General features: G+C 46.7%; 484 protein-coding genes, 10 tRNA genes, 1 rRNA gene and 8 pseudogenes (1 of these 503 only partly in view). 205 read left to right on the top strand and 298 right to left on the bottom strand.

The annotated features are described in order from the left end of the window. Positions 1–415 precede the first annotated feature (415 nt). The 5 genes from NWE92_03750 to NWE92_03730 all read right to left on the bottom strand — a co-directional run bounded on the left by NWE92_03750 (position 416) and on the right by NWE92_03730 (position 5,332). A 16S ribosomal RNA gene (locus tag NWE92_03750) occupies positions 416–1,904 on the bottom strand. Positions 1,905–2,572: 668 nt separating this feature from the next. Further along, a complete protein-coding gene (locus NWE92_03745; protein MCW4028741.1) occupies positions 2,573–3,046 on the bottom strand; it encodes a hypothetical protein in 474 nt (157 codons plus the stop codon). A gap of 154 nt (positions 3,047–3,200) precedes the next feature. After that, positions 3,201–3,347, bottom strand: coding sequence for a hypothetical protein (locus NWE92_03740; protein ID MCW4028740.1), 147 nt, complete (start codon positions 3,345–3,347; stop codon positions 3,201–3,203). A gap of 143 nt (positions 3,348–3,490) precedes the next feature. Further along, complete coding sequence (locus NWE92_03735) at positions 3,491–4,471, bottom strand: ferritin-like domain-containing protein (GenBank protein MCW4028739.1); 981 nt, start codon at positions 4,469–4,471, stop codon at positions 3,491–3,493. A gap of 84 nt (positions 4,472–4,555) precedes the next feature. Beyond that, positions 4,556–5,332, bottom strand: a complete 777-nt coding sequence (locus NWE92_03730; protein MCW4028738.1) for a DUF996 domain-containing protein — start codon at positions 5,330–5,332, stop codon at positions 4,556–4,558. A 129-nt stretch (positions 5,333–5,461) separates the two neighbouring features. On the opposite strand from NWE92_03730, the gene NWE92_03725 reads away from it, so the two are divergent. Further along, on the top strand, positions 5,462–5,713 hold the full coding sequence (locus NWE92_03725; protein ID MCW4028737.1) for a hypothetical protein: 252 nt from the start codon (positions 5,462–5,464) through the stop codon (positions 5,711–5,713). Positions 5,714–5,738: 25 nt separating this feature from the next. Here NWE92_03725 and NWE92_03720 read toward each other — a convergent pair whose 3' ends face one another. The 6 genes from NWE92_03720 to NWE92_03695 all read right to left on the bottom strand — a co-directional run bounded on the left by NWE92_03720 (position 5,739) and on the right by NWE92_03695 (position 12,332). Then, positions 5,739–6,518 carry a YhfC family intramembrane metalloprotease gene (locus NWE92_03720; protein MCW4028736.1) on the bottom strand — a complete coding sequence of 260 codons (780 nt, stop codon included), beginning with the start codon at positions 6,516–6,518 and terminating at the stop codon, positions 5,739–5,741. A 516-nt stretch (positions 6,519–7,034) separates the two neighbouring features. Next, positions 7,035–8,504 carry a hypothetical protein gene (locus NWE92_03715; GenBank protein ID MCW4028735.1) on the bottom strand — a complete coding sequence of 490 codons (1,470 nt, stop codon included), beginning with the start codon at positions 8,502–8,504 and terminating at the stop codon, positions 7,035–7,037. A 6-nt stretch (positions 8,505–8,510) separates the two neighbouring features. Then, positions 8,511–9,932: a hypothetical protein gene (locus NWE92_03710; protein MCW4028734.1), complete on the bottom strand. Its 1,422-nt coding sequence runs from the start codon at positions 9,930–9,932 to the stop codon at positions 8,511–8,513. 217 nt (positions 9,933–10,149) lie between these two features. After that, complete coding sequence (locus tag NWE92_03705) at positions 10,150–10,578, bottom strand: pyridoxamine 5'-phosphate oxidase family protein (protein MCW4028733.1); 429 nt, start codon at positions 10,576–10,578, stop codon at positions 10,150–10,152. 108 nt (positions 10,579–10,686) lie between these two features. Next, positions 10,687–11,529, bottom strand: a complete 843-nt coding sequence (locus tag NWE92_03700) for a hypothetical protein (GenBank protein ID MCW4028732.1) — start codon at positions 11,527–11,529, stop codon at positions 10,687–10,689. A 92-nt stretch (positions 11,530–11,621) separates the two neighbouring features. Continuing rightward, positions 11,622–12,332 (bottom strand): ABC transporter ATP-binding protein, encoded by a 711-nt coding sequence (locus NWE92_03695; protein MCW4028731.1) that lies wholly within the window; start codon positions 12,330–12,332, stop codon positions 11,622–11,624. A 92-nt stretch (positions 12,333–12,424) separates the two neighbouring features. Between NWE92_03695 and NWE92_03690 the strand changes: the two genes are divergently transcribed. Continuing rightward, on the top strand, positions 12,425–12,817 hold the full coding sequence (locus NWE92_03690; GenBank protein MCW4028730.1) for a hypothetical protein: 393 nt from the start codon (positions 12,425–12,427) through the stop codon (positions 12,815–12,817). Here the strand turns inward: NWE92_03690 and NWE92_03685 are convergent. Next, positions 12,814–15,528 carry an FtsX-like permease family protein gene (locus NWE92_03685; protein MCW4028729.1) on the bottom strand — a complete coding sequence of 905 codons (2,715 nt, stop codon included), beginning with the start codon at positions 15,526–15,528 and terminating at the stop codon, positions 12,814–12,816. The genes NWE92_03690 and NWE92_03685 overlap by 4 nt on opposite strands. Before the next feature lie 279 nt (positions 15,529–15,807). On the opposite strand from NWE92_03685, the gene NWE92_03680 reads away from it, so the two are divergent. From NWE92_03680 to NWE92_03670, 3 genes are read left to right on the top strand one after another with little or no spacing between them, the layout of a single operon-like run. Then, on the top strand, positions 15,808–16,707 hold the full coding sequence (locus NWE92_03680) for a hypothetical protein (protein ID MCW4028728.1): 900 nt from the start codon (positions 15,808–15,810) through the stop codon (positions 16,705–16,707). Positions 16,708–16,711: 4 nt separating this feature from the next. Further along, complete coding sequence (locus NWE92_03675) at positions 16,712–17,398, top strand: hypothetical protein (GenBank protein ID MCW4028727.1); 687 nt, start codon at positions 16,712–16,714, stop codon at positions 17,396–17,398. Continuing rightward, on the top strand, positions 17,395–18,507 hold the full coding sequence (locus NWE92_03670; GenBank protein MCW4028726.1) for a hypothetical protein: 1,113 nt from the start codon (positions 17,395–17,397) through the stop codon (positions 18,505–18,507). Before NWE92_03675 ends, NWE92_03670 begins: the two co-directional genes overlap by 4 nt. A 59-nt stretch (positions 18,508–18,566) precedes the next feature. Here the strand turns inward: NWE92_03670 and NWE92_03665 are convergent, their stop codons facing one another. Beyond that, positions 18,567–19,505: a hypothetical protein gene (locus NWE92_03665; protein MCW4028725.1), complete on the bottom strand. Its 939-nt coding sequence runs from the start codon at positions 19,503–19,505 to the stop codon at positions 18,567–18,569. A 35-nt stretch (positions 19,506–19,540) separates the two neighbouring features. Next, positions 19,541–20,572, bottom strand: coding sequence for a hypothetical protein (locus NWE92_03660; GenBank protein ID MCW4028724.1), 1,032 nt, complete (start codon positions 20,570–20,572; stop codon positions 19,541–19,543). 259 nt (positions 20,573–20,831) lie between these two features. Between NWE92_03660 and NWE92_03655 the strand changes: the two genes are divergently transcribed. Together NWE92_03655 and NWE92_03650 are read left to right on the top strand one after the other, a co-directional pair. Beyond that, positions 20,832–20,918, top strand: a tRNA-Ser gene (locus tag NWE92_03655). Between the two features lie 258 nt (positions 20,919–21,176). Beyond that, entirely contained in the window at positions 21,177–21,560 is a 384-nt protein-coding gene (locus NWE92_03650) for a DUF6114 domain-containing protein (protein ID MCW4028723.1), read from the top strand. A 21-nt stretch (positions 21,561–21,581) separates the two neighbouring features. Here NWE92_03650 and NWE92_03645 read toward each other — a convergent pair whose 3' ends face one another. After that, positions 21,582–22,070: a flavodoxin domain-containing protein gene (locus NWE92_03645; GenBank protein ID MCW4028722.1), complete on the bottom strand. Its 489-nt coding sequence runs from the start codon at positions 22,068–22,070 to the stop codon at positions 21,582–21,584. A gap of 370 nt (positions 22,071–22,440) precedes the next feature. Between NWE92_03645 and NWE92_03640 the strand changes: the two genes are divergently transcribed. Beyond that, positions 22,441–25,521, top strand: coding sequence for a PAS domain S-box protein (locus NWE92_03640; GenBank protein MCW4028721.1), 3,081 nt, complete (start codon positions 22,441–22,443; stop codon positions 25,519–25,521). A 436-nt stretch (positions 25,522–25,957) separates the two neighbouring features. Here NWE92_03640 and NWE92_03635 read toward each other — a convergent pair whose 3' ends face one another. From NWE92_03635 to NWE92_03595, 9 genes are all read right to left on the bottom strand, one after another. Continuing rightward, entirely contained in the window at positions 25,958–26,716 is a 759-nt protein-coding gene (locus NWE92_03635; GenBank protein MCW4028720.1) for a phosphatase PAP2 family protein, read from the bottom strand. A gap of 105 nt (positions 26,717–26,821) precedes the next feature. Next, positions 26,822–27,166, bottom strand: coding sequence for a hypothetical protein (locus NWE92_03630; GenBank protein MCW4028719.1), 345 nt, complete (start codon positions 27,164–27,166; stop codon positions 26,822–26,824). A gap of 109 nt (positions 27,167–27,275) precedes the next feature. After that, positions 27,276–28,631, bottom strand: coding sequence for a hypothetical protein (locus NWE92_03625; GenBank protein ID MCW4028718.1), 1,356 nt, complete (start codon positions 28,629–28,631; stop codon positions 27,276–27,278). Between the two features lie 117 nt (positions 28,632–28,748). Continuing rightward, positions 28,749–30,035: an ammonium transporter gene (locus NWE92_03620; GenBank protein MCW4028717.1), complete on the bottom strand. Its 1,287-nt coding sequence runs from the start codon at positions 30,033–30,035 to the stop codon at positions 28,749–28,751. 253 nt (positions 30,036–30,288) lie between these two features. Next, positions 30,289–31,578, bottom strand: a complete 1,290-nt coding sequence (locus tag NWE92_03615) for an ammonium transporter (protein MCW4028716.1) — start codon at positions 31,576–31,578, stop codon at positions 30,289–30,291. 309 nt (positions 31,579–31,887) lie between these two features. Then, positions 31,888–32,187, bottom strand: a complete 300-nt coding sequence (locus NWE92_03610; GenBank protein MCW4028715.1) for a hypothetical protein — start codon at positions 32,185–32,187, stop codon at positions 31,888–31,890. An 83-nt stretch (positions 32,188–32,270) separates the two neighbouring features. Then, on the bottom strand, positions 32,271–33,533 hold the full coding sequence (locus tag NWE92_03605) for an SLC13 family permease (protein ID MCW4028714.1): 1,263 nt from the start codon (positions 33,531–33,533) through the stop codon (positions 32,271–32,273). A gap of 194 nt (positions 33,534–33,727) precedes the next feature. Then, positions 33,728–35,257 (bottom strand): ammonium transporter, encoded by a 1,530-nt coding sequence (locus NWE92_03600; GenBank protein ID MCW4028713.1) that lies wholly within the window; start codon positions 35,255–35,257, stop codon positions 33,728–33,730. Positions 35,258–35,458: 201 nt separating this feature from the next. Next, a complete protein-coding gene (locus NWE92_03595) occupies positions 35,459–35,929 on the bottom strand; it encodes an Lrp/AsnC family transcriptional regulator (GenBank protein ID MCW4028712.1) in 471 nt (156 codons plus the stop codon). A 271-nt stretch (positions 35,930–36,200) separates the two neighbouring features. Here NWE92_03595 and NWE92_03590 point away from each other — a divergent pair, with 271 nt between their 5' ends. Continuing rightward, complete coding sequence (locus NWE92_03590; GenBank protein ID MCW4028711.1) at positions 36,201–37,109, top strand: hypothetical protein; 909 nt, start codon at positions 36,201–36,203, stop codon at positions 37,107–37,109. Between the two features lie 64 nt (positions 37,110–37,173). Then, on the top strand, positions 37,174–37,794 hold the full coding sequence (locus NWE92_03585; GenBank protein MCW4028710.1) for a MarC family protein: 621 nt from the start codon (positions 37,174–37,176) through the stop codon (positions 37,792–37,794). A 23-nt stretch (positions 37,795–37,817) separates the two neighbouring features. Here NWE92_03585 and NWE92_03580 read toward each other — a convergent pair whose 3' ends face one another. Together NWE92_03580 and NWE92_03575 are read right to left on the bottom strand one after the other, a co-directional pair. Continuing rightward, the gene (locus tag NWE92_03580; GenBank protein MCW4028709.1) at positions 37,818–38,192 is read right to left on the bottom strand and encodes a hypothetical protein; all 375 of its coding nucleotides are present in this window, start codon (positions 38,190–38,192) and stop codon (positions 37,818–37,820) included. Positions 38,193–38,408: 216 nt separating this feature from the next. Continuing rightward, the gene (locus NWE92_03575) at positions 38,409–39,068 is read right to left on the bottom strand and encodes a GDSL-type esterase/lipase family protein (protein ID MCW4028708.1); all 660 of its coding nucleotides are present in this window, start codon (positions 39,066–39,068) and stop codon (positions 38,409–38,411) included. A gap of 276 nt (positions 39,069–39,344) precedes the next feature. On the opposite strand from NWE92_03575, the gene NWE92_03570 reads away from it, so the two are divergent. The 4 genes from NWE92_03570 (at position 39,345) to NWE92_03555 (ending at position 42,960) form a co-directional block, all read left to right on the top strand. After that, entirely contained in the window at positions 39,345–40,949 is a 1,605-nt protein-coding gene (locus NWE92_03570; protein ID MCW4028707.1) for a 4Fe-4S binding protein, read from the top strand. A gap of 13 nt (positions 40,950–40,962) precedes the next feature. Further along, entirely contained in the window at positions 40,963–41,895 is a 933-nt protein-coding gene (locus tag NWE92_03565; protein ID MCW4028706.1) for a hypothetical protein, read from the top strand. A 45-nt stretch (positions 41,896–41,940) separates the two neighbouring features. Beyond that, complete coding sequence (locus tag NWE92_03560; protein MCW4028705.1) at positions 41,941–42,531, top strand: flavodoxin family protein; 591 nt, start codon at positions 41,941–41,943, stop codon at positions 42,529–42,531. A gap of 84 nt (positions 42,532–42,615) precedes the next feature. Next, entirely contained in the window at positions 42,616–42,960 is a 345-nt protein-coding gene (locus tag NWE92_03555) for a hypothetical protein (GenBank protein ID MCW4028704.1), read from the top strand. A 21-nt stretch (positions 42,961–42,981) separates the two neighbouring features. On the opposite strand, the gene hcp is transcribed toward NWE92_03555, so the two are convergent. The 5 genes from hcp to NWE92_03530 form a co-directional block, all read right to left on the bottom strand. Beyond that, entirely contained in the window at positions 42,982–44,583 is a 1,602-nt protein-coding gene (gene hcp / locus NWE92_03550; GenBank protein MCW4028703.1) for a hydroxylamine reductase, read from the bottom strand. 108 nt (positions 44,584–44,691) lie between these two features. Next, positions 44,692–46,551, bottom strand: a complete 1,860-nt coding sequence (locus NWE92_03545; GenBank protein MCW4028702.1) for an ATP-binding protein — start codon at positions 46,549–46,551, stop codon at positions 44,692–44,694. Positions 46,552–46,646: 95 nt separating this feature from the next. Further along, complete coding sequence (locus tag NWE92_03540; GenBank protein ID MCW4028701.1) at positions 46,647–47,273, bottom strand: helix-turn-helix domain-containing protein; 627 nt, start codon at positions 47,271–47,273, stop codon at positions 46,647–46,649. A gap of 300 nt (positions 47,274–47,573) precedes the next feature. Continuing rightward, positions 47,574–48,740, bottom strand: a complete 1,167-nt coding sequence (locus NWE92_03535; protein ID MCW4028700.1) for an ABC transporter permease — start codon at positions 48,738–48,740, stop codon at positions 47,574–47,576. Then, on the bottom strand, positions 48,741–49,487 hold the full coding sequence (locus NWE92_03530) for an ABC transporter ATP-binding protein (GenBank protein MCW4028699.1): 747 nt from the start codon (positions 49,485–49,487) through the stop codon (positions 48,741–48,743). Positions 49,488–49,689: 202 nt separating this feature from the next. Between NWE92_03530 and NWE92_03525 the strand changes: the two genes are divergently transcribed. After that, positions 49,690–50,427 carry a hypothetical protein gene (locus NWE92_03525; protein ID MCW4028698.1) on the top strand — a complete coding sequence of 246 codons (738 nt, stop codon included), beginning with the start codon at positions 49,690–49,692 and terminating at the stop codon, positions 50,425–50,427. Between the two features lie 69 nt (positions 50,428–50,496). On the opposite strand, the gene NWE92_03520 is transcribed toward NWE92_03525, so the two are convergent. Further along, positions 50,497–51,315 carry a hypothetical protein gene (locus NWE92_03520; GenBank protein MCW4028697.1) on the bottom strand — a complete coding sequence of 273 codons (819 nt, stop codon included), beginning with the start codon at positions 51,313–51,315 and terminating at the stop codon, positions 50,497–50,499. Positions 51,316–51,471: 156 nt separating this feature from the next. On the opposite strand from NWE92_03520, the gene NWE92_03515 reads away from it, so the two are divergent. Both NWE92_03515 and NWE92_03510 read left to right on the top strand, forming a co-directional pair. Beyond that, a complete protein-coding gene (locus NWE92_03515) occupies positions 51,472–54,051 on the top strand; it encodes a PQQ-binding-like beta-propeller repeat protein (GenBank protein MCW4028696.1) in 2,580 nt (859 codons plus the stop codon). A 218-nt stretch (positions 54,052–54,269) separates the two neighbouring features. Continuing rightward, positions 54,270–54,345: transfer RNA gene (locus NWE92_03510), tRNA-His, on the top strand. Between the two features lie 42 nt (positions 54,346–54,387). Here the strand turns inward: NWE92_03510 and NWE92_03505 are convergent. Both NWE92_03505 and NWE92_03500 read right to left on the bottom strand, forming a co-directional pair. Next, positions 54,388–54,729, bottom strand: a complete 342-nt coding sequence (locus tag NWE92_03505; protein MCW4028695.1) for a hypothetical protein — start codon at positions 54,727–54,729, stop codon at positions 54,388–54,390. Between the two features lie 91 nt (positions 54,730–54,820). After that, positions 54,821–55,687, bottom strand: coding sequence for a cation diffusion facilitator family transporter (locus NWE92_03500; GenBank protein ID MCW4028694.1), 867 nt, complete (start codon positions 55,685–55,687; stop codon positions 54,821–54,823). 170 nt (positions 55,688–55,857) lie between these two features. Between NWE92_03500 and NWE92_03495 the strand changes: the two genes are divergently transcribed. After that, positions 55,858–55,945: transfer RNA gene (locus NWE92_03495), tRNA-Leu, on the top strand. 38 nt (positions 55,946–55,983) lie between these two features. Here NWE92_03495 and NWE92_03490 read toward each other — a convergent pair. Next, entirely contained in the window at positions 55,984–56,919 is a 936-nt protein-coding gene (locus NWE92_03490; GenBank protein ID MCW4028693.1) for a site-specific integrase, read from the bottom strand. Between the two features lie 312 nt (positions 56,920–57,231). Between NWE92_03490 and NWE92_03485 the strand changes: the two genes are divergently transcribed. Continuing rightward, the gene (locus NWE92_03485; protein ID MCW4028692.1) at positions 57,232–57,948 is read left to right on the top strand and encodes a hypothetical protein; all 717 of its coding nucleotides are present in this window, start codon (positions 57,232–57,234) and stop codon (positions 57,946–57,948) included. 346 nt (positions 57,949–58,294) lie between these two features. On the opposite strand, the gene NWE92_03480 is transcribed toward NWE92_03485, so the two are convergent. Next, the gene (locus NWE92_03480; GenBank protein ID MCW4028691.1) at positions 58,295–59,590 is read right to left on the bottom strand and encodes a hypothetical protein; all 1,296 of its coding nucleotides are present in this window, start codon (positions 59,588–59,590) and stop codon (positions 58,295–58,297) included. Between the two features lie 2 nt (positions 59,591–59,592). Beyond that, positions 59,593–60,078, bottom strand: a complete 486-nt coding sequence (locus NWE92_03475; protein ID MCW4028690.1) for a hypothetical protein — start codon at positions 60,076–60,078, stop codon at positions 59,593–59,595. A gap of 107 nt (positions 60,079–60,185) precedes the next feature. On the opposite strand from NWE92_03475, the gene NWE92_03470 reads away from it, so the two are divergent. Next, a complete protein-coding gene (locus NWE92_03470; protein MCW4028689.1) occupies positions 60,186–60,686 on the top strand; it encodes a hypothetical protein in 501 nt (166 codons plus the stop codon). A 102-nt stretch (positions 60,687–60,788) separates the two neighbouring features. Here the strand turns inward: NWE92_03470 and NWE92_03465 are convergent, their stop codons facing one another. From NWE92_03465 to NWE92_03450, 4 genes are all read right to left on the bottom strand, one after another. Further along, a complete protein-coding gene (locus tag NWE92_03465) occupies positions 60,789–61,943 on the bottom strand; it encodes a hypothetical protein (GenBank protein MCW4028688.1) in 1,155 nt (384 codons plus the stop codon). Between the two features lie 299 nt (positions 61,944–62,242). Beyond that, positions 62,243–63,883 (bottom strand): AAA family ATPase, encoded by a 1,641-nt coding sequence (locus NWE92_03460; GenBank protein ID MCW4028687.1) that lies wholly within the window; start codon positions 63,881–63,883, stop codon positions 62,243–62,245. Between the two features lie 179 nt (positions 63,884–64,062). Further along, on the bottom strand, positions 64,063–64,443 hold the full coding sequence (locus NWE92_03455; GenBank protein MCW4028686.1) for a hypothetical protein: 381 nt from the start codon (positions 64,441–64,443) through the stop codon (positions 64,063–64,065). A 127-nt stretch (positions 64,444–64,570) separates the two neighbouring features. Then, complete coding sequence (locus NWE92_03450; protein ID MCW4028685.1) at positions 64,571–64,951, bottom strand: SET domain-containing protein-lysine N-methyltransferase; 381 nt, start codon at positions 64,949–64,951, stop codon at positions 64,571–64,573. 178 nt (positions 64,952–65,129) lie between these two features. On the opposite strand from NWE92_03450, the gene NWE92_03445 reads away from it, so the two are divergent. Next, positions 65,130–65,852, top strand: a complete 723-nt coding sequence (locus tag NWE92_03445; GenBank protein MCW4028684.1) for an ion channel — start codon at positions 65,130–65,132, stop codon at positions 65,850–65,852. A gap of 13 nt (positions 65,853–65,865) precedes the next feature. Here the strand turns inward: NWE92_03445 and NWE92_03440 are convergent, their stop codons facing one another. Beyond that, positions 65,866–66,186, bottom strand: coding sequence for a hypothetical protein (locus NWE92_03440; GenBank protein MCW4028683.1), 321 nt, complete (start codon positions 66,184–66,186; stop codon positions 65,866–65,868). A 278-nt stretch (positions 66,187–66,464) separates the two neighbouring features. On the opposite strand from NWE92_03440, the gene NWE92_03435 reads away from it, so the two are divergent. Beyond that, positions 66,465–67,580, top strand: coding sequence for an LPXTG cell wall anchor domain-containing protein (locus NWE92_03435; GenBank protein MCW4028682.1), 1,116 nt, complete (start codon positions 66,465–66,467; stop codon positions 67,578–67,580). Between the two features lie 4 nt (positions 67,581–67,584). Here the strand turns inward: NWE92_03435 and NWE92_03430 are convergent, their stop codons facing one another. Both NWE92_03430 and NWE92_03425 read right to left on the bottom strand, forming a co-directional pair. Then, positions 67,585–68,013, bottom strand: a complete 429-nt coding sequence (locus tag NWE92_03430) for a VOC family protein (protein MCW4028681.1) — start codon at positions 68,011–68,013, stop codon at positions 67,585–67,587. Between the two features lie 82 nt (positions 68,014–68,095). Next, complete coding sequence (locus NWE92_03425) at positions 68,096–69,352, bottom strand: MBL fold metallo-hydrolase (GenBank protein MCW4028680.1); 1,257 nt, start codon at positions 69,350–69,352, stop codon at positions 68,096–68,098. Between the two features lie 531 nt (positions 69,353–69,883). Between NWE92_03425 and NWE92_03420 the strand changes: the two genes are divergently transcribed. After that, complete coding sequence (locus NWE92_03420) at positions 69,884–70,549, top strand: molybdopterin-dependent oxidoreductase (GenBank protein MCW4028679.1); 666 nt, start codon at positions 69,884–69,886, stop codon at positions 70,547–70,549. Positions 70,550–70,555: 6 nt separating this feature from the next. Here NWE92_03420 and NWE92_03415 read toward each other — a convergent pair whose 3' ends face one another. From NWE92_03415 to NWE92_03395, 5 genes are all read right to left on the bottom strand, one after another. Next, the gene (locus tag NWE92_03415; GenBank protein MCW4028678.1) at positions 70,556–70,963 is read right to left on the bottom strand and encodes a hypothetical protein; all 408 of its coding nucleotides are present in this window, start codon (positions 70,961–70,963) and stop codon (positions 70,556–70,558) included. 33 nt (positions 70,964–70,996) lie between these two features. After that, a complete protein-coding gene (locus NWE92_03410; GenBank protein ID MCW4028677.1) occupies positions 70,997–71,956 on the bottom strand; it encodes a magnesium transporter CorA family protein in 960 nt (319 codons plus the stop codon). Between the two features lie 52 nt (positions 71,957–72,008). Then, positions 72,009–72,368 carry a hypothetical protein gene (locus NWE92_03405; protein ID MCW4028676.1) on the bottom strand — a complete coding sequence of 120 codons (360 nt, stop codon included), beginning with the start codon at positions 72,366–72,368 and terminating at the stop codon, positions 72,009–72,011. Positions 72,369–72,436: 68 nt separating this feature from the next. Beyond that, complete coding sequence (locus NWE92_03400) at positions 72,437–73,009, bottom strand: DUF6512 family protein (protein MCW4028675.1); 573 nt, start codon at positions 73,007–73,009, stop codon at positions 72,437–72,439. A 79-nt stretch (positions 73,010–73,088) separates the two neighbouring features. After that, the gene (locus NWE92_03395; GenBank protein ID MCW4028674.1) at positions 73,089–73,394 is read right to left on the bottom strand and encodes a DUF3892 domain-containing protein; all 306 of its coding nucleotides are present in this window, start codon (positions 73,392–73,394) and stop codon (positions 73,089–73,091) included. A gap of 206 nt (positions 73,395–73,600) precedes the next feature. Here NWE92_03395 and NWE92_03390 point away from each other — a divergent pair, with 206 nt between their 5' ends. Next, positions 73,601–74,245: a hypothetical protein gene (locus tag NWE92_03390; protein ID MCW4028673.1), complete on the top strand. Its 645-nt coding sequence runs from the start codon at positions 73,601–73,603 to the stop codon at positions 74,243–74,245. Between the two features lie 84 nt (positions 74,246–74,329). Here NWE92_03390 and NWE92_03385 read toward each other — a convergent pair whose 3' ends face one another. From NWE92_03385 to NWE92_03295, 19 genes and pseudogenes are all read right to left on the bottom strand, one after another. Continuing rightward, the gene (locus NWE92_03385; GenBank protein MCW4028672.1) at positions 74,330–74,818 is read right to left on the bottom strand and encodes a 50S ribosomal protein L30; all 489 of its coding nucleotides are present in this window, start codon (positions 74,816–74,818) and stop codon (positions 74,330–74,332) included. 1 nt (position 74,819) lies between these two features. Next, positions 74,820–75,485, bottom strand: a complete 666-nt coding sequence (locus NWE92_03380) for a 30S ribosomal protein S5 (protein MCW4028671.1) — start codon at positions 75,483–75,485, stop codon at positions 74,820–74,822. 275 nt (positions 75,486–75,760) lie between these two features. Then, a pseudogene (locus tag NWE92_03375) lies at positions 75,761–76,348 on the bottom strand (50S ribosomal protein L18). Next, entirely contained in the window at positions 76,349–76,804 is a 456-nt protein-coding gene (locus tag NWE92_03370) for a 50S ribosomal protein L19e (GenBank protein MCW4028670.1), read from the bottom strand. It abuts the pseudogene before it with no gap. Between the two features lie 215 nt (positions 76,805–77,019). After that, positions 77,020–77,412: pseudogene (locus NWE92_03365) on the bottom strand (50S ribosomal protein L32e). Then, a complete protein-coding gene (locus NWE92_03360; protein MCW4028669.1) occupies positions 77,412–77,957 on the bottom strand; it encodes a 50S ribosomal protein L6 in 546 nt (181 codons plus the stop codon). The pseudogene NWE92_03365 and the gene NWE92_03360 overlap by 1 nt, the downstream one beginning before the upstream one ends. A gap of 13 nt (positions 77,958–77,970) precedes the next feature. Next, positions 77,971–78,354, bottom strand: coding sequence for a 30S ribosomal protein S8 (locus tag NWE92_03355; protein ID MCW4028668.1), 384 nt, complete (start codon positions 78,352–78,354; stop codon positions 77,971–77,973). Between the two features lie 17 nt (positions 78,355–78,371). Beyond that, a complete protein-coding gene (locus NWE92_03350; protein ID MCW4028667.1) occupies positions 78,372–78,536 on the bottom strand; it encodes a 30S ribosomal protein S14 in 165 nt (54 codons plus the stop codon). Positions 78,537–78,550: 14 nt separating this feature from the next. Further along, positions 78,551–79,093, bottom strand: coding sequence for a 50S ribosomal protein L5 (locus tag NWE92_03345; GenBank protein MCW4028666.1), 543 nt, complete (start codon positions 79,091–79,093; stop codon positions 78,551–78,553). Further along, positions 79,086–79,850, bottom strand: a complete 765-nt coding sequence (locus NWE92_03340) for a 30S ribosomal protein S4e (protein ID MCW4028665.1) — start codon at positions 79,848–79,850, stop codon at positions 79,086–79,088. The genes NWE92_03345 and NWE92_03340 overlap by 8 nt, the downstream gene beginning before the upstream one ends. Positions 79,851–80,077: 227 nt before the next feature. Continuing rightward, positions 80,078–80,440 (bottom strand): annotated as a pseudogene (gene rplX / locus NWE92_03335) (50S ribosomal protein L24). A gap of 9 nt (positions 80,441–80,449) precedes the next feature. Next, on the bottom strand, positions 80,450–80,848 hold the full coding sequence (locus tag NWE92_03330; GenBank protein ID MCW4028664.1) for a 50S ribosomal protein L14: 399 nt from the start codon (positions 80,846–80,848) through the stop codon (positions 80,450–80,452). A gap of 46 nt (positions 80,849–80,894) precedes the next feature. Continuing rightward, complete coding sequence (locus NWE92_03325) at positions 80,895–81,215, bottom strand: 30S ribosomal protein S17 (GenBank protein ID MCW4028663.1); 321 nt, start codon at positions 81,213–81,215, stop codon at positions 80,895–80,897. A gap of 1 nt (position 81,216) precedes the next feature. Then, a complete protein-coding gene (locus tag NWE92_03320) occupies positions 81,217–81,498 on the bottom strand; it encodes a ribonuclease P protein subunit (protein MCW4028662.1) in 282 nt (93 codons plus the stop codon). Beyond that, positions 81,495–81,785: a 50S ribosomal protein L29 gene (gene rpmC, locus NWE92_03315; protein MCW4028661.1), complete on the bottom strand. Its 291-nt coding sequence runs from the start codon at positions 81,783–81,785 to the stop codon at positions 81,495–81,497. The genes NWE92_03320 and rpmC overlap by 4 nt, the downstream gene beginning before the upstream one ends. Position 81,786: 1 nt before the next feature. Continuing rightward, positions 81,787–82,569 carry a 30S ribosomal protein S3 gene (locus tag NWE92_03310; GenBank protein ID MCW4028660.1) on the bottom strand — a complete coding sequence of 261 codons (783 nt, stop codon included), beginning with the start codon at positions 82,567–82,569 and terminating at the stop codon, positions 81,787–81,789. After that, positions 82,570–83,052: a 50S ribosomal protein L22 gene (locus tag NWE92_03305; protein ID MCW4028659.1), complete on the bottom strand. Its 483-nt coding sequence runs from the start codon at positions 83,050–83,052 to the stop codon at positions 82,570–82,572. 309 nt (positions 83,053–83,361) lie between these two features. Further along, a complete protein-coding gene (locus NWE92_03300) occupies positions 83,362–84,054 on the bottom strand; it encodes a hypothetical protein (protein ID MCW4028658.1) in 693 nt (230 codons plus the stop codon). A gap of 228 nt (positions 84,055–84,282) precedes the next feature. Continuing rightward, on the bottom strand, positions 84,283–84,573 hold the full coding sequence (locus tag NWE92_03295) for a MoaD/ThiS family protein (GenBank protein MCW4028657.1): 291 nt from the start codon (positions 84,571–84,573) through the stop codon (positions 84,283–84,285). Between the two features lie 81 nt (positions 84,574–84,654). Between NWE92_03295 and NWE92_03290 the strand changes: the two genes are divergently transcribed. Both NWE92_03290 and NWE92_03285 read left to right on the top strand, forming a co-directional pair. Beyond that, positions 84,655–85,140, top strand: coding sequence for a GNAT family N-acetyltransferase (locus tag NWE92_03290; GenBank protein ID MCW4028656.1), 486 nt, complete (start codon positions 84,655–84,657; stop codon positions 85,138–85,140). A gap of 46 nt (positions 85,141–85,186) precedes the next feature. After that, a complete protein-coding gene (locus NWE92_03285; GenBank protein MCW4028655.1) occupies positions 85,187–85,960 on the top strand; it encodes a sugar phosphate isomerase/epimerase in 774 nt (257 codons plus the stop codon). A gap of 32 nt (positions 85,961–85,992) precedes the next feature. Here NWE92_03285 and amrB read toward each other — a convergent pair whose 3' ends face one another. Genes amrB through NWE92_03270 form a run of 3 tightly spaced genes read right to left on the bottom strand, consistent with a single transcriptional unit; the run spans position 85,993 to position 88,910 of the window. After that, entirely contained in the window at positions 85,993–86,847 is an 855-nt protein-coding gene (gene amrB, locus NWE92_03280; protein ID MCW4028654.1) for an AmmeMemoRadiSam system protein B, read from the bottom strand. 4 nt (positions 86,848–86,851) lie between these two features. After that, positions 86,852–87,640, bottom strand: coding sequence for a 30S ribosomal protein S2 (rpsB, locus tag NWE92_03275; GenBank protein MCW4028653.1), 789 nt, complete (start codon positions 87,638–87,640; stop codon positions 86,852–86,854). Between the two features lie 16 nt (positions 87,641–87,656). Next, the gene (locus tag NWE92_03270) at positions 87,657–88,910 is read right to left on the bottom strand and encodes a phosphopyruvate hydratase (protein MCW4028652.1); all 1,254 of its coding nucleotides are present in this window, start codon (positions 88,908–88,910) and stop codon (positions 87,657–87,659) included. A gap of 286 nt (positions 88,911–89,196) precedes the next feature. Between NWE92_03270 and NWE92_03265 the strand changes: the two genes are divergently transcribed. Next, positions 89,197–89,637 carry a hypothetical protein gene (locus NWE92_03265; GenBank protein MCW4028651.1) on the top strand — a complete coding sequence of 147 codons (441 nt, stop codon included), beginning with the start codon at positions 89,197–89,199 and terminating at the stop codon, positions 89,635–89,637. A gap of 10 nt (positions 89,638–89,647) precedes the next feature. On the opposite strand, the gene NWE92_03260 is transcribed toward NWE92_03265, so the two are convergent. The 7 genes from NWE92_03260 to NWE92_03230 form a co-directional block, all read right to left on the bottom strand. Further along, on the bottom strand, positions 89,648–91,135 hold the full coding sequence (locus tag NWE92_03260) for an ion transporter (protein ID MCW4028650.1): 1,488 nt from the start codon (positions 91,133–91,135) through the stop codon (positions 89,648–89,650). A 119-nt stretch (positions 91,136–91,254) separates the two neighbouring features. Beyond that, positions 91,255–92,382, bottom strand: coding sequence for a DNA topoisomerase IV subunit A (locus tag NWE92_03255; protein ID MCW4028649.1), 1,128 nt, complete (start codon positions 92,380–92,382; stop codon positions 91,255–91,257). Continuing rightward, positions 92,363–93,889 (bottom strand): DNA topoisomerase VI subunit B, encoded by a 1,527-nt coding sequence (locus NWE92_03250; GenBank protein ID MCW4028648.1) that lies wholly within the window; start codon positions 93,887–93,889, stop codon positions 92,363–92,365. The genes NWE92_03255 and NWE92_03250 overlap by 20 nt, the downstream gene beginning before the upstream one ends. 254 nt (positions 93,890–94,143) lie before the next feature. Further along, the gene (locus NWE92_03245; protein MCW4028647.1) at positions 94,144–94,362 is read right to left on the bottom strand and encodes a hypothetical protein; all 219 of its coding nucleotides are present in this window, start codon (positions 94,360–94,362) and stop codon (positions 94,144–94,146) included. Between the two features lie 112 nt (positions 94,363–94,474). Beyond that, positions 94,475–94,927 carry a response regulator gene (locus NWE92_03240; GenBank protein ID MCW4028646.1) on the bottom strand — a complete coding sequence of 151 codons (453 nt, stop codon included), beginning with the start codon at positions 94,925–94,927 and terminating at the stop codon, positions 94,475–94,477. After that, positions 94,920–97,637 (bottom strand): PAS domain S-box protein, encoded by a 2,718-nt coding sequence (locus NWE92_03235; GenBank protein ID MCW4028645.1) that lies wholly within the window; start codon positions 97,635–97,637, stop codon positions 94,920–94,922. Before NWE92_03235 ends, NWE92_03240 begins: the two co-directional genes overlap by 8 nt. Next, positions 97,606–98,010 (bottom strand): hypothetical protein, encoded by a 405-nt coding sequence (locus NWE92_03230; protein ID MCW4028644.1) that lies wholly within the window; start codon positions 98,008–98,010, stop codon positions 97,606–97,608. Before NWE92_03230 ends, NWE92_03235 begins: the two co-directional genes overlap by 32 nt. 319 nt (positions 98,011–98,329) lie before the next feature. Here NWE92_03230 and smc point away from each other — a divergent pair, with 319 nt between their 5' ends. The 5 genes from smc to NWE92_03205 all read left to right on the top strand — a co-directional run bounded on the left by smc (position 98,330) and on the right by NWE92_03205 (position 105,011). After that, positions 98,330–101,884: a chromosome segregation protein SMC gene (gene smc, locus NWE92_03225; protein MCW4028643.1), complete on the top strand. Its 3,555-nt coding sequence runs from the start codon at positions 98,330–98,332 to the stop codon at positions 101,882–101,884. Next, the gene (locus NWE92_03220) at positions 101,884–102,591 is read left to right on the top strand and encodes a hypothetical protein (protein MCW4028642.1); all 708 of its coding nucleotides are present in this window, start codon (positions 101,884–101,886) and stop codon (positions 102,589–102,591) included. Before smc ends, NWE92_03220 begins: the two co-directional genes overlap by 1 nt. Continuing rightward, entirely contained in the window at positions 102,578–103,312 is a 735-nt protein-coding gene (gene scpB / locus NWE92_03215; GenBank protein MCW4028641.1) for an SMC-Scp complex subunit ScpB, read from the top strand. The genes NWE92_03220 and scpB overlap by 14 nt, the downstream gene beginning before the upstream one ends. Before the next feature lie 75 nt (positions 103,313–103,387). Next, positions 103,388–104,362 (top strand): LLM class F420-dependent oxidoreductase, encoded by a 975-nt coding sequence (locus NWE92_03210; protein ID MCW4028640.1) that lies wholly within the window; start codon positions 103,388–103,390, stop codon positions 104,360–104,362. Positions 104,363–104,618: 256 nt separating this feature from the next. Continuing rightward, positions 104,619–105,011 (top strand): 30S ribosomal protein S8e, encoded by a 393-nt coding sequence (locus tag NWE92_03205; GenBank protein ID MCW4028639.1) that lies wholly within the window; start codon positions 104,619–104,621, stop codon positions 105,009–105,011. 108 nt (positions 105,012–105,119) lie between these two features. Here NWE92_03205 and NWE92_03200 read toward each other — a convergent pair whose 3' ends face one another. The 17 genes from NWE92_03200 to NWE92_03120 form a co-directional block, all read right to left on the bottom strand. After that, positions 105,120–105,437 (bottom strand): signal recognition particle protein Srp19, encoded by a 318-nt coding sequence (locus NWE92_03200; GenBank protein ID MCW4028638.1) that lies wholly within the window; start codon positions 105,435–105,437, stop codon positions 105,120–105,122. 11 nt (positions 105,438–105,448) lie between these two features. Then, positions 105,449–107,200, bottom strand: coding sequence for a glutamate--tRNA ligase (locus tag NWE92_03195; GenBank protein MCW4028637.1), 1,752 nt, complete (start codon positions 107,198–107,200; stop codon positions 105,449–105,451). 21 nt (positions 107,201–107,221) lie between these two features. Beyond that, the gene (locus NWE92_03190; GenBank protein MCW4028636.1) at positions 107,222–108,292 is read right to left on the bottom strand and encodes a polyprenyl synthetase family protein; all 1,071 of its coding nucleotides are present in this window, start codon (positions 108,290–108,292) and stop codon (positions 107,222–107,224) included. A gap of 2 nt (positions 108,293–108,294) precedes the next feature. Further along, positions 108,295–109,395 carry a type 2 isopentenyl-diphosphate Delta-isomerase gene (gene fni / locus NWE92_03185; GenBank protein MCW4028635.1) on the bottom strand — a complete coding sequence of 367 codons (1,101 nt, stop codon included), beginning with the start codon at positions 109,393–109,395 and terminating at the stop codon, positions 108,295–108,297. Between the two features lie 7 nt (positions 109,396–109,402). Beyond that, complete coding sequence (locus NWE92_03180; protein ID MCW4028634.1) at positions 109,403–110,203, bottom strand: isopentenyl phosphate kinase; 801 nt, start codon at positions 110,201–110,203, stop codon at positions 109,403–109,405. Positions 110,204–110,514: 311 nt separating this feature from the next. Further along, positions 110,515–110,901 carry a DUF126 domain-containing protein gene (locus tag NWE92_03175; GenBank protein MCW4028633.1) on the bottom strand — a complete coding sequence of 129 codons (387 nt, stop codon included), beginning with the start codon at positions 110,899–110,901 and terminating at the stop codon, positions 110,515–110,517. Continuing rightward, positions 110,889–112,088 carry an aconitase X catalytic domain-containing protein gene (locus NWE92_03170; protein MCW4028632.1) on the bottom strand — a complete coding sequence of 400 codons (1,200 nt, stop codon included), beginning with the start codon at positions 112,086–112,088 and terminating at the stop codon, positions 110,889–110,891. Before NWE92_03170 ends, NWE92_03175 begins: the two co-directional genes overlap by 13 nt. A gap of 10 nt (positions 112,089–112,098) precedes the next feature. After that, positions 112,099–113,406: a UbiD family decarboxylase gene (locus NWE92_03165; protein MCW4028631.1), complete on the bottom strand. Its 1,308-nt coding sequence runs from the start codon at positions 113,404–113,406 to the stop codon at positions 112,099–112,101. Positions 113,407–113,514: 108 nt separating this feature from the next. Continuing rightward, a complete protein-coding gene (locus NWE92_03160) occupies positions 113,515–114,525 on the bottom strand; it encodes a hypothetical protein (protein MCW4028630.1) in 1,011 nt (336 codons plus the stop codon). A gap of 224 nt (positions 114,526–114,749) precedes the next feature. Beyond that, positions 114,750–115,691 carry a mevalonate kinase gene (mvk, locus tag NWE92_03155; GenBank protein MCW4028629.1) on the bottom strand — a complete coding sequence of 314 codons (942 nt, stop codon included), beginning with the start codon at positions 115,689–115,691 and terminating at the stop codon, positions 114,750–114,752. A 53-nt stretch (positions 115,692–115,744) separates the two neighbouring features. Beyond that, positions 115,745–116,422, bottom strand: a complete 678-nt coding sequence (locus NWE92_03150) for a hypothetical protein (protein MCW4028628.1) — start codon at positions 116,420–116,422, stop codon at positions 115,745–115,747. 327 nt (positions 116,423–116,749) lie between these two features. Continuing rightward, entirely contained in the window at positions 116,750–117,154 is a 405-nt protein-coding gene (locus tag NWE92_03145; protein MCW4028627.1) for a DUF5658 family protein, read from the bottom strand. A 130-nt stretch (positions 117,155–117,284) separates the two neighbouring features. Continuing rightward, the gene (locus tag NWE92_03140) at positions 117,285–117,656 is read right to left on the bottom strand and encodes a roadblock/LC7 domain-containing protein (protein MCW4028626.1); all 372 of its coding nucleotides are present in this window, start codon (positions 117,654–117,656) and stop codon (positions 117,285–117,287) included. 5 nt (positions 117,657–117,661) lie between these two features. Next, a complete protein-coding gene (locus NWE92_03135) occupies positions 117,662–118,447 on the bottom strand; it encodes a hypothetical protein (GenBank protein MCW4028625.1) in 786 nt (261 codons plus the stop codon). A 9-nt stretch (positions 118,448–118,456) separates the two neighbouring features. Further along, positions 118,457–118,885 (bottom strand): hypothetical protein, encoded by a 429-nt coding sequence (locus NWE92_03130; protein ID MCW4028624.1) that lies wholly within the window; start codon positions 118,883–118,885, stop codon positions 118,457–118,459. A 93-nt stretch (positions 118,886–118,978) separates the two neighbouring features. After that, positions 118,979–119,452 (bottom strand): hypothetical protein, encoded by a 474-nt coding sequence (locus NWE92_03125; protein ID MCW4028623.1) that lies wholly within the window; start codon positions 119,450–119,452, stop codon positions 118,979–118,981. Between the two features lie 142 nt (positions 119,453–119,594). Further along, a complete protein-coding gene (locus NWE92_03120) occupies positions 119,595–119,918 on the bottom strand; it encodes a hypothetical protein (protein MCW4028622.1) in 324 nt (107 codons plus the stop codon). A 329-nt stretch (positions 119,919–120,247) separates the two neighbouring features. On the opposite strand from NWE92_03120, the gene NWE92_03115 reads away from it, so the two are divergent. Together NWE92_03115 and cgi121 are read left to right on the top strand one after the other, a co-directional pair. Next, on the top strand, positions 120,248–120,838 hold the full coding sequence (locus NWE92_03115) for a phosphoribosyltransferase (GenBank protein MCW4028621.1): 591 nt from the start codon (positions 120,248–120,250) through the stop codon (positions 120,836–120,838). A gap of 9 nt (positions 120,839–120,847) precedes the next feature. Continuing rightward, entirely contained in the window at positions 120,848–121,411 is a 564-nt protein-coding gene (gene cgi121 / locus NWE92_03110) for a KEOPS complex subunit Cgi121 (protein MCW4028620.1), read from the top strand. Here the strand turns inward: cgi121 and NWE92_03105 are convergent. Both NWE92_03105 and NWE92_03100 read right to left on the bottom strand, forming a co-directional pair. Further along, on the bottom strand, positions 121,408–121,935 hold the full coding sequence (locus NWE92_03105; GenBank protein ID MCW4028619.1) for a THUMP domain-containing protein: 528 nt from the start codon (positions 121,933–121,935) through the stop codon (positions 121,408–121,410). The genes cgi121 and NWE92_03105 overlap by 4 nt on opposite strands. A 128-nt stretch (positions 121,936–122,063) precedes the next feature. Next, a complete protein-coding gene (locus NWE92_03100; GenBank protein ID MCW4028618.1) occupies positions 122,064–123,212 on the bottom strand; it encodes a hypothetical protein in 1,149 nt (382 codons plus the stop codon). A 567-nt stretch (positions 123,213–123,779) separates the two neighbouring features. Between NWE92_03100 and NWE92_03095 the strand changes: the two genes are divergently transcribed. Further along, entirely contained in the window at positions 123,780–123,989 is a 210-nt protein-coding gene (locus NWE92_03095; protein MCW4028617.1) for a hypothetical protein, read from the top strand. 72 nt (positions 123,990–124,061) lie between these two features. Then, positions 124,062–124,880: a hypothetical protein gene (locus tag NWE92_03090; GenBank protein ID MCW4028616.1), complete on the top strand. Its 819-nt coding sequence runs from the start codon at positions 124,062–124,064 to the stop codon at positions 124,878–124,880. A gap of 34 nt (positions 124,881–124,914) precedes the next feature. Here NWE92_03090 and NWE92_03085 read toward each other — a convergent pair whose 3' ends face one another. From NWE92_03085 to NWE92_03075, 3 genes are all read right to left on the bottom strand, one after another. Continuing rightward, positions 124,915–126,744 (bottom strand): ribosome biogenesis/translation initiation ATPase RLI, encoded by a 1,830-nt coding sequence (locus NWE92_03085; protein MCW4028615.1) that lies wholly within the window; start codon positions 126,742–126,744, stop codon positions 124,915–124,917. Between the two features lie 80 nt (positions 126,745–126,824). Further along, positions 126,825–127,244 carry a hypothetical protein gene (locus NWE92_03080; GenBank protein MCW4028614.1) on the bottom strand — a complete coding sequence of 140 codons (420 nt, stop codon included), beginning with the start codon at positions 127,242–127,244 and terminating at the stop codon, positions 126,825–126,827. An 18-nt stretch (positions 127,245–127,262) separates the two neighbouring features. Next, positions 127,263–127,469 carry a hypothetical protein gene (locus NWE92_03075; protein ID MCW4028613.1) on the bottom strand — a complete coding sequence of 69 codons (207 nt, stop codon included), beginning with the start codon at positions 127,467–127,469 and terminating at the stop codon, positions 127,263–127,265. Between the two features lie 445 nt (positions 127,470–127,914). Here NWE92_03075 and NWE92_03070 point away from each other — a divergent pair, with 445 nt between their 5' ends. Both NWE92_03070 and NWE92_03065 read left to right on the top strand, forming a co-directional pair. After that, positions 127,915–128,475, top strand: a complete 561-nt coding sequence (locus NWE92_03070) for a hypothetical protein (protein ID MCW4028612.1) — start codon at positions 127,915–127,917, stop codon at positions 128,473–128,475. A gap of 154 nt (positions 128,476–128,629) precedes the next feature. Next, complete coding sequence (locus NWE92_03065; protein ID MCW4028611.1) at positions 128,630–128,830, top strand: hypothetical protein; 201 nt, start codon at positions 128,630–128,632, stop codon at positions 128,828–128,830. Positions 128,831–128,838: 8 nt separating this feature from the next. Here NWE92_03065 and NWE92_03060 read toward each other — a convergent pair whose 3' ends face one another. Beyond that, entirely contained in the window at positions 128,839–129,156 is a 318-nt protein-coding gene (locus tag NWE92_03060) for a DUF4342 domain-containing protein (GenBank protein ID MCW4028610.1), read from the bottom strand. A gap of 149 nt (positions 129,157–129,305) precedes the next feature. Here NWE92_03060 and infB point away from each other — a divergent pair, with 149 nt between their 5' ends. Further along, positions 129,306–131,093: a translation initiation factor IF-2 gene (infB, locus tag NWE92_03055; GenBank protein MCW4028609.1), complete on the top strand. Its 1,788-nt coding sequence runs from the start codon at positions 129,306–129,308 to the stop codon at positions 131,091–131,093. A 97-nt stretch (positions 131,094–131,190) separates the two neighbouring features. Continuing rightward, positions 131,191–131,748, top strand: a complete 558-nt coding sequence (locus tag NWE92_03050) for a tRNA (pseudouridine(54)-N(1))-methyltransferase TrmY (GenBank protein ID MCW4028608.1) — start codon at positions 131,191–131,193, stop codon at positions 131,746–131,748. On the opposite strand, the gene thiL is transcribed toward NWE92_03050, so the two are convergent. Both thiL and NWE92_03040 read right to left on the bottom strand, forming a co-directional pair. Continuing rightward, the gene (gene thiL / locus NWE92_03045; GenBank protein ID MCW4028607.1) at positions 131,745–132,773 is read right to left on the bottom strand and encodes a thiamine-phosphate kinase; all 1,029 of its coding nucleotides are present in this window, start codon (positions 132,771–132,773) and stop codon (positions 131,745–131,747) included. The two genes, NWE92_03050 and thiL, sit on opposite strands and share 4 nt — an antisense overlap. A gap of 128 nt (positions 132,774–132,901) precedes the next feature. Next, on the bottom strand, positions 132,902–133,129 hold the full coding sequence (locus NWE92_03040; GenBank protein ID MCW4028606.1) for a hypothetical protein: 228 nt from the start codon (positions 133,127–133,129) through the stop codon (positions 132,902–132,904). 157 nt (positions 133,130–133,286) lie between these two features. Here NWE92_03040 and NWE92_03035 point away from each other — a divergent pair. From NWE92_03035 to NWE92_03015, 5 genes are all read left to right on the top strand, one after another. Continuing rightward, positions 133,287–133,363 (top strand) — tRNA-Thr (locus NWE92_03035). Between the two features lie 98 nt (positions 133,364–133,461). Continuing rightward, entirely contained in the window at positions 133,462–133,794 is a 333-nt protein-coding gene (locus tag NWE92_03030) for a hypothetical protein (GenBank protein ID MCW4028605.1), read from the top strand. Positions 133,795–133,892: 98 nt separating this feature from the next. Beyond that, a tRNA-Pro gene (locus NWE92_03025) sits at positions 133,893–133,970 on the top strand. Positions 133,971–134,141: 171 nt separating this feature from the next. Beyond that, positions 134,142–135,458: a hypothetical protein gene (locus tag NWE92_03020; GenBank protein MCW4028604.1), complete on the top strand. Its 1,317-nt coding sequence runs from the start codon at positions 134,142–134,144 to the stop codon at positions 135,456–135,458. A gap of 113 nt (positions 135,459–135,571) precedes the next feature. Further along, complete coding sequence (locus tag NWE92_03015; GenBank protein ID MCW4028603.1) at positions 135,572–136,216, top strand: hypothetical protein; 645 nt, start codon at positions 135,572–135,574, stop codon at positions 136,214–136,216. A gap of 15 nt (positions 136,217–136,231) precedes the next feature. On the opposite strand, the gene NWE92_03010 is transcribed toward NWE92_03015, so the two are convergent. Both NWE92_03010 and NWE92_03005 read right to left on the bottom strand, forming a co-directional pair. After that, positions 136,232–136,426 (bottom strand): YwbE family protein, encoded by a 195-nt coding sequence (locus tag NWE92_03010; GenBank protein MCW4028602.1) that lies wholly within the window; start codon positions 136,424–136,426, stop codon positions 136,232–136,234. Positions 136,427–136,488: 62 nt separating this feature from the next. Next, the gene (locus tag NWE92_03005; GenBank protein ID MCW4028601.1) at positions 136,489–136,728 is read right to left on the bottom strand and encodes a hypothetical protein; all 240 of its coding nucleotides are present in this window, start codon (positions 136,726–136,728) and stop codon (positions 136,489–136,491) included. Positions 136,729–136,890: 162 nt separating this feature from the next. Here NWE92_03005 and NWE92_03000 point away from each other — a divergent pair, with 162 nt between their 5' ends. Next, entirely contained in the window at positions 136,891–137,388 is a 498-nt protein-coding gene (locus tag NWE92_03000; protein ID MCW4028600.1) for a pyridoxamine 5'-phosphate oxidase family protein, read from the top strand. Between the two features lie 94 nt (positions 137,389–137,482). Then, the gene (locus NWE92_02995) at positions 137,483–137,821 is read left to right on the top strand and encodes a zinc ribbon domain-containing protein (GenBank protein MCW4028599.1); all 339 of its coding nucleotides are present in this window, start codon (positions 137,483–137,485) and stop codon (positions 137,819–137,821) included. On the opposite strand, the gene NWE92_02990 is transcribed toward NWE92_02995, so the two are convergent. Both NWE92_02990 and NWE92_02985 read right to left on the bottom strand, forming a co-directional pair. Further along, entirely contained in the window at positions 137,818–138,441 is a 624-nt protein-coding gene (locus NWE92_02990) for a hypothetical protein (GenBank protein ID MCW4028598.1), read from the bottom strand. The two genes, NWE92_02995 and NWE92_02990, sit on opposite strands and share 4 nt — an antisense overlap. A gap of 71 nt (positions 138,442–138,512) precedes the next feature. Then, positions 138,513–139,943 (bottom strand): B12-binding domain-containing radical SAM protein, encoded by a 1,431-nt coding sequence (locus NWE92_02985; protein ID MCW4028597.1) that lies wholly within the window; start codon positions 139,941–139,943, stop codon positions 138,513–138,515. Between the two features lie 345 nt (positions 139,944–140,288). Here NWE92_02985 and NWE92_02980 point away from each other — a divergent pair, with 345 nt between their 5' ends. Then, positions 140,289–141,653 (top strand): B12-binding domain-containing radical SAM protein, encoded by a 1,365-nt coding sequence (locus NWE92_02980; protein MCW4028596.1) that lies wholly within the window; start codon positions 140,289–140,291, stop codon positions 141,651–141,653. 198 nt (positions 141,654–141,851) lie between these two features. Here the strand turns inward: NWE92_02980 and NWE92_02975 are convergent, their stop codons facing one another. The 3 genes from NWE92_02975 to NWE92_02965 all read right to left on the bottom strand — a co-directional run bounded on the left by NWE92_02975 (position 141,852) and on the right by NWE92_02965 (position 143,933). Continuing rightward, positions 141,852–142,610, bottom strand: a complete 759-nt coding sequence (locus tag NWE92_02975) for an ABC transporter permease (GenBank protein ID MCW4028595.1) — start codon at positions 142,608–142,610, stop codon at positions 141,852–141,854. Next, a complete protein-coding gene (locus tag NWE92_02970; protein ID MCW4028594.1) occupies positions 142,607–143,593 on the bottom strand; it encodes an ATP-binding cassette domain-containing protein in 987 nt (328 codons plus the stop codon). The genes NWE92_02975 and NWE92_02970 overlap by 4 nt, the downstream gene beginning before the upstream one ends. A gap of 118 nt (positions 143,594–143,711) precedes the next feature. Next, the gene (locus NWE92_02965) at positions 143,712–143,933 is read right to left on the bottom strand and encodes a NifU family protein (protein ID MCW4028593.1); all 222 of its coding nucleotides are present in this window, start codon (positions 143,931–143,933) and stop codon (positions 143,712–143,714) included. Between the two features lie 160 nt (positions 143,934–144,093). On the opposite strand from NWE92_02965, the gene NWE92_02960 reads away from it, so the two are divergent. From NWE92_02960 to NWE92_02950, 3 genes are all read left to right on the top strand, one after another. Continuing rightward, the gene (locus NWE92_02960; protein MCW4028592.1) at positions 144,094–144,456 is read left to right on the top strand and encodes a DUF1801 domain-containing protein; all 363 of its coding nucleotides are present in this window, start codon (positions 144,094–144,096) and stop codon (positions 144,454–144,456) included. A 159-nt stretch (positions 144,457–144,615) separates the two neighbouring features. Beyond that, positions 144,616–145,668, top strand: coding sequence for an acyltransferase (locus tag NWE92_02955; GenBank protein MCW4028591.1), 1,053 nt, complete (start codon positions 144,616–144,618; stop codon positions 145,666–145,668). A gap of 146 nt (positions 145,669–145,814) precedes the next feature. Then, positions 145,815–146,729: an alpha/beta hydrolase gene (locus tag NWE92_02950; protein MCW4028590.1), complete on the top strand. Its 915-nt coding sequence runs from the start codon at positions 145,815–145,817 to the stop codon at positions 146,727–146,729. Between the two features lie 124 nt (positions 146,730–146,853). Here NWE92_02950 and NWE92_02945 read toward each other — a convergent pair whose 3' ends face one another. Further along, entirely contained in the window at positions 146,854–148,377 is a 1,524-nt protein-coding gene (locus NWE92_02945; GenBank protein MCW4028589.1) for an NAD(P)/FAD-dependent oxidoreductase, read from the bottom strand. A 98-nt stretch (positions 148,378–148,475) separates the two neighbouring features. On the opposite strand from NWE92_02945, the gene NWE92_02940 reads away from it, so the two are divergent. Then, complete coding sequence (locus NWE92_02940) at positions 148,476–149,255, top strand: DUF1724 domain-containing protein (protein MCW4028588.1); 780 nt, start codon at positions 148,476–148,478, stop codon at positions 149,253–149,255. On the opposite strand, the gene NWE92_02935 is transcribed toward NWE92_02940, so the two are convergent. Then, positions 149,245–150,459, bottom strand: a complete 1,215-nt coding sequence (locus tag NWE92_02935; GenBank protein MCW4028587.1) for a hypothetical protein — start codon at positions 150,457–150,459, stop codon at positions 149,245–149,247. The genes NWE92_02940 and NWE92_02935 overlap by 11 nt on opposite strands. Before the next feature lie 172 nt (positions 150,460–150,631). Next, a tRNA-Glu gene (locus tag NWE92_02930) sits at positions 150,632–150,709 on the bottom strand. 135 nt (positions 150,710–150,844) lie between these two features. On the opposite strand from NWE92_02930, the gene NWE92_02925 reads away from it, so the two are divergent. Continuing rightward, a complete protein-coding gene (locus NWE92_02925; GenBank protein MCW4028586.1) occupies positions 150,845–151,279 on the top strand; it encodes a hypothetical protein in 435 nt (144 codons plus the stop codon). 67 nt (positions 151,280–151,346) lie between these two features. On the opposite strand, the gene thsB (NWE92_02920) is transcribed toward NWE92_02925, so the two are convergent. Next, positions 151,347–152,990 (bottom strand): thermosome subunit beta, encoded by a 1,644-nt coding sequence (gene thsB / locus NWE92_02920; GenBank protein ID MCW4028585.1) that lies wholly within the window; start codon positions 152,988–152,990, stop codon positions 151,347–151,349. A 263-nt stretch (positions 152,991–153,253) separates the two neighbouring features. Continuing rightward, positions 153,254–154,612, bottom strand: a complete 1,359-nt coding sequence (locus tag NWE92_02915) for a hypothetical protein (GenBank protein MCW4028584.1) — start codon at positions 154,610–154,612, stop codon at positions 153,254–153,256. Between the two features lie 179 nt (positions 154,613–154,791). Between NWE92_02915 and NWE92_02910 the strand changes: the two genes are divergently transcribed. The 3 genes from NWE92_02910 to NWE92_02900 all read left to right on the top strand — a co-directional run bounded on the left by NWE92_02910 (position 154,792) and on the right by NWE92_02900 (position 158,214). Continuing rightward, positions 154,792–155,688 (top strand): hypothetical protein, encoded by an 897-nt coding sequence (locus NWE92_02910; GenBank protein MCW4028583.1) that lies wholly within the window; start codon positions 154,792–154,794, stop codon positions 155,686–155,688. Positions 155,689–155,828: 140 nt separating this feature from the next. Further along, positions 155,829–155,944 (top strand) — tRNA-Ser (locus NWE92_02905). A gap of 302 nt (positions 155,945–156,246) precedes the next feature. After that, complete coding sequence (locus NWE92_02900) at positions 156,247–158,214, top strand: hypothetical protein (protein MCW4028582.1); 1,968 nt, start codon at positions 156,247–156,249, stop codon at positions 158,212–158,214. Positions 158,215–158,275: 61 nt separating this feature from the next. Here the strand turns inward: NWE92_02900 and NWE92_02895 are convergent, their stop codons facing one another. Then, positions 158,276–158,980 (bottom strand): hypothetical protein, encoded by a 705-nt coding sequence (locus NWE92_02895; GenBank protein ID MCW4028581.1) that lies wholly within the window; start codon positions 158,978–158,980, stop codon positions 158,276–158,278. Between the two features lie 142 nt (positions 158,981–159,122). Between NWE92_02895 and NWE92_02890 the strand changes: the two genes are divergently transcribed. Further along, on the top strand, positions 159,123–159,971 hold the full coding sequence (locus tag NWE92_02890; GenBank protein ID MCW4028580.1) for an HAD family hydrolase: 849 nt from the start codon (positions 159,123–159,125) through the stop codon (positions 159,969–159,971). A 10-nt stretch (positions 159,972–159,981) separates the two neighbouring features. Here the strand turns inward: NWE92_02890 and NWE92_02885 are convergent, their stop codons facing one another. From NWE92_02885 to NWE92_02840, 10 genes are all read right to left on the bottom strand, one after another. Continuing rightward, positions 159,982–161,247: an isopropylmalate synthase gene (locus tag NWE92_02885; protein MCW4028579.1), complete on the bottom strand. Its 1,266-nt coding sequence runs from the start codon at positions 161,245–161,247 to the stop codon at positions 159,982–159,984. Between the two features lie 12 nt (positions 161,248–161,259). Next, positions 161,260–162,594 carry a hypothetical protein gene (locus NWE92_02880; GenBank protein MCW4028578.1) on the bottom strand — a complete coding sequence of 445 codons (1,335 nt, stop codon included), beginning with the start codon at positions 162,592–162,594 and terminating at the stop codon, positions 161,260–161,262. Positions 162,595–162,596: 2 nt separating this feature from the next. Beyond that, positions 162,597–163,973 carry a nitrogenase component I subunit alpha gene (locus NWE92_02875; protein ID MCW4028577.1) on the bottom strand — a complete coding sequence of 459 codons (1,377 nt, stop codon included), beginning with the start codon at positions 163,971–163,973 and terminating at the stop codon, positions 162,597–162,599. Continuing rightward, positions 163,974–164,876, bottom strand: coding sequence for a radical SAM protein (locus NWE92_02870; protein ID MCW4028576.1), 903 nt, complete (start codon positions 164,874–164,876; stop codon positions 163,974–163,976). A gap of 11 nt (positions 164,877–164,887) precedes the next feature. Next, on the bottom strand, positions 164,888–165,706 hold the full coding sequence (gene nifH, locus NWE92_02865; GenBank protein ID MCW4028575.1) for a nitrogenase iron protein: 819 nt from the start codon (positions 165,704–165,706) through the stop codon (positions 164,888–164,890). Between the two features lie 263 nt (positions 165,707–165,969). Beyond that, positions 165,970–166,776 (bottom strand): hypothetical protein, encoded by an 807-nt coding sequence (locus NWE92_02860; GenBank protein MCW4028574.1) that lies wholly within the window; start codon positions 166,774–166,776, stop codon positions 165,970–165,972. A gap of 4 nt (positions 166,777–166,780) precedes the next feature. Continuing rightward, a complete protein-coding gene (locus tag NWE92_02855; protein ID MCW4028573.1) occupies positions 166,781–168,292 on the bottom strand; it encodes a glutamate synthase-related protein in 1,512 nt (503 codons plus the stop codon). Between the two features lies 1 nt (position 168,293). Next, positions 168,294–169,406: a glutamine amidotransferase family protein gene (locus tag NWE92_02850; GenBank protein ID MCW4028572.1), complete on the bottom strand. Its 1,113-nt coding sequence runs from the start codon at positions 169,404–169,406 to the stop codon at positions 168,294–168,296. 2 nt (positions 169,407–169,408) lie between these two features. Further along, positions 169,409–170,692, bottom strand: a complete 1,284-nt coding sequence (locus NWE92_02845; GenBank protein ID MCW4028571.1) for an FAD-dependent oxidoreductase — start codon at positions 170,690–170,692, stop codon at positions 169,409–169,411. Next, the gene (locus tag NWE92_02840) at positions 170,693–171,136 is read right to left on the bottom strand and encodes a 4Fe-4S dicluster domain-containing protein (protein ID MCW4028570.1); all 444 of its coding nucleotides are present in this window, start codon (positions 171,134–171,136) and stop codon (positions 170,693–170,695) included. Between the two features lie 281 nt (positions 171,137–171,417). Between NWE92_02840 and NWE92_02835 the strand changes: the two genes are divergently transcribed. Both NWE92_02835 and NWE92_02830 read left to right on the top strand, forming a co-directional pair. Beyond that, entirely contained in the window at positions 171,418–172,521 is a 1,104-nt protein-coding gene (locus NWE92_02835) for a phosphate uptake regulator PhoU (GenBank protein MCW4028569.1), read from the top strand. Positions 172,522–172,604: 83 nt separating this feature from the next. Then, on the top strand, positions 172,605–173,648 hold the full coding sequence (locus tag NWE92_02830) for a mechanosensitive ion channel family protein (protein ID MCW4028568.1): 1,044 nt from the start codon (positions 172,605–172,607) through the stop codon (positions 173,646–173,648). Between the two features lie 6 nt (positions 173,649–173,654). Here the strand turns inward: NWE92_02830 and NWE92_02825 are convergent, their stop codons facing one another. After that, the gene (locus NWE92_02825; GenBank protein ID MCW4028567.1) at positions 173,655–173,894 is read right to left on the bottom strand and encodes a hypothetical protein; all 240 of its coding nucleotides are present in this window, start codon (positions 173,892–173,894) and stop codon (positions 173,655–173,657) included. Between the two features lie 227 nt (positions 173,895–174,121). Here NWE92_02825 and NWE92_02820 point away from each other — a divergent pair, with 227 nt between their 5' ends. Next, positions 174,122–174,904: a mechanosensitive ion channel family protein gene (locus NWE92_02820; GenBank protein MCW4028566.1), complete on the top strand. Its 783-nt coding sequence runs from the start codon at positions 174,122–174,124 to the stop codon at positions 174,902–174,904. A gap of 1 nt (position 174,905) precedes the next feature. Here the strand turns inward: NWE92_02820 and NWE92_02815 are convergent, their stop codons facing one another. The 3 genes from NWE92_02815 to NWE92_02805 all read right to left on the bottom strand — a co-directional run bounded on the left by NWE92_02815 (position 174,906) and on the right by NWE92_02805 (position 178,277). After that, entirely contained in the window at positions 174,906–175,415 is a 510-nt protein-coding gene (locus tag NWE92_02815) for a hypothetical protein (protein MCW4028565.1), read from the bottom strand. Positions 175,416–175,553: 138 nt separating this feature from the next. Then, positions 175,554–177,542, bottom strand: a complete 1,989-nt coding sequence (gene feoB / locus NWE92_02810) for a ferrous iron transport protein B (protein ID MCW4028564.1) — start codon at positions 177,540–177,542, stop codon at positions 175,554–175,556. 12 nt (positions 177,543–177,554) lie between these two features. Then, on the bottom strand, positions 177,555–178,277 hold the full coding sequence (locus tag NWE92_02805) for a metal-dependent transcriptional regulator (GenBank protein ID MCW4028563.1): 723 nt from the start codon (positions 178,275–178,277) through the stop codon (positions 177,555–177,557). 76 nt (positions 178,278–178,353) lie between these two features. Here NWE92_02805 and NWE92_02800 point away from each other — a divergent pair, with 76 nt between their 5' ends. The 10 genes from NWE92_02800 to NWE92_02755 all read left to right on the top strand — a co-directional run bounded on the left by NWE92_02800 (position 178,354) and on the right by NWE92_02755 (position 188,455). After that, complete coding sequence (locus tag NWE92_02800; protein MCW4028562.1) at positions 178,354–178,575, top strand: hypothetical protein; 222 nt, start codon at positions 178,354–178,356, stop codon at positions 178,573–178,575. A 148-nt stretch (positions 178,576–178,723) separates the two neighbouring features. Next, a complete protein-coding gene (locus tag NWE92_02795) occupies positions 178,724–180,061 on the top strand; it encodes a serine hydroxymethyltransferase (GenBank protein MCW4028561.1) in 1,338 nt (445 codons plus the stop codon). An 84-nt stretch (positions 180,062–180,145) separates the two neighbouring features. After that, positions 180,146–181,381 carry a hypothetical protein gene (locus tag NWE92_02790; protein MCW4028560.1) on the top strand — a complete coding sequence of 412 codons (1,236 nt, stop codon included), beginning with the start codon at positions 180,146–180,148 and terminating at the stop codon, positions 181,379–181,381. A 188-nt stretch (positions 181,382–181,569) separates the two neighbouring features. Next, positions 181,570–181,854 carry a hypothetical protein gene (locus tag NWE92_02785; protein ID MCW4028559.1) on the top strand — a complete coding sequence of 95 codons (285 nt, stop codon included), beginning with the start codon at positions 181,570–181,572 and terminating at the stop codon, positions 181,852–181,854. A gap of 75 nt (positions 181,855–181,929) precedes the next feature. After that, entirely contained in the window at positions 181,930–183,114 is a 1,185-nt protein-coding gene (locus tag NWE92_02780) for an ACT domain-containing protein (GenBank protein ID MCW4028558.1), read from the top strand. A gap of 135 nt (positions 183,115–183,249) precedes the next feature. Then, positions 183,250–183,930 carry a diphthine--ammonia ligase gene (locus tag NWE92_02775; GenBank protein ID MCW4028557.1) on the top strand — a complete coding sequence of 227 codons (681 nt, stop codon included), beginning with the start codon at positions 183,250–183,252 and terminating at the stop codon, positions 183,928–183,930. Further along, entirely contained in the window at positions 183,927–184,472 is a 546-nt protein-coding gene (locus NWE92_02770; protein ID MCW4028556.1) for a gamma-glutamyl-gamma-aminobutyrate hydrolase family protein, read from the top strand. The genes NWE92_02775 and NWE92_02770 overlap by 4 nt, the downstream gene beginning before the upstream one ends. Positions 184,473–184,578: 106 nt before the next feature. Then, a complete protein-coding gene (locus tag NWE92_02765) occupies positions 184,579–186,993 on the top strand; it encodes an AAA family ATPase (protein MCW4028555.1) in 2,415 nt (804 codons plus the stop codon). A 345-nt stretch (positions 186,994–187,338) separates the two neighbouring features. Further along, positions 187,339–187,698 (top strand): endonuclease domain-containing protein, encoded by a 360-nt coding sequence (locus tag NWE92_02760; GenBank protein MCW4028554.1) that lies wholly within the window; start codon positions 187,339–187,341, stop codon positions 187,696–187,698. A 97-nt stretch (positions 187,699–187,795) separates the two neighbouring features. Continuing rightward, positions 187,796–188,455 (top strand): hypothetical protein, encoded by a 660-nt coding sequence (locus NWE92_02755; protein MCW4028553.1) that lies wholly within the window; start codon positions 187,796–187,798, stop codon positions 188,453–188,455. Between the two features lie 32 nt (positions 188,456–188,487). On the opposite strand, the gene NWE92_02750 is transcribed toward NWE92_02755, so the two are convergent. Both NWE92_02750 and NWE92_02745 read right to left on the bottom strand, forming a co-directional pair. Then, positions 188,488–189,702, bottom strand: a complete 1,215-nt coding sequence (locus tag NWE92_02750) for a right-handed parallel beta-helix repeat-containing protein (protein MCW4028552.1) — start codon at positions 189,700–189,702, stop codon at positions 188,488–188,490. A gap of 190 nt (positions 189,703–189,892) precedes the next feature. Then, positions 189,893–190,972, bottom strand: a complete 1,080-nt coding sequence (locus NWE92_02745; GenBank protein ID MCW4028551.1) for a PKD domain-containing protein — start codon at positions 190,970–190,972, stop codon at positions 189,893–189,895. A 175-nt stretch (positions 190,973–191,147) separates the two neighbouring features. Between NWE92_02745 and NWE92_02740 the strand changes: the two genes are divergently transcribed. Continuing rightward, positions 191,148–191,282, top strand: coding sequence for a hypothetical protein (locus NWE92_02740; GenBank protein ID MCW4028550.1), 135 nt, complete (start codon positions 191,148–191,150; stop codon positions 191,280–191,282). Between the two features lie 123 nt (positions 191,283–191,405). On the opposite strand, the gene NWE92_02735 is transcribed toward NWE92_02740, so the two are convergent. The 17 genes and pseudogenes from NWE92_02735 to NWE92_02655 all read right to left on the bottom strand — a co-directional run bounded on the left by NWE92_02735 (position 191,406) and on the right by NWE92_02655 (position 202,155). Then, positions 191,406–192,422 (bottom strand): hypothetical protein, encoded by a 1,017-nt coding sequence (locus NWE92_02735; GenBank protein ID MCW4028549.1) that lies wholly within the window; start codon positions 192,420–192,422, stop codon positions 191,406–191,408. A gap of 79 nt (positions 192,423–192,501) precedes the next feature. Then, positions 192,502–192,732 carry a DNA-directed RNA polymerase subunit N gene (locus tag NWE92_02730; protein ID MCW4028548.1) on the bottom strand — a complete coding sequence of 77 codons (231 nt, stop codon included), beginning with the start codon at positions 192,730–192,732 and terminating at the stop codon, positions 192,502–192,504. Between the two features lie 14 nt (positions 192,733–192,746). Beyond that, positions 192,747–193,157 (bottom strand): 30S ribosomal protein S9, encoded by a 411-nt coding sequence (locus tag NWE92_02725; GenBank protein MCW4028547.1) that lies wholly within the window; start codon positions 193,155–193,157, stop codon positions 192,747–192,749. Positions 193,158–193,159: 2 nt separating this feature from the next. Continuing rightward, positions 193,160–193,627, bottom strand: coding sequence for a 50S ribosomal protein L13 (gene rplM, locus NWE92_02720; GenBank protein MCW4028546.1), 468 nt, complete (start codon positions 193,625–193,627; stop codon positions 193,160–193,162). A gap of 8 nt (positions 193,628–193,635) precedes the next feature. Further along, on the bottom strand, positions 193,636–193,998 hold the full coding sequence (locus NWE92_02715) for a 50S ribosomal protein L18e (protein MCW4028545.1): 363 nt from the start codon (positions 193,996–193,998) through the stop codon (positions 193,636–193,638). After that, positions 193,995–194,810, bottom strand: coding sequence for a DNA-directed RNA polymerase subunit D (locus NWE92_02710; GenBank protein ID MCW4028544.1), 816 nt, complete (start codon positions 194,808–194,810; stop codon positions 193,995–193,997). The genes NWE92_02715 and NWE92_02710 overlap by 4 nt, the downstream gene beginning before the upstream one ends. Positions 194,811–194,913: 103 nt before the next feature. Beyond that, entirely contained in the window at positions 194,914–195,324 is a 411-nt protein-coding gene (locus tag NWE92_02705; protein MCW4028543.1) for a 30S ribosomal protein S11, read from the bottom strand. Beyond that, entirely contained in the window at positions 195,318–195,908 is a 591-nt protein-coding gene (locus tag NWE92_02700; protein MCW4028542.1) for a 30S ribosomal protein S4, read from the bottom strand. The genes NWE92_02705 and NWE92_02700 overlap by 7 nt, the downstream gene beginning before the upstream one ends. 2 nt (positions 195,909–195,910) lie before the next feature. Further along, positions 195,911–196,396: a 30S ribosomal protein S13 gene (locus tag NWE92_02695; GenBank protein ID MCW4028541.1), complete on the bottom strand. Its 486-nt coding sequence runs from the start codon at positions 196,394–196,396 to the stop codon at positions 195,911–195,913. Between the two features lie 181 nt (positions 196,397–196,577). Next, positions 196,578–197,573: a hypothetical protein gene (locus tag NWE92_02690; GenBank protein ID MCW4028540.1), complete on the bottom strand. Its 996-nt coding sequence runs from the start codon at positions 197,571–197,573 to the stop codon at positions 196,578–196,580. 209 nt (positions 197,574–197,782) lie between these two features. Further along, positions 197,783–198,043, bottom strand: coding sequence for a KEOPS complex subunit Pcc1 (locus NWE92_02685; GenBank protein MCW4028539.1), 261 nt, complete (start codon positions 198,041–198,043; stop codon positions 197,783–197,785). Between the two features lie 183 nt (positions 198,044–198,226). Beyond that, positions 198,227–198,466 (bottom strand): annotated as a pseudogene (locus NWE92_02680) (50S ribosomal protein L37ae). A gap of 5 nt (positions 198,467–198,471) precedes the next feature. Next, the gene (rrp42, locus tag NWE92_02675) at positions 198,472–199,263 is read right to left on the bottom strand and encodes an exosome complex protein Rrp42 (protein MCW4028538.1); all 792 of its coding nucleotides are present in this window, start codon (positions 199,261–199,263) and stop codon (positions 198,472–198,474) included. Beyond that, complete coding sequence (rrp41, locus tag NWE92_02670) at positions 199,263–199,997, bottom strand: exosome complex exonuclease Rrp41 (protein ID MCW4028537.1); 735 nt, start codon at positions 199,995–199,997, stop codon at positions 199,263–199,265. The genes rrp42 and rrp41 overlap by 1 nt, the downstream gene beginning before the upstream one ends. Then, positions 199,994–200,704 carry an exosome complex RNA-binding protein Rrp4 gene (gene rrp4, locus NWE92_02665; protein MCW4028536.1) on the bottom strand — a complete coding sequence of 237 codons (711 nt, stop codon included), beginning with the start codon at positions 200,702–200,704 and terminating at the stop codon, positions 199,994–199,996. The genes rrp41 and rrp4 overlap by 4 nt, the downstream gene beginning before the upstream one ends. A 25-nt stretch (positions 200,705–200,729) precedes the next feature. Continuing rightward, entirely contained in the window at positions 200,730–201,419 is a 690-nt protein-coding gene (locus NWE92_02660; GenBank protein ID MCW4028535.1) for a ribosome assembly factor SBDS, read from the bottom strand. Between the two features lie 7 nt (positions 201,420–201,426). Next, positions 201,427–202,155 carry an archaeal proteasome endopeptidase complex subunit alpha gene (locus NWE92_02655; protein MCW4028534.1) on the bottom strand — a complete coding sequence of 243 codons (729 nt, stop codon included), beginning with the start codon at positions 202,153–202,155 and terminating at the stop codon, positions 201,427–201,429. Between the two features lie 466 nt (positions 202,156–202,621). Between NWE92_02655 and NWE92_02650 the strand changes: the two genes are divergently transcribed. Beyond that, on the top strand, positions 202,622–203,191 hold the full coding sequence (locus NWE92_02650) for a DUF488 domain-containing protein (GenBank protein ID MCW4028533.1): 570 nt from the start codon (positions 202,622–202,624) through the stop codon (positions 203,189–203,191). Between the two features lie 56 nt (positions 203,192–203,247). Here NWE92_02650 and NWE92_02645 read toward each other — a convergent pair whose 3' ends face one another. Continuing rightward, the gene (locus NWE92_02645; protein MCW4028532.1) at positions 203,248–203,466 is read right to left on the bottom strand and encodes a hypothetical protein; all 219 of its coding nucleotides are present in this window, start codon (positions 203,464–203,466) and stop codon (positions 203,248–203,250) included. A gap of 45 nt (positions 203,467–203,511) precedes the next feature. Then, a complete protein-coding gene (locus NWE92_02640; protein MCW4028531.1) occupies positions 203,512–204,873 on the bottom strand; it encodes an RsmB/NOP family class I SAM-dependent RNA methyltransferase in 1,362 nt (453 codons plus the stop codon). A gap of 172 nt (positions 204,874–205,045) precedes the next feature. On the opposite strand from NWE92_02640, the gene NWE92_02635 reads away from it, so the two are divergent. From NWE92_02635 to NWE92_02625, 3 genes are all read left to right on the top strand, one after another. Beyond that, entirely contained in the window at positions 205,046–205,207 is a 162-nt protein-coding gene (locus NWE92_02635; protein MCW4028530.1) for an Em GEA1 (EM1), read from the top strand. Positions 205,208–205,326: 119 nt separating this feature from the next. Then, entirely contained in the window at positions 205,327–205,509 is a 183-nt protein-coding gene (locus NWE92_02630) for a C2H2-type zinc finger protein (protein MCW4028529.1), read from the top strand. Between the two features lie 120 nt (positions 205,510–205,629). After that, the gene (locus NWE92_02625) at positions 205,630–208,383 is read left to right on the top strand and encodes a DNA-directed DNA polymerase I (protein MCW4028528.1); all 2,754 of its coding nucleotides are present in this window, start codon (positions 205,630–205,632) and stop codon (positions 208,381–208,383) included. A gap of 16 nt (positions 208,384–208,399) precedes the next feature. Here NWE92_02625 and NWE92_02620 read toward each other — a convergent pair whose 3' ends face one another. Both NWE92_02620 and NWE92_02615 read right to left on the bottom strand, forming a co-directional pair. Then, complete coding sequence (locus NWE92_02620) at positions 208,400–209,296, bottom strand: hypothetical protein (GenBank protein ID MCW4028527.1); 897 nt, start codon at positions 209,294–209,296, stop codon at positions 208,400–208,402. Positions 209,297–209,309: 13 nt separating this feature from the next. Next, complete coding sequence (locus tag NWE92_02615; protein ID MCW4028526.1) at positions 209,310–211,622, bottom strand: hypothetical protein; 2,313 nt, start codon at positions 211,620–211,622, stop codon at positions 209,310–209,312. A gap of 643 nt (positions 211,623–212,265) precedes the next feature. Here NWE92_02615 and topA point away from each other — a divergent pair. The 3 genes from topA to NWE92_02600 are packed head-to-tail and all read left to right on the top strand — an operon-like array spanning position 212,266 to position 215,007. Beyond that, positions 212,266–214,335 (top strand): DNA topoisomerase I, encoded by a 2,070-nt coding sequence (gene topA, locus NWE92_02610; GenBank protein ID MCW4028525.1) that lies wholly within the window; start codon positions 212,266–212,268, stop codon positions 214,333–214,335. After that, positions 214,332–214,586, top strand: coding sequence for a hypothetical protein (locus NWE92_02605; GenBank protein ID MCW4028524.1), 255 nt, complete (start codon positions 214,332–214,334; stop codon positions 214,584–214,586). Before topA ends, NWE92_02605 begins: the two co-directional genes overlap by 4 nt. After that, entirely contained in the window at positions 214,546–215,007 is a 462-nt protein-coding gene (locus NWE92_02600; GenBank protein ID MCW4028523.1) for an OST3/OST6 family protein, read from the top strand. The genes NWE92_02605 and NWE92_02600 overlap by 41 nt, the downstream gene beginning before the upstream one ends. A gap of 76 nt (positions 215,008–215,083) precedes the next feature. On the opposite strand, the gene NWE92_02595 is transcribed toward NWE92_02600, so the two are convergent. Together NWE92_02595 and NWE92_02590 are read right to left on the bottom strand one after the other, a co-directional pair. Then, positions 215,084–215,620 (bottom strand): CDP-2,3-bis-(O-geranylgeranyl)-sn-glycerol synthase, encoded by a 537-nt coding sequence (locus NWE92_02595; protein MCW4028522.1) that lies wholly within the window; start codon positions 215,618–215,620, stop codon positions 215,084–215,086. A 17-nt stretch (positions 215,621–215,637) separates the two neighbouring features. Further along, the gene (locus NWE92_02590) at positions 215,638–216,339 is read right to left on the bottom strand and encodes an AAA family ATPase (protein ID MCW4028521.1); all 702 of its coding nucleotides are present in this window, start codon (positions 216,337–216,339) and stop codon (positions 215,638–215,640) included. Between the two features lie 75 nt (positions 216,340–216,414). Between NWE92_02590 and NWE92_02585 the strand changes: the two genes are divergently transcribed. Then, a complete protein-coding gene (locus NWE92_02585; GenBank protein ID MCW4028520.1) occupies positions 216,415–217,065 on the top strand; it encodes a hypothetical protein in 651 nt (216 codons plus the stop codon). Beyond that, positions 217,049–218,128: a Clp1/GlmU family protein gene (locus tag NWE92_02580; protein MCW4028519.1), complete on the top strand. Its 1,080-nt coding sequence runs from the start codon at positions 217,049–217,051 to the stop codon at positions 218,126–218,128. The genes NWE92_02585 and NWE92_02580 overlap by 17 nt, the downstream gene beginning before the upstream one ends. Here the strand turns inward: NWE92_02580 and NWE92_02575 are convergent. Next, entirely contained in the window at positions 218,125–220,065 is a 1,941-nt protein-coding gene (locus NWE92_02575) for an ATP-dependent DNA helicase (GenBank protein ID MCW4028518.1), read from the bottom strand. The genes NWE92_02580 and NWE92_02575 overlap by 4 nt on opposite strands. After that, positions 220,062–220,730, bottom strand: coding sequence for an endonuclease III (locus NWE92_02570; GenBank protein MCW4028517.1), 669 nt, complete (start codon positions 220,728–220,730; stop codon positions 220,062–220,064). The genes NWE92_02575 and NWE92_02570 overlap by 4 nt, the downstream gene beginning before the upstream one ends. A gap of 260 nt (positions 220,731–220,990) precedes the next feature. Between NWE92_02570 and NWE92_02565 the strand changes: the two genes are divergently transcribed. From NWE92_02565 to NWE92_02555, 3 genes are all read left to right on the top strand, one after another. After that, positions 220,991–222,244 carry a hypothetical protein gene (locus tag NWE92_02565; GenBank protein MCW4028516.1) on the top strand — a complete coding sequence of 418 codons (1,254 nt, stop codon included), beginning with the start codon at positions 220,991–220,993 and terminating at the stop codon, positions 222,242–222,244. A gap of 134 nt (positions 222,245–222,378) precedes the next feature. After that, entirely contained in the window at positions 222,379–223,620 is a 1,242-nt protein-coding gene (locus NWE92_02560) for a molybdopterin molybdotransferase MoeA (protein ID MCW4028515.1), read from the top strand. Beyond that, entirely contained in the window at positions 223,620–224,870 is a 1,251-nt protein-coding gene (locus tag NWE92_02555) for a molybdopterin molybdotransferase MoeA (protein ID MCW4028514.1), read from the top strand. The genes NWE92_02560 and NWE92_02555 overlap by 1 nt, the downstream gene beginning before the upstream one ends. Here NWE92_02555 and NWE92_02550 read toward each other — a convergent pair. The 4 genes from NWE92_02550 to kae1 form a co-directional block, all read right to left on the bottom strand. Further along, complete coding sequence (locus NWE92_02550; protein MCW4028513.1) at positions 224,860–225,213, bottom strand: hypothetical protein; 354 nt, start codon at positions 225,211–225,213, stop codon at positions 224,860–224,862. The genes NWE92_02555 and NWE92_02550 overlap by 11 nt on opposite strands. A gap of 212 nt (positions 225,214–225,425) precedes the next feature. Continuing rightward, positions 225,426–226,040: an XTP/dITP diphosphatase gene (locus NWE92_02545; GenBank protein MCW4028512.1), complete on the bottom strand. Its 615-nt coding sequence runs from the start codon at positions 226,038–226,040 to the stop codon at positions 225,426–225,428. Then, positions 226,021–226,689, bottom strand: coding sequence for a Kae1-associated kinase Bud32 (locus NWE92_02540; GenBank protein ID MCW4028511.1), 669 nt, complete (start codon positions 226,687–226,689; stop codon positions 226,021–226,023). The genes NWE92_02545 and NWE92_02540 overlap by 20 nt, the downstream gene beginning before the upstream one ends. Next, positions 226,677–227,702 (bottom strand): KEOPS complex N(6)-L-threonylcarbamoyladenine synthase Kae1, encoded by a 1,026-nt coding sequence (gene kae1, locus NWE92_02535; protein ID MCW4028510.1) that lies wholly within the window; start codon positions 227,700–227,702, stop codon positions 226,677–226,679. The genes NWE92_02540 and kae1 overlap by 13 nt, the downstream gene beginning before the upstream one ends. A gap of 84 nt (positions 227,703–227,786) precedes the next feature. Between kae1 and NWE92_02530 the strand changes: the two genes are divergently transcribed. Genes NWE92_02530 through NWE92_02515 form a run of 4 tightly spaced genes read left to right on the top strand, consistent with a single transcriptional unit; the run spans position 227,787 to position 230,139 of the window. Beyond that, positions 227,787–228,233, top strand: coding sequence for a transcriptional regulator (locus NWE92_02530; protein ID MCW4028509.1), 447 nt, complete (start codon positions 227,787–227,789; stop codon positions 228,231–228,233). Then, positions 228,211–228,843 carry an RlmE family RNA methyltransferase gene (locus NWE92_02525; protein MCW4028508.1) on the top strand — a complete coding sequence of 211 codons (633 nt, stop codon included), beginning with the start codon at positions 228,211–228,213 and terminating at the stop codon, positions 228,841–228,843. Before NWE92_02530 ends, NWE92_02525 begins: the two co-directional genes overlap by 23 nt. Before the next feature lie 41 nt (positions 228,844–228,884). Beyond that, positions 228,885–229,574, top strand: coding sequence for a DUF4152 family protein (locus NWE92_02520; protein ID MCW4028507.1), 690 nt, complete (start codon positions 228,885–228,887; stop codon positions 229,572–229,574). Positions 229,575–229,584: 10 nt separating this feature from the next. Next, positions 229,585–230,139: a stage II sporulation protein M gene (locus NWE92_02515; GenBank protein MCW4028506.1), complete on the top strand. Its 555-nt coding sequence runs from the start codon at positions 229,585–229,587 to the stop codon at positions 230,137–230,139. On the opposite strand, the gene NWE92_02510 is transcribed toward NWE92_02515, so the two are convergent. Both NWE92_02510 and nadC read right to left on the bottom strand, forming a co-directional pair. Then, complete coding sequence (locus NWE92_02510; GenBank protein MCW4028505.1) at positions 230,134–230,700, bottom strand: hypothetical protein; 567 nt, start codon at positions 230,698–230,700, stop codon at positions 230,134–230,136. The two genes, NWE92_02515 and NWE92_02510, sit on opposite strands and share 6 nt — an antisense overlap. An 82-nt stretch (positions 230,701–230,782) precedes the next feature. Then, positions 230,783–231,628, bottom strand: coding sequence for a carboxylating nicotinate-nucleotide diphosphorylase (nadC, locus tag NWE92_02505; protein ID MCW4028504.1), 846 nt, complete (start codon positions 231,626–231,628; stop codon positions 230,783–230,785). Positions 231,629–231,728: 100 nt separating this feature from the next. On the opposite strand from nadC, the gene NWE92_02500 reads away from it, so the two are divergent. Beyond that, positions 231,729–232,868 (top strand): hypothetical protein, encoded by a 1,140-nt coding sequence (locus NWE92_02500; GenBank protein ID MCW4028503.1) that lies wholly within the window; start codon positions 231,729–231,731, stop codon positions 232,866–232,868. Here NWE92_02500 and NWE92_02495 read toward each other — a convergent pair. Together NWE92_02495 and psmB are read right to left on the bottom strand one after the other, a co-directional pair. Next, entirely contained in the window at positions 232,865–233,494 is a 630-nt protein-coding gene (locus tag NWE92_02495; GenBank protein MCW4028502.1) for a TIGR00296 family protein, read from the bottom strand. The two genes, NWE92_02500 and NWE92_02495, sit on opposite strands and share 4 nt — an antisense overlap. Positions 233,495–233,557: 63 nt before the next feature. Further along, entirely contained in the window at positions 233,558–234,265 is a 708-nt protein-coding gene (gene psmB, locus NWE92_02490; protein ID MCW4028501.1) for an archaeal proteasome endopeptidase complex subunit beta, read from the bottom strand. 84 nt (positions 234,266–234,349) lie between these two features. Here psmB and NWE92_02485 point away from each other — a divergent pair, with 84 nt between their 5' ends. From NWE92_02485 to NWE92_02475, 3 genes are read left to right on the top strand one after another with little or no spacing between them, the layout of a single operon-like run. Further along, positions 234,350–234,520, top strand: coding sequence for a hypothetical protein (locus tag NWE92_02485; protein MCW4028500.1), 171 nt, complete (start codon positions 234,350–234,352; stop codon positions 234,518–234,520). A 44-nt stretch (positions 234,521–234,564) separates the two neighbouring features. After that, on the top strand, positions 234,565–235,167 hold the full coding sequence (locus NWE92_02480) for an MGMT family protein (GenBank protein ID MCW4028499.1): 603 nt from the start codon (positions 234,565–234,567) through the stop codon (positions 235,165–235,167). A 54-nt stretch (positions 235,168–235,221) separates the two neighbouring features. Further along, positions 235,222–235,746 carry a nicotinamide-nucleotide adenylyltransferase gene (locus NWE92_02475; GenBank protein MCW4028498.1) on the top strand — a complete coding sequence of 175 codons (525 nt, stop codon included), beginning with the start codon at positions 235,222–235,224 and terminating at the stop codon, positions 235,744–235,746. On the opposite strand, the gene NWE92_02470 is transcribed toward NWE92_02475, so the two are convergent. The 4 genes from NWE92_02470 to NWE92_02455 form a co-directional block, all read right to left on the bottom strand. After that, on the bottom strand, positions 235,743–236,303 hold the full coding sequence (locus NWE92_02470; GenBank protein MCW4028497.1) for a PrsW family intramembrane metalloprotease: 561 nt from the start codon (positions 236,301–236,303) through the stop codon (positions 235,743–235,745). The two genes, NWE92_02475 and NWE92_02470, sit on opposite strands and share 4 nt — an antisense overlap. A gap of 68 nt (positions 236,304–236,371) precedes the next feature. After that, positions 236,372–237,742: a tRNA pseudouridine(13) synthase TruD gene (truD, locus tag NWE92_02465; GenBank protein ID MCW4028496.1), complete on the bottom strand. Its 1,371-nt coding sequence runs from the start codon at positions 237,740–237,742 to the stop codon at positions 236,372–236,374. Between the two features lie 9 nt (positions 237,743–237,751). Continuing rightward, positions 237,752–238,114 carry a peptidyl-tRNA hydrolase Pth2 gene (pth2, locus tag NWE92_02460; protein MCW4028495.1) on the bottom strand — a complete coding sequence of 121 codons (363 nt, stop codon included), beginning with the start codon at positions 238,112–238,114 and terminating at the stop codon, positions 237,752–237,754. Positions 238,115–238,147: 33 nt separating this feature from the next. Then, positions 238,148–239,383, bottom strand: coding sequence for an NAD(P)/FAD-dependent oxidoreductase (locus tag NWE92_02455; GenBank protein MCW4028494.1), 1,236 nt, complete (start codon positions 239,381–239,383; stop codon positions 238,148–238,150). A gap of 153 nt (positions 239,384–239,536) precedes the next feature. Here NWE92_02455 and NWE92_02450 point away from each other — a divergent pair, with 153 nt between their 5' ends. From NWE92_02450 to NWE92_02430, 5 genes are all read left to right on the top strand, one after another. Further along, positions 239,537–240,049, top strand: coding sequence for a hypothetical protein (locus NWE92_02450; GenBank protein MCW4028493.1), 513 nt, complete (start codon positions 239,537–239,539; stop codon positions 240,047–240,049). A 374-nt stretch (positions 240,050–240,423) separates the two neighbouring features. After that, positions 240,424–241,206 (top strand): hypothetical protein, encoded by a 783-nt coding sequence (locus NWE92_02445; GenBank protein MCW4028492.1) that lies wholly within the window; start codon positions 240,424–240,426, stop codon positions 241,204–241,206. Positions 241,207–241,340: 134 nt separating this feature from the next. After that, positions 241,341–241,781 (top strand): 30S ribosomal protein S15, encoded by a 441-nt coding sequence (locus NWE92_02440; GenBank protein ID MCW4028491.1) that lies wholly within the window; start codon positions 241,341–241,343, stop codon positions 241,779–241,781. A gap of 186 nt (positions 241,782–241,967) precedes the next feature. Then, positions 241,968–243,446, top strand: coding sequence for a DHH family phosphoesterase (locus NWE92_02435; protein ID MCW4028490.1), 1,479 nt, complete (start codon positions 241,968–241,970; stop codon positions 243,444–243,446). Beyond that, on the top strand, positions 243,415–243,672 hold the full coding sequence (locus tag NWE92_02430) for a KEOPS complex subunit Pcc1 (GenBank protein MCW4028489.1): 258 nt from the start codon (positions 243,415–243,417) through the stop codon (positions 243,670–243,672). Before NWE92_02435 ends, NWE92_02430 begins: the two co-directional genes overlap by 32 nt. Positions 243,673–244,426: 754 nt before the next feature. Here NWE92_02430 and NWE92_02425 read toward each other — a convergent pair. Beyond that, the gene (locus tag NWE92_02425) at positions 244,427–247,207 is read right to left on the bottom strand and encodes a PQQ-binding-like beta-propeller repeat protein (protein MCW4028488.1); all 2,781 of its coding nucleotides are present in this window, start codon (positions 247,205–247,207) and stop codon (positions 244,427–244,429) included. A 134-nt stretch (positions 247,208–247,341) separates the two neighbouring features. On the opposite strand from NWE92_02425, the gene NWE92_02420 reads away from it, so the two are divergent. Next, complete coding sequence (locus NWE92_02420) at positions 247,342–248,166, top strand: hypothetical protein (GenBank protein MCW4028487.1); 825 nt, start codon at positions 247,342–247,344, stop codon at positions 248,164–248,166. A gap of 31 nt (positions 248,167–248,197) precedes the next feature. On the opposite strand, the gene NWE92_02415 is transcribed toward NWE92_02420, so the two are convergent. The 4 genes from NWE92_02415 to NWE92_02400 all read right to left on the bottom strand — a co-directional run bounded on the left by NWE92_02415 (position 248,198) and on the right by NWE92_02400 (position 251,248). Next, a complete protein-coding gene (locus tag NWE92_02415; GenBank protein MCW4028486.1) occupies positions 248,198–248,428 on the bottom strand; it encodes a hypothetical protein in 231 nt (76 codons plus the stop codon). Positions 248,429–248,442: 14 nt separating this feature from the next. Next, entirely contained in the window at positions 248,443–250,614 is a 2,172-nt protein-coding gene (locus NWE92_02410; protein ID MCW4028485.1) for a CDC48 family AAA ATPase, read from the bottom strand. Positions 250,615–250,774: 160 nt separating this feature from the next. Next, a complete protein-coding gene (locus NWE92_02405; GenBank protein MCW4028484.1) occupies positions 250,775–251,056 on the bottom strand; it encodes an elongation factor 1-beta in 282 nt (93 codons plus the stop codon). Between the two features lie 12 nt (positions 251,057–251,068). Next, entirely contained in the window at positions 251,069–251,248 is a 180-nt protein-coding gene (locus NWE92_02400; protein ID MCW4028483.1) for a zinc finger domain-containing protein, read from the bottom strand. A gap of 212 nt (positions 251,249–251,460) precedes the next feature. Here NWE92_02400 and NWE92_02395 point away from each other — a divergent pair, with 212 nt between their 5' ends. Then, on the top strand, positions 251,461–251,796 hold the full coding sequence (locus NWE92_02395; GenBank protein MCW4028482.1) for a hypothetical protein: 336 nt from the start codon (positions 251,461–251,463) through the stop codon (positions 251,794–251,796). A gap of 19 nt (positions 251,797–251,815) precedes the next feature. Here NWE92_02395 and NWE92_02390 read toward each other — a convergent pair whose 3' ends face one another. Both NWE92_02390 and NWE92_02385 read right to left on the bottom strand, forming a co-directional pair. Further along, positions 251,816–252,592 (bottom strand): glycosyltransferase family 2 protein, encoded by a 777-nt coding sequence (locus NWE92_02390; protein MCW4028481.1) that lies wholly within the window; start codon positions 252,590–252,592, stop codon positions 251,816–251,818. 427 nt (positions 252,593–253,019) lie between these two features. After that, on the bottom strand, positions 253,020–253,622 hold the full coding sequence (locus NWE92_02385) for a hypothetical protein (protein MCW4028480.1): 603 nt from the start codon (positions 253,620–253,622) through the stop codon (positions 253,020–253,022). 314 nt (positions 253,623–253,936) lie between these two features. Here NWE92_02385 and NWE92_02380 point away from each other — a divergent pair, with 314 nt between their 5' ends. After that, positions 253,937–255,523, top strand: coding sequence for a right-handed parallel beta-helix repeat-containing protein (locus NWE92_02380; protein MCW4028479.1), 1,587 nt, complete (start codon positions 253,937–253,939; stop codon positions 255,521–255,523). 96 nt (positions 255,524–255,619) lie between these two features. Here the strand turns inward: NWE92_02380 and NWE92_02375 are convergent, their stop codons facing one another. Continuing rightward, complete coding sequence (locus NWE92_02375) at positions 255,620–257,017, bottom strand: B12-binding domain-containing radical SAM protein (GenBank protein ID MCW4028478.1); 1,398 nt, start codon at positions 257,015–257,017, stop codon at positions 255,620–255,622. A 142-nt stretch (positions 257,018–257,159) separates the two neighbouring features. Here NWE92_02375 and NWE92_02370 point away from each other — a divergent pair, with 142 nt between their 5' ends. The 4 genes from NWE92_02370 (at position 257,160) to NWE92_02355 (ending at position 262,750) form a co-directional block, all read left to right on the top strand. Continuing rightward, positions 257,160–258,332: a glycosyltransferase gene (locus NWE92_02370; GenBank protein ID MCW4028477.1), complete on the top strand. Its 1,173-nt coding sequence runs from the start codon at positions 257,160–257,162 to the stop codon at positions 258,330–258,332. Further along, positions 258,332–259,540: a glycosyltransferase family 4 protein gene (locus tag NWE92_02365; GenBank protein MCW4028476.1), complete on the top strand. Its 1,209-nt coding sequence runs from the start codon at positions 258,332–258,334 to the stop codon at positions 259,538–259,540. Before NWE92_02370 ends, NWE92_02365 begins: the two co-directional genes overlap by 1 nt. Before the next feature lie 69 nt (positions 259,541–259,609). Further along, entirely contained in the window at positions 259,610–261,529 is a 1,920-nt protein-coding gene (locus tag NWE92_02360; protein ID MCW4028475.1) for a carboxypeptidase regulatory-like domain-containing protein, read from the top strand. Positions 261,530–261,619: 90 nt separating this feature from the next. Beyond that, positions 261,620–262,750, top strand: coding sequence for a glycosyltransferase (locus NWE92_02355; GenBank protein MCW4028474.1), 1,131 nt, complete (start codon positions 261,620–261,622; stop codon positions 262,748–262,750). Positions 262,751–262,818: 68 nt separating this feature from the next. Here NWE92_02355 and NWE92_02350 read toward each other — a convergent pair whose 3' ends face one another. Then, positions 262,819–263,850 (bottom strand): glycosyltransferase, encoded by a 1,032-nt coding sequence (locus NWE92_02350; GenBank protein MCW4028473.1) that lies wholly within the window; start codon positions 263,848–263,850, stop codon positions 262,819–262,821. A gap of 282 nt (positions 263,851–264,132) precedes the next feature. On the opposite strand from NWE92_02350, the gene NWE92_02345 reads away from it, so the two are divergent. Continuing rightward, positions 264,133–265,641, top strand: coding sequence for a GNAT family N-acetyltransferase (locus tag NWE92_02345; protein ID MCW4028472.1), 1,509 nt, complete (start codon positions 264,133–264,135; stop codon positions 265,639–265,641). Here NWE92_02345 and NWE92_02340 read toward each other — a convergent pair. From NWE92_02340 to NWE92_02325, 4 genes are read right to left on the bottom strand one after another with little or no spacing between them, the layout of a single operon-like run. After that, the gene (locus tag NWE92_02340) at positions 265,638–265,907 is read right to left on the bottom strand and encodes a hypothetical protein (GenBank protein ID MCW4028471.1); all 270 of its coding nucleotides are present in this window, start codon (positions 265,905–265,907) and stop codon (positions 265,638–265,640) included. The genes NWE92_02345 and NWE92_02340 overlap by 4 nt on opposite strands. Further along, complete coding sequence (locus NWE92_02335) at positions 265,907–267,139, bottom strand: cysteine desulfurase (GenBank protein MCW4028470.1); 1,233 nt, start codon at positions 267,137–267,139, stop codon at positions 265,907–265,909. The genes NWE92_02340 and NWE92_02335 overlap by 1 nt, the downstream gene beginning before the upstream one ends. Before the next feature lies 1 nt (position 267,140). Continuing rightward, complete coding sequence (locus tag NWE92_02330) at positions 267,141–267,650, bottom strand: iron-sulfur cluster assembly scaffold protein (protein MCW4028469.1); 510 nt, start codon at positions 267,648–267,650, stop codon at positions 267,141–267,143. A gap of 1 nt (position 267,651) precedes the next feature. Then, entirely contained in the window at positions 267,652–268,875 is a 1,224-nt protein-coding gene (locus NWE92_02325) for a cysteine desulfurase (protein ID MCW4028468.1), read from the bottom strand. Positions 268,876–269,120: 245 nt separating this feature from the next. Here NWE92_02325 and NWE92_02320 point away from each other — a divergent pair, with 245 nt between their 5' ends. Next, positions 269,121–271,397, top strand: a complete 2,277-nt coding sequence (locus tag NWE92_02320; GenBank protein ID MCW4028467.1) for a DEAD/DEAH box helicase — start codon at positions 269,121–269,123, stop codon at positions 271,395–271,397. Here the strand turns inward: NWE92_02320 and purB are convergent. Beyond that, positions 271,394–272,728, bottom strand: a complete 1,335-nt coding sequence (gene purB, locus NWE92_02315; protein MCW4028466.1) for an adenylosuccinate lyase — start codon at positions 272,726–272,728, stop codon at positions 271,394–271,396. The genes NWE92_02320 and purB overlap by 4 nt on opposite strands. Before the next feature lie 97 nt (positions 272,729–272,825). Further along, positions 272,826–273,329 (bottom strand): hypothetical protein, encoded by a 504-nt coding sequence (locus NWE92_02310; protein MCW4028465.1) that lies wholly within the window; start codon positions 273,327–273,329, stop codon positions 272,826–272,828. 133 nt (positions 273,330–273,462) lie between these two features. Between NWE92_02310 and NWE92_02305 the strand changes: the two genes are divergently transcribed. Continuing rightward, complete coding sequence (locus NWE92_02305) at positions 273,463–274,911, top strand: asparagine synthetase B (protein ID MCW4028464.1); 1,449 nt, start codon at positions 273,463–273,465, stop codon at positions 274,909–274,911. Between the two features lie 2 nt (positions 274,912–274,913). On the opposite strand, the gene NWE92_02300 is transcribed toward NWE92_02305, so the two are convergent. The 4 genes from NWE92_02300 to albA (NWE92_02285) all read right to left on the bottom strand — a co-directional run bounded on the left by NWE92_02300 (position 274,914) and on the right by albA (NWE92_02285) (position 278,289). Next, on the bottom strand, positions 274,914–275,333 hold the full coding sequence (locus NWE92_02300; GenBank protein MCW4028463.1) for a hypothetical protein: 420 nt from the start codon (positions 275,331–275,333) through the stop codon (positions 274,914–274,916). A 763-nt stretch (positions 275,334–276,096) separates the two neighbouring features. Further along, positions 276,097–277,416 carry an aspartate--tRNA(Asn) ligase gene (gene aspS / locus NWE92_02295; protein MCW4028462.1) on the bottom strand — a complete coding sequence of 440 codons (1,320 nt, stop codon included), beginning with the start codon at positions 277,414–277,416 and terminating at the stop codon, positions 276,097–276,099. 14 nt (positions 277,417–277,430) lie between these two features. Next, positions 277,431–277,940: a hypothetical protein gene (locus NWE92_02290; GenBank protein ID MCW4028461.1), complete on the bottom strand. Its 510-nt coding sequence runs from the start codon at positions 277,938–277,940 to the stop codon at positions 277,431–277,433. 49 nt (positions 277,941–277,989) lie between these two features. Then, positions 277,990–278,289 (bottom strand): DNA-binding protein Alba, encoded by a 300-nt coding sequence (gene albA / locus NWE92_02285; protein MCW4028460.1) that lies wholly within the window; start codon positions 278,287–278,289, stop codon positions 277,990–277,992. A gap of 305 nt (positions 278,290–278,594) precedes the next feature. Here albA (NWE92_02285) and NWE92_02280 point away from each other — a divergent pair, with 305 nt between their 5' ends. Next, positions 278,595–279,053 (top strand): Lrp/AsnC family transcriptional regulator, encoded by a 459-nt coding sequence (locus tag NWE92_02280; GenBank protein MCW4028459.1) that lies wholly within the window; start codon positions 278,595–278,597, stop codon positions 279,051–279,053. Between the two features lie 96 nt (positions 279,054–279,149). Beyond that, positions 279,150–279,311, top strand: coding sequence for a 50S ribosomal protein L40e (locus NWE92_02275; protein ID MCW4028458.1), 162 nt, complete (start codon positions 279,150–279,152; stop codon positions 279,309–279,311). 432 nt (positions 279,312–279,743) lie between these two features. Here the strand turns inward: NWE92_02275 and NWE92_02270 are convergent, their stop codons facing one another. The 7 genes from NWE92_02270 to albA (NWE92_02240) form a co-directional block, all read right to left on the bottom strand. Beyond that, entirely contained in the window at positions 279,744–280,412 is a 669-nt protein-coding gene (locus tag NWE92_02270; protein ID MCW4028457.1) for a DUF47 domain-containing protein, read from the bottom strand. A gap of 372 nt (positions 280,413–280,784) precedes the next feature. Then, positions 280,785–281,729 (bottom strand): 2-phospho-L-lactate transferase, encoded by a 945-nt coding sequence (gene cofD, locus NWE92_02265; protein ID MCW4028456.1) that lies wholly within the window; start codon positions 281,727–281,729, stop codon positions 280,785–280,787. Then, on the bottom strand, positions 281,726–282,184 hold the full coding sequence (locus NWE92_02260) for a molybdenum cofactor biosynthesis protein MoaE (GenBank protein MCW4028455.1): 459 nt from the start codon (positions 282,182–282,184) through the stop codon (positions 281,726–281,728). Before NWE92_02260 ends, cofD begins: the two co-directional genes overlap by 4 nt. An 89-nt stretch (positions 282,185–282,273) precedes the next feature. Then, the gene (locus tag NWE92_02255; GenBank protein ID MCW4028454.1) at positions 282,274–282,969 is read right to left on the bottom strand and encodes a 30S ribosomal protein S3ae; all 696 of its coding nucleotides are present in this window, start codon (positions 282,967–282,969) and stop codon (positions 282,274–282,276) included. A gap of 49 nt (positions 282,970–283,018) precedes the next feature. Beyond that, positions 283,019–284,308 carry a serine--tRNA ligase gene (gene serS, locus NWE92_02250; protein MCW4028453.1) on the bottom strand — a complete coding sequence of 430 codons (1,290 nt, stop codon included), beginning with the start codon at positions 284,306–284,308 and terminating at the stop codon, positions 283,019–283,021. 72 nt (positions 284,309–284,380) lie between these two features. Continuing rightward, on the bottom strand, positions 284,381–285,661 hold the full coding sequence (locus NWE92_02245) for a cation:proton antiporter (protein ID MCW4028452.1): 1,281 nt from the start codon (positions 285,659–285,661) through the stop codon (positions 284,381–284,383). Between the two features lie 221 nt (positions 285,662–285,882). Continuing rightward, entirely contained in the window at positions 285,883–286,173 is a 291-nt protein-coding gene (gene albA / locus NWE92_02240; protein ID MCW4028451.1) for a DNA-binding protein Alba, read from the bottom strand. A 211-nt stretch (positions 286,174–286,384) separates the two neighbouring features. Between albA (NWE92_02240) and pgsA the strand changes: the two genes are divergently transcribed. Beyond that, the gene (gene pgsA, locus NWE92_02235; protein MCW4028450.1) at positions 286,385–286,999 is read left to right on the top strand and encodes an archaetidylinositol phosphate synthase; all 615 of its coding nucleotides are present in this window, start codon (positions 286,385–286,387) and stop codon (positions 286,997–286,999) included. Here the strand turns inward: pgsA and NWE92_02230 are convergent. Continuing rightward, positions 286,996–287,289 carry a 30S ribosomal protein S26e gene (locus NWE92_02230; protein ID MCW4028449.1) on the bottom strand — a complete coding sequence of 98 codons (294 nt, stop codon included), beginning with the start codon at positions 287,287–287,289 and terminating at the stop codon, positions 286,996–286,998. The two genes, pgsA and NWE92_02230, sit on opposite strands and share 4 nt — an antisense overlap. A gap of 48 nt (positions 287,290–287,337) precedes the next feature. Further along, positions 287,338–288,225, bottom strand: coding sequence for a DUF4438 domain-containing protein (locus NWE92_02225; GenBank protein ID MCW4028448.1), 888 nt, complete (start codon positions 288,223–288,225; stop codon positions 287,338–287,340). Between the two features lie 159 nt (positions 288,226–288,384). On the opposite strand from NWE92_02225, the gene NWE92_02220 reads away from it, so the two are divergent. Then, positions 288,385–288,963 carry a CBS domain-containing protein gene (locus NWE92_02220; protein MCW4028447.1) on the top strand — a complete coding sequence of 193 codons (579 nt, stop codon included), beginning with the start codon at positions 288,385–288,387 and terminating at the stop codon, positions 288,961–288,963. Positions 288,964–289,008: 45 nt separating this feature from the next. On the opposite strand, the gene NWE92_02215 is transcribed toward NWE92_02220, so the two are convergent. The 6 genes from NWE92_02215 to NWE92_02190 form a co-directional block, all read right to left on the bottom strand. Further along, positions 289,009–289,914, bottom strand: a complete 906-nt coding sequence (locus NWE92_02215) for a hypothetical protein (GenBank protein MCW4028446.1) — start codon at positions 289,912–289,914, stop codon at positions 289,009–289,011. Between the two features lie 83 nt (positions 289,915–289,997). Next, on the bottom strand, positions 289,998–292,595 hold the full coding sequence (locus tag NWE92_02210; protein ID MCW4028445.1) for a PQQ-binding-like beta-propeller repeat protein: 2,598 nt from the start codon (positions 292,593–292,595) through the stop codon (positions 289,998–290,000). A gap of 188 nt (positions 292,596–292,783) precedes the next feature. Continuing rightward, a complete protein-coding gene (locus NWE92_02205; GenBank protein ID MCW4028444.1) occupies positions 292,784–293,545 on the bottom strand; it encodes a PQQ-binding-like beta-propeller repeat protein in 762 nt (253 codons plus the stop codon). Continuing rightward, positions 293,454–294,086 carry a PQQ-like beta-propeller repeat protein gene (locus tag NWE92_02200; GenBank protein ID MCW4028443.1) on the bottom strand — a complete coding sequence of 211 codons (633 nt, stop codon included), beginning with the start codon at positions 294,084–294,086 and terminating at the stop codon, positions 293,454–293,456. The genes NWE92_02205 and NWE92_02200 overlap by 92 nt, the downstream gene beginning before the upstream one ends. Next, positions 294,035–294,661 carry a PQQ-binding-like beta-propeller repeat protein gene (locus NWE92_02195; protein MCW4028442.1) on the bottom strand — a complete coding sequence of 209 codons (627 nt, stop codon included), beginning with the start codon at positions 294,659–294,661 and terminating at the stop codon, positions 294,035–294,037. Before NWE92_02195 ends, NWE92_02200 begins: the two co-directional genes overlap by 52 nt. A 96-nt stretch (positions 294,662–294,757) precedes the next feature. After that, positions 294,758–297,607, bottom strand: coding sequence for a hypothetical protein (locus NWE92_02190; protein ID MCW4028441.1), 2,850 nt, complete (start codon positions 297,605–297,607; stop codon positions 294,758–294,760). Positions 297,608–297,786: 179 nt separating this feature from the next. Between NWE92_02190 and NWE92_02185 the strand changes: the two genes are divergently transcribed. The 4 genes from NWE92_02185 (at position 297,787) to NWE92_02170 (ending at position 301,858) form a co-directional block, all read left to right on the top strand. Further along, entirely contained in the window at positions 297,787–299,610 is a 1,824-nt protein-coding gene (locus NWE92_02185; GenBank protein MCW4028440.1) for a PAS domain S-box protein, read from the top strand. A 99-nt stretch (positions 299,611–299,709) separates the two neighbouring features. After that, on the top strand, positions 299,710–299,991 hold the full coding sequence (locus tag NWE92_02180; GenBank protein ID MCW4028439.1) for a hypothetical protein: 282 nt from the start codon (positions 299,710–299,712) through the stop codon (positions 299,989–299,991). Positions 299,992–300,047: 56 nt separating this feature from the next. Then, positions 300,048–301,394, top strand: a complete 1,347-nt coding sequence (locus tag NWE92_02175; protein ID MCW4028438.1) for a dihydroorotase family protein — start codon at positions 300,048–300,050, stop codon at positions 301,392–301,394. 8 nt (positions 301,395–301,402) lie between these two features. Then, on the top strand, positions 301,403–301,858 hold the full coding sequence (locus tag NWE92_02170; GenBank protein ID MCW4028437.1) for a Mut7-C RNAse domain-containing protein: 456 nt from the start codon (positions 301,403–301,405) through the stop codon (positions 301,856–301,858). 363 nt (positions 301,859–302,221) lie between these two features. Here NWE92_02170 and NWE92_02165 read toward each other — a convergent pair whose 3' ends face one another. The 5 genes from NWE92_02165 to NWE92_02145 all read right to left on the bottom strand — a co-directional run bounded on the left by NWE92_02165 (position 302,222) and on the right by NWE92_02145 (position 306,678). After that, entirely contained in the window at positions 302,222–302,461 is a 240-nt protein-coding gene (locus NWE92_02165) for a DNA-directed RNA polymerase subunit K (protein MCW4028436.1), read from the bottom strand. Positions 302,462–302,465: 4 nt separating this feature from the next. Beyond that, positions 302,466–304,148: a thermosome subunit beta gene (thsB, locus tag NWE92_02160; GenBank protein ID MCW4028435.1), complete on the bottom strand. Its 1,683-nt coding sequence runs from the start codon at positions 304,146–304,148 to the stop codon at positions 302,466–302,468. A gap of 208 nt (positions 304,149–304,356) precedes the next feature. Next, positions 304,357–305,205 carry a hypothetical protein gene (locus NWE92_02155; GenBank protein ID MCW4028434.1) on the bottom strand — a complete coding sequence of 283 codons (849 nt, stop codon included), beginning with the start codon at positions 305,203–305,205 and terminating at the stop codon, positions 304,357–304,359. A gap of 125 nt (positions 305,206–305,330) precedes the next feature. Next, positions 305,331–305,750, bottom strand: coding sequence for a zinc ribbon domain-containing protein (locus tag NWE92_02150; protein MCW4028433.1), 420 nt, complete (start codon positions 305,748–305,750; stop codon positions 305,331–305,333). Between the two features lie 187 nt (positions 305,751–305,937). Then, the gene (locus NWE92_02145; GenBank protein ID MCW4028432.1) at positions 305,938–306,678 is read right to left on the bottom strand and encodes a PadR family transcriptional regulator; all 741 of its coding nucleotides are present in this window, start codon (positions 306,676–306,678) and stop codon (positions 305,938–305,940) included. A gap of 77 nt (positions 306,679–306,755) precedes the next feature. On the opposite strand from NWE92_02145, the gene NWE92_02140 reads away from it, so the two are divergent. Further along, complete coding sequence (locus NWE92_02140) at positions 306,756–307,673, top strand: arsenical pump-driving ATPase GET3 (protein MCW4028431.1); 918 nt, start codon at positions 306,756–306,758, stop codon at positions 307,671–307,673. Further along, positions 307,663–307,992, top strand: a complete 330-nt coding sequence (locus NWE92_02135) for a thioredoxin family protein (GenBank protein MCW4028430.1) — start codon at positions 307,663–307,665, stop codon at positions 307,990–307,992. The genes NWE92_02140 and NWE92_02135 overlap by 11 nt, the downstream gene beginning before the upstream one ends. A 54-nt stretch (positions 307,993–308,046) precedes the next feature. Here NWE92_02135 and NWE92_02130 read toward each other — a convergent pair whose 3' ends face one another. After that, positions 308,047–308,550 (bottom strand): amino acid-binding protein, encoded by a 504-nt coding sequence (locus NWE92_02130; GenBank protein MCW4028429.1) that lies wholly within the window; start codon positions 308,548–308,550, stop codon positions 308,047–308,049. Between the two features lie 135 nt (positions 308,551–308,685). Here NWE92_02130 and NWE92_02125 point away from each other — a divergent pair, with 135 nt between their 5' ends. The 6 genes from NWE92_02125 to NWE92_02100 all read left to right on the top strand — a co-directional run bounded on the left by NWE92_02125 (position 308,686) and on the right by NWE92_02100 (position 314,503). Further along, positions 308,686–310,095, top strand: coding sequence for a TrpB-like pyridoxal phosphate-dependent enzyme (locus tag NWE92_02125; GenBank protein MCW4028428.1), 1,410 nt, complete (start codon positions 308,686–308,688; stop codon positions 310,093–310,095). 254 nt (positions 310,096–310,349) lie between these two features. Beyond that, positions 310,350–310,985 (top strand): DUF996 domain-containing protein, encoded by a 636-nt coding sequence (locus NWE92_02120; GenBank protein ID MCW4028427.1) that lies wholly within the window; start codon positions 310,350–310,352, stop codon positions 310,983–310,985. 18 nt (positions 310,986–311,003) lie between these two features. Further along, the gene (locus tag NWE92_02115; protein ID MCW4028426.1) at positions 311,004–311,561 is read left to right on the top strand and encodes a hypothetical protein; all 558 of its coding nucleotides are present in this window, start codon (positions 311,004–311,006) and stop codon (positions 311,559–311,561) included. A 143-nt stretch (positions 311,562–311,704) separates the two neighbouring features. Next, entirely contained in the window at positions 311,705–312,832 is a 1,128-nt protein-coding gene (locus NWE92_02110) for an ATP-NAD kinase family protein (GenBank protein ID MCW4028425.1), read from the top strand. Between the two features lie 65 nt (positions 312,833–312,897). After that, positions 312,898–314,004 (top strand): DegT/DnrJ/EryC1/StrS family aminotransferase, encoded by a 1,107-nt coding sequence (locus NWE92_02105; GenBank protein MCW4028424.1) that lies wholly within the window; start codon positions 312,898–312,900, stop codon positions 314,002–314,004. A gap of 112 nt (positions 314,005–314,116) precedes the next feature. Beyond that, positions 314,117–314,503, top strand: coding sequence for a cyclophilin-like fold protein (locus tag NWE92_02100; GenBank protein MCW4028423.1), 387 nt, complete (start codon positions 314,117–314,119; stop codon positions 314,501–314,503). Here the strand turns inward: NWE92_02100 and NWE92_02095 are convergent. The 3 genes from NWE92_02095 to NWE92_02085 are packed head-to-tail and all read right to left on the bottom strand — an operon-like array spanning position 314,500 to position 316,873. Continuing rightward, on the bottom strand, positions 314,500–314,979 hold the full coding sequence (locus NWE92_02095; protein ID MCW4028422.1) for a hypothetical protein: 480 nt from the start codon (positions 314,977–314,979) through the stop codon (positions 314,500–314,502). The two genes, NWE92_02100 and NWE92_02095, sit on opposite strands and share 4 nt — an antisense overlap. Before the next feature lie 42 nt (positions 314,980–315,021). Continuing rightward, complete coding sequence (locus NWE92_02090; GenBank protein ID MCW4028421.1) at positions 315,022–315,348, bottom strand: hypothetical protein; 327 nt, start codon at positions 315,346–315,348, stop codon at positions 315,022–315,024. Between the two features lie 34 nt (positions 315,349–315,382). Then, the gene (locus NWE92_02085) at positions 315,383–316,873 is read right to left on the bottom strand and encodes a radical SAM protein (protein MCW4028420.1); all 1,491 of its coding nucleotides are present in this window, start codon (positions 316,871–316,873) and stop codon (positions 315,383–315,385) included. A gap of 106 nt (positions 316,874–316,979) precedes the next feature. Between NWE92_02085 and NWE92_02080 the strand changes: the two genes are divergently transcribed. Next, on the top strand, positions 316,980–317,732 hold the full coding sequence (locus NWE92_02080; GenBank protein MCW4028419.1) for a TrmB family transcriptional regulator: 753 nt from the start codon (positions 316,980–316,982) through the stop codon (positions 317,730–317,732). Positions 317,733–317,787: 55 nt separating this feature from the next. Here NWE92_02080 and NWE92_02075 read toward each other — a convergent pair whose 3' ends face one another. Beyond that, the gene (locus NWE92_02075; GenBank protein ID MCW4028418.1) at positions 317,788–318,009 is read right to left on the bottom strand and encodes an NFYB/HAP3 family transcription factor subunit; all 222 of its coding nucleotides are present in this window, start codon (positions 318,007–318,009) and stop codon (positions 317,788–317,790) included. Positions 318,010–318,162: 153 nt separating this feature from the next. Here NWE92_02075 and NWE92_02070 point away from each other — a divergent pair, with 153 nt between their 5' ends. From NWE92_02070 to NWE92_02045, 6 genes are all read left to right on the top strand, one after another. Then, entirely contained in the window at positions 318,163–318,936 is a 774-nt protein-coding gene (locus NWE92_02070; GenBank protein ID MCW4028417.1) for a TatD family hydrolase, read from the top strand. 156 nt (positions 318,937–319,092) lie between these two features. Beyond that, positions 319,093–319,326: a 30S ribosomal protein S17e gene (locus NWE92_02065; protein MCW4028416.1), complete on the top strand. Its 234-nt coding sequence runs from the start codon at positions 319,093–319,095 to the stop codon at positions 319,324–319,326. 5 nt (positions 319,327–319,331) lie between these two features. Continuing rightward, complete coding sequence (locus NWE92_02060) at positions 319,332–319,721, top strand: hypothetical protein (GenBank protein MCW4028415.1); 390 nt, start codon at positions 319,332–319,334, stop codon at positions 319,719–319,721. Positions 319,722–319,804: 83 nt separating this feature from the next. Next, positions 319,805–321,175, top strand: coding sequence for a glycerate kinase (locus NWE92_02055; protein MCW4028414.1), 1,371 nt, complete (start codon positions 319,805–319,807; stop codon positions 321,173–321,175). A 17-nt stretch (positions 321,176–321,192) separates the two neighbouring features. Further along, a complete protein-coding gene (locus tag NWE92_02050) occupies positions 321,193–321,477 on the top strand; it encodes a MoaD/ThiS family protein (GenBank protein ID MCW4028413.1) in 285 nt (94 codons plus the stop codon). Between the two features lies 1 nt (position 321,478). Further along, complete coding sequence (locus tag NWE92_02045) at positions 321,479–322,252, top strand: S-adenosyl-l-methionine hydroxide adenosyltransferase family protein (protein MCW4028412.1); 774 nt, start codon at positions 321,479–321,481, stop codon at positions 322,250–322,252. Here the strand turns inward: NWE92_02045 and NWE92_02040 are convergent. From NWE92_02040 to NWE92_02025, 4 genes and pseudogenes are all read right to left on the bottom strand, one after another. Further along, a complete protein-coding gene (locus NWE92_02040; GenBank protein ID MCW4028411.1) occupies positions 322,241–323,218 on the bottom strand; it encodes a DUF354 domain-containing protein in 978 nt (325 codons plus the stop codon). The two genes, NWE92_02045 and NWE92_02040, sit on opposite strands and share 12 nt — an antisense overlap. A 101-nt stretch (positions 323,219–323,319) precedes the next feature. Then, positions 323,320–323,409: pseudogene (locus NWE92_02035) on the bottom strand (N-acetyltransferase). Between the two features lie 78 nt (positions 323,410–323,487). Then, a pseudogene (locus NWE92_02030) lies at positions 323,488–323,691 on the bottom strand (hypothetical protein). Positions 323,692–324,163: 472 nt separating this feature from the next. Next, the gene (locus tag NWE92_02025; GenBank protein ID MCW4028410.1) at positions 324,164–324,322 is read right to left on the bottom strand and encodes a ribbon-helix-helix domain-containing protein; all 159 of its coding nucleotides are present in this window, start codon (positions 324,320–324,322) and stop codon (positions 324,164–324,166) included. 154 nt (positions 324,323–324,476) lie between these two features. On the opposite strand from NWE92_02025, the gene NWE92_02020 reads away from it, so the two are divergent. The 4 genes from NWE92_02020 (at position 324,477) to fen (ending at position 327,487) form a co-directional block, all read left to right on the top strand. After that, entirely contained in the window at positions 324,477–324,629 is a 153-nt protein-coding gene (locus NWE92_02020; protein MCW4028409.1) for a hypothetical protein, read from the top strand. A 238-nt stretch (positions 324,630–324,867) separates the two neighbouring features. After that, positions 324,868–325,440 carry a C39 family peptidase gene (locus NWE92_02015; GenBank protein MCW4028408.1) on the top strand — a complete coding sequence of 191 codons (573 nt, stop codon included), beginning with the start codon at positions 324,868–324,870 and terminating at the stop codon, positions 325,438–325,440. Then, entirely contained in the window at positions 325,433–326,380 is a 948-nt protein-coding gene (locus NWE92_02010) for a hypothetical protein (GenBank protein ID MCW4028407.1), read from the top strand. The genes NWE92_02015 and NWE92_02010 overlap by 8 nt, the downstream gene beginning before the upstream one ends. A 78-nt stretch (positions 326,381–326,458) precedes the next feature. Then, entirely contained in the window at positions 326,459–327,487 is a 1,029-nt protein-coding gene (gene fen, locus NWE92_02005) for a flap endonuclease-1 (protein MCW4028406.1), read from the top strand. Positions 327,488–327,490: 3 nt separating this feature from the next. Here the strand turns inward: fen and NWE92_02000 are convergent, their stop codons facing one another. Together NWE92_02000 and glmS are read right to left on the bottom strand one after the other, a co-directional pair. Next, positions 327,491–327,634 (bottom strand): hypothetical protein, encoded by a 144-nt coding sequence (locus tag NWE92_02000; GenBank protein MCW4028405.1) that lies wholly within the window; start codon positions 327,632–327,634, stop codon positions 327,491–327,493. A 52-nt stretch (positions 327,635–327,686) separates the two neighbouring features. Then, the gene (gene glmS, locus NWE92_01995; GenBank protein MCW4028404.1) at positions 327,687–329,516 is read right to left on the bottom strand and encodes a glutamine--fructose-6-phosphate transaminase (isomerizing); all 1,830 of its coding nucleotides are present in this window, start codon (positions 329,514–329,516) and stop codon (positions 327,687–327,689) included. A gap of 212 nt (positions 329,517–329,728) precedes the next feature. On the opposite strand from glmS, the gene NWE92_01990 reads away from it, so the two are divergent. Then, positions 329,729–330,691 carry a helix-turn-helix domain-containing protein gene (locus NWE92_01990; GenBank protein MCW4028403.1) on the top strand — a complete coding sequence of 321 codons (963 nt, stop codon included), beginning with the start codon at positions 329,729–329,731 and terminating at the stop codon, positions 330,689–330,691. Beyond that, complete coding sequence (locus NWE92_01985; protein ID MCW4028402.1) at positions 330,692–331,126, top strand: DUF371 domain-containing protein; 435 nt, start codon at positions 330,692–330,694, stop codon at positions 331,124–331,126. Positions 331,127–331,133: 7 nt separating this feature from the next. Here NWE92_01985 and NWE92_01980 read toward each other — a convergent pair whose 3' ends face one another. From NWE92_01980 to NWE92_01965, 4 genes are all read right to left on the bottom strand, one after another. After that, entirely contained in the window at positions 331,134–331,307 is a 174-nt protein-coding gene (locus NWE92_01980; protein MCW4028401.1) for a hypothetical protein, read from the bottom strand. Between the two features lie 18 nt (positions 331,308–331,325). Then, positions 331,326–331,565 carry a hypothetical protein gene (locus NWE92_01975; GenBank protein MCW4028400.1) on the bottom strand — a complete coding sequence of 80 codons (240 nt, stop codon included), beginning with the start codon at positions 331,563–331,565 and terminating at the stop codon, positions 331,326–331,328. A gap of 194 nt (positions 331,566–331,759) precedes the next feature. Then, the gene (locus NWE92_01970; GenBank protein ID MCW4028399.1) at positions 331,760–332,011 is read right to left on the bottom strand and encodes a hypothetical protein; all 252 of its coding nucleotides are present in this window, start codon (positions 332,009–332,011) and stop codon (positions 331,760–331,762) included. 1 nt (position 332,012) lies between these two features. Then, complete coding sequence (locus tag NWE92_01965) at positions 332,013–332,693, bottom strand: phosphatase PAP2 family protein (protein ID MCW4028398.1); 681 nt, start codon at positions 332,691–332,693, stop codon at positions 332,013–332,015. 196 nt (positions 332,694–332,889) lie between these two features. Here NWE92_01965 and NWE92_01960 point away from each other — a divergent pair, with 196 nt between their 5' ends. After that, positions 332,890–333,363 (top strand): hypothetical protein, encoded by a 474-nt coding sequence (locus tag NWE92_01960; GenBank protein MCW4028397.1) that lies wholly within the window; start codon positions 332,890–332,892, stop codon positions 333,361–333,363. Between the two features lie 39 nt (positions 333,364–333,402). On the opposite strand, the gene NWE92_01955 is transcribed toward NWE92_01960, so the two are convergent. The 5 genes from NWE92_01955 to NWE92_01935 form a co-directional block, all read right to left on the bottom strand. Next, positions 333,403–334,452: a flippase-like domain-containing protein gene (locus NWE92_01955; GenBank protein MCW4028396.1), complete on the bottom strand. Its 1,050-nt coding sequence runs from the start codon at positions 334,450–334,452 to the stop codon at positions 333,403–333,405. Further along, complete coding sequence (locus tag NWE92_01950; protein MCW4028395.1) at positions 334,436–335,026, bottom strand: VTT domain-containing protein; 591 nt, start codon at positions 335,024–335,026, stop codon at positions 334,436–334,438. Before NWE92_01950 ends, NWE92_01955 begins: the two co-directional genes overlap by 17 nt. An 85-nt stretch (positions 335,027–335,111) precedes the next feature. Then, positions 335,112–336,182, bottom strand: a complete 1,071-nt coding sequence (locus NWE92_01945) for a class I SAM-dependent methyltransferase family protein (protein MCW4028394.1) — start codon at positions 336,180–336,182, stop codon at positions 335,112–335,114. Between the two features lie 2 nt (positions 336,183–336,184). Beyond that, complete coding sequence (rtcA, locus tag NWE92_01940) at positions 336,185–337,225, bottom strand: RNA 3'-terminal phosphate cyclase (GenBank protein MCW4028393.1); 1,041 nt, start codon at positions 337,223–337,225, stop codon at positions 336,185–336,187. Positions 337,226–337,264: 39 nt separating this feature from the next. After that, positions 337,265–338,029 carry a hypothetical protein gene (locus NWE92_01935; protein MCW4028392.1) on the bottom strand — a complete coding sequence of 255 codons (765 nt, stop codon included), beginning with the start codon at positions 338,027–338,029 and terminating at the stop codon, positions 337,265–337,267. 128 nt (positions 338,030–338,157) lie between these two features. Between NWE92_01935 and NWE92_01930 the strand changes: the two genes are divergently transcribed. Next, positions 338,158–338,601, top strand: a complete 444-nt coding sequence (locus tag NWE92_01930; protein MCW4028391.1) for a hypothetical protein — start codon at positions 338,158–338,160, stop codon at positions 338,599–338,601. On the opposite strand, the gene NWE92_01925 is transcribed toward NWE92_01930, so the two are convergent. From NWE92_01925 to NWE92_01915, 3 genes are read right to left on the bottom strand one after another with little or no spacing between them, the layout of a single operon-like run. Beyond that, complete coding sequence (locus NWE92_01925; GenBank protein MCW4028390.1) at positions 338,598–339,143, bottom strand: flavodoxin family protein; 546 nt, start codon at positions 339,141–339,143, stop codon at positions 338,598–338,600. The genes NWE92_01930 and NWE92_01925 overlap by 4 nt on opposite strands. Positions 339,144–339,189: 46 nt before the next feature. Further along, entirely contained in the window at positions 339,190–339,468 is a 279-nt protein-coding gene (locus NWE92_01920) for an acylphosphatase (GenBank protein ID MCW4028389.1), read from the bottom strand. A 28-nt stretch (positions 339,469–339,496) separates the two neighbouring features. Beyond that, positions 339,497–339,958 carry a DNA-3-methyladenine glycosylase I gene (locus NWE92_01915; GenBank protein ID MCW4028388.1) on the bottom strand — a complete coding sequence of 154 codons (462 nt, stop codon included), beginning with the start codon at positions 339,956–339,958 and terminating at the stop codon, positions 339,497–339,499. 145 nt (positions 339,959–340,103) lie between these two features. Here NWE92_01915 and NWE92_01910 point away from each other — a divergent pair, with 145 nt between their 5' ends. Further along, entirely contained in the window at positions 340,104–340,460 is a 357-nt protein-coding gene (locus NWE92_01910) for a hypothetical protein (GenBank protein MCW4028387.1), read from the top strand. Here NWE92_01910 and NWE92_01905 read toward each other — a convergent pair. Next, the gene (locus NWE92_01905; GenBank protein ID MCW4028386.1) at positions 340,447–340,779 is read right to left on the bottom strand and encodes an arcadin 1; all 333 of its coding nucleotides are present in this window, start codon (positions 340,777–340,779) and stop codon (positions 340,447–340,449) included. The genes NWE92_01910 and NWE92_01905 overlap by 14 nt on opposite strands. Before the next feature lie 51 nt (positions 340,780–340,830). Next, a complete protein-coding gene (locus tag NWE92_01900) occupies positions 340,831–342,105 on the bottom strand; it encodes a winged helix-turn-helix domain-containing protein (GenBank protein ID MCW4028385.1) in 1,275 nt (424 codons plus the stop codon). 101 nt (positions 342,106–342,206) lie between these two features. Here NWE92_01900 and NWE92_01895 point away from each other — a divergent pair, with 101 nt between their 5' ends. The 7 genes from NWE92_01895 (at position 342,207) to NWE92_01865 (ending at position 350,698) form a co-directional block, all read left to right on the top strand. After that, positions 342,207–343,010: a hypothetical protein gene (locus tag NWE92_01895; GenBank protein MCW4028384.1), complete on the top strand. Its 804-nt coding sequence runs from the start codon at positions 342,207–342,209 to the stop codon at positions 343,008–343,010. 12 nt (positions 343,011–343,022) lie between these two features. Next, positions 343,023–344,570 carry an alpha-amylase gene (locus NWE92_01890; GenBank protein ID MCW4028383.1) on the top strand — a complete coding sequence of 516 codons (1,548 nt, stop codon included), beginning with the start codon at positions 343,023–343,025 and terminating at the stop codon, positions 344,568–344,570. A gap of 64 nt (positions 344,571–344,634) precedes the next feature. Beyond that, on the top strand, positions 344,635–344,886 hold the full coding sequence (locus NWE92_01885) for a hypothetical protein (protein ID MCW4028382.1): 252 nt from the start codon (positions 344,635–344,637) through the stop codon (positions 344,884–344,886). A gap of 7 nt (positions 344,887–344,893) precedes the next feature. Further along, positions 344,894–345,523: a glycosyltransferase gene (locus tag NWE92_01880; GenBank protein MCW4028381.1), complete on the top strand. Its 630-nt coding sequence runs from the start codon at positions 344,894–344,896 to the stop codon at positions 345,521–345,523. Continuing rightward, positions 345,513–346,718, top strand: a complete 1,206-nt coding sequence (locus NWE92_01875; protein ID MCW4028380.1) for a glycosyltransferase family 4 protein — start codon at positions 345,513–345,515, stop codon at positions 346,716–346,718. Before NWE92_01880 ends, NWE92_01875 begins: the two co-directional genes overlap by 11 nt. A 211-nt stretch (positions 346,719–346,929) precedes the next feature. Next, positions 346,930–349,176, top strand: coding sequence for a hypothetical protein (locus NWE92_01870; GenBank protein ID MCW4028379.1), 2,247 nt, complete (start codon positions 346,930–346,932; stop codon positions 349,174–349,176). A gap of 34 nt (positions 349,177–349,210) precedes the next feature. Next, positions 349,211–350,698, top strand: a complete 1,488-nt coding sequence (locus tag NWE92_01865) for a hypothetical protein (protein MCW4028378.1) — start codon at positions 349,211–349,213, stop codon at positions 350,696–350,698. Between the two features lie 20 nt (positions 350,699–350,718). On the opposite strand, the gene NWE92_01860 is transcribed toward NWE92_01865, so the two are convergent. Genes NWE92_01860 through NWE92_01850 form a run of 3 tightly spaced genes read right to left on the bottom strand, consistent with a single transcriptional unit; the run spans position 350,719 to position 354,803 of the window. Further along, a complete protein-coding gene (locus NWE92_01860; GenBank protein MCW4028377.1) occupies positions 350,719–352,083 on the bottom strand; it encodes a TldD/PmbA family protein in 1,365 nt (454 codons plus the stop codon). Further along, on the bottom strand, positions 352,070–353,455 hold the full coding sequence (locus tag NWE92_01855) for a TldD/PmbA family protein (protein ID MCW4028376.1): 1,386 nt from the start codon (positions 353,453–353,455) through the stop codon (positions 352,070–352,072). The genes NWE92_01860 and NWE92_01855 overlap by 14 nt, the downstream gene beginning before the upstream one ends. A 55-nt stretch (positions 353,456–353,510) precedes the next feature. Continuing rightward, positions 353,511–354,803: an endonuclease Q family protein gene (locus tag NWE92_01850; protein MCW4028375.1), complete on the bottom strand. Its 1,293-nt coding sequence runs from the start codon at positions 354,801–354,803 to the stop codon at positions 353,511–353,513. A gap of 184 nt (positions 354,804–354,987) precedes the next feature. Here NWE92_01850 and hypA point away from each other — a divergent pair, with 184 nt between their 5' ends. The 5 genes from hypA (at position 354,988) to NWE92_01825 (ending at position 359,385) form a co-directional block, all read left to right on the top strand. Then, positions 354,988–355,386, top strand: coding sequence for a hydrogenase nickel incorporation protein HypA (gene hypA / locus NWE92_01845; protein ID MCW4028374.1), 399 nt, complete (start codon positions 354,988–354,990; stop codon positions 355,384–355,386). Next, positions 355,386–356,138 (top strand): Mrp/NBP35 family ATP-binding protein, encoded by a 753-nt coding sequence (locus tag NWE92_01840; GenBank protein ID MCW4028373.1) that lies wholly within the window; start codon positions 355,386–355,388, stop codon positions 356,136–356,138. Before hypA ends, NWE92_01840 begins: the two co-directional genes overlap by 1 nt. Beyond that, positions 356,128–356,862, top strand: a complete 735-nt coding sequence (locus tag NWE92_01835; protein MCW4028372.1) for an HAD family hydrolase — start codon at positions 356,128–356,130, stop codon at positions 356,860–356,862. The genes NWE92_01840 and NWE92_01835 overlap by 11 nt, the downstream gene beginning before the upstream one ends. A 206-nt stretch (positions 356,863–357,068) precedes the next feature. Beyond that, entirely contained in the window at positions 357,069–358,091 is a 1,023-nt protein-coding gene (gene gap / locus NWE92_01830; protein ID MCW4028371.1) for a type I glyceraldehyde-3-phosphate dehydrogenase, read from the top strand. A 61-nt stretch (positions 358,092–358,152) separates the two neighbouring features. Beyond that, positions 358,153–359,385, top strand: coding sequence for a phosphoglycerate kinase (locus NWE92_01825; protein MCW4028370.1), 1,233 nt, complete (start codon positions 358,153–358,155; stop codon positions 359,383–359,385). An 86-nt stretch (positions 359,386–359,471) separates the two neighbouring features. Here NWE92_01825 and NWE92_01820 read toward each other — a convergent pair whose 3' ends face one another. Both NWE92_01820 and NWE92_01815 read right to left on the bottom strand, forming a co-directional pair. After that, on the bottom strand, positions 359,472–359,942 hold the full coding sequence (locus tag NWE92_01820; GenBank protein MCW4028369.1) for an Ig-like domain-containing protein: 471 nt from the start codon (positions 359,940–359,942) through the stop codon (positions 359,472–359,474). Between the two features lie 85 nt (positions 359,943–360,027). Next, positions 360,028–362,472, bottom strand: a complete 2,445-nt coding sequence (locus tag NWE92_01815) for a PQQ-binding-like beta-propeller repeat protein (GenBank protein MCW4028368.1) — start codon at positions 362,470–362,472, stop codon at positions 360,028–360,030. 189 nt (positions 362,473–362,661) lie between these two features. Here NWE92_01815 and NWE92_01810 point away from each other — a divergent pair, with 189 nt between their 5' ends. Next, positions 362,662–363,144 carry an Lrp/AsnC family transcriptional regulator gene (locus tag NWE92_01810; GenBank protein ID MCW4028367.1) on the top strand — a complete coding sequence of 161 codons (483 nt, stop codon included), beginning with the start codon at positions 362,662–362,664 and terminating at the stop codon, positions 363,142–363,144. Then, on the top strand, positions 363,144–363,626 hold the full coding sequence (locus tag NWE92_01805; protein ID MCW4028366.1) for an Lrp/AsnC family transcriptional regulator: 483 nt from the start codon (positions 363,144–363,146) through the stop codon (positions 363,624–363,626). Before NWE92_01810 ends, NWE92_01805 begins: the two co-directional genes overlap by 1 nt. A 13-nt stretch (positions 363,627–363,639) precedes the next feature. Here the strand turns inward: NWE92_01805 and NWE92_01800 are convergent, their stop codons facing one another. The 3 genes from NWE92_01800 to NWE92_01790 all read right to left on the bottom strand — a co-directional run bounded on the left by NWE92_01800 (position 363,640) and on the right by NWE92_01790 (position 366,003). After that, complete coding sequence (locus NWE92_01800; GenBank protein ID MCW4028365.1) at positions 363,640–364,056, bottom strand: DUF2095 domain-containing protein; 417 nt, start codon at positions 364,054–364,056, stop codon at positions 363,640–363,642. 77 nt (positions 364,057–364,133) lie between these two features. After that, positions 364,134–364,748, bottom strand: a complete 615-nt coding sequence (locus tag NWE92_01795) for a nucleotidyltransferase domain-containing protein (protein MCW4028364.1) — start codon at positions 364,746–364,748, stop codon at positions 364,134–364,136. A gap of 4 nt (positions 364,749–364,752) precedes the next feature. Next, a complete protein-coding gene (locus tag NWE92_01790; GenBank protein MCW4028363.1) occupies positions 364,753–366,003 on the bottom strand; it encodes a glycosyltransferase family 4 protein in 1,251 nt (416 codons plus the stop codon). Positions 366,004–366,167: 164 nt separating this feature from the next. Here NWE92_01790 and NWE92_01785 point away from each other — a divergent pair, with 164 nt between their 5' ends. Continuing rightward, positions 366,168–366,746 carry a DUF5752 family protein gene (locus NWE92_01785; GenBank protein MCW4028362.1) on the top strand — a complete coding sequence of 193 codons (579 nt, stop codon included), beginning with the start codon at positions 366,168–366,170 and terminating at the stop codon, positions 366,744–366,746. 54 nt (positions 366,747–366,800) lie between these two features. On the opposite strand, the gene NWE92_01780 is transcribed toward NWE92_01785, so the two are convergent. Together NWE92_01780 and NWE92_01775 are read right to left on the bottom strand one after the other, a co-directional pair. Then, on the bottom strand, positions 366,801–367,784 hold the full coding sequence (locus NWE92_01780; protein ID MCW4028361.1) for a fructose-bisphosphatase class II family protein: 984 nt from the start codon (positions 367,782–367,784) through the stop codon (positions 366,801–366,803). A 7-nt stretch (positions 367,785–367,791) separates the two neighbouring features. Then, complete coding sequence (locus tag NWE92_01775; protein ID MCW4028360.1) at positions 367,792–368,706, bottom strand: DUF2090 domain-containing protein; 915 nt, start codon at positions 368,704–368,706, stop codon at positions 367,792–367,794. Positions 368,707–368,891: 185 nt separating this feature from the next. Between NWE92_01775 and NWE92_01770 the strand changes: the two genes are divergently transcribed. After that, entirely contained in the window at positions 368,892–369,392 is a 501-nt protein-coding gene (locus NWE92_01770; GenBank protein MCW4028359.1) for a hypothetical protein, read from the top strand. Between the two features lie 258 nt (positions 369,393–369,650). Here NWE92_01770 and NWE92_01765 read toward each other — a convergent pair whose 3' ends face one another. Beyond that, complete coding sequence (locus NWE92_01765; GenBank protein ID MCW4028358.1) at positions 369,651–372,458, bottom strand: hypothetical protein; 2,808 nt, start codon at positions 372,456–372,458, stop codon at positions 369,651–369,653. A 152-nt stretch (positions 372,459–372,610) separates the two neighbouring features. On the opposite strand from NWE92_01765, the gene NWE92_01760 reads away from it, so the two are divergent. Together NWE92_01760 and NWE92_01755 are read left to right on the top strand one after the other, a co-directional pair. Next, complete coding sequence (locus NWE92_01760; GenBank protein MCW4028357.1) at positions 372,611–373,513, top strand: helix-turn-helix domain-containing protein; 903 nt, start codon at positions 372,611–372,613, stop codon at positions 373,511–373,513. 386 nt (positions 373,514–373,899) lie between these two features. Further along, positions 373,900–373,978, top strand: a tRNA-Arg gene (locus NWE92_01755). A gap of 130 nt (positions 373,979–374,108) precedes the next feature. Here the strand turns inward: NWE92_01755 and NWE92_01750 are convergent. The 4 genes from NWE92_01750 to NWE92_01735 form a co-directional block, all read right to left on the bottom strand. Continuing rightward, positions 374,109–375,392, bottom strand: coding sequence for a site-specific integrase (locus NWE92_01750; protein ID MCW4028356.1), 1,284 nt, complete (start codon positions 375,390–375,392; stop codon positions 374,109–374,111). Between the two features lie 14 nt (positions 375,393–375,406). Continuing rightward, complete coding sequence (locus NWE92_01745; protein ID MCW4028355.1) at positions 375,407–376,666, bottom strand: site-specific integrase; 1,260 nt, start codon at positions 376,664–376,666, stop codon at positions 375,407–375,409. Then, positions 376,663–377,196, bottom strand: coding sequence for a hypothetical protein (locus NWE92_01740; GenBank protein MCW4028354.1), 534 nt, complete (start codon positions 377,194–377,196; stop codon positions 376,663–376,665). The genes NWE92_01745 and NWE92_01740 overlap by 4 nt, the downstream gene beginning before the upstream one ends. A gap of 395 nt (positions 377,197–377,591) precedes the next feature. After that, the gene (locus tag NWE92_01735; protein ID MCW4028353.1) at positions 377,592–378,545 is read right to left on the bottom strand and encodes a hypothetical protein; all 954 of its coding nucleotides are present in this window, start codon (positions 378,543–378,545) and stop codon (positions 377,592–377,594) included. A 145-nt stretch (positions 378,546–378,690) separates the two neighbouring features. Between NWE92_01735 and NWE92_01730 the strand changes: the two genes are divergently transcribed. The 4 genes from NWE92_01730 to NWE92_01715 all read left to right on the top strand — a co-directional run bounded on the left by NWE92_01730 (position 378,691) and on the right by NWE92_01715 (position 381,347). After that, positions 378,691–378,930, top strand: coding sequence for a hypothetical protein (locus tag NWE92_01730; protein MCW4028352.1), 240 nt, complete (start codon positions 378,691–378,693; stop codon positions 378,928–378,930). Between the two features lie 311 nt (positions 378,931–379,241). Next, entirely contained in the window at positions 379,242–379,541 is a 300-nt protein-coding gene (locus NWE92_01725; protein MCW4028351.1) for a hypothetical protein, read from the top strand. 153 nt (positions 379,542–379,694) lie between these two features. After that, complete coding sequence (locus NWE92_01720) at positions 379,695–380,282, top strand: hypothetical protein (protein MCW4028350.1); 588 nt, start codon at positions 379,695–379,697, stop codon at positions 380,280–380,282. 3 nt (positions 380,283–380,285) lie between these two features. Next, on the top strand, positions 380,286–381,347 hold the full coding sequence (locus NWE92_01715; protein MCW4028349.1) for a hypothetical protein: 1,062 nt from the start codon (positions 380,286–380,288) through the stop codon (positions 381,345–381,347). Here the strand turns inward: NWE92_01715 and NWE92_01710 are convergent. Beyond that, positions 381,337–381,495 carry a hypothetical protein gene (locus NWE92_01710; GenBank protein ID MCW4028348.1) on the bottom strand — a complete coding sequence of 53 codons (159 nt, stop codon included), beginning with the start codon at positions 381,493–381,495 and terminating at the stop codon, positions 381,337–381,339. The two genes, NWE92_01715 and NWE92_01710, sit on opposite strands and share 11 nt — an antisense overlap. 98 nt (positions 381,496–381,593) lie before the next feature. Between NWE92_01710 and NWE92_01705 the strand changes: the two genes are divergently transcribed. After that, the gene (locus NWE92_01705) at positions 381,594–382,967 is read left to right on the top strand and encodes a hypothetical protein (protein ID MCW4028347.1); all 1,374 of its coding nucleotides are present in this window, start codon (positions 381,594–381,596) and stop codon (positions 382,965–382,967) included. A gap of 266 nt (positions 382,968–383,233) precedes the next feature. Here NWE92_01705 and NWE92_01700 read toward each other — a convergent pair whose 3' ends face one another. The 4 genes from NWE92_01700 to NWE92_01685 all read right to left on the bottom strand — a co-directional run bounded on the left by NWE92_01700 (position 383,234) and on the right by NWE92_01685 (position 386,132). Next, positions 383,234–383,737, bottom strand: a complete 504-nt coding sequence (locus NWE92_01700) for a hypothetical protein (protein MCW4028346.1) — start codon at positions 383,735–383,737, stop codon at positions 383,234–383,236. Beyond that, on the bottom strand, positions 383,727–384,104 hold the full coding sequence (locus tag NWE92_01695) for a hypothetical protein (protein ID MCW4028345.1): 378 nt from the start codon (positions 384,102–384,104) through the stop codon (positions 383,727–383,729). Before NWE92_01695 ends, NWE92_01700 begins: the two co-directional genes overlap by 11 nt. 22 nt (positions 384,105–384,126) lie before the next feature. Beyond that, entirely contained in the window at positions 384,127–385,059 is a 933-nt protein-coding gene (locus NWE92_01690) for an AAA family ATPase (protein ID MCW4028344.1), read from the bottom strand. Positions 385,060–385,205: 146 nt separating this feature from the next. Then, positions 385,206–386,132 (bottom strand): DUF4268 domain-containing protein, encoded by a 927-nt coding sequence (locus NWE92_01685; protein ID MCW4028343.1) that lies wholly within the window; start codon positions 386,130–386,132, stop codon positions 385,206–385,208. Positions 386,133–386,361: 229 nt separating this feature from the next. Here NWE92_01685 and NWE92_01680 point away from each other — a divergent pair, with 229 nt between their 5' ends. From NWE92_01680 to NWE92_01655, 6 genes are all read left to right on the top strand, one after another. Next, positions 386,362–389,052, top strand: coding sequence for a DEAD/DEAH box helicase family protein (locus NWE92_01680; protein MCW4028342.1), 2,691 nt, complete (start codon positions 386,362–386,364; stop codon positions 389,050–389,052). Continuing rightward, positions 389,049–390,443 carry a type I restriction-modification system subunit M gene (locus NWE92_01675; protein ID MCW4028341.1) on the top strand — a complete coding sequence of 465 codons (1,395 nt, stop codon included), beginning with the start codon at positions 389,049–389,051 and terminating at the stop codon, positions 390,441–390,443. Before NWE92_01680 ends, NWE92_01675 begins: the two co-directional genes overlap by 4 nt. Positions 390,444–390,455: 12 nt before the next feature. Continuing rightward, positions 390,456–392,111 carry a restriction endonuclease subunit S gene (locus tag NWE92_01670; GenBank protein ID MCW4028340.1) on the top strand — a complete coding sequence of 552 codons (1,656 nt, stop codon included), beginning with the start codon at positions 390,456–390,458 and terminating at the stop codon, positions 392,109–392,111. Beyond that, on the top strand, positions 392,108–393,649 hold the full coding sequence (locus NWE92_01665; protein MCW4028339.1) for an AAA family ATPase: 1,542 nt from the start codon (positions 392,108–392,110) through the stop codon (positions 393,647–393,649). The genes NWE92_01670 and NWE92_01665 overlap by 4 nt, the downstream gene beginning before the upstream one ends. Next, on the top strand, positions 393,646–394,476 hold the full coding sequence (locus NWE92_01660) for a hypothetical protein (protein MCW4028338.1): 831 nt from the start codon (positions 393,646–393,648) through the stop codon (positions 394,474–394,476). Before NWE92_01665 ends, NWE92_01660 begins: the two co-directional genes overlap by 4 nt. Before the next feature lie 125 nt (positions 394,477–394,601). Then, complete coding sequence (locus NWE92_01655; protein MCW4028337.1) at positions 394,602–395,138, top strand: hypothetical protein; 537 nt, start codon at positions 394,602–394,604, stop codon at positions 395,136–395,138. A 146-nt stretch (positions 395,139–395,284) separates the two neighbouring features. Here NWE92_01655 and NWE92_01650 read toward each other — a convergent pair whose 3' ends face one another. Beyond that, positions 395,285–396,769, bottom strand: coding sequence for a B12-binding domain-containing radical SAM protein (locus NWE92_01650; protein MCW4028336.1), 1,485 nt, complete (start codon positions 396,767–396,769; stop codon positions 395,285–395,287). 267 nt (positions 396,770–397,036) lie between these two features. On the opposite strand from NWE92_01650, the gene NWE92_01645 reads away from it, so the two are divergent. From NWE92_01645 to NWE92_01605, 9 genes and pseudogenes are all read left to right on the top strand, one after another. Continuing rightward, complete coding sequence (locus tag NWE92_01645; protein ID MCW4028335.1) at positions 397,037–397,321, top strand: general stress protein B; 285 nt, start codon at positions 397,037–397,039, stop codon at positions 397,319–397,321. Positions 397,322–397,405: 84 nt separating this feature from the next. Continuing rightward, entirely contained in the window at positions 397,406–397,594 is a 189-nt protein-coding gene (locus tag NWE92_01640; protein ID MCW4028334.1) for an Em GEA1 (EM1), read from the top strand. A 212-nt stretch (positions 397,595–397,806) separates the two neighbouring features. After that, positions 397,807–398,058, top strand: coding sequence for a hypothetical protein (locus NWE92_01635; GenBank protein MCW4028333.1), 252 nt, complete (start codon positions 397,807–397,809; stop codon positions 398,056–398,058). Between the two features lie 77 nt (positions 398,059–398,135). Then, positions 398,136–398,318, top strand: coding sequence for an Em GEA1 (EM1) (locus NWE92_01630; GenBank protein MCW4028332.1), 183 nt, complete (start codon positions 398,136–398,138; stop codon positions 398,316–398,318). 46 nt (positions 398,319–398,364) lie between these two features. Next, a complete protein-coding gene (locus NWE92_01625; protein ID MCW4028331.1) occupies positions 398,365–398,535 on the top strand; it encodes an Em GEA1 (EM1) in 171 nt (56 codons plus the stop codon). Positions 398,536–398,736: 201 nt separating this feature from the next. Then, complete coding sequence (locus tag NWE92_01620) at positions 398,737–398,886, top strand: DUF2795 domain-containing protein (GenBank protein ID MCW4028330.1); 150 nt, start codon at positions 398,737–398,739, stop codon at positions 398,884–398,886. A gap of 104 nt (positions 398,887–398,990) precedes the next feature. Further along, a pseudogene (locus tag NWE92_01615) lies at positions 398,991–399,149 on the top strand (hypothetical protein). Positions 399,150–399,281: 132 nt separating this feature from the next. Then, a complete protein-coding gene (locus NWE92_01610) occupies positions 399,282–399,725 on the top strand; it encodes a flavodoxin domain-containing protein (GenBank protein MCW4028329.1) in 444 nt (147 codons plus the stop codon). Positions 399,726–399,750: 25 nt separating this feature from the next. After that, the gene (locus NWE92_01605) at positions 399,751–400,239 is read left to right on the top strand and encodes a ferritin-like domain-containing protein (protein MCW4028328.1); all 489 of its coding nucleotides are present in this window, start codon (positions 399,751–399,753) and stop codon (positions 400,237–400,239) included. A 12-nt stretch (positions 400,240–400,251) separates the two neighbouring features. Here the strand turns inward: NWE92_01605 and NWE92_01600 are convergent, their stop codons facing one another. Beyond that, entirely contained in the window at positions 400,252–401,292 is a 1,041-nt protein-coding gene (locus NWE92_01600; GenBank protein MCW4028327.1) for a hypothetical protein, read from the bottom strand. A 72-nt stretch (positions 401,293–401,364) separates the two neighbouring features. Between NWE92_01600 and NWE92_01595 the strand changes: the two genes are divergently transcribed. Beyond that, positions 401,365–401,748, top strand: coding sequence for a hypothetical protein (locus NWE92_01595; protein MCW4028326.1), 384 nt, complete (start codon positions 401,365–401,367; stop codon positions 401,746–401,748). Between the two features lie 73 nt (positions 401,749–401,821). Here the strand turns inward: NWE92_01595 and NWE92_01590 are convergent, their stop codons facing one another. The 3 genes from NWE92_01590 to nth form a co-directional block, all read right to left on the bottom strand. Further along, positions 401,822–402,685, bottom strand: coding sequence for a hypothetical protein (locus tag NWE92_01590; GenBank protein MCW4028325.1), 864 nt, complete (start codon positions 402,683–402,685; stop codon positions 401,822–401,824). A 128-nt stretch (positions 402,686–402,813) separates the two neighbouring features. Next, positions 402,814–403,290, bottom strand: a complete 477-nt coding sequence (locus NWE92_01585) for a peroxiredoxin (protein ID MCW4028324.1) — start codon at positions 403,288–403,290, stop codon at positions 402,814–402,816. A 49-nt stretch (positions 403,291–403,339) separates the two neighbouring features. Next, complete coding sequence (gene nth, locus NWE92_01580; protein ID MCW4028323.1) at positions 403,340–403,999, bottom strand: endonuclease III; 660 nt, start codon at positions 403,997–403,999, stop codon at positions 403,340–403,342. Positions 404,000–404,212: 213 nt separating this feature from the next. Between nth and NWE92_01575 the strand changes: the two genes are divergently transcribed. The 3 genes from NWE92_01575 to NWE92_01565 all read left to right on the top strand — a co-directional run bounded on the left by NWE92_01575 (position 404,213) and on the right by NWE92_01565 (position 405,569). Then, positions 404,213–404,767: a ribbon-helix-helix protein, CopG family gene (locus tag NWE92_01575; GenBank protein MCW4028322.1), complete on the top strand. Its 555-nt coding sequence runs from the start codon at positions 404,213–404,215 to the stop codon at positions 404,765–404,767. 399 nt (positions 404,768–405,166) lie between these two features. Next, entirely contained in the window at positions 405,167–405,322 is a 156-nt protein-coding gene (locus NWE92_01570) for a hypothetical protein (GenBank protein MCW4028321.1), read from the top strand. 97 nt (positions 405,323–405,419) lie between these two features. After that, on the top strand, positions 405,420–405,569 hold the full coding sequence (locus tag NWE92_01565; GenBank protein ID MCW4028320.1) for a hypothetical protein: 150 nt from the start codon (positions 405,420–405,422) through the stop codon (positions 405,567–405,569). A gap of 1 nt (position 405,570) precedes the next feature. Here the strand turns inward: NWE92_01565 and NWE92_01560 are convergent, their stop codons facing one another. Continuing rightward, positions 405,571–406,134, bottom strand: a complete 564-nt coding sequence (locus tag NWE92_01560; protein ID MCW4028319.1) for a ferredoxin:glutaredoxin reductase — start codon at positions 406,132–406,134, stop codon at positions 405,571–405,573. Next, complete coding sequence (locus NWE92_01555) at positions 406,131–406,415, bottom strand: glutaredoxin family protein (GenBank protein MCW4028318.1); 285 nt, start codon at positions 406,413–406,415, stop codon at positions 406,131–406,133. Before NWE92_01555 ends, NWE92_01560 begins: the two co-directional genes overlap by 4 nt. A gap of 194 nt (positions 406,416–406,609) precedes the next feature. On the opposite strand from NWE92_01555, the gene NWE92_01550 reads away from it, so the two are divergent. Then, complete coding sequence (locus NWE92_01550) at positions 406,610–408,217, top strand: hypothetical protein (protein MCW4028317.1); 1,608 nt, start codon at positions 406,610–406,612, stop codon at positions 408,215–408,217. Positions 408,218–408,315: 98 nt separating this feature from the next. Here NWE92_01550 and NWE92_01545 read toward each other — a convergent pair whose 3' ends face one another. Both NWE92_01545 and NWE92_01540 read right to left on the bottom strand, forming a co-directional pair. Continuing rightward, on the bottom strand, positions 408,316–409,713 hold the full coding sequence (locus NWE92_01545) for a dihydrolipoyl dehydrogenase (protein ID MCW4028316.1): 1,398 nt from the start codon (positions 409,711–409,713) through the stop codon (positions 408,316–408,318). Positions 409,714–409,805: 92 nt separating this feature from the next. After that, positions 409,806–410,582: a DNA primase gene (locus NWE92_01540; GenBank protein MCW4028315.1), complete on the bottom strand. Its 777-nt coding sequence runs from the start codon at positions 410,580–410,582 to the stop codon at positions 409,806–409,808. A gap of 102 nt (positions 410,583–410,684) precedes the next feature. On the opposite strand from NWE92_01540, the gene NWE92_01535 reads away from it, so the two are divergent. Together NWE92_01535 and NWE92_01530 are read left to right on the top strand one after the other, a co-directional pair. Further along, positions 410,685–410,999 carry a 4Fe-4S binding protein gene (locus NWE92_01535; protein ID MCW4028314.1) on the top strand — a complete coding sequence of 105 codons (315 nt, stop codon included), beginning with the start codon at positions 410,685–410,687 and terminating at the stop codon, positions 410,997–410,999. A gap of 68 nt (positions 411,000–411,067) precedes the next feature. Continuing rightward, positions 411,068–411,724, top strand: coding sequence for a hypothetical protein (locus tag NWE92_01530; protein MCW4028313.1), 657 nt, complete (start codon positions 411,068–411,070; stop codon positions 411,722–411,724). Positions 411,725–411,738: 14 nt separating this feature from the next. Here NWE92_01530 and NWE92_01525 read toward each other — a convergent pair whose 3' ends face one another. After that, the gene (locus NWE92_01525) at positions 411,739–412,353 is read right to left on the bottom strand and encodes a superoxide dismutase (GenBank protein ID MCW4028312.1); all 615 of its coding nucleotides are present in this window, start codon (positions 412,351–412,353) and stop codon (positions 411,739–411,741) included. A 530-nt stretch (positions 412,354–412,883) separates the two neighbouring features. Between NWE92_01525 and NWE92_01520 the strand changes: the two genes are divergently transcribed. After that, positions 412,884–413,387: a rubrerythrin family protein gene (locus NWE92_01520; GenBank protein ID MCW4028311.1), complete on the top strand. Its 504-nt coding sequence runs from the start codon at positions 412,884–412,886 to the stop codon at positions 413,385–413,387. A gap of 77 nt (positions 413,388–413,464) precedes the next feature. Here the strand turns inward: NWE92_01520 and NWE92_01515 are convergent, their stop codons facing one another. Next, the gene (locus NWE92_01515; GenBank protein ID MCW4028310.1) at positions 413,465–414,655 is read right to left on the bottom strand and encodes a flavodoxin domain-containing protein; all 1,191 of its coding nucleotides are present in this window, start codon (positions 414,653–414,655) and stop codon (positions 413,465–413,467) included. A 146-nt stretch (positions 414,656–414,801) separates the two neighbouring features. Here NWE92_01515 and NWE92_01510 point away from each other — a divergent pair, with 146 nt between their 5' ends. Beyond that, positions 414,802–415,452 (top strand): thioredoxin family protein, encoded by a 651-nt coding sequence (locus NWE92_01510; protein ID MCW4028309.1) that lies wholly within the window; start codon positions 414,802–414,804, stop codon positions 415,450–415,452. A gap of 29 nt (positions 415,453–415,481) precedes the next feature. On the opposite strand, the gene NWE92_01505 is transcribed toward NWE92_01510, so the two are convergent. The 5 genes from NWE92_01505 to NWE92_01485 form a co-directional block, all read right to left on the bottom strand. Next, a complete protein-coding gene (locus tag NWE92_01505) occupies positions 415,482–415,718 on the bottom strand; it encodes a YHS domain-containing protein (protein MCW4028308.1) in 237 nt (78 codons plus the stop codon). A gap of 37 nt (positions 415,719–415,755) precedes the next feature. Next, a complete protein-coding gene (locus NWE92_01500) occupies positions 415,756–418,191 on the bottom strand; it encodes a heavy metal translocating P-type ATPase (protein MCW4028307.1) in 2,436 nt (811 codons plus the stop codon). A 247-nt stretch (positions 418,192–418,438) separates the two neighbouring features. Continuing rightward, a complete protein-coding gene (locus NWE92_01495; protein MCW4028306.1) occupies positions 418,439–418,714 on the bottom strand; it encodes a peptidylprolyl isomerase in 276 nt (91 codons plus the stop codon). A 475-nt stretch (positions 418,715–419,189) separates the two neighbouring features. Beyond that, positions 419,190–419,369, bottom strand: coding sequence for a 4Fe-4S binding protein (locus NWE92_01490; protein ID MCW4028305.1), 180 nt, complete (start codon positions 419,367–419,369; stop codon positions 419,190–419,192). A gap of 57 nt (positions 419,370–419,426) precedes the next feature. Further along, positions 419,427–421,268 (bottom strand): hypothetical protein, encoded by a 1,842-nt coding sequence (locus NWE92_01485; GenBank protein ID MCW4028304.1) that lies wholly within the window; start codon positions 421,266–421,268, stop codon positions 419,427–419,429. 225 nt (positions 421,269–421,493) lie between these two features. Here NWE92_01485 and NWE92_01480 point away from each other — a divergent pair, with 225 nt between their 5' ends. Both NWE92_01480 and NWE92_01475 read left to right on the top strand, forming a co-directional pair. Continuing rightward, on the top strand, positions 421,494–421,850 hold the full coding sequence (locus tag NWE92_01480) for a hypothetical protein (GenBank protein MCW4028303.1): 357 nt from the start codon (positions 421,494–421,496) through the stop codon (positions 421,848–421,850). A 14-nt stretch (positions 421,851–421,864) separates the two neighbouring features. Then, complete coding sequence (locus NWE92_01475) at positions 421,865–422,251, top strand: CTP-dependent riboflavin kinase (protein MCW4028302.1); 387 nt, start codon at positions 421,865–421,867, stop codon at positions 422,249–422,251. Here NWE92_01475 and NWE92_01470 read toward each other — a convergent pair. The 15 genes and pseudogenes from NWE92_01470 to NWE92_01400 all read right to left on the bottom strand — a co-directional run bounded on the left by NWE92_01470 (position 422,248) and on the right by NWE92_01400 (position 435,707). Then, positions 422,248–423,750: a CoA-binding protein gene (locus NWE92_01470; GenBank protein ID MCW4028301.1), complete on the bottom strand. Its 1,503-nt coding sequence runs from the start codon at positions 423,748–423,750 to the stop codon at positions 422,248–422,250. The two genes, NWE92_01475 and NWE92_01470, sit on opposite strands and share 4 nt — an antisense overlap. A gap of 103 nt (positions 423,751–423,853) precedes the next feature. Continuing rightward, a complete protein-coding gene (locus tag NWE92_01465; protein MCW4028300.1) occupies positions 423,854–424,702 on the bottom strand; it encodes a coenzyme F420-0:L-glutamate ligase in 849 nt (282 codons plus the stop codon). Between the two features lie 10 nt (positions 424,703–424,712). After that, positions 424,713–426,113, bottom strand: a complete 1,401-nt coding sequence (locus NWE92_01460; protein MCW4028299.1) for a hypothetical protein — start codon at positions 426,111–426,113, stop codon at positions 424,713–424,715. A 71-nt stretch (positions 426,114–426,184) separates the two neighbouring features. Continuing rightward, complete coding sequence (gene amrS, locus NWE92_01455) at positions 426,185–427,240, bottom strand: AmmeMemoRadiSam system radical SAM enzyme (protein MCW4028298.1); 1,056 nt, start codon at positions 427,238–427,240, stop codon at positions 426,185–426,187. 113 nt (positions 427,241–427,353) lie between these two features. After that, a pseudogene (gene hisI, locus NWE92_01450) lies at positions 427,354–427,689 on the bottom strand (phosphoribosyl-AMP cyclohydrolase). Further along, positions 427,686–428,489: an imidazole glycerol phosphate synthase subunit HisF gene (hisF, locus tag NWE92_01445; protein MCW4028297.1), complete on the bottom strand. Its 804-nt coding sequence runs from the start codon at positions 428,487–428,489 to the stop codon at positions 427,686–427,688. The pseudogene hisI and the gene hisF overlap by 4 nt, the downstream one beginning before the upstream one ends. A 4-nt stretch (positions 428,490–428,493) precedes the next feature. Continuing rightward, positions 428,494–429,228: a 1-(5-phosphoribosyl)-5-[(5-phosphoribosylamino)methylideneamino]imidazole-4-carboxamide isomerase gene (gene hisA, locus NWE92_01440; GenBank protein ID MCW4028296.1), complete on the bottom strand. Its 735-nt coding sequence runs from the start codon at positions 429,226–429,228 to the stop codon at positions 428,494–428,496. 1 nt (position 429,229) lies between these two features. Next, on the bottom strand, positions 429,230–429,835 hold the full coding sequence (gene hisH / locus NWE92_01435) for an imidazole glycerol phosphate synthase subunit HisH (protein MCW4028295.1): 606 nt from the start codon (positions 429,833–429,835) through the stop codon (positions 429,230–429,232). Then, complete coding sequence (gene hisB / locus NWE92_01430; GenBank protein MCW4028294.1) at positions 429,836–430,411, bottom strand: imidazoleglycerol-phosphate dehydratase HisB; 576 nt, start codon at positions 430,409–430,411, stop codon at positions 429,836–429,838. Between the two features lies 1 nt (position 430,412). After that, on the bottom strand, positions 430,413–431,531 hold the full coding sequence (gene hisC, locus NWE92_01425; GenBank protein MCW4028293.1) for a histidinol-phosphate transaminase: 1,119 nt from the start codon (positions 431,529–431,531) through the stop codon (positions 430,413–430,415). Further along, positions 431,528–432,832: a histidinol dehydrogenase gene (gene hisD, locus NWE92_01420; GenBank protein MCW4028292.1), complete on the bottom strand. Its 1,305-nt coding sequence runs from the start codon at positions 432,830–432,832 to the stop codon at positions 431,528–431,530. Before hisD ends, hisC begins: the two co-directional genes overlap by 4 nt. After that, complete coding sequence (hisG, locus tag NWE92_01415; GenBank protein MCW4028291.1) at positions 432,805–433,803, bottom strand: ATP phosphoribosyltransferase; 999 nt, start codon at positions 433,801–433,803, stop codon at positions 432,805–432,807. The genes hisD and hisG overlap by 28 nt, the downstream gene beginning before the upstream one ends. Positions 433,804–434,040: 237 nt before the next feature. After that, positions 434,041–434,628, bottom strand: a complete 588-nt coding sequence (locus NWE92_01410; GenBank protein ID MCW4028290.1) for a hypothetical protein — start codon at positions 434,626–434,628, stop codon at positions 434,041–434,043. A 161-nt stretch (positions 434,629–434,789) separates the two neighbouring features. Beyond that, positions 434,790–435,023 carry a hypothetical protein gene (locus NWE92_01405; GenBank protein ID MCW4028289.1) on the bottom strand — a complete coding sequence of 78 codons (234 nt, stop codon included), beginning with the start codon at positions 435,021–435,023 and terminating at the stop codon, positions 434,790–434,792. A 15-nt stretch (positions 435,024–435,038) separates the two neighbouring features. After that, positions 435,039–435,707 carry a PAC2 family protein gene (locus NWE92_01400; GenBank protein ID MCW4028288.1) on the bottom strand — a complete coding sequence of 223 codons (669 nt, stop codon included), beginning with the start codon at positions 435,705–435,707 and terminating at the stop codon, positions 435,039–435,041. Positions 435,708–435,837: 130 nt separating this feature from the next. Here NWE92_01400 and NWE92_01395 point away from each other — a divergent pair. Further along, positions 435,838–435,913 (top strand) — tRNA-Met (locus NWE92_01395). On the opposite strand, the gene NWE92_01390 is transcribed toward NWE92_01395, so the two are convergent. Further along, positions 435,901–437,610, bottom strand: a complete 1,710-nt coding sequence (locus NWE92_01390; protein MCW4028287.1) for a right-handed parallel beta-helix repeat-containing protein — start codon at positions 437,608–437,610, stop codon at positions 435,901–435,903. The two genes, NWE92_01395 and NWE92_01390, sit on opposite strands and share 13 nt — an antisense overlap. Then, complete coding sequence (locus NWE92_01385) at positions 437,556–439,052, bottom strand: hypothetical protein (GenBank protein ID MCW4028286.1); 1,497 nt, start codon at positions 439,050–439,052, stop codon at positions 437,556–437,558. Before NWE92_01385 ends, NWE92_01390 begins: the two co-directional genes overlap by 55 nt. 397 nt (positions 439,053–439,449) lie before the next feature. Here NWE92_01385 and NWE92_01380 point away from each other — a divergent pair, with 397 nt between their 5' ends. The 5 genes from NWE92_01380 (at position 439,450) to NWE92_01360 (ending at position 444,005) form a co-directional block, all read left to right on the top strand. Next, a complete protein-coding gene (locus NWE92_01380) occupies positions 439,450–440,535 on the top strand; it encodes an inositol-3-phosphate synthase (GenBank protein ID MCW4028285.1) in 1,086 nt (361 codons plus the stop codon). A gap of 119 nt (positions 440,536–440,654) precedes the next feature. Further along, on the top strand, positions 440,655–441,431 hold the full coding sequence (locus NWE92_01375) for an alpha/beta hydrolase (GenBank protein MCW4028284.1): 777 nt from the start codon (positions 440,655–440,657) through the stop codon (positions 441,429–441,431). Between the two features lie 102 nt (positions 441,432–441,533). After that, positions 441,534–441,953 carry a glycine cleavage system protein GcvH gene (gene gcvH, locus NWE92_01370; GenBank protein MCW4028283.1) on the top strand — a complete coding sequence of 140 codons (420 nt, stop codon included), beginning with the start codon at positions 441,534–441,536 and terminating at the stop codon, positions 441,951–441,953. 15 nt (positions 441,954–441,968) lie between these two features. Continuing rightward, positions 441,969–443,315 (top strand): FAD-dependent oxidoreductase, encoded by a 1,347-nt coding sequence (locus NWE92_01365; protein MCW4028282.1) that lies wholly within the window; start codon positions 441,969–441,971, stop codon positions 443,313–443,315. 132 nt (positions 443,316–443,447) lie between these two features. Beyond that, positions 443,448–444,005, top strand: coding sequence for a flavodoxin domain-containing protein (locus NWE92_01360; GenBank protein ID MCW4028281.1), 558 nt, complete (start codon positions 443,448–443,450; stop codon positions 444,003–444,005). A 72-nt stretch (positions 444,006–444,077) separates the two neighbouring features. Here NWE92_01360 and NWE92_01355 read toward each other — a convergent pair whose 3' ends face one another. Next, positions 444,078–444,833, bottom strand: a complete 756-nt coding sequence (locus NWE92_01355; GenBank protein ID MCW4028280.1) for a hypothetical protein — start codon at positions 444,831–444,833, stop codon at positions 444,078–444,080. A gap of 115 nt (positions 444,834–444,948) precedes the next feature. Here NWE92_01355 and NWE92_01350 point away from each other — a divergent pair, with 115 nt between their 5' ends. Continuing rightward, a complete protein-coding gene (locus NWE92_01350) occupies positions 444,949–446,145 on the top strand; it encodes an MFS transporter (GenBank protein ID MCW4028279.1) in 1,197 nt (398 codons plus the stop codon). Here the strand turns inward: NWE92_01350 and NWE92_01345 are convergent. After that, positions 446,142–447,488 (bottom strand): glycosyltransferase family 39 protein, encoded by a 1,347-nt coding sequence (locus NWE92_01345; protein ID MCW4028278.1) that lies wholly within the window; start codon positions 447,486–447,488, stop codon positions 446,142–446,144. The two genes, NWE92_01350 and NWE92_01345, sit on opposite strands and share 4 nt — an antisense overlap. Positions 447,489–447,610: 122 nt before the next feature. On the opposite strand from NWE92_01345, the gene NWE92_01340 reads away from it, so the two are divergent. Then, positions 447,611–447,943 (top strand): hypothetical protein, encoded by a 333-nt coding sequence (locus tag NWE92_01340; GenBank protein ID MCW4028277.1) that lies wholly within the window; start codon positions 447,611–447,613, stop codon positions 447,941–447,943. Positions 447,944–448,247: 304 nt separating this feature from the next. Further along, positions 448,248–448,325, top strand: a tRNA-Val gene (locus NWE92_01335). A gap of 54 nt (positions 448,326–448,379) precedes the next feature. Here NWE92_01335 and NWE92_01330 read toward each other — a convergent pair. Together NWE92_01330 and NWE92_01325 are read right to left on the bottom strand one after the other, a co-directional pair. Continuing rightward, the gene (locus NWE92_01330; protein MCW4028276.1) at positions 448,380–448,778 is read right to left on the bottom strand and encodes a hypothetical protein; all 399 of its coding nucleotides are present in this window, start codon (positions 448,776–448,778) and stop codon (positions 448,380–448,382) included. 448 nt (positions 448,779–449,226) lie between these two features. Next, on the bottom strand, positions 449,227–449,526 hold the full coding sequence (locus NWE92_01325) for a hypothetical protein (protein MCW4028275.1): 300 nt from the start codon (positions 449,524–449,526) through the stop codon (positions 449,227–449,229). A 294-nt stretch (positions 449,527–449,820) separates the two neighbouring features. Between NWE92_01325 and NWE92_01320 the strand changes: the two genes are divergently transcribed. Both NWE92_01320 and NWE92_01315 read left to right on the top strand, forming a co-directional pair. After that, a complete protein-coding gene (locus NWE92_01320; GenBank protein MCW4028274.1) occupies positions 449,821–450,243 on the top strand; it encodes a hypothetical protein in 423 nt (140 codons plus the stop codon). 128 nt (positions 450,244–450,371) lie between these two features. Then, positions 450,372–450,557: a hypothetical protein gene (locus tag NWE92_01315; GenBank protein ID MCW4028273.1), complete on the top strand. Its 186-nt coding sequence runs from the start codon at positions 450,372–450,374 to the stop codon at positions 450,555–450,557. A gap of 47 nt (positions 450,558–450,604) precedes the next feature. Here the strand turns inward: NWE92_01315 and NWE92_01310 are convergent, their stop codons facing one another. The 7 genes from NWE92_01310 to NWE92_01280 form a co-directional block, all read right to left on the bottom strand. Continuing rightward, positions 450,605–450,763, bottom strand: a complete 159-nt coding sequence (locus NWE92_01310; protein MCW4028272.1) for a hypothetical protein — start codon at positions 450,761–450,763, stop codon at positions 450,605–450,607. Between the two features lie 65 nt (positions 450,764–450,828). After that, positions 450,829–451,581 (bottom strand): DUF2110 family protein, encoded by a 753-nt coding sequence (locus NWE92_01305; GenBank protein MCW4028271.1) that lies wholly within the window; start codon positions 451,579–451,581, stop codon positions 450,829–450,831. Continuing rightward, a complete protein-coding gene (locus NWE92_01300) occupies positions 451,578–452,108 on the bottom strand; it encodes an HDIG domain-containing protein (GenBank protein ID MCW4028270.1) in 531 nt (176 codons plus the stop codon). The genes NWE92_01305 and NWE92_01300 overlap by 4 nt, the downstream gene beginning before the upstream one ends. Beyond that, positions 452,101–452,613 carry a transcription factor gene (locus NWE92_01295; GenBank protein MCW4028269.1) on the bottom strand — a complete coding sequence of 171 codons (513 nt, stop codon included), beginning with the start codon at positions 452,611–452,613 and terminating at the stop codon, positions 452,101–452,103. Before NWE92_01295 ends, NWE92_01300 begins: the two co-directional genes overlap by 8 nt. Positions 452,614–452,690: 77 nt before the next feature. Then, complete coding sequence (locus NWE92_01290; GenBank protein MCW4028268.1) at positions 452,691–453,269, bottom strand: tRNA (cytidine(56)-2'-O)-methyltransferase; 579 nt, start codon at positions 453,267–453,269, stop codon at positions 452,691–452,693. Continuing rightward, positions 453,235–454,497, bottom strand: coding sequence for a GTPase HflX (gene hflX, locus NWE92_01285; protein MCW4028267.1), 1,263 nt, complete (start codon positions 454,495–454,497; stop codon positions 453,235–453,237). The genes NWE92_01290 and hflX overlap by 35 nt, the downstream gene beginning before the upstream one ends. Next, the gene (locus NWE92_01280) at positions 454,491–455,036 is read right to left on the bottom strand and encodes a multiprotein bridging factor aMBF1 (protein MCW4028266.1); all 546 of its coding nucleotides are present in this window, start codon (positions 455,034–455,036) and stop codon (positions 454,491–454,493) included. Before NWE92_01280 ends, hflX begins: the two co-directional genes overlap by 7 nt. 86 nt (positions 455,037–455,122) lie before the next feature. On the opposite strand from NWE92_01280, the gene NWE92_01275 reads away from it, so the two are divergent. The 5 genes from NWE92_01275 to NWE92_01255 all read left to right on the top strand — a co-directional run bounded on the left by NWE92_01275 (position 455,123) and on the right by NWE92_01255 (position 458,592). Continuing rightward, positions 455,123–455,590 (top strand): pseudouridine synthase, encoded by a 468-nt coding sequence (locus tag NWE92_01275; GenBank protein MCW4028265.1) that lies wholly within the window; start codon positions 455,123–455,125, stop codon positions 455,588–455,590. 61 nt (positions 455,591–455,651) lie between these two features. Next, the gene (locus NWE92_01270; GenBank protein MCW4028264.1) at positions 455,652–456,002 is read left to right on the top strand and encodes a nascent polypeptide-associated complex protein; all 351 of its coding nucleotides are present in this window, start codon (positions 455,652–455,654) and stop codon (positions 456,000–456,002) included. A gap of 110 nt (positions 456,003–456,112) precedes the next feature. Then, the gene (locus tag NWE92_01265; protein ID MCW4028263.1) at positions 456,113–456,847 is read left to right on the top strand and encodes a class I SAM-dependent methyltransferase; all 735 of its coding nucleotides are present in this window, start codon (positions 456,113–456,115) and stop codon (positions 456,845–456,847) included. A 193-nt stretch (positions 456,848–457,040) separates the two neighbouring features. Continuing rightward, positions 457,041–458,084, top strand: coding sequence for a M42 family metallopeptidase (locus tag NWE92_01260; GenBank protein ID MCW4028262.1), 1,044 nt, complete (start codon positions 457,041–457,043; stop codon positions 458,082–458,084). A 58-nt stretch (positions 458,085–458,142) separates the two neighbouring features. Beyond that, positions 458,143–458,592 carry an archease gene (locus tag NWE92_01255; protein ID MCW4028261.1) on the top strand — a complete coding sequence of 150 codons (450 nt, stop codon included), beginning with the start codon at positions 458,143–458,145 and terminating at the stop codon, positions 458,590–458,592. 1 nt (position 458,593) lies between these two features. Here the strand turns inward: NWE92_01255 and NWE92_01250 are convergent, their stop codons facing one another. Further along, a complete protein-coding gene (locus tag NWE92_01250) occupies positions 458,594–459,247 on the bottom strand; it encodes an adenylate kinase (protein ID MCW4028260.1) in 654 nt (217 codons plus the stop codon). Between the two features lie 372 nt (positions 459,248–459,619). Here NWE92_01250 and NWE92_01245 point away from each other — a divergent pair, with 372 nt between their 5' ends. Beyond that, positions 459,620–460,549, top strand: coding sequence for an MBL fold metallo-hydrolase (locus tag NWE92_01245; GenBank protein ID MCW4028259.1), 930 nt, complete (start codon positions 459,620–459,622; stop codon positions 460,547–460,549). Positions 460,550–460,904: 355 nt separating this feature from the next. Beyond that, positions 460,905–461,373, top strand: partial view of a hypothetical protein gene (locus NWE92_01240; GenBank protein ID MCW4028258.1) — the start only. The gene runs 491 nt beyond the window's last position; the window shows 469 of its 960 coding nt (coding positions 1–469); its start codon is at positions 460,905–460,907; its stop codon lies beyond the right edge, outside the window.

The raw sequence follows: 461,373 nt of genomic DNA, 5'->3' as shown, positions 1-461,373 counted from the left end.
GAAAAAAACAATCCATACATAACCCCACACTCACACGACGACTTCTTCAACATGCCTCCATGTTGGACGTGTGGTAGAATATTGTTATGCAACAACCAATCAGACCTCAAAACACAAACCAAACCCAAAAAACAACCCAAACCAACAACTAACTTGTGGCAACCGTAAAACAACCACATCCACACAAAGACAAAAACAACAAGTGATCTACTGACAAAGAATGTAAGGGATACCCCTCACAGAGAGAGACACCAATAGAAAACTATCTATAAACTTTAAAATTAAGAAATGTTTTGAAACCCGTTGGGTGCTACTTGATTGCTGTGTTAATTGGGCTTTGACGTACAGAGCTTGGTATTCATGCTCTCCTTGCTCCTCCAGCAAGCTTCGTTTGCTTGAAACTTGTTTTTTTCTTAGGAGGTGATCCGGCCGCAGGTTCCCCTACGGCCACCTTGTTACGACTTTTCCCTCCTTGTGAAACTTAGATTCGATGCCGCCAAGAAGACGGCACCTCACCCAAGAGTCACTCGGATGGAACGACGGGCGGTGTGTGCAAGGAGCAGGGACGTATTCACCGCGCGCTAATGACACGCGATTACTAGGGATTCCATGTTCACGAAGGCGGGTTTCAGCCTTCGATTCCAACTACGGCAGGCTTTCGAGATTGCCTCCCCCTTTCGAGGTCGGAACCCATTGTACCTGCCATTGCAGCTCGCGTGTGGCCCGGGAGATTCGGGGCATACTGACCTGCCGTGGCCCGCTCCTTCCTCCACTTTATCAGTGGCGGTCTCCTCAGTGTGCCCAGCACAAGGCTAGTAGCAACAGAGGACGCGGGTCTCGATCGTTGCCTGACTTAACAGGACACCTCACGGCACGAACTGGCGACGGCCATGCACCTCCTCTCAGCTCGTCTGGCAAGACCTTTAATCTGGCCTTCACACTGCTGTCGCTCCCGGTGAGATTTCCGGCGTTGACTCCAATTAAACCGCAAGCTTCACCCCTTGTGGTGCTCCCCCGCCAATTCCTTTAAGTTTCAATCTTGCGATCGTACTCCCCAGGCGGCAGGCTTAACAGCTTCCCTGCGGCACTAGAACGGCACGTGGCCGTCCAAACACCTAGCCTGCATCGTTTACAGCTGGGACTACCCGGGTATCTAATCCGGTTCGCTCCCCCAGCTTTCATCCCTCACCGTCGGGCGCGTTCTAGCAGACAGCCTTCGCCACTGGTGGTCTTCCCGGGATTATAGGATTTCACCCCTACCCCGGAAATACCGTCTGCCTCTCTCGTCCCCTAGCCAAGCAGTATCCCCCGCGATCCAACGATTAATTCGGTGGATTTAACAAGGGACTAACTTAGCCAGCTACGGATGCTTTAGGCCCAATAAACATCCACACCACTCGGAGAGCTGGTATTACCGCGGCGGCTGACACCAGACTTGCCCTCTCCTTATTCCCCCAGCTTTCTAGACTGGGTAAAAGCCTTCCTCAGCGGATGGCACTCGGGATAGCCCTGTCACACTTGCGTGTATTGCAAAGGTTTCGCGACTGCTGCGCCCCGTAGGGCCTGGGTCCTTGTCTCAGTACCCATCTCCGGGCTCCCGCTCCCACGGCCCGCACCGGTAAAAGGCTTGGTGAGCCATTACCTCACCAACAACCTGATCGGTCGCGGCCTCATCCTTAGGCGACTCCACGAGCATAACGTGAAGCTATTTGAGTAAAGACACATTCCAGTGTTCTTCGCCTATCGAGAGTTAGCCCCAGTTTCCCGGGGTTGTTCTCGTCCTAAGGGCAGATTAGCCACGTGTTACTGAGCTGTATGCCGCGCGTCGTTTTGGCTGACGCGCTCGACTAGCATGTCTTAGTCCTATCCCGATAGCAGTGGGGTCCGGCAGGATCAACCGGAGTTATGCACTCCAATTGTTCTGTCGGATCATGTGTTTTTTGTGTGGTACGAAATTGACACTAAAGTTTCTCGCATTCTATTCTTACTGGATTTGGAGGGAGAAACATTCCACTCTATACGTCAAAGCCCAATTCAGACCTAACTGAGCAATTAGTCAGGTCTACATATATGTCCCCGCGATTGGAGGCCAACTCCATCATCCCTGTAAGGCAATCGCCGTTTCAGTACGGGTTGAGCCGCCGCCATGTGATAATCGCGGAGGTAGCAATTGTAGCTGAATTCTAACAGAAGATCACTCAGTCAATATAAACATTCCGTTTGCGGTCACATAAACCTTGTTACAGCCGCTAAACCCATCGGCAACAGGTTTCTGAGGCATTAAATAGGGAACCTCCACCCTTTTTTAATGTAACTTACCCTTTTTTTAGCTTTTTTGTTTCAGAAACCCAAAAACCAGCCAATCCCCAAACCGCCGACTCAGCACTCAAAAACCGGAGTGACAGCGATTTTTAGGGAATTTTTGGTTTTTTCCAATGCATCCCCGCATATAATCTAAAAATGCGCGCGCGGGCACCACTGGACACGTTTTTGCGGGGGGAGAAAAGCTCAGCAGGAAAAAAAGCCTCTTTATACTTTAGATATGGGAGGGCAGGTAGGTCAACGTCACCTATCAGGTTTTTCCTGCCGCTGTTTTTGCTTTTGCCATGTTGAAGTACTCTTTCACGGGGGTTGTTTGGAAATAAAACGTACACGCCAGACTGTAAACCACACATACAAAGTTCATTCCTACAAAAACAGGGAGGTTGGGTTCTCCGCTATTATAGGGGTTGTCTGCAAAAAGTGCCCAGCTGAAAAATCCAACCATAGAAAGCCACAGCACAATAAGGAAATACCAATTTCCTTTGGTTGGTTGGCGATTAGCCGCTAATAGAATAAAGCCAAAAAAAGTTAAAAACGCAAACAAGAAGGAAAAAACGATTAGCCACAAAGCATCAGCAGGAATAGAGGAAGGATGCAGTTCAGTCCCTCCGACCATGCCTAACGCAAAGAAAACTGTCCCTAAAAACCCAAACCCCATAGAGGCAGACAAAAGTAGAATCGTGACTATTCTGATGCCGACTGGCTTAAGGCTTGAATTGTCCATGATATTTTTCGGTTGATTGTTTGCTTAAATGATTTACAGTTAACATTTCTTGACTAAAGCTTAGTCAAGGTTTCTTGACCAAAAAAATAGAGACAAACCTACCTTATGAGATAAACAAAAAGTTGGATATACAGAAAGATTGAGGAATTTGGTTTTACCAGTTGCTGCTGCTTTCTTTATGGGCGCGGTTGCAGTGTTTGTCGTATTCTTCTCGGGTGTTGAAGGTTTCGTTGTCTTCAGTGCACATGAATTTGCCTTCCGAGGTTATGGTGGGCTCCATAGACTTTGGGTTACGAGACAAAACATTTCACCTCCCAACATCACCGAGAAAGGAACACGGGTTAGTTGATAAAAATATGTGACTGTACCCAGTCAACACTGCAGCTTTTTAAAATAAAGAAACAGGTTCCCCCAAAATAAGGGGGGAGAGGGTTGGGTTTGGGTTTAGCGTACGAAGTCGTCGAATGTCCAGAAGTGCTCTTCTTCTTGAACAATTATGTCTTCGAACATACGCCGAGTGGTAGTGTCGCCTTTCTTGAGGGCTTCAGCAATGATTTTACGGTATAGATCAATAGTGTCGCTTTCGAGTTTGTGGTCAAGCGCCAAGAATTCTTGAGCGTTATTACCCACCACAGGCATAACTTCGGGAACAGTTACAGCTTCGCCGGCAAGAAGATAGATGCGTTCGCTGATTTTTTCGAGGTGGTCCATTTCTTGCATGAATACGGTTTTGAGGAGTTTGCTGACAACTTCGGTTTTGTTAGTTTCAGTTACAGCTTCTAAAGCGGTGGCTTTTTGGCGCAGAGGGCAATATGCCGTTTTTTCGTGTTGGTTGGTGTATTGGATAATGCCCGTGATTTCTGCGGCTACGGCTTTGTTGAGTAAGGCGAAGTATTCGTCGGTGTAGATTTTTTGCCATTCAGGAGTGGCAATGGTGCTTGGTTCTTCTTTTTCATCTTGGAAGGCTACGTATTCTTCAAATTTGAAAAGGTGAGTTTCTTCTTCGCGGTAGATCTTCTCGAACATTTGGCGGGTTTCCCAGTCGCCCATTTCACCGGCGGTTTTGATGATTTGGCGGTAGAGGGTTAGGGCTTCTTCTTCTGCTAAAACCCCGTTTTTGGCGAATTCAGCTATGCTTTTGCCGATGTTGATTTTGCCGCTCTTGGTGGTTGCTTGTCCACCGAGATAGTAAATGCGTTCCATGATGGCAGCGGCATGTTTCATTTCTGCAATGGCAAATTCACGCAGAATTTTACCGACGGCATCATAGGTGGTTTTGTCTAAAAGGATGTTTTCAGGAAGGGTTCGGCGTTTTAGTTTCTCCATTTTCCCATGTTGCAAAATGTATTGGAGGGAAACCTGGATTTCTCGCTCGACCGCTTTGTTTAAAAGCTCTATATAGTCTGGGGTTACTTTGACTGCCATAAAGATTCACAACTCTATTCAATTGGGAGAAGCTCTAACTTATATAATTTTTTATGAAAAACAGCAAGCGACCAAAGGGTGGCTTTAGAGGTGGTTACCGCAGTTTTTGCAATAAACCGCTTCAGGAGTGTTTATGGCTCCGCACTGGGGGCAAACAGTTGTATGCACTATGGGCGGCGGAGCTTGATAAGTGGTTGTGGCAGTGGGCGGTGGGAGAGGTTTTAGACGGTAGAAGCCCATGAAGGCAAATATCATGGCAATCCAAACAATGAATACGCCGACGACCAATATTGTTAGCAGAATGCCGATTAGGAATAGGGTGCCCGCGGTTTTGAAGCTGTCAACCTCGGATTTCTCGCCTAACTTGTTGAGTGCCCGCATGATTAGAACGGCGCTCACAATTATGACTACTACGGCAACTACTAGGATTACGATTAAGTAGGTTAAGAATCCGCCTAAAATCTCGGTGGGCGGGGATGTCGTGGAGATCGTAGAAGCGTAGGGTACGAGTAATAGGAATTCGGTGACTATCACAATCCCCACGGTGATTGCCATCAAGATTACGGCATAGATAATGTTTGTGAAGATGCCCCGTTCATTGTAATAACGGGAGAGTAGGTACATGGCGATGACGAATAGGATAAGTGCCACTATTTGGAGTATACCTAAGAGACCTGTTAGGATGCCTAAACCTGCTGAGGCGGCGAAGATGTCCGATGGAAGGGAAGATCCGCCAAGGCCTATGGCGGAAGAAAGTATTGAGGAAACAAATCCTACGATGCTGATTATGGAGATTACGGGTAGGATTATTAAGAGTAAGGTGGAGATTAAGCCCAGTTTTCTGCCTGTTTCTAGTGACATGCCAGTTAGCCCCTGCAGGACACTATTACTGGCGATTTAAGGATAAGCTTTTCGCAAAAACATGCTATTGATTCTATATAGGATACGGTTAAATGTTCATATTTCAAAAGTGCATTCAGGTGAACAGTAGTGGAATCAGCTATGTATGTAGCAGCAACCGAATCAAACAACGACGCAAGCTCGTATCGCGTGAAATTTGACAAACCCAACTTCCTCGAATTGGTCCGCATTGCCCGCCCAAAAGTTATCTATCATCGCAAAAACATGCATTTCTTTGCTTTTGACGGGTTTGTTATGTATTGTGATCAATGTGAAAACGGCGACTTTTCGCAAATCATATTGGAAGCCATTGAGTTTTCGAATGCTCAGTGGTCAAAATAGCCCAATTTTTTTCATCATTGCAGTTTTAGCTGTTTGGCAGCGTGGGCGCCTGTGCCGTAGGCGACTTGTCTTTGACGAGTTTTACGGCGAGCCAGGCTGCCAGCACTGAATCGATGGCTATGGCAAATATTAGTCCTTCAAAGAGCAGCATATTGTTCTGTGCGAAGGGCACAAAGAAGTCCACCAATCCCATGGGCAGGGCGAGGAGGAATAGGCGTTTGTCGCGGTAGATTATGGCCATGAAGCAGAGGTAGCCAAAGGCGATGTGGATGAGCATTGAGGAGAGGCGTTCTAGGATGCCGAGGGCGACTAAGCCGAGTACTTCGGTTGTGGGGGCAAAAAGTGTGGGTGCGGCGGTGTTTAGTTGGTTGTAGAGGGTTTGGGCGAGTTCTCCGCCTGACGCGAGGATATAGTAGTAGGTGACCATGTTTAGAAGCGATAGTGCGCCGAGGAAGACGGCGTTTTCCCAGAAAGCCAACCCCGAACCATAAGCTTCTGCGTCGCGGACATCGAGTTTGTGGTGGGAAATGGCGTACCAGGCGATTAGGTATGCTAAGCCGACCTCGAAAGCGACGGTTTGCAAGCCAAGATAGGCACCCTGCACGTAAGGATTGGTACCGATGAGTCCCGCAGTGGGGATCTGCACGGCATATTTCAACCCAATAGCGCCAAAGTAGGCGATTAAGCTGTAGAGCCAGACCCCCAAATGAAAACGCCGTTTGAAATACCAGTACATCATCACAGCAAGAGAGATGACGATGACGAGGATGGGTTGGAGCAGGAAGAGGGGGTCAATGTTTTGCATAGGTACCGTTTGGTTGGGTGGGCTTAAAAAATTTGGGGTCACCCCGCCGCTCAGAAGGCATATTCGCCTCAAAAATGGGGGGGATAAACACAGATTTTCAACATACTAAAGGCGCCATTTTCCGCCAATAGCACCCTACCCCCTCTTAGGGTTCTGCAATGAGTTTCTAATAGCATCCAAATATGAGGCGGTGCCCCCTCCCCCTCTATAGTTTCTGCATAGAACCACTAATAGGATCCAAATAGGCTACAAATAGGTTCGCTGAAAGCATCGGAAAGCAGTGAACAGCGCAATGCAAGCGGGCACTAGCATGGCCCATAAAGCGTTTTTCGCCCGTCAAAAACCCAAACCCCCACCAACCCTATAAGCAATTCCACCAAACAAAAAACCAATTAAAAAACAACCCAAACAACCACCCAAACCCACCCCCCAACCAAAAAAACAAACCCCACAAAACAAAAAAACACAACAAATCATATTCAAAAAAGGAAAAAATAGAAAAAATGTGAGAAAACGTCACATATAATATCGATAGCTTGTTGGAGGCGAAATATTCGCGATTGCCATCTCAGCCAAAATGTCCCCAACTTTTTCTGAGACCCCTATTGTGACAGGCAATCTTGTATAGAATGTGCAAGAGTTCCAATCAAGCTTGCTGAGCCCCAGAATATCTGAACTTATCATTTCGATGGATGAATCAATCCTTTGGCACTTAAGATGAAGCGGTTTTGGTGCAGAAGGACCGGGATAGGTTCCAATAGTGGGAACGTAACCAGAAGTAAATAACATTGCGTCGTTTGGTTGCTTGCTATTAGTAATCAAAGTACCACGTACGACAGGAAAATCGTATTTGTGATGATACGCTCTAAAGCCGATATCTTCACTTACATGCACTAAATCGATCTGATCGATATTTTTACTGCCATCTATGCAGCCTTTGATTTCATCTTCTGAGAAATGAGTCGATTTATGCACGACTAACCTCTTTGGATTTTTCTGACGTTGATCAAAAAAGATTCTTATGGACCCCGCAACTAACTCTTCCATCTGATACGAAGTCAACCAAACATGGCGACCTCTGACTTTTTCATCCCATTCAAAAGGTCTCCCAGTAATTACTTGACTCTCACCAGTCCTCATATAAACCTGTGCGATACTTGCTCTCATCGCCATTTTGTCCTTGATTATTTCTCGATAAAAAGAGATCCCAATGTAGCAAGTGTCATCATTTATATCTGCTAATTTCCAAGGAGTGCCTGTTGCCTTATAGTAAGTGCCGACTGAGAAGTTCCAAGCGATTAAGGCCGCACTTTGTCTCTCATCAGAGAATACCATTGTTTTGGGATTTAACATTTGAGTGACAAAATCGCGTCTAGGAAGTGCTGCCTGAGCTTTTAAATGATGATGAAAATCGAACATGGGGGCGTTAGCACTTTCTGGATCACCAAAATCCCTTTTTTGATATACAATGCGGTCAACTTTAACGTCAGGGTCCTTACAAAGAGCAAGTAATTCATCATCAAGAGGGAGCAAGATGATATCTGGCTTGGGATGAGCTTCAGCCAAAACGTCGAATTTCTCACAATATTTTGCGACCGCTTCCTTAATGCGTTCTCTTCTATCTAAGCGAGAGAGATATCGGATAAATTCTCGATTGATGTCTAAGACATCGTTTTCGTCAATAACAATCTCAAATCGCAGAGGTCCATTCAATCCTAGCCCAGGAAAGTCTATTCCTTTGTATTGCTTAGACGTACTCTCTTGTGCAGAGATACGGCCATTTAACCTTTCAAGAAAACTTTTGGCAGCATTTATGCTTCTAAGGGTGCCAATAATTCCAGCATGGATTGTCACCTTTTCTTTCTCAGGTTTCTTAGTTTTGGCACCCCCATAAGGGCCATAATTTAATAACCCTACTTGGGGATCTGTACAAGTCTCTTTTTCGCTGAAAAATAGTTTTGGTTCACTTAAAAGGGCCACGTTCATTGTTCATTATTCTCCTTTATAGTCCCATAAACTCATTTGATTTCTATCGATAACATCAGGAGCCCAGTTAACAGAGACACTTTCGAAGTTACCAAATTGAAACTTATTGAACCACTCTTCAGGGGGCTTGATAAAATCTGACTCAAACAAAAGGTGCCTCCAAAACCTCATTAATCCGAGTCTTGTTTTGCTTCTATCAAAATTGGGATTCCTAAACTTACGGTCTATTTTTGCCCTTATATCACCTGTTGTACGGTTCTCACCATCAAGTGTATAATATCTTCGGGGTATAAGCTCTACAAAGGAAGTATTCCAATATGTAGGCGTTCTCAACTCTACGCCTCTATGAAAGAAAAAGTTGATGTCGCCGCTCTTGTGGTACTTGGTGTCTTCTTTAAAAACTATTTTTTTAACGACCCAGCGTGGTTTGCCTCTATGGTCGATTAGATCCAACCGTTCATTCGTTTTATCAAACATAGGATAGAAAAGAACGTCAGCATCGGGGTCTCTATACAGTCCCCTGTTCCAAAAAATTCGCCTTAGATGGATATTAACCAATTCAGAAGAGAAAGAAGGATTGTTATGCTGAAAATCGCTTGTTTTTAAAGTGCTGACCTCACCTATTACAAGTGAAGTAAGAGGGTTGCCATTTGTGAATTCAGCAAAACTCATAATTTGTTTTTCTTTGGTGAATATAAAAGGAGGAATCACCGTATCTTTAAAGCGCTCGTAAATTTGTTTCTTTTCCACCAAGTTTGTCTTGGCTATGTAGTAAACCTCTGGCACGGAGATAGGTAGAATGTTCATAACAAGTTTGCTCTTCTTAGAGACAGGCGATGTTCTTCTTTGGGCGAGGCTTAAAAGATCTTCGGACATTTTAGGAAAGGACAAATTAGAAATGCACTGCATTGCCTGAGCAGCCTGTTGGAGGTCGACTACATTTCCGACAATGACTTCGCTTCGAGCAAAGAAAAGTTGAATTCTCTTAAAGTCTACTTCATCTAATGGCTTTTCCTCTTTCTCTAAACAGGATTCATTGTACCAAAAACACCACTTCTTTACTTTGTCAAAATCGTTAGTTTCCGAAAAAACTGAGTCCCATTCACTTGGTTTTTTTACCCCTTGAGCAAACAGTTTAAACCTAGTATCAGGTCCAATTGCATCTGACAATCGGACGTACTTAATTAGTTCTTGGGCTAACTTGACTGACTTTAAAGAGATAAGCTCGGCTTTTGATTCTACAATAAATTTTCTGTTAGGGTCTGCAGATGGATTAACGAAAATCATATCGGGAAAAGAGCCTTGGATTGAAGAATCAATTGTTTGTGAAAAGCCGGAAGCTTCTAGATACTCGCGGACACTTTTCTTATAGGCTTCTGATTTACCCTGTAAGGACTCTCTTCTTCCAAATAGGAAGTGTATGGTCAAACTAGTCCACCCTCGCAGTCTTAGAGGGCACTTGGTTGTATTATAATCTAGTTGAAACTGATATGCTAGTTTTCGAATGATTAGTTTCCGATTTTCTATTTCTTGTTTTGCATAATTTACTTATAGTATTCCTTGCATGCTACCAAATAAAAAAGAAGCAATAAATTATAGATTAAAAAAGCGGCATTGTGTGGAGTTGCCAGATAAGGGGGTTGTTTTAGAATTTTGTGCCTATTTGCCATTTGTTGTAGTTGGTGGGTGTGATTTTGACGATGGGTAGGTCGCCTTCTTTCCAGCTGCCGTTTTCGCTGCGGTATTCGGGGTATTTCTCTTTTAGGAGGTCGTGGGCGTAGCGGTATTCTTCGCCGTTCCACATGATTTCGGCTTCGCCTTGGATGCGGATGCCACGCATAATTGACCAGTTCGCGTTGTCAAAATCGTCAAACACAATCGATACCTGAGGGTTAGATTCGATGTGCTCCAGCTTTGGCGTATCAGGGTCTGATGCGAAATAGACGTATACGCCGTCAAACACTGGCCAGACCGGTCGGACTACGGGTTCACAGTCCTCCGTAGCTGTTGCGAGACGTCCCACGGGTAATTGCTGCACAAACTTCGTTTCTGCTTTGGAAAGCTTCTTCACCATTCAATCCCAACTAATAATTGCCTATTTAAATTGGCTTTAAACGTTTCTATTTAAGGTTTTTAACCCTTTAACTAAAAAACCTTTCTTGCCGCAGAAGCGTTTCTGAGGTTACCGCTGACATTTAGAACAAAAATACGCCACGCCGCCGCCTATGCTGAGCTTGGAAACTTCGGTGCCGCAGGCAATGCAGGGCAAAGCCTTCAGGTTAGGACCCATAGCCGCCACATAGCCGCCGCGTTGCCCATAGAAATCCACAAACTCCTCTTTGCCGCCAAGCCGAATCCGCTCAGCCACCACATGCCGAACCGCATCAAAAAGCGTCTGCTTCTCCGCATCAGACAGCTCAGAGGCCCTACGTTTAGGATGCAGCCCCGCACGGAAAACCACATCTTGAAACATGCAATTACCCAACCCAACAATAACTGCGTCTTTGCCGACTAGGGCAGCTTTTAGGTTCACGTTCTTTTTAGCTAAATCCCCGCGGAAACGCTCCAAAGTGAACTCTTTAGAGTTAAGGGGGGAAGGCACATCGGAGAAGTCGCGGCGGTACACGTAGCTGCTGTTGAGGTCGGCGTCGGGGAGGGCTTGGATGATGCCCATGCCGGTTAAGGTGACGGTGAAGCTGGTTTGGTCATTGAAGGTGACTTTTAGGTGAAACTTTTTGGGCGCCACACTGCCTGCTGGGTGGTAGAGGATTTTGCCGCCATATTCAGGTGCCAACAACAAGTTCACGCCGTTGTCGAGTTTTACGCGCAGCACGTTGCCCCGAGAAGCTACGGATTGGATTTTGCCGCCCGCCAGCTTATCGAAGTCGGAGAGGTAGGTGTTTATGAAGCCTAACTTCTGGAATTTCTCACAACCCAACAAACTACAGGTTTGGATTTGTTTGCCTACGAGTTCTTTGCTCATTTGCAAACCAAATATGTGCGCTTCAGGCAACTCTACACTCAAAGGTACCCCTCTGTGGCTCCATGTTCCTATAGCGTGTGTTTGCGCCGTGGGCTTTTATGATTATCGGCTCTTGAGCGCATCACTCCACAAGTTTAGGTTACCAGTGGGGGATTAGCGGTTAAGTCATTGCAACGTTCACTAGTTATGCAGCCATCACGCATCTCAAACACGCGATCCGCCAAACTCGCAACAGTAGGGTCATGGGTGACAACGATGACGGTTGCGCCCTCCCTGTTGGAGAGGTCCCGCAGCGCCTTGATGACGTCTTTGCCAGTTTTAGAATCCAAATCACCCGTAGGCTCATCCGCCAAAACAATGTGGGGACGATTAGCCAAAGCCCGCACAATAGCAACCCGCTGCTGCTCGCCGCCGCTAAGCTCGTCAGGACGATGATTACTACGCTCACCTAACCCCACCATTTTAAGAAGCTCTTGCGCGCGAACCTCCCGCTCTTTGGCGGGCACGCCAGCGATAAGCATAGGCAACTCTACGTTTTCAAAGGCAGAGAGTACGGGGATGAGGTTGTAGAATTGGAAGATGAAGCCGATGGTGCCGCGGCGCAGTTTAGTTAATTCTTTCTCTTTTAGCTTGGTTAAGTCGATGTCATCCACGTAGATTTTGCCTTTGGTCGGTTTATCGAGGACTCCGATGAGGTTTAACAGCGTGGTTTTTCCTGAGCCTGAGGGTCCCATAAACGCGACAAACTCGCCTTTTTTTAGTTCCATGTTTATGCCTTTTAGGGCATGAACCTTATTTTCCCCTAGCTTGTAGGTTTTTTCGACTTCCACAACCTTAACTGACATGTTAGTTTTCCTCTAAAAATCGGGTCAGCGATGAATACTAACCAAAATAACTTTAGGTAGTTTGTACTAAAAAACTTATGGGCAACAGACAAATGCAGCAATTGAAAATCAGTACCCTCGAAGCGGGGCTTATTGTAGTGTTTGGAGTTTTCCACTTTACCCTACCCTTGCTGTTGCCGCCCAACTTTATCTCCGACACCACTATCTTTGGCGGATTGCGAATCGCCGACTTCGTCTTGCCAGGCACCTTGCTGGTGGGCATTACAAGCCTGCTTTATTTCTTCACCAAAAACCGCTACCCCGCCGCGATACTGGTGTTTCTCTATTGCGGAGGCATCACATTCCATATTCTCTACCTAACAGGCCTCTTTCCCGCGGTGCTTGTAGTTCCCTCGCCATGGCTTTTAGTCGGAGGCATATTCATCGACGCGTTGACTATTTTTGCCTGCTTTGACTATTACCGCCGCATCCACCAGCACCTTTAGGTGCGGATGGCGTCCACGATGTTTTGTTTAGCTGCCTTATCCGCGGGGTAAACAGCACTAATAACCGCAGTCAACAGAGCTAAAACCAAAGTGATTGCCATCGCTTCATAAGGAATCATAAACGCCATCGGGAAACCTTCCAGCCGCATGTAACTTACAGTGACACGATGGAACATCAACCCCACAACGATGCCCATTGCAAACCCAACCACACCCAGAAAGGTTGCTTCCCCAATTATTGAGGTAACAACCTGCGGTTTGCTCATACCTTGCGAACGGAAAATGCCGATTTCGCGGCGCCGCTCCGCCACATTCATTATCATGATGGCTGCAACACCAATCCCCGCGTTTAAAACCGCGAACAAAACGATGGAGTAGAGGATGTAGAAGATTTCGTCGATGCTACTTTGCACACGTTCCACGGCGTCATCGTAGGTGGTTATGCTTAGTTTGTATTCTTTGCCATAGGCGTCTTGGAGGCTAATTCGGGTTTGCTCTATGTTACTGCCAGGGTCGATTTTAACAAAAAAAAGGTTAGCCGACGCATTATAGTTGTCATTATCGGGGAAAGCTTCGTCAACGTTACCATAAGACATGTAGGAGGCTTCAGAGAGAACAAAATTCCCAAAAGACATAACATCCAGCCAAGCGCCCTGCGCTACACCGACCACCGTGAAGTTACGCCACGCCAAAACAGGAACAGTATAATGATAGACGTAGCTGTATTGCGGGGTTTCGTATTCGATTGTGCGGTTTTCGTATTCTACAACACGGATTTTTACGGTGTCGCCGACCGTGACGTTGAGAGATTTAGCCAGCGGCGAAGTCAAAATGATGGTATTATTTTGTGACAGGCGTTCAAAGACATCATTTGGAGTGTCCTCGCTAAACGTCATCGACATAACCTTAGGATAAGACAACGGGTCAATAGCGAGCACAGTAGATGACGAGTTAAACAGGGCATCAGGGTCATCATTTTGCAGGATGGTATGGTCAGGTATTACGAGCACGGGGGTTGTGGCGTTTATGGCTTCAATTTTGGTTATGTTCGTGGTGAAGTCTCTAGAAATCATGTCATCAGACATCACCGTTAAATCGGAGCTAGAAAAGGAACGGATAACGTTTTGGACTCCCGCGACTGTGCCAATTTGGGCGCCACCCATGACGATAACCAAACTCAGCGATATCCCGATGAGGGCAAAACAGATGGTGCTTCGCAGTAGGTTGCGTTCGACGTTGCGGGAGATGATTTTTCGGGTTTTGCCAAACGCAAACAGTCCCCGCTCAATCACGGGTCCGCCGCTGCGTAGAAGCCCTGCCGCCAGCAAGGTGACGCCTAACATGGCGATTGGCGCTAATGCTGAGACTACGTATAAGCCGATGCCGTACTCAGAAAACATGTCATACCACATGAAGATGAAAGCGCCAAAAATGGTAAGGGGCAACCCTATGAGGACCAGTTTGAGGGCAGTGCGTTGGTTACCGGGTTTACGCATTGAGGGACGCAGAGCGTTAATGATGGTGGTTTTGCAGGCAGATAGCGCGGGGAAAAGGCCACCTAGCATGACGGTTAACAATCCAGCAGCAGCGCCTAAAATCAGGTTCTGTGTGGTTGACGGTGGGAAGGCTAAGTGGAAGGTTATGCCCGGCGAGAAGGGCTGAAAAATCCTTGCCGTAAAGTAGCGAAAGATGTCAGTGACAAAGAGCCCCGCAACTAACCCTATAGAGACGCCGACTATGCCAAGGATTAGGCTTTCTGAGAAGAAAATCCAAAACACTTGCCCAGTTGAGGCACCTTGACTTCGGAGAATACCGATTTCGTGTGTGCGTTCGCCGATGTTCATGTACATTGTGTTGAGTACGATGACTATGGCGACGCATAGTGCCATCACCGACATTATCTGCAGACCGCTCTGGAGGCCCGAAGTGGCTTTGCCTACAACGTTTAGCAGACTTTCCTTAACGGGGTTCACAATATAGTCAGTGCCCAGGTTGCTGCTGAGTTCGTTGACAACTTGGGTGGTCTGCTCGGGGTCAACGAGTTTGATGCTGATGGCGTTGATTTTGTCAGTGGCGTTTAGCATGGTTTGGGCTCGTGTTAAATCCACAAAGATGCGGTAGCCGCTGTAGCCTTGTCCAAAAAGACCGCCGTATTGTTCCTCAAATTCACTAACATGATAGAGACCCACCACCTTTAAGGTGTAAGTGTGATTTTTCGTGTCAGGGTAAGTGCCAGTTTGAACCGTGACAGATACTCTTTTGCCAATTGAACAGTTCAAACGGTCATCGAAAACGGCATCGGAACTGTTGACAGCTAAAAAAGTTTGCCCCGTGATGTTCATGGCGGAGGCGTCATTGTAATCGAAGTCGGAGGTTGTGTTAACGCCGATGAGCACCGCGTTTTGCAAGTCACCTCTCATCGAGACATTGGCTAACGCGTTTAGACGACCATAATAGTCCGCAACGCCATCGGTAGCGTTTACGGTGTTGAGGGTGGTTTCGTTAAATGGGAGGTTTAGGGCGGAGCGGACTCCGATATCGACGTTTCCGACGGCTTGGTTAACGGTGCGCCCGAATTGGTCGTAGACGCTGTCAAAGGCGATGTTTACACCTACAATCAGAGTGACACCTAAAATTACCGCGAGCACTGTTAAGCCGTTTCGGAGCTTACGCTTTGGAATATTACGTATCGCTATAGATGTAAAAGACAAAAAATAAGCCTCTTCCCGCCTAAAACATCAGCACTTCAGCGGTAAAAGACAGTGAGGACTTGCACTATATAAAAGTTAATTTACCAGAGTTTGCATATTACTCTTGTTTGCAAGCAAGTTTTAAATGGGCAACATTTTTTGCAGTTGCTTGCATGAATTGAAGGAGCGATTTTTTAGGAAATGTTAACCAACCTAAAAATTAAAACATACGATTTTTTGGGCCAACAGGAATTTGTCAGGCAAAAATACCTCAAAAAACAGTGGAACGCAATAGCGCTCGTGGGCGAAGATGGGGAAGTAATCGAGACGGCTAACCGATGTCCAACATGGTTCGGATCGCTTGTCACAGGTGCAAAATCGTACTTTTTCCGAGGAGGAGGCATAGGAGGCGTAAAAGATTTGGCTTATCCAATGGCTAACCCAATGTTTGGCGATCTCTATGTAAGCCACCTAAAAATAGGGAAAGCAGATTCAACTTTGATACCAAGCTTTGTACCGCTTGCCATAACCGAAGTCAAAAAGCTTGCCAAAACCGTCGTGGTCTCCTACAAAGGCATAGGAGGCGCACCAGACCTTATCCGCCTATTCTCCACCGGAGCACTACGATGCACAGAGCACCCAGGAAACCCACATGGCAGAGCATTCGACACAGAATACCAACTCTACAGTAAAGTTGTGATTGGCGTAGACGACACCGACTCATCCACCAAAGGAGCCACATTCAACACAGCACTACAGATGGCTTCAGTACTTGACAGGGCAACCAAAGACTACCGCTTCATGCGCTTAACCCTCTCACTCAACTGGCCAGCAAACCCCGCAAAAACCACTAACAACGCCTCGTCAGGCCTAGTTTTCGCTGTAACCCCCGGCAAAGAGGATGAACTAGTCAAAGATTTTGAGCGGCTGGTCCGCAAGTATACAATCTCCAAAGAAACAGGCATGGTAGTTAGCAAAAAAGTGATGGCACCAGAAGTACTCAAAGAATACTCACGCAAAGTCAAAAGAGAGCAAGTAACCGTTTCGGAAGCGTACAGGGCAGCGGAACAGGCAGGCGTAAAAATGATACCCATAACCGGCGAACGCGGCTTAATCGGAGCATTATCCGTGGTGGGCTTAGTGGACGACTTAGAAGAGGCAATCACACCCTTTAAAAGTGAAAAAGTAACAGCAGGGTAGCAACATGAAGCGGCGAATAAAAGGAAAATCATTGGCCGCAGCCATAATTTATCTTTCATATCAAATAGCCTTTGCCATCGCAGTTTCCCCGCTGGGTTTCGGCATCCTAACAGCAGAACAGATGGGCTTCACGCTTAGCACCCTATGGGCGGGCTTGTTTGTAGCCGCGATAATCCTGACGTTGACGACGCTGCTTGCCAGAACCAGCCTTGCCTATGGCTTATACGTTAAGGGGTTAAGTTACATCAAAACCCGCGAGGACTTCGAGAAGTTCTGGTCGATAACCCTTCGAGGATGCGACGACGGCTTCATCGCCGAGACTCATTGGAGCGGCGCCGTACTTCCCTTGTTCATTTTAGCCTTCACACTCTTAGGCATCCCATTTCTGGTCAGCGCTGGCCTCGCAATCCTCGCACGTTGGGCAACACATGTTGGGGCACACGCACTTTTCCCTAAAGAAAAAAGCGGCGAACGCATGTTCGGCGGCATGAATTTCATTGCAAAAGGCTTAGCCTATGAAGATACAGTTGCATCCATCGGTTTTCTTATCTCAGGCAACATCATCACACCGATACTGCTGCATCAGTTAGGCGCATACATCTCCACGTTTGCAGGCAACAAAGAACGAATCGCCAACCAGCTAGGGTTAGGCTTAAAACCCAACAAAATCGAGGCAGAAGTCCATCCATGAAAGCCCCCATAGCGCTGCTGATAACCACGCTGATTTTAGGCAGCCTACTCTGCACAACCCCAACCACAACTGCACAAACAAACATCGCCACTTACCAGTTGACCTTCCACAATTACAGCGTGCTTCTGCGGGCAGACAACAATTCCTTCTGCGTCTACGACGGCGCCGACGGAGCTGCAGCAGACGCCTCCACCGCGGGGCAAGTAACCCTAGACGCAATGATTACGGGGCAAAGAGACGGTTGGGCTTATTATTCGGCGTCAGTGGTTTGGGTTATCCGTTTACCCATGGACCTCCACGTCGTGGGCACCGTGAACATGCGCACGTATCTTAGCAGCACCTTCAAACTCAGCGGGTTATTCAGCGGTTCAGGCTATGGCATGGGGTTAGTGGACATAGACGAAAACGACCAAGAAGTCCAACAGTTCATAACGGAAGCGCCCTACACCATTGGAGCCAACGCCCTCAGCTCAACCCCCACCCAGTATAGTCTGAGCACTAACATTGATTATACCTTCAAAAAGGGACACGCCATAGGATTCGCGGTGGGATTTGGCGCCACCACTCAAGGCTACAGCGGAACAGTCTATTTTGGGTCGCCAGATAAAGCTTCAGGCGCAACCCTACCCGTCGAGGACAAAGCCTTAACCAGCAGCCTCATTGTGAACACAGATACAGGCGCACAAACAATTGGGTTTGTCAGCGACTCAGCAACAAGCGGAGCCACGTATGATGCTTCAGCGCGGCGTCTGCAGTTCACGGCACAAGCCATCAGCTACACCAGCGGCTACTGCAAAGTCGCCGTCCCCAAAACCCTCCTCCAAGCACCCTTCACGGTCACGCAGGGCACTCAACAAATCACGCCCACCATAACCGAAAACGCCGACTCCACAGAAATCTCCTTCACTCACATCCGCAACACAGACCCCATCCAGATTCTTGGAGCCCTACCCCAGACCGCCGCAACCGCCACACCTACAGCAACCTCGGGGCCACAAGCAACCACCACCCCCCAAGTTCCCGAAATCAGTACAGCAGCAGTGGCAGTTTTTGTGGTAGCACTAAGTCTGGCGATTTTCTGGAAGAAAAAAGTACCCCGTCAAGGTTAAGGACATATCCAGTCAAGGGTATTACTACACTGTTCAAGACGTAAGAATAGAGATTTTGTCTATCGTGCCCTTGTACGCTTAAAGTAAGCCAAAGAGCCTAAAGCAACAGCCAATATAATGGCTACAGAAACCACTCCAATTAAAATCGCCTGATTAGGGTCAAGTTCTGTTTGCAGATTAACTTGAGTTGACTCTGTTGGCGCAACCGTGGGAGAAATATCAGGTGAAATCGTTGCGATGGAGCCATCAACGGAATTTGCGTCTATATTAACCATGAAGTACGTTGAGGCTAAACCACCATAATGTCCCGGAGTATTGGCATAGACTCTTAGCTCGTGGTAACCGTTTTGTAAGCCCGACAAATTCACAGTCGTATTTCCCGCAATACTAATGTTAAGGCTCGTGCGCAGGTAATCAATGGCGTAACATAACTGCTCATATTCCCCACTAACTATGAAAGTAAGTGGAATCTCAGCAGCAGTATACGTTTGATTTTGTGGAGAAATCAGGGTCACTTCGGGGATTTTGTAAGCGGTTAAAACCTCAAAGGCAACAGAAGCGGACAATACACCGCCATCAGCATCAAAGGAATAGACATCAACTATATGTTTCCCATCTGAGAGACCGCTCAGTGTTCCTGCTTCAACCGTTATGGCGACGTAGTTGGCTTCCTGATGCAGCCCCCCAAATGAGTCCTCAACGGTGTATTCACGTCCAGACTTTGGGATATCCGAGAGGGTTACGTTTGCCTGACCATCCAAACTGTAAGTAACATGAGTAACCTCAGGAACCGCCCCTGAAGTGTCGTCTACTAAGAGATTTAGTGATATTGTAAGTGGCAGGGTTGTGTTTTGATAGATGAAGTTAGTGTAGGGTTGCGGGGAGGTTATGCTGATGTATGATTTTTTTGGGGGAAAAGGATTAGCGTTTGCCGCAGCTATCACTATCGAAATTGACAGCAACAGAATGATTAAAGAAGCAACTACTAGCTTTTTCATCTCAAATACAGTAAAACGCGGATTCTTATGAAGTTTTACATTTCTTGACTTAGCAATTTTCGTTTCCACGCATTTAGGCGCCTTCTTCTGAAGTAAACAAGTGAAACAGATATCGCAGTAACTATCACTAAGCCCAGAATTACAAGTGAACTTGACGGAAACAAAGAAAAAGGACCATTGTCAACCACAAAATTGAAGGTTGCTAGGGTGTAATTAAATCGAGTAGTCATCACATTTGCCTCATTTATGTCGCCCCATGCGTATACTGTAAGTGTATGTTCACCATTTGATAGTTTAGAAATGTCAATTGTGTCGTTGGTTTCTGTTATTGCCCGATCTGCAACCTTAAAGTAAATTTTCTGCTGTCCGCCATTGGTGTCAACTATCGTTTTGTTGTCTATGCTAAAACTAAAGAAAGGTTTTATCCAGCTTGTCCAATTTCCCTTAGCCCATTCTACGTTATAGTGTAGCTGCATCGAGCCTGTGTGTGCTAGGTTGCTATTGGGGCTAAGGAAATCCATTTTGTAGTTTATATCTTGAGAGGTATAAGGCGGAGCATCTGCTGACAGAATTGTGAAATAAATCAAACCTGAGTCTCCAATGCTGTCGATTTGTATGCAGCCAGGAATTTGGAAGTCATAACTTAATCGAACCAAGAGAGTATGTTGTCCCTGCGTTAAATTGGCAAGTTCAAACGAATAATTCACCGTTCTTTGAGGAAGAGAATAATTGATTGGAAATTCTAAAAATGTTGGACGCTCTGCTACTTTTTTATCCAGTTCAATGAGCGCATAGGTTCTCGCTTCTTTGCTGATATATTCTTGTTTGGGGTAGCCAAGAGAATAAATTTCATCTACAGGAACATCAACTCTAAAGTTAACAAGCAGATTATTACTTGAGATACTTTGATTACTCACGGGGCTTGTTACTGTCACCTTCATACCGACAAATTTGGGTTCTACCGGAGGATTAGCGTCTGCCACCTCAATATTTTGTAAGCTACCCACAAGAGTGGAGAGCACTAGTAATGTTAACAATAATAATCGTGTTGTTTTCAATTCAACCAATAACATTGTGAAATTATAATCTGCTTATGTGCTTTTTCGTCAAAGTTTCTTGACTAAGTATTATAGCAAAAGCAAGTTCATCTATCACCAACAGACAAAAAAGATGCAATGCAACAAGCAGTCAAGGACAGCGCGTTAAATGCTCAGAAAACTTTAATTAAATTACCTTACACTCAAATGGCTGAGACTGACCACTTAGGGGTTCAAATGAACATCCCAATAAGTCTAAATCAGGCGTTGAACAGTTAAATCAAGGCGTGCGGGATTCCCCAAGCCTGGTATGGGGCAGGCCTGCTAAGTCTGTGGTCGAAAGGCCGCGTGGGTTCAATTCCCACATCCCGCGCCATTTCAAAATTAGCTTCAAAATCAGCTTATTTTCAGCTCTTCTACTGAATTAATTTCTGTAGACTTTGGCGTAAATCTGCCTATAGGTTTAAACCCGCGTTACAGTTAACATGGACCTCACAAATCACCATTAACATACAAAAGATTTAACCCAATTTAACGTGTGACAGATTCGAAATTGGAGAAAGAATGAGCTATAAGTTCATAGAATAATTGACAAAAGTTAAATGCATTTCGGGCTATCCTAAAATACGAACAAATGAGGGGCGTAAAAAATCTGGACCAAACCGTAAAATCATCTAAAGCTTTTACTTTGTCTTTAACAGCAGGCATTTTAATATTAATCAATGCTGCGGGATTGGCAATTGTAGCCAGATGGTTTCTTGATATCATGCCTGTTCTGCCAGGATCAACAGGCAATGATCCAATGCTTTTTTACACTCTCTCCGCTATTGGTTTGATACTGGGTCTTCTAGTACTATTTGCCACCTTAATGCTTCGCAATAAGCCTGCAAACAAGAAAGTATGGGGTATAATGATAATTGTGTTTTCGGTACCCAGCGTAATCATGGGTGGGGGATTCATAGTGGGCTTCATATTGGGTATAGCAGGCGGGGTCAAAGCAATTAAATGGAAAAACTAAGTCAAAACACCTTTCATCGCATTATGGTGTGGTTTCTTTCAATTTTGCGGCGAGTTGCTTTGCGTAGTCTTTTGCGCGGTCGATTTCTCCTTCAAGAAGTGTTCCATTCAACTTGGACTCCACAAGAGACTTTAGAACGGGCAGAAGTTGGTTCATTTTCTTCTCTCTTAGGTTTTCGACAATCTTTTCAGCTGCGCTCCAATTCTTATTTTCGGCACGAGATTTCTCAACGTTCTCAGGGTTTTCGGTGTCAAAGGCTGCGAAAGGCTTGGTCATCCATTCTTCAGTCTTAACTTTGCCCAAAAAAGATTTGACGGCGAAGCTCATCGTGCCAAATCTGGTTGGGGAACCGAGGACCAGAAAATCGTAGTCTTTTGCGTTCAACTTCTTTGCATCTTTTACGTAGAAGAGATCAATTTCTATTCCAGACTCCTTAAAAGTTTCTGCAATTGTCTCTGCGATTTTCTTAGTGTTTCCGGAGGAGGTGTCATAAATAACAATGCCCTTCATTTTCAACCACGCTCTCGTTTTTGTTTGTCTTAGAATATTAGACTTTGGCTTAGAGTTGGCTATTGAGTGATAAGACTCAAAACCCATTTGGGGGTAGGTCCGGTCCGACTCACTCCCATTGATGATGAAAGACTTATACCCCTTTTTTCGAGATATCTTGTGTGGAATTTAAACGTGGGTGCAAATCTAACATCCCGCGTCACTACATTTTCTATTTTAATACTTGGCGAGTCTGTGGGCTGGTTTCAATACGTATCTGAACAGCGCAGCTTCGCATGAGTCCAAAATAGATTTTATTGCTCAGTATTCGCGGTTCATAACTATTATTTATGAACTCAAGCAACCTTTTGTTGGGATTTGACTATTGCAGATGCTAAATCAGGTCAATCAGATCACAGTTAATTCTACCGATTTGACTTTTTTAGATAAAACACAGGAAATTCACGTTTTACATGTTGACGATGACGCTTGTATGTTGGAGATAACAAAACAGATTCTGTTAACTGAGGGCAACTTCAAGATTGATACTGCCCTAAATGTTGATGATGCCTTAAAGAAGCTGGAAACGGGCGATTATGATGTGGTAATTTCTGATTTTGAGATGCCACAAAAAAACGGGCTTGAATTCCTAACGCAACTGCGTAGGAGCAATAATGAGATTCCCTTTATACTGTTCACAGGGAAAGGCAGAGAAGAAGTTGCCATTAAGGCACTAAACCTTGGCGCCAACGGATACTATAACAAGCAAGGTTCACCAGAAACCGTTTACGGCGAACTATCACACGGCATCCGAATGATAGTGGAAAACAAGAGAATAAAAAAAGCAAAAATGGAAAACGATACGCGTTTTAAAAAACTTTCAGCTCAAACATCCGGAATGTTGTACCAATTCAAGATGAAAACGGATAGAACATTTTGTGTGCCCTTTGTTAATGAAGCTATACAAAAAATGTTTGGTTGTTCACCTCAAGATGTTCGAGATGATTTCTCGCCTATAGCGAAAGTAATAGTTCCTGAAGATTTTGACAAAGTGATTAATTCAATAAAATATTCAGCTGAGCATTTGACACCTTGGGTATGTGAGTACAGAGTGCAAATTCCAGGCCAAGAGGTCCACTGGATGTGGGGTCAATCGATACCTGAGAAATTGGCTAATGGCGAAATTATTTGGTACGGATACAACGTCGACGTAACCGAACGTAAGAAACTAGAAGAAAAGCTGCTGGAAAGCGAAGACAAGTTCCGTAAAATAAGCAACTCCGCAATGGATGCAATCATATTGGTGAACAGTGAAGGCAAAATCGTTTACTATAATCCTGCGGCAGAAAAAACTTTTGGTTACTTAACAGAAGAAGCACTAAACAAGCCCCTAGAAACGTTATTGATCCCGCCCCAGCATCGAGGTTTCTATATAGGTTTTCTTAAGCAACTATCAAACAGTGAGAAAATTGTTGAAAACTCTGGAAGAATTATTGAATTATCATCACTCAGAAAAGGTAGCCCAGAATTTCCTATGGAACTCTCGATTTCAGCTTTGAAATTGAAAGGCAAACCTTGCCTCTTGGGCATCGCACGTGATATCTCTGAGCGCAAGAAAACTGAAGAACTGCTTAGAGTTTCAGAAGAGAAATACAGAAGTCTCTTTGAGAATGCTGGCGATGTCATATACACCGCTGATTTGACGGGACGAATCACTTCCGTAAATAAAGCTATAGAAAATTATGGATTCAAAAGAGAAAAAATTATCGGAAACGACGCATTGGAGCTAATTCCTAAAAAGTATTGGCCTCGGATAGCTGCTGACCTGCAACAATTAACGCAAGGCAACTCGACTCAAGGTGAAATTGAAGTAATCACGCCTATTGGAAAAAAAGATGCAGAATACAGAGGCAATCCAATATGGGAAAATGGGAAAATTGTCGGCTCTCAAGTTATCATAAGAGACATCAGCGAACGCAAGAAAATGGATGATACTCTTAAACAGAACCAAGTTATCCTTGAAGCGATTACAGAAAATCTGGGCGCCGGCTTTGCAATTATAAGCAAAGAGCACCGTGTGTTGTACGCGAACAAATTCGTAAAAAATAACTGCGGCGGCGAGATAGAGGGAAAACAGTGCTATGCTGCGCTTCATAATTTAGACCGAATTTGCGCCGATTGCGGTGCTAAAAAAATCTTCGAATACGGAGTCGATAAAGATTCTCATGAATGTTTCCAAGAAGCGGGTAAGGGCAACAGGGGATATTTTGTTGAAATCATTACCACACCCCTAAAAGACAAGGCTAAAAACGTGACAGCGGCATTGGAATTTATTGTAGACATAGCTGAGAAGAAACAGATGCAGCAAAAATTACAGGCAAGCGAAACTAAGTTCCGTGCAATCAATGAATCAGCTATTGACGCAATATTCATGTTTGATGAAGAGGACCGAATAGCATATTGGAATCCCGCCGCTGAGAAAATTTTCGGGTACAAAGAAAAAGAAATAATTGGAGCAAAAGTGAGCGAAACAATTATTCCCACTCGCTTTACATCGAAAGGCAAGTTCAGTTCAAAACTTGGTCCAGATGAAAACAAGAAAAAAACAGGCAAGCTTTTAGAGGTTCCAGCTCGTAGAAAAGACGGAACAGAATTTCCAATGGAGATTTCTATGGCTGCACTTCAACTGGAAGGCAAAAGGTGCATTGTAGCTATAGCTAGAGACATTACTGACCGCATTAGAGCTGAAGAAAAATTGAGCAGCGTTATGGACCAGTTGGTGTTGGTTAATGAAAAACTAGGTGTAGTTGGCAGCTTGACTAGACATGATGTCCGAAACAAGCTTAGCGCAATTAAAGGTTATTCATATTTGATAAAGAACAAGAACCCAGACCAAACTGACATCGCGAAATCTCTCGATAAAATGATGCAGATTGCAGATGAGATCGAAGGAATCATTAATTTTGCCAAGACGTATGAGCAGTTAGGCGTGGAAAGATTAACTTCTGTTAACGTAAGCAAGGTGTTGGATGAAGCTAAAACTCTTTTTTCAGGCAAACTTCCGCTAATAGTTAATGAATGTAACGGGTTAACGGTATTAGCAGACTCGTTTTTGCGGCAAATGTTTTACAATTTTATTGACAACACAAGAAAATATGGCAAGACAGCTACGACAATAAGGGTCTACTATGAAAAAGCAGATGAGACAAATCTCAGGTTGATTTATGAGGATGATGGGGTGGGAATACCGCTTGGAATCAAATCGCGCCTTTTCAATGAAGGCTTCAGCACCGGTAATAGCACAGGCTTTGGGTTATTCCTGATAAAAAAGATGATGGAGATTTACGGCTGGCAAATCCAAGAGCTTGGAGAACCAGGGCAGGGCGCAAAATTCGTAATCACAATTCCGCAAAAAAACAAAAACGGTCAAATCAACTATCAAATTGAATCGATAAAATATGCTTACGCATAAAATGCACTATGTTGAAGCGTAAGTGGAAACCTTCATCTGGGTCAAAAGGCCGCGTGGTTCAAATCCCATGGTCCACGCCCTAACTTATTCTCACCACTATTTTTTGGGCTGCATCATTTGCCTTAACACGGTTGATCATTTACCAACCTAGGGGCTTCATACAGGCGAGTATTTGAGCTTGAACCGCGTAATCGCCATTTGGGCTATCTAAAATTTTTATAAAGATTTCTTCGTCGATCATTTTTTGTTCCTCTTTTTTGTGAAGGTTCTCCTTTCTCCTCAACAGAACGTACAGTCGTAAGTCTTAAGAAGGATATTCCTAAACACGAAATATTCCAGAAAAGCTAACTGAAAACCGAAAAAAGCGTGTACGCCACGCTGTTTGCATCGTTTTTGTCTAAAAAAGATGTACTGGGAACAGGATTAATGAAAAAATTTAGTTAAAATTGCTTCCCAGCGTTTCACTGGGAGGTTTGTAGAGTTTCTTGAACACTAACGTCCCCACACCCCAAGCAAGCGCGACGCCAGCAACTTCATCAACAATATAATGCTGCTTGATGAATAACGTAGACAAAACAACACCCGCCGCGACAATAAACGCTGCAGCCGCAGCTATCTTGCTTATGTTGTTGGGTTTTAGCTTGGCATATTGGAACCAAGCAAAGAAGCAGATTGTCGACACGGCTGCATGCAAACTTGGGAAGCAGTTAAACGAAGTATCAGTGGTGAATATGTCGTAGACTTGGGTTGCCCAGACATTGCCCACTAAGGGATGGGTAAGCAGTTCTTGTCGGTACCAGAAGGTTGAAACGGGGAATACTATGTAGATGAGTACGGATATGGCGTTAATTGCCACCAGTGACCAACCTAAAGCGTATCCTTTTCGATAATCAACGAATGCAAAGTAAAGCATCGTCAAAATAACAAGTGGATAAAACAAGTACACATAAAAAATCACCATCTGCGGAACAAAAGGAATTGCAGTGTCTAAGCCCGTCTGCAACCGGAACCCTGAGCCCTCAGGATACAATTGGCCAGTCCAGTCATAGGCATAAGTATTTAGCAGCAGAAAGAAAAGCAAAACCATCAAGATGACATTGGCAATCACGTAGGTCAAGTAAACGCTTTTTTTGTTGGCTTTACCCTTGAAAAAAGTTTTTTCAATTATCCCTTGAAATCCCGCGTAAAGTTTCATGAGCAAGCTTTCCCTTTAGTCCCCGCATATATGAAATCTAACTATAAAAGCGTAACCAAATAGCAAAATCTCTGGCTCACGCTAAAATTCTTTCTGAGAGAAAAACTACGCGTGGACACGCCGCATTGACTTAACAGGTTTCCAAGTATTCCTTGAAAAACTGTTCGGCAAGATTAAAGACCCAAACTCCGAACTAAACCCCATCAACTCTTTGTCTTTTTGAAGTCGATGTTCCCAGCTTTTTTTGTCAGCCACGGTCTTAAATTCCCACAGGGCAATGAACCTGCGGGCGCCACCGTCGCTTTTTTGGCGAAAAACCCTAAGCGAGGACACTTCCCTAAACAATTCAGGGTGCTTCTTCATGGAGGCTACTAGGTTTTTGCCCCAAGCCTGATGCTGCAGAAGTTTTTCAGGTTTTATTATGTAGGTGGACACCAAAAAGACAGCCATAGTCTTGCTTCCTTTGATATGTTGAGGCTTTTTTGTTGTATAAAAATCGATTTCTCAAATATCGAATTTTTTCTTGGACATCTGGGGAATTTCTAAAAAGAAGGGGTAATTAGGGGTTTGTGTTTCTACGCTTCAACACCACCACAGCAACAGCGACCGCAAACAAAGCAGTGAGTATTAAGGGCAAAGCAGCCGAGGGCATCTCAGGCGTTGTGGGCGTATCTGCCCCCTCTAAACTGAAGATAATGTCGTGGGAACTGTGATGATAGGCAAAGTGCAATATCCAACAGTCCTCGCCAGAGGTTACGGTGTAACTGGTTTGGTTTCCGTCAATGAAAGCTTGAATGGCTGAGGGGTCAGTGGCGAGGTCTTTGCTGATACAAACGTCAACGTATCCTGTTGTTCCAGTTGACCCAGTTACGGAGAATCTTAATTGAGAAGTTGATGAGTCAAACGCTAAATCTGCCACGGTTGAGTTAGAGTCCACAGAGAAAACAGTTTTAGATTGATTTTCACCCGAAGCTGCAACTAATACGTTTATGGCTTTAAACGCGAAGCTGGATATTGTGTTTCCCCAGAAGGTAGCGTTAATCTGGTAGTTCCCTGGCGCTGGAGGGAACCAATCCACTGAGTAGGTTCCATCGCTAGAGGTGGTTGTTGTCGCGATGGGTTGCCATGCTACGTCGCCGAGGACGCGGTAAGCAAACTCTAGGGGTTCTTGGGGTAAACTGGCGCCGTAGACTGATAGCCTGCCGAATATTTCGACTTTGCCAGCTGCTGAATCCACGTTTTGACAGTTAACCGATAGAGTCGACATTCCGGGATTATTTGCATCAGGCGACGGAGCAGCAGCCAAGGATGGAGTGCCCTGGCCCGAAGCGTAGATTGCACAAACATCGTTGTTGATGTAGTTTACTGAAGTCAAAGTTGAGGGAAAAGTCAGGCTTTCTAAGTAGCTCATTGCCATCTGGTAAGATTGGTTGCTCATATCGTTGTAAACCATAACGTTTGGGCCATGTGCAGCTACAACTAACCAGTATGTTCCAGCGGATAGTGATAGGGGAGTGTCAAAGTTTAGTGTCTGCCAATCGTCCTCTTGCATTGGTGGATATACGACGGCGGGTTTACTGATGCTTCCCGATTCGGTTTGACCAATTAACTGACCCACGGACCCGCTGTTGTCTTGGTAAATGGCAAACCGATAAGTGGTATCCTCATCGGGTGTAGTAATGTCATATGCAATATACATCAGGGTGGACATGGAAGTGATAGTTGCCGCCCCGTTAAGATGGAAATTTGAGCCATAAACAAAATAGCTTTGGCCAGTTCCGCTTGCCTGATGAGCAACATAAGGATAACCCAAGATAGGAATATCCTGCACAGCGGAAACCGGCAAAACACACAATGCAACAGGAAAAACAATCAGGGCAGCCAAAAGGGTTACGAGGGGTAAACGGCTATTCATGCAGGGTTCTCCTTTAGGGTTTGGGGCGCGGTTGGTTATACAGTTTACTCAATGGTTCTAATTGCGCCGCAGTCAGGATGGAGAGGCTTGTTCTACTAAAATTGAGACGCAGGTAACTTAGCCAAGCTGGTAGGCTTCTTCGCCGTGTTGACTTAGATCTAGGCCTTCGTCTTCTTCTTTGGGACTTACGCGGACAGGCGTAAACACATCCACCAACCGCAACAGTAGATAAGAGCCAACGAAAGAAAAGGCTGCCACAACCACAACCGCTAACGCCTGAATCGCAAGCTGCGCAGGGTTACCAAAGAATAGCCCTTGTACAACGGGGTTTACCGCTGCCGTCGCAAATAGCCCAACCGCGACCGCGCCGATAATGCCGCCAACACCATGACAGGCAAACACGTCGAGGGTATCGTCGATTCTGGAGCGTCCAGCACGCCAGTTAGCTATAAGATTTGAAATTATGCCTGCAGCTAAGCCGATGATTACCGCGGAGGTGAAATCTATGTAGCCTGCTGCGGCAGTAACCGCGGCCATACCACAAACAGCGCCCACTGAGATGCCAATCGCGGAGGGTTTGCCTTTGATTACCCAGTCAAGAAGCATCCAGCTAACTGCCGCTGCAGCCGCCGCCAAATTAGTAGAAACCACAGCTGAAACCGCAATCGCATCTGCAGCTAATGCACTTCCACCGTTGAAACCAAACCAGCCAAACCACAAAAGTCCAGCGCCTAAGATAACATATGGGATGTTTGTGGGTTTGAATTCTGTACCCATGGGAGGTGCATTAGGGGCTTGTTGGTTGAGAACTTTTAGTTGGTCTTTCCAATACACGCAACCTTTGCGTCGCCCCACAATGAGAGCGGCTGCCAAAGCTGAGAGACCCGCAGCGATGTGGACTACGATACCGCCTGCAAAGTCATAGGCGCCCAATAGGTGAAGCCAGCCGTCGCTGTTCCACATCCAGTGGGCAATTGGGCAGTAGATGAGAGTGGACCAAAGAAGCACAAAGATGAGGAGTGATTTGAATCGGATGCGTTCGGCGCAGGCGCCAATGATGAGGGCGGGAGTGATTGCGGCGAATTTGAGTTGGAAGGCAAAGAAGAGGATTTCGGGGATGTTGGGTGCGTAGGGGCTGGTGGTGTTTATGGTTATGCCGTGTAAGCCAACGAGGGAGAGGTTTCCGATGACTCCGCCGACGCTGGGGCCAAACACGAGGCTGTATCCCCAGAAGAACCATACCAAGCTGACTACAGCAAAGATGATGATGCATTGTACGAGAGTGGAGACGAGGTTTTTTCTTCGGACTAAGCCGCCGTAGAAGAAAGCAAGCGCCGGCGTCATTAGCATAACTAGGGCAGTTGACATTAGAAGCCATGCTATGTCCGCGAAGTTGACAGCCATCTCTTTCCCGTTAGTTTCGTAATTAACCCTTGGTTTGTCAAACAAATATTTAAACTATACATTCGCTTCGATAAAGACTCATAAAATCGATAAATGTTCAAGCCAGTGAACAATAATCGGTTAATTTTTCAACAATCATCAATTATAAGCCAATGAATCCGCTAATTGTCCAAAAAAGCAACAAAACAGACACATCTGTTCAAGCATGAAATATCAAAATCAATCGAAAAAAAATAGAGGGTGAGCATTTAGCTCAATCGAGTTGGTAGGCTTCTTCACCGTGTTCACTGAGGTCTAAGCCTGCGTCTTCTGCTTCGGGGCTGACTCGCAAAGGCGAGAACAAGTTCACAACCTTTAGCAACAGATAGGAGCCAAAGAACGCAAACGGCACAACAACGGCAAGCGCAACCAATTGAGCGACCAGTTGAGCAGGGTTTCCGTAGAATAACCCGTTAACGCCTGCGACTTCTGCTGAAACACTAATTGCTGCGGATGCGAATAGACCGGTCGCGATTGATCCCCAAAGTCCGCCTACACCGTGGCAAGCAAAGACATCTAAAGAGTCATCGATTCGAGATCTGCCGGCACGCCAGTTTGCTACCAAGTTGGAGATGACACCTGCGGCTAAGCCAATGACCAATGCTGCGGGTATAGTAACGAATCCTGCGGCGGGAGTAATGGCGACTAAGCCGACGACTGCACCTACAGCTACTCCTACGGCGGAGGGTTTGCCTTTTCTGAACCAGTCGGCAAGCATCCAACTGACTGCGGCTGCGGCTGCGGCGATGTTGGTCGTTACCAGTGCAGATGTTGCGAGGTCGTTTGCTGCAAGGGCGCTACCTGCGTTGAACCCGAACCAGCCGAACCACAGCAGTGCTGCGCCGAGTAGGACGTAGGGGATGTTGGTTGGTTTGAATTCGGTGGCGCTGTCTTTTTTCTCGATCGCTTGCATGTGCTGTTTCCAAGGGACGGCACAGCCGTTTCTACGACCCACAACGAGGGCTGCAGCTAAGGCTGATAATCCTGCGGATACGTGGACAACGATACCACCTGCGAAGTCAATTGCGCCGATGCTTCGTAGCCAACCGTCAGGGTTCCAGACCCAGTGTGCGATGGGCACGTAGATGAAGGTTGACCACAGAACCATAAAGATCAGTAGTGATTTGAAGCGTATGCGTTCTGCACAGGCACCGATGATAAGCGCGGGGGTGATGGCTGCGAATTTGAGTTGGAAAGCGAAGAATAGTAATTCAGGTATGTCTCCTGCGAGGACGGGGTCTACTGTGTGTATGTTTAGCCCGCCTAAGGCCACTAAGCTTGGGTCAAAGCCTATGAAGCCGCCTAAGCTTGTGCCAAAGACTAGAGCGTAACCGTAGAGTGCCCACACGATGCTGATGACTGCGAATATGACGAAGCATTGAACGATTGTTGAGACAAGGTTTTTTTTGCGTACTAGTCCTCCGTAGAAGAAGCCTAAAGCTGGAGTCATTAACATGACAAGAGCTGTTGAGGTTAGTATCCATGCTATATCTCCTGACGCCATAAAGTTTTCCTCTTAACATTTGTTTAGCTATTTGTTTATTAGTTGAGCATTTATCTCACAACAAGTATATAAAAATATCCGTTTGAAGTTAAAAAAACCCGATTAATGAATGAACGTCCTGAAAAAAACCAAAAAGTTCCCAAACGTTCAACAATAAAATACAAAAACACCCCTCTATTTAACACATATCCAACAATCAACTAGGCAACTAGCTAAGTAACCAAACCAAAAAACTGCAACAACCACCAAATAACCACTAACCAACAAAAAAGCACTAAAAAGAAAGAAAAGAAACTAAACTAAACGGTTTTAACTATTATACTTCCACTGGTTCCGCTTAAGCGCACTACTAACGCGTGAGGCAAAAAGCGAACTAATAACAGCGGCGACAATCAGCAACCCCGCCCAAACATAAACGTCCGGAGCAAACGCAGAGTAGATTGTGACGGTGATTATCACAAATAGGAAAAGGAAAGAGCCACCATAGACCACTTCTTGGTTGATGCTGGTCAGAGCATGCATTATTTTTTTGGTAGTTTTACCTTTGTTTTTTTCTTCTTCAATTATTTCTTTGAAGTTTTTTCCTTTTTTCGTGCGCACTTCAGGCATTCCACATTACCTCTTTTGTTTTTATTTAATTTAACTTTTTTTTCCGCACATGATAGAGTTGTTTGCTTTTGTTTGTCATTTTATCACAGCCAAAATATCCACAGCAGCACGTTTGCAGTGGCTACTGCAACGACGGATAGGGGTAAACCGATTTTGATGTATTCTTTCGTGCTGACCAAACAGTTGTTTTTCTCCAGCAAACCACAGGCAAACACGTTTGTGGCTGCACCCATAGGAAGAATGTTGGCGCCGCTCCCAGTTCCGACGAGTGTTCCAAAGAGAAGGGGCCAAGCACTCATGCCACTAAAGGTTGCCAACTGTTGACAGACTGGAATCATCAGTACTGTGTAGGCGTTGGGGTCAATAAACGAGGAAAGCCCCACGGACATCCACACTACAACAGCTAAGAGCATACTGGGGTTACTAACTCCTGCGTTTATGATGCCCTGAGCAAAGTCTGTCAGGAGCCCAGAGGTTGAAAGCGTATAGATAACGGCAAAGATACCTGCAAGGAAGATTAGAGAGTTCCAGTCGAACTCTACAATCATGCGTTTAGCATCTTTTCTACCTATGAGAAGGGCTACAATACCCACAGCTAAACCTACGACCCCCAAGCTGAGGTGGATTTCGGGGGCAAGCGCCAAAATCACTATACCGACGAGGAACAGTATTGTGGGGAGTTTTGAAACTTTGATTTCTTCGGGCTCGATTTCGATTCGTTTGTTCATTTTGCGGAAGATAAGCAAAAGCGTAAGCATAGCTGCCATGACGCCCACTACAGTGATTGCGCCCAATCCTACTCTTCCTTGGAACCAATAGAAATCAAGCGGGGACATTCCCGTCTGGATGGCTAAGATAAGTGCGGGAGGATCAGCGATCATGGTGGTTGTTGTAACCATGTTTGCAGATACCCCCACAGAAACTATGTAGGGGAAGAGGGGAGAGCCAAGTTTCTTTGCCATTTGAATAGCTACAGGCGCCATCAAAAAGAGGACCGCGACGTTTGCCATGAAAGCGGACAAGAATGCCGCGACAGCGCAGATTGCGAGTAAAGCGTATTTTTCTATTTTTATGTGGGTTAAGATTTTGTTGGCGATTAGTTCGGGCATTTTGCTTTCGGAGAATATGAAGGATACCATCATGAAGCCCCAGATGACGGCGAGGACATCCCACTGTATGGCTACAAAGAGGGTGTCTTGCCAGGATATGAGGCCGATTACTATTAGGGCGATTAAGGCGCCGACTGAGGCGTAGGCGAGTTTAACTTTGCGGCTTAGGGCTAGCGCATAGCAAGCTATGAAGATGGGTAGAATGATGATTTGTGCGTCGATTGGCAGGTCAATCAATCCTCGTATGTTGGATGTTTTCTTTGACGATGGACTGTATTGGATATAAAGTTGGTTATGATTTGTTCATAACTTTTAGGAAAAACTGAAAATATAGAAAGTAAAACAGAAATTAGCTCAACATTCAACCAAAAAACAGTAAAAACAGAGTAAAGATTTAAAAAAAGAAAAGAGTGGGGGTAAAGGAATTTAGATTATTCCTTGCCCTGTTTGTCAAGCAGTTCTTTATCGAAGGATTCGGCAGTAACCCATTCTTTTGCTTCGGGTTTCATCTCAACTTCTGGGTAAGCGCTGAAGCCATGTTCGCTGATGTCTAAGCCTTTGATTTCTTCGTGATGCGGAGCTCTAAGACCAATTGTGTATTTGATGACGCCAAAGATCAGCAAGCCCATACCGAAAGCAAAGCCAGCACAAACTGCACAGTCAATTAATTGTGCAATTAACTGCCCTGTACCTGCACCGCCGTTGACTAGTATACCGTTGACGCCGCCGTATAGACCGTTTGCAAAGAGGCCGACACTGAGTAGACCGAAGAGACCGTTGATGCCGTGGATACCGAATGCGCCGACTGGGTCGTCAATTTTCAGCTTGCGTTCAACGAAGAAGTTGCCGTAGAGTGCCAATGGAGCTGCGATGATACCGATGATTAGTGCTGCCCAGGGGTCAACATAAGCGCATGGTGCTGTGATTGCTACTAGACCAGCAAGTGCGCCTGTGCAGACTGCCTGAATGTCGGGTCCAGTGAAGTGTTTGCGGTCAAGATAGCTTATGACTACACCCATAACTGCACCGACACCACCTGCAAGGTAAGTGTTTACTGCAACCAGTGGAGTAACACCATCAAGCGTGGTTAATGAGCTGCCAGGGTTGAAGCCGAACCAGCCAAGGAACAGGATCATGGTACCCATAACGATGTATGGCACGTTTGTGTAACCGAAGCTGCGGACTTCACCGTTTTTACCGTACTTGCCGATTCTGGGGCCGACAAGCCAGCAGGCCGCCAAACCTGTGAAGCCACCGACTGCGTGGACGACACCTGAACCTGCGAAGTCTCTGACACCGACACCGAATGGCAATGTTGCGAGCCAACCGCCACCCCATACCCAGTGGCCGTAGACTGGATAGATGAGTATGTTGATAAGTACGGTGTAGAGGAGGTAAGCTTGGAATTTCATTCTTTCGGCAACCATTCCTGCCACGATTGTGACTGATGTGGCTGCGAAGACTGCTTGCCAGAAGAAGTACACCAATGTTAACGTGTTAGTTGCTTCGCCTGCTAGTAAAAAGCCGCTCCAGCCGATGAATGAGTTGCCGTCACCTAAGCCAGGTAAGGTGGTGTATATTATTGCGCCTGTTGAGTCGATGCCTGTTGGGAATGAGGCTCCGGAACCACCGAACATTAAGCCAAAGCCGATAACTGCAAAGATTACTACACCGACGCTGAAGTCGATGTAGCTTTTGGTCCAGTAGTTGACCTGGTTTTTCTGCCGAATAAAGCCTGCTCCGAGAAACGCGAAGCCGAGCTGCATGAACCAGACTAACGCGCCCATGGCTAGTGTCCAAGCGATGCTTACTGCGGTGCTTGTGGTTGTTAGTGGGTCAGGGGTTTGTGCGTATGCTTGTCCGATGCTCATGGCTAAGCAAGTGACGAGTATGCCTGCGAGTATGAAGAATTTCTTTTTCATGAAGATTTCAGAGTGCTTTTCGAGTGCTTTTTGTAACAAGTTTGATGTTTTTGATATTACCCGTGTTTTTCTCATGTTAATTTCACCATTTTACAAGACGGTTGGTGTACAGTCAATATAAGTGTAGTTGTGATTTGTTCATAACATTTAAGAAAAATTGAAAAAATACACACAAAAGCAGCAAAATAATAGATATATTAAAGGTCAATAAAAGAAAACCTAAGCGTTTGTCCAAAAAATCTAAATTTGAACCTTAAAACCCTCTTTCACAACATTAAGCGCAATATTAGTCATCGTCTTCTTAATATGTGGAGCCACAAGCAAATCCTTAATCAAAGTATTGAGACTATCACGATCCTTAAGCTTAACAACCGCTACAATGTCAAACTCGCCCGTAATCTCGTATAACGTAATAACATTAGCCAGCTGCGATAAAGCAGTCTCCAAATCCTTAAGGTAACCACCCCCCTCAGTTTGAATAAAAATCACTGCAGTTAAATCATACCCCAACTTTATTGGATCCAAGATTGCGGTATACCCCTTGACTATTCCGCGGTCTTCGAGGCGTTTTATTCTATCCGAGGCCATCACACCAGATATGCGCATTTTGCCAGCTATCTTGCGGAAGCTTTGCTGGCAGTTTTCCTGAAGAATCCCCAGTATTTGGGCGTCGGTTTTGTCTATTTCTGTGTTCAGGGTTTTTTTTCTCATAAGCGGACCTCGAGGTGGTTGCTTTGGAATTTATAGTGAACCCGCGCATCGCTATACGCATGTTTAACTTTTTTTGGTTTTTACTGCACAACTATTACGTTCTCATATTTAAAACTACCCAACTGGACATAAAATTACCAACAACCTATCCACTTGTTTAACGTATCAAAGAGAGCCGTAAACTGCTCCGAAAAACAAAACCAACCCAAAACCGCCACACCACCAAAAACTTATCTACAACACAACCGCTTCTTTTCGACGGGAAACCAACATGAAATTCGGTTCATACACCTTCCAACCCCAAAAAACACCCGGATTTGACTTCCACGTCCTGCGAGTAAAACCCGAAACAGGCCTACGAATCCGCCCCCAACCCGACATGTACAGCAACCTCGCCGTCTTCGCCGACACCGCAACCGCCCAACTCCACCCCGACTGGGTCTCCCAATCACCTCTGGGCCCCGCACAATTTGGCAATAACAACTTTAACATTTACTGGAGCGTACTGTGCGCCACTCAACCCGACTACCGAGAAGAACAACTCAAATACATTGCAGAAGTTGACCGCCAATCCCCCGGCATATGGTTGAATAGTCAATACTTCGCTGACCATGACCACTGTAACTGTCCCCGATGCCAAGAGCGATGGAAGAAAAGTGGTTTAGGTTGGTTGGAATGGCGCCGAAAAGAAATCACAGAATACCTAGAGCAAATCCGTGGCGTCGTCAAAAATGAACTAACTTTCTGTCTCCAACCTGACCCCGTCAGCTCCTATGAAAGATACGGGGTGGATTTTGAGGACTTTAAAAAAATCGCTGACAAATTTTGCGTTGTTATGTTTAGCAAAAACTATGCTACACCGTGGTACTGGGAAATGCTTACGCGGGGCTTTAAGAAAATCCTCCAAAGACCCTTCTTCATCAGCTTCTACGTGTATGGCCCAGGAGACCTCCCCCAAGACGTCCCGCCTCCACGCGAAATCTTAACTGTGACAGCACGGTGCGCTAGAGTTGGTGACCTCGAGGGCTTCCTCTACTTGACTGACGGTCAACAGGAAATGGTTAATTTCCAGAAAGCGGCACTGCAAAGTGCAGACTTGCGGCAGCGACTTCGTAGTTATGGTGGGCAACCAGTCGAGGAGTTTCTCGGTTGGGTAGCCAGCTGGCAAAAATATTTCTAATTTCCTTTTCGTTAACTTTTTATCTTCATTTTTCTTTCAGTGTTCTTTGTAGTTTGGGGTTTTGTTGGATTTTTTAAGTGATTTAGCTAAAGCTGCCATTGCGCTCTTTATCATCGTTGACCCATTCGGTAACATACCCATCTTTATGGGGTTAACCGAAAATATGTCAGACGTCCAGAGAAGAAAAGTGTATAATGTGGCGTGTTTGGTGGGGTTTATTTTGTTGCTGGTTTTTGCTTTTTTGGGAAACGAGATATTGTCGCTTTTCGGCATAACTATTGAGAGTTTTGAAATTGCAGGCGGCATCTTGCTCCTAATTATCTCAATCAGAATTCTTATTTCAGGCAGTAAAGAAGAAAAACCCTCTGAATCCCCCGAATGCCTCGGAGCGGTTCCCATCGCTATGCCGCTTTTGGTAGGACCAGGAGCCATAACCACCACGATATTTAACCTTCAAACCTACACCACCATCGTCGCCATAGTCGCCGTAATCATCGTCATCTCTATAACATGGGTTATTCTACGCTACACAAGCGTCATTTTCCGTTTTTTGGGCAAAACAGGTGCCTTAGTCATTGCCAGAGTTATGGCGCTTTTGATTGCGGCAATCGCCATCCAATACATCCTCACGGGCGTAACTCACTTTACGGGATTTACGCGCTGTGTGTTTAGCCTTCTTGGCTAAATGCAGAAAGAGAAAAGGGAGGGTTACTTATTTATTGATTCTTTGAGGGCTGAAAAGTACGAAAGCACTTGTCCCATCTGGGGGTCAGCCATAGCTAAAATCGCCTGCACTGCGGCTTTGCGAGGCGCAGTTGTCAATGTGGCCAAAGCATAATCCAAACTCGTAAAAAGCTGCTCCCAAGGAATATTCACGCGTACCCCCTTTAGGTTGTAGAGAGCCAAAACAAACGCGCTGGCACGACTCAAACTGCCCTTAAAGGACAAGATACTTTCACCCAGAGCCGACACTTCAACATCTTTACCCGAAATAAACGCTTTAATCACCAAATAATTTTGCTCTAGATTAGCAATTTCTACAAGCAGGTCTTGCTTGATTTTGGCTTCCGTATCGCTTTGCATGTTACATCGCTTGCTCTATGTTAGAGTCAGGTACATAAGAGTTTTTTCAAGAAGCCACGTCTCAAACGCCTAAAAAGATGCCTTTAACCGACTATGTCTTTGACGTGAGGTATCTTTTTGAGGGGCACAAGAATAACAAGGCAGATGAGCAGAGTTAGCGCGGTTATGAGGGGTATTTCGATTAATGGTTGTTATACTTAGCTGGAGTACCAAGCGCTAAGAAGTTGAGTTTGTGATGGCGTCATAGATTGTTGATGCAATAACCTCTGCCCCAGTTGGAGTCGGGTGTACGCCATCCCACAAAAGGTCTGAACGATTCGCCATAACCGTGTACAAATCTATCAGGGGCAATTGGGCTTGCTGTGCGGTTTGCTGGATAAGAGGAACTATGGTGTCGGCAAAGAAGTGTGTGCTAAGGCCGGTGCCATTGTTAAAGATGGGTGGGGGTTCAACGAGCCAGATTTGGGGTGCGCTATCCAACTCGCGGAATTGGTTGATGAGTTTTAAGTAGTCAGACACGAATGTGCCGTTGTATTGGTGGTTGATTGGGGAGGCGTCGTTGGTTCCCAGCATAATTATTACTATGTCGGGTTGGAATTTTTTGGCTGCTAAAAAGATGGATTGATTTATGTAGGGGGTTTTAGCGTTTTGGGCGACGGAGGCGCCTCCTGTACCGAAGTTTTGTACGACATAGGTTGGGCCAAGCAGTTCTCCGAGGATTTGGGGGTAGTGGAAACCCTTGGTTATGCTGTCGCCGACGCAGGCAACCCGTATGGGAGAAGAAGAGAGCTGAGCCGTTAGATAGTATGCTGTGAGGCTTAAGGCTAGGGCTACAAGAATAATTGTTAGAGCGGACAACAGGGTATTTTTCTTCATTGCGTTTTCTACTTGTTTAATGCATGTTTGATATTTTTTAATGTTTGAGATATAGCTCTCCCGAGCGTGGGGGAGAATCCGCAGATATAAGCCGCGCATAATCAAATGTTTTCAACATACTTTTGACCCTTAAACCCGACAATACTGACCTACCCCTCTTAGAATTTCTGCAGGGGTCAGCTATTAGTCTCCAAACATGCTAGGGGATATTTGCAAAATTATATCAAGCAATACTCCGTATGAACTGTAGGGGTATGGGACATTAAGCAAAGAACCGTGCTATCCATAACGATTGCAGTATTCATCGCCGCGACCATCCTCTGCACGCAATGCATCCAACCGGCTAACCCCTGTTTTGGTCCCTGCATAACCGCCGACATCGACCGCACCCAAGTCTACATAAACGAAAACGTAACAATCTACGGCAGCATATGTCCCCCTGAAGAAAACAAAACGGTACGTGTTGCCTTTACTCGACCAGACTACACCTATATTGACCGCGTAGTACTCACTGACCCAGTAACAGGCAATTACTCAGTAACCCAAACGCTTGACCAAGTTGGCTACTGGAATATTTTTCCCATAGACGGCCACATAGCTAACCGACTATACGCACAAGTAACCGACCCAGCCGACCCAGACTCGCCTGAGCCAACACCTAGCATAGCCTCGGTCTATAAACCAAACTACAAAGCATTCACCACATTCATTGCCTTCATGGCGTTTGGGGGCATAGTGATTTTCTTGGGACGCAGAAACTATACCAGAAAAATCAGCGCCATCCGGTTAATGGTGCAAATCGGTTTCTTGTTTTTGGTGTTCTTCGGGATATTCGTCGACCACTATGGTTACCTGTCACCGACTACTGAGTTGCAGCCTCATGAAATCAATCTCTCAACAAACATCTTGGGCGTCGATATGCCCGATGGGGTTCCAGCACCCGTCTTTGGCTGTTACTACCCCTGTGGGCGAACTGTAACCTGCGCGTTGTGGCAGCTTCAAACCTATATTTACCCGTTTGCAGGAACCGGGGTAGGATGGGGCGTAGAATACTTCTCCACAGGTTTGGAGCGTTTAGCCATAGTTTTAGGCGTACTTATACTGTCGGGGGTGGTTTTAGGCAGAGTTTTCTGCGGTTGGGTTTGCCCCTTTGGCTTATACGTTGATTTAGTTGCGCGACTGAGAAAAGCCCTAAGAATCAAACGCCGCTTGTTCTCCGACAAATTTAACGAGCGCTTCCACCAGTTAGGCTACCTTACCTTGGCACTTCTAATAATCTTGAGCGTGATTTTTGCTTCTCAAGCCTTCCTCACTTCACCACTCATTGAGGGTACGCAGAAAGGCGGGGAAGTTTACACGTTCTATTCCGCGCCGTTCTGTGCCGTGTGCCCCATGAAGCCACTGTGCCTTTTAGCCGAGACCGCAGTAGGTTTAATGAAACCTGAATGGGTTACACAGGGCACTACGGGACAATTCTGGCAGTTAGGCTTCTTTTTAACCTCCATAAACCTCGTGATCTTAGGCATAGTCACTGCTGCAGCATTCTTTTTCAAGCGTTCATGGTGCCAAATCTGTCCACTGGGCGCCATAATCGCGTTATTTAACCGTTTTCCACCCTTCAAATGGATAAGCGGCGTCCGCTTAAACAAAACTGAAACCAAATGCACCAAATGCGGAATATGCAAACGCGTCTGCCCCACGCAAGTCAAAGAAGTCTATGAAGGCAAAAGCGGCGATGTCGCAACCTCTCAATGCATCTATTGTCTGCGTTGTGTGGAGATGTGTCCCCATGAAGGCTGCTTAGAGTTCAAGTTCGCGGGCAAGACGGTTTGTAAATCGCGGAACTGGTTAAATAAAACAGACACAATAAAAGGAGAATAAGGGAGGGGTTAACTTGAAAAGAAAACTGGTTGTCGCGATGATTCTGGTGGTTTTAGCTGTGTTAGCACCCATCTGTGTTCAACCGTCAAAAGCGCAGGGAATGCCTCCAACCATACTCATAAAAGAAGACGGCACCGTTTCGCCCTCCACGGTACCCATCCAACGAAACGGCGACACCTACACCTTCACCGGCGACATCTACGCAACCATAAAAATCTTCAAAAGCAACATAGCCCTAAACGGTGCCGGCCATACCCTATGGGGACAGTACACTGGCGAGGAAACAGACCTTTTGTTTATAGGCTCAGACGGCGAGCCATACAACAGCACTCAAACCTACACGATAGGCGTAGATTTAGGACTTCACGTTGAAGGGATAGCCGTTTCGAACCTCAATGTCAAGAACTTTAGCATCGGCGTTTACATGTGGACCCAAAACAACACCATAGCCGACAACTTCGTGACGGGCAACGTCATAGGCATCATGCTTTCAGGTTCAAACACCACCGTCACAAACAACTACATCGCAAACAACTCCTTTGGCATCTTCTACGGTTTTAACAACGGAGAGGGCGACGTCCCTGACGACATAATCATAGCGGGTAACTGCTTTGAAGAGAACAGCATTCAACTAAACGGTTGCCAATGCAGTGACTACAACACAACTGAACCGCCCCATAACTGGGACAACGGACGAGAAGGCAACTACTGGAGCGACTACAACGGCACCGACACAAATGGCGACGGCATAGGCGACACCTACTATGTGATAGACGTCTTGAATCAAGACCGCTACCCCCTCATGAATGACCCCACAACGCCTGTCGAGGCACCTTTGCAGTTCCCCATAGAGGTCGTTATCATTATTGTGGCGTTTGTCTGCTTAGCAATTGGCATACGCGTAGCAACGGGCAGGTTCCGAAGAAACGCTAAAGCTCCATCGTAGCTAACCCTTTTAGGATGGGCAACCACAGTTTAGTGGCGAGTATTCATGAAAGTTGTTGCTTTTAATGGCAGTCCAAGAAAAGACGGAAACACCGCAACACTTCTCCGACGTGTTCTTAACGTGTTAGAAAGCGAGGACATACAAACGGAATTCATCCAGCTTGGCGGACAACAAATTCACGGCTGCATTGCATGTGGCACCTGCCGAGAACTCAAAAACAAAGAATGCAAAATCGTAAACGACAACGTAAACCAATACATCCAAAAAATGGCTGAAGCGGACGGAATCATTTTGGGTTCACCCACATATTTCTCGATGATGACACCCGAATTAAAGGCACTCATCGACCGCGCAGGCTATGTGGCAATGAGTAATGGGGGGCTATTTAAGCGGAAAGTAGGGGCAGCGGTGGTGGCGGTACGCAGAGCAGGCGGCATACCAACGTTTGATGCGATTAACCATTTCTTTCTCATCAGCCAAATGATTGTCCCCGGCTCCATCTACTGGAACATCGGCGTTGGGCGTCTCCCCGGCGAAGTCGAAAACGACGCTGAAGGCTTAAAAACCATGGAGGCGCTGGGGCAAAACATGGCGTGGGTTCTAAAAAAGCTCAATGCTCCCGAACCTTTCTCTTAGAAGAAACGCCTCTTTTTTTGGGGCTAAAACGCAAGGACTTTAAGCAAGCCGCGTCTAGAGCTTGTTTAGATTTGTGGGATGTTTATGGTTGACCAAAAAGAAGAGCCACATGATGCATGCGTACTCAAAATTGCTGAGAAACTAAAAAAGGACCACTGGGAAGTAGACACAGAGTTAGAGAATTGGAGCAAACCCAAAAACATGGACCCAGTTATGCCTGACCTTAAAGCTGAAAAGAAAGGCTGCCTAACAAAAATTTGCCAGATTGTAACGCCAGAAATGTTTGAAGGCAACATGGAGAAATATTTAGAAGTCAAAAATTACTGCGCCGAATACGACTTTTCATTCTACATAATGGAAGAGGGCAAACCCGTCGAAGTTAACTTACAAGAATTCGCTAAAAAGCAAGCTGAAAAGAAACAAAAATAAAAGGGGCGCCCAAAGGGGCGTTTATTTCATTATTTCTTTGAGGTCTTCGTCTGCTGTTTTTATGGGCATGATGTTGAATTTCTCAACCAACACGTTGAGGATACCGGGGGTTATGAAGGCGGGGAGGCTGGGTCCGATGCGGATGTCTTTTATGCCCAAATAGAGCAGCGAGAGCAGGATGGCTACGGCTTTCTGTTCATACCATGAGAGCACCATAGATAGCGGAAGGTCGTTGACTCCGACGTGGAAGGCGTCAGCGAGGGCTTGGGCGATTTTGACTGCGCTGTAAGCGTCGTTGCATTGTCCGATGTCGAGCAGTCGTGGGATTTCGTCGATGGTGCCGAGTTCTTTGTCGAAGAAGCGGAATTTGCCGCAGGCTAAGGTGAGGATGATGGTGTTTTTGGGTGCTTTCTCGACGAATTCTGTGTAGTAGCTGCGTCCAGGTTTGGCGCCGTCGCATCCTCCGACGAGTATGAAGCGTTTGATGTGTCCAGCTTTAACTGCGCCGATGACTTTGTCGGCTACTGAGAGGACAGCGTTGTGTCCAAAGCCCACAAGAACAGTTTTGCCTTCTTGGTCGTCTGGGAAGCCGGGGAGTGATAGGGCTTTTTCGATTACGGGGGTAAAGTTGTGGTCTTGGATGTGGATGACGCCGGGGTAGCCGACGGGTCCAGCGGTGAAGATGTTGGCGTTGTAGCTGTCCATGGGGCGTTGGATGCAGTTGGTGGTCATCAGGATGGCGCCGGGGAATTGGGCGAATTCTTTTTGTTGATTTTGCCATGCGGTGCCGTAGTGTCCGTAGAAGTGTGAATAAGCTTTGAGTTTGGGGTAACCGTGTGTGGGTAGCATTTCTCCGTGGGTGTAGACGGTTATGCCTTTGCCTTGGGTTTGTTTGAGGATTGCCTCTAGGTCCATGAGGTCATGGCCTGAGACGAGGATGGCTTTGCCTTTTTTGTGTCCGAGGGGAACTTTAGTGGGGACGGGGTTGCCGTAGGTTTGGGTGTTGCCCGCGTCAAGGAGCTCCATAGCGCGGAGGTTGACTGCGCCGCATTTGAAGACTAAACCTACATACTCGTTGGCTCCAAGCGACTTGTTGAAGTGCGAAGCAAGAGCCTCATAGATAAAGTCGAAGACGGCTGGGTCTTGTTTTCCTAGGAGGTAGGCGTGGTAGGTGTAGGCGGCTACTCCTTTTAAGCCGATGGTCAGTAGCCACTTTAGGGAGTGTAGGTCAAGGTTTTCTGGGGCATCAGCGTTGACGCCGTGCTGTTTGCCCTGTGCTACTAAACCTTCGAGCGTGTTTTCTAGGGGGAGAATGTTGAGGGGGGTTGATGTTTTTTTCTTTAGTTGTTCGATGTACTGCTCGGTTTTTCGCAGATAACTTACGATTGCTTGGGGGTCGAAGTTGACGTTTGTGAGCGTTACAAATAGGGCTTCGGCGGTGAAGGCATCAATTTTTTGGTCGCTGTCGCCTGCCTTTTGAGTTTGGAGTGCGAGTTGGCTGAGTTCGCGGAGTTTGTAGACGAGGAGGTCTTGGAGGGTGGCGACTTGTGGGTTTTTGCCGCAGACGCCTATGGTGGTGCAGCCTGTTCCCTTGGCGGTTTGTTCGCATTGGTAACAGAACATTTGGTTTTGACTCATCTCAATCACTATGAATATATTGTGGGAGGTTCCGCAAATAGCTGTTGTCCCAAACATGTAAGGGATTTCGAAACCCCAATTTTTGGTCGCAAATCAAGTCAGGGGCAACTCCATTCGAAACTCTGTTCCCTCACCCTCCCAACTCTCAAAACTAATAGTGCCCCCTAATCCCTCAACCAACCGCTTAACCACAGCTAACCCCAACCCCTGCCCCTTCGACTTCGTTGTAAACAGCGGCGTAAAAATCCGTTCCCTAACCCCCGCGGGTATTCCCACACCTGTATCGCGCACAGAAATCACCATTTTTGCTTCCGCTTTTTTGGCTTTCAAAAACAGTTTGCCGCCGTTAGGCATCGCTTGCCCCGCATTGGTCACCAAGTTAGTGAGCGCCCGCATAAGATAATCGGGGTCGGTGTCAATCACTAAATCCGTTGGAGCCTCAATGTTGACCTCGATGTTTTGGGGCACATGGACAGCTTTTAGCGTGTTCTGCAATAAATCCGCTATATTCACTTTTTTACATACAGGCGCCAGCGGACGAGTGTAATCTTGAAGGTCACTAACGATTTTGTTAATGTAGAAAACGTTCTCTTCAATAGTTGAGAGGCTCTCCTGCAAACCCGGCTGCTCCTTGTAGCATGCGGAATCCTTGAGTTCCTCTCGTATCAGGTAGAGGTCGCTTGTAATGGCCTGCAACGGATTGCGGATGTCATGTCCCACCATACCCGCAGTCTGCCCAATCGCGGAAAGCCGCTTAGTCTGCTCTTCCTCAGTTTTATCCTCCACAATAATTATGATGCCCTGAGTGGCGGGGTAAGTTGAAATTTCATAAATCGCAGGAGCGTTGGTTTGGCGGCTTAACGAGTTCATCATGAATCGGGCAGGCTGCTTGTTTTGAAGCAACTCAAAATAGGGCGTAACATCCACCAAATCCATCTCAGGGAGAACCTCATAGATTTTTTTGCCTAACGCATCCGAAGATTTCACGTTGGTCAAGAGTTCCGCCGCATTATTCCAATGGATTATAGTCAATTCCCAATCGGTAGCGATGAAGGCTTCCCCAAAACTCTCGTACAATTCGCGGTAGCTTTGCTCGTTTTCCCGTATTTTTTTGGTGCGTTCATCCACAATTTTTTCCAAGTCACGGGTATATTCTTGGAGTTTAACCTGCGCTTCCCGTAGTGCCTGCTCGGCTTTTTTGCGTTCAGAAACCTCCTTCTCCAACGCCTCTTTGGAAGCCACCGTTTTCTCCCAGTTACCCAACACGCCCTCAAATTCAGAAGTTAACTGGTCAAGTTCATCCTGCGGAGGCTTCCCAGAGGGGGGCTGGATGTCAACGTTTATTTTTTTGGTTTTTGCCCGCAGATACGCAATGGATTGCAGTGTGCGCTTGAAGAATAATTGATACACCAAAAGGAAGTAAGCAACAAATAAGCCAATCAAAGTGATAAGTAACACAAGGTAAGTTTGGTTGACTTGGTTTTTTTGTTGTTCAATCAAGTCGGCGAGCAGTTGCGCGTCGAGGGCTAATTGTTGAACCCGCATCGAGGTGTTGCTCATGGCATCCAAATAGGCGGGGTCCATGAGGGCGGTTTGATTTAGGGGGGCGTTATCTAGGGGCATAGCTGTTTGGTTGAAGGTTTCGTTGGCGCTTTCTAAATCCGACCGTATAATGTCAATTAGAGCTTGCTCGGAAATGGCGTCTAATTTTGAAACCTCAACATAGAGCAAGCCGATGGTTGCTCGCCAATGAGACACGTCGTGGCGAGTTAAGTAATAATCCATTGACGTAGAGCCAAGCGTACTGGCGTCGGCTCCTATTTTTCTTGCCAGTTCTCGTTCATCCTCGAGTTGTCGCAACTGCAAATCCATCACAAAAACATAGCTAACGACCAAAGCGATAAGCAGCGCAAAAACAACGAGGCTGATTAAGAATTGCGTTCTTAATCGCATGTTTTTCTGCCAAGTAATAGAGTAATATCGTTGCTTTTCTACCCTTTGAAATTTAACTTAGGGATTGAAACAATTTTTTTCATCATGCGCACATACTATAATTCTTGTTTAAAGTAGTGCTCTAATAGTCGCCGAGTACCCCTACGCATAATTTCTGAAAGCGTCGCTGTGCTGATTCCCAGCTTGTGGGCTAACTCAGCCATCCCAATTTGTCGTGGATAATCAAAAAATCCGCTTTTGAGGGCCAACCAGAAAATCCGCTCCTGATTCTCCGTTAAAGTACCTATTTGTGGTTCGAATTTGCCCGCCTTACGGACCGTGACGCTATGCCCTGCTTTTGCTAAATCGGCAATTATTCCGCGGTAGGCTTCAACGGTTGGCACCATAAAACTGTAAGTGATGAGGCTATCTTGGAGGCTTTTGCCTGAAACCAAAAACGCCCCGTGGGATAATATGGTGTTGCATACGCTGCAGCCTTCGCTTTCTAACCAAAGTGCTGATCTGCCTTTGACGTATCCTTTGGCGGCGAGTTCTTGGGGGACTTTTTTAGCTTGATCTACGCCGACATCCATTAGGTGGCGTACGCAGCCGCTGCTAGAACTTCTTACATCGACCACTTTGAGTCGCTTAAAGCCTAGTTTGGCAAGTTTAGCGACCATTTTGCATTCTTTGTTTTCTACTTCTATTACAACGTGGTAGGGTTCTCGCCAAGGCGTAACCAAATAAATCAGCCAATAGAAGTATCAAATTGGGCAGTTAAATACTGTTACCCTAAGATAGCGCTCTTATCTTTACTCTAACGAAACCATTCACCAATATTAGACTCGTTATAGACGCTCCAAGTGGATAAGCAGTATCGTTTGATAAAACAACAAGAAAATGTTAAACTCTAGTTTCACTGACGCTTGCCTATTTTTATTTTATACAAAGGAGAGGGTATACCTCTGAGGTCTCAGCTCAGACGAATCAATAGACCTGAGAAAAATCTTCCATCAAACAAAAAAATTGAATAAAAAAGGAGATTAGATTTTGTAGTACTTTGCGTAGAGCACGATACCGACTGCAAGGATAGCAACACATGAGCCAAGAGTTACGGCGAAGTCGATGAGCACGGTTCCGCTGGTTATGCTTGCGCCCCGAAGGAACAAAGAGGTTAAGGCGTCGGTGACGTAGTGGCTGGGCACGATGTTGCTTACGACTTGGGCGCTGCCTGAGAGGGATGAACTCACGAAGGTTCCGAGGAATAGTTGTGGGAGCACGAAGAGGAAGCTTAAGCCTGTGGCTGCGCTGGAGGATTTGGAGATGGTTGCGGTGATTAAGCCAAAGCCCACGTTGGATATTGAGAAGATCAGCACCATTATGAAGGCAAAGGTGTAGGCGGAGATGCCGACGGGGGGTCTGAAGCCCAAAGCGTAAATCAAGACGAACAGCAGCGCAGCTTGAATGAGCGCTATCACCATGTAGGAGAGCACTTGGCTTGTCATGAATTCTGTGGAGGTTATCGGGGAGATACGGATACGTTTCATCATGCCGTTTTCTCGGTCCTGCGTAAACGACTGCGCCACCATCATGATCAGGAATATCGACGCAAACGTGAACATGCCCGGCGCGATGAAGTCAAGGGCAGAAGACTGCTTTGTAACCTCGACTAATGAGGCAGTTTGCAGCTGAATGGGACTGGGGGTGGCTTGTTGGTTTTGGCTAACTATGGCAGCTAGGACTTGCTGGATGACGGGTGGAATTGCCTGGGTGGCAACCATGGAGCCTTTATCGAGGTAGAGGGGAACGGTGGTGTTGATCCAGTTGCTTGGGCTAGTCGGCGAGGCGATGAACGATGCGAGGCTGTCGGAGAAATCCGCGGGGATGACAACTATGGCTTGGATTTTTCCTTCGCTTAGGTCAGACTGGGCGGTTTGGTTGGTGTCATAGATGCTTAGGTTGATTATGGACATGTTTTGCAACGTACCCATGAAGGTTTGTGCGCCTTGCTGGTTGCCGTGGTTGTCTAGGTTGACGACGCCGACTTGATAGGTCACTGTCGCTTCGCCGCCGAAGCCGCCTCCAAACGATGCCCCAAACGCAAACACGAAAATGATGGGAAACAGGAAAATCATGAAGAGGACAGCGGGTTCCCGAACGGTCTTTTTAAGTTCCTTCACAGATAGGGCGAGGACGCGTTGTAGGTTCATTTATTGTTCCTCCCGTATGTTTCTGCCCGTGAGTTGAATGAAGAGGTCTTCGAGGTTTTTGACGCCGTTTTTTGCGACAAGTTCCTTGGGTGCTCCGAGTGCGAGGAGTTTGCCGTGGTCAATGACGCCGACGCGGTCGCAGAGTTCTTCGGCTTCTTCCATGTAGTGGGTTGTGAGGATGATGGTTTTGCCTTGGGCTTTCTGTTCTTTTATGAAGTCCCAAACCGCATGACGACTCTGGGGGTCCATGGCGACGGTGGGTTCATCAAGAAAAGCAATCTGAGGATCATGGATGAGCGCTAGGGCGAGGCTTAGGCGACGTTTCATGCCGCCGCTGTATTTGCCAGTGACACGTTTGGCTTCGTTTTCTAAGCCAACTTTGGAAAGAAGCAGATTGGTTCTTTGGCGAATGGTTTTTTTGTCGAGCCCGTAGAGGTTGCCGAACAGTTCAAGATTTTCTTTCCCGCTAAGATAGGGGTAGATGGCGGTTTCTTGGATGCAGACGCCGATGAGTTCTTTGACTTTTTGGGTGTCATGTAAAACGTCGAGACCGCAGATTTGGGCGGAGCCGCTGGTGGGTTTTATCAATCCGCAGAGGATGCTTATGGCAGTGGTTTTTCCTGCACCGTTGGGTCCCAGCAGCCCGAAGAGTTCACCTTTGGCTACTTCGAGGTTGAGGTGGTCAACAGCCAGTTTATCCTCGTATTTTTTGGTGAGGTTGTTAATTGTTATGGCTGATTCATTCATTATGGGTTCTCCTTGTTGGTTTTATTAGGGTTGATTTTAGATTTAAGTAACCACGAAACATAGTTACGTACCTGAAACCTCAGAGTTGTTTGGGAATTTAGTTTCATGTTTATCCCCCGATTGAAAAAAGGGGGCATCCCCCGTTAGGGGAAGATTTAAAACCGCCAAACCGTTCAGAAACTAACCCTCCGGAGAAGAAAACATGAGGAAACGGTCTAACAGAAGCATCATCTTTGCATTAGTCGTAATAGCTACCTTACTGTCAGTATGCGCCTACGCTTTTTGGTATCACGCTAATGCGCCGTTAGCCCAAAGAGAGGACAAAACCGTCTACACACCGTTAGAAAACGTGAAGATTGATGCTGCCACCTTCAACGGCGACATAGAAATCCAAGTGACCTCGGGCAACCAAATCGAAATCATCTACACCATAACCGCACCCGACGGATACCTATCTGACGTAACAACCTCCACCAATGAAAACAAAACCGACAACCTAACCACCCTAACCGCTACCTCGTTACTTCTAAGCAGCGACTCAACAAATTACAAAGCAAACCTGCTAATCAAAGTGCCAAACACCAACAAATACAACCTAACCCTCACCACCGCAAATGGAAACATAATCAAACCCCAACTAAACGACACCACAGTAGTGGCAACCACCAACAAAGGCAACATAGACATCAAAGACGGCGGCGCCAGCGAAATCGACGCCATGACGCTAAACGGCAACATCAACATTGGCTTAATGCAGAATACCCTGTTTCAGGTGGCTGCCAGCGTTGGAAACGGCAAAATCACCCACCAAGGAATTTCATTAGATACAAGCACCGACACTGCGACGCGGCTTATGGGCACAACAACGGGCGGAAAAGGCAACCTCACTTTAGCGCTTGTATCTGGAAACGGAGACATAACCGTAGAATACAGCCAGTGATAGTCATAGAATTGGGATTTGGTTGCGGGAAGAGCCAGCCCCCTTTTTGCCGCAATTAGTATGTTGTGTTTATGTTTGAGAAAATATGGGTTTGATAACTTTCTGGTTGCGCTCATGCCGCCATAGTGACTGGAAATAATGGTCCGCAATAGCCACCATTGAAGGATTATTCGACCACAAACTTGGCGAAACCAAAAAAGCAGAATCCGCAAACAACCCTAAAATTACTTCCGAGGCATCCATAATTCCAACTTTCGCTTTAGGCGGTGAATTTACTAAGCGATAACTAAAATTTTTGTGGTTTATCATATCTTTAAGAAACCCAGGGAAAATCAGGGGTTCACGCGGCTGGTTAGTTATCCAAAAGATGGAAACCCCTCGATTTAACGCATCCATAGCAGCCTTATGGGTGATGGTAAGCCAAGGTAAAAACTCAGCCACAGGGGTAACTATTCGCATTGTCCGCTCGGCTTTTTCAAACGATTTTAGAACACTACAACTAACAGCCTCTCGTTCACGTGCTAAGAAAAACTGGTCACTCTGCGGGGGAGCCTCATTCCCAAAAGGCCGTACTTGTTTTACGAAAACACCGGCTTGCTGTTCCATATCTGCCAATTCGTTTCGTCTGCGTTCTAAAAGCATATTGGCAGCATCTTTAGGCGACAATGCACTAAACCGCGCTGGATGGTCAAGCGTCTTCTGCACTATGCCTAACCGTTCTAGCTCCTCCAGCAACCGATATACATCTTGACGAGGCACATTCGATAATTTCGCTATCGCATAAACGCGTGAATCAGCACCCAAACGTAAAAGCGCCAAGTAAACTTTCGACTGACCAGCAGAAACGCCTAAATTCATCAACGCTTGAGTTTCATCAACCCAAACCAAGACGAACACCCACCCCAAATTAATAACCGCCTTATTGTTATTTATCATTTTCTGCTGTCGTCAGTTTCTCTTACGACAGAGCGTAATCTAACAGACTTATGGCTCTTTTTTTTAAGCAATAACCATCGAGTAAGCCAGTTAGAGGAGAAAATAAACATGCAAATTAGCAAAAACAAAAAGAAGACAATATTTTCTTTGACCTTGACATTGGTCATATCGCTTGCAATAATTCCACTGTCAACTGACGCGCACACACCACCCTGGACTATCCCAACCTACGCATACATCGGTGTAAGCCCAGATCCCATCGGAGTAGGGCAAACCGCAACGATAGTTTTCTGGCTCGATAAGGTACCACCAACTGCGGCAGGCCTCGCCGGCGACGTATGGCGAAACATAGAAATTGTAGTCACAAAACCCGACAACACAACCGACACACTCGGCCCATACAGCACAGACACAGTAGGCGGGGGATACACAACGTACACCCCAGACACAACAGGAGAGTACACCTTCGAATTTATCTTCCCAGGACAAGTTGCAAAACGGGAAGGACCAACAGGTCTACTTGGCACAGACAGCCCCTATGTAAACGACACCTACTTAGCCAGCAACGCAACCACCACCATCACAGTGCAAGAACAAGCATTGATACCCATCGGCTACCCTCTGCCAACAGAATATTGGACTCGCCCCATTGAAGGACAAAACACAGGCTGGTACTCAATAGCCTCTAACTGGCTAGCACAATGGCCAGGAGGCGGCATGGGAATCGAAGGAAGAGTTCAACCGGACGGTATTGCACCAAACACTGCACACATCGCATGGACTAAACCGTTCCAAAGCGGAGGAGTAGTCGGAGGAGAAACCTACCTCTCAGAAGATGGAATGACCTACTATTCAGGAACAGAATATGAAGGCAAATTCCGCAACGGCGTAATCATAATGGACGGCAACCTTTTCTATGAACTCCCAAGAAGCGACGACCCAACAGGCGGCGGATACGTATGTGTCGACCTACTCACCGGAGAACAAATCTGGTACAAAAACATCAGCATCTCATTTGGCCAACTCTATGACTACGAATCCATGAACCAGCACGGCGTCATCCCCAGCGGATATCTATGGAACACCCCCGGAGGAACCTTTGTAATTGGCTTTGGCATGGGTTCTGGAACATGGAAAGCCTATGACCCAGAAAGCGGTGAATTGCTATTCACCCTAACAGATGTACCTTCAGGCACCATAGACTACGGACCAAACGGCGAAATTCTCGTCTTTAAACTTGACGCAGTCAATAAATGGGCGGCATGCTGGAACAACACAGCCTCACCAGCACTAACAGCGGCAGGAGTCGCAGGAACTACAAGCTCTAACTACCAATGGCGACCAGTTGGAAAAACAGTAAACATGAGCCAATCATACAGTTGGAACGTGACTTTACCCTCATCAATCCCAGCCGGATCAGCAATTCGCAAAGTAATTGCCGAAGACATCTTGGTAGCAAGCACGGGCACCATTGGAGGCGTTGGCGCAACCTCTCAGCAAGGCACAGTCTGGGCGATTAGTCTCAAACCAGAATCAAGAGGCACCTTACTGTGGTCAACCAACATCCAAGCACCAAGCGGTAACCGCACTCTAACTTTTGGAACAGTTGATGCAGATGCACGCGTATTCACTATGTATGAAAAAGAAACTATGCAATGGTGGGGCTACAATCTTGACACTGGCGCTAAACTGTGGGGTCCAACCGATTCAGAAGGCGATTGGAACTACTACAGTGGACCTTCAGGCACCATAGGCGTCTACGGTACAGGTAGCTACACAGCAGCCAATGGCAAACTCTACACTACGGGCTTGGCAGGTAAAATCTACTGTTACGACGAAACTGACGGCGCATTGCTCTGGAATTACACCGTTCCTAGCACTATAGACATTCTCTATGGAGACTACCCCTTCCTGTTTGGCGCTATTGCAGATGACAAAATCTACACAGGATGCAGCATACACTCAGCCAACGCACCACACTTCAAAGGACTAAAAGTATACTGCATTAACGCAACCAGCGGCGACGAAATCTGGAGCATAGACGGCTGGGCAGCAGACGGAAGCATGGCAGTAGCAGACGACCACATCGTGTACCTTAACCTCTATGACCAACAAATCTATTGTCTAGGCAAAGGTCCAACCCAAACCTCAGTCACGGCCTCGCCGAAAGTCACCGCCGAGGGCAGCAGCGTACTCATTGAAGGCAACATATTAGACATCTCAAGCGGCACAAGCCAAAACGAGCAGGCAGCACGGTTCCCCAACGGAGTCCCCGTAGTCTCAGATAGCAGCATGAGCGCCTGGATGGAATATGTCTACATGCAGAAACCTAAACCCACAGACACCATCGGAGTCACCGTAGAACTCAATGTACTTGACTCCAACGGTAACTATCGACCGATTGGCACCGCAACAACCGATGCCAGCGGATTCTACAGTTATCAATGGACACCCGACATAGCAGGCAAATACACTGTTATCGCAACCTTTGAAGGCTCAGAAGCTTACTGGCCATCAAATGCAGAAACCGCCTTCGCCGTAGACGAAGCAGCACCAACCCCAACCCAGCAGCCAGTAGCAGCCGCACCACCTACAGAGATGTACTTTGCAATCTCCACAGCAGCAATCATAATAGCCATTGCAATAGTCGGCGTATTCCTCGGCTTAATGCTCAAAAAACGCGCATAAAATAACAATCTCTTTTTCTTTTTTTTAGAAATCATCTCTTTGTAAAGTGGTCCAAAAAAAGCAGACCATAGCTGGATGTTTTGATTACCGAGAGAACATGAAGTATGGCAGCGGGAAAATCTTCCGCAAACGAAAATAAGGAGTTTGCTATGACTCTAACAAAGCCAAGCTTTAAACTCGGGAAAAACAGCCGAGATGCAAGTTTTGCATAAAAAGTGGCCGGGGTGATGTAGCTTGGCAGCATAGAGGCCTGTGGAGCCTTTCGCCAGGGTTCAAATCCCTGCCCCGGCCCCACAAACTAATTTCTCCACCCGCAGAATTTTGCTCCCTAAACGCTTACTTGAGAATATCTGTGACTGCCGCCACCACGGCAGGTAAAACTTTGCCCTGCGCAACTAATTTCCGCAGCCGCTGCTTGTTAGACTCTGAATAGGGAGTTTTTGGGTTGCGCGGCGAGAAGCGTTGGGCATAACTGTTTTCGTCAATGCGCTTGGCAGTGCTGTCAATCCAGCCAAAACACAGGGCCTCTTCCACGGCATCATCGTATGGGATACGGGGTTTGCCACTTGCCTTTTTAGGGTAAATTAACCAGATTTCTTTCTCTTTGTCGTAATGTTCTGATAACCAATTACGCCACTCTTCGCGGTCTGTGAAGTAAACGGTTTTTCCGATATTCATGAATAACCCGCGTTGACTCGTCAGTTAGCTCTATAGACCCCGCCCTTATTTAAAGGAAGTTTCAAAGTGAGTTTAGCTATAAGACACCCTTTTACTTATAGGGCTCAAGAATAACACTCATTTCCAATATGTCAGGGTACTCTTTTTGGATTTGTGCTTCTATCCGAGATGCAACCGCCCAAGCTTCTTCCACAGTCATATTGCCCCTTAAAACTATATGCATGTCACCGATGAGGTAAGAACCCATCTTCCGCATACGTATACTATGCACCTGCTTAACCTGAGGCAAACTTTTGGCTATTTCATCGATTGCATCAACGATTTCAGGGGAATTAAATGAGTCTACAAGCACAAGGGAGGCTTCTTTGATTATGGGATAAACCATTGTAAAGACAAACAAAGAGATTATGATACCTGCAATTGCGTCTGTCTGGATAATGCCAAAGAAGCTGCTTAAGGCAATGCCTACGAATGCGATGACAGATGTGAGGACGTCTTTTATCGAGTTTGAAGCATCTGTTTTTAATGCTAAAGAACCATATTTTCGGGCAGCACGCCGCTTGTAGATTAGAAGCAGAGACGAAACAGTGGCAGCTGCTAAAGCAACAACTAATGCTACTTCAGAGTTTGCTACGGGTGTGGGGTTTAAGAGTTCTCGGTATGATTGAATTAGGGTGATTGCGCCTATGGTTGCCATGAAAAGGGCAGCAACTATGCTGCTTAGGGTTTCGACTCGGTGGTAGCCAAATTGGAATTGTTTATCGGGGGCTTTTCTTGAGATTTTTAGCCCTATCCAAACTATCAGGGAAACACCTGCGTCCGCGAAGGATTGGATGCCGTCAGCGATAAGCGCAATGCTTAGGGTGAATATGCCCATGAATAGTTCGGATAAGCCAACCAGTATTTGGATGAAAAAAGAGCGTTTTGCTACTTTTCCGCCTTGCGCGAGATCAGCCATTTTTTTGTTTAATGTCCTCTAAAGGTTGCTACTCCTCTTGGGAATCGGTGCTAAAAACATTTTGCAGCGGTAACTAAAAAAATAAGAAGGGAAAGAAGGTTTCGATTGAGCCCTTTTTGGCGTGGTAACGTATTTATTTAGTTGAAGAGATTGAGGTATAGCCTGCGTGTGCAGGGGTCGCCGAGCATGGTCAAAGGCGTAGGCTTCAGGAGCCTATCCTGTAGAGGTTCGTGGGTTCAAATCCCACCCCCTGCACCAATATAAGCAAAATAGCCTAGGGTGTAAAGGGTGAGGCGCTACTTTCTTTTCTTGAAAATCTTTGAGCCTTGGAAGTCTGTAACATACTCAAATCCAGCTTCTATCAGAGAGCAAATGTCAGCCTCCGTCTTTGCGACCTTTGAGATGTATTCGCATTCGCCTTGAAATAGCGCTTCTTCAAGTTGCACATATAGCAGAGTGTTTTGTATGTTCCTATGTCCGAGTCGTTGCATTACATAGTACATATCTTTAGTCTGGTGGTATAGCATTGTGCCTTTCCAATAGCGGAATGTGTGGAAGTGAATTCTTAACAGACGTGGATTTCCTATCTTATTAGAGAGCTTTTTTCGTTGTCTTTGCAGGTTTATAGCGAAGTATTCAATATTCATGTCTGCTGTTGAGAATACTCTGTCTCCGTAGATTTTCTTTAGGTTGCTGAGCATTTCTAATAATTTGTTGCTTAGGTGTGCGACTCTTGGGTTACTTCCCTTTTCAGGAGTTATGTTGACAATCTTGCTTTCGAAGTCTATGTCTGTCCATTTGAGTGACCAGATTTCGCCACGTCGTGCACCTGTTTCTTTTAGCATCTGAAGGAATGTGGCGAGTTTTTTGCTGCATCCAGCAATCAGTTGGTCTATTTCGGTTTCCTTAGGGATAAACGGTAGCTTTCGTATTTTTTTGTAAATTGGTGCTTCCCATTTGCCGCCTATCATTTTAAGAAAAGATGAGTAGGCATCTATAGCATTGTTTTTTCTGCCATTGCTCCAAGTTTGTTTAGCTATGACTTCTTTGACTGTCTCGGGGTCATAGAGGTTAACTCCTCGTTTAACCATCAGGTTTAGCAGTTTAACTCTTGGATTGATAGTTGATTCGCTTCTTCCGTTCTTCTTTAGCCACCAAGCGTACTCTAAGATTTTATTTGTATGTGTAGTTGATTCACCCGCAACAGTTTTTGTTTCTGTTGCAGTTTCCAATTTTTTCGCCTCTAATTCAGCGCATAATTGGCTGATACTCTTATGGGCAATTTCTAGATTTAAGTTTTTAGAGTCGCTGAAGCGAAAACCACATGTTTTACATTGGTATCTTTGGGTTAAGCCTAAGTTTGTTTCCCGCGTTCCATCTTTCCAGTTTCTTTTACTATTACAATTAGGACATTCTCTACTTGCCTTTTCACCTCCTTTGTCTTCGTTGATTAGCGTGTAAATTTCACCGATTCAAAATTGGGAGATTAGCATATTAACGGGCAAGGAAAATATCAGGGTAAATTTGCGCAGGCAGGTTTGTTTGTGACCTCAAAGGACGAAAAAGATGACGCACTCTTAGAAAAGCATGAAAATCTTGATTCTGGTTGTAAGAACATCTTTTTTGCATTACGGATTAAGGGAGCCCTTCGTCATGATATGTTGTTGGATGCGCTCAAATTTCTTGATATTAAGATGTCAAGACCAAATTTGGATATTCATTTAAAACATTTGGTTGATTCAGGGTTAGTTGAGTGTAAAAAGGGGTTTCAATTTTCTGAGTACACTTTGGTTAAGGATATTTATGAGCTGGTGCGACCTGCTACGGTTGAGGAAGTCAAAAAGCAATTAGATTTGGATTATAAAAACCAGAAACATTTCCCTAAACGCCTTAGGGAACATAGACTTACTGCTCGTCAGAGGCGAGAGTTCTTTGAGCAACTATCAGATGAGCAACTTGATAAAAGGGTCAATGAAGAGGCTGAGTATCTTGTTATTTCGAGCCTTCTTGAGTTGATGGAAATTGTAACTTATGACTTGGGCAAGAAACGGTTTGGTGATGATAAGGCTTTTTGGAAGGTGATTGGGAACCCGATGTATCGGATGCATGAGAAATCTATTGTTACGCGTTGTAGAGATTGTCCTCGCTATAAGGAGAAGTTGTTTAGCAAAATTGAGAAAATGTATGAAGAGTTTAATGAGAAATACAATAAGGTAGTTCCAAAAAACGGTTTAGAAGACCCTTCGCGTCGCAGAACATAATCTGAAGTTCGTTTATAATTTTAACAAGTACAGTGCTCGGCGAGCTTCGCTCGCCTGCGCCGACAACGCTAACTGTTCTAACGCTTTTTTGAAAAAAGCTTAGCAAAAATGATGTTCTTTATGTTTGCACAAAAGAACCAAAAAGCCGCTAAAATTGGAACCCCCAGACCCAATTTTAGCCAGCCCCTATTATGAATGCTTGCTGTGTTTGTAAGTTGTATTACACGTCAATCCTCGCTAAAAATGAGTTCACCCCCCGTCAGCGGGTAACCCCCCTCATTTTTAGCTTGCGGTTGACACTCGTGTATTTATGACATCTTTTATTTTTGATGAAAACTGTTAGAGCTTAGAATGCAGATTCCGTCATTGGAATAGCTTCAATTCTGTCGAGCATCTTAAACAGCTTATCCTTTATTGACTGATCTAACGAACAATTATTTAGAAAATATCTAATTCCAGAATAGGACCAAGCATTTTTGAAATCTGATGGAAGAGAATTGTATATGTCATTTACTACTCCCAAATATAGTTCTCCTTCTATTTTTTGACCTTTGAGGAAATACGCTACTGCAATAGCAAAGTACATCGACATGTTTATTTCAATGTGACCTTTGTTCGGGAGAGTTGCTTCTGCTTCTTTAATAGCCTCATCATACTGTCCAACTGTAACAAGAATTTCGGCTAAATTTGGTCTTGAATAAAAGTGGTTTGGATGTACTTTTAAAGCTAACTTAGCGTAATACAACGCTTTCTCGCTATCATGAAGACAATCGTTATAAATATGCGTTAAATTGATCAAAGCACTTTTGTTTCGGGGCTTTTTCTTAAGTACTTCTTGAAGAATTTTAATCGCTTGATTGTATTTCTTCATGATCCCATATACCGTTGCTTTCCCTATTAGCGGCTGAATTTCATTATCAAGCGTAAGTGCTCTTTCAAAAGACTGAAGCGCTCTAATGTTATCTTTTACACCTAAATAAGACCAACCGATATTGTTCCAAGCGAATTTATTCTTAGGTGCTATCTTCAAAAATGACTGGTATGCTTCAATAGACTCATTAAATTTTGACATCTCTGACAGTGTATATGCAACGTCAAACAAGTAACTGGGATCATTTTTGGAGGCTAACTCGAAATAATATAACGCATCTTCTGACTCGCCTTTTCTTCTATAAATTCGACCGATGTCACCAAGTAATTTTATTGCCTCTTCGTCGTTACCCCGTTCTTTACTCTCTTTATAATATTCCTGTAATTTATCGAGTGCTTCATCAAATTTAGATTTTTTAACCAACTCTGAAATTGTGTCTTGATGGGCCCTTTCAGCAATTTCTGGACTGCATTCGGCAACCTTACTATTCCAATATTTAAGTAGAGCCTTGATAAATTCTCTATCAGATCGGTTAATTCTACTGTTTGACTGAAATTCTTTTATTGTGTTTTCAATAAAATATGAAAAATTCGTGGCTTGTTTGGTGTCTCTGCTACAATAGAACGCATATAATCGTAAAGATACCTCAACTAGATTAACTAAAAGCTGCGCTGGATTGGCGGGTTCCCCGTTTAATTTTAATCGAATCTCATCAAGCTTTGACTCGTCATTTATAGGAGAATACGTATTAATTTTGTCACTTTTTATCATGTTTATTCTCCGCCCCTTCTTCTTATTCCAATAGTTGTCATAGTCTCAATTCTCTGATCAGTTCTTGTAATAATACTGCGGGCGCTCTTCATGATCCTGACAAGACTAACATCTATTTTAGCCACAATTTCAGTTTCATGTTTCTTAAGCAAACGAACAGGTTCCTGAATTTGTTCGAGTTCCTTTTCTATAGTCGACAGTTCATCATTAAAGAAACCATAATCCTTAAGTTCAAAAGGACATGACGCTTTGTTATCCGAGTGATATTTTGCCATTTCAGAACAGTAGATGTCCTCGTAAGCTTGTTCGAACTCGTTAGCTATTAAAATATAGAACCGCTCATCAGCAATAAGTGTTCTGAGCCTTTTCACACAAGCATACAGCGTTTTAGCGTTGCTTCTGAGCTCCACGTATGGTAAAGCTCTTCCTTTAGCTTCGAGAGGTGAAATTTGTTCACCGATTTCTTGGACAAGTGATGTGTCGCCCAAAAGCACACGCCAGTTTTAGGATATTAGGCTATAAAATCTATTTATATATTGCCTACACCCATACGAAGTTAGCACAAAAACTAACATCCGAACCGTGGTATTGACTCATGGAAAATGATGATGATGCAAAAATTTTACATCCAATCGCTCAACTACAAAAGGAAATAATTAAGATGCAAAATGAATCTGCTAGTAGAGCGAGACTCACTCAGAGTGTTATACTTTCGATGACTCTGGCATCATTTCTAATTGGCGGCGGTTTAATTATTCTAGCGATTGTCGAATTTTTTCATGTTGGTAATACTTCTTTAGGTATAATTTCAACAGCAGGTGGATTGAGTTCTATCACCGCTGTTTTGCTTTATAGACCTATGCAAAAAGCTCAAAACAGTGTAAATAGTCTTGTGCAGTTGCAAATAGCCTATCTCAGTTTTAACTCGAAAGTAACAATATGGACTGAATATGTAAATGCGCGATCAAACGATGGTTCAGGGATTGATATTGAGCGTGTTAAGGAGGCAACTGCTGATATTGAAAGTGCAGCATCTAAGGCTCTAATCCAAATAGACGACTTCTGTTCCGAGCGAGGTAAAAAATCCCCCAATTGATTCTAAACCGCTTGTACGGCAATAAGTTAGTTAGCCACCAACTAATGAAACAACCTTTTAGGCAGGAAATATCGCTAAATAGTAGCGTGCAAACGGATTCAACTACTTGTTTAGCCAAACAACAATATACCTGTTGTCCAAATATCGTGGCGAGTCAATCCTACAATCCCACCATTTCAAATGAATTTTTTCTCGCCATACATCGAAGTCACACCCAACTACCCCTATATTTTGAATGGCTGGTTTTACATAACCTTTTGAGTGCCATTTGCTATCCATTCCAATAGCTCCAAAGATAGACCGTTGACGCGTGTTTTTTGGTAAACAATTAGTCATTATTGTCTTATTCCAGACTTCAATAGCCCTCTTGAAGGGCTTATGCTTCTCAGGCGTATCTGGAGATTGCTTCATGTTAGCGTAGCACTCAATTATTCTTTTGAAGCTTTTAACAAAACCACAGAATACCCATTCCTGCCCATAACTTAAGCGTATAATCGGTTGCTTTACGAAATATTTGCCTACTACATAGTGACTCATTCGGTCAACATCCGAATAAGGTACTTCCTCAATTGAAGTATTCCATGAACCCCATATCGTATACCATTGCTTATGTAGCCAGTTTTTGGGAATTGGCGGGTAATCTTTGGGTTTGCGGAAAATAATGTGTAGTACGCCTCCTCCTTCGGCGGTTTTTACCTTGATGTATTTGAATTTGGAGCGAAACATAGCCCAATATTCAGGGTACTTAACGCTTTTCTTGCGAGAATGCACTTCATAGGGTTCTAAGTGGTTTTTCTTACAGAATTTTTCATAGCGCATCTTTTGCCAATAATACTCTATTTTTTGCTTTAACTTGGTGAACGCATAGTTTAGCTCGGGAATTCTTTTGAGTCTATCTTGAGGTCTATCCTTATTGTATTGAGTGCTTAGCGTGAGAAAATCTATTCTTTCCTGATTAGTCTCTCCGACAAGAAGACCGCTCCTGACTCTTGAGTAATGCGCCTTGTTTTTCTTGCTGTAGCCCTTTTTGCCGTACTTGGTTAGCCCAGTCCATTTATCACCATAATCGATGTATTCTGTTTTTGGTTCGCCCTCTTTGATGTGCCAGCCAGTTTCGTCTTTGTAGACCCCGTGCAGCTTGACTTTGTGATAGAGCTTGTCATCTTGAGAGGTTAAAACACTATCAGGGTCTATTCGACTTGGAAGCCTTCCAGTGTACGGTTTGAGTCCATTCGGAAAAAGTTCAGGAGATGACAAAGTTTAGGCATAGTAGAAAGCCCTAATGTGCAATAGCAAGAAAAAAGGGAAGATGTGCGGGTGATTTCTCCACGGGTGATAGAGTTCAAATCCCACCCCCTGCACCTTTAAATACAAAAAGTAAGGGGGTCCCGCTGGCGATGTTTCTGCTAAAGCTTGTGTTTCCTAAAGATTTTAGCGCCCTCAAACTCTGCCCGTTTGGTATTTCCCTTATTCTTCTCCCGATCATGCGAAAAAGCCCAGCAATTAGTGCGGACTAAATACACAAGCAACATTGGTTTTCCTAAAACAATCAATTCTTAAACTTTGGAACGCCAAAGGTCTTGTAGCGTAGACAAAAACTGGGGTGAAATAATCCCTATAGTACTAGAATATAACATGACAAATTCCTCTGGGATATCAACCATTCTTTTTGCTATATCGGGACCTTGGCTCTTGTTCTCAGGCAGGGGCACAGGATTCAAGTATTGCTCAATGTTATCTTTAGCCAGAACATAAACTGGAATTGAATTGCTGTCCGAAATAAGATCCGAATCGATTTTTTCGACTAATTTAAACGTTGGAAGATTTCCAAGTTTATTCTGATTAAATACGTCGATAATGTTGCGTACCTTCGCTTTCTTATCACCGTCAAAAATCAAAAGGGCAGTGTAAGGCTTTTGAGGGATTGTATGTAAAAGATGTTCCCAAAAGTCACCCCCTAGATGATAAAAGTCCACTCGGTTCTGAATCTGCTGAATCGTGGAAGCGAACCCTTGTTTTTGCTTGAATAAATCATAGCATTCGTCGATGAATTTCTTAAAAAAGATTTGATGAATATAGACATCGTAAGTGCCTTCAACGAAAACATGATAGTCTTTGAGGCAAGTAGTATGGGGCAAATAGCCTGCAAAAGTGTTAGGATCGTGAGAATTATGATCCAGACATACTTTCACGAATTCATTTTTAGTAACAGAATATAGAAAAATGCTGAGTTGCCCATTATCCCAGAGTCGGGGGTTAACGAACGCTGGATCATGGGTTGCTATGAAGAATTGCTTGTTTGGGACATTTCTTAGAAAATTAATAAATTTTCTCTTTGCCGCCGGATTCAATCCTAATTCAGGCTCGTCGATCAATACTATCTGCTCTTTGGAGGAAATTATGTCAAATACTAAACAAATTAGGGAGCGCACCCCTGAACCTTGCTCATTAATGGGTGTTGAAAATTTTCGTGGTCCTCGTCGATAATTCAGAGATCCCGAGGTATAAGTTTTCAATTCTGAGTCTACGATTTCTTTAATGCTGTCTTGAACTTCCTTAAGCTTATCAGCATCAAGGTCTTTACCCTTGATGTATTCGGAAATATCTTTTCCTTTGTAGTTCTTCAGCCTCTCTTCAGGACAGTATAGTACAGTTTGATTAATGACCTGCATCGTCGCGGTTGGAATTAGAGAAGAATGCTTGTTTTTTAGCGTTTTATTATCAAAATCAAGCTGATTTTTACAATACTGCGTCATGTGGTGTACGTATTCTTCAACCATTTTTTCTGTCAAGTTACGATTCATAGCTTTATAACTATCAATCAGGCCCTGAACAATTTTCGCTATGTCGTTTTTTTTATAGTCTTCAAAACTTTCCAGAAATTCATCGCTAAATTGGAAAAACAATTTAGGTATAACTGTTGTTTCAAAAGCGTCCCTTTCGGATAGTTGCCAAGAATAATCGATGAATTGCTTTCTGCTTAAGTTTTCCAGCTCCCGACAAATAGCACATTCTTCAAAATTGGGGCTGTTTATTTGTCTGTCGCTGATCCCACGTAACTTTTCAATCGCTAATAGAAGGTTTGATTTACCGCTATTATTTGGGCCAATGAAAACATTGACATGGCTCAAACCCTTCAAATGTGCGTGCTTAATATTTTTGAAATTAGTAATCTCTAAGTCCTTGATTACTATCATGAATGCTTAGTTTATTGCTAAGTTAATATAACTTTTATCAGATTAAACAAAAATTGGAAAATGCGGAGAAACGAGTTACGGGAGGTAGTGCATCACCAAAAAAAGGGATTTTGCGGGCGATGTCTCCACTGTGTTGGGGGTTCAAATCCCACCGCCCTGCACCGATTAATTTTTCCCTGCTATTGCTGTCTTCCTGCTGCGTCGATTTTGGCGGTTGCCTGTTTTTCAACCAAGTACGGCAAGGAAGGGTTTTCTTTATTTAGGTATAATTTTGTGCCTTTTTTCACGGCGTACCATTGTCCTCTCTCGCCAGTTGCAGAGAACATTATGCCTGACATGACATTTCGGTTGAGATTACCAGAGTAAATGGTGTTGTTTTCCTCGTTTGGTGCCCTTTTGAATCTCCAGATTATGGCGCCGTCTACTTCGGTCCATGTTCCCTCGTTTGCTCCTGCTAAGTACCCGAAGGTTCCGTCGAAATTGAAGTATATTTGCGTGCAATTGTAACTTCCTTTAATTCCCCAGTCAAAATGTAGAGTCCACCAACCAGTAGAATTCAACAGCTATCCCCTTCGAGGATTAGTTAATCGCAGCAGATTAATACGTTTAACGCCCCCAACGCCTTTTCCAAACCGCTTTTGAAAATCTTAGCCTATGAAATTGCATGCCAAATAGCAACCTCCGACATCATTTGCGCTTTATCGTTTTTTTGCAGTTTCTGCTTCCGCAATGGCAAGGCATAGTTTCATCTGGGGCTAAATCGTTTGAGTAGTCCGATGTGACTTCTTCGCCTGCTTTTATGTCCCTTAAGGCAACATCGCAGAAATCCACCACATGCGTGTTGGGGTCGCAGCAATGATTGACATATTTCGCGGGAGTCTGCTGCACAATGATTTTGCCGTCCCGATAGGCTAAATACCGTTTTTCTGTCTCGGAAACCAGCTCTGCTTCGGCGGGTGTAATTTGCTTTGAGGTGTCCCATTTTATCACTGTTTCGCCTTTTTTGAAATCGCGAGTAGCAAAAACGCCCTTGCCCTCAATACAGGAGTCCCTAACAACTACAGCCATACAGTTCACCGATTTAGTTGACGATTGTTTTGGTCTGTGTTGATTAACTTTTCGTTGCCAACAATAACCCCCGACAGCAAGTTAACGATTCAGCGGCGGCGGAGCAATTATAGCAGCCATGAATGCTTAAATGATTCAGCGCTAATAGGACTCTTGTAGAGTCGTCTTCTGTTTTTAGGTGATTCAAATAGCACCCTCCATTTTACGCAGCGCTAAGGAGCGAGTTTATGGTTCAAAATACTTCATCTTAGTGTTCTTCATCATAGTTTATCTGCTTTTCATCCCCTATAGTCAAGGCTATTTTGGGCAGATTTTTCTTTCAGCCATTGTATCAGTGGTGCTGGTTATTGCGGGGTTTTCGGTGAAACAAGAAAAAACAATCGGCTCCATCACCCTACGGGTAGTTTTGGTGACTTTAGCGTTTGTTTGGTTCTTTACGATTCAAGGAAGCATGCGCAGCGAAGAACTCGTACGGTTTTTCACAGCCATTTCTTTCTCACTCATTGGCGTTTTGATTTTCATCAATATAATCAGAACAACACGCAAAAAAACTGTTGAAATGGATTTCATCTGGGGCGGGGTTTCGACTTATCTTTTAATCGGGTTAGCTTTCGCTTCGGTTTACCGTTTGATTGAGATATATGCGCCGGGTTCTTTTTCGAGTTCAGCGATTCCGCCTAAGAGCGATTTTTCTAATTTTATCTATTTTAGCTATTACGCGTTAACTACCATCGGGGGGCTTATGACGCCTAACACTTTGCAGGCGCAGTCGCTGGTAATGTTAGAGCCAGTTATTGGCACGTTGTTTATCGCCATTTTCATATCACGCTTAGTAGACATCGCGGGGAATAAAGAAAAGCACCCCCCGCAAAATGAAGTACTCAAAACAGGCACGGAATAAGATGCAGCAGTTTTTAGGCTTCTTTGGAGAGCTCGAGGACCAACTGCTCGCCTTCCGGGGAAAGGTCGTATTGATAGTACTCGCTTCGGCCAGTTTCTTTTAAGGTGCCCACCAAAAGATTAGCTCGCTCAAGAACAGCCAAATCATGCATCACCTGATGTACATTGTAAAATTCGGGTCCCTCGCTTTGGGGCAACATATCAAACGGTCTGACTTTTGCTACTCTTATTAGAAGGGATTTGTAGCGTTCAAATCCTTCGGCGAACTCTTTCTCTTCACGGATCTTATCTGCTTCAGCCACCAGATGCAATTTTGTTTTTAATTCTTGGGACATAAACCTCAACTCAAAAACCAAAAAACCATATTTTTAATTGATTTTGTTGCTAAATAGGCTTTAGACAACTTAGGGTTCCGCAGCACCGTCGCGCTCATGCTTTGTGGTTACAGTGCAACTCGTTGAATAGCAAAATGCGAATACACCCCTGCTGACAGTAGGTGTTTGTATTTATTCAATAGTTTTTTAAGGCGACAGAACAATAACCTTCTATTCACTATAGGCAGTTACCTATGGTCGGGAGTCAACCATTTGCCCTATCTATGGATGCGAAAATCATGAAAAAACAATTGCTTACAACGGTTTTTATTGTATTTTTCCTTTTTTCAGTCATAGTTGTTCCAGCTTATTGTCAAACGGTAGCGCCAGACGAGGCAACGCCAACCGAAGAAGCACCGCAAACAGGCACGACTAACTGGCTGCTTATCGGCGGAATAATAGCGGTTGTAGCAGTTGTCGCCGCCGTAGCTGGGGTTGTTGTGGTTAAGAAGAAGAGTGTGAGTGAAAAAAGGCTCCAAAAGTATTCTTCCCGGCAATTCGAAGAGTGGGTTATCAAAAAATTTAACGGCAAACCAGCCGACCCCGCTTCAGGAGTAAACGGCTACACCGAGGGAGGCCAACCACTCTTGATTATTCAATCTGACCATGTAAGCTTGGCTGAAGTGGAAGACTTTGTCAAACTCTTAGTCAAAGGAAAAGCCCAAAAAGGCACCATTGTAGCATTCAAGTTTGAAAGCGACACCTTAGAAGGAAAAGTAACCGCTCTAGACAACGGAATCGCTCTTGAGTTACTGCCCACCTATGAGTTGCTAAACAAACGTTACGCCAAAAGAATCAGAAACCTCGCCAGCGCACCCGCCACGTTTGAAGCTTCAGCAGTACCAGTCTATACCCCCGAAGAACCAATAGCCAAACCCAAATCAGAACCAATGTTAACCTTTGAGAAACGACCCAGTGAAGTCCAAGGTGAATTCTCCGCAAAACCGCGGGTCTTCATTTCTAACAGTAACACAAAGGTAGCTGACCAAGTAAAGAGAATGCTAGAGTTCATTCACTACGATTACGTCATGGGCGACAAAGAAGAAACAACCGTTCCAATTTCTGAAGGCAAATTTGGAATAATGAAGGAATGCGACTGCGCCATAATTAACATCGCCGCTGTCGAGCAAGAAAGACGCTACAGCGGACTCTATATCCTCAACCCAAATGTCCTCTCAGAAATTAACGCGGCTTACCTCAAATATGACACCCAAGTCATCTTGCTGGTTGAGCGGAAAATAGATTTACCGGCGAATCTGAAGGGTCTGAAAAGAATAGAATATGACAGCGATGACCTCTCGTTTAATGCGGCGATGGATCTGAATAGTGTACTGGGTGACTTTAGAAAACTCTAATTTTTTAGGGTTCCAGCACCACGTTGCCCTCGGCGTCTAACTTCCAAAACGGGTTATACGCAACCTCAAGTAGGTGCCCATCAGGGTCCTTGAAGTAGCCGCTGTATCCACCCCAGAAAACCTTCTGCGCAGGCTTAACCAGCATTCCGCCAGCTCTAACCGCCTCCGAGAGGACAGCGTCAACTTCAGCCTCGTTTACGGCGTTTAAGGATAGCGTGATACCTGAAAAGCCGCTTCCAGCCTCATCAACTGTTGCGTCTTCCGCGAGGGATTTCCTTGAATACAAAGCCAGACCAATGCCGCCAAGAGAAAACACCGCCAGATTCGGAGTGCTCACAGAGGAGCGTTTCCAGCCCAGGCCTTTCTCGTAAAAATCAACCGCTCGATCTAAATCGGCAACACCAAGCGTTACCAGAGTAAGTTTCTGCCGCATACCTTCACCTAAAACAGGACTAAAGGATTGGGCTTAAAAATAGTTTTAACTACTCTAAATAAAAGGAATGGATATTTCTGGGTTAGGCGTCTATGACTTCGTTTTGTTTGGGGATGCAGACATCGGTTATGCCCGAGATTTTCTCTGAGAGTAATTCTGCCTGTTCGAGGTCGCCGTGCACCAGAATCGTCTGTTTAGGTTTAAGTTTATTGACGAATTTGACGAGTTCATTTTGGTCTGCGTGTCCTGAAAGCTCAATTTGGCGTACTGCCGCGTTTACTGTGTAGGTTTCTTCGTCGGTTTTGAAGAAGCCCTCTTCCTTGGCTTGTTTGAGGGGGCTGTCGGGGGGTAGATACCCTGAAGTTAAGATAACGGCGTTGTCTTTACTCCCGGACCAATCTTTAAGCAATCTTAGGCTGGCGCCTGCGTGACCAAACCCGGAAGTGCAGATAACTATGGCGGGTTCTTGAATTTGGCTGGTGCGGTAAAGGTGCTTGACGTGGCGGTAGTTGAAGGGGTTTTTCTGTTGTTTGATTTCTTTGGTGAATAAGCCTTTGTTTAGGTTGTAGTAACCGTTGATTTTTTGGGCGATGTTGGATATGGTGTAGACGTGATATTTGGGGAGAATGCCGCGTTCGATGGCGGTGTCGATGCGTTTAGCCATTTCTTGGCTACGGTGAAACGCAAAAGTTGGGATTAGGATGTTGCCGTGGTGCTGCATGGTGGTAAGCATTTCCCGAATGAAATCATCAATCAACTCTTCCCGAGGAGGTCTAACCTTACCGCCATAAGTGCACTCCATAATCAAGACGTCGGGTTTTTTGGGTAAAGCCTCCATCTTGCAACCCTGCAAGATTTCGGTGTTGTGAAGACAGAAGTCGCCAGTGTAGACGACTCGTTTCTTTTCGGCTTCGAGACTTGTGATTTTTGCGCCAGCCACATGCCCCGCAGACTGCAAATTAATCTTCATACCGGGCAAGGCTACGGAGTCACGACTCCACCAGCAATCACGCACTTTTTCAGCGGTGCTGTCGTCGAATTCTGTGTTGCCGTTTTGGGTTTGGATGTTAACCATGTCGTGAAGTAAATCAACGGTTACATCGCGGGTTATGTCTGAGCCGACGATAGTGGGGCTGTTTTTTTTACATAAACTAAGGAGACTGCCCGTGTGGTCAAGATGAGCGTGGCTAATGATAACGGCGTCGAAATCGCGGGGTAACTTTTTAGGTTCCTCGTCTAGTTTGGTGCCGTAATCTAGCGCAACTTTGCATGAGTCGGATTCAATAGAAATGCAGGAGCCGCCGACTTCTCTGGCTCCTCCGAGAACTTCAATTTTCAATTCTTGATACTCCAATTTAGTTGTAAACGTGATTTTGCAAAATCGATCTGCACCAGCGAGTCTGGCAAACCAATGATTGCCGCCGTTTATCGCCCTGAAAAGTTCACGGGTTAATATTAAGTTATTGACTCAAATATGGGACTATAGTCATGAAACACGATAAATTTGGGTCTGAAGCTTGTAGGGTGCATTTTTTGAATCTAAAGTTGAAAGTGCATTTTGAGGTGTTTCAACTGCTGTGTTCACTCTTTCTTTTGTTGTCAACGAACCTATTTGCAGCCTATTTGGATCCTATTAGTGGTTCTATGCAGAAACTATAGAGGGGTAGGTCACTATTGACGCAGAAACCACCCATTAACATGTTGAAAACCAGTAGAAAACCCCGCCAAAAAAAAGGAGGGGTAGACTCCTCTAACTGACCCTCAGCCAAAACCGAAAGCGCAAATCTGCAAAAAAGATTTCAGGCAAATCAAAACGGATTTTTTAGGTATCTTTAAAGCCCCCAGTTTTCCTTGAAGTAACGAACGGCTCATGGAGAAAGCAAAGCAGTCAGTCAAAGGCATTGCAATCAGTCTAATCCTCGTGGTTTTAGGGTTGATTGTGGTAACGGTGGTTTTACAGAGCAGCCAATCCAGCATGCTTTACCCCGCCGAAGTCCGCGAGTACAAAGGCGAAGACCTCTCCTCTGTCGGCGACATTAGAGAAAACACCGTCAAAGGCATACAATACATAAACGGCTCCACCTATCGCCTCCAAATCAGTGGCAAAGTAAACCAGACCGCTGAGTACACCTATGACCAAGTCCTAAACGATTTTCCAAGCTACCAAAAGGTAGTGACGCTTTATTGTGTTGAGGGTTGGTCGGCTAAGATTCTCTGGGAAGGCGTGTTAGTTTCAGATTTGCTTGAGCATGCAGGAGTGGACTCCAACGCGACCACAGTGATATTTTATGCCTCCGACAATTACTCCACCGCGCTGCCGCTCAGCTACATAGCCGACAACCAGATTCTGCTCGCATACAAAGTCAACGATATCACCCTGCCACCTGAACGCGGATTCCCCTTCCAACTTGTCGCGGAGAGTCAATACGGTTACAAATGGATAAAATGGGTTACACAAATCGAGGTCAGCGACAACCCTGATTACCTTGGATATTGGGAGAGTCGCGGATTACCCAACAACGCCACCATACCATAGGCGAGCCTACCTAAACTTTTCACGCACACCCGCCTGAAGCAGGTAGAGTATTATGATAACGCTGTAAGAGATTTCAAAAACACCCGCCAACTTGGGAATACCTGGTATGCTAGGCAAATTTAGAATCGTCAAAGAATCAGCAACCACAACAAAAACCGAAACCGCAACGGTGCCGTAGAGTCCGAGACGTTTCTGTTGCCAAACCAGAACCGCAAACCCAAGCGTCAACACCCCAAACACTATTGTATAGATGTCGTAGGTTAGCAGGGTTTGGGTGCCGACGCTAAACTCGTAGGTTAACATCCAAAGCCCCGAAGCAACATGGATGACTCCGATGAGGATTTGCGCCGCTACCAAAACTATAACGCCTAAACTTCTGCCTTTATAGGCAAACGATGGAGATGTTCTTTCCATGTGACCACCTTCCAAGGAGAGGATACTGGTTTTTTATCCGACGGGTTTGGGTTTGAGCCACTTCTTGCGCCATAACCACACAAACGGCAACACAATCGAAAGCAACAGGGCAATTATAACGATGCCAAAGTGGGTGTTTCCGAATTGGGAGATTCCAAAGAAGGTGGCTACAGTATTGGGGAAGGAAGTTACGGTAGTGATAATCGTCAAGTAGAATATGACGACGGTTAAGGCTTGAATTGAAAGGTTGATTTTGTTAGAGATGGACGAGAGATAGACGTTTATGGCGTCAGAGAGGATTTCGCGGTAGGTTTCAACGATGTCTATTTGGCGGGTTAAATCCTCGTGGGTTATGTCAAAGAGGCTACGATACTTAGCATCCATGCAGGCGTCACTACATCTGCGAAGATTAAAAATGAGACTTCGTTCGTACCAGAGAATCTTGTTGAAGCGAACCATGTTGGTTTTGAGTTTAAAAATGCGTTTTAGAGTCTCTGAGGAAGCTTTCTCAACCACTTCCTCCTCCATTTTAGCCGTTAAGGTCTCCAACTTCTCAATATCTACATAATGGTTTGCGACGATTTCATCTATGATAAAATAGGTTACCTGAGCAGGAGGATCATTTTTGGTCTTACTCATACGTTCCTTAGCAAGGTTAATGACTGGTTGAATTTCTTTTTTTGAAACAGTTACTAAAAATTTTTTGGAAAACACCAAAACAATAGGGTAAGCCTTCTTGGTGGAAACCACATCAGCCATGACCAAAAAATCGATGATACCATAACCTTCTTCTACACGCAACTCCACAACGCCGCCGTTTTTGGGCAAACGCAAAAAAGTAACAGGCACATGAACTGTAGCAGCAACCGCGTCTAACTCGGCGTCAGTTGGGTCCACAACTTCAAGCCAAACGTTCGATACAGGCAACGTGGACAACTCCTCTGCCGTAACAGGTCTTTCACTGTTGTCCCCCATAAAAACGGCGCGAATCATAATTAACATGCGATGACTGGGCAGATATTAGAGTTATGGAAAAACAGGCAGCCTATTTTTTGTTGCCGCTTTTAGTTTTCTTCTCCATACAGTTTGCGAGTTCAATAATGAAGGTTTCAACTCGGTCTCTGGTGCGCCCCACATCAACCATCGCGGTTATGGTGGTTACAGGAGTTTCAGCGTTGATAGTCATCTTGGTTTTATTTTCATCCAAAGATTCAGCTTTAACGACTAGGACGGTGCTATAAGACATGAAGCCTGATTTGGTTTTTAGTTTTGCTTTGTGCTGGGTGTCGTCTTTTTCTTCTATAGCCCACTCCAGCTTTTTCACGACTGTAGGGAGAGCTTTCCAGAGCAGTTCTATTGCGTAATCGATTTCTAAGCTTTCTTTTGAGTTGCGTACATAGGCCATGTTGCTTCGGGGTTTCTTGAGAGGGAGGCACAATTTAAGGTTTTATGAAATTACATCGAAAAAAGGAGCTATTGGGAGACGCCGTAGGTTCCTGTAAGTGGATCTTGAAATAGGGCAGCTTGAGGAGGCACAAAAGTGAAGACCACAAAAACCACTGCCAAAAACACCAAAAAGAACAGGGCGACCCAGTTAAGTTTCCGATCAAACGCTCGGCTGATTAGGAGTTTGTAGCTTATCAGTTGCCCCACGACAACTGCAACTATGAAGGAAGCAATGTCTATCGCAAGAATACTCTCCCCCGTTACGAGGGTGTAGGTGTAAAATATGGCAGGGATTAAGGAAACCATCACATAGACGGCTACAGTTTTGGCTAAAACAAAATTATGAACAAACCGCCTTACGGGCAAATACTCAAGTAATGCGTAGAGCATGGTGGGCCAAAAGGCGAGTTTGAGGTGTTCCCAAATGCTTTCGTTAACCGCCGAGAAAACCCCGACAACCAAGTTGCCGCCGGACCCTTCATAAGTGAAGTGCAGAAGAGACCCCAAGATTATGATGATAACTATACCGATTAATTCGCAGGTTAAAACTATTCGATTCTGTTTTTGCCGGGGCTCTAAACTAATAGAGGATTCCCCCAATAAGACAACCTGATTTATTGTATAAGGCTTTCTTGATTTGAATAGCCCATAGCCTGAATATGGAGTAAGCTAGGTGCGCTTAGAACTCGGGAGTGTTTTCGAAGTTATCAGATGCTTCCTCGTTTTCGTCTATTCTTAGGTACTCTTCGCCGTTGATGGTGACGAGGTGAACGGTTTCGCCTCTGCGCCATTTACCCATGGGCGTTTTGAAGATGGTTACGTATCGGGTGCCTTTTTTGATGTCAGCAATTACTTCCGCGCGGGAGAGAATCTTGTTTTCACAAACGACGCAGCCGAAGTCAGAGTGCACTTCGACGCAGTCGATGCGGTTTGGTGTGGGGCCAGAACGTACTGAAGAGATTAGGTAATCAGCCCATTTATCCATGCTTTCACCGTGGCTGATGTACTTGAAGTTTTATTTAACGCTTGTTGTAAAGATATCAAACATTTGTCCTGTAATGCATAATGAGAAAAATCAAATGCACAACAAGTTACCGTTTGATATCTTACAAACGCGCGAGAATTTCATATTATTCTTCAGAAACGTTTAAAGAATAATGATGCATGACCATACGACGGAAAGGGAGAAACATGAGGGGACGAATTGCCCTATGGATAACGCTAACCATAAGCGTCATTATGTTATTATACAGCCTCTACATCGGCGTCGTAATCGGCGCTGACTGGTACGGCAAAGACGCCACTTTCTTGTGGCACATGAACAACTACATTGTTATGGAAGCCCAATACGCGTATAGTATCTTTGGGTTAGCCACCTTAGCCATAGGAGGCTTAGCAACCGGATTTGCCATGTCCTCATTCCTCAACTTCCACCGAACCCCAAAACACATCCTACTATTAGTCACAGCATTCTTTGTAGCCATCATCATGACAGGCCTTGGCTTTAACACGCTAGACTTCATGTTGGGCTGCTTCTACTGGACCAACATGACCTACCCACCACCCATCTATATACCATTGATAGGCGCAGTAGACGTATGGAACTTTTACTTCTTCTTTTTCGTCGCGCCACTATGGTTTAGCGGATTCCTCATGGGCATATCAGGCTCCTACTACGCCTTCATCTACCGCTCCAAACAATCAATCGCAACATACCTCACAAAGAAAAACTTTGCAGGCACAATAAAACCCACAAAACACAAAGATTACATCGCCGAGTCTATCGTGTTCCCCAAAAGCCGCAGACTTGAACCAAACTTCGAAAACACAAACTAAATTCTTCCTTTTTTAGGAAAACATAGCAGATAGTAACAGAAAACTGAATTCTAAAAAGACAAAAAATAAAGTTGAGCCGCTGGATTAAACCATGCGGTTGACGAGTTCGTTGATAGCTTCGCCGCGGTAGCCTGCTTCGCCGCCTGCTTTGAAGCCTTTCTTGGTTTTACCCTTGTAGCCTTTGCTGGGCGGATGCAACTTGAAGCGTGGTTCCACATCGGGAAGTTTGCTGTATTGAACTTTACATGCGATAAGAGCTGCTGCGAGGTCATCGATGCTTTGGAATCCGGCTTTCTGGAGGTATTCGTCGGTGAACTTTTTGTCGCCTGCAAGCCGTCCACGTTTCTGGAGCATAAACGCCACGGTTTCTTTTGTGGGTTCACCCCAAGTTACGTAGTTGCTTACACGTTGAAGCATGCCTTTGTAGGATGGGCGGTCATCAATGAGTATGGCGTGGTTGGTGTGACCTAAATGAAGGAGGTCAAGGGTTTCGCGTGTTTCACGGTGTGCACTAACGGTTCCGCGAACACGAACCGCGACTATGCATTTGCATTCTTCAGATTTTTGTGCCATTTTACTTCACCCAATCGGTTGTGGTGATTAAGTTGTAGGTTTTTGTTAAGCCGTCAAAGATTGCGCAGGCATATGATGGAACAGTTCGAGTTGAGCCGTAGCTTCGCATCCAGAGGTCTTTTACGCCGGCTAAGCCTAAGATGACTTTGGCGACTTCGCTGGAAACCAAGCCTAAGCCTCTTGGACCAGGTACGATAACAACACGGACCCCGCCGCATTTGCCTTCCACCTGGAAGGGCACTGAGTGAGGTTTGCCGCATCCGCATTCCCAACTACCGCATCCACGTTTTACAGGTACGATGTTTAGGCGTGCGTTTGCTGCTGCTTTCTCGATTGCGTTGCGGACTTGACTAGCTTTTCCGTTTCCTAAGCCGATGTAGCCGTCTCTGTTTCCGACTGCGACGATTGCTTTGAAGCGGCTTTTTTCGCCTGCGTCAGTTTGTTTCTGGACTAGGTTAACGTTAATGACTTCTTCTTGTAGGTCAGGGATTAGGGAGTCAACGATTTGAGGTTCACTGATTTTTATGCCTGAAAGGAAGACATCTTCGATGGTTGTTATTTTGCCTTCTTGAACCATTTTACCGAGGCGGGTTTTTGGAACCCATTGTTCTAAGCTTTGGGCTCTTCTTTCGCTGTCTCGTGATCTATCTCTTTGTCTGTTACTCATTCTTTCTTTTCACCTTTCTTGGGTGCCTTTTCTTTTGGCGCTTTTTCTTTGGACGCCTTCTCTTTTGGAGCGGCTTTCTCTTTAGGTGCAACCTTTTCGGCTTTTTCTTTGGTTACTTTTTCTTTGGGTGCTGCTTTAGCTTCAGCTTTGGAGGCTTTCTCTTTTGCGGAAGCCTTCGCTTTTGCGGGCTTTGGAGCTTCTTCGGGTTCTTCTTCGAATTCCTCGAATTCTTCTTCCTCTTCCTCATCTGCAGCTTCTTCAACAGCGACTGTTACGCCTTTAAATGAACCCACCAGGTCAGCTTTCACTTTACTGATGTGCTCACCCATCTTTTCAGGGGCAACACCTGCAGCAGCATACTTTGAGAATTTTGCAGCATATTCCTCGGAGCCGACACCCAAAGTTTTTGCATATTTAGAGATGTGGGTACCTTGGATGCGTTCCTTAACGATTTTTTCTTCGCTGTAGGGAATCTCAACGCCTGCATCAACGACGCCTTTGAGTACTGCAAAGGTTCGGTGACCTTTAGTTGGAGTAACCAGTCCTATGTCAAGGATTGCTTTTTCTATGCCGTTGGTTTTGGCTTTCAGACCGCAGAGTAAACCTGTAAGGTAAGCTGCGGGGATGTTACCTGTGGAGGCTTTCCAACCGAAGTTCTTTACAAGTTCGCGGCTGTTAGCTGCAGCTAAGACTTGGTCGCCCGTGGCTTTTGCGATTATTATTTGGGCGGTTACATTGCGGATTGATGCGCGGGTAACGAGTCGGGGTATGCCGGAAATTACCATAGCTTTGCGGGCTTGATAATCGGTTTTGCCTTCCCGTCTGCGTCTGAGTTGTACTCGGTAATTGCTACTTTTTGCCATCTAACGTTTCCTCCATAGGTCATGTTCTTTTAAGTTACGTTCCAAGTCAGCGATAGAGTCAAAGCGACCACTGCCAGCCATCCTATAATATATAGTATAGGTGTCTTCAGTTATGACGCGGCTTGCTTTGAGTTCACGGAGCTTGCGGCGTAATGAACGAATCTTGAGCATCCAAGCTTGTTTCTGGGTAAGTCTTGCAAAACTCGCACCTGTAACGCTGCCAGGTCCGCTACGTCTACCCTGACGCTTTTTGCCTTGAATAGATTTAGCTCTTGAGCGGCTAACGCCTACCACAGGCAAAGAAACTATAGCTCTCTCGTGAATGAGTTTTCGGACTTCTTCACGTGTAATTGCGCCTTCAACGTCGTCCATGCGTAGGGGATCTATCCAAACGCGGTTTTGGCCAACTTTGAGAATCTGCGCGGCTAGGCGTCTTTGACCAGATAAGTTTGTCATTGTTTCTTGTCTCCCTTTTTGGGTTTAGCTTTAGATTTTACCGCTTTTTCTTCTTTCTTTTTTGTTTCTTTGGCGGGTTTCTTTTCTTTTTTGGGTTTCTCTTCAGGCGCTTCTTCCGTTTCTTCGGTTTCGGTTTCTTCAGCTTCTTTGGCTTCTTCCGCGGTTTCTTCGCCTTCAGTTTCCTCTTCTTCAACCTCTTCGGTTTCTTCCTCGGAGATTGGAACGTTCAAGATTTTAATGTTGAGCTCTTCGGCTTTCGCAACAATATCAGCGCGCTTTCGTTTGCCAACAGTGTGTGCTATGCGTGCCGCTTGGGTGGCAACATCGATCTTGGCGAGGTCTTCTACGTTGTAAACAAGGACTTCCTTGTAACCTGATGGATGCAGATATCGGGCGACTTTTGGTCCTTTATAACCCATACTGGGTCCTGGAGGCCAACCTAGGATTTTTCGGCGGATTTTGTTGTCTAACCCACGAGGTCTACGCCAGGATGTGCTGAAGCGGTCGAACCGCCAGCTTTCTGCACGTACAAACTTGGGTTTCTTGTTGCGTGAGCGTTCTCTGATTCGGAGTGCTTTGCGTGAGGGTGAGGATTTCTTTTCGGTCATTATGCCATTCCTTCATTTCTTTCAAATACGTAGATGCCGTCAAGGAAGACACGGGGGTCTTTTCGTCTGACTTTAGTGGATTGTTCGATGTTTGCTGCGGTTTGGCTGACTTCTTCAAGATTGTTGCCAGATATGATGATGTCGTCGGTTTCGATTTTGACTTTTACGTCGCCTAAGATTTTTACGAGTCGGGGTCTGCGTTCGCCAGTGAAGTTTTCAATCAAGACGTTTCTGCCTTGGAGTTTCACGGTTATTGGGAAGTGGGAGAACACGATTTTCATTTTGTACGTGTAGCCTTTTGTTACTCCTACAATCATGTTGTTTATGTGGGAGTAGATGGTTCCTACAAGGGCGGCTTCTTTTTTGCGGGGCCATTTAGCGGAGATGCGTACGTTTTTGCCTTCGCTTTCAATGGCGATTGACACATAGGAGAAGTCGCGGGTTAAGGAAACCTTTGCACCTTTGACGGTAACTTTCTTATTGGCTACAGTTACGTTTACGTCGTCGGGAACTTGAACAATTTTTGTTATTTCTGGAAGCCGCATAAAGTTACTCTCCTTAGTACACGAAGGCTAAAAGCCTTCCTCCAACGTTTTTCTCTTCAGCATCCTTGTGCGCGATGACGCCTTTGGATGTTGAAACAACCATAATGCCGACGTCGCGTGATGGCAGGAATTTCTTTTCCCAATCCTCGTATTCTGTGGATTTTACTGCGAAACGTGGTTTCACAGAGCCACATTTGTTTATTCTTCCGAGGAGTTGGACTTTGAATTTGCCTTGGCGACCATCGTCTATGAATTCGAATTCGCCTATGTAACCGTTAAGTTGCATGATGCGTAGGACACGCCCCAAAAGTTTAGAGGCAGGGCTAATGATGCATTCGCGTTTGTTGCGTGTCTCGTTATTTATGATGGTTACCAAACCATTCGTTAAAGTGTCCATTGTTCTTCTTTTAGCTCCTACTCATATTTTTTGAATCCTAATTTCGGTGCGGCCTCTCTAAAACATGTCCTGCATAAATATAAATCGTAACGTCTGATGACTGGACCATACGATCCGCATCTTACACATGGACGTGAACCTTTGCCGTATTTTCGTTCTTTCTTAACTTGCTGTTTTCCCATACATTCACACTCTTTTAGACGATTTCGACTCCTAGAGTTTGTTTCACGAAGACGATTGATTCTTCGGGTGTTAAGAGGTGCTTTGGACCAACCGGTGTACTGGCGCGTTTGCGAATCTTTATGCGTTGACCTGGGCGGTTGACGGTTACGCAGACATCCATACCGAAGATGCCGATTTCAGGGTCATATTTTACGCCGGGAATGTCGATGTGTTCTTTGAGGCCGAAAGCAAAGTTTCCCCGGTCATCAAAAGCGCGTTTTGAAACCTTGTTGTCAACAACAGGCAAGACTTTTTTGAGGAAGTCAAGTGCGGGTTGTTTGCGCAGGGTTACGACGACAGCGATGGATTCTCCTTCACGGATACCGAAGTCTCGGATGGTTTTTTTGGCTTTCTTTTTAACGGGGGTTTGACCGGTGATTTCTTTGAGTACACGGTTAGCTTTTTCTAGGGGTTCACCTGACTTGCCAACGTTGAGGTTGACAACAACCTTTTCGATACGTGGCTTACGCATCGGGTGATCTTCCCAAGATTGAATGAATGCTTCGTCCTCAGACAACTACAGATTCCTCCAAGGTTTTGATGATCGGCGCGGTTTCACCGATTGAGAAAACGAAGTCTAGGATAGTTTGGTAACGTTGACCCTGTGCGTCTTCAATGACAACTAGGGCTTGCCGACGTTTCTTAGCTTCAGTCTTTTCTATTTCGACGATTTTACCTTGTTTGCCGATGTTTTTTCCGCCAGTGATAACTGCTAAGTTGCCCTCTTTGGTTTTCAAGGTTGCAACAACTTGTTTCTCTGGGAGCGTGATTTTTAGGATGTCGAATGTTTCGTAAGTGACTTCAATGGGGTTTTTGGGGTCAGCGATTTTGATTAGCATGTTGGAACCGTCGTGGAGAGCAATTTGGACGCCGTTATGGACAGCGGTTTTGTCATCTACTCTGCAGAGGGTTGCAGCGGAGTCCTCTTTGCTGATTGCTGAGAGAACTAATCCTTTGTGTGAAGGCAAAACGCGGTAGTAAGCGTTCATGTCAGGCATGGATATGACATCCATTAAGCCAACTGGGCTATCGTCTTTTTTGCGGACTTTACCGTTAACCAAGACTTTGCCTTGAGCTAAGATTAGTTGACCTTCTTTTCTTGTTTGAGCTACACCTAAAATGTCACGTAAGACAAGGGTTAGGGGCAGGCAGTTCTCCAGTGAATGTGAACCTGAGGAAGGTTTTGCTACCCACGGTAATTCTTTGCGGTGAATTGGCCAGAATGCTGGTGCTGGCTTACGTTTCAGCCTTGCAGTTTTTCCTTTTTTACCCATACTTATTGGTCTCCTTTAGAGGTTTTTTTGGTTCGCCCTTTAGGTGCTGCTTTTGGTTCTTCTGTTTCGGTTGCAGCGGTCTCTTCAGGGGCTTCTTCTTCAGAGGCAACTTCTTCGACTTCTTCTGGAGCGGCTTCTTCCTCTACAGGTTCCTCAGCTTTTTTGGCTGCTTTCTTTGCGGCTTTTGCTTTGGCTTTGTCTTCTTTTGTTGGTTTCTCAGGAGCCTGTTTGCGTGAGAGGATGTTTTTGCGCCATTTATCGTCCAAGTTGAGGTTGCGTATCTGGACTTTAGAGGGATGAACTGGGAGGAAAATGTTTGTTCCGTCCACTTTTTCCCGTGTTAAACCTTCAATGTAGATTCGGTATGTTTTGAGGTCAACACGTGAAACTTTACCTTCGAAGCCTTTGTTGTCGCCACGGAGAATGCGAACGGTGTCGCCTTTCCGTACGGGCATGGTTTTTGCGCCTCGAGAAGCGGCAAGCTCAGTGGAGAGAGGCGCCGCCATCATTTTGTGGCGTAAGTGAGCCGGAGCATTGAAAACCATTTTGCGCTGTTTGCGCGGATTCTTTACACGATTAGTGGTTTGCATATTTTACACCTATACTATTATGCTGGAGGCACTTGCAATACGGGGCCATCTTTCAGCTGCTTCTCTTGCAACTGGCCCGCGGATTTCGGAGCCTTTCATTTCGCCTTCAGGAGTGATAATGACTGCTGCGTTATCTTCAAATTGTACCCAGACACCATCGATGCGTCGGAAAGATTTTCTTTGGCGAACGATGACTGCTTGGAAGATTTTTTTGCGCATATCTGGAGAGCCTTGACGAACAGATACAGTGACTTTGTCACCGACTGTTGCTGAGGGGTATCGGCGTAGTCTGCCTTTGTAACCCATGGCCTGGATTAAACGCAAGACGCGAGCGCCAGTGTTATCTGCGCATTTCATTTCAGAGCCTGCAAGGAGTCCACGGCTGATTTTTTGTCCGTGAGAGAGCATACCTTTTGCGGTTAGGGCTCTTTGCTTTGCCTTCGCAGCACACATTTTAGCGTTCCTCTCCTAGCTTTTCTACAACAACAAACGAGACTGTTTTGCTGATTGGTCGGCATTCCACGATTTTCACGCGGTCGCCTTCCTTAACGTCGATGCATGGGGGGTTGTGTGATGGGATATGTCCGCGTCGACGTTCGTAACGTACGAACTTGGAGGAGAATTGCATGAATTCTCGGTCAACGATTACGGTTTTGTCCATCTTGGATGATTTGACGACGCCTTCCAATACACGGCCGCGAATTGATAGTTCACCGTGGAATGGACAGTTACGGTCGTCACAGGTCTTTTTGGGTTGCTTGAAAGTCATTGACATGTTACCATAACCTCTTTACGCTTTTTTTGAGGCGATCTTCCGATCTGCCGACTAAAAGTTTACCGTCAATCTCGACGATTGTTCCATCGTCAAATTGGAAGTTAAAGATAGCGGATTCCTTGATTACACTTCGAGTTTTGCCTTCGTTTTGGAAGGTGAATGTGTTCTTGGTTTCGCCGATCACTTGACCGCCGACACCGATGTAGTCACGGTGAAGACTTTTTGCGACTTGGGCGTGGGCGCCGATGAATTCGTATCGGATAATGTCAGGAGTTATTATCATTGGGTTGCGGGCTCCTCAGTGGTTTGTTTAGCTTTGGTTTTTTTGGCTTTTTCTTTCTTTTCAGGTTCTTTGGGAGCTTTGCGTAGACCCATTTTGGTTTCGTTTTGCACTGTTAATATTTGTGCGATGGTTTTGCGTATTGCCCGAATTCTTGTGGGGTCTTCGATTGCGCCGCCTGCGTTCACCATGGTTCGTATACGAGCTAATTCAGCGCGTAAATCGACCAGTTTGTATTCGCGGTCTTGAACAGAGAGAGCTTCAATCTCTTTTATTCTCATAATTGCCATCTTACTGTTTCTCCTCAGGTTTTGATTCGGGTGCAGGTTCAGCTTTAGCTTCAGGTTTTGGCTCTTCAGCTACTGCGGGGGCTTGAACTTCTGGTTCAGGCTTGGGCTCTGCTGGTGGAGCTTGTTCTGCTGGCGCGGGGGCTGGTGCAGCTTCGGTTTGAGTGACAATTTCAGGTTCCTCTTCAGGCACAGCTTCAAGGATCTTGACTTTGTCAGGGAAATATGCGTCTGGAGGCATAATTTTGACGCGGACGCCTATCATTCCAGGTTTTAGTTGGACATGGACCTCGGCGGTTTTCATAGCACGTAATGCTGGTTCGCCGACGATTGGATAGTGACCTGCACGGAACTTTTCGAAGCGAGCTCGTTCAGTGGTTAGTTTTCCGCTGATAACGATTTCAGCGCCCAAGGCGCCTGCTTCCATAACTTGGTTGAGTGCCCAGAAACCTGCTCGCCTAAAGTGAACACCTCTCTCCAACGCTGAAGCAACGCGGTTAGCGATTACGTGAGCGTTGAATTCGGGAACCTCAATTTCTGAAACAGATATTTGAGGATTGGTTACTTTGAAGTTTTGATCAAGGGCTGCAGCAAGTTCTTTGATGGTTTCTCCGCCTCTGCCGATGACTAAGCCGGGACGCATAGCGTAGATAACGACGTGGGTACCCAGAGGGGTTTTTGAGATGTTTACTCCACCGTATCCTGCGCGTTCAAGCTTTTTCTGTAAAAATTCATCAATTTCTGTTCGTTTGATGGATTCTGTTATAAAACGTTTTACAATGCTCATTTACTGCTCTCCTTGAGTCGGTTTCTCGTCGAGGACGATTTCGACATGTGTGGTTATATCATATTTTGGTGAAGCTCTGCCGTGGGCTCTGGGCGTGTAACGCTTGAGTTTCATGCCTGGATATGCAGCTGCGTGCATAACACGTAGACGGTCAACGTCTAAGCCTTTGTTTTCTGCATTAGCTTGGGCAGCTTGAATTACAGTGAGGACTTGTTCAGCGGTTTTAATGGGGTATCTGCCGACGAAACGTTTTTGCATGCCGCCTTTGTGGCCCAATTTCTTGATGTAGCGTGTGTAAGGCACAGGTTTTTTCTTTGCCAACACATCGCGTAGGAATTCTTTGGATTGGGTCAGCGTCATGCCTTTGACGGCTTTGCAGACTTCGCGTGCTGCTTTATGGGATACCTTAAGTTCTCTGCCGCTGGCTTTCGCTGTTTTTTCTGGATCAAGTGTTTCCGTTATTGAGTATCCCCATTTTGGCATTTTAATTTCTCCGATGCGCCAATCAAACACGTAAAAGCAATTTATATGGCTTTCCGTATCAGAACTAAGATTTTGCTCTTAAGCGACTAAGTGGTTGTCCGTGCGAGGGAACAATTCGAACGCGTGAGGTGTACAGTTTTTGAAGTGCAGTTAACCATTTATAGTTTACCTAATACTCCCCAGCAAAAAACTCTAAACACAAACCAAACGTCCCGACCCAGGCTACTTTTAACAGTTTAGCCTACCTTAAGCAACCAAAAAAGCTTACATCACCCCAATAGCCAAAAACCGTAACGGGCAAAAGTTTGGTTAACTTTTAATTGAAAAAGACAAGCAGCCCCCGACTTGGGGCATAAAGTTAGTTAAGGTTACAGTTTCAGACGGCAACTCAACGGCGCCTAAAACAAAACGCGGATGCTTCTCCAACGCAACCACGCGCCCACAAGAAGTTTTGGTAAAGCGCATCACAACCTCTGTTTTAGCCTGCGTCATTACCTTCAGCACCATGTTACGCTTGGTATTTTCATATGACATATACGATGCGATGACTATGGCGCGAGTTTTTTTGGCGAAATCTGATAGATAACCTATGATCTGGCTGTAGATGACTTCTGCTTCTTCGCGGGGAAGGTCGTTATCTAAGAAGAAGCCTGCGATGTCAGAGATTACGACGAGTTTAGCGTTGTAGCGTTTTGTGGTTTCTTCGAGTTTCTCAATTATCAGAGCGGTTAATTGATGGGCGGTGAAGGCGCGGGATATAAAGATGCGATCAAGCGCGCGGGTTGGGTTGAGTTCGTGAAGCTGGGCGAGACGGGCGATTTTGTAGAGGCGAAAACTGTTTCCGCCATCAACAAAAACTACGTTGCTGCCTAAACCGCCAAGTTGAGGAGGCAACTGCGCGCGTATACAGAGCAGAGAAGTTAAAGACATCACCGATGACCCATAAAGGACCGCGAAGTCGCCTGGTGCAAAGCCGGGAAATAAATCGTCCACTTGGGGCATATTTAAAGAGAATAAAGGCTGAGAGATTGCGGGTTTTTCTAGCAGGTTTTGGGTCATCGATTTCACGGGAAAATGCATACGGCGGTTTGGGCTTTTTAAGGCATCACTGAAGCTACCTTGCGGATAAGTGGAGGGGAAAGTGAAAGTAATGAGCAGTTGCGACCTACCCCTCTCAGGTTTCTGCATAGAGTTTCTAATATGATCCAAATAGGCTGCAAATAGGTCGTGTTAGCCGCCGCCGACGGGGGGGAGAATTGCTAAAACATCGCCGCCCCCAAGCGCGGTCTCTAACCCTTCGAGGTTTTGGGTGCTGACGCCATTGATTAGAAATTGCAAAAAGCCACGAGGCTGCCCCGTTTCAGCGTAGACGTAATTTTTGAAGGCGGCACCGTATTTCTGTGCCAGCAGCTTTAGGGCTGAGTCTACTGTGACTTTGGCGTCGTCGGGGAAGCTGAGGATTTCTTCACGTTTACCAACAGTTTCTCGCAGCACAGTAAAAAAGCGAACTTTAACCTCCATGAGAATCAAAAGGGAAATGGTGATTGGAGAAATTAACCCTTATGGAAGAAAAAACTAATCCATGTTTATTAACCAAAAAAGATGATAATAAAAACGCGGGTCGGTATGGTCGAATTCTGCATTGAAGAAGCTAACGTAGAAGACGCACATGACATTTTAGCTGTTCAGAGGCTTGCATTCCAAAGCGAAGCCGAAAGATACGGCGACTTCAAAATCCCGCCTCTCCTCGAGACACAGGAGGAACTGGAAACAAAAATCAAGACACAACTTATCCTAAAAGCCACAGTTAACGGCGAAATTGTTGGTTCGGTTCGGGTTGAAGAAAAAGATGATGCATGCCATGTTGGGCGGTTGATTGTTCACCCCAACTTTCAAAATCAAGGCATCGCCACCCAACTACTCAAAGAAATCGAACGCAGATTTCCGTTATGCCACAAATTCGAGTTATTTACGGGAGATAAAAGCCTAAAAAACATCTATCTCTACGAAAAACTTGGCTACAAAAAAGTCAGCGCGACCGAGCAAGCAGACAAAATTACGCTAATTTTCCTTCGCAAAACACGTTAATCCCTTTATCTTTCAATCCTATTAAAAGTGAACAGAAGGGGAACAAATGAAGTTAAGTTTATCCAATGGGGTTTTTAGCAGGCTTAGTTTAGAAGAAAACTTCCAAACCGTGGTGACGCTTGGGTTTAGAAACATAGAATTTAACATGAAAATCGTGCAGAAAGAAAACGACACCGACGTCTACCGCGAACAACGCCTCCTAAAAACCACAGGACTAAACTGCCTCACACATCACTGCGCCAGCCTCCACGTCAAAGACCCCCTCGAAGTCCACCGCGCCGTCTATTACGCCAAAATCTCGCTGGAATGCGCCCACGCCCTAGGCGCCCCCGTCATGACTGTGCACTCCAACGTTGACAAACGGCTACCGCGACAGGTGCGTGAACAATGTTTACGGGGGGTTTTCGGTGAGGTCGTGCCTTTTGCAGCGCAGTTAGGCATCAAGTTGGCGTTGGAAAATCTTTCTTACACGTCGACGGGGTTTGGTAAAAACGTGGAGGAACTCGAAGAGGTACTAGGCGTCATTGACGAAGAGGGGGCGATGGGGATTACGTTTGATTTGTGTCATGCGCTGGAAACCAAAGAAACACAGAATCTTTTGGAGAAATATGGCAATCGCGTCTGTAACGTGCACATGGCAAATAAAGCGCATAAAGCCTTCACGGCAGCCACGCCAGCGTTATCTGCATTTCTGGAGGGGTTAAGCAGTTTTAGATATGAGGGCCCAATTACATTGGAGTTGTCACAGGGAACAACCATTGAGAAGATTGCGCAGACTAAAGCTTTTTTTGATGGATTTTTGGAGCAGTTTAGAGGCTAATGGCTGCTGTTACGACCATACAAGGGGCAGAATTATTTTTTGAATGCCACCGCAGCGTACCCGACGACACTCGAAGAATCACCAGTGACGTCTCCGCTGTTATGGTAGCTTAGAAGCTGGGCTTCCTTAACCTCAGCACCCACCGCATAGGTTATTAGTGCAGTTATGGGTGCGTATCCGCAGGCGGTTATGTTTTGGTTCTCAACGATCGTGTAGAAGCGTTTGGCATCCATGTCGATAACGGCTTGCAGTGCGTGGTGGTCTTTGGCTGAGGCTTCCTCGGCGGGTTCATAGTGAGTCATGTCAGAAGAGGCAATGACTACGGTGTTTGTGGCGTCAAGGGCTTCGGTGAGCGCCCGCCCCACTTCGAAGGCGGAATCATAATCCTGCATCAAAAAACAAATGGGAACGATTTTGAAAGTGTTGCCGTAGAGGAACTGCAAGAAGGGCAATTGAACTTCTATGGAATGCTCAAAACGGTGAGCAGTTTCATCCACATCAACAATGCTGGTTTCTTGCAGTATAGCGTCGGCTAATTTGGTATCAACTTCTATGTCGCCCAGCGGCGTCCGCCAAGCGCCCTGCCGCATCAACGCTAACCCACTACCATAACCAGTATGGTTGGGGCCAAGCAGAACAACGGTATCAGGTTTCCCGTCGAGGGCTAATTCATAAAAAGCATGTGCCGCCACGGGACCCGAATAAAGGTAGCCTGCGTGGGGACAAATTAACCCCGCGATTTTACGCGGGTACATGTGAAGGTTGGGTTGAGGTAGTTTTTTTGGGCCAAGTTTGCTCAGGAAACAGGAGGATAGTTGTGCCTTAAGAGCTTCGGCGTCACCTGCATAAAATTGACCTGCAACGGTGGGACGCCGAATAGGCGGCAACCCTTTAGGGTTCCTCCTCCTCTTCGCGTGTTACTTTGGCTTCAAAGTCTTCGATGCCTACTGGTGGGTCACGATCGGCTGCTAATTCTCCACGTTCGCGGAGGATTTGGCGGGCTAATAGCCAGAATATGACTGCAAGTGCACGTCTACCTTTGTTGTTGGTTGGGATGACTAAGTCAACGCCTGCGAATTCGTTGTCAGTGCTGCATAGTGCAACGATGGGTATGCCGACTGTGCTGGCTTCTTTGACGGCTTGGGCGTCTGCGCGTGGGTCAGAGACAACGATGACTTCGGGGTCAACGCGGTGGCTGTATTGCGGGTTGCTGAGTTGGCCAGGGATAAATCTGCCTATGAGGGGTGTTGCACCGGTGAGTTTGCAGAACATTTTGACTGGTTCATGAGCGTAGAGGCGGGTTGCGGCTACTGCAACTTTGCTGGGTTCATAGCGTGAGAGGAATTTGGCGGTGGTGCGGATGCGGTCGTCAGTTTTTTTGACGTCTAAGACGAATAGGCCGTCGGGGCGGACGCGGTAGATGAATGGTTCCATGTCGAGGGTTTTCATGCGGGTGCCAATGTGGATACCTGCGGACAGCAGGGTGTCGCGAGGCAGAAGAAGGGTCTCTTCAGGTGCCGTTTCTACAATTTCTTCTTCAGCCTCTTCGGTTGGCATTTCAGATTCAACAGTGACTCCCTCTACTTCTTCCACTGTCTCGGTTTCTTCTTGGGGAAGCTCTTCTGCTGTTTCCTCTTGGGTTTCTTCAGGTTGATTTTCTCTAACTTCATCTTCTGACATTAGGTTCATCTTCTCTTTAGCGTATTTTTAAGTCAGCCATTTTGGCTCTATCGCCAAGGAAATGTTCAATGCGTATGAGCTCGTTAAGTTTTGCGATTCGAGCTCCTTCAACTACGCCTGTTTTGATGATGGGACACCTGTACGCGACAGCCAAATGCGCGATGTGCCAATCGGTGGTGTCGCCTGACCGGTGGGACACAACGGCGGTGTAGCCGTTACTTTGGGCTGTCTCTATTGTTTCAGCTGCATCGGTTAAAGTGCCTATCTGGTTGACTTTGATGATGATGGCGTTTCCAGCGTTAATCTTAATTCCATTATTTAACCTTTCAGTATTGGTCGTGAACAAATCGTCTCCGCAAATCAAACAATTCTTAGCCTTCTTGGTTAACTCTGCAAAACTGTCGAAGTCGTCTTCCTGAAAGGGGTCTTCAACATACGCCAAATGATACTTCTCAATAAGCGAGAGCATATATTCAAGTTGTTCGGCAGCGTCGCGTTTTTTGCCTTCATTAGCATAAACATATTTCTCTTCTTTAGGCTTCCAAAAAGAAGAAGCCGCAACATCAATGCCAAAGCCGCATTCGAAATCTAATTCGTTGCCTACTTCCTCGCATGCTTTAGCGATAATCTCAAAAGCATCGTCAGTGTCGATGTTGGCTATCCAGGCGCCTTCGTCGCTTTTGCCACCGTTAAAGCTGCTGTTTTTTTTGCGGAGTGACTCGCAGATTCTTTTGTGAATTTGAGAGTTAGCGGTCTGGGCTTCCAGAAAACTTTCCGCGCCATGAGGAAGGGCGAGGTATTCTTGGATATCGGGGGCTTTGCCATGCGCATGGGCACCGCCGCTTATGCAGTTGCCTAACGGAAAAGGCAAAGTGTTAGCTACATTGCCACCCAGAAACTGGAAGAGAAGCAAACCATGACTGTTGGCGGCTGCTTCCGCGTTAGCGAGACTGACGGCGAAGGCGGTGTTTCCGCCGATGTTTTTGAAATCGGTTGTTCCGTCGATTTCGTGAAGGGTGTTATCTATTTCTTCTTGGAAATCCGCGTTTAGCCCCGCAAGCTCGGGGGCAATCAAATCGTCCACTTTTTTTATGGCTGCATCTACGCCGCCTTGCGGATAGTAAACCACTTCAGCTTTTCCTCTGCTTTTTCCTGCAGGAGCCGCTGAACGTCCGAACCCTGCCGTGGTGATGACGTCGACTTCTATGGTTTCTTCTCCGCGGTTATTGAAAACTTTTCGTGCAATGAGGTCCTCGATAATTGATGACAAGCTCTGCTTCTACCTCAAGTGGCTATAATTTTGTCACGGTCTTATTTTAGCTTTCGGAACAGCTGACCAAACGTTACCCCGTTTGATGAGCGTCTGTAAGGATTTGATTTTGTCTGCTTAAGCAAACCTGCGGTATACAGATTTTTAGCGTGTTTTTAAGCTCAAAACGCCAATACAGACCTACCCCCCTTAGAGAATCACCGCCAACAAAAAGTATTGTTGGCATCAGTCTGCAATCACATAACCATAAGATTCGCCGAGCAATGGCAATTTTTTGGTGTCAATTTTGGAAAAAAGAGAACCTATAGTCGAAATCAAAGAAAGAATCAGCTCAGTAGTCATCAAAGACTTCAACGCGAACGGCGCAGAGATTCAACTCAATTCGGCAGGCGAAATGAAAGGAAGATACCACGGAAGCCACATGGAAACTGTTGATTCTACTTTTAAGGTGGATGGCAGTAGCAGTTGGCAAGTTAAAGCAATGGAGTACACAAAAGAAGGCGATACCATAATGATGATGGGCGCAGGGACAAGCCAAATGGTGAGGCCAATGGAAGCCACAATCATAGGCGAAGTAACCTGCATGACAAACTCGCCAAGGCTTAACTGGCTCAACGGAGCAAAAGCCGATTTGAACGGGATGATTGACTTCAAAAACGGGGAGACACACCTTAAGGTTTACCCGGCACTAGAAAAAGCCGCACCAATGACAGCGCCCGCTATGTAATTGGATGCATCTATGTTTTGAGCCAACCCAACTTGTAGAAAGTATAGACCACAAACACCATAGCTACACCGATTAAGAAGCTAACTTGCCACAAATATGCACCATAAGGTACATCCAAAAGGTTAGTGCCGATGACGCCGCTGATAGCAGAGGGAATCACCGAGATACTTGTGATGACGGCGAGAATTTTGAGTATTCGATTAGTTTCAAATGAGGTTTCATTTATGTAGAGGTCAATGATGGAGCGAAGGTTATCGATCATATCGTGGGAGAGTTCGTTAAGGTAGGATGCACCTTCCTGAAGTACCTGAAACGCTTCTTCAGAGCCGCTGTCAAACCCTTCCAGCGGTACCTTCTTGGATGTTATGACGCTAAGCATGTCTTTGAAATGGACCAAATTAGACACTAACCGAGAAACCTCCTTATCCAATTGGTAGATGCGTTCCAAGAAATCTTTAGGCAATTTGGAGCGTGGTGTGTTACCGATTTTTAATACTTCCAGTTCGATTTCACCCAAAATAGACTTGTAATCGTCAAGGCGATGTTCTAGGATCTTGTAGAGAACAGGCACCACAAAGGCATCTTTTGGCTGAGATTGCTGCACTGCACAGATAACTTGGTCAAGCAAATCTACGCTGTGACGGGAAACTGTGATTATTTTTGTGCCGTTGCATACGACGATGATGCCAGAGCGAGAAATCGTCAGGTAGCTACCTGCGCTTTCGGGGTACTGAATTTGGCCTGATTGCAGGAAAATAAAAGAGGATTTCTGAACATAGTCAATGTGAGGATAGATTTCGTCGACTAAAGCGCTTTTGAAGTGAGGTTCGGCTATACCTAAAATCTTACTTAACCGCTCAAAGCCCTCATCGGAAATATAGTGGATGTCCAACCATTCCTCATGATGCGCGTCGGTTATGTGGGTTTTTAATTCCTCCCACGTCAAGGTCGTTACGGATAACTCAGAGTCAACCTGATGAATCACAGTTTCAGGGCCTTTGACAGGATTCTCTGAGGCTATGCTATTGCCTTGACGTCTACCTGCAACCGCTCTGCCGCCAACAGCCACTGCCCTAGGCAACCGTAACAGCCGCAGCAGAAGCGACGGAGAACCTGTTATGCTTAAGCTTACCATTGGCATATACTGGGCAAAGGGCAAAACTACAATCAACAAATCTACCAGATGCCAAGGAGATTTGAAGTGCCTCCAGCGATCTGCAGCAAGAAACAGTTTTAATACGTATTCAACAACGAAGATCAAAACAATAATCCAGTCACAAATTTCAAGAAAATCCAGCACGGAAGTGTTTAGTTCTACAAAAAGGGGCACCACGATCATGGGCACTAATATGAGGGAAAGCGCCATCATGAATTTGTCTGAGAATATGGAGTCAACGATTTCTCGGAGATTCGCCCGCGGGTCCTTCTCAGGGACGTATAGGGAACGGGGTAGACTAGAGTCCTTGCTGTGTTCAGTGTCTGAGGAATGCAGGGGCATTAGGGTCTATAGCGCTTACGAGGGGTTAACTCATAAAGCATTCGCTTCAGCGGGCATTTTTAAAACAATCACGACAAGTATACAGATAGAGCCAAAAGAGCCACTTAAGGCGGCTTAGATTATTCTTTTTTCTTGCCTGTCTTTTTGGATTTGTCCTCTTTAGGTTGCTGCTCCAACTTTGTCGGCAAATACTCATCCACAATGTAGGTTAAACCGTACCGCGCGAAAGCTTCAAGTTCCGTCTTTCGCCTTAGTTTGAGGAAAGTTTTGATTTCACGTTGCCAAACGGGGTCATTTTGGTATCGGGGGTCTTTTTGCAACTCATAAAGACGCTTAATGTCTACTTCATCGAGTGGGTCAGTGGGTAGTTTGTATTCGATGATGTCGCTTGCCCAAACTCCGCTCCAAATGGCATCGGGTGTGTTTAAGTCTCGCAAGTGGGCGGCGTTTGCGGAACCTGAGATGATGACTTGGGCAATGTGCATTCCCCATGGGTCGCCGTCAGTTAATATGTAGACGGGGAGGTTGAGTTCGTCGTGGAGGCGGCGTATGAAGCTGCGGGTTTGGCGGGGTGCTTGTCCACCGCAGGCGATGAGGAGAGATTTGTGTTTGTTGTGGACGTTTTCTTCGATAAATCTGGTGAAGAGTGCGCCTTTCTCGATGGCTATAACTTTGTCCGCTGTGGTTTTAATGAAATCCGAGGAGGTTACTGCGGGCCCGATGAGCACGCCGTCGGGGTGACTGGTCAGGTTTACTGTTTTTCCTTCGTAGCCTGGAACGGTGTAGCCGATTTCGAGGTCGCCAAAGATTGCGCTGCGTTCTTCGGGGAAAATGTTGAAGTCTTCTCTTGCAAAACCTGTGAGGGTTTCAAGATCAGTGATGATGTTGTTTGATTCCTGCTGGTCCTGAAAAGTCATTTCGTAAGCTTGCGCAGAGTAGTAGACGTCTCTTAACGTGGAAGTTTTGCGTTGACTGGTAAGTTCATTGCTAAACATTGCCACCCAAGAAAGCTGCGTGAAGGGTTTTATATGCCGAATGTTTCGGGTGCTTCGACCTACGCTTTTTTCACCTAAAATATACTGGCGCAGGGTTGGGTCATAGGTGATGTTTTCGGTTGAGCGGCTGGGCATGTTAACGGTTGGGAAGACACCTTGCTCAAGCTGATTGTATACGGAGACACCGAAGTTCTTGAGTCCTTTGAGGACTTCCTGCTTTTTTTCAGCTACTTTAACTTTCTTCTGCGCCATACTTCTGTACACTCTTTAGTAATTTTTCTACGTCAGGCTTCTCGGTTTCCCCAGCTAACATAGTCGAGAACTCGGCAATTTTAGGCAAATACTTGCCAAAAATGCTCAGACGCTTCTTTTCATTATGCACATGCTCTTGTCGGGCAAGGAAATGCTGGATTTGACGAGCTACTTCACGTAACGCGTTTGCTTCTTCGCGTCGTACTTCGGGACGGTCGCTGATGAATTCTTTACCAACCGTCTTGTAAGGCACTTTAGTGCTACAAATATGCACGACGATTGCAATGGGCATGTCAGGCGAGACTTTGTAGCGTTTCCAATTCATGCTTGAGATTGCACGATAGGATACATCGCTGGCTTCGTCGTATAAGAGAGGGATTTTGTTTGCGAAACGATAGATAACAAAGTTACCTCGTTTGGGTACATTGCCGCCATATGCCATAGCCATCTCCACAATAAATGGGTGCCCCGCATACGTGGAGGGCTTGCGTTGATGCACCACAAGGTACTCAGGGTTAAGCTCCTTCATGACACCTGTCTTGAGCAGTTCTTCGCCTAATGGTGAGAGACAACTGGCGTCAGGGGGGAGAAAGTCTTTGTATTTTTTGAGGTTCTGCATTAACCTCACGATTTCCTCATGGGTGAGTTTCTTGGGATTCTTATTTGCGGGTAACCCAGCAAACTCGAGAAATTTCTGTGCAGTAATCTCACCTACGCGATGGAAATGTCCACGCAGAAAAGTAGACATGTTGGTGAATTCGGTAACTTGGATAAGCCGCTGCAACAACTCGACGTCTACACCGTATGGATGCGGCATGGTTTCTTTAGGGGGCTCCGGCATCGTGGTGGTTGCCCTTGTAAACTTGTAGAGCCTACCTTTGGGGTCAACAAAAGTTAGGTTAGCATAGGGATTCACCATAGCGGTTTGTTTGAAGTACTCAATAATTTTGGGCATTGCACGAAGGTAGTCACCTTCAAGAGTAAACTCGATAATAGTGCCACGCCATTGGTCTTTGTTGATGATGACTTTTCGGTCCAATATAATGGGTTTATTGCGTTGGATGTCTATCATCAATTTGAAACTGTAAATTTTTTCCTGCCCCGTGCTTGAAGTTACAAAGACGGGTTGATGCGTTGTAATTTGCCCGTAGAGGACCGCCATTTTGCCGCCTAAACCGAAGGTGCCTCGGGCTTGTTTGAGTTTGTATTTGCTGCCGTAGAGGACTTGACCAAACGCGGAGGGTATGAAACGTGGAGGAATCCCGCTGCCGTTGTCTTCTACGTGAAGTTTGTAGATTTGAGTATCTTTGGTGGCTTCAGCTTCAAAACTTAAGCGCACATAGATATCGGGAGGGATTTTTTGGCTCTCTGCAGCGTCAAGGCTGTTTTCGACAACTTCGCGGATGGCAACAAATATGCTGCGTGAGGGGTTGGTTAAGCCTGCGATGTCTCGGTTTCGGTAGAAAAAGTCCGATGCAGATATTTCTTCAAAGGTTGCTTGAGCCACTTGCTGCCTACTCCAATTTCCCCATGTTTGGTTTGAAGGTCTAAGTATATTTGTTGCTTGTTCTTTAAGTTAACTGCACTGTGCATTTAAAAACCTTGTTTAAAAACGTGTTCTGATACATGCCCGCATGGTTCATTTTTACACAAAAAAGTATATTTTAAGGGTCATTGAATCGTTTCAGATCATTAATTAGCATACCCCAAACAGAGCATAAGGAAGCTCAGTTACCTAAAAAGGAAACAAAAGCCTAAACTTTACCTCTGCGCAGCCTCGCGAGCTTCTCTTTGCTGCCGACGAATCTGGTTAGCAAGCGTGGTAAGGAAGATAACCGTGAAAACTAACACTCCGATACCAATCTTGTAGGTGATGCTTATGTCGAAGTAGAAAAGCGCAAAAATCGAGACAAACATCAACGCTAGAACCAATAACTCTTCAATACCACTAAAGTTCTTTAAAGCGTTACCAAAACTCATAGAGTTCACCACTAACGACTAGCTTTTCCTCATGCGCCCAATATTAACCTAATGCCATGTTTTCGATGTTTCATCAGGAGATAGAAAAGGTAAAAAAATTAAAGGTTGCCAGTTAAACGTGTTCAACTGACAGCTCTTTAACCCGGCTTTCAATAAATTCAGCCACTTTTTGTTCACTGAATTTGAGTTCGTTCTCCTGTGCCTGCAGTTGCTCCTTAACGGTGTTTAGAAGTTTATCCACATCCACAGGTTTCACGATGTAAGCATCGGCGCTTTTGTTGAGGGCAGCGATAGCATTCTGCATAGAAGGATAGCCTGTAACCATCACTTTGCGCATGCGGGGCACACTGTCCTTTAACAGTTTAAGCAGTTCAATGCCTTCCATGTCGGGTAATCGTATGTCTAGCAACGCGATGTTGTAGGTTTTTTCGTTTGAACGCTGTATAGCTTCTTTTCCAGTTCCTGCAAGATCCACTTCATAACCTTCATCTTGAAGGATCGCTTTCATGGTTGTCCGGATTGTTTCATCGTCATCTGCAACAAGAATTCTTGCTTTTTTAACCAAATACATTCACCTCCAATTCATGTTGTTGTATCGGTAAGGTTAGCGTGAAGGTTGTTCCTCGCCCTTTGACAGTTGTACAGGTTATCGTTCCCCCATGGGCCTCCACCATACGCTTGCAGATGGCTAAGCCAAAACCCATGCCCTGCGCCTTAGTAGTGAACAGGGGCACAAAGAGGTTAGACAGCACATCTTCGCTAATCCCTACACCCGTATCAGTAACTAAAATCGCTAAGGCGCCCGGAACCGTTTTGCTGCTCACCGTCACCTTTCCTCCGTTAGGCATGGCGTCTATGGCGTTTTTTAGAAGGTTCACGAAAACCCTTTTTATTTTGTCAGCATCCAGCTTTACAGTGAATTCATATGGGAGGTTGTTTTCGATTTTAACGTTAGCAGGTTTCCCCAGGATGCTTAACGATTCGTCAAGCAATTTTTTGGGAGAATAATCCTGCAGATTTAGTCGAATTTCTCTAGAGTAATCCAACAGGTCGCTTACGATTTTGTTAGAGTAGTCTACGCATTTGTCAATTGTTTCAAGCATCTCACGGTATTGGTCGGGCGGGATTTGGCTACCTTTCTTTTTCATGAAGTAAGCAGAATTTTTGATGCCTGTCAAGGGATTACGTAGGTCATGTCCCACCATGCTAGCTAATTCGCCGATAGCCGCTAAACGTTCCGACTTCACCAACTCCGCTTGAGTTCTCTTCAACTGGTCAGTTCTTTTCTGCACAAGTCCTTCAAGCTTCTGTGAGTACTCAACGCCTTGCGCCTGTTGCTGTTTGCGTTCGGTTATGTCCACTACCAATTCTAAGGCTGCGACAACGTTGCCTTCCTTGTCCTTGATGGGGGTTACAATTAATTCGACCCAGCCTGAATTAGGATTTTCAAAGTGGTAATCGTGCCGATCAATTGCTGCGCCCTCTTCAAAGATTTTTTGAACGCCACAATCGATGCAAATACCGTCGCTGTCTTTTGGAAATACCTTATAGCAGTACTCGTTTTCCACCTGGCTTTTTTTAGAAAGCTGCTTGAGCAACTGATTAGCCCATACGATTTTGTATTCACGATTAATAATGGCTAAACCCGCGTTCACGTTGGCCGCTACATTTTCAAGCATGTCGCGTTCCTGTCGGAGCGCTTCCTCCATATTTTTCCATTCTGTCACGTCGCGGATGGTTGAGAGTAGACACTGTTTACCATCTAATGTTACGGACACAATGGAGATGTCCATTGGAAAAGTGGAGCCATCTTTACGTTTTGCGTTAAGTTGGCGATGCTTCTTTGATAGAGGCTTAGCCAATATTTCTTTGAGCATTTCTTTATGAGCTTCATGCTCAGAAGAAGGCATTACCAATTCAGTGAGGCTTTTGCCTATAGCTTCATTTTCTGGGTAACTGAAGGTTTGTTCGGCTGCGGGATTCCAATAGATGACTTTATCGTTTTGGTCACTGAGAATGATAGCGTCAGTGGAGAATGTGCTGATTGCACGGAATAATTCCTCACTTTCGCGTAGTCGAGCTTCACTTTTAATCATAGCAAGTTGGGCTTTTTTGGTTTCAGTAATATCGTGACATATGCAGTTGAGGTAAGGTCTACCTGAAGAACGAAAAGCGCGGATAGTAATCAAGACGTTTCGGACATCGTCTGTTTTTGTGCGATGTTTTGTTTCAAATTGCCCGCTTCCGTCCCGAACCAGATCCATGATCAATGCTTGAAGTTCTTGCTTTGTTTTTTCGGTTTCAATGTCAGAGAGAGTTAGTTTTTCGAATTCTTCCCGCGAGTACCCCAATTGGAGGTGAGCTATATCGTTAAAATCCAAAAATGCGCCAGTTTGGGGGTCAATAACCATAACACCTAAGGGTGCTTGATTAAACAAGGCGTGATATCGTTGCTCTGCGTCCTTTAGTTTTTGTTCCCCGCGTTTTCTGCTAGTTATGTCTTTTATGATGCCTGCTGCATGCCATACGCCATTCAGATTTATCGAGGAAAGCGATAATTCAACTGGGAATTCGCTGCCATCTTTGTGTCGACCAATCAATTCAACGTTTCCCACTGTGAAGTAACCCATGCCGGTTTGTGAAAAAATCTCTACACATGTCCCGATGTTGGCGCGGGCTTCTTTACACATAGAGGCAGGCACCACTAGGTCATGCACGTTTTTGCCCAGCACTTCTTCTCGGGTGAAACCGAAGGTTTTTTCGGCTGCTGTATTCCAGTATGTGACTCGGGTTTTTTCGTCAACAAAAACAATGGCGTCTCTTAGCGAGTTACAGAGGCATTGCAGTTTTTCTTCACTAAGGGACAGCTCAGTCTGTAGCTCTTTTTGGGTTTTTGCCCTTTCGGTAACATCACGGAAAAGGCCTAAAATGAACACTTCGCCCTCGTTTTTTATGATCGTGCCTTTGACGTCTAAACAGTGCTGTTCACCGTTAGAGGCAGTTGTTTTTATTTCGTAAGGAGGGATGCTTGCTCCAGCAAACCGTTTTTTGGCGTTCGACAAAAGCAACTGTTGACATGAGCCACTCAGGAAGGGCAACTCAGTAACGTTTTTGCCAACTATTTGCTCTTTACAAACACCCCATAAACTTTCGAGTTGTTTGTTAACGTAAGCAATTTTTCCTTTGCTATCCAGTAGTGCTATGGGATCTGGAACAAGGTCAATAAGCACAGGCAAAGAATCGTTACATTTGTCGGACGCGGTGTTCTTCAGCATCAAGAATGATCTCAACCTCACCTATTTTGTGGTTGTCTTCAAGGCACAGTTTAACTAACTTTACATATTTGGTAAAAGTTAAATCAGGAACTAACCATTTTGGACCTTCCCATTTATAGGAGCAATCGATTTTTTCGTGCAAACGTTTCATTATCAGAATTTCCAGTTGCCGAGCGCCAGCACCAAAAATTTGTTCAAGCGCATTCGAGAAATCGTTGACTCTATCAGGGATATCCTCTTTAGGAATCTCGAATTTTGTTAGCAGATGATAGTATATCGCCTGTTTTGCACTCTCACCTAAAGACGAGAACGCATCGTCAATTGACCCAATTAGTATATCGTTGAAGGTTTTCTCTGACTTTTTGCTTGCCACTTTTTTGCCTCCAGCAGATGTCCTCGCACATGTGGTCTGCCGCGTCCCGAAAGATACGTTAAAGTGGAGCAATTGAAAGTAAAGGCTTATGAATTTCTAATTCTGACCGATAATTCACCCAACCCATCCAAGGACAAAAGACCACAAGATAAGCAGCAGACAAAAAGGCCTCAAGCTCAAAAAGACACGCGCTCCTTAGAGCAAAAGGCACAAATCCCAAGCACACGTATAAAAGGGAAGCATAAGGTTAAGCTTTTATACGTTTGATGATGAGAGATGTTAAAAAGAACATTGTTGCTTTCGTGAGGATTAAGACTAAATGCCCTACATCAAAAAAATCGAGGTAAAAGGCTTTAAGTCTTTTGGGCCCCAAACCATCAAGGTTAACTTAGAAAAAGGCTTCACAGCCATAACTGGGCCCAATGGAAGCGGCAAAACCAACATCATGGACGCCCTGCTCTTCTCGCTGGGAGAACTCAGCACACGCAGACTCCGCGCCGAAAACTCGGCAAAACTCATTTTCCATGGTTCTGAAAAAGCAGGGCTCGAGAAAGCTAAAATGGCAAAAGTCGTCGTCCAATTCGACAACAGCGACGGCACAATGCCAGTAGATACAACCACGGTTACGGTTTCGCGGGAGGTTTACCGCAACGGACAGAGCGTCTACCGTCTCAACGGACGCCGCATGTCGCGGTCTCACATTACTGAAACGCTTTCCATGGGCGCCATTAGCAGCATGAGCAACAACATCATCCCGCAGGGCACCATCACACGCCTAACCGACCTCACCGCGTTAGAACGGCGAAAAATCATCGAAGACCTCATCGGCATCGCGCAGTATGATTCTGAAAAGACTGAGGCAGAAGAGAAACTCCGCGCCGCCGACATATCCATCCGTACCGCGATGGGCAGAATCGACGAGGTACAAAAACGCCTCGATGACCTCGAACGTGAACGCAACCAACTGCTGCGTTTCGAATTCATCCAAAACGAAGTTAAGAAGTTCCAAGCCATAAAAATCTCAAACGACGTCACCCAGCAAAATCAAAAAATCAATGAAAGCACCACGCAAGCTCAAAAAGTCAAGGAACGAGTCGACAAACTCAAAGCAGAACGTGACCTGCGACGTAACCGACGCCACGACATTGAGGGCGAGTGGCGTAAACTCAGTGGGGAAGGCTTAGAGGCGGGTGGTTCTGAGGTTCTTAAGGTTCAGATTAAAATCGGCGAGTTAAAATCCAAACTAACAGAGCTAAACTCTAAAATCAGCGCTGGACAGGCGAGTCTGGAGAGTTTTAAACGTGTTAGAGAAAACAACGTTACCCAACATGAAACGTTGCAGAAGGAAATCAGGGAAAACCGCCTCAAAATCAGGGCGTTCCGCGCTGAACACGAAAAACTTACCGCACAGATAACAGAAAAGCAAGCCGCCCATGAAGCATTAGCCAAACAGACCACAGAGCTTTGGTCAGGTTTGGATGATAACAATCAGCAAATCCGCGCCTTAGACACCCAAATCGAAAGCCACATCAAACGCCTCGCCTATCTTCGTTCCGAGTACAAACAGGACAAAGCGGCACTACGCCTATGCAACGGCAGAATCAAAAACTTAAGTGTCCGTAAAGAAAAATTCCAAGCCAGCTTAAACGAAATCGAAAAATCATTAAGCGAGCTTGAAGCAGTCCAGCGTGACCAAAGAGCCCAACAAAAGCACCTTGAAGCAACTATCGAACGCAAAAAAATCCAAAAAGAAACCGTGCAGAAAGAAATAAGCGAGGCAGAAAAAATCGCCAGTTCCGCGAAAGACGCCGTCATCGAGTTTGCGACTCAGCGGGATTTGGCGGCAACCATTGCGGCTGAAGAGAAAGCGCTACGGGGCATTGAGGAAATGGGCGATGTCGGCGCCATATCGGGAATTCATGGTCGGCTTCGAAGCCTCATAAAAATTGACAAAAGCTACAAGAAAGCCATTGACGCTGCCGCAACAGGCTGGCTAGACGCGTTGGTTGTAAAAGACATTGATGTTGCTTTCACGTGTACTGAGTCGCTTCGGAAGATGAAGCTGGGCAGAATCAAAATTATTCCCCTCCAGGGAGTCATCAACCCCAAACATAAAGACGCTCCACGCCGAGAAGGCGTTGTAGGACCACTTTCAGCGTTTATGAAGTATGACGGCAGCTACGAGTTAGCCATCAACTACGTGTTCGGCGACACCATTGTCGTTTCTAACGATAAAGTGGGGTTCGCACTCTCAAACGAAGGTTACCGCGCCGTCACCCTCAACGGCGACGTCTACGAACCCGGAGCATTTGAAAGCGGCTACTACCGTGCCCCCATCGACTTCTCCACCATAATCCCCAGCGAAAACGCACTCAAAAGCCTCGACGAAGCTGTGCGAGCACTCCAAACCCACCTCGCTCAACGCGGCACAGACATCGCAACCATCGAAGAAGACCTCGAACATACCAAAATCGAAATTGCCCGCTTAACCGAATCCATCGCCACACTGGACCGAGAAATCATCCGAATCAGACGAGGCGTAAAACGCACTCAATTCAACATTCGGCACATTGAAAAATCGGGCGGCAAACTCGAACGGGAAGCGGCAGCCTACAAGGGCCGCATGGCAATGTACCGTAACGAACGCAATAACATTCAGGCTGACCTTAAAAAAATCCATGTCCAAATCGCCGAACTTCGACTCAAAACCGATGTTGCGCACATCCAAGAACTTGAAGTGCAGCGTGAAAAACTTGGCGAAGAAGCCAACACGCTACGGCAACGCATCGGCTCGGTGCAGACTGAGATTAACACTAATCAAGCCCAGTTTGACCACGTGCTACGCCCCGGCTACAAGAACACTAAACTGCAGGTTACCCGCATTGAGCAGCAACAAGCCAAACTGGAGAAAGAAGTCACTGACGCCATAGCCGAACGTGACGGCTTAAAACAGGAGACGGATAACCTTGAGAAGAGCCGGGTAGAGCTTTCAAACGCGGTGTTGTCGGCGCGAGAGGAATCCAAAAAGTTCACGTCCCAAATTGACTCCATCGACTCCGAATTACGAGTGCTCGACGCAGAGTATGAAAGCGCCGACAAACTCTACAATCAGTTACATGTCGCAATGGAAACAACTCAAATGCGGCTCCAAACACTCCAAGCCCAGCTTCGCCAACTCGGATATGAGCAGCCCTTGGAGGCGACTCCGCGGCAGGTGCAGGAAGCTGAAACCAGCATCCGGATGATGCAGTTTGAGATTGAACGCATCGGAGCCATCAACCAGCTTGCAAGCCAACACTATATCGACCAAATCAGCCGCTACCGCGAACTCTCCGTGCGCCTAAACGAGTTGGAACGCGAAAAACAAGCCATCGTCGCGTTTATGGATGAAATTGAAGCCAAGAAACGAAAAGTGTTCATGACTGCGTTTGAGAAAATCAATTCCACTCTCACGGTTTACTTTGAAAAAATGACGGGCGGCGGAAGCGCCACTCTTAAGCTTGAGAACCCTGAGGACCCGTTTGTGGGCGGAATCGACATGATTGTACAGTTCCCCAACAAACCCAGCATTGTCGTCAGCGGCGCCTCAGGTGGGGAACGCTCTATCTCGGCAGTTGCTTTCATCTTTTCGCTCAAAGAGTTCTCGCCAGCATCCTTCTATGTGCTTGACGAGGTGGATGCCCACTTAGACGCTTACCACACCACCAAACTCGCCGAAACCCTCCTAGAAGAAGCATCCAAAACCCAATTCATAGTCATCAGTTTACGTCCTGAAATGGTCAACAAGGCGCAGAAAGTCTACGGTGTCTATGAACGTAACGGAGTCTCCAACGTTATAACCGCCAAGTTCCCCTCGGAGGTCCCCTCAGCCTAATGGCGTCCACTTCAACGTCCCCTATGCGGCGCCCCTTCTATCTGCGACCACCCTGGAACATCCTCTTTGAAATTAGCAAACTTGAAAAACTCACGCCATGGAACGTCAACATTGCCTATCTGCTGCGCTCTTTTCTTATGGAAATGGAGAAAACCGCGCCCAACAAAGTTGATTTCCGCGCTTCAGGCGTCGCCCTTGACTCCTCAGCATTGATTTATCTTATGAAATCCAAACTACTGCTCACTTTGCAGGAGCCTCCGCCTCCACCGCCCCGCGTCCCAACCGACTTCGTCCCGCCGCCCCTCTTTTTGCCGCTTCGCCACGAATTAACCTCAACCACTATCCAGCATCTTCTCGAAGTCCTCGACGACGTCCTAAAAGGCGAAAAGCTCTTGTCACTCAACCACGCAATCGAGCAACACCCAGTTTTGCCTGCCGTTACCGATTTGTTGCCTAAATTTGACAAATTCATAGCGGAACTAGAGTTCCAAGTCGACAAACTCTACGCCCTACTTATAGAAAAAACTGGCGGTCAAGGCATAATCGATTTCACAACCCTCACCAAGGGCATGACGCGAATTGAGGCGCTTAGAACCTTTATTTACTTGTTGTTCCTTGCACAGGATGGCTTAGTTAGCCTCTGGCAGAATGATGAAACCGAGGAACTCTACATAGCTGTGGGGAAACTAAACGTTGGAAAACCCTAAAAACCAAACAACAGAACCAAACCAAACTCCTGAGCCCCTAAAAACTAAAGAGGCAACTGAGACGACTGCCCCCGAGGTTGAAGAAGCACAGGAGAGTCCAGCGCAAGCTGGCCAGCGTAAAACCCGCGCCCTTGCCCTTTTGGAGGCTGCCCTCTACATTGCAGGTCGCCCCCTAAACATCAACGAGTTGGGTCAAGTTTTAAACAGCCGCTCTAAAAAGAGAGTCGAAACTTACGTAGAAGAACTCATCAAAGAATACCAAAACAGCCGTGCACTCGAAATCATTGCGCTAAAAGATGAACGTTACGTACTTCAAGTCAAAGCCGAATTCACCCCGCTTATCAAGAAGCTGGTGAATCGACCTTTGCTCTCGTCGGGTCCCCTCAAAACCCTCAGCTACATCGCCTATCGCCAACCTATTACTCAGAAACGTGTCATCCAAGTCCGCGGTCAACACGCGTATGGACACGTCAAAATGCTCAAAGACATGGGGTTAATTGTGACGGAACGTAGTGGACGCTCCTTGGCTCTGAAGACTACGGATTACTTCGCGGATTACTTTGGATTAACACAAGACATGACGACGCTTAAACGGGACTTGCGCAAGGTTTTCGGCGACGCCATCAAAGAAGACGCGGCAGAACGACAAAGAAAAGAAACAGAAGAAGAAAAACAGGCAACACAGGATGTAGACGCACAGCCAGAAAACCCAGATACATAGGGCAAACAATTTCTTATCTTTACGGGTTTATTGGGTTCATAAAAATTAATTAACCCTATCAAGAAAGGGACATGTATGTCAAAACTAAAATTCGGTCTCCAACACCCCTGCTTCACCTATGATGGAGTAGGAAACTCCATCTTTGAAACTGTCAAAGAAAGAGCGCAATACGCGGAGAAACATGGTTTTGACGGCTTCTTCGTAATGGACCACTTCCTCCAGATACCGTATGTGGGCAACATAGACGAACCAATACTTGAAGCTTGGACAACGATTTCTGGGTTAACGCAGGTAACAAGCAAAATCAAACTCGGAACATTGGTAACGGGCAATATTTACCGTAATCCCGCCTTACTCGCCAAAATGGCGGCAAACGTTGATTTGATGAGTAACGGAAGACTAATTTTAGGCATAGGCGCAGGCTGGTTTGAACCAGAAGCCAACGCCTACGACATACCCTTCTTAACCATTCTAGAACGCGGCAAACGACTTGAGGAGTCAGTTCAAATCATAAAAGGCATGTGGACAAACCCCAAAGGCTTCACCTTCCATGGCAACTATTACAAAGTAAACAACGCCCTCTGCCTACCAGAACCAATCCAAAAACCCCATCCACCCATAATGATTGGCGGAGGCGGAGAAAAACAAACGCTACGGATTGTCGCCAAATATGCTGATGCCTGCAACCTTTTCGGGGGACCCAAAGCAATCAAAGATAAACTTGAAGTGCTAAAGAAGCATTGCAACGACGTAGGTCGCGATTATGACGAAATATTGAAGACCACTCTTGCTACCGTGGTAATCGCTGAAAACAAAGAGGACTTAAACAGCGCCTTAGCTGAGTTTCGGGAACCAGAGGTTAGTGATGAGGAGCTAGACGAAATGGTCCTCTACGGAACCCCTGACGAGGTAGCGGTGAAGATAGAGAAACTCATGCAAACGGGCATACAATATCTAATCGTCAACTTTAGAGGACACTTAGACAACAAAAACAGCGAGGCAGACTCGTTAAAGTTATTCGCCGAAAAAGTTGTCACCAAATTCCAGTGAAAAAAGTTTAATGCCGCAAAGAAGCAGCCAAGGCATTCAGAAAACCTACAGAAACCTAAGAGGGGTAGGACACTATTGGCTGAAAACAAGCCCCATTAACATGTTGAAAACCAGTAGAAATCCCCGATACAAATTAGGACGGGGGATGGGTCTTTGAGGTGTCTGCCTTTGCTGCCTTGAATAATGCACTCGTAATGGATAGATTTATATGGAAATCCAGAGTTTTAGTGACTGCACAATCTAGGAAAGTTGAGATATGTCCACTCACAGCAGCTTACGTAAAAGGAAACTTACAGGCGGTAAAAAACGCGTTTACCGTAGCAAGAAAAAGTACGAAGCAGGCGGATACCCAGCAGAAACCCTCCTCGGTGAACCCCGCCGCAAAAGCACCCGCGGAATCGGCGGCAACATGAAAACCAAGGTTCTCAGCGACAAAATTGCCTCCGTTACCGACCCTAAAAGCGGTAAAACAGAGAAAAGCGCAATCACCCGCGTAGTACGCAATGACGCAAACGTTGACTTTAACCGCCGAGGTGTCATCACCAAAGGCGCAGAAATCGAAACCGAACTCGGCTTAGCGAGAGTTACCAGCCGACCAGGCAACGATGGCGTCGTCAACGCGGTTCTAATCAGCAAAGAAAAAGCATAATTTTTTTCTTTCTTTTATTTTGTTAGTTTCTCAGTAAGTAGCACATTTTCTGGTCAAATACAATTTTTAAAACTAAGCAGGACCCATACGGAGCCGAAAATTAAGTAGTTAACGTTTGGTTGGTTGTTGCGACTGCTGCTGATTTTTAATTTTTATCAGTTGTTTGGCGAATTTTTTGATTAGTGCTTCTTTGGCTTCCTTCTTTTCCACAATGAGCATGCCTGTTTTTGCCCAGTGATATTTGGGGTGATGCGCTTCAAGGTTGATTTCGTGCGCTAAACCCATCTTGGTGGCGGCTTCCTGGAGCTCAGTGATTTTAGGTGACTGCACCGCTTGGGCTTTGGGGACGCGGCGTCCTTCCTCGCGGGACCTGTTAACGTCGAAGTAGACAGGCCAGATTATGACTTGACCGTCAAGTTTGCGCATGTTTAGTTCTCCTATTTTTGGGCGTAATAGACGACTAGTTTGTCGGCGACTTCGTTTACGCGGACAAAGCCGTACCTCTCAAACTGTATGATGGCGTCTGGCTTTAACTTTTTGCAGGCTGCCTCCGCAAATCCTCCCACAACCGTTGCATCCTGCTGGACGACTTCGGCAGGGTACTGGGTGCCTTGGGGTATCCACTGGATAAGCTGCACCTTGATTTTTCGGACATCCTCGTAAGATTCGCTGGCATACGCAGCAGTGACGCAGTTGGCTGTGACGTTTTGGATTTTGATGTTGAAGAGTTCCATTAGTCGTATGGTTTGGTCGGTCTGCATGGCTTGGGCGTCTTTTTGGGTAATCCAAAAGCTTGCAGCCCCCTCATCACCACATGGCGCGACGGTATATTCTCGGATGCCGCGTTCGAGGTGCTCGGGGTGCAGGGGCAATTTGGCGTGGAAGGTTTTGGGTAAACCTATGACTTTGAGTTCGACGGGGTCGGCTACGAAGAAGTAGCGGTCGCTTGAGGCGTCGAGTATTTTGCGGTTATGCGAGTAAAGGTTCTCCCAACTCAGGGTGACATCGTTGGGTTTTACACCGACTTCAACTATCATTTTTTTGATAGCTTCCGCAGTGATGCCTCGTTTTTTGAGTGCTGCAAAGGTGCCGAGGCGTGGGTCATCGAAATCTGCATAGTCGCCTTCTTTGATGCCTGCGACAATCTTGGATTTGGAGAGTGCGGCACCGGTGATTTTTAGTCTGCCGTAGTGGATGGCTTCGGGGTATTCCCAGCCGAGATACTTGTACATGTATTTCTGGCGGACCATGTTGGTGTAATGTTCTTTTCCCCGGATTATATGCGTCATGCCCAGAAGGTGGTCATCTATGCCTGCGGCGAGGTTGTAGAGGGGCCACAGGAAATATTTGCTGCCTACCCGCGGATGAGGATACTTTTTAGTGTCGATTATGCGTAGGGCTGGCCAGTCGCGGATGGCGGGGTTAGGGTGATCCAACTCGGTTTTGACGCGGACAACAGCTTGGCCTTCTTGGTAGCCGCCAGCAAGCATCTTGTGCCAGCGTTCCAGTTGGTCTGCGGGGGATATGTTGCGGCAGGGGCAAGCTTCTTTTGCCAGCGTCGTTTTGCGGAACTCTTCAGGTGTGCATTCGCAGACGTAGGCGTTGCCGTCGGCGACCATTTTTTCGACGTAGCCGTAGTAGATTTCTAGGCGGTCGCTTTGGATGTATTCTTCGTCCCATTGGCATCCGAGCCATTTGAGGTCGTTGCGGATGCTTTCGTAGTATTTGAGGGCGGGCTTCTTGGTTTTTGGGTCGGTGTCTTCGAAGCGTAGGATGAATTTGCCGTTGTACATGCGGGCGTACTCGTGACTGAGCACGATTGCGCGCGCGGAGCCTAAGTGCAACACGCAGTCCGGGTTAGGTGAGAAACGGGTGACGATAACCTTGTATTTGTCAGCGTTAGGCAGGGGCGGCAGCTTTTTTTCCTCGGCTTCATGTTTCTTTTGAGTTTCAGGCCAATTCTTCTCCACAATCGCCTTCTGCTCAGCCAAAGATAAACCGTTAACTTCCGCAACAACCTCACCTATAACGGCCGAGAGTTCTTTAACGCGGCTACGCAACTCGGCTTTCTCGCCCAGAACCTTGCCGACCATAGCGCCAGCCTGCGCTTTCCCATCATGCCCCACCGCGTTTAGGAGGGCTGCTTTGCGGATAAACTCACGTAATTCAGAGTCAGTTTGAAGTGCCAAAGTCTCTACGCTCGCCAAACCTTACTTGTTGCGCTTTATCAAGAATTCGGCGAACGCTTTTAATTTTTCCTTAGCCTCGGGCGTGGGCAAGAGTTTTTCGGCTTCCGCCCAGCTTTCCGCAACCATATTTTCAGCGGTCGCTTTTACATGGTCCATTGCTCCGTACTTTTGCATGATGGCGATGGCTTCGTCGCGTAGGGTTTGGTCGCTGGTGTGCATGCCCAAGATTTCGAGCAGTCGCGCCTTATCTTTTGCAGAAGCAACTTTTAGGGTGTAAATGACCAAAAGTGACCGTTTGCCTTCGGTTATGTCTCCACCGACGCAGCCTTTGCTTTTGGCGAATTCTGCTCCCGTTAAATCCAAAATGTCATCTTGCATCTGGAAAGCGACGCCTATGCTTTCGGCGAATCGACCTAATTTCTCGACGAGGGCGGGTTTGGCTTCTGCAAGCACCGCAGCCATTTTCGCCGCCATCCTTGCCAACGTACCAGTTTTGTAAGCGCACATTTGCAGATAATCAGCTTCAGCAAGGTCATCTGCGTTAGCTATACCGCGGTGCCATGCAATATCCATAGCTTGACCCATGCTGAGGTTAATCATCTCCTGCACATACACCTCATACACGTCGCGCTGCATTTCCGCAGAAAGCTTGTTTCGGTTAGCCATTATGGGCAGCAGCGGTAGGTAGTACATTGCGTTGCCTGCGTTCACCGAAATGTCAAGACCGAAAAGTTTGTAGGTGCAGGGCTTGCCTCGGCGCACCTCGGATGAGTCCTCTATGTCATCGATGACGAGGGTTCCATTGTGGATAACTTCAGGTATGACGGAGAAGTCTAAGCAGTAATCTGCCGTTTTACCCAAAGCTTCACAAATTAACAGAAACAGCGCGGGTCGCCAACGTTTGCCTCCGCGGTCCAGCATATCCCAGATGGGTTCGGCAATTGCTTTGTCCATTGGTTCGATGGTGTAGCTGTACATGGGCGGGGTTACTTTGAAGAGAACCGCGTCTTTGCTGAATTGTCGGGGAATATATTTTTCGATGGCTTTGTCGATTAAGGGAGCATTCTCTTCCAGAAACTTTTCAACATTCACGTTTATTGTACTCCTCGTTTGGCGTATGCCTGTAAATCAAAGCCTCGGGCGGTAAGCCACTCGGCAGTTTTACCCATAACCACAAGCGGCGTCTGGGCTAAATCAGCGATTTTTTTAGCTCCAACCAAAAACATAACGTTACGAAGTTCCTCAACCAGACAACTGAGCTTCTGTTGCGTTTCTGGAGCACCTTTAACGGCTGTCTCCAAAATAGGTTGACTAAGCGCCGCCAAACTCGCGTCAAGCGAGAGGGCTTTGGCGATGTCCGTGCCACTTCGGATTCCTCCTGAGGCAATCAGGGGCAGCTTAACGGTTTGCGCTGTCTCAATCAGGCTTACCACGGTGGGTATGCCCCAGTCCCAGAAGGCTTCACCCTGATAGTTGAGACCAACGTCTTTTTTGGTTGAACGGTAGTATTCGACGGCTGCAAAACTCGTGCCGCCAACGCCCCCAACATCTATGGCTTTTACACCTGAGGCTTCAAGGGCTTTAGCGTCTTCAGCGCCGATGCCTGCACCAGTCTCCTTTACGATTACTGGAACGTCAAGAGCACCAGCGACTTCAGCGATTTTTGCGAGAACACCTTTAAAGTTAGTTTGCCCCTCAGGCTGAATCGCCTCTTGGAGCGCGTTAAGATGAATAGCAACGGCGTCGGCATCAATCATTTCCACAACTTTTTTGACTTCTTTTACGCCGTAGCCGTGGACAAGTTGTACGCCGCCGACGTTCGCGATTAAAAATGCATGGGGCGCTTTGTCGCGTGCGATGCGGTAAGTTTTTTCAAGGCTTCTGTTTTCGATGGCGGCTCTTTGGCTTCCAAGACCCATGCCCAAACCGAGGTTTTCAACCGCTTCGGCAATTGAGGCGTTTATTTGGGTGGCTGCCTCGGCGCCGCCAGTCATTGCGCCTACAATAAGGGGCGCAGAGAATTTTTTGCCCAAAAAAGTAGTAGATAAATCAATTTGGGCTTTGTCCGTTTCAGGCAAGGCGCGGTGGACGAACTGGAGGTCTTCAAACCCTGCAGTTACGGTTTTAGCTTGCGCTTTCTCCTCTAAGCAGATTCGTATATGGTCGAGTTTGCGTTTGCCCGTTTCCTGCGCCATTTTATGTCTACTTCTCTATTTCAGTGCCTAACACGCTTTGGTCTGTTAAGGCTCTGAAGATAGATAACCTTTTTGTGGCTCCAGTTACGGTTACATGGACACCTGCTTCGATGGCGGGAATTAATTCAGCCATTTTACCTGCCATACCACCTGTAACGTCGGTACCTTGGGCTTTACCAAGTTTAGGCTGGAGCTCTTTGAGTTCTTTGAGGTTGAGTTTTTTGATGGGTTTAGCGTCAGCGTTAGTTTTGGGGTCACTGTCAAACAGACCATCGGTGTCTACGCCGATTACGATTTTTTGAGCTTTGTATTTGAGTGCAAGGTAAGCAACCAGTTGGTCGCCGGAGAGCACGGTGAATCCGCGTTTGCTGTCAAAGACAGCGTCGCCATAGAATACAGGTGTGTAAGCCAACTTAGCCAATGCTTTAAGCACAGTGTCGTCGAAGAATTTGATTTTGCAATCTTCTGTAACAAAACAGCTGGATGGTGCGATGCTAACGGCGGGGATTTCGTGCCAAATAAGCGAGTCCATCACTAACCCGTTTAGGACCGTCATCATGTGGTGGGTTTCAGCGAACCCGAATTTTTGTGTGGGGTCCTCTTTGTAGCCGTCTTGTATGGCGTATTTAGCGGCTGTGGGGTGACCAAAGCTGCCTCCGCCATGGACAACGATTAGGTTGTCGAGGTCCGCCCGCTTAATCTCTTCGGAGAGTTGATTGATGATTTCGGTTCGGGGGGTTGCCTCTTGGGTTTTGTCAGTGATGGCGGAACCGCCGAGTTTGAGTATGATTGGGTTTGCATCGTTCATCGTGAATCTTACCTGACTAACTCTAATTATATTCGGGTAATTTAACGTTGCAGTTCATAGCCTGCCTCGATGAGTAACTTGGGGCAGCAGCTATCTTAATCAGGGATGCGTCTGTTTACGAATTCACATAATTTTAGCAAGCCTCTACATCTAAGGCCCACCCCACTTGTATAAGTAGCAAAAAACAGCCAGCAGCAATATCAGCATAATTCAAACAGACACGTCATGCCCATTCTGCTATGGAATAACCAGTTAAAGCGGTTAAGTAAAAATTCTTGACTAAAGAAAAAGGAAAGCTCTCAAAAAAAGAGCTAAGCTATGGTTATGGTGCCGTCTTCGACTGCGACTTTGTTGCCTGTTTTGATTTTGCTGACATCCACCTTGTCTACGAAGGGGATTTCGCTGATGATGGCTCCGACTGCGACGATGGTTTCGGTTTCTTTGTTAATCATGGCTGCGGGTGCCATGCCGTTCTTTTTGAGGCGATAAAGCGTGTAGGAGCCGACGGTGCTGCCTTTGCCCTGCGGGAACACCAGCACTTTGCCTTTGATGCTTATGCCCTGCAACTCGTGACCCTTTTCAAGCACGATGCCTGTGTTGGGGTCCACGCCGCCATAGAAACTGATTGGCATTGAGGTGACGAGGGCTTCGCCTTCGGCTTTGCCTTTGTAAATTATTCGTCCTTTTAGTTGTTCCATTTTCCACTCACCGCTGCATCAACACATTCTTTCATGCTACCCATCTTCGTCTTCATCAAATTCTGCCTGCTATAGAAGCATCCTTTCGCCGACGTCGTCGCCAACGCTTTGAATCGTCCTTTGAGAGGCGCGACTGCCATGCAGGTGTCGCAGGCAAATTTGCCGCCCGCCGCCTCGATTATTGCGGTGTAGCCGCGTTTATCTGAGAGTTGTTTGGCTGTGCGTGAGGTTGCGACCCAGAGTTCGGTGCCTTCCTTGACTTTTTTGCCCTTAATCAAATCCGCGATTTCTTGGATTTCTTTAATTGAGCAGTGGGGGCATCCGACGCAGACAAAGTCGATTTCGTCTACGTTGTCGTTGATGTTGTCGTAGGCTGCTTTGAGGTCTGCCGCCGTGACGGTTACGGTCTCTTTTGGTTGTGTTTGAGCTTCCACGCCAGGGGTTATGCCTTTCATGTAGAATAGCGGTTTTGCCCCGTAGGTTACCAGTGATGCGCCGAAGCTTTTGAGGTCGTCAAGGCTGGCTGATTTTACGCCTGTAATGCAGGGAATCTTATTTTCAGCTTTTTTACCGATGGCGTAGCCTAATGCGCCCCAGTCGCTGAGTTTACCCAGTTCCGCCTCCACTTGAACATGTACGTCGGGGACGCGATTCTCGTCGAGGTGCAGGCCATAGTTGGGGGTTTTGCCCACAAACGCCGCCGCCAACGCGCTGGGTCCGCCTTCACGGTTCGTGCGTGCACCCAACACTGAATTCGCAAACGTCACCGCACTACTCTCCGACCATGCAAGGTGTTCGCCATATAGAGGGAGGTTACCGATGAGGTAGGGCGTGCAGGTGCATGAGATGAGGATGCCCATGCGTTCGAAAGCGTCTATGACTTGGTTTTGTTTCTCTGCGAAGTCGGGGCTGATGCCGAGTTGCTGCCAGTTCTCAAGGTCCATGCCTGCGGGGTTAAGCGTAGTGAGGACTTTTACTTTGCCGTCGGCCGCCAACGTGTTTAAGAATTCCAGACCAGCATCGCCAAGATTATGGTAAGATACGCCTGCGACTTGGACGCTACCCACGTCGATGAGGCTTTTGGCGCCAAAAATCTCGCCCAGCGCCACGAGGATTTCCATGCTTTTACGGACTGCGTAGCCTTCTTTGCCGTCGAGCATGGCTTGTTCTTGCTTAGTTAACTCCATAGAGATTCCCTTAGAGGTATTTGGTTAGGTCTACTTTTATGTAGTCTTGTTTTTTAAAGCCCTTGCCTGTAGTGGCGGCAGGTGCGGTGGCGTCTACACCTGCTTTGGCGGTGGTGGCTTTCTTGCCCTCACTTAAATCGCCAGAGGGATCCAAAGAGGAGCCAGGCTGCTTAGAAAGCACCGTTAGATTCTTGTCAGCTTGGAAACGCGTCGCAATCGCCCATTCTACATCGTTGGGGTCATAGATGTTGATGTCCTCATCCACGACAACACAGTGCTTGAGTGAGCCGTGACCTTTGAATGTGGCGGCTATGGCTTTCTGCGCATCATCAGGGTTCTGTTTGTGAATCTGCACGACCGCATGAAGCCAGCTGCATCCGCCGGGGGTTATGTAGACGTCGCGGCAGTCGCAGACTTTGCTGACTTCTTTGTAGATGGTGGGTTCTTTGGGCATGCCCATGAGGAACTTGTGCTCATTTTTGCCCGCAAGGATAGTTTGGTAAATTGGGTTTTTGCGGTGGGTGATGCATTTGATTTCAATCACTGGTTGCTGGCGGGTTCGGTCGACGATGCCTGTTAAGTCAAGGAAAGGACCCTCCGTGACTTTTTCTTTGGTGATTCTGCCTTCCAGCACGAATTCGCAGTCAGCAGGCACCTCAAGATCCACGGTTTTGCATTTGACAAGGTCAGTTTTTTCCAGCGCGTTTGCCATACTTAACTCGTCAACGCCCGGAGCAAGCGAAGTCGCTGCTGCCAAAAGTGTGGCGGTGTTGTTGCCGATGCAAATCGCGATGTCAAGTTCGCCTCCCGCTTTGGTGAGGGCGTTGTCGGTGCCGCGATGTTCTACGATGCGGGCGACGAAGTGGTTTTTGTCTTTGAGCATGAGGCGGTGGAAGCAAATGTTGCGTCCAAGTTCGGGGTCTTTGATGATGGATACGGCTGAGGCGATGTATTTGCCGCCGTCTTTCTCGGTGTAGTGCATGATTGGGAGTTTGGTGAGGTCTACGTCGGTTTCGACGACTTCTTGGCATGGTGCCGATTTAACCATGGCTGGCGCTTGGGGGTTTTCGATGGCGCTGAGCAGTTTGGGCAGGAGTTGCTCTTTGGTTATGCCCATGCTGCGACAAATCAAATCCTTACTCGAAACCAATCCAGCTACAACTGGGAATTCTGATTCCTTCACTTTTTGGAAGTAAACGGGTTTTTCGGCTAACGCCGCGATGATGCCTGCCATCTCATACTCAACCGAGACAGACTTGGTGATGGTGGTTAATTCGCCGCTTTTTTGGAGTTCACAAATGAAGCTTCTTAGAGTCAAACTGTTCGCCTCAAAGGGAAAGTACAAACATTGGGCGTTTATAGCTTTTGGAAAACAACCAAGGTAACCCTAAACTTCAATGACCCCAACCGTTTAAAAAAGGAAAAATTATGCACTCGCTCTTTGCCGTTTCCTTAAGGCAATGAATAGAGCGGCACCGAAAGCAGAAACCAAAAGCAGTATTGCCACCAAAATTATCAAAAACCAGTCGAAATTACTAAACAAAATATCCGTAGAGACACCCATGTTTCCTGCAGTATCATTAGCGTACAGGGTTACTTTGTGCAGTCCACCTTGCAGATTAGTTAGGGTGGAATTTCCAGTTATGGTGACATTAGCGGCTCCATCCAAACAATAACCTATCCAAGAGATTGAATCATCTACCACAAAATGCAACGCACCCTCAGTAACGTTTTGGACATTAACCGTAACGGAACAATCAGAAAAGACAGGCCCCTGCGTATCAACCGCAAAATTTACGCTTCGGATAGCCGAGTTACCTGTTGCGTCAGCGGCAGTGACTTTTAAACTGTGCCCACCCTCGGAAAGCCCCGACAACGTAGTGTTCGCTAAGAAATCTACGGGCGCCTCTCCATCGAGACTATATGTTAAAGAGACTTCGTTGTTCGCAGTCACCGTTAATGGAACCATGTCGGTATTATACGTCCTGTTAAGCGGCGAATTCAAGGATAAGTGCACGTTTGCGGCTACGGTAAAGTTAAGGTCCTCAAAGGTTTTTTGATAACCATAGCCCGGCGTCCACCATGTCCAGGTTGCAAGTACTCTGAGATGATGAGGACCGTCCTGCAGGTTGGTCAGGGTGGCGTTTACGGTTGCCATATGACTAAAGTCCCCCAAGACTGGAGGCGGATTGCGGGTGTACACCGTGACCTCAGGCTGACCATCAAGCTGGTAGGCAACCCCAACTATAGCGGCACTACCGTCAGATGCATAAATGTTGAGCGCCACCGAGTTTGTTGTGTAGGTTCTGCTTTGCGGCGACTGTATCTGAATATGCGAATCACTTTGGGCTTGAGCTACAGAGACTATTTGCGTTAGGGAAATCACTGAAACAATTAGGATTAAAACGAGCACTACAACAATAAATAACCTCTTCACACTACCCAAACCCTTTCAAGCCACGATTTACCTGAATTTGTATCAATTAAAAGATTTTTCGTCAAGAATATTTGACCACTCAAGTCAAGGTTTGTTGACTATGATGAAAGCAAATACATCATGCGTTATTGCTTTTGGAAAATCGCCACCAGCACTCAACCTAAAGACAGCTTGTTGCACAATAAAAAAGCAAAAAATAGCAGAAGGGCAAAAGCCCAATCTGTTTAGTAAGTTACGACGCCTATTCTGGTCATCAGGTACTCGAAGCCTAACCCTTTGAAGGCGCCGACGATTTTTCCTGAGACTTCTTTGCCGCCGCTCAATGCAACCATGCAGCCGCCGCCTCCGCCGCCAGTGAGTTTTGCGCCGAAAGCACCCTGTTTGCGTGCAACGTCAACGAGGAGGTCGAGTTCTTTGCTGGATACACCGATTTCTTGCAGGACGCGGTGATTTTCGTTCATGAGTTCGCCGACTTTTTTAAGGTCACCAGCTTCCAATGCCTTGCGGCCTGCTATGGCGATGTTTTCTGCCTGCTTAAAGAGCGGGTCATATTTGGCTGGGTTGGCTTTTTTGCGCTCCGCAACGCCTTCCACCATGGCTTTAGTGTTAGCGACTTTGCCGGTGCTGCCAATGACAATTTCGACGGGACGTTTAATGTGGATTTTCTCAACCAAGTCAGGTCCACCAGCAGGGTTTTTCTTGAACCACATCAAGCCGCCATAGGTTGCTGCGGTGTTGTCGATGCCGCTGGGGTTGCCTGCGTAGGCTTTTTCGCCCTCGTATGCAATGGCGTTGATTTTCTCGTTTGATAATCCAAGGTTGAGTTCTTCGTTGATGGCGCGTGCGATGGCAACGCTAGATGCTGCCGAGGCGCCGAGTCCGCTAAAGCCAGGAAGGGAACCGCCGATCCAGATGTCGAGGGGAGTTTTCGGATCCAGATTCATGGCTTTGAGCATGCGTTCGATGGATTCGAGTTGCTGAAGGCGTTTTTCTTCGCTATAGCCTTTGGCGGTTTTGCGCTCATCTTTAACGTTTATGCCTTTGGCTATTTTTTTTACTTCTGCATCTGTGGAGGAATCAATTGCTGATACGACTCCGGGCACTCCGTGAACCACGAAGTGTTCGCCGAATAGGATAACTTTTCCGTAACCTGAACCTTTACCCAAGTGTGTTACACCTTAACTGGATGCTATTACGCTATAGAGATAAAAACGTTCGTTTAGGTTTTAGGCACGTTTAGTTTTAAATTCAATGCAATCAACGGCTTGGGGAGGGAATTTTTTGATTTTGCAAGGATCACAAGGTTTGATGCCGCTAAAATCAGCATAAAACCAATCCATGTGCCTATTATCTGTATTTCCGCAGTCAGAGAGTTGAATGCACCAAGGCTTGCAAGGTTGTATAGTCCTGCACCCAGGTTTCTTGCGCCCAGTACCGCTATCATGACGGTTATGGCGACTACACCGTAGAAGGACTCCTTAGACTGCGCCCTAAACAGCAAATAGTAAACCAGAAACGTAATCGGAACATAATATGCCAAGCCGCCAAAAGCAGCGTAAGGCCAACCTAATATGTTGAGTTCGATACCTGAGTGATTCATATTCACTACAAAAACTGTTGAGACCAAATCTAAAAACCACCCAGCAAACCCCAACCCCTGCAGGGACAACAAAACATTTTTTGCCCGCTTTATGCCCGCTGTGTCATCCTGTTTTTTCTGGCGGAAACATTTCAGCATCAAAGCGCAATTCACGGTGAAAGGCACAAAGAGAAGAAGGAAACTGGTTAAGCTAACCCACCACTCAGCGTAGAGGGGCAACCAAACTACAGTAACAACTAAACAAATGGAACTAGCTACAACTGTAAAGCCTTGCGCGACGGTTCTGGCGTGACCCACCTTCGGTGCCCAGCAGTTTAACTCCAGCTTGACGGTTTAGCATGTTGCCGTAATTTTTTGTATGTACACAGAGTAGGTTACGTGTTGGTTCTTGTGAGAAAAAAATCAGTCTATGCATGCTTCCACACGCACATGGCGGTGGCTTTAACATAGAATTATGTTGGGCGTGTGGTAGAATTCGGTTTTGCCACACTCAAACAGGCGCAGAAACGCAAAGCAAACCCAAAAAACAATTGCAGCCTATTGCTGTCTTGTGATGTGCCGTAAACCGCCCAGCCCACACAAAGAGACAAAAACAAAAAATGAACTACTGATAATTTGGGGGAGCTAAAGGGCGGCTGCGATAACAACAACGTTGTTGAGAATAACAATCAAAAGGAAAATGACAATGCCGATAAAAGCGGCACGCAAAAGCAAATCGGCAAATCGAAAAGAACGGCATTCTTTATTGGTTGCTCTTAGAAGCGTTTCTTGCGCGGTCAAAAAGAGTAAGCCCACAAGAAGAGTCACACCCAATTTCACAGCTACAAAAACCACTATGTTAGTATTAATTAAGCCTACAAGCAGGGGATTTAGTTCAGCAGTTTGGAAAAACAGGATGCCTATAACTGTTGTTAAACAATCTAAAGACCCCATGAGAATCAAAAGTAGGCTTGAAACATACTTTGCCTCGAACAACCAAAAAACCTGCTCCCAAAGAAAACAAGATTTCCCTCCAACAGCAGAATACAAGGGAAATTATAATCAGTTGGGCAATGCAGCTACTTTAGAAAGAAACCTTGCACTAATAAAATAGTGAAATTCTGTTTTTTATATCTTAACTAGGCTGATAACTACCCAGATAAGCAAGGGAAACGCATGCTTACAGCATAACCCGCTTTAGAATCCACGCATGCGAAGCATCTTTCTCCATAAAAACGCTGACTTTGTTTTCACCCACAGCCAAGCATAGTAATTTTGCTGTTTTTCCCTCAACTATGAGGCTCTCAGGTTGACCTAAGTCAAACAACTGGGAAACTTCTAAACTGGCATCATGCATCTGAGCGGACAAAATAGCATATTGACAAACCGTGTCTTTTCCGGGCAAATCCACGATTGCTGAAGTGTCACTTCTTAGAATGTAACCCAAGACACCTTTGAGTTTACGAATTTGAGTTAAACTAGCAGCAAGGTTAGCAAAAATTGAATTTTCATGCGTTAACTCGGTTTGATTTACGGTAATAACTTCAGTCATGTCTGTCATTCCTCCAAAACAGGTCTAACCATAACTAGCTCACCCTTGCGGATTTGGAGACTGTTGAGAATTTTTTCTGGAATTTGAATGATGCCCTTAGCGCTAAATTCCTTTTGAGGTTTAATCTTACAGGTGACTGTTTTGCCTTCAAGCGTTTCAATAGTTACGTGTGTTATAGATTTTCCCCACAAAAGTTGATTCCACTCTGTTATAGTATCGCTATTTACGCGAACGGTGTCTGGTGCAACAAGCAGCCCACCGAGTTTTTCTACCAAAAACTGGCTAACAGGCGAACGCACAACAACAGGTTCACTGAACTCGGGTTCAGGTTCAAGGTCTGATTCTGTTGTTGAAATGTCTGGTTCAGCATCGTTTGAGGGAAACGGTATAGTTTCCTGAATTTGGTCATGACCCAAGGAGACTGTGTCGGTTTGAGGCTTAGCGTCAATTAACTGTATGATAGAGGGAAGCAAAACAGTTGTCAAAGATCTTACAATTTTTTCATTTGCATCTCGTTTGGTTGTGATAACGATATGCTTGTTGTTTATTGTAGAAAGATTAAGTCTGTTGGCCGCTCCCTGAAGAGTAAAGCGTTCTATGCCGCCTAAAGGTTGAGTTTGCTCGGTTAAGTTTTTAATTTGTTCAACAAGTTTCTCGCATTGCTTGGAGCTAATGTTTTCGCTACATAGAGTGGATGTGTTATCAAAAATGATGGTGCGGGTTATTTCGGGGCTGAGAGTTTTGAATTCAGCGATTATTGTTTGAAGCACTTGGTAATGGGGAGATTTCACGTTTGTGGCCTACGAGATTTTGAAAAGGATACGTTCAGGGATGCCTTCGTCTTCCACAACCAGATATTTGAGACCTTCCGTGTCGCCGAGTTGATCTAACCACTTGAGAGCTTCACGGACTTTTTGGAGAACAAGAAGACGTTCCTGATGACTGCGGACAACGGCTTCTATGGCGGTTAATTCGTGAAAAGCATTAGCGTCAAGCACGATGTTGAGTGTGCCAACTGTTATTTCACTTGGAGCATCATTATTGGTTGTCTTTTTGCCGGCGAGTTTAAGGACGACTTCGCGGACTTTTTTGGATTTCTCGGCCAGCATGCGAATATCGTCGAGACGACGTAGGTATTCACCTAGGACACTTTTGGTTTCGGCTAATTCCTTTTCTAGCGACTCAGCTATGGCTTGGGCGCTGTTGTATTCTCGGATTTGGACGACCATGACTTTGTTCTCCCATCAAATTATTTGTAAATAAACAAGAAAGAAAATGAGGTGACCCTCGCCACCTACACAGATTGATAGTTTTTTCACTGATTAAGCGGGGCTTTGTTGACTGAATACGATGTTGTTGCCTTTTGCAGTTGTGATCTTGATATCGTAGTTGGTGTTGCGAACTAGGGTTAGACTGTCTATTGCAATATCGGTAACTTCACCTTTAACTAGTACACCGTTAGGATCAGTTGCTGTGCCATCGACTGATGTTGCGTAACCGCTCGAGAGAACGGAAGTTCCGTTTACGTAGATTTTGCTGATTGCAATGTCTGCTCCGCCACTATTTTTGACGCTGACAGTAAGAACGTTAGCGCCTGTTGAGAAGTCGAATGCAACGTTTGTCACTTGGGCTTGTTCGGAGTTACCCATTAGGTTGAAGGCGGTTCCGCTTAGCCATGCTGCAACGACTACGCTGACTGCTACTGTAACTGCGATGAGTATGATTGAGGCGACTACTGGGCTGAGGGCTTTTGAGTTGTTCTTTATTTTATTTAGTTTTTTTGTGTATGTGTTCAATGCTTATACACTCCTGAGTTACATTATGTACCCTCGAAGCACAAATTTAAGTCTTATTACACACGACTCAATATATTAGATATGTTAAACAGAAATACAAAAAGGAAGAAAAACAAAAAAACAGTTAGACAAAGCCCGATTCCTAAGCATCCAACTCATCGAAAAATTCGAGAAGTAATTTTGCTACTTTTTCCCCAAGCTCGGTCTTTAGATAGTATTTCTTTAGAGGGTCAATGCGTTCGCTTTTTGCGAGGCCGAGAGATTCTATCTCTATCATTCTAGCTCTAAAAGTGCCATCGCTTAATGTCAAGTTGTTATCCCGCATGAAATCTTTGGCGTCTTTCCATTTGCCCTTGCCAACATGAAGCAGTAGCAGACAGTCGATAGCGTGGTCTTTTTCAAGCATTGCCTTAAGAGCAGAGAGCCTCGGGTCAGTCAGCACGCGCTTAATCTTCTCTTCATCCACATTTTTCACCATTTTTTGGTCTCCTTTCATTTTACTTAACAGTAAATACGTCTGCCCTTTTAAACTATATTACGAATTGCGAAACATATCTCCAGACGCCTTCACCGTACGCACATACCCGTATACTGACTTCCTTTATAAAAGTTACAACCAATCTTGATATCTGTTACTAAAAAGCAACTAAAATCACACTAAAAAATAGAATTTAATACACACCCCACAAAAACAACCTTTCACGCTAAGCGGCAGGTGTGTGCTTTGGAGTACTGTAGGGTTTTTATCAAAAGGCTTAACAACCCCACAAAGCAGTACCTAAAACGGGGTTCGTCATGTCCACAGACGTGTCATTTGAGGTTCCCACCTGGAACCAAATATACGATATGCTCTTCTCTCAAGCTCAGAAAATCCAAAACGCAAACTACACGCCCGACGTGGCAGTTGCAATCATCCGCGGCGGCTTAATCCCCGCTCGGATTCTCTGCGACCTGCTTGACATATCCACCATTGCCACGTTGCAAGTGCAATTCTATGTAGATATCGCCCAAACTGGACTTGAACCAGTCCTTGTGCAGCCTCTTTCTGCGCCAGTCAGGGGTAAGCGTGTGCTGCTGGTGGACGACATAGCCGACACGGGCCAGAGCCTGCGTCTTGCCCTAAAACATTTGCAAGCTCAAGGCGCAAAGGAGATAAGAACCGCTGCCCTCTACACCAAACCTAAAAGCATCGTTTGCCCCGACTTTTCTGAGAAGCAGACCAGCCGCTGGGTCGTGTTCCCCTGGGATACCAAAGAGACGCTTCAAAAACTCGCCCAAACTTACCCCGGCAAACGTGCCCTTAATGCCGAAGTCGCAAAACTCGTAAAAGCAGGCTTACCTAAACCCTTAACCGAAAAACTCCTCCCAACCCTCCAAGAAAAGTAGGCACCAAAAATGCAGCATCAACTAACTGAGTTCCACAAAATCCTTGAAATCACAGGCTACCAAAACGTCACATTCGAAAAGGCAGATGCATTTCTTAAAGCAAACCGCAAACACCCCCAAACCGCAGAGGTGCAGTTTTTTGACGCAGACCTCATCGCCACGTGGGAGCATCTCTATTTTGCTGTCCTCAACGCCCTGTCCGCGTTTAAGGGCAAATACAACATCTCCAAAAGCGCCGTCATGGAAACCATGCTCTATGCGTCGGCTCAGCGGCAGATTCAGAAGGCTATTTTGCGGTGCGGCATAAAACCCCAAACCACACGGCTCGCAGTCGTCATTTTGGGCGCCGAATCAGCGGAGATTGGAGCCTTGCTGCAGGCGGTCTCGGGGGCTTTGGGCAGTGAACCTGACGAGAGCGTCTTAGAATTGACGGCGGCTAAGGTAGAGAAAATATGCCAAACCTACAGCCTCACCCCAACAGAAATCCAAACCGCAACCAAAAACGGCGACACAAACCGCGCCATAATCGATTTAGTCATAGAGCAAGCGGCAGTATTAGCCACACAGCTTTAGAGCATTTTTTCTTTAACAACCGCCAAAATCTCAGTTGGCTTAAGCACCGAAACCCCCGTCAACGCACCTAAGACTTCTACCTGCAAAACCCAATCAGGATTCTTGAGGTCCACACGGCTTTTTATGTCCCCAACTGCAGCTTCGATAATTTCGGTGGAATGCAACGTGGTGAAGCGTTTCTCGACGGTTACTCGAAAAGATTGCCCCTCGCCGATGCGGTCAGCTAACTCTGCTGCGGCAGCTTTGATTGCTTCTAATTCGGTGGGCACCACCCGTTCGAGGGGGACTATGCGTAGGGCATAGCGGAACTCGTATGGGCGTTCTGCGAGGATTGTGTGGAATTTTTCGAGGACTTCGCGGGGGTTTTGGCTGGTTTTGGCTACGATTAAGCCGCGGATTTTGGTTTTGCTGGCTTGCGCTTCTTGGTCGCCTAGTTGGTCTTTGAGGAGGTAGAGGATTTCGTTGACCATGGCGCGTTCGTTGCCCCGCTGAGTGGTGGCTAAAAGGTTGAGGTCGTTTAACATGTGAGTTCCTTCAGAGGGAATGAATGGCGGGTGCGTATTTTTGTTTTTCCTTGCATTAAACGTTGAAGCAAAGGTGCTTCTGTTTTAACTGTTTTTTTGTGACCTCAATGAGGCGTACCCTCCACGTACTAGAGCGGTTTTTTGCGTTTCCTGTAGAATATTATTGTGGCAGTTGTTGCTGTTAGAAAAGCGATTATTCCAATTGGCAACGCAAGATCAAAGAGATTAACTGCGGAACCCGTATTCTGTGGAGAGCCGCTTGTCTGGCTCGGGGTAGCTGCTGATTGATCTGTGGGTTCTATAGTTTGGTCGTCTGAGGGTTCGGGGGGCATGCCTCCGCCGGCTGATGTTTCAATAAGGGAAAGCTCACCGGTATCAGCCCATAAATAAAGATGCATTGCAGTAACAAGGCCGGGGTAGACATCTTTGAGTGCCACCAGAAGCTCCCAACGAGGATACAACTCATTGCCATGGCGAGGCTGCATAGACAACTTAGCAGTAATCCATTCGGGATTATCCGTAACTGTCAAGTCCCTAACAGTTTTGTTTCCAAACTGATAAGAATACGCCGCAATATGCCCTTTCGCGAGGTTTATGGCTTCTTCTTCAGAAACCGATACTTCAGCGCTGCCCAAAACACAGTTTTGCCAGTAATCCGTAAATTGCCGTAGTTCACCGTTTTGAAGCATTAAAGTTACCCTCGTAAAGCGATTATGAATTCCGTTTGGAGCATACATCCATTGAAAAGTAACAAAATCCTCCCCCACTGGGCTAGGCTCTATAATCAACACAACATCTCTGTCGGTTATTGTCTGGTTTTTTATCTCTGTTACTTTGTCAAGCATTTCTACTAACGGCTGAATATATGTGCCTTCTGCGAAGTTTTGATACCGACTCATAAACTCTTTTGCAATATCGAGCCTGTTAGTTGTTGATGATAATACGGCCAAGGGTACCTTTGCGACGCCCATGTTACAATAGAACTTTGTTGTATCTCTGAAAAAGAATTTAGCTTTGTGTTGGCTGTCGTCATTACCCTTTAAAATATATGTGGCATCCTCGTCGTAAGAAATGCTAGTGGCAATCGCAGAGTTGTCGTTGTAATATTTTAGTTCAACGGAATATTTGGACATATCAAGTAGAACTACATCCTCTAGAAAAGTCACCGCTCTTTCTTTATTTGTAGTAACTGCAGATGACCCAGGTGTTGCTTGCAATATTAGCGAAGTTAACAGAAGCAAAAAAAAGGTCCATACAAATATTTTCTTTAAAGCCATTTTTTCACCCTATTTCTTAGAAAAACAAGAGTTTTCAAACACCAACTAAACGATTAAACATTAAGCGCATTTATGCTTTTAGACCAAACATTTTTACATTCAGCAAAAAAGAAAAAACCCGTTACAAAGCCAATAACAGACAGGTAAAGGAATTTTTCTAAACTACTGACGCTACGATAGCTTGTTTAACAGTAGATCATTTTTTTGGTTTTGTCTCTTTGTGTGGGTGCGGCGGTTTACAGTACACCACAAGATTGCAACGGGAGCGGGTTGCTTTTGGCGGTTACAACAATTTTCAGCGTCTGTTGGGGTGTGGGATAACTGGATTTTACCACACGCTCAACATAGAAGCATGTTAAAAACGCCGCCATGTGCATGTGGAAGCATGTATAGACCGATTTTTTTCCCACAAGAAGAGTTTTACGGGTTCTTTCAACAGCGCAATCCTGTTTTTCACGGAATACCGACCTACCCCTCTTAGGTTTCTGCAATGAGTTTCTAATAGCATCCAAATAGGCGACAAGTAGGTTTGTTAAAGGCAAAAGAAAGCAGTTGGGTCAGTGTTGATTGACGATTTCTCACAGCGAAAGCTCGAAGCCGTCGCCTCACATCATCCCCAGCCTAAAATGGAGTTGGAAGAATTTATCTATTGACACAAAAAGAAAAGCAGGTCACTGCCAACACACCACGCCCACTTGGGCATCTTTCTCGACTGCCCCATTCTGTCGATACCCCGCCTCAGAGCATCTGGTTAAATACGCTAATCACACCTTTTGACCCCTATCTCCGCTTCTCCGTCGTAGATGACTACAAGTAAATTATATATCCCAATAAGTCGGTAAGTTTTGCATGGACGCACGGGATAAATATCTCCTATTGTTCTTCGTTGCAATCTTAGCAGTGTCAAGCCTACTAATAGTTAAATCAACTTATGCCCAATCAACATCAGCACAAATTCCAGCTTCACCAGAATTTTCCTTAGCATTCTACCCTAAATCAGAAAATATAACCCATACAGATTCATTTACGGGGACTAAGACATACGAAATAATTGATAGAAGTACAATAGAAGTAAAAATAAATAACCAACCTTTTGAAGAAAATATAAACGGCATAAATTATTATCTATTTTATTCAATTTATGTAACAGGTCATTTTGACCCTTCAAACCAAAATGATTGGCGCTACGAGTATAGTTTCCCTGAAAATAATACAGATATACCTTCTTCTCAACAGGGCCTCCGAGCAACTCAATCCGAATACACGATAGTATCGATTGGGGGTGACTATCCATCAAACGCTCAGATTGATGTTAGGGTAGGTGCAATGTTGATGCATGATGGTCAATTCAGAGTTTATGACTACATTGGAGATATGAAGGGACGTTTAGTATCAGGGGTTGTTCAAGGAGAAATAAGTGGTAATGTACAAACTTTCACCATACCTAAACACCTAACGGATTCCGATTCTAACTCAGCAACTACTTCACCTACACAACCAAATCCTACATCACAAATCACTTCAACTCCAGAATCTACGTGGCCATCTGAATCTATCTTAAACGATTTGATTTCGATGCCTTTGGTAAACTTTATTGCATTAATAGCGGTCTTCGTGTTAGTTATAGCAGTGTTGTTATTTTTACTCGTTCGTAAAAGAACTCAATAAAGATGAGTGAAAAATTACTAAGCCCTAAAGCAGGTTACTTTTTCTTTTTGTTGCCCTTTTCCTCTTCTTCATCTTTGTCTTTGGCGATTTTGGTGTAGTAGTATTCGCCTATGCTTTTTTGGAACTTGTCCATTTGGCTGTCTTCTTTGTTGACGCGTGGTCGGAATGTGGTGGAGTCTCTTCGGAAGGTTATGTCCATTTCTTTGAGGAAGGTGTTCATGCCCTGCCGCAGCGTGGTAGGCGGATGAGCCAAACCAGATTCTCCGGGAGCGCCGTTGAAGACCATCAATCGGTCGGCAATGAAGTCCTGTGTGACCACGTCGTGTTCAACCACAAAGGCGGGGATGCCATGGGCTTCTACTACTCGGCGTAGCGTTTTTGCCATGTTTAGGCGTTCATCCACGTCGAGATATGCGCTGGGTTCGTCAAGCAAAAACATGTCAGCTTTGCGGCTTAGACAGGCGGCTATGGCGACTTTTTGGAGTTCTCCACCGCTAAGTTCCATAACGTTTCGGTCCATGAGCGCCTGCAGACGCAGTGGGTTGGCGATTTCGGTTTTGTACCAGCTGGAGGTAAAGTTGTCTTTAGCGACATTCATGAGGAGTTCCTGTACGGTGCCCTCATAGTCGGGTGCGATGTATTGGGGTTTGTAGCTGACGGCTAATTTGCCGAGTTGACGCTTATCATCAGTCTCTTCGAGGCCCGCAAGGATTTTGACGAAGGTGGTTTTGCCGATGCCGTTGGGACCCAATATACCGACGATTTCGCCGCTACGGATATCGCCGGGTTCGATGGTTAGTTTGAAGCCTGCAAAGGTTTTCTCCATCTTGCTCCATTGAAGCAGAGGAGCGCCAACAGCAAGACCTGCAGTGGCGGGAGGCTTCTCATGGAATACGATGGCTTCTTTGCGGAACTTGATGTTTTCGTCGGGGATGTAGCCTTGGAGATAAATGTTGATGCCAGTTCGCACGCCATGCACATGGCTAACAACACCGTAAACGCCGGGTTCACCATAGAAGACGCAGATTTGGTCACTAAGGTAATCGATGATGGCTAAGTCGTGCTCCGCGACGATTATGGTTTTCTGCTGCTCCTTGAGGTTACGAATTGCACGTGCAACCACCAGCCGCTGTTTAACGTCAAGATAGCTGGAGGGTTCGTCAAAGAGATACACGTCAGCATCGCGATTCAACGCCGCTGCCACCGCGACACGCTGCAACTCGCCGCCAGAGAGCACTTCGAGGGGGCGGTCCCAGATTTTTTTAAGCTCCAACTCCTCCGCGATGGCGTCAAGCTGATTGCGTTCATCGACTTTTTCGAGGAGGTCGCCGGCTTTGCCTTGGACGGCTTTGGGGATTTTGTCAACGTATTGGGGTTTGCTGCTCACTTTGAGCTGCTTTTGGCTCAGCTTAACAAAGTAATCCTGCAGACTTGAACCCCGATAGTACTGGATGATTTCACTCCATTCGGGAGGTTCATCGAATTTGCCGAGGTTAGGTTTTATTTCGCCACTAAAGACTTTTAGCGTGGTGCTTTTGCCGATGCCGTTTTGTCCCAACAACCCCAAGACGGTTCCGGGGGCAGGCATGGGTAGGCGGAAGAGCTTGAAGCTGTTAGCGCTGAAACGGTGGCTACAGTCCTTGTCAAGTTCATCGGGCAAATTGACGATGCTTATGGCTTTGAAGGGGCATTTTTTGACGCAAATCCCGCATCCGCTACACAGCGTTTCGGATATGATGGCGCTGTTGCCTTCAACGCGGATAGCTTCCACTCGACTGCGAACCATGGGGCAGAAGTTTACGCAGAGCTGGTTACATTTTTTTACTTTGCATTTGTCAGAGTCCAATACGGCGAGTCGCGTCATAACTAAACGTCCAAGTATGAATTGAAAAGGTGAGTTATAAATTTAAAACCAAAAAACACAGGATTAACCGTGTTTAACATTTAGAGTCCAAGTTCAAGGAGTTTTCGTGGACTGTTAATCTCGATGGCTTTGGTTCCAGTAGCCGCACTTGAAAATTTTGGGTTAGCCTCCGACCCCAACGTAACCACAACGGTATCCTTGTAGGTCAACGTCACCGTGATGCCTGCATCAGCTAATTCTTCCGCTACGTCCTTAACGGAGTCTAGGCTGCTACGTGCAGTTTTAAGTTGCCCGACAGCGCCCTTTATACTGTTAACTAAACCTTTACCCTCACCCTCGCCTTTGGCGGCGGATAGAGCATCTTTTACGAATTCCTTATCGAGGGCTTTTATGTCGATTTTTTTGTCAGCAACCAAAATTTCGAGGGCTTCAACGTTACCTGCTGAAACTGTCACCTTGCCCGACTTTAGCATCTCGGCTAGAAAAGATGCGAGGGGCATTACGTTTGCCTCTGCCGCTTATTGTTTGACGTCTTTGGAGTAAACTATGTCTAAAACGATGGCGCCGTTGAGTTTAGCTTTAAACATACCCATGTCAAGGGTTAAGTCTTCGAAGCTTAGTTTTATGTCGGATTCTTTGCCTGCAAGTTTGTCGATGACGGCTAGCATGGTTTCAGCCATTCCGTGGGCTGCTGATTCTAGAGGTTTCTCAATTTTTTCAACCATAAAACATACCACACAGTAATAGTCGGGTTAAAACCTAAAAAGCTATTGTTTATCAACCAACCACACAGGTTAGGGTGTGTTAATCAAACAAACAGTTTTTTGCCCAAGAAAAACCATCAACCCAAAACACAAGAAATTTAAAAGAAAGAAATTTTGTTGCTAAAGGGCTAGTTTACCATTCTTCTTCTTCCCATTCTTCATCTTCGCCTTCTTCCCATTCATCATCTTCCTCGAATATCACTGCTCAGTTCACCTCCACATAAACACGTATATGCTAACCTACCCGCGGAGAGGTTTAAGTATTTAGATTCGTCAAATGTCGTTAAAACCAAACCAGCCCCTTGGCAAAAACGCCGCTGATGCAAAGATTTTTCTACAAACCCAAACGCACCCAAGACAACCCTTATACCCTCAACCCAACAGAGATACCGCTGGAAGGAACACCATGAGAAAGCTATTCAAAATAATCCTCGCCATAATAGCAGCAATAGTCATCATATTTGCAGCGTTTGCCGCAGTAATTTTGCTCGACCTCGCCGCCTACACCGCGACAGGCGCCCAAACCCTAACCCCCACAGGAGCCTCCATAGGAAACGCGATAGTCATGTATGACCCCGGATTATCCGCAGACACCAAAACCGTCGCCGACCAAATCGCCGCTAAACTCCAAAACGAAGGCTACACCGTCATCTTGGCAGGCATAAAAAGTGCCGCAGCCGCTAACACTACGGGCTACGATATCATCGTAGTTGGTGGACCCGTCTATGCAGGCGCCCTAAGCGCATCCGTAAAGGACGAATTAGGTGCCATGTCGATTAGCCAAGGAGCCGCGGTGGGTGTTTTTGGAAGCGGACAAGGCACCACCTCAACCGAAGACGTCGCCATGCTTGAGCAGTCTCTGCCTGCACGCCAAGACAACGCCCTCCAAGATGCGGTGGTTGTTAAAATCGGCAACACTGAAGACATAGAGGCACGCGCTCAAAGCCTCGTCGACCAACTAATATAGTTGCGGTAACCTAGCCAACCGTTGGGGCCCCCGCATTTTTTGTCTATACCCTCTTCTTGTGCAGCGTTGTTTAGCCTAATTATGGAATAATTTAAAATAACCCACCTGCTTTATATTTGAGAATCACAAACAAAACAGCAAGGAAGCACAAAACATGAGCGATGAAGGCGACACATTCTGGGTATCATTATCCGAGAAATTCATAGGTCTCATTCTCATAATCCTCGGCGGAATATTGCTCTACTACACCGCCACAACCGCAGATTTAGGAGTCTTTGGCGCATTCTTTGGCGTGCTTAGCGTAATTATGCTGATCATCGGTGTATTTCTGCTCATAGTTAAGCCGCCCAAATAAGCAGCTTATTATTCTCTTCTTTCCACCACAAGCCTACAATTAGTAACCAACGCAGCAATAACGCCCAATGCGGCTAACCAGGGCACTAGCACCACGCCGACCACGCCCACTGTCGCGGGGATTTCAAGAAGGGTTTTGCCTGCCTCGTCTTTGACGATGATGCGGGTTACGTTGCCTTCATGCAGCAACTCTCCGACGCGTTCGACAAGTTTGTTGGCGGTAACCGTGAATTCTTCATGGGTAAATGTTGGAACGGCGGCGCCGCAGGTTCCGCAGAATCGGTCAGTTTCTTGGAGGGGGGCTCCACATTTGACGCAATAACGCACATACTTCACCATTCATGGTGGAGGCGTCCAAAATTTAAGGTTTGTCGATAAGCAAAACTATAGAAGAGAGGCATAACACAAATAAAATCAGAGATTTATTTATCAACAACAACGTCTATCAACCCAGCATTATAGAGGAGAAATATCGGATGCCCATACGCCAACCCATTGTCTGCGTCTTAGGTCACGTGGATTCAGGCAAAACCTCACTTCTGGATGAGCTGCGAAAAACCAACGTACAGATACGCGAAGCAGGCGGCATGACTCAGCACATCGGAGCCAGCTTCTTCCCCGTAGAAACCCTAAAACAACTCATCGGACCCTACATGGGCAATTTCAAAACAGGCATCGAAATCCCAGGTCTTCTCATCGTTGACACCCCCGGGCATGAAGCCTTCACGAATCTTAGGCGTCGGGGTGGAAGCGTCGCCGACATCGCGATTCTGGTTGTGGATGCTCTGCGCGGGTTTGAAGCGCAAACGCATGAGTGTATCGAGATTTTGAAAGCACGCAAAACTCCTTTCATTGTTGCCGTGAACAAGATTGACCGCATTCCCGGCTGGAAAGCACACCCCCACACAACATTCATGCAATCATATGCGGAGCAGTCCAGTTTTGTTCAAGACGAACTCAACAACCGCCTCTATCATGTGATGGGCGATTTTAGTCGGCTCCAATTTAAAACTGACCGCTTTGACCACATCCGCGACTTCACCCAAAACATCGCCCTAGTACCCACCAGCGCAAAAACAGGCGAAGGCCTAGCCGAACTTGTCATGGTGCTTGTCGGGTTGACTCAGCAGTTCCTCAAAAAACGGCTCCAAACCGCCGATGGCCCAGCAAAAGGGGCAATTTTAGAAGTTAAGGAAGAGCCGGGGTTGGGCATGACGCTTAACACGATTGTTTACGATGGCACGCTACATCGGGATGATTTGGTTGTGGTGGGCGGCAGAGATGGTCCAATCTCCGCGAGGGTTCGCACGATTCTTGTGCCGAAGCCTCTTGATGAAATGCGTGATCCCCGTGACAAATTCACAAGTGTAGACTGCGTCTATGCGAGTGCGGGTGTGAAGATTGTTGCGCCGGGCTTGGAATGTGCTTTGGCTGGTGCGCCTCTGCTTGCGGTGCCAAGCGGCGAAGACGTCTCAAAATATTGCAAACTAATCACTGAAGAAATCGGTCGCATACGCATCACCAAAGAAATCGACGGCGTCATCGTAAAAGCCGACACGCTGGGCAGCCTTGAGGCGATGGCGGAGATTTTGAAAGCCAACAACGTACAGGTCCGTATTGCTGATATAGGCGATATTAGCAAACGCGACGTTATCGAAGCTTCAGTGGTTAAGGGTCGGGAGCCTCTTTTGGCGGCAATTTTAGCGTTTGGCGTTAAGGTTCTCCCTGACGCGGAAACCGAGGCAGAAGCAAATGGCGTTAAGATTTTCCGTGACCCCATCATCTACAACCTCATCGACAACTACACGGCGTGGGTGAAGGAAAAGAAAGAAGCCAAAAGCGAAGCCGAATTTGACGCGTTGGTTAAACCGGGTAAGGTTACGGTTTTGCCTAACTGCATTTTCCGTCGAGCTAAACCGCTTGTCGCTGGTGTAGAGGTGCAAAGCGGCAGAATAAAGCCCAGAGTCAGCTTAATTCGCAAAGAGGACGGCGCCGATCTTGGGGAGATTGACCAGATTCAAGACCAAGGCAAAGCGATTGGCGAAGCCAAAGTCGGCGCGCAAGTCGCGATTTCAATGGATAAACCCATCGCGGGACGCCACATCTTTGAACGCGACGTGCTCTACGTAAAAGTCCCCGAAAACGACGCCAAAGTTCTGCTGACCACACATCTGGATGATTTGACTCAGGAAGAACAAGACCTCCTAAAAGAATACGTCAACATGATGCGCAAAAAGGTGCCGTTCTGGGCAGGCGTCATGTAACCGCAGGATAGCTCAGTTAGAGCACCCACCCCCTCTCTTATATGAAGCAAGGATTGAGTTTAAAGCCTCTGATCCCATAGCAATGGGTGGTGAAAGCTTGACAAGAGAATTCATCCTCTTCTCTCGGCTAGGAAAAACTGATTCAGCTTTTAACAATCTCCACGACGCAGGTCGCCTCGACATTGTACACGAATGCATCGTCAGCAGCCTCTTCTTCAGCCATGGTCTACGTCGAGATGTAACCTTTCACGCCAGCCTCAACGGTCCGCCTAACCCGCCTGTGCACATCAAAATTGACGGTGCCAGCCTCTACGATGTCCGCACCGACATGGAGACGTGGCAGCAAATCCTTAGAAAAACCCTCGCAGGCAAACCTCACCCGGGCATCAGCCGCGACAAAACCAGCTTTGAGGCGCTGCTAAAAGCTGAGGCTCAAACCCACAAAGTCTTTGTGCTCGAAGAAGATGGCAAAGACATAACCGACGTTGACCTTGGCGGGGATTGCCTGTTTGTGCTTGGGGATCATGTGGGGTTGCCCAAGAAGGCGGAGACGTTTGCGTTGCGGTTTGGCGAAAAAATCAGTTTAGGCAAGCAACCCTACCTCGCGGCGTCATGTATAACTGTCATCAACTACATGCTCGACCGCAAAGGTTAGATTTTGGTTTTGAAATGTTCCCAGCCGCGGTCTTCTATGGGGCACTTTTTGCCATCCACATTTAAGACGACATCAGTTTCGCGGGTCACTTTCCCAATCGGCAACAGGCAGCTCCCCACGGCTTCCACGGCGGTTTCCGCGTCCACCCAGTTTTTAGGCTTAACCGTAACGACCAACTCGTATTCTTCGCCGCCATGCAACGCCAACTCCACAGCATCTAAGCGGTTGAACTCGGCAAACCTACGCACCTCATCAGCCACCGGAATACTATCCACCAAGAAGCCCACGTTGCTTAAGCGGGCGATTTCATGCAGACTCCACGCCAAACCATCACTAGAATCAATTGAAGCTGAAACCCCGCCTGACCTGCTAAGCGCCAATCCTTCAGCTAAGCGGGCTTTGGGCATACAAACCGCCCCCAACAGCACATCACGCAGGTTATGGGACGTTTGGCATTGCTCATCAAGCAGCAACCGCAACCCCGCAGCGGATTTACCAAAAAACCCCGTTACGGCAAGGATATCGCCCGGTTTTGCTCCGCTTCGCAGCATCAGGTTGGATTTTTGTGCAGTACCAAACAACGAAATGGCAATTACGAGGTCGGAGGCTTCGTTAGTGTCACCACCGATGATGTAGGCATCATACTCTTGGGCGCCCGAATTGAGACCACTTGCGAGTTCTTCAATGTCTTTGGTTAACAGATTACGCGGCAACCCCAAGGACACTAAGGCAGCGGTGGGTTGGACGCCTTTGGAGGCGAAGTCGCTGATGTTCATGATGAGGGCTTTTCGTGCGGCTTGCCAGAGACTCATATGTTTGGGGACATCGGTTTTGCCGACGAGCATATCAGTTTTTAGCACCGCTACAGTTTGGGGGTCAAGGCTAACGGCGGACACGTCGTCGCCAAACGGCACAGGCATGTTGGGCATGGGGGATAGTTTGCTTTTTATGATTTCGATAATTTTGTGTTCGCCCAAATCTTTGCTGGTTACTCTGCCAGCCCCTTTGGCACTGTGTTTATCCATGCGCCCTTCTCCGCCAAAAACCCTTATCATTAGTTAGGCGCGTTACACCTTTTAAAATTGACGCTTATATAATTCATAGGGAAAGCTAGCCAAGCGTTTGGAACAGTTTCCGCTTGAGGTTGCTTATTTTAGGTGGGTGCAAGGGTCTGCAGTTGGTCGAGGACTTTTTGTACGTCTTGTGCAGTTACGATTCTTCTGTTTTCTTCGGTGGCTACGTAGAAGGCGGATTTGAAGACTTTGCATGCGAGTTGCTCATCAACGACGGTTGAAGAGGTTAAGACCTCTACAACATCGTTAGAGTATGCGATTTTTAATTTGTTTAAAACTAAAACAACCTCATTTTTTGTTAAAGCCAACGATTTTTCCCCACCCATAAATCGCTGAATTAGCTAAATAGCTTTTCGATAGTCACGCCAAAAACCAACATACCACTAACTTGATAGGTAAATCAAAAGTCAACGCGGCTAAACCAACATTTAAAAACACGAAAACCAACAGTACCCATAACAAGGTGCCCCGATGGCTCAGCCTGGTAGAGCGGCTGCCTCGTAAGCAGCAGGCCGCGGGATCAAAGCCCGCTCGAGGCTCCACTTTTGTAGATGTGTTGTGCACATAGCCAGTTTTTTGGACGTACAAGATAGCTTTATTAAATATTACGATACCATGCCAGTTGGTTGGAGGCATCAGCATGCGTCTGTTTTCGCAACAATCAAACAAACTCAAATGCCCCTACAAGGGATGCGAAAAAACATTCGATAAACCAACCGTGATTACAGACACCTCCGTCTTCCCCCGCCAAACCCACTACGCATGCCCCTACTGCATGTCCAAACTCAACATAGTCACCGAAAAAAACAAAATCACCCAAATCAGACCCGTCGACTACCCCACCGTCCTTGACTCCCCAGCCAAATGCGCCCACTACAGCGGCTTACTCAATCAACCCGCAGAGAGCCGCTTTCAGCAAGAAGAATGCCTCGTCTGCCCCAAAGTTCTCCAATGCAACCTACGCCAAAAATAACCAAACCCTCGAAGCCAAGAAGGCAGAGCTAAATTTGCGGGTTTGATTTGACAAGGTTTTTATGATGCAACCTAAACTATTCTTCTCCAGCAAAACGTGGGGCCTTCGGCTAGCTTGGTCCAGGCTTGTAGACTTGGGCTCTATAGACTCCGGTTCAAATCCGGGAGGCCCCACCAATCTAATTCTAACCTGCCGGGACTTTTCGGTTGGGCCTGTAATTTGAATGTAATGAAAAACTTGATACGCTTAACGCTCGTAGTCAAAAGTTTTAAAAGTAAAACTAAAGCAAATGATCTGAATTAGTATTGTTCCCTTAATTATTTGTCAGCTTTTGGATGGGAAGAAACATGTCAAGAAAAGAAAAATCTCAAGAATTTATCGTTCCTTGTTGTCCGCAGCTTGATTCTTTTCCTGCCTGTGATGTGCTGCAATATCAATATAGGCTGTTGCATCCCGTTACGGTAGGCGCTGTTGCGGCACGGCAAACCGTCAATGTGGAAGTAGTCATTACCGCGAGGCTGGAAAGGTGCCCTGGACCTCTAGCACTGGGTGACTTGGTGTATTCGACGACTCTGCTTCCAGGCGAAAAAGTCCGGCTCTTCACCAGTGATCGGCGGAGCCGATTCACCTATGACAGTGAAACTAAGCTAAATTACCGAACAGAGCAGACTTCTGAAGAGCAGTATTATATGACCAGCATGGATGAATTCATGAGCGACCTGACTATACGAGACTCGGCAAACTCGACCAATACAACAAAAGGGCATTATGATACGCATAGTAACGCAAGCGGAATTCTAGAAACCATATTTACAAGCCCTTCGGTTAACGCAAAGGGCAACTTTGACGGGGAATCGACAAGCGAGTTCATGCGGGAACTGACTCAGCATGCTCAAGCTGCGCATAATCGGTCGGAGAATGCAACTCGCACTGCTGGCTCCAAAACCATCGGTGAAGTGGAGACCCGAAGCCACCAAGAAGGCGAAAGTCAAGATCACCTTGAAGCCTCGTCACGAGAGTTCAGCAACCCCAACAAATGCCATGCCGTCACATACTACTTCTACCAGATAAATAAGACTCAAACTGTGAAGTTTAGTTTTGTATCAATCGAGAAGCGAGTAATTGACCCAGCCGGTGACACCAAAGTCACGAACAACGCCTTTGGCTCAAAGGGCTCAATTGCTACGCTGGCAACTGCCGTACTTGCAACGAGCCCCAAACGCTTAGAGTTGGAAAACATGGCAAGGCAGAGTGAAGCTGCAGAGAAGAATACCCAAACAATCACAGCTACAGCCACGGTTTCAGCACGCACCAGCACGGTGGCAAGTCAACAACCCATTTCTCTAACCATGCGAAGACAAGCGGTCGCAGCGGTGAATGCCCAACTTGCTGAGGCAGGATTGGTTAATGTAGACGGAAACCTTTCGACTAAAACTAAGGAGTTTTCGTTTGAAGTGCGGTCTTCTCTTCCGACTCCTGGACTGCTCGTGAAGGGCTGCCTTGACTCTTGCGATGTATGTGATGAGACGCGAAAACGAGAAATCGAGTTGGACCTTGAGCATAAGAGGCTTGAGAATGAACTACTCAAACGCAAGATTGAGTTACTGGACAAAGCCCAAGAGTATCGTTGCTGTCCACAACCTGCCCCCGAACCTGAAGCATAGGTAAGCTGAAATCGATGAATCCAAAAATGGGGTAACCGCCCATTTTAGGTATTTTTTATGTAGCAGCAGCTTTATGTAAAACCTCATAAGGCAACGGCAATCTAGAAGAATTGGTGGATATGAAGAGGAAAGCGTTACTTTTTGCTATTATGCTTGTTTTCTCATTACTCGCTATGCTCCCCGTTGTTGAGGTGACTAAGGCTAATCCAATAATTTTTCCAACTCATACATCTCCGCCGGATAATGCAGTTTTTTCAGTCAAGGTGTTAAGCCCAAAAGAAAATGCAACCTACACCAATGGGACAATCAACGTTTGCTTTACCAAAGAAATCAATAGCCTCCCTGGAATCTCCACCTATGTTCACCTCATAAGTAATTACAAAGGAGACTGGATGAGCAGCAGCAAATGGTGCCCTTTTCCACCTGGAGCGGATGTTGGTCATTGGAACAGTTATCAAATCTTACAGCATAACTTCACCCTTACCCAAATACCCAAAGGGTACCATACGCTGACAATCGATGCTTATGCGCAAGGCAGCTATTTTATAAACGGAACCGAGTATGTTTTTCAACTCCCAAAAAAGGCAATCAGCATACCATTTTTTATGGTTTCATCACCCGTTAATGGAAATCAAACGATAAATCAAGTTCCAAGTGCAACTCCTACAGTTCCCGAGTTTCCATTGGCAGGTACCCTATTTGTGATAGCAGTTGTGTCTGTCTCATTGGTTTACTTTAGAAGAAGCTACGACAGTTAACTGGGTGTGCCTGCATTATGTTATTGTTTGTACTCTGCCGACTTTGCCGTCGGTTAATCGCACCTTGATTCCATGGGGATGCGTTGGGCTGTTGGTAAGGATACTTTTGACGATACCGTCAGTTAATTTACCGCTTTGCTGGTCCTGCTTCAAAACGATTCTTACGTGAATGCCTGCTTTGATGTTGCTTCTTTGCTGATTCGGCTGCAACCAACTGTACCCCAATTTAAGAAACTAAAAAATGTTAGTTCTTCTAAGTTTGCCCTTAAAAACTACTGCTCTTTTATTTTAGGCAGAACCTTTGTTGCCCATTCAGTTTTAGATGAGTATATTTCACGTAGTTTGGGCGTAGCAGCAGAATTAGTAATTTTAGGGGTTGCAAGCATTTGCCTTTTGGATCTGCTAACCGCATTGTTTTGTTTTGGTTTTTTTCTGTCCACTTTATAATTTTCACGGTTCATATTCAATCGCTTCCACTTCAAAGCCGCGATGTTACATATAGGAGTTTGCATGATTTTTGTTTTAATTGATTAAAACAGAAGAAAAATGTCCATAAATAGAATTTGCTCCTAGATTCCTGTTCAAATGGGAGGCCCCCCAAATCCTTCCAAGTTCTCCGACTCTTTTTGTTAACCTTATTAGTTGCAGTAATCTTGATTTAATGAGGCGTTTTTATGAGTTCAGAGCCCCAAGGATATCTTTCTGGAAAACCCCTCGCAGATAGTGACCTAAAAGAGCGTATTGCTGCGTTTTTGCAGAGTACTAACATGTGTGTGCTTGCTACCTGCAGCGGTAATGTTCCAAGGGCAACTCCACTTGAGTACCGCTCCAAAGGGTTAACCATTTATTTTGTTGGTGAACCCGGAATTAAACTCAAAAACATAAAAGAAAACCCCCGAGTCAGCATTGGTGTTTTCCTGCCCTATAAGGGCTGGAACAGTGCGAAAGGTGCACAAATCACGGGTTTGGTAAAAATAATATCGCGGGAGGAATCTTTCGAATTTAGTGAGGGGTTGGAAGCATACAACTGGGAAGAAACCGCAAAGGAGTTAGGGATAGAAGAATTTCCCCAAACCGTAGTATTGGTGAAGGTTACACCAGTAAAAATAGAGTTTATCGATGCTACACTGAAACAGGCAGGGTATAGCGCCCGCCAAGTATTAACTCTTTAAGCCAAGGGCAATTCAAATCAGAAAAGCCCTGCACCAAACTGTTGACCACAAATCTTAAAACCAAATCACACCTAAACGTGTCTGAGGAGTTATTGTGGTTTATTGTAGCAGATGCGGCACTCAAAATCCAGACGATGCAAGGAACTGCACAAACTGTGGAGCCCCCCTCTACACTGTAGGCGAACAGTATCCGGGAAGCGACCGAGAACATTACAGACGAGTTGAGGGCGAATGCTTCGGCTTACCCCACGGCGGCATGATTGTAGCAGTCATTTTCGGTGTTATCATTTTACTTGTCGGGTTAGGCTCACTTTTGCAGGCAAGCGGATACATCTTTGACTTCTGGCAATACCTCTGGCCCCTTATAATAGTAATCATCGGCGTCTTGGTCATCTTAGGCGGACTCTTTGGAAGAAAACACCGTAGATACTAAAAACACTCCCCGCATTTTAGGCATGTTCGCCTGTTGTTCCACTCAGAGAGCAAAATTCTAAGCCAAAGCGCATACGCAATTAAGCCAAGCGCAAAAACATCAACTATCAAGCCCCCGCTTAACAGGTTAGTTTGAGCCAAAACCACAAATGCGCCCACAACAAAAAGCGCGTTAACAGCAGCTTTGCCATAACCAGAGAATTTGATTTGTGCCAACCCCAAAACCATCAACAATTCCCCAAGCACCAGCAGCCATAGGTTGCCCCAAAACAGGGGTAGACCTGCAAAAAAGTAGAGAAACGCCAAAACCAAAGCCGCCACCCCTCCGATTAAGAGTCCACTGCAGGCTGCGCAAATCTTTCGCGTGCCAAGGGTGATCCTGTTTGGTGTGTATTGTTTGCAGTCGGGGTGATGCCCGCTGATTGGTAGGGGGTCAGCGTTTTGTGGAGAGGTTTTTACCTGAGATTTCTCGAAGATGCCTCTGCATTTGGCGGGGTGGAAGACGGCGATTATGCCCATCAGACAGAGGGCGATGAAGGCGGCGCCGATAAAGTAGTTTTGGGCATTCACCTCGAAGGTGCCCACGCTTGTTTGCGTAACCAGAAGGGGAAGCAAAGCCAACCCCACAATCTCCACAGCAAACTGAAACCATGGAAGGGCGGTTGAATCCTGTTTTTTGAGTGTTTTTTGGTTTAAAACAGCGATTTCACCTTTCCCATCACGCCAGTTGACGCCATATGCCAGAAAACCTTCCGCTTAAGCTTGTTTTTGCCAAAGAGCCCGTCTAAGCGTCGGCTCCAGGAACCGTAGAAGTCGCGGTAGCAATGGTAGAGTTCTTCTTGCACTTCTTGAGGCGTTAGGGTCTCGGTGGGCATGATGGCGTGAATCATGTCGTAGTGCGACCAGTTCTTGTCCATAAGCCAACCGTTGCGTTCTGCTTCCGCATAGATTTCGGTGCCTGGAAAGGGTGTTAGGATTCCAAACATGACGAAGTCAGGGTCTAAATCGTTGGCGAAGACGCGCATTTCTTGAATGCTTTGGTGGGTGTCTGGTCGGTTGCCAATGATTAGCATAGCGTGGGCGAAGATGCCGTTGTCTTTGAGGAGTTTCACGGCGGTTTTTGCATCGGTGGGGCTTATGCCTTTTTTGAAGCCTTCAAGAGTTTTGGGGTTAGAATTCTCCACGCCAAGCAGCACCCAATTCAACCCTGACTTCCGCAGGCGGGGCAGGATGTCTTTGTTGCGGATGATGTCGTCGCATCGGGCTTGCACAAACCAATACACGTCCTCAGGCAACTTTTTGGCAATAATTTCCTCAGCGATCTCTGCGGGACGCTGCCCAGACCCGAAATTGTCATCGGTTAACCAAATGAATTTGCTGCCGAACTCGTTGTGGCAATACGCCAACTCATCAGCGATGCGTTTGGGGGATTTCACGCGCCAGCACGCTTGCCAATGCCGCCACTGCGTACAAAACGTGCATTGATGGTTGCATCCTCGACCGCCTTCTATGAGAGCGTAGGGGGTGTTTTTGCCGCCCATGACCGTAAAATGGTATTTGAGCATGTTGTCTTTGACAAGGTGATAGCCTGGGAAGGGGAGGTCTTCGAGGTTCTGGATTTGGGGGCGCTCGCCGTTGTTGATGATTTTTTCGCCGCTTCGATAGGATATCCCTTGGATGTTGCCTAAGTCGCCTTTGGTTTGATAGGTTTTTATGAGTTCAGTTAGGGTTTGTTCGCCTTCGCCGCGCACGATAACGTCAAGTTCAGGGTACGACTGCAGGCTTTGCTGGGCGGTGGCGGTGAAATGTTGCCCTCCAGTAACTGTTAGAACATTTGGGACCATTCGCTTGGCAATTTCAAGTGTTTTGATTACAGCGTAGGTATTGCAAGTAGCCAAAGACGCACAAGCCACCACATCGGGTCGAAACTGAGCTATGCGTTGCTCCATGGCTGCCCAATCAACTTTCTCAGCGTTACAATCTAGCACACCCAACTCTACGCCGCTGACGTGCTTTTCCAAATATGCCGCAAGCTGGATGATGCCATAAGGAGGCGGCAAATACTCACCCATAACAAACCATATGTCCTTCGGTGGCTCAACAAAGAGGACTCGCAAATCCAAACTCCCACACGCCATGTTAGCCGTCTGTACTTATTAGCCTAACGTTAACTATTCCAAATGCGATGCGCCTCTAACGGGTCAATCGGAAAACCTCACAAACATTTCCTGAGCGCCTTAGAGGACGTGATTTCCTTTGTTTGGATATGGTAAAGAGAAAATTTTTATGTCAAGAACAGGCTAGTTTTAGGTGTATAGACCTGTTTAGTTGAAGGCACCGCTAACTTTTCGGTCAGAAATCTTGAACTTCTTTATTATCAAAAAAACTGAGCAGGGTGTTGAAACAAAAGTCTGAGAATTGCCCAACCGGCCTGTTTTGAATATGAAATTGAAAGTTTCGGTGACAAGATGACTACGGTGACTTTGGTCTACCCATATTTCCGTGCTCGCGCTGACTCCTCGATTTTTAGGTTTCCACCGTTAGGACTAGGCTACATAGCAGCATACCTAAAGCAGCAGGGCATTTCCGTCGAAATCGTAGACTGCACCTTCCTAAAACAAAAAGAAGCCCTCAAAAAAATTGTTGCTTCCAAACCTAGGATTATTGGAATCCAATCAATGTATTCGATGAAGGAAAAATCGCTGGAAATAGCCAAACTGATAAGAAATCACTGCGAGTTGCTCGTGGTTGGCGGGGCTCTTCCAACTATTGAACCTGAAAAGTTTCTCGAAGACTTCGATGTAGTAGTTTTGGGTGAGGGTGAAGAAACTATGTTGGAGCTCACGAAAAAATTCACAGATGGCGACGATTTTTCGGCAGTAAAAGGAATTATTTACCACGATAAAGACTCGGGGGAAATTCGACGTACAGCAAAGCGGGAACTAAAAGAGGATCTAAATTATTTTCCTAACCCTGCCAGAGAACTGTTTGATAATAATTCTTACAAAGAGTACTATTCTAAAAATTTTGGTTACACTACGACACCTATCATGACTTCAAGAGGCTGCCCTTTTTCATGCGATTTTTGCAGTCAACCTATTTTTGGCAATGTGTTTAGAGTAAGAGACGCTTCGAAGGTTGTTGATGAAATTGAACAAGCTGCAGCATTAGGTTATAGCAGAATATGGTTTGGGGACGACTGCTTCACCTTAGACCATAAACGATTGATAAAAATATGTGACGAAATCATCAAACGTCGAATAAAAATAGGCTGGGAATGCCTCTCAAGAGTCGACACCCTCGATGATGAAACAGTTGACAAGATGAAACAAGCGGGGTGCCTGCGAATGTTTTTCGGCATAGAATCAGGAAACAACCAAATTCTTGTCATAATGAATAAGCACATAACAACAAAGCAGGCAACCCGAGCTGTTGAGTTGTGTGAAAAGAAAGGAATCAAAGCGGGAGCCTTCTTCATAGTAGGATACCCTGGCGAAAACGAAAAAACCATATTAAACACAGTAAAGTTTGCCTCTTCGCTTCCGCTGGATTACCTTTCTTTTACGCTGCCCTATCCGATTCCGGGAACACCTCTATTTGAGAGATTAACTAGCAGCTTGGCTCCAGAAGAGTGGGAAGAACCCAAAAACATTCAGTTGGTAAAACATAAACTTCTTTTCGACTCGCAAGTCAGTGAAGGAAAACTAAAGTTTGCCATTGTTAAGGGCATGATTCAGTATTACATTCGCAAGCACACAGGCAAGGCAGGTTACCAAATTATAGGGACGCCCTTTGAAAAAATAACCGACGCCATGTACAAGCTTATGCATTAAGGTTTAAGCCGTTTTTCCTAAAGAGAACAAGTTTGTGGGGTTTACGGGTTAAGAGTTGTGTGGATATGCAGTTAAGATGGCGAGCCATCAATGCATTCCCTCTTAACCCACCCACTAATTGACTCATTTAATTCAAATATTTTATGAAAACTAAATCAATATACAAAAAACAGTTTTTTGGCGCTAAAAAAGAAGGCGTTAAGTCGCCATTTTTTTAAGCGCACCCAACGCCCAATAAAACACCACAACCGATAAGACCCCAACAATAAGAAAGCCCATAGGGATGCTGAGGTTTTGGAAGTTACCCACAAACAAGTCGCGGGTAGCTTCGACACCGTAGGAGAAGGGATTTAATTTGGCTATATCCTGCAGCCAAAGGGGCGCAAGCACCAACGGCAAAAAGATACCGGAAAGGAGTGAAACTGGCAGGGTTAGGGTGTTCATGGTGGGTGCAAGTGCATCCTCAAGTTTGTAAATCAGAGCAAACCCATAGGATATCGACGCCATAGTTATGCCGATTAACGCATACATCACAAGTGACAAAGCAAAACCAGCAGGGTTCACAGTTAACCCAAATGGTATAGCGACTAGGGTGATGAGGATGCATTGGGCAAGCAGAATCACAGCGTCACGCAGCACTCTGCCGAGTAGGATGGCGGCTCTGCTGACGGGTGTAACGAGGTAGCGGTGGATGACGCCTGTTCGGATGTCATCGATTAAGGGGAACCCGTTGAATGCGCAGCCAAAGATGGCTTGCATAACCAGCAGTCCCGGGATGAAGACGTTGGCGGTGCCGCTGGATAACCCAGGAACGTCGCCTAATCCACTTAACAGGGGCATGTAGAGTACCAGATACATTAATGGCTGGAATAGGCTGACGAATATGAACACGGGGGTTTTTAGGGTATGCTGCAAGCTGGCATTGAACATCAGTTTGGTGTCGTGTAGTAGCTTCATGGGGTTTTTCCGTCCTCACGAAGAGAGCGACCAGTATACTTTAAGAAAACATCGTCAAGGCTGGGTCGGGAGAGCGTCACGCCCTGTACAGGCAAATCTTCGCTGTCCAGCAGCCGCAACAGCTCCGGCAAGGTAAGCTCACCATTTTTGATGGTTATATGCAGAGAACTTTCAATGGTTTGGATGCGTTCAAATTCGAATTTTTTTGAAAGCACAACCTCTGCTTTTTGGGTTTGTTCAGGTGAAAGGAAACCTAACACGATGGTGTCTCCGCCCACGGAGTCTTTGAGTTCCTCGGGCGTGCCGGTTATGATTATTTTGCCGTGGTCAATGATTGCGATGGTGTCGCAGAGTTTGTCTGCTTCATCCATGTATTGAGTGGTTAGAAAGATGGTGACGCCGTCAGTTTGGAGCTTCTTGATTTCCTCCCAAAGATACGCGCGGCTCTGCGGATCCAAACCCGTGGTGGGTTCATCTAAGAGCAGCAGTTGGGGGTGATGTATCATGCCAAGCGCGATGTCTAAGCGCCGTTTTTGACCGCCAGAATAGGTAGATGCCGCTCTATCAACAAACGTGGTCATCTGGAAGCGCTCAGCGAACTCTTTTGCGTATTTCTTGGCGGTCTGTTTGTTTATGCCGTAGAGTTGTGCTTGCAAAACAAGGTTTTCTACCCCTGTAGCGGCTAAGTTGGCGCCGCCTGCTTGACTCACGAACCCCACGTTTTTGCGGATTTGCTCCTGCTGCGTGGCGAGTTCAAAGCCTAAAACTTTGACTTCTCCGCTGGTGGGGCGCATTAGGGTTGAGAGCATTTTTTGTGTGGTGGATTTTCCAGCGCCGTTGGGTCCCAGAAACCCAAAGATTTCGCCACGCCGTACCATCAAGTCTATGCCTTTGACTGCTTCGAATTCTTTTTTTATGCGGTGTTCTTTGGAGACAAAGATTTTTCGCAAAGCCTTGGTCTGGATAACGAAATCGCTGGTCATATCGACTCCCCTACCCGTAGCGGCTATATAAGATTCGTGGGGGCATCTGCAAAAAAGGTAGCGACAAAGGGCTTTAACAAAAAGTGGTAACTAAAAAATAGAAGATAAAGGCGGGTGTTTAGCGGACTGCTTCGACGCTTTCGACTTCGGGTACAACCATTTTAAGGTGTGCTTCGATGCCGTTTTTGAGCGTCATTTGTGACATGGGGCAGCCTGCGCAGTGGCCAACTAAGCGGACTTTAACGATGCCGCCTTCAACGGCTACTAGTTGTACGTCGCCGCCGTCCATTTGGATTTGTGGTCTAATTTCGTCTAGGGCTTCTTGGACTCTTTTTTGGATTGAATCAGCCATATAAGTTCACATCTCAATTCATTCCGTTTATCGATTAATAAAAGGTTACTGCTCACAGTTCAATTTCAACCGTTTTCACAGATTGAGCTGAACCCAAAACGAAATCAACTGGTGCGCACAAGTATTGGATGTATTTCAGGTAAGAGTTATGGATAAGAAAAAAGCTGCACCCAAAACCATAGACGAATACATCGCAGCATACCCAAAAAACATACAAACAATTTTAGAACAACTCAGAGAAGCCATCAAAGAAGCCGCGCCAGAAGCCCAAGAAACCATAAGCTATCAAATGCCCGCGTTTAAACAAGACCACGTCTTAGTATGGTTTGCCGCTTTCAAAAATCACATAGGCTTTTTTCCAACCGCCAACACGATTGAAGTATTCAAAAAGCGATTGGCACCGTACCAAACAAGCAAAGGCACCGTCCGATTCCCCCTTGAAGAGCCCATTCCATTTGAATTGGTCAAAGATATGGTTCGGTTCAGAGTAAAAGAAAACCTCCAACGCTAACTTCTTTGCACAGCTAATAAATAGCCCCCAAAATGTTAAAAAAACCACAGTTTAAAACATCTAAAATATCTTGCACATAATCGGGGAGTTCGTTTTTTCTTAACCACAACAGCTAATAGTGAACAAACTGTTTGGTTGAGGCATTATGTCGGTGCAGAGATGTCGCTAAACAACACCCAACCTCACGATAGTTCGCCGCAGGCACGGATAATCTCGGAGTTCAACTACCTCAAAATCACCGCTCTAATTCTGCTACTCTTCGTGCACAGCGACCTCGTTGTTGTTTACCCCGACGCTATGTTCCAAGTTCAAGGGTTCCTGTTAAGCGCCTTCTTCTTTATCAGCGGGTACTTAGCGTATGATTCTTTCCATAGACGCGACAGCAGCCTCACACGTTTCTTTAAGTCCAAAGCTAGAACACTCTACTTGCCTTTTGCAATCGCAGTCATCTTTTACTTTGCATTCCAGTCAGTAATGGGCTTGCCGTTTAATCCCATAAAATTAGGTTCCCAACTTACCATGCTCAATATCTTTGACTCTGTTAACTCAGTCTATAACTGGAGTTCACTTTGGTTCATACCATACCTCTTACTATTCATGCTGATTATCTGCTTATTGGACAAATACGTCAAGAGCACCAAAATACAGTTACTAACTGTGGCGGCTGTGTGGTTAACGGCAATCATGCTGTGGGTTTACACGTCGCCTTTTCGGCTGGGCGAACTCTTCACCCAGTTCCTGTTGGTCTTCGCATTTGGCTTCTACATAAATAAATTCAACCTCTACGAAAAAATCTTAAACTACAAAATGGCCGCCATCGCCCTACCCGTGGTAATCTTCTTTGCCATTGACCTCACCTACCTCGTAAGCGGCAATCCATGGCTATCACAACTCTACTTTAACCTTCGCACAATCCTCTTAACCGCAGGGCTTGTTTTGCTTGCACTACTGCTGTTAAGAAAACTACACGTCCCCAAAAACGGCTTTGCCCAACAGATAGCCAAAAGAAGCGCCTACATCTACCTCGCGGAACCCTTCATCAGCTTTGCAATTTTAACCTTAGTCTTCAACATGCCAGACACATTCTTTGCAAGTGGACCACTCTTCTACCTCTATCAGGGAGTGAGGATTGTGATTTGCATCATTTTGGTTCCGCTAGGGTTTATGCTAATTAAAAACGTCAAGCAAAAAAAAGACAAACAGTTGACTTGAAACGGGTAATTGTTGATTTGGGTAAAATATTTTAAGTCTGGAAAGCAAATAAGCTAACAGAGTAACAAGTGTCTGGTTCGAGGAGGTAAGAGACAATAAAGGCGCTCTATATCCTATTCGCACTGGTTTTTGTCGCAATTAGTGTTATGTCTGTTCTTACCTTTTCATACCAACCCCAAAGCAACCAGACCACCGTTGAAGACCAAACAAACCTACTACCAGAAATAACCAACTGCACCACACAAACAAACGTATCCTACTCTAATGGCTCTAGCCCCTACCGGGTCATGGATGTTTACACACCCACCGGAGAGGGACCCTTCCCCGCATTGATCTACATACACGGCGGCGGATGGAAAACGGGTAGCCGAACAGACTTAAACGACACGGCAACGTTCTACGCTAAACGGGGCATCGCAGGCTTCACCATAGACTACACACTATCCACTAATAACAAAACAAGCTGGCCCGAAAACATCCAAGACGTAATCGAAGCTATCCGATACATTCGACAAAACGCTCAAACCTACAACATCGACACCGAAAGAATAGGCATCTTAGGGGTCAGCGCAGGAGCCCAACTTGCATCTCTATCGGGAACTTTGACGGGAGACGAACCGTTTTTGGTTGGTTCAAGTGGCAATGAGACCATAAAAAGTCAAGTTCACATTATCATCGATTACGCTGGCGCAACTGACCTTGAGTATGTGGGCAAACATGAAAACCAAACCTTCATCGACCGAGTAATCGCCTATTCGCTGGGGAATGTTACCTATGAAGAGAACCCCGAACTGTGGCATCAAGCCTCACCTGCAACCTACGTTTCGTCGGGTGACCCTATCTTTGTTATTGTCCACGGAACCATGGACGCTGTGATTCCCATACAGGTCGCAGAATCATTTTACAATAAGCTAACGGCGGCGGGAGTAGAAACATATTTCATTAAAGTGTCAGCGGGAGACCATGACATCTTAACAAGCGAAAGCGAGAATTTGATGGTAAGATATCAGTTGGAGCCAATTTTGAAGCAAGCGTTTGACCTGCCCGAACCAGCAAGCTGAGAGTAATTGATGATTTAACAAATTGGAAGGTGTGGTGCTCTGGCCGAGATTTGGACCCAGCTCCGCGACTCGAGGTACCGCTATACTCGACCGGACTCTTATAGCCATGCTAAGCCGTCTTGACCTATTTGCCTATTAGTTTTTTGCCCAATCGATAACCGCAAGCTATCACAGTGGATTGGCCTTCGCCTGGAAACGTCCACGCCGAGCATAAATTTAGGTTTTTGATCGGCAATTCAGCGAGTCGATCCATGGGCGAGAACTGTTTTGTTGTGTTTGCCCACCCATACATTGCGCCATTGTAGTTACTTGTGTACCGCTTAAGCGTCAAGGGGCTTGCACATTCGATGACGTCTATGTGTTTTGAGAGCTCAGGAACCACTTTTTCCGCTCGCTTAATGAGTATGCCCGCAACGCGGTCTTTTTCTTTGTTGTATTCTTCTTTTTGTCCTTCATTGTAGCCTGCTTCAAAGCGTTGCCACCGACTATAGGGTTGGCCTTGAACTATAGAGGCTACAAATTTGCCGCTTTTTGCGAGTGATTTGTCGTAATTGGAATAGAGTGTGAGGAAGAAATGAGCTTTTTCGACTTCGCCGTTTTGTATCCAGCGGTAGTCTAGGTTTTGGTCGTAAGTTTCGAAGATTGCTATATCGTATTCGTTTTTGTTTTGAAGTGTTTTTGAGAAGCCTTCATCGAGGCCCAAGTAAATTATGAAGCCTGACACCGAGGGCTCCAAACAATCGATTTTTGTGAGGAGTTTTTTGGGGGTTTTCTCTTCGCCGACCATGCGGTGGAAAGTCTCAGGAGCACTCGCGTTGGAAACGATGTTTGCAGCAAAGTATTTCTGGCCCTTTGCTGTTTCTACGCCAACTGCTTTCCCATTCTCAGTAATTATCGAAGATACTTCTGTGCCTAAAACCATGTCTCCGCCATTTTTCTTAACTACCGCCACTAACGCGTCGGGTATGGTTTGGTTTCCACCTTGCGGGTAGAAACCACCGTCTGCCCAGTATGTTATGTTGGCGATAACGGGGAAAACGTTCACTTGATCGGGGGGTAGCCCGAAGTAGCCGTAGTTTGACATAAGGATGGCTTTTAGTTTGCTGTTTTTTATGTGCTTGTCAAGCAGTTGCCCCGTGGTTTTCTTAAGCATTGGAAAGAGTGCCCTGTAACGGAAGGGAAACACGGGCAGTTGCTGCCACATGGGTTGGCTGGAGAAAAGAAGTTTGTTGATGTCCCGGTTTATGCGCATCATTTCATCCATTAAGGCTCGGATGCCGTCTTTTTCTTCGGGAAAAGCGCCTTGTAAAACGGCTATGACTTCTTCGATGTTTCCCGCGGGCAACCGTAAGTCGTGTTCGGGGAAAACCGCTCGCATAGAATACTTCAGCGGGATGAAGTTGGTGCAGTCGGCGATGCCGCAGAATTCGAAGAACTTGTAGTTTTTTTGGTTTTTTCCGATCCCGCCGATCATGTGCAATCCGCAGTCGAATGTGAAGTCTCCTCGTCGGAAGCATTGAGCGTACCCTCCGGGGACACTGTGTTTTTCGATAACCAGAACCTTTTTGCCGTTCTTAGCCATGTAGGCGGCGCAGGATAAGCCGCCGAGACCTGACCCAATTACGATTGCATCATAATTTGTTGACATCTTTTCTTCCCAAGACTCATCTGCTTGAAGTTTGGGATAAAATATTCTAAACAGAAAATATGAAATATAATAATTAACTATAACCCATTGCTGATGGTTTGCCCTTGAAAGAACTTTGCGGTTTACTGTTTGAGCTTTCAAACGAAGACCGACTGAACATACTATTTGAACTCAAGAAGAACCCGATGAAGCTTTCCCGCGTCTCAGAGCGATTCGATTTCACCGTGCCAGAAACTGCCCGCAACTTATCAAGACTAACAGCTTCAAACCTTATAACCAAAGACTCAGAAGGCTTCTTTCACTTAACTCCATTTGGCGAAGTCGCTGTACGGCTTGTGCCAAGCTTCCATTTTCTGTCAAAGAACCAGAAATACTTCAAGACGCATTCACTCTCGACAGTACCCGATGAATTATGTGCAGGAATAGGGGCACTTGCTAACAGCAAACTCGTAAATGAGCCTTTAACATCGATTTTTCTGTGCGAAAAAATGATTCGCGAAGCCCAAAGTTACATTTGGGTTCTCGTAGACGAAATCTTAGCCAATGCAGTTCCGCTTGGTGCTAATGCAGTTTCTCGGGGAGTAGAATTCCTTAAGCTTATGCCCCGCAACGCACAGATACCGCCAGACATCTTAGCGTTGACGAACGATAAAGTGTTTGAGCAGGGGGCTAGGGCCAAAAAGGTGGAGAGCCGCTATCTCGACGATGTTAACAAGTTGCCGGTATTTCTCTTTCTTTCCGAAAAAGAACTCGCCTTGGTTTCTTTTCCCAATTTAGAGGGCAAGATTGACTATACGGGGTTCACAAGCCAAGATGAAGCGGCTCTTAACTGGGCAAAAGTTGTCTTCATGCACTACTGGAACCAAGCTAAGCATTAACGTCCACAAGGAGTTTGCTGAGCAATTCCGCGGCTTTCTCTTCGCCGCCAAGTGGGATTGTTGCGTAAACTGGGTGCGAGTTCAAATTCACCAAAATTGCGTCAGATAGTATTTCTGGTGTAGTCTTCGAGAAGTCCATTTTTATACCAGCCCTATGCCTAGCGCAACGGCTGGCAACTGGAACCTCTTGCTCGAAGTGCCCTTCAAGCGGAAAATACAGGAACGGCTTTTGCAGAGCTGTCAATTCTAAGGTTGCGGTGCCGCCGCCGGCAACTATGCAGAGATCAGCGGCTGCCATATGCTTGTAGAGGTCTGGTACATAGCTTTTGACGTCTATGCCTTGTGGGGCTTTGATTGTTTTTGGATCCACCATTGGACCGCAGACCAGTACCATTAGCAGGTCTGGAATGTTGCGTTTTATAATTGGGTAAGCTGCGGTGCATAAATCTAAAAGCTTCTTCCCAGCGGAGGTTCCACCTATAGAGCAGACCACTAAAGGCGCCATGCCATAACCTAAAAGCTCTCGGACATGGAATTTGTCACGATATTGATCGGGCTTAAACGGAAGAATGTAACCAAGAAACTTGAGTGTTCTCTCCGCTAGTAACCGCCGGTTTGGCAGCATGAACCCAAACTTACGGTCGGGGACATCCTCTGGTTCGCCGACAAAGAGGCTGAGGTCAGCGAGCGTTTTTTTGCTTTGCATACCCTTCGCCCAGATGCGGTTAACCATGTAAGTAGAGAAGGCGTCGATGGGACTGCCCGTGACATTGTCTATTCCGATAAAGTCATAGATTATAACAAATGGGAACGTTTTGAAATTAGAATCAGACGACATTGCAACTATAATCTCGTACCTTTCGTCGCCGACAACAAGGTCGAAGCACTCCCGCTGAGTTAAGTCAGAGACGACTTTGGCGTTGGCTGCCCAGTCCCGCCTCATATTCATCGTCCACTTCACCATGTTGACACGGTAGTTTTCCGCCATATTGCCCAATTTTATGTTGCCCTTGCCGAGAAGTTTCGAGTCAGGGTGGATTTGTTCGCCTGCTTTTTCCAAAACCATGCTGGCGGGTTCCTCACACAACCAAACAATTTCTGCGTCGGGTATTTTTCTTCTTAGCGCTCGGACTATTTCCAAGTCACGTCCGACATGTCCTAAACCAAGCGGTCCGCCGATGAAAAGCACACGTTTTCCGCCCATTTTTATCCCTCAATAGCCATAATATTCACAGTTGGGTTTAAGGGATTTTCTGGTAGGGGCTGTAAGTACCCAACAGCGAAGAGGGACCCAAACAACAAACCTCAGCGGCAACGAAGAAAACCCGCCAAGTCCTCATGAACAGACGGCACGTTTGTGAAATTAAGGCAGGGGCTGGTGCTCCGGCCGGGATTTGGACCCGGGTCCGCGACTCGAGAGGCCGCTATACTTGACCGGACTATACTACCGGAGCATGCGCAAAAGGGTTCTCTAAAGGAAATAAATACGTTTTGCACACAACCAACCAAAACCCACCGCTTCAGCGGCAAGTGCTGCTATGACTTGATTTTTAAGGCACCCCTACCTACTTAAGGGAAGGTGCAAAAGCTTGGAAAACGACCAAGAACTCAATGCAACCACCTTTCAAACCTACGTTTACCTCGTCAAGTCAGGCAGAGCCGTGGGCCCCCGAGACGTAATGCGCGGCGCCAACCTAAGCAGTCCAAGCGTCGCCTACCGCAACCTCCAAAAACTCGTCGAATTGGGTCTGGTAGTCAAAGACAACTATGGCAACTATATCGTTAAAGAAAAAGTCGGCATGAAAGGCTACGTCTGGGTCGGCAAAATTCTCATCCCCAGCTTCGCCATCTTCGGTTTCGTTTTTATCGGCATTTTAATCGGGGAAGTCGCAATTGTGATTCCACACGTAATTGTGGGAGCATCAATTCAAGAGTCACTGTGGCTGTTAATTTTGGTCACAGCAGTTTCGGCAGCAATTTTTCTTGAGGAAGCCCTACGATTTAGAGCAAAAACCAAACATTAACGGCAAACGGTCCCGTTAGCAACAGTAAAATTACTAAAATTAAAAAATAAAATTAAAGGGGGAAGGCTTATTCCATGCCGCCCGGCATTCCGCCTGGGCCACCTGGACCGCCTTTGGGTGCTTTAGATGTGATAACGTCATCAATGCGAAGGATCATAGCTGCTGATTCTGCTGCGGATTTAATGGCTTGTTCTTTGACGACTATGGGTTCGATGACTCCGTTGGCGATGCTGTCTTGAAGTTTGCCGGTGAAAACGTTAACGCCTAAGTTTTTGCCTTCTGCGGTGTCGTGTTTGCTGCGTAACTCAACGAGGATGTCGATTGGTTCGAGGCCTGCGTTTTCGGCTAGGGTTCGGGGAATAACTTCAACTGCGTCTGCAAAGGCTTCAACTGCTAACTGTTCGCGTCCGCCGACTTTGGTTGCGTACTTGCGGAGTTCTTTAGCCATTTCGATTTCTATGGCGCCGCCGCCTGGTACAATTTTGTTGTTTTCGAGTACATCGGAGACTACGGAGAGTGAGTCAGTCATGGCTCGTTCGGCTTCGTCAACGAGGCGTTCGAGACCTGCACGGATGAGTATGGCTACGCTGTGGGGGTTTTTGCATTTTTCGACGAAGATCATTTTGTCGTCGCCGATTTTGCGTTCGTCCACTAAGCCTGCGCTGCCAAGGTCTTCTTTTTTGAGGTCATCGAGGTCGCTGATGATGCGGGCGCCGGTTGCACGTGCGAGTTTTTCCATGTCGGATTCTTTGACGCGGCGTGCTGCAATGATTCCTTCTTTAGCTAAGAAGTGTTGTACCATGTCGTCGATGCCTTTTTGGCAGAATATGACGTCTGCGCCGGAAGCCTTGACTTTTGTAACCATTTCTTGCATGATGTCGGTTTCTTGGTCAAGGAACGCTTTCATCTGTGAGGGGTCTTTGATGCGGATTTCAGCTGTAATCTCAGTTTTTTCGATTTCAAGAGCTGAATCAAGAAGCGCGATTTTTGCGTTTTCTTTAATTTTAGGCATGCCGGGGTTGACGACTTCTTTGTCAACGATTATGCCTTGGATTAGTTGGGTTTCAAGGAGGCTTTTACCCGTTTTCTTAATCATTTGGATATTGTCGATGTCTGCGATGGTTTTGTCTCCGCGGACTTCACTGATTTGTTTAACTGCGTCTATGCTGATTTCTGCAAGGTGATCTTTTGCGCTGCCGACTGCTTTGCTGCTCATGCTGGTTAAAGCAACTTTAAGCAGTGTTTTGCGGTCATTAATGTCGAGGGGAACCGCGGTTTTGCTGATAACTTCGATAGCTTTAACGGAGGCTTTTCGGAAGCCACTTACAAGAATGGTTGGGTGAATGTTTTGGTCGAGAAGTTCTTCGGCTTTTCGGAGCAATTCGCTGGCCAAAACTACTGCGCTGGTTGTTCCATCGCCGACCATATCGTCTTGAGTTTTAGCTATTTCGACCATCATCTTTGCTGCGGGATGTTCAACATCGATTTCTTTGAGGATGGCTGCGCCATCGTTAGTTATGGTGATGTCGCCTAGGCTATCGATAAGCATTTTATCCATGCCGCGGGGTCCTAATGTGGTTTTTAGGACTTCACCGATAACTCGGGCTGCCATGATGTTGTTTCGTTGGGCTTCTTTGCCTCTGCTTCGTGTAGTTCCTTCTTTGAGGATAAGAACGGGTTGTCCTGAACCTGTTGTTGTTAAATACGCCATGTATTATCCCTACTTTAATAGAACACTTTCTTTAATTCGGAAATATGCAAAAATCAAATCAGAAATATAAACTTTAAGGCTTCCTACGCGATTGTCTGGTTTAGTTTCTTGCATTTTGCCTCTAGTCACCCCAGAAAGAAAAAGAGATTTCCTGATGCCTGACCAACGCTTCGCAGCTAAAAAGCCCATAAAGCAACATGTTTTCAGATTCAGGAAAAACCAATAGTACAAATAACCATAGAGAAAAAAAGGATTTTTGACTGCTACGCAACTGTATCGTGTTCTTCACTGTGACCATTTCGGTTCCTTCGGAGCACCAGCAGAATAAACACCGTCAGCACTGCAACAACAACGACAATTATTATGTATGACGTGTAATCGTTGGTGGCGTTTTCTAATTGTTTTATCGGCGGAGTCGCTGTGGCTGTTGGTAGCGCAGAATCAGTCGGTGCTGGAGTGGGGGTAGGTGTGGGGCTGGGGGAAGGTGTTGGGGAAGCTTGGGTGTTTGAGGAGCCTGACGAAGGGTTAGCTTCAAAGGAAGCTGAGATGCTGCCAGTTGCTTGGACGTTGCTAAATGTGTAGGATGAAACCGAGCCTACAGAGACGCCATTGACAACCACGTTAGCTATGCGGTATCCACTGTTTGCCGTTATGGTGAAGGTTTGGTCTGTACCGTAGGGGACGGCTACGTTGCCGCTGGGAGAAATTCTGCCGTTTGAACCTGCTTGAGCAGAAATTGTGCAGGTATCAAGTTCAAAGGTGGCATGTATGCTGTGGATGGTCTCCACATTGGTAAAGGTGTATGTCGCTACTGCGCCTACAGAGTGGTCGTCGACTAAAACGTCTTTGATGTGATAGTGAGGGTCAGCTGTGATGGTAAAGGTTTGGGTGCCGTCGAGGGGGACAGAGATTACGCCGCTGGGTGTTATGGAGCCGCCTGCATCAGCAAAAGCACTGACAAAGGTTGTTATTGCATCCGTGGCTGAGACGTCGTCAAAGATGGATTCGCCTTGCGGAATGTAATCGCCAAAATCTGTCCAGTCGTTGCCTATCTGCAGCTGGGTAATTGGTCCCAATTCGAGGTTTGTTATGGTTGCGCGTAGTTGGTCGTTAACTAAGAAGTAGAGGGTGCTGTTTTCGCCTGTGTTGGCTAAGAGCTGGATTTTGTACCATTGCCCAGTTGTCACGGTAGGGTTTGAAGAGTTGATTACTACGGTGTTAGCGGAGGCAAATCTCCACTGATAAACCCCCTCGGAAGCCTGTACCCGATAAAATATGGGCGTTCCACCTGCATCTCGCGCTAAAACTACACAGACGTAGTTCGTGGGCAGAGTTTTGAAGTTAACGTAGTAAGTGTAGTTAAGGGTGTTTGTGGGGGTTATGGATCTGGTTTGGTAACATGCCGCAGTTGAGTAGGTGAAGTTGGCGGCGTAGTTTCCGCTATGCACTGGGGCAGTTGTGAGGGTAGAGGCGCCGACTTGGGTTGTCCAGTTGGTGGCGAGGCCGTTTTCAAAGCCATCAAAAAATAGGGTGGCGGCTGACACGTTTAAGGTTGGAAGAGACAGGGTTAAAATGAGGGCAGTTACTACGATGATTTTTGAAATAAAAGTCCGTTTTACCATTTTTATTCGCCTAAAAAGAGTGCTTCATAGAAGCGCTATCTAGTTAGATTCTTCAGCTCTATAAAGTTACTGACAAGTTAGCGATATGTAGGCTTTTTTGTTTTCTTTAATTCCTGTTTTGAAGTCTACATTTTAAAATTTAAATGTACAAATGAACCATATGACAGTTGGGTTAAAGGTTGAGAAAGAAGTTAGCGGTTTTTTTAGTTAGCGTTTTGATTTTCCTTTACCTACCCCTCTTGGAAGTTAGCGCTAATCCAATGGGAGCCATCGATCCTTATACAATAGTTCCCGCGCCAGCAAACGCCGACGCCCTAATTTCCTTGGGAATCTCAAGTCCAAACGAAAACGGCGAATATTCGAATGGCACGATACATGTACATTTTAATGAATCAATTAAGAGTTTATCCGGTATCACTACAACCCTCAACATCATCACTTATTATCAGGGTGATTGGATGCAAAGTAGCAGGTGGTGCCCTTTTCCCTCGGGTGTAGACCCACAGGATAATCACAGATACTTAGAATATGATTTTTACGTCAAAGATGTGCCTGTTGGTGAACATACGTTAAATATCAAAGCGAGCGGAAGTGGACAGTATAGTCAAAACGGTACCCGGTATGTTTTTGGTTTAGAGAAAACAATCTCTTTGAACTTTACAATGACCGCTTCGCCAGTGGAAATAAAGCGTGCAATAAATTTTAATGCACCACAATATAGCATCTATGAAAACAACTCTTTTGACATTAATTTCACGGTTAACTATCCAACATCTGAAATGACGTACAGTTTAGATAATCAAGGAAATGCTTCTGTCACTGGAAACCTAACCTTAAATGGGCTATCTGCGGGTAAACACAACGTTACCGTTTATGCGATTGACGAATATGATAATTGGGTGGCATCCGATAGTCTTGTCTTTTTTGTTATTGCTTCAGAGTCCGCGGCACCTTTAGTTGCTGCGGTAGGCATAATTGTTGTTGCAGTCGTTTCTTGTTTGACTGTATTGTTTTATGATCGGAAAACAGGGTGGAAAAAAAGAAAATGTACACCCGCCAGACCCAACAAAACATAAAACAGGACCCTTTCTTTTCTGCACCACCAAAGCCACAGTCGCAATAATGGCGAGCCCCCTTTTTCTATTAGAGAGGTCGATAAAGCTTTAAATTCCGCGTAGGTTAAGAAAAGGTGAAACCAATGGTTTCATAGCTTGTTGCCGGGGTCTCCTAGCCAGGCAGGGAGCAAGCCTGGAGATACCAATCTTCAGGAAGGTACCTGTTAGCTTGTGGCCTTTCGGGGCCGCGGGGGTTCAAATCCCCCTCCCGGCGCCAATTATCCTAATTTCTAAATTTATCAGCAACTCGACGGGTTTCTTAGACCATTCAAGGGGTAAATTTTTGCAGTTTTCAGTACGATTATTAACCGAAGGTTTGCGCTCGTAATTGAACGTAGGTGCGTTACAGCGAGGCAACACGACATCTAATTATATTAATGCACTTGAAGAGATTTTTCTTATGATATAACTCATAAAACTCCTTATTTTTTATATAAATTGGCATCATAACGCCATATTTGCATAAGTTTTATTAACTATTTGCAGCGAAAAAGTAAAACGAAAGGAGGAAAGGGGAAGGTGAAGGCGGGTCTACGTTTGGGCGCCGTTGCATTGTTTTTGGCTTTTCTAATTTTAATCCCTTGCCTATCCATGAAAGCGCAGGCAAGTGTTAGGGTTTGGCATACGGAGACAGTGTATTCTCAGGGAAACGTTGGACAATATCTTGATTTGGCACTAAGCACATGGGGCTGGCCACGTATTTGCTTCTACGAATCGGATCGAGGTTGCTTATGGTATGCTTCCAAGAATGGTCTTGAGTGGGATTGCGAAATTGTTGATGGATATGTTTGGGATAATGATGATGTCGATGTGGGGGCTTTCTGTTCACTTGCCTTAGATTCGGAATATTCCCCGTGCATCAGTTATGCAGACTCAACAAATCATGAGCTAAAGTACGCCACCATGATTGACGACTCATGGACTCTTAGGGCCATAGACAACGGAAACAAAGATGACCCAGATAAATTCCCCGTTGGCCCGAATTTTGTCGGCACGTACACCTCTTTGGTGTTAGATTCTGACAATCCAAACATGATTTACTATGACTACAGCCGAGGAGACCTAAAATCTACGGTTCAAACTGGATTCACTGACTGGGAATTTTCTGTGGTAGATGAAATCGGTCAAGTTGGCTCTGACTATACCTCTCTAGCAGTTGATGAAGATGGAAACCTCCACGTTTGCTATTATGACTGGGTGAACAAAGACCTAAAGTACGCCGCGAAAGAACAAGGGTTTGACTGGCTAAGCGAGACAGTTGACTCAGAAGGAGACGTCGGCAAATTCTGCTCAATCGCCGTTGACTCTGTAGGTATGGTTCACATGAGTTATTATGACGCTGACCACCAGTGCTTGAAGCATGCATATGGGACCATCGGCGGCTTTAGCGTTGAGACAGTTAATGCTGCATCTGGATTCCTTCACGTAGGAGAATGGACATCCATTGCGATTGATTCCCACAACTATCCCCATATCGCTTACTGCGCGGACGACGGCTTGCATTACGCTAGCTACGACGGCACTTCATGGACAGATGAACATGTGGATACTGTCGGTTACGGCACGTCTCTTGCTCTATATGATGACAGGGCTTGCATTGCTTACTATGACTTTGCCAACGGAGATGTAAAATATGCTTACCAAATGGAATCTGACCCCGAGATTGAAAGCTGCAACATATCAGGAAACCAGCAGGATGCCTTTAGCTTAACCGATACAGGGGTTAACATTAAAGGAACAGGCTTTGCAAACTCAACAACATATCCCCTCCATGTAGTTGTGGATGTCCAAACTTGGTTGAATGGCATGGATATTCCTAAAAGGCTTGAAAACTCATTGGAGAATATCGGCACAAACACAAACGGAGAAATAACACCAACTGTTGTTTGGGACCCAACATTGCCGGGAAAGTTTGACATTATCATTGATGTTAACGGCAATAGTAAGTACGACGCTGGAGTTGATGTTCTGGATGATAATGACGTGCAGACCACAGCAGGGTTTTTCGTTGCTTCGCCCGTTGTTGAGAGTTGCGACGACACAGGTGCACCTAAGAACACCTTTATTCTAAGAGAGAGCAGCAGCGGAGAAGATCAAGAATCGATTTATGTAGTTGGCTCAGGGTTTGCGGCTAACACAGAATATCCAAGTTTCATAGTCAATGATTTTATTTGGACGGACGGGGTGGACATTCCGCCGAGGCTTGAATACTCTACTGAATATGTGGCAACAAATGACGAAGGCTATTTCGACGCGGACGCTTGGTGGCTATGGTTCCCTGATAGGACGGGACAGTTTGACATACTCATAGATGTAAACGACAACGGCAAATATGACGCAGGCATAGACGCGTTAGATACCATGGTTGAAGTCGTTTCCGGAACGTTCGTAGTCCCCGAATACGCTTTTGGTGCACTCATGGCACTCGCGATATGCTTTGGAGCTTTTGTAATACACCAGAAACAGAACTCCCACAGGGCGCGCTGAAGGTTTCGCAGTGCCGCGAAGATTAAAAGCTCCTGACGCCAGTTTTTTTCACCTGTTCTGTTTATTCGTTGATAACTGTTTTTGGCAGAAGCTCTAGTAGCAAAAGTATCAGTTCTTCTCGGCTCGTTAAAATATCTGTTTTCGGCTGCTTGTTTTTGGCTGTGCTTTCTTGGAAGAACTTGTAAGCTAGATCAACCAGTTTGTCTCGAGCTTGCTTTTCTGATATGCGGTAAACTGTCTGTTCAACGGCTTCGCTGAGTGCTTTGGCACAGTTTGCTCGTCCAAGCTTTCTGCCCATGACCATAAAACTGATTTTTGAGGTTACTAATTCGTCGGCTAAAATGTCCTCGAAAAGCGTTAGTTCCCGTATTCGAAAACGGTACTCGTATTGTTGATGAATAAACGAATGTACAAGCATGCGAACTAACAGGTCCTTTAGAGAGGCGGTTGTGTCATTTCTATTCAAAAACAGGTTGACTTCAAGAGGGGACTGCTCACTTAGGAAACTGCTGACGGGGTTTTTAGGGGTCTTCTTATGCAGAAGAACCGTTATGCCAGTCTGTTTAGCTGTCTTGGGGAAAGAGTCGCCGCATAAATCCTCAATTTTCGTCAGGATTTTTGGTCCGTTTTTGTTCCAGACTTTGTCATAATACTCTTTTTTCTTTTTCAGCCACTCGCGGTCGCTTTTTGTTTCACCGCTTCCTATCTTGAAGGTAACAGGCGGAAAATCGTCTATTTCTATCACACCTGTAAGCATGTTATGCATTGATTACATCTAAGTTTTTCTAATATCACGCCCTGCTCCAGTAGCTATTTCGAGGTGTGACAACAGAGAAATATATTGTTTATAGCCGCCTCTATCTATTACAGAATCAAAGTATATACCCGCCGCGGAGACCTAATCAAACATGACATATGCAGCCAAAACCACCCAAAACAAAACGGGGGAAAACAAACCCATCCGCATGCAGCCTCAGCCAGTCATAGACGCAGTCCTCTTTGACCTCTTCGACACGTTAGTCCTAATAGATGACGAACATGAGTCCTACATCCAGAGTCTTAAAAAAACCCACCAGCACCTTACCCATAACGGTTTAAACGCCACTTTTGACGTCTTCAAAAACGCCTTTTTCAAAGCCGTCGATAGCATAGAAAACCAAACAGCCATCTCTCTTGAAGAGCCACATTTCAGCCTATACATCGAGCAAGCATTGACAGTATTGGGCGCAAAACTCAAAGATGAACAATATGTAGTGTTGGATGCAACTGATGAGTTCTCCAAAGAATTCAAACGGCACTTAACCCTCGACCCCCAAGCCCTGGATGTATTGGAGCCGCTCCACAAAAGGTACAAAACAGGTTTAATATCGAACCTTTCCTTTTCAGAATGTGCCTGGGAACTCCTCGACGAATACCAACTCAAAGATTTCCTCGACGTTATCGTGGTCAGCGGAGACATTAACCTACGCAAGCCGCATCCGCAGATTTTCAGCATGGCACTTCGATATTTGAGAGTGAAACCCAACCGAGCCCTGTTTGTAGGCGATACACTCGAAACAGATGTGTTTGGCTCAAAAAAGGCAGGCATGACCTCTGTGCACATCAAGCGTCGACCAAAAACCAACCCGAACATAAAACCACATCTGACAATAACTAGACTCCAACAACTCCTAACCATAGCCAATTACTGCCGCATTGAAAAAACCGGAGAAGCCGCCTTTGAGCAGGGAGAAGTGGATATCGCCTGCCAGCTATAGATACCATCTGCTAGCTGGAGCTAACACAGTGCTCCAAAACTATACAGTCCCGATTAACAGGCGGTTTAGGTTTTTTGTTGAGATTCTCAATTATCTTTTTGAATTCCTCATCACTTAGTGATTTGCGTTTGCCCTTCGCATAGACAGCTTTTATCGTTTGAACACAAGCGGTTAAGGTTTCGTCGGTGGGACATTTTCCGGTTAACTCGATGATTTTGTGTTTGATGATGTTTTTTCCCGATTGCTTCCCCACCGATAAGCGTCTCGTGTTGCCGACGAGTTCGGGTGGGTAGGGCTCGTAGGTCTGGGGGTCAACCAGTACAGCGTAGGTATGGATACCGGATTCGTGTGCGAAGCTGTATTTACCGACGATTGCTACTTTTGCGGGGACGTTGATGCCTGTGACTTCACTGAGGTAATCGGCGGCAGCTTTTAGGTTTTTAAGTTTGTCAGCGTACTTTTTTACGCCGAAGTGCAAATACAGGTTTAGCAGGACTTTTTCTGTTTCAGCGTTGCCTGCCCGTTCTCCGATACCCAGAAGCGTAGTGTTTATGTAGATTTGCTGCCAAAGCCCCGAGGCAGCCGAAACAGCGGCAAGGGTGTTTGCGAGGGCATTGCCTAAGTCGTCGTGGGCATGGATACCGACGGATTTTATGCGAGTTTCAGCTTTTAGTGCGCGTAGTTTCGCGGGGATGCCCATTGGTGAGGGCGCGTATGGTTGGGGCAATCCGATTCCGACAGTGTCGCAGACGCGGTAGCATTCTGCTCCAGCGTCCGCAGCCAAATTTACCAGTCGCTTCTCAAAAGCCCAATCAGCGCGGGTACCATCTTCGCCATGAACAAAAGTACGCAGACCATGCGTTTTTGCAGAATATTCTACCACATCCCCAAAGTCAGAGAGGAGCTGCTCATGGGATTTGTTGGGCCACTTTGCTTTTAAGTGAATTTCTGAAACGGGGTGCGAGATGCCGACTTCTTCAAAGCCCGCGTCGAGGGCACTGTCGATGTCTTGTTTGTTGGTTCGACACCAGCCTGAGACTCGAAGGGGCAGTTTTTTGTTGAGGATTAGTTTGGCTGCTTTTTTGTCGGGTTCTTGAAAATGAAAAAGTTCGAGGCGTTCAGCCCCGACGTTGCAAAGGTGCTCTGCGATTTTGGCGGCATTGTTGGGTTGTACGACTAACCCGGGCATTTGCATACCGTCGCGGAGTGTGGTGTCGTCTATGATGGGGTTGACTTGAAGTTTGGGCAATTTGAAGAAAAAATCGTCCAGCTTCAAGTTCACCTGCTCCTAGTTGTCCCTGATGTCCATTATGGTGTTAACGATTGTGTCGAGGAGTTGTAGGGAGCCGCGGTAGCCCATCATGGTTTTCCTTTGGTAGCCGAAGCGGTCAGCGTTGGGGAATCCTACACGTATCAGAGGGATGTTTTCTTCTTTGGAGATGTATTTGCCTTTGTAGTCGCCGATTATGAGGTCTACTTTGCGTTCTTTGATTTTCTGGCTTAGGTCGTAGAGGTCGCCGCCGACGATTATGTTTTGTTCATCTTCCTTGATGTCGTAGGCTCGTGCAAGATTTTGCATTGCAGTGCCAAATTGCGGGTCCTCAAGGGTGGTTAACACATGTATGGGTTGGATACCTAACTCGAAGAGAAACCTCGTTAACCCAAGCACTTGGTCAGGGTCACCAAACACTGCGGCTTTAGTAGCAAAGGTGATTTGGCTACTGTCAACCAAAGCGTCCACAAGCAAATCGCGCTCGTCGATGAGGCTGTCGGGTGCTTTTTTGCCAGTAAGTCTGGTGATGTTTTTGACGAATGTATCAGTGGCTTCCACGCCTATGGGGGCTTCACCGATAGCAGCAGGTACTCCATGTTTTTCTTGTAGGATGTTGGCTGCGGTTTGCCCTTCATGCTTGCATACGACTAGAGTGCCGCATGAATTGGGGGAATCAGCGATTTCAGATACAGTGGTTCCGCCAGGCGGGAAATGCGGTTTAGGCAGACGAAGAGGCGCGTTGAGTGTTTGGGAAATGTCAGTTAAGTAAATGGCGTCTACGCCCATTTGGGTTAGGATATGTTTGATTTCGAGAACGTCACCGGGGTTTATCATGCCGGGAATGACGTTAAGTTTGCCGTTGGGAATCTTTTTTTCGCCAAGCTGGGTGACCATGGCTTTTAGGGCGTTGTCGTAGCCGACGACGTGGGTGCCAACGTAGCTGGGGGTGTTAATGGTTACGATTTTGGAGCGGCTGGCAAGCTCAGGATTTTCTGCTCTGAAAGCTTTGGCAATACCATGTATGTCGTCGCCTGTGGTTTCGCTAAGGCAGGTGGTTATTACGGTTATGAGTTCAGGGTGCTGGCGTTCGATGATGTTGCCTAACGCGGTTTTGAGATTTGCTGCGCCGCCAAATATCGTGGCTTTTTCGTGAAGTGAGGTGATGGCGACTTCGATGGGTTCGCGGAAGTGACGAGACATGAGGTTGCGCGGATACGTAGAGCAACCCTGTGAGCCATGCACCAAGGGTACGCTACCGTGTACGCCTAGAGTTGCCCAGATGGCGCCGATGGGTTGACACATTTTTGGGGGGTTGATTGTTACGCTTCGGGTTCGGTTAATTACCACCATGTCTATTGCGCTCCTGTGTTGCGTATGAATCGCCATGAAGGCAAGTACATTGCTTTGTACATGTCCCGTGCAAATCTGACTGCGCCCTTAAACGCCATGTAGCCGCCCTTGCTCTCGTAGGTGTGCCCGTTTAGGAAGGGTACGCCGTATTTGTAGGCAAGGTATTTTTCTTTGGTGCCCGCGATGAATATGTCAGGTTTGTATTTGAGCATCATTTCTTCGAATTCGGGTGCGTTGGGGTTATCGATGACAAGCGTGCCGTTTTTGACGCGGCGAACGATTTTTTCGTAGTCATCTTCGTGACCAAAAGTGGTTGCAACTACCTTTACGTCCATGCCCAGTTCCTCCATGAATTTGGGCCAGTGCCAACTGCGGGGTCCACCTTGGTATATCATGGCGGTTTTGCCTTGGAATTTTTGGCGGTAGAACTCCATTTCCTCTTTGATTTCAGAGAGTTCTTTGGCTATGACTTCTTCAGCTTTGGCTTCTAACCCAAAAAACTTGGCGACTAAACGCAGGTCATCGGCGGTTTGCTGTATTCCATAGAGGTCAACTTCGACGAAGGGTGTCCCGTATTTGTCTTTCATCATATCCGCGATGTACTTGGCGGAGCGGGCGCATCGGATAACGTTGAGTTTTGCGGCATGCATTTTGGCGATGTCATGGATTGAGCAGTCACCAGTAAAGGTGCACAGTACACGTAAGCCGACGGCTTCAAGCAGGGGTAGGATGAGCCAGTCGTCGCCTCGGATGTTGTATTCGCCGACGAGGTTGATGTCATAGGTGGTTTTCTCTGCGGGTTCTTCGGTGCCGACTATGCGGTTAAAGAGAACCTCGTTGCCTACGTGGTGGCCTAGGCTTTGGCTTACGCCGCGGAAACCTGGGCAACTGAAGGCTACGACGGGTTTGCCTATGGCTTTGGTTGCGCGTTTCGCCACGGCGTCCATGTCGTCGCCTATGAGTCCTGCCACGCAGGTCGCGTAGACAAATACGCCTTGGGCGTCGGGGAAGGCTTTGCTGGCTTCTATGATGGAGTCGTAGAGTTTTTTTTCTCCTCCAAATACGATGTTGGGTTCGCGGAGATCTGTGGAGAATACGTTGGCTAACTGGAAGTTTGTGCCTGTCGCAACGTGGGGTCGCGCATCCCAAGGATAATAGCAGCAGCCGATGGGACCATGCTGAAGTTGGATAACATCTTTTACTGGTCCGCCCACCACCCCTCGGCAGCCTGCGTAGGTGCATCCGCGTTCGGTCATGTCTCCGGGGATGGTTGCTATGTTGCAGGCGGGGATGGTGAAAGGGTCACGGATGTCTTTTAGGTAAATGTGTTTTTGTCTTTCAGGAACTTTCTTATCACACTCAGGAAGAATTAGGGGCATTTAGGGCACCTCAGTTTTTTGTTCGGTTCGTTGAAAAGCTGTAAAGCGTTTTCCACAGCTTTCCTCGCTTGGGACACCCACAGCGTCTGCTCTGCATTGGACACAGTTATGGAACTGCACCATCACATCTCCGCATGCGTAGCGTAGAGCTTTGACTTCCTCCATCGCGGGTGCTTTAATATTGGCGAATTTGCCCTGAGGAATAAGCGGCATGATGTTGTGGATGTATGCGCCTAAGTCGCGGGCTATCTTTGCTACCTCAACGAGGTGCTCGGAGTTTACACCGGGGATATAGACAGAGTTTACTTTGACCACGATACCTGCTTTTGCAGCAGCATAGAGTCCTTCAAGTTGGTTTTGGCTGAGAACCTCAAAGGCTTCTTTGCCACGCAACGTTTGATTATTGTATTGCACAAAAGAGTAGATTTTTTTGCCTACGTCAGCGTCAACGGCGTTGATGGTTACGGTTAATGCGGTTACTCCGACTGATTTTAGAGCACCGACTTTTTGAGGCAACAATAACCCGTTAGTGGATACACAGCGGTGCAGGTGGGGGAATTCTTCTTGGACAAGCTGAAGGGTCTCGAAGGTAACGTCGCTTGTTAGGGGGTCTCCGGGTCCAGAGATGCCCACTACTCGTAGGCGGGGGTCACTTTTTGCTGCTTGACGAACTCTTTCGATGGCTTCTTGTGCGGTTAAGATTTTGCTGGTTACGCCTGGTCGGTTCTCGTTGACGCAGTCGTATTTTCGGACGCAGTAGTTGCAGCCTATGTTGCATCCTGAAACAACGGGAAGGTGAACTCTGCCAAATTTGAAGTGGGCATCTGCACCATAGCAGGGGTGTTCCCGCACTAGTTTGGTGCAGCGTGTCCGCTGTATTTCGGGTTGGGCGTAACTTAGCATAGAAAATCCACCTAATCGGATATACCGAATTCCCGCATCAGGTTTTCGAGTTCATCTATAGTGATGGGGTTTGGAACCGTGAATTCTGTGTTGAAGGTAATTTTTCTGGCGACACTTCGATAAACGTCTGCCTGTGTAGAGTAGGGGTCGTAGTCTATGACCGTTTTTCGGTTAATTTCTGCGCGTTGAACGATGTTGTCTCTTGGGATGAATTGGATGAGTTTGCTGTTGATTTTTCTGGCGAATTGTGCAACTAGGGCTTCTTCGTTTTCGCATTTGCGTGAGTTGCATATTATTCCGCCTAATCTTGTGTGTCCTGCTTCAGCAAATTTTTTGATGCCTTTGCAGATGTTGTTGGCTGCATAAAGCGCCATGTATTCGCCTGAGGCGACTATGTAGATTTCTTGGGCATAGCCCTCTCTAATGGGCATAGCAAATCCACCGCATACCACATCTCCGAGCACATCGTAGAATACGAAGTCTAAGTCTTCTTTGTACATGTTTAAGTCGTGGAGTGTCTGGATGCTTGTGATTATGCCTCTGCCACCGCAGCCGACTCCGGGTTCGGGGCCGCCTGATTCGACGCAGGTAACGTTGCCGTAGCCTTGGGTGCTGATCATTTCGGGTGTGCATTCGCCGCCGCCGTCGCGTAGGATGTCTAGGACGGTGGGTTGGCGTTTGCCGTGGAGTAGTAGGCGTGTGCAGTCTGCTTTGGGGTCACAGCCCAGCAGGAGGACTTTTTTGCCCATCTCGGCTAGTGCTGCGACGGAGTTTTGGGTTGTGGTGCTTTTTCCTATGCCACCTTTTCCGTATATTGCGATTTGTCTCATGGTTGTTTTCCTCGCATTTGCTATTGCATATTGGCGGAGTTTAAAAAAGGATTTTGTGAATTCTTCACAACTGTTCATAATTAATAAACAATAATAAATACGCATCCAGGTTTTATTATCATAGCTAAACATATAACCAGTAAAAACAAAATAGTCTGGACATGTGTAAAAACACGTCGAAAAACTAGTTTAGAAATTAAACTAAAACCAATAACACTAACGAACCACTAAACAGAAAAGAGAAAAATAAAAGAAATAACGCCCTAATGCGAAAACAGTTTCGCGTAGGGTCGACTGGAGAGCGGCAGGATTTTTAGGAATTTACCTGCAAGGATAGCTTTGGGGTCGCCGCCGAAATGGCTACAGTACTGATTAACTAAGCCCTCGATGACTTGCATGTCACGTTTGCCGACGGGCAAGGTTTTGGTGCCTGCAACCGGTCGAAGCATATCGCCGCGCTCATAGATGACGCCGCCATGCATACCTGTAGCTACAAATCGAGCTTTGCACTGTTCACAGTCCCCAAGATTGAGACCCAACAACAAGATAATTCCGCCTGCCATGTACTCAGCTAGGAAGTCGCCTGCAGTTTCGCCGATGACGATTGTGGGGACTTTGTTTTTGTATTCTTTCATGTGGATACCTACGCGGTACCCGACGTAATCTTTGACGAAGATTCTGCCGCCCCGCATGGAGTTGCCTGTGACGTCGCCTGCGTGTCCGTGGATGATGATTTCGCCTTCGTTCATGGTGTTGCCGCAGCCGTCCTGTGCGTTACCATAAACGGTGATTTTGGGACCGTTAAGGAAAGCGCCTAAGTCGTTGCCGGGAGTACCGTAGATGTCTATTTGGAGTTTGGTGGCGAGGTCTGTGCCTATGTAGCGTTGGCCACATACGTTGAGGAGCTCAAGTTTTTCTATGCCGTCCGCTTGTATGAGTTGGCGGAGTAGGCAGTTGAGTTCTTTGTAGTAGAGTCCTTCAGCGTCGACTTTGACGGTGGTGCCGAATCTGGCTATTCGTGCTTCATATTTGGGGTCGATTGGTTGAGGGGTTGTGTTTTGGGATTGCATCTGTTTATTCTCCTGCCATTTTAACGCCCAAGATTTCAAGCTCAGTCTTGGTTAAACCGACAGCACGCAGCGCCAATCGGTTGCCGCGTAGGCTCTCTATGGCGTTGATGCCCATGCCGCCCATCATGTCTTTGATTTCGACGCTCCAGCTATGCAGGAGGTTGATGAGCCGCGTGGATGCGATGTCGGGGTTAATACGTTTGCTAATCCAAGGGTCACTAGTAGCGATGCCCCAAGGACATTTACCAGTAAAGCAACGTTGACAAACTGTACAGCCCATTGCGATGAGTGCTGCGGTACCGATGTAGACTGCATCAGCTCCTAATGCTATGGCTTTAACTACGTCGCCTGCGCTTCGGATGCCGCCTGCTACCACTACGCCTGCGTGGTTGCGGATACCTTCTTGTCGGAGACGCTGGTCAATCTGTGCTAAGGCTAGTTCGATGGGGATGCCGACGTTGTCTCGGATGACTTTGGGTGCTGCGCCGGTTGCGCCGCGGACGCCGTCGACGGCGATTATGTCTGCGCCTGCTCGAACCATGCCGCTTGCGATGGCGGGGGCGTTGTGGACCGCTGCGATTTTTACTGAAATGGGTTTGGTGTAGTTGGTGGCTTCTTTGAGGGCATAGATTAGTTGTCTTAGGTCTTCGATTGAGTAGATGTCGTGTTGCGGGTAGGGTGAGAGTGCGTCGCTGCCTGTTGGAATCATGCGGGTTTTTGCGACGGGGTCGGTTACTTTTTCGCCAGGTAAGTGTCCGCCGATGCCGGGTTTTGCGCCTTGCCCAATCTTAATCTCAACAGCTGCACCTGTATCGAGGTATTCTGGGTGGACACCGAATCGGCCTGACGCCACCTGCACGATGGTGTGGTCGCCGTATTGATAGAGGCTTTTATCTAAGCCGCCTTCGCCAGTGTTCCAGTAGGTGCCGCATTCAGTGGCTGCTCGAGCGAGAGCTGTGTGGACGTTGAGGCTAATCGCGCCATAGGACATCGCAGAGAACATAATTGGCGTATCGAGGCATAACTGGGGGGTTAGCTGTGTTTTGAGGACTACCTCGCCGTTTTCTTTTGCTACTTCAAGTTTGTCTGGTTTTGCGCCGAGGTAGGTGCGTATTTCCATGGGTTCACGTAAGGGGTCGATGGAGGGGTTGGTGACTTGGCTGGCGTTTAGGAGTAGGCGGTCCCAGTAGGTGAAGGCGGGTTTGTCGTTGCCCATACCGGTGATGATGACAGCGCCGTTTTCAGCCTGTTTTTTGATATCGCGGATTGCCTCCATGTTCCAGTTGGCGTTTTCGCGGCTGGCGTTAGGGTTCTTTTTTATTGTTAAAGCATGCGTGGGACAGAATGTAACGCAGCGTTGACAGTTAACACAGTTCTCGTCTTTGCTAGACATCATATCGGTTTCTTCGTCGTAGAAGTGGGTATCATATGTGCATTGGTTAACGCAAACTTTACAGCGTATGCAACGTTTCGTGTCGCGTTCCACTAGGTATTCAGGTTGGACGTAAGTTTTCATTTTAGAGCTCTCCTTTGAAATTTTTTAGTCTGCATACTACGGGTTCGCCGCCTCTGGGCGCCCAGAACTTGTCGAGTTGGGGTGAAACTAAGCGTATTGCGGCTTCTTCGGATGAGATGAACTGGAAATCGCCGCGTGTACCTGCAACCATTGGGCGGAGTTTTATGCGGTCACCTAACCCAATCATTTCGCCATGATGAGCGATGACGATGCCGAAGGGTCCGTTCATGAGTAGGCTGCCGTAGGTTTGGCGGAGTGCCGTGAGCAGTTGGGCTTCTGGGGGTTTTAGATTTTCGATTTCTTCCCAGAGCGGTGACGCAAAGATTTGCGAGACTAAGCTCATGGGTAAGTGTTGTCTGCGCATGAGTAGGTCGACGGCGTAGGCGAGGACTTCGGTGTCGGTTTGCATTGTGCATTTGTACCCATACATTTCGAGGAAGCGGCGGTTTATTCCGTAGCTGGAGAGTTCACCGTTGTGGACGACAGTCCAGTCTAAGATGTTAAATGGATGCGCACCGCCCCACCAACCAGGAGTGTTAGTTGGAAAGCGACTATGGCAACTCCAGAGGTAGCCCTGGTAGTCTTCAAGACAGAAGAACTCTGCAATGTCCTCGGGAAAACCCACGCCTTTAAAGACACCCATGTCTTTACCGCTGGAGAAAATGAAAGCCTTGCCAGTTTCCGTGTTGACCCGCATGACAGCTTCTATTACATAGTCCTCTTCACTTTGCCCTTCTGGACGACGTTTTTTGGGTTCCACGAAGTAACGCCAAACCAGCGGTGGGTCACGAACATCGGCAGGTTTAGTCTGCATCTCCTCATCGTAGACTATGTCAAACTTGGAGGCAAGGATGCGGTCCGTTTTTTCTTTAGCGTCTTTACTGAGGTACATGACATGGAAAGCGTAGTAGTCTTTGAACTGCGGGTAAATACCGTAGACTGCGAAGCCTCCGCCGAGTCCGTTGCCGCGGTCATGCATGTTTGCCATGGCACGCACAGGGTCCTTGCTGCCAAAGCGTTTGCCTTCGGTGTTCATCATGGCGAATATGCCGCAGGCTGCGAAGTCTTTGTCGTCGCCGTAGGGGTTTATTATTTTTCTATCGTCTTGGTCCATGTTTATTGCACCACACTCATTTTCTTTACCAGACTCGAGGGCAATACGGCTAAGCCGAAGTCGTCTCGGAGCAGGTCTTGCTTGAATTTCTTTACGTTTATTTGTTTCTTCATTAAATTAAAGAAAATACCTGCACGGTCAATGCAGTTAACAAAGGTCATGCCCACGATCACGTTATCTTTAAGCACCAACTTTCGGTAAGCATTGTGTACCTCGTCAAGTTTGCTGATCACTTCAACGGTTGTGTCGTCGGGTTTGGGGTTGGCGTTGCCTATGGAGACCAGTGGGATACCGAAGTACTTGAGGCTGCTCATGTTGGTGCCGCCCGCGTAGGTGGCTTTCTGACCTGCCATGTTAGCGCCTGCAACCTTACCTTCCAGAACTGCCAGTGGCCAAAGCGGCAAGAGACGGTTTTGATTTAAGATGAAGTCGTAGGCTTCAGCAACGTCACCGCTGGCGTACACATCGGGAAGGCTGGTTTGCATGGTGCTGTCGACAACTATGCCGCGGTTAACTTTGACAGCTGACCCAGCGACGAGTTCTGTTCGGGGTATGACGCCGATGGCGCATATTACGAGGTCGCAGGGAATCTGAGTGCCCTTGGTGGTTATGACTCCGCCGACAACTGCGTCGTTGTCGGGTGTGCCGATGATTTTCTGGACAGATTGACCGGTGGCAAAGTCTACGCCTGCCTTGCGGATTACAGCTTCTACCATATCTGATGCTTTTGCGTCTAAGAGTAAACTTAAGATTTTCTCTTGTAACTCCACCACGGTTACCTTTATGCCCCGTTTGGTGAGGGCTTCAGTGACGCTAATCCCAATCAAGCCAGCACCGATGACTACGGCAGATTTTGCGTGGATTGCGTCGATTTTTGCTGCAAGGCTTTGAGCATCTGCCATGGTGGTAAAAGTGAAGACACCATCTTTTTCTTGGCCCTCCATCTTGGGAACGAAGGGTTTACCGCCAGTGGCAAGCAAAAGCTTCTCGTAGATGACTTTTTCTCCGCCGTCTAAGCTGAGGGTTTTCTCGGCAAGGTTGAGGGCGGTAACTTTTTTGTTGATTAAGACTTCGGCGTTATATGCTTTGAAGAAGTCATCAGTTTTACATTTCATTTTCTGAACGTCAGCTTTGCCGCTTACGTAGTCGCTTATCATAGGTCGACTGTAGTAGGCACAGGCTTCTTCAGTGATAACTGTGATTGCGCCAGTTGAGTCAATTTCGCGGATGGCTTCAACTGCTCCTACGCCTGCTGCTGAAGCGCCCACAATGACATATTTTGCCATCTAGGGTTTCACCTCTTTGAAGATGAGAGCCTCGTTAGGACAATTGGCGACGCATGCGGGTTTGTCAAATCCCTGGCAAAGGTCGCATTTGGCGATGACGTGCCCTTCTTTATCCATCTTTATGGCGCCATAGGGGCAAATCATGACACAGGTCCAGCAACCCATGCATTTGTCTTTGTTGTGGATTACTTCGCCTGTTTTGGGGTCTTTGGTCATGGCGCCTGCTAGGCATGCGGTGACACAGGGGGCGTCGTCGCAGTGGCGGCATTGGATGGCGAATGATACGGGTTTGTTGCGTTCAACGCGGACGCGACTGATGGGTCTAGGGCGTTCGCTGTTGTAGGCTTTGATTATGTCCTTTGATTTGGAGTGCTGCACGGTGCAGTATACTTCGCAGAGTCCACAGCCTATGCAGTTTTCTTGAATGGCAATAATTTTTTTCATGTTTGTGTGCCTTCTTGACGTTTTTTTGTCTTTAGCGGGGGCATGTGATCATTTGTACGTGAAGTTCCACGTCATTTGTGCATAAAATGCCCTTGCTTGTAGTTGTTTGGCTAGTTTTTTTAATTATTATTCTACATGTGTTTAACGGCATTTTATCACCTAGTTCCATAGGAATTGCCCTCCACATGTCACATACTCTATATAACCATGTCGCTAATCATTTATATTGCACTTAATGAAATATGTTACATAAATGAATCATTTATCAAAGGTGCGTTGATATGGCAGAAAAAGACCTTGGATATAGACGCGTCCAATGCACAGGCAGAGGCTCCTACATAATATCCCTCCCAAAAGAATGGGTCGAAGACCTAGAATTAAACAGGGGCAGCGAAATAGCCTTCAACCTCCAACCCGACTCCAAACTAACCTTAGTCCCCCGCAAACTCCTCGAAAAAGAAGGCCACAGCGACCTCGCAAAACCCAAAGAATACCTCGTAAACGTAGACACCAAAGAGCCCACCCAATCCGCACTACGCATGATACGCGCACTATACGCCATTGGCGCCGACATCATCCGAGTCCGATTCAAAAACGCACCCGACACCACCAAATACAAAAACGAGATCAAAAACCTCGCCCGCGACAAATTTTTAGGCTCCGAAATTATCGACGAGACCCAAGACGAAATCACTCTCCAAATCCTAATAAAACACAGCGAGTTCCCCATTGAAAAAGCCGTTCGCCGCATGGCCATCGTAGCCTTAGCAGCCAATCGAGACGCCATCGCAGCCCTCAAAGACCGCAGCGACGTACTCTTTGACAGCGTAATAAATGCCCACAATGACGTCAACCGCCTAGGCCTCTACATCGTACGGCAACTCAAGCACGGCATCGAACGTAACCTCTTTCGCGAATTGGGTTTCCGAACACCAAAAGAGTTTCTGCTATATCGTATAGCCGTGAACGACATTGAAAGCATCGCCCAAAACGCTATGAACATTATCCACAACTTGGGCACTCTGCAAAAGCTAATCGATGACCAAACCCTCTTCATCAAGGACCCCCTCGATGAAGAAATATACAATCAGCTCGTGGCTTTTAGCGGCCAAGCGCACCAACTCTACGATGACTCCATCAAAGCCCTCTTCAAGCGCGACTATAAAGACGCGGAGAAACTAATCTCTAAACGTGAGGATCTGGTGTCGCTTGAAAATGAGATTATTCTGCTGATGTCTAGCAAAAAACTTGACCCCAACATCGTTTCGGTGTTGCGGTTGATTTTTGACAGTTCCCGTCGCATCATGGATTACAGCCGCAGCATGGCCGAACTCACATTAAACCGCACTGTTGAAGAATTATGCTCAACCCTCACCTACAAATAACCTCTTTTTTAGGCGTTAATCGGCAATTAATCTGCAAGACTTAAATTTCGCCAAAAGAATTATCGCTGAGGGCTATCATCCGATTGCAGAAACAACAGAAGAGAAAATACGCTAATCGCGCCGTCATAATCGGAAGCTATCTAGGTTGGTTAGCAATCCGAGTTGGCGTGATTATTGTTATGCTTGTTCTGCTGGAGTCGATTTACCGTTTTGGAGGCTTGTCCGTTTTTGGCGACGAAGAACTCCAACTTCTCATTTACGGCACCCTTCAGAAAATAGTTTTCTCATTCATAGTCTGGTTCTTTTTGGCTGCCGCAAAGAAATTGATAATCCCCATAACCATCCTGAGCGTTTCTCCTGCTTTGGGAAAAATCGTCCGCGACGGAAGCACCCGCCAAAAAACCAACAAAACCATAACCCAATACCTAACCTACCTTGTCTACCTCATCGTAATAATTGCGCTCATTTTGATTTGGGCTTACTCATCAATTGTCTCTTGGATTTCCAACCTGCTCGGAACTGGCTTGATTGTTGCTTTAACGTTTGTTTTAGGCTTGTTTACATCCAGCGTTTTGGGTAACGTTCTAGCGTACACCATTCTGGGCGGTACAAGCGAATTTAAGGAGGGTGACCGCGTCCAAATCGGCGACACATATGGAGACATTGTTGAAGTCGGCGTGTTTTTCACCCGTGTCAAAACCATAAAAGACGAAATCGTAAGTATCCCCAACCTAACGGTTATGAGTAAAGAAATCCGAAACTTTAGCGCCCTCAAAGAAGTTCTAATCTATGTTCCATTCACTTTAGGCTACGACGTCGACAAGGACCTTGCCCAAAAACTACTCATTGACAGCGCCCAAAAAACCCCCGGCGTCCTACTTGTGCCGGGCAAAATGCCCTTTGTCCTACTGCGGGACCTTGGTAACTATGCCATAACCTACGAAATCAACGCGTACACCAACGAATCCAACCGACTCATCCAAATAAAAAGCGACCTAATCAACAATATCCTCACGGAATTCAAGTTAGCAGGAGTCGAAATAATGTCACCAACACATATTGCCATGCGAGAATCCCAAAACACTGTTAAGACACCCAAATACCTTAGCAACTTAAATGAACCCTAAAGAGACCTAAATGTCGGACGGTTGCTTAATCCAAACCTTCACGTTATTCTGAACCTTTATTCTGCCCTCATTTTGCATGAGCGTAATCTGTGTTTTTATCTGCCGTGGGTCAGTGGTGTGGAATTCTTTCTTTATAGCATCCTCAAGTTTGGGGATGTTAATGTGCTCAACGGAGCCCACGATGTTCCAAAAGTAAGCCTGCACCAGGGCACGCTTCTTTGCTTCCGCATCTGAAGGTTTACTCATAGGCACTACCTTGCGCAGTAGGGTAGTTCGTTTCTTTCTTTGTGGTATTCTACGCATTTTTGGCAGTTGCTATGGTGGGGACACTTTTTTTCTGGGCAAGGACAATGGGGAGCTAAATCTGGCATACCCAATCACACTCCGCACACGATATAACTGTTACTTGAATTGCTATCATGTAGGAAAACTATAGAAATCTCCTTACGCTCACTAATCAAGAGTGACTTAACTTGGCAGCTATCATAGGTTCACTAAAAAAGCTCTTCGTATTTTTAATGTTCATAGTTATCTTAGCCGTCTGCACCGTTTTGGTGTTTGGTCTCTTTGCAACAGGACCCATAAACCTGCCAACCTTCCTCAAACAGTTAGGCGACCTCATAATCGTCTTCGTGTTTGGCATAGCCGCCATTTTCCTTTTAGCGCGCTCAAAAACGCTTCTAACGCCCCACATTGGCATACAAGCAGCAACCATAATCCAATTCTTTCTCTTAGCCATAGCAGGAGTGATCCTTAGCTTTGTTGTCTTAGGCATATTTGGCGTCCCAATATCTACGCTTTTAACCAGTGCAGGCATCATATCAGTCACGGTCGGCTTAATCATATCCACCTTCGTCGGCGGCATACTCTCTGGCGCCTTAGTCTTCACCACATACCAATTCAAAATCGGCGACGACGTTATGGTCAACAATATGCCCGGTAAAGTCACCGACATGTCTGCACTGGTTATGCGCATCCGCACCGACGTGGGACAAATCACAATCCCCAACAGCGCCATAGCCAACGGCGGCGTCATCGTCACTGCCGTCCGCAAACCCGAACCGCAACAAGAAACCCGACTCCACTACACCGTAGGCGACCGCGTCATCACTTCCTACCGCAATGAAGAAGGAATCGTCAAAGAAGTCACCGCATACCACACAATAATACAGCTGGATTCAGGCAAAGAAATCGAGTTCCTCAACACCAGCGTCCTCTCAGGCACCGTTGCAATTGCGAAAATAAAAACCCAATAGCCTAAATGATAGAGATTCCATGCAGGATATGGACAATTATCACAGCATAAAACATCAAGGCAAACGCTGCATGAAGAAATATCTCTTGCTTAAAATATTGTTTTGGCACTCCGAGGTATCTAAGCAGCCCAGTAGAGACCAAAAGTATCATCGTTGCATACAGTAATATTCCCGTTCCTAACTCGGGATACGCTGTGGCGGGTCGGGTTACTTGCTGAGAAAAATGAATTGACACCAAAATAACCGCAATCAGATTGCCTATCATGTGAATTTTTAGCATTGTTGTGTAATGGGTTGGTGCTTTGCGTTTGATAATGGGTTGTATGGGTGAAGCAACGATGAGGTATATCGTTCCAATCCAAGCAAACCAGTGAGTTAAGGAATTAGTTGCTCCAAACACAGTATAATAAACGAAGGGAAAACGATAAACCCGCAAAAAAATAATCGCTACAAAGGCAATTATTATTGCAATTAATAATGTAACAACTATCAAAACGGGCAACTTCCCCATATTTGTCGCCTCAAAAACCGAATAATTACTAGTGGAGATGCTGTTTAAGTCTTTCTTAAGGTGATTTAGAAGTACTCAAACTTTTAGCTTCGTTATCAAAAGCTTTCTCGATACCCATTTTTTTTAAAAAAAAAGAAACTAGAAAAATAGTGAGAGCAGCCGATAGGCTAAGCCGCCTACTAAGAGCGCGGCGCCTATGTTGGCTGCGGTTATTACTGCTGTGGCTTTCCACCCGAATTCTTTGCCCAAAATCGCCACTGTCGAGACGCAGGGGATGTAGAGCATCGCCACAAGCGCCATCACCACCAACTGCACAGGCGAAAAGCCCACAAGCAAATTCGTAGTGCCCAAGATTGCCACAGCGCCCACCAGTATGAGTTCCTTGCGGACAGTGCCCAAGATGAGCAGTACACCTGCCATGGCGGGTAAACCTAGCCACCACACCGTGAGCGGTATCATTGCGTCACTGATTGGCGTCAATATGTTGGTTACGTAGAGGGCTTGGATGAGCGCGCTGCCGACGATGTAGATGGGGAACACGACTAAGATTAGGGATTTGGTTCGCGCCCAAGTCTGCTTCGCAACGACTTTTAGGGAGGGCCGTTTGAAGCTGCTCATCTCCATGATTAAGCCTGTGGATTTACCGGGCACGGCTTTCATGGCGATTCTACCCAAAAGGAATATGATGGCTATGTCGACGACGTAGAGCAGCAGCGCCCATTGGATGCCAACGAAGAGGCCAACCATGCCGAAGAGGATGATGGTTCGTGCTGAGCAGGGGGCAAAGGTGATGGCAAACGCAGCCAGCAGCCGTTCACGTCGGGTTTCCATGATTTTGCAGCTATGAATAGCGGGTACGTTGCAGCCGTAGCCTAAGATTATGGGGATGAGGGCTTTGCCGTGTAACCCGATTTTGTGCATCGCACTATCCATCATAAACGCGACGCGGGTTAGAAGCCCCGAATCCTCTATGAAGGCTAGCAGCAGATAGAAGGGGATTACGAAGGGAATGATCAGCGTTAAACCCGCAGCGATGCCACCCCAGAGCCCATTAACTATTATACTAAGAATGGGCTGCGACATCGACAGTGCGGGGTCAGTGGGGGTTATGATGCTTAACGCTGAAGCAATCAACGTTGATAGCCAGTTACCCACAAAGAATGTCCAAAGCAGCAAACCACCGATGACTCCTACAGCGGTGACGTAGCCAAAGATTTTGTGAGTAGTGAACCATTCCAGCTTATCAGAGAAGGTGTTCCAGATTTCGCTTTGCTGCAACGACGAAGCCGCAATGGAGCTTGCCAACGCATACCGCTCGGATGCAATCACGGAGAAGCAGGGTTCCTGGCAGGTACTTTGAAGCTCCTGTGCAATCACTTTAGCTGAATCTACGACTGCGGGGGATTTGGCGGCGACGATTTTTTTGATTTCAGTGTCGCCCTCAAGCAGCTTAATCGCTAGCCAACGTGCAGGATACTGCAAGTCGAGGTTTTCTTTTTCGATTAGTTTTTGAAGTTTTTCTATGTGGTCTTCGAGGTCTTTTCGGTATTTGAGTTGTTTTGGTTTGGGTTTGTGGACGGCGACTTTTACGGCTTCACGGACTACTTCGTAGATGCCTTCTCCACGGGTAGCCGTTGCAAAAACTACGGGGATGCCTAGGGCGTGTTCGAGTTTTTCTTTGTCGATGATTATGCCTTTGCTTTTTGCTACGTCAATTTGGTTGAGACACAACACCAGCGGCGCATTCATCTCTAACAGTTGCAGGGTGAAGAAGAGGTTGCGTTCCAAAACCGAAGCATCAACCACGTTGATTACGGCGTCGGGTTTTTCTAAGGCGATGTAGTCGCGTGATACCAGTTCCTCCATGGAGAATGTGGAGAAGGAGTATATGCCGGGTAAGTCAATGATTTTGATTTCGTAGCCTTCAAAGCTCAGGGTGCCTTCGGCGCGGTCCACGGTTTTGCCAGGCCAGTTACCGATGATTTGGTTGGAGCCAGTGAGCTGGTTGAATATGACGCTTTTGCCGACGTTAGCGTTCCCTGCCAAAGCAAACGTCAATTTTTTGCCGTTGCTTTGCTTATTGTTGCATACTTCACCGTTGCCATTTTGTTCTACATCACAGGACATAAGCGTATTCTCCTAGCTGGCTGGTTTTTCTTCCTCGACAAACACGTTGCAGGCTATGTCTTGCCCCAACGCTAGCTTGGAACCCCGAACTGCAACCTCCACGGGGCCATCCATAGGTGCCACTTTTACCACTTGTATGCGGGTTCCAGGCGTCAACCCCATGTCTAAAAGGCGTTGTAGCACTTTGTGTTCGCCTCGGATGAAGCTTATTTTGCCGTATTTGCCGCTTTTGAGGTCGCGGATGCTTGTGAGGTTTTTGTGGCGTCGACCGACTTCTTCAAGCCCTTGGTTGTGTAATCGTATGCATTCTTCGCAGCTTGTGAAAGGGAGATCGCAGGCAGGTATGGTTTTGTGGTCGTCGCTGCAGGTGTCGGGGTGTTTGAGGAAGCGGCAGAGGGATTCTTCTGCTTCGTCGGAGAGGGCGTGTTCCATTTGGCAGGCTTCGCTGTGGACTTTGTCTTTGCCGATGTGGAGGACGTCGGTGAGGAATTTTTCGAGGAGGCGGTGTTTGCGGGTGACTTTTTGGGCTTCTTCTAGTCCTTTGTCTGTTAGGGTGCTTCCGTGGTAGGGGGAGTAGTTGACGTAGCCGTCTTGGGCTAGTTTTTTGAGCATTTCGGTGACGCTGGCTGGTGCCACGTCTAGTTTTTGGGAGATTGCGGTTGTGGTGACGAGGTCTCCGTTTTTGGATAGCCCGTAGACGGTTTTTAGGTAGTCTTGGGTTGATTTTTGTTCCATCTTTCCAGCCTTGTTTTTAGGTTTACCTAAAAATGACCATGGAACCATATAAAGGTTTAGGCACACCTAAAAAATATTGACTATGCAACTACACAACAGAACATATTACGAAACCGAAACACCCCTTAAAAACCAAAAAACACCAAACACACTCATGAAACACCTATCCAAACTACTCCAAAGACTACGCGGATGCCCCCAAAAAAACGCCTGCCCCCTACACTCCACCCAAAGCACAACCTGCACCTGCGGACCCTACCAATACTGCGGAAAATACCGCGCAAAGTTGACAGCTTAACAAAAAGCACTCCTTCTAAACGGCTAAACCCAAACAGCGGGAATCGATTCAAATTTAATACTCCAAACCCTTGAACCGACCTGTCCATCCAGTAACGGCTAAATACATCAAAGCCCAATGTCGTTGATAACCCAGTGGAGAACCAAAAATGAATGACTTGCCCCAAATAATCACCGACTTAATCGACGCATCCAAAAAACATGAAATCTACCGCGACAAAGAATGCATAAACATGATTGCAAGCGAAGGCATCAAAAGCCCCGCGGTTTGCCAAATGCTTGACATGTCCCATGACCTTGCCACGCGGTACGCTGAAGGCGACAACGACGCCGAAGGACACGTTAAAAAGCGGTATTATCAGGGCCAAAAATACATGAGCCAAATAGAGGACCTCGCAACTGACGCGGTCAAGAGCCTCTTTTGCGCCAGTTGGGCAGATGTCCGCTTAATTTCAGGCACCCACGCCAACACTGCCACCTTCAAAGGCTTATCGTTGGCATCTAAAAACAACAAAATGGTTGTCACACCTCTAAGCTGTGGGGCGCACATAAGCCATGACTACACGGGCTTAGCCGGAAGCATTCTAGGCATTGACAACATCAACCATGTTTATGACATTAACGAATTCAACATTGATCCCGACAAATCCGCCTATGTCATCCGCGCCGCCAAACCCGGCATTGTCACCTTCGGCGGTAGTCTCTTCCTCTTTCCGCACCCAGTAAAAGAACTCAAGGCAGTCTGTGACGAAGTCGGCGCATATGTCGCCTACGATGCTGCACACGTGTTGGGTTTGATTGCAGGCGGCCAATTCCAAGACCCGCTACGGGAAGGTGCAGACTTCATCACCGCTTCCACTCACAAGACTTTTCCAGGTCCGCAGGGCGGCGTCATCATGGGCAACCCCAACACCCCCGCAAAAGAGAAGGCGGTTCGAAAAATCCAATACGCCGTATTCCCGCTGAGTGCCTCCAGCACGCACCTTGGCAGATTACCCGCGTTAGGTATCGCTTGCTTGGAAATGAAGGTTTTCGGTCAACAACTTGCCGCGCAAATTGTCAAAAATGCGCAGATCGCCGGTCAGTATCTCTATGAGAACGGCGTTAAAGTCGTAGCCGAACATAAAGGCTTCACCCGCAGCCACCAAATCGCACTTGACGTCCGAGGCTTTGGCGGCGGCAACAAAATCGCCCAAGACCTCGAAGACGCCAACATCATCATAAACAAAAACCTCCTCCCCTACGATGACCAGAGCACCAAAGAGAACCCCTCGGGCTTGCGTGTAGGCTTCCAAGATGTCACGCGGCATGGCATGGGCGAGGGCGACATCAAACACCTCTGCGACCTAATGATTGATGTCATCAAAGGCAAACGCACCCCCGCACAGGTGAAGGTGGATGTTTTGGCGCTCAAAAAAGAATTCAGCCAAGTAAAATACGGCTTCCAAAGCGTCGAAGAAGCCCTCAACTACGCCAAAAAGGCATAATCTGCCTTTTCTTTTGGTTTTGCCCTAGTTTCGTAAATTTTATAACATTTTTTCGTCGTATTACCTCCCGTAGGGCAGTTGATAATGATGAATGATAAGGCGTCGGCTTTTTTGGCGCTGTTCTGTAGCGTTATTGTTGTTTTGTCAGCCGTTAACCTAGCATATGGTTCTGTTGAGGCACCCTCGATTGCTTGGAGCCAAACCTACCCAGATTTTCGAGGTTATGGGCGTTGGATTCTCCAAACAAACGACGGCGGATACCTGCTATTATGTGGCGACTCCTACATTTCAGATGGCTATTTTTCTCTGCTAAAAACTGACTCAGCTGGAAAAATACAGTGGAAACAACACTACGCCTTGATAATATCGGGTTATAATAAAAACGTCATTCAAACATCTGACGACGGCTACGCGATGGTGGTTGCAAACTACAAAACGTTCTATTTGGTTAAACTTGACGCGGCAGGCAACCAACAATGGAATAAAAGCTACTCTGACCTCGGAGAATGCGTTGGTCATAGTGTAATGCAAACCCAAGAAGGCGGCTATGTTCTTGTAGGAATCCAAACCCTACAAACCGAGCCCTATGAACTGACCCGAACATGGCTCCTTAAAACTAACCAGACAGGTAACGTGGAGTGGAATCAAACATTAAGCGACCCACCCAAATCCATTATACAAACATCTGATGGCAGCTACGTAATCGCAAAAAACTACGACTTTAACCTTACCAAGCTGGATTCAGAGGGGGCTCTGAACTGGAGCAAAATCTACGTTGAACAGGACATGAATGGATTGAGTAGCGGTGTTCAGACCAGTGATGGGGGGTTTGCTTTGGCGGGGTTTATGTGGCTACGGTTTGAGGGCGGCGCCAAATATCGGGCACTGGTAAAAACAGATGCTGAGGGCGTAAAACAGTGGGTTCAATACTATGAGAAGGGAGTGATTGATTCAATGATCAAGACAGCGGATGATGGGTTTGTTTTTGTTCAGGCAAATGGGCTTGTTAAGGTAGATGCTAATGGCGCGGAGCAGTGGCAAACTGATATTGGCGGAAACATAATTCAAACTACAGATGGCGGCTACGCTCTTGTAGGAACAGAAAAGGTGAATGGCACACCCTGTGTTAACCTCACCAAATTAAATCGAGACCCCACGCTTCCAGCAGCAACTCCCACCCCAACTGAAGCGCCCACAAGCAGCCCCCAAAATGACCCCACGCCACTTTTGAGCATGCAAACTGGACTTGCAATAATTGCTGCAGTGGTTGTTGTAGCGGTTGCCGCTATAGTGTTGCTTTGGAGGCATACCCACAGATAAGCCACTAAGACAACAAGGCTCTGCGGGTTTTCGGTTAGTTGCTTTACTTTTAAAAAGGCAGGATAGGTGAGCAGACAGTCGGTAAATTGACCCTTACATAATACCTCCTCAACAGGGAGTTACTATCAAAAATCGGAAATTGAGCTAAACCTTAATAAAACAAACCGCGCAATCAGAACAGGAAAACTATGCTCTTAGACCTCGTTCAGGTGCTCGCCATCGTCGTTGCCATAGGCTTCATTATACTATTTTTTGTGCTACCCAGATGGGGACCCCACTACACCTCGCGGCTCACCTGCCCCAACTGCAAAAAAACGTTTAACTTCCACTGGATCCCCGGCGCAACCATAACCTCCATCATGAATCGCAACCACCGTAAACTCAAATGCCCCTACTGCCACATCCAAAACAACTACGAAATCGCCGCCACCCGCGTCCGAACCGCTAAACCCACCAAAAAACCCAAAGCATAGCATAGACAGCCCCTGTTTGGCTAGAGAACTTTATTATATACAATTAGACTGTTTCTCGTTGGAGAGAAGTTTCCAATGAAAGTCCTCTTAAACGATGGTTTAGAAAAAGAAGGGTTAAACCTCTTCCAAGAAGCAGGCATAGAAACTGACACTAAAAAACGTGATTTATCCAGCCTCATCGCGGAAATCGGAAACTTTGACGCGCTAGTAGTTCGCAGCGCCACCAAAGTCACCCGCGAAGTCATCGAGGCAGGCGCCAAAGGAAAACTCAAAATCATCGGACGCGCAGGCGTTGGATTTGACAACATTGATGTTGCCGCCGCCTCTGAATATGGCGTCGTCGTAAAAATCGCTCCGTTTGGCAGCACGAACGCCGTTGCAGAGTTAGCAATATGCTTAATGCTTGCCATCTCCCGAAACACCCCCCAAGCCCACCACTCACTCAAAAATGGAGTTTGGATAAAAAAGAAACTTGAAGGCAGAGAACTCAACGGAAAAATGTTAGGCTTAATCGGCTGCGGTAGAATCGGCCAAAAAGTAGCCCAAATCGCAAAACTTGGCTTTAACATGGAAGTCGTGGGCTTTGACATTAAACCCTGCCCAGAAAGCGGCATCAAATTCCTCGCCTCAAAAGAAGACGTGCTTAAAGCTGCGGATTACATCAGCGTTCACACGGGCGGCAAAGACATAATCATCGGCGCCAAAGAACTCGCCATCATGAAACCCACCGCTTACATCATCAACACCAGCAGAGGCAACAACATCGACCAACAAGCACTATACAATGCCCTCAAAGAAGGCAAAATCGCCGGTTACGCCACCGACGTCTACAAAGAAGAACCCAAAGCCGAAAACGACCCCTTCGTAGATAAACTCAAAGAACTCGACAACGTCATCCTAAGCAGCCACCTCGGCGCATCCACCGTAGAAGCACAACAAGAAACCGCAACCGAAATGGCACGCGTTCTAAGCAGCTATCTCTTAGGCGGCGACTTCACCAACGCAGTCAACGCAGGCGAATCCATCGAAGTTGAAGAAAAAGAAATCTTTACGCTTTTCGTTCACCATAAAGACGTGCCTGGAGTATTCGCCAACATCGATAAGGTGCTTGCCGACAGCAACATCAACATCCGCGCCAACTACAGCCGCCAAATCAACAGCGGCTACGCCATATCCGTCTATGTGCTGCATCAAGCCGTAACGCCAGAAATTGCGGCGAACCTAAAGGCAGTCCCCAACGTCTGCAACGTCAAATTCTAAAAGGGAACTATTTTTCTTTCCCTTCATTTTTAACATGCTTTGGCTTGTTTTTGCACAAATAGCACCCTACCCCTCTTAGGGTTTTTTCAATCTGCGGCAGTGGTAATATAAGCAGGTTTCCCTGTAGTCGTAGCCATGAAGCTTGGTGTGTTGTTTTCAGGCGGCAAGGATTCTACACTTGCCCTGCATTTGGCAAACGAAAAAGAGCAGGTAGCCTGCCTCATCACTATGGCTTCCAAAAACCGTGAAAGCTACATGTTCCACACCCCCAACATCGACAGGACCGCTTTGCAGGCGGATGCGTTGGGGCTGCCGTTGGTTCGGGTGGAAACCGCGGGGCAAAAGGAAGAGGAACTCGTCGACTTAGAAAACGCAATCCTTGAGGCTAAAGACCGCTTCGGCATAGAAGGCGTCGTCACGGGAGCAGTAGAATCCGTCTATCAGGCTTCCCGCGTACAGCGCATCTGCAACCGACTTGACCTCTGGAGCTTCAACCCGCTATGGAAACATAACCAAAAAAAGCTTCTACAAACGCTTGTACAGGGCGGATTTGTAGTGGTTATTTCGGGGGTTTTTGCTTATCCGCTAGATGCAGCGTGGCTGGGCAAACGCATCGACAACGCAGTGATTGAGCGGCTTGTGGACCTTCAGGGCAAATACGGGATTAGCCCGTCGGGGGAGGGCGGCGAAATTGAAACCACAGTGCTTGATGCCCCCTTGTTTAAGCAAAAAATCGAAATCACAGACTCAGCAATTGATTGGAGAGGCGACTGCGGCGTTTTTCAAATTAAGCAGGCGAGGCTGATGCCCAAATGATTCTGGTTGTCGACATGAACTCGAAACCAGACTCGTTGTCTTATAACGAGTTTGTCTCACCAGTTACCTCAGTTGCAGAAAACTTTGAGGCTTGCGAGGTCAAGCACTTCACCGAAGTTGACCCCACACGATTGAACGGGTATAGCAAAATCATCCTTTGCGGCACCACCTTAAAAGACAACGAAACATTGCGGCAACCCGAAAAATTCAGTTGGATAAAGAAGTGCACTCAACCAGTGCTGGGCATATGCGCGGGCATCCAAACCATCTGCTTGGTTTATGGCGAAACCCTAAGTCGATGTTTACAGGTCGGCATGACCGAAATCACCACCACAAAAGAGAACCCGCTCTTTGAAGGCACCTTTAACGCATATGCACTCCACAACTTCTCCGTCGAAGCCCCCAGCGCCTTTGAAGTTTTAGCCCGCTCCCAAAATTGCGTGGAATCCCTCAAACACAAAGAAAAACCAATCTACGGGGTAATGTTTCATCCCGAAGTGCGAAACCTCGAAATCCTCCAAAGATTTCTCAAACTAACCTGACAGTGTCGGTCCCGATTTTTATTTTCTTGTGTTTTTGCTGTTTGCACGTATAGGTTAAAAGATAAATGTGTGTATTTGTGTAATCTATTTCACGGAGGATAAATTTTTGATTGAAAAACTGCCAGTTGAAAAACTGCGAAATTCCTGTGACGTTGACTTTATACATTGTGATTCAACCCAAAGCTTGATTCCGTCAACTGAAATTATTGGTCAGGAAAGAGCCGTTCGCGCCTTAAAGTTTGGGTTAGGCATAAAAAACCATGGCTTCAACATGTACGTGGCGGGTTATCCTGGGACAGGACGAAAAACCGCAGTTAAGCAGTTCGTGGAAGCCCAAGCCAAAACGCAGCCTATACCTCCAGACTGGTGCTACGTCAACAATTTCACAAACAGCTACGAACCCAAAGCTATCCAACTGGCAGCAGGCAAAGGAAAAGAATTCCGCGATGACATGAAAAACTTTATCGAAAACATCCGCACCGCCTTGCCTAAAGCTTTTGAAAGCGAAGATTACGAAGCCAAACGAGAAACCACCCTGCAGGGACTGGAAAATCAACGGAAACGTCTTGTGGATGAGTTAAATGCAAAGGCACGCAGCGAAGGCTTCGTGATACAGACCACTCCAGGGGGGTTGATGCTTGTTCCAATATTGGACGGCAAACCGCTAAGTGAAGAAGAGATGCTTGCGTTGCCCCAAAAAACCAAAGACAGCCTCACCGAGAAACGGGAAAAACTTGAAAAAGAATTCACCAATGCAATGCGTACTCTCCTTGATATGGAACGCCAAATCCATGACACGGTAAAGAAACTCAACAAAGAAGTCGCACTCTACGCCATAGGTCATCAAGTCCAAAGCCTCATCGATAAGTATCAATTAGCCCCCGATGTAAACGCCTACTTGAAAGAAGTAGAGAAAGATATTCTGGACAATCTTTCGCAGTTTAGTCGGCGGGGGCAACAGGAGCAGCAGTTACCGTTTCCGTTGCCTTGGGCAAAAGAGGAGCCCTTCAAGAAATATGCGGTTAATGTCGTCATTGACAATTCCGAGACTACGGGGGCACCTGTAGTCGTAGAAACTAACCCCACATATCATAACCTTTTGGGCAGAACCGAAAAGGAAGCTCAATTCGGCGCCCTCACCACAGACTTCACCATGATTAGGGCGGGCTCCATCCACAAAGCTAACGGCGGCTACCTCATTGTACCCGTTGAGGACCTTCTCCGTAACCCCCTCTCTTATGACGGTTTGAAACGTGACATCAAAGAAAGCAGACTCTCCATCGAAGAACCCGAAGAACGCTACGGGTTTTTAAGCGTCAAAACCCTCAAACCCCAACCCATACCTTTAACCGCCAAAGTCATCCTCATCGGCGACCCCAACATCTACCAACTCCTCTTCACCATGGACCCCGACTTCCAAGAACTCTTCAAAATCAAAGCAGAATTTGACACCACCATGCCCCGAACCGACGAAAAAATGCTCCAATACGCCCAGTTTGTCTGTGGCCTATGTGAACGCGAGGGACTAAAACATCTCAACAGTGGCGGCTTAGCAAAAATCGTTGAATACAGCAGCCGCATCGTAGAAGACCAACAGAAACTCTCAACAAAATTCAGTAACATCGCCGACATCGTCCGCGAATCCAACTATTACTCAGACCAAGAAAACAACCAATACATAACCGCTGAACACGTCAAAAAAGCCATCGAAGAAAAGATTTATCGCTCCAAACTAATCCAAGAAAAAGTGCAAGAGATGATAAGCCGCGGCTTCTTCCTTATCGACACTAAAGACCAAACCGTGGGGCAAGTCAACGGCTTATCGGTTATGGGCTTAGGCGACTTCGCCTTCGGGACACCCAGCCGCGTCACTGTTAGCATTGGGCTTGGACGCGAAGGAATCATTGACATTGAGCGGGAAGCAAAAATGGGCGGTCCCATCCACACCAAAGGCGTGCTTATCCTCAGTGGCTACTTAAACGACAAATACGCCCGTGACAAACCGCTTAGCCTCTCTGCAAGGTTGGTTTTTGAGCAGAACTACGAAGGCGTGGAAGGTGACAGCGCATCCAGCACCGAACTCTACGCCATCCTCTCCGCCCTTAGTGGTTTACCGATTAAGCAAAACATAGCGGTCACGGGTTCGGTGAATCAGAAAGGCGAAGTGCAGGCGATTGGGGGCGTTAACGAAAAAATCGAGGGGTTCTTTGAAGTCTGCAAGGTTAAAGGCTTGACGGGTGAGCAGGGCGTGATGATTCCTGAGAGCAACGTGCAGAACTTGATGCTAAAAGAAGAGGTTCTTGACGCGGTGAGGGAGGGCAAGTTTAGCATCTGCTCGGTTAAAACCATCGATGAAGGTATTGAAGTGCTCACTGGAGCTAAGGCGGGTCAACGTAACGCGGACGGCTCATATGAGGAGGGCACGGTGAACTTTTTGGTTGAAAAACAACTTGGTTTGATGGCGGATAGACTTAAAGAGTATCCCGCAATGGAGTTTAAACCCAAAAAGGACCAAGCCTAAACCACTCATAATTGTTGAACAGCAATTTTTTCATTTTATTTATTAAGCAAGCAGGTTTGTTGTTATCACTGCACAACCACAATTGCATTTATAGCAAGTTTTACAGATGTTCTTTTGCGAGAAATAGCCATCCAAGAGGTACACCCAAGCTTGACGGGTCAGCAGGTGGTCAGGACGCGAAGTCGCCAACCCCTAAAGAAGGATTAGGGAACTATTTTTGATTAGCGCCTTGGGCCATCAGAGGCGATCCGTCAAGCCTATTTTTAGTTACACGGCATCTTTAGCCGATTTTTTGTATACAATTTATTAACCCCCTAGTTGCATTGCTTCCATCTGTGAGCTAACTTGAGTTACAAAGCAAACATGCACCCCAAAGTCAGCCAAGCTGAACTCGCCGTTTTTCAATCTCTCAGCATGGCAGGATTAACCGGTGGCATGGTCACACAGAAGCCCATTATCCTAAAATCTACCATACCTGACTTCTGCTGGATAGAAAAACGCAAAATCGTCTACCTCGACGGCAACCCTGTCCACAACAAGGACAAACAAATCGCTAAAGATTCAGAAATCGATGATCTCTTGGAGCTGCAGGGCTGGGATGTTTTGCGTATTCCTTATGATCCGCCTTTGACTGAGAAGGGGCTTGAGAAGATCATGGCATCCATCAAAGTCTTCCTCAACGTTGACGAAGAAGACATCCCATAAAGAATAGCAAGTTAGTGGTTATCTGTGTGAGCTAGGCAAGTCTTATTAATGTAGAGACTACAGAAACAAGAATCAAGTTAGCAAAAAATGGTGGTTAATGATTTTGGCCGCAGTTGCTGTATCCGCAATTCTTGAAAGCCTCAAGTATACCCCTGAAATTATCGATGTAGGAAAAGACATTTGGAAACGCCTCAAACCGCCCGCAGAGTTATCTACTCCGGACGCTAAAAACGGCATTGTCGGCAACAATTTCTATTCAGGCGACTACAAATTCCAAATAGCCATACCTGACGACAACTGGCGCTTCTGGAAACCAACAGCCCAATTCATAGCGTCACTGGGCACCTCGTACGCGCTACCCGTCCGAGACGTACCGATACTAATCATGTCTAAAAACATGGTAAAACTGTACCGACCCATGTTAGTTGTCACCGTGGAAGACGTGGGTTCCTTCACCAGCATACAAGACCTCGTCGGCGTCAACCAAATCCTGATGCAACAACAAGGCTTCACCGTAGACGCAAACAGCGTTAAAATTTCACCCAACGCCAACAGCGCAGCCTTTATTGGCATGGCTATGAGCCCCCTAAACAACAAAGTAACTATTTATAATGTGCTCCAGATTTTCCTCTACGCAGGACGCGCCTACTACCTCAGCGCCAGCTACATACCGGTTGATGAGTCTTCGCCGGCACTCTTCGGCGGCTTACAGGACATTCTGAACTCGTTTAAACTCATAAAAGAAGTTAAGCAATAAACGCTTAACCCCCCCCCCAATGGGCAAGGGTATTATTGGCGACGTTTCTTAGCGTAAACAATCAAACCCAAAACAACGGCTACCCCAACCACTACACCAACAGCGACCAAGGACCAAACTGAAGGTTGCTCTTTTTCAGCGTCGGCCAATGCAACTGTGAAGTTAACTGATGAAGTACCCAAGTTGCCGTAGCTATCATTTGCGTAGAGGATGAAAGCGTGGATGCCGTTGGTTACATTAGCTAGGGTAGTGTTTCCAAAAATGGTGACTATAGGCTGGTTGTCTAAGCTGTAGCCAGTCCAGTTAGTAGCTTTATCAACAGAAAACGTCAATTCGACGGTTGAGGTGTTGTAGGCTTGGTCTCTTGGAGATTCAAGAGACAAATTCGGGGGGGTTGTCTGTAATAAATAAGTGGCGGAAGTGTAGGGCTCGGTTAGGGGATAGTGGTCAATATTGGCGGAGTCTATAAGGTAAGGAATGTTGGCTATGCCCCATTCGTCGATTTCGGCAGCATCGGGGTAGCGGGTATAATAATCGCCCCAGTAGTTACCGCCTGAAGGAAACCCGAGGTCCCAGATGTTGATGGAATGTGTGGTGGCAGCATGAGAGATAAACTCGCCTATGTGGTTTTTTATGTTGTTGTGGTAAATGGTGTTGTTTGAGGCTTCATTGAAAAAAACGGCGGTACTATAAACGCTCCATGGAGTATATTCGTCATTAATAGTGTTTAGATAGATACGGTTCAGCGTGGTTTGACGAAACACCATGGCGCAAGTGTTGTTCTCAAAAACGTTGCCAGATATATCGTTTGAGCCACCGCCGCTAACATATAACCCCTCAAAAGCTACACCGTTCAATCCATAGATACTGCCAATGTTTCTTACGGTATTATTAACAACCATGCAATTGGATGCATTAAGTAACATAATGCCGTGGTTAGGGCCCAAGAAGTTGCCAGATATCGTCAAGTTCTTGACTGTCACATTAAATACATCAACCATTTGGAAACCAAATTTAGGATAACCACTAAAGGTTAATTCGTATTGAGAACCGTCAAACACGATATTGCTCTTGTATACAGAGATGGCGCCGACAATTGGGGATAACAGATAGTAATAGTTCCCGGTTTTTGCGATAGGTGCAGTGGAGGGTTCTACGGTGCCGTCATTGTTTATAGTGACATTAACAGTTATCGGAGTAGATTTTATTGAGGGGGATGTTGGAACGTTCGTTTGCGCAAAAGACAAACACTGCGCGTCTAAGCTAATGCTGAAAAGCAACAAACATGCAAGGAACAACGGGAAGAGTAGTGGGACTTTTTTCATCTAATTTTCACAAGACTGGGTTTGGCGGGTGAATTAAATAATTTTTTGTCCTGATTTATGGTGTAAAAACTTCGGGTTTAGTCAGGATTTCTTGACAAACCACGGTCAGCACTCAATGATTCTTCTTTAGGTAAATCAATAATCCTAAAATCAAACCCGCCACCAACACTCCAGAGATAATGACCAAAGTTACAATAGACAAAGACCCAGATATTTGAGGTGCCTCTTGGTCAGATGAATGTGGACTAATTTGTTGTGAGGATGCGCCTGTGAAGTCGACGAGCACATCATGGGTGCTATGGGTATAGACGAAATGCAGGTTCCAAGTTTGACCGGCGGATTCTAAACTGTACTGTAGGGGTTGGTTGTCGAGGAGTACAGTGAGGTTTTCGGGATTAACCAAGGAGCTTTTTTGGAGGGTTATGTTGACGTAGCCACTTGTGCCGCCGGGGCCTGCTGCATTGAATTTTAATTGGCGGGTGGTCATGTTGAAGTTTAATCCAGTGATGGTAGAGTTGGATTGGAAGCCGGTTATGAGGTCACCATAGGATATGACATAGAGGACACGACTGATGCTGCTTTGAGTGTAAGTGGAGTTGCCTGCCCACATGGCGCGGACCCGATAACCCTTCGGCTCCTGAGTATGCCAGTTAAACTTGTACACGCCTGACGCGTCAGTTTGGGTGGTTCCTATGTCAACCCACCCCGCAGAGTCAGCATAAGTCTTAGTTGAAAAAATAATGGTTTCGCGGGGCACACCGTCACCGTTGTAAGTTAGGTTTCCGCTTAAGGTAACGTCTTCCCCGATGTAAACTCGTTCACTGCTCAACGAAAGATAAACTGTTACGGGGGTTTGATCAGCCACGGTTACTAACATTTGGCTGGTGCCGCTGTAGCCGCGGTTATCGGTTACCGTTATACCTACCCAGTATTCTCCGGGTTGAGTAAAAACATGCGTGACGACGGCGCCGCTGTCGGTGGTGCCATCCGCGAAGTCCCAGTCAAAATCCACTATCGCCCAATATGCGAGTGAGTCGGATGCATCGAAGGTAACGGGGTCGCCGACTCTTGGGGTGAGGGGTGCATAGTTCCATGAGGCGCTTGGATAAGCAAGCTGTGCCGCGGAAGCTACAGTCGAGGGTAACAGAATTAGGAGGAAGAGGGCTGTTGCAGCAATGGGCAGTTTGTTCATAGAGTGTCTCGTTTTGAAGAGGGGGTTTTAGGCATAAAACGGTTTTCGTCAAGCTTTCTTGACTAAGCAGCAGATTTTTGTGAGGGCGCTTTAACAGTAGATCAAAAAGTATTGTTTGTTGGTGGGTTTGGTTGTTGTGGGAAGAAAACCAGTTTCTACATGTCGCCACGCGCACATGGCGACGGCTTCAACATACTTCTATGTTGAGCGTGTGGAGAAATTCAGTTATGCCACACCCAAACAGACGCTGAAAATCGTTGTAACCACCAAAAGCAGCTTTCCCCCGTTGCAATCTTGTGGCGTACCGTAAACCGCCAAACCCACACAAAGAGACAAAAACAAAAAAGGAACTACTGACAAATAAGGGAAAGGGTACCCCCCCAAGGTCTCTGAAGGCAAAAGCGCCTTTTTATTCCTGCAATAACTGAACGGACTACTTAGAGAAATCAGGCGGATTTTGATAGAACCGTTTGAATATTCTAGCCACCGCCAAAGTCAACCACAATTGTTCGCCTAAAGCCTTAGCGGTTTCTTTTGAGTCCTTAGCGTAGGTCAGTTTCCATAAGCCGTTGGGCAACTGGTGTTCCACTAGCCACGTCAAGGCTTTTTTGATGTCAGGGTCATCCTTTGAGTACCCCATCAAAGAAAGCGAATCCAGTGCGGTTATGAGGTTGGGCCACCAAAACAGGAAGCGTACCCAGTAGCCGGCATCTTGGTAAGAGGCGTAATAGTCAGGTTGTAAAAAGGTTGATTTGAGCAGGTCAGCGGCTTTTCTTGCCTCTTTAGAATAGCGCAGTTTTGGGTGGGCGGCAAAGGCGCGCAAAACCATATCCGTCCAATTATGAGAAAACGGCTTTGTCCTGTCTGGTTCAACGGGGTTTGCGGGTTTGCTTGTCAGGTCATAGAAGGTTTGCTTGTCAAAATAATGTGTAAGAACAGGTATTGTCCAGCCGCCATCGTCCTGCCGCATCGAGAGCAACCAATCCAACCCTTTTTCGACGCGAGGGTCATCTTGATAGCCAGCTTTTATGAGAACAGCCAGCATTGCGCCTGTGTAGTATGTGGCGTACTGGTTTGCAATCATACCCCGAATGTCGCCCTCACAAGTTTGGCAGGAAAACAAAAATTCAGCAGCCCGCCGCGCCCCCTCATGCGCCGTAGTCACTTCGTAGCGTTCTACCAATATGCGAAAAGCCTTCCAAGTCTCAACCAAAGCACCATGATAAGGGGGGTAGGTTACGGTTTGGTTGGCGCTATGTTTCCATGAGCCGTCTGGTTGCTGTTTGTGGAAGAATTTTTGGACTTCAGGCAACTGCCAAACAATATTGGGGGCTTCAACCGTTTCGCCTATTAGGTCGCGGCGAGTAAAATATTCAACCGCAGGGTTACCAGACCCCAACAACACTGAAGCAGGATTAATTTTGAGGGACGCACACCAATCGTGGGTCATAACACTTCAAAGTTATTTAGAGAATCAGCTAATAACAGTTAGCACTACCATAAAACAACAAAACTAAGGAAAAGAAAGTTTAGTAGAAGTTGCGGGCTTCTTTGCGTTTTTCAGATTCTTCGTAGAAGCGCAGAACTTCGTCGATGATTTCCACGTTAGAGAGCAACATGCGTCTGCAACAGTATCGTTTTAATCCGAGGCTGTCAAGGACATCGCTGGCGTTTTCGCCTGTCTTGATGCGTCGGGTAAACTCGTCCCATTTGTCGCCGACGAGTTTGCCGCAAGTGAAGCATCTGACGGGGATAATCATTTTTTGTTTTTCTCCTACCGATAGCTCTTCTGTTCTTTACTACGTGCGCCTGCGCCGCCGACTTTCTTGGTTTCTTTAGTTCGGCTGTCGCCTGCAATCATAGTGCGGTCGTATTCGCTGAAAACGGTGCGTAGGTGACTGCTCTTAGTCCATTTTAGGAGTCCGTTAGCTATGGCCATGCGGGCTGCTTCAGCTTGACCCATGTAGCCTCCGCCTTGGGTTTTGATGTCCATGTCGACTTGTTGCCATACTTCGCCGCCTGCCTGCAATAGAGGCTCCATGATTTTTTCTTTGGCGATGGCGGGTTCATAAATTTCGACGGGGGTCAGGTTGATTCTGACTTTGCCGACGCCGGGTTTTATGATGGCGCGGGCGGTTGCGGTTTTGCGTTTTCCACTAACAACTAAAACTTTTTTTGTTGGCATAATTATTCCATCCTGTTTCTCCATCCGATTTCGGTTGCTAATTCGCCTAAGGTGAAATGTGGACCCTTAAGGTCGGCGGATGAAGCATCTGTGAATGTAATCATTTCTTTGACGGTGAATTCTTGGGGTATGCCCATGTAGACTTTTAGGCGTTTGTATGCGCTTATGCCTTTGGGCTGTTTGAAGGGCAACATGCCACGGAGAGTTTTGCGTAGAAGGCGGTCAGGTCGGCGGTAATGGAAGGGTCCGCGTTCGGGTGCGCCGACTTCGAGGAATAGGTGAGCTTCGGCGATTTTGCTTTTGCGTTTACCGCTAAAGACAGCCTTTTCTGCGTTGAGTATGATGACTTCTTGACCGTTGAGGAGAAGTTTAGCGACTTTACTGCCCATTCTACCGACGATTAAGCCTTCAGCGTTCACTAAGGTGACTTTAGGTGATTTTGCTGGTTTGCTGGTTGTAGTTTGTGACATTATTTTTTTCACCGAATGATTTTTACATTAGAGCCCTTGGGGTTTTTTTCCAGAAGCTCTTTGATTGAGATATATTTGGCTTTTACAGCCTCAATTTTTGCAACTGCCTGCTCGGAGACTTCAAAGGCAGCAATCGTCATGGCGTGATCTAAGGTTCCTGAGGCAAGGAGTTTGCCTGGGACAACCACGACATCTTGTTTTTGGCTGTTGCGGTTGATGCTACTTAAGTTGACTACAACGCGTTGACTGCGTGTTTTAGCAAGATAGTCCGCTACATCAAACCAGACTGGTGCATCTTGCTCTTTGCTGGTTTTGCGTAGCTGACTGATAAGGTCGATTAGTTGGGGGTTGGTGGTTTTTGTTTCTCTCATAGTTCTTCAGCCTTAAGTTGTTCTTCAAACTCGTTTAGTTGTTTGCCTAAAAGTTTGGTGGCTTCTTTTAAGATACGATCTGGAGGAAGCGCACCTGTAGATTCAATATTCATGATGAATGCATTCTTTTCCCACTCGATTTTTAGCGGTGAAGGCTTCTGTGGGCAAGCTTCCACGCAGTCCATACAAAGCGTGCAGCTAAGCAAGTCGCGGACTTCGACTTTTTGGTCTTTCATAGCTAAGACTTTTTTGGAGCAAATGTCAACGCATTTGGAGCAGTCAGCGCATTTCTCTTCGGGAGGAGTAATTTTTGGATAATACTTGTATGCGCACATCGAAACGGGTTGCCATTTCGCGTGAGTTTTTCCTCTGCCGAGTCTTGCGTAGGCTTCAAGTTTTAGCTTCTGGTTCTTTGCCAGTTTGATTATTGGGACTTTGTCAGATACTGGAAGAATTTCCGGGTTTTCGGAGACGATTTCGCCTGAATATACGGTTCGGGTGCCATCTTTGGCTTCAGCGTCAAGAGTTAAGGTGACGCGGCATTGAGCGCAGCCGAATTCGCTTTGGCAACTGCATTCCTCAGGGAGGTTGTATGCATCTAAATCAGTTTTTAGCGGAGTTAAACCGAGGCGGTGTGCGATGATTTCGTCTTGGAGAATACTGCTGTTTTCAATCATGACAACTTCTTCGATTGCCATGCAGGGGACTTCAGCAAGTGCTAACCTACGCAATGCATTCATTAAAGGAACATCTGCGTCCTGTACATGTATACGCAGGTTCGAATCGTTTTTTTCCAGGATTTTAATTTTCACTTGCTAAAGACACTCCAAATAAGTTACTTTGATAGCTGTGCGGTCATTAGGATATTTCGGTGCATTATTTGTATTTTTCTGTTAACAAACAAAGAAGGAAGAGTTAGACTCTTCTGCCTCTTCGGCCGCCAGGTCGTCTTGTGCCATCATGGGGAATTGGGGTGACTTCTTCGATGCGTTCAATGCGGAAACCGAAGCGGGCTAATGCTCGAATAGCTGCTTGTGCACCGGGACCAGGGGTTCTTGGGCCACTGCCGCCGGGTGCGCGGACTTTGATGTGTATCGCGGTGATGCCTTTGTCGCGTGCAATTTCAGCTGCGCCTGTGGCTGCGCGCATAGCTGCGTAGGGGGATGATTCCATACGGTCAGCTTTGACGAACATACCACCGGTTGTGCGCGCGATGGTTTCGGCGCCGGATATGTCGGTTATGTGGATTAGGGTGTTGTTGTAGGAACTAAAGATGTGGACGATTGCCCATCGGTCGTTACGTTTACTATTTGCGGTGCTCAGAATCTGCCGCCTCCTCTGCCGCCTCTGCGGCCGCGAGTTGGTTGTCTAACTTCAGGTTGTTTTGCAACAACTGTTAATCCGACACGTAATGCATGCTCAGGGCTTGCAACTGCACTTTCAGGAGAGTAGACGATTTTGGCTTCTGCTTCCTTAGGCACAATAAAGCCAGGGATGGTTACGCGGCGGTTATCGATAGTTACGTGTCCGTGGGTGATTAGTTGCCGTGACTGGAATATCGTGCGGGCTAATCCCTTGCGGAAAACGATTGTTTGGAGTCTGCGTTCCAAGATGTCTTCGATGGTTAAGTCGAGCACATTGTCAAGGACTGCAGTTTCCTGCAAGATACCTTTCTTTTTTAGTTGAGAAAGGAGCTCGTTTTCCATTTTTGCTCTTTCTTCAGCAGGTTTGCTGATGAGTGAACGGGCGATGCCTCTGGCTTTAGATAGGGTGGTTTTGTGGCGCCAGAGTTCATGTTTGTTTCGTAAGCCGTATTGTCCTTGAAGTTTTAGTTCTTCTTGGAGGATGTCTTTACGCCAAGGAAAACGTGGCGTCTCAAACTTTTTACGTTGCTTCTTTGGATCTCCCATGCTTATTTGCCTCCAGCAGCGGGAGCGCCAGGTTTCTGGAGTAGTGTCTTCTTTTTGACACCTAGAGATTTGCCTTGGCGTCCAGTTGTTTTGGTGCGTTGACCGCGAACTTTCAGGCTGTAAGCATGGCGGTATCCACGCCAAGACCTGATTTCTTTGGCTCCGTCAATATCAGTTTTTATTTTGAATGCTAAGTCTGCGCTTAGAACATGAACGTCTTTTCCGGTTTCGGTGTCTTTGCGGCGGTTAAACATCCAAGCAGGGATGTTATATTTAACTGGATCCCGGATAACGTCTTCAATTTTTGCTACGTCAGACTCTGTTATGTAGCCTACTCGGAGGTCAGGGTTTACGCCTGCCTTGCGGAGAATGGCATTGGAAAGACTTGAGCTGACGCCTTTGATTTGTGAGACTGCGTAAGACGTCTTGAGGGTACCTGTAACGTCTGTACCCATGATACGAACAATATAGCGATATTCCTGTGACATGCTAAGTTTTCATCCGTTTTTTAACTTGAAGCATATACGAAATGAGTCAGTGTTTATTTAAACCTTCTCGTCGAAAAAGCTTTGTCAACCGTTGAGGCAAAACACAGGTTATTGCATCCTCTACATAAAACAAACAACTAACCAAAAAACCAAGTCCACAAAAACGCGCACAAAACAGAGTTTACTTCCCCAATATTTTTTGCAATTCACCATACGCAGGCCGCGCTACACCATCGCCGCCAATTAAACCAAACGCGCGGCGGTCATCAGGATAATCTTGTAGCAGATACCAAAACACCTTATCGACCCGCCCATAAAAATATTCTATAACGTCTGCCATGTATGTTGCTTGTCCAGCTTCATCTGCCTCTTCAAGGGGCTTCCCTGTTTCTGTTACCCAAACCTCCATTGAATCACCAAATAATTCACGATAGTAAACCAAAGCTTCATCATATTTTTGCTGCAACAACACTGTATCTGATTTGCCCCAAGGATAAGCATGCAAAGATATCCCATCGCCATAATGCTCAATGCCTTTGGATACTACCTTCTCCGCAAACGCTTCGTCTAAAGAGATTTGGGGATCAGTATCTGTGTAGAGGTGGCATCCGCCGAGCAGTAGAATTTTTGCTGTGGGATCATATTGGCGGATTATGGGCGCGGCAGTCTGGGCCATTTGATAGTAAAAATCCGCTATTTTGGTGAGGTTTTCTTGGCTTTGCTGGTTTGAAAGGTTTAGACCTAACAGAGGATACTTCCAACTTGAGGGTTCGTTGAAGATTTCCCAAGCATCCACATAGTCGGCGTGTTGGGACACATAGTAGGTTACGTTACTCTGCCATTCTTGTAGCGTGAATACTGTGGATTGGTCGAACATCCAACTGTCAAGGATAACTAGGACTTGGAGGTTTTGGGCTTTAGCGTTTTGGACAGATATGCTGAAGTTGTTGAGTTGGGGGTTGTTGGAGGCGTCTATGCGTATCCAGCCTGCACCGCTGTCCTTGACCTGTGTGGCTTGCATATAGGGTAGGTCATGTACACATATTCCAACGTTGTCTCCGTGGATAGTGTTAGTTTGGGATGGCTGGATTGGCTGCGGATACAGGAGAATGAGTAGACAAATTATTAGGGCAGCTGTCAGGATTATGTAAATTGTTTTATGTTTTTGAGTAAGCATTAAAGATATTTTGATACGCAAGAGTTATTTATTTTTTGAATCGCCCGCTGTATGTTTTTGAGAGAGAAAATCCAAGTAAGAATCAGGGGCATAGGAGTCTCGTGGATGACGTCAAGCGAGAACAAATTTTAGCAAATATCGGGGTCAGGCACCAATTTTGCCTATATAAGAGAGGGTCTGTCTGACTCAACAGGCTTGTTTTCTGCGCGCTAACTTTTCTCAACAGCGTCAATCACACTTAAGGTGGAGTTTATCCAATGCAAATAAGCGTTAAGTGTTGCCCGCAGCGCCACAGTGTCTTCCGCTTCAACCGTTAGTACCAGAGAGTTCTCGTCTTTTTGCAGGTTAACGTTGGCTCGCCGTGTTGCCGTCGCATGCGTTTCGGGGCTCAATGCGGCAAGCAGAGTGGTTAGTTGTTTTTGATCAGGAAAGTTTAGGCGTATGCTGGCTTGGGCACGTTTAGAGGACATATCTGGACCCTACTCTACGTAAGGGATGTTTAACTAAAATAAAAATAGTTAAAGAAAGAAGCTCTATTGAGTTTCTTCTTCAGATTCTTCTTCGGTTGTGTCGATTTCCTCAGTAGGTTCAACTGGGGAAGCCTCAACTGCACCTTCTGGAGCAACAGCCTCAGCGACTGTGCCTTTAGCTGCGCGACGTGCAACAGCGCCCAGTTTAGTGTTCGGAGTGTAGGCACCACCTGCAAAGGTAAAGTAACATTTACCGCATTGCCAAACCCCGACGCTTTTGCGATGCACACGGACAAAGCCGCATTGAGGGCATCGATGGGGTTTTTTGAGTTCAGTAACTACTTTAACATAGCGTTTTCTGACGGTGGATCCGTAACGTACGCCTAAACCTCGAGTTGGACCTACTTTCTTTGTCTTGGGCAACTTTTTCACCAGTTGAGTTTCTTACGCAGTTCTGCTGCTTTCTCCAGTGCAATCTTTGAAGCGTCTAAAATCTGTTGCGGTGTGAAAAAGCCTGAGCCGCCCTTCTGAATGGCACAGATGTTACCAGCCTCATTAGTTGCAAAGGTAATGCGTGAGTCCATAACAGATTCTTCTTCAACACCCGGGTCAATGATTAGTTTGTTGTTGATTTTGCCTAAGGTGACTGTTACGGGGTGACTCTTCATAGGTAGCTGAGTGTAGCCTTGTTTGATTTTGAGTTCGCCGTCTTTGATTTCGTAGTTTGGCATCTTTGTGTTGAGAAGTGCAGCGATAGCAGCCATTGCAGATGCGTCAATAAGGTTACCGTCGTGGTTTAAGACGTAGACATCAACGAATACTACGAAGACTTTTTTGCCGGCTTCAATGCAGAGTTTTTCTGTGTCGATAGCGTGAGATTCTCTGATTCCGCGGTCAACGACGCGGGCGAGTTCGATGCTGTTTTCGTCGGGTGGTCCGGGTTCAAAGTGGGGTGATGCAATCGGGACAAGTTCAGCGTTAACGGTCATGACACCGTCGTTTGGTGTGTCGGGGAAGGGTTCTCCAGTTTCAACTTTGACGCCTACGAGCACTTCGGTTTTGCCGAGTAATACGCGGGCGGAACCTTCAGCTTTCTCGATGATTCCTTGTTCGATTTTTATTTCGCGGTAGTCTTGTAGTCCTCGTTCGTCGAGGCGTTTGCCTTTCTCGAGGAGTTGTTCTATTTGTCGTAGTCGGACTTTAGTAACGAGTGATGACATTACTCTTCGACCTCCTTAACAACCATATATTTTGTTTTTAATGCTTCTTTTTGCATGGCATAGATTTTCTTGCATCCTTCCATCGCCATGTTGACTGCTTTCTCGAATTCCTCAGGATTGAGAACACCATCCATCTGTAGCAGAGTCACTGCGTTTAGGTTTGGCATATAGGCGACTGGAACGTCTGCGGCGCCGAGTTTGTCTTCAGCGTCAAAGAGATCCACAACTACAGTGTCGTCGACTTTGCCTGCGGCGCATGCAACGACTAGGTCCTTCATGGGGACGCCTGCATCTGCGATTGCGAGTGCAGCGGCGGTGATACTTGCGCATCGGGTGCCTCCATCAGCTTGCAGAACCTCAACAAATACGTCTACGCCTGTGCGGGGGTAAAGTTCTAAGAACAGGGCGGGTTCGAGAGATTCCTTTATGACTTTGCTTAATTCAACTTCTCTTCGAGATGGTGCGGGAGATTTGCGTTCTTGAACGCTGAAAGGCGCCATATGGTAGCGGCAACGCAGAACCATGCGGTCAGGTTGAGCGAGATGTTTTGGGTGCATTTCTCTGGGGCCGAACGCGGCTGCGAGGATTTTGTTTTTGCCGTGTTCGATGTATGCGGATCCGTCCGCGTTGGAGAGAACGCCGACTTGCAGTTTAACTGAACGAAGTTCGTCTGCCTTTCTGCCGTCCAATCGGATACCTTTCTTGTCAATTAATTTATCGGATTTTTCATTCATTGTTGGTTTTCCTCCACTTTAACAACTTTCTTTTCTTTCAATAACTGGGTAATACGGTCAGTGAGACCGCTGGTGTGGGATTCTTGCTCGATTTTGCGGATAGCCTCGATGGCTAGTTCCTCTTCTTCTATAGTTTTGCCAGTGACCAGGATGACTCCGTTGAGTCCAAGGATGATTTGGCAGTTGGTTTCCTGTTTAATCATGGAAATCATGGAGCCTTTGCGTCCGATGACACGGGGGATTTTCGTTGGGGTCACATGCAAAATTTGGCCGCGGGTAATCTTGCCTAATCCAGGTTCACCCACGGTTAATTGGGGGTCGTGGGCGCGGTCATAGCTGGCGATTTTGGCAACAATCAGGTCGCCTGCTGTGAGGACTGCGGATAACTCGTCGTTTTGAGGCTTAAAGGGCCTGCTTAATACGTCTGATGCACGTAGCAGTGCATTGTAGGGTGCTTTAATGTCGATGGTCCAGCCGTTGAATCCAACTTCTAATACTGTTCCAATAACAATGTCACCCGTTTTTGGCACATAAAACGCTCTTAGTGCAACCACGTTGACTTTTTTGTTGTCGCTGTCTACGAGTCCAATCCTTGAGGCGAAGATCTTGCCTGCTTCCACAAACGTGTTTTCGCCAGGCATATAGTCGCCTTCAGCGAGCATTTCTCCGGGCGTCACGAGCTGTTTTTTTTCAAAGAATGTTGGCATAAAATCACTTCATTTTTTCGTTACTTTAAGAGATTATTTTTGCTTCTCCACTTCCCTTAGTTAGGTCACCCAGCTTGTTTAGCAACGAAGCATAGGCGCCTGCGGGCAACTCCAATTCGCCATACCATGAGCCATCGCCGCGCCATTCCTCCCGTTTAATGGTGCCCAACGGCTTAATTGAGCCATAAGCACGCGCAGCAAACTGCGTCGGAATCTTGATTGCAACCACGACTTGCTCGATTTTTAGTGGCAGAATTGGTCGCAGCAGTTTAACGATGTCTTTGGCTTGTTCCTCTACTGGTTTGTAGGGGTCGATGGGGTAGCGGATTTGTTCCATTGCATTTTCGATGCGTGCGGGAGGATGGGGGAGATTTGTTTTGGGGTCAACGGCTTGTCGGGAAATGAAGTCGATTACTTGTCTTTTTTTATCTTCGACCATTTTTCTTCTTTGGTCGGTGGTTAATTGCAGGGTTCCTTTTTTTAGGATTTCATCTGCTATTTTGAGTGTATCCACTGTGCGGAAGGCTTTTTTCATTGATTCTTCGGAAACTTTTGTGCCTTTGTTGGCGTCAGAAAAAATGATTTCTGCGGCTAAAACCTCGGTTATAGAGGAGGCTTTGCCGTTACGGTAGTCAAGAGCTTTATGGGGCTTGACTAAGATTTCAAAATGTTCATTTTCTCTGGTTAAACGTGCAACGGTGAACTTTTCACTCATCGGGGTTTCACTTGCTCGAACCCAGTTCTTTGATGTAGCCTTCTACTGTGCTGTCGTTTAACATTTCCATTTTTTTGGTGGCGGTTGGGATGACTGCGATTTTGATTCTGGGCGGGAGTTGGCGTGCTTCAAGTGCCTTAACTAAGCATTTTACTGCGAGTTTTATGCTGGCGTCAAGACTTAGGTCATCTTTGTAATCCTCTTTGAGGATGTTTAGCACTGTTTCTCTGCCTGCGCCTAATGCGGTGGCTTTGTAGCCGCGGTAGGTTCCGCTGGGGTGCGTGCCAAATACGCGGGAACCGCTTTTGTCGACGCCGCCAAAAATGATGGATACACCGAAGGGTCGCACACCTGCATGCTGCGTATACATCTGTTGGATGTCGCAGATGCGTTTGGTTACGACTTCTACATCGATTGGTTCGTCATATGTTAATTTGTTACTTTGCGCGTAAATACGTGCTTGATCAATTAGGATACGTGCATCGCTGCTTAACCCGACAATGGCTGCGCCAATGTGGTCGTCTACTCGGAAAATCTTATATGAATAGCCTGCTTCTTCGAGTACTTCAATGTTCTCTTCGGAACCCAAAACCAGTCCTTCAGAGGTTTGGATGCCAAGTATCGTGGCTCCGCGGTTGACCAGTTCCATAGCGTACTCAACTTGGAAGAGGCGTCCGTCAGGTGAGAAAACAGTTATTGCACGGTCATATGCTCCAGGGGCTGCAAATACAGACATAATACGTTAACCTCATTTTAACCTGTGTACTTTTTCACAGACTCATACAATAACTATACTAAAAACCTTTCCTATTTAAACAAAAACCAAAAGTTACATCGAACCCCACTAAACAACCGTTCAAATCTCTAAAAATGAGCGAAAAAACCGCCAAATCGTAGCTGCGTAATTTTTGAGTGGAGTTTCGGTTCTTAGACAGTAAGAGGGACATAACTTTCTCCCTAAGTTAAAGTACAAATAAACAGGGAACTTCTAACTGATTTTCAACATATTATTGGATGGGTTTTCAGCCAATACCGACCTACCCCCCTTAGGTTTCTGCATAGAACCACTAATAGGATCCAAATAGACGCCAAATAGGTTCGTTTTAGCTGGTTTCAAATCATACCCGCCTCAAAGTAATATGCCAGAGGGCTGCGTGGATTCTTATATTTTAAACGCTACTCTAGGGTGGTGTGTGTTGGCAATGGAATCTGAGTTAGTGGTTTTTACAGTGGGGCACTCTACCCGAACCCTTGAAGAATTCATCGAACTCCTCCAAGCCAACAAAGTGACCTTAGTGGTGGATGTCCGAACGGTTCCCCACAGCCGCCACAACCCCCAATTCAACAAAGAAAACCTCCCCAACCACCTCAAACCCAGCGGCATCAAATACATCCACATGCCCGATATCGGCGGCTTACGCAGACCCAAACCCAACAGCGAAAACCTCGCCCTCGACATCGACCTGCGGGGCTACGCGGATTTTATGCAAACCAAAGAATTCACCGAGCAACTCCTAAAAATCGTAGCCTTAGCACAGACAAATCGCCTTGCCTTGATGTGTGCGGAGGCGTTGCCGTGGAAGTGCCATAGGGGTTTGATTTCGGATGCGTTGGTTGCACGGCATATTCGGGTGCTACACATCATCAGTAAGGCGGATACGGTTACGCATCTGCTAAATGAGTTGGCGCAGGTGGAGGGCACCAAAGTAACGTATCCACTTTATCCAAAGGAGACAAAACAGCGGACACTGGGAGAATTCGGAACCGTTTAAGAACAGTTTGTATGTGTTCTCATTATCAAAATTACTAATCCGACTAAAGCGGGGTTTTATTCTTGTTGAGGTTTTTGGGGTTGGGGTGGTTCTGCGAGTTTTTTAATGACATCCCGCACGATGATAAACAGTATGTTGGCGCCGATTAAGCCTATTAAGCCAAAGAGAGGCAACCAGTAGGCGAAGTCAAGTTGAGGGCTAGCTATCGGCAAAAAGTAAATCCCCACTAAGAAGCCGAACAGAGAAGTAAAGATAATGATTAGTTTAGGTTCCAAATGTGTCGCCGAATATGTTGGGGTAGCGTGGGGATATTTAGGTTTCTATGCTTCCGCTTGGCGGGTTTTGCAGAGCTTCGCTATAAAGAAGCCGTTGCAGTGATGCAGATGCGGATAGAGCCGTTGACACCCAACTAAACCCCGCAGCCCAGGCAAGCCAATCTTGGGTTCAATATCGACGAGTTCAAATTCGGGGTGCTCTTGAAGGAAACGCTCGATTACGCCTTCGTTTTCTTCCTCGGTTATGCTGCAGGTCGAGTAGGTTAAGGCGCCGCCGACTTTGACTTTGTCCGCGCAGTTGCTGATTATTTTGTATTGGAGCTCGGACATGTTCTGGATGGATCGGGGGCTTAGCCGCCACTTCGCGCTAGGTTGCTTGGCAAAGACGCCGGTGCTGGTGCAGGGCGGGTCCAACACCACGAGGTCAGCCTGCTCAGTTAAGGGTATGGAGACGCGGGCGTCGGAGATGAGGGGCGCAGCGATTTTTGTGCCCATATGCTTGGTTTCCTTGTTCCAGGTATGCATGCGTTTTGCTGAGAAGTCTACGGAGTAGATGATGCCTTGGTTTTGCATAAGCTGCGCCAGAAAAGTGGTTTTAGCGCCGGGGGCAGCGCAGACATCAAAAACGACCTGCCCAGCTTTGGGGTCTGCGACTTCGGTGGCATAACAGCTTGCTTTGTCCTGAACATAAAAGAGCCCATCACGGTAGCTTGCTAAGCCGTTTAGGGGCTGTTTATGCTCCAAAACCTCATAGGTATACTGTAAGGAGGGGACTTTTTGGAGTTTAATGCCTTCTAACGCAAGCCTCTGCACGACTTCCTCCTCAGAAGCGGATAGCGTGTTGATGCGGAGGTAGGTAGGCGGCGGGTTAATGCTGCCCTCTAAGAAGGCTTGAGCCTGCTCTTGCCCGAACATTTTGAAGCAGTACTCCACAAACCATACAGGATGATAAGTGTGCAAAGCGATTTTTTCCATGTCACCAGCGGCTTCCATTATTGGTTGAAGCTGCCGTGTTAAGAGGAAACCTAAGCAGGGTTCAACTTCGCGCATGGTTTGCCATCCGAGGATGGCGCGTCCGAGGCTGGCGATGGCTTCGGCTTCTTTGAGGTTTAAGCCCTCCCAGTTTTTGGCTATGCGGGTTTGGTAAACGTAGAGGCGCAAAAACGCTTGGATACCCTGAGTGTATTCACCTATTTTTTTGGGCGCCACAACATTGTTTATGAGTTTATCGATGAGGTTTTTGCGTCGGGTGGCTTCAACAACTAAACCGTAAGCAAAACGTATGACACTGGGGTCGCCTACGTTAAGCTGCTTTATGGTGCGAACTAGGGCAGCGCGCTCGTTGAGTCGTCGCATCTCCATCCAACTTAGGGTTTCTATAGCAACAGTGTAGGCTTCTCGCAGCAAATTACATGCACAGGCTAAGACATCGTGGGGCTACTAATAAGAGTTAAAACTAAAAAAAGAAAAGTGAAGGACTAATCTAAGGCAACGAACTGTAACTGCATAGAAGAAACCACATATCTTTATGAAAGAATCATGTGCTAGACCTCATGCTTTGTGCTGTGCGAGCCCAAAAATGGAGGTGACGGAACTGTCAAACAAACAAAAAGACGAAGACATGAACAGCACAGATAAAGGAAAAATGACGGTTCAAGAGGCAGGCAGAAGAGGCGGCGCTAAAGGCGGGCCACGCGTCCGTGAACTCATCGAGGAAGGCAAAGCATATGAAGAGGGATAACTGCTAGCTAGATGTTGAAAAAGCGAGTTAGCTGATTTTTCGACAAAAGCAAGTGTGTAGCACTTCGGGTCGCACACAGTAGTTTATGCCCCTTTCCTCAATTAAAGAGAGGTGAGTAGATGATGAGTCGAGCATCGATTAAACGCCGGAGAAGCACTCCGGAGACCCGCGCTGGACAATACATGTGTCCCGAATGCGGGCAAGTATTTGAAACCAAAAAAGAAGTCGACAACCACATCCAAACGATGCATGAGCCCCACATCCGCATGCTTTACGGCGTACTTAGCAGTGGCGGCGACTAGACGCCTCATAACAGGATTTTTGGAAAAAACAGGTTGCTTGGATTTATCGACTGTTCCAGTCGTTTCTGGGTAAAACGTTTTTAGGGTTAAGCGACACCTCTAAACGTTAAGGAAGATGGGATGGCGCGCACTCTCCTAGATTACTGCATCAGTGAACCAGCTAAACCAGCGGTTAAAGCCGAAGTTAAAGCGCAAGCGCCACCACAACAACCGCAGGCACCCCAACCGGTTGAAACAGAAATCGTGAAACCAAAAAACAGGGAGCGCCTACCTTACCCGCCCGTTGCGCCCCTTAATCTGCCTCCGTCCTATTTTGTGTCTGCTTCTTATGATGGGCGCCTAAAAAAAGCAGTTATCAAACTCTATGAACCCCAATCGGGCAACCTCTACTTTTGGTACGACAACACAAACCACAAACCTTACTGCTTAACTAATCTCAAACCTCAAGATCTCCAAAAATTCAGCGGGGTAGTTAACCATGAGGGGTTTGACAGTTTTGAAGCGATAAAAAAAATCGACCCGCTCAATGACTGCGAAATTGAAGTTACCAAAATTGTTTGTAAAGACCCTTTAGCGATTGGTGGTCGTCCAGGCGGAACCATACGCGACATCATTCCCCAAGATTATCCCAAGGTCTTCGGTTGCAAAATGCAAGACAGCAACACTAAGATTTGGGAAACTAAAATTAAGTATTACCAGTGTTACATTTACGACCGCGGTTTAATGCCCGGCATGATTTATGAAATTAAAAACGGCAGCTTAGTTGAAACCACGGTTGATTCGGCTACAGAGAACCTTAACAAAATTCGCAGCGTATTCACCGACTGTACCCCCCAAGAACGTGCCTTTGCGGAGAATTGGGCCAAACTCCTCGAGTACCCTGCGCCACAGTTTCGCCGCGCCGCAATAGACATCGAAGTTTACTCGCCACTAGCTTCACGTGTGCCTGATGCACGGGAAGGCGCCTGCCCCGTTATTGCCTGCTCCATCTACAGTTCGGATGGCGACAAACGCGTTTTGATACTCAAACGGGAAGGCATGCAGCAAGGTGACGACGCAATTTGCAAAGGCATAACCGTCGAGTACTGTGAAACAGAAAAAGAGCTTCTCAAAAAGGTCTTCGACGTCTTATGGAATTACCCCTTCATTCTAACCTTTAACGGTGACGACTTTGACCTCCGTTACCTCGTCCACCGCGCAGCCAACTTGGGCTTTTACAAAAAAGACATACCTATCGACATTGGCAAACGCGTCTGCACCCTCAAATCCGCCATTCACATAGACCTCTACAAGTTCTTCTTTAACCGCTCTATCCAAATCTACGCGTACAGCGGCAAATACAAAGACGTCAGCCTCGACGACGTGGCAAGCGCCCTTTTGGGAATGGAAAAAATCCACCTCGACAAAGCCTTTGGCGACCTCAACTACTGTGAACTCGCAGCGTACTGTTTCCGCGATTCAGAAATCACCTACAAGCTTACCAGCCAAGACAACGATTCAGCCATGAAGCTTCTGCTGGTTCTTACCCGCATTAGCAGCATGCCTATGGAAGACGTTAGCCGACAGGGCGTGAGCCGATGGATACGCAATTTCATGCAACGCGAACATCGCAGACAAAACATGCTTATCCCTAACGCTGAAGACATCCTAACCAAAAAAGGTAAAACCAGCACAACCGCAGTCATCAAGGGCAAGAAATACAAGGGCGCCATCGTCGTGGAGCCTAAACCCGGCGTGCATTTTAATGTGGCGGTTATGGACTTTCCCAGCCTGTACCCCAGCATCATTAAAGTCTGGAATCTGGGTTACCAATCTATCTGCTGCAACCATCCGGGCTGCAAAGGACACACTATCCCCGATACGCCGCATTGGGTTTGTACCGAAAAACGCGCACTCGAGAGCCTCCTCATTGGGTCTTTGCGGGATTTGCGTGTCCGCTGGTACAAGAGCCGCGCCAAAGACAAAACCCTGCCGCCTGAGGTGCGCAGTTGGTACGGCATTGCACAGGGCGCGCTCAAAGTCATCTTAAACGCGAGCTACGGCGTTTTTGGCGCAGACAGCTTTGACCTCTATTGTCCCCCAGTCGCGGAAGCCACTGCAGCCATCGGACGCTACAGCATCACCCAAATACTCAAACACGCCGAAACCGTAGGCATCACTGTACTCTACGGCGACACCGACAGCTTATTCCTCAAAAACCCCACCAAAGAACAAATCGAAGACGTCATCCACTACACCGAACACGAACTCGGCATGGGCATCGACATGGAGAAAACCTATCGATACGCAGTGTTTAGTTCGCGTAAAAAGAACTATCTCGGCGTTTTAGAAGACGGCACGGTTGATGTGAAGGGGTTAACGGGCAAGAAAAAACACATTCCCATTTTCATTAAAGGCGCGTTTAATCAGATGAAGGAGCGTTTAGCGAAGGTTAAGAACCCCGAGGACTTCGAGAAAGCCCGAAAAGACATCGCAAACATCGTCCGAGAACGTTATAATATTCTTAAGCGGAGGGAATGGGGCGACATGAATGACCTTGCCTTCCATGTGGTGTTAGGTGACGAACTTGCCAGTTACACCAAAACTACGCCCCAACACGTTAAAGCCGCAAGAATTCTCCAGAACGCCACCAAAAAAGAACTCCGGGCAGGCGACCTCATAAGCTTCGTAAAAGTCATCAAATCCACGTCGGCTCCCAGAGGAGGCGCAGAGGACAATTCAGGCGTTAAACCCGTCGAGTTAGCCAGCCGCAACGAAGTGGACGTTGCCAAATACACGGCATACTTACAGGCGACTTTTGATCAAGTTTTAGATGCGTTAGGCCTAAACTTCGACGAGATCGTCGGGTTAACTCGGTTGGCAAGCTTCCTTTGAGCGCAAAAGCAAACGCTTATGGGAGCATCTGAACAAGTGCACCCAGCAGCGTGAATAACGCCACGATACCAGCTATTATTAACACTATTTGGCGTTCGGTTAGGGGGCGTTTGTAGCAGATGATTGTGACGAGGCTTTTTCGGGCATCAGAGCTGAGTTTTTGTCCGTCGAAGGTTACGCGGGCTTTTTTGTGGGTTATAAAGGCGGTGAGTAGGATGAGGCTGGAGTTGAAGATGAAGGGCAGAATGGAGATTGCGAGGTTGGCTTTGAGGTCTGAGATGACGGCAAAGGCTGCGATGGTTATGCCTATGGCAAAGGAGCCTGCGTTGCCTACAAAGATTTTTCCGCGGATGTTAAAGTAGGTGAGGATTAGCCAAAAGATGAGTGGACCAATCATAAGAACCGCATAGGGCGAGAACGCCATTAAACCGATTATAACTATAGCGGGGCAAAGAGTTTCTAACCCGTTTAATCCAGCGAGCATGTTGACGACGTTGGTGACAATCATGACGATGAGTGGGATTATTAGGAGAACGTAGTAGGCGCCGAATTGAATGGAACCAAGAAAAGGAATGGATATGGCGGTTCGAATTGCGCCGACTTGTAAGCCTTCAAGCGCATAGTACATGAGGGGCAACGCGGCGATAAGCGGCATAAATGCTTTGTAGCGCCACTTCAAATCCATGAAGTCATCAAGCAACCCCATAAATCCGCCGAATAAGATGCAGACGGCAAGCGTTAACGCGGAGGAGACACCGTTAACGTATGTGTCTAATCCTAGCTCGAAAACGCGGTTAGAGAAGTAGATTGAAAAAAGGTATATGGTTGTGGTTAGGACGAATAATACGCCCAAACCGTTGGGTATTAAAGGTCGCCCAACTTTGTGCTGATCAGGGACCTTTGGGAAGACCATGGTGTTTCGGCTCTTAAGTTATGCCGTGATCTGCGTTGTAGGAAGCCCAGTCAATCTTGTAGATTGCAACGATTGGTACCAATCCGCCGTATTCTGTGAGACCTGTGTCTAAGCCGCTGAAGTATGCCATCTTGAAGTATTTGGGCACGGTCGTTGTGTATGATGGTTGTACAGTGATGCCCTGTGAAGCATACAGCGCATTCATTTGGTTGCAGTATTGCACAGTTGCATAGTTGAGCAGCATTGTAACTGTGGCGTTTTGACCTTGGTCGTTCCAGCCCCATTGACCATAACTGGAGCTTGTGGTATCATTGTTGTAGCCGCCGAATTGGTATTCGTCTGTCCACGCAGTAGCGGGGTTCATGTAGCCTTCAGAGATTAGGCGGTCTTTGGCTTGGCCTGAGATTCTGGCCATCCATTGCCATTTGCCTTCGTCGCCGTATCCAGCGGGAGTTGCGACGTAGACGCTGGTGCTTGCTTGTCCAACGTAGAGGACTGTGAAGACCATGATGTAGTTGACACGGCCAGGTTCGTTGTACTTGTTGTAGGTACTTAGCATTTTCATGGATTCGTTTTCGTTACCCATGTAAATGAACCCGACGTTCTGTATCTGCGTCGAGTTCACCGTAGTGTTGTCGGCTATACTGGTCACGTTTCCAAGATCCGCGAGCCAGTTACCATAGTCCCACCAAGACACCACCACGTTGTTCGAGGGCACGTTAGTCTTAAGCCAATTCACCGCGTCAAGCCATGCTCCCACGGGTTCAGTTAAACCTGCTCCACCCACGGGTAGGCTGGATGCACTGATAGCCGTTGGCACGTAGGCTTGCTGTACCACTCGGGGCATGCCCCCGGTTTGGGGTGAAAACGCAAAGTTCGTTACGAGGACGATGAAGATTAAGAACACTGCGAGACCACAGTATTCCTTGCTTACGCGTTGAAGTTTCTTCTTTGACTTCGCTAACATCCGCGGTGACCCATGCAGAATCGAGAAGAAGGGTTTTATGATGCTGAGTATGCCGATGGCTGCGATTATAGCGAATGCGGGAGCGAAGAGTACGAGTAGACGGACCATTGACATGGCGAAGTATAGTGAGGTTACGGCGAAGAGCATGAGGAATATGTTTCGGTTGGTTGGGTTGCGGAGTGTAAAGTATAGTCCTACTATGAAGAAGAGTATGCTGATTCCTAATTCTATGTAGAGGTTACCCCATGCGCTGATGCGCTGTTCAGCGACTGAGTCAATTAGGGGGGAGGAGGCGCGTATGAAGGGGTCAAGGACTGTACTGAATTTGCCTTGTAAACCGCTTCGAGTAAAGATGCCTGTAAACCATAACGTTGCAAAGCCGCCAACCGCCACAGCTATGGCGCCGCCCATTAAGGTGAGTTTGGTACGCATAGAGATGTTGTTGCGGAGCAACTCAGCAATGAGAAGCACCACAAATACGCCAGCTACAGGGATAACTGCACCTGAGAACACATAACTGGGCGAGATGTAGGGAACTTTGGTTGCTAGAAACAGCCCTAACCCAAAGGTGATGCTGTAGCTAATCAGCAGCCTAGGGGTATACCGCTTTAGCAAAACCAAGACAAATACGAAGAGCGCGGATAAGTCGACTACGTAGTAGGCGGCTCCCCAGCCTCCAATGAAGTAAGCTAGTGCAGCGGCTGCGCATAACGAGTAAACGATAGTGCCGCGTAGGGACCGTTTACCATCGAGTGCTCTGAGGAATAGGAATATGAATAATACTAAGCCTAAGACACCGGGGACTTCTGTGTCGAAGAAGCCCAGCGAGCTTCTTTGCAGAAATGAGGGGGCTAACGCCATGAATAATGCAGCGAATAAACCGACTGCTTTTCCACCCATGTCTTTGCCTATGTAGAAGACAACTAAACAGGAAATCATCGCTATGAATGCTGGTAGGATTGAGCAGAAGGACATTAAGTCAACGTTGCCGAATATAGAGACAAATCCGTAGAGTGCCGCCGCAGTCATAGGTAGTGATGGCAGCGCGGCATACATGTCTAAGCCGAATGGATACCATTTTTGGTAGTTTACCCAGTGATCAAGGTAGGGTGAGAGTAAACCGTTGTTAACCATATGCTGGGTGATGCTGTATTGATAGTAGGGGTCAAACTCGTTGAGCAGAATTTGCCCTGTGGCGAGGTTTTCCCAACGAAGGGGTAAAATGCGTATGGTGAACGCTACGAAGAGAATAAGCAGCAAGGCTGCAATTGCGATGATTGTACCATGGTTAACCTGAACGCGTAGTCTATCAAAAATCGAGAAGCTCTTCCCGAGTCGTTCTTTAAATGTTTCCCCCATTTAGCCATCTCTCCGTCGAAGTGCTAGGTTAATGTTTTTTCGTAGATTATATTAGTTTACACATTTAGGCGTTATTTATGGCTTTCCAAAATAGACCAAAATCGCTGGAGATAAGCCGCTTCCTGCAACCCCCTTCAACGCAATTACAAAAAAAGCAACACACAAACTTACCGCTATCACCCAACGTTAAATCGGGCATAGAACAAAAAGTTAAACCCCAGTTTTATGGGCAAAGCTGTCTATTAAGGGTCACTTATCGATGGATCAGCAACATAGCATCAGCGCCGGTTGATGGGTTTAACTTCCACATCTAGAGGCAACAAAGAAAGTTTTCGACCACACTTTGGGCATTTTCCGCCATACTGCTGAATAATCTCATCCGGCGGCCTTAACTCGACGCCTTCATATAAAACCTGTTTGCAATCATGACAAACAACGCGTTGCGGCATCCAAATCCCCTGAAGTATGTCGGTAACCGCTTATTTATCAGTTACTGAGAAAAATTGTTTATCCTGATTCAATAAATTATTCAGGCTACTTAGCGTTGAAAAGCTTAACTTTATAGTCACTGGTAAAGGTTGCTTGGAGGGGCTAAAGCTTATTTTAATAAAGCATCATGACTCTTCAAAAACAGGTTAGTTATTTGGGAAAATACACCCTTATCGTCACCGAGAAACCAGATGCAGCGAACCAAATAGCCACCGCCCTAGACGAAAAGAATAAACCCAGAAAAGCCGGCCTTCAAGGCGTACCCTACTATGAAGCCTACCGCAACGGCCAAATAATCGTTGTCCCAGCCCTAGGGCATCTCTACACGGTTGCCGCTAAACATAGGGTGCAGGGGTATCCTATTTTTGAGTATCAATGGGTACCACGATACCAAGCAGAGAAGGGCGCCTCGCGAATTCGGACGTGGCTTAAGGCTATTTCGCAGTTAGCGGCGGATGCAGAGGAGTTTGTGGATGCCTGCGACTACGACATCGAAGGCAGCATCATCGGCTACACGATTCTAAAATATGCATGTGGCGAGAAGGCGGACAAGGCAAAACGCATGAAATACTCTACCCTAACCACTGAAGAACTTCAAGACGCCTACGCACATTTGTTGCCGAAGCTGGATTTTGCGTTGGTCGAGGCAGGGTTAACGCGTCACGAAGTCGACTGGCTCTACGGCATTAACCTTTCTAGAGCGTTAACGCAGGCAGCAAAAGCCTCCAGCGGTCAATACGCCAAGTTAAGCACGGGCAGAGTGCAGGGACCCACCCTCAAGTTCCTTGAGGAACGCGAAAAAATCATAAACAGCTTTGTCCCCACACCCTACTGGACCTTAACCGCTAAAATCAGCATAGAAGGCATGGATTTTGCGGTTACCTACGAGAAGACTCTTGAAACGTTGGCGGAGGCTACGGCGCTGCGGGAAGGCTGCCGAAGTAAAGAGGGCGTCATCGAATCAGTTGCGGTGACGCAGGCGACGATGAATCCGCCGTTGCCCTTCGATTTGGGGAGCCTGCAAAGTGAAGCCTACCGCATCTTCAAATACACACCCATGCGGACCTCAAACATCGCTCAGCATCTCTACTTAGCGGCGTTGATTTCTTATCCGCGTACCAGCAGCCAAAAACTGCCCCCAAGCATCGGCTACAAAGGCATACTCAAAAAACTCTCAAAAGCCCCCCTCTACAACAAACCCGCCACAGAACTCCTCGCCAAACCCACGCTAAAACCGAATGAAGGCAAAAAATTTGACCCCGCCCACCCAGCCATTTACCCCACTGGTAACCTCCCCAACAAACCCCTCGACGCGGCTGAACGAAACATCTTCGATTTGATTGTGAAACGTTTTTTTGCTGTTTTCGCCGAGCCCGCAATCCGCCAAAACATAGCAGTATGCATCGCAATCAATGGCAACCGGTTTAATATGGCGTTAGTTCGAACGCTAAGCGAGGGCTGGATTGGCTTCTACAAACCCTATATGCAACTAAAGGATGATGCGTTGCCGCCGTTGATTGAGGGACGTTCTGTCGTGGTGAAACGGATTACGTTACATGAATTGTTTACTAAGCCACCTGCCCGATACAACCCTCGCACGCTGTTGGAGAAGATGGAGAAAGAAGAAATCGGCACCAAAGCAACCCGAGCAGCAATCATCGAGACCCTGCAAGACCGCAAATATCTCAGTGGCACCGACCGCCTTGAAGTCAGCGAATTAGGGTTCTCAGTGGTAGAAGTGCTCGCACAATACTGCCCCAATGTAGTTTCATCAGAAATGACTAGGAACCTTGAGGAACAGATGGAGCAGATTCAAGAAGGCAAAGTAACCAAGACATTCGTTCTGGAAAACGCGGTTGGAACCCTAAAACCTATCACGGCAGCGCTTAAAATGCAGGAAGCCGCTGTTGGAGCCAGACTTAGCGTGTCGTTACAGGCAGCGCGAATGGCTGAGCGCACCGTCGGCGTCTGCCCAACCTGCAAAAGCGGGCAACTGGTGGTTCTGCATTCTAAGAAGACGGGGAAACGGTTTGTGGGCTGCACCAATTATTTTGAGGGCAAATGCAACACTACGTATCCGCTCCCCCAAACAGGCATCATAAAACCGTTGGGCAACTGTGGTAGATGCGGGGCGCCTGTGGTGGCGGTTTATATTAGGGGCAGAAAAGCTTGGAGGCTATGTTTGAATCCAAAGTGCCCCACAAAAGGTGACAAAAAACCATGAAGTGTATAGTCTGTTGCAGAGAAGCACAAAGAGAAGGATTCTGTGGGCTGCATTGGGCAGCGTATGTTAATGTAAAAGACAAGTTTGGAGTTTGGCAGAAAGCAGAAAACCTCGGTTGGGTGGAATACTTAAGGGAGATTCAGAAAAATTCATTAACTGGAGAATGGGCTAAAGAAGTAGTAAAGCATCTACTTTGGGAAGAGGAAAAAGATGTCACACAAACAACAACAAAAGAAGAAAATCAAGACTAAGCCAGAAGCACCCGCACCACGCTCGTCCCTTTCGTTCTCGCTAAGCCGATGGCTCCGCAAACTCACCGAAAACGCGCCTTCAACATTGCTGGTTACCGTACTCGGTGTTTCTTATGTGCTGTTTCTCTTCGGCGGCGGCTTATACTCACTCATCACTCAACCCGCAGCTTCAGGATATTATAATGGACAATTCTTCTTCCTGTACCCCAACATCAGTAACCAATACATGTCGGACACCCTAATCTCAATCATACTCTACGCATTAGGGTTTGTTGGGTTAATGGCGATTTACCAAAGCACCAAAAACGTCCATAAACCACGCCAAGCCTACATGCTTTTAATTATAGGCGTAGCTTTCCTGTTGATCTCCTACCTGTTCCTCGAAGGAGCAATACTCTTCAAGACAACCTACAACGGGTAAAATATACTCGTCTAACTTTTGTTTATTTTTTTAATTATTTTTTGTTGAATCTTTGTTGTTTTGCGTTTTCCTGTTTCTACCACGGGTGCTTCTTGAGTTTTAGCTTATACGCCAAGTAATTCGTAAACAAGTGAATCGGCGGCGTAATAATCAAGACTGTTACGGCAACTTGCCAAAATGGAAAATCACCCGTTTGCCAGCCCATCCAGACCAGCGGTAACGAAAACACAACAGCGCCCACAACAAAATCCACTTGGTCCACTACAGGCAGTAACCCGCCTGGGGCGATGTCTAAGCGTCTTTTGATGAATGCGCCTGTTAAATCGCCAAGAAGTGCGCCCAGCGGAATCAGGACGCTGAAAATTATTGGGACGGTATCGAAGCCAAACACGGCGCCTTCGGCTAAACCCACGCCTAAGCCGACTGCCCAACCGAAAAAGAAGCCGCGCCAAGTTTTGTTGTTGCCAAAAACGCGTTTGCCATCGATAAAGTTGCGTCCGAAATCCATCTTTGCGCCGCCGCCTGCCAACACGGGGGTGCCGTTTGCGCAGTAGGCAGGGAAGATGAATATTAGGGCTTCAACGATTAGCAGGATTAGCCATGGTGCATCCATGAGGTTCAACCGTGTGTTTAGTGGAATTCCGCATCTTCTATGCCTGCTCCACCTATTTGTATGTAGCAGGTAACTTCAGTCGTTGTATTGGGTGACTTCTCAATCAGTACCTTGAAGACTTGGGGGTATTCTGTGGGTTTTACCGCAATTATGTTGTCAGCCCAAAATTTGAGCACACGCGTCGCTACTGGCCTCACCCCTGAGGTCTCCTCGGAGATTACGCTACGGACTTGACTGGTAATTATGACGGGGATTTTTCGGATTTTGGTAAGCTGCGCCAAAAGTGCAAGCAGCCGATTTAATTCCCGATTAACCCCATACGCTTTACGAGAAGTTTCTGCGGCTCTTGCACTGTAGAGCGAGGTGAAAGTGTCAATAATGATTAACCCAACGTTGGTGGTGTAGTCCTCGATGTTTTCAATAACGGCAGTTTGTTCCTTAAAATCACGGGGTTTCACCAATACGATTCGTTCGGCGACTTCGTCAAATTTTGGTCCCGCAATCTGGGCTAAACGTTTAGCGTAGAAGGTGTTATCGCAGTCTACAAAGAGCACTTTACGGTTCTGCAACGCACAATAAACAGCGCATTGCATGGTAAGGGTGCTTTTGCCTGTTTCGGGTTCCCCATAAATCAACGTAACAGTTTGAGGAGAAATCCCGCCGCCTAGCGTTGCATCGAGGCATTTGGTGCCAGTTGAGATTGCTGCTGATTCTGCCATATGTTACACGTCAAGCATTATTAACTTGAAAATAGTAATGTGAAGGCACTTAAATTATACTCTTAAGGATGGTTTATGAAAGAGCGGGTCGCCGTAGCAACAGTTCAAGGGAAAGCATATTTTTTTATAGTAAACGCGCTTCGAGACCAAAACATCCCCTTCATCAGCTTATTACCCGGGCAACCAGTACCGCCTAAAGCTCGGATGCTCATAACCACCGAACAAGAACAAGCCGCAGCCAATCATCACGAAAAAGTCTTCATTTTCCATGGCGAAGAAGACATTGACACATTAATTAGCGGAGTTAAACGGACGCTGCTTGGCAAGGAAGCCTTTGAAAAAATCATAATTGGTCTTGACCCCGGCGTCGCCACTGGCTTAGCAGTTATCGGTGATGGAAAAGTTATTGAGGAAGGCAACTGCTATAGCACACAAGAAGTAACTCGCACCATAAGCAAAACCTTAAGAAACATTAACTTCACTCAAACAGCGGTAACAGTCAAAATAGGCAACGGCGTGCCTGTTTACAAAGAAATGCTCCAAGCCCTTGACGAGTCGTTACCGCTCGAGGTTACGCTGGAAGTGGTGGGGGAAGCAGGAACCAACAAGCCGCTACAAGAAAACAAACGCAGTCGGAAAATTAGGCATATCTCTTCAGCCATACGTATAGCCGGCAGAGTTGGATACATCTTTGAGAGGAGGAGAACCATTGCAGCAAATAGTTGAAGCGAATAAAACCTTACTGGTGAATGGTCCAGCCTCGATTAGGTTAACAAAAGGGAAAACTCAGGTTTTCGGTTGTCCAATTAAAGAGGCATCAAAGATTTTGGTTCGCGAAGGCAAACGTTTACCCTTCTTTGTATCAGAAAACTCTGTCTTTGAAGTGGCTTTAGGAGCTAACGCAACTTTGTCAGAAGCCGAAGGCGACAGCGTGCCCTCATCGTGGGGAAAAGTAGCTCAAGCCATAATGGATGTGGAGAAACGCCCCGTTGTGGTGATGATTATTGGGGCGATAGATTCGGGAAAGAGCAGTCTCTGCACCTACCTACTAAACATACTCTCACAAGGCAACCGTCCCGTAGCGGTTTTAGACGGCGATTTAGGACAATCAGACATTGGACCCTCAGCCACCTTAGCCTACGCCATAAGCTCAAAACCTCAAACGGAACTCTACAATCTAAAACTCGAAAACGGCTTCTTCGTCGGCGCGACTTCTCCGCTAACTTCAACCACTCGAACAATTGAAGCATTCAAAAGCTTAATGGCTGAGATTCTTGGGCAAAAAGTGGATTTTATACTTATTAACACTGGCGGGTGGGTAACAGGCGACGCCGCAGTGAACTATAAAGCCGCCTTATTTAACGCCATAAAACCCGACATCATCGTGGGCATCCAAATACAAAACGAACTTGAAGGCTTAATTGCCAAACGCACCGCCCCCACCTTCATTGTCGAACCCTCCACCGCGCTGAGCCCGCGGCCACCTGAAAAACGCAGAATCCTCCGCGAAATGACCTACGCCCGATATCTAAACCAAGCAAAACTCATATGCTACCCCATCAGCCAGCTAACCGTTGAACCAAAAAAAGCCATACCCCAAAACCAAGACCCTGAAAGAGGTCTACTTGTCGGCTTATACGGACGCGGTTCAAAGTTTTTAGGCATAGGCGTACTCCGCCACGTAAACCCAGAAAGACGCGTACTTAAGGTACAAACAGCGGTTCCAATCAAACCCACAAGGTTAGTCATCGGTAAAGTTATGATAAACCGAAAACTCCAAGAACTCTAAACTTGGGTTTGAGCTCTAAAAAAGCCGCTGACTTCGGCGGCTAAGACACCTGGTTTGTCAGGCAACACCTTCATTCCGTTAGTTATCCATGAGGGCAGAAAACTTTTGCAGTATGCGGTAGCGAAGCGGAAATCCATAAAGACGATAGCGCCGCGGTCTTCGAGAGTACGGATGGGGCGTCCCCCGGCTTGGCAGGCTTTTTTCATGGCAGGCAACACATACCCATATTCGCGTCCCAGTCCAGGGAAGCAGCGGTCATAATAGTCGATTTGGGCTTTAACCCGAGGTGTCGGTTCAGCATAGGGCACGCCGAGAACGATTACTGAGTTCATTTGGTTCCCAGGGAAATCTACGCCCTCCGAGGTGCGTCCGCCCTGAACGCCCAAAAACACGGCGCCACCCTTATCGCCGCAGGCTTTATAGTCGGAAACAAGTTTTTCGTTAGCTTTAGAGGTCATGCCGTTTTTCTCGTAGAAAAGCGGTTTTAAAAGCGAATTCTCCAGCCCCGCGGAAAGCAGAGAGTTGAGGACTTGGAAGCTAGCGGCAAAGATGCCGGTGTTGGTGGGGGTGCTGTTGACAACTTCGTTTATGCGGTCAATCATGGTCTGGTACATCTGGGGCGTTCGTTTATCCATCGAGGTGGAGACGCCTAAGCTGACTGCGGAGAAGATGTGTTCTTTAGGGAAGGGTGAGGACGCCAAAAACCGCACGGTATCTTGGGGCAGTTTGGTTATACGGGCATAAGCCTCCAGCGGCTGCAACGTCCCCGACATAATCACGTTGGCGTAGGTTGCGGAGAAGACGGGTTCAGTGATTTTGGCGGGGTCTAATGCGACGATTTCGAGTTTGGCGGATTTGGTGTTGTCTTTGCTGAAGAATTTGCTTGCCACATTGATGTAAGCATCATCATCGAGTGTGGCGTGCCATTTGAGCAGAAACTCCGACATCGAATACACATAGGACCGGGGATTTTTGCCCTCCGCAAGAAGAGCCTTTTTGATGCCGATACCAACCTCGTGCAGATGGTCGAAGAAGACTTTGGGATCTGAAACGTTGACCTGCTTCTCGATTACTTCTAAGAGGGCATCAGGCGAAATAATCTGCTCGCGGCCAATGGCGTCGGTGATTTTTTCTATTTCGCCGTAGAGGAAGTGGGAGAATTCTTCGATTTCTTTGTTGCCAAACCGATTCGCCTCCAACTCTGCTTGGCGCAAAACGAATAGGGAGAGGTTGCTGCTGGAGATGTCTATGGCGGTTTCGGGGAGATTGTGAGCTTCGTCTACGATGAGGATGATTTTTGAGAGGTCAGTTTCGAGGTTTTTAAGAAAAGCCGCGCGGATTTGGGGGTCAAAAACGTAGAGGTAGCTTAGCGCGATGACTTTGGCTTCGGTGAGGGCGTTTTTAATGAGTTCATAGGCACAGACCTCACGTTTTTTGCAAATACGCAAAATCTCGCTGCCCATGTAGGGGCGGCTAGCCACCTGCTGCTGAAGCGCCAAATAATCATAGGTTCGCTGGTCTACGTTGGTGTAGTAGGGGCAGCGGCCTTTTGCTTTGAGGAGTTCACAGACTTCCATAAGCGATTTGGAATCAAACGCACCCTTTGCTGCAAACGGGTTGAGGCACATTTCGTTGCGTCCCCGAATGGATACGCCTGAAATGGGTTGTTTTTTGTATACAGCGCGGAGCTCCTCGATGACGCGGTCGTGCTGGCGGTGGGTGCGGGCGACGTAGAGGATTTTGAGGTTCTTCTTAACCGCCACGGGCAAGCAGGCTGACAGCGCCGAAATGGTTTTGCCCAACCCGTTACTACCCTCGATGAGCACACTGTGGCGTTCGTTTATGGCGCTGTTTATAGTGGCGATGAAATTATCTTGGTGAGGTCGCACGCTGCTGTAGGGGAAGTAGGAGGCGACTTCGCTGGGTAGCTGGGTCATGTTGGGCCTCCTGTGCTTGATGGACAATAACTGGTTACTGGGCAGTCTTTGCATTGGGGTTTTTGGGATTTACAGTATTTTCTGCCCAATGAGATCAACAGCAAATGCACTGCCAAATAATCGCTAGGCTCAAAAAATGATTGCAGGCTCAATCGCACCGCCTCATAGTCGCCAGCAATGGGAGCTAAACCCAGACGCTTGCTTACGCGCCCGACATGGGTGTCAACGGGAATTGTTGGTTTTTCGCCTGAGAAGAGCAACACCACATCGGCTGTTTTTGGTCCCACACCAGGCATCGCCATTAACACCGCTCGGGCTTCTTTTAGGGGCAACGCCAAAATCTGGTTCAGGGAGCCACCGAATTTTTCGAGTATAATTTTGGATGCGGTTTGGATTGCTTGGGCTTTGTTTTGATAGAGTCCACCAACTCGAATACACTCTTCAATCTCTGCGCGTGGGGCTACGGCGAGGGTTTGGGGGTTGATTTCGAAGCGGTTTTGGAGGGCTGCGTAGGCGCGTTCGGTGTTAGTGTCGGCGGTGTTTTGGGAGATTATGGTTATTATGAGGGTTTGGAAGGGTTCATGGTTCGTTTTAACCATGTTGGGGACTTGGAGACTGCGCTTTAGAGTCTGTAGAATGGTTTGGGCGCAGGGTTTGGTTATCATTGGCTTGTTTATCCCCGGAAGTATTGCAGAGTATGGTTTGTTAAGCTATAAATACCAATTGTGAATGAAGGAAGCAATCTTTTGGATGTATCTAGGCAGTATTGCGCCTTTTTATGGCGGCGACACGAGTATTTTTGGGTTGTACGCGACATTTGTCTCGTCTGCACAGCACACCACGTTTTTTCAAACCCCAAATTTAAGCAACAACTGACTTCGTAAACATTATAACAAGAAAAAAGCATAAATGTGATAGATAGAAGATGAGAAAAAAAGTAGTCTGCGTTTTGGCTTTGGTTTTCGCTATGATAACTCAAATGGTCACTGTATCCGCCATACCAACCGAGGAATGGACACGCGAGTATGTTGGCACAAATACGGAGCGCGCCGAAGCCCTTATCCAATGCAGCGACGGTGGATACCTCATCGCAGGCGAAAAGAAAATCTCCGCGAGCAGTGGACTACAGTTTTGGCTTCTTAAAACGGATGCCCTTGGAAATGGGGAGTGGAACAAAACTTATGGCACAGCGGGGGCAAGCTTCGCGAGTTGTGTTATTCAAACAAGCGACGGCGGATACATACTTGCAGGAACAGCAAACAGTTGTGCTGAAATCATAAAAACTGACTCTTTGGGAAACGTAGAGTGGAACAGGACATATGAAAAGGACACTGTAGCAAACTGGATAATTCAAACCAGTGACGGCGGCTATGCAGTGGCTGGTGCGAAGCAAACAAAATCGGTCAGCGGCAACATAATTTGGAATGTTACTGATACCTGCTGGTTTGCTAAGCTTGATTCTTCAGGAGCAATGTCGTGGAGCAAAACATACCCTGGAGCAGGGTTAGGTTCATCCAGCGGAGTTGTCCAAGCCATGAACGGAGGCTACGCTATGGTAGGTACAACGGAAAACATGGATTTTCTGCTTATAAAAATAGACTCACATGGCGAGTTAAAGTGGAGCAAAAATTATGGCACCCAAGACAAAGACGGCGGAAGCTCTATTCTTCAAGACCCCGATGGCAGCTACGTTATGGCGGGGTTAATGTGGAACCGCAGCACCACTGGAGGCGTAGGCTTGGTTAAAACGGATTCCGAGGGCAATTTGTTGTGGTTAAAGAACTTCCCCGGGTCAGGGACACCCTCAATGATGACGCGTGCAAATGATGGAGACTACATTCTTTGCAGCGGAATGCTAGATAAAATCGATACGAAAGGTAATTTGATTTGGAGCCAAAACGTGAGCCTCGAGGTGCCATCAGAATATTATGCTGTTCCAACAGGTTTAGTGACTCAAACAGATGACGGAGGCTACGCAGTAACAGGCACCGTTCAAAACAAACCTGCTAACCCAGCGGATATGACTTTTTATGTTTGGCTTGGAAAAATCGACGCCGAGGGCAACCCTGCAAAGTTTGTACCCGAATTTCCAGTTGTTGCAGCTTTGGGTTTTGCGGTCTGGGTTTTCTTGGTGGCAGTCATCTTCAAAATAACAGGCAAAACCAAAAAAAGCCAATAAAATCAGCATTTTCTGCATTCCACGCAACACGAACCGATTTAAACCTTCAAAACTCTGGTTTTTTCATTTGACGGCGTGATTTGAGTTCGATATGTTTTTTACGTTAGGTCGTTACTTGGGGTATTGTGAGCGGCTTGGTAAAACTACAAGGATTCCAAAAATTAACCCCAACCGATGAAGCCCTAAAAACTTGGCTAAACACCCTCCAAATCGGCAAACCCAAAACCACCCAAGTACCCCTAACGCAAGCGTTGGGACGCGTCTTAACCCAAGACCTCGTGGCATTGGAGGATTTGCCGAGGTTTGACAAGTCCGCCATGGACGGCTACGCAGTAAAAGCCGCCGACATCACGGGCGCTTCACAATCAAAGCCCGCATTACTCAAACTAACCCAAGCAGACCACGTCCACGCAGGGGAAGCTAAGCAGATTTGGACAGGCAACCGCATCCCCGACGGGGCAGACACAGTGGTTATGATTGAAAAAACCCAACTCCGCCCAGACGGAACCGTAGAAATCTGGAACGCCCTCACAGAAGGCATCAACGTTGCCAAAGTGGGCGAGGACACAACCAAAGGCACCCTAATCGCAGCCGCGGGCACACGCCTAACACCCTACCATCTCGGGATAGCCGCGGCATTTGGCTACACCACCCTCCCAGTGGCGGTTAAACCCAGATTCGCCCTCTTAGCCACAGGTAACGAAGTTGTCCCCGCGCCCCAAGAAAGAGGACCTACCCAAATCTATGACTCCAACAAACCCATCGTCGCCGCCATGTGCCACGAACTCGGCGCAGACACCCTAGACCTCGGCATCTCCAAAGACATCACCGACGAACTTGCCCAAAAAATCCAACGTGGTCTCCAAACCGCAGACAGCGTCATCACGACAGGAGGCACCAGCGTCGGCGGCTTAGATTTAGTCCCCGAAGTCATCGACAGCTTAGGCAAACCTGGCGTAGTAGTCCATGGCATGGCGCTGCGACCCGCAATGCCCACAGGCGTCGCCGCTATAGAGGGCAAACCGGTTATGATTCTGTCAGGCAACCCCGTGGCGGCGGTAGTCGGCTTTGAAGTATTCATGCGTCCGCTTATCTGCAAAATGCTTGGCATGCCCAAAACTGAACCCCGCCCAATCCTAAACGCCAAACTCACTCACCGAGTCGTGGGCGTTTTGGGCAGAAAAACCTACGTCCGCGTTCACGTGACCCTACAAAACGGCGAATGCCTCGCGGAACCTATCAGTGCAAAAGGCGCAGGCTCCATCTCTACCATGACGCAAAGCAACGGTTACCTCATCCTGCCCGAAAACCGAGAAGGCGCCAAAGAAGGCGAAAACGTCCCAATCCAACTCTTCGCACCCCTGGAGGTCACATAATGTTTCGCAAACTTCTTACCTTTGAAGAAGCCAAACAAGCTATCGAACATCAATTCAAACCCGCAGACCTTGGAGAGGAAGAAACGGTGCTGCTGGAAGCCTACAACCGCGTCTTAGCAGAAGACATAAACTCAGAGGTGGATATTCCGCCGTTTAACCGGTCCACCCGCGATGGCTACGCCGTGCACGCCCAAGATATCGCTGGCGCCGACGAGAATGAGCCTGCGACGCTGCGAGTAGTGGGGGCAGTGGGTATCGGCGAACAAACCCAACTCAACATAGCCAAGGGAGAGGCAGCAGAGATAGTGACGGGCGCAGTGATGCCTCAGGGCGCAGACGCCGTGGTTATGGTGGAAGATACGGAACGCGAAGACAGCCAACTAAACGTTTACAGCGCCGTATCAGCCAACGAGAACGTCATGCAAAAAGCCACAGACATCGAGGCGGGCGCGGTTGTGTTGCATCGGGGGCAACTGTTGGGTCCCAGCGAAATCGGCGTCTTAGCCGCCTTAGGCAAAACCACCGTCAAAGTACAAAAAATCCCCATCATCGCAGTCTTATCAACCGGTAACGAAGTCGCAGAGTTGGGTAAGCCGTTGCCGCCGGGAAAAATCTATGACATCAACTCTTACAGTTTGTGCAGTGCAATAATGGAGTGCGGCGCGAAACCCGTCTACTTCGGCGTAACCCCCGACGACAAAACTACCCTAACCAAAACCCTCCAAACAGCCCTTGCCTCAGCCGACATGGTTATCACGTCGGGCGGCGTCTCGGTGGGCCCCAAAGATTACACTGCCGAGATTGTGGATTCCTTGGGCAAACCCGGCGTCATCTTCAGCGGCGTCGCCATAAAACCCGGCAAACCCATCACCGTCGCATTCGTCGGAGAAAAACCTGTGTTTTCGCTTCCGGGGCATCCTTCAGCGGCGCTTTTAACGTTTTACCTGTTTGCACGTTCCCTCGTGTTGCGTTTGGCAGGGCGTCCAACGGCTCCTATGAAGACTGTTAAGGCGTTTGCCGGTGCCCGGCTCTTTAGCGCCAAGGGCAGGCTGACTTTTATTTCTGTGAAGTTGATGTTTGACGAGAACTGCCGCCTCATTGCTGAGCCTGTTGAGCCGAATGCGTCAGGCGCGATTTCGACGTTGACTAAGGCAGATGGATTTGTGGAAATTGAAGAGAATACGCAGTTTGTGAACGCCGACGAGGAAGTCTCGGTGATGCTCTTTAGGGGTTTGGCATCTAAGGCGTAGAGTTGCGTTTTCGGAGCATATTAATCGAGCATGCCCAGTTGAGGGCAGCATAGGCAATCATGATTAATGAGATGAATAGGTTGCTTAACCCCACCGAGTAGATGGTGTAGATTGAAAAGACGCTGATAACTGCAAAGAGCAAAAACACAAGCCATGGCGTCCAAAACCGCTTGGTAAAGATGCTGTAAGCAGCGATTAAGCTGGCGACACCAAGAAAACCAATGTGAGGCGGAAAACCAGTGACGGGCAGAAACGCAAGCAATAGTAAGCCAGTTACAGCGAAGAAGCCAAAGGCAAAGAGTTCCGCACGGTTGAGGGCTTGTAGTTTCTTTGGTAAAGACACAATGTTCGCCTTACCTTTATGCTGTTAAGGTAGTACTAATAAATTTAGTGCACCCCCTTAAAAGGAAGAAAACAGCCAAGAAAAAGCATCGCCTCAGAAACCCCCCTACCTTAAAGTATATAGGCTCGGGGAACCCGCGAACTTTTAAGCTGTAAACCCTTGCACACCTCAAGTTGCCAGAACAACAAGAAACAGCCTTGCTCTGTGGGTGCTTAGTGACTTCTTTGTTTGATGTACCAATCAGCAAACTTGCGAATCGCGTTCGCACGATGAGAGTAGCTGTTTTTTTCTGCAAGCTCCATTTCAGCAAAGGTCCGCTTGCTTCCGTCGGGTTGGAATATGGGGTCAAAACCAAAGCCTGACGTACCAGCTACGCGTTCGGTGGTAGTTATGACGCCGTCTGATTTGCCACTAAAACACACTGGATGGAGGGTTTGGTTGTCGAGGTAGGCTATGACGGATTGGAAAGTGGCACCTCGGTTCGTTTCCTTGTGGAGGAGTTTTAGGATGCCTCGGTTATGGATGGTTTTGTAAGCATAAGCGGCGTAGGGTCCGGGGAAGCCGTCGAGTGACTCAATGAATAAGCCTGCGTCTTCGACAAAAATCGGCAGGTGACTGGACCGATAGGCGTTTTGTACGCTTTTGGATGCGATTTCTTCTAAGCTGTCGCTTTGGACTTCGTCGCCTTTTAGGCGTAGCATACCCACGGATAAGCCGTAGCCGCTGAGGAGGCTTCGGACTTCTAGGAACTTGTGGATGTTGCCTGTGGCGAAGAAAACCACTTTGCCCCTGCAAACTTGACTGACACTATTGTCTGCGTTCTTCAATATAGCGCCCACGCCTCTCTATCTCACGGATTTTCTCATAAACCTTTTCCGCAACAGCAGAACCAACAACCGAGCAATAACCACTAAGAACCGATTCAAAGCATTCTTCCCAGAACAGGTAATGCGTGCTTTGAAGGGCGCGTTTGAGCAGGTGTAAATCTACGCCTTTTGCTTCGGTTTCAATGCTTTTCTCACCCAATCCGAAGTCAACAAATGTGATTTCTCCGTTTGGTCGCTGAATCATGTTGGAAGTGGTTAAATCCCCATGAATTAAGCCGTGATTATGCAACAGAGCCACAGATTCACCGATTTTGACACATACTCGACGGCGCTCGGACTTATCAGCACGATTGAGCAACCGCTTTGCTTGCTGCCCCTCAACATACTCCATAACAATCGTAGCCTCAGGAACATTCACCAAATAAATCAAAGGAGTCGAAACACCCGCCGATTTAGCTTCATGCATCAATTGCGGTTCATGAACAGTGCGATAGCTACGAATTTGCTGATCTAGCTGAGTTGGGCGGTATCGTTTGGGCACTCGCACCTTGAGGACAGCGGCACGTCCATGCCACATGGTTCGGTAGAGGCTTGCTTCGGCGCCTTTCTTGAACAGGACCGTTTGGTCAATTTTGTCTATTGTATCCATGGAACATCCACCTTGTCTACGCGCCACCGCAGCTTCACATAACTTTCATCGATTGGCGTAACTAAATTGTGCCTAAACGCGAGAATGCCAGTCCAAGCAATCATCGCGCCGTTATCCGTGGCATATTGCAATGGAACCACACGGAACTCTGCGCCATGCTCCTCCGCAATCACGGCTAGCATTACCTGTAATCGTTTATTCGCCGCCACACCGCCTGTTAGCAACACCTCTTTTTTCTCAGTATGCGCCAACGCGCGTTCCGTAACCTCTGTAACCATAGAAAACGCATGCTCTTGCAGACTGTAGCAAACATCTTCAAGGCATTCCCCTTTCTGTAACGCCGTTGACGCAGCAGTCACAAGTCCGCTAAGCGATAAATCCATCCCCTTAACCACATACGGCAAAGGAACCAGTTTTTTGCCTTTGAGGGCTAACTGTTCGATGGCAGCGCCAATCGGCAAGCCCTTTCTACTTTTAAGCCCAGCTTCGCGTCCAAAAGCGTCAAGACAGTTCCCCAACGCAATGTCAAGGGTTTCGCCAAACACTCGGTATCGGCCTGACTCGTAGGCGGTAACCATGGTGTTTCCGCCTGAAGCGTAGAGGGTGACGGGGTCGTGGGCGCCAGTTTTGAGTTTGCCGATTTCGATGTGGGCAACAGAGTGGTTGACGCCGACCAAGGGCAGGTTAAGGTATGCAGCTACCGCGCGTGCAACTGTTGCACCTGTCCGTAGGCTCGGACCTAAGCCGGGACCTTGAGAGAAAGCAATAACAGAGAGGTCACGTGGGTTTATGCCTGCTTTTTTTAGGGCTTCGGCTAGCACTTTGTCGGCTACTTCGGCATGGTGTCTTGCGGCTTCTCGGGGGTGAATACCACCTTCTTGAGGGATGTAGCCGTCGGATTGATTGGCCAATATTTCGCCATTGAAGTTGGCGATTCCGACTCCGAAGTCGTCTGCTGATGACTCGATGCCTAAGCAGTATCTGCAGGGTTCTTTTTGGTCGCTGTTATTCATGGGCGTTCCACAGATTAGGGGGAGATAGATATTTTTATGTGAATCCAACGCTTATATTACTGTATTATCTCGGAATTGACCTAAATGCCCAAGCGAAATGACCTTGAACAGAAAGCTCTCCATTATGTTGTGAACACCGGCTATCAGGGTGTACTTCAATCAGATTTATGGCGTGAACTCGGCGCAAGCAGCCGCGAAGGCAGCCGCGTCTCCATCAAACTCGAAGAGAAGGGGCTTATTCGACGTGAAAAAGAACTGCAAGAAGGCAGATGGACATATCGCCTCTATCCTAAGAGGTTACCTGCATCTATTGAAACAATCATTGACTGCCCCTGCTTACTCTGCCCAGACAACGCACGATGCGACCCCACAACAACCATCAGCCCCAAAAGTTGCCCCCGACTAACAGATTGGATACTAAACCTTGGAAAAGAAGCACCTGAAGCCCCAGAAGTTCCAAGCGCACCTGCATCCGTCTCTGAACTTAGCCTACCTGAGGATGACACAGTTGCCGAAAGCTTGGATACGTGAGCGAAAAAACGAGTTTTATTACAAGAAAGCAAAAGCCGAAAACTACCGCAGTCGAAGCACCTACAAGCTTGTTCAGGTCAACGGCAAATACAACTTCATAAAATTCCGCGATATCGTTGTGGATTTGGGTGCTGCACCGGGCGGCTGGATTCAGGCTGCACGAAAAATGACGGGCAAGCACGGCTTTGTTTTAGGCGTTGACCTCAAACCAATTGAACCGTTCACCCAAGAATACATACGCACCATAGTAGCAGACCTAACCGAACCCAACATATGCGATGAGATACTGTCCTTTTTGCCCCGCAGACCAGACGTTGTCTTATGCGATGCGGCGCCGAATGTGACGGGAGTGTGGGAAGTTGACCACGCATGCCAAATCGACTTAGCCACCAAAGCCCTCGAAATCTCCCAAGGCATCCTAAAACCAGGCGGCAACTTTTTCGTCAAAGTCTTCCAAGGCGACCTCCTTGAACAATACATCCAAACAGTCAAAGCCAACTTTGAAACTGTAAAAATCGTAAAACCCCCAGCAAGCCGCGCCAAAAGCAGCGAAGAATACATCTTAGCCTTAGGATTAATAACAAGCAGCGAAGACAAAACAGAAAACTAATTCTGCCACCGCCACCCTTCATTGGCTGGTTGGTGCAAAAAGTGAGAATTATTTCTGCAGATTCAGGCGCAGCCATACTCGACGAAAAGTATGAACCCGTTTTGCTTGTGGCTTGCGCCGCGGTTTTAGTTGAACCGCCCTATCGACAACCTACGTTGCGGATAGCTGAACCACTCTTTAAAGAAGTTGAACCCGGACGTGAAGTGATTGTGCATGAAGCAGAACTCTGCCGCAGCCTACTGGACAAAACCAAAGCCGACGTGATACATTTGGACATGACGTTGGGCGGCATCTCCATCGAAGACCTCTCACCCGTCGAACTCACCGACCTCCTTGCCTCAAAAACAGGACGCAAAAACATCCTCAAAATTCTGCCAAGGCTCCGCAGAGTCGCAGGCGAAGTCCAACGGCTCTACGGCATCGACATGCTTGCCATAGGAAAAGAAAGTGCGCCAGTGCGAATTGCCGAGTTAACGGTTGCAGCCGAAGCCATCCTGTATGCATCAAAACGCGCCGTCGAAACGCAGCAGAGCCTGAGGTTAGGGTTGCCGCACCTATGCCAAGCCACCATAATTGAAAATCGCGTTGATGTTTCTTCTTTGATTGCGGGGGAGCATGATGTGGGAAGTTACGCGTTGGATAGCGAAAGGGTTTTAACAAAGGTTAAATTGCTTGAAACGTTAAACCCTGTGGCAAGAGGCTTTCGTGTACTGGAAATAACGCCGATTTAGGATGATACACATGTTTAATTGGTCGTTTTGGAAGAATGCTTCGCCTAAAATGAAACGCTTCTACTCAATCCTATTCATATTTGTAGTCGCCGTGCTTATGGTGGCAATCGGCAGCGCCGTTCCGCTTAGCAGCCAAGACGCCCAATTGCTGAGCAACCAACTCAACCAGACCCTAAACGAAAACCGCGCCACCAACACGCTCACCCAGTACATCTTCCTCAACAACTTCGGCATCTGTATGCTCATGTTTGTCCCCATTATCGGACCTGCCTTGGGCATGTTCATTCTATTCGACACGGGTTTAGCGTTGGGAGCCATATCCACCACTCAGGGCTACCCTGTCTACATCGGCTGGCTAAGCCTCGTCGTCACCCCAGTCTTCTGGCTAGAATTCGTAGCCTACTCGATTGCCATGGCTGAGAGCATTTGGCTGTTTCGCAGATTAACTCAAGGACGATGGCGAGAACTCAAATGGACGGGCATATTTGTCGGCATCTGCGCAGCCCTACTTATCGTCGGGGCGATAGTGGAAGTTTGGATTATAAACTTCGCTGGTTCCCTATAGGTGTTGATTAATTACCTTCGCCAAGTCCACCGCAGATAAATCGTATTTGCAGTGAGGACAAGACTTAGCAGGTTCATGCTTCGCGCCGACTTTTAGGGGGGCACCGCAGTGGACACAGAAATAAGTCAAGGTTTGACCCCTCGCCGTAAGTTGCTTAATCAACTCGTCAAGGTCACTTATTGGTTGAGGGGGGCTTTTGTTTCGAGCCTCCGCCGCCTTCTCAGTTAACCCGATTTTCTCGTATTCCTGCGCGGCTTCCTCGAAGCGTCCCGTCATCTCGAATTTTTTGATTCGAGCCTTCGCGACGGCTTCAGGTTCTGTGGTGGTGGTGAAGAATTCGCAGGTGGCGCTGTTAACGTAGGGTTCGTCAAGTTCGGTGCCGAAAAGCTCGCAGTTGCCTATGTGGAAAAATACGCAGGCGTAGCAACTGTTCTTTTTGTATTCTTCGTCGAGTTTCTTGTAGCAGGCGGGGCATACTTCGACTTGTACGCCGTCTTTTACGGTGGATAGAGAGATGCCGCGGAAGCTGGCGCCGCAAACTTGGCAAACAGACTTTGTCATACTAATCAGCAAAGTAACTGGGGCGTGGGCTTATTTGTGTTTTCCAACTTCCGCGAGGTTTTGGGCGAGAAAACACAAGGGGTTAGGGGATGATTTCTAAGCTTATGTCCAGCGCCTTTACGCTATGCGTCAATTCACCCATACTGATAATGTCAACGTCTGCGTTTGCGTAATCCAACAGATTTTGGGTTGTTATGCCGCCACTGACCTCCAAGAGCACCCGCTCAAACCCAGCCTTGCGAAGCGCCGCTGCGGCTTGTGTAGCTTGAGGGGGCGAGAAATTGTCAAGCATGACGATGTCAGCTCCGGCGGATGCGGCTTTGAGGGCGTCTTGTACGGTTGTGACTTCGACTTCTATTTTTTTTGAGAACGACACATTCGCCTTTGCACGCTTCACTGCCTCTTCGACGCCGCCGATGATCGCGAGATGGTTGTCTTTGATGAGCACCATGTCGTCGAGGTGAAGCCTATGCGGGTCGCCTCCGCCCACGATTATGGCTTTTTTGTCAAAGTAGAGCAGCCCAGGCGCTGATTTGCGTGTGGCGGCGATTTTGGCTTTGACGCCGGCGTTTGTGAGGGTTTGGCTTAGGCTGCGGGTTTTGGTAGCTATGCCACTCATTCGAGAAAGCAAGTTTAGCAGGGTACGCTCAACGGCGAGTAGGGTTTGGGCATCACCATGGATTTTTAGCAGGATCTCTTTGTTGTGGACTGCGTCGCCGTCGGAAACTTGGGCGTTTACGGTCAGTCCAAGGGACTCTGCGAGTATTGTGGCTTCTTCGATGCCTGCAACGGTGCCTTCTGCTTTGGCGACCACGTCTGCCATAACTGTTAAATTCCGTGGAATCACTGCTGCTACTGTAACGTCTCCTAATCCAACGTCTTCAGCTAAGAGATGCTTTAGTTTCTCCTCCACAAGCTTTCTTGGCATAAACATACTTTCTACAGACGTAACTTAAGCTAAAAACGCTTCCTTTTCTTAGGGTAAAGCAAGCTATAGTTCAAATACCGTCATGCCTTAACTATTTTTTATGCGGCTGCTCTTAACCTGCGCTGAACTCGGTTTAGGCCACGTTTCGCGAATAATCCCCTTAGGGAAACGACTGAGTCGGCATGGGCACGAAATGACGTTTTTCTCGGGAGGCAAAGCCTATGAGCTGCTGCAAAAAGAGTTTCCCAACGTTCACAAATGCACGCCCATTTCATGGTATGAGAATGCGTATGGTATTTTGACTTCGGCGTCGTTACTTAATTTGTTCTTGCCGTTGCCGCTGTTTAATTTGGAGCAAAATAGGCTGGAGATGAAAAGCTCCAACGCTATGGAAACCATCCACCGCTACTATGACCTTCGCGAAAACATACTTGAATTGGCACCAGACGTTTTGATTGCTGATGGCGACATCAACGCGCTTCGCCTTGCACAACGCTGGCGCATCCCCTCACTCTACATCGCTAACATGATAAGGCCCAGCTATGGCTTTTCTTCGTTTTTGAATCCCGGCGAACGCCTCGTGGAACGATACGTCAAAAAAGCCACCAAAATCGTAATACCCGACAATCCACCGCCATACACGGTATCCGAATACAACATCGGGAACCTCCAAGACATGAAACTGGGTGACAAACTCGAGTATGTCGGCAGTTTTGTGGACACCGCCGTCGAGAGGGGAGGTCAAGACCATATTTTTGTCCCCATTAGCGGACCTGTCGGGACCCGCGGCAAAGTCATAAAAACACTTCTCCCCGTTATGGAGAAAGTGAAAACCAAATGCATAATCAGCTTAGGTACCCCTGGCAAGAAGGTTTCTGCTAAAATCGGCAATTTTGAACTCCACACATGGCTATCCGCTGAGGAACGCCAGCAAGCCATGCGGAACGCGAAGTTCGTGATTTTTAGCGGTGGACACGCAACCTGTTTTGAAACCATAAAATACGGCAAACCCAGCATCTGCATCCCCACTCAACCTGAACAGGAAGGGAACGCAGCTAAACTTGCAGACCTAAACTGCTCTATCATGGCTAAAAACAAAAAGCAAGTAGAAAAAGCCGTAAATGAAATGGAGAAAAACTTGGATGCCTATACAAAACACGCGGAAGCAATGTCTGAGTTTTCAAGTCGCCATCGAGGGTTGGATAGAGCCACAGAAATCGTGGAAACCATGCTGGATTAAGCAGGTTTAGTTAGAGTAAGCCGTTTTACTTTCCCATGGGGGGTTTCTTCATCAAATACGATGGCGTGGAACTTGTAGATTTTCGCATTTTTAGTTAACCAACTATCAGGCGGTAGGCCTGCCTTCATGCAGCATTGACAAAGAAACTCTTCGCTGCCCCAGCCCCATTCCACAGGAACCTGTGGCAAAAGAAGCCCCTTGTAAGGTCCACGTTCAACAATTAGACCGTCTTCGCCAATGTTGACTTTGTTTAGGTATTCTTTCGGGTTATCGGTTTGGATAAGCTCTGGCGGCGTCAACACGCTAACTTCGAAAACCACGTTATCGAGTTCTTCAGGTTCAAGAGGTTCAAAACGTGGGTCCTCGGTGGCGGCGCTAATCGCTGAGGCGATAACTGCTTCCACAAGCGCGTTCGTCGGATAAGGATAACCGATGCAGCCCCGAAGTTCTTTTTCACCGTTTCTCTGCGTGTTAATAGTGACGAAAACGCCGCAGGGTTGAAACATCTTTTTTGGAGTGTCAACAGGCGGCTTGGCGATTTTTGCGTCTTCAAGATACTGCTTAACGGTGCTTCGGGCTAGAGTAATTAAAAATTTTCCTTCCTCAAGCGTTAGGTCAAACGACATATAATCCATACCTATGCGCTGCTCAACCAGCGAAACGATATTATTCAAAAAGGGAAAAGGAGGTTAAAACTTTATGGATTCTTCAGTTACGCCTGCTTTTGTTATGATAAGCAGGTCTAAGCCGTCGCCGCTCATTGAATCTCGACTAATCGCGGATTTGACTGCTCGTTTCACGAGGGCTTTGGCTTCTTCTTCAGTCAAATCATCTTTGTAGCCCTCTTCAACGACGCCCATGGCGATTTCGGTTCCTGAGCCCACCACTGCATATTTGTCAGGGATGAGGGAGCCTAAAACGTCAAGGATGTAGATTGAGGGTCCTTCTTCGTCTACGCCGCCAACGATTGTTTGTGCAAATAAGGGCGAGTAGCGACGGTTAAAAAGCACGTTAGCTAAAAGTTTTGATGCGGAACGTACACTTATGCCGCGTCCAACGTCCATGTTGTAGAGGTTGGTTTGGGCTTCCATTTCTCGGGCGAGAATTTGCATGTCGCCGACTAGACCTGCACAGGCGACGCCGATGCGGTCTGTGACTTTGAAAACTTTTTTGCCGCCACGACTCATAATGAAGTAGCCATATGTGACTCTCTTTTCAGCGGCTAAGATAACTCCGTCTTTGAATACAATGCCAATGGTGGTAGCGCCGGGCATCCATGGGCCGCCTTGCTGTGCTTGATTGGGCTGCGCCTGTTGTTGGGCGTCTTGAGCCAGCGGCATCAGTGGAATTTGCGGAATTTGAGGTAAATTAGGTAATTGTGGTCCATATCTTTCCATAAATTTCGCCTTGCTCGTTGTCTATACACAAGACAATCTATTAAGGTTACTTATAACCATTATAGGTTAGTTGAAGTGGCATAGATGAGTGAGCCGAAACAGTTAAAGTGCCAAAAATGTGGAAAACCCATCGGCTATGTTGCCGTTACCCCGAAGAGTTTGTTCGTCGCCAAGCCTTCACTGGACAATGTGCAGTTGGTGTGCACCTGCATGGAATGCTCAAACGGAACAGGGTTTTATCGCAGAAACTTTTAAACATAAATCACCGCCCCTTCAGTGGATAGAAGGCCCCAGCAGACATGATAGAAATTTATGTGCAGACCTTCACCGACACATGGTTTGCCGTAGCCCTCAACCAACAACAAATCCTCACCACCACCTTTAACACCACAGAAGAAGCAGCCCTAAACAGCATCTTAGAACATTTGCCCTTTAATTATCCCTTCCAAGTTTTCCATAACCCTTCAAACTTAGCCAAAGACGTCTTAGCCACACTAAAAGAAGTCTACGACGGCAAAGACCCCCACGCCACATACAATTTAGCCATGGACAAACTACCCCCCTACACAAAAAAAGTGCTCCAAGCCACCGCAGCCATCCCCCCAGGCTACATAACCGCCTATGGCGCTTTAGCCCACGCCGTTGGTGGAGGTTCCCGCGCAGTCGGCAACGTGATGGCTGCCAACCCCTTTGCGCCATTGATACCCTGTCATCGGGTGGTTAAATCTGATTTTTCTTTGGGCGGCTACGGAATGGGATTAAAACTCAAAGCAGAACTGCTCTACCGCGAAAAAAGAGGCTACACCGAACCAAAGAAGGTACCAGTCAACGGAAACAGTCTAACCGTTTACCCAGCGGAATGTACCCTAAAAACCATACAAGGACTACAACTCTGGGGATAGGCAATCGCAAATCATAAATGCGCCGAATCTACCCTTCCATTTGAGGAAGCAAGCTTGGTTAATCGAGGCCTCTACGTAGGCAGGTTTCAACCGTTCCATCGAGGACACCTAGACGCCATCAAATACGTCCTTCAAAAAGTTGATGAGTTAGTCATTGTTATCGGCAGCGCCCAGTACAGCCACAACATCCACGACCCCTTCACCGCTGGCGAACGGTTAGTTATGGTGCGACGAGCCCTCGACGAAGCCAAAGTGGATCTCTCAAAAATTTGGATTGTACCCGTCCCCGACGTCCACCTACATATGCTATGGGTTAGCGCAGTTGAAGGCTACACCCCAAAATTTAACGTAGTTTACTCTAATGAGCCCCTCTCAAGACGATTATTCATGGAGGCAGGCTACCAAGTTAACGAGATTCCCCTCTTCGACCGACAAGTATACAGTTCCACGTTGGTCCGAGAAAAAATGCTAAAAAACATCAGTTGGAACGAAGTCGTTCCCCAGAGCGTCGCAGACTACATACGCGAAATCGACGGAGTTAATCGGCTACGGGATTTAGCACGCAGCGACAAGGGCTAAACCACAATTTTGTCTTTTGAAGCGCGATGATAATATCGCCATGACAGCAGATAGGCAGAAGCCAAGACCAATGCCTGAATAATCACCGTGTAAAAGTCGCCAACGACCGCAAAGAAATTGTTAAGCATATGCAAAGACACCGCAAGCAGATAGTAGGGGAGAGGGTTCTTTTTAGCTATGCCATAGGCGGTTATGCCTGCGCTGGATGCATGAAAAACGATGCCGGGTATGCGGGCAAGGAGTGGAGCGCCGTTTAAGACGTAGATGAAGAATTCTGAAACGCCAAACCCTAACCCGATAAGAATACCCAACGAGACCAAGGAGCGTTCGGTTTCGCCGTGACGATAAAACAGGGGAAATACTTTGGCGAGTTCCTCGATGAAGGGTGCCACAACCACAATCAACAAAATCGCAGGCACCCCTGTTGGGAAAAGGCCCTCATAGAACACGGCAAACGGGATACTGACCACTATGCCTGTGACGAAGAAGAACACGTATTCTTTTCGGTTTGGCTTATGGATAGGAATGACGCATTCTCGGGAGGGGTTCTTTTCCAAAAGAAATTCCTACAAAAAAAGAATAAAACAACCTTATCAAAGTTACCTCTCCACCCCAGCAAGCAAGCTTAGAAACCTGCACCAACCACATCGTGAGGCTTCATCAATTCGCGAAGCACCACAGTCGCGTAGGAACCCCGCAGCAACCTAAACGAGAACTGCACCGCCAAGTCACCCTCTGCTGAGTCGGGGGATATTTTTTGTAGGGTAAAGTTGGTTACTGGCGAGATAACCGCGCGTAGTCCGCCTTTGCCGCCGACACGGGATAGTTCATTGTTCCATGTCTGCTCAGCAGTTACGCCTTCTTTTTGCAAAACTGTCGCCTCTAAATCGCCCATAACGCCAGCAGAGAGTTTTTGCTTAAAACCCACAATCGGCAACGCGACCCGCAACCTGCCCGCCTTAATCTGAGTGTTCACCTGCTCTAGATTCTGCGCCGTAGCCGACTTCTCGATACTCGTCAAGGGCAGCCCCGAGCGTTCCACGCCAACCACAAAATCGCCCTCTACAGCCTCATCAATGCGCAACCCACGCTTGAGCCGTTCACTTAGAAAGCAGTTAAACAGGTAGGACTGGTAGGCTTGGACAAAAAGCGCCTGAAGCTTCGGCGGCAACCTGCGAAATGCACCAACAAAATCGTCAGGGTGCTCTGCTAAGTGTATAAGCATTAGGCGTTCGAAACGGAGCTGTTTAGGAAAATGTTGAGCTGCTTGGGCAAAATCTTGGGTTTCTTGGAGTTCGGTTCGGGCTTGCCTTGACGCAGGATGTTCATACGGGCTGGGCTTAGCCAAAAACAGCATCGCCGCCTCACGGAAATTGCCTTGTCGTAGCGCTTTGCCCACCAGATGCGTTATGGGGCGGGTGGTGCCGAAGCGTTGATGCCCAAAAAAGTTTGCAACACCCCCAACGGTTGCGATTTGCTGTTGGGTTTGGCTGATTTGATCTCGGAGTTCGGTTTCGTTGAGGTTGAGGTGTTTGACGGTTATTGTGAAATGGTTACCTAACAAGTAGAAAAGAGAAAGCATCTCTCGAATGTAGCCGATAGGGTTGACCTGCACGTCTTTGACATCGATTTTTGCGGCTTCTTCGAATGTGACGTTTTCAAGAGTTATGTGCTGAGCGGTTATGGCTTTGGCGTCTTTTATCCCCGCGAACTGGACCCGTTTCTGGTCGATGCCTAAGCTTTTGGCAACGTTCTTGACTGCTATGAAGGTATCCCAATTCCGTTTAACAAGAACACAGAGCAAAAACCGCTGACGCTGCACCGTGGAACCCAAAACTTTGGGAGGCACCGTGCCATTGATGTCGGCTACAGAGCCATCGACTAGCACTTCCTCCACTACGAAATCGTCCACTGCCTCTTTGATGACGCCGCCGACACCTAACGTTGAGGTGCCGTAGGCATCCATACCTAAAAGCCTATCAACCTCAGAAACCACAAAAATCGCCTACAACAACTTGAGGTTACCCGTAACCCTATCAATCATAGCCGACGGCGCGGGACCAATGCCGAGGCAGGTTACGGTGCCTTCTGGAACCTCCGTTAAGCCACGGTCAATGATGAGTGCATGTGGCAGCCCCAGCCTGTCGGCTTCTTCCTCAACTGCGCCAAGTTCCTCTTCGTTAGCAACTTTCACCGCAACCTTCTTTTGCCCCTCATAAAGCCACGCCTCATACCATTTCTTGTGGCGGCTAAAGGCGTCTTGCGCTGAGGATATGGCTGCGTGACCTGCTTGGGCTGCGATTTTGCCTTTGCTCATCTGTAAATCGGTTCGGAAAACAAGGACCTGTTTGTATTCAAATTCGCACATGCGTTATCTGCTTCTATGTTGGCGTGGGGGATTTTAAGGGTTTGCAGAGAGATAGAGCAGCGCAAAATAGGCAAGCGCCACTGCCATCGCAGGTTTCCCCACCGCTGAGAGCAACATTTTGCCTTGGAAATCTATTTCATCCACGTCTTTGAGGGCGCTGTCAACTCCGAGTTTTCCGCAGACACGCAACATCTCATCAAGCCGCTCATCAGAAAGCGAATCCAAAAACCGCCGTAACCGCAACATAACTCTAAAGTCAAAGTTAAACAGGCTATTGCAACGTTGCTGATAGACATGCAGTGCCTTTGCTGAAACATCACCATTTTTGAGTGCGTCGGCGGCGACTGATGCGGCTTCTTGGGCGGCAGTTAACCCAAAAATGACGCCTCCGCCTGTTGTGGGTTTGACTTGTGAGGCGCAGTCGCCTATTGCGAGAAAACCATGGGTGTAAGCTTGGGGAATTGGTCCGCCCAATGTGATGGCGTGGTAGCCTGCCGAGGTTATTTTTGCTTTTGCGAGTTGTTTGGATGCGACGGGGTGTTGGGTCATGAGGCGTTTGAGATATTTGCGGGGGTCGCCCTTGTTTGTTGCTAATCCCAATTTGGCTGTGCCGTCGGGTCTTGGGATGAGCCATCCGTAGAAGCCTGGCGCATAGGCCTTGCCAAAATAAACCTCGACTGCATCAGATTCGACATCTTGGACGTTGTCAACTTCGGTTTCCACAGCATAAACCAAGCCGCCCCGGTTTAGGGTAGTTAAGCCTGTTTGGCGAAGCAACCGCGAGGAGATGCCTTCAGTGTCGAGTACAATTTTAGCTGGAACAGTGGCCACATCGCCGCCTGTCTCCACATTGACGCCACAAACAGCCCCTCGGACCATTGACAGCGATTGAACCCGAGAATCCAAAATCAACTTGGCTCCTGCAGCCTTTGCCTTTTCTGCCAGATACTGGTCCAGTTTAGCTCGATTCAGCGCTGCCGTCACTGGGCAGGAAAGCTTGAGCGAGAATTTTGAGCCTGCGGGGGAGTAAAAGTTGGCTGCAGAAAACTGGGCTTCTACTATGCCCTCAGGCAGTGGGTAGAGGCCGATGCGTTTGAGGCTTCGGATGCTTATGTGTCCTGCGCAATGAGAGGGTAAGCCAACGTGGGGGTGTTCTTCGTATATTGTGACGTCTATGTCTTTTTGGGCTAGATGCTGTGCTGCCCAAGAGCCCACTGGTCCCGCGCCAACCACGATGACTTCGGCGGGTTTTTTTGTTTGTGGATTCATTGTAACGTACTATATTCTTGTCGTTATATAAGTACAGAAACTGCCCAGATGCAGCAGTTTGATTGTTTGAGGGTTAAACTTGTGTTAAGTTGAAAAGAGGAAACAAAGTATTATATTGCCACTTGCCGCATAAGGGAACTGGGGAGAAAAGTTATGGGTCACCAACATGACAAAGACTGGAACCTCTATGAGGGCTTAATTACAGCTTTAGCGGTAGGCGGCTTCTTTATAACCTTAGGCTTGGTCATCGTCGCCACCCCCGACTTTGTGGGGCAGGTAAACTCGTTTTTCCAAGATTTTACAACCAACTCTTTCCCCATGGGCGGCACAAGCCATCTGGTGCTACCCGCTCCCGCAGACCCCGCCATGCATCTGGGCTTATTCACCGCCGTCATGAACTTCATGTTAGGCATCGGCATCCTACAAATAGTCATTTTGGCGATGCGTTTAGTTGCGCATTCGCGGATTGGGCGCATATCTGAAACAGTAGGTAACTTGGTGTTTTGGCTCGGCGGCGCATACACTGCAAGCGTGTTCCTTTTGGCGGGCACGGTAACGGGGTGGTTCCAGTTTTGGTCTTCGATAATGGTTTTGATTGGCGCTTCGTTAATTGCGCGTGGAGCAGTCTATTTTGTTGCGAGATGGGGTAAATCAAAAGAAAGGTAACGTCTCTTTTTGTGGTGTACTGGAGCGGTGCATGCTCTATAAATAATTGGAGATAAAGCAGGAACCTCAAAGCCACCGCCTTATCAGGACTATTTATTGCACTGCCCATTCAGCCCTTTGTCGTATATGATAGAAAATACAAAAAAAGCTTTTGGTTTTTTATTATTCACCTCAATTGAAGATATTTTCTAGATTCGATGGCAGACTTCTCAAGTATAGTTAATAGGCAAAATATTCAACCAAATGTGGGCAACAAAATAATGCTTAAGCAAACAAAATTGAAAAAATGAGGAAAAAAAGATTCTTTTTTTGAAAAACCTTATTTGCTCCTTAGGACAATAAGGGGGACATAACTGGGCAGGGGAAAGGGCAAGATGATTGGCCAAGAGCACATCCAAACGCTTAAGGGGTTTGGGCTTAGTGGTTTACAGGCAAAAACCTACCTTACACTTTTAGAACTTGGGGAAGCAGACACAAAAACAATCGCTAAAGCCTCCAACGTCGCACGACAAGAGATCTATCGGGTAATGCCTTCACTTCAAGAATTGGGACTAGGAAAAAAACGCATAGGAAAAATGGGAAAACCAGCACACTTCAAAGCCACACCCCTTGAAGATGCCTTAGATATTTTAATCAAAAAAGAAAAAGAAAAAATAACCAGATTAGAAGACAAACACAGTCGCCTAATTAACAACCTACAAAACGAAAGGACTGACAAATTTAACGCCGTTGAAACTCAATTCATCGTCACCTCAAAGCTAATGCCCTTTTTTGATTCGCACGAAAAACTCTTGTCCCAAACAAAAGAAAAAATCGACATCATGGTACCAGCCATCGGTTTAGATAGATTTAGTAAATCGTGGGCACAGCTCAAAAAAGTAATGAATAAAAGAAGAGACCTAAAAGTTCGGGTAGTTATTCAAAAAGTCAAAGAAGACGCTACCTTGCCTAAAACAATTTTAGATTATCCAGATTTTGAGTTACGCTACGCCCCAAAAGATGTTACTTTTGGCATGTACATCTTTGACCAAAGAGAATTAACACTATCAATAGCTGAAAATGACGGGCTACCCAGTCTATGGTCCAACAACCCCAATCTGGTCATCCTAGCCGAGAACTACTACAACCAAATGTGGGAAAAAGCAACAGAAGCCTAAAAGTAGACAAGCGACACCGAAAAACCGCAGTTGAAGGGTGCCGTGGCGCTTAGGCTCTATGTTCTTTGGCAGGTTTATAGGACTACTTTTAAATATTGGTGCGGTGTGGTTTAGGTGCACAATAAGGTGTAACGATGCCAAAGCAAGAAAAGGGAAAATCCCACTCGATGCGCCCAGTCAGTCGGCGTCCTCCAAGCTGGTGTAAATATCAGCCTGAAGAAGTGGAAGCATTCATAATAAAACTGGCCAAAGAAGGCCACTCAATGAGCAGCATAGGAACCATCCTACGCGACCAATACGCCATCCCACTAGTAAAACCCATCACAGGCAAAAGCGTAAGCGACACCCTCAAAGCCGCCGGACTAAAACCAACCATGCCCGAAGACCTCAACAACCTCATGAAAAAAGCTCAAGGCTTAGCCGTTCACATGGACAAAAACAAAAAAGACCTACACAACAAACGCAACATGCAAATCATCGAAGCCCGCATACACAAACTCAGCCGCTACTACAAACGTGAAGGCCTCCTCTCAAAGAACTTTAAGTACGAAGCAAAAATCGCCTCCGTAACCTAAACTTCTTCTCATTTTATAATCATTTTACTTCCAACTTCATTGAAAAAAATTCATCGATTAGTGCGTTCGCTAACCAATTATTTAAGCCAAAGTAGACAAGCCGCAAGGCATCCTCAAAAAGGATGACCCAGCGATGCGCCAGCTTTAAATCAATCAGAGCGCCTTTAGGAAAAGAAGTGAAACGTGATGGCACAACAGCAACAAGCAGCCATAGAGCAGTTCCTAGCTCAAGCAGACAAAGCAGCCAAAGTCATCTTAGAAACCGTCCAAAAAGACGGAAACATCAGTTGTTTTTCTCATTTGGACGCGGACGGCGTTGCAGCAGCCAGCGTCATCGGGAAAATGCTAAGCCGCCTCGACGCGCGTTACAGAATCAGGGTTATGCAATGGATGGATGAAAAAATCATCGCCGAAGTGCAAGCCACCAAACCTCAACTCGTCATCCTCACCGACTTTGGCAGCGGCTACCTTGATTTGCTTAACGAAAAAATCCCCGAGTCCAAAATAGTGATTTTAGACCATCACCAAATCACTGGAACAGCCAATAACCCCAACGTCACCCAAGTTAACCCTCACCTATGCGGCATAGACGGCGCCACTGACGTGAGCGGTTCAGGCGTCGCCTATTTTGCGGCCCGAGCTGTAAACCAAGCAAACAAAGATTTGGCGCCCATAGCGTTAGTTGGCGCGTTAGGTGACATGCAAGATAAATATGAGCAACGCAGCCTGCGGAGCCTCAACGAAATCATCGTAAACGACGCCGTCTCCGTGGGGATGCTTAATGTTGTTAAGGATTTGACGTTTTTTGGTCGCGAAACCCGCCCCATATACAAGATGCTAGCCACTACCACAAACCCCTTCATACCCGGCTTAAGCGGACAGGAGGGCGCGGCGCTTAATTTCGTTGCGAACTTGGGCATCCCCCTCAAGCAAGGAGATAAAGTGAGAGCTCTGTGCGACCTAAACGATGAGGAACGTAAACGCCTCTGCACTGCTTTAGCGGATTACTTGCTCTCAAAGGGGCTGCATATGGAGGTGGATAATCTCATCGGCAACATCTACGTATTAACCAAAGAAGAGCCTAACACGGCGCTTCGGGATGGACGCGAATTTGCGGTGCTGCTGAACTCGACGGGACGCATGGACCGCCCCAGTTTAGGCATCGCCATTTGTATGGGGGACCGTAAAGCCGCCTTAGAGGAATCCAACAAGATTTTGGAGGATTACCGCAAAAACATCAACAAATACCTCGACTGGGTCAGCGAGAAACCTGAACGCATGCGCGAATTCCAAAACATCTACGTTATTTACGGCGAAGACGCCATAAACGAAAAAATCATCGGCACCGTCTCATCAATCATCGTCTCAAGCTTAGTCCACAACGAAAAACCGCTGTTTGCATTTGCTAACATTGAAGCAGAGAAAGCAGCCAAGTTTTCGGGGCGAACAACAGAAGCGGCGCTTAAAAAAGGCGTCAACTTGGGAGATGTGATGCGGTTGGCTTCGGAGGCGAACGGTGGCAAAGGCGGCGGGCACAACATTGCGGCGGGGGCACAGGTGCCTTTAGACAAGTTGGAGGCATTCATTAAAACCGCGGATGACTTGGTTGGTCGGCAGCTTAAGGGGGAGAAGCTTGGAAGCAACAATAACGCTCAAGTACATTGATGAGGGGACTGCGCAGGCTGTTGCCGATGCGGTTTCGCCTGACAACTATAAAACGCCAAGTGGTCTCGAAATTAAAACAGTAAGAGAAAAAGACACTGTGGTTACGCGACTTAAATGTGAATGCAAATTGGCAACTTTAACAGCAACCATCGATGACTTGCTGTGCAGTGTCTCCATAGCTGAAAAAACGTTAAATTCAATAAACATAAGGCAACTGGGGCAGTGACGAGAAAACGTTTTATTTCAGGGTTAAGAATAGTGAGAAAGGGCTCTGCATGCTCTATAAATAATTGGAAAGACGCTTGCAGAATTAAGCTCACGTCTAACATTACTTATTGCAGAGCCCTACTGGGCGCTATATTGTAATCCTTACCACTTAAGCGCTTGCAAGAAGCACCACTTCAGACAACCAGCCACTTTATAAAACCGTGATACCGCCAAAATGCTACAAGATAAAAAAAGAAAGAGAGGCTTGGTACGGCTTGTTTATGGTCGTTTTCTCAGTAAGAACAGCAAGTTAATTGCGCCAACTATGACAACTACGACTACTACACCAAATTATTGCGGGTAGAAAATATACGTCAGATGCTGATTCTGCTTGTGCTGTTGGTTGTGGAGTGGATGCTGTTGCTTCGCCCACTGCTAAGTAAATTGTTGCGCTTGATGACCCATAAGTGGCAGAGTTTTCGAAGCTTGCAATGATGTGATAGACTCCTGGAACTTCAGGGGTGTAAGCGCATCCATAGTTGCCGTATGAGTCGCTTGTCGAACCATTTTGGAATGTTGTGGAACACGACTACCAAAAATGAGCTAACAAATACAGCGTAGATGGAATTAATACACAGAAAGGTTTGCCGGGGCCCTGTTGAAAGGAATACATGAAACCCTAAAGCTGCCTCTATATGAGAAAGGCTCAGAACCCTCTCAGCCCTTTCTGCATGTTCCCAAAAAAAGGGAAAGGGGGAAATTGTTTTGCTTGTTTAAGGTCGTTTTCTTAGCAGCAACACGTTTGCTACGCCGACGAGGACGATTGCGATGACGATACCGATGACTGCGGGGACGAAGTACATGTCAGCGACAGATTCTGTTGGTTGTGAAGTTGCTACGGGTGGAGCGGTTGGTGCGTCGCCTGCGGTGAAGTATGTTGATGAGCTGGATGGACCATATCCTTTGGTTCCAGCGAAGCTTGCGAGGATTTGGTAGGTGCCGGGGACTTCAGGTGTGTAGGGTATAGCGTAGTTGCCATACATGTCGCTAACGGTTTCGCCGACGTTTTGGAAGTTGCCGTTGGGGTCGATTGCGGTTACAGTTACTGGAACGCCGATTGTGTCTGTGGGTTTGTTCTGTTGCATGTAGAGGTATTCCATCCATGCAGACATGCTTTCATCAGAGACTGCTGGAGTACCGGCTAATGTAAAGTCGTAGAGGCCGTTTGTGTTGCGTCTGCCAGATTGTGTCTGGTCAGTGACGGTGCCGGTGATTGTCAGTGTTGTTCCTAGCTCTTGCATGGATTGTGGAGCTGAAACGGTTGTTGCGCTTTTACCGGGGCCGAAGCAGTAGATTTCGTTGTCAAAGTAGTTGAGACCAACAACTTTGCCGTCACCCATCTGCATGTACATGCCGGTTAAGTGAGCACCGTTGTCTGCGCCCATGCCAAGAATCTTCCAGACTTCTTCGCCGGTTGTTGCATCGACACATCGGATGTTTTGTCCTCGCCACATAGGCTGAGTGATTGAGTGTTCGCCAGTTAGCATGTAGAGTTTGCCGTCGCAGATTGCGAAGATGTTAAGCGGATAGTTGCCGTAGGGTGATTCGCCGCCGACGTTGGTTGCGGTGTAGTTCCAGATTTGTTTGCCAGTAGCCATGTCATAAGCAATTGCGACACCACCGTAGCCGGTAGTGTAGAGGGTGTGGTTCCAGTAGTTGTATTGAGTGCTGTAGTAGTTGTTGTCTGGTTCACGCTCAGTTTCCCAGAGAGCTTGACCTGATTTCATGTCGATTGCCCAGTATTTGAGTTGCTTTGTAGAGTGGAATAGGATAACGTTGTCTTCTGGGTAGACGCCGCACATGCTGTAAGTGCCAAACATGCCTGATGACTCGTTGTCAGCTTTTGATATGAATGGCGCTGTGAAACTTGTTGTCCAGAGTTGTGTACCTTCTTGGCCGCGTTCTAGGCTGAGGCACCAGAGTTTTCCTGGGACGTTGCCGTCTTCGTTGTTCTGTCCAGTGGTTCCGAGGATTACGAAGCCGCCATCGCCGTCCGGTTGTGAACCGACACGGATAGTTTGGATTGAGCCTGTCTGGTTAATGATGCTACTGAGTGCGATTGGTGTAGGTATAGATGCGTTGAATGAAAAACCTGTGTTTCCGTCCCAAATGTATGCGTTGCTTAGTCCGGGTCCGCCGCCAAATCCGCCGCCTTCAGGACGCCATTGCCAGTAGGTTGTACCAGTGTTGGGACCTGTCGCGGTTAAGCCTAACACGTTGGTGTTGTTCCAGCATGTTAAGTAGTATTTGGGATTTGAGGCTGTACCATAGTTGACTATGTTGTACCAGAGGTATTCGCCGTTGTTGCCGATGACGTTTTTGCCTGATAGACTTGCGTTAGCGATGTAGCATATGTGCCGCATTGGCAATGAATAGCCGTCTAGCATTTCTAAGACAGTTCCGTTACCTGCACCTAATTGGTTGGTAGTTGATCTCCAGAGGAATGAGTAGCCTCCGTGCTGGTTAGGTGAGTCATAGTTGTAGATTTGAGCGAACGATGGGAAGGTTTCGTTGACGTACATAAGTAACTCGCCGGTATAGAGGTCGACGACGTTGAAGCCTATTGAGCGGTATGCGTCTGCGCGGTCAGGATAGTATACTCGGCCGTTCATGATGAATGCTGTAAAGTCCATGCCTTGGTAGTGTCCAGTTTGGTAGCCTGTGTCACCGAATCGGGCATCCATGAGACCACCGAGATATAGCGGTCGGGTCCAAAGTATGTGAGAGCTTTCTGTTCCAGTACCGTATACGTAACGTGTGGTTGTGCCGCCGGCTTGACCTGCGGGGTATTGCCAGCCACTGTAGTCAGCGCCACCGAAGAAACCGCCCGCTTGACCTGCAAGCCAGTTTCCTTCGAGTTGACCCCATAGTCTGCTAGCGTCGTTGATTGGACGTGTCCAATAGTCATTCGGAAGAGCTGACTCTGACCATAAAGGCACTGGCTCTTCTTGTACTACGAAAGTTATTGGTTGGCTAGTTGCGGCTGAATAGAATTGGTTTACTATGTTGGGATAGCCGTATTGTCTTGGTGTTGAAGCGCCATTAACTAGGGTGGTGTTTTTCCATTGTGCTGGGAAACTAGCTTGTACAGTGTAGGTACCGACCTGATCGGGAGCGAACATAATGTATCCGCCACCGATGGAGTCCTGCTGGTTATCAGGAACATTAATAATGGTAGAGGTTCCGTCTGGAGCAGTCACATTAAAAGAAACACCACGCCAAGCAGCGCGGTTGAAAGCACCAGCAATGACACCTTCAATTTCTCCAGTATCAGGAGGCATGTCAGCAGTCCAGTAAACAAGGACTTGGTCTTGACCAACTCCTAAGATGCTACTGGCTACGCTAGAATACAGGTATGTTTTGTGGGTTATTACTTGGGTGTCTGCGTTTGCAGTTTGAATAGCAACTGCGGCAACAAGAGATAGCGTTAGAAGCAAAATGATTGCGGTAGCTAAGGTTTTATTGTTTGAGAACTTCAAGGGTTTTTGATTCATTGTTTTTTCTCCTTGTAGTCTAATTATTTTGTTACGGTACAAGCTTAAGCGTTTGTAATCAGTGGCGCTTGCGACAATTTACGAAAAACTAATAAGAGAAATGCAAACAAAATTGGTGAACTGTATGGTTAATAATGCAGGAAGATGAATACGTCCAAATACTAATGAGATTAGGATTAACTTTCCTACAGGCGAAAACGTACCTATCCTTGGTCAAGTTTGAAAAAGCAGATGTAAAAACAATCTTTAAAGTCTCAAAGATAGCACGGCAGGACATCTATCGGGTGATGCCTACACTTGAAAAAATGGGGCTAGCCCAAGAAATAATCGGCAAACCCACAATGTTTAAAGCCACTCCAATGAAGCAGGGCTTCCGAATCTTGCTACAAAACAAAACACAAAAACACGTCGAGCTAGAAAAGAAAGCAAAAGACCTAATTAAAAACCTTGAGGAACCTGACAGCAAACAAACTCCTCAAGATGAGCACCCGCAATTCATCATAAATTATTCAGAAGACCTCATGGTGAAGTGGCTCGATAAAATTATGAGTACAACCCAATACTCCCTCGACATTATGTGCAAGTGGAAGTTAGTGAGGTATCGGATACTATCTGACGTTGAAGAATTACGGGAAATGTTCAACAGAAACGTGAAATTGCGACTCATAACTGAAAAGCAAGACAACCTAAATTTCATTCAAAAAGTAATGGGAACACTAGAGTACAATCCGTCGTTTGAAATTCGATTTGTACAACAACGGACACCTGTTGACATGATCATCTCTGACGGAAAGGAAGCAAACTTGTGTATAGGACCACCAATGAACAATCGAATTACCCCCAGTCTAGCCTCAAGTCATCCACAGTTTTTAAAAGTCATGATAGGGTACTTTGATGCAGTTTGGGAAAAAAACAGTGCAGAAAATAAAATTCTGACAAGACAAGCGTTGGCACATTAACAATAATAAAAGTAGAGAAAGAAAAGAGCGTCTATTGGACTAACTCGATTCTACGCTTGCCTCTTGCCATAGATGAAGTGCGGATTCTCCCGCTGACTTCAAGCTTTAAGAGCAAATCGTTAAAGTCCTTGAAGCCTAAATCTTCATACTCATCTTTAATTTGACCAAACAAGTCATCGTCGGTCATGTCGCCTTTCTTGTTGAGAACTTCCAGCACAAAATAATAAGCTGGACGGGTTTTCCAAGTTTTCATCTGCGGCATTAAGCGTTCCTTCCCTATGCAACTGGGGTTGCTGGCTTTTGTACTTGTCGGATTTGCTGCATAAAACTCTTGTACCATTTCTCCATATCAGGCGTGATGCTGGGACCCATTTCTTTAAGGGCATCTTGGAAATCCTTCATCACGACTTCTCGGCTGTTCACATCACGTCTCAGTGCATGCATCGCAGCTTCACGGCAAAGAGATTCAATGTCCGCGCCAGAATAGTACTTTGTAGCAATGGTCAGCTGGTTGAGGTCAACATCTGCACCAATAGGCATACCTTTAGTGTATATTTTGAAGATTTGGAGACGGCTTTTTTCGTCGGGTTCAGGCACATAGATAAGACGGTCAAATCTTCCGGGACGCAGAACTGCCGAGTCCACCATGTCGGGACGGTTGGTTGCAGCGATGACCACTATGTCTTGGAGGGTAGTTATGCCGTCCATTTCGGTTAGGAGTTGGCTGATGACTCGTTCAGAGACACCGCTGTCGCTCATGCCCATACCACGTCTGGGGGTCAGGGAGTCGATTTCGTCAAGGAATATGACTGCAGGGGCCGCCATACGGGCTTTGCGGAAGACTTCGCGGATAGCTTTCTCGGATTCGCCGACCCATTTGCTAAAGACCTCTGGACCTTTGATGGAAATGAAGTTGGCTTCACTCTCAGTTGAGACAGCACGTGCAAGCAGGGTTTTGCCGCAGCCAGGTGGACCATAGAGTAGGATACCTTTGGGGGGCCTAATTCCGAGTTTAGTGAATATTTCAGGGGTCTTTATCGGCCACTCCACGGATTCTTTGAGATGCTGCTTAACATCTTCCAAGCCACCTGCATCTTCCCAATGCACAGTTGAAACTTCGATGTAGACTTCACGCATAGCAGTAGGAGTGACTTCCTTGTAGGCGCCCACGAAGTCATCCATTGTGACCTCCATCTTTTCGAGCACAGCTGGAGGGATGCGTTCTTCTTCAAGGTTAATCTGGGGCAGGTAGCGACGCAGAGCTTTCATGGCAGTTTCTCTGCTCAATGCGGAGAGGTCTGCGCCTGTGTAGCCATGAGTCATAGCTGAGAGTTTCAAGAGGTCAACGTCTTCAGCCAGCGGCATGCCGCGGGTGTGGATTTGAAGCACCTCGTAGCGGCCTTTCTTGTCGGGAACGCTGATTTCGATTTCACGGTCAAATCGGCCAGGTCTGCGCAATGCAGGGTCAAGCGCGCCAGGTCGGTTGGTAGCGCCGATAACAATGACGTTTCCACGCCCCGAAAGACCATCCATAAGTGCCAATAGTTGGGCGACGACACGTCGTTCTACTTCGCCAGTGACTTCTTCACGCTTAGGTGCAATGGCGTCGAGTTCGTCGACAAAGATGATGCTGGGAGCGTTTTGTTGGGCTTGCTGGAAGATTTCGCGTAGTCGAGCTTCTGATTCGCCGTAGAATTTGCTCATGATTTCGGGGCCGTTAATTGAGTAGAAGTTGGCTTCTGACTCGTTGGCGACTGCGCGTGCGAGCAGGGTTTTACCACAGCCAGGTGGACCGTGGAGTAGTACGCCTTTGGGGGGTTCAATGCCGAGGCGTTGGAAGAGTTCGGGGTGACGTAGAGGTAGTTCGACCATTTCTCGGACGCGCTGGATTTCTTCGTGTAGTCCGCCGATGTCTTCGTAGGTGGTGCGTGGGAGACCTTTGCCTTCGGGGGCAGGTTCGTTGAGGATTGTTAAGCGGGTTTCGGTTGTGACTTTTATGATGCCGTGAGGACGAGTTTTGGATACGGTGAAGGGTATAGCGTGGCCAAGCATCATAACTAGAGTGGTGTCGCCTTCGACGAGGGTGCGTTCCATGAGGCGATTTTTGACAAAGTTTGTGAAGTCTTCATCCACGTTGAGACGCATATCCACTGGCGCGAGGGTGACGGATAGGGCTGTTTTAACTTTGGCTGGGCGGACCACGACGTATTCGTTGATGGCGACGCCGCTGTTTTTGCGGGTGAATCCGTCGATTCGTATGATGTCGCGGTTTTGGTCTTCGCTGTAGGCTGGCCAAGCAATCGCGCTTGTTGTGCGTTTGTTAACTATCTCGATTACGTCACCAGCGCTTATGCCGAGTTTCTGCATTGTGCGTTGGTCGATGCGGGCTATTCCTCTGCCGACATCTCTTTGCCGTGCGTCTCCGACGCGTAGTTGTACTTCACTCATTTAGAATTTCTCCAAATAATTACTTTGATTGCTCGAGGGTATGTGTTTGAAAGAGATTAATATTGTATATAAACTTTAAAGCGTAACTGCAAAAACAGTCAGATGCCTGCTAAAGAGACGAGTTAGGGGTTTTTTGTTGGGAAAAGGGGTTTGCGGCGACTTACTTGTCGCGGCTGGTGCGGCGGATGTTGAAGCTTTGTGCTTGACTTACGCCGGGGATTTTTGCTAAGGCGGTTTCGAATTCGTCGACTAATCCCATTTTTTCTTCGGGGAATCGGACTTGGACAAGCAAGGCTTTGAGGCCAAAGGCCACGTCTTCTTCGCCCCATCCTTCAACGGAGCTGTGTTCGGGCAAGATGGCTGTGACTTTTTGTTTTAAGTCATCAAAGCTTGGCAGGATGTCTTCGGGGAAAACTTTGTAGACTACAAGAATCCAGCCCATATTTGTCGCCTTTTATGGTCCTTGGAAGCCGCATTTGGGGCATTTGTAGAGGCGGCCGAATTTGCGGCATTTGCCGTCGCGTTTGATTTGGATTTCACCGCAGTTGGGACATTGGAATTTTGTGGATTCACTGCCAGGCGGAATTGGTTTTCCGCAGCTTGTGCATGTGACTAGGGACAGTTTTTCTGACATGACTGTGACACTTCTTTGCCGAATTATTGACGGGGTTCCTTATATCTGCTGTGCTTAAAAACTGATTTATAGGATTAAAAAACGGTTTAAACAACATCAAACAGCGTGTTTTTTCTCATTCTCAACTGCTTTGTTTATGGAAAGTTCAGACCGATTTGGGTTTTGGCGCCATTAAAGTAAAAAGCAAGCAGATGTCTATAGTGCCGATTGACATGGTAAATCCCGAGTGGAAACACACCCAATCAACAAAGAAAAGGATCCGAATCATCAAAGTCAACCATAAAGAACGCCATCTAGACGCCACGGACATGGAAGAAGGGATACCTATTTGCCTCGATGCAGACTCCAAAGTCAAGTTGGAAAAAATCAAGAAAGCCAAAATCTATCAAGCCACCATAAAAACCTACGAAGCCATCCTCACGCCGGAGCTTGAGCGGGAACTAAAAGAGATGGCGTTAAATGACCCTCACTTGTGGCATAGTTTGCAAGTCATCAAGGAGTCGGGGTCTATGCTTAGGAAATATGAGTTGGTGGGCATCAGCAAATAAGATGCGTTGGGCTCAAAATTTAGAGTTTTTCGGTTAGGAGTTCTTTTGCCCAGCCTGCGATGAATTCCACGTTTAGTTTGGTTAGGTAGTAGAAGGTTACGGCGCTGAGGTTGCTTAATGCTGCGTACGGCGTGAACAGGAAACGTGCGACTACGCGTCTTAGTAGTTTGAACATGCTGTAGTGTCCGTAGCGGCGATAAGATACTCCGATGGTGACGTAGTTTTTGGAGGTTCCCAGATGGGTAGCGCCAAGGAAAGGCAGAACTTTCCATTTGTAGCCGCTTTTTTGTACGTAGCGTTTGAAGTATTGGTCTTCGCCGAAGAAGAGTTTGGGTGGGTTGTAGTTTTCCATGACTTTGCGGCGTATGAGGATGTTGTTGATGTGGGGGTTGGTGTCTAGTTTGCTTAGGTTGTAGACGGTGCCGACGACGCGTTCGTAGGCTGCTGCGTGGCGGTTTTTGTGGACGGCGACGGTGCCGATTGCGCCTACGTCTGGTGCGATTGCTTGACTGACGTTTTGGAGCCAATCACGGGGCAGCAGCATGTCGTCATCAACCATTGCCACCCACTCTGTTTTTGCCTGCAACACCGCGTGCTTGCGTGCGACGCTTAGGGGTTTTTCGTGGGTGTTTATGATTTCGCCAGCGCAGGGCATGCTTTTTATCTGGCGCAGAAGCGTTGGGTTGGCTTCGTCTCGGGAGGGCACCACAAAATCGACTTTAAAGTTGGGGTCGGAGCAGGATGGCATAGCCATATGTTTTGTGTGGCAGAATAATAGTTTATCGCAACTCGCCATGGCATGTTTTTTCTTGTGTGTGGAGGGATTTTATTTTGGAAACAGGAAAGCTTTGATTGTAGTGAACAGCGCAATGCATTCGGGCGCTAGCATGGCCCATTCGGAGGTTTCACCCGTCGAGAATCAGCAGCCCAGCCGACGCTATAAACAATTTTGGCAACAAAAAAACAATACAAAACAAGCCTTAACCAAACATGCAATCAATTCGCCTCTTGCTCCGCCACGAGTTGCGCTTTCCATAAGCAGGTGTTTTCATCATGCTTTTGAGCTTGTTTTCAGCCAATAGTGACCTACCCCTCTTAGGTAACTGCATAGAGTTTCTAATAGCCACCAAATATGAGGCTGCAACCCTCCCCCCTATAGGTTTCTGCATAGAACCACTAATAGGATCCTAATAGACTGCAAATAGGTTCGCTAAAGAGGGTTTTTAGGCTGTGCGTCTTGCCCCGCAGTTAGGACAGAACGTGTCAAGCTGGTTAAATAGCGTCTGGCAATACTTGCAGGGAATCTTGACGATAACAACCTCTTTAACCACCTGAACAGAAGGCTGATTTATCACTGGCGCAGGCGGCACGACTTGAAACTCAAAGGTGTTCGTCGTCACATCGGGACGCCCATCGACTGCAATCACGCCTTTGATGGTCCAGACCAGCTTCTGCCCAACGCCATTAAAGGTGGTCCGTGACGCAGGCGGAATGGCGATGTTTACTGGAAAACTCCGTTGCGCGCTCCTTGTAAAGTGGGTTGGGCCGCTTGATGCGGGGTTAATGGCGTAGAGGGTAGCTGTCTCATCGGCTTCATGCGGCAACGAGCGCCTAACGTTTGGGTCATAGACGTATCTTATGACTCGGGCGGTCTCCACACAAGCCACCTCACACCTAACCTCAGTACAATCAAAATCTTCCTGAGCGCTAAAAACCAAAGACCCTGTCAAGCTGCTGCCCAAAGGAACCGACCAATTATCCAACCTAAGCTCCAAGTTCCCGTCTGGCGCAGAGACCTTCTCATGAAGTTTCTTAAGGAAATCCATTAACCCACCAACCTATTGCTTTTCTGGCGCTAATGCAATTTAAAGGTAATGACCAAACAGTCTCAAAAGACTCCTCCATCGCATCAAAGCTGACTCTATAGGAGACAACAAAAAAAACTCTTAGTCAAGAAACGTTGACGACAACGCTTTTAAAAGGCATAGGTTAACAGCAGATAAGGGCACTAGTAATGAAGCACAGCGCAATAATAGAATGCAAAACCAAACTTTGCTCTGCACTGTGTATTGGAGTAATTCTTCTACTTGTTTTCGCTCTTGGAGGTTCTTCAGCAGAGATAGGAATTCCGGGGGCGATCATGATTAAGGAAGATGGAACGATAGTCGGTACTGATCACATAATGCGCCAAGGCAACTCCTATACCTTTACGGGTGATGTTATCATTACAGATCAGTGGTGCTCAAGTGGGCTTCAGGTTTTAAAGGATGACATAGTCATTGATGGCAATAAACATGCTTTGACAATGGTTGGTGAAGGGCACACAGGGGTTGAACTAACCGACAGAATTGGCGTCACAGTAAAGAACCTTCAGATACTCGGTTTTAACCGAGCTATTCTCCTCGACAACGCCTCGGAAAACAGTATTGAAAACAATACATTGATTGGCGGCGGTAAGAGCACTTCATGTGGTATCTGGTTTAGCCTATCATCAAGAAACACTATCTCCAGAAACAGCATAACTACATTCACGAATTATTCAGGCCCAGCCGACCTAAACTACGGAATCCTCATACAAGCAGCCTCAACTAACAACACTATTGACGCAAACAAAGTCGAAAACTGCCAATGTGGCATTGCAGTCAATTACTGTGCAGACAACACCTTAACAAACAATCAAATGGCAAATAACCTGCAAAGTTTTGGGCTTTCCTACAATACCCATGAACAGTTTAGACAGAACATCGATTCGTCAAATACAATTGACGATAAACCAATAATCTATTGGTTAAATGAGCATGGCAAAACTGTGCCACCCAACGCGGGCTTTGTTGCTTTAGGCAATTGCACAAACATTACGATGCAGAATTTAGCGATAACGCATAACTTTGATAGCATAACACTGATTAATACAAATGACTCAAAGATAGAAGGCAGTCAGGTGGCTAACTGCGGAAACGGTATCTTCTTGAAATATAGCCAAAATATAACCGTTTCAGAGAATAAGCTTACAAGAAACCAATATGCAGGAATTGGCATGGTGGATTGCAGCGATATCGTTGTCTCTGAGAATGATATCGACTCCTGTGGTTATGGATTAACGCCGTCAGGCATTACCCAAAACCACTCTGGTGGGGACGGATCAAGACAACTCTTAATCCGCAAAAACAACTTTACCAATAATGACTCCGGAATGTATTTTGCCGTTTCCCGGAATAGCACTATCACGCAGAATCTCTTTCGTGAAAATTATTTTGGAGTTAACCTTGTTCAAAGTAGCGATAACTCATTCACCAAAAATACCTTTGCTGACAACAAAGGTGCTGCTTTGCGAATATCCGATGCCTTCAACAACACCCTCTTCCATAATAACTTCGCCAACAACACCTTAGAATCCCATGTTTTAACTCGCTGGTATGCCCCCGCCGAATATGAAAGCAACGTCTGGGATAACGGGGCGGAAGGCAACTACTGGGACAACTTCCATTCCAGATATAGCAACAGTTCACAAACGCAGAGAAACGTTTGGGACACAAGTTTTTACATTGACGATGCCAACATAGACCATTACCCCTTGATAAAGCAGGTTAATGCTGCTTCGCCTGACACAGCACCTGTAGGGGGAGACATTCAATTTTTAGGAGCAATTGTCGTTGCCATTACCATTCCAACAGTCTTACTCTTGTTAATCTTTTTCTTAAAGAGGCGTAAGTCTATAACAGCTTAGTCGAGGCGGGTCCGTAAAACCAATCTCTTTTCTTTTGGTCGATTCATTTTCATTGACAAAACCGACTGCTATAAAAGAGAAATAAATTTGCTGAGTTTACATGTTTAGGATTTTTTTGGCTTTTTGTTGGGCGCGTTTGTTGTTTTTGGTTATCATGCCTTTTTGGATGCCGTTTAGGAGTTGTAGTATCATGCCTTGTTTGACGTGTTCCACCATCTGCTCCTCAGATACGCCGGGGAGGTGCATGCAGTTGCCGATTTTGACGTTGTAGGCTGCGATGCCGTGGCGTTCTGCGATGGTGTAGAGTTTGCTGCCAATCAGGGGGTTAGTGATGGACCATGAGATGTATTCGATGAGGTTGTCGCGCAGGCAATCCTTGGCAAACTTGAGGGTGTTTTCGACTTCCTCAGGCGTTTCATATTCGAGTTTGCCGTTGGTTTCCCAAGCGTTATAGAGCATCAAAAACCCATACACTTTAACGCCGTACTTTTTGAGCAACTCAAGAGTGTGGACGTTGTCGGCTTGCGACGCGTTTTTGCCGATGCCTTTGAGCACGCGGTCGTTGGCGGATTCCAAACCGATGTGCACCAGCCAGACGTGGATGTCGCTGAGTTTTTTGGCTAATTCATCGTTGAGTTTGTCGGCGCGGAGGTTGCATTGGAAGGTCATGCCTTTGAGGTTGAGCTTCTCGATTTCGCCCAGCACTTCAAGGCACCATTTGATATCCACGTTGAACGTGTCGGAGCGGATGTAGATTTCGCGGATGCCCCGTCCGTAGAGGTAGTTGACTTCGTCGGCGATGTTTTTGGGCGAACGCATCCGAATCCAAGGCTTCTCAAGCTTCCACACGGGATTGCTGCAATACGTGCAGTAGTTGGGACAGCCACGAATCGGCAGCAAATAAGCCATGCGCCGTTTTTTGCTCACCGCTATATCGTAGTTTTCGAAGTCAACCAGTTCCCATGCGGGGAAAAAGTCAATATCCTTGAGGAGGGGACGGAGACCGTTGTTTTTTTGGCGATTCACCGTACCAGCTATGTCGCTTATGGGCTCTTTAGCTTGGACCTTTTTGATAAGCTCAGTGCAGGTTTCTTCGCCCTCACCCACAATGCAGACCTCGACAGCGGTGTTTTTGAGAACATCCTGCGGATCAATAGTCGGGTGCGCGCCGCCAGCAGCCATAAGCATCGGCAAACCCAACGCTTTGACTTTGGCTATGGTTTCAAAGGAGAGGTCACGCCGAGGCGTCGTAAAAGAGATGGCATAGATGTCGGGTTTGATTTCGGCGACTTTGGCAAGATGCTCCTCCATAGAGAGGAAGGGTTCAAGATAGTAAAATTCCACGTCGGGCAAACGGGGTTTGGCGTAGCCGACTATGTAGAGTATGCCTAAATTCGGTGACTCGGTTACGGCTTCGCCTTTGGATTCTCTGCCAAACGGGGGGTCAGCGAAAACAACTTTTAGTTTTTTGGGAGATGGATTTTTTGGGGTCACCGATACGCCATCCACTACTCACTTTCCATGCAATCGTATATATCTTGCTACCTAAAGCCAAAAACAAGCCAACAGCGGAAAAAACGCACAGATAGTCTTAAATTGCCTACTTACCGATTTTTCCTCATACGAGGAGCGCGGCATGGCAAAATTCCTTATCGTACACCCTAACATGGATATCTACGGGGGAGGCGAACGCGTCTGCCACCATATCCTCCAAACCCTCCTAGCCCATAAGCAGACGGTTGAGCTGTTGAGCTACGACTTTGACATGGAACGCTACCAAGAAATCATGGGCGAACCCTTCCCAAAAAAAGTCAAAGTCCACATGATAGGCAAACGCATCGAAGCCGAACCCCCGTTTTCGGTGTATAAACGCCGCAAAAAAATCATCCAAGCAATCCGAGCATTCAAACAAACCGTCACCTACGATTACACGTTTTCCACGCAGACCATATCCGCGTTTGAAACTGAACTCTTCGACAAAGCAAAAAACAACATCGCCTACGTGCATTTCCCCGAAATCCACTACGACTATGCACATTCAAGCTTCAAAGCAAGAATGTATCTGTGGTTCTATAGGCATTGGCTGGAATGCGACATTGGCAAGTTGGGGTTAGTGTTCTGTAACAGCAGCTACACTCAAGCCATGACGCAGAAGTACTGGAGCAAACTAGGCGCGCCCGAACCCGTCGTGGCATATCCGCCTGTAGAGGAACGCTACTGGAGCAACAAGCCACTGCAGCAAAGAACCAAACGAGTCGTCTACATCGCCCGCTTCATCCCCAAAAAACGCCACGAAATCCTCAAACAATTAGCCACCCAATTCCCAACATACGAATTCGTAAGCGTGGGGCTACTACGCGACACCGAGGAAGCATGGTTTAAGGATTTCTCACGCGACCTCCCCGCCAACTACAAAGTAAAACCCAACCTCCCCGAAACCCAGCTTATCGAGACCCTCCAAGACTCCCGCATCTATGTGCACCTCATGGAAGGCGAACACTTCGGCATCGCCCCCATGTCGGCGTTGGCAAGCGGATGCATCACCTTGGTGCATAACAGCGGCGGAAGCGGCGAACTTATCCCCCAGAGCCTCCGCTGGAACACCATCAGCGACCTTAAAGAAAAACTTGGGCAACTCACAGCTTTGTCTGACCCTGACCAGTTTTGGGACACACAAAAACAGGGGCTATGGGACAAAATCAGTTTTCTAAAACCCAAAAAATTCCAAGAAAAAATTTGGGCACACGTAGATACGTTAATGGGGCAAACAGAAAACGATAACTATCAAGAACACGCAAATGTCGGTTGATGAGAATCCTCTATTTGGCTAACCCGCTACAATCCAGTACAGGCGGCGACAGGCGAAGCTTTGAAGTCCTAAAACGCATCGGCAGCCTCGGCGTGGAACCCGTAATTGTAGTAGACGAGTTTATTTGGCAAAAAATGAAACAGAACCAGCAAACCCAGTTTAGCCCCCAACAAAAAATCTACAGTCTCCGCCGCCCCAACGTCATCTATGACCGCCGCTTCAAAAGCGCCAGCCGCGCCGCCCTCGACTACTACTCCATCCACCAAAGCGCCCGCCAAATCGCCCAAATCGCTAAGCAAGAAAAAGTGGACCTCATCGTTTCGCACCATGAAAAAATCGATTTTCTCCTTGAAGCCTACCTAGCCGCCAAACAGCTTCACTTACCCTGGACATGCGTGTTTCAATTGCCCCTGCTTCCACCCTATGCGTCCACCGAGTGGCGCCCCATCCGCAGCATCCGCAAAACCTACCTACGGGCGCTCTACGCACCGCTTTACGGGTTAATCAAAAAAGCCGCGAAAACCACCACATTTCTGGCGGTGAGCCCTGCGATTGAGCCTGAAACCAAAAAATATTTTCCCGACTGGAGAGGAAAAATGCTGGTGCTACAGCCAGGTAATGGCATTAAAGCAACAGATATCAACCCGATTGAGGCGTCAGAAGAAAAAATTGATGTGTTTTTCTTTTCAAGATTGGCACCTGAAAAGGGCATATTTGATTTGCCCAAAATCGCCGCTGAACTAGCACAATCTGACCCCAGTGTAAGAGTAGTTGTTGCAGGCAAGTTTGATTCGCCAATTATCGAAAACCGCTTCAGACAAGCCGTCAAGGAGTGCGGAGTTGGCAAAAATTTGGTTTACAAGGGATTCATCGATAAGCAGACGCTGTTTTCTTATTTGAAATCAGCTAAGGTGCTAATTTATCCTAGTCTATATGATTCGTTTTCGTTGGTAGTGCTGGAAGCTTTGACAGCGGGGACACCAGTGGTTGCATATGACATTGCGGCGATGCGTCTGAATTTCCCTGGCGCCGTTAAAAGGGTGCCTGTGGGCAACTGGAAGATTATGGCGCAAGAAGCCCAAAGACTGCTACATGATGCATCTTTACGGCACAGTGCCTCAGAAAAAGGATTAGCGCTTGCCGCTAAATTTTCGTGGGACAGCGTTGCCCGGGAGGAACATCAAGCCTACGATAGAATTAAAATTTGATACAAAGGCAACCGACTTATCTATTTTATGTTAACATATACGTCTTGTAAAGACTTATAGCTAACTAGCTTGACATTCAACTTAGCGGGAGAAGGCAGAATGCAACGAAAAACCGAAATAGCCCTAACGATAATATCGATAATATTATTGTCATCTTCAATTTTAACTACAACCCAAGCTATGACCGTGGCTGGCTCACCGTATTCGGGGTCCACCCATGTTAGAGCATTCATAGACGGCAGCGACTTTATGTATATCCAATTTGGCGGCGCAATCATCTGGTACGAACACCGAAACTATGACCTTCCAGGGTTATGGGATGGTCACCACGAATTCACCTACATTGACGGCGACACTTGGACGCCAGACTGGACAAATTACCCTTATTCAGACAAATATTACAGTCCCGCACCACATCCAACCGCTGACTGGACTATAACCTCTCTAGACATTGACCAAGCCAGAGAGGAAATCTCCATAGCTGAGCAACCCTCAAGCAGCAACGGTTATACAGCAAAAATCCTCCTCAACGATGACAATAGATGGGGTGCCGAATGGTACGAGTTCACATTATACTGGGATAGCACTGTCCCTGCTGTTAGCGGCACAAACATGTATCTGTCAATGATGGGCCCAAACCAAATGGATAGAGGTGAATCAATGACTTACAGTTTATTCTACAACAACTTTGGCGGTGAAGACGCCTCAAATGTTGTTTTAGAAGCCACATTATCACCGTATGTGGTTTTTGAGTCAGCGACCAACGGAGGCACCTTTGATTCAGCAACAAGCAAGGTAACATGGAACATCGGCACTTCCGCATCCTTCCCAGATGGCCAAGGATTAGTGGCAGTAACCGTTAACATACCTGAAACAACCGAAGTATGTAGCATAATAACATCCACTGCAAGCATAAGCACAACCACAACAGAAACATCCTATGACGACAACCAAGCCTCAGCCTCAACCACAGTCACTGGAACTAACTTGCCCCCAAGTGCACATGTAGGACCTTTAACAGGAACCTCAGGCACCACACCTACATTATATTGGGGTACTCCAACCGTCTTTACCTATACGGACCCACTTTTTGGAACCACCGAACAGGCAACTTCAGTGGACATTAACATTCACGTTGACGATGGCGAACCAGACATCTTTGAAGCCATGAGCGGACCTTCATCAACAGGCGTCTGGACATACACCACAACTTTCTACCCCAGACATGGTGAAGCAACAGTGACATATTACCCTCATCGACCCAGCGAACCCACACCAATCCCAATCCAATACAACATATACATTGACCCAGCAGGTTACGTGTATGACGCGACAACAGGCGCTCGAATTGAAGGCGCAACCGTTTGGCTACAACGTAGCAACGGAAACGGCGGTTGGCAAAACGTTCCCACAGGTTTGGGATTAATGATTCCAGACACTAACCCATTAACCACCAACGAAAATGGGCAATACCAATGGGACACCATTGCAGGTTCCTACCGAGTGCATGTTGAAGCAGATGGCTACTACCCCGCAGATAGCGCAATGGTCACCGTGCCCCCGCCAGTGTTTGACCTAAACGTTGGATTAACCCCCATACCCTCTTCACTCACAGCCAGCTTTACAAAAAGCGAGTCCACCACCGAAATTAACAACCCAATCAGCTTCGACCCCAGCAGCAGTTCGGGCATAAACTCAATCGTCCAATTTGAATGGGACTGGACAAGCGACGGTACATACGACACCACCACCGCTACACCCAGCATAGAAACCCACGCATACACGGCACCCGGAACATACACCATCACTTTGCGCGTAACCGACAGCTTAGGCAACACAGACACAACCAGCCAACAAGTACTCATTACACCCGCATTCCCAGTTCCTGAAAGCCTACTAGGCACCCTGCTGACAATTCTCGCGGGATTTGCAGCACTCGCCACAATACAAGCAGTCAAACACAAAAAACCCCACCTTTCCTTTTTTTAATTTTTTTCCAGCCTCCGAATAGCGGCTTTCAAGTAAACCTTCATTAAGTTAGAGGCGAAATACGCTTAACCATCTTGAGGCTGGATTCCGTTGGCAAAGTTCCTTGTGGTGCACCCCTACCTTGACATTTACGGCGGCGGCGAACGCGTCTGTCACAACGTCATAAAAACCCTCGTCAACCACGGCCAAGACGTGGAGTTGTTGACTTTTGATTTTGACCATGCTAAATACCGTGACATCGTCAGCGAAGACGTCCCCAAATCAGTAGTGGTCCATTCGTTGGGGGAACGTATCAAAGTTAAGCCGCCCTTTACCATCTATAAACGTCACCGCAACTTTGTGGCACTCCTAAAAAAATACCGCAACCAACTAGACTACGATTACCTCTTCTCCACTCAATCCAGCTCACCGTTTGAACCTGTATTTCTCAATAAAGCCAAAAAAAACATCGCCTACGTGCATTTCCCAGAAATCCACTACGACTACGCCCATTCAAACCTCAAACGCAGACTGTACCTGTGGCTGTTTAAGCGTTGGGTCGAAGAAGGCATTGACAAACTTGACATGGTGCTCTGTAACAGCAATTACACCAAAGAAGCCATAACGCAGTACTGGAAAAGCCATGGAGTGAAAGAACCCGTTGTGGTGTATCCTCCTGTGAATCTGGATAAGTTTTGGTGCGAAAAACCACTATCGAAGCGGCGACGCCGAGTAGCGTACGTTGCACGCTTTATTCCAGCTAAACGCCACGAAATCCTCAAACGGCTAGCATCAGATTTGCCCGACGTTGAGTTCGTAAGCATTGGAGGCGTCATTGAAGGCGACAAACCATGGTTAGAAGCGTTCCAAAAGGATATACCGCCAAACTACACCGTGAAGGCTAATTTACCCGGCGCCGACCTCGTTGAGACGCTTCAGGATTCCCGCATGTATGTGCATCTGATGGAAGGCGAACACTTTGGAATTGCTCCTGTTGAGGGATTGGCGTCTGGATGTTTAACGCTGGTGCATAACAGTGGCGGCATGAAGGAATTCATCCCCGAAGAATACAGATGGAACACGTACGAGGACTTGAAGCAAAAAATCGTTCAGTCGATAGACAGCCAAGAAAGCTGGAATGTGAAACGCCCTGAGCTATGGCGCAAAATCGCCGAATTATCACCAGAGAATTTCCAAAACAACACCTGGACTAACATTGAACACATGCTTCAGCAAAAATAAGCGATATGGACGAGTCGTCGAAACCAACTTGGGAAAATCAGAAACGTGGATAAAGATGAGCATTTGATTTATTTTGAGTTCCAATCATCGCTAAACCCTATGAAATCTGAAAAGGGGAACTTTTTGCCACTAGCCATGGCATCGAGTTTGTGGCGACCAACGATCCCCAGTTTCTTTAAAATTTCACGGTGCTGCCGAGCTTTCCTTATGCGACCAATAAAATGTTTATGCATCACAAAAAAATCCCATGTAACAGAATGAACACTATCCTTTTGCTTAACACGACTTATCTCGTATCTGAGTAGGCTACGCTCAAAGTAAGCGAAAACAATGTAGGGCCAAAAAGAATACGGCGCAATCTTTAGGTACATAGAATGAGTGTTCAACACGCTAAGCCTGATTTGTTTGTCATCCATCTTTTGACTGGTTCGGCCCCCCTTATGCGCCGCGTTAACTTGGGGCGAAAAAATTAATTTGTAACCAGCACAAACCATTCTAAAGCCGAAATCGACGTCATCGTAATCAAATGCAAAAGTTTCATCAAACCCACCGATATTCATAAGCGCGTCCTTTCTGATGAGCATAAATGCTCCCCTCAGGTATGGGATCTCGTCTGCCTCCATTTTTGAAAGCGCTCTAATGTTTTCGCCTTGACGCCGGCAATATGGAGTGTAGCGGTATTCGTCTACTTTTTTTATGTAATCACCCATCGAATCGACAGTCTGCAAGTCAAAGTTAACAAGTAAAGGTTGAACACCATAACATTTGCCAGTATGAAGGAGAGTAATCAAAGAAGAGATGTCGTCTAAAATCAACGTGTCATCATCAACAAACAACAAAATGGAAGAATCAGATAGCATACTACCAAGGTTTCGTCCAAATGCAAGACCTTTGCCATGCTGCGGGTCCATCAGCACGAGTCTTGTTTTGATTAAGTTCTGTTTGTCGCGGGTCATTTCAGAGAGGACTTGATTAACATCTGTTGATGAATCAACTGATTCTGTTAGCAGGATTAACTCATATTTCATTGACAAGTGACTTGTTGAATCAACTAGGGCATTTACGTAGTCACTTGGAAAACTTGGAAAAGTAACAACAATGCTTAAGTCGGTTGACTGAACAAAGTTGCTATGAACAGTAAATACTTTTGAAATCCCTATCGCCTCATTTCAGTTTCGGAAATTGACGAATAACAATTAATTTATTGTGTGTTTATTTTAGCTTAATAAAATTTATTGTATTTTTATTTCAGGTTAATTAACTTTTACACCAATCAACACTCATCGGCACCCTATAGCGGAGAAATCATGGGGGAATAGATAGATTTTCATGTAAGAACATATAATTAAATTCAAAGCGCTTCCACTTGGAGATTTCTTCGCGTGACAGAACAGCAGGCACCGATACGAATCCGCATAGATGTTGATTACCCCTATGCGTCCCGTCCTAAAAGCTTCTTAGCGGTAGCGCTCCGACGAAAAAACAAAACCAACCCAGCCTACCTGCTAAACGCCCGCGTCATAGCCACCATGATTAACGAATCCAAAAAGAAAGTGCATGCATACTGGTTCTTCACCCCCTACACCATCCCCGACCAGCGCCTGCTGGATTTGCTTAATCCCGAGAGGCACACGGTAGCTTTACACGTTGCCAATCGCCCCTTTGAAGAATGGAAAATCCTAGAGAACCAAACCAACCGAACCATCCAGTACTACACTATCCATGGCACCAAACGCGTAGTTATGCGGATGTTGTGGGGACGTAATCTCGGCGAGAGCCAAGCTAAAATCCCCCCTGATTTTCCACTTACCTCTTTTCATGATGAGTCTAAGGTGGGCAAAACATACAGTATTGATGCGTTAAGGGGCAGCCATGATGTTGAGGGCACCATAAACGAAGTTAAGAAATGGATAAACCATAACCATATACTGTCTATTCATCCTGAATGGTTGTTCCAAAAGAAGGGCCACCGAGAACCCTACTACGACGTGTTAAAGAGCATCTTAGAAGTGGATGAAGGATTCCAAGACATACACATCCACAAGCGATTCTTCTCTCGAGTGGCACGCAACATCAAAGAATACCAATACGACCTCAACGTAACAGAGGGGCTGATGGAGAAGCTGCGTGCCCGCGATGTTGACATCCTCACCTTTATGGACCGCCGATGGTGCAACCCCATCAACAATCCACCGTCTGACTGGGTCCGCGAAGAAGACAACGTTGGATTGCTAGAAATCACCGACTACGAGAAATGGTGGAATGACATCGGCAAAAAAACCCGAAACATGGTGCGTAAAGCAGAAAAAAGCGGCGTAACCGTCACCGTTGCCGAACCCAGCGAAGAATTAGCCTTGGGAATCTGGAAAATCTACAACGAGACGCCTATCCGTCAAGAACGCGCATTTCCCCACTATGGCGAATCCCTCGACACAGTACGCGGCAACATGTATGCCAGCCAAAACAACACGTTTATCACCGCGGTACTTGAGGGAGAAATCGTGGGTTTCATCCAACTCCTCTACGGCGACCGCATAGCCATCATCTCAAACATCTTAGCCATGCAGAAGCATTGGGACAAATCCCTCAACAACGCCCTATTAGCTAAAGCGGTGGAGGTCTGTGCAGCACGGGGTGAGCGGTGGCTTATGTATGGTCGCATCGGCAACCACCCCTCGCTGGACAAGTTTAAGGATAACAACGGATTCCAAAAGTTCCCCATCAACCGCTTCTATGTGCCTCTCACGGGTCGAGGCAAAACCGCCATACGATTAGGCATGCATCGTGAACTAAAAGACGCCCTGCCCGACGCCATAAAATATCCGCTTATACCCGCGTTGAATTGGGTTAGCCGCACCAAAGTAAAAGTGAAAATGGCGCTGAAACGTTAAAGGAGCAGCTTAGTCAGAAAATCCATCAGTTCCATCTTGGTTTTAAAACCGCGGAAGATGGCTTTGCCGCTTGTGTAGAGCCGAAAAGATACGCCTTGGAAGTTTAACTCGAAAATTACGCCTGCTAAATTGTTTTTTTGTTGGGCGCGTTTGAGGATGTAAGCTATGATTTCGTCTTTTTTTTCGTACTTAAAAATGACAATCACGTCGCTTTCTGCGCCGCAGGTGCCTTCGATGCGTGCAACGTAGTCAGCGACGGTTGACATTAGAGTTTATCAAACTCCTTGAGGACTTCTATGAATCGGTCGACTTCGGTTTTGGTGTTGTAGAGGTAGAAGCTGGCGCGTGCGGAGGATTCGAGTTTGAAGGCTTCATGCAGGGGCTGGGCGCAGTGGTAGCCGCTTCGCAGGGTTATGCCATAAGTGTCGCAGAAGAGCGCCACGTCATGTGAGGAGAAGCCTTTGACGCCGAAGGGTATGATGCCGAGTTTTTTGGATGCATCATGAGTACCGTAAACGGTGACTTTTTTGACTTCTTGAAGGCGTTCTGTAGCGTATTGGGAGAGTTCCCGCTCGTGGCAAAGCACGTTTTCCATGCCGATGTCTTGGAGGTATTTTACTGCGGCGCCTAACCCGACGGCACCAGCGATGTTTGGGGTGCCAGCTTCAAATTTATAGGGTACATTATTCCAAGAAACCGCACAACGCCCCTTAACCTGATTATAAGAAACATCCTGTATCATCTCGCCGCCCCCCATAAACGGCGACATCTTCTCAAGCACCGCTTTTTTGCCGTATAAGCCGCCTATGCCTGTGGGTCCAAGCATCTTGTGACCTGAGAACGCTAAGAAATCCATGCCGATGTCTTGCACGTCTGTTTTCATGTGTGGGACGCTCTGGGCGCCGTCGATAAGCATGAGTGCACCGTGGTCATGTGCGGCTTTGGTGGCGCGTTTGACATCGTTTATTATGCCTGTTACGTTGGAGACGTGGCTTAGGCAGGCGATTTTGGTTTTGTTGGAGAGTTTAGCTTCAAAATCGTCGTAGTCCAACGTACCATCGGAATGGACGTTGACGTATTTGAGGGTGAAGCCTCTGATTTTTGAGACGATTTCCCATGGCACAATATCGCTGTGATGTTCCAGCAAAGAAACTAAGACTTCGTCGCCTACTCCCAGCGTGTTGAGTCCCAAAGAATACGCCACTAAATTGATGGCTTCTGTGGTGCCCCTTAGGAACACGATTTCGCTTGGGGATTTTGCGTTAATGAATTCTGCGACGCTTTCTCGTGCCTTCTCGTAGAGGTCGGTTGCTTCCACGGAAAGGGCATGAACCGCGCGGTGGACGTTGCCGTTGTGGTTTTGGTAGTAATCTGTTATTGCGTCGATGACTTGGCGGGGTTTCTGAGTAGTTGCAGCATTATCAAAGTAAATGAGGGGTTGGCCGTTGATTTTTCGCCCCAAAATAGGGAAATCTCGGCGAATCGCTTCTGTGTCCACGTTACTTTTCTGCCTCAGGTTTTAGCCGCTTAGAGAGTGTCTTTGCCAGTTCCTCTTCTTCAAGCGCCTGTTTCTCTTCATAAGTGTGGTCCTTAGGTAACCAACTGGGGGCTTCTACGCCTTTCTGAGTGAAGTATTGACGGATAGCACGTTTGAGTGCGCCAACAGCTAAAACGCCGCAGTGGAATTTGACGCTGGGTAACCCGCCGATTTCCTCGGTGACTTTTTTCCAAGTGATATTATTCCAAGCATCCTCAAGGGTTAGGCCTTTTATCATTTCGGTTACAATGCTGCTGGTCGCGATGTTGGCGGCGCAGCCGTAGCTTTCAAACTGGGCACGCTCGATGACCTGTTTGGCTTCGTCGATTTTAAGGTAGAAAGTAATCATGTCTCCGCATGCAGGGTTCCCTGCTACGGCGACTACGGTTGCATCTTCCATTTTGCCCAAGTTCTTGGGGTTACGGAACAAATCCATGACTTTAGGGTTGTAAGGTAGAGGTATACGAGACATGTTAGTGCACTCCTGTTGTGCCGACTATCCCACGAATACGATTAACTGCTGGGGGTAAAACACTCAGAACATAGGATATATCTTCTTCTGTTTGACTCCGAGTAGTCTTCATCAAGATGCTACCATGAGCTTCCTCAAAAATGCGTCCAATAGCAATGAGAACGTGGCTGGGTTGGAGAAGTCTACGGCTGCAGGCAGAGCCGCTGGAGACATAGACGCCTTTTAGGCTGAGCTCGATTGTGAGGGCTTCGCCTTCCGCGCGTAGGATGCTGATGTTTGCGTTGTCGGGGCTGCGTTTGGCGCCTTTGGGACCGTTAAACCGTAAATCCGAGAGTTCAGTAAAGATGCCATCGACAAGTTTGTCGCGAAGCATACGCATTTTTGTGGTGTTGCCTTCAAAATTGTCAAATGCCAACTCGGAAGCCTTAGTGAAACCAACAATCAGTGGGGTGTTTTCGACGCCGGGCCAAAGCCGCTGGGTGCCAATTTGTCCTTCAAGGATGCGTTCGAGGTTTACGCCGTCTTTAACGTAGAGGGCGCCCATGCCGCGGGGGCCTTGGATTTTGGAGCTGCTAACAGTAGCCATATCCACGCCGAGGTTCTCGACGTTTAGGGGTATGCGTCCGTAGGCGTCGGAGGCGTCAGTGTGAAAAAGCACATGGGGGTTTTGAGTTTTGGCGATGTCAACTGCTTCTTTTATGGGTTGGATTGTGCCCAGTTCGTTGTTTACGCTGGAGATGCTTACAAGTATGGTGTCTTTATCCACGGCTTGTTTGAGTTTTTCAAGGTTGATAAAGCCTTCATGGTCAACGGGGATTTTCTGGGTGACAAAACCATATTTACTCATCATATCGGCAACTTGCAAAACGTTTATGGGTTCAATTTCGGAGATGACGATTTTTTTGCCCTTGCCCTTCTGAGCGAAACATCCGCCCATGATGGCTTCGTTGTTGGCTTCAGTTTCGCTGGGGGTAAATGTGATTTCTTCGAGGTTTTTGGCGCCCATGAAGCGGCTGATTTTGCCAAAGCAGTTCATGATTGCCTCGAAGGCTTCCCATCCGGGTTTGTGAGTTAAGGTGGGGTTGCCGTAGGCTATCTTGTTCCAGTAGGGAAGCATGGCGTCAATGACTTCTTGGGGAACAATGCTGCTGTTCTCGTTGTCTAAGTAGACTTCGTGCGTGATGCCTTCGTGAAGTTTTAGGAGTTCCTTTACGTTTTCAACCATACTGAATCCCTGCCAATAATTAAGATGGATAACTTGCCAAAGTGGATATGCAACATCAACTAAAAAAACCTAACCACAAAACGGCTTCGACCCCTCGCTTGGGCAGCAAGGGCTGAAAACAAAAAAGGACCGCCGCCAAAACCAGCTAAAGTAAATAACAGGCAACAAACGCAGGAAGCAAACTAAAAACTCTAATAACCCCACCTAAACATACACAAGGAACAAACCAAATTGTGGCGCAGCCATTGAAAATCGCAGAGTTATCCATCCCCGATTCAGTTAAAGAGGTACTCACAGGTTTAGGCATCACTGAGTTGTTCCCGCCCCAAGCCGACACCATAAAAGCAGGCGCCCTAGACGGACAAAACATTGTCCTTGCCAGCCCCACAGCATCGGGCAAAACCCTAATCGCCGAACTCTGCGCCCTCAAACATGTACTCTGCAACGATGGCAAAGTGATTTATCTCTCGCCCCTACGCGCCTTAGCCAGCGAGAAGTTTGAGGAGTTCCAAAAATACACTAAAATCCAAAAACCCGACGGACGAAAAGTCAGCGTCGGCATCTCCACAGGCGACTTTGACAGCGCCGACAACTGGCTCGAACGCTACGACATCATCGTAACCACCAACGAAAAAGCCGACTCCCTACTGCGGCACCGCTCGAAATGGATGGATAGCATCTCGCTAGTCATCGCCGACGAAGTGCATCTGCTAAACGAAGCCGACCGAGGACCCACACTCGAAATCGTGTTGGCACGGCTCATGCAGGTTAACCCCCACATCCAAATCCTCGCGCTGTCCGCCACCATAAACAACGTCGACGAAATCGCAGGGTGGCTAAACGCCAAATATATCGTCACTGAGTGGCGCCCCATAAACCTCAAGGAAGGCGTCATCTTACAAAACGAAATCCAATACCGCGACGGCGGCTCACGCCAAATCGAGCAGCCCACCCGCCAAACAGTCATAAACATCGTGCTCGACACGCTCAAAGGCGGCGGGCAAGCACTAATTTTTGCTTCAACCAGACGAAACGCGGTTTCAGCGGCGAAAACCGTCGCGCCCCATATGGACAAGGCGTTGTTCCCACAGTCGGGGTCTAAACTGATCAAAAAAACCTTAGAGGAAAAAGTGCGTAAAACCCTTGATGATGAAGCAAAAAAAATCCAAGAAGCAGGCGAACGCACAGGCTTAAGCGACGAGTTAGCTGAGTTGGTGCGTTGCGGCGTCGCCTACCACCACGCGGGACTCTCAGGGGCACATCGAAAAATCATCGAAGACGCCTTTAAAGCCCGCACAATTAAAGTCCTCACCGCCACGCCGACGTTGGCTTGGGGCGTCAACTTACCCGCCCGAGCAGTCATCATTCAGGATTATCGCCGTTTCGAAGCTGGATTGGGCAATTACCCCATCAGCGTGTTGGACTATAAGCAGATGGCGGGACGCGCGGGCAGACCGAAGTATGACAAGTTCGGTGAATCCGTGCTTATCTCCAAAACCGCCGACGAAGCCGACTTCCTTATGGAAAACTATGTTTTGGCAAAAACCGAGAAAATCTGGTCACGACTCGCCGTTGAGAGAATCATCCGCACTCACGTGCTAGCCACCATAGCATCGGGTTACGCGGACACCGAGCAGGGCATCTACGAGTTCTTTGGCAAAACCTTCTATGCATACCAGTTTGATGTGAAAGCAATCAAAAGCGTCATCGACAAAATCCTGCGTTTCCTCGATTCAGAAGACATGATCTGCGTCGCCGGCAGCCGCCTCTTAGCCACCCCCTATGGCCGCCGCATAAGCGAACTCTACATCGACCCACTGTCGGGCGTTATCATCCGAGACGCGCTTCAAGCTAAGCCGCCGCTGCTCACCGAGTTTAGCCTCCTCCACCTTATCGCCCACACGCCTGATATGGGCCCCATCATGCGACCCTACCAACGCGAAATGGATGTGCTAGCCGTGAAAACTGATGATCATAAACAGGAATTCTTCATTGACCCCCCTGACCAGTGGAGCGACCACGTGGGCTACGCCGAGTTTCTGGGCGAAGTGAAAACCGCAATGGTGCTCAACAACTGGATTGAGGAACTCCCCGAAGACAAGATTATGGAACGGTTTAGTGTGCAACCCGGCGACCTCTACCGCACTATCGAAACCTCAAAGTGGCTACTACACGCGATTGATGAACTCTCGCCTGTGGTGTGCAAAAACAAAGACGTAACCGCTTTGAGTCATGAGTTGGTGGAGCGAGTTGAGAAGGGCATTAAACGTGAGTTGCTACCCATTGTGGCGTTGGAGGGGTTGGGCAGAGTCCGCGGACGCATCATATTCAACGCGGGTTACCGAACCATCGAGGACCTCAAACATGCCAGCATCGAAGAGCTCGAGGCGTTACCTATGGTTGGTCCGCGATTAGCTAAGAAAATTAAGGAACAAGTCGGCGGGTTTGTGAAAAAGGAAACGTGGGACAACTTCGCCAAAGCCCCCGAAGAAGCCCAACAAAAAGGGCTCTTTGACTTCTAAGACGTTGCGAAGCGTTCCGCCTGCTGGACTGCGGTGCCAAGGTAGCTTTTTGGATCAAGGGCATGCTCGATTTCTGCGAGGCTAAGTTTGCTGCCCACAAGCGGGTCCTCGGATAGGATTTGTTGGAAGTGTTTGTTCTCCACGGCGCTTTTGATGGTTAACTGCCGTAGGAGCTCGTGGGCTTCTTGGCGGTTAACACCCTTCTTGACAAGGGTCATCATAACGGATTCAGACATTGCGCGTCCCTGCGTGATGGAGAGATTTTGCAGCATACGGTCGCTATCAACGCGGAGGTTAGCCACGATGTTGCACATTAAGTTGAGGATATAGTCGAGCAGAATGCTTGCTTCGGGCAAGATGAATCGTTCCGCGGAGGATTGGGTTAAGTCACGTTCATGCCAAGTAACCATATCCTCCAATGCGGGGGTGTTAAGGCTGCGTACGATGCGGGCTAAGCCGCAGACGCGTTCGCAGGTTTCGGGATTTTGCTTATGAGGCATCGTGGAGCTGCCGACCTGTTTCTTTGCCTCGAAGGACTCAAAGACCTCAGCGATTTCGGGGCGTTGGAGTTCACGGATTTCGGTGGCGAAATGCTCCAGTGACGTGGCAATCATGGCGTATATGCCAACGAGTTCAGCGTAACGGTCCCGCTGGACAATCTGGGTGGATATCTCAGCCGCGGGTATGCCGAGGCGTTTCATGACGATTTCTTGAATTTCCGCTGCATGTTCGCCTAGACCTGCTTGGGTGCCGACTGCGCCGCTGACTTTGCCAACTAACGCACGTTTTTTGCATTCATTTAGTCGGTCTAAGTGGCGGTTAACTTCGTAGCCCCAGACGGCAAATTTGAAACCCAACGTGATAGGCAAAGCATGTTGGCCATGGGTGCGTCCAATCATAACTGTGTCTTTGTATTGTCCTGCTTGTTGTTGGAGGATTTTTTTGAACTCAAAAAGTCTTCTCCAAAGCACCGTGGTTGCGTCTCGGAGTTGCAACGCGTTGGCTGTGTCGACGATGTCATAGCTGGTTGCGCCGAGGTGCACATACGCGCCGCTTTCGCCACATTGTTCAGATAGCGCGCGGACAAGGGATGCGATGTCGTGTTTGATTTCTTTCTCAATCGCTTTGACGCGTTCTACCTTGACGTATTTGGTGTTTGCCATCTCGGCGATTTTTTGGGCGTCCTTGTCGGGGATGTTGCCTACTTCTGCATGCGCCAACGCTAAGGCTGCTTCTACGTCGAGCAGTTTTTGGACGCGGGCTTCTTCTTCGAAGATTTTGAGCATCTCAGGGGTGCCATAACGGCCTGTATCTATAGGGGTGATTGGCAAGAGACTGATTCCTCAGACACAAGGTTATAGCAATTAAAGATTAATGTTTTGTCGATGAAAAGCGGTATAGTTTGGTTTGGCGCTTGCCCAAGGGTGGTTATTGTTGGTTCAGGTGATGTTTGCGTTTGGAGATAACTAAAGTGGCGGTTACTACCAGAACCATTGTGATTAATGCAAAGGCAGATAAGGAAAACTCGGGGATGGAAGGCGTGGGGGAGACTTGGGCTTCTACGGTTATGGTATACTTGTTTAGGTTGGCGCAGATAACTTGGATGTAGTAGTCTTTTTGTCCCTCGCCAATGTAGGTTACTCCGCTTGTTTCGTTAGCGCCAACTTTGGTCATCGTCTCGGTAAACATTGTGGTTTCGCCTTTGGGATAAATGAACACTGAAAAAACAGCGTAATCAGGATAAGCAGGATCAGGTACATAACTCCAAGTTATACGCCACTGGGTTGCAGGAATATAGAAGTAATCGGTTGTTTGACCATTGCTTCCAGTAACTGTGGTTATGGTTTGGTAGGATTGTGCGTCGACAGCGCATAGGGAGGCTATTGCAGTTGCAATGACTAGAAAGCCTGTTACTATTTTGTAGGGTTTCATTCTACTTCCAAAGGTTAAGGCGCGGAGTCTTGTTTAAAGAAATGTGGCTACCTAGTTCCTATAACAATCCATAGGGCATCAACTAAAACGTTAATGTCTTAGCGATGCGTAAGCAAATACAGGTGTAATTGACATGAAGGTTACTGTTGCGGTTTTGAGTAAGGAAGGCGAGAGCGTTATTGAATCCGTGCTTGATGTTCTAAGAAGCGTGGATGTGGGGCAGCCGCTTCATTTGGGACTCATGACGCCCAAGCGGGGAATGTTTGACAAGAACCCCGCGTTACTTAGCAAACAAAGCGCCGAATCAACCGTAGCGGCAGGATTTGCATGCACCCAAGCCCGAACCACCGCAGGATACGACCATCTACAGTTAGAGGATGCCTCGGTACTGTTTGAGGGCAGAGTCTACGCGCCAATTCCTCCAGCAGCAGTCTCTGAACAACTATCCAAAGAACCCCAGCACTGCGAAACCCTCCTAGAAACCCTAATCTCGCAAGCCGATGGCGACTACGCGTTTTGGCTCCTCAAAGAAGGCGCCATAGCCGCAGCGCGTGACCCAGTCGGCGTACAACCCCTCTACTACGGCGAAAACCAAACAATCGCTGCCTACGCTACTAACCGCCGAGTCCTCTGGGAACTCGGCATCGAAAACCCCCTATCCTTCCCGCCAGGCAGCTTAGGCGTCGCCGAGAAGACAGGCTTCAAATTCAAACCCATAAAAACCCTCACATTCAACGAACCCCAACAGGTAACCCTTGACGACGCCGCGGTTAGGCTGCAGATGCTGGTTGAGGAGTCGTTGAAGCGGAGAACTCGCGGGTTGAAGGAGGCGGCGGTTGCGTTTTCAGGCGGCTTAGACAGCAGCGTCGTAGCCTTTTTAGCCAACAAACTCGGCGTTAAAGTACAGCTGTTGCATGTGAGTATGGAAAACGAACCAGAAACGGAGGAAGCCATCGACGCGGCTGAGGCACTGGATTTGCCCATGCAGATACACCTGTTCAAGGATTCTGATGTCGAGAAGACGCTACCGCATGTGGTAGAGCTTATCGAAGAACCAGACCCCATCAAAGCCGCCATCGGCGTGCCTTTTTACTGGACAGCGCAACAGGCAGCAGAGGCAGGGTTTAAGGTGGTGTTGGCTGGGCAGGGCGCCGACGAGTTATTTGGCGGTTATCAACGCTACGTTAACGAGTACTGCAAAGATGGAGCTGAAGCAGTCCGCAAAACCATGTTTGGCGACGTCGTTAACATTCATCAAAGCAACCTTGAACGCGACCTAAAAATCACCAGTTACTTTGACGTGGAGTTGCGTTTGCCCTTCGGATGCTACGATGTTGCGGAGTATGCGTTGTCGTTACCTCTGAGTTGCAAGATTGAACCCAAACCTGACACCCTGCGTAAACTGGTGCTTCGAAAAGTCGCATCTAACCTTGGCATGCCCCCCTCGGTAGCGGATAAACCAAAAAAAGCGGTCCAGTACAGCACAGGCATAAACAACTCCATCAAACGCATAGCCAGAGAACATAACAAAACCGTCGGCGAATACATAGGCGAATTATTCCACAACCAAAAAGCAGCTTAATGCTACCCTGATCCGTCGGGTTTACTACTCAAACCTTTTTGCTTGTTTACGTATTTTTCGCGTGCTCTTGAGTAGACTACAGAACCAACAATAGCCAAAATAGCGAGGACAAGGGCAACCGTGAGAGGCACAACTGGAGGCGCTTCTATGTTGAAAAAGAGAGGATCTGATATGTCAGTGATTCCGAAAGAATCGGTTGCGTAAACTGTAACATTATGTTGACCGTTAGGCAAGCCCGTCAGAGTCGTATTTCCTGTGATTTGCACTAACTCTTGCCCATCTAGACTGTAGGATAGTTCTGAGACGGGGTGGTCAACTGTGAAGGTTAGCGCGAAATTTGAATCGTTAAAAGTAGCATTTTGTGAATATGTGAGGTTAGGGTTTGTCCGCACAGTAAAGTTGACGCTTTTTGAATTGCTCATCAACGGGAAAACGTAAAATTCCTTATATGAATACTCGTATGCCCAAAAATTTTGATAGAACGCTCTGTAAAATGCCCCTGTCACAGTAATGTTAAGACTATGCTTCCCAGAAGGTATACCCGTGAGGGTAAAATTGAAATCCCTAAAGTGGTAAGGTGAAGCTTCAGAAAAATTGGCGTTAGCAATGTCAGAAGTGTTTTGTGAAAAACAGATTATTGGTTGTGTCAACCAGTCGCCCGAGTATTGAATTTCTTTGATATAGGAGGAATAATTGGTTGCGTTCAAGTAATTAGGTCCAGTTGCCTTAAAGCATAAAGGGACTGTTCCATTAGAATAGGATGCGTTTGCTTGCGGAGAGATTATTACTATGGTCGAAGGGCTAATGAAAGGACCTTGCGGAAAAGGCACTTCATAAATCGTGCAGGGGGGTTGGCCCGTAACTGATGAAAACGAGGCAAAGGTAGGCAGTATAAGAACAAAGAGCAACAGCAGCAATGCTAGTTTGCGCATATTATCAACAGGTTTCAAGGTCTTAGTTGGCAATTAAAGCTTTTTCATCAACGTCTCTTGACTGACACAAGGCAAGGTTTCTTGACCATACTTTGACCATATGCTAAATAGTCACGCGATTATTATCGAGTAAAAATTGACCACTTGGTTTTTGCAGTTAGACGCTTTAGCCCCAGCAAGGCTTTGTCCTGTTGAGCCTCAATGCTTTTTATACCTTATACAAAGGAGGTAGGTCTCTGGGGTCACCTATCGTCTAAGGAGTTAGTCGTACTCTGTCGCGTGGGTAGAGAGTGACTTCGCGGATGTTCTTTTTACCCGTCAAAATCATCGTCAACCGCTCCAAGCCGATTGCCCAGCCTGCGTGGGGGGGCATGCCGTAGTCGTAGGCTTGCAGGTGATTTTTGAAAGAGTCGGGTTTGAGGCCTTTCTCTTGCAGCCGTTGGATGAGGAGGTTTTTGTCAGATATGCGGGTGCCACCTGATACGAGTTCGATGTAGCGCCACATCAAATCAAAGCCCTCACAGATTTTGGGGTCTTCGGCGCTGGGTTGGATGTAGAAGGCTTTGGCGTGGGTGGGCCAGTCGGTGACGAAGTAGAAGAAGGGGTAGAGTTTGCCAAGTTCGCGAAAAGCTTCGGTGGGGATGTCTTCGCCCCATGGAATCTCTACACCATGCTCTGCAAGGGTCTCAAGCACCTCGGTGTAGGTGAAGCGTTTGAAAGGCAACTCGGGCACATCAACATGATAGCCCAAGGTGTGGAGTTCGTTAGCGCATTTCTCTTTAACCGTCTTGCAAGCGTGATGAATAACCTGCTCGAGTAGCGACATGACGTCTTTGGCGTTGGCAAAAGCCTGCTCTATGTCGACGGAGGTGAATTCACTTAGGTGCCGTCGGGTGTGGGATTCTTCAGCACGGAAAAACGGTCCCACCTCAAACACTTTCTCGAAGCTAAGCGTCAACTCTTCCTTGTAGAGCTGCGGTGACTGGGCAAGATACGCTTTCTGCTCGAAGTAGTCAACGCTGAAGAGTTCTGCGCCGCCTTCAGTCGCGGAGGCGATGATGCGGGGGGTGTGGACTTCGAGGAAGCCGTTGTCAAAGAGGTAACTGCGAATCGCTGAGAGCGCCGTGTGTTGGATTTTGAATGCCGCAAGGTTCTTCTCTAAGGTTAAATCAAGGGCGCGGGCGTCAAGGCGGGCTTCGATGTTGGCGGGGGTTTTGCCCGTGATGTCTATGGGTAACTGTTCCGTGGCGGTGCTTAGGATTTTGATTTGTGTGGGGATGACTTCGATGCCGCGGGGCGTCATGTTAGTTTTCTTCACCGTACCCCAAACTGCAACGCTAAACCGTTTCTGTAGCAAATTCGATTTAGCAAGCACCTCGGGACCAACACGTTTCTTGGGTATGGTAAGCTGAAGGGTGCCTTCGCGGTCCTGGAAAATCAAGAAGCGGATGCCGCCTAAGTCGCGGATGTCTTGGATCCAGCCAAACAGCGTGACTTCTTGCCCATCAAGGTCAGGTGAAACTTGGCTGGTATAATGAGTCCTAATCCAGTCACCTAAACAGTCCAGATCCATAGTTAACCAACCCGTTAATCTGCAATTTCTACCCGAAGCGACATCTTACGCACTTTACTCGCGATCTCCTTTAACGCCTTAAGATCCATGGGCAACTGAGCGCCACGTTTGCGTTTGAGGATAACGCGGGTTTCGGTGGTTCCGTCCGGAAGCCATATCGTGTTAATGGTTAGGATGCTGAAGGGTATGAAGAGGTCTTCGAGGAATTTGCGGTCGTCAACGCCATATTCAAGTACACGGACGTTTTTGCCTGTTTCGTCGCCTATGGTTTTGACTATTTTGCCGCCGTAACCTAAAAGTTTAGGAACATCGCCGTGTCCGACGAGGATGGCTAGAGTTTTCTCTACGTCAACGGCTTTGTAGAAGCAGACGTTTTGCAGGGAAGGATACTTATCTTCTAGACCAAGCAATAAACGTGCGATCTTGAGGTCTAGGTCACTTATTTCGCCAGCTTTAACTTTAGCTGAGCACTTTTGGCATAGAATGCCGCTTTTTAGGCAGAAGCTGCATAGTTCAGTTTTCATTGGAGTTCGTCGGTTCCTGCAAAGAAGGAGTTTTCGCTATGCGCGTGAGTTACCTCATCAAGGTTATCTCGATGGTGCTAACGTTTGTTGCGCCGTGGCTTGATTCGTCGTCTTCATCGTGGTCTTGGGGCTGGAATTGGTCTGTGCCGATGCCGATGCGTTTGATCTTGACGTCGGGTAGGAAACGATGTCTAACTACTTCAGCGACGTCGATGGCTCGGCTGATGGATTTGCCGCGTGCTTTGATGCTGACTTCTTTAGCTCCGCCGTGGAAGAAGGTGATGCAAGCAAGGACGTAGTTCATTATGGGTTTTTTGCCTATCAAGACTGCGTTGGCGGTTTCCGTCACGGTTGCGCTTCACTCCTAGTTTACTTTTTAAGTGGCTTCAGTAAAGCTTTTTTTCATAATAAATACATTGTGGTGTTTTGTTTGTGTTCTCAGCGGAGCAAAAAACGCCGTTTTTGGCGGTTGCGCCATGATTTAGGGTGCCTTGTGTTGCAGTTTTGCGGGCGTCCATAGCTCATAAAATGCGTCTGAGTGGAAAGGGTGTTTAGGCAGAGTGTCAAGGCAGGGGGTTTAGCAGTCAAATTCTTAAATAAGTATGCTACTATTGTAAAGGTTTAACTTAACAAATCAACAGCTAAGGGACCAGTTTGGAACCATTAACTAAACGCTCAATTCAACTCTTAAAAACCCTCTACGAAAAAGGAAAATCAACCAATACCTACACACTCCGCGTCAAACAAGACGAATTATCAGGGCAACTCGGCGTCAGCCGCCAAGCCCTCAACGTGCACCTGCGTAAACTCAAAAACCGCGGCTACATCCGCACTGGCCGAGGCTTCATAGACGTAACCGAAAAAGGCCTCAACGCCTTAGGCGTCTCCACCACCCCCGCATTCATTCTGCTCAAAGTTTCCCCCATCAAACGCATCCACGTCTACGAACAAATCCATCAGTTGGCGGTTTCTAGGGCTTTTCGCATCGCCGGAGAAGTCGACGCCCTAATCATTGTGGAACGTGAAAACCTCGATGAAATTCTAAAGAAACTCTACACCATCGACGGTATCGAAGACACCCGCAGCTACGTCACCATTGAAGAAATCAAGTAGACAAAACGTCGCATAAGACAGGCATGGTTAAGACAAAAGGTATATTTGATACTTAACCATCAAAGACTTAGCCAAAATAGAAGGTAAGACACTAAGATGCCAATATTAGACCCCGTAAAGAAAACCATCGCGCAGAAGCACCGCTTATACATGAAAATCTGCCGAGACTGCGGCGCACGAAACGCTGAAACAGCGTTGAAATGCCGTAAATGCAAAGGCAAAAACCTGCGCTGGAAGAAACGCGAAATAGTAAAGTAAACACTAATTCTTTCTTTACTTTGCTTTTTAAAATCAAGCACTGTTCGCAGTGCTCTTTTGTTTAATGCCCCTTTTGTAATGTAAGCGGTTAATCCCCAGCAGGTTTAGCCAATAAAAGTAAGTTGCTTCAAAAAAGGTGGACCGCCAAGATTTAGGCAGCCAACGTGAGGGACCATCTAACTGAACCGCAGGTGCGACAGGGCGGGAAAGTCTCGGTTTTAGAAAGCGGAATATTGACTCTGGCACGTTTATCTCTACAATAATGCGCCCATAACCCAGAGGCGGGGCATTTTTCGCCTGTTCGGTAAAATTTTTTTAGCTTAGCCTTTTGGGGAGTCTTTGTGGTCGTCAAAGTATCATCCGATACACCCATTGATAGAATTTGCATTATAAGCTTTGCTTATCAATGCTAAGTAAAAAAGAAGAAGAGGGTTACTCTCTGCTGGAGAGAACCTCAATGTAGTCGGCTGTGTCTGCACACATGTCGGCTGCTTGCTCGATGAACTCGATGAGGTCATCAAAAATAACCATTGCACCGCAGTTCATGTTGGCGCCATACTTAACGAATAAGCCTTTGGCGTTTAGGTATTCTTCGTCGATTGCATGCTCGATGTCGCCGACGGCTTTGGCTTCTTTTATGGCGTCACTGGGGTTAGATGAGATTTTCTCGATGCTGCCCCGCAGGGTCTGTGCAGTCTCCACCAGTTTGGAAGTCATGAAAACTGTTTTCTTAAGGAGCTCTGCAGGCATCTCGACGTCGCCTAACATTTCGAGACATCGAGCTGCGTCCTTAGTGTGATCTGCTAAGGTGTCTAAGCGTTTAACAAGGTGCAAGAGGTCTTCGCGGTAGTCAGAGACTAAGGCGGCGCCTTTGGATAACTCCATGAATGTTTCTGTTCGGAGTGCATCTACTTCCTCTTCGGCTTTGTAGAGGTTTTGAATATATTTTTTGGCTTCAACATAGTTCTTTTCTGAGAAGCTTTTGGTTGCTTTATGCAGCCACGTTACCGTGTCAAATGCTTTTGATATTTGATCATGAGCTAATTCTAAGCCACGGGTTTTGCGGCGTTGCTCGAACCAATCGTAACTTTTTTTCTCCATAACACGTGCACTCCTTGGGAAACTAATTCTAACTTTGCAGATATAACCCTTATCGTGTCAGGTTCTATACTGTCAACTAACAGGGAACCTAACCGCAAGATTTCTAGGCATTTTAAGGCATGCAAGCATCAATTGCCAAGAGCCAGTCGATAAGGTCGGCTCGTCTAGCTTTTGCTTTCCCTCTATTGCCTACTGCCATTTTTTCTATCTGCTCTCACCTCAAACAACTTTTAGACATTGCTGAAGAACCATGGCACTTCAAGTTTTGCGCTCTTCTTTTTCTGTTTATTCAATTGTTAGTTCGCCCTGCGCTGAATGCCATTTTGTCGGTTAGGGCTTATTTAGAATGTCCAAATAATATATAGAAAATATTTAGTTGCCCAAAGAGTCTCGGAGAGCAAGTACCGTTTTGGCTAACGTTGCCTTATCCTGCAAACTAGCCATTATGGTGTTAGTTACTGCCACTTTGATGCCCAACTTTTCGATTCGACTCTGCAAATTTGCATCTCGTTGGTCAATAACAAAGCCGTCAAGAAAATCAGAGTAATACTGGGCGACGCCAAACGCAGAAACCTCCAGCCCCAAGCCACGCAGCATCTTATCTGCGGGACCCTTAATTGGTAAACCGGCAACGATTGGGCTTACCCCTACCACTTTGGCGTTGGTACGCTGCAAGGCGTCACGTACACCAACAACCGAAAGAATCGTGCCTATGCTTACGATGGGGTTGCTGGGACATACAATCACCGTATCCGCCTCCAATATCGACTCTAACACGCCTGGAGAAGGCTTAGCGGTAACTGCACCTACAAAATCTATGCTCAGGATTTCGGGACTGCATTGGTGTTTTACAAAGTATTCTTCAAAATGCATCGAACCCTGAGGCGTGGTTACGTGGGTTTCGAATTTGTCATTGCTCATCGGCAGAACCTTAACCGACACACCGTACGCATTGCACACCTCGGAGGTTACGTCAGTTAGGGAGGCGCCTTGGCGGAGGCGGTTTGTGCGGTAAATATGTGTGGCGAGGTCTTGGTCGCCGAGGTTGAACCATGTATCGGCACCCTGTTTTTTGAGCATTCCAAGACAGTTGAAGGTGTCGCCGCGGATGCCCCAGCCCTTTGTCTCATCAACAATGCCTGCTAAGGTGTAGGTGACGATGTCAACGTCGGGGCTGATGTGCAAACCGAAGAGTTTGATGTCATCTCCTGTGTTAGCTATCACAGTTAGGTCTTTGGGTTGAATATGCTGGGTTAGGCCAGTTAGGAATCGGGCTGCGCCTACTCCGCCTGCGAGAGCCACAATCAACGTTTTCACCGATGATGCTCTTTCTCTGAAACCCAATAAGCTTTTTTGGCTCCTTCAGGCGAGGTTAAATGCTCTTTTTTGAAGATGGGTACTTCAGATTTGTAGCGTTCCACCGCTTCGCGAAGCACAGGAAACACTTGGTCACGGTGTGAACCTGCAACTGCAACGTAGACTAAGTCGTCGCCTACTTTGAATTCGCCAAGGAGATGGTGAAGTTGGACGTTGACGATGCCCGGTTTCTCGGTGAGTTCGGTGCTGATTTTTTGGAGAACCTCATTGGCTTTTTCCTCGTAGGCTTCGATGGTGAGTTTCTCTACGGGTTCCTGCTCAAGCGTGTTGCGGCGGACTACCCCCACAAACAAGCAGATTGCGCCGGCTTTAGCGTAGTTGGGGTCTTTTTTGATTTTGTCGATTGTGTCTTGTACGCTAAAAGTTCCTTTCTCATGTACACCTGCATCAGTCAAAAGTGCTGTCTCCTACGGGAGGAAAATAGAATGCGCTCTCTTTAACTGTTTACGGTACAAGAGAAATTAAAAGAAAGAAAAAGTTGTGGTTAAGCTTCCACGGATTCTTCTTCTGGTTCAGGTTCAGGCTCTGGTTCGGGTGCAGGTGCAGATGCGGGTGCTCCACGTTGAGTTGGAGCTGCTGGGGAGGCGACTAGTTTTGATTTGCGTATACCGACGTGTCGTAGAGGAGCAACGAGTTTTGCTTGGTTGTAGATGTCGGATGCAATTTTGCCTAGAACCATTTCTTGAACGAATTGGTCGAGAGTTAAGGCTGCTGCCTTTTCGTTGATGGTTTTCTCCATCATGTCGCGGATAATTTTTTCCTGTGAAGTCTTTATTCGAGACAGCGTAAGAGCAGAGACGGATACACGGAGTTTGTAGCCGTCTTTGGTGACGATGTTGAATAACCCGTCAACCTTGGTGGTTCGGCGCCTAACTAAGCTTCGGAGGAAGTCACGAGAGTACTCATGGCCTTTGAAGACTGTTTTTGCGCTTTTACCGTCAATCTCGATAATTTGGAAGAACATTTTAAGGTAATGATGTGAGAAGTCGCCTGTTATGTCATAGAGGGTGGCTTCGACGACTCTGCCGATTAACATTTGTTCTTCTTGCGCAGGTATCGCACCTAACTCTATGTTACCGAAGAACGATGGCGCAACTACCATGTACCATGATTTGCCACGCCACTTATCACGTATGTGCTTCGCAGATTTTGTGGTTTTTGCTGCTGGTTTTGTCGACAAGCTTATTTCTCCAAGCCTTCACAAGATTCTCAAGGACATATTAAAATGTTTACCGTTTCCTCTGAATTTTTTGTCTGTTCCCCATGTATTTCTGTAGCGGTTGAGGAATATTTATCGAACCATCTGCATTCTGGTTATTCTCAAGAATAGCCACAATGGTCCGCCCAGTCGCCACCGCAGTGGAATTAAGCGTATGCACTACACCTTTGGGGGGCGCACCAGGTTTTTCACGGTACTTAACGCCCAAACGGCGACCCTGATAATCAGTACAGTTACTGCACGAAACCACTTCGCGGTAACCGTTCTGCGCGGGCATCCACGCCTCAATATCATACTTCTTCGCCGCAACCGTACCGATATCTCCAGTGCAGACGTTCACGACACGGTAGGCTAAGCCAAGCTTCTGCAAAATACCCTCCGCATTAGCCAAAAGCTCCTCATGCAACTGCGGGGAATCTTCGGGTTTGCAGAATATGAATTGCTCGATTTTGTTGAATTGATGCGTTCGGAAAATGCCACGGGTATCTTTGCCGTGCGCGCCAGCTTCCTTACGGAAACAGGTACTGATTCCCGCGAGTTTTATGGGCATGTCCGCTTCGAGGAGGGTTTCGTTCATGTACATAGCCGCCATGGGATGCTCAGAGGTAGCTATCATGTAGAGGTCTTCTTCTTGGATTTTGTAGAGAACCTCCTCAAAATCGCCCAAAGCAGTCACACCCTCGTAGGCGTCCCGCTTCATCATGTAAGGCGGCACAACCGCCGTGTAACCCTTACCCGCAAGCTCCTCAACCGCGAAACACATCAATGCCATATCAAGCATCGCCACCTCGTTTTTGAGGTAAAAGAACCGTGCTCCGCTGACTTTGCCTGCGCGTTCCATGTCGATTTGGTCAAGCTCAAGTGCTAAATCAATATGATTTTTAATTGGAAAATCAAACTGTGGAATAACACCCCACTTTTTAACCTCAACGTTGCCGTGGTCGTCTACACCGATGGGTACACTGTCCTCCAGTAAGTTCGGTAGTCGCAACAGATAATCACGCGTTTTCTGCTCCTGCTCCGCAACCTGCTTCTCCATCGCAGTGATTTTTTGATCAATACCCTGCGCCTTCGCGACTTCATAGGCGGCGTCTTGGCGGGCTTTTTTGAGTTTAGCGATTTCGATGGTGACTTGTTTGCGGTCGTGACGTAAATCGTTTAGTTGGGTTAGGTTGCCTCGCCAGTCCTTGTCGAGGCTAATTAGGTCGTCGAGCATTTGGAGGCATTGGGGGTTGTTGCGTTTTGCCAAATTTTGCTTGACCATTTCGGGGTTGTCGCGTATGAGCTTGATGTCTAACATTTGGTTCACACAGAGGTAATTCTCTACAGACTAACTGAGCATTTTAACTTTACGATACCCCAAAGCCGAGGGCTACTCGTGGAAGTCTAAGGGGTAGGTTGGGATATAGTCGGGTCGACTAGTGGGGTCGTCTGATTTGCAAGTTTCCTCTTCAGGCGGCTCCTTATCGTAGCTGCGACGTAGCAAAAGCGGCGCCAAAATCGTAGTAATCATAATCATACCCAAAATCGCAGCGTAAGTACTCTGAGTTATAGCACCTGCAGAAATTGCCACACCAGCAACAATTAAGCCTACTTCACCGCGAGAAATCATGCCGTAACCCACCTTGGCGCCTTTAGAACGGTTCTTAAGGAAGAACGCGGCGGGCAATCCGCAGCCAACTACTTTGCTGATAATTGCAACCACAACTATGGTTATGAAGAAGCCATAGAAGAACAAGTCCGTGGTGAGGAAACTACTTACGTCAAATTGGGCACCTGCCAACGCAAAAAACACAGGTGAGAAGACGACACTTATTTTTCGGGTGTAGTCACGAATTTTCTCGATGGCATTAGAGCTGGCGACAGCCATACCCGCAGCGAAGGCGCCCACAATTGGGGACAGACCCAAAGCGGCGGCTAATGCGGATGCACCAAAGCAGGAGGCAGTTGCAGCGGCTTCCATGGTGCCCTCTGAGCCTTTAGCGGTTAAGTTTATGACACGGGGCAGAACCATAGCAGAAAATACTGTCATGCCTAACCATAACGCAAGAGAGGTACCAATCATAAACGTGACATTCAAAGGAGTTATCGGGGTGGAAGAGGAAATGAATGAAACAAGCAGACCCAAAATGGCTAAGCCCAGCACGTCATCTACCACGGCGGCGCTTATCATCATATGCGCCTCCTTAGTTTGGCAGCGGTTAAGTTCTTGGAGAACCAGAGCCGTTATGGAGATGCTGGTGGCAACTAAGGCGGCCCCGACAACCATTGCCGATATGGTATTCAAGCCCAACAGCACACACACGCCATACCCCATAACGAAGGGGACAACTACGCCGACGGTGCCGATGACAAAGCCAGCGGTGCCGACTTTGCGGAAATCACGGAAAGTCATCTCTAAACCAGCAATAAAGAGGATAAGTATGCCGCCGATCTCGCCGAATGCGCGAACGATTTCGTTAATTTGGATGAGCGGCGTCCCGTTTATGACCAATAAGGAGCCGAGGGCGTAGGGTCCAAGCAGTATGCCCGCGAATAATTCGCCGAGCACGGAGGGGATTTTTCTCCAAGAAAAGATTTCGCCGAGCACCTTTGCTGAGAAAACCAGTATACAGATGGTTACGATAGCAGTCAGCACTGAGTCTAGAGCCATGGTACACCCTCAAACGTCTATGCCTCCTCTGTTTAGTCTTATAAGATATTTGATGGGGCTGAAAATTTTTTTCCATAAAACAGGGGTTGCTTTACACACGTACAAGCGAGATTTAGAAAAGGAAGAGAACGGTTAATGTTTTTGTCAATTTTATTGGAAATGTAAAGGCAAAAAATAGAAGAAGGGTGAAAAATTGTCTGTCAGGTTTCTTTATGACGAGTTTAAGCTTTCTTGCTTAATGTTATCTCCATCGTGGAAACCATTCTGGACTTGTTCTCGCCCTCACGAGGTGGCATCTCGGCTGTTCCAATAGCGATTTTGCTTACTTTGAGGTCTTTAATAAACCGGTTTCTTGCGATCTCGGCGACGTCAACAGCGGTTGTGATTGCCTGGCCTCTTGCTTTGAGGGTAATTTCTTTTAGGTTGCCTGAGGAGAGGCTTGTTATGATAGCCAGAACATAGCTCATTGGGGGTTTGTTTCCGACGAAGATTACGTCTGCATTTTCAGTCATTTTGTATTCTCCTTAATGTATGCTTTGTGTAACGTTGCTGCTTTGCGCTCTGTTGAGCTACAGAACGTTACTGGTCAAATATAGATAAACTTCCTTATAAGTCCATTGAGGAACCCAAGTAGCATAAACAATTGTTCAGCAGGTCAATAAAGAAAAGGCTTTTCTACACCTACCCCCCTATTGCAGTACACTCTAACCAGTTGAATGCCACTTGCTAACCAAACTTAAGAAAAAAATACAACAAATGCTCACCACCGAAGCAACAATCGCACATAAAATAGGACTCACACCCAACCGCATAAGCGTCGTCGGCTTCATCTTAGCATTTGCCTCAGCAATCACCTACGCAGTTACCCCCAACCAGCCCAACTGGCTACTGCTCTTAGCAACCCTGTTTCTGTTAGCCTCAGGATTCTGCGACACCCTCGACGGCATCGTTGCAAGAACCTTTGGGCAAGTCTCTGTGTTCGGTGGCTTCTTTGACTCTGTCCTTGACAGATACGCAGATGCAGCCGTCTACGCGGGCATAATAATCGCGGGACTATGCGACCCTGTCTGGGGCTTAGCAGCGTTGGCAGGCTCAGTGTTGGTTAGTTACACCCGTGCACGTGCAGAAGCGGCCGGTATTAAAATGGAGTCGGTTGGTTTTGCTGAGCGTGCAGAACGAATGCTGATTTTGGCGGTAGCTTCCATTGTGGCGTTTTGGTGGCTGCCAGCGTTAGGCTACGGCATAATCATCTTAGCAATACTTGCAAACTTTACTGTAATACAAAGAGTTGTACATGTTTATAATGTGTTAAAGAAAGAAAAAGCCCGAATAAACTAATATCTTCTTCGGGGGGCTCGTGAGTGACGTTCGCTTTCGGCTCGGACGTTAACGATACCACGGTGCACAGCACAAGATATGCAATAGTATTTTGTGTCTACCCAAGAAGCTAAGAATGTACCTTTTTGTCTAAGCTCCTTTGCTAATTGAGGTTCAACAAATGAAACCCGCCTAGTAGATCGCTTTGCCTTATCACGCGGCACCATTGCCCCACAGTTTACACATTGAACAAGACTGCTACTTCCTTTGCTACCTTTTGATCTTCCTCGGCTTTTACGCTTAGATGGCAATAATTTTAACCTCTATTCCTTTTTTCTTCATTTATTGAATTAACTATCTTATATATCTGCCCTTAATTTAAGTAGAGAAGCAATGTTTGCTGCTCTATTTAATTGAGGAACAATTTTACCATCAGCAGATGTCATCAGTGTTGTAACGCCGGGTCCGTGGCCTGCCGAGACACAGTTTGTATGGACAACCACTCCGACTGAGACAGCGCCCGTACGGAAGATCCTACCATAGGAATGGTCAGCATCAATGATGGCAACCAGATCGCCAAGCCGCAGATTTCCCAACTCATACTGCTCCACCACGCCTTCGTCGAAGAGTTGAATATCGTAATCGCCTGAGTTAACTTGGTTAGCTCCTAACCCGGAGCCCATGATGGCAGCGGGAACAATATGTGTCACTGGCACCATCAACTTGTCACCGTTTGAGGCAGGATTCCAAGCAGCCAATAAAGCGGGGTCCATGTTGAGAACCTTAATGTTGGGGTAATCTAACAGTTTTAGACCTGTACCATAAGCTTTCACCAAAACCTTATCGCCAGGCGCAAGCAACTCCAAAGTTTCTAAAGGAAAATCAACCAACACATGCTCAATGCCGCCATGTTTGCCAGTAACGGTGCCTTTGGCGCCTTTGGCTTCGCCGCTGATTACGGTGGCTTGGTTGCCGACGCATGAGAGCACGTTTAGGGCGGTGTTGGGGGCTTGTCCGAAGCGGGCGTCGTTTTCTTTGTTTTCTATGCTTGCAGCGGGTTCTACGTGGTCTGCTTCCCAACCGCAAGCTGGGTCGCCGACGCGCAGGTTATAGGTTACTCCACCTACGCCAGGGTACACAACGGGTTTGCCAGTGGCGGAAACGTTGTAGACGTTGCGAATAGTGGGGCTAGCGACTTCGCCGATTACAGAGATTTTTATGAGTTTATCAGCGTTGATTTTGAGCACTTTTTTTGTTCCTCGTGGGCATCTGCTTTAGAGGTGGAGTCTAATATAAAACTTCACGGTGTGTTTTCTTTCAATAGGTAACTCTTAAATTATGCGCCCCTTTTTATAGTTCCATTAGGAAGGCTTGAGCCTCTAAGTTATACTAAGAGTGTATCTGCAATGTCTGAAATTGGGTTAAGAACCAAGATGCTGGTCAAAGATATAATGAGCAGCCCCGTTGTAACCATGGACGAAGACGAAACCGCCAACAAAGCCGCCGCAAGCATGGACATGAACGAGTTAGGCGCAGTCATAGTCCAAAACAAAGCAGCCAAATCCATCGGCATCATAACCGAACGCGACCTCGTCATACGCGTCGTCGCCAAAAACCTCAAACCTGACACTGTAAAAGCCAAAGAAGTCATGACTACCCCACTGGTGACTATAGAACCCGAAGCCACCATAAGTGACGCTGCCCGACGCATGACCCGACTAGACATCAGACGATTAGGCGTCATCTACAAAGGCAACCTTGTCGGCATTGTTTCAAGCAAAGACATCTTAGGCGTCATGCCTGAACTCCTCGAAATCATGCAGGAACGCGTCCGAATCGAAGGTCAATCACACTCCGAAGAAAACCTTGAAGTTCCGCTTTCAGGCTACTGCGACCGCTGCAACGCCTACTCCGAGAACCTCAAGGAACGCAACGGACAAAACATCTGCGACGAATGCCGCATCGAACTCGAACAAGAAAAGTAAGCTCTCTAACCGTCCGTTTTGTTTCGGGCGAATTTTAATTTATTTTTAATAGATAACTGGGGGGAGCCGCATTTTTGCCTCAGCGGGTTTTCTTTGGGTTGCGGATGAGTAAATAATTGGGTGACTGTTTTCCCAAGCTTTTTCAAAATTGTCACGATAAATCGTAATTACGTTTCGTGAGTTTGTCCACAGGCAACAGGGGTAACCTCCGGGAGATAACTTTTGGGTAGCGATTAAGACTTCTCGGTCATCAATCAATATGTAGGGTTTGATTGTGACTTTGCCAGATTGTTTAATCGAGAAATCGCCACTATGAGGGATGACTTGTCCAAGAATTTTTTTAGCGTCCTCAACCATTTTGATGTTATCTATTATTATTCGGGTTTTGACTTTGTTTGCGGCTAAGATGAGGAAGCGATTCTCCAAAAGGGCAGCCCGTTGCCGCATTAAATCAAAATTGATAACCAAATTACAATGCTTCTTTGCAGCCGCGTAGGCTTCGTCAAGTCGATGGTTGATTGCAGTATCCGCTGAGAAATAAACAACTTGTACATCTAGAATTTCTGTGATTCTTTGACGACTATGCTCTAGTAGCTTCAATTCTTCAGTTAAACAGTTGACTGTTTCTTTAAGGTGCTTGATTTTTTTGAGAGTTTTTGCCTCTTCCGTACTGATAACATATGATAGCGCTTTATCGGGTGGGACAGCTCTGATGTAAACGGGGCGTTCAAGAGTTTTTGTGATTAAACCCATCTTCTCCAGTTTAGGCAATATCATGTAGATGTCTTGCTTGTGTATTTTCGTGTCTTGGGAAATAGCATTTATGCTTGCCCCTGGCATCTGCAAAATACTCAAGTATACCTTCGCTTGGTTGAGGGAAAGCCCAAAGGCAGTTAACGCTTCTACTATATTTTCTCTCAGCCCGAAACCCCCATTTACGAGAAGTGCCAAATATAAACAATTAATTAGTGTAGAATTTGCTTTTAATATTTTTTCCAATTGCACCTTAAAAAAATAAAAGGGGAGAGAAAAGTTTAGGGTCTTTTTCTCAGCGAAATCAGTATCAAAGCGCCGACGACAGCGATTGCGACGACGATGATGACTATGCCCGGAATCAGGTATAGGTCAGCCATAGATGGCGCAGCGACAGCTGGTTCAGGTGTGGGTGATGGAGCATCAGTTACGCCAATTGCGGTTTGCGAGTATGAACTGTAGTAGGCTTTTGAACCGTCGAAGCTTGCGATGAGAGTGTATTCGCCGGGGACTTCGGGTGTGAATAGGTACTTGAACATACCGTCTGCGTCGCTTGTGGTTGTGCCGATTTGATAGAAGTTACCGTTGGGATCTACAGTTTCAAGTTTAACTTCAACGCCAGTCAGGTTTGTAGGCATCGGTTGTTGGTGGTAAACATATGCCATCCATTCAGTCATGGATTCATCAGACATTGCGGGGACGCCTTGCGGGAACCGTTTGGCTTGTTCATTTTGTGATGTGCCAGCGGATATGTCAGTTATGGTGCCCTCGATTAACACGCTATCGCCATAGGTTGAAACCTTTGGTGAAGCGGTAATGGTTGTCTCGGTGGGTCCTTTGCTGTAAGCAGTTATCTGTCCATCATAGTTGTTTAGGTCGACTAGGATACCGTCAGCGATTATTGGAACGTTGCCCCAGTGGTCAGCAGCCCAGAGTGTTTCTCCGGATTCGATGTCAACGCAGCGTAGCTTGGAGCCTTTCCATAGAGGCTTGCTTGGCGAGTGCTCGCTAGAGAAGAGGTAGATTTTGTCGTCTGCAACAGCGCCTAATGAGAGTGGGTAGCGTCCGTGGTCAAAGTAGGAATCAATTCCGCCGCTTTCAGTCGGTTCATCCCAGAGTAAGTCGCCAGTAAGAACGTCGTAGCAACGTAAGATGCCATCATATCCGTAAGTTAAGAGTTTGTGGTTGTAGATTACTGCGTTGTTGGTGCCTCGACCATACATGTTGTAGGGGTCTTCAGATTCTGTGGGGCCCCAGACTTTGTTGCCTGTGTCAAGGTCGTAGCCTGTCCATGTTCTTGTTTCTTTGACCCATTCAGTAAAGATACCATCTTCTAAGCTGGCGGGTCCCAGATACATTGTGGCGTTTTGGATTGGAGGTGAGGTGTAGTCTTTTCGCCAGTTCAGTGTGCCTTCTCTTCCGGGTTCGAGGCTCATTGACCAGTAACCGTAAGAGGTAGTGCCGTATGCGAAGGATGATTGCCCATAGGTGCCGATGACGCGGTCTTCAAAGACGTAGTTGATGCTGCCGAGTCCTTTAGGTGCTGTTACGTTCCATTCGTATCCAATGGTTGCGTTGTAAGTTGCGCCAAGAGCAGGTCGCCACATCCAGTCTTCGTTTGCAGTGTAAACGGGTTTGTATGTGATTACTTTACTGGAGTTCCAAAGAGTTAGCCAGCCAGCTTGAGAGTTGTAGTTGTATATGAGGAGGCTTCCGTCTGCTGCTGTGATTTGTGTAGAGGGTGCAAATGCAACACCGGATGAAGGTACGCCATTCATGTTGAGTATCCAGTTTCCTGTCCAAGCATCATACATCTGCCAAATGTTAGTGCCGTTGTTAGGGTCAGTGTAAGTTGACCACAGATATGCTAATGCGCCGTGTTGGTTGGGTGAATCATAGGCGTAGATTTGACCAAATGACAGGTAGGGGTATGCACCGGAAGGTACGTGAGATGTCCCTGAGGGTCCAATATTGGGTAACAGAGGGCCTGTGCTGTTTTGGAACCATTTTTCTTCGCCTGTTTGCAGGTCATAGCAGTACCAGCCGTATCGGGGTGGTTGCATTTGGTTAACGTAGAGGTTGCCTTGGATAATCAGGGGGTTAACCCATAGCCGTTCGTATGATAAGCCGTCGTAGTAGCTGTTTGTACTAAACTGTCCGTCAACGATGCCGCCGAATACCCATGGCTTAGTCCATATGATGTGGGCAGTTTCAGGTCCAGTGCTGTAATAGTTAATGTTAGTGCTGGGCATTGTTGGGTTGTTTGCATATGCACTGCCGCCGACCCAATTACCAGCTATTGCGTTCCATTGGCGGTTTTCAGCGTTTATTGGTCTTTGCCAGTAGTCAGTTGGCAGTGGTGTGTCGGGTAGAAATGATAAGGGTGCCTCTTGTACTTCGAGGTCGACTACTTCACTGTCGCTGGGTAATAAAATGTCGCCTATATATGCAGTGCCGCGGGGCGCTTGAGGTGGAGGAGGTGCGGGTTCGCCAGTATAGGTATGTCCAGGGAAGTGGCTTTGTATTTTATACACGCCAGCTTCGTTTGGCGTGAAGGTTACGTATCCGCCTCCGACAGGGTCAGAGGTGAATGGACCAAGAGTTTGATTGGTACCGTCAGGGGCTGTTACTGTTATTGTTACGCCTTTCCATCTGTCACCGTATGCACCGACTGCTGTTTGCGGTAGGAGGTCAGTCCACCAGGTAATGAGGACCTGTTGACCAACACCAACTGGGCTAGGAGAGACTGCAACGTACATCCAAGTATTTTTTGTCCACGGAGGGTCATGAGCGTTCACTTCAGGCAGAGCAAAAAGGGACAATGCCATCAGGAACATCAAAGTCAAAGCAAAAATCAAGGTTTTAGGGTGTTTATTCATTTTTTTCCTTTCCAATTTTCGTACAAAAACAATTTCTCGATGAGAATTTGCTTTTGCCGCTACCTTGTTTAACGAATTAACTATAAAGCACCTGTTTGCAAGTGCGCACTTTTGAATTAGAAAGGAAATATTTATAAAAAAGAGGAACTTGCGAGAAAATTAAGAGACCCTAAACCAGAAATTCAGGTTTAACTAACAGCGGATGTCGCTTCAGATTTTTTCCGTGACAGAACCAGCCAAACAAGCCCCAAAAAGACAACGCCCACAACAATAGCAACCGCTAACGTTGTAAAAGGCAAGACAGAGGATTGCTGGTCAGCTAACGAGCCAAACGCGTATAGTACGTGATTGTAGGAGCCCACAAAAATCCTGCCGTCGGCTACTGCAGGCGAAGACACAATCATACCACCCGTCTCGTAGAGCCAGAGGCAGTCACCAAGGGAAGCGTCAAGCGCATACATGTTACCGTCATAGGAACCAAAATAGACGGCTCCGTCTGCCACAGCAGGTGAAGAAGCGACTTCGCCGCCTGTCAAATAAGACCAGATGAGCCCGCCGTTGGAGGCGTCTATCGCATAGACTTTGTGGTCATCTGAACCCACATAAACCACGCCATCCACAACGGCAGGCGAAGACACAACAGGGTCACCCGTGCGGTAACTCCAGAGGTAGCTTCCGTCGGTGGCGTTAAGCGCATAAACGTTGTCATCGTAGGAGCCCACATAAACCACGCCGTCAACCACTGCTGGCGCCGAAAACATAATCATATCCTGCGTTTGGTAGCTCCAAACCAGTTGCCCATGCAACTCCGTATCAATCATTAGCCCCGTCGAAGCATTCAGGGCATCCACTTTGCCATCATGCGAACCGAAAAACACCACGCCACCCACAACTGTAGGGGAAGAGTCGATTTTGCTGCCTGTAGCGTAGCTCCAAAGGTACCCCCCCATCGTTGGCGTTTAACGCGTAGAAGCTGCCGTCAAATGAACCAAAAAACACGACGCCGTCAGCAACTGCTGGGCGGCTAATCACTATGTCGCATACCCTGTAAGTCCACTGCAAAGCGCCAGTTGAAGCGTCAAGTGAGTAGAGATTATTGTTTTGGGAACCAAAATAAACCAAGCCGCCAGCCACTGTGGGGGCAGATGCAACCGCACCGCCAGTTGGGTAACTCCAAGCTTCTGCCCCATCGGACAAGTTTAAGGCGTAGAGGGCACCGTCTTGGGATCCAAAATAGACTAACCCGTCAGTTACGGTGGGCGAAGAATAGATGGGTCCGCCTGTAATGTAGTTCCAAACTGAGGTGCCATTTGAGGCGTCTAAAGCGTAGAGGGAGCCATCCGCTGAAGCCACAAACACCAAGCCGCCGCTACAGGCTGGAGAGGACACCACCTGATGGCTTGTTTGGTAACTCCAGACTTGTGTGCCGTCGGTGGCGTTTAGCGCGTAGAGTTGCCGTCTTGAGAACCGATGAAGAGGACACCGTCGCATAGGGCGGGTGAGGAGAGCATAATTTTGTCGCCTGTTTGGTAACTCCAGATGTAGGCACCGGTGTCTGCGTTGAGGGCGTAAATGTGGTTGTCCTCTGAACCAAAATAGACGACGCCGTTTGCTACGAGGGGGTCGCAGTCCACATAGTAGCCAGTTGTATAGTTCCAGATTTTGGTTCCGTCTTGGACGCGGAGGGCATAGAGGTTGTGGTCCTCAGAACCCACATAAACCACCCCCGCGACAACAGCGGGCTGGGAAATTACTATTCCACCCGTTAGGTAGCTCCAGATAACTGCTCCGTTGGAGGCGTTGAAAGCGTAGATTTTGTGGTCATAAGAACCCACAAACACTACTCCGTCGACGACGGTAGGGGAACCCATCTGTCCCCCCGTGTTAAACGCCCACAAAGTCTGATTACTCTTTGGCGCCGAAGATGCGGAGTAGCCTGTATGGCTAAGGTCAGCGTGAAACATGGGCCAAGCCTCGGGGGTTTGCGCCGCAAAGGCAACGCTTGCTAAAACGCAAAAAAATATTATGAAAGTTATCAAAATTTGGCAGATTGCTGTTCTTTTCATTGGTCTATGTTATTTTCGGGTGTTCTAAGCTTAAAGGTATTTTCTTTCCAGAAGACAAAACAAAAAAAGAGAAAGGATGAGGGGATTTTTTTTGGTTTATGGGTGTTTTCTTAGGATGAGAACTGTTGCTATTGCGATGGCGATGATTATTGCTACGACGCTGATTGCGAGGTACATCATTAGGTCGCTGGCGTTTAGTGTTGGAGGTGCAGTGGTTGGTGTGGGGGTTGATGCTTCAGCGTTAACTACGAAGGATGATTCTGCTTGTGATGGATAGTAAGCGCCTGAACCTTCGAATGATGAGACGACGGTGTACATTCCGGGGCCTGCAGCGGTCATTTCGGGGGTGATTTCTAGAGCGTAATTGCCGCTTGCGTCGCTGTGAGTTGTGCCTGCATCAATCATGTTTCCGTTGGGGTCAAATACCATCACGGAGACGTCGACACCGACTGCGTTGGTTGGCTCGGGGTTCTGGTAGTAGACGTATTCCATCCATCCTGTTTGGCTTGAGTCGCTGACTGCTGGTACGCCGCCTGGGAATCGTAGGGCGATTTGGGACTGCTTTGTGCCGGGGGAAATGTCCATGACTGTTCCTTGTATAAGCAAGCTTTGTCCGTTAATTACTCCGCTTAAGGGTGTTTGTAGTGTTGTCTGAGTTGGTCCTTTACCGAAAGCGTAGATTTGGTTGTCGAATTCGTTTAATGATACAAGATAGCCGCTGGCGAGCGCTAGTGTTCCTCCTTTGAAGAAGGTGATGTTCCAGATTTGTTGACCTGTTATAGCGTCAATGTCTTGGAGGTATTCGGCTGCTTCAAGGTTGGGTCCGGGGCTGTGTTCAGCGCTGCTGGTGAAGATGTTGTTTGATGAGAAGGCTGAGATTGAAGCTGGTGCATATGCCCAGTAACCGTCATATCCCATTGGGGCTGAATTGTAAACGAACTTTAATGAGCCGTCTTTGACACCGTATGCGTATACTTTTCCGCCTGTGCCGCTTGCGTCACCGCTGTATAGAGTACCGTTGTAGATGCCGCCGCTTATGCCATACATGTGGTTAGAGGTTTCTGCTTCTTTTGTGCTCCAGATTTGTTGACCTGTCTTGGTGCTGAAACCCATCCATATGCGGGTTTCTTTTTGCATCATTGCAAAGACTCCGTTGCCTAAGTTGTTCTGGTTAAACCACATGGTTAAGTTGCCTGGACGTGGAGCTGTCACTGACCATACAACCTGACCGATGTTGTCTTGGCCGATGCCGATTGCGTATTGGACGTAGTTGGCTGGTGTTGGGTAGGATGCTGTGCCAAGGGTGTTTGGCAGGGTGCTGTAGATGAGGATACCGTCGGCTTGGTCAACAGCGAAGAGGAATGGACTGCTTGGTGTGTTGGGAATGGTTCCAGTGAGGTTGTAGGTTTTGATGCCGCCGATTCTCGCGTCAATTTGGGCACCTAATGCGGGTCTATAGAACCAGTAGCTGTTAGAGGAGCTGCCATAGTTGACGCTGCCATTTCTGATTAGTGCAGCTGTTTCGTATTGGTTAACGAAGACGGCAGTGCTGTTCCAGACGGTTAATTGTTTAGTAGAGTTGTTGACGCTGTAGATGATCATGTTACCGTTTTGGTCGGTGGTTAAGGCTGGAGAGCCAAATGTGGTTGAGTAGCTGGGAACGTTCCATAGGTTACATATCCAGTTGCCGGTGAAGGGGTCAAATGCTGACCAGACGCTTGATCCGTTGTTTGCTGTCCAAATTGACCAGAGAGTGTCGATGGTTCCGTGTTGGTTGGGTGATTCAAAGTCCATTTCTTGTCCGAAAGATAGTTGCGGGTAGTAGTTCTTGTTGAAGCTGCCTATTTGAATCGGGTTTAGGCTTGCTCCGCTGCCCATGTTGACTGTTCCTGTCCATGCGTTGGTTCCGTTTTGGTACCATACGTCTTGTCCTGTGTTTAGGTCGACGCATTTGAAACCGTATTCTGGTGGGTTGGGGGTGTTGTAGTAGAGGAAGCCGTTCATAATAATGCAGTTTGCGAACATGGTTTCGTATGATTGGTAGCCATAGTAGTTGTCTCCGCCGTTGATTAGTTGCTGTGGGTTGCCTGCGACTCCGCCGAAGTTAATGGGTTTACTCCATGCAATGTGGGCAGTGGTTGGGGGCTGCATGTAATCGTTGATGATGCCGCCGATGTTGTTTTGGGGCATCTGAGTGCCGAAGTAGTTAGGGGCGATACCTTGACCTAGCCAGTCGCCAGTGAGGTAAGCCCAGCTCTGGTGACCAGCTTGACTGACGGGTTGAGTCCAGTAATCGGATGGTAAGGGGTAGCTTATCTGTTGTGGAATTTGCTGTTCTGAAACAGTGACTGTAACGGGGTCAGACTGGCTTGCGCTATAGTATCTGTGCCAGTTTGCGCCTGCAATAACAGATTTTTGACCTTCAGCAAGCGATACTCCGTTGGCTGTTGCATAGGTTTGAGCAGCAGCTTGTTGGGATGGAGAGAGGTTTGCGACTGCTACGGGGTCAACACCGTTGGGTGTTTCATCAATTAGTTTGCCTTCAGTGAAGCCTTGGAAAGTGTAGTTGCCTGCAACGGTTGGAGTGAAGGTTACGAAGATGTCGCCTACTGAGTCAGACCACTGGGGTCCGATTGTTGTGTTCTGTCCGGAGGGGTCTGTTATTACCACTTTCTGGGACCAGCGGTCGCCGTATGCGCCGCTTCCTGTGGGGGGCAAGTTTGCGGTCCAGACTAGAATGCTGATGGTTTGGCCGACGCCGACTGGTGATGGAAAAGCGTTAATGTAGGTCCATTGGGGTACGGTCATTGTTGGAGTGACTGATTGTCCGTTGATTTGGGGTATTGTCATGGCTAAAGTGCTCAGGGCAAGTAGCAGAATCAATGCGGCAGAAGTGATTGCGGATTTGTTTAGAGAAAATCTTTTTTTGCTATAAATGTTTGACATTTGTTTTTTTTCCTTTATTTTTAGGAGGATATACCTCCCATCCAGCCTATGCGCTGCAAAAATGTTTTAAGTTCTTGCTGTTGGAGACGCCAACAACAGCTCAAAGAAACATTATTTGAGAAATCTTCGTAATCTGAAAAACAATAAATAAGAGAACCATCCACAATCACACGACCCGTATGCATGTCACAGAAGACGGGATTAAGGCTTTAGTGAGTCTGGGACTCAGCGGCACGCAAGCAAAAATTTGCCTAATACTTGCACAACTTGGTTCCTGTACTATCAGCGAGATTGCTCAGGTTTCAGGCATAGCGCGCCCAGACACCTATCGGGTAGTGCTTGAGCTTGAAGCAAAAGGCATAGTTGAAAAGATTCTCTCTACACCTACAAAATATGAACTTCTTCCATTGCCCAAAGTTGTATCGCTTTTGATGGAGCATCGGGAAGCTGAAAACCGAGAAATAAAAGAAGCCACACAACATCTTATCAGAGAGTACGATAAGTATCTAACAGACAAGCAGCCCTTAGATTCGAGCCAGCTTATTTTAGTGCCTGATGGAGTAGCGTTCTCCAACAGGCTAGGAAAGCTTATACAAAAAGCCAAGCAATCGATCTGCATAATTTCTAATCAAAAAACCCTCACACAATTTATTGACTTAATAGCTGAAAAAAACTTGAACAAAGAAGTACAAATCAAGGTTGTAGTGGAGAAGTCTAAACCCAACTCCTTATCTAAACAGATGCTTGAGTTGCAGAAAAATTCCCTTATTGAATGTCGAGGGATCAACATCCTGCCGCCCTTTTCGTTGTTGACTTTTGACCAAAAAGAAAGCCTCCTGCTAACAAACATGCAAACTGAAGATAACAAAGCACACGCGGTGTACTCGAATAATCCAAGTTTTGTTGAACTATCACAGAGCTACTTCAACGAAGCATGGTCCGCGGCAATAGAACCAACTGCACTATCATTTAAGCGAACCAAAACACAATTTGACCAGCTCTTTAAACACATGCTAAACGGTTTTTGCTATAGCAAAATCGTCTTCCAAAATGGCGAACTGACAGATTTAGTGATCCTCCAAGTTAACGAAGCCTACGAAAAAATAATGGGACTAAAACGCGAAACAGTAATTGGAAAAAGAGTCACAAAAGCTATCCCGAACATTGAGGGAATTAACCCTGAATTTCTAAAAGTATACTCAAGAGTTGCTCGCACTGGAAAAGCCGAGGACTTTGAAGGCTTCTTTAAATCGCGTAACCGATGGCTTCACGTTTCGGTTTATACGCCCAGAAAAGGCTATCTTGCAATGTTATATGAAGACATCTCTGATCGCAAGAAGTATGAAGCAGAACAACAGTTAATGATTGAATTCTTAAAATTCGCCAACCAAACCTCCGACACACAGGAATTAATCAGGTTAACCGTGGATTTCTTCCAAAAGCAGTCGGGCTGCGACGCGGTGGGCATCAGGCTAAAACAAGGAGAGGATTACCCTTATTATGAGACACGCGGTTTTCCCCCAGAACATATTCTATTAGAAAATCACCTCTGCACTAGAGATGAAGCAGGCTGCCTTGTCCGCGACACAAAAGGCGACCCCATTCTTGAATGCATGTGTGGAAACGTCATATGCGGCCGATTTGACCCCACAAAAGGGTTTTTCACCAAGAAAGGAAGCTTCTGGACAAATGGCACAAGCGAACTCCTCTCCTCCACAACCGATAAGGACCGTCAAACCCGAACACGCAACCGCTGCAACGGTGAAGGATACGAATCAGTTGCATTGATTGCGCTGCGGGTTGGAAGTAATCGGTTGGGGCTTTTGCAGCTAAACGATAAACGTAGGGGCATGTTTACGCTTGAGAAAATCGAAATGTGGGAAAGAATCGCGGATAGCTTAGCGTTGGGATTATCCAAAACCATCGCTGAAGAAAGCCTGATAGCCAAGCAATGCAAACCGTTAAACTCGGCTAAATCATCTGGCTTGACAGAAGTAATTTAACAATTCCCGCTCTGTTGCCCGAGGCACAGAAAAACCCAGATGACCCGTTTGAAATGGTTTTTATGGCAATGCACTCATAGTTTTAGTTGAGGTTTTGAGTTGTCTGAAACGTTTGACTTAGAAGATTTTAACATGATTGATATGACAGCCAAAAAAGTTCTCGAAGCCCTCGCAGAAACCAACAAAGGAATTTTTGTCAAAGGTGAAGAAATCCACATTAAAACGGGCTTAACCCCAGAAGACATCAACTACTCAGTCAAAGTGTTGGCAAAATCGCTGTTGATAGACATATCAACCGCTTCCATGAACCGTCCCCCCTACGAGTTCTACGCGACTATGATAACAGACTTCGGAAGACAAGTCCTAGAAAAATTCGGCTAACACACTTGATAAACTTTAATTAACAAACCAACCGCTATTGCTAACCGTGAACAGTTGTGATTGTTGATTCTGTCTTCACTAACGCCAAAGCCCTCCTCCACGGAGACATCGTAGACTGCAGCCTCGCACTCGAAGAAGGCAAAATACAAAAAATCGGCAAAGAAACCCACATGCCCAACGCCGACCAAAAAATCGACCTCCACAACCATCTGGTGTTGCCGGGGCTGATTGATGAGCATGTACATCTACGAGATGAGGGCAGAGCCTACAAAGAAGACTTCAACACAGGCACCGCAGCAGCGGCAGCAGGCGGCTTCACCACCGTACTGGATATGCCCAACAATGACCCCATAACCATGAGCACCCGAACCCTACGCAACCGCATGGAGCTTGCCAAACACAAAATCCTAGTTAACGTGGGCTTCTACTCTGAGTTCCCCACCAACCTTGCCGAAGTCAAAACCATCGTTTCAGAGGGGGCAGTTGGGTTTAAGCTGTTTATGGGCAACCAAACAGGCGGCGTAAACGTGGACGACGACGAGGCGCTAAGGGAAGCATGCAAAGCCGTGGGCGAATCAAAGGTTCCCTTGGCGGTTCACGCTGAAGACAGGATAATGTTGGCAACAAACGAGGCGAAGCTTAAGCAAGCCAAGAAGACTGCGCTTGCCGATTTCTCACGTGCTCATCTGGAAAACGTTGAGGTAACAGCTATTCAAAGAATGCTTAGACTCAGCGAGGGCACGGATGTGCGTTTGCAGTTTTGCCACGTCTCCACCAAAGACGGCTTAGAAGCCATCGCCCAAGCCAAAAAGGCAGAGCGAACGGTAACTTGTGAAGTCACCCCCAACCACCTTATGTTAACCACCGACGACTTGAACAGTTACAGAGGCTTAGCAATTATGGCGCCGCCCGTCCGTGATAAGGTTCAAGTGGATGCCCTCTGGAAAGGTATAGCCGAAGGCACCGTAGATGCGATAGGCTCTGACCACGCTCCCCACACGATTGATGAGAAGAATGCTAGCAGCGTTTGGGACATCAAAGTCGGCGTACCCGGGCTCGAAACCACCCTGCCATTGATGCTAACGATGGTACGGAAAAACAAGCTAACCTTTAGCCAAGTTGGAAAGCTGTTAGCAGAAAAACCAGCCCAAACCTTCAACCTAACCGACCGCGGCGTACTCGAACAAGGCAAAGCCGCCGACTTAGTCATCGTGGACTTTGGTTGCCAATTCAAAATTGACGCCTCCAAATTCAAATCTAAAGCCAAATTCAGCCCCTACAACGGCTGGGACGCCAACGGCAAAGTCCTCAAAACCATCGTGGCAGGGCAAGTTGTGTTTGAGGATGGACAAATCGTCGCGAAACCCGGAAGCGGCAGCGTGATTCGGGGAGGGGCAACCTGAGATTTCTTTTGGATGGAATGCTCGGAGGATTAGCACGTTGGCTACGCATGTTAGGGCAAGACGTAGTTTACTCTACTCAGTTAAGCGATAATGAACTTTTAGAATTAGCCAAAAAAGAACAGCGGGCGCTATTGACGAGGGATTTGGAACTCTACAAACGCGCCAACAGCCGAGGACTAGACACCTTCTACGTGGACGACCAAACCGAATCGGGACGATTGACAGTTGTGGCAAAACGCTACGGCGTACCTCTCAACGTAAACATGAACCAAGCCAACTGCCCCCTATGCAACACGCCCCTCGAGTCAGCACCTAAAGAGCAACTCGCCGACCGACTCCAAAAAGGCACCTACAACAACTACAACCAATTCTGGCAATGCCCCCACTGCAAACAAGTCTATTGGCAAGGCTCACACTGGAAACAAATCCAGAGAATCCTAAAACAAACACAACAAAAACTCTAACCTACGCATTCAGTGTGGCGAAATCTTCGATTTAGAAACGCAAAAGCTGCAAACCTAAAAAGCCCAGTAAAGTCAACTCGGTGGCTACATGATTTGGCGTCTATTTGGATCCTAATATCCAACCCATGCAGAAAACGATAGAGGGGGAGGGAGCACAGCAGGCATATTTGGATCCTATTAGTGGTTCTATGTAGAAACCTGAGAGGGGTAGGTCACTATTGGCTGAAAACAAGCTCATTAGCATGTTGAAAACCAGTAGAAATCCCAGCTTTAAACAGGATTGGGGTTAGGGCTTCTGAGCTATCGCTACCCTGCAAACAAGCTGTTGAGTAGAAATAGGTTAGAAAAGGAAAGAGTTGGCTTTTAGGCGAGCCATTTGAGGGGAATGTCTTGGAATGTGCCGTCGGGCAGTGTTCGTCGGATGGTGATGGGCAAGATGCCTGCGTCCAATTCGGACAGTGCGATGTCGATTGGGTTGGTGTTTTCTTCTGCGTCTACGAGGATTGGTGCTCCCATCGAGATTTGCAATGCCCGTGCGCCTACGATGCGGGCTTTCTCGAAGCGAGTAATTTTTGGGGGTCCTACACTAATTTTTTGTGACATAATTTTACTCCATGCCTGGATATCCACCCATACCGCCCATGCCCATACCGCCGCCAGGCATACCTCCTCCAGGTGGCATAGGAGGAGACTTCATCTTAGCCGACGAAATCACATCGTCGATTTTTAGAATCATAGTTGCTGCATCCGTTGCGGATTTGATTATTTGCTTTTTGACTGCGAGCGGCTCATAAACCTCCAGCTTGGTGATATCAACGACTTTGCCCTCGGCAATGTTGATGCCAGCCCAAACCTGACCAGCCTCATGCGCCGCACGTAACTGAGATAAAATATCCACAGGATCCAACCCCGCATTCTCCGCCAAAGTCGTCGCGATGGATTCCAGCGAGTCCGCGTAAACCTGCACTGCCAACTGCTCCCGACCCGCAAGGGTTTGAGCATATTTGCGCAGAACCGATGCGATTTCGGTTTCAGGTGCGCTTCCGCCAGCCACCACTCGAGGTTCTTCAAGCAGGTCTTTGACGACACAGAGTGCGTCGTGGATACTGCGTTCAGCCTCAGCAATCATGCGCTGAGTGCCGCCTCGAATAAGCAACGTTACGGAACGGGGGTTTTTGCATCCCTCAACATAAGTCATCTTATCATCACCCGTACGACGCTCCTCAACCAAAGCTGCACAACCTAAATCAGCTGCGGCTAAAGCGTCGAGACTGCTGATAATTTTGCCGCCAGTCGCGCGGGAAAGTTTTTCCATGTCAGATTTTTTGGCACGTCGCACAGCTATAATGCCTTTGCGCGCCAAGAAATGCTGAACCATGTCATCAATGCCTTTTTGGCAGATAACCACGTTTGCGCCGGAGGCAACGATTTTGTCAACTAAAGCTCTTAGCATGATTTCTTCTTGTTTAAGGAAGGATTCGATCTGCTCGGGGGTTTCGATGTTTAGTTTGGCATCCATCTCGGGCTTCTCATTTTCTAACGATGTATCAAGTAAGGCAATTTTGGCGTTTTCGACGCGTTTAGGCATACCAGAGTGGACGATTTCTTTGTCAAGCACAATGCCGTTGATTAGTGTGGTATCGCGGAGGGATTCGCCAGTTTTCTTTTCGACTTTTACGTCATCGACGTCGGCGTGGATGCTGCCGTCGGGTTGTTTGTCGGCGACTGCTTGCATGGCTTTAACTGCCAACTCTGCAAGGTAATCTTTGTGTTCGGCTACAAGTTTGCTGCCCATCGAAGTTGCAGCTGCCTTTTTGAGGAGTTCGCCTGATTTTAAATCAACGGGTAGGGCGATTTTGTCAAGCACCTCAAGCGCTTTGTCGGCTGCTTTGAGGTAGCCGTCGATGATTATGGTTGGGTGAATGTTTTTGTCTATGAGTTCTTCTGCGCGGCTGAGGAGTTCGCCAGCGATGATGACCACGGAGGTGGTGCCGTCGCCTGCTTCTTTGTCTTGGGTTTTGGAGACTTCGACGAGCATTTTCGCGGCGGGGTGCTGTACATCCATTTCGTCAAGGATGGTGCGGCCGTCGCTTGTGACTGTGACGTCTCCGAAGTTGTCCACCAACATCTTATCCATACCGCGTGGACCTAACGCGCTTCGGACGCTTTCCGCGACAACTTTAGCAGCCATAATGTTACTATGCTGGGCTTCTCTGCCACGGCTCCTATTCGAACCTTCCCTAAGGACCATTATAGGAATACCGCCTGCTTGTGATGATGCTGCTGACAAATCAAGATATCCTCCATTAATGCGAACAACACAATGAGACCCCTAACAATATAAGTTTTTCTAGCAACAATACAAAGACAAAAGCAACTAACAAGCCACTTTAACATAAACCCACAGCTTTTTTAGCGGCTACTTGTTGGCTTTGAAGCCCCGATAGGAGACCTCAGAAATCTACCCCCGTATATAAAGTACAAAAAGGGAAAAAGTGTCAGAAGAACTTCCGTTTTAAAGTTGAAAGCATACTATTGCCTTTGATTTCTTGCCGGAGTGTTTCTGAGATATGGTCCTCACATAGCAAACCGCTTTCTTGATAGAAGTGCTTCTCGCAAAGTGGAATTCCACACTTTTCACAAACCGCAACGCTATCCTTCCGTAATAGCGTACACTTACGGCATTTGGTTAAATCATCTTCTATTATTTGACCAGAAGAGGCCAACAACCTCCTTGAGAAGCTATAGTCACCAGATTCATACTCAAGATTCCATTTTGGAACATACACCATTCTTACCCCTCTAATGCTTATTTCCTTCAATCGGGGTACGAAAGAAAAGTAATGAGTCTCAATTTCGCCTCGTTTCTTAACTTGATAAGACACTTCTTGCTTGTTTTTTTCAATTAAATGGTATTTAACAATCTTTGTAGCGTCTTCTTCTGTGATTTCGGGTTCAGCAGGGGAAACGTTATAATCAGAGTTTAACAGGACAGGCTTGGAAACAGGAAGAATATTATCCAAATCTTCAGAGACTAACTTATCCTCTTTTGACCTAACTTTTTCTTCTTTACTTTTTAGTAACCCTAAAACATTGTCTACCACATTTTTTTCCAAGTTTATGATATCTCCATCGAGAGCATCCACGTAATAGACACCATTATCCGAAAAGGTATGTACTTTCCCAGTTGGGTCCGCGCGTTTAGCTTGGAGCCTGAACTTTACCATTATGTAAGGATGAAAGAGCAAAACGGAAGAAAATAAGCGTACGACATTGCTATTTTTGAGATTAAGGGCTGATGCAGCCGAAAAATCCAGATTAATAGGCAAAATCGGTTCATTGATCAAGCTGGGATTTCTAATTCGACCAATCGAATAGGCGTAAAACTTTTCCTTATGTTCATCGCCGTCCCAGAGCTCGATTCCGACTGAATCAGCACATTTTACCGCGTCTTCTGAGAAAACCGTATTAGTTACAAATAAACCTGAAAGAATGCCGTGTCCGTCACCTTATCTTTGAATATTCTCATGTCAGATACGGGCACACTCCGTGAGGGGTCATAATTTTTACACTCAACAAGTCTACGCCTATTACCTCTAGTCAGCAAAAGGTCAATTTCAGCTGTTGCACCACTTTTTGTGGGTAGACGTTTTCTTTTTTCTACTGAGTAACCCATTTTCTCCAAAATGGATGCAGTTGTATTTTCTAAAGCAACTCCAAGGTTGTAAGTGTTTAACTTAACAGGCCCAATGTCTTCTTCAGACATAGAGGGCATAGGTAAGGTAACAACCTTGCTTGAAATTTGCTCCACATTCAATTTCCCGCCACATTCAGAGCAAAATTTTGGGTTTGGTTCTACAAGAGGGGTACCGCAATTAGGACAATATTTCAAGCTTTTCACCTTTTCACGGGGCTATGAAGTTAGCGATGTGCTGCTAGTAACTCTTTTTGTTTAATAAATTATGGGTAAGAATTTGGAGACTCTAAAAAAAGTGGGTTAATATATTAGACTTTAGCTACTCGGGGAAACTTTAACAATTCGGGCATGAGTTTGCCGCATCTTTTTTCGCTATAATCAATTATTTTTGGGCAGTTGCATATAGCAAACCCATCTTGGCGGTAACTACAATATCCCTAAACCCTGTCTTCTCCAAAATTTGTTTCAATTCATCCCGACACAGCCCCGGCGGCTTATTTAACCCGAAAACGTCTTCAAAGAGGATTTGGCTAAACATGTTATCGGTTTTTTCTGTTTCGATAGCTAAAAGATGCCCGCCTTTCTTCAAACTTGCATGGAGCTTCCTTAAGCAGTCAGTAATATCGGAGTCGGTATTTCCAATTAAGCAACCTACGCCTATAAAGCTCAGCGCAGTATCAAACGTATCAGCTGGAACTTTTAGGTCACTTGAATACGTTATATCGGCACCCTTCAGAAAACGTTTGAGCTCATTATGGTCTAATGTGGAGAGCACTTTTTCGTGACGATTAATTTCTATTAGACCCTGTATGTTTCCTAAAATCTTGTTAACATAGTTGGATGTGTCACAGCAAAATTTCATAGAACTGGTAAGGTGGTCATGCATCTTTTTTGTGCCAGTTTCGGTGAGGAAATAGATCTTTTTACGTGTTGCACCGTTTGTTTCGGTTTTGTAGTCAATTAACCCTTTTGTTCGCAGGTTTTCTAATACGGGGTAGATTGTGCCGGGGCTTTTTAATCGCAGGCGTTTCATTATATCGATTCCGCATAGCTCTTCTTCTCTTAGGAGCATCATTATTTTAGCTTGTAGATTGCCTGAAATGTTGGGTTGGGGTGGCTGCATTTGGGGTTCTCCAGTATCGGATACCAACACGAAATCTTATAACATTATCGGTAAATCCGATATTGGAGATACCAACAATGAATGAATCCAACATCAAAAAAATCATAGAAAAAAGAAAATTCCTATTCTTCGGCGGCAAAGGCGGCGTCGGAAAAACAACCATGGCAGCCGCAACAGCCACATGGCTAGCCGACCAAGGATACAACACACTAATCGTAGCAACCGACCCCACAGTCAGCCTCTCCGCAACCTACGAACAAAAAATCGGAGAAACCGAAACCACAAAAATAGACAAAATCGAAAATCTCTGCGGCTTAAACATCAACCCCAAAAAAGCTACAGGCGTCTTCCAAAACCGCCTCCAAGGCATGATGCAGAATTTTGACCAAATCCTCGGAAAAGACGCCATCAGCACCCCATGCGCAGAAGAAACGGCAGCCTTCGACCAGTTCGTCACCTACTTAGGCGACAAAAACTACGACCACGTCGTATTCGACACCGCCCCCACAGGACACACCCTAAGAGAACTATCAATGCCCTTTGACTGGTCAAGCTACATGACTAACCAAATCAAAAATCGAAAAGAACTCTCCGAAGCCTTAGGCGGCGTAGACGAAAACACAATAGAAGGGCTAAAACAGGAGAAGAACCGCTATGACCAAGCCGTAAAAAGCCTCTCAGACGAAACAACCTCCGCCTTCAACCTCGTACTACTGCCTGAAAAGTTGCCAATTGAGGAGACCGCTCGTGCCGTCGAGGACCTATCCAAGTTTGGCATAAACGTCGCCTCATTGATTGTTAACGAAGTTATCCCAACCAACGTTCTTAATGGCAACTGGTTTCTGGAGAAAAGGCGAGCTACACAAGAAAAATACTTTAAAGAAATAGAAACCCGATTTGAAGGGCTCCTAAGAAGAGAGGTTCCCCTCTTTGAAACCGACATCTATGGCATCGAAAGCCTCAGAAAGGTAGGGAAGCAACTCTATGGACAGTAATCTGAAAGTCACGATTCTTACAGCCTCCTGCTGTAACCCAGCACTCAAACCGATGGATGAGCAATATACAAAAAGAGTCAAACAAGCCCTTGGCACCGTAAACACTCATGCGGAGATTGAGGTTGTGACTGCAACCGAAGCATATTATGGTAAAAAAATCGGTGACATGAGCAAACTCAGACCCCTCTTTGACAGATACGGGATGGATGCACTGCCGGCTCTATTTGTCAATGAGGAGTTGGCGCTCTATGGGGGGTTACCCTCAATCGATAAATTGGTTGAAGTGCTGCAGAAGGCAATCAAACCCAAAGAGGTATAAGGTCTGACCAGACCAAGCATAACTCCCCTATCCGTAGGGGTGCCTCGGCTTTTGTCAGTAGACAGATACTTTTGCAACGCCCGGAATCTTTAGCAACTCAGGAATGAGTTCGCCGGGGATTTTTTTCTCCACAATGAGTGTAAGTTTTGGTTCAGGTGAGAGTTCAGGGTCATCTACAATGGCTTGCCGAATACCCAGTCCGGCTTTGCTAAGAGCCATGGCTGTGTTGGCAAGTATGCCTCGTGTGCCAGCGCTGGTGGGGGTGATTTCAAGCACGCCGAGGTTTAGGTGTTTGGCGATTTCTTTTAGGCTGTGGCCTGCGGGGCGGATTTCTTCAAATATCATGCGAAGTTCGGGGTTGTCGTGGATTGTTGTGAGGGTTTCGTTGACGGTTCGTCGGTCGACGCCTGCGACGCGTGCGATGCGGATGGGGGGGATTTCGATTTGGTTGAGGTAGATTTTGTCGTCTTGGGCGGATAAGCCGTTTTCTATGAGTACGCGTGCGACTTTTAGGCGTTCGGGGTAGTCGTCGAGTTGGGTTTTGATTTTGTTCCACATGTGGTGGTCGCTGGTATGGTTGTTTGTTTGGGTATAAATGTGTTGTCCAAAACCTATACAGTCATGTACGTTTATGTTCACAAAAGCCTTAAATAAATCCTCAAAGAACAGTTCTCTACCCAAAGGCGAAGAATCTTGCCAGACAAAAAAATCCTACTCAAAGAAGAAGACATACCAAAACAATGGTACAACATCGTGCCCGACCTGCCCCATCCCCTTCCGCCCTTCATAGAAGCGGAAACCGGAAAACCAGGCGTCGGCATCGTCCCTAGAATTTTCCCCAAAGCAATCATCGGACAAGAAATCAGCCAAGACCGCTGGATAGACATCCCAGAAGACGTCCGAGAAGTCTACCGCATCTGGAGACCCAGCCCCCTCTTCCGCGCCTTCAGCCTCGAGAAAGCGCTCAAGACACCAGCTAAAATTTACTACAAGTACGAAGGTGTCTCCCCCTCGGGAAGCCACAAAACCAACAGCGCCGTACCCCAAGCCTATTACAACATGAAAGAAGGCATCACCCGCGTCACAACCGAAACAGGCGCAGGACAATGGGGTAGCGCACTCAGCTTTGCAGCTAACAAATTCGGCTTAGAAGCCACAGTCTACATGGTCCGCGCAAGCTTCGACCAGAAGCCCTACCGCAAAGCCATGATGAATGCTTTCGGCGCCGAATGCGTCGCCAGCCCAAGCAACAGAACCGCGGCAGGCAGAAAAATCCTCGCCGAAGACCCCGACAGCAGAGGCAGCCTCGGCATAGCCATCAGCGAAGCCGTCGAGGACTCATTAGAAAGCGAGAAGACCAGCAAGAAAGCCAACTATACCATCGGCAGCGTCTTCAACCACGTCTGCATGCACCAAACCGTCGCTGGCCTAGAAGCCCAAAAGCAGTTGGCAATGGTAGAGGACTACCCTGACGCGATTTACGGCTGCATCGGTGGAGGCAGCAGCTTCTCAGGTCTGTTCTGGCCATTCTACTACGACAAAACCTCCAAGAAGGCACCTAAAGAAACCAAATTCATCGCAGTTGAACCAACAGCATGCCCCAAGGTCACACGCGGCTACTACACCTATGACCACGGCGACACCGCCAAACTAACTCCACTTGTCCCCATGCACACCCTTGGTCACGACTTCATGCCAGCCCCAATCCACGCGGGAGGACTCCGATACCACGGCATCGCCCCAACCATCAGCGTGCTAGCCAAAGAAAAACAAATCAGCACCCTAGCCGTCAACCAAGTTGAGGCGTTTGACGCAGCAAAAATCTTCATCCGAAGCGAAGGCATCATCCCCTCACCAGAATCCACCCACGCCATCAAAGCAGTCTGCGACGAAGCCCGAGCATGCGCAAAAACCAACACACAAAAAACTTTGTTGTTCGCCTTGACGGGTCACGGATTCTTTGACATGTCCGCCTACGATGAATACTTCAATGGACACCTTCAACCCTACGAGTATCCAGCCGAAAAAGTCGCCGAATCCATGGAGAAACTCCGCAAACTCTACCCATGGCTAAGCGAAGTCTCCAAACAATACATCGGCTAAAAAAATAGTTAGACGCAAACTGCGTCTCTTTCTATTTTTCCTTTTTGTTTTCTGACCCTAATCCAGTTTAACCCCAAATTCTGTTCAAACGAATCGAATCACGGTTTTTTAGGCCCGCAAAGAGTGAACTCTAACCCTTAGAGCCCCAAATTCTAAACCCCAGTACTCCCCAACCAATTATCTTCTAAATGTTAGGGCTATATCGCGAACCAGACATAGGCAAATCCAGAATTCGGAGGCTAAAAAAAATGAACATGAACTTTGAAAATAACAAAAAACTAGCTGGCGAAGCATCAATACTGCTTCTGCTCAGCATAATCCCATATGTTGGATGGGTCCTAGGTATAATTGGCATCGTGCTGCTCCTCAAAAGCATGAAGGAGTTCTCAGCACAATATCAAGATGAACGCATCTACCAGAACTCTTGGACGGGCATCAAATACTACATCGTTGCTTTAGTCGCAGCAACCGTAGCAGTAACAGCAATGGTCATCGGCTTCGCATCAGCAATAGGCTTTGGCTTAACAGGCTCATTCGCATTCACCGCAGGCTTTGGCGTCGGCTTAATCGCATTAATCGCAGGCCTCGTTACCGCATTTGTCTTCTACGTGCTTGCCGCAACACACCTAAAAACAACCTTCAACATCCTCGCAGAAAAATCAGGCGACCAAACATTTGCAACCGCAGGCACCCTACTCTGGGTCGGCTCCATACTAACCATAATCCTCGTCGGCTTAGTGCTAATCTTCATCGCCTGGATATTCGCCGCCATAGGCTTCTTCAGCATGAAGAACCAATCAACCCCACAATACACTGCCCAACCCTACGGCTACACTCCACCCCAACAACCAGCACAGCCCTTCCAGCCTACACAAACCTCAAAAGCATAAACAGCAGAGGGACAAAGCATGACCCAACAACCCCAAACACCAAACGAATCAGACTGGAGACGATTCATAAAAAACCACAAAGCTGCATTCACGGCGTTTACTGCCGCTGCAGTTTTGGCGGTTGCAGGCGCAGTATACGTCTTCGTATGGTTTACGGGTAACGCACAAACAGTAGATTTGGTTCCAGCTACCCTGAACCTGTGGTCAATGAATAATCTGGTGTTGTTCATTCTCCACGCCATCTTCTGGGAACTGGTACTAATCGGCATCCCGGCAGGCATCGGCGCAGTCATCGGCTGGCAATGGTGGAAACGGCTCCCCGAAGCAGAAAAAACCCAATACAACCTCGGCGGCAAAGGCTCAAAAAAGGGTTCCCGAGCTGGAGGCGCAATCTCTCCGCTACTCTTCATCGCGTTCGCCATCAAAGTCTACGTGGACGGATACTGGAACACAGCGATTGCAAGCTTCACCGTTGATTACGTAGTTGGCTCAATGGTAACGATACTGATCTGGATAGCGGCCATAGTCGCAATACCCGCAATAATAGGGTTCATCTGGTGGATAAGCCGCCGATGAACCATACCCCATTTTTTTAACGCAAAAAAGAGGAATCGCGTTGAATGGTGACATATTCAAGCTATCAAAATTATCTTTAGAACAAATCAATTTCTACTTTTTATTAACCCCACATGCCCTATTACTACACAGGTTAACAACCAATGACACAGGCTATCCCAACAAAAACCGTGGGCTTCATAGTAAACCCAGTCGCAGGCATGGGCGGAGCCGTCGGACTTAAAGGCACAGACGGCAAAGCCATCCTCCAACAAGCCATCCAGCTTGGCGCCAAACCCATCGCTACACAACGCGCTCAAACATTTTTAACCGAACTATCAGCCGCCAAAGAGCACCTAAAACTAGTTGTCGGTGCAGGCGACATGGGAGAGAGTAAAGCAAAAAAGTTGGGCTTCAACATCCAAGTTGTAGGAGAAGCAAAAACAGAAACCTCCTCTGAGGACACTCAAGCCATCGCCAAAGCCATCATAGAAGCAGGAGTAGACTTGCTGGTTTATTGTGGCGGCGACGGAACCACCCGCGACATCCAAAAAATCGTGGAACTCAAAGTCCCCGTGCTGGGTGTTCCGACAGGGGTTAAGATGCATAGTGCATTATTTGCGGTGAGTCCCCAAGCGGCGGCAAGAGTAGCCATAACTTACTTGTGGTATGGGCTACCGCTACGGGAAGCAGAGGTCATGGATATAGATGAACAGGAATTTCGCCAAGGACACCTCTCCGCGGAACTCTACGGGTACATGCTCAGCCCCTTTGAGCCGCATCTGATTCAAGGCAACAAAATGGAAAGCCCCACAACAATAAACGAGGTGGAAAACCAAGCCGCCATCGCCCTCTACCTCATCGAGGAAATGCAGCCCGACGTGCTCTACATTGTGGGTCCAGGAACCACCACCCGCACCGTCGCAGACCTTTTGGACCAGAAAAAAACGTTGCTGGGCGTGGACTTGTTTTGGAACAAAAAAATCATCCAAAAAGACGTTAACGAAAAACAGACCCTCCAAGCCCTCGAAGGCAAAGCCTCACGTATTGTGGTGACTCCTATTGGTGGGCAGGGCTTTATTTTTGGCAGGGGTAATCAGCAAATCAGCGCAAAAGTCATCCGCAAAGTCGGCGTTGACAACATCACCGTAATTGCCACTAAAAGCAAGTTGGATAGGCTTGTGAGTTTGCGAGCTGACACAGGAGATTCGGGTTTGGATGAGGAGGTTAGGCAACGCGGCATCAGGGTTATTACGGATTATAAGACGACGCAGGAAATGGCAATCGAATAGCTCTTGCGTCTGAGTAAATTAAAATATGCAAAACGTACTTTACTCTAACAAGCGAGGCAGAAATCGTGATATATATTAATCTCCCAAAAATCGGCGAAGAAGAAATTCAAGCAGTTGAGAAAGTGATGCGTAGCGGCATGTTAACCAGCGGATTAGGTGCTGGAGCCGCAGTTACCGAGTTTGAACGTGGCTTTGCAGAAATGGCAAACGCTAAGCATGCAATCGCCGTTAACACTGGTACCGCAGCCCTACACGCCGCCATCATGGCTGTTGGTGTAAAACATGGAGACGAAGTTATCTTACCAAGTTTCACCTTTGTTGCCACTGCGGAAGCTGTGGCGTTGGCAGGCGGCAAACCTGTTTTCGCCGACATAGACCCGCAAACCTACAACCTCGCGCCATCTGCAGTAGAAAAAGCATTGACACCTAAAACCAAGGCCATTTTGCCTGTGGATTTGTATGGTTACTCTGCGGATATGAAGCCGCTTCGGGAAATCGCCGACAAACACGGCTTAGCCCTTGTGGAAGACGCAGCACAAGCACATGGTTTAACTTATGAGGGTAAACCTGCAGGCGCCGTCAGTGACATTGCCTGCTGGAGTATGTATGCAAGCAAAAACATCATGACTGGCGAAGGCGGCGTCGCAACCACAAACGATGATAAATTAGAGGAAACCTTGAGGATGATTCGCACTCACGGCGAAAACAAGGTCAAGTATACTTCGATTATTTTGGGAACCAACTACCGCATGTCAGAGATGCAAGCCGCCATAGGCAATGTACAGCTAAAAAGGCTGCCTGATTTTGTGGCTAAACGTCGCCGAAACGCTCAGTTGTTAACCAGCATCTTGGAGAAGAACAACAAACTAGTTTTGCCCACTGAATCCAAAGACAGGCTGCATAGCTGGTACCTCTATACGGCAAGAATAAAAGACGCTACTGAAGAACAACGCAACAAGCTTATGGCAGAACTCAAAAAAGTCGGCATCGGCGCAGAGGCATACTACACTAACCCAGTTCATCAAATGCCGTTTTATCGAGAGACTTACGGCGCCAAGGCACTACCTGAAACTGAGAAAGCAGCCAAACAAGTGCTTTCGCTGCCCATTCACCCCGGAGTAAGCGATGAACAGGTAGAGTTCATTGGGAAAACAGTTTTGAGTCTCCTATAATTTTCTCTCTATTCTTTTGAGGATACAGGCAAGTGTAAAGTTAAAATTACACTTCGCGCAATATACCCTCAGAGTCTGCACCTTATTGGATTTCTTAGAGGGGCATGTATAGTTGAGTAATGACGAAGGCGTTTCGCGGATAAAAATAAAGTTTCTCATCGAGGGGTTAGGGGAAGCAGAGGGGGAACTTGTTCGTTTCTTAGCGCCACGAACTATCGACGCTATTGTCCGAAAATTCCCTGTAGAGGGACGGGCAGCTCTTTGGAAAGAAGAAGTCTATTTTGAAATTCCCATAAAAATGGGGGAAGAAAAATCCAAAGCCACCGTAGAAGCTGGCACTATAGCGTTTTGGCCTATGGGCAGCGCTTTGTGCGTGTTCTATGGAAAATCTCAACCCTACAGTCCAGTAAACGTTTTAGGCAAAATTACGGGAAACCTAGAAATATTTAAGCAAATAAAAAGCGGCTTAACAATCAGAGCACAGTTAGCCTCAACTTAAAAGGACCAAGAACTTTCTTTCCAAAGGTCAAGAAGCCGTCCGCATTCTTCTTTCACAGAAGCATCAGCAGTTTTCTCCTTGAGCACTTCAAGAAACTCTATACGTTTGGTGACTGAGCGTTTTTCAGCGTTGCCGCCATAGTAGAGTTCGCCTTCAAGGTACTCTTTCATGCTGAGCGCTTTTTGCACAAAGAGGCTGGCTGCGTCCACGGGGTTTTCTACGGCGAATTTGTTTGCCCAAATCGAAACTTCAGTTTCTCTAAGTTGGGTTATGCCGTCGATTTCTTGGATTTTCCTTATGAAAGTTTGCAGGAACTCAAAGTAACCTGCCACTTTGATTAATTCAAGGGCTTGATTGACTTTTTCCGTGAATCCTGGAGCACCCTCTACTGTTATGGTGTGTTTGTACCCTTGGTCAACTAACATTTTAGCATTTTTTACTTCTTCAAGAGTGTATACTCTTTCGGGGAAACTCAAATCCAGAACTCCATTTATGTTAAAATAAAGATTAGTAGCAGTTTAAGCTGCTGACTTGTAGATTTTCAGATTATGGCTACTAGAGACTAACTGTATAGCGCCGTTGGCTTCTAGCTGCTCTAGGAAGTCCTTTGCTGCACTGATGCGTATACCGTAGCGAGTCGCTATTGAGTAGGGAGTTAACACACCCATCTTTTTAGCTTCAGCAATGACCTTAGCGTCTTTAACGTCTGGAGTCATAATGCCCACAGTAATTTTCTTCTGTGGCGGACCTGACGGTTTATCTTTCTTCTTCGCTTCTTTGTCTTCGTCAGTTTTTACCTGCTGCTTTTCCATCTGCTTTATGCCAAGCTTCTTTTTTCCACCCATGTTTTCACCTTGCCAAATGTTGATATCTCAACAATTAAATTGTCTGACTTATTTCAACCTTATGTTTGTTTTGCCACTCTTTGATTGGCACACCAAGTTTCTTTTCTACATCAGCACGGTGAATAGAGTTCATTGTACAGAAAGGTATGATTCTGCCGTCGGGAACTGCATAGTGAATGACACAGCGCTGAACACGTTCAAGGTCAAAGTTATAGGGATCCATGAAGTGCATCGAGGAAATCAGAACTGCAGAGCGCGCAAAGTCGCCAAGCGACTTGTAGTCTCCGTTAACCAGCACTTTGAGCACGTATTTGCGTAGGAATCCGAATTTGATGTGGCGACCGGCACCGACAAGGCGGAGTTTAGCTTTGCTCTTGTTGCCTTTGGCTGCATCGTCATAGACGCTTTGAAGGGTCGCGACGAATTTGTCAATGTTGCCGTATCGGGTGATTGGCGTAATTTTACCGTCTTCAATGAAGACAAACGTTGCCATGCCGCAGTGGGGGTGCGATGTGAATTCGACGTAGCGTTTGTCTTTGATGGCGCCAACCGCTTTCGAGACGGGAACGACCACGGGAACAGGGTAAAAGTCGCTGGTTTTAATCACACCTTCAGTTTGTTCCTCGACTTTTTTCATGAAGTCAGGGATAGTGATACGCATCTTTTCGCGTTCATCAGGCGGCAAACGACCACAGAGTGAAACTGGCTGAACGTTAATGCACCGTACGACGTCACAGTTTTTAGCTGCAAACCTTACGATGTCACCTAGTTGACTGTCGTTAACGCCCTTAACTAGGGTAACAACCAGCACGACGCTGTTCCAGCCGGCGGCGCTAAGGTTCTCGAGGGCTTTCATCTTTATGTCAAGCAAGTCGACGCCACGGATGTACTTGTATACATCTGAGGTTAAGCCATCAAACTGGAGATAGATTGTGCTGACGCCTGCTTCTTTGAGTTCCTTGCAGAATTCCACGTCTTGGCTGAGACGTAAGCCGTTAGTGTTAACTTCAACGTGGTTAAAGCCTAATTCCTTGGCTTTACGGACCATAGTTGGGAGTTCTTTGCGGATGGTTGGTTCTCCACCGCTGAACTGCAAGGCCTGTGCTGGTACAGGTTTAGTTGCACGCAGGTTCTCCAGCATGCCAACAACCTGCTCCATAGTGGGCTCGTAAACGTAGCCTGCGTAGTTTGCGTTAGCAAAACAGACGGGGCATTTGAGGTTGCAGCGGTTGGTTATGTCAATGATTGCTAGGGCAGTGTGGGATTTGTGTTCTGGGCAGATGCCACAGTCACTAGGGCAACCAAGCTTCTTCTCGGTTCGCGGATTTTCTACACCTGTTCCTTCACTGCGGAATTTTTCGGCGCGTACATATTGGTCGTAGTCTGACCAGTAAAGTTCCTGAAAATGACCATGCTGGGGACAATCTTTTTTGATGAAAACTTTTCCTTCATCTTCAAAGATAGTAGCATCGATAGGTTTGAGGCATTCAGGACAGAGACTTTTAGTCGGTTTAATATCTTTCATCGAAATTTGCCTTCTAACGTGTAAGCGTTAATGACGAAGGGCTTAAGAGCAGAAAACACGATAATAAGGTTTCCAAACGTTTCCTAAGGTGATTGAGGGGAAAAACATGGCAGTAAACGACGAAACCCGTTCTGCACTACGCGAAATGGGGTTAAACGCCTACGAAATCGACACGTACCTTGCACTTCTAGAAGGCGGCCAAATGACAGCTATGGAAATCAGCCAACAAGCCAACGTGCCCTACAGCAAAATCTACGAAGTCCTCAACGAGCTAAAACAGAAAGGCTGGATAAAAAGCAGCGAAGACCGCCCCTTCAAATATTACCCCGTTCCCCCGCTAGAAGCCACCCGCATAACCAAACTACGCCTAGAAGACAAATATGCAGGATGGGAAAACACCCTCGCTGACACACTTCAACCACTCTATGAGAAACGAGAACTAGTCGAACGCCCTGACATGCTAATTCTGCGAGGACAACAAGCGACACTGGGAAAAGTCAAAGAAGTCGTCAGCAAAGCCACCATTGAAATAGTCATAGCAGCCCCCGAATTCGCCAAACCCCTAATCGCTATGGCTGAACCTCTCTTAGGCAACGGATTAAAAAAGACCGTAAAGGTAAAGCTGATGGCAGCAGGCAGCAAAGAAGACTGGAGTTTCATCAAAAAATTCAGCGGCCTAAGCGAGATGCGTATTAGGGATCACATGTTTGGCGGCGGCATAATCGCGGACGGCAAAGAAGCCATGCTGTTTTTGGGTGAGGATAAGCCTAGCCTTGTTATATGGAGTAATCATGTTGGCTTAGTGGGGTTTGCACGCGAGTATTTCCAGTTCCTTTGGGATAGCTCCGCAACTACATAGCCGCCCCGCAACGAGAAAAAGAAAAAAGAAGAGAGAAACGCGAGGTTACTTTGAATTATTTGCCCATGACTTTTTTTGCAGCAATCTCTATGTCTTCGGCTTTGATTGTTTTTCTTCCGGCGTGCATCGCAAAATCAAGTGCCTCTTTAGCTACTTTTACGCCGATTTCCTCAAGTGCCTTTGCTAGTTCTTTTGCTGCTGCTTCGCTTACTCTGTCAGCGCCTGCTTTCTTGCATAATCTGTGCATGGGGGCTACAGCTATTTCTAATTCTGTCATATCGACATCTCTTTAGCTTCTTTTTCTCTTTAAGGCAATATTTAACCTTTGTTATCTGTTTTTACGTTAAAATAGAGTTTAACCTAAAACCTAGCACGGGTAAACTAAGAAAATTTTTAAAACCCGAAACCGTGAATATAGCGCTGAAAAGAAATGAAACTTGTAGACGCACATATCCATCTCTCAGACGCAGGATACGCAGGCCATATTGAAGAGGTAATAGCAGACGCAAAAGAAGCTGGGTTAGTAGCCCTAGTAACCAACTCGTTGGACCTCAAAAGCTGCCAAAACGACCTCAAACTAGCCGAACAATATCCTGACTTAGTTTATCCAGCAATGGGCATCCACCCCTGGAATGTGAATGTTCTTCAAGAAAACGAACTTGAAGACACCGTTGAGTTCATCCTAAAAAATAAAGGAAAAATTCGGGCAATAGGAGAAATCGGCTTAGACAACAAATATGAAACCATCTGGGAAAAACAAACCATGGTGTTTGACCGCATGCTGCACCTCGCCGAAACCCTCAATCTGCCAGTCATAATCCATTCAAGAGGCACAACCGACAAAATCGTAGATATGCTACCCTCATACAACCTCAAACGGGTGCTGCTCCACTGGTTTAGTTATCCTATGACCGTGCTCGCCAAAGCTATAGACAGCGGCTACTACATCACCGAGGGTCCCCCAGTAACCTACTCCAATGGCATCCGAGAAGTCGTCGAAAACACGCCCCTAACAAACTTTCTAACCGAAACCGATGGCCCCGTAACCTACTGGAAAAAACCCTTCAACGGACAATTAACCAAGCCCTCCTACATCCAAAACGTCGTGGCTGCAGTAGCTGAAATCAAAAAAATACCCCCCGAAGAAGTCGCGCAACAAATAGTTGAGAACTTTGAAACCTTCTTTAATATAAAACTAAACTAACCCTTCAATTTTTTTTAGCAACGCCCACGCTGCGGCTTGCTGGTTTGAAAAATTGTGGGGTTGAGGCGCAAACTTAAATTAAGGCTCCTATCTATTGAGAGTTGCTCCTACGTTTTTAAACGGTCGGAGAAAGCAAGTTAACTTGGAGGAATAATCCTGGGAAAAGTAAAAACTGAACAGATAAAACACCTCGGCAAAGAACTGATGGAAAAGTTTCCAAACAAATTCAACACTAACTTTGATGACAATAAACGCTTAGTCGACCAACTAACACAAGGCACCACAACACGCGTACGCAACAAAACCGCTGGTTATATCACACGCACCATTGCACTCGCAAAAGCTCAAAACGCCGATGATGATGTAGACATCGAAGAAGTTGCCGAATAAACAGTTTGGGAAAATACCTCATGATGGATGAGTACCGAAAAGGGTGGGCAATTAGGTATCTTCGGGAAGCCAAAGCCGAATTAGAAGCGGCAAGAAAAATACCCTACATGGCACCAAACCTTGTTTTAGAAGCCATAAGAAAAGCCCGAAACGCCATCTACTACAGTCTAGGTGAACCCGCCTTCATCGAGATACTCATCCGTGAAGAAATCACAAAGAACCCCGCAACCAACGATTCTGTACTACGGTTTCTCATGGAAATCGAAACCATAGTACAACAGATTTCACAACTCGAAGAAGTCAACGGGGACGCCATGATGAAACAGGCTGATTCCATTGTGTCAATCGCCACCGACATCGTGGAAACCCTCACACAAGAAAGATTCGAAAGCTAACAAGCTTTTTTGTTTTTCAATTTACTAAACAATTATTAGCGATAGTTCACTTTTTCATCGTCAGGATAAAGCGGGTTGTTTTGGTGCTGATAAAAAACAAGCAGGCACTAATCGAAAACGGCGAAAAATCAAGCCTAAGAAGAGCCCGCAGCTTAGCCCTCGACAGCATACAAATCGCTATAAACGCTGTAGACCCCAAAAAGCTGGTTGCAGCACAACTTACCCTAAAAGAAAACCATCTGCAAGTGCACGGGCACAGTTTTGATTTAGCCCAGTTCTATCACATATATGTGGTTGGCGGGGGAAAAGCATCAGGACAAATGGCAGAGGCAATAGAGGCAGTTTTAGGTGACGGATTGACCGAGGGGGTAGTTAACGTACCCTACGGAGACCCCAGCCGAACAGAAAAAATACGGCTTCAACCAGCAAGCCACCCCCTACCTGACCAAGCCGGAGTCGAAGGAGCCAAACAAATGCTCAAATTAGCCGAAAAAGCAACCGAAAACGATTTGGTCATATGCCTAATCTCGGGCGGTGGCTCTAGCCTCCTGTGCTGCCCACGCAACGGCATCAGCCTAAAAGATAAACAAGAACTCACGTCCGCCTTACTCAGAAGCGGAGCCACAATAAACGAGATAAATTCTGTTAGGAAGCATCTTTCAGGCTTCAAGGGCGGCTGGCTTGCCAAAAAAGCATACCCCGCCACAATAATAAGCATCATTCTTTCTGATGTGGTCGGGGACCCATTGGATGTCATCGCGTCGGGACCTACCGTGGCTGATGTTACAACGTTTGCTGACGCCAAAAGCGTTTTAGAGAAATACGAGTTATGGACAAACCTGTCTGATTCGGTTCGAAAAGTGATTATGAACGGCATAAAGGGACATATCGCTGAGACGCCAAAGCCCGCTGACCCTGCCTTTGAGCGAGTTTTTAATGTTGTTTTGGGCAATAATCGAACTGCCTGCCTTGCCGCCAAAGAACATCTAGAAAGGGAAGGGGTAGACACGGTTTTGTTGACTTCGACTATAGAGGGGGAAGCCAAATGTGTCGGCAATATCCTGTCCGCCATAGCCAGAGAAGTTCTTGCTTCAGGTAACCCTAAACCTAAACCCGTAGCCATTATAGCTGGCGGAGAAACAACCGTTAAAGTCACAGGCAGCGGCAAAGGAGGACGCAACCAAGAACTCGCTTTGTCCGCGGCGCAAAAACTTGACATTGAGGGGGCAGTGGTTGTTTGTGTGGGCACTGATGGCGTGGATGGCCCCACAGATGCTGCTGGAGCAATCGCTGACTCTTCAACACTCAAACGAGCGGCAACCGCAGGGTTAAATCCAAGGGAGTTTTTGGCAGCAAACGACTCCTACCACTTCTTCGCCGCGCTAGGAGACCTCGTGTTTACGGGGCAAACCGGAACCAACGTTAACGATATAGCTATAATCATCGTCCTCTAAAGGTAGCGTAGATAAATATGACTATCACCGTGAAATTTGTCGGTGCCCTGCGTCATCTTTCAGGCAAAACCCAATTCACACTTAACCTTCCAGCAGACGCCACAATCAAAGATGCTGTTGAAGAAATCTGCCGACAACTCCCCAACGTAAAACACGTATTCAGTGACCAAACCCTAAACAGCGCCCAATCCAACAGTCTAGTCCTTGTCAACGGGAAAGAAATCAGCGTACTGGCAGGTTACCAAACGAAGCTACGTGACGGCGACGAAGTCGTGTTTGTCCCTGTAGTTCATGGTGGATAATTTGATTACGTTGACAACGGATTTTGGGTTAAAAGACCCCTATGTAGCCGAAATGAAAGGCGTCATCTTATCCCTAAACCAAAACGCCGTGCTTATCGACATAACTCATGAAGTCGCTAAATTTGATGTCCGAGAGGCGGCCTTCGCGTTGGCTTCAGCGGCTCCCTATTTTCCCGCGGGCACGGTGCATTTGGGGGTAGTTGATCCGGGGGTAGGCACCGCTCGACGGGGCATTGTGGTGGAGACGCAGCGGGGGTTTTTTGTGGGACCCGACAACGGCATTTTGATGCTTGCAGCCCAGCAGCAAGGCATCAAACATGTCTATGAGTTAGTTAACCCAAAGTTTAGGCGGGCTGAAGTGTCAGGTACGTTTCATGGGCGAGACATATTCGCACCAGCTGCAGCCTACTTGGATTTGGGCGTGAAGTCTTCGGAGTTTGGACCCGAAGTGACTGACCCCAAAACGCCCACATTTGCCAACGTAACTCAGAAAGATGGCGGTTGGGCGGGTGAGGTGCTGCATGTGGATGGGTTTGGCAACATCATCACCAACCTTCAACCCAAACAGCTTCCCCAAACCCAAACAATAACCCTAAAAATAGCCGACCTAAACCTAACGCTTCCCTTTGTAAAAACCTACGGCGACACCGAACCCCAAACCGCAATCGCATTAATTGGCAGTCACGGCTTTTTAGAAGTCGCACTAAATCAGGGTAGTGCCGCAGAAAAATTCCAAGCTAAGCCGGGAAGCCGAGTTGAAGTGTTATCGGTTTAGGGTTTGGGCAACTTTTGTGATGACATCAACAGGGTTCTCTAATGCCGCAAGCTTGTCTGAAACGTCGAACCGTTTGCCCAACAGCGCTTTTGCGTAGCGCATTACGCCGTGTTCGGTGGTTATGTAGAAGGGGAATCCTTTTTTGACGAGGTAGGTGTTGACGTTGGTGTTTGCCATATCTGAGGTAGCGATGCTTGGTACGCCTTGCAGGGCGGCTTCGCGGGAGATAGTGCCGCCGTAACTGACAACTAAGTCGGCGTTTGCCACTAAACTTGCGGAGTCTTCAAAGTTTGCTTTTTCTCCAAACACATCGCCCGTGGAGCCGTATCTTTCGAGTAAATGCACGTCTCCGAGTTTTCGGAGCTGTTCTGCTAGGGTTTGGGCGTTGTCTTGTTTGTTTGTGGCGTAGGCGGCTTTGGTTTCGACTTGTCGCAGAACGATAAGGGGTTTGGTTTTGGCTGTTTTTTTGGGTTTGAAGTTTTTGATCCATGCGACTTCGTCTACGCCGCTGAATTGGATGATGTTTTGGGCGCCATATTTTTTTGGGAAGCTTTGGGGTAGGGCTTTGGAGATGACGACGGTGTGGGCGTAGGGGAGGGTTAGTCGGTTGACGGCGTATGCGTGGGGGGTGTCGGCGGTTGTGATTATGGGGATGCCCAAGCCGAAGGCGACGCGGCAGAGTTCGACGGATTGGTGGGCGATGGCGACGTCGGGTTTTTGGTTGCCAAACATTTGGGAGAATTCGATTATGCGGTTGGCGCTTTCTATGAGTCGGGATGCGAGGGTGCTGGGGCTGTATTTGCCCACGACTACGGGGTTTTCGCCGAGAAGTTTTGCGAGCGGAACCGTATCAGGGTGTTCACGTGTGGTGAAAACAAATTCGTGGCCTTCTGCGCGGAGGCGTTTGCCGATGGCGGCTCCGTAGCGGATTTGTTTGCCCGTGCAGGCGTCATACCAGACTTTCATGGCTGCACCCGTTGCTGCTCTAGGAACTCTTTGCGTTTGGTTTGGAATTGTTGTAGGGTCATTACTTTTTTTGCTGGGCAGCCTGCCACGACGGTTTGGGCTGGGACGTTTTTGGTTACGACGCTGCCGCCTCCGACGACGGCTTTTTCTCCGACGACCACGCCGGGAAGGATGGTTACGCCGCCTCCAATCGCCGCGTCGTTTTGGATGGTGGGTGGGGTCATGTAGGTGCTTTTGGGGTATTTGTCGTTTAGGAGGCTGCTGTTGGGGGCGATGAACACGTTGTCGCCAAGGACGCATCCGTTGCTTATGGTTACGTGGGCTTGGATGTTGCAGTTTTTACCTATGGACACATTTTTGCCGAGATCCACGAAGCTGCCGATGATGGTTCCGTCACCGATTTTTGTGCCGTCGCCGATGACGACGTAATTCCAGATGGCGGTGCCCTCACCGATCTGCACGTTTGCGCCCATGATGATGCCGACGCCGCGTTTTTGAGTTTGCATACTTTTCCATTCATGCTTCAGATTTAAAAAGTTTGACACCAAACACGCCAACCAGACAGATAGATGACCCCTCCCCGCCCTAATTTGAAACGGGGATTTCTACTGTTTTCCAACATACTAATGCGCTTGTTTTCAACCAATACGACCCTACCCCTCTTAGGGTTCTGCATAGAGTTTCTAATAGGCTCCAAATATGCCCACCGACCTACCCTCCCCCTATAGGTTTCAACATAGAACCACTAATAGGATCCTAATAGACGCCAAATAGGTTCGTTGACCGCAAAAGAACAGCAATGATTTCACAATGCAAGTGGGCACTAGCATGGCCCAAACAAACAGGAAACCACCCGTCACGCAACGGAAAAGCCATAGGCTGCCTATAAGGAATCTTCACAAACAAAAAACCAAATAAAAAAGACCATTTTTGACGCAGTAAGCGTTAGAATTTGATTTCTTCTTTGTCGATTAATTCTTTGACTTTGTGGAGGGAGTATTGGACTGCGTGGCTGCGGTCGGCGAAGTGTCCTTGCTTGACTTGTTCGTCTATCCAGTGGATTGTTTCGGGGGAGACTGTGACTGTGAGCTTTACTTTTACCATTTTGAATCGTTAGCCTATTGTTGCCGCCATGTTTAGGGCTTATCTGCATAAATAGGGTTAAAGCAGTAAAAATAAGGTAAAATAAGCAAATGTTATATTGAAGAAAAAACAAAACAAAGCAAAAGTGCACAAAACAAAAACCAAGGCCGCCAACATGACCCACCAAAAAACCTACAACGTCACCCACCTAACAACCCAACAACGCCACCAACTATTCATCGACTGCCTCAACCAAGAAGGCTTCACCGCCTTCATAAAAAACCAAACCAACCAACAAACCCACTACACCTTCCAATACAAAACCTAAAAACCAGCCCAAACAACCCGCCAAAAAAACCCCACAAACAAAAAACAACATAAAAGCCATGAAACAGGCGATACATTGCTAGAACCAAAAGACGTATGATTACACCAAGAGCGTGGGATACGATTTAGCCATTTGTCAGAATTCAGGAACATTTACCTTCGATAGTATTTGCATCATTTTATATACGCAGTCCTAACAAATAATGTGCTACTTTGATTCATAAACGAAGGAAACGGCTTTGGCTAGACTTGAGGTAAAACACTTTCACCAACCAGAAGACCTGTATTGCACCCCAACTTGTCTCAAAATGTGTTTAGATGCCGTTTGCAAAAAGCATAAAATAAAAGGTCTAAAGGTTTTTACGCTCAGCAAGATTGCAAAGATAACGAAGACCACCCCTATTGACGGAACCCCGCCTAGAGCCGTAGAATTTATGAATTCACATTTACTAAAAGCTAGACCTAGTTTAAAGTTCATTTATCATGAAGGATCAAAGTTTCCTGAAATAGAGAAAGAGTTGAACAAGAAGCAACTTCCAGTAATTGTATTCCTAAATCCGAAGGAAAAACCTCCAAAAGGAACAACCAAATTTATGCACGCTGTCGTGATAGTAGAGTATGATTCGGTCAATCGCATTGTCTATTTTGATGACCCACTAGAGGATAAAGAAGAAACCGCAATTCAAAGCCTAGATGTTGGAACATTTGTGAGACGATGGGAATGGGAAACAAAATGGGTGCAAATTTTATTAGGTAAAGACCAAACTTACATATCAGGGTATTTAGAACAAGGAGGGCCCGAAATTGAGTAATCCAGAGCAAGCAATAGCATTCTATGCTTCGCTAAATTATGGCCACGTAATATTAGTGGACCCTCCGATCCATGACGAACAAGAAAATGTATATATTTCAAACTTAAGGTCTGATTATCCTCTTTATATTAGAAATGAGAAACCGCCCCAAACAAGAACGCTCCATATTTTCGAAATTGACCGCTTAGGACAAATAACCTCAGATCAAGATGGAAAAATAATAAAGAATCGTACAACAACTCGAGATGAATGTATCAAAAATATTCAATCATTCTTTGAGTTATGGAAGAAAAGAACTGAGGAAATAGTTGTTTACGCGACATCTGACGGGCTTGTTCAACTCCTTAAATGGAACCCTTTTCTTGCACCAATTAAAGAGATAGTATCTGAACTCTGGGAATATGAGGGCATTAGCGAATTTGAAATCAATTATTGCCGTAACAAGAATAGACGGCATAAAACCCAACTTTATTTATCATTACTTGAAGGGCTGAAGATAGTAAGAAAACAAGAGGATGGGTACATAGAGGGCAACACGACGGTCATCGCCAGAAAGGAAGCTGAGGGAGACAAGAACTATTTCAGCGACCTTTTGGTTTCCACAATTCTCAAAGAACGCTATTCAACTTTGCGAGACATTTTCGGTGTAAGGATACTTGGGCCGATTATTCGAATTGAAAACTGTATCTACATGCCCGAAATAGAGACGGATAATCAAGTTTACCGAAGCATTGATTCCATAAGTAAGGAGTTTAAACAGAATTACAACCGACCGATAAATAAGGATGTGCTACGGCGGGATCTTGAGGCACTTGTAGAATATAATTTAATTGAACAAGACGGTAAGCACTTTCATGGAAAAGATGACCTCAGACATAGAATGATAGAAAAACAGAAGGAAATCGATTCAGTAAATAGCGCTCTTTTGGCTAGAGCATAAAGTACCCGACGCTCTGGTTAGTTTTTTCGTAATGCTCTTTAGTTTGTTTTTTTCCTAACCTATGTGTGGTGCCCTGTTTTGGGTGTTAACTTCAAAGACCTTATCCCGAAAACTCCTGTTAAACTCGAAGACCTTTCAGGCAAAATCATAGCCATAGACGCCTACAACACGATTTACCAGTTCCTAAGTATCATTCGTCAACCTGACGGCACCCCGCTCAAGAACAGCCGCGAGGAAATAACCAGCCACCTCTCAGGACTCTTCTACCGCACCAGCAACCTCGTCGAACTCGGCTTAAAACCAGTCTTTGTTTTCGACGGCAAAGCCCCCGAACTCAAAGCCAAAGAAGTCGAGCGACGCCACCAAATCAAGGCTGAGGCTACCGTGAAGTATGCGGAAGCTAAAGCCAGCGGTGACCAAGAAAAAATGCGTCAATTCGCGTCTATGACGGCGACCCTCAAGCCCTACATGGTGCCTGAGAGCAAGCGGCTGCTGGATTTGATGGGGTTGCCTTGGGTTGCGGCGCCCAGTGAAGGCGAAGCCCAAGCTGCCCACATGAATCGCACGGGGCACGCGGATTATTGTGCCAGCCAAGACTACGACAGCCTCCTATTTGGCGCACCCAAGTTGCTACGTAATGTCACTATCTCGGGGCGGCGCAGACGCGGCAAAGCCTTTATCGAAGTGGTTCCTGAAGTCATCGAACTCAAAAAGGCGCTCACAGATTGCGAGTTAACCTATGAGCAACTAATCGATGTCGGCATCCTTATCGGCACTGACTTTAACCCCGATGGCATCGAAGGTGTCGGACCTAAAACCGCGCTAAAACTCATCCGCCAACACGGCACACTCGAAAAAGCCCTACCCTTCATCAAAAACGCATCTTTTCCCTGCGAACCCCAACTAATCCGCCAAGAATTCCTCCACCCCCAAGTCACCGACAACTACACACTCCAATGGAAAGAACCCAACGAGGCAGGCATCGTCGAATTCATGTGCGGCGAAAAAGAATTCGGCGAAGAACGCGTCAAAAAATCCCTAGAACGCATGACCGCGGGCAGCAAGAAACAGAAAAGCAAAGTTTCACTCGAAAAATGGTTCGGCTAAAGGTTAATCGATGAATTTTTGGCACATGCAGCCTTTTATGGTGCACCTTTGCCCCTGTTCATGGGTGGCTTTTGGGTGTCCACAATTGGCGCAGCATCGGGGGATGTACACGTTTAAGATGACGGCTTTGGAAGGCAGGTTGCTCATAAAATAAGCAAGAGGTAAGGGGCCTAAAAGGTGTTGCCTAAAGGGGAGAGGGTTACTTGACGGTAACCGATTTGGCGAGGTTGCGGGGCATGTCGGGGTTGTAGCCCTTCTCCAACGCCGTATAATACGCCAACAACTGCAGAGGCACAGCATAGGGAATCGGTGAGAGCACGCCCGGGATGCCTTTGGGGACTTCGATGTAGTCATCGGATAATTCTTTGATTTCTTTGTCGCCCTCCTCGACGATGGCGATGATGTGGGCGCCGCGGGCTTTCATCTCCATAATGTTCCCAATCACGGTTCGGTGAGTTTCATCCCGAGGACAAATGAACACGACAGGGAAACCCGCTTCGATGAGGCTAATGGGACCATGCTTGCTCTCGCCAGCAGGGAACGCTATACTGGGGATATAGGCGATTTCCATGAGTTTGAGTCTGCCTTCAAAGGCGGTGGCGGTGCTTATGCCTCTGCCCAAGAAGAAGAACACTTTGGCGTCCACGTATTTTTTGGCGATGGCTTTGATTTTTTCCTCCTGCGTCCGCACAATAGTATCCACGATGTCGGGGAGTTGGTCAAGTTTCTCCGCAAGCTCATCCATCTCGTCTTGACTGATTTTACCCCGCTTCTTAGACAACTTCAACGCCAACTGCGCAAGCACAGAGAGTTGGGAGGTGAAGGTTTTGGTTGCAGCCACCCCAATCTCAGGCCCCGCCTGCGTACCAATATAGACACGCGAAACCCGAGTCAGGGTGGATCCGATGACGTTGGTTAAACTCAAAATCGTGGCGGCACGTTGCTGAGCACAACTCACGGCGGCTATGGTGTCCGCGGTTTCGCCGGATTGACTAACAGCTAGTAGGGTGCTGTCGATGTTGACGGATTTGCCGCATTGCTCCACAAACTCAGACGCATACACCGGATAAGTCGGCAAAAACGCCAATTTAGAGAACATGTAAGATGCGGCTAGGCAGGCGTGGTAGCTGGTTCCGCAAGCCACCAAAAACACCTCGTTTGCCCGATCTAAAAAGGTAGTAAGCAAATCAAGATAGTGATCTTGAATGCGCAACGTGTTGCGGAGGGTTTCGGGTTGTTCATGGATTTCTTTAATCATAAAATGCGGATAACCCTGCTTCACCGCCATCTCCGCAGTCCACTCGATAGTTATTGGTTCCCGAGTGATGGGGCTGTTGTCACTGATTTTGCGGATTTCATAACCCTCAGCATTGAGGATAACAAGTTCACCATTGTTAATCATCACAGCTTTGTTAGTCACGGAGAGAAACGCGGGGATGTCACTGGCGCAAAACACGCCCTTGTGATTGATGCCTAACACGAGGGGGCTTTCGTTTCGGGCACAGATAATTTTGTCCGGTTCCCGAGTGGAAACAATCGCAAAGGCATATGAGCCTTCAATGCGTTTGAGACTCTCCAGCACGGCTTGGGTGAGGGTGAGTTGGGGGTTTTGTTTTTGGATTTCCTCGATAAGGTGCGCCATGACTTCGGTGTCGGTTTTTGAGACAAATGTGTGGCCAAGGTTGGTTAATTCGGCTTTAAGTTCAAGAAAGTTTTCGATGATGCCGTTGTGGACGACGGCGATTTCGCCGGTGCAGTCGGTGTGGGGGTGACTGTTAACTTGCAGGGGTGCGCCATGGGTTGCCCATCGGGTGTGGCCGATGCCGATTTGCCCAGGTAAATCGTCGAGGTCGAGGAGTTTGTGGACCTCATCGATTTTGCCTTGATCTTTTTTTAGGTACAGTTTGCCATCGGAGATGGTGACGATGCCGACGGAGTCGTAGCCGCGGTATTCGAGATGTTTTAGACAAGAATGAATCAGTGGAGCAGCGTTGCCGTCTTTTAATACACAACCAAATATTCCGCACATTGTTTTTTGCCTCGATTAATGCAAGATTTATGTTCAGGTATTGGAAATGGTGCATGGTTTTTAAGGATTTTTAACATTTTATTTGGATGCCCAAAATTTTTTTGTAAGGGTCGGGTCAATTCTGATGGGACGTATTGAATCTCAATACACCCAACACACAACCGTTACAAAAAATTTTTTAATACCGTACGCCCATACCATCCTGAAGCCCCATGGACAAAAAAATGCTCCTCCAAGAAAACAACAACACCCAAGAAATAAAAGAAATCACAATCCTAAAAGACGCCCAAAAACTCAAAACCATCCTCGGCCCCCTAAGCTGGAAAATCCTCACCATGCTCAGCCAACAAGAAATGTACCCCCTCGAAATCGCCAAAAAACTAGACATCCAAGAACAAAAAGTCTACTACCACATCAAAAAACTCCAAAAAGCAGGCGCCATCGAAATCGCCAAAGAAGAAAAAAAGAAAGGCGCAACCGCCAAATACTACAAAACCACCTCACCCGCCTTCGGCGTCGAATTCCCCCAAGGCTACAAACCCATCCAAAACCGCACCCCCCTAAACATCAGCAAACCACTCCAAACCTTCTTCAAAGAATTCATCCAAGACACCACCTTCAACGGCAAAATCGTAGTCGGCAGCCCCCAACCACACGGCCCCTTCAAAACCAGCGCCCGAGACGGCCACTACGCAGCACACTTAGCCCTGTTTTTGGGGCAATTCACGCGCACCCCCGAAGAGTTCGCGGTTAAGCTAGACGTGGACGTGAAGGCGGAAAAAGAAGAAAAAAACAACCTACTCCTCGTCGGTGGTCCGGGCACCAACCTGCTCACGCAGGAAATCAACGAATACTTGCCCATCAAATTTATAATGCAAACCTCCCCGCAGGGATTTCTCTTAGGCGGGTTAGCGTCTAAGAAGTCGTCGCAGATTTTCACCTCCGACGTCACAGGCGTCATAGCCAAAATCGTGAACCCATGGGATGAGACTAAACGTATCATCGTGTTAGCAGGCAACAAGGCTGTTGGAACTAAAGCCTGCGTGATTGCGTTGACGAATTTTTGGAAAACTACCCTGCAGAAGTATAAAGGAGAGGACACCTTTGCGGTGGTTATTCAGGGGTTTGATTTGGATGGCGACGGCAAGGTTGATTCAATTGAGGTTCGCGAATAATTGAAGCATGTTACTGAGGTTGTCTGGGCACAGGGACACCCAAACATCCAAGCCATACATCCCACTACGCTTATGCTCACCAAAGACACCCACCTCACCCCAACAGGAGACTGCATAGTCGCGGTGGCAGCAGAGAAAGCCGCAGCCGATTTAAGCCCCCAATTCAAGCAAGCCCTGCAATCGCCAAACGCCAAGCTCACCATCCAAATCGAAGCAGACGACATAACAGAGCAAATCAACGCTTCAGGTTCTCCCAAGCTACAATTAACGCATCCCTCTGATTTGGTAGTTCGCCGAAGCAGCTTCATCTGCAACCGCACACTGGCAATATGCGCCGACAGGGCATCTAATGATTTGCCCCGAGAATTTGTAGAGAAACTCAAAAACCCCAAGCAGAGAGTCAAAGTTACCTTTGTGGCTTCAGCGGATTTTTAGTTGTGGGTCAGGTTTCACGAGAGAGCACGTAGTAGGTTGATAGCCCCGAAAGTAGGGTCAAAACGGCTAAGGCGGCAATTGCAAGCGGGTGACAGTTAAGCAGGTACCCCAGCGTCATCAACAAGATGAACAGCGTCAACAAAACAATCAGGGCAAGTGTCCATGCAATAACTTTCTTCATAAAATCACCCGCGGGAGCTTAAGGTGCGGATGGAATTATTTCTTGGAAACGGCGCACTGGATATCGCATAATCCGATGCATTAGGTAGAATAGAAAGATAGCCATGGCTGCGGCGGGGAGCCCCAGAAAAATAATGGTGTGGACATCCAACGTAAGGAGGAAGATGAAGAATAAGGCTATGAATATGCCTGCTAACAGGACTAGACCTTCAGGGTGCTCGACGGAATATTTGAGGGGGAATTCGGTTTTTTGTCGCATACCAACCACACCAGTGTAGGTGTAGCAGCGGGGTTATAGCCCTACCAATTAGAGTCCTAACTCTAAGGTATAGAGTTAAACCAAAACACCGATTACCCGCCTTACCGCAGACAACTAAGAGCCAAAGGTAGGCACCAAACCTGAAAAGAACCATTTTTAACGCATTAATTTTGCTCTAAAAATCATTTGGGTGGTTAAGGGTCGAGGGCTAAGTGGAAAAGTCTACGAAACGCCCTAATCAAAAACCGCAAACCCAAATGCAACACATAAAGTAAGACACCCAGCACAATCAGCCCCACGCCTAAAAATCGCACAAAATTTGTTGTTTGAGCATCAACCGCCGCAGTAAAAATAGAGATAAACGCAAAGAACATTCCACCTAAAATCATGAGAGCTTCAGGATGCTCAATAGTGTATTCGAAGGCTGCTTCTATTTGCTCACGCATTTTAGTCACTCCTCACTATGCGGTTACTGGGGGTTATAGCTCTACCATATAGAGCAGCAAATCTAAGACGCAGAGTAGACAGCGTTGGGGAGAAACGCCGTTCCCAAATCTGCTTGTCTTGTAAGTAATGCAAGATTAGAATTGTAGTCGCAATCAAAAACAACGCCAAAAAAGGCGCAGCGACCACGTCAGTAAACCAATGGGCATTCAAGTATAGCCGATTATACCCAACCAGCACTGCCAGCGACGGTGTGAGGACAGCTAAACCGATTTTCAAGGGTGTTTTATGGGTTCGCCATGCCAGATAAGTTAGCAAACCCAAAAAGACAAGAGTACTTGTCAGGTGTCCACTTGGAAAGGAAAAACTGTCTTCCAAGATTAAACTATTCAAGGGTCTAGGTGAATCCACCAAGGTTTTTAAGAGCACAAGTAAAAACGCGTCTAAGCCCATTCCGCCTAAAAGCAAAAACCCATCCCAAGAGCGACCTCTATAGAGCAAGACACAGAAGAACAGAAAACTAACACCAAACAGCACTGTTGTATCAAAACAGCTAGAGATAATCTCTGAAGGCTGCGTTAAGGCGCCTGTGTTTATGCTTGCTGCCCACGAATTTATTGTCAGATTGAATCCACTGAAGAGGTTTCGTGTAATGGCGATTAGCACAAAACAGCAAAGAGACAACAACAAAACGGGAATCCAATAGTTTATTTGTTTTGTTGGGTGCAGATTTTTAGTGGGCAAGTTTTTTTCACGCAGAGAGCGGTGTGGCTTGCGTGTTATAGCTCTACCATATAGAGCCTCAACTCTAAGACATAGAGTCATATCCATTTTTTCGGTGTTCTCCTAAAAAACAAAGTAGACAAGCGGAGGTTAGGAAGTGGCGAAGAGCAGGGGAATAAACACAGACATACAGGCACCGCGAACCAAACTACTCTACCTCATCTATTCAACGCCTCACAGCCGCATCAGAGCCCTTCCCGGAGTAAAATCGCAGATCTCCACAGCATTAGGCTACAAGTCCGATGGACACTTCCATCACGACTGGAACTATCTTGTCGCCTCAGCAATGATAGAGGAAAAAGAAGGCTACTTCTCAGTAACAGAGTTGGGTAAAAAAGAGTTCACACTCCAGTCCACCGCATCTAAGAGCAATGCAGGCATAGTCATACTCGGCATATCCCTAATCGTATTCACCCTATTGCTGGAATGGGGGGTGGTACCCATAGAGGGGATAGCCGTGTTTGGGTTTGGGCTGATATTCTTTGGAGCCTTCTTCTCGATATTAAACCGGCAAAACAAACCCGAACTGCCCCTAAAAGCCAAAGTGCTCATAAAACAACTAAAATCATAGTACTTGACTCATCAAAACCGCTTTGAGCTCAATGCACTTTTAGGTTTCTTTGACCTCAGGGGCAGTTTTTTGGCGATGAAAGCGATTAAGGAGACTGTCGCTTGTTTTTAGCAAAGGAGGCAACCCGACAAGGTCCGTGGTAACAGCAATTAAACGAACCAGCAAAGAGAAGGTTACTGCAAAAGGAAGAATCACTTCTGGCTGTGCACTTATCCCTGTGAGTAAAAAGACGTAAGCTGCTTCCTGCAAACCCAACCCAGCAAAAGTTATAGGAACATACATGAAAGCCGCCGTTAAAGGCCCCATGAACATGAAATCAACAAGTGAGGGTTCAGTCATGCCCATCGCTTGGGCTAAGATAAAGAGGGATATTCCGCTGAAGAGAACGGAGCCAAGCACGGAAACCACGATGATTTTTATGGATTTGCGCATTGCAGCTTTATCTTTAGAGAATAACACGCGGATGTCTTGGAGTTTTTTGATTGCTCGACCAATCAAGGGCAACTTTGATAGCCGCTGCAAAAAGCCTGAGAAATAGTTGGTCCAAACAAGCACAGTTAAGCCGATGCCGCAGATGAGTAGTATTATGATGCCGACCACTAAGGCGTTAGTTATCGTGGAATCCATAACCGTGGCGGGTATGCGGTACAGGAAGTAGAGTAGGGCAAGCGAGGAGATTATAGCTTTGACGAAAAAGTTGCCTGCACCAACCGCCATAACGCTCATCAGACCCTTTTCTAGCGGTACCGCTTTGAGCTGGTTTAGCAGCACAGGGGTGGCGAAGTAGCCTGACTTGGCGGGGGTTACATCGCTTAAGAGTTGACCGCCGAAGTTGGCAAGCATGGTTGTTTTGAAGGGGGGCGCAGCGTTTGTTGCTTTGAGGGCGCTGTGGAGTCCTATACCGATGGCAAACGAGGAGAGAATAAAGAAAACCACCGAAACCGCGAGTATGGGGATATTTGTGGCGGATAGGATTTGTTGGGCCTGTGCCAAGTCGACGTTTCGGAATAGTAAGTAGAGCAACAGGATGCTGACGGCTACCTGTATGGGTATTATTATGGCGCGTTTCTGTTTAGGCGACAGCTTCATGTTTTTTCCTCAGGATTTTTTCTGTTAGTTTGCCTAGATCAACCTTCAACAGGATAACTGTGAAGACCACCGTCAAGATGATTGAAGACGCTATGGTAACTTCGGGAGTTAGCCACTCGGAGAGCATTTGACCAGTCCAACTGCCTATGAATGCACCTGTGAGGGTAATAATTATTTTTCCCAAAAAATAGGCTAAGAAAAACTTGTAGGGACTATACTTGATTAAGCCAAGCGGAATAACGATGGGGTCATCAGGAATCGGCGTTGACGCGGCGCCGAAGAGGAGCAGAAAAGCCCAGCGGTTAATCTTTTGAGCGCTCGCATTCAACCGTTGCTGTCTTATGGGGCTTAGGCGGTTACTTGCATAAAAGGTAACCATGTAATGCACGCTTTTTGCCAAAGCGGAGCCAAACGCCACCAAACATGCTACCGCAGCTAAAGTTGGCGCATCAGATACTCCTAAAAGGAGGACGGCGTTAGAAGCGATAAACAAGGTTGAGGGGCCAGCAAACGGGATTAGCCCTAAACCAAACGAAGTAAGAAAGAGTGTGATTAACCCAATTACGAGTGACATTTGCAGACAATGAGGGGTTGACGATTATAGCCCTACAGGTTAGAGATACCACTCTAAAGGTTAGAGCCAAAGTCAAACTGAACCGTTAACGGATTTGGGCGTCTAAAACAATCTGCGACTCAAACGGCGCCGTCTCACGAATACTGCGAGCACAAACAAAAGCCTCAACTCTTCTGCCACTCTGCTCAACCAACACGCTAAACCGCCGCTGCAAATTCTCAACCGTGTCAGGCGCACGAACAAACCCATAAAAATGAGCCACACCGCCCGCTGGCTTGATGGCGTTGCAGGCAGCATCAACAAAGTCAATCGCGGTCTCAGGCAGATTCATGATGACGCGGTCAGCTACGCCGTGAAGTTGACTTGCCGCAATGACGCGGGCATCAGCAAGAAGCGGAAACACGCGATTCTCCACTTTGTTTGCCTTCACGTTAACCTTGAGCAGTTCCACGGCGTCGGGGTTAAGGTCTACAGCGTACACGTTCACTTGTGGGTTTTGTTTACCAATCAAAACCGAAAAAGGACCCACCCCAGCAAACAAATCCGCAACCACCTCACCCTTCTGCACCAACCCTGCGACCCGCTCATGCTCGTGGCTAAGCCGCGGCGAAAAGTAGGCTTTGGCGATGTCGACATGGTAGCTGCAGCCAAATTCACGGTGTATGGTTTGGGTTTTGTGTTCACCTGCGAGGTGAGTGTAGTCGCGGACTCGAAAGACGCCACTTATGTCGCCTGCCTTGGCAAGCACGGTGCAGACGCTTCGATGAGTTTGCATAACAGCTTCCCCAATGAGGCTACCGTATGGCTCAAGCGAGGTGGGGATATCGATAACGACGATGTCGCCGATTATGTCAAATGCCTGTGGAACCGCCTCAAGCAACTCGGCGGGAAGTTTGCCTTGTAGCGCTTGGGTGAGGGTTTCGGTGACGGGGCGTTTCTGTGTGAAGTCGCAGGTGGCTACTTCGAAGCGGGGCAAGGCGGTGGTAATTTTTTCGAGTTCAGCGTCGTCGGGTTGCCTGATGATGGGGATGCAAAGGTCGTCGCCGACGTGGCTAACCGCAAGCGTCTTGTCCATGAGGAGAAGTTTGTTGGCTAATGCGATGGCTGTTTCGCCCTGCTGCTTGGCGACTTTTAGGCACACGGCGGTTCTTTGCATGGTTAGTTGCTCTTTTCGATTTTTGAGAGGTGGGTGTTCACTTCGGTTACGTTGAATTTAACCTTTAACATTTCCTCCATAAGCCACAAATTAGAATCAACATGGTCAGAGATTCCCTGTACGATGAAGGCGGATTTGCCCTCGGCAAGCGCCATGTAGGGTATTAGCATGTCCGCCAAGAAAACATCCACCGTCGGATCCGCATCAAGCACCACACAGAGCTTTTGGGCAGCCTCTCTACCGACAGCTTCAGCCATCTTGTGCAACTCACCCAACCCATCGGAGCCAACGCGCACACCCGTGTCGGTCTCTGCCCACAAGGTGATGGAGCTGCCCTTCTGGATGGGATTAGATTGGTCGTTTACAACTTCGATCTGGGAGCTGTAGCCGCATTGGTGTAGCGTGTCGGTTGCGGCTTTGGCTTGGCGCGCGGCAACTTGGCGGTCGGCTAGGAAGGTGCAAACTGAAATGCCCTGTACAGTCAGCAGGTTTCCGAAGTTTTCAAGCCGTAGCGGTTTTAGGTGGGGGTTTGGCTGGACGGTTAAGGTTGCTTCGCCGTTGCCCTTGGGATAGTACCCGTACTTTTGCACGGTGATTTCGGCTTCGACGCCCATGGGTTTTAGCGCTGGCAAAAACACGTTCCGGAGGTAATTGATTGTTGGGGCATGGGTGGTGTCGGTTCCGCCCTTCGCCACATGCAACCGCACAGGGTTCTCTGCGTATAGGCAGATGGGTAAAACGGCGAGCATAAGCATTGGGATGCTCCCAGCGGTTTCAATTACCGCCTCGATGTTGCCGCCTTTGATTTGCTGGGGCGCAAAATAGAGTTCCCGTGACCCTAAGGTGGCTCCTTCGAGTTTAGCGTTGCAGAGCTTTGCCGCCGTCAACACCGCTTCAAGATGCTGATGCTTTAGTCCGGGTTGGGGGCGGTTTTGGCGGATGTTAGTGATGTGGAGTGGTTGCTGCTTGATTGCGGATAGGGCTATGGCTAGGCGTAGGATGGTTCCGCTGCCGCTTTTTTGGCTTCCATCAATCTCAAACATACATGCTGTGTTTAGTAAAAGTGAAATTTAAATTGATTACTAGCCAAAAGCTTGGGTACGACTCTTAAGGAGCATCAGTAATAATCCTATAATAATTGTCGTGAGAACCATAACGACCAGTAAAAAAGTCATCAAGGGCACAGAGACATCTTTATTGTTCGCCAGTGGCTGATTTTCGTTAGTTGACGGCGTTGCTGTTGGGGGAATTGTGGGGGACACCAATTTAGTCGGAACGGGTAATGGAGAGGAAAAACCGCTAGTAATTACTAAAGTTTGAACAGGACTCCATTCGCTTGAACTCATAGGTCTCAAGGCTGGTTTGTAAGTGTAATCATCATGACCATGGTAACGTAACCCATTATCTGGCAAAAAGTTTGGAATCGCGATTTCGCCCATCTTTGCAATAATGGCTTGCACCTGGATATCTATCTCGCTGTTAACGGGGTAGTTTGCGGGTAATGCGAGGGTTGTGTATTCAGAGGTGGATTGAATTGGGCAATCATAAATTGTAAACTTGTATACTGCATCGATTTCACTGTGTGTATAGAGGTCAATCCAGTCGGTTTCATCGTGGTCCTTAACTTGAATATTGTAATACAATGCAGCGTCTTCATCGTCAAGTGCAGTAGGCAGCGGCTGGTTTTTTATCGTAACCACAATGGTGCCTTTATTTACTTCTACGCTGAATTGCGGGACAGACGGGTTAGGTGTCGTTTGGGCAAACACCGGCTTAACTATAACTAAAGTTGAAGCAACAACCAAGAGGGCGATGAAGAAAACAAGCAGGCGTCTGTTTTCTTTCATAATTAGATAGTTTAACTCTCTTTCAATAATAGTTTACTCAACTCAATTTAGGAGTCAAGAGGTTCCGACTTTTTTGGAAAAAAGTAATAAGCCTCTGGGGTTACTTAGGGGTTGAGAGGCAACGCTTGATGAGCAACAACAATAGCATTGATAAAGAGAAACTCGGTGCGCTTTTACAGAAAGTCGACGAACTCACAGCCACCCTAACCAAAGTTGAAAGTGAGTTACGTTCCGTTTCGGCATCATTAAAGTCACTTGCAGTAAGCCAGATTACACAGCCCCAAACAAGCCCAACCCCACCGCCACCTGCAACTAAACCCGCAGCGCCCCCAGCCCCAACGTCGGCGACCTCAAAACTACGTTCACTTGACGACATCCGCATGTCCTTCCCCGAAGAACTCGAAGCCCGATTAAGCTTCGAAGAGAAAGGCGAATACATCATCATTAAACCCAAACAGTTCCTCGGCTCAGAAAACTTCGCCAAAATCGCTTCCGCAGTCCGCGGCATGGGCGGCGAATACATCAGCGCAGGCAAAGACAGCCACTTCAGAGTGCCCAAAAAGAAAGCCTAAACCGTCAACTTTAGATTCTTGCCCAACAGAAACGCATCGTTTAACACCCGTGGTTGGGCTTTGATTTCTGCACGCTCATAAGCTCTGGGAAGCAGTACGCCTGTTAGAGTCATTTCTAGATATTTGAATGACATCTTAAACATGTCCACGGTGACGTTGCAGGCTTCGGCGCCTTCCTCAGAAGGAACCACCAAAACCGCCTGTTTGCCAGCTAGCTTTTTGGAAGCTATATAGGGTCGTAAACGGTCTATGAGCAGCTTCATTTTTGCGGATGGACCGTACCAGTAGAGCGGCGTCCCAAACACGATGACGTCGGCGTCTTCAAGTTTTGGATAAAGCGTTGCCATGTCGTCTTTTAGGGCGCATTGGTGCTTGTCTTGTTTGCAGACGCGGCAGTCTACGCAGGGTTTGGTATCGTAGTCGTAGAGGTAGAGTTTCTCTGTGCCAGAGCCAGTCTGGTTTGCGCCTTCAAGGATACTGCCCACGAGCAGGTCAGTGTTGCTTTGTTTTCGGGGACTACCTACTAAACCAAGAACCTTCACGCCATCCACCGAAAAGTATTATCGCTAACTAAAATTTAAGCAAAAACTAATGGACAATATCAAAACCGTCAAACTCGCCTTGGTAATCTTCGTATGCCACATCTACTTTTTCGACCCTCGCCGAGTAAGGTCCCCGATGGCAGTACTCAACTAACGCGGCGACGTCGGCGGCTTCGCCTTCAAAAACCGCTTCCACCCGCCCATCAGGCAGATTCTTCGCCCAACCCATGACGCCGCGGTTTTTGGCTTGGCGTTTAGTGTTTTGCCTAAAAAATACGCCCTGAACAAATCCTGAAACGTAGATGTGTGCCCTAGTTTTTGCCATGGCTATGTTTGAGTTCACCCTGATTTTATTAATGTTCCCATACGTCGATGTCTTCGCCTACGGAGTAGAGGAAAAGGGTCGCTGAAGAGGGACCAAGCCACTTGAATTTGTTGATTAAGTCTTTTACGATGGCTTGGTAGTTGTCAGTTTTGTCTTGGCTGTCGAGATATTTTTGGAATGAGCCGTAGCGTTTTTTGATAGCGAGGAAGTTTTGGGCATTTTGGATAATGGCTAAGATTTTGCCTTTGTTGCGGATTATGTCGGGGTCTTTGAGTAGGCAGGCGACGTCTTCGGCGGTGAAGGCTGCGACTTTTTGGATGTCAAATTGCATGAAGGCTTCTTTGATGTTGGGCCATTTGTTGTCGATTACTTGCCAGTTTAAGCCTGCTTCAAAAATTACGTGGCTCATGTTCTCAAAGTAGGCTTCGTCGTTTGGCGGTTTGTTTTCGCGATACCACCAACTGGGGGGCTCCCAATGCTGTTCCTGCACATTATTCACCTATAGCGGACGTGTAAGCTGCCGATTTAAGCCGTTGTGACTGAGGAGCCACAACCACAAGGGCGTCACTTTAACTGACCTCTCCACTGAAGCCACAGGTCGCTTGTGCTCTTGACTTAAAAGCGTTTTCTACGGAATGCAAACTGTGATTGTCATGTACAAAGAAGCCTCTGGGAAACTCATGGTTTACGCCTCAACAGGACTACCGAGCACAAAACGCCTCGAATCCGTCCGAGAAGCCGCCAAAGAAACCGCAAAACGGCTCAACTTAGATTTTGAGATGGTACGATTTGAGCGTGCGACTTCACCCATCTACGTCTATTATGAGGAAGGCAAAGGAGGGGAACCTATTCCGCTGTACTGTGATGAAGGTAAAAGGTCGGATTTAGAAGAAATAGGCAGCGCCTTGAGGCACATGATGTTTGTTTTATCGTTTCATCCTAAGCATCCGGCGCTGGCGCAGATGCGTAGTGAGTTGCTTAAACTTTCCTGAAGCGGATGGCTTGGTTCTCTAAGAGGACTTCGTAGACTTGGTTAACGTCGAAGCTTATGCCTAGGCTATCGTATTCATGCTCGGTTAGGAACAGGATTAATTTCGGGGTTGCCAGCTGTTGGCGTTGGGGCAGAAACGGCATCTGTGTCTGAAGCGCCTGCATGATGTCTTGAGCCATTTTTGCTTCGTCAGTTTGGGGTCGCAGCACGTAGGGGTTGACTTCTCGCTCTTCAAGGAGTTCGATTCGTTTTCCTAAGTTACCATCTACGTCACGGGTGGATTCGATTTTGTTGACTCGTACGCGGAACAAGCATTTCACACTCTCCTATCCAATAGGAAGCTCCCACATTTAATGTTTACACAAACCCCCTCAACTGGTAGGAGTTATCTGAGCGATTTCCCCGCTGTCAGCCCAAACCTCAACCATGATGCTATCAACGTTACCCGCATAGACCCCGTCCAAGTTGAAGGTGACCAGCCACTGCGGATATAACGCTAAGCCACCTTTGGTGTTGGGGTGAAAAACCACCGAAGCCGGCTCAGAGAGCACCTTAAAACCCGAGATGGTTTTGCCCTCAGCAGTCCAACTGAAGTTGTCAATGGCAGTTTTTGCTAGTTCGGCGGCGCGGTCAGCTGAAATCTTAACTGAGGTGTCACCGACGGTGAAGAGGAACCAGCCGTCTATTACTTGTTTTAAGTCGCCGTTCTCATAGGTTAAGCTGAGACTTTTGGGGGAGAAGTCCACGTCGTTTTGCGTGTATGTTATGGTTATTTGGGCGTTGTTGTCTTGGAAGGTGGCGCTGAGTTTTTGGTTGCCTTCTTTGATTTCAATGTTTTGCGGATTATCCACCAATGAGAGGAGACTGCTCATGTTTGCGAGGTAGCCTTTGTCTTCATAGGCGCCAAGTCGGGAGAGCAGGTCTTTGGCTTTCTCCAAGACACTGTGGGGCTGAGCCTGCGCATAGATGGGGGAACCCTCAAGGGTGATGAGTTGATAGCGTGAAAGCTGATTATTTCGGAACCGAAACACCACGTCAAGCTTGCTGTTACTGCTCGTTAAGGCGTAAGTCACGATTTCTTCGATGGCTCCGCCTAAATCTGCGCGGCTCTCCACGGTGCGGCTAAGCAGGGTAGCCTGATATTTGGAGGTGTCTATTTGTGCAACATTTTCCAGAAATGTTATGGCACGGTCAGTGGTAGCGCTCCATGCGAGCAGCTGGTTATATTTTGCCTGAATGCTGTCACGTTCACTGGCCGTCTGATTTAGGGCGCCATACTCTACGACCGCGAAGCTGGCAAACACCACCAACGCAATCAAAACGGCGCCGATAACCGTTTTCCATTTAAAAGACAACATGGCGCGGGTTTTGGGTTGAATAGGCGGGGCTTCCTCAACGATTTTCATAGTGCCCACGGCGGCTAAACCAAACGTTGAGAGCCGATAGCGACCAGCGTCGTCTTTAGTAACTAATTCGCCGAGGTTCTCAAGGTGATAAGTTAAGTTGGAACTAGAAACGTCTAGTAACCCAAGCATTTCTGAGAAGGTCAGGGGCTTGTCGGCTAGGATGCGAAGGATTTTTCGGCGGACGGGATGCTTAAGAGAACTAAACATGGTGGAGTAAATTTCTTCGTTGCCCTCAGCCAACTTTTCTCAACCGACAAGCTGTATGGTTGGAAACGGCTTAAAGCTTTGCTGAGTCTACCAAAATTTCTTAAGCCTAAACATTAACCATAAAACTGACCACGATGAGGTTGAAACTGCAATTCGCCGTTTTGTTTCTGTTCGCGGTATCGATGCTAAGCTTACACGCCGCCTGTTTAGATACATGGACACCGGGAGTTGCTGCAGGCGACTATTTTACCTATCAAATGTACGGGGTCTTCACATCTAACCGCCCCAACGCTACCTTAGCGATTCCCGAGTTCGAGTACAACAATACCCAATGGGTCCGAATCGACATAGCCAGCGTCGAAGGCGTCACGGTCCATCAGGTTTACACATTGCATTTCAACAATCAAAGCGAAAGCACCTTCACAATTGCTTCTGAAGTGAACCCAAACGGAACCAGCAGCAAACCTGTCGGTCAAGCCGTCCCCATCTGTGCAGCTGACCTGTCAGTAGGAGACTTCATTCCCACGACTGGTTTGGTCATCAACGACACCACGTTTACGGTTTATGCTGATGAGAAAAGGGAAACAAACCATGCCGAATGGAACTTGTCTGATGATTGGGGAAACGGCTACTTTGACAAACAAACGGGAATGATGGTTGATTTTGTTCGAACCCACCGCTTCATCAACAATTCCACGGGCGAGGCGGTAGACAAGACTGACGTTATAAAACTGGTGGACACCAACAGGTGGCAAGTTGATGCTTCGAGTCAGCCAACCTTGCTCTATTCTGCCATAATAGTTGCTGTAGTTGCCTTAGTCGTTACCTTTGCAGCCCTGCGTCGTATGTCAGTTGCCAAAAAGCATGCAAACACTCGAACCCAACAGGGCGCAGCAAAAATTAGAGATAAATACACGCTGTGGAGTATTTCTGGTTAGGCGACGTGTGTTATGACTGATGTTGTGTTTGTCTTCGAGGTTCACCAGCCACACAGGCTAAAACGCAGCCTGTTTTGGGAAAACAAGATTTTTCGCCGCCAAACAAAAGGCGAACTATTTGATTATTACTTTAACCGCGAAGCGGACCGCGAAATCTTTAAGCGAGCCGCGCGCAAATGCTATTTTCCCTCAAACCAAATCATACTCGACGTCATAGACCGACACAAACACGACCGTAAACAAGCCAAATTCAGCTTCAGCCTCTCAGGAGTTTTCCTCGAACAATGCGAGATGTACAACAAAGACCTGCTGGAAAGTTTTAAGCAGTTAGCAGCGTCGGGCGGCGCAGAGTTTTTAGACCAAACCTACTATCACTCCATCGCCAGCCTCTACCCCCAAAAAGAAGAATTCATCGAACAAGTCAAACTGCACAAACAAACCATCAAAGACCTGCTTGGTTACACACCACACATTTTTGAAAACACTGAATTACTCTACAACAACACCATCGCCAAAACCGTCGAGGGCTTAGGCTACCGAGGTATCTACACCGAAGGGGTAGAGAGAATTTTGGGCGAAAAATCCCCCAACTTCATCTACACACCAAAAGGAGCCAAAAAAATCCGCGTGCTACTGCGAAATTACAAGTTAACTGATGACATTGGCTTTCGGTTTTCAGCGCGTTGGTGGCCTGAGTGGCCGTTGACCGCCGACAAATACGCCAAATGGTTAGCCACCACCAAAGGCGAAGTTATCAACATATTCCCCGACTACGAAACCTTCGGTGAACATCACTGGCCCGAAACCGGCATTCACAGTTTCCTCCAACACCTCCCCGATGAACTCCTCAAATACGACCACCTACGCATGGTGACACCCACCGAGGTAATTGACAAGCATATCTCTGCTGGCGAAATCGATGTCCCCGAAGCTGAGGGCACCGTTTCTTGGGCAGATGTACAACGAGACCAAACCGGCTGGCTGGGCAACGTGATGCAATGGGCATACTTCACGACGCTGCGTAGGCTAGAACCGTTTGTGCATGAATCTGAGGATCCTGAGTTTCTGCGGTTATGGCGGGACTTCCAGATAAGCGACCACCTCTATTACATGTTCACGGCAGGCGGCGGACCCGGAGAAGTCCACTCCTACTTCAGCCCCTACGAATCCCCAATGGATGCATTCGTGGCAGCACAAACCCTGCTAAACGATTTTGAAGCCAGACTACGCCTAGCAGTTTTGGCAGCCAACGAGCCTTTCCTGTTCCACACTGGAGATGGTGAAAAATACAATACGGGCGCTATGGCGTGGAGCCTGCGGGGCTTTATAAAAGCACTAGAAAAGGTTGATGTTGCAGCGGTGGAGTTTCACTTCAAAAATGGCGATTTCCAAAGCTGGGCGGAATACTCACTAAAAGACCCCCACTTAGCAGCCACAATCAAGGCGCTGAAAGCTTCAGAACAAGAAGGCGAAAAACTCCGCAAAGAACTGATTGAAGCCACCAAGAAACGCTACATGACTCAGAGTAAACAGGTAATGGATGCCACGCGGCTGTTCTAAAAGTCGCGGAAATGCGTTTATTAAGTTAGAGTAAGCTAATATTGGGTAGCATGGTGCAATTTGTATGCGAGATGAACTTCCGTTTCCAGATAAAGTTCTGCAGACCCTGCACAACCTCTGCGCCACCGCCGCGGACTTAGCTAGGCGAAGCGAAGAAGTGGCAAGACTACTGCAGAAGGACCCCAACGAGATTGAAAGCATTCTAGACCGCTACAAAGCAGAAGGATTCGCTGAAAGCTTCATAGACAACGAAGGCAAAAAACGGTATTACCTAAACGGAAGAGGAATCATTAAAGTCTGTTCACTTTTCACATAGTGAAACCATGCGCTCCATAATTTTTTCTTGGGAATATCCGCCACGGGTTGTAGGTCAATTGGCAGGGTACGTTAAAGCCCTCGCCACCCAGCTAGCAGCAAACAAAGTAGACATAAAAGTCGTAACCTACGATGACATGGCAACAAGCCAAACCCAAGAGCCCAGCGGCGTAACCACCAGCCGCGTAACCAACCCAGTACGCACCCACATCGGCGTCTTAACATGGGTACTCACATTAAACCAAGAAGTCGAACGCGCCACAGCAAACATCTACTACGACTACAAGGGACAAATCGACCTCATAGACGTGTATGATTGGCATTTTATCCCAGCCGCGGTCGCCCTAAAAAACGCGTTAGGCATCCCCTTTGTTTACTCAGTAGAAAGTTTAGAAGACCACCGTTCACCAAACGCTAGCTCCTCATATAACATGGCGATTAAAAGCATCGAGTGGCTAGGCTTCTACGAAGCGACAAAGGCAAACGTGAAATCAAAATGGATGAAAGAAGAAATCACGCGTATCTACAAGGTGCCAGAAGACAAAATCGTTGTAATCGCACCTGATTCAAGCACATGGATAAAAGATGTTCTAAAACTCTACAACAGCGTGGCGGAGGCAAACAAGAATGCAGAATAAACTCTCGGTGATGATGCTAAGTTGGGAGTACCCGCCCAGAGTCATCGGAGGCATCTCACCCCACATCTACTTCCTATCCAAATACTTAGCTCAACAAGACGTCAAAGTCTACGTAGTAACCTGCGATTTCCCCGACGCACCAGCCCACGAAGTCATCGACGGCGTCGAAGTCTACAGAGTCGACTCCTACAAGAACCCTTCACCTGACTTCGCCACATGGGTCTACCTCATGAACATGAACATGCAAAAAGAAACCGCAGCCATCATGCGCAAAATCGGCGGTAAAATCGACGTCATCCACGCCCACGACTGGCTAGTCGCAAACGCAGGCATAGGTCTCAAACACATCTTCCGCAAACCCCTCTTAGTCACCATGCACTCTACCGAGCTGGGTCGCCGCGACGGCTTACACACCACCGCCGAGCGGATGATTCATGAAACCGAAGCTTGGCTCACCTACGAGGCTTGGAAAGTCATCTGCTGCAGCGATTACATGATATCCCATGTCAAATACGCTTTTGGCTTACCCAACGACAAACTGGTTATGGTCCCTAACGGCGTCAACACGCAAGGATACGACAACATAACGGAAGATTGCCAGCAGTTCCGCAGCAAATTTGCGCTCCCCGAAGAAAAAGTTGTCCTCTTTGTAGGCAGACTAGTCTACGAAAAAGGTATCCATGTGCTCATTAACGCAGTGCCCAAGATCCTTAGTAAAGTCAACGCCAAATTCATCATCGTCGGCAGCGGCTACATGAAGGAACAACTTCTAAACATCGTTCGCAGCATGGGTTTGGAGCATAAGGTAATGTTTCAAGGCTTTATGGATGAGGCTACATTGCTTCGGCTACAGAAATGTGCAGACGTGTCGGTTGTGCCTTCGCTGTTTGAGCCGTTTGGCATCGTCGCGCTAGAAGCTATGGCGGCAAAAAGCCCCGTGGTTGCCTCAGATACAGGCGGTTTATCCGAAATCATACAGCATGATGTTACAGGCGTCAAGGTGTTTCCTAATAATCCTGATTCGTTGGCATGGGGTATAACCAAGGTTTTGCTTGATGACAATTACGCGCGGGCTTTGAGTGAAAACGCTTACCGCGTGGTGCAGCAACGGTACGATTGGGGAAAAATCGCAGAGCAGACTAAACGCATCTACGAAGGGGTTTTAGGGGAGTACTCCAAGAGTTTTTGGGCATAACACCTTAACCGATTAACCATTAGGCTGTAAAAAAGACTATATCCCTCGGTCACTAGTAGCAGTAATTGTCTACTTGAGGCTTTAGTGCTCAAGAGACACAGTAGCGCATAAACCAGCTATCAAGCATTCTTATACTGTTTATCGCGTCAAACCAGTCTGCTTTCTGTACGTTGTGAAGGTGGATAGTATTCATAGAAAAAAACAGGTAGTTTTGGCATGTATTCTTGTTCTTCTCGGCTCTTTACTGATTAATTTTGAAGCTGGCGCATCAATTAATCAACTACAAATAAACGCGGTATCCAGTTTTAGTAGTCAACTGTGCGGCTCAGTCTTCTCTTCCAATGGCACTCTTTTTGCAGGAGACAACAACTTTAGGCTCTATCGAAGCGATAACAACGGCAGTTCCTTTAGATTAATTTACCAGTTTCCCCAGCAATCCAACCCTGACAGCGCCGTTACGGGGTACGTCTGGCTCATATACGTAGATTCCAACAACACCGTCTTTGTCTCCATCCCAGGAACCAACAGGCTATACCGCAGCACCAACTTCGGCTCCGCCTTCACGCAGGTCCTAAACACTAATGGAACTCAAAACGACGGCTTCTTCATAGCCATGACCGAGGACACCTTAGGCGACCTATACACGGCAACGTATAGTAACAGCATTTTCCCCAACGAACCGCCGATTTTAAAGAGCACAGACGGAGGCGCCTCATGGACGGAGCTTCAAACGTTTGCCTCGGTGCATCTTCACAATATCAAGTTTAACCCCTCAAATGGCTACCTCTATGTAGTCACTAGCGAATGGGGGTATGGTTACAACAATCAAGAATGTGAAAGGGTTTTCCGAAGCAAAGATCTCGGCGATACATGGAGTATAGTGATAGACCGACCGTCAGAAATCCAAGGCATAGGAAGCACCGTCTATTTAACTATGCTTTTTAACGGCAACTGGGTCTATCTGGGTTCAGATCAGGCTTTTCAGGCGAACTGGATTGACCGCTTCTACGACAACGGAAGCAGTGAAGCGGTTACACCTCAACGGGTCTACACGTTTCCCTCTGACAGCAACTTCCCCATCATATCGGCTGTTTGGTTAAACAAAATTATATTGTTTTCCAGCACCGCAGAATTTTATGACGGCACGTCACGGATTGTTGCAAGCGAGGACGGCGTGAATTGGCAAGTCATCAAATCATCCAGCATTTCCCAGTCACTGCATCACACAAATATGCTCACAGTTAACCCAAAGGGGATTGTTTTTGGCTCCGATGGTCCAAACCAAACCTTCTCCATAACTGAGAATATCCCACAACCCACTCCAACACCAACACTTACGCCCACCCCATCTCCAACGGCAACGCCAAACCCCAACTACCTCTTTAGCGCAGACTTTGAAGGGGGCAACTTTAACGAATATAGCGGCGTTAGCGGCGCAGGCACCCATACCCAAACGGTGGAAACCCTCAACCCCTATCTGGGAACCTACGACGCCAAGTTCACTGCGTCAGCCGAAAGCGAAGGCTGGGCATACAACGCAATCAACAGCAGCGCCGTCACCTATTATCGTCAATACGTCAAACTAGGCAGCCTACCATCATCGGGTAGTACGCTGTACTTGGGCAGCATCCAGTATCAGAACGCCCAAAACACTGTGGATCCCTTCATCTATAACAATAATGGACAGTACTATTGGGGTGCCATTAGCATCATGAACAGCGTAGCCTACTTAGACTACGAAGCAGCGCCCAGTAACCCCACCACAGGCGTCTATTACTGTCTGGAAGTTTGCCGAGACGTAACCAACCACAAAACCAGCATATGGGTAAACGGCAACCTCCGCGTAGATGCTTCTTCACGTCCACATGTGGGCAACAGCAATCGGATCTGCACAGGCATTTCTTGGGCGGAATCAGCCTCAACTATCTATGTTGATTGTGTACGCGTAAACAGCTCCTACATAGGTATAGAAGCTCCTACGCCGACCCCAACGCCCACTCCAACTTCAACAGCCACACCAACCCCTACACCTACGCCTACGGCTTCTCCAACTCCAACCCCGTCTCCGACGCCAACACCCTCGAGTTCTCCAACTCCGACACCGTCCCCCACCCCAACGCCAACTCCAACCCAAACTCCCACACCGACCCCTTCGCCAACACCTACACCAACCCCAACTGCTACGCCTACGCCGACGCCAACTCCGACATCACCAGCCCTCACAACAGCCTTAGAAGTAAACGCCAGCACCACCGTAACAGCAGTCAACTTCAACCAAGCAAACAGCAGACTCTACATAACCATCGTCAAAAGCGGCGAAAACCACATCCAAATCGAAATCAGCAAAACTACCCTACCTAACATAACCAGCCTTAGAGTCTACATCAACTACGTTTTAACCAGCTATACCTACAGCGACAACGGCGGTTCGTGGCTCATAAGCGTGACCTCAACCTAGCCCTAAAGCAAAATTTTGATTGAAGGAAGAAGAAATGAAAAAAAACAAAATCAAAATTTTCGGCGTCCTCTCTTTGATTCTTATCTTAGCATTAACGCTTGGCATCATAATGGAGACCACAAAAAGCCAAATCACCACCACCCCCGTAACCAAACCCATACATGCCGCATGGATAACATCCAACGGCACCGTCTACGCAGGCACAACTGACAGCGTCTATAGAAGCACAGACCAAGGCCAAACATGGTCTAGCGCACTAAAAACCATACCAAACGCTGTAGACACCAGCTGCATCTTCATCGCAGGTAATGGCTACATCTATTACTCTGCCGTAGGCAATAGCCTTAGCAGTTCAAACGCAGGGTTATGGCGAAGCACCGACCAAGGCCAAAGTTGGACTCGCGTGTTGGCTCTGTCGCCTGGGGAATGCATCTGGGGCATGGACAGCGATAACTACGGGTACCTTTTCGCAGGCGTCTACACCACGGACAGCTTCAACTCAAACGCCCGAATCTACCGCAGCACCAACAACGGCACCTCATGGACCTCCGTTTACTACGACTCTACCGCGCGACATATCCATGACATTGCAATCGACAAAACCAACAACTACATCTACGCAACCGTCGGCGACGCCATGGCGCCGTGGAACATCAATTACGTCCTACGTTCAACCAATAACGGCTCAAGCTGGAGCAAAATCCTAACAGACATGACACAAGTGGTTGCCGTCGAAGTCACTCCCACTGCGCGGCTTTTTGGCTCTGACAGTATCGTTGGCGCAATCTATCGAACCACCAACGACAACACCTACACCCAAGTACTCAACACTGCCAGCAACTCGTACTGTTTTTGGATACGCCAAAACGACGCCGCAAACGAGGTCTACGCGGGATTCTGTGCAGCTGAATTTGGCTCCATAACTGCAGGGATTTATGTCAGCGTCAATGATGGGCAAAGCTGGACACTAGTAGAATCTATGTCCGCGCAGCAGGGCTATGATGGGACAACTGCCTCAAGTAATTTTGTGCAGGGTGTTCTCTATCATGATGTTGTTTTGGGCGGAACTGTGCGCAATGGGGCTTGCTTAATTTCTGCGCCTCAGCCTACGGCGACGCCGACTGCTTCCCCTTCGCCCACACCATCACCTACACCGACTGCAACAGCCACTCCAACGCCTACACCTACGGCTTCTCCGACGCCTACCCCCTCGCCTACCCCGACAGCATCTCCAACGCCAAGCCCCACGCCCACCGCTACTCCAACAGCTACGCCACAACCCCTAGATAGGGCAATCAAAGTCGCTGCCAACGTAACCGTCACCCAAGTCAACTACAACCAAGCAAACAACCGCTTATACCTCTCGATAACCAAAAGCGGCGTCAACTACATCGAAGTAACAATCAGCAAAACCACACTGCCCAACGTAACCAGTCTCAGAGTCTATGTCAACTCAGTTCAAACCAGCTACACTTACACCGACAACGGCTCCGCTTGGAAAGTAACCATAATCACCACTTAACCAAGACCGCCCCCGTTTGTCTATTTCCCGATAACTCGCAAGTTATCAACCACAAGCCAAGGCGAAATTATGCTGCCCATCTGCCGTTCGTTTGCGCCAACGACAGCAACGTTTTTGAGGAGTTCAAAGATGTTGCCAGCCAACATGACGCCGCTTGAGGCATGGGTTATTTCGCCCTTTCGGATTTTCCACGCAGGCGTTGCAACCACAGAGAATTCACCGCTTACAGGGTTGCTGCTATGGGCACCTTGAAGGTAGTACACAATTAAGCCGTCATCGATGTCTTTTAGCATTTCAGCCTCAGATGCTTTGCCGGGTAGAATATGGAAGTTTGTTGTGTCTATACCCGGCGTTGAGAGGTAGCCTGCGCGAGATGCGTTGCCAGTGCTTTCTTTACTGTCTTTTCTGGCGGAATAGTTATCGTAGAGGAAGTTTTTCAGGATGCCGTTTTCGATTACGGGAGTCTTTTGGTGCGGTACGCCTTCGCCGTCAAACATCCAAGTCCGCAAACCACCCGCATACAAACCGTCATCGTAGATTGTGAGGTTGCTTGAGGCGACTTGCGTACCCAATTTGCCTTTGAAAGGCGACTGCCCCCTCTGTACACTGTCAGCTTTAATGGCGTTCATCAAAGTGTATGACAGCAAATCTTGCAGTGCAAACTGGGTAAAGATTACTTTGCCTGCTTTGGTTTCTACGGGCTTGGTTTTCATAGCCGAAACCGCGAGCTTTGCAGCTTCTTTGCCTACCCATTCAGGGTTTACTTTGTGGCTTCTTGAGGCGTCAAACTCGAAGCATACTGGTGTTACCTTGTTGCCTTCTCTGGCGAGGGTGGCGAGGCTGCATTCGATTATGGTGCCGCGGTCAAAGCCTGAGACGCCGTTAGAGTTAGCGATGGCGTTTGCGATGTAGGCGCCGCCTATGCCGCCTTCGATGGGAAAAACATGTTTATCCACAGCGGTTGCTGCGTCAAGCATAGTTGCAGCGACTTTAACGAGTTCCTCCGACTCCAACGAGAGGATTTCAGAATCATAGGTGCCTTTGGTTTGGGTGTAGGGTTTGTTTGGGGCAAGTCCATTCCAGTTAGGGTCGGGTTTGCTGGCTTTTGCAGCGCCCAACGCGCTGGTTACGGCTTGGTCGATGGCTTGGGGGTCATCAACTATGTTGGTGTAGGCGAAGCCGATGGCTTTGTTTGAGGCGACGCGGATGCCTAATCCGTGATCTATGATTTTGTTTGTTTTGTTAATTTGCCCCAGCTCGATGCCGATGTTTGTTGCCTGTCCCTCGTAGACGTAGGCTTCGGCTTCTTGGGCGCCTTTGCTGAGTGCCGCTTTCACTGCGTTTTCGGCTAGGCTGAGCATTATGTTTTTTTCAAGCACTGCCACCGACAATCACCTCGTTTACTCGTATGTGCGGTCCACCGTCACAGATAAACGCTGTCTGCCCCTTCCCACAGCGTCCCGGATCAATCACAAAATCTTTTCCCACACCATCCACCTTAAGTAACGTCTCCAAGGTGCTGCCGCTAATGGATGCGTCGCGGACGGGTGCGCCGACTTCGCCATTTTGGATTTCGTAGCCTTCCTGAATACCCACTTGGAAAGTGCCGTCGAGATTGGCTTGTCCGCCTCGGAAGCTCTTAAAGTAGTAACCTGATTTGACGCCTTCGAGGAGTTCTTCGAGAGTTTGGTCTCGAGGTGCCATATAGGTGCAACGCATACGAATAATGGGTTCAACCCGAAAGTCCTCAGCACGCGCATTGCCGGTAGGAGCTGCGCCGAATTTTTGAGCAGTATCGCGGTTATGCATTAGCCCCGAGACGACGCCGTCTTTGATAAGTAGGGTTTTCTGTGAGGGGACACCTTCGTCGTCGTATTTGAATGCGCCAAATGACCCAGGCAAGGTGCCGTCGTCGTAGAAGGTGACGAGGTTGGAGCCGATTTTTTTACCCAGGTTATCTGCTAATACACCGCCAGAGAGCGCTAAATCCGCCTCGGCAAGGTGCCCAAACGCTTCATGCACAAACACGCCCACCACGTTGGGGCCTAAAACGACGGGGAATTTGCCGCCTTTAGGCGCTTTGGCACGGAGTTGTTGAACTGCCCGCGTCGCCACCTTTAAGCCTAAAGCGTCGGGGGGTTGCTGGTCGAAGAGTTCGTAGCCTGCGGTGGAGCCGATTTCTTCGCGGCTAAACGTAAACACGCCATTCTCGGCGGCTGAGGCGGTTATGCGTGCCCAAACGTAGAGTTTATCCTGCGTGATTTGGGTGCCTTCACTATTCACAAAGGTGCTGCTACCCGTTAGGTCAAGGTAGTCGACGTTGCAGCTTTTGATTTTGCCATCAAACCCCAGTATGGTTTTGTTTATGGTGAGCGCTGTTTGGATTTTGTCTTCCATGGCGATGTCGGAGGGGTTCTTTTGGGGTGTTGACTTGACGTTGTCGGTTATGGTTTTGGCGGGGGCTAGTTTTGTGGGGGTTTTTAGGCGTGTGCTAGCCAATTTTGCCATGCGACAGGCATCCGAAACTGCATTTTCCAAAACCACTGCGTCAAAGGAACCTACCGAAGCGAATCCCCATGCGCCGTCAACGAGCACGCGGAGTGCGACGCCGTTTTCGATGCCTTGTTTGGCGGCTTCGACGCGTTCCTCTTTGAGGCTGAGGCTGGTTTTGTAGAGTTTCTGTGCGCGGGCTTCAGCGTATTGTGCGCCGAACCGTTGAGAAGCAGCATTGGTGATACGAGTGAGAACGTCTATCAAGTTAATCGGTCCTGCCTAGCTAGAAGCGGCGGGGGGAAATAAACCGTTTGTGCGGTTACCAAAAGTCACTCATACTTCTCTGCTGCACTTTAGGCGGAGCAGGCGGCTTAGGCTTAGCTTTCTGCGCTTCGATTCCCAAAACCAGTTGTCCATAAACTCCATCGTAACCCGGCGTGACCTTCGCGGTGCCCTCGCGGACATTCACAACTGCCTTCGCTACAGCGGGGTCCACAACCTGAGCCATCGCGTCTAAGGGAGCATCAATGAGCACCGAGTATTCGTTGCCAAACCTTGCGGTTAGCAGATTGTAGTTTTTCCAGACTGCCTGTGTGGAGGGGGTTTCTGTTCCAAGTACCGCCGCAATCACCTCAGAGAGGGGTAGTAACCGCAGAAAACCTGGCGCAACCTCACGCTTATAGTCGCTTGGGCGGTCGGCGAGTTCTTCTACTCGTTGTTCGACGCCTTTGGTGAGTTTTCGGCGGCAAACGGGGCAAACGTTACCGAATTTGATGGCTTCTTGGGGTGACATGGAGATTTTACAGTTTCGATGTCCCGTCCAGTGGTACTTGCCATAGGCAGGGTCGGTTTCGATGGTGAACCTGAATCTTGCGGGGTCGTTGGCGGCTATAGCATCGATAACGGCTTTGTAGGAGAAGTTTTCGAGGTCAAACACGTTTGCTTCTCTGCCGATACGCCAAGGCCAAAAGCTGTGGCAGTCACTGTTAGAAAGCAAGGCGTAACGGTCAAGTTTGCTTAGGCGCCAATTCATCGGCGGGTCACTGCTCAAACCCGTTTCGAGCGCGTGTATATGTTTAGCCATGTCCTGATAGCAGTCTTCAACCGTGTCAAACCCGCTAAAGGCGCCAAAGATGCTAAACCAAGGCGTCCAAACATGCGCAGGAAAAACCATGTTATCCCCTGAAGCCTCCATAACTTCTTCAACAAGTTGAGGCGCGGACACGTCAAGGATGGGGCGTCCGTCGGCGCTTAAACTGCCAAAGTTTTGGAGACGCTCGTTGATTTGGGTGGCGGTTTCTATGCTGGGGGTTAGGATGACGTGGTGGACTTTTTTGGATTCGCCTTTGTAGTCAAATATGGTGCAGACTTCGGTTTGAAGCATAAACCGCACTGGCGAATCAGAAGCCGCAAGCTTAAGCAGACCTGTATCGGCGTCGGGGGTGGTGGCTCCTTGGATTTCTTTTAGCCACTCAGGATGGGTAAAGTCGCCTGTGCCGACGAGGGTTAGGCCTTTGATTTGGGCGTATTTTGCAATTTCAGAAATGCTCATTTGTTCGCTGGTTGCTCGGCTAAATCGGCCATGAATATGGAGGTCAGCTATAACTCGCACAGTGAAAGCCTCATTCCTTACGAGGCACCACACCATTTTAAGGCTTTGCTGAGAAGCCTCCTAAACAGCCACGGCTAAAGAGGCATATTGGATTTTGAAAACTCGAAGCTGCAAGAAATTACCCGATGAGCCAAAACGTGTTCTGTGCAATATTTTTTTATTGCTCCGTTTAGCCTAATTGTGTATGCATGAATGGGCGCTGGCTGAATCGATTCTTGCTTCTGCTAGGCAGATAGCTTTGCAGGAAGACTTAGAGTCAGTTACGGAAGTTACCATCAAAGTGGGGGAACTCCAACAGGTGGAGCCGCCGATTTTGCGGTTTGCGCTCTCGCAACTAAAAGACGGTTTGTTTGCAGACACAAAATTTCACATCCTCAAGGCAAAATCCACGCTTAAATGCCGTGTCTGCGGAGAAAAATGGCAGTTTAGCCTAAAGAGCCTCGATAAAGCCACCGCGGAAGCGATTCATTTTGTGCCTGAAGCCGCACACACATACGTCAAGTGCCCTAAATGTGGCAGCCCCGACTTTGAAATCGAGACTGGACGCGGAGTTTGGCTTCAAGACATAAAAGGGGTTAAATAATGGCGATTGACCCCCGAACAAGCGTAATTGAAACCCGTTTATCCAAAATAAGACGAATTATCGCTGTTTCCAGCGGCAAAGGAGGCGTCGGCAAAAGCATGGTCGCCACCGGGTTAGCGTTGTCACTTGCTGAGGAAGGCTGCCGTGTCGGCTTATTTGACCTTGACTTCACAGGACCCTCAACTCACATCATTTTGGGCGCCCCAAACAACCTTCAGCCCAAAGAAGACCGCGGCCTCATCCCCCCAACACTGGAGGGTTTAGAGTACATGTCGCTGGTTTACTTTGTTGGCGACAATCCCGCACCTCTGCGTGGCGCCGACGTCTCCAATGCGCTTATCGAGTTACTTGCAATTACGCAGTGGGGCGAACTGGACTATCTCATTATTGACATGCCACCAGGCATAGGAGATGCCGTGTTGGATTTAGTGCGACTGGTTAGGCGCATCGAGTTTCTCATAGTTACAACGCCGTCGCTGTTAGCGTTTGAAGTTGTCAAGAAACAGGCACGGCTGCTATACGAACTCCACATGAGCATCATCGGCGTCATTGAAAATATGAAACAAACCCCCTCCGACGCCATCCGAACCCAAACTCAAAAGCTTGGGCTAAGTTACCTTGGCTCCATACCCTACGACCCAAAAGTAGAAGACGCTATAGGAAAACCCAAACAATTATTATCCACCGCGCTTGGAACAGCACTAACTGACATCAAAAAAACTGCAGCTAAAGGAAAACGCCATGCCCATTAAAGCAGTGATTTTTGACTACATCGGAACCTTGGTGAACTGCAAAGGCTACAGCATGTCAGCCTCAGAAGACACCCTACACTCCGCCTTAGCGGCACAGGGGTTTGAAACCGAGAAGAAACAGTTTTTGGACGCTTACAATTTGGCGCATCAGAAGTACCGCAGAGTCCGCTATGAAGAGCACCGCGAAGTGACCAATGCAATTTGGGTGTCAGAAGCTCTACAGTCATTGGGGTTTGACGTTTCAAAAGAGGATGCACATATGAAGGCGGCGCTTAACGTCTTTTTCCAAGCCTTCATTGACACACTTGAGTTGCGGGCTGGAGCAAAAAAACTCCTTGACCAAACTATCAGCAGATGCAAAGTGGGATTGATCTCAAACTTCACCTATGCACCCGTCATTCATAAGAGCCTTCGAAGAATCGGCATAAGCCAATATTTCAGTGTAATTGTGGTGTCAGAGGAGAATGGGTGGCGTAAACCCAGCGGTAAAATTTTCCAAGACACCCTTAGTCGCCTTCAGGTGCAAGCAGAAGAGGCAATCTACATCGGGGATAGTCCCATTGAGGATATCCAAGGCGCCAAAGAAGCGGGGTTGAAAGCAATGTTTGTGCCATCACAGTTCAACAAGCTAAAAGACCTTCAATCAATCAAACTACAACCAGACTACATCGCAAAAAACTTGCTAAACGTTAACCAAAACCTACAGGCACTGCTTTCGGCATAGCGTTTTATCCCATAAAACTTTTCAGAACCCAATTATCATTGGAGCTTAAAGTTTTATTGAGAGTTGCAGGAGAAAAATTTGGCGAAATGAAATGGCTTGATTGAATTGCAAACATCTATAGCAACCATTGTCTTGTCTGTTTGGGTTGGAAAAAATTAATTAACTTTGTCTGTTTTAGAACCTCACCGAAACTTGGTGATTATTTAATGGCGAAGATTAAAGTTGGAATTAACGGGTTCGGCAGAATCGGAAGATTGCTCTACCGAGCCGCCATCGAAAAAAATGCAAACATTGATTTCGTTGCGGTGAACGATCTTGCAGATGCAAAAACTAACGCTCACCTGCTAAAATATGACTCAGTCCATGGACACTTCCCCGGAACTGTAGAAGTCCAAGGTAACGACATGGTCGTGAATGGAAAAGTCCTCAAATGTCTCCAAGAAAGGGACCCCGCAAACTTGCCCTGGAAACAGCTGGGCGTGTATTTAGCTGTTGAAAGCACAGGGCTGTTTACTAATCGGGAAGGCGCAAGCAAACATCTCGCGGCAGGAGCCCAAAAAGTGCTCGTTTCCGCGCCAGCCACAAACCCTGACTGCACCATCGTACTCGGCGTAAACGAAGAAACCTACAACCACCAAACCGACAACATTCTAAGCAACGCAAGCTGCACCACTAACGCCTTAGCACCCATAAGTAAAGTACTCGTTGAAAACTTCGGTATAGAGAAAGCATTGATGACTACCTGCCACAGCTACACTAACGACCAAAAAGTCCAAGACATCGTCCACAAAGATCCCCGTCGCGCACGCGCAGCAGCCATAAACATCATCCCGACCAGCACTGGCGCTGCTAAAGCCATCGGAGAAGTTTTGCCCTCTTGCGCAGGCAAAATGAATGGGTACTCACTTCGTGTTCCAACTCCAGATGTCTCCATCGTGGACTTAACTGCGGTTTTGGGAAAAGAAGTCACCAAGGCAGAAATCAACGCAGCCATGAAAAAAGCCGCTGAAGGCGAACTCAAAGGCATCCTCCAATACACTGAAGACCCAATCGTGAGCACCGACGTACTGCACAGCACCTATAGCAGCGTATTCGATGCAGGTTTAACAATGGTGTTGGGAGAGAAAAGCAACTTTGTTAAAGTCTTCGCTTGGTACGATAACGAGTGGGGCTTTAGCAACCGCATGGTCGACTTCATAGAGTTGATTGCCCAAAAAGCCAACCTCTAAAGTGGGAATCAAACTTAAATTCCCAATCTTTTCATTTTTAAAGATTAGAAGGTAAACGTTAATGGCGAAATACCATACACTGGACGATTTTAACGTTAAAAACAAAACAGTCCTTGTCCGAGTGGACTTTAACTCCGAAATTGACCCGAAAACCAAAAACGTCACAAGCGACGTCCGCATCCGAGCCCACGCGGAATCCACGCTAAAAGAACTAGCTGAGAAAGGCGCCAAAACCGTGGTGATAGCGCATCAAGGACGCAAAGGCGACGATGACTTTATTCCCCTAAAACAACACGCCGAAATCCTCCAGCAGATTCTTCAACGCCCAGTAAAATACGTCGATGACATCTTCGGCGAACAAGCTCAAGCCGCCATCAAAAGCCTCCAACCCGGCGAAACCCTCGTCTTAGGTAACGTACGGGGCTGGGAGGGAGAAACCAAAAACGGCACGCCCGAGCAACAATCAAAAACTCCATTAGTGCAGAATCTGGCGCCACTTGCCGATTTGTTTGTTAACGATGCATTTTCAGCTGCACACCGCGGCCATGCCTCGATGGTTGGGTTCACGGCTGTTTTGCCCTCTGCGGCGGGTCGCATCATGGAACGCGAATTAACATCCTTAAGCAAAGCTTTGGAGAAACCTGAGAAACCCTGCGTTTATGTGATGGGAGGCGCCAAAGCCGACGACAGCCTTGAAATCAGCAAATACGTTCTCTCAAACGGCATTGCAGACTACGTGTTAGTCGGGGGGGTTACGTCGCAGCTGTTTTTGGCGGCGAAAGGTGTCAGTTTAGGAAAAGGTGTCGTGGAGTTTCTTGCCAAAAAAGAACTCACCCAGTACTTGCCGGGCATCAAGAGCCTCATTGAGCAGTACGGCGACAAAATCGTGGTTCCAGTTGACGTTGCGCTTGACTTCGGCGGCGTACGCAAAGAAGTTACCATAACCCAACTGCCAACCGACTACCCCATCTACGACATAGGTCACCAAACAGTAGAAAACTACGCCAAAATCATCGCCACCGCCAAATCCATCGTCGTCAGCGGACCCATGGGCGTTTATGAAAACCCACAGTTCTGCTATGGCACTAAAAAAGTGCTCCAAGCCATCGCGGACAGCAAAGCATTCAGTTTAGCTGGCGGCGGAAACACCATTGCAGCTATCCAAGAATATGGCTTAACCAAAAAAATCAGCTACATCAGCACTGCAGGCGGCGCACTTATCGAGTTTTTGATGGGTAAAAAACTGCCCGGCGTCTCGGCTCTAGAAAATGCGGTTAACACCAAAAAAATCTAACTCCATTTTTTGGAGTAGAGATAGATAGGGGTATCCACCCCCTCCCGTAGGGGGACCTATTTTTGGAGAAAATAGTTTGTGGAAGGTTATTGGTTGTTCCTTTTTGCATCTTGCCGCTTTACTCTATACAGCAGCACTGCCAAAGAAACAATCACAGCAACCACCACAACGACAATTATGATTACGACAAAGTCAACGGGGAAACCTACAAAGTTACGCGTGAAAGCTACATCGTCTGATGCACCTTGGGCATCGTAGGCGATTACGTGGAAATTGTGTTGCCCTTCGGTGAAGCTGCTGGTGTTAAAATGCCAGCTGAAAGGAGCCGAGGTTGCATTTAACTGGAGTTGGTCATCTAAATAGAACTCCACATATGCAACGTCTGAAGAGACTGAGGTATTGAGAGTCCATTCTCCGCTCATGTCGTTGCCCATGCCGTAGCCGTTGTTTTTGTAGAAGCTTGTGCTCAAAGTCGGCGCGGCTTCAACAACGACTGCCACAGCAAAAGATAGGACTATAGCTAAACAAACGCAAATGCCTAATTTAGTGGTGTTCAAAGTGAAACCTCAGCGGTAATTTATAATTAAGACAAATAAAAAATATTGGGTTCCCCCAAAAGAGGGGGATGGATTTTGGTTTTGTTTATCGTTTGCGAGCCATCAGGATTAAGATTGCAAAGCCGATGATGATGGCAACTAGTGCTGCGCTACCGAATGCTAAGACGTAGGTGTCAGTCATTGGAGCTGCTACTGGAGCTTCTGTTGGTGCGGGTGTAGGTGCATCGCCAACGCCTATGGCAGTTTCTGCAAGGGAGCTAAAGTAAGAGTCTGAGCCTTTGAATGAAGCAATGATGGTGTATTCGCCGGGGACTTCGGGTGTGAACATGTACTTGAACATGCCATTTTCGTCGCTTGTGGTTGTACCGAGTTCATAGTAGTTGCCGTTAGGATCGATTGTCTCTAAGACGACTTCGACACCTTTGACATTGTAGGGCTTTGATTGCTGCATGTAGATGTACTCCATCCATTCAGACATGTATTCGTCTGCGATGGCAGGAGTGTTCATTGATGCGCCAGGGGATTGGTCCATCACGGTTCCTTCAACTAGGACTCCGTCGCCGAAGGTTGAAACCTTTGGAGACGCCGTGACAGTGGTTTCAGTTTGGCCTTTGCCGAAGGAATAAATTCTGTTGTCTGCGCCGTTGAGTGTCAAGAGGTAGCCATCTGCTACTACTGGACCAGTGTACCAGCCAGAGATGTTCCATATGCCTTCGCCTGTGTTTAGGTCAACGCAGTGAATTGCTTCGCCTCTCCATAATGGGTCACCTGGAGAGTGTTCACCAGTGGTTGAGTAGACTTTTTCGTCAGCAATGGTGGGTCCGCTGTAGAATGGATATGTTCCGTAGGGTGTTTCGAATCCTGCGCTTCCTGCATAGTAAGTCCATAGTTCACTGCCGTCGGTTATGTCAAAGCAGTGGATGCATCCGTCGTATGCTTGTGCGAGCAGTTTGCCTTCAGCTATCCATGCTTCTCCGCCAAGGACTGAGACATACATACCCCAGTCGTTGTCATACCGTTCAGTTGGGCCCCAAACACGTGCGCCTGTTTCGACGTCGTAGGCATACCATTGGAGTTTTTCTTTGGAGTATATTGTGTAGACTCCTTCACCCATTGGTCCGATGCCACCTGCGTATTGGCCGGGGTCAATCATGTCGGTGTGGTTCTTTACTGAGAGCTGTGTGCCTTTGGCTTCGTTGCTTACGTCATAAGTTACGTCCACGGTGATTGGTGGAACTTCACTCATCAAGAAGCTGCTTGCCCAGAGTTTGTTGTCAGAATATCGGTTTATGCTTTGTGAACCTGCAACATCAGGGATTGTTGTGTTCCATTCGATTCCGGTATTCCAGTCATAGCTTGCGCCTCTAGAGACGCTCCAACTCCAGCCACTTTGTCCTGCTGGAATAGCTTTAGTGCTGTTCCATTTCACAAGCCAGTTGGCTTGGGCGTTGAGAACATAGCATATCAAGTCGCCGTTTTCGGAAGCAGTGATAACACCGGGGTTTTGTGTGTTATAGAATGTCAGCAGTTGCGTTCCTGTGAACGCGTCATACATTGTCCAGTTTGATGCGGGTCCCCACCAGCTTGAAGGACAGTTCCAAAGGTATGCATGGGCGCCGTGTTGGTTTGGTGACTCATAGTCAAATATTTGGCCGTTTGTTATGGATCCAGTTGCGGTCCACAGTGTCTCTCCGGTGCGTACATCTACGCAAGCGAATGTGCCTCCACTTGGACTGTTAGCTAATGGCAAGTTGTAGTATAGTCTGCCCTGCATGATTACGGGTGGGTTCCATTTTCCTTCGTAAGATAAGCCAGTGTAGTATTGGGTGCTTTCATCAAATCCGCCGACTTCGCCGCCGAAAGCGATTTCTTTGGTCCAAACGATGTGAGCTGTGTTGGGTGCGGTTGTGTAGGGGTTGTAGCCTTGAGCTGTGAAGGCCTTGCTTGTGTCATAACCTTTGAATAGCCAGTTTCCTGAAATCTGGTACCATTCGCGGTTGTTAGAGTCGATGGGTCGGGTCCAGTAATCGGTGGGTAGTGGTGTTGATTGCCAGTGGGCTACGGGTTCTTCTGTAACCTCAAGGGTTAATACCCGGCTTTCGCTGGGTTTGTAGTAGTTGTTAATTGGTTGACCATATCGGGTGCCAGTGATGTTTTGGCCAGGGAAAGTGAATTGCATTGTGTAGTTGCCGACTTGTTTTGGAGTGTAGGTGATATAATATGCGCCTACAGGGTCAGACCGGTAAGGTCCTAAGGTTTCTGTGGTGCCGTCGGGTTTTGTGACTTCTAGTTTCATGTTTTCCCATCGGTCACCTAGAGCGCCATTGGCTGTTGGTGGGAATTCGTTTAGCCAGAAACTGATTGTGCAGTCTTGGTTTACGCCGACTGGGTTGGGTGCAGCGGCTAGGAATGCGTATGTTGGGATGTCGCCTGCTTTGGTGGTTGGGAGTTGTGCTATCATAGGTAACATTAGTGCTACTATCAGCAATACGGTTGATAGAGTTAACACTTTAGTTTTTTTATATTGCATTGCATGTATCTCCTCAATTCAGCGCTAAGCGAATTTAAAACATATAAGTTTTTGCATAAACAATAAAAAAAAAGAAAAATGTATTAAATAAAAACCAATCAAACACTAATTATTTTACCCATGTGTCTTAATATACACAGAGGAAACACTGAAAAGTTTAATATGCAAGCACCCACAACCTAAACCGAAATGAATCATACAACACAAATCGACGAGACAGACGCCACAATAATCCGCACCCTACTAAAAGACGCCCGCACACCCCTAAAAGACATAGCAAAAAAATGCGGCATATCCTCAGTCTCCATCCTTAACCGAATCAAACGATTAAAACAAATGGGCGTAATAAACGGTGGCGCAACCCTTTTCCCAGTCTTAGACCAACTCAAAATACCAATCGTCGCCACAGTCGGAATCAACCTAAAAAGTAATTTTGAAGAAGTAATCCAAACAGTACAAAAAAACATAAACACAATACAAATATCATCAAGCGTCGGAAAATACGATTTAATCGCAGCAATCCACGCTGAAAGCATAAACGAACTAGATAAAATTTCGTTCTCCATTAAACGGCTCCCTGGTGTGCAAAAAGTCGAAATTAACGTTTGGACCTCTATGCCGTTTATGGCTTTTGAAAATATCGACTGTCAACCAAAGGAAGAGAAAAGATAGTGGATAAACTCGATTATTTTGTCTTAAGCGAACTGCTAAAAGATGCCCAAACACCCTTTGCGACTATAGCAAAAAAAATCGGTGTCTCACCCAAAACCGTCATCTCCCGATACGACAAAATGAAGAAAGACGGCATAATCACCAGATGCGCCCTATCCATAGACCCCTCAAAACTAGGATACCAAGGCAAAGCTTTCCTGATGATAACAAATTCGCCAAATCAAACCAAAGCTGCAACCTTATCAGGGCTTAAAAAAATCATAAACATAGTGGTGATAACCGAGATAATCGGCGCCTTTGACATACTTGCCATCGCCTTTGTCACGGACTTAAACAGCATAATGAAGCTAGTTGACACCGTAAAACGGATAGATGGCGTTGAACGAGTAGAAGTAGCATTCATCAAAGAAACAGACCTCCCTGCACCGCAAAATTTCAATAAGCTCTATAGCAAGCAAAGTTTAACTCTAGCAACTACTTAAAAACAGAAAACTTCTAACAGAGACCGCCTTCTTTAAAGTAGTAATACTCTTCTTTTTTAGGCCCAAAACTACGAACACCATCCTTCTTGAGTTGACCCCGTAGCTTCGAAGCATACTCTGCGGAGATTTCACCCTTCTTTTCTAAATAAGCAATGATTTCTTCAGCTTGAGCTGTAGTATCACATCGACGAAGAAAATCAACTGCCTGCGGAGTAAAATGCCGCAGTTTATCTGGCGTCTCCACGTGCAAGTCAGAGGCTTCGTCTCCTTCGGCGCATTCCTCGCATTCACAGGATTCACCAGAGGCTTCTTCCTCCGCTGTTAGTACGTCTTTGCGCACGGCATCTATAGAAACTTTATTTTCACTTGCTTCAAGCTCCCGATAAAGGTTAGGAAACATTTTCTTGATGTCTTTTTTGTCAATGGCCATAGCGCATCAATTTTCAACTAAAGAATGGAAAAGGATGTTTATGTGTTTTTTTGATGACGAAGCAGATTTTGCGAGAATTACAGGGGGATGAATTGTTGCGTGGGGTTTGTGCCGAGGACTTTTTGGAGTTCACGCAGGTTGAGGCCTTTGAGTTCGTCGCCGAATGTTTCGCATCGTCGTTTTTTGCCTGCTTCTTCGGCGGCGCGGGCGACAATTTCAAGACCGTGACCCGCAGGGGTTTGGGTATAAACGTGAAAAGATGAATGGGTAATGCCATGTTTGTTAACGGTTGTCCAAGCAGTTCGAGAAACCCTAAAGTCACCCCTTTCAAGCGTTTTCAAGAGGTCTTCGGTGCTGTCAGTGTAAACGGCGATGTCGATGTCGCTACCTTGCTTGATGGTTCCCCGCCACACGCTCCCAATCAAAACTGGGCAAAACGCCTCCACCAATCGCATAACCTCTAGCGCCTCCTTGCGCATCTCCACTAGGCGTTCCTTTCGTTTGGAACCCTCGTTTTCTTCGGCCACCTTATCAAGTTCTAGGGCAACTTCGAGGTTAGAAGGCAAAAAATGGGTTCCCAACGTTTCTGCCGCATGGAGTTTGGCTTGTTTGTATTCTTTTTCTGCTCCAAAATAAAGCAGAGTAGCAGCTTCACGTGCAACGCGCTGCTTTAAATCAGAGCCAAAACTCAAGCACTCACCGTTTAGCGATTGATTCGTAGAGTTCGATTGTTTTCTGGGCTATGCGGTTCCAAGTGAATTCGGCTAGGACTCGTTTTCTGCCATTTTTGCCCAGCCATTTGGCGTATTCAGGGCTTTGCAGAGCGTTAACAACTCCCCAAGCGATGTCGGAGGGGTTGTTGGGGTCAATGTGGTAACCGCATTGTTCTTCACCAGTGCAGATAACGATTTCGCGCATGCCACTGACGCCTGCGGCGCCGACAACAACGGGTTTCTCCATTGACATAGCTTCCAGAGCTACAATACCGAAGGGTTCATAGTGACTTGGGAACACCGCGATATCGCAGGCTGCGTAGTGAAGGATACGTTCCTCTTCAGGGATGAAATCAAAGCAAAATTTCACGTATTCATCCAGTCGAATGGTACGAGTCAGGTTTGTCAGATACTCTTGAAGGTCCCCAACGCCCACAATAACCAGCTTTGCTTTTGGAATTTTAGGCAGAATATGGGGCATAGCCATGATGAGTTTGTCAACGCCCTTAACCCCGACGAGACGCCCAAGAAAGAGAATCATGATTTCGTCGTCTTTGAGTCCATATTTAGCACGAATACGTTTAATGTCTTCTTTGTTAACCGTCGCAGGGTCATACTTCTGGGGGTCTACACCGTTGTAGCTGACTTGGATTTTTTCGCGCGGAAAACCAAGCTGAATCAACTCATCTTTCATGGCATAAGAAACCGTGACAACCATGTCAGCAGTTTTGCCTGCCCGCAACTCGATGTTGCTGACTACGCTTGAGCCTGTGCCCATGGTGCGGCCTTTCTCAGTTGAGTGGACATGGAAGGCAAAGGGCAAATTGGTTTCACGTTTTACGGTGACGCCGCCCATCGCAGAGAGCCAGTCATGCGCCACAACAACATCGTACTTCATGTTTTCTTTCTTGATTAATTCGTTGATCAACTTGGCGGCAGAGAGGTAATTGTAAACCATGAGCTTGCCAAAGAGATGCAAACCTCGACCCCACTTCTTTATGTCATCTGCGATTACGTCGGGCAACGAGTCAGAAACGTCAATGTGGAGGGGGCGATGAATTTCTATACCACGCCAGATTTCTCTAGTCGGTAAGGAACCTGCGTCATCATTCATTGTAAAGACCGTGACGTCATGGTCATTTAGGACGAATTTTCGGGTAATCTCCGCGGCGTAGGTTCCTAATCCGCCAACAATTTTTGGCGGGTACTCATAAACAAAAACAGCGAGCTTCATGTCCTTTAAGTCACCAGTTATCATTTAGCAATATTTTATCTGTCTACTAAAACTTTACTTATGCCGACCAAGAAGCAGGCGACCCATCGCTTCTTTGGATATTACGACGAAAAGTTTGATTAGACCGTTCGACATTAGCACTAAATAACAGTAAGGTGCGAGTTATGAGTTTATCACCTATTAAACAAGAAATACTGGAAACTATGCTCCTAAGCGATAAACCCCAAAAAGCAGCGGAAATCGCTAAGAACGCAAACAGAGAATTCCAGCCAGTCATGATGCACCTTTTAGGACTCACCCGCATGGGCTACGTAAGTTGCCCCGAGAAAGGACTCTACGCCATAACAGACAAAGGAAAAACAGTAATAGGCATCCCAGAAACCACCAAAGAAAAAGCCGCCGACATCTTAGCCTATGCACCACACGATAAAGCATTCGAATTCTACATCGCAGTAGGCAAACCTTTAGGCATCCATGCCCACAGCCTGCGAGACTTCGCACACAAACTAAACCGAGCCGACGTAGCCTCCATAGATTTTCATATGAAACGCGGAGACTTCGAAGCATGGTTTAAGGGATTAGGCGACGAGGAACTCGCTAAAAAAACCGCCCTGCTAAAACGCAAATACACAACAGCAGAAGAGCTACAGACACAACTGGCACACATAACAGAGCAACGCTACTTTGAACTCGCTGAACTAACAGGACAAGTCTTGCCTGAAGAACATAATCACAACCACTAAACCTCACGGGTTAGTCGGATTATTTTTTTAAAAAAGAAAGAAAAAATTGTTCGTCTAGGTTATTTGACCGTAGACGGGGTGGTCTTTGAATTTAAGGATAGTCTGGGACCACTCGATTGTTCCGCTGGGCAACCTTGTGCATAAAGACTGAACTTTTGCTCCAGAAGCGGTGAAGCGTACACCATCAAGCATTTCACCTTTGGTAACGCCTGAGGCGGCAAAAATCATTTGGTTCCCTTTTGCGAGTTCGTCTTCCGTGTAGGTTTTTTCTACATCTACACCGGCAGCTTTGAGTCGTGCCATACGTTCGGGATCATCGCTTTTTCCTTTCCAAACTTTGACCAGCATAGTGCCGCCAAGACACTTAACAGCCGTGGCTGCAATTGTAGCTTCTGCGCCAGCACCTGCGCCGACAAGCAAATCTACACCGGAATCGGGCAGACATGTAACGATGGAACCTGCGATGTCTCCGTCAGTGATGAGAATTATACGTACGCCCATCTTGCGGAGGCTCGCAAGCAATTCAGCATGGCGTTCCCGTTCAAGCATAATAACAGTGAAGTTTGCAAGAGGACGATGTTTGAGTTTAGCGACTGTTTCAACGATCTCTTCAATTGACATGTCGAGGTTGATTTTGCCTTTTGCTATGCCGTTGGTTGCGACTTTGAAGTAATAGCCGTCGTCGGGAAGGACTTGTAGGCAGCCTGCGGGGGCGCATGCTAATGCGGAGATTGCGTCTTTTTTGCCTTTAGAAGTGGCGGTTGTGCCGTCGACTTGGTCTATGACAAATTCAACTTTGGGACCGTTGCCAGTACCGACTTTTTCGCGGTTGTTAAAGGCAGGTGCATTGTCTTTGGGACCTTCGCAACAGATTACTTCTCCGTCAACTTCAGTTTGGTTGAGGACTGCACGTGAAAAGTCAAGGGCGGTTTGATCCACTTTATCAGGGTCACCTTTGCCGATGTGGAGAGCGGCTCCGACTGCGCCAGCAGTCGTGATTCTAATCATCGAGGGAGATAAAGATCTAAGAGATGTCATGCTTTGTTCACCGTTTACACTCTTTTAACCATAACTCTGTAAATTCATTATAGTTTTGGGCGATTGCTTCAACTGCTTGGCTACGGCTGGTTTTGCCTGCTTTATAGTCTGCTAGCGGATTCCAAAAGATGGTACGACCAACAGCGAATCCGATGATGCCGGGGATTTTTGCGCCGACTGTGAGCCATTCCTGCACTTTCTCTTTGGATTCACCACGACCTAACGTGATGACGCCGACTTTTCTGCCACCACTCTGCGCTTGTTTAACCACGGCTTCAGCATCTGCAGGTTTATCGACACCTTCGAGTTTCCAGATGGCGGGTTCTACTCCTGCCGCTTGGATTTCTTTGAGGCATTGTACCATGAGTTTAGGGCGCAGTTCGAGGTCCCATTTTTCTTTGGATCCGCCGAGTTTCTGCATCTGGGCGGGCGTTGAGGGAACGATGAGTTCAAAGAGGAAGGGGCGGTTCGTTTTTTGGAGGTAATCGCTGAGTTTTTTTAGCCTTTGCAGTTGTCTCTTATTCATTTCGGCGTCGCCTTCAGGGTTGTAGCGTACAAGAACTTTTGAGAAAGTGGGATCGAATTCTTCAATGTGCTTGGCGAAGTCTTCGCCGTAGTCAAAGTCAAATTCGTCTTGCCCCGACTTTTCGGTGGGCATAGCAAACATTAAACCGTCCTTCTTTGCTTGACGCAAAACGCCGCTGCCAAACTCTTCGTCTACGAGTAAGCCAGCGATGTTTTTGGGGACGTTTTTCTTGATGGCTAATCGGAAGCCCTCAAAAATGATTTGCTTGTAATCTTGTATTTGCTGTTTTTCTTCAGGGGTTGGTTGGCGATTCTTGATTCCAAACATTTTTTCTAAAAATGACGCTCGGTGGTCAAAAGCCAAGATAAGTAATTGTCTTTGGGACCAATCAGTCACATTTGTCACCGTATCTGTTTTACGTTTTCTATAATTTAATTATTATTGTTTCAACGTTTAAAAGGCTGTTCCAATAGCAGAGTAGCCTTTAACTATCTGAAGGCAACAATCCTTTTGGATTGATTAAATTTTTTGGGGAAACTATGAAATAATAAAACAACCATAAAAGCAGGCGAGGCATAGGCATGAGTGAAGTCCGAGTCGTAACCGTCAAACTACCTGAAGACGTCTACCAAGAAATGGCGCTACGGATCCCTGAAGGTGACCGAAGCACGTTTATCCGCGAAGCCATTAACGAGAAACTGCAGAAAACCCCCAAACCCAACACCCTTTTAGCTCTACAGCAGCGCATGGAGCGACTCGAAGAAGAGTTTGGGCAAATTCGCATGTACCTAGCCGAACTCGAAATCCTGACATTCCAACATGGCAAAATCAACCCTCACCAATACGGAGTCGACGAATTAGACCACAAAATAATCGACTACCTCATGCATTACAAATCAGCCACCACCCCCGAATTAGCTGAATACCTTAAAACCAACCGTTGGCTGGTCTTAAATCGGCTGCAGCGCATCCAGAAAACCTCCAAAAAACAAGCTGGAAAAGCAATAATCGAATATTACGCGGGTGAAAAATCAGGCAAAAAGAAAGCTTGGTGGATAGACGAAGAACTTATTCAGGAATGAGAAGGTTAGCTTTAAAAAAAAGTTTTGTTTGTTTCGCATGTGGGCTCGTAGTCTAGCGCTGAATGACTTCGAGTGGGGACATCGTCATTAGTTTTTTCTCTGTGTAGCGCATCTTCTTTTTTTCTTTTCGGAACCAACTCAATATTAAATTTCTAACAGAAAGCTTGTGGAGACGTCTGCTGCATTGTACCTTTTATGATACTTTACTAATACACCTAAAGGTTTACATTAAAAAAAGAAAAGAGGAACTTTTGTTCCTCAGGGTCGCTTTCTAAGCACAAGGATTGTTATGGTGAAGCCTATAGCGATTGCAATAATGATGGCTATTACTCCGCCGATAATGTATAGCTCTGTGTTTGGCTGAGCTTGTACGGGCGCTGCTGTTGGCGTTGGTGCGACAGAGTTAATAGTGAAGGCAGATTCTGCAGTTGATGAGCCATAAGATTCGGAGCCTGCAAAGTTAGCGATGATTTTGTATGTACCTGCGCCAGCTCCAAGCATGTTTGGATCAACTTGGAGGTAGTAGAATCCGTTTACATCGGTTGTTGCTGTGCCGAGGTCGATGAAGTTGCCGTTAGGGTCAAGGGCGTTTAATGTGACTTGAACACCTGTTGCGTTCGCTGGTTTTACCTGCTGTTCGTACAAGTACATCATGTAGTCTTCTTGGCTGGCGTCGGATACGGCTGCGACTCCGTTCATGAGACCATATTTAGATGCAAAGGCTAACGCTCCGGGTGACTGGTCGGTCACTGTTCCTGTGATAGTGAAGCTGTTTCCTTCGGTTATGCCACCCTGTGGCGCACTAACTGTGGTTCCGCTTGGTCCTTTGCCGATGCAGTAGATCAAGTTATCGTAGTCGCTGGCTGTTACGAGGTAGCCGTCTGCTATAGCTGAGGGCGTGCCGATGAACATCATATACGTCGATAGCTTCCACACCAGTGTTCCGTCGGTTGCATTAACACATCGTGTGTATGATTGGCGCCACAGTGGGTTAGTGGGCGAGTGCTCGTTTGACCAGGTGTATATCATTCCGTTGCAGATACTACCGAGGCTTAGTGGCATGTTTGCGCTGTATTGACTTTCATAGCTGTAAGGTGCTGCTGAAGCAACATACCGCCAGAGGAAATTGCCTGTTTGCACATCATACGCAGTGATTGCACCCATATAACCCGTGTTGACAAGAACTTTGTCTTCATAGACTGTGGCACTTATGCCGTAGTACGCCATTTGGTCGTTTGCGTCGCCGCCTTGGATTCCCTCGATTGGTCCCCACAATGGGCTTGCAGTATCCAGACTGTATGCCCAAATCTGACCTGTCTGCGTGCATCTTAAGAAGAATACTCCAGCTTGATCAGCTTGCCCGCTAAGGCTAACACTCCACGTATAGTTATGACCGGGCAGGGGAACGGCTATGTCTTTATTGTAGTCTAATGTTGCAGTGAACCCAAGGTTGTTATTTAGTGTACCTGCTAGGTTAGGGTATGGACTGTAGGGCGCTGCGTGGTCATTTATAGTTACTTTCCAGACTGTGAACATGTCTGCGGTAGGAGCTGCAGTTCCACCGACGTATGTTGAGTTGACTTGGCTGCCAAAGATTCCAACTGGTTCACGTGTTTCATCCTTAAGAATAGTCATGCTTCCACGAAGATTTTTAGCTACTGTAACGTTCATTGAGTACGGCGTCAAGGGTCCTGCACTTATCGCTGCTAATGTGGCAGCATCAAGGGAATTTGACCACGATCCGGGGGTAAACAAGGTGTTGTTCATGGTATCGATTTCTTGCCCTATTTCAGGTCTCCAAGTCTGCTGCCCAGTTCCTAATGGACCTCCTGGGGGAATGGCTTGTGTTGAGTTCCAACAGAGAATATTTCCTGTGGCAGAGTTGTAGGTGTATATCAGCAAATCTCCCTGAGCGTCGGTTGCAGATGTACCGGATGGAACATTATGCAATGTCAAGATGAGGTTTCCAGTGCTTGGGTCCAGCATATACCATGAAGTGTATCCTGGGCGATCTTTGCTTGTGGCGGGCCCCATTTCCCAAAGATATGACGCTACTCCTCTTCCGTTTACGTTGTCAATCTTCAACATTTGACCGCAAGTAAGTTTTGGATATGACTGTACAGTTGGAGAAGTAACGCCGCCTGCACCAGTCCATGTAGCCATTGTTATGGGGTTTGTTCCGTTATTGTACCATATCTGTTCTCCGGTGTGGAGGTCTACTGCGTAATATCCATAACGGGGAGTCTCTGCGTTTTGCGGAGTATTGTAGTAGATTATGCCGTTCATGATTATGCAGCCGCCCCATGGGCTTAGATAGTCTTCGATGTTTGCGTTCAAGTTCCCATAGTTTGCGTCAGCGATGCCTCCGGGGAACGCGGGCAGTATAGGTCGTGCCCATAGTACGTGAGCGCTCATGGGTCCTGTACCAACTGTCTGGATGTTACTTTGTAGCCATGTGCCTTGAAGCCAGTTACTTGCAAGAACGTTCCAGTTCCGGTTTATGTTGGTAATTGGTCTAGTCCAGTAGTCGGTTGGAAGCGGTGGTTCTGGATATTGTGGCACTTGGTCCTCGTTAACGGTGAGTGTGCATGGTTTGCTTGTGGAGGCCATCCAAATATCACCGACGTCTTGTTGGGTATTGACGTAGGGCTGATCACTGGCTTCTATAACTGCTCCAGGCCAGCTGAACACGATTGAGTAATTGCCTAGCTTAGTGGGAGTAAAAGTCTTGAAGTCGCTTGCCATGGCCCCGCTCGTACTCCAAGGTCCAATGGTTGAGTTGATTCCGTCTGGGTCTGTGATTGTCAGCAAGAATCCAGCAAAATGTTGACCGCTCGTACCGGTTGATGTAGGTGAGGTTCTGTCAAGCCAAACTACTATAACGGTATTCTGACCAAGACCAATAACGGGGGGTGTACAACTAACATAGGCGTTGGTTGGCATATACACTGGTGGGTCGTGCGCTTCAGTCGTTGGTAATGCTACGAATATGGATGTCCCTGTGATAGTCAGCATCAGAAACAAAGTAATTAAAAACGCAATATTCTTGTTTTTTACAACTTGCATTTAATTTTCTCCATAGTTTGTTGTTGAAGCAATTTTGCTTCAAACATGTTATTTTTTAAAAACATTTTTAATAATGTGCTAGGACAGACTACGGTAACATGCGAAGATATTAAATATGAAAAGGTCTACTTACCAAATTAAGGGCAGAGCGCATGCGCGTATGGTCGAATCACTCGTCCTTTAAGGAAACAGGCACCCAGGTTCTAACAGACCTTGGATTAACTGTAACTCAAGCAAAGCTTTACTTGGCATTGCTGGAAATCGGGGAATCAAAAGCAGGTGCGCTTTCTCAAAGCATTGGTCTTCCAAGATCGGAAGTATACCGTACGTTGAGCGAGTTGCAGCAGAAAGGTTTGGTTGAGAAAGAAGTGCGTTTTCCTAACCTGTTTATCGCAATTCCTCTGGTTATCGGACTTCAATCATTGTTAACGTCTAAAGTGAATCAGTGTACTGAACTTAAAAAGAGTGTTAAGACTTTTCTTCAAAAGGGTTCAAGTTTCTCGGACAACATTCAGGGTCTTGATGAATACAAGATTAGAATAATTGAAGGGAAAGAGCGGATACTCAAAGAGAAATCTCGGCAGAATCATAATGCCCAGTATAGCGTGAGGATTCTTTCCACTTTGCCCAGTTGGCTGCAAATAGTCGAGTGTTGCATTAAAGACTATGAAGCCGCTTTGTCGAGGGGAGTAGAATATCGAGTAATTATAGAACACTTGGAAAGTATATCTAAGCTTCCAAAACAAGTGCGGTCCTTATTGGAGAAACCAAACTTTAAGCTTGTTAGCTTTGAGGCACCACTAAAATCCAACGGTACAGTTTTTGACGAAAACGAGGCTTTAATAAATTTCTTCCCCGGAAAGCCATTGTTTGAATCTCCGTTAATTTGCACGAACCATCCTAGTTTGATTTCGATGTTAGCAGATCAGTTTGAAAAGACATGGAATGCGAGTTTAGAATACAGATTAATCCCAAGAAATATTGCTACTAAGAACAGCCAGTCGGCATATCACCCGGCTGTTGATAGTATATCTGATAAACATTCAATACCATAAATCCACAAAGCAACATACGAGCAAAATGGCAAAAACCCAAGAAATGGACGAATTAATTAGCGACTTCAGCCGCTTCTAAATCCTTACCATACTCCACGAAGACCCTGTCCATGACTAAAGCATAATCAGCAATTCAAACGACGCGTCAAAAAAGAAATCAGCCCCAGCCTCGTCTACCCCTTCTTAGCACAACTCGAAGAGAGAGACCTCGCTAGGGTGCCGAAGACTATCAAGAATATAACTATAATCGCACGACAGGCAGGCATTACTTACGCAAAGAAAAAAAGGTTTACTGGTCAGTGAACGGAATCCATCAAAATAGTCCAGAAAACCCATATTAGACAGTATCCAAAAATGAAGGTAGTCCAGCTAGGAAGTATGGAAAAGGGCTCGTAGTCTAGCACGGATTAAGGCATCGGCCTCCGGAGCCGGGAATCCTGGGTTCAAATCCCAGCGGGCCCGCCACTTTTATTAAGCGAATCCATGTCCGCTGGCATGCTTAAACCAACCACTCAATCTAACAGACTTTTCTCGCATCATAATCTAATTGGTAAAGACTAACTATTCCTCTTAAAGATCATTCAAAAACAATCGTTTAGAAAGGCATTTTAATTATGGCTTCTCCATTTGGCAATGAAGCAACATACTCGAACCCTTGGCTAATATATGATTTTAAGTCGGTAAAGGAGATCACTTTCTGTTTTGACCCATTGTTTGACATAATTCCCAACAATTTCTGCCTTACAATATTCTGAACTTCTTCGGCGTTCATTTGCTCTAAGTTCATCTTTTCCATTTCCGCTTTCTTAAATCCTGCCACAAATAGTAGTTGTTCTTTTAATGCCCTTTTGACTTGTTCTTCGGTTGACGGCTCTATAATACTAGTTTGTATTAGAGCAGACGTTCTTTTGTAGGACATTCTCATTTCTTCAACCATATCTGGTGGGAGTTTCGCTTTGTTGCAGGAATATCGCGACTCAATATCCCCCTTGTGTCCCATGAAAAACATTCTCCAAGGATGCGAGATTAGTCCTTTACTTTCGGCTATATCAAATGCTGTATCACAATATGCTCTTAGAACATAGGGTCTCCAGCAAAACCCCGAATGCCTTATGGCTTTTCTAATCTCTCGTGTTACCAAAGCCGTTCTTAGAAATAGATTTCTTGAATTTCCTCGTGCGTCAATTTGTAGTAAAGGTGAGTCAGGCGCAAGCTTTTCTCCAGCTTTTGCCCTTGCGTCTAAGTATTCTTTAATGAAGGTAACTGCTTCCTGAGGCACAAAGGTGAAATATTGATGTTTTCCCTTGCTAAGTGTGCCTCTGACAGCGAGTAATGTTGGAATTTTGTCGAATATTATTTCACTTGGAGTGATTTTTGCTTCCCTGAAGTCTCCAAGTCTTATTCCATCTTTGCCACAATAATCTCCCAGACTTTCCGGTCGAAGACCGCAGTATGCCATCATAACGCTTGATACCCGACATCTTTGGCTGGAATTGCGGAAAATTTTTGCCAGCTCTTCTTTCATCGGCACTCTTTCATTCATTAGTGTAGGTGTTTCAGTTGCACCTTTAATATTCACTTTCAACTTTGTTTGGATCCCATTATATGCCAACCAAGAAGACACAACTTTTTTGTATCTTATAATGTACGAACCAGCCTTATGCTGGTTTTCTAATTGTCTTACAAAATCTAAGAAGCCATCTCTGAACTCATTTGTATTTGCCTGCTGCAAAATCCTTGTAGGAGATGAATTATTTAGTTCACAATATCTCCCGAGCCCTCGTAAGTAGACATCGGCTGTTATTTGCGAACCAGCAGCTAGGTTAGAAAACCAACGCTTTACATCAGTATCTTCAAGCAAATAACCGTATTTGACCATAGATTATACCATCGTCAATGAAAAAACCCTTTTGTTTGATCATCAAATTTGTTGTCGAATTCTTCCTCAGGGCATTTCAGATATTTGATGGTAGTGTCTATTCGACTATGCCCCAGGCATCGGCTTATGATTAGAACTTCAACTCCATGTCGGAACAAATTGACTGCATAAGTGTATCTTAAACGGTGACTGTATAGTTTTAAGCCAGAAATGTCAGAAATCTGTTGAAAGATATAGCTAACACCGTCCTTATCGAGCCTCTCTAAGGTTTTAGGATGAAAGAAAACATAGTCATGTTTCAAATTTAGGAATTTTATGAAGTTAAGCCATCTTTTCCACATCTCTAATTGAGTCGGAAACATCCTAATATAGCGCGTTTTCTGGCTGTGACCTTTGCTTAACTCAATCTTTATTCTTGGTTTTTCACGATCCATTTCTAAATGGCATATTCTGAGATTGCAATACTCTTGACGTCTAAAGCCGAAATTGTTTCCTGTCCAAACAAGCTGTTTTTGTAAAGGTAATGTGAGTTTTTGTTCCAGTATCTTTTGTTCTTCATCACTAACACATATTCTATGGTCTTCGCCGATTTCATGGGGAACGTCAGCAACATCCTCCTCAATTTTACTGTATTCCTCAACGGTTATCAACGCCTCTCTTTTGAGCCATTTTGCAAACATCTTAATTATGACAGCATACGCTCGAATTGAGTTTTGTGAAATTAATTTCTTTTCCTTGGCTTGTCGTAGTTCTGAAAGATATTCAAGCAAGTCAGAGGCCTTAAGTTTATCAATTCCTTTTGAATGCTTTTTAACCAGAAACTCGTGAAATCTCCTCAGAGCGTAAAGTCTCGCTTTGGCTGTTCTGCCGTTTACTGAAACGTACTGATAGTATTGTACCAAAATTGGTGGAAGATTGTTAAAGTCAATGAGTCTACCATTTTTAGTTGAAAGCCAGGTTTCTGTGTCCGAAACAAATAAGCCTTGTCTTGAAAGCCATTTTGCAAACATCTTTACTATTCTGATGTATTTCTGGAGAGTGCATTCCTTAATTTCTCCTTTTTCTTTGCGGCGAGCAAGTTCAGCATAAAAGCCGTCAAGATCTGTTGAATTGAACTCCTCAATGCTTTTTCCACTCTTTTTCAAAAACGCGTCGAGTTTTTTCAAGCAGCCTCTTCTATTTTGCCAGGTTTGGTAACCAAGCCTTAATTCATCATGATATTTCACTAAGATCGGCGGGTCACTTTTTGCGCTCAGATTCCAGTTTTGGTTCATTTATAGCCCTCCTTGAACTCTATTATTTGACAAAAATCCCACGTTAGTTCTTGTTTACCGTTTAATTCTTGAAGGACTTCGTCCAGGATTGATAGACCGCCTCCAGCAGGAGGATTAATAAAAGGTGCAAGCGAGGGGTCGGAGTCTTTTAGCATTTCTTTCAATTGATCTAAAGTTGTAACTGTCTCCTGCGATTCCAAAGCTTTTTGTTTTTGCAACAATACAGCTTCCAAGACCTTGCGCTTTGCCAAAGAGTTTTTGAAAACAGTGTTTCCGAAGGTCGGACCATTTTGTTCATTAATCTCTAGTTTCTTGTTTAATTCCTCAATCGCTTTCATTATTGGCGCAATATCTACTTGATTAACTGGCTGCTTTACGATTCCATTTGCAAGGTCCGGGTTAGCGATGAAGATCCTAACGGCATTTCTAAGAAAGTCTGATCTGGTCTGGTTGTGCTTCGCACAGCACTCGTCCCAATGAGATAGTTCTGGTTCAGCTACTCGAATCAATATTTCTTTCCAGACCGTCATTATTGAACTTCTCCACAGTTTTATATGTCTATATGCTTATATGTCTTTATGTTTTCCAATTTGCCAATTGCAGCCATATTTGCATTTTTACCAGGAAAACGTCAGTCGGAATTTCGTCGGATATTTCTGATAGCAAACACACTTTTAACGGGTGACATTGTGGCAGCTTATCTATAGCAAATCGCTTCAGCAACGAAATGTTTACAGTGTTTTGAGTCTTGCAGAGGTCCATTAACTGTTTACCCCTTTTCATTGTTTCAAGACATTGCTTGAAAACTGATATAAGCTAGAATATTACCAGTTTTTTCAAAAAAGTACACATTTAATCATAATATACGAGAAAACAATACCATAAAGATTGTCACAAAACAAGAAAACGTAAGCAGGTGTTGGATTTAGCTGCTTTCTATCATCCTATCGAATTTCATCCAAAAGTTAAGCTGCCTGAGTTCTTTTTTATGATACTTCTCTCTTGTTTTAATTTGATTGTAAATAAAATTTCTGATATCTTTGTCTTTAAGTAAAGTTGCTTCCCATCCAGAAGGTTCCATTCCTGAGACAAAAATATAGTCTAGGGAATGAGTTGGTTCTGGAAAAAGAACATAACAATATAGCCGTTGAATCAAGCTCTTAACATGTTCTTCAAATTTAATTGGCGGAGCTAAGCCTGTGCTAATAACAATCTTTTGGTGGGCATTACCCTGGTTGTAAAAAACATAAGGCATTGTTTGATCCTTTTCAAAAAATGATTTTAAACTTGACAAGACTATATCCCCACATTTATTTTCTTTAAAATAACTCCATTTACCTAAAATAAGCGGCAATTTGTCTTTATGAGTTTCAACAACTTCGTCAATTTTTCTCCAAAGCGTGGGAGACTTGAGCTTCATAGATTTCGTCTTATCCTTTAATTCTTTCGCGAAGGGAGTTGGTAAAGGCATTTTCCATTTGGTGAGGTTATTCATTTGGGGCTTTTTAGATGTTCTAGGAATCGGCTTTGGGCCTATAGCCTCATTTTTATCAAATTCGCTATTTTTTTGATAGTAAAGTGCAGCTATCAAGCCGTACTCACTCAATTGTAGACGCTTCGCTGCTGAAGGTTCACTCTCACAAACATCTTTACCGGCAGGTTCAATCATTCCTCTCGCGATTAAGCAACCTAATGCAGGATAAACTGTTCTACTTGCTCCAACATTGAATCTGTCAATGAGCTCTTTCGCCCAGCTGCTTCTCTTCAAAGCAAGTATTTCCAAAATAGTAATTTCGGTGGAGCTGGGGTCTATGGGACATTCTCTTTTTCCATACTTGTGAGGATTCCTGTGAGCCTTTTCATGAATTGGAAATGACAAGTTCTGCCTTCTGCTTATTGATCTTATTGTGCGCAAGCCAATCAAAGGTAAATGAATGTGGTTAAAAGACTAATGAATTTGAACTAAGGATTTGCAAGCGCCGCAGCGAACAAGAATGATATAATTTTGACAGCGGGGTGAAAAATTGAGCGATAAAGAAGAGGAACTGCGCTGTTGGATCTGTCACAGGTCGAAAAAAGAGCTGAAGAAATATTTTGGGAAATATACAGAGTTGAAAGAGATTAGCGGTGCCTGGAAAATAAGTATCTGTACTGGCTGTCAGGACCTTATTTCTAGTGTTATCCTGAATAGCGATTTAATCGACATTGACGATCTCAAAAAGATATTTAATGAAATTCCTAAACTCTTAGATGCTATCAAATAGATAGCAAATTTTTTTGTTTGGGGTGAAAGAAAAAGAATTGATATCAATTAGATATCGCCCTACGGTCGTTTTTCATGTCGTTCCAAATATTCAGCGATCGCTAACTCAATCTCTGCAGAAGCTTTTTTTGCACTTCCGTACTTTTCAAAAGTATATTTTAGAAAGCGGCCCCATAGTTTCTCGTCGATTACCAACGTTGTTCTGATTGTATTGTCCTTCTTGGGCATTGCATATAACCACATAAGCGTATGTGCATAAAGTTTATAAGCATTAAACATATAGGCGTATAGTCATATAGGCGTATAAACATAATGTTGGATGATAGAAATACTTACTGCCCAATAGAAGGCCTAATGCAGAGTGAAAGAATAATCAAAATTGACGCTACCCCGGATTTAAACAAATACAAGCCAATTGTAATACTGAGCCCGAAAGAATTCACAAAACTAATACACTTGCTAGATTCTATGAAGACTTCTTGGCTTGCAATGAAGTTCAATAATAACATTTTCTTGTTTTGGGGAGAATTGGTATTTCTTCACACATTATGTTACCATGGTGAAGATAAAAAAAAGCCGGTTCAGAAATTTTCGCATACCCTCAGGAGTTGACTTAACATGATGGTAAGGGACAAAAGACAGAATACGGGATTTACATGGTCCATTAGACGTAATGAACAGCTCCGAAAGGCAACTGAGTTAGCGCTCTTAATATGTCAGGAGCTTGAAAGCTATTCATGCACAATTGACTCATTGGCTGCGAGATTGGCTCAAACAAGTATCGGCTTTGTTAAGAAAGATGAATTCTCGGAAACAAACCCTAAGGAACACTTAGTCCTACTAAAAGTTGACGGATCACCTTTTGATGTGGCGGAAGAACTGAGAGTCTTGAGTTCCTTCAAGGAGCAACTTGGCTGCATCATAGGATGTTTCTCAGAATTACACACATGGTCAACAGAGGTAAAAGAACAAATAAAAGATTCATTTCCTTCGCCAATTTATGATTTATCTTCAAACCTCCTCTCGGTGCAAAAACTACAGATTCTCATTCAAGAGGATGTTACGCTTGGATTCTTAATAAGTGCATATAAGGCGCTGAGAAAATGCTTGAACATCTTGGAAAGTATCGATTATCAGTTGATGGCAGTCGATAATCTTAGATGGGTCGTCTTCTTACCAAGAACATTGCAAGTTATATCAAGCATAATTCGTTGCTCGGTCAGTTTGACGAGTTTGGCCTCAGAATCTGCGAAATCGAATGAGATGAATTTGCAAGCATTGCAAAGTGGGTTTATGCAGCCGGTTTCAAAAACGAGCATAGGTAGCCGAAGCAAGGATTTCTTGGAGGAATAGTCTGTGGAAAATAAGTTAGCTGAACTGGTTGAATATCATAAGCAAACTCAGAACTTTCGAAAATGGGCATTGAAACAATCTGAAGCCGTTACAAAACTCTCGTCAGACCTCAGGACAACTGTGGTGACAATAATTGAAGGAAAAATCGAAGCAAGTACAGAAAGTCAACAAGAGGCGACTAAGGCTTCAGAAAGCAAAGAGAAAGAAACTACTTCGGTTAATAAGCAACTTGAAAGATTACCATCTATACTTCAAAGCCTTCATGATCTTTCTAACAATCTAAACACATATGCTTGGAAAGAACATATCAAAAAAATCCGACAATTTAACTTACTTGATGTACAACTACCCTTCTCAAACCAAATTGACAATCAGTCATTTCTAAGTGCTTTCTCTATTCTTGATTGCGAAAAACAAATTGCTAATAAATGCATTGATTCCGCGAGACTTTTAAAACAGAGTCTGTCACTGTTTAAAAAACTTGATCTGTCTATCTCTTTTTTGAGTGCTGACCTGAGCAACCAAAGGCTTACTCCTCGATTTCTAGCTGCCGCTACAAACATAGTGAAGAATGCCGAAGAGAACGCTCTTTGTGCCACTGAACTGATTAATTCAAACGAAAGTCTCTGGAATGAACTGATTAATCTAACAAGACCTCCGGTTAGTACCGAAGGCGTATTGGCTGTCGATGCCGACAAAACTCGAGCGGCAATCTATGTTTACCCAAACCCGCAAGCAAACCCAGCGATAAGTATCCAGGACCAGATAAATGCTTGCCAGCGGTTTATAGAACGCAAACAGTGGATAACTGCCGATCTGTTCGTTGAAGATAAAGAAGATGAATCCATGATTCCACTGATATGCGAAAAAGCGCAGTCAGGGGCCTTTGATTATGTTGTTTCTTTTGTAAATTGTACGCCTACAAACTTTACAGGAGGCCTAAATGGAGTAGTTTTCTGCCTAGAGGCGGAATTCTACTACAAAACCTATCCTCTCAAAATAAGCAATTCAACAATAAACAACCTGGAATTATTTTTCCAGTTAATTGGGAGACTTAAAACTTGATCTGCCCCTTATCAATTAATTCTTTAGTTTTCATCAAGGAGAATTGAATCGCATGACTTCTATCAGCAAAGTGGCCCTGTTTGACTTCCACGTCAATCCACCGAATCAAATCAGGCGCCAGCGTTACCGTCAATTTGAGTTTCGCCATCTAAATCCTGCTAAACTCGTATTAACGAAGTCATGTTTAGGGATTATCTGTATTTGTAAGTAATTATAAGTAATTGTTATACCATAGGAGAGATTAACTTGAACCAAACCAATGGAGAACTAATAATGTCCGGCGTTTGTCCTTTCCTAAAAGAATCATGCATAAAACAAAAATGCGTTATGTTTAAGGAAGATATGTGCCTGATTTTCAAATTTCTTGGAGAAGACGTACCAGAAACAGGTGATTTGCCGTTAAATGCGGAAAACACACCAAAGCCCGATTTGAGCTTTATTGAAAAAGAATGCCAGATTCCAAACGAGCCTGAAGATCCAGAGTTGATAAGGAATCGAACAACGGAGGAAATCATGAAAGACATAATAGATTACGCAAAAAAAGAATACCTTGACAAAGGCGTTCCAATCCCCGCATTAATTTGTGAATTGTACCTATTCGATAATGGGAAAATCGAATTGAATCAGTTGTCCACCGCTGGTACACTCAAATTGGAACTTCTACAGGCATTGGTCGATAGAGAACTGGAAAAAATTGAAAGAGAAAAAAAGAGCAATTCCTCAGAAACAAATCCCCTCAGCCATGGACGAAAACAACCCAACGCCGAGGAAAACCGTCAGGAAAAAGAAAATAAATCAGACCAGATCATCGAACAGCCTGAAATAATTAATAAAAACATTCAGCACGAGATAGTGGACGCTGAAAAGTTTGAAGTCCCTTCGTTTATTTCAGATGGAACACCTGAAAGCATAGCCCAAAAGATTTTAGAGAGTTTGGATGTTAGGGACAATACCCAAAGGAGTTTTCTTAGTTCAAATCCCTACAAACTTTTCGAGCTTTTTTATCTTACAAATGGCTTAGAAGAATTTACGCTACCTAATGAGGAGCAGCGAAAAATTCGGATTGCCAAATCTTTGGTTCTAGAAGAGTTGATGAAACGCGAAATCGACCAGAAAAAGCACGAACAAAAAGCATTTTCTCAAGGTTCTGAAACCCAAGAAATCGTTTTGCAGGAAGAACCTGAAGCCATAGCAAAACAAGCTCTGAATTTTATTCACAAAGAATTCCCAAGAATGGATCTACAGTATGCAGCTTCTAACTTCTGGGAAGTCTTCCAACAATTTCGAAGAACAAAAGAAGGTCAGGGCAGATTCTCTAGAGAAACCGAAGAGAAGCTCGACAAGGCATTTACTCAGGCACGGATTCTAATCCAAGAGGAAAAAACAAAGTCAAGAGAACAACGGCTGGCGAATGAAAAAGATAATGTACAATCCATCGCTAGCGCGTGCGCTTCATGGGCAAAAACCAAAGACATGAAGAAAATCGCAAAATATGAAATGCGGGCTTTTCTTATGGAGCAAAAACTTGATTTGCTCGACGAAACCCAGCTAGACGTTCACTCATTAGCTAATATTATGCTAAAGTCTGACCTATCCTCGAGAAAACAGAAGATGTCTTAACCCAATGCTAACTATGTACTAACCCACCAAAAACTACCTAAACCGCTATCTTGACTGTTATGCCGTGAAAACATGTACTTTTAGAGACCAGCGCAGAACTTGTTGCCATTGCCCTCTTTTAGAAGGTTCATTAACCACTCAACGTTAAAAGAAAGTATAGGAATTGTGTGTGAGAGCGACTTTTTTACATTTTAATAATTACCAAATTTATCAAAATTTTAGCTTGATGAGTCGAACCTCAAAATGAGATCTCACAGTGTCTACTCCTATCGAGAAAAGGCGAACGGGTCGCGAATAAAATTACTAGAGCCACAGTACTGGCATATGCTGTTATAGTACCAATTAGCTTTGCGACAATTTGTTTCTGCACAAAACTTAATCTGTTCAACATTAGTTGGAACATCTATTCCTAAATATTTTTTTGAGAAATTAAATTCACTTGAGGCGATCAAAGCATCCAATTCTGGATTTCTGGCCGGAAGACCTATTAAAATTCCTTCAAGTTTTTTATTCTTACGCTGTTTCTTTTCCTCATTCATATATTGAAATGCCTGATCCAGCATTGCAGAATCAATATACCCTTTCTTAACTTCAACCATGATTACCTCTTGGTCGTCAGAGAATACAAAGTCAGATCTTTTTCTATTGGGATAAATCTTTTCATGAGTTACCTGCATCGAAGCATATTTCAACCCCAGGAAGTAAGGATAGGCCGAAATTATATCGTGAACATCGTACTCTCTCCTCGGTTTCACGATTTTACCTGCCAAGTTCTCCGAGGTGTTGCCTTTTGCTGTAAGTTTCAATTATATGGTCGATAAGAGTTTCTCTCGTTTTCACTTTTGATACTTTACGCATTTCCAAAAAGCCCTTGACTGCAAGTTTTATGGATTTTATATCTGGGTATTTTTGTATATCACTAAATTCTCTTCGAATTTCATCCTCAGTCATATTCGAGAAGCTTCTCCAGATCGGTATACTCTCACATTTTGAATCTTTGAAAGTTTCGGATAGATCGGTTTCCAGCTTCTCAATTAATGAACAGACTGTGCCAAAGTTTTTCTCATTAACATTGCTTGCGATTAGGGACGTAATTTCTGATAACTTTCTGAATAATGTCCTTTCTTTTTTATCCATGCTCAAGGCTATGCCTCCAATATTATTTAGCCCACGGAAATCTCACGTGAACTTTTCGGATAACATCATCGACGAATCTGTCCATCCGTTCGATGTATGTTTTAATGGGTGGATAAGACTTCTTATGGTAAATTGTTGGAGTAAATTCGTCTATTGATCTTGCCACTTCTACTGTATCGTTGAAATATGGTTCGAAAACTTCAGCTTGGGCAAATATATTGTGATTTTTTATCGCAGGATCATTTTTTAACCCCTTTAATCTTCTTTCTAGCGTGACCCGTTTTGAACGGTCGAGCGTGGCACCCTCTTTTATTCTTGTTATAATAACGCCCAACAGTTCGAGGTCATCATCTGAGTGATGACCAATATCGCACCAATCATCATCAATCTGTTGACATAGAATCTGAAGACCTGATTCCGCAAAGTAGTCTGGATATACCGGGATTATGAAGTAATTTGAGAAAATTAATGCGTTCTGAGTAGTTCTGTATATATTTGGTGGACAGTCAAAAACAATGAATTTGTAGTTGTTTTGGACATTTTCAAGCTGAAACTTTAAAATCTCGTCAGTTGCAATCCCTTTCGCACTCAACTCTTGTTCTAGTTTAATTGCGCGGTATGTGTTTGGGAGCAAGTCGAGATTTGGCGTCAGAGAAAGACCCGAATTGTTTTGGGCAACGGCGCTAACAACAGCATCTGCGAATCTGAATTTGGTTGTTTTTTGAGCTCTATCAAGAAATAGTTGATTAACTGTTTTTGTTGGCTCGCTTTGTATTCTCTGCGTGCCTCTTTTTTCCCCAAGCAACCATTGAGTACTGTTAGATTGTGGATCAAGGTCCACGAGAAGAGTGCTGTAACCTCTTTTAGCGAGTGTTGCAGCGAAGTTTACAGCGGTTGTGGTCTTTGCGACTCCTCCCTTGAAATTAATAAAGGATATTTTTGCAGCTTTTGGCATAGGTGTCGCCTTAGTTTATTATTCAGCCTTTGCAGTGATAAGCTTTATCATGAAGTAGCTTCTTTAGAAAATCAGAATACATTTCACGCAATTCTGAAATGACAAAACATTCGCCCTTTCAATACAGCAATTGGTTTTCCAATTGATTACTTTAGGTGAGGCGATATAGCTTTTTCCAACCTCACCATTTCTTCGACAAGTTTCTCAATTATTTTAGGCCATTCCTCTTTATCTCTAAGCCCTTTGTCGATGACACTTTTTGTGATATAAGACGCTTTCTTGTTATCTAGTCGGTTCCAAGCTAGTTGTTCGCCAAAGTCTTTCTCTATTAGGTCTTTCACACTAGAAAGGCCGTCAAAAATTGCCTTGTTCCTATTCTGATCAGATCCTTCAATTGCAAGTTGAACTCTGGCGCCATCTTTCAAGATTAGATATTGATAAACAACTCCACTAATTCCAGCGCCCGCCGAAATCCAATGATCTTTGCTCGCTGAGATATTTGAGAATAATTGTGTTTTTTTGTTGCTTTCTGGAAGAAGTTGGGTCCAGAATTGGCGCCGCTTCACATGTCTTTCTGCAAGTTCTTCCACAGTTTCGCCCGCTTCTTTGATTTGGCTACTTGGTTCTGAGACTATTGAAAAGTGAGGACCAACGTCTTGAGAGTCGCCAACTTGAAAAGCTTCCAATCTTACCAAATAAAAGGAAATGTCTGCAGCAGAACTTTTGTTTAACCAGTCAATCGCTTCCATGTGCTCTGGCTGTGGATTCTCGCAAATCCAGATGGCTGTTTTGGCATTTAAGTTTACCAAATACGTAAGGATTTTTCCTAAGTGATCATGATCGCTCTTTCCAAACTGGTTTTCGATAACCACTAAGTCGCCATCAGTGCCTTCAGCTAAAAGGTCAGCCTCAAAAGCTTTCCCAACTGATGCTTCTCTTTCACCTGGAGACAATTCCATTCCCATAGCTTCGCTTAGAACATCAAGATTTTTCTGGAGCCAAGGAGTGAAGTCTTTTTCCTCATTTTTCCAAACCACCCGAAGCGGTACACGCTTAAGTCTACTTATTGTCATCTCGGAAACACCAATCTTGGTTTGGTGCTCAGAAGTTTTAAGTCTTGCTAGACTTTTGATTCACTCTAAAAGGAAGGGGGTTTCCTGCTTTCTGAGGCAATAAAAGTGCTGAATAATACTCCAAATTTCTTCTCGATTTCAGCAAGAAGAACCCTCTAAAGGGTATGGTTCGCAAAAAGCTTATCCGCTTACCTTGCTCCTATGGTTAGCTATAGGCAGGTGTGATTTAGTGCCCAGTGAAGCTGAAACCCGAAGAACGTATATTGAAAAAGCTTTGAGTCTTGCAGGCTGGACACCTATTGTCAATTACAAAGACGGATGCATTTATGAAAAAGCCGCCGTTCGTGAGTATAAGACAGAAAACGGGCCAGCAGATTATGTCCTCTTTGACCAGGGAATTGCTGTTGCAGTTGTAGAATCAAAGAAACTTGAGTTAGGTCCTCAGAATGTCTTGATTCAAGCGCAAAGATACTCTCGTGGATATAGAGGAAGAGACTTTGATTTTGGTGGTTTTCATGTTCCTTTTATTTATTCTACCAATGGGAAACTTTTTTGGTTCCAAGATTTAAGAGATATTCGTAGTAGGTCGCGCCAGGTTGCAGCTTTTCATACGCCGTCAGCATTAGCAGAACTCCTTGAGGGGGATAAATCAAAACCTGAGGAGTGGCTAAGAAACACGTTGGTTGATAATCCTTCACTGCGCAAGTATCAAAAAGAAGCAATTGAGAGCATTGAACGTGCATTGTTATCTAATAAGCGCAGGATGCTTGTTGCGATGGCTACAGGCACGGGCAAGACACGGGTTGCTTCAGCTTTAGTCTATAGACTCATGAAATCAGGTTATGCCAAGCGAATTCTATTTCTTGTTGATCGAAAAGCGCTGGCTGCACAAGCCGTAAAAGAGTTTTCAACCTTCGAGCCTGAAAAAGGCTTAAAGTTTGATAAGACCTACGAAGTATATAGCCAGAGGTTTAGGCTTGAAGATTTAGACGAAGAAGTAAAGTTTGATCCTAAACTGCTTCCTACGAAGTATTTGACTGAACCAAACACTGATCTTGCTTTTATTTATGTTTGCACGATTCAGAGGATGCGAATCAATCTCTTTGGCAAAGAAGGTATGTTCGGTATACCTGGAAGAGATATTGATGAAGAGACAGATGCAGAAAAGATTGAGAATATTCCTATTCATGCATTCGACTGTGTAATTGCTGATGAATGCCACAGAGGTTATACTTCAGTTGAAGAAAGTAGATGGCGCGAGGTTATTGATCACTTTGATGCAGTTAAAATTGGGTTAACTGCTACGCCGGCTGCGCATACCAAAGCCTATTTCTTAGATATAGTCTATCGTTATGATTACGAGAGAGCGGTTAAAGAGGGTTTCTTGGTTGATTATGACATCGTCAAAGTTCATTCAGATATTACTATGAAAGGTTTGTTTTTGAAGCCGGGTGAAGAAGTAGGTTTGAAGGATACGGCAACCGGTGAAACACGGTATGAGTTTTTAGAGGATGAACGCAAATACGAAACCGCGGACTTGGAGGACAAAGTCACTGCGCCTGACAGGAATAGAAAAATTATTAAAGAATTTGCTAAGTATTCTCTGAAGCAACAGGAGGAGTTCGGGCATTTTCCGAAGTCTTTGTTTTTTGCAGTGAATGATTTACCTCAGACTAGTCATGCTGATGAGCTAGTCAATATGTTACGTGATGAGTTTGGGAAAGGGGATGTTTTTGTCCAAAAGATTACAGGCAGTCCGACAGTAGATCGTCCATTGCAATGGATTCGAAAGTTCCGCAATCGCCCTGAACCTGCAATTGTTGTCACTGTTGATTTGTTAACTACAGGAATTGATGTACCAAGGATTGAGAATTTGATTTTTCTAAGACCAGTAAAATCCCGTATTTTGTTTGAGCAAATGCTTGGGCGGGGAACACGTAAGTGCGACGAGATAAACAAGACACATTTTACTGTGTTTGATTGTTTTGATGGAACATTGCTTGATTATTTTAAAAACTCGACAGGATTTACGGCTGAGCCACCAGATAGGCCATCAAGGTCATTTAGAGAGATAATTGAATCCATTTATGCTAACAATGATCGTACTTACAATACAAGTGTTTTGACCAAGCGTTTGCAACGAATGGACAAGAGTATTTCGTCAGAAGGACGTGAACAATTTGCTTTATTGCTAAGTACTCTAACACAAGCAGATTTCTTGGTTAATAACACCCTTAGTTCATTTGCATCTTCATTGGCTAGCAACCTCGATGAAAATTGGGATGAGACCATTAAGCTTTTGAGAAATCCACTTTTCACCAAATTCTGTGAGAATTACCCAAAAGCCCCCCAGACCTTCGTCATAGCTTCTGATTCAGAGGATCAAGTTTCTAGTGAAACATTATTCAGGACAGTCGATGGACGTGATTTGAAGCCCGAAGACTACTTAATAGCATTTGAGAGGTTCGTAAAGGAAAACCCTGATCACGTAAACGCGATTAATATCCTCTTGACAAAACCAAAAGAATTTAATACTTTTGAATTGCGTGAACTTAAATCCAAGTTAGCATCAACCCCTGAGAGATTTACTGAGCCCAATCTTCATCGTGCATATCATCGAGAGTTAGCTGATATCATTAGTATGGTTCGACATGCAGCCTTAAACGAGCCTTTGTTGGATGCAGCTGAACGTGTTGACAAAGCTTTCTTGCGTTTCCGCGAAGGCAAATCATTCACAAAGGAACAAGAGGAATGGTTGAACTTGATAAGAGATCATTTAGTTCAGAATCTTCTAGTGGATGAAGACGATTTTCGAATCATTCCTTTCAGTAGACATGGCGGTTGGAATAGAGCCAATAGAGCGTTTAACGGAAAACTAAAAGAAATACTTGCGCAAATTAATGTGAGGATGACTTCATGAGCGACGTTGATGCTAGACTTTGGGGTTTCTGTCATACACTCAGACATGACGGAATAAATTATGGAGATTACATTGAACAACTGACATATTTGTTGTTCCTCAAAATTGCTGATGAGAAAGGTGTGGCTGTTCCAAAAGAGTGTAGTTGGTCAGCTTTAAAAGCAAAATCAGGAACAGAACTATTAGACAACTACATAGAAGCCCTGCGCACTTTAGGCAAGCAGCAAGGTATATTGGGCGATATTTTTGGAGGGGCTCTCAACAAGTTCAGAGAACCAGTAAATCTCAAGAAACTAATAAGCCTGATTGATGAGACTCAATGGTCCGATCTTGATATTGATCTGAAAGCCAAAGTCTATGAAGGACTATTACAGAAATACGCAGCAGAACAAAAAGGCGCTGGACAATACTTCACACCTAGAGAAGCCATTCGCTGTGTTGTGCGATGCATAAAGCCCGACATTCGAGAAAAGCCTGATTTTATTATTCACGACCCTGCTTGCGGCACGGCTGGGTTTCTAATTGGAGCTTATGAATGGATGATGAAACAGACAAATGAAGGGGCAGATTTGAGCCGTGACGATCGAGAACGGCTTCAAAAAAACACTTTTTCCGGTGTCGAAATAGTGCAAGATACTCGAAGATTGGCTTTGATGAATCTCTATTTGCACGAAATCGAGGCAGACATATATTACGATGATGCATTAGCCGACGGCGCATATGCACACAAACGTTATGATTGTATAATGACAAATCCGCCTTTTGGTACGAAAGGAGCAGGAGAAGCGCCTATTCGAGAAGATTTTACCGTAAAGACCTCGAACAAGCAACTGAATTTTGTGCAACATCTTATGACAATTCTCAAACTTGGAGGAAGAGCTGCAATTGTTTTACCTGATAATGTTTTGTTCGAAGAGCATGCTGGAAGAGAAATAAGAAAACTATTGATGACAGACTGCAATTTACACACGATATTGAGATTACCGATTGGAACTTTCACACCGTACTCAAATGGAGTAAAAGCTAACATACTTTTTTTCAAAAAAGGTTTTCAAACAGAAACTGTTTGGGTTTACGATCTCAGGACAAATATTGAAAAAATCACCAAAAGTCATCCATTGAGCGATAACTATTTTGAAGATTTTGAAATGTGTTACAACAGAAACCCCCGCGTTGAAACTACTCGGTTTAAGCAATTTGGAAAAGAAATTATTGAAAAAAGAGACTTCAATCTTGACTTGTTCTGGATAAATGCTAATTCCAAGGAGGATTCCGAATCTATTCAGGATCCTGAAGTTCTGGTCAGCGACGCAATTACAGCATTAGAGAGTGCTTTATTCTCTCTCAACGAACTCGCAACAAAACTTTACGAGTCAGACACAAAGACCTGAGGCTACATTGGAATGACTTTGCGCATAACGCTACAGGATTTGTTCGCGTCCCCTTCAAATCCCCTTATTCAGATCCATAGTTCTTGGGAACGCGTTCCTTTAAGCAGTGTTGCAGAGATTTTGAATGGATTTGCTTTTGAGTCGTCAAATTTTTCGGAAACAACTGGTTTTCCTTTGCTCCGAATACGTGACATATACAACGACAAAACCGAATGTTTCTTTCAAGGACCTTATGATCAAAAATATGTAATAAAAAAAGGCGACCTTCTTGTTGGAATGGACGGCGATTTCAATTGCGCTCGTTGGACGGGACCAGATGCCCTTCTTAATCAAAGAGTATGCAAAATATCTGTCAAATCACAATTCTACGACGACAAATTCTTGGAGTTGGTCTTGCCCGGATATCTAAATGAAATTAATAAAAATACTTCTTCAGTCACTGTCAAGCACATATCCTCAAAAACTATAGGTTCAATTCCGCTTCCTCTTCCTCCGCTTAATGAACAAAAGAGGATCTCTTCTCACATAATGATGTTGCTTGCTGAGAGCAAGACTAGTAGAGAATATTTGAACAATGTTTTGTCTCTGCTTCAAAAATTTCGCCAAGCGGTTCTTTCTAAGGCATTCAGGGGCGAGTACACAAAAGGCGAATCGGATGAAGCTTCAGCGCAGACCATCCTAAAACAAATTAGAAAAGAACGAGACGAAAAAAAACATATACAATCAAAGGAAAGTGGTACCCCAGAGATGCCCAAACTGCCAAAAAAATGGTTATGGACCACAATCGGAGATATATTTGATGTTTCATCGGGAGGCACACCCAGAAGAAACAGGCCAGAATACTGGAACGGTAACATACCGTGGGTATCCTCGGGAGAAGTGGCATTTAAGGATATAACTGAAACAAATGAATGCATAACAAAGGAGGGTCTCGACAATAGTAGCGCTAAGCTCTATCCACCCGGAACAGTATTGCTTGCATTATATGGTGAAGGCAAAACTAGAGGGCAGGCAGCGATTCTTCGTATTTCAGCAACAACTAATCAGGCTATAGCTTGCATACAAAGTTCAAAAACAAATATGCTTCCTGAATACCTGTACTGGTGGCTTTATTTTAGATATATTGAAACAAGAAGGTTAGGGGTTGGCGCTAATCAGCCAAATATGTATTTGCATGACGTAAGGAGTATGATTTTCCCGCTTGCTCCGATTTCTGAGCAAAAAAGTACAATCTCCAGAATTTGCGAACTTTTTGCTTTTGCAAACGAAATTGAAACATTGGTTAAGAAAGGAAAGAGCAAAAATGATTGTATTGATGAAACGATTCTAGCCAAAGCTTTTGTAGGTAAGCTTATACCTCAGAACCGGGACGATGAGCCCGCTTCAATTCTTCTAAAACGAATTGAAGCTGAGGCCGCAAAAACAAGAATTTACACAAGACAACAATCCAAAGAAAGACCTCAATCTAAGCGCCTCAAAGAAAGCGAAAAAACCAAAACATTGGAGGCGATTCTAAAAGAAATAGGCCCAGCCACAATAGAACGAACATATGAAGCTTCAGGATTGAGCATGGAAGATTTTTGGGACAAGCTCAAGGCCGAAACAGATGCAGGTCGGATCAAAAAATCAAGAAACGGAAACCTAACATATTTGAAGGCAGATAAATGAGACTAGACAAACTTTTTATTGGGAATTTCAAAAATTTATTAAACGCGGAAATTAATTTCGACGAGAAAAGTCTCACTACAGTTTTAATAGGACGAAACGCAAGCGCAAAGTCAAATCTTTTGGAAGCAATAGTGTCAATATTTCGGCACTTGGACCTCAACGAAGACCCTCCGTTCAAATATAAGTTAAGTTACTTGTGTAGAGGTAGGCATATCGAGATCGACGCAGACCCCCAAAAGAACAAGATGATTCAAATTTTGGTAGATGGGAGCCCGATTTCTTTTTCGGTTTTTAGTAAATCACCCGACCGAAGGTATTTACCTAACAACGTTTTCGGATATTATTCCGGAAAAAGTAGACGACTTGAACACTATTTTGACAAACATCAGGAAAAATTCTACAGACAATTGTTGGAAGGACAAAAAACTCCTCTAAGACCGTTATTTTTTGCTAGAATGGTTCATAGCCAATATGTTTTGTTAGCCTTCTTTTCTTTTGAAGAGGCAGAATCACTCAATTTTCTAAGAGAATATTTCGGCATTGTTGGTTTTGAGAATGCCACATTTGTCTTAAAGCAGCCTAGATGGTTTCAGAAAAAAGCTAAAGGTGATCTTTTTTGGGGTGCACGTGGTGTTGTTCGAGGATTTTTAGAAAACTTATACTCTTTGGAAACCGCAGCGCCCATAAGAAGAACTGAAAGAGTTACTCTGCCAATGGGCAGAGCAAAGACTGAAGAAAGACTCTATCTGCGCATTGAAGATTTGAACTCACTCCATAAGCTTGCATCTAAATACGATAATAACGTGGAGTTCTTCAAAACGTTAGAGAGCACTTACATATCTGACCTCATACATGAACTGAAAATTAGGGTTAAAAAAGAAGGTGTACCTGGCAGTTTGGAATTCGCGGAGTTAAGCGAAGGAGAACAACAACTGCTGACCGTCCTTGGGCTTCTTAGATTTACAAAAGAAGATGAATCACTTTTCTTGCTTGATGAACCAGACACTCACCTTAACCCTAATTGGAAGCTTGAATACGTGGATTTGCTTCAAAGAATAGTTGGAAAGAACGAGACAAGCCACGTTCTTGTAGTGACACATGACCCTCTTCTTGTTGGAGGATTGAAAAAAGAACAAGTTCAAATTTTTAGGTTACAAGAACCAGAAAAACGAGTAGTTATCTTGCCACCAGAAAAGGATCCAATAGGCATGGGTGTTGCAGGATTGTTAACCAGTGAACTTTTCGGTCTGCCAACAACTTTGGATTTAGAAACACAGCGTAAATTGGAAAGGAAGAAAGAGCTCGCAGTCAAAAAAGAATTAACTTTAGAGGAAAGCCAAGAATTGGAGAAGCTTGATGAAGAGCTTAGAAGTATGGGCTTTTTGGATACCTTTAGAGACCCACTATATAGTCAATTCATTAAGGCGATTGCAGAATATGAACAATTCGAAAAACCTGCAATGAATAGGGAAGAGAAAGAAGAACAAGCAAAACTTGCAAAAGAAATAGTTGAAAAATTGAAGAAGGGCAAAAGTTGATTCACATAGATAACGCAAGGTTAGATATCCCAAATAGTTGGAAAGAAGAAGCACTACTGCTGACCAATCTATTAAGGACCCTACCAGAGGATCAGAGAGCAGCTTTCATAAACGGGAACTCACGCATTTGGGGAAGATTAAAGTCAAAGCTAGAAGAGCTTTCATATTTCAAATGTTGGTATTGCGAGACAAAAAACACTCGTTCGGATTTTCATGTAGATCATCATAGACCCAAAAATAGAGTTAAGAATGAAGACGGTGATGAAGTATCGAATGGATACTGGTGGCTTGCTTTTGACATAGCTAATTTCCGTCTTGCATGTAGTTATTGTAATAGCCTGCACACAGGTTCGGATGGAATCGTTCGAGGAAAATCAGATAAATTTCCACTACTATTTGAAGCAAACAGAGCTTCCTCACCCGAGTCAAATCTTAACGACGAAATACCTTTATTGCTTGACCCAACAAATCCAGCAGACCGACTTGTGCTATGGTTCATGGACGACGGCACAGCATCCCCTAGGTATTCAGAAGCCGAAGGCATACTACATCGGAGGGCGCGGGTTACTATTGAGATTTTAAACCTGAACGATGTTAAGATAGTTGAAGAAAGGAGAAAGCTTTGGAGTGCTTGTACCCGACTGATAGAGCGAGGCAATAGGGCTTTTTGCCAATACAAAAACGGATCACCCACAGGCAAAATGGAATTCGAAATAATAATTCAAGAAATACTAGAACTGGTACAGCCCCAAGCCGAATTCTCTGCCACTGCTAGATCTTGTCTTCGAGGCAGCTCTTACCAATGGGCTAGAGAACTAGCTCAGTAAACCATCAAAGAACTTGATAGAGCAAGTATTCTTTTGGCAATTAAACGAAATCGAAATTTTTGTCCTTGATTTCTTATGATGCGACAACTCTTAATTACTCACAACTGTACATTTGTTTGAATACAATGGTCAAGGTAACAATAGTTAATGTGGTTGCTACAGCTTCGGTAGGCAAAGCGCTTGACTTCAATGAGCTTGGAAAATTCAAAGAAATCATTTATAACTCCAATACCTATCGTGGTCAAGTTGCTTATTTTAAGACAAAAAAGATGGCGGGCAAGGTTTCCATGTTTCGCACAGGGAAATTGATTTCAGTGGGAACAAAATCCGAGCCCCAGGCTTTCAAGGAGTTAGAAATGGCTAAAACTTTCTTGGCCCGTAAAAACCTAATAGAAAACGTTGAGCTAATTAAAACAACGCAGAATATCGTTGTTCTTGCTGATTTTCAAACAACTTTAAATTTGGAACGGCTTTGTGAAGGTGAGAAAACTATTTATGAACCAGAACAATTTCCAGGAGCAATCCTGAGATTAGAAACGCCAAACAAATCAAGCATTCTCATCTTTGCTTCAGGAAAAACCATTATTACAGGATTGAAGGAGTCAAATCAAATAGAACAGGTAATTCAGAAGTTGCAAGGTCTGATTGAGCTCAACCAATAATAATTATTGTATTCTTCCTATCCTTATTGTTGAATCTCTTCCTAAATTTTGTCCTGCTCTAAAGTTCCAATTTTACCACAATTTTTTCACGCCTAAGCAAGGATTCGCTTAAACTATTAAACGCATCCCAGCGGGCCCGCCACAGCTTATTTTGAAGCCAAATTTTTGATGTAGCGCAAAATGAGTTGCGGCTGCTCAAAAGCGGACCTTAGCGTCTTGCTGGGATTCTTGATTAAATTGATTAAATGGATTTTTTTATACTGAGCCATCGCGTTGGCCGCCAAGTCTTTAACTTCTTGAGGCGTAAACTCGTCTGTAGTAATCAGAGGTAAACCCCGAGTCTGGCGAGCCTGAGCGAAACTGTTCCAAGACAAATCAGCCGCAATGTACCCCTTAGCCTTGCATTCGTCATATAAGCGTGTACCATAGCTAGGCGTCGCCGCAAACAGATGCATACCCACATCATACTTCCGCTTGAGGTCCAATGCAAAATCTATGGTACGCTGCATGTTCTCTTTGGTTTCCCCGGGGAACCCAATGATGTAGAAGGCGCCTGTTTTTAAGCCGATTTCTTTGGCGTTTTTGGCGAATTCGACCACGCGGTTAAGGTCGAGGCTTTTGCAGACTACATTGTCGAGGATTTGTTGGTCGCCTGATTCGACACCGACAAAGACGCTTTTGCAACCTGACCGCTTCATTTTCTTGAGCAATTCCATGTTTAGGCGGTCCGCCCGGACGCCGTTAGGGGTCTCCCAGCCAATTTTGATTTTTCGCGCGACTATGCCGTCGCAGATTGACTCGAAGCGGTCAAGGTCCAAAGTAAGGTTGTCATCTTCAAAAAAAATGTTCTTCACATCATACTTATCGACGACAAATTGGATATGCTCTAACACATAATTAGCGGAGTGCGCCCGAAACGCCTGCCCCATGTGCAAATGCACAGCACAGAAACAGCAATTAAAAGGGCAACCGCGGCTGGTAACCATGGAGATAGCGCGGTTTTGGAAGCTTCGATAACCGATCTTTTTGTCACCCAAATATTGCTCCATATCCACTAAGTCGTAGGCTGGGTAGGGCAGTTCGTCGAGGTTTTGGAGGAAAGGCCGACGCGGATTAACCGTAACAACGCCGTTTTGCCGGTACGCGATGCCTAAGATATCTCCGAGGTCTTTTTTGCCTTCATGCGCTTGAGCGATTTCTAGAAGGGCATATTCGCCTTCGCCCATAACGGCTATGTCAACGTTTTTGGCTTCGGATAAGAATTCTTCGGGAACTAAGGTTACGTGTGGGCCACCTACAACGGTTAGGATGTTGGGGTTGACTTCTTTTGTGAGTGCGCTGACTTTAAGGGCGTTTTCTATTTGGCTTGTGAAGGGTCCAGCGATGCCGACGATGTCTGGTTTACGCTTTTGGATTTCTCGTTTTATTTCTTCAAACGGCAAACCGACGCTCAGGGTTTCGCCTGTTTTTTGGAAGTCTTGAGCAGCCATGAAAGCGTCAAGGATTTCGGGTTGGTAACCGTTTTTTTGAAGCACAGCCGCGAGGTACATTAAACCGAGGGGTAGATTGCCGGCTGGTGGTTCAGAGCCAGGATAGAAGGTTTGCGGCGGGTTTATGAGAAGCACTTTCATGGGTGGTCTCAGTGACTTAGTGTCAAACCAGACATATTTAAATTAGCTTATAACAGGCTTTTCGTGAAGGACCATTGTTGTTAGCTCTTTTTTTGTTTAATAATCGGTGGTTTGGGTTTTTTTATGGCTCAGATGGCATGTTACTGGTGTGCGACAACAACATAGGTTTATGAGCGGTTATTCGGCTCTATTCATGTTTACTTTTCCGTAGTTTAGTAGGAGGTGAAATTTTTGAGTACTCGACCTGAAGAAGCACGTAAGGGTAAAATGACTGTTGCTGAGGCAGGAAGGAAAGGCGGACAAAAAACAGCGTCCACCCATGGAAGAGAATTTTATGAAGAAATCGGACGAAAAGGCGGCGAAAAAGTCTCCGCAGAAAGAGGTCCAGAATTCTATAGCGAAATCGGCAGCAAAGGCGGTTCAGAACGTGCAAAACAGCACGAAGGCTCGCCCGAGGCTCGAGGCAAAACAAGCCTAGAGGAGGCGGGGCACCGCGGAGGACAAAGAGTCCGACGCTTAATCCAAGCAGGTAAAGAACATGAAGGAGCCTAAACCGTCGCTGACAACGTCCAACTATTTTTCCCCAACTTTTGAGTTGATTTTTTATTTTTTTGTTTTTAGATGGAGGTGATTTTTTTGGAGGAAAAGAAAGGCAAAATGACTGTAGAGGAAGCAGGCCGCAGAGGCGGCTTAAAAACCGCTGAAACCCATGGCGAAGAATTCTACAGTGAAATAGGACGAAAAGGCGGTAGGATAGGCGGACCGAAAGGAGGTCAAAGGGTACGTAAGCTTATCCAAGAAGGAAAGGAACATGAAAGCGCGTAAAAAGGCTGTTTAATCAGCTACGTTCCTCAAGGATGCATGTTTATTTTTTGTTCTTTTTATTTTTAGTTGTTCTCTTCTAGGTAAGCTCTGCGTCTAAAAACAGGTTGTTTGCTCTGTTGCTGTCTATGGACAGCCACATACGTTTATGTGGAATGTTTCAGGCTAGGATTTTGATAAAATAGCGACCGTTCAATTTTTCGGAGGTGAACTGTTTGAGTGAAGAGAAGAAGAAAGGAAAGATGACCGTAGAGGAAGCGGGTCGCATGGGTGGAGAAAAAACCGCTCAAACCCATGGTCCTGAGTTCTACAGCGAAATCGGCAGCAAAGGCGGGTCGCAACGGGCAAAGCAACACGAGGGCACAGCGGAGGCAAAAGGCAAAACCAGTCTTGAAGAAGCTGGGCACCGCGGAGGACAAAGAGTAAGGAAGCTGATCGAGGAAGGAAAAGAGTATGAAGGAGAATGAAGTGTCCGGGCATTCCGAGTTAAGTGTTTCCTTCTTCTCCGGTAAACCAATTGTTTTCCGCATAGGAGGTGAACAGGTTGGTTGAAGAAAGAAAGAAGGGGCAGATGAGTGTTGAAGAAGCTGGACGCATGGGTGGACAAAAAGGTGGACGCCGAACAGCCGAAACCCATGGTCGAGAATTCTACGAAGAAATTGGTCATAAAGGCGGACAAAAAGTAAGAAGGCTGATCCAAGAAGGCAAAGAATACGAAAACGAATGACCTGTTTCAACTAAATTTTTTAGTTTTTTAAGTGGAGGTGAAATGTGTGTCTGAAGAAAAAAAGAAAGGAAAGATGACCGTAGAGGAAGCAGGCCGCATGGGTGGACAAAAAACAGCTGAAACCCATGGCGAAGAATTCTACAGCGAAATCGGTCATAAAGGCGGACAAAAAGTTAAACGCCTCATTGAAGAAGGCAAGGAATACGAAGAAAAGTAAGCCTAAACTTGAATGTGGTTTTCCTTTTTTCTTTAGGTCTCATTTTAAAGTTGGAGGTGAAAAAAAACGAGTGAATCAGAAACAACAACTACCAGACGTAAAGGGATAGGTCAAGGGAGAGGAACAAGAAGGCAATATACTAACAGGAGCGGGCGAGAAGGACACGTCAGCCCTGCGATAGTAGAAAAGTACCTTGCCGGCATGCATTACCCCGCAGAAAAGAAGAGTTTAGTCAATAACGCGGAAGGTAGAGATGCCCCCGATGACGTCATGAACATTATAAACAAGTTACCAAATAAAACCTACAATTCACCCATCGACATAACCAAGGAGATAGGCAAAATCGAGTAAACGGGTTTTGCATTTTACTTTTAATTTATGCAGAAGGCGGCCTTTGTGTGTTTGGGTTTAGGAGGTGAACAGCTTTGGCTGTAGAAAGTGCACAGAAAAGAAAAATGACAAGACAAGAGGCAGGCAGAAAGGGAGGACAAAAAGTAGCTCGAGAAAGAGGACCCGAATTCTATCGGACGATAGGCAAAAAAGGCGGCGAAAAAGTAGCGCAAGAACGAGGACCAGAATTCTACCGTGAAATCGGACGAAAAGGCGGCGAAAGTAGAGAAAACAAGGCCGCAAAGACAACAAAAATGAACCGACACAGCAGATAAATCGCTGCTCGCAGGTTCTGTCTTTTCTAAATAGGCGAGTTTACGTAAGGTTGAAATAGGTTTTTTAATCAACCAGTACGCATGAAGAAACTACTTGTTTTATATTATAGCCGCAGCGGAAACACCGAGAAAATGGCAAAAGCCTTAGCAGAAGGTGCTCAAAGCGGCGGTAACATAGAAGTGGAATTGAATTATCACATAGAAACCCCGGACTTGGCAAACTTTGATGCAATAGCTATTGGTGCACCAACTTATCGAAACGAAATGCCGATAGACTTCAAGACGCTCTTTGAAGAAGTTGAAGCTAAAGGCATTAACCTAAAAGGCAAACTGGGAGCAGCCTTTGGCTCGTATGGCTGGAGCGGCGAGGCGCCAAAGAAGGTGTTGGATATTCTTAAAGAAAAGTTTGGCATGGTCACGCTTGAACCGCCCTTGCTCGCTAAATATGCACCCGACGCAGCCGCTTTGGAATCTTGCCGCGGCTTGGGAAAGAAAATTTCCGAAACATTGAAGAATACTGCTTAACATAAAACGGTTGGAGATAAAATTTATGGAACAAAAAAAAGACAGCACTCTCCTTGATTTTCTGAAGAATCAGGTTGTGGTTGAAAAACAAATAGTTGATTCTATAGAGAAATCTATTGTTGACATGAAAAACCCCGCAGTCAAGGGTGTGTTGAAAGGTGTTTCGTTGGATTCTGTGAAACATGCAGAACTCTACAGCTCCGCAATAACCCTGCTAACTCAGACATCAACAGCGCTAAACCAAGGTGACCTTGACTTCCAAAAGAAGCTAATCCAAAAACACATAGACATCGAATCTGAGTTAATAAAGAAACTTCAAGCAATAATACCAAGCATCGAAAACCAAAAAGTTGTATTTCTCCTAAAAGCCATCCTAAACGACGAAATCAGACACCATGAAATGCTCAAAATGACTCTAGAAATCGTTGTGCGCGGAGAAACTATTACTGAAGATGACTGGTGGCAACTGCTCTGGGAAGGCGTGCCTTTTCATGGTACCCCGGGTGGCGGGTAAAAAAGAGAAAGATTATGCGTTTTCGGCGTCGTGGAGGACCTGCGAGGAACGCCAGGTTTCCTTCACGATATTTTGTAATTCTTGTAATACGGATGCTAACTGTTCGCCCTTGGTGGTCAGTTTGTAGGCTTTGGGGCTTTTTCGTATGAATATCAGTTTTTTACCTTTCAAGCCACGAATGTACTTGTAGGTTCGCCGCATCGATAATGAGGCTTCATTGGCTAGTTTTCCCGCGGATATGCCTTCTTCAGGTATTGCGTTGTAGACTTTGCGTTCGGTTTCGCCTAAGGTTTCTTTTTCGGGGTCTCGTTTGGATTTGAAGAAGAATATGTAGTCGCGTTCTTGGGGGGTCTGGATTAAGCCGACGCTGCGGAGGCGTTTGAGGATTCGGGAAGCTATTTTTGGGGAAATTATCGTTTCTATGTCTTCAAATGTTTTGGGTCCGTCAAGTAAAGCTTGCAGAAGGGTTTCTTCGTAGCATTCGGAATGTGCGGGCAGGACATTGGCAAATTCTTGGAATATGCCTAAGACGTTTGTTAGGCGCCCGCCAAAGTCGGTGGCGTAGTATTGTTCGTTTGATTCTGTTGCTAACCCAACGGTCATTAAGGGTTGAATGTATTCCGCGGTTATGGTGTCTTGACTGTGTGAGTGCCCGTTATTTTTTAGTTCTTTTTGGAGTTGACTTACGGAGTATCTTCCGTTGGCTATGGTGTAGAGTATGTGGAGTCTGGTTTGGTTTTTTAGGGTGTTGAAGAGGTCTTTTATGTAGTTGGGGTTGTTCATTGTTTCGTGTAGTTTGCGGAGTTCGTTTTTGAGTTTGTAGACTTGGCAGCGGTTGATGCATTCGAGGGGTGATATGGGTGTGCAGTTGTGACATTCGGTTTCGAGGTTTTTTAGCATTGTTGCTAAATCTCGTTTGTTCTGGCTGGTTTTGGGGGTTTGGAGGACGTTGCCCATTTGTTTGTTCTCCTTTCGCGGCGTGTCAAGGCGGGGAAGGAGTGAGAGATTGGGTGTAAAACTGCTTTTTTCGATTTTGATAACCCGTCTTGACACGCGTCATAGTTAATGACAGGCGTCATATTTAAATACGTTTTCCCAGAAAATAACCATAATCAGGGTGAAAAATTGATACTACCATGCGAAGTCGGAGTAAAAACCGTCCTGCCAGCAGTAAAAGCCATCATGGCACGCTCCATAGTCGAAAAACACGGATTAAACGAAAAACAAACCGCAGACCTCCTAGGTCTCTCCCAATCCGCCGTCAGCCGCTACGTCGGCAGAGGACGCGGCAACCTCATCCAACTCGAAAGCGCAACGGAAGTCACAATCCTAATCGAAGAAATAGTAATCACCCTCATAGAAGAACGCCACAACAAAGCCAAAATCCTCGAACTCTTCTGCAAAACCTGCAGCGAAATTCGCGAAAAAGGCCTCATGTGCCCCAAATGTGAACCAGAAATGCAACGCGACTGGGCAGAAAAATGCTTTTTCTGCAAAGAAAAATTCTAAAAAACTCTTCCCTACTAATCATAAACATCGTGCGCTTGTCCCAAATTGGGGAGGCAACCGCTTAAAATGGGAATTATGCGGCGCCAAGCAGGAGAGAAGCTACGGTTGCGATTATGACGATGGCAAGGGTTTCGGCGAGGGTTATTTTCCAGTTGACGCGGGTTTTCTTTGAGCGGTAACGTACCAAAAAGATGCCTACTATCGCGCTGACCAGCCCTAATGAAACGATTATGTTGAAGTAGGGCGGTAGCAGCAGAAACGCAGCTATGGGGATAATGCCAGCGATGAAAGTGGTGGTTCCACAGATGATTGCCGCATACACGTTTGAGCGATGAATCTCTTTACCCAGTACCGTGAAGAGTTTATGGACCAGCAGCAGAGACTTGTCGCGTTCCTTTTTGTCAGGTATATCGCTTAAGCTGTAGTTCATGAGGTTTTGTAGTGTCATGATGTCGGCTAAGTCTTCGGTGATGCCGCCTAAGAGGAAACTAGAAAAGTTGGTAATTGCTACGGCGCTAAGAGTTAGAAAAGCGGCGAAAATGACTGCGCTTTGGTTGCCTAAAAATGATGAGGCAGAAGTAAAAGTGGCTATGAAGGCGGATAGGATAACGACTAGACTAGTGATGGAGCCGTCAACTAACCCTGCGACGATTTCCATAATGGGTTCCTTTTTTAGTAGCAGGCTTTCCCATTCTTTGCTTAATCGTTGCCCCTGCGTCGTTAACAGCACAGAGTCCTCTTTTTCGGTTATGAGACCTTCTGCAACCATTTCTTTGAGGGCTTTGTCGAATTCAGCTAAATCAATGCATCCATATGAGGAGCATACGCGGTCGATACGGTTTTTTAATGTTAACTTTTTAACGCGGGCACCTTTGCGGATATTAAGCAAGACAATAACGCGGATAACGTCGGGTAACTCTTGGATTTCAAATGCCACTGAATAAATTCACCAATGGATAGTCAATTATTCGCTACGCGAAACTAATAACTTTTTGTGCCAAAACAAAATAATTAGGCACACAAGAAAGCCTGCCAAACCAAAACTCGTCGGGAAGAAAGGTGGAGTTAGGTTATTTTCTTTAGGGCATGCTGAACCTCGTCGTAGTTGGGTTCCACCAAGGGGTCAGTTGACAACCATACGTATCGTATTATGCCTTGTTGGTTAACAATAAAAATCGAATGCTTAGCTAACACGTATTGTGTATCCCCCACTGAGAGGGGTTGCTCTAAACCGTACTGTTGAATAACATCATGATTAGAGTCACTTAGTATAGGGTAGGGTAACAGGTTTTTGTCTGCAAAGTCTTTGTTTAACTCTGGATCATTGACGCTGATTCCGAGAACCTGTGCATCTAAATCGGTCAAGCGTGCCATGGAATCACGGAATTCGCATACTTCCATGGTGCAGGTTAGCGTGAATTCACCTATGAAAAATGCTAAAACTACGTTTTGCCCCAAAAAATCATGCAAGCTACGGGATTTCATGTTTTCGTCAAGCAGGGTAAAGTCGGGAGCTTTGTCGCCAACTTTAAGAGTACCCATAAAAAAACCGCCCAACAATAAAGAAACATCCTCGTATAAATGGGTGAGCTTAGCCGAAGGTGAAGGCAGAGGGACAAAGCTTGTTGAGGACACATGCGCTACATTGAGGCTTTTTGGCATCACATACCTGCCGACCATGAAATATCAGTAAATCAGTTAGTTGCATCCATTCCTCTTTGGGAGTGATGTTCATGAGGTCGGTTTCGATTTTGTCTTGGTCAGTTTGCTCTGTTAACCCCAATCGCTCTGCAAGCCGCCGGACATGAGTATCAACAGCTATCCCAGCGGTTATGCCATAGGCGTTATAGAGAACGATATTGGCAGTTTTTCTTGCCACCCCAGGCAATTCGAGAAGTTCGGGCATGGTTTTGGGGACTTGACTGTGGAATTTTTCTACGAGGAGTTGGCAGCATGCTTTGAGGTTTTTTGCTTTGTTGTGGTAGAAGCCGGTGGAGTGTATGTCTGTTTCGAGTTCTTTTAGATCAGCATTGACGTAGTCCTGGGGGCTGCGGTATTTTTTGAATAGGGTTTGGGTTACGATGTTGACTCGGACGTCGGTTGTTTGGGCGGAGAGCATGGTGGCGACGAGGATTTCTAGGGGATTGGTGTAGTTGAGGGCGGTTTTGGCGTTGGGGTACTGTTTTTTGAGGAGCGTGATTATTTCGGTTAGTCGTTGTTTGGGTGGGAGGTTTATGGTGGGTTGCTTCAAGGGGGTCTCCTAGGATGCGTGGTGTTTGGTGTTATTTAAGGAGTTGTTATCGGAGAGGAAGCGTTTTGAACGCCTAAAAAGAGTTTTCCTAAACAAGTGTTTAGAAGTTAGCGATTTTGCTTTAAGATTGCTAAGCAAAATCCCAATGTCTCTGAGTAATGTTTATATAATGTCCACTAAACTGAAAACACGTCAAACAAACCAAGTGGGAATATGGTAAACCCAACAAGAATAACCGTAGCATTCGACAAACAAACAGCTGACTTACTAGAAAAAATAAGCACAGACGCCGACGTCTCTCAAAGCGAAATTATGCGCCGAGCCCTGAAATTCTACAGCGAAAACAAAGCCCTCGAAGACCCCGCAACAAAGAAAAAAATCAACTCTTACCTCGACATGCTGCTGAGCGGTGAGCATGTCATCTTAGACGTGGACCACTGGCTGATGTTCCTTCAACTAATCAACTCGTCCCCACAAAAAGAACAATTCTGGAGTGAACACAAAGAAGTTGCCCGTGCACACTGGGAACAACTTAAAGGCAAAGTTCACTCCACAGAGGACATGTTGATGCGGCTTGAAGCATGCAACTTTTATCGCCTAATCAAAAACGCCCCCAACGACTTCACTCTGGTACTGGTTTCTGAGGTTTCCAAGCAGTTTATCCGCATATTCCTTGAGGAATACTTTGCGGCCATGGGGGTTAAGGTGGAGATTAAGGAGAACTTAACCAAACTCAGAGTCACCATCAAACCCGGCGCCAAAGCCTGATTGATACGCCCATCGCCAAGATTACTGGGTCGTTGCAACAGCGTTATATGCAACGTTGGTTATGCAAATCTTTGACCGCTCAGGCACGTGACCTTGAACATAATTTTTGTTTTTGAAGCCAAAGTCACTTTCAGGGCAAGCAGTTTTGGACGGTTTTACAGTCGACAAACGCACCAATAGACAAGTACAAGGCATTTCTATCAATAAGTACGCATACGCACAACATTTCTTAAAGTTTATGAACAAATCTTAAATACACTTATATTTGATTGTGAATATTACAGTAGTAACCGAAAAGGTGTCAAAAAATGATTAAAAAAACCCTAAAAATCGAAAAATCCCCCGCGACAACTAAAGGCTACATCATGGCCTTTGAGGAAGCGTAGGAGGCGAACATGGATGGATATAACCGCAATAGCAATCGAAGCCTTCGGCATGGGCTCCCTCGCCTTAGCCTTCGCAAAATACACCCTCGCCAAAAGGAAAGCCATGAACGCCAAGGATAACATGAAAAATCATTGCCTAAACAGGCACTACATAAATCACAGCCTCTAAATTCACCCCATTTCCCCAATTCCAATTCATTCTGAAATTGATTTTTGTAAGAAAAATTTTTGTGCAACCGCCCAAATTAGACGCTTAGGTGAACGCCTTGACTGTGAAATTAAAAGTAGACCAAACCGAAATCCCACTAAACCAATTCGTCGAAAACATCTTGGGTGGAACCATCCTTGGCGCCATAAGTACCCTGCGCGGCATAGATGAGGACTGGAAAAAAATCGAAATAAAAATAGAAAAATAACTTATCCCTTGAATTCTACTGAGGCATCGATCTCCGCAAACATCTCTTGTTTAGCCCTACAAATCGGGCAAACATACGGCGGCTCCTCACGATAAACCACATAGCCACACTGCTTGCAGTACCACAGCTTCTTTTTGATTTGTGGTTTAACGCTTTGCGGAGCTTGCGGCACAGCAGCTTTTTCAGGAACTGACGAGGCGACGGACGACTTGTTGGATGCAAGCCCGTAGGCGCGGTCCTGTTTTTCTCGGGGTCTCCGTTCAGGCACTTCCGGGAGATTTTGGCTCTCAAAAACAGCTTTGTTAACGTAAAAACGGCAGTAACAGGAGCCATATTGTGCGACATCGGGGTCGCGGTAGTCGCAGGGGCAGATTATGTCACGGTCTAAGTCAAGGTTGCCAGTGGCCAAACGGCAGGGACAAGAAGGGTACCCATAGCGTTCCTCGTTGGTTTTTAGACCTTCTAAAAACATCTGGAGCAAGTCAGGTTGGGGGGTAAGGTAGTAGCCGAAGGTTTTGGCGTCGGCTTCAGCGCGTTTGCGAACCTGCTCAAGGGTCAGGGTCAAACGCCCAGGGCCTCTTTGAGTTTATCTTTGCGGAATCCTGTAATGACGGTTTTGTCGTCCACGATTACAGTGGGGTAACCTAAGTTGCCGCCTTTCTCAAGGATTGCTTTGTGAACCAAGCCTTTGTCGTTTTCATCAAGCAAATCTACATCCACAAACTCGTAGCCGACGCTGTTGTCGTTGAGGTATTGCTTAGTTAACTTACACCACACGCAGGTGCTCAATGCGTAGAGGGTAACTTTGTGGTCATTTTTGTTGCCAGCAACTTTAGAATACTGCATAAAATCACTGGTTAAGGTTTGGATTTTGCAGCATATAACAGTTTAGGTAACAAAATTTCTAACTTTTGCAAGCCCGTTTTCACAGTTCAATAAGCCAGAAGGCAATTTCACTATGTTCACAAATTGTCGCATTTGCAATTTTTTCACAAGGCTTTTATATTGTTCACATACAAAATGCATTCTTGGGGATAAGAGTGAAGGAGAAGGATACTCGAATAGGTTACGTGATTTTCACAATTATTTTGTTACTTACATCAAGTTCTGCTCTTTTGCAGGTTCAAGGGGCAGACAGCCCAAATTTGTATTGGAACATTGAAATTTTGACTTTATCAGGCAGCACAGCAGATATCACGCGGCCTAGTCACGGAGAGACTTCGATTGATGTAGATTCAGCAGGCAATGTACACATAACCTATGCAAGTGTTGGTAGCAAGCAATGTTACGCCACAAAAACTGAAGCTGGATGGAGCCACACACAGTTAGACAGCACATCATTCTCAGGCGTGTATAGCAGCGTTGCCGTGGGATCCGATGGACTTCCTCAAATAAGCTATTACACTCACGAGTATACACTAAAATATCTAAAATGGAATGGGCTAAACTGGGATTCAACAGTTGTTGACTCCAGCGGAAAAGTTGGAGAATGGAACGACATTGCACTGGATTCAAACGGGTATCCCCACATTAGCTACGGTATTATCTTTCCTTCAAATTTCTCATCCCACCTAAAATACGCCAAATTGACGGATTCAGGCTGGAGAACAGGCACTCTGGATTACTCAGACAATGTTGGTGACCATACCTCAATTGCGCTTGACTCCAGCGGATATGAGCACATAAGCTACTATGATGACTTTAATAAAGATCTAAAATTTGCTCACCAGACGAATTTGGGACTGTTTGAAGGCACAGTTGACTGGACAGGCGATGTTGGGCAATATTCAGCCCTTGCTTTAACATCAGATGGTCAACCTTGCATCTGCTACTATGATGAAACAAACACTCAATTAAAACTCGCTAAAGGAACAAGCACGGGTTGGGACATAAGCGTAATTGATAACAGCGGAGACGTAGGCGAATACTGCTCTTTGGCTTTGGACAGCGAGGATCACCCGCACGTATGCTATTGGGATGATACCAACAACCTCTTAAAATACGCATCTTGGGATGAAGGCTGGACTTACTATACGGTCGATTCAATGGCAGGTTATGGCGAATATATCGATATGACATTAGACGACAACGACATTCCACACATAGTTTATGTGGATATTGGCATTGCCAAGTTGAAGTATGCCACCTTAATCGGTTCAGTGACTACAGCTACAGGCTCGGGAAAAGCGCATATCTCTTCAAGCGATGGAGAAATTTCACAGTTTTCAGCCATACCCGAGGAAACCCTGCCAACAGAAGGCAAACCCGCAGTCAGTTTTCCCCACGGACTATTCTCTTTCACAATATCCGATTTAGAGCCACATCAAACGGTCACTGTAGAAATCGTGCTGCCATCCGCTATCCCGCCGGGTTCCCAATATTGGAAGTACCATGAAGGCACGGGTTGGTTTGAGGTTCCATTGGGCGATAACGACGGAGACAATGTGATTACTTTGACTCTTACTGATGGCGAAGATGAAGACGCAGACGGCGTTGCAAACGGAGTGATTGTTGACCCTGGAGGGCCTTCAATGCCAAGTGTGATGGTGGTTCCAGAAACCGCGTTTGGCACTACTTTGATAGGTATCTTTGCGGCAGCCCTATGCTTTGCGCTTATTAAAACCCAAAAATCAAGAAAACAAAGATGAAGAGTCTCAAAAAATCGCTAAGCTGAACTCCCCAGAGGTTCCTTATGCTATGAACTTAGGGCGCCTAACTGGGTTCAGCAGAGAGCCCTTTTTGAAAATTAGTGCTCATGCTCGTGTTCATCTTCATGGGGGTGCTGAAGGCTGCCAAACGCGTTTTGCACTACCTCGTTGAGGGCGGGGTGTATGTGCATACCTTGGGCGATGGGTCCAAAGTTGCCCACAGTTGCCATAGCGTTGGTTATCTCTTGGATAAGCAGAGACGCTTCAGGTCCGATGATGTGAGCACCCAAGATTTTACCAGAATCATGATCCACAATGACTTTAACAAAACCTTCCGGATTCCCCAACGCAGCGCCCATAGCAGTATCCTTGTATTGGGCAACGCCAACCAAAAACTTCAATTTCTGCGCTTCTGCCTCCGCCTCCTTCAAGCCGACACTCGCAATCTGCGGATGCGTAAACACTCCGTGCGGAGTTGAGGAGTAATCCATTTTTGCTTTGTTACCATGCTGCGAGTTATGCCAAGCTATCCCTGCCTCGTAATTGGCGGCGTGCTTAAACATTTGATTGCCTATGGCGTCGCCGAAGGCGTAAATGTTCTTTTTTGTGGTTTCTAGGTACTCGTTTACTTTTATGAAGCCCCTCGCGTCTAGTTGTATACCTGATTTTTGGGGTTTAAGCAAATCCGCATTGGAGACTCTGCCAACGGCGATGAGAAGGGTTTCGGCTGAGAATTCGCGTACGGTACCGTCTTTGAGGTTTTTGGCAACGATGATTTTTTGGTCGCCGTCTTGTTTTGCTTCTTGGGCCTCGCAGGAGGTGTAGATGTCTATGCGTTTGCTCATTTCTTGGTGTAGCAGGGCAGAGATTTCGGGTTCTTCTTCGGGGAGGATGCGTTCGAGGCGTTGGAGGACGGTGGTTTTGATGCCGAGCGCCGAGAAGAAGTGTCCGTATTCCATTCCGATGTAGCCTCCGCCGACGATGAGGATGCTTTTGGGTGGGGTTTGGAGGTTTAAGACGGTGTCGCTGGTGAGGTAGTTGACTTCTTTGAGACCTTTTATTGGGGGTATGAGTGTGCGTGCGCCCGAGACGATGAATATGGTTTTGGCTTTTATGGTTTGGTTGCCGACTTGCATGGTGTAGTCGTCGATGAATTCGCCGGTTTCTTTGTACCACTTCATGTTGGGGGTGGCTTCGACGGCTGCGGCTTGATGCCCCGAATCATGCGTGGTCAATTCGCGCATCCGAGACATGATAGTGGAGAAGTCTACGGAGTTGACGGTTGCGTGGATACCGAGTTTTTCGGCGTCTTTGAGGGTGACAAGCACATCGGCGGGGTAAATCAGCATTTTGGAGGGGACGCAGCCTACGTTTATGCAGGTGCCGCCCATTTTTCCGTGCTCTACAACTGCGACTTTGAAGCCTTGTTCCACGGCTGCGGAAGCCACCAACATGCCTGACCCCGAGCCAACTACCATAATGTCAAACTGTTCCATAAATAACCCTCAAATATACACCTACAAAAAGAAGAGAAAACAGATAAACCTTTCAATAACAACCGCTTACACGCCAAAACTCACTTTGAGCGTTAAGGTGATTTGTTTAGAAAACGTGGGATGCAACGCGGGTCATGGAGGGCATCAAAGCTTGCTAACTCGGTTTTTTCTATCGGCAACACTACCCGAGAGACCAAACCGTTGAGGCTGAATGGCAAGCGAATAAGACGGAACTCGCCTGATGTTACCCATTCATCAATGTGGAAACCTGCGGCTTTGACCTCCCGCGACAACTCCAGCCGTTGCTGCGTGTTTAGGCGGGTTGCTTGGGGGTCCGAGACATGCAGATGAAAACCGCGCCCCGAATACACAACTCTCACGCCTGAGAACCGATGCTCAAGCCATTCAAACAATCCAGCAGCCTCACTACGAACCATATTTAGCTCTAACTCGCAAAAGCTCAGACCCTGCTTCCGCCGCATCTTGTCTTCTAAGGATCCATGTATGGGGCAGGTGATGTTTTCGGGGTCTAAATCAAACGCCAACTCTTGACCTATGATGTGGTCGGCTGCGTCGTAGAGGTTGCGGTCGTAGTAGACGGCCTCGGGGAGAAACTCGACAATTTGCGCCTGCACGTATCTGAGGTTTGGGTACTCGTCGATTATGATGGTGGTTGCATAGTCTTGTCGGTATTTTTCGGGAAAAATCTTAGTGTGCCGACCGATAATTACGGCGAATTTGACGCCGCCCAAGCCGCAGTCTGAGAACCATTCGGCAACGCCTTGGAGATTGAATTCTTGAGTGTAGAATTCGAGACGTTCGTCTATAGTAGCGTAACGCATGCCCTTTGGAAAAAAATATTGCGACATAACTCTACTAGACTAGTCACTGCCTACGCCAAATGCTTTACGCCGCCCAGAAAGCAGAAAACCTAATAACGCCGTTGCCCCGAGGTTCTAGTGGTGAATTTTTTGCCTATTGATCCTGATTTTCAAAAAAACCGTAAAGTCGTAAGTGAACATAATGGTCATAAAGTCTGGGGCCCCGTTGAGCCTCCAACTAAACTTGGAATTCATGGCACTAATGCCGCTGTAGATTGGGATGTCTGCACTGGCGATGGTGTATGCATTGATGTTTGCCCGGTTTCGCTCTATGAATGGGTGGACACTCCGGGGCATCCTGTTTCGGAACGTAAATCTGACCCTGTGCGGGAGCCAGAATGCATCCAGTGCTTAGCCTGTGAGATGCAGTGCCCCGCCGCCGCCATAAAAATAACTCCGCCCTAAAACGCCACTCCTGTAATGTAACAAGTATTATATGCTCAATGGCTGCCAATAACTGCTAGGCGCTAGCTATGAGTCAAGAGCTAAAGGGCAAAATGGTAGTTGTTGGTCCAGCAGATGCTTCGCTTAAAGTCACCGACATAGTTGAGCAGATACTTGCCGAGATAATGCAAACCGGCGAGGTGAATGTCGCGGGTGTCGGGGACGGAATATTTTTGGTTTGCTCAGCCATGAACATGGCAACTGAAATCGCTAAAGTATACCTCGACGACATAAGCATCGGCAACATAGAATCCGCCACTTTGGGCAAGGCACCAGCCATTTTAGCACATCTTTCACAGAAACCAATTTGGGATTATCCGGGCGCAGCGGTTCAAGAAGAAAAAACACTGGAGAATATTGAGGAGCAAACAGTGAGTGTTAGCCGCGCTGCTACCATGGAGCGACTGTTAACGATTTGTTTGCTGCGGTTAGCGAAGTTTGATAAAATCAGAATCGTCGCGGCTGGCGGCTCGATAAACGATGCGGTTTATCTTGCTTTAATGTTGACTAAGGGGCAGATAACCAAAGAGGCTGTCGGAACAAAACTTGTGCACCTCTACTCGATTAGCATGCGAAATGACCCCACTAAAAGCATCGCCGCCCTCTCAGTGTATCTTCAAAAAGGCATCACTACAGAGTGGACTAAACGGCAAAATGACTTGCTCAAGAAGCTGTCGGAAAAATAAAGAAAAGAAGAGAGTTACTTTACTAAGCTTAGGTTTTTGTTGACGCGGTCCCAGTTCACGATGTTCCAGAAGGCATCTACGAATTTGGGACGTTCGTTTTTGTAGTCAAGATAGTAGGCGTGTTCCCAAACATCGAGTACCATGAGCAATTGGAAGCCTGGGTAGAGGTTGACGTTGTGTTTTTCAATCTGGAGGATAAGTGGCCTTGCGATGCATGGATGCATTGCGAGTGCAGCCCAACCGGAACCCTCAGTTGTTGCTGCGGCTTTTGAGAATTCTTTTTTGAAGCGTTCGAAACTGCCAAATTCTTTGTTTAGGACATCTGCTATTGCTCCGCCGGGTTGACCTCCGCCGCCTTTGCCTGCTGGAGCGAGGTTTTCCCAGAAAATCGAGTGTAAAAGGTGTCCTCCAACGTTGAAGGAGAGGTCTTTTAGCAGGGCTTTCATGTCGGCTTCTGCGTTTTCTTGGCGTGCTTTGTCAAGTTTTTCGAAATCGGCGTTGGCGCCGTTTACATATGCTTGGTGGTGTTTGTCGTGATGTAGTTTTAGTTGCTCTTCAGATATGTAGGGTGCCAGAGCGTTGTAGTCGTATGGTAGTTTGGGTAGAGTAAATGATTTTACTTTCTCCATGTTCTTCACCAAAAATCAAAAGTGTCAAAGCCAAAAATCACTAATATACTTTGCTTTAGCGTCCAACCCCTGACATGTTTGGCGCTTCGAGCAGTCTGCTGCTTTACATGCTTTCACAGTAGATCAAAAATTTGTTTGTGCCCTGTTGTGGTGTGGTTCTTGTGAGAAAAAAGTCAGTTTATACATGCTTCCACACCCACTTGGCAGCGGTTTTTAATATGCTTCTATGTTGGGCGTGTGGTAAAATCTGGTTATGCCACACTCAAACAGAGGCAAAAAAACGTTGCAAACCCAAAAAGCAATTGCACCCTACTGTTATCTTGTGGCATCCCGTAAACCGCAACAACCACACAAAGAGATAAAACAAAAAAATGTTCCACTGATAAATAAGAGGGGCAGATCTCAGAGAGGTACAGCAGCCACCGCCTTGTCAGCTCTAAAATTGCTGTTGAGCCTAACATTGCCAGTTTAGTGGTCGGCAGCTAATTCCTTATAACTTCGTGTAGCTATTCATCTCTTAGTGATTATTTATGGCCAAAACTGATGAAAACCTAAAAGCTGCCTTCGCTGGCGAATCACAAGCAAACCGCACATACCTTGCATTCGCCAAAGCCGCAGAAAAGGAAGGCTTCCCACAAGTTGCTAAACTCTTCAAAGCAGCAGCAGAAGCAGAAACCATCCACGCACTCAACCATCTCCGTGTGATGGGCAAAGTGAAAACAACCGCAGAAAACCTCAACGCTGCAGTTACAGGCGAAACCTACGAATTCACTAAGATGTACCCCGAATTCATCGAAGCAGCCAAAGCTGAAGGCAACAAAGCCGCCCTCCAAAGCTTTGACTCCGCCAACAAAGTAGAGCAAGTACACGCTGAACTCTACAAAAAAGCCGCTGAAAGCGTAAACGCCAAAAAAGACATGCCAAAAGCAGACATCTACGTGTGCCCAATCTGTGGAGACACCTTCGTAGGTGAAGCACCAGACAGGTGCCCAGTCTGCGGCGCTCCAAAGGCGTCCTTCAAAAAAATCGAGTAGGCAGTTTAAGCCTAACAATTTTTATTTTTTTAAACCCAAAATCCAGCGTCTAGGCTTAAACAAAAAGAAAAGAAAGATTAGGCTTTGACTTTTTGGGCGATTTGCACGCCGAAGTCAAAACATTTTTTGAGTTCTTCCTCGGTTGGAACCCACTTTAACTCGACACTGGGTTCGATGACTTCGAAGCCTGCTTCCTTAGCCATCCTGACCATGCCGCGAACAGCCCCGCCGCCCCAGCCAAACGAGCCGAAGAATCCCCAGAGTTTACCTTTAGGCTTCAAACCCGTAATGTAGGTCATAAACATGCCAACTGTAGGGAACATGCCGTTGTTGAGGGTGGGTGAACCGACAAGAACTACTTTTGCGTCGGTTATTTCGGTGACTATATCTGTGTTTTCTCTTGTGCGTAGCTTAAAGAGTTTGGTTTCGACGCCTTGACTTGCTATGCCGTCCTCGATTGCACGCGCCATCTTGTTGGTGCTATCCCACATAGTGTCGAAAACGATAACTATTTTCTGTTTAACACTCTTGCCAGTGCTCCAATCCAAGTAGGCGTTTACGATTTTCATGGGGTCCTTGCGCCAAATTATGCCGTGGCTAGGAGCTATCATGTCGATGGGTAACTTCATGGCAACGACTTCCTCGATTTTCTTAACAATCAAGGGTGCAAAAGGCGTGAGGATGTTTGAGTAGTAGGTGATAGCTTCTTCCATGAGGATGTTCTGGTCCACTTCGTCATCAAAGCGTCCTGAACTCGCAAGGTGCTGACCAAAAGCGTCGTTGGGCATCAGGATTTTATCTTCAATTAGGTAGGTGAACATGCTGTCAGGCCAATGCAGCATCGGAGCCTCAAGGAAAGTAAGTGTTTTCTTGCCGAGGCTTATTTTGTCGCCTGATTTTACGGTTTCAATACGTTCGAATTCTTTGCCGTAATGTTTGATGAGTTCTTCTTTTCCGCGGGCTGTGGCGAAGATTTTGGCGTTTTTGGCGAGTTTAGCGATGATAGGCAGACTGCTTGAGTGGTCCATTTCTACATGGTTTACTATGATGTAGTCAATTTTTTCTAGGCTGGTTAATTCGGTTATGTGTTCGATGAGTTCGTTGCAGAAAGCTGCTTTTACGGTGTCGACTAACGCGGTTTTTTCGTCTTGCACTAAGTAGGCGTTGTAGCTTGATCCACGTCGGGTTACGTAGTCATGGAAGTCCTTTATGTTCCAGTCAACTACGCCGACCCAGTTTATTCCGTCTTTAAGCGTAACTTTTACCATACAAATTGCTCCAAAACGTTAACTAGAAAGGGTTCCCCAGCGCAGTATTTGAGTTTTGTTGCAGCAGGGCCTAAACCGCAAAGTTATATGACTCAAGCAAGTTAGGTAACATGAGAGTAGCATGCAATTTTGTGGAGCCCACGTCTATGAGTTTACTTCCAGATGACAAAAAAGAATTACTCAAAAAAGAGTTCCAAACCCAACTAGTCGACCCAGTTAAGCTTGTCATGTTTACCCAAGAGTTTGAATGCCGCTATTGTAGCGACACCAAAAAACTCGCCCAAGAACTCGCCGCCCTAAGCGACATTGTAACGCTGGAAGTGCATGATTTTGTGTCGGATGCTGCCAAAGCCAAAGAATACGGAGTTGACAAAATCCCCGCCCTAGCCATAATTGGCAAAAAAGACTACGGCGTACGCATCTACGGCATCCCATACGGATACGAACTCCAAACCCTCATCGAGGCGGTTCTCAACGTGTCAAGGGGCAAAACCGACATATCCGACAAAACCAAACAGATACTGGTGGACATAAAAACGCCAGTGCACATCCAAGTCTTCGTCACTCTAACCTGCCCTCATTGCCCCTCTGCAGCAGTCACCGCACATAAACTCGCCATCGAATGCGACAACATCAGAGCCGACGTTATCGAAGCCAACGAATTCCCCGCCTTAGCCATAAAATACAACGTCATCGGCGTACCCAAAGTGGTAATTAACGATAAAGAAGAGTTCGTGGGAGCCTTCAACGAGACCCTTTTTGCGGAGCAAGTCCTTTTGGGGTCACTTAAAACTTGAAAAATTAAAAAGGGGTGTTTGGATGTTGCTTAGTGGTGGTGTCCGCAGCCGCATCCGCAGCTCTTGGTGTCTTCGCCTTCGTGGTGGTGATGATGCTGGTGGTGCTGGTCCTCTGAGATTTCAGCGTTTATGTAGAGTTCGGGTTCTGCGTCGAAGGATTTTTTGCATCCTGGAGCACAGAAAAAGTAGGTTTTGCCTTTGTAGATTGATTTCCACTTTGCAGTTTTCTCGTTAACGTCCATGTTGCATACTAAATCTTTAGCCATAAACAATTCACCTCCTCAACCATTGTTTTGGTATTACTTAGAGTTTTGGTTTAAACCGCCTCAGAAGCGACGCGTTCGTCACCACGGTGACTGAACTACTTGCCATAGCAGCCGCAGCGTAAACGGGGTCAAAGAGCACATGCAGCACAGGATAGAAGACTCCTGCGGCGAGGGGAATGAGGAGGATGTTGTAGAAGAATGCCCAGAACAGGTTCTGTCGTATTTTACGCATGGTGGCTTGGCTGAGTTGGATGGCTACTACGACGTCGCGTAGGTCGTTTTTGATGAGCACAATGTCTCCGGTTTCGACGGCTACGTCGGTTCCGCTGCCCACGGCTATGCCGATGTTTGCCTGCGCCAACGCGGGAGCATCATTAATTCCGTCTCCGACCATGGCGACGACTTTGCCTTCGGCTTGGAGCTGTTTGATTTCGTTGGCTTTTTCACTGGGCAACACCTCAGCAAACACACGGTCTACACCGACTTGGCTGGCGATGGCTTGGGCGGTTCGCTGGTTGTCGCCAGTTATCATGATGACTTCAAGCCCCATCGCCTTGAGGGTTTTTACGGCGTCGGTGGAGTGTTCCTTTAGGGTGTCGGCAACAGCGATTATCCCTGAGAGTTCTTTGTCCACGGCGAGCAGCATTGCGGTTTTACCTGCCCCTTCGAGTGCAGCCATTTGGGCTTCAACTTCGGAGATGGCGATGTTGTTGGTTTCCATGAGTTTACGGTTGCCCAAAAGCACCCTTACACCTTTGGTTTGGATTTCCACGCCATAACCAGGGAGAGCGTTGAAGTCATCAGGCCACTCAACAGATATTCCGCGGTTCTCGGCGGCTTTAACTATGGCTTCACCTAGGGGATGTTCAGAGTTTTTCTCCGCCATAGCGGCTAATCCCAAAAGCGCCTCTTGAGACAAAGCTTTGCTGGGTCTGTTTAGTGCTATGATGTCGGTGACTTCGGGTTCGCCTTTTGTGAGGGTTCCGGTCTTGTCAAAGACTATGGCTTTGAGTTTATGGACGGTTTCTAGTGCTTCACCGCTTTTGATCAGGATGCCGTTTTCGGCGCCTTTTCCGACACCAACCATGATGGCTGTCGGAGTCGCCAACCCCAACGCACAGGGACAAGCAACGATCAGCACAGCTATGAACACTGTTAATGCGAAATTGAAGGTGGCACCCAACAGGAAGTACCAGACCAACGCCGAGACGGTGGCAACTGTTATTATGGTGGGCACGAAGTAGCCTGCGGCTATGTCGGCTACGCGTTGCACGGGGGCTTTGCTGGTCAGGGCATCTTCAACGAGGTTGATAATTTGAGCAAGCACCGTGTCTTTGCCGACTTTAGTGGCTTGAAACTTGAGGACACCAGTCTTGTTTATGGTAGCGCCGACAACGGCGTCGCCGACCCGTTTCTCCACTGGAATGCTTTCGCCTGTGATGACTTTTTCATCAACCGCTGAGTATCCTTCAGTGACTTGTCCGTCGACGGGAATTTTTTCGCCTGGCCGCACAACCACTATGTCGCCGACTTGGACTTCTTCGACGGGAACTTCCTGTTCGATGTTGTCGCGGATGATGCGTGCGGTTTTGGCTTGGAGCCCCATTATTTTGCGTATGGCTTCTGAGGTTCGGCCTTTGGCGATGGCGTCGAGTAATTTGCCGATTAAGATGAAAGTCATTATCATCGTTGCCGTATCAAAGAAAACGGCAGCACCAGGAAACATACTGGGTAAGAAGGTGACGACAGTACTGTAGATGTATGCTGCTGAGGTGCCCATGGCGATTAGGGTGTCCATGTTGGCGGTTTTGTTCCGCAGCCCCTTGTAGGCGCCGACATAGAAGGTCCAGCCTACCACGAATTGGACAGGGGTGGCAAGCAGAAACATCAAGATGTTAGTCTGTTCCATAGGCAACGGTGAAAGCCACATCAGAGCCATTATGGGGATGGTGAGCAGGATGCTTGCGGCTAAAAGGATTTTTAGGCGTCGGATATGGCGTTTGCGTGCTTTGGCTTCTGCGTCTTCGGCGGCTGCTTTCTGCTCGATGACTTCGTAGCCGACGTCTCGGATGGCTTTTTTTATGGCTGGAAGGCTGATTTGTTCAGGGTTGTATTCGACTATGACGCGTTCGGCGGCGAAGTTGACTACGGCGTGGTAGATGCCTTCGCGGGGGTTGAGCACTTTTTCTATGGTTTTGGCGCAGTTGATGCAGCTCATGCCGCCTACTTGTAGGCTGACTTTCTCGTGTATGACCTGATAACCGGCTTCGATGACAGCGGCTTCGATGGCTTTTTGGTCAACAAGGGTGGGGTTGTATTCGATGATGGCTTTTTCTGCGGCAAGGTTGACTGTGGCGTGGGTGACGCCGTTTAGTTTGTTGAGTTGTTTTTCGATGGTGCGTGCACAATTGATGCAGCTCATGCCGCCGATGTTGAGTACTATTTTTTTTGTTTGGGGTTGGGTCATAGTCATGCCTTGGGTGTTGTTGTTATATTCTTGGGGTTTTAAACGATATAAGTATTTCTTTTAAAGATATATCTTTATTCAACAAAACCGTCAAAAAATAAACCACCCCACAACCTATTTGGAGCCTATTAGAAACTCTATGCAGAAACCTATAGGGGGTAGGTCACTTTAGTGGCATCCAAGACCAAAAACAACCACAAAATAAGAATGTCGGATTCCCGCGCAAATGTCGGAGGCGCCAAAAAGACGGAAACTATTCGACTCGTTTTATGATGTGGTACCCAAACTTGGTCTTGACTGGACCCGATGTTTGCCCTTTCTCGAGTTCAAAGGCAGCTTTTTCGAATTCTTTGACCATTTTTCCTCGGGTGAAGGTGCCGAGGTCGCCGCCTTTTTTGCCGGAGGGGCACAGGGAGACTTGTTGGGCGATTGCGCCGAATTTTTCGCCTTTGTCGAGGCGGGCTTTTACTGCTTTGGCTTCGGTTTCGGTTTTGACTAGGATGTGGGCACAGTGAACTTTGTCGGGCATGAATGAGGCTAAATGAGGTTTTGGCATATAACTTTTTCTTTATTTAAGCGGCAAAAATTTGACTAAAATGGACCCGTTTAACATAACACAATAAATCAGCAGCATAACTAAATCTATACAGTGTCCCTAAATTTACACATAAATGTAAAAACTCCCAAATGGCGAGACAGGGCTTCTTCGAACTTCGAAGTCCCAGCCAACATAATTGTTATAGCACAAACAGGCAATAAGTGAAAGTATGTACTCCGAAATCCCAGTCATCGATGCAGAAGAAAACGAAAAACTTGACCGCGTCACCGCAGAACAACTAGCCCTAATAATCGAGTTCCTACTAAACATAGAAGAAGACTAACCAGTCTCAATTTTAAGGTTTTTAGGCAGACAAAAACCGCGACGCCACACAGTTAATTGCTAAAAAATGTTTAGGCTAAAAAGGGAATCTCTCTCAGAAGAGAGAGCAAAGGATATTTTTGATTTACTCGATTACCTGAATTGCACCTTCAGGACATTGTGCCTCGCAGGCCCTGCAAACTAAGCATTCGCTTGCTTTTGTGGGCACTGACTTGCCGTCTTTCATTTCATAAACACCGACAGGACAAGTGTTGACACAAGTTTCGCATCCAGTACATTTGGCATCGACAACAATTTTTACCATTTTGTCTTACCTCGCTGCAATATTTCTTTGAAAAGCCCCTGCGTAAAATAAAAGTGTTTAGGTGACTGACCCGATTTTTTCACGTAAACGTAGCAAAATTCCGTTTATATTTGATTCAGCTCTTTCTCTACGTTTCTGGTAGTCCAAAAGGGTCTTTTTATAGTAGTCTAGGGGCAACTCGCCATTGCTGTAGCGTATATCGAGGTTACGGATGTTACCTTCTGTCTCAGCTAAATCTGCCTCTGCCGCATCAAGCTGCTTAGCGATGTCAGCATAGACGCTGCTTGATTGCCGCATAATAGCCTTCGTACGCTCGGAGTTACGGACAGCAGATTTAATTTTGCTTTCCACAGCTCGCCGTTGCACCTTGTATTGCCGTCTTTGAATCTTGCCTTTCGAAGCCTTCGAATCCAAAGCCTTAAGCTCAGCACTCAAATGCTTTCGGTCATCATACACATCCATGAAGTTATTAATCAACTCAGCAGTTACGCGCTCGTCAGGTCCGACTTCAATGGCAACTTCAGGTTCCTCTTCCTCCACTTCATCGATCGGGGTTGAGGTTATCGGGAATCTTGTTTTTGTCTTTGCCCTTCTGGAAAAGCGCAGGCTTTGCCCAAAGCCAGCGGGCAGGTGTTTATTAACAGCAAACATGGCAACGCAACCAACTGCAGCCAACAAGAAAGCCCAAAAGGTAGGTTGCAGGGAAGCCCACACCGCATTGTAGGTGTATGCAAATTGGAGCATATTTTCTTGAGGTACGCTCGAATCCACGGGGCTTACGCCTTGACGGGTTATGGTGAAGGTGTCTTGGAAGAGGTTGCGGGAAAGCGTGGAAGATGTGTCAAGGCTGCCTGATTGGGGACTGATGATGGTTGCCCCTTCCGGAGGATTAAATACAACTGAGGCATGGTTCACGTAATAGAAGAGTTGAGGAAACAGCATAAAATCATCAAGGACATATTGCGAGCCCTGCATAGTTACGCTGGGCAAGTTGTATTGGACGGTTAAAAGGGTTAGTTCGTCTTGGGCGACAAAAGACAACAGGGTTGCATTCGCCAGTTTGGTGTTAGCGTTTGCTGAGTCGCCCACAAGTGCTGGCAGAGTTTGACCAGCGTTGTCTGTAATTAGTATATTAGTAGCGTCTGGGGGCACGTTAAACGCAAAAGAGTAAAGAGGATTAGTTGAGTTGTTAACGATGACATATTTGTCGGAGACAGCGACATTTCCGGCTGAATCAACATTTACCGTTCGAGTTAAGTCGCTAATCGTCATTATCTGCATTGAACCCAGCGGCACTTGAAAACTCGCCAAACCAATCGCATAAGTATATGCGGGCAAGCTGGTTTTTTGGTAATTAGCCGCTTTGACTGCACCATCATCTTTAGCAATTGAGATGCTAAGGGGGGTACTTGGGAAGACCACATGAACGTTGCAGGTCCCAACAGGTTGGGTTAAGACGGGGTAAGCGGGGAAATCTAGCACAAGACCAGATGTTGTCTCAGTGATAAGCTGGTTGGATAAGGTGAAAGATACAGTAAAGGTACTGGGATAGGACCCTTGAAAGTTAACTTGCGCCCCATAGAAGCCGCTATATTCTCCAAGTTGCACGCCTAAATCCATCTCGTATACGTGATTGTCATCGTAGGCGACTGCTTCAAGCACATTAGCGCTATACTGATAGGGCAACCCAATTAGAAACTCGCTCGGTATCTGTCCCGAAATATGGATTGTGTCGGAGACAACCACGTGACCAGAATAAAGAACATGAATTTGGTGATCCACGCTGTCTATGCTGTAGCTGCCGGTCTGGGCAGAAACCAAAGCGTAAGGCAGAGCAAGAGCCGAAGTAGCGAGCAGAGCTAAAACCGCTGCCGACAGGATTGCAGATTTGCCCTTCACCAAATTCACCCAAGAGAGTTGATGTTATGTTTATGATACCTTATTATTTACCTTTGCCGTAAGCGGAAAAATTTCTGTACAAAGGGGCAAAAACGGAAAATACCCCACAAAAAAGCGCCGGCAGTTGATGAAGCACGAAACTCCAATCGTCTAAAGCCGTGTACGTTTATAGGTAAAATTAAAAGGGGGCTGCCGACACATAACCTATCAATCGGTGAATAAGGCATGAGTGTTTCTGTTAGTTATGAACCCTTTAAAGAAATCGTAGTCATGGAAAAAACCAGATTCAACAGCCCAGAAGAAATTGCACGATTCACCTCGGTTATAGCCGGTGGAAAACTAGCAGGGCTCTACTGGGCAGACGGCGTCGTGTTTCTCTATTTCCCCCTCACCGCATCAAACACAATAATCGCCAAAGAACTGCTCGAAAAACGCAAAGTATACTGGACATATGTAGGATACGCACCGATGCCTAAATACACACAAATCATCGAAACCAAAGAAAAAATGATTGTCCCAGTCGTCGACATCTCCGCAGACTCCATTCTCAAATCAGTTGCGCAGTGGCTCAAAGACCAATAGCGTGAAAATCAAGGTTGCCCACCCTCAGCTTCGTTGGCACCGTCTTTTCAGGTTCAGGACAGGGAAAAAGGTTTATCGAGTTGCCATGGGTAAACAGGCAAATTGCGGCTAATCTGGGTTTTTTACCCTACCCAGGCACCCTAAACATACGTTTAACCTCCCAAAGCACACAAAAAAGAAATAAACTAGAAAAAAGTGAGGGGATTTTGGTTGAGCCAGCAGAAGGCTACTTTTTAGGTGTACTCTACCGCGCACTTATTGAGGGGTTAGAATGTGCGGTTGTTGTTCCTAAGGTTCCAAATTACCCTGCGGATGTTTTAGAAATAATTGCGCCCACTTATTTGCGTGAGCAACTAAAGTTGGGTGATGGAAAAGAGGTAACTGTCGCGGTTATCGTTTAATGGATGATGTTTTTTGCTACACGTTTATGAGCTGCAATGTAGGTGTCTGCGACGCCAAGCTTTTTGAGGTGTAGACCGTATTTGACGAGTGCTTTCATGGCGTGTGCTGCATCTTCTGGAGACTCAAAGGATGGAACGCTGAGACGGTCAAAGCGGCTGCGGGTATAGAGGGCCATTTCGGTTTCGCCGATGTCGCACATAACGATGGGTTTACTGTATTTGGCGGATACTTTGGCGATGTCTTCGATGTATTTTTCTCGTAAGCCGGGCATGTGATGTAAGCCTAGCAGGATGATGCCGTCGATTTCTGCGTCTTGGAACATAAGTTCAGCAGAAACAGTGAATTGGTCATCGGTGACTGAGCCTGTTAAGTCAACGGGGTTGTGTGTGGCAGCGATTTTTAGAATCTGGTTATTCTCTTTGAGTTCGTCGAATTTTTTGTCGGTTTCAGGGGCAAAGTGGTTAACGGTTAAACCCAATGTTTCGAGTTCGTCAACACACATGACTCCAGGTCCGCCGGCGTCGGTAAGTATGCCGATGTTTATGCCTAACGCAGGGGGCTGCATTGCTAAGGCTTTACCTACCGCGAAAAATTCTTCCATATTATAGGCGCGGATGATGCCTGTTTGTTCAAAAACAGCGTCGTAAACTTTGTCTGAACCAGCAATGGCGCCTGTGTGTGAACTTGCTGCCCGTGCACCAGCATTGCTACGGCCTGATTTCATCACGACAACAGGTTTCTTTGCGGTGACTTTCTTTGCTATCTTGATGAAGTCTTTTCCGTCTTTAACGTCCTCAAGGTAAGCAAGGATAACATCGGTTTCGTCATCGTAGAGAAGATAATGAAGGATGTCGGCTTCGGAGACATCACATTTGTTACCAAAACTAACGAATTTGCTAACACCCATCTGGCGACCAGTCAAATAGTCCAATGCAGCACAACCGAAAGCGCCGCTCTGAGTTATCATGGCAATGTTACCAGGCATTGGGCGGGGTGTAGCGATGACGTCTTCACCTGTGCTCAGAACCTTTGTTTCGGGAAGGAATAAAGTGTCAACACCAGTCTTTGAATAATAGATACCTAAACAGTTGGGACCTAATAATCGGATGTTACCTTTCTTGGCTGCGGCGACAACTTGGTCCTCAAGGTCCTTGTTGCCGACTTCTTTGAAACCAGCACTAATGATAACGGCGGTTTTTGTGTGTTTTTTAGCTGCTTCCTCTAAAACCGAGGGCACAGCCTTTGAGGGAACAATAACAACAACTAAATCTAACTCGCTTGGAACGTCACTTAGGGTTTTGTAACATTTTAAACCTAAAATAGAGTCTTCGCCGGGGTTAACTGGGTACAAGTCCGCTTTGAAGACGCCACGTTGCTTGTTTGTGGCCATGTTTTTGAAGATAACGTGTCCTGCTTTGTCGACCTTTTTTGTGGCACCGACGACTGCTACTGATTTGGGGTTGAAGAACGCGTCTAATCTTTGTAGTGACTCTTCCATATGAATCCCATTTCCGCTAAGTGCTGTTAAGTCTTATTTTTATTTGTTATCCTCCGAAAGGGCATTTTATGTTCGGGCTAAACTGTTTTTGAAGCTATTTAGACTATTGAGTAGGCTTTTTTCGGATGATGACTATGGGTTTATGCTTAACTGTGGACAGCATATTCCAGCTAACTGCATCGGCAGATACATGGAACCGTGCAGCCATGTCCCAAACGGTCGCGCCAGACCCTGGACCCCGAGCGCGGTCAGCGATGTTAGTTATGGTTAGAGCGGTACCCGCGGAGAGGTTTGCACCTGCAACTGCTAGTGGCGTTGAACTACGTTTTAATCCTAAAACGCGTCCAACCACAAAGGGCACCACGCCACCCGATGAATAGATTCCTTTTAGGGGGTTAGGTCGAGGGGTGAAATAAAAGTTGTGGAACCGATAGGTTTTGTCAGTGTCAGCTATGATAACGCAAACCAGTTTGCCCAGTCGCCGACGTATTTCACGTTGAATCTGTTTTGCTAATTCGTCAGCATTTTTTAGCGGCAAACTCACGAAGGAGTAAGCCAAGTTGGAGCCATCGATGCCGCTTTCGGACCCGAACATGAGCGCCTGCAACAGCCCCGCTTGTTCCAAAGCCAGTTGCTTGTGGCGGCTGCCTAATTCGGGAGGGTAATTGCGGAGGCGTACCAGTAGGCGTTGCCCAAAACCGCAGAGCACGCCCAAGCCGTAGCCCCAAGCAAACCGCATCCAAACTCCCCCAACAAACTTGGAGTTCCCGCTTGGAACCACAGTGCTTTCATCAACAATATTACCCAATGCGGTCGACAGCGCCTTTTCAGAAACCACCACAAAGTCGCCGTCTACTATTTTGCCCTTCAGAGCCCCAACTATCTCGTCGAGGTAGGGGCTGTTGGGTTTCCAGTAACTGGTCGAAACCGCCAACGCGCAGTACTTGGTCATTCTGGTCTGTTTAGGTGCGTCGTCTATAGAATAACATTACTACGGTAACCGCAATCAGCAGGGCGCCGACGAGGGTTATTGTGGAGAATTCAGGGATAGCGGCCGTTGGCACAGGTGTTGGAGAGGGAGTTTTTGTGGGAGCAGCAGTGGGGTTAGAGTTGGAGTTTGAATTTGAAGATGATTGGGAAGTCGGAGCAGCCGTAGGCGTAGGCGTTGAGTCAGCAACAAAAGTCGCTGAAACCGTCGTAACACCACCAACATCTTGGACAGTATAAGACGACACTGCACCAACAGACGACCCATTAACAAACACATCAGCAACGTGATAGCCACTGTCAGGGGTAATGGTGAAGGTTTGGCTGTCGCCATAATTGAGACGATTAATTCCACTTGAAGAAATGTAGCCACCAACAGTAGCTGAGGTTAAAACATACGTAGGAGCGTTAATATTAGGTGAAATTAATAAAGGGCTGTAAGCCACAATGCCCAAGTTATAATCTTCGTTATAATCATAAATTTTTTGATTTACTCCTTGTATATCTGTGGTTCCCCACCAATTATAGGGTGTATTAACATGAATCGGTAGCTCGTTCTTAAAGTTGTAATCGGTGTTGTCAAAAATATTGTTATTTAGAATTTGACAATAACTTTCGAAAAAACTTGTGGTAGTTACAATTCCTATTGTGTTATTAGTGATAGTGTTGTTTTGAATTTCAGTAGGCGCCGATCTAGGCGGGAAAAAGCAAGTAGAAACAAGTCCTATAGTGTTATTTACAATTAGGTTTCCTGAGATTGTTGCGCTACAAAAATCATTGACGTAAACTTGGATTCCAACGGAACACCCCGAAATTACATTGTTTGAGACAGATGCATTTTCATTACCCAAACCTAAAAAAATTCCTTGAGAGGTAATAGTGTTGTTTGAGATTGTTGGTTCACCACTGTCAACTTTAATGCCTCGGGTTATTGTATTATTAATAAGGTATGGAGCAGAACCTTCAACAGTAACACTTGAGTTGACATACGCGTCTTGAATTATGCAACCAGTATTTGTGGATTGGTTCCAATTAGTGCTGTATTGAGTAAATATTATTTCCCCATCGTCAAAAGTTGTAAGATTGCCGGCGGTTCCTAATACTTGTAATGTACCGTTAACCATCATATAATATGTGTTCAAATTAACAAGCACACCCGATTGAATTGTTAATGTTACGCCATTTTTTACAAGTAAATTTCCAGTAAGGATATATGGGCTGTTTGCTTGAGTCCAAGTAGCATCTGAGCTGATTATACCGCTTAACTCGGCAGTTGCCGATACGGTATCAAGATTGAAAGCAGAAAAAAGGACTAAACCCCAAACAATGATAGAGATTAAGAATAGGGCAAGGAGCAAATTTCGTTTCATAGCCAACCCTGCAAGAGGTTGGATGATTGGAGTTATAACGTTTTGCCAAGGAATTGAATAAGTACGTGTTTTTTAGGTTAGAAGAGAGCGTAGGGGAAGCGTTGCATGTTCTCGTAGAGTTTGCCTTTTATGGGGATGAGGTGTCCGCAGACGGGGCAGTGCATGTCGTCGGTGAGGTTCCACTGAGTGATGTCAAAGGCGTCTCGTTTGATGACTGGGGTGTCGCAGTTGGGGCAAATGGTGTTCTCGCCGGGGTGTCCGGGGACGTTGCCGATGTAGACGTAGTGTAGACCTTGGTTTCGGGCGGTGAGGTAGGCTTGCTCCATTTCCTGTACGCTGGTTGCGGGGGTTGTGGTTAATTTGTAGTCAGGATGAAAACGCAAAAGATGAAAAGGCGTGTCGACGCCGATGTTGTCGCGTATCCATTTAGCCATCTCGCGGATGCGATCCAAGGAATCGCCCATTTTTGGGACTACGAGGTTTGTGATTTCTATGTGTACGCCTTGAAGTTTGAGTTCTTTTAGTGTTTCATAGATTGGTTCCACGCTGGGCACAGACATTACGGAGCGGTAGAAGTCAGGGTCGGCGCCGCCTTTGAAATCCACGGTTGCCGCATCAAGGTAGGGCGCGATGGTTTTGACGGCTTCAGGCGTCATGTAACCATTGGTAACAAAAGTGTTGAAGAGACCGGCTTCATGTGCGAGTTTGGCGGTGTCGTAGGCGTATTCCATAAAGACGGTGGGTTCGGTGTAGGTGTAGCTGATTCCTTGGCACCATGCGTTTTTGGCGGCTTTGACCACTTCTTCGGGTGGGAAGGGGTTGCCGGGGGCTTCGTGGTCTTGGCTTATCATCCAGTTGTCGCAGAATTGGCATCGGAAGTTACAGCCCGCCGCGGCTATAGACATAACCAGCGCTCCGGGATTGAAGTGACTTAGGGGTTTTTTGCCGATAGGGTCTACACATGCGGAAACGGCTTTGCCATAGTTAAGTGCAAACAGGGTGCCGCCCTCGTTTTTTCTTACCAAACAAAATCCAGTGGCTCCGTCGCTGATTAGGCAGCGTCGGGCGCAGAGGCAACATTTGACTTTGCCTTCTGGTTGACGTTCGTAGAGCATGGCTTCATGCAAAGACATAGCAACACACAAAGAATAGAAGACGATTTTTGTTTAAAAGCATGACTACAAAAGCTAACTGCCTAAGAGAAGGCTAAAAGAATAGAAGAGGGGTTTGCCTTGAAGGCAAGTTAGAGGAGTTTGTTGTAGAAGCAGCTGTATTCGCCGGTGTGGCATGCGGGGCCAGTTTGCTCAACTACGTAGAGTAGTGAGTCGTAGTCGCAGTCTGTGCTTACAGAGATGACTTTCTGCGTGTGTCCGCTGGTTTCGCCTTTGACCCAGAGTTCGTTTCTGCTGCGGCTCCAGTAGGTGGCTTTTTTGGTTTTTAGGGTGTGTTCGACGGCGTCTTTGTTGGCGAAGGCTTGCATTAGGATGGCTTTGGTTTTGGCGTCTTGGACTATGACGGGGATGAGTCCGCCGCCTTTTTTGAAGTCCAACTTCTCAAGCAGTTCAGTTGGGTTGGTGGTCATGTTCGAATAGTCACCCCCATCTTGCGCAAGTAATCCTTCACGACAGGAACAGGGTATTGGTTGTAGTGGAAAATCGAGGCAGCAAGTGCCGCGTCGGCTTTGCCTTCTACGAATACGTCAAGGAGGTGTTTGGGTTCGCCTGCGCCGCCGCTTGCGATGACAGGCACGTTGACGCGTTCGCTGATGGCTTTGGTGAGTTCGATGTCGTAGCCGTCTTTGGTTCCGTCGCAGTCCATGGAAGTGACCAAGAATTCACCTGCACCCAGACGCTGCGCTTCCAAAGCCCAAGATATAGCGTCGATGCCTGTGGGTTTTCTGCCGCCATACGTTACCACTTCAAACCAAAGTTTGCCCTCTTTGGTGTCTACCATGATTTTGCCTTCCGTGGGGGTTCGGTTGCGTTTGGCGTCTATAGCGCAGACCACGCATTGGCGCCCGAACACGTCGGCTAATTCGGTGATTAGTTTTGGGTTTTCAACTGCGGCGGTGTTGACGGAGACTTTGTCTGCTCCGCTGCACAAGACGTTTCGGGCGTCTGAGACGCTTCGGATGCCTCCGCCGACGGTGAAGGGGATGCTTATGGCTTTGGCGACGCCTTCTACGTATCGGCGCATGATGTCGCGTTTTTCGTGTGAAGCGGTGATGTCGAGGAAGACGAGTTCGTCGGCGCCTTCGTCACTGTAACGTTTAGCCATCTCAACGGGGTCGCCTGCGCATTTGGGGTTGAGAAAGTTGATGCATTTGACGACTTTTCCGTGATCTACATCAAGACAGGGTACGATGCGTTTTGCTAATGGCACAGTTTTAGGCTCCTAGTTTTGTTATGGCTTCCTTTAGGGTGAAGCGTCCCTCATATAGAGCTTTCCCGATGACAGCGCCATCGACATTGATTTCTCTGAGTGCAGCTAAATCGCCGATGGTACCGATGCCGCCTGCCGCGATGATTTTGATTTTGGGGTTTTCGGTAGCTGTACTTAGCGTCTGCAAATCGGGGCCGTTCAGCATGCCATCCTGCGCTATGGAAGTTATAAGAAAGGTTTCAACGCCCATTTCAGTGTATTTTTGGAGGGCATCATCCACGGTCATTGCAGTTTTGGTTTGCCAGCCTTCAATCATGATTTGCCCCTCGCGATTATCTAATGCAACAATGGCTGAGTCGTAACCGAAACGTTTCTGGATTTTTCCAATAACGGCGGGGTCGCTGTGAGCAAGGGAGCCCAATATGACTTGGGCAATGCCTACTTTGAGGAGTTTTTCGGCTGCTTCGTAGCTGCGGATGCCGCCTCCGACTTGAATGGGCAGCGAGATGTTTTTTGCGATTTCAGCGATGACCGCGCGGTTGTCTCCGATTCCGAAAGCTGCGTCTAAGTCGATGATGTGGAGTTTGCCTGCGCCTTCGTCACGCCAACGCTGTGCGGCTTCCAAGGGAGTGCCGAATTGGTCTTCGTAACATTTGGCGGTTTCTGCTTTGCCGCGGGTTAAGCGGACGATTTTGCCGCCCATTAAATCAATTGCTGGAATAAGTTGCATAGGCATCATTTCACTTTGTTACGGTTTTGGCGAAGTTTTTGAGGATTCGTAATCCGACGTCGCCTGATTTTTCGGGGTGAAATTGGGTGCCAAAGATGTTTTTGCTACAGACCGAGGAGGTAAAGGTTGTGCCGTAGGTGGTGGTTGTGCAGACTATGCTTGAGTCTGTGGGTTGGGGGTAGAGGGAGTGAACGAAATAAACGTAGGTGTTCTCGGCGATGCCATCAAAAAGTTCGTTTTGCGCCTTGAGGTCAAGTGTGTTCCAGCCCATGTGTGGAACCTTAACGGTGCTGGGTAATTGGAGGCATCGTCCTTTGAAGAGGGCTAAGCCTGTGCCGGGTCCTTCCTCGCTGGTTTCAAAGAACAACTGCAACCCCAGACAGATTCCCAGAAGCGGCGTGCCCTCTAAGACTTTGGTCTGCAGGGTTTCTTTAACAGCGTCGAGTTTGCCGGAGGCTGCGGTGAAGCTGCCTACACCAGGCAGGGCGATGGCGTCGGCTTTTGCTAATTCAGCCGCGGTGGTTCCAACAGATGCATCAAAACCTGCTTTATCTAGGGCAGTTTTGAGGCTTAGCAGGTTGCCTACGCCATAGTCGAATATGACTGCATTGGGCATTTAGATAACTCCTTTGCTACTGGGTACGCCTTTACGTCGGGGATCCATGGCGATGGCTTGCCTGAGCGATAATGCGAGGGCTTTGGTGGCGGCTTCGGCTTTGTGGTGGTCGTTGCTGCCGTATTCGACGAATATGTGGATGTTAGCTTGCAGCGTTTGGGTTAGGGACTCGTAGAAGTGTACGATGTCTTCTGTGGGCATTTCTTCGACTTTTCGTCCGCGGAGTTTGAGGTCAAGTTTGAAGTAGGGGCGTTTGACGAGGTCGATGGCGGCGATGGCGAGTGAGCAGTCCATGGGGACGGCGGCGCTGCCGAAGCGGACGATTCCTTCGCGGGTGCCCAGTGCTTTGTTTAAGGCTTCGCCTAAGCCAAGCGCTATGTCTTCGACCATGTGGTGCACTAAATCGCCTTTGACCGATGCGGTTATGTCGATTAGGCTGTGTGTAGCCAGTGAGGTTAGCATGTGGTCTAGAAACGGCACAGTGGTGTTTATGTTGGCTTTGCCTTCGCCGTCTAGGTTCACGGAGACTTTTACTTCGGTTTCTTTGGTTTTACGGTAAACCTCTTCACTTCGCATATCAATCACTCTGAATCTGTTTTAATTCCTCGATTAGTTTCTGGTTCATTTCTGGCAACCCAACAGTGACACGGAAGCAGTTATCGTACTGGAGGAGTTTGCCCCATTTCTTGAGCATAATCCCCCGTGCCATCAGCTTCTTGTAAACTTCGTCAGCGGGTTTTGCCGTGTTCATCAAGATGAAGTCAGCCTGAGAATCAAAGGCTTCTACGCCCTCTATTTGGTTGAGGGCTTTTATGAGTTTTCCCCGCTCAGCCTTCAACGCCGCAACCGCGGTCCGCATAATTTCCATGTTCTCAAGCATTTTAATCCCCATGCGAATGGTGAAGCCACTCACAGGATAGGGGAGGGGGGCTTTTTCGGTGAGGATTTTGGCGAGTTCAGGATTCGCAACAGCATAGCCGAGGCGCAGCATAGCCAATCCGAAAGCTTTGGAGAAGGTCCGCAGAATAATCATGTTGGGGAACTCGCGAATGCGGGGCACAAAGGAATAGTCGGCAAATTCGCCGTAGGCTTCATCTAAGATGACTATGCCGGGGAAGGCTATGGCGAGGGTTTCGATGTCTTTGGGGTTCATCTGGTTAGCTGTCGGGTTGTTTGGTGAGCAGAGGTAAAGTAGGCGGGTTTTGTCAGAAAACTTGGCAAGCAATTCGGGCACGTCGAGTTGGAAGTCGCTTTTCAGCGGAACCGTGACATATTCGCCTTCTTGGCGTTTGACGCAGAGCCGCGGAATCGCAAATGACGGCGCAAATGAGAGGGCAACATCGCCCTTTTCGACAAAGAGACGTATCATACGGTCCAGTAGTTCGTCGCCTGCATTGCCGATTACTATGTACTCTTTGGGGACGCCCATGTAGCCTGTGAGTTTCTCTTGGAGCTTGGGCACTTCATCCTCGGGGTACATACGCAAATCGATTTCGTCAGCCAACTCCTTAATCAGCGGGATTTGCTTGGTGCGGTCGACGAAGAGGTTCTCGTTGAAGTTGAGTTTGACGATTTTGGATTGGTCCACGCCGATTTGCTTCGCTAACGTTTCAGGTGTAGCACCTGCCGAGTAGCAGTCGATGGCTTGCAGTTTAGCGATTTTCTGCGCTATCCACTTTTGGTAGGCTTCGCTCATTTTTGGAACCTCGCGTTTATGGCTTTGTAGTGATTAGGAAGGTTCTCGGTGTCGGTGAGGATTTTTACGTTTGCCCGAACTTTATCCAGCCCATCCTTGGAGGCTTCAACTATGCTGACGCGGCGCGTGAAGTCAAAGACGGATAGAGCCGAGAAGGATTGGGCAAAAGCTCCTGTGGGAAGCACATGGTTGGTTCCACTCGCGTAATCGCTTAAAGGAACGGGGCTGTAGGAGCCAATCAAGATTAGGCCAGCGACGAGTTTATCAGCTAAGGCGGCAGCGTTTTGGGTCATGACTTCTAAGTGTTCAGCCGCGAACTGGTTAGCTAAACGCACCATATCCTCCTCGCTACTACAGGTTATTATAAAACCGTATTTGCTGAGGGATTCACGGATTTTCTCGCTTCGCTCCGCAGACGCAGTGAGTTCAGCGAGGTTTTTCTGAACCGACTGGGCAAACGCCACCGATGTTGTGATTAATCCGGCGACGCTGTCGGTTCCATGTTCCGCCTGCGAAATCATATCATACGCCACTAGCCTTGCATCGGCTGAGTCGTCGGCTACGATTAAGACTTCACTGGGACCAGCAGGCATGTCGATGGCGACGTCGGTTGAGACTTGGACTTTGGCGGCGGTTACGTATTTGCTGCCGGGACCGACAATTTTGCGCACGGGCTTTATGGTCTGGGTGCCATAGGCTAATGCAGCGATGGCTTGGGCGCCGCCTACTTTGTAGACTTCGTCCACGCCGCAGATGTCAGATGCAACCAACACTAAGGGGTTTACGTTGCCCGAGGAATCCGATGGTGAGCACACCACAATTCGTGGCACGCCTGCGACTTTTGCTGGAACCGCGGTCATGACTACGGTGCTTGGATACGCGGCTTGTCCGCCGGGAACGTAGCATCCGACACTTTCCAGTGGGCGGAGTTCTGTTTGGATTTTGATGCCGTCGATGTTGGTTTGGGTTGGGGGGGTTAGTTGCTGTTTTTGGTAGGTTTCGACACGTTGCTTCATGAATTCTATGGCGACGACTTGTTGGGGGCTGACTTTTTGGTAGGCGTCTTTGATTTCTTCTGTGGATGCGCGGAGGGTTTGGGGGGTGAGGGTTGCTTTGTCAAATTTGGCTGCAAACCCAATGAGTGCCTCATCGCCCTCTGAGCGGACCTGTGTTATGATGGCGCGGACAGTGTCTTCGACTGCTTGCGCTGCTTTTTCGTCTGTTTTTTGCCGTTTAAACCAGTCTGGGGGTAATGTTTCTGTGTTCCAGACTGCTAAGGTTGGTCCTTGCAGCATTGACATTCGCTTCTCCGTGCAATCTCATCAAGCGCCAGAACCTGCCGAGGCTCATACACGACTAGACCCTGGGCGATTTTTCTGATTTTGGGCAACAACTCGATTAAGCAGTCCTTCTCAATAACAGTGTTAACGCTGACCCAACTGTCATCTGCCAAAGGCGCGATGGTTGGGTTCTTTAACGCGGGCAACTCGGTGAGCAAAGTTTGGAGGTCTGCTTTTTTGACGTTAACAAATATATGGATTCTTTTCTGCCCATCAACTACACCCTTGAGCAAAGCGACTATGTCGTAGATTTTTTCGCGTTTCTCAGGGTCTTCCAGCGTTTTTTTGTTAGCGATTAGGATGGCGCTGGATCTCAGGACGGTGTCGATTATTTTGAGATTGTTGGCTTCGATGGTTGTGCCTGTTTCGGTTACATCCATGATGCAGTCGCTGTTTTCCGGCGGCTTAGCTTCCGTTGCGCCGAAGCTGAGGAAGATTTTTGCTTTTGCGTTATCGCCTTTTCTCCACCACGGCGTTACAATCATGGGTTCAGCGTCGCCGAAACGTTTCTTGTAGTTGGGTTGGCTTTTGAGGTATTCACTGGCGATGTTGAGGTACTCTGTGCTTACGCGGAAGTTGCGGCCTTGAGACCAAACGTTCTCCATGTAGTCGTTCATGTTATTTTGGGGAACGTCTTTGGGAACGGCGATTACGAGGCGGATTTTTCCGTACTCGAGGTTTTGAAGGATTTCTACGTCGGCGCGGTTTTCTTTCACCCAGTCTTCGCCTGTGATGCCTAAGTCTTGAAGGCCTTCATTAACAAATACGGGGATTTCCTGGGGGCGTAGCACTTTCATCTCGATTTGGGGGTCGTTGATGGTTGGTCGGTAAGTGCGATCTGAGGCGCCGATTTTGAAGCCTGATTTAGAGAAGAATTCTGCTGTTGCTTTTTCTAGAGAACCTTTGGGTATGGCAAATTTTATTTTATCCATAAATTTTTTCACCTAAACTTTTAGAGATATATCTAAGGGTTGTTTGTTTTGCGAGAACGTTGAGTTGCGGGGTTGCGCGGAGTTTACAATAACAAAACGTGTTTAAGCTTTCAATGAAGGCAATCGCCTTGTATGAACGCAATCCCTCATCATACGTCACTAAACGACACCACAACAGTTGTCTCCCATATAAACCTGTTTACCACTATTTAACTAATTAAATTAAAAAATTCGGATTTACTGCGACAGAATCTCAAAAACTAGAGGAGGAACTCCGTTACGTGTCTCCAATGTCACAACCAACAAGGTTTCCAGCAGTCCCCTCCAGATTTCGCAGTCGTTAATGAAAGGGGTTTTAATTAGCAGGAACTTGTCCTTGACGTAGATGTCGCCAAATCCCTGTACCCGCAGTCGCCTAAAGATGGACTCCCAGTTCTCTGGTTTAGCTGCGTCCACGCCAAGTGTGGATTGAATAGAGACGCGAAGAGCGTTGCCCATTTTTTGGCCGATTTCGGGCCATTGCTCTTTGGGGATTTGCTGGGTGAGGATGTTTATCAATTCGACGTTGACAAATGCGATGCGGCTGATTCCACAGTAGTATTCGCCGGGGAAGTCCCAGTCTTGGACGTTGAGATTTCGGTAAATGTCAAGCATTTTAGAGATGAGAGGTTTGATGCCTGCTTCTTTGCCCTCACGAATAAGGGATTCGATAAAGTCGCGTTCGCTACGCTCTAAAATTATGGTGGTGCGTTTAATGTCGTCGCCTTTTTCAAGTATCATCGGAGGGCTTTTGTTGGTTTGCATACGACGTATTCTTTTAGCCATATGTAATATGCCTTCTGAATTTGAGGCGCATATTAGAAATCAAGATTTTGAGTTTGGTGGGAATGGTTAATAAAACAGGTGTGTCCCTATTGGAGCGCCGATGAAGAACGCTAAAAGCTGACTTTATGATGCACCCTAGGGTATCTGAGGCAAAAATTTTGTTAGGATATGACTTTCTTTTTGATGAGATAAACCAGCATGCCTATGCCTGCTAAGAAGAGAACCACACCGACTAATACGGATGCAACGTAGGCTCCGCCGTAATTGTCTGAGATAAAGTATGGTACATATGTTGGACCTACAAAAAGTAACAACGCAGTAATTACAAGTAAACCTATTCGGGTTGTTTTGGATTCAATACCGCCAACTTTAATGTTATCTTGGGTTTGTGTCATCCTAGCCAACTTCCACTACTCTTCTGGTGCATTGTTTTCTACAAAACCTTCTTTTATCTCTTTTCCCAAAGCCTTCATCAAAAACTTGAAAACCGTAAAACCAGCCTCCCGATCAGCCTTAAAACCCATGGTTGTGCCAAGTAGGCTGATGCCTTCAATTTTGCGTTCCTTGGCAAGCGCCAAGGTTAAGCCTGTTCCGCCGACGATGCGACCTTTGCTGTAGATGACTGCGCCTTTCTCCATGAATTCTGTGGCAAGTCTGGGCGAGGTTGCGGCTATGTAAACTTGGGTTTTCTCCTCAGTTATGGGAACACCGCCCATAGTGACAAGGAAGTGGCAGCCGATGGATTCCACAAAATCCAGCACCTGATCGCAGACATCATAATGTGCAACAACATCCTCGAAAGAGGGCTGGATTTCTCCAGTCATGATGACTAGGGTATTTTTCTCCATAGGAGCACAGTAGAATTCGTATCTTGGCAGGTGCGCGATGCCCTTGGTGGTTATGGATATGTAGTCAGGGAAGGATGGAGAGTAGAGTTCAGCGAAGGGTTTGGCGTCGCAGAATTTGATGAGCAGATGCGCGGCTATACGTCCGACGTTGCCAAAGCCGGGAAGCCCCTGTACAAAGATTGGATTATCTAGAGTGGGGCTGGATAGTTTTCGCAGATAAGGCTTATCCATCGTGAGCATCCTGTGCGCATACAGAAACATACTCCCACTAAAATGCTTTTGCCGCAACCACAAAACGAAACTATTAATATTCGACAACTGAAGATATAGGATACACCCACAAAAACGTGACGAAACACATAGCGGGGTGGGGTAGCCAGGATTAACCCGCTGGGCTCATAACCCAGAGATCAGTAGTTCAAATCTACTCCCCGCTACTAACAATCTTTCTCTTGGCTTGTTTTCTTCTACTGTTTAAAAATATAAAACCTAAAACAACTGAAACTAGGGCAACTGCGATTAGGATACTTGTTGTTTGTGAAGATAGCTGTAAGCCTGCTTGCGTTTGGGTCCCCGCTGAGAAAGGCGTAAAAATAACCTCGCCTAGACGTGGGTTGTATTTGTGGTCGTAGATTGTTTGGTTTATGGAAGCGGCATCAATTGTGCCCCACCAGTTGTCGGCAACCACTGTGTCGTTTATGCTTTCGAGCCTAAAGTTGTATTCCGCGTTGCCAAAAATGTCGTTGTTTATTATTTTTGGCGATGAACTATAATTGTAACATAGAATTCCAACTGTATTGTTTGAAATACTGTTCTCTTGAATGACGAGCGCGTTGGTAATGTTTGGGTCTGGCGGGTTGGGTATTGGAGCCCAGATTTTATTGATGTTTTCAATGCGTATTCCACAGTAATTGTTTGAGAGAGTATTTTTTGAGATGTTTATGCTTCCGGGATAGATGGCAATGGCTGTGTTAAAGTTGGTTATGTAGTTGCCAGTAATCGATGCTGACGAGTTTGAATAGTCGCTGCCGACAATTATTCCACATTGCCCCGCAACCAACATTTTCTCTGTTTTGTTAAAGGGGTTACTCCTTATTGGCGGGCTATTGTCTGCGCCTGTAATCCGGTTGTTTGATATATCGATGTGCACACCATAGGTTTGAATTGCTGTTTGGTCGGCGGTTACCTTAAAATCGTTATCCGATAGCGTAACCCATAGATCATTTATTTGTCCGCCTTTAATGCCAACGTTGTTAGTGGGGCCGTAGGTATAGCTAAATGCGGTTCCAAAGGTTCCAAATCCGCTGTAAAACATGTTCTGCAGAAAAGCAGGTGCGCCAGATATCAATGGAGGGGCAGAGAAGCCCATCGGATGTCCAACAGAAACTTCGCCCTTTAGGGTGTTGTTCCTAAAAGTTGATGACCCTTGATAAACCGACACTTGACCGTTGATGATGTTATTTGTAATAGTCGGTGACCCTTCTTGAACGGTGAGTTCGCCTATTTCGTTGCCACTTACGATAGCGGTCCCGTTTATGATGAAAAGTTTGCTGATTTGGCTGTTGTTACTAAATGTCGATGAGTTGTTCAGGACATGAACAGATTGTTCAAGTGAGGATTGGCTTATTCTTATGGAGGTACGAATGTAGAGGATGGTATTCACCACGGCGTTTTCTATAATGCAGCCGCTTTTTGTCTGCTCATTCCAAGCTTGGCTTTCCTTATCAAAGATTATGTGCGATACTGGGGGACCATGAGGGTAGAGGGGATTGTTCTTTGCCGGGTCGATTGATCCTTTGAAGACTATTTTGCTTTGATTTCCTCGTGCAATGAGGATTCCATTTACGACAAGTTGGTGATCAAAGAGGTCTACAGTTACTCCAGGTTCAATCGTTAGCGTTACCCCCGAGGGAACAAGCAAGTCACCATATAATCGTATGGGGCTTTGTTCCAAACTCCAAGTTGTATCAGAAGTTAAGCGACCCGTCACCGGCGAACCCTCAACAATAGAGCCACTGTCAACATAGCACAAAGGAAATGCAACTGTCAAAATTAGAAGCAGACACAAGAACGGACGCATCATTCCGATGTTCTCCGCAGTCGCCGGAATACGACCACAACTGTTGCTACACAAAAAATAGCCACCAAAGAAGCGATTATTAGCATCGGGTTAAAAATGGGTGCAGATGCAGATTCATTACCTGATGCGTTCCCAATGAAAGGAGTAAAGGTAACAATACCTAGTCGGGGGTCTTCGTCAGCATCGTATATCGATTTACTAATGGCATCCACATCTGTTGTACCCCACCAGTTGTAGGGAACAGCAAAATCAAATTTTCTGTTATCGCGTGACGACAGTTTAAGGTTGTATTCTGTGTTGCCGTAAATCTCGTTGTTGGTGATGTTTAAGGGTGTTTGGTAGTCACAAGAAACGATTTCGATGCCCACCGAGTTGTTGGCAAAAGTGTTTTTGTGAATATCTACGACAGCGTTTTCTTGAGGGTTATTGTATGCGGAATTAATTTTGATGCCGAGTGTGTTGTTGACAATCAGGTTTTGGGTGATTTCGGCGTTGGCGTGCTGGATGTCTATGCCTGTTTTACAGTTGGAGATGCGGTTACCAGTGAGAACGGCGTTTAAAGCAGTAGCGTTAGCGCTCTCATCTCCTTTAGCATTTATTGCGGTTTGGGCTTTGCCATTGCCGATAATTTCGTTGTTAACTATGTTAACAACACGAAATCCGCCTCTCACGGTGATTATCGGGTCATAGGACACGGTGAACAAGTTGTCTTTTAGGGTGACTGATGATGAACCAGCGCTCCAGTTACTTTTTGTTTCAAGATAATCAATAGATACAACACTAATGGGTGCGAAGAATTTGTTTTGGGAAAAAACTATCTCACCACTTATGCGGCCTACGTCTATCCTGCCATTGATGGTGTTGCCTGTCAAAGTTGGGGACCCACCATGCACCATTGTCCAACCGTTGATTATGTTATTTGTTAGTGTGGGTGAGCCGCCTATGAGCATTAAACCATTTATATTATTGTTAACCAACATGGCGGTGCCATCAAAAATGTGAATTTTTGCTATATCGTTTTGCATGAAGACGGAGGCGCCACTCTCAACTTCTATGTAGCCTTGAAGAGATGAATCAGTTACATTTATCGATCCTTTAATGTACATTTTGTTCGTTATATATGCGTGTTCGATTTTGCCTGAACTTCCAAGTGCAAAATAGAGTCTGTCTGGCGACGGCATATTTGCGTAGAGTCCACCAAGTGCGTACGAAGTGGTGAAAACAACGCGGTTCTCGCTTGTTCCAAGGGCATTAAGGGCACCATACACTTGGATTTGGTATTCTCGAAGATCCACGTTGACGCCGGGTTCAATTGTTAACGTTACCCCTGCTGGAATGATTAGGTTGCTATCTAAGGTGTGTCCGCTGCCTTGTGTCCATGTAGTGTCTGAATCCAGATCAGAGGCAGAATCATCATCCTCTGTTTGCGCAACAACAAAACCGAAAGAACACAACATTGCCAAAACTAATAGCACACAGATTAGCTGCCGACGCATAGCACCACAAATACAGGGGGACATAGGAGCCATTAATAGTTTTGCAAAAACACACGGTCAACAAGCTTCAAAAGAACAGCAGGTCAACTTAGTTTGGTTGGCGGTTGCTTTTTCTGTTGTCCTGCGCAATTCTTGTAAGCCCACTCATACGCAAACTTTCTTGGTGGACCTATTAGCATCCTATTAGAAACTCATTGCAGAAGCCTAAGAGGGGTAGGTCCTATTGACGCAGAAACAGCCCATTAGCATGTTCGAATCCAGTAGAAATCCCCTGCTTTAGGGGAGGGAAGGGGAGGAGTCTTTGAGGTCTCCTGTAGGCAGTATTTTTTGGGAAAAAGTTATAGCGTAGGTGAACATTAAGCCTTTTCAATCAGTCGCATTGGATGGTTACTGTTTCATGCCACAAATTCGTGTTGCTCTCGTCGGCGTTGGTAACAGCGCATCAGCCCTAATTCAGGGAACCCAATATTACAAGAACGCTAAAGAAGACGAAACCGTGCCCGGGTTAATGCACGTCAACTACGGCGGATACCACATCCGCGACATAGTCTTCGTCGCCGCTTTTGAAGTAAACAAAGACAAAATCGGAAAAGACCTCTCCGAAGCCATATGGATAAAACCCAACTGCTGCGAAAAATTCAGCGACGTCCCCAACCTCGGCGTCAAAGTTACCCCCGGCATAATCCTCGACGGCGTAGCGCCCCACATGCGTGAAACCTTCAACGTTTATGATGACGCAAAAACCACCAAAGAAAGCATCATCAAAACCCTAAAAGACGCAAAAGCCGAAGTCCTAGTTAACTATCTCCCAGTGGGCAGCCATGACGCAGTCCGCTTCTACGCGCAATGCGCCATAGATGCAGGATGCGCCTTTGTCAACTGCATGCCCGAATTCATCGGCTCAGACAAATCAGGCGAGTGGCCCAAAAAATTCGAGAAAGCGGGCTTACCTGTCCTTGGCGACGACATCAAAAGCCAAGTCGGAGCAACCATCCTTCACCGCAACCTCGTTCGGCTCTGCCTTGACCGCGGAGTCATTGTGGACGAAACCTATCAACTTAACCTTGGCGGCGACACAGACTTCCAAAACATGACCGTGGAAGGTCGCCTCAAATCCAAACGCATCAGCAAAACCGAAGCCGTCACAAGCCTCGTGCCCTACGCGCTACCAACACGCATTGGCCCCAGCGACTATGTACCGTTCCTTAAGAACAAGAAAATCTGCTATATCAGCCTCAAAGGACGCAAATTCGGTGACCGCCCCATAAACATAAGCGTTAAACTCGAAGTCGAAGACTCCCCCAACAGCGGAGGCGTCGTCATCGACCTCATACGCGCCGCCAAAATCGCGTTGGACCGCAAAATCTCCGGAGCCCTGCTCAGCATGCCGTCCTACGCGTTTAAGCATCCGCCCATACAGATCCCCGATAGCCAAGCACGGCAATGGACGGAAGAGTGGATCGCGGGCAAACGCGAACGCTAAACCCCTCCTTCCTTTTCTCGTCTTAAGCGACCCGCAGTAGGTAAACCAGAACAGGTTTTGGTTTTCCTTAAATCTTTTATTACATTTCAATGTTACTTGAAGTGTGATGGGGAATGGTTTTGGTTAAGAGGGGTATTTTCAGCAACGGCGTTCCCTACCTCCGCTTCGGGGAAGGCAAAAAAGTGTTGCTGATTTTTAGTGGCGGACCAGGAAATTACCTCGCAAGCCCAATGTATAAAGAATTCAATTTCCTCGCCAAACAGTATACCCTCTTTATGTTTGCTCGAAAAAGCAGCTTACCCAAAAACTACTCCACAAAAGACATGGCAGAGGACTACGCGAGGGTGATCGAAGACGAATTCAACGGCGGACCAGTCGACGTAATCGGGGAGTCTTATGGAGGATTAATCGCTCAGTACCTAGCCGCAAACCATCCCAAACTAATCCGGCGGCTGGTCCTTTTAATGTCGACTTATCGGTTCAGCCAAGAAGGCACAAAACTAGACATGCAGTTCGCGGAGTTGGCAAGCCAAGGAAAAACAAGAGCGGCGTTTAGAAGTTTAGCGCCTATGTTGAGTGGCAACAGGATAAAACGAAGCTTGTTTTCGTTTTTTATGAGCCTTTTTGCGTCAAGAATGTTTAGCAACCCAAACCCAGAGGATCTGATTGTGGAGGGCCGCGCCGAAGTCGCGCACAACAGCAAAAACCAGCTCCCGCGTATAGTGGTGCCTACGTTGGTGGTGGCGGGCGATCGCGATTTCTTTTGCTCCACAGAATTGCTCCATGAAACTGCTACGGGAATCCCCGATGCTAAACTGATAATTTATGAGGGTAAAGGGCACGAATCGCTGGGCAAACAGTTCCACCGCGATGTTTCGGCATTTCTAGGATGTTAACATGCAACTAAGACAAATGTATACAACAACCACCAAATATGTTAAATACTTTTAAGCTACAAAACCTAAACGGTTTAGCTGTCTAACTAGAAGGTTCATGTTATGGTAAAAGTGGAATCATACGAAGTCCCAGAAGGTCTGTATTTCTCTAAGGATTTTGAATGGATAAAAGTCGAAGGCGACAAAGTCCGCATGGGCATCACTGACTACGCCCAGAAATCTCTGCGCGAAATCGTCTACGCCGAATTACCCAGCGTCGGCACCGAAGTTAAGCAAAATGAGCCGTATGGCACACTAGAATCGGTGAAGGCAGTTTCAGATTTGATTTCGGCAGTATCAGGCACCGTCGTCGAAGTTAACGAGGAAGCCCAATCAAAACCCGAAAGCCTCAACGAAGACCCCTTTGGCAAAGCATGGCTTGTCGTAGTTAAACCCTCCAATTTGGAAGCGGACTTGGCTAACCTTATGGATTTTAACGCTGCAGTCGAGTGGCATAAAGCTCAAGCCGCAGGGAAATGTTAACTGAAGGCAACCTTGATGGCTAAACGCATACTCGTCATCGGCGCCAACGCCGCAGGGGTAGAAGCTGCCTCGGCGGCACGCAAAAAAGACCGCACCGCAGAAATCACGCTTGTCACGCAGGAAAAAAACGCAGGATACTCCCGCTGTGGGTTGCCCTTTGTCATAGGCGGACAAATTGCGCATTTTCAAGACCTCACCGTGTATCCGCCAGCGTTTTTCCAGATGCAAAAACTAACTCTGCGCACCGAAACAAAAGCCACAGCCATCAACACCAAAGAAAAAACCGTAACCATACAAACCAAAGACGGCGCAGCCGAAACCCTCGCCTACGATAGCCTAATAATCGCCACTGGCGCAGACGCGTTTATGCCTCCCATCAAGGGCAAAGAAAAACAAGGCATCCTAAGCCTTCGCAGCATCGAGGATGGAGAGAAAATCGAAGCCGCCCTGCAAGCAGGCGCGAAATCCGCAGTCATCATGGGTGCGGGTTTAATCGGCTTGGAGCTGGGTGTGGGGTTAATTGAGCGGGGACTCAAAGTAACCGTTGTGGAGATGTTGCCCCAGATTTTGCCGCAGCTACTTGATGCGGATATGGCTAAGCTGGTTTCAGAGCACTTAGAAGCCAAGGGCATGCGCATCTTAACCTCTAAAACTGTGGAAGAATTCCTCGGAGACAACAAAGTCACCGCAATTAGGGCAGGCGGCGAAGTCATCGAAGCTGACCTTTTCATTAGCGCTTTTGGCGTCCGCGCAAACACCAAACTCGCCCAAGAAGCAGGCATACCGCTTGGTGAAGCCCGCGCCATCAAAACAAATGGACGCATGGAAACTGAGGTTAAAGACGTTTATGCCGTGGGCGACTGCGCAGAAGCACACAACCTCATCACACACCACACATGCTGCGCCCAACTAGGAACCGTCGCAGTGCGGGAAGGCAAAGTGGCGGGTGCTAACGCAGGCGGCGGCTACTCTCTGTTCCCCGGCGTCATAGCCTCGGCAGTTACGCGTCTCTTTGAGGTAGAAGCAGGCAACACGGGTCTAACTGAAGCCTCAGCGGCACGTAATGGCATCGAGGTCGTCACAGGCGCCATTAGCAGCAAAACCCGAGCTGATTACTATCCCGATGCCAAACCCATCAAAATCAAGCTTGTCGTCGAAAAAGAGTCTCAGCGCATTGTAGGCGGTCAAGTCGTGGGGGGAGAAGAAGTTACCCAACGAATAAATTGCCTCAGCTTTGCCATCCAACTTGGCATGACTGTGCGGGAACTCGCCAAGGCAGACACTGCATATGCGCCGCCGCTTAATGAGACGTGGGAGCCGATGGTGTTGGCGGCTGAAATGGTACTTATGAAACTCCGCTAACTTGGGCAAACTGACTACCTTCTGAGGGGTACCCCACTCTTATTTTAATTATAAAGGGACTGCTCGCTGCTGCATATATTGCAACAAAAAAATTATATTAAATTAAAGCTAACTTGATTGCGAGGCAGAAAAATGAATACTCTTCTAGTTTATGGCACACGTTACGGCGCAACAGCAGACACCGCCAACGAAATAGCCAAAGTACTTCAAAGCGATGGCTTTGAGGTTAAGGTTGTCAACGCGAAAAAAGAGAAAATCAAAGACATATCCCCCTACGAACTCGTCATCGTCGGCAGCGGATTACAGATAGGAAAATGGACAGGAGAAGCCGAAGACTTCCTAAAAAAACATCAAAACGAACTAAACCAAAAGAAGTTCGCAATTTTTGCATCCACCATGAAATCCGTGTCTGAGCGTGAAGGAAAAACAGAAGACTTAGCAAAGGACCGCAAAATGAGCATCGACGACATAGTTGCCAAATATAGCCTCCACCCCGTAGCAGAAGGATTTTTCGGGGGAATCTTGGACTTCAACAAAATGAATTTTCTTTTCCGACGGACTTTTGGCATGATTAAGCCACAACTAGAGGCTGATGGCTTCAAAGAATCAGAGCCGGACGTGTATGATTTGAGGGATATGGAAGAAATCCGCAACTGGGCAAAAGAGTTAGCCGCCAAAGCGAAACAATAACTGTTTCGTTTGGTTTGCCCATTTTTTACGGTTTAGACTTCCGTCAAAAAATGTTTTACGGTCGTTAAGTCCCTACTGGGGAGGGGTTTCGTTTTCCTTATTTTCTACGTTTGCGGGCTCTGTTGGCTGACTTGGGTTTTCGGCGCTGGAGTTTTGAGTTTGTTGTTGAGATGTCTCTTGTTTCGTGCCGCTTTTCATTATGGGTATAATGAACTCAACCACCACCAGAATCAGGATAAGAGCAATAATCACAGGTAGCCCCCACGGGTTTTCACGCATAAACAGCGTTATCCAACCAAACCACGGAATACGCAACACCACACGACCCTCAATGAGTTCAGCTGGGACACCTTGACCAGTAGTCCAAAGCGTGTTAGAATCATACATTGAAACAGGTGGTACCTTGGGCCATTTCTGTTCGTTGCCGTCACCTTTGGTTTGGAAATAAAGCGTTCCGTTAATGTTTTCAACTGCAACGATGCGGTGCACGATTGGAGTGGCAGAGGGGTTGGTGGGGTTTTGATACACAATTATGTCACTGTTTGGGTAGTTGACGTTTAGTTCTTCGGGTTTGACGCCTTGAATGATAATTATGTCGCCTACATGCAGGGTTTGGTCAAAAGCGTGACTCCATCCATCGCAAAAGCCGCCTTCAGGCACACACATGCTGCCACTTTCCACCACACGAACAGGCACTTCTGTGTTGAGGACAAAGCGTAAGCCAACAAAAGCACCTAACACAATGCCAACGATGATAACTATGACTACTATCGACTTAACGTAATCGTTGTGGCGTAGCGATGTAGTGATGTCTGACATGTAGCTCAACTGCCCTCTGTATAGAGATACCAATCATTAATAAACTGAGTTCCTTTGATGAGTTCAGTCCCATAGGCAGCAAACAGATAATAGCCGCTATCACGGTTGGTTTTCGGGCAAACAAATGCTTAACACAAAAACAACCGTCAAAGCATTCTTTGTTATTCTATGCATAATGGGGTTGTTTGCCATTTTGAGTTCAACGATGTCTAAAAACCCTGTTCTAAAACCGTTTGCCTCAAGCATCGGAACACCCGACGACTTACTGGGCGTGGTCGCGGCAGCCTCAACAATCCCCGGTATACTAATCAGTTTACCCGCAGCCTCGCTATCCGACATCTTGGGCAGACGCAAAATGCTCCTCGTCTCCGCCTTCATTTTTGCCTCGGCACCCTTCCTCTACTTGGGGGTCACATCATGGTGGACGCTGATGCTGGTGCGGTTCTATCACGGGTTTGCAACCGCGATTTTTATGCCCGTAGCCGAAGCCGCCATCGCAGAATTGTACCCTACAAAACGTGGCGAACGCATCTCGCTCTTCAACTCCGCAACCGCCGTCGGCAGAGCTTTAGCGCCGTTTCTTGGCGGCTACATACTGTTTGCGACTAATGAGAGCTTCTTTTCACTCTACGTTTCAGTGGGCATCGCAGGCGTAACAGCGTTTGCAATAGCCCTGATTTTCCTCGCAGAAAAAAGAAACCTCAAAGATGCGCCAAAAGGGGTTGAGCGGTCTACCCGAAGAATGTTTAGCGGCTGGCGCACCATCATAAAAAACACGCCAGTGCTAGGCGTTAGTTTTGTGCAAGCCAGCCAATATTACGTGTTTGGCGCAGTCGAGTTCTTTTTGGTAGGCTACCTCACCGATGTGGTTGGGCTGAACTTGTTCTATATTGGAGTAATCACGGGCAGCCAGATCGTAGCCTTAGTTATTGCGCGTCCCCTCATTGGCAGAGCCTCTGATAAGCTGGGCAGAAATAAACCCATCTTAGCAGGAATCATAGCAAGCTGCATAATCATTGGAGCCATCCCCTTTACCACGGCGTTTCCAGTGTTGCTTGCGCTTGTAGTAACCTACGGAGTAGCCTTCGCCGCAGTGCTCTCATCCACCACACCCCTCGTCGCCGATTTAGTTCCCGCAACGCTGGTAGGCGCGTCTATGGGGTTCTTATCCACCATGATGGATGTAGGCCAAACCCTAGGCCCCATCATCTGCGGAGTAATATTTGCCACGTCACTGCGCTACGCAGGCATGTTCCTCTCGCTTAGCGTCGTCTTAGCGGTTTCAGTGGCAGTGTTTCTGCTCACAAAACGCCGAGTTTAGCTTTGAAGCACCATAACTAACCAGCCAATAGGCTTCTTTAACACCCACACCAGCAGCGGCCACGCCAAACCAAACACCAACAACACAAAGGCAACGTTGTGGGCTACCCCAAAAAAGCCCATGTCCAAAGGAGCCGAGTAGACATCGAGGGGGAAATAGTGAGCGTTGGAATCTACTTCAAACGCGATAAAGCCGCTCCACGCCATAAGAAGCTGAATGCTCCAAACAAGCGAAGCTAAAACCAAGCTCAGTCCTGCCCCGACAGTCAAGAGCCCCAAAGTCTTCTGCCGCAACCGAGGTTCTGCAGTTTCAAGCATTAGGCTGCCTTTGTCGGCTATGGATGCCGCGAGGAGGCAGAAGAAGGGAATGGTGAAGTAGTTGTATTTGAAGGCGCTCACGTAGGGCACCAGCAGATGAAACCCAAACACCAACAGCAAATCCAACCCCATGATGGTTGCGATGGTGCCGAGGCAGACGGCGTCGGGCCATCGACGTCCTCTAAGAGCACGCCCAAACAGCACCGTAACTGATAGAGCCAGTAGCGCCGCTAAAAACAGGTACCAGCCGCCGCCTTCTATGAGCAGTCGGGGTAGAAACAGCGGGTTAGGGTCAGCGATGAGCACGGGGTGGGTGAAGTCGCTTGTGAAGTAGACTCCCCAAAAATGTTGGTTAGCAAATCCCCCAAACCAAACGGCTTGCAAAATGGCTGTGGGCGCCAAAAACATCAGAACCCTTCGCAGGGTCACTTTGAAGGTGGCACGTTGGAAGAACACAATCAGCAGCAACGGAACCAGCATAAACACGGCAAAGAGCTTAATCAAAAACGCCACCCCAAAAAGCATCCCCGCTGCCAGCAGTTTCCGATCAGAATTCTGCCGTATTGCTATGATGGCTACGGCTAAGAAGAGGAGGCTAAAGAAGAGGCATTGGTTGTCGATTAGGAAAATCTTTGAGATGTAGGCATGCCATGGCAAAACCGCAAAAAGCCCCGCTGCCACCAACCCTGTACGTTTCCCATATAGCAGGTTGCCCAGGACATAGACGAGTGCGACGGCGGCGACTCCAAACGCGGCGGAAATCCACACGCCCACATTGTAGTCTGCTCCGAACGCCAGAAAGAGGGGTGCGTCGAGGTAGAAGCCCAGCGGCGGCTGATTGATGATGAGCCCTGTGGTTACGGTTGGGAAGCCGTGGTTTAGGATGTTTTGGGCGGCTTCAAATTCAAGTTGGCTGTCCCAATTTGTGTAGCCACCCATTGAGACGGTGATGAGGAGGGCTGCGGTTAATATGATGATTAACTGGTAATGCCTCTGTAGCAGCGCCCCTAGACTTTGCCGTTCCAACCCGTCACCCAACAATAGGATACGACAAGCTCATTTTAAAATTATCCACAACCCAACCAGCCCAGAGGCGTCTGGCACCCAAAATCATATAACCAAACCAAATCCAATAATTTTGAGCAGTAATGTCTCACACCAAACCTTCCCCATTAATCTACGGCATAGTCGTCTGGATGATAATCAACATCGGCTTAATGGCGCTGTTGATTCTAAATGGAGACGTGGAGGACCTCAACAATTGGATAGAAATCGCCTTATGGGTGGTCTCAATCGGCGGCGTGTTGTCCTGCCGAAAATGGGGCGTCGCCTTTGCCATATTCACCTTAGGCTACACAATGAGTACCAGTATGGGGATTTTGATTTACTATCAGGTCTGGATAAACGCCTTCCGCGTCATCATAAACATCCCCATCATCATCTACCTGTTTCGGGAGCTTATGGCGGGCAAATTCAAGTAACCCACCAGATTGCTCTTTAACTACTGGTTTTCAACATGCTAATGCGCTTGTTTTCCGCCAATACGTACCTACCCCCCTTAGGGTTCTGCATAGAACCTCTAATAGGCTCCAAATATACCCGCTTAGCCCCTCCCCTCTATCGTTTCAGCATACCTTGGATATTAGCATCCAAATAGGCGCCAAATATGCGATTTAACAAGCCAAGAATCGCCAGATACGGCGCCAGAAAACAAAATTCTAATATTAACCGACGCCATTTTCTTTCAAGCACCTTTAAATCAAGCCTCACCGTGAGGTTTGCAGGGGGCCGGTCGTCTAGCCTGGTTAGGACGTTGGCTTTACGAGCCAAAGGTCGCCGGTTCAAGTCCGGCTCGGCCCACCATAATTTTACAAAAGGCGCTTGAATTGCGCTTGTTTTAGCACTCAATAGGCGTAGCTAAGCACTCAACAAATTACGGCGCTTTAACACTAACGCAACGGATAGCACTATCAGGCATAATGGTAAAAACGCTAACCATGACAACTCTGGCACGGTCGGGCTTGGAGTGGGGCTGATAGTAGATGTTGCTTGTGTTGGGGTTGGTGAGGGGGAGGGTATGACTGGGCTGGGGGTTGTTATTACTTGGGCTGCTGTAAAATAAGTGGTTGAATCTAGGGTCGCATTGAACGTGGACTCGCCGTGAACATGAATATAGTGTAGACCTTCAGCCAAAGTTGGAAGAGTACAGAGGGCAATCTCATAGTGACCTGGACCATGATGGCCATCTGCATATTGGCGAATTATTGTTAGGGCTACATCCGACTGGTCATCTAAGCTATAATTGAGCCAGCTCATAGCCTCAAATTCGAACGCGTAATTATATCTCGACAGCACTATTGTCACATTCAACAGATTGCCCGATTGATTATAGACGCAATTATTTGCGGGAGATACGATTTGCATAACTGGTGGCGGCTCATGAAAATTGGCGGTAACAGGTCTTGAGGACATAACACTTAAGATAATTACAAGGCTCAGCAGAATTGTCGCGATCCGCCCCAGTTTCAATCCTGTCAACTCCGTGGGACCAATGGACTTACAACTAAAATCACAATGAGCGGTAAGCGTAAGCGGCTGTTGGCTTCACCCATAACCGTTCTTAGAGGCTTGTAGCGATATTAAATTTACGCGCAACACACCTAAGGCCAAGGACACGCTGGTCGAATCCGATTTTAAGTCGTCGCCAGTTGGCTTGCTCAAGTGTTACCTTATTGTTCTTGCCAGAGGCATAACGTTATGGAGATTACCTTGTTACTAGTGCGATGATTGCGCCTAGACCGATTAGCCATGACCCCCACCAAGCGCCAAAAAGCCCCGCCACGATTGCCAAAATAATTAACCAAAGCGCGACCCCAGTATTATTAGCCCATCTGGATGCGCTAAGAGCTAATATGCCGATAATCAAAATCACAAGCCCCCACCAAAAAGCCGCCAAAGCATACAGCGGATACCAGATTAAAACGAAAATCCCCAGCATCGCTAACCCGCCTACAATTATTAGAGTTATGCTACCAATCATAGCTAGCGCGAGACCGATGTTCATTGTTGAAGAAGTTTGTTTTGAAGTTGAAGTATCTGAGGAAAAGGCAGTTCACCTCCTGATAGAGCAAAAATTAAACCGATTGAGGATTGATTGTTTCTTTCCTTGCCTAACCAAAAGGGGATTTTTTAAGAGTTTAAGGATATGTGACTGTGCCTAGCAACGCACGAATGAACCCCGCCATATGAAGTCTGCTATCTTGTTTTGTTCCAAAAATTGGACGCGACGTTCGCGGGCTTGGTGCTAAATAAACCCTTCAACTTAGCGTCTAACAGCAAACAATCAGAAGGAAAAAAAATGAAAAACAAAAACTTAGTCGCCCTCTCCCTCATAGCCACAGTACTCCTTTGCGCAGGATTTGTTTCTTTGGCAGCCGCCGAAGATACAGTTCCTGAACCCGCCACCACCACAACCGAGGCGCCCCTCATCGCGCCAGCACCTGATAGCGGAGACACATCTGACGCTACACCCCTACCAGACCATCTCGCTGACAACTCAACTTCAACCGACGACGGCAACCAAACCTACTACACAATGGATGGAGAAAAAGGATACACTGACGAATCTGCACAAGGAAACCTAATCGCCACCCAAGACACAGCATCAACGGGTCCTGACTATACCCTAATTATTGCGGGTGTTGCAGTGGTTTTGGCTATTGTTGTGGGCGGAGTAGGCGTAGTTTACCACCACAAAAAAACAAGCCAAACCGAAGCATAACAAATTTCTGTTTTTATTTTCCCCAATTTTCTTTTTCTATTTTAGTTGTTGGCTGGGTGCAGTCACACATTTTTAAATGCCATAAAAACGCCCTATGCTTAGTGCCTGTTTTTGTTGGAGGTGAAAGCGTGTCTGAAGAGAATAAAGCCAGCGATTATGAGGATGAAGGGTTGAGAAGGACTGCGCCTAGGGTGACGGTTCCTGACCCGGAGATTACTAACGAAAAAAAGTTTAGGTGTCCCATAGACCAGCAGGTTTATGATAACCGGGAGGACTATGAGGCGCACTGCCATGAAGAGCACGATGTGCTCTAACCGCTTAATACCAACTTATGCGTCTGAGAACAGTGGCGTAGTGGACGTTATCTGATAGCTTCGTCTAGTTTGGAGTCGCGTCGTGTGCGGGTTACTTCTTTGAATAATTCAAGGCATTCTTCTTTGGTTGGTGCTTCAATGCCTATGCTACCATAGGCGCCGATATCTATTCGGTATTTTTTTCCTCTCTCATCAATTTGGCTCATGAGCCCCTCTCCCTCTTTAATTAGAGTTCTACTATCAATGATCATTATTATAAGGTTAATTCCTGTTAACCGATAACCCCGTAGCTCCGTTTTGCGTTAAAAACCACAAATATACCATAACGCATATAACGCCCAAGCCGCGAAACCAACCCAGCCGCATCCGTTCCCAACTTACACGTCAACGCATACTCAAAGAGCCCCAAAGGCTCCACCGAAATAACGTCTCGACTAAGATGAGTCCGTTCCAAAACGTCATCAACCGTCTCCTTGGAGACAGCCAAGACAATAAGCCTATCTAAAAGAGACTGCCGCCAACCAAGCAACTTTTCAACTTGCTCAGGCGCCAACTCAGCCGACAAACCCAACTCGCCTTTAGTTATCTTCACGTATATGGGTAAGCCTTCGGCTAAGGCGAAATTCTGCGCAATCCGCTTAAGATCAACTTTTTCGCCTCCAAACAGTTGTGTCCGCAGAGAAGCCAACGAAACAGTAGCCAAAGTCGGGGCGGGTTGAAGCACGCCTACATCAACTTTGAGTTCCTCTTTGGTCAGGTCAACTTTTGAGAGGTAACCCTTCAAGACGGCGCCGTCCTCTATGTTGTCGAGTGTGACGGGGCAGAGACCGATTTTTTTACGCAAAAAGCTGGTAGCGATGGCTTCGTCTTCGCCTGAAACGTAGACTTGGACCCAGCGGTTTTGGGGTGTGCCCAATATTTTGGCTTCTACATCTAACTCTGAGAATTCGTCTTGGAGTAGGGCGTCGATTTGTTTGATTTGGACATTGTGAGATGCTTTCACAAGCAGGGTTAAGTTGGTCATGGGGTTTCTCCTAGCATAGCCACTATCTCTTCATGGAGCTTTCTAACTCTTTCTGCCGCGGCAGGCTTGTTTTCCTTTTGTAGCCGCTGGATTTCCGCTTCGATAGGCACAGGGTCACGGTGTCCAACGCGTTTATCCGCGTAAGCCACCACCTTTTCCTCCAGCGATTGGGGGACATAGTTATCGTTTGGCCAACCTAACGCGGCGGCTTCATCTGCGGTGATGCCTGCACCGACATGCCGCTTGATGATGTTAACCACTGACTCAGGCAACCCCAGCGACTGCGCAAGTTGAGCGCCTACCACTGAGTGAGCGACGGAGTGGCTTTTTGCGCGTCCAAGGTCATGCAACATCGCGCCTGCCTGCACCAGTTCCGAGTTGATGGAGTAGCCCCGTTCTTGGAGTTTCTGGGCGATTTTTACTGCAAAATCTGTGACGCCTATGCAGTGGTGAATGACGGGGGTGGGGCAAAGGTTGGCGACTAAAATTTTGGTTGCTTGCTCCCTACTCGGAAGCGCCTCACTCACCGAGTTCCTTCCTTAGAATCTCGACTTTTTCAGAAAGCTTCACTATCATAACTTCGTTGCCATAGTGAACTAGGGGTTTGCCGCAGCTGGAGCAGTGAAAAACCAATTCGACGGCGTCCTCAAAGGGCACTCGTTTGCAGTCAGCGCAGCCGCAGAAGTAGAAGTCATGGTTCTTTTCGTATTCTAAGCGTACGTTGAGTTTTTCAAGTACGCGGCGTTTTTGGCTAAGTATGAATCCTTCCAACTGGTCAGGTTGGAGTTTCCAGTGAAAAATGAACCAGCCCGTTTTGGGGTCTCGTGTTCGGCGAAGGCTCACAAGCGAGTGATCGTAGAGTTTGTAGAGGATTTTGCGCACCGAGTTTAAGCGTATACCGGTTTTGTTGGCGATTTCGTCGTCAGTGATTTCTTCGACACCTTTGAGGTGCTCGATAAGTTTAACGGCGTCTTCTTCGCCGAGGGCCAAAGCAACTTTAGTTAAAGTTGCATCATCAATTGTCGATAACATAATCTCGGATTTTCCTTTTGACACCTATAATACTGCGACACGGTGCAATAAAACTCTTCTTACCCAAACTCTATAGATTACAGATGCGTCTTGATTTCTTTACCGCGATCTTTGGGAACAATTTCGATGCGTGCCTTGTCAAACGTTTTTGAGAGTTCATCCCCACAGAAATATCTGTCCAAAAAAATCGCCAAAGCAGCACATTCCGAATGAGGCTGATTCCCGACAGCCACATTAAAATCTGACACCTCTGAGGAGTAAAATTCGCCGGGAACCTTTTGGCTACCGACAAGCAACATCACGGGTCGGCTCTGCGCCTTGATTCTGGTCATGACATCGCTTGTCTGGATGTTTTCGCCATAAGCGGTGAGATGCACCACCACACCGCCGCTGTTTTTCCAGTCGCGTACTGCATGCTTCCAAGAGGTACCCATCTCGAAGTGGAAGTCTCCGCCCCAAGCTCGAGTGATTTTTGTCACGGTTTCCTCAAGGTGTGCATCAACTATGTCGGAGAGTATGAAACCCGAAGCACAAAGCGCCCTAGCGGTTAATGCGACATGCGTGGTTAAGCGTACGTCACGTTGCGGTCGGTGTCCCCAGCGTAGGACCACAATTTTGGGGTTACTTGGGGGCGGGGTTGGTTTGGAATGTTCCATTGAGTTCTTCCACTTTCCGTTTAACTTGCTCCACCACGGAGGGAGCCGCTTCAAAGACGACTTCTACATCGGTGTTGGTATAGTTTTCTTTATGAATATCGGTTTTCTGATGAACCCACGAGATGAAAGGCATAATGTTACCGCTAAGGGGTACGGTGAATTGGGCATGAATATATTTCTCGAGCACCCGAACAATGTGGCGTTTTAGTTCATCGAGGTTAGTTTGGCATTTAGCTGAAAGCAGAATCGGGTTTTTTATGTTTGGCTTGAGGGCACCCATTTTTTGGTCGCGCTCCTCTGGGTTTAAGAGGTCGATTTTGTTGAGCGCCGTCACCATAGGAATGCCCGAAGCGCCAAGCCGATCAATAGTCTCGAGGCACACTTGATTCTTCTTCTCAATAGTCTCTAGTGGTTCGCTGAGGTCAACGACAAGCACGATTAAGTCGGCGTATATGGTTTCTTCCAGCGTCGAATGAAACGCCTCAATCAAACCGAGGGGAAGACGATCAATGAAACCTACTGTGTCAGTTAAGAGAAACCTTCGCCGCGAGAACTCAATCATGCGGGTTTGGGTGGAAAGCGTGGTGAAGAGGCTTTTGTCCACCATTGCCTGCTCCGCGGTCAAGGCGTTGAAGAGGGTGCTTTTGCCTGAGCTGGTGTAGCCTGCCAGCGAGATTGTTTGGAACCCTAACTCGGTTCGTCTTTCCCGTTGGAGAATGCGTTTTTTTCGGATAACTGCAAGCTTTTTGAGGATGGTTTGGACTTGAAGTTTTATGGCGTCCTTATACACGTCTGCCTCATAAGCACCCAATCCCATAAAGCCAGGTTGTTCGCTGCCTTTAGATAAACGGACTTTTTCTCGGGCATGTTTAAGCTCATTTTTCAACGTGGCAAGCTGGATCTGCAATTGCGCCTCAGTGGTAGTGGCGCGTCGGTTAAAAAGCTCCAAAATCAGTTGGAAACGGTCGATGACTTCGACGCGGGTGGCTTTGGCAAGGTTGTAACATTGAAGCGTGCGCAGCTGATTGTCAAAAATAACCTTCTCTGCGCCTGTTTCCTCCACCAGCTTTGCGAGTTCCTCGACTTTTCCCGCACCAATCTGGTAGCGTGCATCGGGACGTCTGGTCTGCTCAAGGGTGCCTACAATAGTGTAGCCCGCAGATTGGGCGAGGCTTCTGAGTTCAGGCAGGCTGGATTCTTCACGATTAAGCCTACGCTGCGCTAGGATAGCTTTCGTTTACTGGGTGCCTCCTCTCCGCCTTTACCTAACTCGATGAGGTCCCCCAAAGTTAAACCGTCACTTGCCGATTTAGGTAAAGTCTGGACTTTTTCGTCAGCTATTGGCACCATCAACGTGATTTTGAGCGCGTGCTCTAATTTGTTGGCGAGCTGATTGTTAGGTGCGGCTTTGCCGGTTTCGATGTGACGAAGAAGGGAAGCCTTCTCATTGATTTTTTTGCCCAAATCCTCATGTGACAACCCAAGTTTTTCGCGTGCGTTACGGATTATGGTAGCGTAGCCATCTACGAGTTCAGTAGTGATTTGAACTTGAGCTACGGGCGGCTTACGTTGGATTGTTGGCAAGTGCATAGTGGATTTAGTTGGAGAGGGCTTCTGCGGAGACGAAACAAGGGTCGCTGCTGCTTCTTCGCGAGTAATAACTGTGCCATGTTTTGAGCAACCTACACAGACTGTAAGTCTGGCTCCTTCAATAATTGCATGTACGGGGTCAGTGTGGATTTTGCGTCCGCAGACTTCGCATCTCATTGTAAAACGTTCACCTTTCATTGTCTTTATAATATTGTTATGTTTATACTTGTCGAAACAACATCTACCACAACGATGATGAAACCATGGAGAATCAACTGGGCAAAATCCGAAGCATAGCAGATTACCAATTCGGCAAAGGCGTCGGCGCCAAACTATTTCCAAGCACAGTTCAAATCGTGCTCTCACCCCGAACAGGACGCATCCGATACATCAACCTCGACGGCGAACGCCTCGCTACCCTGCGACCCACCGACGGCGTGCTATCGCTAAGCATCAAAGCTGCAGAGACCATCGCAAAAAATATCCCCGAAGCCAAATGTTTTGTCACAGTCAAAAACGACGTGGCAGCTTACATAGCTAAAGGCGGAGACGTCTTCGCAGTCCACGTAGTCAAAGTCGATGACGAAGTGGGCGCTAAAGATGAAGTCATCGCAGTGGATGAGGACGGCAAGGTTTTGGCTGTTGGACGCACCCTGCTATCCAGCGCTGAGATGCGGGCGTTCAAAACTGGTGTTGCCGTGAAAATTCGACATGGCGCCGTGGAAAGTTAAATTTATCAAGTCCGTATACAAATAGTTTGGATAACAAGAGTGAACTCTTATGCATAAACGTATGAATCCCCGAGAACAGAAGCGCATGATGCAACGCATGGGTATGAACATGGACCAAGTAGAAGACGTCCAACAAGTCATCATCCGAACATCCACCAAAAACATCGTCATCGACGAACCCGAAGTGGCGATTCTGCAGGTACAGGGACAAAAAATGTATCAAGTCATCGGCGGACAAGTCAGCGAACAGGCTCCAGGCAAATTTGGCGCGGAAGCAGCAAAACCCCTCTTTAGCGAGGAAGATGTGCAGCTAGTCGCAGACCAAACAGGCAAAAGCCTCGAGAAAGCCAAAGAAGCCCTCAAGGAATGCGGCGGAGACCTAGCCAAAGCAATACTACTACTCCAATCCTAAACAATCACCAAATATTTTTATAATTTACACAAAATTCGCAAAGCAAATTTTGTATATTCGTCAAATTCGGGATAAATATTTAAGCTACTACCCGCAACCAGACTTACAGCATGCAAAAGATAATTAGTCGGGAGATAAGTCAAGCTTTATGGACTGCCTACAGCGGTAACTTGGCAGACAGGGCAAGAGATCTCTGGAACAAATGTTCAACGGAACTCGACAGCTTAATCATTGACAAGTATTTGGACATCGGTTCAGGCACCGGCAATAATACAATGATTTTTGGGCGGAACTCTCGCGTAATTGTCAGTTTAGATATCAAAAAGCCAAAAGAAACTGCTCTCAAAAAGATTTCTTCATCTCATCTGCTTGTAGGCGATGGCTCAAATATGCCGTTTGATAGTGCTACTTTTGATTTAGTAAGCTCCTTTGCTGTCATAGAATACATGGTAGACCCAAAGAGTTTTCTTAAAGAGAATTTTAGGGTTTTAAAACCTGGCGGATGTTGTGTGATTCAAACTCCAAATTTGCTTTTTCCAATAGACCTCCACACAGGATTTCCAGGCATTTTTTTTGTCCCAACTAAAATTCGAAATTTTTTTCTAAAAAATACACAATTTTGGTGGGTAAGAAAAATCTATTTACACAGTTTAAAAAGAATCGTAAAACACATTCTTGAACTTCAACCAAAGGCTCAATTGGTCATCAAAAAAGTAAATTATTCACCCATATTAATTTCACAGAACATCAGGTCAATATATAATGCCGCCCTAAAAACTGGCGCGCTTAATTTAATCCCCTTAGGCTACATAGTAATTATTAAAACACCTACGCTTGACAAATAAAACAACAAGTCGAGCCATGAGACGGAGGTTTACCATTTGCTTTATACACTTTATATGGGAGGGAGAGGCCCTCTGAGGTCACCAGAGCAGCAACCTACTTCTTCAGGTACGAGACTCAACTAACAACAAAAACCCGACCACAACCATTTAATAACTTAACCTTCAAACCTTCATAGCAGCAGAAGGCATCTCCTTGTCACTAAACCAAACCTTAGAGAAACTCTCCAACGCCTGCGGAGTCACAGGCAGAGAAACCCCAGTCAAAGACCTAATGATAGAACACCTCACACCCTACGCAGACGAAATCAAAGTAGACCGCTTAGACAACGTCATCGCCCTCAAAAAAGGCAAAGCAAACGCGCCCAAAATTATGTTAGCAGCCCACATGGACGAAGTCGGCTTAATGGTTAAAACCATCAACAAAAACGGATTTCTCCAATTCAGCAAAATGGGCGGCATAGACGACCGCATACTTCTCGCACAAAAAGTCAACATCCACTCCAAAAACGGCGTCTACCCAGGCATCATCGGCTCCAAACCGCCGCATATCCAAAAAGAAGAGGAACGCAAAAAAATCATCTCATTTGACGAACTCTTCATTGACGTTGGTGCAGAAAACAAAGATGCCGTTGCAGCTATGGGCATAGCCGTCGGCGACCCCATAAGCTTTGATATAAAATACCAAAACGTAGGCAACGACGTCGTCATCGGCAAAGCTTTTGATAACCGCGCTGGATGCGTCACTATGATTGAGGCCATGCGGCTACTCAAGGACAGCGACTGCACTGTGTGCGCCGTAGGAACCGTACAAGAAGAAGTGGGACTACGGGGTGCAGGAACCGCGGCGTTTGGCGTCGACCCCGACTTAGCCATCGCCCTTGACGTAACCATCGCAGGTGACGTTCCCGGAGTTCGAGAATATGACACTACAGTCAAAATGGGCAAGGGACCCGCCCTCACGATTAGCGACTCTGGCTTAATTACTCACCCCAAGATTCTTCGGTGGCTCATGGAAACCGCGCAGCAACAAACCATACCCTACCAAATAGAAGCGGGCCTACTGGGCAGCACCGACGCCTCACGCATCTCTCTTACACGGCAAGGCATCCCCTGCGGAAACATATCCATCCCCACCCGCTACATCCACAGCCCCGCGGGAATGCTAAGCTTAAAAGACATAGAAAACAGCGCAAAACTCGCCGCCGCAGCCATCCAAACCGCCACCCAATTCTTCTAGGCTTTTTTGGCACCTGATTTGTTTTTATTCTACCCAACCCTACTTTCTGTGAGAAAAAATGAGTAAAGCTGAAAAATTCGCTGGAAAATTCGAGTTCCTCGAGCACACCGCAGACGTGTATGTTAGAGCCTTTGGCACCTCCATGGAGGAAGCCTACGAAAACGCGGCACTATCCATGTTTGAAACGATGACTAAAAGCGACAAAATCGCCCAAACAACCGAAGAAGAAATCGAAGTCGAAGCTGAAGACCAATACGCTCTACTCTATAATTGGCTGGAGGCATTGCTGGTCAAATTCGAAACCGAGGGGATGCTTTACTCGAAATTCAAAATTTTTGATTGGCAAGAAACCACTGAATCGTTTAAGATAAAAGCGAAGATATGGGGAGAAAAGTTTAACCCTAAAAGGCACCCGCAGAAAGTCGGCGTCAAAGCCATAACCTACCATCTTATGGTGATTATCCGTGAGCCGGAACGGGTGGTTTTAGAGTTCATCCTCGATATTTAGTTTAGCTGAAGCCCAGTTTTTTGAGTTCTTCAAGCATCTTGGCAACCATTGGCTCTGGCGGCGAGTCAAGTGAGCGTGTCACGGACACGACGAAGGGAATCTTCTTTTTCTTGTAGTACGCAACCAATGGTTCAGTCTGGTTCTTGTAGACGTTTAGGCGGTTTCTGATGACTTCTTCGTTATCGTCTGCACGCAAGTAGAGTTCTCCGCCGCATTTGTCGCATTTGCCTTCAACTTTGGGTTTGAGGAATTTAATGTTGTAGACTGTGCCGCAGTTCTTGCAGAGTCTGCGTGATGTTAAGCGTTCAACTATGATTTGGTCGGGGACGTCTAGCTGCAAGATGACGTCGATTTTGGCGATTTTCTCTAGTGTGTCGGCTTGGGCTACGGTGCGTGGGAAACCGTCGAGTAGAAATCCCTTTCCTTTGGGGATCTTGCTTAGGCGGTCTTTGAGGACCTCAACAACCACGTCGTCGGGGACTAATGCGCCCTTTTCAACGTAGCTTTTGACTTTTTTGCCTAGTTCAGTGTCTTGTTTTACGGATTCACGGAAAATGTCGCCCATGGCGATTATGTCTACGCCGAGTTGCGATTGGAGCCTTGTGGAGTAGGTGCCTTTTCCTGCGCCTGGCGCCCCAAAGATAATTGCATTCACTTAATGTGTCACCTGTTAAGTGCTTCTTTTAGTAAGCAATTGATAATTAAGGTTTGTCGTTGGCTTTGCTTTTTTGGGTTTTTTGTTGGGTCTGCGCTGGTTTTCAACATTTTAATGCGCTGTTTTTGGGTCAATAGTGACCTATCCCTCTCAGGTTCCTGCAATGAGTTTCTAATAGGCGGCTAATATGTTTCTGAAACTCTTGAACTATTGAATAACTTTACAAAACAGCAGAAAGATAACCAATAATTGAAGGGTTCTTGAGAACTAATTTAACCTATTATCCAAATATAGGCTGATGCAGAAATGCGCGGTTTCATCGGAAATGTTTATGCCTTATAGAAATCTTTACCCACCATCTAGGCGAGTTTAATGCATGCTAAGCAAGTGGGAAAAAACGTTTTTGCGGTTGATTTACAGACAGGCGGATACCCAAACCTCATCTGCAGCTACATCGTCATGGGCAACAAACCGTTTCTGGTTGAGTCAGGACCCACCAACTCCATCCCCAACCTCCTCTTGGGGCTAAAGGAACTCAAAATCCAACCACAGGACATCGAGTATGTGGCAGTGACGCATGTTCACCTTGACCACGGCGGCGGCGCAGGCACACTCCTCAAGCATCTGCCAAACGCCAAAGTCCTTGTTCACCCACGAGGCGCGCCACACCTAATTGACCCTGAACGTCTCTGGCCCTCCAGCCAATCCGTGCTGGGCTATGTGAGCGAAATCTTTGGAAAACCCGAACCCGTACCCAAAGACCTCGTAGTACCCGTCACCGAAGACATCATCAACCTCGGCGGCGACGTGAAAATAACCATAACTGAAACCGTAGGTCACGCATCGCATCATTTGAGCTTCCAGGAATCCGTCAACGGCGGCGTGTTCCCAGGCGACGCTGCGGGCACCTATATCCCAGAATTCGACGTCGTAGTCCCAACAACGCCTCCACCCTTTCGATTAGAATCCGCATTGGCGACGCTTGATAAACTCATCAGCCTAAACCCCACAGCGCTGTACTATACGCATTTTGGCAGAGCAACCGACGCCATCAAGCGTTTGCAGACCTACAAGCAGCAACTCCAACTCTGGGCAGACATTGCTGAGGACGGCGTAGCTAAAAACCAAAGCTTTGAAGTCATCCGTGACCGCATAGTCGCCGAAGACAAAGTCATGAATCGAATTGCCGAGTTTGTGAAGTCTCACCCGGTGTACTCTAAAACTATGCTGGATAATTGTGTGCTCGGCTTTGTGGAGTACACGAAATCTAAGGTAGTTAGAGACCCCTCATATAAACTATAAAAAGTAAGCAATAGTATCACTATTCAAAACGGCAAAAGATTGCCCTTCAACATAAACAAACAACAAAACTTTACTAAAAATAGTTTTGAGCCCCAAGTGGTGTTTTGTAGAAAAATAAAACGCATACCAAAACTCTTAATATGCAACTCTTGAAGCAAGCTCATGTCGTAAAAACAACCTATTGAGCGTCTAAAAGCAAGCCGTACCATTAATAGGTTTCACAAACATTAGCACAAACATTTTTGATACCCAAAAATTAGGGCTTCCATGAGGTTCTGTGTGTTAAGCCCCCATAGATTTACCGGTTAAAAGCTTAAATAAAAAAGTGATAGACATTCTACAATAAGGGCAAATAATGGAAAAAAGTGAAACATCCAACAAAATAAACTGGAAAATGTTAATCATCCCCATTATAGTGACTGCCATTTTAAGCCTTGCTGTGGCCGTTGTCGCGCCCATGATTGTAAATTACGTAAACACACCACAGTTAAAGTTACAGTTTTATTCGCAGGACACTTTACCCTTTAAAGCTTCAGAAATCCAGATAGCATCATACCAAATTGTAATTAAAAATGATGGCTCAAAAGCGCTAGATAACATTATATGCCAAGTATCTCTCAGTGGCGCCAAAATAGATCAGTATACATTCTCACCAAGTGCACCTTTTACATATTCACAAGAAAATACCACAAATAAGGTGACTATTAAAATAGATAATCTTAACCCCAGAGAAAGCGGAACAATTTATATTTTAGGCACAAGCGAAAGTCAACTACCTAACCAGCCAGAGATTCAATTAAGAGCAGATGGTGTAACTGGCGAAG

The organism is Candidatus Bathyarchaeota archaeon (assembly GCA_026014745.1).
Taxonomy (GTDB): domain Archaea; phylum Thermoproteota; class Bathyarchaeia; order Bathyarchaeales; family Bathycorpusculaceae; genus Bathycorpusculum.
Note: the sequence above shows the minus strand (reverse complement) of the source record. Positions and strands in the feature narration are given on the sequence as shown.

Excerpts from the sequence above, each read along its gene's own strand:
- NWE92_02700 (MCW4028542.1), bottom strand. The coding sequence starts at position 195,908 with ATGGGAGATCCAAAGAAGCAACGTAAAAAGTTTGAGACGCCACGTTTT.
- NWE92_03530 (MCW4028699.1), bottom strand. The coding sequence starts at position 49,487 with ATGAATGAATCAGCCATAACAATTAACAACCTCACCAAAAAATACGAG.
- NWE92_02555 (MCW4028514.1), top strand. The coding sequence starts at position 223,620 with ATGTTTCGCAAACTTCTTACCTTTGAAGAAGCCAAACAAGCTATCGAA.
- NWE92_01790 (MCW4028363.1), bottom strand. The coding sequence starts at position 366,003 with ATGAAGCTCGCTGTTTTTGTTTATGAGTACCCGCCAAAAATTGTTGGC.
- NWE92_01295 (MCW4028269.1), bottom strand. The coding sequence starts at position 452,613 with ATGTTATCGACAATTGATGATGCAACTTTAACTAAAGTTGCTTTGGCC.
- NWE92_02815 (MCW4028565.1), bottom strand. The coding sequence starts at position 175,415 with ATGGGGAAGTTGCCCGTTTTGATAGTTGTTACATTATTAATTGCAATA.
- NWE92_03030 (MCW4028605.1), top strand. The coding sequence starts at position 133,462 with ATGCGTCTGTTTTCGCAACAATCAAACAAACTCAAATGCCCCTACAAG.
- NWE92_03590 (MCW4028711.1), top strand. The coding sequence starts at position 36,201 with ATGAAATTCGGTTCATACACCTTCCAACCCCAAAAAACACCCGGATTT.
- NWE92_02090 (MCW4028421.1), bottom strand. The coding sequence starts at position 315,348 with ATGGGTGGAAAAAAGAAGCTTGGCATAAAGCAGATGGAAAAGCAGCAG.
- NWE92_03515 (MCW4028696.1), top strand. The coding sequence starts at position 51,472 with ATGCAAATTAGCAAAAACAAAAAGAAGACAATATTTTCTTTGACCTTG.
- NWE92_03405 (MCW4028676.1), bottom strand. The coding sequence starts at position 72,368 with ATGGCCTATGTACGCAACTCAAAAGAAAGCTTAGAAATCGATTACGCA.
- NWE92_03390 (MCW4028673.1), top strand. The coding sequence starts at position 73,601 with ATGAGGGGACGAATTGCCCTATGGATAACGCTAACCATAAGCGTCATT.
- NWE92_02205 (MCW4028444.1), bottom strand. The coding sequence starts at position 293,545 with ATGGGGGGGTACCTTTGGAGCTACGCTACAGGCAGCAAAATCGACTCT.
- NWE92_01785 (MCW4028362.1), top strand. The coding sequence starts at position 366,168 with ATGAGTTTATCACCTATTAAACAAGAAATACTGGAAACTATGCTCCTA.
- NWE92_01310 (MCW4028272.1), bottom strand. The coding sequence starts at position 450,763 with ATGAGCCAAATTGATGAGAGAGGAAAAAAATACCGAATAGATATCGGC.
- NWE92_01500 (MCW4028307.1), bottom strand. The coding sequence starts at position 418,191 with ATGACTATGACCCAACCCCAAACAAAAAAAATAGTACTCAACATCGGC.
- NWE92_02755 (MCW4028553.1), top strand. The coding sequence starts at position 187,796 with ATGATTTTGGCCGCAGTTGCTGTATCCGCAATTCTTGAAAGCCTCAAG.
- NWE92_01990 (MCW4028403.1), top strand. The coding sequence starts at position 329,729 with ATGGACAAAAAAATGCTCCTCCAAGAAAACAACAACACCCAAGAAATA.
- NWE92_01950 (MCW4028395.1), bottom strand. The coding sequence starts at position 335,026 with ATGTCACTCGTAATTGGGTTAATCACACTCTTTCTTACTTCGTTTGGT.
- NWE92_01780 (MCW4028361.1), bottom strand. The coding sequence starts at position 367,784 with ATGACATCTCTTAGATCTTTATCTCCCTCGATGATTAGAATCACGACT.
- NWE92_03435 (MCW4028682.1), top strand. The coding sequence starts at position 66,465 with ATGAAAAAACAATTGCTTACAACGGTTTTTATTGTATTTTTCCTTTTT.
- NWE92_02425 (MCW4028488.1), bottom strand. The coding sequence starts at position 247,207 with ATGAATCAAAAACCCTTGAAGTTCTCAAACAATAAAACCTTAGCTACC.
- NWE92_02140 (MCW4028431.1), top strand. The coding sequence starts at position 306,756 with ATGAATGAATCCAACATCAAAAAAATCATAGAAAAAAGAAAATTCCTA.
- NWE92_01815 (MCW4028368.1), bottom strand. The coding sequence starts at position 362,472 with ATGCAATATAAAAAAACTAAAGTGTTAACTCTATCAACCGTATTGCTG.
- NWE92_01385 (MCW4028286.1), bottom strand. The coding sequence starts at position 439,052 with ATGCGTCGGCAGCTAATCTGTGTGCTATTAGTTTTGGCAATGTTGTGT.
- NWE92_01695 (MCW4028345.1), bottom strand. The coding sequence starts at position 384,104 with ATGGATAAAAAAGAAAGGACATTATTCAGAAAGTTATCAGAAATTACG.
- NWE92_02970 (MCW4028594.1), bottom strand. The coding sequence starts at position 143,593 with ATGACCAGCGATTTCGTTATCCAGACCAAGGCTTTGCGAAAAATCTTT.
- NWE92_03350 (MCW4028667.1), bottom strand. The coding sequence starts at position 78,536 with ATGGGAAAACAGCAAGTTAAGAAAGAACGAAAATACGGCAAAGGTTCA.
- NWE92_01895 (MCW4028384.1), top strand. The coding sequence starts at position 342,207 with ATGAGGTTGAAACTGCAATTCGCCGTTTTGTTTCTGTTCGCGGTATCG.
- NWE92_01480 (MCW4028303.1), top strand. The coding sequence starts at position 421,494 with ATGAGTGTTTCTGTTAGTTATGAACCCTTTAAAGAAATCGTAGTCATG.
- NWE92_02410 (MCW4028485.1), bottom strand. The coding sequence starts at position 250,614 with ATGAGTGAAGTACAACTACGCGTCGGAGACGCACGGCAAAGAGATGTC.
- hisC (MCW4028293.1), bottom strand. The coding sequence starts at position 431,531 with ATGAGCGAAGCCTACCAAAAGTGGATAGCGCAGAAAATCGCTAAACTG.
- NWE92_01605 (MCW4028328.1), top strand. The coding sequence starts at position 399,751 with ATGGAACAAAAAAAAGACAGCACTCTCCTTGATTTTCTGAAGAATCAG.
- NWE92_02780 (MCW4028558.1), top strand. The coding sequence starts at position 181,930 with ATGAAAGTCCTCTTAAACGATGGTTTAGAAAAAGAAGGGTTAAACCTC.
- NWE92_02655 (MCW4028534.1), bottom strand. The coding sequence starts at position 202,155 with ATGTCTGTATTTGCAGCCCCTGGAGCATATGACCGTGCAATAACTGTT.
- NWE92_01725 (MCW4028351.1), top strand. The coding sequence starts at position 379,242 with ATGTTGGATGATAGAAATACTTACTGCCCAATAGAAGGCCTAATGCAG.
- NWE92_02585 (MCW4028520.1), top strand. The coding sequence starts at position 216,415 with ATGAAAGAGCGGGTCGCCGTAGCAACAGTTCAAGGGAAAGCATATTTT.
- NWE92_02735 (MCW4028549.1), bottom strand. The coding sequence starts at position 192,422 with ATGACCCACGATTGGTGTGCGTCCCTCAAAATTAATCCTGCTTCAGTG.
- NWE92_02850 (MCW4028572.1), bottom strand. The coding sequence starts at position 169,406 with ATGGACCAAGACGATAGAAAAATAATAAACCCCTACGGCGACGACAAA.
- rrp4 (MCW4028536.1), bottom strand. The coding sequence starts at position 200,704 with ATGCCAACATTCTTTGAAAAAAAACAGCTCGTGACGCCCGGAGAAATG.
- NWE92_02600 (MCW4028523.1), top strand. The coding sequence starts at position 214,546 with ATGTCACACAAACAACAACAAAAGAAGAAAATCAAGACTAAGCCAGAA.
- NWE92_03560 (MCW4028705.1), top strand. The coding sequence starts at position 41,941 with ATGAAAGTTGTTGCTTTTAATGGCAGTCCAAGAAAAGACGGAAACACC.
- NWE92_03535 (MCW4028700.1), bottom strand. The coding sequence starts at position 48,740 with ATGAACCTACAACGCGTCCTCGCCCTATCTGTGAAGGAACTTAAAAAG.
- NWE92_03385 (MCW4028672.1), bottom strand. The coding sequence starts at position 74,818 with ATGGCACAAAAATCTGAAGAATGCAAATGCATAGTCGCGGTTCGTGTT.
- NWE92_02500 (MCW4028503.1), top strand. The coding sequence starts at position 231,729 with ATGCGGCTGCTCTTAACCTGCGCTGAACTCGGTTTAGGCCACGTTTCG.
- NWE92_02120 (MCW4028427.1), top strand. The coding sequence starts at position 310,350 with ATGAACTTTGAAAATAACAAAAAACTAGCTGGCGAAGCATCAATACTG.
- NWE92_02620 (MCW4028527.1), bottom strand. The coding sequence starts at position 209,296 with ATGGTCTTCCCAAAGGTCCCTGATCAGCACAAAGTTGGGCGACCTTTA.
- NWE92_02380 (MCW4028479.1), top strand. The coding sequence starts at position 253,937 with ATGATTAAGGAAGATGGAACGATAGTCGGTACTGATCACATAATGCGC.
- NWE92_02805 (MCW4028563.1), bottom strand. The coding sequence starts at position 178,277 with ATGGAACAAAAATCAACCCAAGACTACCTAAAAACCGTCTACGGGCTA.
- NWE92_03705 (MCW4028733.1), bottom strand. The coding sequence starts at position 10,578 with ATGGTGAAGAAGCTTTCCAAAGCAGAAACGAAGTTTGTGCAGCAATTA.
- NWE92_03305 (MCW4028659.1), bottom strand. The coding sequence starts at position 83,052 with ATGCCAAAATGGGGATACTCAATAACGGAAACACTTGATCCAGAAAAA.
- NWE92_02385 (MCW4028480.1), bottom strand. The coding sequence starts at position 253,622 with ATGGATTTCCTTAAGAAACTTCATGAGAAGGTCTCTGCGCCAGACGGG.
- NWE92_03555 (MCW4028704.1), top strand. The coding sequence starts at position 42,616 with ATGGTTGACCAAAAAGAAGAGCCACATGATGCATGCGTACTCAAAATT.
- NWE92_02625 (MCW4028528.1), top strand. The coding sequence starts at position 205,630 with ATGGCGCGCACTCTCCTAGATTACTGCATCAGTGAACCAGCTAAACCA.
- NWE92_03630 (MCW4028719.1), bottom strand. The coding sequence starts at position 27,166 with ATGGCTGTCTTTTTGGTGTCCACCTACATAATAAAACCTGAAAAACTT.
- NWE92_03545 (MCW4028702.1), bottom strand. The coding sequence starts at position 46,551 with ATGCGATTAAGAACGCAATTCTTAATCAGCCTCGTTGTTTTTGCGCTG.
- gcvH (MCW4028283.1), top strand. The coding sequence starts at position 441,534 with ATGGTAAAAGTGGAATCATACGAAGTCCCAGAAGGTCTGTATTTCTCT.
- NWE92_02695 (MCW4028541.1), bottom strand. The coding sequence starts at position 196,396 with ATGTCACAGGAATATCGCTATATTGTTCGTATCATGGGTACAGACGTT.
- NWE92_03295 (MCW4028657.1), bottom strand. The coding sequence starts at position 84,573 with ATGGAGGTTAAAGTTCGCTTTTTTACTGTGCTGCGAGAAACTGTTGGT.
- NWE92_02950 (MCW4028590.1), top strand. The coding sequence starts at position 145,815 with ATGTCTGTTCTTACCTTTTCATACCAACCCCAAAGCAACCAGACCACC.
- NWE92_01410 (MCW4028290.1), bottom strand. The coding sequence starts at position 434,628 with ATGGCTAAAAGAATACGTCGTATGCAAACCAACAAAAGCCCTCCGATG.
- NWE92_01745 (MCW4028355.1), bottom strand. The coding sequence starts at position 376,666 with ATGAACCAAAACTGGAATCTGAGCGCAAAAAGTGACCCGCCGATCTTA.
- NWE92_01525 (MCW4028312.1), bottom strand. The coding sequence starts at position 412,353 with ATGGAGAAAGTAAAATCATTTACTCTACCCAAACTACCATACGACTAC.
- NWE92_01265 (MCW4028263.1), top strand. The coding sequence starts at position 456,113 with ATGCAAAAGATAATTAGTCGGGAGATAAGTCAAGCTTTATGGACTGCC.
- hisB (MCW4028294.1), bottom strand. The coding sequence starts at position 430,411 with ATGCGAAGTGAAGAGGTTTACCGTAAAACCAAAGAAACCGAAGTAAAA.
- nadC (MCW4028504.1), bottom strand. The coding sequence starts at position 231,628 with ATGCCAAGAAAGCTTGTGGAGGAGAAACTAAAGCATCTCTTAGCTGAA.
- NWE92_01255 (MCW4028261.1), top strand. The coding sequence starts at position 458,143 with ATGAGTAAAGCTGAAAAATTCGCTGGAAAATTCGAGTTCCTCGAGCAC.
- NWE92_02330 (MCW4028469.1), bottom strand. The coding sequence starts at position 267,650 with ATGTCTCGTATACCTCTACCTTACAACCCTAAAGTCATGGATTTGTTC.
- feoB (MCW4028564.1), bottom strand. The coding sequence starts at position 177,542 with ATGTCCTGTGATGTAGAACAAAATGGCAACGGTGAAGTATGCAACAAT.
- NWE92_03505 (MCW4028695.1), bottom strand. The coding sequence starts at position 54,729 with ATGAATATCGGAAAAACCGTTTACTTCACAGACCGCGAAGAGTGGCGT.
- NWE92_02450 (MCW4028493.1), top strand. The coding sequence starts at position 239,537 with ATGGGTCACCAACATGACAAAGACTGGAACCTCTATGAGGGCTTAATT.
- hisG (MCW4028291.1), bottom strand. The coding sequence starts at position 433,803 with ATGGATAAAATAAAATTTGCCATACCCAAAGGTTCTCTAGAAAAAGCA.
- kae1 (MCW4028510.1), bottom strand. The coding sequence starts at position 227,702 with ATGAATAACAGCGACCAAAAAGAACCCTGCAGATACTGCTTAGGCATC.
- NWE92_03440 (MCW4028683.1), bottom strand. The coding sequence starts at position 66,186 with ATGTCCCAAGAATTAAAAACAAAATTGCATCTGGTGGCTGAAGCAGAT.
- NWE92_02740 (MCW4028550.1), top strand. The coding sequence starts at position 191,148 with ATGGCGACGGCTTCAACATACTTCTATGTTGAGCGTGTGGAGAAATTC.
- NWE92_01970 (MCW4028399.1), bottom strand. The coding sequence starts at position 332,011 with ATGCGTGAGCAAATAGAAGCAGCCTTCGAATACACTATTGAGCATCCT.
- NWE92_03380 (MCW4028671.1), bottom strand. The coding sequence starts at position 75,485 with ATGAGTAACAGACAAAGAGATAGATCACGAGACAGCGAAAGAAGAGCC.
- NWE92_01350 (MCW4028279.1), top strand. The coding sequence starts at position 444,949 with ATGCTTAACACAAAAACAACCGTCAAAGCATTCTTTGTTATTCTATGC.
- NWE92_02325 (MCW4028468.1), bottom strand. The coding sequence starts at position 268,875 with ATGGTTGAAAACGTAAAGGAACTCCTAAAACTTCACGAAGGCATCACG.
- NWE92_02480 (MCW4028499.1), top strand. The coding sequence starts at position 234,565 with ATGATAGAAATTTATGTGCAGACCTTCACCGACACATGGTTTGCCGTA.
- NWE92_02165 (MCW4028436.1), bottom strand. The coding sequence starts at position 302,461 with ATGTCACAAAAAATTAGTGTAGGACCCCCAAAAATTACTCGCTTCGAG.
- NWE92_01930 (MCW4028391.1), top strand. The coding sequence starts at position 338,158 with ATGAGCAACAACAATAGCATTGATAAAGAGAAACTCGGTGCGCTTTTA.
- NWE92_01330 (MCW4028276.1), bottom strand. The coding sequence starts at position 448,778 with ATGAGCTGGCTCAATTATAGCTTAGATGACCAGTCGGATGTAGCCCTA.
- NWE92_02595 (MCW4028522.1), bottom strand. The coding sequence starts at position 215,620 with ATGGATGCACCATGGCTAATCCTGCTAATCGTTGAAGCCCTAATATTC.
- NWE92_03720 (MCW4028736.1), bottom strand. The coding sequence starts at position 6,518 with ATGCAAAACATTGACCCCCTCTTCCTGCTCCAACCCATCCTCGTCATC.
- NWE92_01800 (MCW4028365.1), bottom strand. The coding sequence starts at position 364,056 with ATGGCCATTGACAAAAAAGACATCAAGAAAATGTTTCCTAACCTTTAT.
- NWE92_03115 (MCW4028621.1), top strand. The coding sequence starts at position 120,248 with ATGTCCACAGACGTGTCATTTGAGGTTCCCACCTGGAACCAAATATAC.
- NWE92_02310 (MCW4028465.1), bottom strand. The coding sequence starts at position 273,329 with ATGAAACCCTACAAAATAGTAACAGGCTTTCTAGTCATTGCAACTGCA.
- NWE92_01935 (MCW4028392.1), bottom strand. The coding sequence starts at position 338,029 with ATGAAAGAAAACAGACGCCTGCTTGTTTTCTTCATCGCCCTCTTGGTT.
- NWE92_02440 (MCW4028491.1), top strand. The coding sequence starts at position 241,341 with ATGCCAAAGCAAGAAAAGGGAAAATCCCACTCGATGCGCCCAGTCAGT.
- NWE92_01920 (MCW4028389.1), bottom strand. The coding sequence starts at position 339,468 with ATGGCAAAAACTAGGGCACACATCTACGTTTCAGGATTTGTTCAGGGC.
- NWE92_03180 (MCW4028634.1), bottom strand. The coding sequence starts at position 110,203 with ATGAACGATGCAAACCCAATCATACTCAAACTCGGCGGTTCCGCCATC.
- rrp42 (MCW4028538.1), bottom strand. The coding sequence starts at position 199,263 with ATGTCATCACTCGTTACTAAAGTCCGACTACGACAAATAGAACAACTC.
- NWE92_02870 (MCW4028576.1), bottom strand. The coding sequence starts at position 164,876 with ATGCTAAGTTACGCCCAACCCGAAATACAGCGGACACGCTGCACCAAA.
- NWE92_03370 (MCW4028670.1), bottom strand. The coding sequence starts at position 76,804 with ATGACAAACTTATCTGGTCAAAGACGCCTAGCCGCGCAGATTCTCAAA.
- NWE92_02960 (MCW4028592.1), top strand. The coding sequence starts at position 144,094 with ATGGATAAGAAAAAAGCTGCACCCAAAACCATAGACGAATACATCGCA.
- NWE92_01840 (MCW4028373.1), top strand. The coding sequence starts at position 355,386 with ATGGCGATTGACCCCCGAACAAGCGTAATTGAAACCCGTTTATCCAAA.
- NWE92_02080 (MCW4028419.1), top strand. The coding sequence starts at position 316,980 with ATGGCAGTAAACGACGAAACCCGTTCTGCACTACGCGAAATGGGGTTA.
- NWE92_02975 (MCW4028595.1), bottom strand. The coding sequence starts at position 142,610 with ATGAAGCTACTACACGACACCAAACTGATGTTCAATGCCAGCTTGCAG.
- rtcA (MCW4028393.1), bottom strand. The coding sequence starts at position 337,225 with ATGTTTGAGATTGATGGAAGCCAAAAAAGCGGCAGCGGAACCATCCTA.
- NWE92_02635 (MCW4028530.1), top strand. The coding sequence starts at position 205,046 with ATGGAGGTGACGGAACTGTCAAACAAACAAAAAGACGAAGACATGAAC.
- NWE92_02245 (MCW4028452.1), bottom strand. The coding sequence starts at position 285,661 with ATGGCTCTAGACTCAGTGCTGACTGCTATCGTAACCATCTGTATACTG.
- NWE92_01645 (MCW4028335.1), top strand. The coding sequence starts at position 397,037 with ATGACTGTTGCTGAGGCAGGAAGGAAAGGCGGACAAAAAACAGCGTCC.
- NWE92_01655 (MCW4028337.1), top strand. The coding sequence starts at position 394,602 with ATGGTCAAGGTAACAATAGTTAATGTGGTTGCTACAGCTTCGGTAGGC.
- NWE92_02770 (MCW4028556.1), top strand. The coding sequence starts at position 183,927 with ATGATTCTGGTTGTCGACATGAACTCGAAACCAGACTCGTTGTCTTAT.
- NWE92_03355 (MCW4028668.1), bottom strand. The coding sequence starts at position 78,354 with ATGGACACTTTAACGAATGGTTTGGTAACCATCATAAATAACGAGACA.
- NWE92_02115 (MCW4028426.1), top strand. The coding sequence starts at position 311,004 with ATGACCCAACAACCCCAAACACCAAACGAATCAGACTGGAGACGATTC.
- NWE92_02445 (MCW4028492.1), top strand. The coding sequence starts at position 240,424 with ATGATTGGCCAAGAGCACATCCAAACGCTTAAGGGGTTTGGGCTTAGT.
- NWE92_02000 (MCW4028405.1), bottom strand. The coding sequence starts at position 327,634 with ATGAGCAACCTGCCTTCCAAAGCCGTCATCTTAAACGTGTACATCCCC.
- NWE92_03140 (MCW4028626.1), bottom strand. The coding sequence starts at position 117,656 with ATGACTGAAGTTATTACCGTAAATCAAACCGAGTTAACGCATGAAAAT.
- NWE92_01710 (MCW4028348.1), bottom strand. The coding sequence starts at position 381,495 with ATGGCGAAACTCAAATTGACGGTAACGCTGGCGCCTGATTTGATTCGG.
- NWE92_02855 (MCW4028573.1), bottom strand. The coding sequence starts at position 168,292 with ATGAAAACTTACGTCCAACCTGAATACCTAGTGGAACGCGACACGAAA.
- NWE92_01685 (MCW4028343.1), bottom strand. The coding sequence starts at position 386,132 with ATGACAATAAGTAGACTTAAGCGTGTACCGCTTCGGGTGGTTTGGAAA.
- NWE92_01620 (MCW4028330.1), top strand. The coding sequence starts at position 398,737 with ATGCATTACCCCGCAGAAAAGAAGAGTTTAGTCAATAACGCGGAAGGT.
- NWE92_02195 (MCW4028442.1), bottom strand. The coding sequence starts at position 294,661 with ATGAAAAGAACAGCAATCTGCCAAATTTTGATAACTTTCATAATATTT.
- NWE92_02840 (MCW4028570.1), bottom strand. The coding sequence starts at position 171,136 with ATGAAAAAAATTATTGCCATTCAAGAAAACTGCATAGGCTGTGGACTC.
- NWE92_02575 (MCW4028518.1), bottom strand. The coding sequence starts at position 220,065 with ATGACCCAGCTACCCAGCGAAGTCGCCTCCTACTTCCCCTACAGCAGC.
- NWE92_03625 (MCW4028718.1), bottom strand. The coding sequence starts at position 28,631 with ATGAATAGCCGTTTACCCCTCGTAACCCTTTTGGCTGCCCTGATTGTT.
- NWE92_01545 (MCW4028316.1), bottom strand. The coding sequence starts at position 409,713 with ATGGAACAGTTTGACATTATGGTAGTTGGCTCGGGGTCAGGCATGTTG.
- NWE92_03620 (MCW4028717.1), bottom strand. The coding sequence starts at position 30,035 with ATGGCTGTCAACTTCGCGGACATAGCATGGCTTCTAATGTCAACTGCC.
- NWE92_02270 (MCW4028457.1), bottom strand. The coding sequence starts at position 280,412 with ATGGAGAAAAAAAGTTACGATTGGTTCGAGCAACGCCGCAAAACCCGT.
- NWE92_02890 (MCW4028580.1), top strand. The coding sequence starts at position 159,123 with ATGACATATGCAGCCAAAACCACCCAAAACAAAACGGGGGAAAACAAA.
- NWE92_03415 (MCW4028678.1), bottom strand. The coding sequence starts at position 70,963 with ATGGAAAGAACATCTCCATCGTTTGCCTATAAAGGCAGAAGTTTAGGC.
- NWE92_03170 (MCW4028632.1), bottom strand. The coding sequence starts at position 112,088 with ATGGAGTTAACTAAGCAAGAACAAGCCATGCTCGACGGCAAAGAAGGC.
- NWE92_02725 (MCW4028547.1), bottom strand. The coding sequence starts at position 193,157 with ATGCCAACAAAAAAAGTTTTAGTTGTTAGTGGAAAACGCAAAACCGCA.
- NWE92_03695 (MCW4028731.1), bottom strand. The coding sequence starts at position 12,332 with ATGTCAGTTAAGGTTGTGGAAGTCGAAAAAACCTACAAGCTAGGGGAA.
- amrS (MCW4028298.1), bottom strand. The coding sequence starts at position 427,240 with ATGTCTTTGCATGAAGCCATGCTCTACGAACGTCAACCAGAAGGCAAA.
- NWE92_01585 (MCW4028324.1), bottom strand. The coding sequence starts at position 403,290 with ATGGGTACTCTTAAAGTTGGCGACAAAGCTCCCGACTTTACCCTGCTT.
- NWE92_01570 (MCW4028321.1), top strand. The coding sequence starts at position 405,167 with ATGGATATAACCGCAATAGCAATCGAAGCCTTCGGCATGGGCTCCCTC.
- NWE92_03430 (MCW4028681.1), bottom strand. The coding sequence starts at position 68,013 with ATGCGGCAGAAACTTACTCTGGTAACGCTTGGTGTTGCCGATTTAGAT.
- NWE92_03645 (MCW4028722.1), bottom strand. The coding sequence starts at position 22,070 with ATGAAGGGCATTGTTATTTATGACACCTCCTCCGGAAACACTAAGAAA.
- NWE92_01665 (MCW4028339.1), top strand. The coding sequence starts at position 392,108 with ATGAGACTAGACAAACTTTTTATTGGGAATTTCAAAAATTTATTAAAC.
- NWE92_02660 (MCW4028535.1), bottom strand. The coding sequence starts at position 201,419 with ATGAGTGAAAAGTTCACCGTTGCACGTTTAACCAGAGAAAATGAACAT.
- NWE92_01555 (MCW4028318.1), bottom strand. The coding sequence starts at position 406,415 with ATGCAGTATTCTAAAGTTGCTGGCAACAAAAATGACCACAAAGTTACC.
- NWE92_03595 (MCW4028712.1), bottom strand. The coding sequence starts at position 35,929 with ATGAGAAAAAAAACCCTGAACACAGAAATAGACAAAACCGACGCCCAA.
- NWE92_01380 (MCW4028285.1), top strand. The coding sequence starts at position 439,450 with ATGCCACAAATTCGTGTTGCTCTCGTCGGCGTTGGTAACAGCGCATCA.
- NWE92_03220 (MCW4028642.1), top strand. The coding sequence starts at position 101,884 with ATGGCGTCCACTTCAACGTCCCCTATGCGGCGCCCCTTCTATCTGCGA.
- NWE92_02730 (MCW4028548.1), bottom strand. The coding sequence starts at position 192,732 with ATGATTATCCCCGTCAGATGCTTCACTTGCGGCAAACTCGTCGGCGAC.
- NWE92_02915 (MCW4028584.1), bottom strand. The coding sequence starts at position 154,612 with ATGGTAAAACGGACTTTTATTTCAAAAATCATCGTAGTAACTGCCCTC.
- NWE92_02485 (MCW4028500.1), top strand. The coding sequence starts at position 234,350 with ATGAGTGAGCCGAAACAGTTAAAGTGCCAAAAATGTGGAAAACCCATC.
- NWE92_03650 (MCW4028723.1), top strand. The coding sequence starts at position 21,177 with ATGAGGGGCGTAAAAAATCTGGACCAAACCGTAAAATCATCTAAAGCT.
- NWE92_02185 (MCW4028440.1), top strand. The coding sequence starts at position 297,787 with ATGCATGTCACAGAAGACGGGATTAAGGCTTTAGTGAGTCTGGGACTC.
- NWE92_01770 (MCW4028359.1), top strand. The coding sequence starts at position 368,892 with ATGAGTGAAGTCCGAGTCGTAACCGTCAAACTACCTGAAGACGTCTAC.
- NWE92_02025 (MCW4028410.1), bottom strand. The coding sequence starts at position 324,322 with ATGGTAAAAGTAAAGCTCACAGTCACAGTCTCCCCCGAAACAATCCAC.
- NWE92_01540 (MCW4028315.1), bottom strand. The coding sequence starts at position 410,582 with ATGTCGCAATATTTTTTTCCAAAGGGCATGCGTTACGCTACTATAGAC.
- NWE92_02835 (MCW4028569.1), top strand. The coding sequence starts at position 171,418 with ATGGCAGAAAAAGACCTTGGATATAGACGCGTCCAATGCACAGGCAGA.
- NWE92_03525 (MCW4028698.1), top strand. The coding sequence starts at position 49,690 with ATGAGGAAACGGTCTAACAGAAGCATCATCTTTGCATTAGTCGTAATA.
- NWE92_02790 (MCW4028560.1), top strand. The coding sequence starts at position 180,146 with ATGATGAATGATAAGGCGTCGGCTTTTTTGGCGCTGTTCTGTAGCGTT.
- NWE92_02275 (MCW4028458.1), top strand. The coding sequence starts at position 279,150 with ATGCCAATATTAGACCCCGTAAAGAAAACCATCGCGCAGAAGCACCGC.
- NWE92_02945 (MCW4028589.1), bottom strand. The coding sequence starts at position 148,377 with ATGTCAACAAATTATGATGCAATCGTAATTGGGTCAGGTCTCGGCGGC.
- NWE92_01405 (MCW4028289.1), bottom strand. The coding sequence starts at position 435,023 with ATGACACAAACCCAAGATAACATTAAAGTTGGCGGTATTGAATCCAAA.
- NWE92_03450 (MCW4028685.1), bottom strand. The coding sequence starts at position 64,951 with ATGGCTGTAGTTGTTAGGGACTCCTGTATTGAGGGCAAGGGCGTTTTT.
- NWE92_02785 (MCW4028559.1), top strand. The coding sequence starts at position 181,570 with ATGCTCTTAGACCTCGTTCAGGTGCTCGCCATCGTCGTTGCCATAGGC.
- NWE92_03670 (MCW4028726.1), top strand. The coding sequence starts at position 17,395 with ATGAAAGCCCCCATAGCGCTGCTGATAACCACGCTGATTTTAGGCAGC.
- NWE92_03205 (MCW4028639.1), top strand. The coding sequence starts at position 104,619 with ATGTCCACTCACAGCAGCTTACGTAAAAGGAAACTTACAGGCGGTAAA.
- smc (MCW4028643.1), top strand. The coding sequence starts at position 98,330 with ATGCCCTACATCAAAAAAATCGAGGTAAAAGGCTTTAAGTCTTTTGGG.
- rplM (MCW4028546.1), bottom strand. The coding sequence starts at position 193,627 with ATGTCACAAACTACAACCAGCAAACCAGCAAAATCACCTAAAGTCACC.
- NWE92_01325 (MCW4028275.1), bottom strand. The coding sequence starts at position 449,526 with ATGAACATCGGTCTCGCGCTAGCTATGATTGGTAGCATAACTCTAATA.
- NWE92_01670 (MCW4028340.1), top strand. The coding sequence starts at position 390,456 with ATGACTTTGCGCATAACGCTACAGGATTTGTTCGCGTCCCCTTCAAAT.
- NWE92_03285 (MCW4028655.1), top strand. The coding sequence starts at position 85,187 with ATGAAGTTAAGTTTATCCAATGGGGTTTTTAGCAGGCTTAGTTTAGAA.
- NWE92_03100 (MCW4028618.1), bottom strand. The coding sequence starts at position 123,212 with ATGGCTTTAAAGAAAATATTTGTATGGACCTTTTTTTTGCTTCTGTTA.
- NWE92_03210 (MCW4028640.1), top strand. The coding sequence starts at position 103,388 with ATGTCAAAACTAAAATTCGGTCTCCAACACCCCTGCTTCACCTATGAT.
- NWE92_02405 (MCW4028484.1), bottom strand. The coding sequence starts at position 251,056 with ATGGGCTGGATTCTTGTAGTCTACAAAGTTTTCCCCGAAGACATCCTG.
- NWE92_02395 (MCW4028482.1), top strand. The coding sequence starts at position 251,461 with ATGGTAAATCCCGAGTGGAAACACACCCAATCAACAAAGAAAAGGATC.
- NWE92_02565 (MCW4028516.1), top strand. The coding sequence starts at position 220,991 with ATGAGAAAAAAAGTAGTCTGCGTTTTGGCTTTGGTTTTCGCTATGATA.
- NWE92_02305 (MCW4028464.1), top strand. The coding sequence starts at position 273,463 with ATGAAGGTTACTGTTGCGGTTTTGAGTAAGGAAGGCGAGAGCGTTATT.
- NWE92_02895 (MCW4028581.1), bottom strand. The coding sequence starts at position 158,980 with ATGCATAACATGCTTACAGGTGTGATAGAAATAGACGATTTTCCGCCT.
- NWE92_03065 (MCW4028611.1), top strand. The coding sequence starts at position 128,630 with ATGAGCGATGAAGGCGACACATTCTGGGTATCATTATCCGAGAAATTC.
- NWE92_02070 (MCW4028417.1), top strand. The coding sequence starts at position 318,163 with ATGAAACTTGTAGACGCACATATCCATCTCTCAGACGCAGGATACGCA.
- rpsB (MCW4028653.1), bottom strand. The coding sequence starts at position 87,640 with ATGTCAGAAGATGAAGTTAGAGAAAATCAACCTGAAGAAACCCAAGAG.
- NWE92_01910 (MCW4028387.1), top strand. The coding sequence starts at position 340,104 with ATGCAAACTGTGATTGTCATGTACAAAGAAGCCTCTGGGAAACTCATG.
- gap (MCW4028371.1), top strand. The coding sequence starts at position 357,069 with ATGGCGAAGATTAAAGTTGGAATTAACGGGTTCGGCAGAATCGGAAGA.
- NWE92_03310 (MCW4028660.1), bottom strand. The coding sequence starts at position 82,569 with ATGAGCATTGTAAAACGTTTTATAACAGAATCCATCAAACGAACAGAA.
- NWE92_01465 (MCW4028300.1), bottom strand. The coding sequence starts at position 424,702 with ATGACCAAGTACTGCGCGTTGGCGGTTTCGACCAGTTACTGGAAACCC.
- NWE92_03330 (MCW4028664.1), bottom strand. The coding sequence starts at position 80,848 with ATGCTCTCTCACGGACAAAAAATCAGCCGTGGACTCCTTGCAGGCTCT.
- NWE92_01825 (MCW4028370.1), top strand. The coding sequence starts at position 358,153 with ATGGCGAAATACCATACACTGGACGATTTTAACGTTAAAAACAAAACA.
- infB (MCW4028609.1), top strand. The coding sequence starts at position 129,306 with ATGCCCATACGCCAACCCATTGTCTGCGTCTTAGGTCACGTGGATTCA.
- NWE92_02875 (MCW4028577.1), bottom strand. The coding sequence starts at position 163,973 with ATGCCCCTAATTCTTCCTGAGTGTGATAAGAAAGTTCCTGAAAGACAA.
- NWE92_02455 (MCW4028494.1), bottom strand. The coding sequence starts at position 239,383 with ATGAATCCACAAACAAAAAAACCCGCCGAAGTCATCGTGGTTGGCGCG.
- NWE92_03235 (MCW4028645.1), bottom strand. The coding sequence starts at position 97,637 with ATGCTGAAGAACACCGCGTCCGACAAATGTAACGATTCTTTGCCTGTG.
- NWE92_01280 (MCW4028266.1), bottom strand. The coding sequence starts at position 455,036 with ATGAGATGCGAAGTCTGCGGACGCAAAATCCACACTGACCCCGTACAT.
- NWE92_03325 (MCW4028663.1), bottom strand. The coding sequence starts at position 81,215 with ATGTCAATGACTTTCAAGCAACCCAAAAAGACCTGTGACGACCGTAAC.
- NWE92_02290 (MCW4028461.1), bottom strand. The coding sequence starts at position 277,940 with ATGAAAACTGAACTATGCAGCTTCTGCCTAAAAAGCGGCATTCTATGC.
- NWE92_01490 (MCW4028305.1), bottom strand. The coding sequence starts at position 419,369 with ATGGTAAAAATTGTTGTCGATGCCAAATGTACTGGATGCGAAACTTGT.
- cgi121 (MCW4028620.1), top strand. The coding sequence starts at position 120,848 with ATGCAGCATCAACTAACTGAGTTCCACAAAATCCTTGAAATCACAGGC.
- hisD (MCW4028292.1), bottom strand. The coding sequence starts at position 432,832 with ATGTCAATGCTGCAAGGACCAACCTTAGCAGTCTGGAACACAGAAACA.
- nifH (MCW4028575.1), bottom strand. The coding sequence starts at position 165,706 with ATGAGACAAATCGCAATATACGGAAAAGGTGGCATAGGAAAAAGCACC.
- NWE92_03410 (MCW4028677.1), bottom strand. The coding sequence starts at position 71,956 with ATGATTCGCGCCGTTTTTATGGGGGACAACAGTGAAAGACCTGTTACG.
- NWE92_01290 (MCW4028268.1), bottom strand. The coding sequence starts at position 453,269 with ATGGAACATTCCAAACCAACCCCGCCCCCAAGTAACCCCAAAATTGTG.
- fni (MCW4028635.1), bottom strand. The coding sequence starts at position 109,395 with ATGGCGCAGGAAACGGGCAAACGCAAACTCGACCATATACGAATCTGC.
- NWE92_03245 (MCW4028647.1), bottom strand. The coding sequence starts at position 94,362 with ATGAGTTTTGGTAACGCTTTAAAGAACTTTAGTGGTATTGAAGAGTTA.
- NWE92_01675 (MCW4028341.1), top strand. The coding sequence starts at position 389,049 with ATGAGCGACGTTGATGCTAGACTTTGGGGTTTCTGTCATACACTCAGA.
- NWE92_02715 (MCW4028545.1), bottom strand. The coding sequence starts at position 193,998 with ATGAGAGAAACAAAAACCACCAACCCCCAACTAATCGACCTTATCAGT.
- NWE92_02130 (MCW4028429.1), bottom strand. The coding sequence starts at position 308,550 with ATGTGGAACAAAATCAAAACCCAACTCGACGACTACCCCGAACGCCTA.
- NWE92_01980 (MCW4028401.1), bottom strand. The coding sequence starts at position 331,307 with ATGAAGAAAGTTATTGCATGGACACTTGCCCTGATTGTTTTGTTGACG.
- NWE92_03690 (MCW4028730.1), top strand. The coding sequence starts at position 12,425 with ATGCAGCAATTGAAAATCAGTACCCTCGAAGCGGGGCTTATTGTAGTG.
- NWE92_03005 (MCW4028601.1), bottom strand. The coding sequence starts at position 136,728 with ATGCAAACTCCTATATGTAACATCGCGGCTTTGAAGTGGAAGCGATTG.
- NWE92_02435 (MCW4028490.1), top strand. The coding sequence starts at position 241,968 with ATGGCACAACAGCAACAAGCAGCCATAGAGCAGTTCCTAGCTCAAGCA.
- NWE92_02980 (MCW4028596.1), top strand. The coding sequence starts at position 140,289 with ATGACTACGGTGACTTTGGTCTACCCATATTTCCGTGCTCGCGCTGAC.
- NWE92_03635 (MCW4028720.1), bottom strand. The coding sequence starts at position 26,716 with ATGAAACTTTACGCGGGATTTCAAGGGATAATTGAAAAAACTTTTTTC.
- NWE92_01875 (MCW4028380.1), top strand. The coding sequence starts at position 345,513 with ATGCAGAATAAACTCTCGGTGATGATGCTAAGTTGGGAGTACCCGCCC.
- NWE92_01955 (MCW4028396.1), bottom strand. The coding sequence starts at position 334,452 with ATGAAGCTGTCGCCTAAACAGAAACGCGCCATAATAATACCCATACAG.
- NWE92_03070 (MCW4028612.1), top strand. The coding sequence starts at position 127,915 with ATGAGAAAGCTATTCAAAATAATCCTCGCCATAATAGCAGCAATAGTC.
- NWE92_03200 (MCW4028638.1), bottom strand. The coding sequence starts at position 105,437 with ATGCGCAAACTTGACGGTCAAGTCATAATCTGGCCTGTCTACTTCGAC.
- NWE92_03470 (MCW4028689.1), top strand. The coding sequence starts at position 60,186 with ATGGAAAATGATGATGATGCAAAAATTTTACATCCAATCGCTCAACTA.
- NWE92_02795 (MCW4028561.1), top strand. The coding sequence starts at position 178,724 with ATGAATGACTTGCCCCAAATAATCACCGACTTAATCGACGCATCCAAA.
- NWE92_01275 (MCW4028265.1), top strand. The coding sequence starts at position 455,123 with ATGGAGAATCAACTGGGCAAAATCCGAAGCATAGCAGATTACCAATTC.
- NWE92_02685 (MCW4028539.1), bottom strand. The coding sequence starts at position 198,043 with ATGTCCTCTAAACGTGCCCAAGCCAGCATACGCCTAAACTTTCCTGAT.
- NWE92_01245 (MCW4028259.1), top strand. The coding sequence starts at position 459,620 with ATGCATGCTAAGCAAGTGGGAAAAAACGTTTTTGCGGTTGATTTACAG.
- NWE92_01505 (MCW4028308.1), bottom strand. The coding sequence starts at position 415,718 with ATGGCTAAAGATTTAGTATGCAACATGGACGTTAACGAGAAAACTGCA.
- NWE92_03675 (MCW4028727.1), top strand. The coding sequence starts at position 16,712 with ATGAAGCGGCGAATAAAAGGAAAATCATTGGCCGCAGCCATAATTTAT.
- NWE92_03615 (MCW4028716.1), bottom strand. The coding sequence starts at position 31,578 with ATGGCGTCAGGAGATATAGCATGGATACTAACCTCAACAGCTCTTGTC.
- NWE92_03000 (MCW4028600.1), top strand. The coding sequence starts at position 136,891 with ATGAGTTCAGAGCCCCAAGGATATCTTTCTGGAAAACCCCTCGCAGAT.
- NWE92_01320 (MCW4028274.1), top strand. The coding sequence starts at position 449,821 with ATGAAAAACAAAAACTTAGTCGCCCTCTCCCTCATAGCCACAGTACTC.
- NWE92_02650 (MCW4028533.1), top strand. The coding sequence starts at position 202,622 with ATGGAATCTGAGTTAGTGGTTTTTACAGTGGGGCACTCTACCCGAACC.
- NWE92_01365 (MCW4028282.1), top strand. The coding sequence starts at position 441,969 with ATGGCTAAACGCATACTCGTCATCGGCGCCAACGCCGCAGGGGTAGAA.
- NWE92_03105 (MCW4028619.1), bottom strand. The coding sequence starts at position 121,935 with ATGTTAAACGACCTCAACCTTTTAGCCACCACTCAGCGGGGCAACGAA.
- NWE92_03460 (MCW4028687.1), bottom strand. The coding sequence starts at position 63,883 with ATGATAGTAATCAAGGACTTAGAGATTACTAATTTCAAAAATATTAAG.
- NWE92_03085 (MCW4028615.1), bottom strand. The coding sequence starts at position 126,744 with ATGACGCGACTCGCCGTATTGGACTCTGACAAATGCAAAGTAAAAAAA.
- NWE92_03320 (MCW4028662.1), bottom strand. The coding sequence starts at position 81,498 with ATGATAATAACTCCTGACATTATCCGATACGAATTCATCGGCGCCCAC.
- NWE92_03255 (MCW4028649.1), bottom strand. The coding sequence starts at position 92,382 with ATGGCGCAGAAGAAAGTTAAAGTAGCTGAAAAAAAGCAGGAAGTCCTC.
- NWE92_01515 (MCW4028310.1), bottom strand. The coding sequence starts at position 414,655 with ATGGTAAAAGTTACGCTTAAAGACGGAATAAACTGGGTCGGCGTAGTT.
- NWE92_03395 (MCW4028674.1), bottom strand. The coding sequence starts at position 73,394 with ATGGATAAATGGGCTGATTACCTAATCTCTTCAGTACGTTCTGGCCCC.
- NWE92_01750 (MCW4028356.1), bottom strand. The coding sequence starts at position 375,392 with ATGGTCAAATACGGTTATTTGCTTGAAGATACTGATGTAAAGCGTTGG.
- NWE92_02365 (MCW4028476.1), top strand. The coding sequence starts at position 258,332 with ATGAGAATCCTCTATTTGGCTAACCCGCTACAATCCAGTACAGGCGGC.
- NWE92_02570 (MCW4028517.1), bottom strand. The coding sequence starts at position 220,730 with ATGATAACCAAACCCTGCGCCCAAACCATTCTACAGACTCTAAAGCGC.
- NWE92_02220 (MCW4028447.1), top strand. The coding sequence starts at position 288,385 with ATGTCTGAAATTGGGTTAAGAACCAAGATGCTGGTCAAAGATATAATG.
- NWE92_02935 (MCW4028587.1), bottom strand. The coding sequence starts at position 150,459 with ATGGGCGGAAAACGTGTGCTTTTCATCGGCGGACCGCTTGGTTTAGGA.
- NWE92_02540 (MCW4028511.1), bottom strand. The coding sequence starts at position 226,689 with ATGGATACAATAGACAAAATTGACCAAACGGTCCTGTTCAAGAAAGGC.
- thsB (MCW4028585.1), bottom strand. The coding sequence starts at position 152,990 with ATGGCGTATTTAACAACAACAGGTTCAGGACAACCCGTTCTTATCCTC.
- NWE92_03735 (MCW4028739.1), bottom strand. The coding sequence starts at position 4,471 with ATGGCAGTCAAAGTAACCCCAGACTATATAGAGCTTTTAAACAAAGCG.
- NWE92_02415 (MCW4028486.1), bottom strand. The coding sequence starts at position 248,428 with ATGCCGCAGATGAAAACTTGGAAAACCCGTCCAGCTTATTATTTTGTG.
- psmB (MCW4028501.1), bottom strand. The coding sequence starts at position 234,265 with ATGGAAAGATATGGACCACAATTACCTAATTTACCTCAAATTCCGCAA.
- NWE92_01530 (MCW4028313.1), top strand. The coding sequence starts at position 411,068 with ATGAGTCAAGAGCTAAAGGGCAAAATGGTAGTTGTTGGTCCAGCAGAT.
- NWE92_03580 (MCW4028709.1), bottom strand. The coding sequence starts at position 38,192 with ATGCAAAGCGATACGGAAGCCAAAATCAAGCAAGACCTGCTTGTAGAA.
- NWE92_01690 (MCW4028344.1), bottom strand. The coding sequence starts at position 385,059 with ATGCCAAAAGCTGCAAAAATATCCTTTATTAATTTCAAGGGAGGAGTC.
- NWE92_02370 (MCW4028477.1), top strand. The coding sequence starts at position 257,160 with ATGGCAAAATTCCTTATCGTACACCCTAACATGGATATCTACGGGGGA.
- rpmC (MCW4028661.1), bottom strand. The coding sequence starts at position 81,785 with ATGGCAATTATGAGAATAAAAGAGATTGAAGCTCTCTCTGTTCAAGAC.
- NWE92_01945 (MCW4028394.1), bottom strand. The coding sequence starts at position 336,182 with ATGCAAAGAACCGCCGTGTGCCTAAAAGTCGCCAAGCAGCAGGGCGAA.
- NWE92_03500 (MCW4028694.1), bottom strand. The coding sequence starts at position 55,687 with ATGGCTGATCTCGCGCAAGGCGGAAAAGTAGCAAAACGCTCTTTTTTC.
- albA (MCW4028451.1), bottom strand. The coding sequence starts at position 286,173 with ATGACTGAAAATGCAGACGTAATCTTCGTCGGAAACAAACCCCCAATG.
- pth2 (MCW4028495.1), bottom strand. The coding sequence starts at position 238,114 with ATGTGCGAATTTGAATACAAACAGGTCCTTGTTTTCCGAACCGATTTA.
- thiL (MCW4028607.1), bottom strand. The coding sequence starts at position 132,773 with ATGGATAAACACAGTGCCAAAGGGGCTGGCAGAGTAACCAGCAAAGAT.
- NWE92_02955 (MCW4028591.1), top strand. The coding sequence starts at position 144,616 with ATGTCGCTAAACAACACCCAACCTCACGATAGTTCGCCGCAGGCACGG.
- NWE92_02420 (MCW4028487.1), top strand. The coding sequence starts at position 247,342 with ATGCAGGAAGATGAATACGTCCAAATACTAATGAGATTAGGATTAACT.
- NWE92_02135 (MCW4028430.1), top strand. The coding sequence starts at position 307,663 with ATGGACAGTAATCTGAAAGTCACGATTCTTACAGCCTCCTGCTGTAAC.
- NWE92_02020 (MCW4028409.1), top strand. The coding sequence starts at position 324,477 with ATGACCCACCAAAAAACCTACAACGTCACCCACCTAACAACCCAACAA.
- NWE92_02860 (MCW4028574.1), bottom strand. The coding sequence starts at position 166,776 with ATGCAATCCCAAAACACAACCCCTCAACCAATCGACCCCAAATATGAA.
- NWE92_01810 (MCW4028367.1), top strand. The coding sequence starts at position 362,662 with ATGAATCATACAACACAAATCGACGAGACAGACGCCACAATAATCCGC.
- NWE92_02775 (MCW4028557.1), top strand. The coding sequence starts at position 183,250 with ATGAAGCTTGGTGTGTTGTTTTCAGGCGGCAAGGATTCTACACTTGCC.
- NWE92_03665 (MCW4028725.1), bottom strand. The coding sequence starts at position 19,505 with ATGAAAAAGCTAGTAGTTGCTTCTTTAATCATTCTGTTGCTGTCAATT.
- NWE92_02210 (MCW4028445.1), bottom strand. The coding sequence starts at position 292,595 with ATGAATAAACACCCTAAAACCTTGATTTTTGCTTTGACTTTGATGTTC.
- NWE92_01270 (MCW4028264.1), top strand. The coding sequence starts at position 455,652 with ATGAATCCCCGAGAACAGAAGCGCATGATGCAACGCATGGGTATGAAC.
- NWE92_02590 (MCW4028521.1), bottom strand. The coding sequence starts at position 216,339 with ATGGCAGAATCAGCAGCAATCTCAACTGGCACCAAATGCCTCGATGCA.
- NWE92_02040 (MCW4028411.1), bottom strand. The coding sequence starts at position 323,218 with ATGAAAGTCTGGTATGACGCCTGCACGGGCAAACAAATCCGCTACGGA.
- NWE92_02085 (MCW4028420.1), bottom strand. The coding sequence starts at position 316,873 with ATGAAAGATATTAAACCGACTAAAAGTCTCTGTCCTGAATGCCTCAAA.
- NWE92_03640 (MCW4028721.1), top strand. The coding sequence starts at position 22,441 with ATGCTAAATCAGGTCAATCAGATCACAGTTAATTCTACCGATTTGACT.
- NWE92_03175 (MCW4028633.1), bottom strand. The coding sequence starts at position 110,901 with ATGGAACAACTAAAAGGACGAATAATTTACAAAGGCAAAGCCGAAGGC.
- NWE92_02510 (MCW4028505.1), bottom strand. The coding sequence starts at position 230,700 with ATGACAAAGTCTGTTTGCCAAGTTTGCGGCGCCAGCTTCCGCGGCATC.
- NWE92_02390 (MCW4028481.1), bottom strand. The coding sequence starts at position 252,592 with ATGGCGAGTTGCGATAAACTATTATTCTGCCACACAAAACATATGGCT.
- NWE92_02075 (MCW4028418.1), bottom strand. The coding sequence starts at position 318,009 with ATGACAGAATTAGAAATAGCTGTAGCCCCCATGCACAGATTATGCAAG.
- NWE92_01975 (MCW4028400.1), bottom strand. The coding sequence starts at position 331,565 with ATGCGACAAAAAACCGAATTCCCCCTCAAATATTCCGTCGAGCACCCT.
- NWE92_03080 (MCW4028614.1), bottom strand. The coding sequence starts at position 127,244 with ATGCCCCTCGCATCTTTTCTAGCCGAGATGCTAAAGTCGGGCAAGGTG.
- NWE92_01765 (MCW4028358.1), bottom strand. The coding sequence starts at position 372,458 with ATGCAAGTTGTAAAAAACAAGAATATTGCGTTTTTAATTACTTTGTTT.
- NWE92_01890 (MCW4028383.1), top strand. The coding sequence starts at position 343,023 with ATGACTGATGTTGTGTTTGTCTTCGAGGTTCACCAGCCACACAGGCTA.
- NWE92_02145 (MCW4028432.1), bottom strand. The coding sequence starts at position 306,678 with ATGCAGCCACCCCAACCCAACATTTCAGGCAATCTACAAGCTAAAATA.
- NWE92_03715 (MCW4028735.1), bottom strand. The coding sequence starts at position 8,504 with ATGAACGTGGCCCTTTTAAGTGAACCAAAACTATTTTTCAGCGAAAAA.
- NWE92_01865 (MCW4028378.1), top strand. The coding sequence starts at position 349,211 with ATGAAAAAAAACAAAATCAAAATTTTCGGCGTCCTCTCTTTGATTCTT.
- NWE92_03480 (MCW4028691.1), bottom strand. The coding sequence starts at position 59,590 with ATGATAAAAAGTGACAAAATTAATACGTATTCTCCTATAAATGACGAG.
- NWE92_02400 (MCW4028483.1), bottom strand. The coding sequence starts at position 251,248 with ATGTCAGAAAAACTGTCCCTAGTCACATGCACAAGCTGCGGAAAACCA.
- NWE92_02300 (MCW4028463.1), bottom strand. The coding sequence starts at position 275,333 with ATGAGCAATTCAAAAAGCGTCAACTTTACTGTGCGGACAAACCCTAAC.
- NWE92_02630 (MCW4028529.1), top strand. The coding sequence starts at position 205,327 with ATGATGAGTCGAGCATCGATTAAACGCCGGAGAAGCACTCCGGAGACC.
- NWE92_02880 (MCW4028578.1), bottom strand. The coding sequence starts at position 162,594 with ATGGTGGTAATTAACCGAACCCGAAGCGTAACAATCAACCCCCCAAAA.
- NWE92_01885 (MCW4028382.1), top strand. The coding sequence starts at position 344,635 with ATGCGAGATGAACTTCCGTTTCCAGATAAAGTTCTGCAGACCCTGCAC.
- hypA (MCW4028374.1), top strand. The coding sequence starts at position 354,988 with ATGCATGAATGGGCGCTGGCTGAATCGATTCTTGCTTCTGCTAGGCAG.
- NWE92_02605 (MCW4028524.1), top strand. The coding sequence starts at position 214,332 with ATGAAGTGTATAGTCTGTTGCAGAGAAGCACAAAGAGAAGGATTCTGT.
- NWE92_02050 (MCW4028413.1), top strand. The coding sequence starts at position 321,193 with ATGACTATCACCGTGAAATTTGTCGGTGCCCTGCGTCATCTTTCAGGC.
- NWE92_02110 (MCW4028425.1), top strand. The coding sequence starts at position 311,705 with ATGACACAGGCTATCCCAACAAAAACCGTGGGCTTCATAGTAAACCCA.
- NWE92_03260 (MCW4028650.1), bottom strand. The coding sequence starts at position 91,135 with ATGCCCCTGCATTCCTCAGACACTGAACACAGCAAGGACTCTAGTCTA.
- NWE92_01610 (MCW4028329.1), top strand. The coding sequence starts at position 399,282 with ATGAAGAAACTACTTGTTTTATATTATAGCCGCAGCGGAAACACCGAG.
- NWE92_03360 (MCW4028669.1), bottom strand. The coding sequence starts at position 77,957 with ATGCGGCTTCCAGAAATAACAAAAATTGTTCAAGTTCCCGACGACGTA.
- hisH (MCW4028295.1), bottom strand. The coding sequence starts at position 429,835 with ATGCCCAATGCAGTCATATTCGACTATGGCGTAGGCAACCTGCTAAGC.
- NWE92_02615 (MCW4028526.1), bottom strand. The coding sequence starts at position 211,622 with ATGGGGGAAACATTTAAAGAACGACTCGGGAAGAGCTTCTCGATTTTT.
- NWE92_01495 (MCW4028306.1), bottom strand. The coding sequence starts at position 418,714 with ATGCCCGACAAAGTTCACTGTGCCCACATCCTAGTCAAAACCGAAACC.
- NWE92_02690 (MCW4028540.1), bottom strand. The coding sequence starts at position 197,573 with ATGCTTACTCAAAAACATAAAACAATTTACATAATCCTGACAGCTGCC.
- hcp (MCW4028703.1), bottom strand. The coding sequence starts at position 44,583 with ATGTTCTGTTACCAATGCGAACAAACCGCCAAGGGAACAGGCTGCACC.
- NWE92_03340 (MCW4028665.1), bottom strand. The coding sequence starts at position 79,850 with ATGGGTAAAAAAGGAAAAACTGCAAGGCTGAAACGTAAGCCAGCACCA.
- NWE92_02825 (MCW4028567.1), bottom strand. The coding sequence starts at position 173,894 with ATGAGTAAACCTTCAGATGCGGAAGCAAAGAAGCGTGCCCTGGTGCAG.
- glmS (MCW4028404.1), bottom strand. The coding sequence starts at position 329,516 with ATGTGCGGAATATTTGGTTGTGTATTAAAAGACGGCAACGCTGCTCCA.
- NWE92_01760 (MCW4028357.1), top strand. The coding sequence starts at position 372,611 with ATGCGCGTATGGTCGAATCACTCGTCCTTTAAGGAAACAGGCACCCAG.
- NWE92_02845 (MCW4028571.1), bottom strand. The coding sequence starts at position 170,692 with ATGGCAAAATATGTCATTGTGGGCGCTTCAGCAGCAGGCGTAGGAGCA.
- NWE92_01340 (MCW4028277.1), top strand. The coding sequence starts at position 447,611 with ATGTCTCACACCAAACCTTCCCCATTAATCTACGGCATAGTCGTCTGG.
- NWE92_03300 (MCW4028658.1), bottom strand. The coding sequence starts at position 84,054 with ATGCCCCAAGTGGACGATTTATTTCCCGGCTTTGCACCAGGCGACTTC.
- NWE92_02200 (MCW4028443.1), bottom strand. The coding sequence starts at position 294,086 with ATGCGACGGTGTCCTCTTCATCGGTTCTCAAGACGGCAACTCTACGCG.
- NWE92_02190 (MCW4028441.1), bottom strand. The coding sequence starts at position 297,607 with ATGTCAAACATTTATAGCAAAAAAAGATTTTCTCTAAACAAATCCGCA.
- NWE92_03610 (MCW4028715.1), bottom strand. The coding sequence starts at position 32,187 with ATGCCTGAAGTGCGCACGAAAAAAGGAAAAAACTTCAAAGAAATAATT.
- NWE92_01740 (MCW4028354.1), bottom strand. The coding sequence starts at position 377,196 with ATGACGGTCTGGAAAGAAATATTGATTCGAGTAGCTGAACCAGAACTA.
- NWE92_01575 (MCW4028322.1), top strand. The coding sequence starts at position 404,213 with ATGGTAAACCCAACAAGAATAACCGTAGCATTCGACAAACAAACAGCT.
- NWE92_01880 (MCW4028381.1), top strand. The coding sequence starts at position 344,894 with ATGCGCTCCATAATTTTTTCTTGGGAATATCCGCCACGGGTTGTAGGT.
- NWE92_02515 (MCW4028506.1), top strand. The coding sequence starts at position 229,585 with ATGTTTAATTGGTCGTTTTGGAAGAATGCTTCGCCTAAAATGAAACGC.
- rrp41 (MCW4028537.1), bottom strand. The coding sequence starts at position 199,997 with ATGAATGAAAAATCCGATAAATTAATTGACAAGAAAGGTATCCGATTG.
- NWE92_03745 (MCW4028741.1), bottom strand. The coding sequence starts at position 3,046 with ATGGACAATTCAAGCCTTAAGCCAGTCGGCATCAGAATAGTCACGATT.
- NWE92_03020 (MCW4028604.1), top strand. The coding sequence starts at position 134,142 with ATGTCAAGAAAAGAAAAATCTCAAGAATTTATCGTTCCTTGTTGTCCG.
- aspS (MCW4028462.1), bottom strand. The coding sequence starts at position 277,416 with ATGGATCTGGACTGTTTAGGTGACTGGATTAGGACTCATTATACCAGC.
- NWE92_03075 (MCW4028613.1), bottom strand. The coding sequence starts at position 127,469 with ATGGTTGAAAAAATTGAGAAACCTCTAGAATCAGCAGCCCACGGAATG.
- NWE92_01650 (MCW4028336.1), bottom strand. The coding sequence starts at position 396,769 with ATGAAAGTGCTTCTCATAAACCCGCCGCAAACCTTCTATCCTGGCTCT.
- NWE92_03290 (MCW4028656.1), top strand. The coding sequence starts at position 84,655 with ATGATAATAAAAACGCGGGTCGGTATGGTCGAATTCTGCATTGAAGAA.
- NWE92_01305 (MCW4028271.1), bottom strand. The coding sequence starts at position 451,581 with ATGACCAACTTAACCCTGCTTGTGAAAGCATCTCACAATGTCCAAATC.
- NWE92_01835 (MCW4028372.1), top strand. The coding sequence starts at position 356,128 with ATGCCCATTAAAGCAGTGATTTTTGACTACATCGGAACCTTGGTGAAC.
- NWE92_03730 (MCW4028738.1), bottom strand. The coding sequence starts at position 5,332 with ATGTCACTAGAAACAGGCAGAAAACTGGGCTTAATCTCCACCTTACTC.
- NWE92_03090 (MCW4028616.1), top strand. The coding sequence starts at position 124,062 with ATGGACGCACGGGATAAATATCTCCTATTGTTCTTCGTTGCAATCTTA.
- NWE92_02530 (MCW4028509.1), top strand. The coding sequence starts at position 227,787 with ATGCCCAAGCGAAATGACCTTGAACAGAAAGCTCTCCATTATGTTGTG.
- hisA (MCW4028296.1), bottom strand. The coding sequence starts at position 429,228 with ATGATGCCTATGCAACTTATTCCAGCAATTGATTTAATGGGCGGCAAA.
- NWE92_01360 (MCW4028281.1), top strand. The coding sequence starts at position 443,448 with ATGAATACTCTTCTAGTTTATGGCACACGTTACGGCGCAACAGCAGAC.
- NWE92_02745 (MCW4028551.1), bottom strand. The coding sequence starts at position 190,972 with ATGAACAAACTGCCCATTGCTGCAACAGCCCTCTTCCTCCTAATTCTG.
- NWE92_01510 (MCW4028309.1), top strand. The coding sequence starts at position 414,802 with ATGAGTTTACTTCCAGATGACAAAAAAGAATTACTCAAAAAAGAGTTC.
- NWE92_03575 (MCW4028708.1), bottom strand. The coding sequence starts at position 39,068 with ATGAAGAAAAATACCCTGTTGTCCGCTCTAACAATTATTCTTGTAGCC.
- serS (MCW4028453.1), bottom strand. The coding sequence starts at position 284,308 with ATGTTAGACATCAAGCTCATACGCGACAACCCCGAAATGGTCAAGCAA.
- NWE92_01470 (MCW4028301.1), bottom strand. The coding sequence starts at position 423,750 with ATGGAAGAGTCACTACAAAGATTAGACGCGTTCTTCAACCCCAAATCA.
- NWE92_03420 (MCW4028679.1), top strand. The coding sequence starts at position 69,884 with ATGGAGAAAGCAAAGCAGTCAGTCAAAGGCATTGCAATCAGTCTAATC.
- NWE92_02495 (MCW4028502.1), bottom strand. The coding sequence starts at position 233,494 with ATGTCGTTTGACCTAACGCTTGAGGAAGGAAAATTTTTAATTACTCTA.
- NWE92_01520 (MCW4028311.1), top strand. The coding sequence starts at position 412,884 with ATGGCCAAAACTGATGAAAACCTAAAAGCTGCCTTCGCTGGCGAATCA.
- NWE92_03130 (MCW4028624.1), bottom strand. The coding sequence starts at position 118,885 with ATGGTCGTCCAAATCCGAGAATACAACAGCGCCCAAGCCATAGCTGAG.
- NWE92_02340 (MCW4028471.1), bottom strand. The coding sequence starts at position 265,907 with ATGTCAACCGTCGCTGACTACGTTGCACGCATCGAAGGCACCTGCGGC.
- NWE92_01400 (MCW4028288.1), bottom strand. The coding sequence starts at position 435,707 with ATGGATAAGCCTTATCTGCGAAAACTATCCAGCCCCACTCTAGATAAT.